This is a genomic window from Micromonospora siamensis, assembly GCF_900090305.1.
In the GTDB taxonomy this organism is placed as follows: Bacteria; Actinomycetota; Actinomycetes; order Mycobacteriales; family Micromonosporaceae; genus Micromonospora; species Micromonospora siamensis.
In genome coordinates, this window is record NZ_LT607751.1 from 4,128,371 (window position 1) to 4,589,743 (window position 461,373).

A 461,373-nucleotide genomic window follows, 5' to 3' on the forward strand; every position below is an offset into this window, starting at 1 on the left:
TTACCAGCACCGTCGGCAGGGCCGGATCCCGCTGGTCGAGGCGGCGGGCGGTCTCCTCCACCCGGGCCGCGCACCACTGCGCCCGGTCGGCGTACGGCTCGGGGTGCAGCATGAACTCGTCGGTGCAGACCACCCCGGTGCGGTACGCCTCCGCCAGCGCCGCCTCCCGGCTGTCCAGCCCGGCCGGCCGCCAGCTGTAGTCGTAGAGCAGGAACAGTGGCGCGACCAGTGCCGGCCCGCCTGCTCCCCGCCACACCGGATACGGGTCCTCCGGGGTGAGCACCCCGAGTCGCCGGCACAGCGCCACCAGGTGCTGGTAACGCGCCACCCCACGCAGGGGCACCGGGTCGCTCGGCGGGGTCCACAGCTCGTGGTTGCCGGGTGCCCAGACCACCCGGGCGAACCGTCGGGCGAGCAGGCCCATCGTCCACTCGACGTCGGCCACCGTGTCGCCGACGTCCCCGGCGACGAGCAGCCAGTCCCGGGGCGACCGGGGCCGCAGGGACTCCACCACGGCCCGGTTCTCGGCGTACCGGACGTGCAGGTCGCTGATCGCCCACAGCGTGCCGTCGTCCGCCTCGGCCGTCATGGCTGTCGATCCTAGGGGAAGGATCTCCCGGCCCGCCGCCCGAGGGCGGCGGGCCGGGTGCCTCACTTCGCCGGGCCGGGCCCGGCCCACCTGCGGCGGTGTTCCGCCTCCAGCCGGTCCGGGACGGTCCTGCCGGTGGCCAGCGCCCCACCCGGTGCCGTCCAACCGTCGGGCGCCGGTCGCGGAGGTGCGCCGGGGCGGCCCGGGGCCGACCCGCTAGGATCGGCTGCGGGCCGTGACTGGCGCGTGGGGATGGAGCACCATCGGGAAGCGGTCCCGTCACGAGGACGCACGCCGAGCGCCTGGGCCTTCCGCACGTAACCTGGAGGTCGCATGTCGCCGAACGCCGAGTCCACCGCCTTCCGCAGCGCGCTGGAGGTCATCCGCGCCGTCGAGCCGCGGGTGGCCGACGCCATCGGGGCGGAGCTGGCCGACCAGCGCGAGTCGCTCAAGCTCATCGCCAGCGAGAACTACGCCTCCCCGGCCACCCTGCTGGCCATGGGGAACTGGTTCAGCGACAAGTACGCCGAGGGCACCGTCGGGCGCCGCTTCTACGCCGGCTGCCAGAACGTCGACACCGTCGAGGCGCTCGCCGCCGAGCACGCCCGCGAGCTCTTCGGCGCCAGCCACGCGTACGTGCAGCCGCACTCCGGCATCGACGCCAACCTGGTCGCCTTCTGGGCGATCCTGGCCGACCGGGTCGAGTCCCCCGCCCTGAAGAAGGCCCAGGTACGCCAGGTCAACGACCTGACCGAGGCGGACTGGTTCGCGCTGCGCCGGGAACTGGGCAACCAGCGGATGCTGGGCATGTCGCTGGACGCGGGCGGCCACCTCACCCACGGCTTCCGGCCGAACATCTCCGGCAAGATGTTCGACCAGCGCAGCTACGGCACCGACCCGGCGACCGGCCTGATCGACTACGACCGGGTGGCCGAGGCGGCCCGCGAGTTCAAGCCGCTGATCCTGGTCGCCGGTTACTCCGCGTACCCGCGGAAGGTGAACTTCCGGATCATGCGGGAGATCGCCGACTCGGTCGGCGCGACCTTCATGGTGGACATGGCGCACTTCGCCGGCCTGGTCGCGGGCAAGGTCTTCACCGGCGACTTCGACCCGGTGCCGCACGCGCACATCGTCACCACCACCACGCACAAGTCGCTGCGCGGCCCGCGCGGTGGCATGGTGCTCTGCGGCCCGGAGCTGGCCGACCAGGTCGACCGGGGTTGCCCGATGGTGCTCGGCGGCCCGCTGCCGCACGTGATGGCCGCCAAGGCCGTCGCGCTGGCCGAGGCCCGCCGCCCCGACTTCGCCGACTACGCCCAGCGGATCGTCGACAACGCGCAGGCGCTCGCCGACGGGCTGACCCGGCGCGGTGCGAAGCTGGTCACCGGCGGCACCGACAACCACCTGGTGCTGATCGACGTCTCCGGCTACGGCCTGACCGGCCGGCAGGCCGAGCAGGCGCTGCTGGACTCGGGCATCGTGACCAACCGCAACGCGGTCCCGCAGGACCCGAACGGCGCCTGGTACACCTCCGGCATCCGGATCGGCACCCCCGCGCTGACCACCCGGGGTCTCGGGACCGCCGAGATGGACGCGACCGCCGAGCTGATCCACACCGTGCTCAGCCAGACCACCTCCGGCGAGTCCAAGGCCAAGTACGTCCTCGACCCGGCCCTGGCCGACAAGGTGAGCAAGCAGGCCACCGACCTGCTCGGCAACTTCCCCCTCTACCCGAGCGTCGACCTCGGCTGACCCGCCCGGCGCGCTCTCGCGCCCTCACGGTTGATCATGAAGTTAGCGGCGATGTGGATCTCCTCCACTGCCGCTAACTTCATGATCAACGCGGTGAGGCGGGATCAGGTGAGCGGGCGCTTGAGGTGGTAGCGGTGGACCTCGGTGCTGCCCTGGACGTTGTTGACGTCCTCGGCGGCGGAGACCAGCTCCCAGCCCTCCCGGCCGGCCCGGTTGAGGTGGGCGATCGCGGTGTCGGCGTACGCGGTGATGTCGGTGCGGGACCCGTCCGGGCCGTACCAGACGAACGAGACGTGGAAATTGCGGCCCTGCCCCTGGTAGCGGCGGACCAACAGGGCGTACTCCCAAGCGACCATCCGTCCATTATGGTGGCCGGACGTGCCCCCTCGGAACACCAGGGGTCACCGCGGCCAGTCGGCACCCCCGCCGACCAGGGCGGCCACCTCGTCGGCAACCAGCTTCGCCAGCCGGTCCAGCCCGAGGTCGATCTGGGCGGGGGTTACCGCGCTGATCGACAGGCGCAGGGCGTTCACCACGGCCCCGTCGTCGTAGAAGTGCGCCATCGGGGTCCAGAGCACGCCGTACTCCTGCGCGGACCGGTGCAGCAGCGCGTCGTCCACCCCGAACGGCACGGTCACCACCACGAAGAAACCGCCCGCCGGCGCCGTCCAGCTCACCCCCGGGAAACGGTCCGGCGGGAAGCGCCGGGCCAGGCCGTCGAGCAGGTGCCGCAGGTTCCGGGCGTACGCGGCCCGCTCCCGGGTGTTCGCCCCGGCCAGCGAGCAGCCGTGTTCCAGCAGCCGGCCGCCGATCACCGCCTGGGCGATCGGCGAGGTGTTCACCGTGACCATGCTCTTGATCTTGGCTAGCTGGTCGGCGAGCAGCCCCACCGAGCCGTCCGGCGCGGCCACCCGCTGGTCGGCCAGCACATAACCGACCCGCGCCCCCGGCAGCACCGACTTGGCGAACGAGCCCAGATAGACCACCCGGCGCTCGGTGTCCAGGGCCTTGAGCGTCGGCGGCCGGTCGGCGTCCCCGACCGGGAAGAGGCCGTACGGGTTGTCCTCGACCAGCAGCAGCTCCGCCTCGGCGGCCGACTCCAGCAGCCGGCGCCGGTGCGCGGTGTCCATGCTGATCCCGGACGGGTTGGCGAAGTCGGGCATCACGTAGCAGGCGCGCGGGCGCAGCCCCTCGGCCCGGGCCCGGCGGACCTGCTCGGCCAGGTCGGCCAGGTCGACCCCGGCCGGACCGCCCGCCACCGGACGAACCGGCAGATCGACCAGTCGGGCCGCCCCGGTCAGCCCCACATAGGTCGGTGCCACGGCCAGCAGGACGTCGCGCGGGCCGGTGCGCAACGCCCGCAACACCAGGAACATCCCCTCCTGGCAGCCGACGGTCACCACCACCGCCTCCGGGTCGGCGGTGATCCCCTCGTCCACGGCCAGGTTACGGGCGACCAGGTGGTGGACGATGCCCTTGGTCCGGCCGTACTGGAGCAGCGTCCGGCGTACCTGCTCCGGGCCGAGCCCCTGGTCCTCGACCAGGTGCCGGTGGAACCGGTCCAGCCAGCGGTGCAGCGCGGCGACGTCGAAGTACTCCTCGTAGGGCCGGCCGGCCGCCAGCGACACCGCGTCCGGGTAGTGCTGGGCCACCTCGTTGAGGAAGTTCATCGAGTTCAGCGCCGGGTCGTCGACCGAGGCGTGCAGGTCACCGACCGTCAGGTCCACCGGCGTCTCCACCGCTCAGCCTCCTGTCATCGTACGCAGCGCCCGGGCCGCCGCCGGGTCGGCGCAGCCGGCCAGGGTCAGCGCGTCGCGCAGCTCCGCGGCGAGCACGTCCAGCGCGGCCCGCGCCCCGGCCCGCCCGCCGGCGGCCAGCGCCCAGAGCATCGGCCGGCCCACCAGCACCCCGTCGGCGCCCAGGGCCAGCGCCCGCAGCACGTCGGTGCCGCCGCGTACGCCGCTGTCCATCAGCACCTGACAGCGGCCGTCGACCGCCGTCACCACCTCCGGCAGCACCCGGGCGGTCGCCGGCGCGCCGTCGAGCTGCCGGCCACCGTGGTTGGAGACCACCACGGCGTCCACCCCGGCCTGCGCCGCCCGGGCCGCGTCACGCGGGTCGAGGATCCCCTTCACCAGCAGCGCAGACGTGGTCCGGGCCCGCAGCCAGTCCAGGTCTGCCCAGCTCAGGGCGGGTGCGAAGACCGCGCCGGTGTGCGCGGCGACCGCCGACACCCCGGGGACGCCGGCGTGCGCCAGGTCGTCGCGGTCGCCGGGCAGGTTCGCCGCGGCCACGTGCGGCGGCAGGGCGAAGGAGTTGCGTACGTCGCGCAGCCGCCGGCCCAGCACCGGGACGTCCACGGTCACCATCACGGCGGTGGCCCCGGCCGCCTGAGCCCGGTCCAGCAGGTCGCAGACCAGCTGCCGGTCCCGCAGCCAGTAGAGCTGGAACCAGACCGGGCCACCGGCCGCGGTGATCTCCTCGATCGGCACGCTGCTCAACGTGCTGGCCACGTACGGCACCCCGGCCTCGGCCGCCGCGGCGGCCAGCCCCGCCTCGCCGTCGGGGTGCATCAGTTGCTGGTACGCCATCGGCGCCACCGCCACCGGCAGGGCCTGCTCCCGGCCGAGCAGCCGGGCCGTGGTGGCGGGGGTGTCGACGCCGGTGAGCACCCGGGGCAGCACCGCCACCGCGTCCAGGGCCGCCCGGTTGGCGGCGAGCGTGGTCTCGGTGCCGCTGCCCCCGTCGATGAAGTCCCACACCGACGCCGGCAGCACGGCGCGGGCCGCCTCGGCGAAGTCGGCCAGGCTCACCGGTGCCGTGTCAGCCATCGGTGTCCGACCCGGGCCGCCCGGGGCCGGCCGGCGGCGGGTCACCCTGCCCCGCCTTGTCCACCGGGTCGGCGGCGCGCAGCCGGTAGCGGAGGAAGTCGGCGGCCTGGTCGAGGGCGCGTCCGGCCGCGTCGAAGGCGCCGGGCATGGCGAAGAAGCCGTGGATCATGCCCGGGTAGCGGGTCAGGTCGGTGAGCACGCCGGCCTCGCGCAGCCGGTCGGCGTACCGCTCGCCCTCCTCGCGCAGCGGGTCGTGCTCGGCGGTGATCACCAACGCCGGGGGCAGGCCGGCGAGGTCCTCGGCGAGCAGTGGCGAGGCCAACGGGTCGGCGGCATCCGCCGGGTCGGCCAGGTAGTGCCCGCGGTACCAGTCGACCGAGTGCCGGTTGAACAGCAACGGATCCTCCGGTCCCCCGGTGGGCGCCGGCCGCGGTCGCTGGTCGGTGTTGGGATAGACCAGCAGTTGCGCGGCGAGCTGGGGGCCGGCGTCGCGGGCGAGCAGGGTGACCGCCGCCGCGAGGTTGCCGCCGGCGCTGTCCCCGCCCACGGCCAGCCGCCGCGGGTCGGCGCCGAACTCCTCGGCGTGCCCGGCGATCCAGCTGGTCGCCGCGTGGCAGTCGTGCACGGCGGCCGGGAAGCGGTGCTCGGGGGCGAGCCGGTAGCCGACGGTGACCACCTGGCAGCCGGTGGCGTTGGCGAGCCGGCGGCAGATCCCGTCGGAGGTCTCCACGCTGCCCAGCGTCCAGCCACCGCCGAAGAACCAGACCAGGGTGGGCAGCGGGCCGTCGCCGGCCGGCCGGTACACCCGTACCGGCAGGTCGCCGCCGGGCCCGGGGACGTGGGTGTCGCGTACCTCGTGCACCGGCTCGACGGCACCGCCGCCGGCGCGGATCGCGGCCAGGTCGGCGGCGCGGGCCTCGGCCAGCGTCCGGGTGTACAGCGGTGGGACGTTGTCGGCGGCGCGGGCCGCCCGGTACGCCACCACCTGCGGGTCGAGGGACATGGGTGGGTCCTCCTACCGGGTGCCGGTGGTGACGAAGAGCTTGTCGATGCCGCGCAGGAAGAGGCTCCCGCTGTAGTCGGGGGTACGGGTGACCGCCAGCCGGGGGAAGCGCTGGAAGAGCCGGGGCAGCGCGAGCCGGCCCTCCAGCTTGGACACCGCCGAGCCGAGGCAGAAGTGCAGCCCGATGCCGAAGGCCAGCGACGGTGGGCCGGTGCGGTGCGGGTCGAACCGGTCGGGGTCGGGGAACCGGGACGGGTCGCGGTTGGCCCCGGCGATCAGCAGCAGCACGTTCTCGTCCCGGCCGACCGGCACGCCGGCCAGCTCGGTGTCGGCGGGCGCGGCCCGGGCCAGGAAGTGCACCGGGCTCTCCATCCGCAGCACCTCGTCCACGCAGCCCCGGGCCAGCGCGTCGTCGCCGGGCAGCGCGGCGACCACGTCCGGGTGCTCCAGCAGCAGCGGCAGTCCGTTGCTGAACATGTAGACGGTGGTGACGAAGCTGGCGTTGAAGAGCACGATCAGGTTGCTGATCAACTCCTCGTCGGTCAGCTCCATCCCGCCGGCGTCCAGCGCCTCGACCAGGCCGCTGATCAGGTCCTCGCCAGGCCGGCGGCGGCGGTGGGCGATCAGGTCCCGGTAGTAGCCGCGCAGCTCGTCGGCGGCCTGGTTGGCCAGGGCGAGGCGCTGCGGGGTCTTGCCGGCGACGTCCATGAACTCGTCGATCCAGTCGACCCGCTGCCGGTACCAGGCCAGGTCCGCCTCGGGCAGGCCGATGAACTCGGCCATCACCAGCGCCGGTACGGGGTAGGCGAAGTCGGCCACGAAGTCGACCTCCGCGCCGCCGGCGCCGGCCTCGGCCATCGCGTCCAGCCGCTCGCCGACCACCCGCTCGATCACCGGCTCCAGCGCGCCCAGCCGGCGGGGGGTGAACGTCCTGGCGAACACCGCCCGCATCCGGGTGTGGTCAGGCGGGTTGACGAACATCATCGACGAGTTGAAGGTCCGCAGGATCTCCTGCTCCTGCCAGCCGGGCGGGGCCTGCTTGTACCACTGCGGGTCGCGCAGCACCCGGTCGACCACGTCGTAGCCGGCGGCGACGGCGACGACGCTGCTGTGCTCCGACCGGCGCGGGATCGCCCCGATCGGGCCGTGCTCGTGCAGGGCCGCGTACCACGGGTAGGGGTTCTGCCGCCCCTGCTCGCTGTACAGGCCGGTCAGGACCTCATCGAACTCCACGCCTCGTCCTCCCCAGGATCGGTGGTGGGGCGGCGCGCCTGCGCACGCCGCCCCACCGGTGTCACAGACCGAGCAGTCGCAGCGGCACGGCGTCCGCCATCGCCTGTGCGCCGGCGTCGTTCGGGTGGATGTGGTCCCCCGCGTCGTACGCGGGCAGCAGCCGGCTGGGCCGCTCCGGGTCGCGCAGCACGGCGTCGAAGTCGATCACCCCGTCGAACTCGGCCGCTCCCGCCCCGCGCAGCCACGCGTTGACGGCCTGCCGGGTGGCGTCCTTCTCCGGCGTCCACACCCCCGGGCCACCGTTGCCCTCGTAGGGGGTGATGGTGCCAACCAGGCTGGTCAGGCCGCGGGCCTTGACCTGCTGGTTGAGCTGCCGCAGGGTGGCGATGATCGCCTCGGACGAGTCGTCGGACATCCAGATGTCGTTGATGCCCAGGTGGGTGACGACGGTCCGCACGCCGGTCTGCGGGAAGACGTCCTCGTTGAGCCGGGCCAGGGCGTTCGGGCCGAGTTCGTAGTAGCCCGGGAAGCCGCCGGCCCCGGGCTCGGTGCCCTCGTGGTTGAGCCGGTTGCCGGAGAGGCTGAGGTTGAGCACGCCGGGGGTGCGTACGTCCGGCCGCTTGTCGATCAGCCGGGCGGCGAGCAGGTCGGGCCAGCGCCGGTCGGCGTTGACGGTGCTGCCGTTGCCGTCACCGATCGAGTCGCCGAGCACCACCACCGAGCCGGGGCTCATCCGGCGTTCCACGTCGATGCCGGACAGGAACATCCAGCAGCAGTCGATCTTGCGGGTGAACTCGGTGCTGGTGGCGACCGTGGTGAGGTCGGTCTGGCCGATGAAGTTGGTGGCCCGGGCCTGGCCGTGGAAGGTGACCGGGCCGGTGAGCACCGGGAAGAACAGGGTGACGACCAGGTCCTCCTGCTCGCCGACCGGGAAGTCCAGCGGGTCGCTGACCAGCTCGGCGCCCTTGTTCATGGTGGCCGAGGTGGCCCCGTTGAAGGTCAGCTCGTGCACGGTGGTCGTGTCGATGTCGGAGCGGTCGTCCGGCGTCGTGGTGTCCGGGCGGGCCACGGTGGCGTGGCCGACCTTGACGGCCTGCTCGCCGTAGAGGTTGGACAGCCGGATGCGGACCCGGTCGCCGCCGACGGTGGTCTGCACGTTCATCCGGATGCTCTGGTTGTTCAGGCCGGTGTTGGTCAGCCCGACGGTGTTGCCCCGGGTGACCGCGGCGGCCCAGCTGCCCGCCCACTCGGTGCGCCCGTGCCGGGCGGCGTCCAGGTCGGCGGGGCCGGCGCTGGCGGTGACCGCGGGGGTGACCGCCACCAGCAGGGTGGCCGCGGAAGCTATGAGTTGCCATCTCTTCGGGGTCGACATTGAACCTCCATCGTGGGCAGCCCGGGGCGCCACCCATTGACGGCGCCGTCCGGACGATGGGTCAGAAACCTAGCCGCCGGTCGTGACGAGCGTCAATCGACCTGATCGACGTGATCAAATGTCCTGGGGGCGGGGTGGCACACCGTTCGGACCCTGTGCCCGGTCGGCGCGGCCCGCCTAGGCTCGCAACCGGCGGCGGTGCGGTCGCCGTTCGGCGCACCCTTCGTCGCGCCCGGCTCCGGCCTGCCCGCCGCGTTCCCGGCGGTCGGCCGTAGGGCCCTGACCAGGGCGTACGCCGGTTCCGGTGGCACGTCGACGAAAGGGGCGCGCGATGACCGACCGACCGAGCTCGTACGTACACCGGGCGTTGGAGCTGTTCGCCGGGTTCGGCGACCGGGAGGCGCTGGTGGGCGACGGCCGCCGGCTGACCTACGCCGACGTGGCCGCGGAGGTCCGGGCGACCGCCGCGGCCCTGCACGGGCTGGGGGTCCGGCCGGGCGGCGCGGTGCTGGTGATGCTCGGCAACGCCGTCGAGGGGCCCCTGGTGCAGCTCGCCCTGCACCTGCTCGGGTGCCGGACGATGTGGATCGCGCCGGTGACCTCCCGCCGGGAGATCGACGAGTTCGTCCGGTTGGCCGCCCCGGAGTCGTTCCTCTACGACGCGCGCACCGGGGACGGGCTGGGCGCGGAGCTGGCCGCCGGGCTGGCCGGCACGCCGGTGTTCCGGCTCGGCGGCGACGGACCGGGCGTGGACCTGGTCGCCGAGGTGGCCGCGCGGCTGGCGGCCGGTCCCGTCGCGGACCCGGCGGAGGGCCCGGCGCCGGAGTCGTTCCTGCAGACCAGCGGGACCACCGGCACGCCGAAGCTGGTGCACCACCGGCAGAGCTTCTACGACCAGATCCTGGTGCTGGCCGCCGAGTTCCGGGCGGCCGGCTTCCCGCTGCTGCGGCACCTGTCCCACTCCCCGATGTGGCTGGCCAGCGGCCAGATCACCACCCTGTTCAACCTCTTCACCGGCGGCGTGCTCTTCCTGCGCCAGCGGTGGGATCCGGCGGCGTTCGTCGCCACGGTGCCGGCCGAGCGGATCAACTCGACCTTCGTCACCCCGCCGATGCTCTACGAGGTGCTCGACCATCCGACGCTGGACGGCGCCGACTTCTCGACCATGTTCATGTTCAACGTGGGCGCGGGGCCCGCGGCGCCGGCCCGGCTGCGCCAGGCGATCGCCCGCTTCGGCCCGTGCCTGCGCATCGTGTACGGGCTCAGCGAGGCCGTGGTGATCTGCGCGCTGCCCGGCCTGACCGACGACCCGGAGCACCCGGAGCGGCTGCGCGCCTGTGGCCGGCCGTACGGGGACGTGGCGGTGGAGATCCGCGACGCCGACGGCTCGGTGCTGCCGACGGGGGTCGACGGCGAGGTGTGGGTGCGGACCAAACTGAGCTTCGCCGGCTACCACGGCCAGCCGGAGCTGACCGCCGAGACCCTGGTCGACGGCTGGGTACGCACCCGCGACGTCGGCCACCTGGACGCCGACGGCTACCTGTACCTGGTGGACCGGCTGGCCGACCGGATCCTGACCCGGCAGCGCAGCTGGCCGATCTACTCCCGCCCGGTCGAGGACGTGCTGGCGGGGCATCCGCAGGTGCGGGCGGCCGCGGTGATCGGGGTGCCGGACCCGGTGGCCGGTGAGCTGCCGTACGCGTACGTGGTGCCGGCTCCCGGCGCCACGGTCGACGGGGACGAGCTGATCGCGCTGGTGACCGCCGAACTGAGCGAGACCTGGGCGCCCGGTGCGGTGGAGTTCGTCGACGAGCTGCCGTTGAACCGGTCGGCCAAGGTGGACAAGCTCGCCCTGCGGGCCCGGTACGCGGCCACCCACGGCGAGGACGGCCGGCCGCTGACCGGGGCGGCGATCGGCAGCCCGGCGTGACGCCGCGCCGCCAGCTCTACACCCTGGTCGGCGCGGACCTGATCACCAACCTGGGCACCCGCATCTCGATCGTGGCCATCCCCTGGCTGGTGCTGGAGACCACCGGCAGTCCGACGAGGATGGGGCTGGTGGCCGCCGCGGAGGCCCTGCCGTACATGCTCTCCAGCGCGCTGGCGACCCCGTGGGCCGACCGGTTCGGGGTGCGCCGTACCTCGATCGTGGTGGACGCGGCGAGCGCGGCGGTGGTGGCGGTGGTGGCGCTCGCCCCGTGGTTGGGGTTCGGCGCGCTGGTGGCCCTGGTGGCGGTGGCCGGCGCGCTGCGTGGCATCGGCGACCGGGTGAAGCACGTGATGTTCCGGCCGGCCGCCCAGCGGGCGGGGGTGCCGCTGATCCGGTTGACCTCCGCCTACGACGGGCTCAGCCGGGGCATCACCCTGTTCGGGGCGGTGCTCGGGGGCCTGCTCATCGACTGGGTGGGGGTGACCCGGGCGATCTGGATCGACGCCGGCACCTTCGCGGTCTGCGCGCTGATCGTCGCGCTGCTGGTGCGCCCGGCGACGGTGGCGGCGGAGCCGGCGCCCCGGGAGCCGTACCTGGCGGCGCTGCGCGGCGGCTTCGCTCACCTGCGCACCGACCGGTCGCTGCTGACCATGCTGCTGGTGGTGTCGGCGTTGAACCTGTTCGCCAACGCCAGCATCGCGGTCTACATCCCGCTCTGGGTGGCCGAGGTGCTGGCCGACCCGGCGGGGATCGGGCTGCTGCTGGGGGTCTTCGCCGGCGGGGCCCTGCTGGGGAACCTGTTGTTCACCGTGGTCGGTCCGCGGCTGCCGCGCCGGCTGCTGTTCGCCCTCGGGGTGGCGTTGAGCGGCACGCCGCGGCTGCTGGCGCTGGCGCTCTCCGACCGGCTGGCGGTGGTGGTGACGGTGACGTTCCTGTCCGGGGTGGCGATCGCCGCGGTGAACCCGCTGCTGGGGGCGGCGCTCTACGAGCGGGTGCCGGAGGCGCTGCAGACTCGGGTGCTGGGGATCGCCGGTTCGGTGGCCTTCCTGGGCCTGCCGGTGGGCGCGCTGCTCGGCGGCGCGTCGGTGGACCTGTTCGGGTTCACCCCGGCGCTGCTGGGGATGTCGGTGGCCTGCGTGCTGCTGACCGTCGTGCCGCTGGCCGCCGTCGGGGACACCGAGCGCCGCCCGGCGGCGCAGCCGGCGGAGCCCTCGCGGGTATGACCGCCGTGCCCGCCCCCCGAAGCGACGGGCTCGTCCGCCGGTGGGACGTCGCGGCCACGCCGCCGGGGTTCCGGTCCGTCAGGAGGAGGCCTGCGCCGACCCACCCTGCCGTTCCTCGCCGGTGTCGAAGAAGCGGGTGAGGTACTCCTCGGGCGGCAGGTCGCTGTCACGCATCAGCGAGTACACCTCGGTCCCGTGGCCCGGCGGCTCGACGAGGCGGTAGGCCTGGGCGAGCCCGGCGTATTGGAAGGAGATGTCCTCGGTGTACTCGGCGGCCTCGGCCTCGGCCTCGGCCAGAGCGATCGCCTCGTCGAAGCTGCCCGCCCGCCAGAGGGTGAGGCGCTCCTCGTAGACGAACGGGGCCTCGTCGCCGCCGCGGAAGACGCAGCGGACGGCGTACCACTCCGCGCCCGCGTCACCGGTTGGGCCGGAATCGTCCTCGGGGTCCACGGCCGGCAATCTACCGGAGCGAATTTCCGCAGGTCGCCGCGCCGACGCCCCCTTGCACACGACATCGATCTGTGACGATACTCATGGGCAACGTCGTCAGCGGTGACACATCGCCGGCACGGACGAACGCGCCCGCCGACGGCCTCACCCGGGACCTCTCCCCCGGTCCCGTGACTCCCTGAGGAGGAGACAGTGAGGATCACCCGTACGCCCCGCCGGATCCAGCTGCTGGCCGCCGCCGTCGGCCTCGCCGCAGTCGGCACCTTCACCCAACCCGCCGCCGCGGCCCCGCAGGTCACCTACAGCGCCACCGCTCTGGCCGCGGTCGCCGACGCCGTCCAGCAGTCCGGCGTCGACGGCATCGCCTGGCACGTCGACGCCACGTCCCGACGGGTCGTGGTCACCGCCGACAGCACCGTCTCCGCGGCCGACGTCGCCGCCCTCAAGCGGCAGGCCGGCACGAAGGCCGGCGCGCTGCGCATCGACCGGGCTTCCGGAGTGTTCCGGCCGCTGCTGTCGGCCGGCAACGCCATCTACGGCGGCGGCTACCGCTGCTCGCTCGGCTTCAACGTGGTCAGCGGCAGCACCTACTACTTCCTCACCGCCGGGCACTGCGGCGACGTGGCAAACACCTGGTACACCGACTCCGGGCAGAAGACCCTGATCGGCCCGACCGTCGGCTCCAGCTTCCCGGGCAACGACTACGCCCTGGTCCGCTACGACAACACGTCGCTGAGCCACCCCGGCGGCTACACCGCCGCCGACCCGTACGTCGGGGAGTCGGTGAAGCGCACCGGCTCGACCACCGGCACGCACAGCGGCACCGTCACCGCCCTCAACGTCACCGTCCGCTACACCGGCAGCGGCACCGTCAAGGGCATGATCCAGACCACCGTCTGCGCCGAGCCGGGCGACTCCGGCGGCCCGCTCTACGACGGGACCAAGGCGCTGGGCATCACCTCCGGCGGCAGCGGTGACTGCCGCACCGGCGGCACCACCTTCTACCAGCCGGTCAAGGAGGCCGCGAGCGCGTACCGGGTGACCGTCTACTGATCGACCCGACGGGGCCGGTCCGGGGTGACCCGGGCCGGCCCCGTCGACGACTCGACCGGGCACCACTTCGACCGGGTCGCCCCAGCTCATCGACCCTGCCGAGCCCGTTGGCGAGAACTGCTGCGATAGCTTCGGCCAGGCCCACCCACCTCGCGCCTGCAAGAAGCGGCCACGTCGCCGCGATCGGGTCCCCGCACCTAGATCGTTGACCGGTAGTTCTGGGCAGGTCGTCAATGGTCGTAGGTGTCCTCCGTCGGCTGATCTACGCCTCGGCGGGGCGACCGCAGGCGGTCGTCACCGGGTAGGCTCTCGACACCTCGGCCCCATGATCCGTTCGGAGGTTCCAGTTGTGGCCGACGACCACCTGCCGGCAGATATGACCAGCAATGGGATCGTCGTTTTCTCAGGCCCTCCGTGCTCGGGTAAAAGCACGGTCGTCAAGGCGATGGCCTCTCGGCCCGGACGGAGGCACCTGGAGGTCGACGCTCTTTTCGACCTCCTCTTTCCTGCGTCCGACAGGAACCGCGACGACCGCATGGGGGCCTACGACGGCGCGCATCTCCTGGCTCGGATGCTCGTCGATCGGGGACAGACTGTGGTCCTTGAATGCACCTATGCGCGTCGGGATCAGCGTCGCAGCCTGCTGAGAGCGTTAGCCGGCTCCCCTGCGCCGCTATGGATCGTTGAGTTCTTCGTGGCTTCTGACGAGGCAGTGACCAGGTTCCGGGCGCGGCGTCAGGCCACGGATCTCGACGAGGATCTCGTCCGCGAACGCGCCGACGCCTTCCCTTACTCCGACCAAGCTCTCCGCGTGGAGTCGTCCTTCGGGACACCGCAGGAACAGGCTGGGCGCATCCTCACATGGCTGGAGCAGGGCCCTCAGCCAGTAGACCGGAAGGCGTGGGCGCAAGCCGGACGAGATTGGACCTGACAGAACCCCGGCATCTACGGAGCTACGTGCCTCCCTGAGGTGGGCGGCCCGGTCCCGACCGGCGCGGCTGGTGGGCGGGGGTGAACCTCCCGGAGTATCACGCAAACTCCTGTTCCAGGATGGCCAGGTCGCGGTCGGCGAACTGCACGTGCGCCCACTGGTCGCTGAAGATGACTTGCAGGCACTTGACCGCCGTACGTTCGGCGGCGGCAGACTCGTCGATGCCGAACTCGGTGCCGTTGGTGGTGAACGATGCGGGCACGCCGATCGGATGGAACGGGTTCGGGCGAAGGGCCGCCGCGTGGCCATACCAGGCGTCCACGACGAAGATCGTGTGGCGCAGGGTTTGGGCGAGCGACCATTCGTCGTTCACTGATCTGTGGACGGCTTCCTCTGGCAGCACGCTTGCGCGTCGCAGCGTCGCTTGCCACAGCTCCTCGATGACATCCACCGCATCGCGCATCGTCTCGGGTGTGGTTGGCTGCAGTCGAAGCCGTTCGGGGTGCAGGCGATCCAGCTCGGCCTCGATCAATGGCATGACCTCCACGCCGTTGACGCGCAGGCCATCGATCGCCCCGTCGATGTCGGCGTCCAACAGCAGCACGCCACGCATCCGGGCGCCGCTGAGATCCACCTCGCGGAAGGTTGCGCTGGCCATTGACAGGTCGATGAACTCCGCACCCTCGTAGTCGGGCTGCTGCACGAATCGCGCCATCGGCACATCGTAGGGGCCCGGTACGGCAAGACCAGCAAATCAAGATCCCAGCATTGGGCTGCCTGGAGGTTTCCGGACAGGGGTTCCATTCGGGACCATTGGCCGGGAGCGGAGGAGATAGTAGTGGCACGAGTGAAGAGGAGAAATACCGGTCAACGATCTAGTCGAACCGCCGAGACTCGCTGTCGGTCGACCCACTCAGCTCTGGAGCGAGCAGCAGCAGACGAGCGGGCGGGGGCACAGTAGGGTCAGCCGCCGCTGCCAGCCGTGCAGCCTGCTCCCACTTCATCTTGCTGCGTGCAGGTAGAAAAGCCTTGATCGCACGGACGAGTCCTCGCATGACGCTGAGACTGGTAGCTCAACCATGCTTGAGGTCAAGTTCGCGTGGTCAGGATGCCTGGCCGATGACGCGCAGCTACCGGGGCCGTCGACTTGTCGGGGCCACCAGGACAACGGGGACGAGTAAAGGGAGTCAGGAAAGGTTGCTCTCCTGTCCGGCCTCCATTCGGTCGGCCCGACGCTGCATTTCCGCGGCTATGTCGTCCCAGTCGGGACCGAAGGCGTGCAGGTCGGTGGCCGCGATCCGCAGCAGCTCGACATCGGACGGGCGCTGCAGACAGGCCAGCCGGAACGCGAGGTTTCGCGCCCAGGGCGGCAGGCCCATCCAGTCCTCCTCCAGCATCACCTTCAGCATCGCCACGATCTCGTCGGCCGACGCGAAGGTGACCACCTCGACATACGCACTGGCCACGCGCTCGCTGTAGCGCCGGCCAGCAACGAGCCGGGCCAGTTCGAGCAGCGACATCAGCTCGGGGGCGTACGGTTCGGCGTCCGCGGGCCCCTCGGGGCGGTTCCTTCTGCCCATGGTCAGCAACGACCGAAGCCAACCCGTCGTCTTCACAACTCACCTGCTACCCGTCTGCGGCTGCCTGAAGAACTCGCGGAGGAGTCGGCAGAGGTTCGAGATGGCCCGCCCGTGGCTGCAATCGGTGGTAAGGCGGCCCGCCGTGGCACCGTCACCGAACGTCTCCACGAGCGCCAGAGACGAGAAGGCGAGGCTGCTGCCACCGTGGCGAGCGGACATCCACTCCTGGAAGGCCGCCAACTCGCCCCGGCCCCGCGCGAGGTCAAATCCCACCAGTAGTGAAAAAGCTTGGTCGTACGTCGGCCGCCCGACGTACAGACCCAACCTGTGCTCCACGTTCCAAAGGATTTCCTCCCGGCCCACCGAGTCATTGTGTCCGACCGTGACCGCACCGGTGTGCAGGGATGAACGGCCACGACCGGCGGCAGATCGGCGTCGAGCGACGCGACGATGTCGGCCCCGTCGGCACACCGCCATGATCCTCCTGACCGGACCCGCATCGCGCGGCCCGGTGCGCGTCACGTGGGGGCACCGTCGTCGGCGACCTCCGTCGTCCAGGCATCGGAGAGCTTGATCGACCAACCATCGCCCATGGACATCCACACAGCACCCGTGTCACCGGTTCTTCCTTCGACACGGGGCGGGTGCCCTGTCGGCACCGGGCCGCCACGCAAGCCAGCGATCGGATCATGACGTGGCGGCAATGCCTGATGCGGACCGCTCACCTGGATCGAGCAGAGGGCGGGATCGGGGGCCGCTGACCGAGCCATTGCTCGGCGCCCCAGGCCTGGAACCGCTCCACCTCGGCGAACCCCAGCTTCGCCGCGAGGCGCATCGAGCCGACGTTGGCGGTCTGCGTGGTCAGGACCACCGGCTCACCGGGGAGGACACCGTCGAACCAGGCGAGTGCCCCCGAGCATGCCTCGGCGGCGTACCCGGATCCCCAGGCTCTCGGCAAAAACAGGTAGCCGAGATCGGCCTTGCCGACGGCAGCCGGGCGACGGTGCCCCGTCGCCCTCCGGAGCAGGATCTGGCCGATCATCGCCCCCTCGAGATCGACGACGAAGCTCCCGGGCCACCGCTCGGGCACCTCGGGCAGCTCGCGCTCAAGCTCCGCTCGCTGTCGGGGCCCGCCGAGGTACGTGTGCACCTCCGGCGATGCCAGCAGCTCGACGAACGTTGCACGGTCCCGGGCCTCGGACGCGCGCAGCACGAGCCGTTCCGTCCGGATCGGGGCGGGCGGCCAGCCGACGGGTCCGAGATCAGTCATGTCGGCCAGCCAATCAGCAGCCTCGGCAGCAATCAAGACCCTGCACCGCCCTGTCCGTCGACCCGGAACCGACGTCACGGATGCCGGGTGGTCGCTACCCGAACTTCTTCCACTGTCCCTCGGAGACCACCTCCACCGAGCCGTCGACCACCTTGATGGCCGTCTGTTCGTCGATGGCGTAGGCCGGACCACCGATCTCGGCGGCCCACCGCGCCGCGTGGGTCAGGGTGTTCGTCGGGAAGAGGTCCAGGTGCGGGAAGATCGAGAAGTCGACGACTCCCAGCGTGCGGTCGTCCGGCGCGGCCGGCCACTCGACGAAGTACGTCCCGATCCGAGACGTCATCACCATGCTTCCGGCACTCACCCCCACCCAGACCGTGTCGGGCAGCGTCGGCAGCAGGTCGGCCAGCCCGGACTCCCGCATCCAGTGGCAGAGGTACGTCGCGTCGCCGCCGTCGACCAGGAGGACGTCGGCCTCCCGAACCCAGGCAACCCAGCGCTCCGCACCGATGGTGGGCAGGGCGGTGAGTTCGAGGACACCGAGTGACGCCCAGCCCAGGCCGGACAGGTGCCGGAACCTGGGCTCGGCGGCCACGAAGCCCCGTACCGACGTCGGGCCGCACATCGGGTGGCCCCACTGCGCTGTCGGGATGCAGAGGGCGTGGCACTCGGCGACCGGCTTGCCGAGGAGTTGCACGAGCGCCGAGTGGATGCTGGGGTTCGTGACGCCGCCGGACGTCAGCAAGAGCTTCACCAGAGCAGTATGGAACCTCGGCGGGCACCGGACGTGCCCGAAACGTCGGTGGCGCGGCGTAGGGTCCGGCCCATGGCAACCTGGGACGACGTACGCCGGATCGCGCTCGCCCTGCCCGAGACCACCGAGCGGGGGACGTACGACGACCTGCCGGCCTGGCGGGTGCGGGACAAGCCCTTCGTCTGGGAGCGGCCGCTGCGCCGCCCCGACCTCGACGCGCTCGGCGACGCCGCGCCCACCGGTCCGATCCTCGGCGTCCGGGTGCCCGACCTGGGCGCGAAGGAGGCGCTGCTCGCCGACGACCCGGAGGTCTTCTTCACCACGCCGCACTTCGACGGCTACCCGGCGGTGCTGGTCCGGCTCGACCGGATCAGCGTCGACGAGCTGACCGAGCTGGTCACCGAGGCCTGGTACGCGCGGGCCCCGAAGCGGCTCGCAGCCGAGCTACGGGCGCAAGGGGCCGAGCGCCCACGCCGGTAACCCTAGTTTCCGACCCTCGATCCCCGCCCCCGAGGATCCGTCGGACAGGACCTAGCCTCGACGCCATGGCAGAGACACGGCAACCGGTGGCCGGCATCGTCTTCGACATGGACGGCACCCTGATCGAGTCGCACCGGGTGGTACCCGCGGCGTACCGCGCGGCCGTGCTGGACGGGGGCGGTCCGCCGCGCTCCGACGCCGAGGTGATCGCGGGCTACCGGCTGGGCGCGCCGGTCGACCTGCTCACCCACCTGCTCGGGCGGCCGGCCACCGAGGCGGACCTGGCCTGCTACCACGAGCACCTGGCCGCCCGCGCCGAGCTGGTCACCGTCTATCCCGGGGTGGCGGAGCTGCTCGCCGAGGTGGCCGGCCGGGTCCCCGTGGGCCTCTTCACGGGTGCGAGCCACCGCTCGGCCGAGATCCTGCTCGGCAGCGCCGGGCTGCTCGGCCACTTCCGGGTCGTCCTGGGCGGGGACCAGGTCGCCCGCCCCAAGCCCGCACCGGACGGGGTCGAGCTGGCCTGCCGACGGCTGGGCGTGGCGCCGGCCCGCACAGCGTACGTGGGTGACTCACCACTGGACCTGCGGGCCGCCGAGGCCAGTGGCGCCCTCGCGGTGGCCGCCGCCTGGGGGCACATGCACGATCCGATGGCGCCCGCCGACGTCACCGCCGACCATCCCGCCGACCTGCTGGCCCTGACCGCCTGACTCCCGAGTCCCTCCACAGTCGCGCTGAGGGACCGGCCTACCCGCCCACCGGCCGCCCACACAACGCGGAGACGGGCCTCCGGGCTGCGCGAATTCGCGGGCGGGATCGAGCCGACCGACGCCCTGCCAACCACACGGGCGGCGCTGCGTCGCGCCCTGATGATCCGTGCCGTCCATATCGCAGATCGGCGGGTCCGTCGCAAGGGTTCGGCAAGGACGCCGCAAGGAATCGGCAGGGCGCGGTCGCCAGGATCAGACCTGTGCCTCTCGACGGGGCCGAATCGATGGGGGCCCTGGGGCTCCGCGGGCAGGCCCGCGGATCGGAGTGCCGGGGCCGGCCGAGGAGGGAGAGGGAAATGGGCGGGAAATGGCTGTCGGCCATGGGGCTCAACTCAGGGATGGTCCCTGGAACCACAAAGCGAGGAGGAAGCGTGAAGCGCATGCGTGTGATGGCCGCCGTTGCCATCTCCGTTCTGGGGGTCACCGCGGCAACGCCTGCGGCCGCGAGTGCCGCGCCCACCGGTCCGGGCAGTTCTCAGCCGGAGGTCGCGTCGAGCAGCGACGAGATGGGGACGCAGAGCTACTCCGACTGCCCGTACGGCCGCGCGTGCCTGTTCTACTGGGAGAATGGCGGAACTCCCCTGTGGTACGCCCCGAGCTGCGGCTGGCACACTCTTTCCGACTACGGAGTCCAGAACTGGGCGCGCTCGATCCGCACCCAGGGCAACCCGGTCGACGTGTACTTCTGGGGGAAGACGAATTCGCCTCAGCGCGTACCCGCCTGGACTCAGGGTGGGCTCAACTACTGGGATGAGGCGGACGAGATCTACGTCCGCTGCTAGATGAGTCATCCCGACGCTCCGATGGATGCCGAGCTCCGCCAGCCCTGTCGGTGGCGGAGCTCGGCCCCCTTTCGGCCGGAGCACCCGCCGGGGCGGCGGTGAGCCGTACTGGACGAGCCAGCTCTCGGCCAATCCGATCGGTGGTGTGGTCCGACAGCTGATGTGCGACGCACGTCAAGTCCGGCCGCTGCCGAGCGGCTTCCGCCCGTGTCCACACCTTCTGAACCGTGCGGCTGTCCAGCCACCCGGTACAGCCGAGCCGGCTGACGAACACCAGTAGCGAGCGGCAGCCGACAGGCCGAGCGGGTCACGGCGGCCACCAACGCCGGCCGACAGCGGTCTTGATCTTTGCAGGGCAGGGGCTAGAGCTTTCCGGATGGTTGGACGGTCCGGTGGCCCAACCGGTTGGACACGGCGGCGACGAAGCCAGGGTCGAGCATGGGCCAGTTCCAGAACTCGAACCCCAGGTACCCGAAGCCCCAGGGCGGGCTCCATCGCCACTCGTTGATGCCGACAGGCTCGCCGCAGTGTCCGCATGCGCGCACGCCGGTCCCACCCATGCACCACTCGTCGACGACCGGTGAGAAGTCGCTCCAGGAGTCTCGATCCTGATCGTCCACCACGACCGCCTCGCAGCGGGGGCAGACGACCTGGTCGACGCCCATCGAGTAGAACACCGACTGCCCCGTCACCACGCGGAACCCGTTGGTGGCAAGTCCGGGCAGGTCGTCACAGGGTTCGACGGTCGCAGCGGCGTAGTCGGGTCCGGGCCGGTGCCCATGGTCGCCGAGGATGCAGAGCGTCGGTTCGGCCGCGACGATGCCCTGCTCGACCAGCCACGACAGCACCTCGGCCCCCAGCTGGTCAGCCTCTTCAGGGGTCGCTTCGATGTCGGCGATGGTTTCGAACCATTCGCTCACCGCTCACTCCCTCCGCGCACCGTCAGGGGGACATCCTGACAGCAACGACGGACACCAACGGACTCGACAGGACCGAGCGGGACGCCGACCGGCATGCGACAAGCGCAGAGGCCGTCGGCCCCCTCGCCGAGGCGACGGACCAGAGGGTCTGACCTGGCAACCACGCGGGGAAGCCACCCGCGCGAACGGAACCGGACGACCCCGGACCGGTCCAGGTGTCGAGAGCGTGGCGGCCAGGCCGAGGCGGACTTTGCCGAACGGCTGCGGAGTGGTCTCGGGGATCCCCCGTCAACCGGTCGGATGCAGGGCCACCCGGACGGCTTCCTCGGGACTGCCGACGTGCTGTGGACCGGGCACCGGTCCACCGTCGACGTCGAGGACGCGCCAGCCGCCGAGGACCACCACCGGGATGCCACCGCGCCGCACCGCGAGGGCCACCTCGCTGAGGGTGCCCCACGAGCCGCCGACGGCGATCACCGCGTCGGCGCTCCACACCAGCACCGCGTTGCGCGCCTGCCCCATGTTCGTCACCACGCTCGCCGAGACGTCGGCGGGACCGGGGTCGGAGCCGTCGTCGGGGCGTACCCCGATCACCAGGCCGTCACGGGACCGGGCGCCGGCGGCGACCGCGGCCATCACCCCGCCACCATCTCCGCACAGGACGGTGACACCCCGCTCGGCGAGCAACTCCCCCACCCGCCGGGCGTACGCTACCTCGGTCGCCGTCGCGTCCGCCGGCCCGCAGACCGCCACCTGCACACTGGCCTCCATTCTCGGCATTGTCCCCCGCGCCCGGGCAGATGGTCGGCAGGTGGTCGCGTCCCTGGGAGATGCCGGCGCCCGGATGGCCACGCATCGTCGGCCGCCCGCCGCCGGGAAGGGTCGGGCGGGTCGCACCGCAGGCCGTCCGCTCGCCCCGTCCGGACGCTGCCGGGCGGGCCGCCCATCGGCTACCGTGCCGGACATGGCATCGACGCTTACCGAATCGACGGACCCCTTCTGCCTGCGCTGCGGGGAGAGCGCCGAGCTGCTGCGCGGGCATCCGTGGCGGCGGTTCGTGGTGCTGGGCGACAGCGTGGCCGAGGGGCTGTGCGAGCCGGTCGACGGCTACCCGGACCTCCAGTGGGCGGACCGGATCGCCGCCGAGCTGACCGCCGCCCGCCCCGGCCTGGCGTACCTGAACCTGGGCCGGCGCGGGCTGCGGGCGCACGAGGTCCGCGCGGCGCAACTGGCCCCGGCGCTGGCCTTCGGCCCCGACCTGGCGTTGGTGGTCTGCGGCGGCAACGACGCGTTCAGCCGGGCGTACGACCCGGACGCGGTCGACGCGGAGCTGGCCGCGATGATCGGCGAGCTGCGGGCGGCCGGCGCCGAGGTGATCACGGTCGGCATGTTCGACGTCTCGCACAGCCCGGCCGTGCCGCCCGCCCTGCGCGCCGGCCTGGGCGAGCGGATGCGCCTGCTGGCCGACCGCACGGCCGCGCTGGCCGACCGGCACGGCGCCCTGCACGTGCACCTCACCGACCATCCGCTGGTCGCCGACCCGTCGCTCTACAGCAGCGACGGCCGGCACGGCAGCGCCCGCAGCGACGCCATCGCCGCGGCGGAGACCGTCCGCCGCCTCGGCGCCCGCCTCACCGCGGGCCGCTGACCCCCTCTACCAGAGTTGACCAAGGAGTTTGCGTCGCCGTGCAAGCCGATTCCTGACGCAAACTCCTTGATCAACGAGGCCCGGGTCAGTCGGTGAGGAGGATGCCGGAAAGGAGGACACCTCGGGCGAGGTTGAGGACCTCGTCGCAGCCGGGGTAGCCGACCCGGGCCAGGGCGCCCGAACCGGTGCGGCCGAACAGGTACGGGGCCAGGCTGTACGGGACCTCGGCGGTGACGGTCTCCCCGGTCTCGATCTGCACGAAGTCCATCGGCACCCGGTCGGCGTGGTGGTAGCGCTGCAGGATGTTCCCGCCCGCCTCGATGGCGGCGCGTACGCCGTCCTCCCAGGCGATCGGGCTCAGCTCCCGGCCGATGAGCACGCCGTGCCCGGCGGAGCCACCGGCCGGCTTGGCCACCAGGTCGTGCTGTTCGGCGAGGGCCCGGTCGAGCTGGTCGGCGGTGAGCACCACGGTGTGCGGGACGTACCGGCGGACCAGGGTGCGGTCCGCCTCGGCCAGCTGGTCGAGGTCCGCCCAGAGCCAGGCGAAGTTCACCTTGTTGCCGAGCAGCCAGGCGGCGGCGCTGACGAACATCGGCAGGGTGCCCGCGGCGAGCGCCCCGGCGACGGCGTCCAGGCCGGCGCTGGGGGTGACCCGGTTGGGCACGAAGAGCCGGAACAGCGCGTCCACCGGCGCGCCGTCGACCACCAGCCGCCGCCGGTCGTCGAGGGCGGCCGCGGAGACCGGCCCGATGACCAGGTCGATGCCGAAGTTCCGGGCCTGGTCGGCCAGCGGGGAGAGGATCCGGACGAACGTCTCCGGGTCGTCCAGGCCGGGATAGTCGGCGTCGAAGTCCATCAGCAGCGCCACCCGCGCGCCGTCGGGCAGGTCGAGGGTCTGCCGGATGGCGACGAACCGCTGGTCGAGCAGGGAGGGCGCGGGGTGCGCGCCGTCGAGCAGGCCGCGGTCGGCGTAGAGCTGCGCGTACCGCTGGATGACCGTGTCGGCGTCGAAGCCGCCGCCGAGGCTACTGTCGATGTTGTACTCGACGATGCACGGCGCCCCGCCGGAGAAGAGCACATCCGGCCGGTACGCGGCGAGCAGCCCCTCGTGCAGCGGCTCGTCCTCGTCGAGCAGCTTCGTCTCCCCCTGCGGCACGTCCAGCAGCCGGCGCAGCTCCCCGGCGGTGCCGGCCCGCCGCTGGCACGCCTCCAGGATGAGCTGGGCGATCCGGTCGCAGACCTCGTTGAGCTCACGGAACGCGTCGGCGGTGAACACCGGCGGCCGGGCCAGCCGCCACTGCTTGTTGTAGGTGGCCCGACCGTGGAAGACCTGCTCCCAGGCGGCGGCGCCGGCCGCCACCATGCCGGTACGGGTCGCCTCGGGCAGCTGCGCCCACGCCTGGCCGAGGGGCGGCCACGAGTACTCCGGATCGATCATGATGCGTCCTTCATGCTCAGTTGGATGGCGGCGGTGAGCTGGTCCCGCCCCGGCTGCACGGCCCGGTCCAGGGCCGGTGCGAAGGGCAGCACCGCGCCGTCGGGGCGGGTGACCCGCCGGGGCGGGGCGGCCAGCCGCACCCGTTCCAGCACGCTGGTGATGATCTCGGCGGCGATGCCACAGGACCGGTTGGAGTCGTCCACGACCACCAGCCGCCCGGTGCGCGACACCGAGTCGACCAGCCCGTCGACGTCGAACGGGTAGAGGGTGCGCGGGTCGAAGACCTCCACCGACACCTGGCCGGCAAGCTCCTCGGCCACTGCCAGCGCGTCGTGCACCAGGTGCCCGACCGCGACCACGGTGACGTCGTCACCGGCCCGGCGCACGACACCGAGGCCCAGCGGAACCGGGGCCAACCCGGCCAGGTCCACGTCGTCCCGGACGTCCAGCGCACCGGCCGGGGCGAAGACCACCACCGGGTCGTCGCAGCGAATCGCCGACACCAGCAGCCCGTACGCGTCGGCCGGGGTGGCCGGCACCACCGTGGTCACCCCGACGTGGGCGAAGAGGCTGTACGGGTGGTCGGAGTGCTGCCCCGCCCAGCCGGTCCGCGACCCGGAACCGGGCACCAGGTAGGTGACCGGCACCGCGCACTGCCCGCCGGTCATCAGCGGGAACTTGTGCGCGTGGTTGACGATCTGCTCGAAGACCAGGAACAGCAGCGACGGGATCTGGAACTCGATCACCGGCCGCAGCCCGGCCAGGGCCGCCCCGGTGGCGAAGCTGGTGAACGCCTGCTCCGACAGCGGGGTGTCGATCACCCGCTCCGGCCCGAACCGCTTGAGCAGCCCGGCGGTGACGTTCGAGGCGGCCACCCGGATGTCCTCGCCGAGCAGGAAGACGTCGGAGTCGCGGGCCAGCTCGTCGGCGAGCGCCCGGGTGAGCGCCTTGCGGTACGACAACCTGGGCATCAGCCACCTCCGGTTCGGGCGACCAGCCCGCTGGCGTACAGGTGGTCCAGGGCGCCGGCCGGGTCCGGGTGCGGGCCGGCGAGGGCGAACTCCACCGCCGCCGCCAGCGTCGCCTCGACCTCGGCGTCGACCTTGGCGCGCCGGTCGGCGGGGAGCCGGGCGCCCTGGATCACCACCGGATCCCGCTCCCGACCGGCCGCCACCTCCTGCGGCGGGCGGTAGTCGAGGCGTACCGAATGTTCGAAGGTGTGGTGGGCGTCGAAGCGGTAGGTGCGGGCCTCGACCAGCTCGGGGCCGCCGCCGGCGCGCATCCGCGCGACGGCCGCGGCGGTGACGTCGCGTACCGCCTCGGGGTCCTGGCCGTCGACGACGGCGGCCGGCATGCCGAACGCCTCGGCCCGGCCGGTGATGGTGCCGGCCACCGCGCCCCGCACGGGCATGGTGGTGGCGTAGCCGTTGTTCTCGCAGACGAACAGCACCGGCACCCGCCAGAGCGCGGCCAGGTTGAACGCCTCCAGCAGCATCCCCTCGTTGACCGCGCCGTCGCCGAAGAAGGTAGCCCCGACCACGTCGTCGTCGCGCCGCCGGCGCGCCCACACCGCCCCGGTGAGGATCGCGCCGGCGGCCCCGACGATCGCGTTGGCGCCGAGCACCCCGACCGAGAAGTCGGCGGCGTGCATCGACCCGCCCCGGCCCCGGTTCGACCCGGTCTCCCGACCGCACAGCTCGGCCATCGTCCGGGCCGGGTCGGCGCCCTTGGCGAGCACGTGGCCGTGCCCGCGGTGGGTGCCGGTGACCAGGTCCGTCGGCCGCAGCGCCGCGCACACCCCGGCGGCGATCCCCTCCTGCCCGAGGTACGGGTGGATGCCGCCGACGATGTGCCCGGAGCGGACCAGCTCGATCGCCCGCTCCTCGAACCGGCGGATCAGCCGGACCGTCCGGTAGAGCCGGACCGGGTCGTCGGTCACCGGTCGCGCCCCTCCTTGACGGCCGCCAGGATGTCGTCCCAGAGCCGGGCCCGGGCGGTGAGCGCCAGGTTGACCGTGTCGGCGCACTCCTGCCACTTGACGTCGTCGTCGCCGCACAGGTCGGCGAGCATCTGCATGGCCATCGGGGTGTGCTGCTCCCCGTCGACCTCGATGTGCCGCTCCAGGTAGTCGACGAAGGTGTGCAGCCGGCGGCTGCGTTCGTTGACCGCGACGACCTGGGTGAACATGTCGGGGATCAGGTCCTCGCGGCCGAAGGCGAACGCGGCGGCCTGGCAGTGCACCGGGGTCGACTCGATGATCTGCCAGGTGGTGGCGGCGAACCGGGCCGACGGTGCGGGCACGCCGGCCGCGGCCAGCGCCTCGGTGACGCCGGTGCCGGCGCGCAGCAGCTCGATCAGCGCGTCCACGGCGGTGGTGTCGGCGCCGGCCTCCCGCATGCCCCGCACGTAGAGCTCGAAGTGGCTGATGTAGCCCTCGCCGAGCTCGTCGCTCTCCTCCACCATCACGATGTCGTTGATCAGCCGGCGGCTGCCGGTCGGGCCGGTGGGGATCCACGGCACGGTCACGCAGGTCAGCTGCCGCTGCAACGACTTCAGCAGGGACATGAAGTCCCAGACCGCGAAGACGTGGTGCTCCATGAAGGTGACCAGCGACTCGTGGGTGTCCAGGTTGGCGTAGAGCGGGTGCTGCACGACCGCTTCGCGGCGGTCGGTCACCGCCTGCTCCAGCCGCTCGATGCCCGGGTGGGTCCTTCCCCAGTCGTACCGTGACATGTTCAGCCTCCCTGCGCGGCGCGGTGGCGCCAGATGACCGGGCAGTATTCGGGGTCCGCGTAGTCCGGCCGCCCGTCGTGGGTGCGGCGGACCAACGCGTCGTGGTTGTAGCCGGCGAGGGTGCCGTCGGAGAGCGGGTACTCCCGCCAGGCGTTGTCGCCGTCCTGCAGGTGCAGCGAGATCGCCCGGCGGGGGCGGCCGCTGACGTTCGCGCCGCTGCCGTGGTAGGTGCGGCAGTGGTGGAAGGACATGTGGCCCTTCGGGATCACCATCGGGACCTTGCGGATCTGCGCGCCGTTGTGGGCCGCGTTCTCGGCCAGCATCTCCTCCAGCTGGTCGCGGTCGCGGTCGGCGAAGTGCCGCACCACGGTGTCGTCCGCGCCGATCTCGGACCACCGGTGCGAGCCGTCGACCATGGTGATGGTGCCCATCTCCTCCCCGCAGTCGTGGAACGGGATGAAGGCGGTGAGCATCTTCTCCGACGACGAGGACGCCCAGTAGTGCTTGTCGAAGTGCCAGGGCACGATGTTCGACGGCTCGCCGGAGATCGGCGGTTTCCAGATCAGCGTGGACTGGAAGACCCGGATCTCGTCGGCCCGGGCCAGCCGGGCGGCGACCGCCCCGATCAGCGGCTTGCGCAGGATCGCGCCGATCGCGTCGTGCTCGTGGTGCACGTAGTCGTTGTGCCGCTGCACGTCGCCCTTGGACGGGTCCCAGTACGCCAGCTTCGGCGGGCGTACCGGCAGCCGCCGGTCGCGGTCCCCGGCGTAGTAGCGGTCGGTGGCGGCGACCAGGGCGTCCACCTCGTCGTCGGTGAGCAGCTTCTTCGACAGGTACCAGCCGTGCTCGGCGTAGTGCCGCACGTCGGTGTCGGAGGGAAGCAGCTCCTGCTCCGCGGCGGTCAGGGTCGGGGAGAACTCCTCGGTCGTGGTCATGCCCCCACCCCCTGCGGGACGGACGCCGCAGCGGCCAACTCCCGTTCCTTGGCCTCGTAGAGCGCCTTGATGTTGCCGCTGCCGAAGGTGAGCGCCCCGCGCCGCTCGATCAGCTCGAGGAAGAGGGTGCGCCGCACGTGCATCGACTCGGTGAAGATCTGCAGCAGCTGACCGCCGTGGTCGGAGTCGACCAGGATGCTCAGGTCCCGCAGCCGTTGCAGCGGCGCGTCGACCTTCCCGACCCGCCGTTCCAGGTCCTCGTAGTAGGCCGCCGGGGCGCCGCCGGCGAAGCGCACCCCGCGCTGCGCGAGGGCGCCCACGGCGGTGACGATGTCGTCGGTGCGCAGCCCGAGGTGCTGCACCCCGGCGCCTGCGTGCCAGCGCAGGAAGTCCTCGATCTGGCCGGGCCGGGCGCTGGTGTCCGGCTCCAGCAGCACCAGCGTGACCCGCCCGGACGGGCTCTGCACGACCTTGGAATTCATCGCCTGCCCGGCGACCTCGACGTGCTCGGCGAAGATCTCGGCGAAGCCGAAGACCGTCGTGTAGTGCCCCACGGTCTCGTCGAGCTGCCCGGGCGGCACGCAGACCGCCAGGTGGTCGATCTCGGCCAGCAGCCGGTCGTCGTCGACGGCCGGCAGCATGTCCACCGCGCCGGGCAGGAACTGCGTGCGGTCGCCGCGCCGCTGCACCAGCCGGTGCAGCACGTCGCCGAAGCCGCCGACCTCCGCGGTCACCACCTCGGCGTCCGCGCAGGTGAAGGTCCGCGGGGCGCTCACCCCGACCGCGCCGCGTTCCAGCAGCTCCGCGTACGCCCCGGCGACGTCGTCGACCTCCAGCGCCACCACGGCGATGCCGTCGCCGTGCCGTTGCACGTACGCCGACGCGGGATGCTCGGCGGTCAGCCCGGAGGTGAGCACCATCCGGATGTCGGCCTGGGCCAACAGCAGCGACCGCTGGTCGGCCAGCCCGGTCTCCGGGCCGCCCTGGCCGCGCAGCCGGAACCCGACCGCCGTGCCGAAGTAGAAGGCCGCCTGCCGGGCATCCCCGACGTACAGCTCGATATGGTCTATTCCCCTGATTTCCACGTTCTTCACCCCTTTCCCATGTCCCCCGTGCCAGCCGTCCGGGCGTCGCACCGCCCGGTTGGAGCACCGATCACCTCCCCGGCGCGGTCGCCCGCGTGCCGGCGGTCCGGCGCAGCAGCAGGCTGACGTTCTGGCCGCCGAAGCCGAAGGAGTTGGTGATCGCCAGGTCCGTCCCGGTGGCCCGGGGTTCCTTGCGGACGTGGTCCGCCGGGCAGTCCGGGTCCGGGTCGTCCAGGTTGTACGTCGGCGGCAGCAGCCCCCGGTCCAGCGCCAGTGCGGTGGCCGCCGCCTCCAGCACCCCGGACGCGCCGAGCAGGTGGCCGGTGAGCGCCTTGGTGGAGCTGACCGCCACCCCGCCGACGCCGAAGACGTCGCCCAGGGCGGTGGTCTCGGCGATGTCGCCGAGTTTCGTGCCGGTGCCGTGGGCGTTGACGTAGCCGACGTCGCCGGCCGCGACGCCCCCGCTGGCCAGCGCCCGCCGCATGCAGGCCGCCGCCCCGGCACCGTCGGGGCGGGGCGCGGTCGGGTGGTACGCGTCGGTGTTCGCCCCGTACCCGGCCACCTCCGCGTACGACCCGACGCCCCGGGCGGCGGCGTGTCCGGCGCGTTCCAGCACCAGCAGCGCCGCCCCCTCGGCCAGCACGAAGCCGTTGCGCCGCCGGTCGAACGGGCGGCTCGCCTCGGTCGGGTCGTCCCAGCCCCGGGCCAGGGCGCGGGCGTTGCCGAAGGTGTCGGCGAAGGTCGGGAAGAGCGGCGCCTCGCTCGCCCCGCAGACCACCACGTCGGCCTCGCCGGCCCGGATCAGGCGTACTCCGTCGGCGATCGCCTGGGCGCCGGAGGCGCAGGCCGTGCCGACCGAGGAGCTGTAGCCGCGGATGCCGTGCGCGATGGCGATGCGTGCCGACGGCATGTTCGGCAGGATCCCGGTGAGCAGGTACGGGCTGACCGCGGCCCGGCCCCGCTCGGCCCGGGCGAGGACCTGCCGTTCCAGGGTGGACATCCCGCCGACCCCGCCGACGATCACCGCGATCCGCTCCGGGTCGACGTCGCGGCCCACCTCGATGCCGGCGTCGGCGAGCGCCTCGGCGGCGGTGAGCAGGGCCAGCACCACGATCCGGTCCAGCACCTTGGTCTCCGGACCGGACGCGACGCTGCGCGGGTCGAGCTCCGGCAGCACGCCGGCGACCTCCAGCGACTCCCGAGCCGGGTGGCCTTCCGGCGGCCGGCTCAGCCCGGACCGACCGGTCGTCAGGGCGGTGAAGGTCTCCTGCACGCCGTGCCCGGCCGGGGTGCGCAGCCCCATCCCGGTGATGACGGCGGTCACGACGCGGACCCGGTCAGGTACCGCTCGCGCAGCGCCACCTTGCGGACCTTGCCCGTCACCGTGACCGGGATGTCCGCCGCGGCGACCGGCACCACCCGCCGCAGGGTCGCCCCGAGATCGGCGCCGAGGGCCGCGCGTACCTCGTCGATGCGGTCCCGGGCCGGGTCCGCACCGGCGCCCAGTTCCAGCAGCACGTCGGTGACGACGGTGTCGCCGTCGCCGACGATGACCACCGTGCAGTCGGTGACGTCGGCGCAGGCGGCCAGCACCCGCTCCTCCGACAGCGCGGTGAAGAACCACTTCCCGTCGGCGGTACGCACCGAGTCGACCGCCCGGTCCAGGTGGTGGTAGCGGCCCTCGTCGTCGGCGTACACCAGGTCACCGGTCAGGTACCAGCCGCGCAGCCGGGACCGCCAGGTGGTCACCGAGTCGTTCCAGTAGCCGCGGAACAGCGACGGCGAGTCGATGCCCAGCCAGCCCACCTGCCCGGGCGGCAGCTCGTCGCCCTGCTCGTCGAGCACGGCCACCTTCGTGAACCGGTACGGGCGGCCGACGCAGCGGCCGTACCGGTCGGTGTCCGGGGTGTGCGTGATGTGGAACATCGAGTGCCCCATCTCGCTGGAGCCCAGCCCGTCGATGAAGACCGACCCGGGCACCCGGGTCACCCCCTGGCGGGTCACCACGTCCCGCGAGCCGACCGCGACCAGCCGCCGCACGTGCGGCTCGTGGGAGCAGTCGCCGGTGTTGAACCACAACCGCACCGAGTCCAGGTCGTAGCCGGTGAGGTCGAAGCGGGCCAGCTCCGCCCAGGTCACCGAGAAGCCGAACACCCCGTCGGGTCGCCAGCGTTGGATGGCGTCGAGGACCCGTTCGCCGCCCTGGTCGGACAGCAGGAACATCTCCGCCCGGTTGCCCAGCGCCTGGTTGACCATCAGCACGGTGGCGGTGTGCGGGGCGGGCAGCGCGTTGAGGATCCGCCGGGTGCCCTGCGCCTGCGGCATGGACAGCAGGTGCCGGGTGGCGGCGAAGAGGCTCGAGTGGGAGTGCAGCACGGCCTTCGGCACCCCGGTGGTGCCGGAGGTGTGGGTGATGACGATCGGGTCCTCGGCGTGGTGGCGGTAGTGCGCCGGGGCGGCGGCCGGGTCGCCGGCGCCGGCCTCGGCGGGCTCGCCGAGCAGCGGCGCGCCCAGCTCGTGCCCGGCCAGCAGCGCGGTGTGCGCGGCGTCGGCGAGCACCCCGGAGGCGCGCAGCCGGCGGATGTACTCGGCGGCGATCTCCGGGCGCAGCTTGCCGTTCATCAGCGCCGGGATCGCGCCGAGCCGGGTCAGCGCCAGGAAGCTGAGCACCATGTCGGCGGCGCCGGTGGCCCACACCGCGATCGGGTCGCGCGGGCGTACCCCACGCTCGTGCAGCCAGGCCGCCCGGGCGGCGACCCGCTGGTCGAGCTGGCCCAGGGTGAGCGGATGCTCGGCCGGGTACCCGTCGACCGGGGTGTCGAAGGTCAGCCCGGGGCCGTCCGGGTCGGCGCCGTGCGCCAGCACCCGGGCCAGCACGTTCCCGGCGCCCAGTTCCCCGTCGGCGGCGAGCCTGCCGCGCAGTCCCTTGGTCCTCATTGGCCAGTTCCTCCCCCCAGCAGCACCGCGACCGCCGTCCCGGGCGCGTCGGGTGCCTGTTCGATCAGGACCAGCAACGCCTCGTCGGCGTCGCCGTCGTACAGCAGCAGGTCGACCTCGGCGGTCCCGTCAGCCTGCGGGTCGCCGGTCGGGGCGAGGCAGACCACCGGGCCGCGCAGCCCGTGCCGGGCGGCCACCAGCCCGGCCACGCTGTTCGGCACCGACTGGAAGAAGAACAGCGGTCCGACCCGGGCGCCGCCGGCCACGGCGGTCCGCACTTGCTCGGCGCTGGGCCGGTCGCCGCGGGCGCTGACCAGCACCACCGCCGTCCGTTCGCCGGGCGCGGTGCCCTCCGGGCGGCGGCTCAGGCAGCGCTGCGCCACGGCGGCCACCAGCGGGTGGAACGGCGAGTGCACGAAGCCGGGCAGCGGCGGCGGGGCCGCGTCGCCGGGCTCCGGCCACGCCGCCCGGGCCAGCACCACCGGCCCGTCGACCTTCGGGGCGGTCATGCCGCACCGACCAGCAGCGCGGTGTTGGCGCCGCCGAACGCCGCGTTGAGGCTCAACGCGTACGGGCTGCCGGCCGGGCGGGGCGCGTCGACGATCACGTCCAGCGGGCAGGCCGGGTCGGGGCCGAGCCAGCCGGCGTTGACCGGCAGCTTGCCGTGCCGCAGCGCCTGCACGGTCACCACCAGCTCCAGCAGTCCGGAGGCCTCCAGCGCGTGCCCGTGCACCGCCTTGGTGGAGCTGACCGGAACCCGCCCGGCGTGCTCGCCGAGCGCCGCCCGCAGCGCCGCCGCCTCGGCGGCGTCGCTGAGCCCGGTGCCGGTGGCGTTGGCGTTGACGTAGCCCACGTCGGCCGGCTCCAGGCCGGCGCGGCGCAGCGCCGCGGTCACCGCCCGGGCCAGGCCCCGCCCGGCCGGGTCGGGCTGGCACGGGTGGTACGCGTCCCCGGCCCGCCCCCAGCCGCGTACGGTGGCCACCGGTTCGCCGCCGCGCCCGTCGGCCGCCTCCAGCACCACGGCGGCCACCCCGTCGCCGAGCAGCAGGCCGGTGCGGCCGGCGCTGAACGGTCGGGCGGCGCCGTCGGTGGCCAGCGCCCGGCCGGCGTCGAAGAGCGCGTACTGGTCCGGCTCGACCAGGTAGCCGGCGGCCACCACGACCCGGGTGACGTCGCCGCGGCCGATCATCGTGGCGGCGTCGGCGACCGCGGTGCTGGCCGAGACGCAGGCGCTGGTGTAGACCCGGGTGCGCCCGCCCAGCCCGCACCGGTCCGCCAGCCACCCGCCCAGGGCGGGCACCTCGGGCCCGCCGTCGGTGACCGGTCCGCCGTGGGTGGCCAGCAGCAGCGCCGACTCGCGCCGCCCGGCCCGGTCGAGGCCGGCGGCCCGGCAGGCGACGTCGACGGCGTCGGCCAGCTCCTCGGCGAGCGGTCCCACGTCACCGGCGGTGGCCGCCACGCCGACCCGCCGGCCGGTGACGTCGAAGCGGCGCACCGGCGCGAACGCCGGCACGCCGGCCAGCGCCCCGGCCAGCTGCGCCTCGGCGCCCCGCCCCAGGGCGCTGACCGCGTGTACGCCGGTGACGGCCACCGGCGTCCGCTCAACCATCCGCGGCGGCGGTGAGCGAGGCGTGGAAGACCGCCAGGGCGTCGTCCACGGTGCGCACCGAGGCGAGCTGCTCGTCGGTGAGGTCGAGCCGCCGGTCGTAGCGCTGCTCGACCAGGTGGACCAGCCAGGCCAGCTCCATCGAGCCGACCCGCTCGGACACCTGCTCCACGGGTGTGGCGTTCAGTTCGGCGAGCATCGTCACCAGGTCAGCTCGCCCCAGGTCGGGCCGACCGGTCATCACGCGTCGGCGCGTCGCGCCCCGGCGACCCGGTCGGCGACCATCGTGGTGAACTCGCCGACCGTCATCAGGGCCAGCTTCTCCGACTCGTCGTCGGCGAACTTCAGGCCGTAGCGGTCCTCCACCCGGACGGAGAGGTCCGCCAGGGCCAGCGACTCCAGGTCCACGCCGGCCGGGCCGAGAGTGGTGTCGTCGTCGATCTCCTCCACGTCGTAGTTCATGTCGGCGAGCTGCTCGATGACGAAGGTGCGGACCTCGTCTCGCATGTCTGACCTCATTTCATTGACCGGTTACCGGTGCCCGGTCGGGGCACCGCGTACGGGGTGGAGCTGCCGCGCGCACCGGGTGGGTCGCGCGGTCGTGGGTGGTCATGAGCCGGCGGCGCGCAGCGCGGTGGCGGAGCGGACCAGCTTGCCGGTGGTGGTACGGGGCAGCTGGTCGAGCAGGCGCAGGTTGCGCGGGCGCTTGTAGCCGGCCAGCCGTTCGGCGAGCAGCGCGTCCAGCGTGTCCTCGGTCAGCGGGCCGTCGGGCTGGACGTAGGCGGTGATCCCGTCGTCCCAGACCACCACGGCGGAGGCGACGCCGGGCAGCCCGGTGAGGGTGGACTCGACCTCGGTGAGGTCCACCTTCATCCCGCCGACCGAGACCTGCGAGTCGAGCCGGCCCTTGATGGTGACCAGCCCGGTGTCCGGGTCGACGACGCCGGCGTCGCGGGTGTGCAGCCAGCCGTCGGACCACCGGGTCGGGTCGGCGAGGCCGACGTACGGGTTGGCGGGGCAGCTGACCCACAGCTCACCGGTGGACGACTCTCGTACCTCGATGCCGGGGGCGGGGGCGATGGCCGGGCGGTGCCGCCCGTACAGGTCGGTGCCGATGACGCCGACCTCGGTCATCCCGTACATGTTGCCCAGCGGGACGCCGTACCGGTCGGTGAAGGCGCGGGCCACCGCGGCGGGCACCAGCTCACCACCGGTGGTCATCCGCTTGAGCTGCGGCAGCGGCCCGGGCGGGGTGGTGGAGGCGAGCAGTCCGATGTGGAAGGGCACGCCGAGCACGGTGGCCGGGGTGTCCCGGTCGGCCACTGCGGCGAGGATGGCGTCGCCGCTGAGCCGTTGCGGCGGCACCAGCTCCACCCGGGCGTGCAGCCCGTAGAGCAGCCCGCCGACCAGGCCGAGCACGTGCACCATCGACGGCAGCAGGATGATCCGTTCGCCGGGCAGCGCGACCCCGTCGATGTGGGTGTAGCGGCGTACCTCGGCGGCGAGGTCGGCGGCGGTGCGACCGATCACCTTGGACGGTCCGGTGGAGCCGGAGCTGAGCTGGACGACCGCGTGTCCGCTGCCGGCCGGCCGGCCGGAGTAGGCGTGCACGCCGGCGGTCACGTCGTGGAAGATCCGCAAGCCCCCGCCGCCGGTGCGGACCGGCGCCACCACCACCTGCGGGGTGAGCCGTTCCAGCGCCCGGTCGACCTCGTGGTCGGTGAGCCGGTGGTCGAGCAGGATCGCCTGGGCGCCGCTGCGCCAGGTGGCCAGCAGGTGCACCACGTACGCCAGCGAGGGGGGCAGCCGCAGCGCGACGGCGCCGCCGCGGCGCAGCCCGGCCTCGGCGAGCCGGGTCCGCGCGTCGGTCACCAGCCGGCGCAGGGTGGCCCGGTCGACGGGGTCGGGCAGCCGGAGGCAGACGTCACCCGGGTCGCCGTCGAGCAGCAGCTCGTCGACCCATTCCGGGTCCGTTCCGAGGGCGTCTTCCGCCACAGGTTGCCTGGTCACGACCGCCCACCGCCCAGCATGAAAAGTGGGCCAAATATGCCCAACAGGTGCGTTCTCCGGGGTGCTGACGGAACCCTACGACAGCGGCGCGAGGCATTGCTAGATGCGAATGGCTAGATCAGAAAGAACGCCCGGCGGGATTGCCGACGCTCGATCGGACGGGCAGGATCGAGCGCGAGCGCCGGCCAGAGGAGACCGGCGAGCCGGCTCCGCCGTGCCCCGGGTCCGGCCCCTGTCCGAATGCGACCGGGGGTCGGTGGGTCAGTGGGCGCCGCCCAGGTTGAGCACCACCACACCGGCGATCACCAGCGCGACGCCGACCACCTTCGGGATGCTCAGCGGCTCGCCGAGGAAGACCGCGCCGATCGCCACGATCGCCGCCGTCCCCAGCCCGGACCACATCGCGTAGGCGACCCCGACGGGGATGTCGCGCACCGCCAGGGCGAGCAGCCCGAAGGCGACCGCGTAGGACAGCAGCATGCCGAGGGTCGGCCAGAGCCGGGTGAAGCCCTCGGTGGCCTTGAGCAGGCTGGTCCCGAAGACCTCGGACGCGATCGCGAGCAGCAGGTAGACGTACGCCATGGGCTGATCCTCCCCCGGCCGGGCCCGCGCCGGCGTGCGACGCGGCCTCCGGAGTGTGGTCCCGGCCGCTACGGACCTGAGAGCACAGACGACTCACGGTCGCGGCGCTGTCCCGCGTCGGGAGAAGGTCGGACGCGGCGGCGGCGGTCGGACGCGGCCGAGCCACCGCGAACCCACCGAACCGCCGACGACTCTCCCGCCGGTGAGTCGTCCACGCTCTCAAGTCTGTAGGGAGCTGACGACATACCCCAGCGCCACGGTGACCGGCCGCGGTCGGTGCGGGTCCGCGCACAACCGCCGGCCCGCTCAGGTCAGGTAGCCGCGCAGGTAGCCGAAGGCGGCGGTGGTGTCCTCGCTCTCCCGGTGCGAGCGCCGGAAGTCCGCCACGAAGCCGGCAATGTCGGCGACGTCCCAACGCAGCCGGTACAGGGCGAGCGCGTCCGGGTCCACCGGGCGGCCCGTGGACGCGGTCCAGCCCACCAGCGCGTCCGTCCCGGTGTCACCGGCCAGGAACCACAGGTCCCGCTCGGGCGGGCCGAGCCGCACGGTGTCCCAGTCGACCAGCCGCAGCCCGGCACCGGTCCACATCAGGTTGCCCGGGTGCGGCTCACCGTGGGTGACCACCCAGTCGGAGCCGGTGGCGGCGACCCGGGCGACCAGCCGGTCGACCTCGGCGAGCAGCCCGGCGACGTGGTCGGCCCGGTCGGCGAGCAGCCGGCGGGCCGGCTCGGCGAACGGCCCGCCGGTCCACGGCCGGTCGAGGTCGCGCAGCGCGGCGAGCAGCCCGTCGCGTCCGGGCACGTCCAGGTCGGCGCGCTGCACAGTGCCGGCCACCGCCGAGGTGGCGGCGTGCAGCCGGGCCAGCAGGTCCAGCACCTCGGGCACGTCCCGCGGCCGGTGTGGCCCGAACCGCCCGGCGGCGCCGTCGACGAGCGGGAACACGGAGACCGCGTAGCGGGCGTCCAGCCGGCGCACCGGCTCCCCGGTCGTGGCGGGCACCGGGGCGACCACGAACTCCAAACCCGCCTCGCGCAGCGCCCCGGCGGTCGCCAGCGCGCGGGCCAGCCCGGCGTGCACGACCTCCGCCGGCTCGGGATCCACCGTCAGGTCGTCGACGGTGACGAACCAGGACCGGCCGTCGCCGTCGGTCGCCGTCCAGTGGTACGCCCCGAACCCCACCGGCCGGTACGTCAGTGAGTGCGGCTGCCAGCCCCAGCCGGTGGCCAGCGCGGCGGTGAGGTCGGCGTCGTCGAGTCCCTCGGGTCGGTCCAGCACGGTCGCCGATCCTGCCACCGCCACCGGCCGGCGCGACAGCGGTTTTGCCCCGCCGGCCGGCGGCGGTCACGGCCACGCCGGCCGGCGGCGGTCACGCCTACGCCGGCCGGCGGGGTTGCGGTTCCGCGCCGCGGACCACCAGGGCGGTGTTGAAGCCGTCGAAGCCGCGGGCGCCGACCAGCGCGACGCGGTGCCGGGGCGCCCGGTGCTCGCGCAGGAAGTCCAGCTCGCAACCCTGCGCCGGGTCGTCCGGCCCGGCCGAGGCGGGCAGCGTGTCGTGGGCGAAGGCGAGCAGCGCGGTGGCCACATCCAGCGCCGAGCCGCCCTGGTGGGCCCGGCCGGTCAACGGTTTCTGGGTGCTCACCGGCGGCGGCCGGTCCCCGAAGACCGTCCGCAGGGCGTCGGCCTCGGCCCGGTCGTGCGCCGGCACACCCAGCGCGTCGGGGAACACCACGTCGACCTCCCCCGGGTCGACCCCGGCCCGCTCCAGCGCCTGACGCATCGCCCGGGCGTAGTGGACGGCCTCGGCCCCGTCGGGTCGGGTCGGCGCGGCGTCGTGGGTGGCCGCCCACCCGGTCACCTCGCCGTAGATCCGCGCCCCCCGGGACACGGCGTGGCCGAGTTCCTCCACGACGAAGACCGCGCCACCCTCGGCGGGCACGTAGCCCTGGGCGTCGCGATCGAACGGCCGGTACGCCCGCCGTGGGTCCGACACGTCGCTGAGCAGCCCGGAGCGCAGCTGGCAGGCCAGCGCGTACGGGCTCAGCGGGCACTCGGTCGCGCCGGCGATCACCACCGGGGTACCCCGGCGGATCGTCCTGGCGGCGTGCGCCAGGCTGTCCAGCCCACCCGCCGACTCGGCGACCAGCACCCCACAGGGGCCCTTGAACTGGTGGTGGATGGAGAGCTGCCCGACGCTCGCGGCGTAGAACCAGGCGATCGACTGGTACGCCCCCACCGTGCGCGACGTGCCACCCCAGAGCCGTTGCAGCTCCCGCTGGCCGAACAGGTTCCCCCCGGACGAGCTGGCCAGGGTGACCGCGTAACCGTACGGGTCGGGGGCCCGCTCCGGCAGCCCGGCGTCGGCCAACGCCAGCCGGGTGGCGGCGAACCCCAGGTGGGTCCAGCGGTCGGTCTGCACCAGCCGCCGCTGGTCGGCCCAGGCGGTGGCCTCGAAGCCGGGCACCTCCCCGCCGACCCGCGTCGGGTAGCCCGCCGGGTCGAACAGGGTGATCGGCCCGGTCCGGCGCTCGCCCGCGGTCACCGTCGCCCAGTGCGCGTCGGCGCCGATCCCGCTCGGCGCCACCACCCCGATGCCGGTGACCACCGCCCGGGCGCTCATCCGGCCACCCCGGCGAGCCGGCGGAACAGCATCGCCGACTGGAAACCGCCGAAGCCGCTGCCCACCGAGAGCGCCACGTCCACCGGCACCTCCCGCGCCTCGTTCGGCACGTAGTCCAGGTCGCACTCCGGGTCACGGGTCGCCCAGTTGGCCGTCGGCGGCACCACCCCGAACTCGATGGCCAGGGCGCAGGCGGCCATCTCGATCGAGCCGATGGCGCCCAGCGAATGCCCCACCATCGACTTGATCGAGCTGATCGGCACCCGGTACGCGGCCTCGCCGAGGGCGCGTTTGAACGCGGCGGTCTCGTGCCGGTCGTTCTGCCGGGTGCCCGAGCCGTGCGCGCTGATGTAGGAGACCTGCTCGGGGGCGAGCCGGGCCTGTCTCATCGCCGCGCTGATCGCCAGCCCCATCTCCACCCCGTCGGGACGCAGGCCGGTCATGTGGAAGCCGTTGCTGCGGCTGGCGTACCCGGCGACCTCGCAGTAGACGTGCGCGCCCCGGCGGCGGGCGTGCCCGTACTCCTCCAGCACCAGCACCGCGGCGCCCTCGGCGAGGACGAAGCCGTGCCGGTCGGCGTCGAACGGCCGGGAGGCGTGCGCCGGGTCGTCGTTGTCCGGGCTGGTCGCCCCGATCGCGTCGAACGAGGCGACGGTGACCGGCGAGATCGGCGAGTCGGCCGCCCCGGCGAGCACCACGTCGGCCTCACCGTCGGCGATCAGCTGGTGGGCGTAGCCGATGGCGTCGATGCCGGAGGTGCAGCCGGTGGAGACCACCTGCGCCGGGCCGTACAGGCCGTGCCGGCAGGCCACGTCCGCGGCCAGGCTGCTGGGCACCAGGGCCTGGTAGAGGTACGGGCCGCCGAGGCGGTGGTCGACCAGCCAGTGCCGACCGGAGTCGCTGACCCGCACGTACTCCTGCTCCAGGGCCATGGTGCCGCCGACGGCGGTGCCGAGCACCACCCCGGCCCGCTCCCGCTGCGCGTCGGTGAGCTCCAGCCCGCTGTCCGCGACCGCCTCCGCCGCGCAGGCCAGCGCGAACTGCACGTACCGGTCGGCGCGCTGCCGCTCGGCCACGGTGATCCCCGCCGCGTCGGGGTCGAAGTCGCACTCGGCGGCGATCTGGGAGCGGAACGGCGACGGGTCGAAGAAGCTGATCCGCCGGGTCGCCGTCCGCCCCTCGGTGATGGTCTTCCAGAACCGGTCCCGGGTGACGCCGCCCGGGGCGACCACCCCGACCCCGGTCACCACCGTGCGGCGCCCGCTCACGGGGCAGCCGCCTCGGTGTCGACGTGTCCGAGCTCCGGGCGGGGAGCCAGCGGTCCCAACTGGAACACCACCTCGGCCGGCTCGTCGCCGGTGTTGCGCAGCCGGTGCCGCACGTTGCGCGGCACGAACAGCGCCTCCCCGGTGCCCAGCGGCACCGGCTCGTCGTCCAGGTCGACGGTGATCGCACCCCGGGAGACGTAGAGGAACTCCTCGCTGTACGGGTGGTAGTGCTCGGCGATCCGCTCCCCCGGCGCGAGGGCGGCGACGCCCATGAACCCGGAGGTGGCGCCGACGGTCTTCGGGCCGAGCAGCACCCGCAGCTCGCCGCCGCGCCGCCGGTCGGCCGGTACGTCCCGGGCGGCCACCAGCCCGAGCAGGGTCTCACTCATCGTCGCCTCCCCGGTGGGCGCGCTCCACGCGCTCCTTGATCACGGCCAGCTGCACGGCGCTGTTGGTGTTGATCCGCGCGGTCATCCCCGCGTTGTCCAACGGCGCGCCGGGTTTCATCGCGAAGTCCTGCACCCAGGTCATCCGGGTGCCGTCCGGCTCGGTGTCGTACATCCACTGGATGTTCATGTACTCGAACGGCCCGGTCTCCACCCGGTGCGCCCGGACCTGCCGGCTCGCCGGGTCGGCGGTGCGTTCGCTGACCCAGCTCCAGGACACCCCGTTGTCGTCGGGGACCATGGTGAGCCGGAACAGCACGGTGTCGCCGTCGCGGCGCAGCACCTCCACCGAGGCGTACTCGGTGAACAGCCGCGGCCAGTTCTCCACGTCGTTGGTGATCCGCCAGACCAGCTCCAGCGGCGCGTCGATGACGATGCTGTTCTCGGTGTGCCCGGGCGGGTCGGCGCGGCGGGCGACCAGGTCGGCGACGCCCGAGATGCTCAGCTGCCCGGCCTGCTCGGGAATCCGGACCTGCCAGCGGTCGGCGACCACGGCGGTCAGCTCCAGCAGGGCCAGCGAATCCATTCCGAGCTCCTCCAGGGAGGCCGCGGGCGAGCGGGCGGCCGCGTCGGCGTCCAGGCCGCAGTGCCGCACCAGGATGTCGGTGATCTCGGTGGTCAGGGGTCGACTGTCGGCGATGGTCATCGGGTCTCTCCTCAGCTTCGGTGGGTACGCGCGCCGGCCGCGACGACCGGTTGCGCGGGCCGGGCGGGGGCCGGTACGGCGGGGTCCCCGGCGAGCAGCCGGTCGACCAGCGCGGTGGTGTAGTGCCCGGCGCGGAAGGCGGCGTCGGCGAGCACCCGCCGCGCGAACGGGATGGTGGTCCGCACCCCCGGGCCGTGCACGTCGAACTCCGCGAGCGCCCGGTCGAGGCGGCGCAGCGCCAGCTCCCGGTCCGGCGCCCAGGCGACCACCTTGGCCAGTAGCGAGTCGTAGTGCGGGGAGACCAGGTAACCGGCGTGGCCGTGGGTGTCGACCCGGGTGAACGGGCCACCGGGGGGTTGGAACCGGTCGAGCCGGCCCGGGGTGGGCACGAAGTCACGGTCCGGGTCCTCCACGTTGACCCGGCACTCCACGGCCACCCCGTGCGGGCGGACGTCGGACTGGCTCAGCCGCAGCGGCGTACCGGCGGCGATGTGCAGCTGCTCGTGCACCAGGTCGATCCCGGTGATCATCTCGGTGACCGGGTGCTCCACCTGGATCCGGCAGTTGATCTCCAGGAAGTGGAACCGGCCGGCGTCGTCGACCAGGAACTCCACCGTGCCCGCCCCGGTGAAGCCGACCGACAGGGCGCCGCGCAGCGCCGCCGCGGTGATCGCCGCCTCCGTCTCCGGTGGCAGCGCCGGCGCCGGCGCCTCCTCGACCAGCTTCTGGTGGCGGCGCTGGACCGAGCAGTCCCGGGTGCCCAGGTGCACCCCGTTGCCGTGGCCGTCGCAGAGCACCTGCACCTCCACGTGCCGGGCCGCGGTGAGGTACCGCTCGACGTACACCCGGTCGTCGCCGAAGGCGACCTGCGCGGCGGCGCGGGTCCGGGTGTACGCCCGGGGCAGGGCGGCCGGGTCGCGCACCACGGTCATGCCGCGTCCCCCGCCACCGGCGGCGGCCTTCACGATCACCGGATAGCCCACCTCGGCGGCCACCGCCACGGCCTGCTCGACGGTGCCGATGGTCTGCACGCTGCCCGGGGGCAACGGCAGCCCGGCGCGCCGCATCAGCGCCCGCGCGGTGGACTTGTCGGCCAACGCCGCCATCACCTGCGGCGGCGGGCCGATGAAGGTCAGCCCGTTGCCGGCGCAGATCTCGGCGAAGTCGGCGTCCTCGGACAGGAAGCCGTAGCCGGGGTGCACCGCCTGCGCCCCGCACTGCCGGGCGGCCTCGACGATCGCCGCCGCGTTGAGGTAACTCTGCCGGCTGCCCGCCGGCCCGATCCGGACCGCCTCGTCGGCCAGCCGCACCACCGCCGAGTCGGCGTCCACGCTGGAGTACACGGCCACCGTGCGGATCCCCAGCTCCCGGCAGGCCCGCAGCACCCGCAGGGCGATCTCGCCCCGGTTGGCGATCAGCACCTTGTCGAACATCGCCGCGCCCCCGCCGTCTCAGGCCGGGTCCAGGGCGACCAGCGGCTGGTCGTACTCGACCGGCTTGCCGTCCTCGACCAGCAGCTCGACCACCCGACCGGCCCGGTCGGCGGTCACCTCGTTGAGCAGTTTCATCGCCTCGACGATCCCCACCACCTGCCCGGGCCGGACCTGGTCACCGACGGCCACGAACGGCGCCGCGCCCGGCTCCGGGGACCGGTAGAAGGTGCCGACCATCGGCGCGCGGACCAGCAGGGCGGCGGCCGGCTGCTCGGCGGCGGCGACCGGCTGGCCGACCGGCGCCTCCCGGGGCGTCGGCACCGGCTGGGCGGGACCGTGCCACTCCACCTCCAGCACGGTGTCGCCGCTGCGCAGCCGTACCCGCCGGACCGGGCCGGCGAGCTCGTCGACCAACTGCCGGGCGTGCCGGCGCAGCTCGGTGAGCACGCCGTCGTCGGACGTCGGCCCGGCGTTCACCGCTTCACCACCAGCGAGCCGGCGGCGCCGAAGCGGCGGAACCGTTCCCGTCGGCGGCGCACCAGCGCGGCCCGGGGCACGTCCAGCAGGGGGGCCAGGTTCGCCGACACCGCCCGGCGCAGCTCCTCGGCCGCGGCCTGCGGGTCGGCGTGGGCGCCGCCGTCCGGCTCGGACACGATCTGGTCCACCACGCCGAGGCGGGACAGGTCCGCGGCGGTCAGCCGCAGCGCGCGGGCGGCGCGCGGGGCGGCCGGGCTGTCCGGCCAGAGGATCGCCGCGCAGCCCTCCGGACTGATCACCGAGTAGACGGCCCGGCGCAGCATCAGCACCCGATCGGCCACGGCCAGGGCCAACGCCCCGCCGCTGCCGCCCTCGCCGGTGACCACGGCCACGACGGGCGTGGGCAGCGCGGTCATCGTCAGGATGCTCTCGGCGATCGCCGCGGCCTGCCCCTGTTCCTCCGCGTCGACGCCCGGGTCCGCGCCGGGGGTGTCCACCAGGGTCACCACCGGCAGGCCCAGCCGGGCGGCCAGCCGCATCAGCCGCAGCGCCTTGCGGTGTCCCGCCGGGCTGGCCATCCCGAAGTTGCGGGCCACCAGCTCGGCGGTGGTGTGCCCCTTCTGGTGGCCGATCACCATCACCGGCCGCCCGTCCAGCCGGGCCAGACCGCCGACCACCGCCGGGCAGTCCGCGCCGAGCCGGTCGCCGTGCAGCTCGACGAAGCCGTCGAAGGCGCTGTCCAGGTAGTCCAGGGCGGTGGGCCGGCCCGGGTGCCGGGCGGCCCGCACGGTGTCCCAGGCGTCGACCGGGTCGCCCCCGCGCCGGTCCACCGGGGACCCCTCGGGTACGTCCGGCCTGACGCCCGCCGCCAAGGCGGGCGCGGATCCGGCGACCCGCGGAGCGGGAACGGCCGCGGTGGACGTACCGCCGCTCGCCACCTGCCCGGCGGCGCTCCCCACCGTGGCGGGCCCGGTGACGCCGGCGGCCGCGGCGAGCAGCGCCGCGAGCCGGCCGCGCAGCGCCCGGCGCGGCACCACCATGTCGACCTGGCCGTGCCGCAGCAGGAACTCGGCGGTCTGGAACCCCTCCGGCAGCGGCCGGCCGGTGACCTGGCGGATCACCCGGGGACCGGCGAAGCCCATCCGGGCGCCGGTCTCGGCGAGCACCAGGTCGGTATTGGTGGCGAAGGAGGCGGCCACCCCGCCGTACGTCGGGTCGGTCAGCACGCTGACCGTCAGCAGCCCGGCCTCCCGCAGCACCCCGATCGCCTGGCTGACCGTGGCCATCTGCATCAGCGACAGGGCGCCCTCCTGCATCCGCGCCCCGCCGGACGCGGTGACCAGCACCAGCGGCACCCGGTCGGCCAGCGCCCGCTCCGCCGCCCGGGTGATCAGCTCACCGACCGCGCAGCCCAGGCTGCCGCCGAGGAACCGGAAGTCCATCACGGCCAGCACGGCCGGCTGCCCGGCGATGGTCGCCGTGCCGCAGAGCACCGCCTCGTCCAGGCCGGTGCCGGTGCGGGCCGCGGCGAGCCGGTTCGGGTACGGCAGGACGTCGACGAAGCCGATCGGGTCGACCTCGACGGCACGGTCCGGCAGCGCCCGGAACGAGTCCGGGTCGACCAGCTGCGCCAGCCGCTGCGGTGCGCCCAACCGCACGTGCGTGCCGCACTCCGGGCAGACGTCCAGGTTGCGCCGCAACCGCTTGCGGTACAGCAGGGAGGAGCAACCGGCACAGCGGGACCAGAGCTGCTCGTCCCGAGGAGCGGTGGTGGTCACGGCCGCCACCCGGTGGCCGAGGCTCCCCCGCGTTCGGCCCGGTACGCCACCACGGCCCCGGCGACACCTGCGGCCCGCTCCTGCGCGGGACGGAACCCCCTCGCGGCGATCGGCCAACGGTCCATCGAACATCTCCCCCTCCGGCGCGCGTCCGGCTCCGGCGGTGACGGCCGCAGCCCGGGACAACTCGTCGCGAGCATGCGGCGAGGACCGTCAACCGGGCGTCACCACAGGCCGCCTTCGGGCCCTGCACAGTCGTGACGATGCGTTGACGCAAGCTGTGCGCGAGATAAGCGTGAGCTGCACTCGCGTCACCCCCACTTACCTCTTATCCGCAGTTCAGAGCCGTTCCAGGAAAGGCCTGCGGGCAGTCGCCATGGCGACCATCTGTTGACTGAGTGTAACTGTGATTGATAATCTTCAGCACGGCCAGCCCGGCGCACCGGGGCGGGTGCGACGCTCCGGCCGACGGCCCCGACAGCGGTGTCACGTGCCTAGCCGGGTCTTCTGGTGAATCCGGACTCCGCTTCCGCTGCAGGGGGTGCCACGTGGCCTCTGATCCGTCCGCACCCGCCGACCCGACCGCGGAAACCGTGCACCTGCGCCTGCTCGGCGGCTTCCGGCTGCTGCGCGGTGGCACCCCCGTGATCGTGCCGAGGGGACTGCAACGGGTCATCGCGCTGATCGGCCTGCGACCCGGCGCCACCCGCAGCAACCTGGCCGGCCTGCTCTGGCCGGACACGTCGGAGGAACGCGCCCTGTCCTCCCTGCGGACCGCCCTGTGGCGGTTGCGCCAGGACCCGTGCTGCCCGATTCGCACCGACGGCGACACCGTACGCCTGGACCCGGTGGTCCGACTCGACGTCGACGACCTGGTCCGCACCGCCAGCCGGGTCCGCGAGGGCGAGAACCCGCGCACCCTCGCCGACGCCATCGACGCCGGCCGCCACGACCTGCTCCCCGGCTGGTACGACGACTGGGTCCTGCTGGAACGGGAACGACTGCGCCAACTGCGCCTGCACATGCTGGAGCAGATCGCCGGCAACCACCTCGCCGCCGGCCGGCACGGCGAGGCGCTGCAGGCCGCCCTGGAGGCGATGGCCGCCGAGCCGCTGCGCGAGACCCCGCACCGGTTGGTGGTCCGGATCCACCTCGCCGAGGGCAACGCCTTCGAGGCCGTGCACGCCTACTACGTCTACCGGGACCTGCTCCTGCGGGAGCTGCGGCTGGAGCCCTCCCCCGCGATGTCCGCGCTGCTCGACGACACCCTCGGTCCGATCCGGCGGGCCACCCGGGACACCGGCCGCCCGGGCGCCACCACGACGGCCGACGCCGCGTCACCGGCCCGCCGGGGCACGTGACGACCGGATGACACGGCCGCGGCCATGGTGAACGCCCAGGGTGTCGTCGTGGTGCTCGACGGACCCCCCACCGGCGGAAGGGGTGCCCCCATGAGTCGTCTGCTGATCGTCAGCCGGATCAGTCCCGGGTCCGAGGGTCGGGTCGCGCAGATCTTCGCGGAGTCCGACGCGACCGAGCTGCCCGCCCTCACCGGCGTCCGGCACCGGTCGCTGTACTGCCTGCACGACCTGCTCGTCCACCTGGTGGAGACCGCACAGGTCGACGCCGACGCGCTCGCCGCCGCCCGCAGCCACCCCCTCTACCTCCAGGTCAACGAACGGCTCTCCGCCCACACCACGTCCTACCTGCCCACCTGGCGCTCCCCCCGGGACGCCGTCGCCGGCTGCTTCTACCGCTGGGACGCCACCGGGCCCGACGCCACCGGCATCCGCCGCTTCGCCGTCGGCGGCTGACCGGCACGCCGCCGCCACACGCTCGGTCACCCGACGACCACCGCTGGACACCGGCCGTCCCACCAGCGACGCGAGCCACCGACCTCCCTGTCGCCCGCGCCGTACGTGTGCAAAGCTGCCCCGAGTTTTCTCGCGACTTTTTCACGTACATAAAAGGGAGGTTCGCCGTGCCGTCGACTGTCGGGCAATGGCTGATCGTGATCCTGGCCCTGCTGGTGGGCCTGGCAGCCGGATGGGTAGTGAGTGGCTGGCGGGCCAGGACGAACCCGGTGCGGCCCATCGTGGAGGGTGACCCGGTCGCCGGCGTCACCGACCTGGACGCCGAGCCGCCCATGCGTGCCACCGTCGACCAGCAGCGGCCCGAGGTCACCCTCGACGAGACCCCGCCCGCCGCGGTGACCGTCGACGCCACCCCGGTCGAGACCGAGGCCGCGCCGGCCGCCGCCACCCTGGCCGCCGCCGCGACCCCGGTCCCCGAGGTCGAGCCCGCCTCCGCCACCACCGGCGCGGTGTCGCCGCCCACCACCGGCGCCGTCGACACCGCCCCGCTCGCCGAGACCTCACCGGCGGCCGACGCTCAGACCGCCGACCGCGGGGCCGATGACCTCGGGACCACGGAGAGCGCCGACGCCATCGACGTGGAGGCGGCTCCGGGCGACGCTCGCGTCCCGGCCGCCGCCGCCCCGTCCAACGAGGTCACCGCCGGGCAGTCGGACACCGACGCCGACCCGTCGGTCCTGCCCGCGCAGCGCACCGACGAGGAGCGGGTCGGCTCCGCAGCCGACGAGGAGAAGGCCGGCGCCACGGCCGACGAGGAGAAGGCCGGCTCCGCAGCCGACGAGGAGAAGGCCGGCGCCACGGCCGACGAGGAGAAGGCCGGCGCCACGGCCGACGTGGAGCGGGTCGGCGCCACGGCCGACGAGGACGCCCCGGCCGCCAGCACGTCCGCGGTCCCGGCCGGCGCCGTTCCGGCGCCGCGTACCGCCGTCCACGACAGCGACCCGGCCACCGCGCCGGCCGCCGACGGGCCGGCGGACGACTTCCGTCGCATCCAGGGCGTCGGCCCGAAGATGGCCGCCGCGCTCCAGTCGGCCGGCATCCGCACCTACGGGCAGCTCGCCGCGCTGGACGAGGCGGCGCTGCGGGAGACCATCCGGGCCGCCGGTCTGCGCGCCGCCCCCAGCCTGGCCACCTGGGCGCAGCAGGCCAAGCTCCTGGCCGGCGCCCCGGCCGAGGCCGAGCGGGTGCTGCCGGTCGGGACCGGCGCCGAGGCGTGAACCACTCCCGCCGGGCCGGTCGCACGTCGCCACCGGCCCGGCGGGTCACCGGCGTTCGGCGCGGATCGCGTCGAGCGTCGAGCAGGCCGTGGCGGCCTGTCCCGGGTCGTCCCGGGTGATCAGCGCCTTCCACAGCGCCCAGCCCCGCGCCCGCGCCCACGTGTCCCCGTCGTACGACAGCGCCGCCCGGAACGCCTCCCGGGCCGGGGCCGGCAGCAGGGTCCAGGCCACCGTCAGGTCGCAGGCCGGGTCGCCCACCCCGCAGCAGCCGAAGTCGATGACCGCGGCCAGCCGGCCGTCGCGGACCAGCAGGTTGCCCGCGGCCACGTCGCCGTGGAACCAGACCGGTGGACCGGTCCACACCGAGTCGAGCGCCTCGGCCCAGATCGCGGTGGCGTCGGCGGCGAGGTCGCGGTCGGCGAGCCCCCGCACCGCCCGCCGGGTGTCGGCGTCGCAGCTGGACAGGGGCGCGCCGCGGAAGGCGCTGTGCGCCCCGGCGGGCGGGCCGCCCACCGGCTCTGGCCGGTGCAGCGCGCAGAGGAAGCCGGCGAGGTCGACCGCGAACTCCACCGGGTCGGCGATCCGGTCCGGGGTCGCCGTCCGCCCCTCGATCCAGCCGTACACCGACCAGGGGAACGGGTAACCCGCGCCCGGCACGCCCACGGCCACCGGCACCGGCACCGGCAGCGGCAGCCCGGGCGCCAGTCGGGGCAGCCAACGCTGTTCCTTGGCCACCTGCGGCACGTACCCGGGCGCGCTGGGCAGCCGTACGGTCATCGCGTCGCCGAGGTGGAAGGTCCGGTTGTCCCAGCCGCCCGCCTCCACCGGCCGCACCTCGAGGCCGGTCCACCCGGGAAACTGCGTGGCGACCAGCCGACGCACCAGGGCGACGTCGATCGTCGGCGCCTTCTCGTCCTGTCCACTCATCCGGCCCAGCCTGGAGCGCCCGGGCGGTGGGCGCAATCCGTTTCCCCGGGCGACGGGATCGCGCCGAAAGCCCGATAACGGACACCTTCCGGCGGGTGGATCGCTAGCGTCGGTGCTGGGCCACCGGCCCACCGAGCCGGCCTCAGGAGCAACCGTGCCCAACGCCGCGCCCGGGCCGCCACCGGACCGGGCCCACCCACCGGTACGCGACCCCGAGTCGCCCCGTCGGGTGACGCTGCTCGAACTCTTCTTCGACCTGGTGTACGTCGTCGCGCTGGCGCTGGTCTCCCGTGGACTCGTCCACCACATCGGCTGGGAAGGCGCGCTGCAGTCCCTGATCGTGCTGATGGCCGTCTGGTGGACCTGGGCGATCACCACCCTGGTCACCGACATGTACGACCCGGAACGCCCGGAGATCAAGCTGCTGATCACCGCGGTGATGTTCGGGGTGCTGCTGATGACCACCGCCATCCCGGAGGCCTTCGACCGGCGCGGGCTGGTCTTCGCCGGCACGTACGTGGCGATCCACCTGGGCCGTGGCCTGTTCCTCATCCCGGCGGTCCGGCACCACCGGCAGACCCAGAAACGGGCCGCGCGCATCTTCATCTGGTTCGCCGTCTCGACCGTACCCTGGCTGGTCGGCGCCTTCGCCCACGACGACGCGCGGGAGGCGCTCTGGGCGGTGGCGCTCGGCATCGACTACCTGGGCTTCCGGCTGGCCTACCCGGTGCCCGGGCTGGGCGCGGTGCCGGACGCGCAGCGCAACGTGACCGCCGAGCACCTCTCGGAGCGGTACCAGCAGTTCTTCATCATCGCCCTGGGCGACGCGATCCTGACCATCGGCACGATGTTCAGCGTCAACCACTCCGAGGTGGAGAACATCGGCGCGTTCACGGTGGCCTTCGGCACCACGTTGCTGCTCTGGCGGATCTACGTGCACAAGTCGGGCCAGCTGCTGCCGGAGGCCATCGCCCGGTCCCGGCAGCCGAACCGGTTCCTGCTCACCGCGCCGTACACCCATCTGTTGATGGTGGCCGGCGTGGTCACCACGGCGGCCGGGTTCGACCTGGTGCTGCACGAACCGACGGGGCGTACGCCGCCGGCCTGGGCGGCGGTCATCCTGGGTGGACCGGCGCTGTTCCTGACCGGGCGGGCCTGCTTCGAGTACGAGGTGTTCAGCCGGGTGTCGCTGTCGCGTCCCGGTGGCCTGCTGGCCCTGCTCACCATCGCCCCGGGGGTGCTCTTCGTCGCGCCGGTGTGGGCCGCCCTCGGCGCCATGCTGGTGCTGGCCGGGGTGGCCGTGGCTGACCATCGTCGCAGCCGGGGCCGGCCGCCCGAGGATCCCGCGCCGCCGCACTGAGCCGGCGCGCCGGAATCGGACGGCATGACCGACACCGATCACCGTTTGCGCGCGCCCCGGGACTGGGTACAACGGCTGCACCTCAAATCCACCACAACCCCGTGGAGGCAACCCATGCGCGGCACGTCGATCTTCGGTGTCCTGGTCGTCATCTGGCTCGTCATCGGCGCCATCGCCGCCGGACAGCGTGGCTACTTCGGCGGTGACGACGACACCAACTGCGCCGAGGCGGGCACCATCCTGGTGACCATCGTGGCCGGCCCGCTGAACTACATCGGCGCCAATCCGAAGGTGGACTGCAAGCTGCCCGAGCCGTCGAAGTAGGACGCAGCTCCGCCGGCCCGCGCCCCGCTCCCCCGGGTCGCGGGCCTTTCGCTGCCCGTCGCCGGGCGGATCACACCCTCTACGGCTTCCTAGGAGGATGGGTCGGTGGGATCGGGCCGGGTTTGCCGCCCCCGTCAGCGGGAACGGGCTTGTTTTCGACGACGCACCGGGAGTGGTGATCGGGCATGCAGATCGGCTACAAGCTGGCCTCGGAGGGCTTCGGACCGCAGGAGATCATCCGGCAGGCGGTCCGCGCCGAGCAGGCCGGATTCGACTTCGTGGAGATGAGCGACCACTACCACCCCTGGCTGGACGAGCAGGGCCACTCCTCGTTCACCTGGAGCGTGCTGGGCGCGATCGCCGCGAAGACCAGCACCCTCGGCCTGGCCACCGGCGTCACCTGTCCCACCGTCCGGTACCACCCGGCGATCATCGCCCAGGCCGCCGCCACCATGGCGCTGATCTCCGACGGCCGGTTCACCCTCGGCGTGGGGGCCGGGGAACGGCTCAACGAGCACGTGGTCGGGCTGGGCTTCCCCAGCGTCCGCGGCCGGCACGAGCGGCTGCGCGAGGCGCTGGAGATCATCCGACTGCTCTGGCAGGGCGGCTACCGGTCGTACGAGGGCAAGCACCTCCAGCTCGAGGACGCCCGGGTGTTCGACCTGCCCGACACCCTCCCGGTGATCGCCGTGGCGGCCAGCGGCAAGGCGTCGGCGACCATGGCCGCCGAACTGGGCGACGGGCTCTTCGTCACCGAACCGGAGTCCTCCATCATCGAGCACTTCACCGCGGCCGGCGGCAAGGGCCCCCGGTACGCCGAGGTGCCGCTCGCCTGGGCCACCGACGAGGAGCAGGCCGTGCAGGCGGCGTTGAAGACCAACCGCTGGGCGCTCACCGGGTGGAAGGTGATGAGCGAGCTGCCCAACCCGGTGAACTTCGACGCCGCGTCCGCCACCGTCGAGGAGCACCACATCCGCCAGCAGTTCGCCGTCGGGCCGGACGTCCAGGCGCACGTCGGGAAGGCCCAGGCTTTCGTCGAGGCCGGCTACGACCACATCGTGCTGATGAACGCCGGTCCCGATCCGGACGGCTTCCTCGACTTCTGCCGCGACGACCTGATCGCGCGGGTCCGCGCGCTCGGCTGAGGCGCGGCCTGGGCCGGGCCGCGCAGCCCGGCGTCGCCTGGCGCCGGCTGCGGGCGGTGTCAAGAAGGGGTCCCTGCTATCCCGGAGGCGTTAAGCGGGGGCCCCTGCTTGCGCCTCAGCCGCCGACGTGGATGCCGGGGCGGTGGGTGGGATCGGGCTCGGACTTGCGGATGATCTCCCGCACCACCGGCGGGGTGTCCCCGCGACCCAGGATCAGATAGCGCAGCAGGTGCGCGATCGGGTTGCCCTCCGACCACTCGAAGTGGGCGTGCGGCCGGACCCCGGTGGCGTCCCGCAGGGCCAGCAGGATCGCCGCGATCGCGTTCGGGGCGGCCGGGCTGCTGGCCCGCAGGATCCGGTAGCCGCCGACCTCCACCCCGTGCACCCGCAGCACGTGGCTGAACTGGGACGGGTCGGAGACGTCGATCTCCAGGAAGAGCACGTCGGCGGCGCCCGGGACCGGGTTCATCCCGCGCTGCGCCCGCTCCTTGACCTTGTATTCCTTGACCGAGCCGCTCTGCCGCTTGTTGGCGATCAGGTGCAGCCGCCCGTCGTGGGCGATCGAGTCGGCGATGAACCGGCGGGCCGCCTCGTCGAACTCGATGCGCTCGGCGCGCAGTTCGGTGGTGCGGGTGACCCGGGAGATCAGGGACACCGCGATGATGCCGGCGATGAACAGCGCGGAGATGGCGATGCCGTCCGGCTTCTCCACCACGTTCTCGGCGAGGGCGTAGAGCAACACCGCGGTCAGCACGGTGAAGCCCAGCCCGGCGAACCGGTGCCGCGCCCGGTAGGCCGCGATGGTCACCGCGATCGCCCCGGAGACCATCATCGCCAGGATCCCGGTGGCGTACGCGCCGGCCTGGGCGTTGACGTCGGCGCGGAACGCGACGGTGATGGCGATGCTGATCGCCGTGTAGACGATCACCACCGGGCGGACGGCCCGGCCCCACTCCGGCGCCATGCCGTAGTCCGGCAGGTACCGGGGCACGATGTTGATCAGGCCGGCCATCGCCGACGCGCCGGCGAACCAGAGGATCAGCACGCTGCTGATGTCGTAGACGGTGCCGAACGCCTCCCCCAGGTGCTCGTGGGCCAGCCAGGCCAGCGCCCGCCCGTTGGCCGCGCCACCCGGGGCGAACTGCTCCGGCGGGATCAGCACGGTGGTGACGAAGGTCGTCGCGATCAGGTAGACCGACATGATCAGCGCCGCGGTGGCGAGCAACCGGCGGGTGTTGCGGATCCGGGCCCGCAGCCGGGCCTCGGCGTCCGGTCCGTCCCCCCGGACCAGCGGCATCATGCTGACCCCGGTCTCGAAGCCGGACAGGCCCAGCACCAGCAGCGGGAAGGCCAGGACGCTGGTCCGCAGGACGTCGCCCAGACCGCCTACGCGGGTCAGCCGCGAGGTCCAGTCGGCCAGCACCGACGGGTCGGCGACGACCTCCGCGACCCCGGCGGCCACGATCACCGCGTTGAGGCCGAGAAAGACGGCGACCAGCGGGATGGCCACCTGGACGGCCTCGCTGAACCCCATCAGGAACACGCCGCCCAGCACGAGCAGCAGCAGCACGGTCACCACGACCGCCGCGGTGGTGCCGTGCGGGAACGACTCCGGCAGGTACGGGTTCTCCAGCAGGTGCACGGTGGCGTCGGCGGCGGACAGCGTGATCGTGACGATCCACGAGGTGGCCACGAAGCCCAGCAGCACCAGGACGAAGATCTTGCCCCGCCAGAACGGCAGCAGCCGCTCCAGCATCGCCACCGAGCCCTGGCCGTGCGGGCTCTCCCGGGCCACCCGCCGGTACATCGGCAGCATCCCGAGCAGGGTCAGCGCGACGATCAGCAGGGTGGCCAGCGGGGAGACCGCGCCCGCCGCGACCGCGGCGATGCCGGGCAGGTAGGACAGGGTGGAGAAGTAGTCGACGCCGGTCAGGCACATCACCTGCCACCAGGAGTGCGCCTTGGCCTCGGTCTCCCGGGTCTCCGGGCCGACCGGCTGCACCCGGTGCTGGAACAGCCAGCGGGACAGTCCACTGGCCGGCTCCACCGGGCGGACCGGGCTCTGCACCACCGCCGGCACCGCCCGAGGTCCGTGGCTCTGCCCGTTGCCCGGGTCCCGGGCCGCCCGTAACGCGCGGCCGGGGCCGGCCGGCGCGGTGTTGCGCCGCCCGCGGTTGCGTCGGGGCTGCGCCCCCTCCCGACCCTGCGTCATGCCCGTGTCCCACCTTCCGACCCTGAACCGACCGTAGGCGGTACCCACGGCCCCGCCCCGCCGAACCCGGGAAGCCGGGAAGATCGCCGGAGCGCGCAGGAGCGTACCCCCGGCCCGCCGGTCAGGTGGTCAGGGCCCGGCACAACTCGTCGGGGTCGGCCACGGTGACCGTGGCCCCCGGGTGGGCCGGCCAGCGTCCCGGCGCAAGGGCCGGGACCGGGGTGACGAACCGGACGCAGACCCCGGCCACGGTGCCGGTGCCGAAGGTGACCCCGCGGTCGGCCAGCGACAGGTGCGGTCCGACCGCCCGCCACCAGCGGTAGGGGCCACCGACCTGCGCCCCGGCGACGTTGTCGCGCGGCGTCCGCAGCCGCCACGGGCCGAACCGGATCTCCAACGCCTCGTCGTCGACGAGCACCCAGGAGGTCTCCGGCCGCACCCCGAGCAGGGCCAACGGGACCCGGAAGGCCGGATCGAAACGGAACGCGCTGCGGTGTGCCGGCATGGTCTCCGGCGTACCCGGCCCGGGCCCGGGCCACACCCCGCCGCGACACGGACGCGTCCCCGCGCCCCGTTCTCCACGGAGCGCGGGGACCCCCCGTCCCGGCTACTGCAGGAACGCCCCCAGCGGCGAGAGCAGCAGCCGGCCGAGCGCCGCGGCGTTGTCGTCCAGCCGCGTACGCTCACACTCGCGGGCGTCGGGATCGTGCCGGCAGCGCCAGATCTTCTGGGCGTTGCGCCAGGCCACGTTCCGGGTGTATTCCACCAGCTCGCCCTGGTACCAGTCGTCGATGTCGCCGTTCAACATGTCGATCATGAGCTGCCAGTTGTCCAGGTAGCCCCGACGCAGCTCCGGGATCCGCTCCGCGAAGATCTTGTTGATCTCCAGGTAGTCGCGGTGCTGGTCGCTGCCGTCCACCGGCTCCGACTCCAGGCTCTCCAGCGTGGTCACCAGCGCGAACGGCAGGTCGTAGTTGATGTGCGCGTTCACGCCCGCGGCGGCCGACGGCAACGGGCGGGCGTCCGGCCCGCGCATCCGCCGGAACAGGCAGGACCAGGCCTTCGGGGTGCTCGGGCTGGACTCCGTCCAGTAGCGCAGCGCGTCGAAGTAGCGGGCGGCGAACTCCACGTCGAGCCGGGCCAGGAAGGCCGGGTCGGCGAAGCGGTCGTCGTACAGGCCGTCCAGGACGCTGCTGGTGATGGTCAGGTACAGCTCGTTGAAGTCCGCGAGCGGGCAGCTGCGTTCCAGCGGAGGCAGCCGGACCAGCAGATCCTGCAGCTTCGTGAGGTGGTCCACCACCGCCGGCACGTCCGCCGGACGGTCGGCCAGCAGGCCGACGACGTCCTGGTGGACCGGACCCCAGACCGGCTCGTCCATGACTCCTCCACTGTGCTCGTCAGGCACCCCCGTGCCGCCCGCGGAACTGTCCACAGCCTGTCAGCGCGGGGCGGGACGCCGGATCAGTAGAACGACGTATGTCGGCCGCCGCCGGCCGAGGTACGTACGCCTCAGCCGGCCGGGTTGCGCAGGAAGATGGCGCTGGCCTGGACCCGCGTGCGCACCTGCAACTTGTCGAAGATGTGCGACACGTGCACGCCGATGGTCCGTTCGCTGATGAACAGCCGCTGGCCGATCTCCCGGTTGGTCAGCCCCTCCGCGACGGCGGCGAGCACCTCGCGTTCCCGGGCGGTCAGGCCGGCCAGCTCGTCGCCGCCGGACCCGACCGGCGCCGACACCGCTCGGGGCGCGGCCGGGCGCGCCACGACGGCGGGCCGCTCCTCCAGGGTCACCCGGGCCCGACCGGCCAGGGTACGGATCTCCGAGCTCAGCGGCTCCGCGCCCAGCCCCTGCGCCATCCGGTACGCCTGCCGCAGCAGCTTCCCGGCGGTGGCCACCCGGGACCGCCGACCCAGCAGCGCCTCGGCCTGCCGCAGTCGGGAGTACGCCGCCGGGTACGGGTGGTTGCGCCGGTCCCACTCGGTGACCGACCGGGCCCACAGCTCCGGGTCGCCGCGCCCGTCGTCGAGCCGGCTCACCTCCGCCGCGCAGAGCGCCAGGAAGCCCTCGGCGACGTAGCGGACCGGCCGGGCGGCCTGCCCGCTCTTGGCGGCCACCCGCTCGACGACGCCGCGCAGCCGGCGTACCGCGGTGTGGTCCACCTCGGCGGTGCGGTCGGCGTACGCCTCGGCCTCGGCCCGCAGGCCGTGCCAGGCCAGGGTGGCCAGCACGATCACGTCGTCGGAGCGGCTCTCGGTCAGGCCCCGCGCGACGGCCTGCCGGGCCAGGTCGGGCCGCCCCTGCCACATGGCCAGCCCGGCCCGCAGGATCAGCATCGGCAGCACGTGCCGGGCGCCCCCGCCGGCCAGCATGGTGGCCACCGCGTCCAGGTCCCGGTCGGAGGCCTCGACGTCGCCGTAGCCGACGGAGAGCCGGCAGCGGGCCAGCAGCAGTTCCACCGCGTCGGCGCCGGAGGGACGGTGCCGCAGCGCGGCCGCGACGACCTTCTCCGCCTCGGCCCACTGCCCGACCCGGAACAGCCCGTTGGTGGCGATGGCCAGCAGCCGCGTCTCGTAGGTGCGGCCCAACCCCAGCTCGGCCACCCGCTCTGCGCCGCGGCGGGCGACCACCACGCCCTCCTCGAGGACGTTCAGCGGGCCGGTCAGCAGCTCGGCGAGGTGCAGGTACGCGCAGGCCACGTCCTCCGGCCGGCCGGACCGCTCGGCGACCTCGAGGGCCTCCCGGACGGCGGCCAGGCCGCTCTCCGGATCGGCCAGGTAGGCCTGGCTGAAGCCCAGTGCCGAGCTGGCCAGCACCACCTCGGAGGCGGCGCCCTCGACGTCGGCGGCCAGCGCCAGCGCCTCCCGGGCCCGGTCGCCGGCGTCGGCGTACCGGCCGAGGTGCAGCAGCAGCTCGGCCAGGTGCGCGGCGGCGGTGGCGCGTTCCCGGGGCGAGCAGTCGGCCGCCGCCAGGGCCGACCGGTACTCCGCCTCGGCCGGCGCGGACCGGCCGGCGGCGGCCAGGTAGCGGGCCCGACGGATGTGCAGCTCACAGGTGGTCGGGCCGCCGGGCCCGGCGGCCAGCTCCGCCAGCAGCTCCAGGGCCCGCGCGTGCTCGCCGCAGTGGTGGGCGGCCTCCGCGGCGCGTTCCAGCAGGCGGGCCCGGTCCGCGCCGGCGGTCGGGTCGGTGGCCGTCGCGGCCAGCTGCAACGCCGCCGACCAGTGCCGGTGCGCCTCGGCGAAGCCGTGCAGCCGCTCGGCCTCCTCGGCGGCGGCGATCGCCGCGGGCAGCGCGCGGGCCGGCTCGCCGGCCAGCCGCCAGTGGTGGGCCAGCCGGGCCTGGTGCAGGTCGGCGGGGACGGCGGTGAGCGCCTCGGCGTACCGCCGGTGCAGGGCGGCCCGCTCGGCCGGCAGCAGCTCGTCGGCGAGTACCTCGGCCACCAGCCGGTGCCGCAGCCGGTAGCCGTCGTCGGCGCCGACCAGCAGCCGGTGGGAGACCGCGGCCCGGACCGCCTCGATCAGCTCCTGCTCCTCCAGCGGCACCGCCCGGGCCAGCAGCCAGTGCTCCACCGGCTCGACGCCGGCGGCGACCGCCTGCATCACCGACCGGGCGGGGGTCGGCAGCGCCTCCACCCGGGCGAGGAAGATCTCCCGCAGGGTGTCGGAGAGGCCGTGGTTACCGTCGCGCAGGTCGCGGGCGAGTTCCTCGACCACGAACGGGTTCCCGCCGCTGCGCTGCCAGACCAGCTCGGCGGCCTCCGGGGTCAGCGCGGGTCCGGCGATGGCGGCGGCCAGCTCGTCGGTGTCGGCGCGGTCCAGCGGCGCCAGGTCGACCACCCGGACCGAGCGCAGCCGGCGCAGCTCGGTCAGCACCCGGCGCAGCGGGTGGGCGCCCTGCAACGACTCGGCCCGCACCGCGGCCAGCACCGACAGTTGCAGGTCGCCCAGGCCGGCGAGCAGATAGAGCAGCAGCTGCCGGGTGCTGCGGTCGGCCCACTGGAGGTCGTCCAGGACCAGCACCAGCGGCCGGCCCTCGGCGATCAGGCTCAGTCCGCGGGAGACCCGTTCCAGCAGCGCCCCGGCGCCGTCGGGCCCGGTGGTCTCCTCGGTGAACACCTGCAACAGGCCCCGCACCGTGGACGAGGTGCGGGCCCGGCCGGCGGTCAGCTCGGCGTCGAAGCGGCGCAGCGCGTGCCGCAGCGGGTGCAGCGGGGAGGCGTCGCCGATGTCCAGGCAGGAGCCGGTGAGCACCACCGCCCCGCCGCCGCGCAGCCGGTCGCCCACCTCGTGCAGCAGCCGGGTCTTGCCCACCCCGCTCTCACCGGTGAGGAAGACCGCGGCGGTGTGCCCCGCCGGTACGTCGTCGAGCAGCGCGGACCGCAGCGTCGACACCTGGTCGGCCCGGCCGACGAGGGGCGGACTGTCCACGTCGCTGGCCATGGACGCAGCCTAGTCACAGGGTCGGGCGGCGCTCTACTGCGTTCCGGGGCCTGCGGTACTCCTCGGGTCGCGATTGCGACTGAACGGTTGCGGGGGCCCGACATACGTCGTTCGGCAGATCCACCGTCGGCCCGGTGGTGCGAATCTCGGTGCGGTCATCAGCCACCAGTGGGGGGAAGGCAGGTGCGACGCCAGTGTCCACACTCGTGACCGGCCCGGAGCCGGAGACGTCGATCCGCTGGCCGGCGCCGGAGGAGCGGCGCACGGTCAGCGTGCTCTTCGCCGACATCGTCGGCTCGACCGCGCTGGTCGAACGGCTGGACCCGGAGGACGTCCGGGCCCTGCAACGCGACTACTTCGACACGGTCGCGGCGGTGCTGCGCCGGTGGGGTGCCACGGTCGAGAAGTACGTCGGCGACGCCGTGATGGCGCTCTTCGGCGCCGGCCGGTCCGACGGCTTCGACGCGTACCGGGCGGTGCGGGCCGGGCTGGAGATCCAGCGGGTGCTGGACGGGCGGCCACTGGCCGGCGGCTCGGCGGTGCGGATCCGGGTCGGGGTCGCCACCGGTGAGGTGCTGGTGGACGTGCCCGCCACCCGCGACGGGGCGCACGGCACGGCCAGCGGCGCGGTGATCACCACCGCGGCCCGCCTCCAGGAGTACGCCCCGCCCGGCGCGGTGGCGCTCTGTCCGGCCACCCACCGGGCCACCGTCGACCTGGTCGAGCAGCGACCGCTCGTCTCGACGTCGATCGCCGGCAGGACGATGCCGCTGTGGCGGGCCGTCGGGACCGCCGCCCCGCGCCGCGCCCGGCACCAGGGCCCGCTGGTCGGGCGCCGCCGCGAGCTGGCCAGCGCCGGTGACGAGATCCTCCGGGCCCTGCGCGACCGCCGGCCGGGCCGGGTGGCGCTGGTCGGCCTGAGCGGCAGCGGGCGCAGCCGGTTGCTGCACGAGCTGGCCCGGACGGTGTCGACGGTGGACGGTGTGCCGGTGCGCTGGATCGTCGCGCACTGCCCGCCGTACCCGGAGCAGCCCCTCGCGCCGCTGGCCGGTCTGGTCCGCGACCTGACCGGGGTCGGCGCGGGTGAGCCGCCGGCGGTCGTGCGGCGGCGGCTGGCCGAGGCGCTCGGCGGCCTGCTACCGCCGGCGCTGGGCGAGGCCGCGGTGCCCGCGCTGGCCGACCTGCTCGCCGCCGCCGAGGGCACGGGTACGGCCGGTCGCGGGTCGACGGTCTGTCGGCAGGTGCTGCTGGCCCTGGCCGCCGGTCAGCCGGTGGTGGTGGCGGTGGACGACGCGGACCGCGCCGGCCCGGCCCTCGGCCGGTTCCTGCGGGTGCTCCTCGCCGAGGCGACCCTGGGCCGGGCACGGCTGGCGGTGGTGACGACCCACGGCCCGGACCGGGCCGAACCGCTGACCACCGGCGACCGGGTCCACCGGGTGCCGCTTCCCGCGCTGGGTGCCGTGGACACCGGACGCCTGCTGCGCCACCTGCTCGACCGGACGGGCCGGCCGGCCGCGCTGGCCCGGCTCCTGGTGTCCCAGGTCGGCGGCAACCCGGGCGTCGCGCAGGCCTACGTACGTGCGCTCGCCGAGGAGGGCGCCCCCGCGACGCCCGGCGCCGCCGTGCCGGAGCGGGTCCGCCGGATCGCCGACGCCCGGCTGGACCGGCTCGACGGCGCGCAGCGGGCGGTGCTGGCCGCCGCCACGGTCCTCGGCACGGGGGTCACCGGCACCGCCGTGGACCGGCTGCTCGGCTGGTCACCGGGGCGGGCCGCCGGGATGCTGCGGCTGCTGGTGGCGGCGGGGCTGCTGCGCCGCTCCCGTCGCGGCGGCCACCTGCTCACCGAGCCGGCGCTGGGCCGGGTGGCGCACGGCCGGCTGCCGCGCCGGGTGCAGGCCGAACTGGCCCGTCGCGCCCGCCGGCGCACCGCGCCGACCGGAACGGCGACGGTCGCCGCCGACGTCACCACGGTCCCCGCCGACGTCGCGGCCGGGGCGACCGCCGCCAACGGCCAACCCGCCGCGGTCTCCGCCGGCCACCCCGCCGCGGTCATCGCCGGGCCGGTCGGGCCGGCGGGACCGCCCTCCTGGGCACGGCCGTCCTGGAGCGGACCCGTCGGCGCCGCGCGGCCGGCCCGGCGGACCGCTCGCCGCACCGGTCGCGTCCCCCGGGCGGCGCCCGCCTCGGGGCTCACCGCGGCCTGACCGTGGCACCGACCCGCCGGTCGCCCGCGGGCGGCGGTCGATGCCCGGACCCGCCCGCGCCGCGGCGGATGCCGTACGATGCGCGCAAGGACAGCCCTCAGCCAGGTCAGACGAATCGGGAACGATGCCTCCGGCCGGCGCTGCGGCCCCCTCTCCGACGTTTCCGGCACCCGCGGTTGGGCACCGGCCCATCGAGTCCCCGAGGGCTCGGGGGAAGGCCGCCGGCGGGCGCCCGTCGGGGTACGGGTCGCACGGGTCGCCCGAGCCGGTCGATCGAGCCCCGGTGCCCGACGGGCCGGTTGGATGGAGGTGTCGCGCGGTGCGCAGCGATCTGATGCTCGTGGTGGAGGACTCCGACGAGGACGTCGAGGCCATCACCCGGGCCGTCGGCCGCTCCCACCCCGAGGTGGTGCTCGAGGTGCTGCGCAGCGGCGCGGAGGTGCTGCCCCGGCTCACCGATCCCCGGGCGCCCCGCCCCGGGCTGGTGCTGCTCGACCTCAACCTCCCCGGCGACGACGGGCACCGGGTGCTCGCCGACATCCGCCGGCGACCCGAGTTCGCCGAACTGCGGGTGGTGGTCTTCACCTCGTCGACCGCCCCGGACGAGGTCGCGGCCTGCTATGCCGCCGGCGCCGACAGCTACCTCTACAAGCCGGTCAGCTTCGCGTTGTTCCAGAGCGTGCTGCGGGGCGCCCTGGACTACTGGCGCGGTTCGTCCTCCGCGGCCGGCAGGGTCAACCGGACCGACGTGCCGCCCTCCGGGCCGTCGGAGATCCAGACCTGACCGCCGTGCCGCTCGACCAGCCGCTTGACGATCGCCAGACCGGCACCGGAGCCACCGCCGTGGGCGGACTGCGGATGCAGCCGACGGAACAGTTGGAACACCTCGCCCCGTAGGTGGGCGGGCACACCGATGCCGTTGTCGGTGACGGCGACCGCGGGGACCGGCTCGGTGGCCCCCGGCGGCACCGCGTCCAGCATTTCCACGGCGACCCACCGCGGCTGCTCCTCGCGGGCGTACTTGGCGGCGTTGACCAGCAGGTTCACCAGGATCTCCGCGAACCGGTCCAGGTCCACGTCGACCGTCGCCGCCCCGCGCTCGGGCATCCGCAGTTCCATCGCGGCGTCGCGCAGCCGGGGCCCGGCGATCTCCAGGGCGTGCTCGACCGCGGTGCGCAGGTCCACCAGGCGTCGGCGCAGGCTGGTCTGCCCCACCCGGGCGAAGTAGAGCAGCGAGTTGAGCAGCTCGTCCATGCGTACGGCGAGCCGCTCCACGGTGCGCAACCGGCGCAGGGTCACCTCGTCGACCTCGGAGCCGGCGTCCTCGAGGATGAAGGTCGCGGCGTTGGCGATGCCACGCAACGGCTCCTTCAGGTCGTGCGCGGCGACGTGGGCGAACGACTCCAGGTCGAGGTTGATCCGGCTCAGCTCCCGGTTGAGCCCGGCGAGCGCGGCGGCGTGCCGCAGGATCACGTCCGTGACGGCCCGGCCCAGCTCGGTGGCGACCGTGGCGTCGGTGACCGTCCAGGGCCGGCTGTGCCCGCGTACGGTGGCGAGGAAGACGGCGGCGGAACCGCGCGGGGTGAGCCGCTCGCCGTTGGGCCCGAGCACCACCGGCGCACCCGGGTCCGCCGCCCAGCGACGTTCGACGGTCCGTTCCCGGCGCAGCCAGGCGATGCAGTCCCCGGCCCGGCTCAACGGCAGCACCAGCGCCCCGCTGACCTGACCGTCGTGCCGCCAGCCGCCCGGCAGCGCGCCGGCCAGGTGGTCGGAGGACCACGGCCGGCCGGGCGTCGACGCCGGCAGTCCGGCCCAGAGGTCGTCGACCAGTTGCGGTGGCAGCGGCGCCCCGCGTACCGCGGTCTCGTCACCCAGGCGCACCACGACGGAGTCGGCGTCGACCAGGGCCAGCAGGTCGACCGGACCCTCCAGCAGGGCGGTGGGCAGGGCGTCGGCCATCGTCTCCGTCGCGCGGGCGAGCGCGGCCCGGCCCCGCTCCAGCCCGACCGCCTCGTCCCGGGCCCGCAGCGCGGCCAGGTGCAGCGAGAGCGCGACCCCGAAGAACTCGCAGGCCGACCGGAGTTCCGCGCCGAGCCGGCGGGGCCGGCGACCGTGGCAGGCGATGAGCCCCCAGAGTCGCTCCTCGGCCAGCAGCGACACCGACATCGACGAGGCGACGCCGATGTTACGCAGGTACTCCAGGTGGAAGGGCGAGACGGTCCGCAGCACCGAGCGGGACAGGTCAAGCGGCGCGCCGGTGTCGGCCAGTCGGGGCGGCGTCAGCGAGGCGGTCGGGTCCTCGACGTCGGCGATCACCCGGATCCAGTTGCGTTCATAGAGGCGACGGGCCTGCGGTGGGATGTCCGTGGCGGGGAACCAGAGACCGAGCCAGGGCTCCAGCTCGGCGGCGCGGTCCTCCGCGACGACCTCCCCCGGCCCGTCGAGGGTCTCGAACCGGTACGCGACCACCCGGTCGTACCCGGTGATGGCGCGCACCTCGCGGACGGCGGCCTGGCAGGCCTCGGTCACCGAGGTGGCCCGTTGCAGCCGGGTCAGCGCCTGCCGGACCAGGGTGTAGAACCGGGTGAACGGCGGCCGGTCGGGCTCGGCCGGCTCGAACTCCAGGACCAGCCGCCCGTCGACGCGGTGCAGGGTGAGGTCGAAGGCACGCCGGTGCGGGCCGGCGGTGACCGGCAGCACGGCCGTCTCGCCGGTGTCGGCCTGTTCCAGGGTCAGCGCGGCGTCGATCTGGTCCGGGGACAGCAGCCGGCTCAGTGGGGTGCCGACCAGTTCGGCCGGCGCGACGCCCAGCACCGCCCCGGTGTTGCTGCTGGCCACCGCAACGACGCTGTCGCGCACCGCCACCAGGGCGCCGTACGACTGGACGCCGCCGAGCAGGTGGATCTGCTCGCGTACGCACTCGGTGAAGTCGAACGGCGTGCCGACGCTCTGCTCGGCCCTCGCCTCGCGGTCCCACCGGCTTTCCACGGTGCGACTCACCTCCTGTTCCGCGTGGTTCACACCGGCGCCATCCGGCGGTTACGGCGAGCCGTTCCGCTGTCGTTCCCTGCTGCTAAAGTCGGCCGCACGCACTGTACTCGTTGCAGTAGAGCAAACAAGTCCACCGCACGCCGGGAGACGGAGCAGATGAGCGGCAGGCACGGCACCGAGACGTCCGTCGCGGAGGCCGAGTCCCTGCGCCGCCGCGTCGCGATGCTCCGTGCCGCGTGCGCCACGGCCCTCTCCGCCGACGAACTGATCGCCATCGCGATCGCGCAGGCCCGGTCGGCGACCGGCGCGGACGGCGCGGTGCTCTTCCTGGCCGACGACGACGATCTGGTCATCGCGGCCGGCGAGGGCTACCCTCCCGATCTCGCACCGCTCGGCGCCCGGTTCCCGATCGCCGGCGAGACGCCGGCCGGGTTGGCCGCCCGTAACCGACAGTCCGTGTGGGTCACCGACGAGGGGGTCCGGGACTCCTGCTTCCCGTCGGTCCGGCGGGAGCGCACCGGCTACTCGTCCCTGGTCGCGCTGCCGCTCGTCGCCCACGACCGGGTGCTGGGCGTCCTGGGGATCTCGTTCCGCGCGCCACGCGAGTGCAGCGGCGTGGAGCAGCTCTACCTGCTGGTGCTGGCGGACCAGGTGGCCGTCACGCTGGACCGGCTCCAGGGCCACGACGCCGGCCCGGCCGGCGTCATCGACAACCGGCTGGTCCACGACCCGGTTCGCCGGGAGACAGTGCGTGAGCTGCTGGCCGCCCTGGTCGACGCCGGTGACACCGTCGATCGGCTGACCGCCCTCGCGGCCGACCTGTGCGGGGCGCCCAGCGCCCAGGTCTCACTGATCGGGGCGGAGCAGACGGTGGCCGGGACGGCAGGCGGCGCGCCGGAGGCGGGGACGGTCGGGCCGGCGGCCGACTCGTTGTGCACCGTCACCATGTCGCTGCGCGCGCCGCTGGTGGTCACCGACGCCACCGGTGACACCCGGGTCAGCACCTTGCCACCGGTGCGGTCGGGTGCCGTCGGGGCGTACCTCGGGGTGCCGCTCAGCGTCGACGGAACGCTGGTCGGCGCCCTGTGCGTGTACGACGACCAGCCGCACGACTGGCCCGCCCGTGGGCGGGAGATCCTGGAGGCGCTCGCCGCGTCCGTCGGCACCGAGCTGCGGCTGCGCCGTCTGGCCACCCGGGACGCCCAGACCATCCGGTTGGCCCGGGACCGCCAGGACCTGACCGACCGGCTGGCCGCCGCGGCAAGTGCGCAGCAGGTAGGCGCGGTACTGGCCGACGCCTGCGCCGCGCTGGACGGCGTGGTCGCCGCGGTGGTGGTGCGGCACGACACCGACGGCGGCGGCCAGCACCTCGGCGCCCGTGGCGTCGACCCGGACAGCCGGGCCGCGTTGCTCGACCTTGCCGTCCGGCTGGGACCCGGCACCACGGCCAACCGGGTCTGGGGCCTCACCGAGCTGGTGGACCGCTTCGCACCGGACGCCGCCCGGCTGGTGTGCTCCGGCACCCGCCAGGTGGCCGTCGTACCGCTGCGCGGGCAGCTCGCCACGGCCTCGCTGGTGGCCGCGCTGGACGGCGCGGCGGACCTGACAGCCGCCTGGAGCCGCCTCACGGAGCTGGCCCCGCTCGCCACGGCGGTGCTCGACCGGGCGGTGGCGCACGAGCAGAACCACACCGCCCGGGCCCGCGCCGACCTGCTCACCTACGCCTCGGCCGAGCTGGCGTCCTCGTTGGACGTGGACGAGATCCTGCAACGGCTGGCCCGGCTCGTCGTGCCCTCTTTGGCCGACGGCTGCCTGGTGCACCTGCAGGATCAACGCGCTCTGCGGCTCGTCGCGGCGAGCCACGTCGACGCCCGGGCGGAGCTGACCATGCCGGCCGTGCTGGGCGCCCACCCCGAGCTGCTCCAGCTGGTCGGGGCCTGCCTGGCCGGTGGCCCACGCGCGGGCGCCCTCGCGCATCCGACACTCGCGTTGGACCGGCTGCGGATCGTGCCGCTGCTCGCCCAGGGCCACCCCATCGGCGCGCTCACCCTGGTCGAGCCACCGGCCGGCGGCCGGCCCCGGCTGCTCGACGACGGGTTGCTGGACGAGCTGGCGGTCCGGGCCGCGGTGGCGGTGGACAACGCCCGGCTGTACGCCAAGCGCTCGGCCGACGTCCAGGCGTTGCAGTACCGGCTCCTCCCCTCGCGTCTGCCCGACGTGCCCGGCTTCGACCTCGCCGCCTGTTATGCGCCTGGGGAACGGTCCCTCGACGTCGGCGGCGACTTCTACGACGTCGTCCCGCTGGCCGAGGATCACCTGGTGCTGGTGGTCGGGGACGTCTGCGGCCGGGGGGCCGGCGCGGCAGCGATCACCGGCCATGCCCGGTCGGTGCTGCGCACCGTGGTGCAGGATGGCGCCTCACCGGCGCAGGCGCTCCACCGACTCAACAGCGCGCTCCGCATGACCTGGGACAACGGCGAGTTCTGCACGGCCGTGGTGGCGGAGATCCGCGCCGCCGGGGACGGCCGGCACAGCCGGCTGCGGGTCGCCTGCGGTGGGCACCCCAGACCGCTGCTGCGCCACGACGGCGTCGCGTCCGAGATCGGCCGGGGCGGTCCGATGCTGGGCATGCTGGCCGATCCGGTGTTTCCCGAGACGGAGCTGCTGCTCGACCCGGACGACGTGGTGCTGCTGTTCACCGACGGCATCACCGAGGCCCGCCGCGGCGACGAGCTGTTCGGGGTGGACCGGCTGGCCGCTGTCCTGGCCAAGGCCCCAGGCCCGGCCGACCTGGTGCTCGACACCGTCCACCGTACGGTCGAGGGCTTCCACGACCACGAAGGCGACGACATCGCGATGCTCGCGGTACGACCCCGCGGCCGGGTGCTGGACCGCCTCGACATCGCCGACGCCGCGGACGACGCGCAGCGGCGGGCGGCGGACCGTTGGCTGGACGCGCTACCGACTGTCGGTCCGGGCCGGGATGCGTTGCGACAGCGACTGACCACGGCGTTGACCGACCTGACCGGTCCGGTACGCCTCACCGCGCTCACGGTCGGCGACAACCATCGGGTGGAGGTCACCCGCCAGCTGGCCCCGGCCGGCCCACCGTCCGCCCGGCGGCCGACCGGAAACGCGCCAGCGGCCGGTCCACTGCGTCCGGGTGCCCCCACCCTGACCTGGGTCGAGGCTCCCCGCTGAGCGGGCCGTGGCTCAGCCGTCGCCGGACAGGGTGCGGCTGCGTCCCCGGAACTCGGCGACCACCTCGTCATCGCGGCGGACCGTGACGTCGTAGATGCCGCTGCGGCCGTAGCGGGTGCGCTCGGTGGCGGTGGCCTCCAGCAGGTCGCCCTCGCGGACCGGGCGCAGGAAGCTGATCTCGCCGCCGGCCGCGACGGTGACCGGGCCGTGGCTGTTGCAGGCCAGCGCGAACGCGGTGTCGGCGAGCAGGAAGACGAAGCCACCGTGGCCGATGGCGTGCCCGTTGAGCATCGCGGCGGTGACCCGCATCCGGGCCACCGCGGCCCCGTCACCGGCCGAGACCAACTCGATGCCGAGGCCCTTGGAGGCCACGTCGGCGTCGAACATCGCGTGTGCGGCGCTCCGGCCGTCGCCGGCGGTCACCTCAGCGCTCCCGGCGCTGGTCGACGATGCGGCGCATCTTGCCCATCGAGCGTTCCACGCCGTCCGGGGCGATCACCTCGACGGCGACACTGACCCCGATGGTGTTCTTGACCTGCTCCACCAGGGCCCGGCCGGCCCGCTCGGCCACCTCGGGCGCCACGCCGGGACGGCGCTCCACCTTCACGGTGAGGCCGTCCAGCCGGCCCTGCCGGTCCAGCACGCACTGGAAGTGCGGCGACAGCGCGGGGGTACGCAGGATCAGCTCCTCGATCTGGGTGGGGAAGACGTTCACCCCGCGGACGATCATCATGTCGTCGGTCCGGCCGGTGATCTTCTCGATCCGCCGCATCGGGCGGGCCGTGCCGGGCAGCAGCCGGGTCAGGTCGCGGGTGCGGTAGCGCACCACCGGCATCGCCTCCTTGGTCAGCGAGGTGAGCACCAGCTCCCCCCGCTCCCCGTCGGGCAGCACCTCCCCGGTGACCGGGTCGATGATCTCCGGATAGAAGTGGTCCTCCCACACGTGCAGGCCGTCCTTGGTCTCCACGCACTCGACCGCCACCCCGGGACCCATCACCTCGGACAGGCCGTAGATGTCCACCGCGTGCATGTCCAGGCGCTGCTCCATCTCCCGGCGCATGTCCTCGGTCCACGGCTCGGCGCCGAAGATGCCGACCTTCAGCGAGGTGGCGCGCGGGTCGACGCCCTGGCGTTCCATCTCGTCCACGATGGCCAGCATGTAGCTGGGGGTGACCATGATGACCTCGGGTTCGAAGTCGCGGATCAGCAGCACCTGCCGCTCGGTCATCCCGCCGGAGACCGGGATGACGGTGCAGCCCAGCTCCTCGGCGCCGTAGTGGGCGCCCAGCCCGCCGGTGAACAGCCCGTAGCCGTACGCGACGTGCACCCGGTCGCCGGGGCGGCCGCCGGAGGCGCGGATGGAGCGGGCCATCAGCCGCGCCCAGGTCGTCAGGTCCTGCTTCGTGTAGCCGACCACGGTGGGACGGCCGGTGGTGCCGGAGGAGGCGTGCAGCCGGGCGACCCGCTCCCGAGGGACGGCGAACATGCCGAACGGGTAGTTCTCCCGCAGCTCGGCCTTGCCGGTGAACGGGAAGCGGGCCAGGTCGGCCAGGTCGCGGCAGTCGTCGGGACGCACCCCGGCCGCCTCGAACGCCCGCCGGTAGTGCGGCACGTTGTCGTACGCGTGCCGCAGCGACCACCGCAGTCGCTGGAGTTGCAGCGCCCGCAGCTCGTCGACGCCGGCCCGCTCCACGGGCTCAAGCTCCTCCGGACGAGGGGTGCGGTCCTGCACGGTGGCCTCCTCAAGGTGGCACGGCCGGCGCCGCGGCACGCCGGCGGATGCCGCTCACCGTACGCCCGTACGGCAGGTCCTGCCAGGTCAGCGCGGAGACATGCCCCGGGGTCGATGGCGACGTAGCGAAGCGGCAGAATGGCGCACAGTGGCCACGAGAGCGGGAGGCACGAGGATGACGCGTACCGACAGCCCGGGGGCGCAGGCCGTCGGCACGGCGACGGGCCCGGTGGAGGCGCCTCGGGCGACCCGGCGCGAGGACCTCCTGACGGTCCTGCTCGGGACCCTCCTGGTCGGCGGCGCCCTCGCCGACGGGTGGGCGCACATCAACATCGTCGAGACCCTCGAGGGGTTCTTCACCCCGTGGCACGGCCTGCTCTACGCCGGCTTCACCGCGACCGCCGCCTGGACGTTCTGGCTCGCGTACGGGCGGCGCGACACCGCGCCGCGCTGGTGGCGGGACGGCTGGCCACGCGGCTACCGGCTGGGGGCGCTGGGCGTCGTCCTCTTCGGCGTGGGCGGCCTGGCGGACATGGTGTGGCACGAGACCCTCGGCGTCGAGGTCGGACTGGACGCTGCCTTCAGCCCCAGCCACATGCTGCTCGACACCGGAGCGGTGCTGCTGCTCACCAGCCCGCTGCGCTCCTGGTGGGCGGGGGGTGAGGGTGGCGCGCGGGCGGCCACGGGGGTGGCGTCGCTGGCGCTCGGGGCGATGGCGTCGACGATCCTGCTCACCCACTCGCACGCGTTCCGCACGAGCACGCCGACCCGGCCGCTCGGGCCGGAGGTCTATCCGCCGCTGACGATCCTCGGCGTCGACGCGTACCTCGTCACCACGGTGGCCCTCGGCGTGCCGTTCCTGTTGGCTTTCCGGCGGCGCGCGACGATCGGCACGGCGGCCGCGGTGGTCGCCGGCCCGGCCCTGTTCTGCCTGGTGATGTTCGAGTTCCCGCGCCTGCAGGTCTGGGCGGCGGCGGGGGCCGTGCTGGGCGCCGTGCTGGCCGACCTGGTGCTCGCGCGGCTGGACGCGGTGCGCGGCCCGGACGCGTCGCTGCGGTTGCCGCTGGCCGGCGCGGCCTTCGCCGCCCTGGTGTGGGGCGGCCACCTGCTCGGCTTGGCGCTCGCCGACGGCGTCCGCTGGACGCCGGAACTGTGGACCGGGATCATCACGCTGACCGCGATCGAGGGCGCGCTCCTCGGCGGCCTGGCGGCCCGTCCCGCCGCGCCGGGCCGGGGTCCCGCCGTCTGACGCGCCGGCCGCCGCCCGGCGGCCGGCGCGGCGGCGCGGCGGCGCGGCGGCGCGCGCAACGGTGGGCAGGCCGGAGAGCCGCAGGTGGCGGGTTCAGCCGGCGGCGGGGAGCCGGTGCAGGGCGGTCACCAGCGGGGCCAGCTCGGGGGTCCGCTCCCCCTCGGCGAGGGCGTCGGTGAGCACCCGGTCGTGGGTGGGCCGGGCCCGGGCCAGCAGCTCGGAGCCGGCCGGGGTGAGCTCGGTGTAGATGCCGCGCCGGTCGTCGGCGCAGAGGATCCGGGTGAGCAGGCCACGTTCCTCCAGGCGGGTGACCAGCCGGGTGGTGGCGCTGCCGGAGAGCGCGGCGGCCCGGGCCAGCTGGCGCATCCGCATGTGCCAGCCGTCCTGCCGGGAGAGCGCGTCGAGCACGGTGTACTCCACCACCGAGAGGTCGTGCTCCTGCTGGAGCGCGCGTTCCAGTGCGGTCTCGATCAGGCCGTGCAGGGCGGCGAGCGTACGCCAGCCCTGGGCACGGACCTGTACCGCGTCGTCGCCGATGCCCATGCCGCCCCCTCCGCCGTGATCCGGCTCCCATGCTAGCACGCTTGCGCAGGTAGCAGGCGCGTGCAACTATTTCGTTGTCGACGCGGTTAGTTGCACACGCGTCATGTCTTCGTAAGCACAAAATCCGACACACGGATGGGAACCTCATGTCTCAGCGCGCCTCCGCCCTGCCGGGCGGGCTGATCGCCCTCGCCGTCGGGGCGTTCGGCATCGGCCTCACCGAGTTCGTGATCATGGGCCTGCTCCCCCAGGTCGCCGCCGACTTCGCCGTCACCGAGGCGGTCGCCGGCCGGCTGATCTCCGGCTACGCGCTCAGCGTCGCCGTCGGCGGGGTCGCCCTCACCGCCGCGGTCACCCGGCTGCGCCGCAAGCCGGTCCTGCTCGGCCTGATGGTGCTCTTCATCGCCGGCAACCTGACCTCCGCGCTGGCCGGCGACTACGCCACCATGATGACCGGCCGGATCGTCGCCGCGCTCTGCCACGGCGCGTTCTTCGGCATCGGCGCGGTGGTCGCCGCCGGCCTGGTCCCGCCGGCCCGCCGGGCGGGCGCCATCGCCATGATGTTCGCCGGCCTGACCATCGCCAACGTGCTCGGGGTGCCGTTCGGCACCCTGCTCGGCCAGCACCTGGGCTGGCGCTCCACCTTCTGGGCGATCACCGGGATCGGCGTGCTGGCACTGGTCGGGCTCGCCCTGCTGGTCCCCGGCCGCGGCCCGGCCACCGACGCCGCCGCCAGCGGTGGGCTCCGCGGCGAGCTGCGCGCCTTCACCCGACCGCAGGTCTGGTTCTCGCTGGTCGTCACCGTCCTCGGCTTCGGTGGCATGTTCGGCGCCTTCACCTACATCGCGTACACCCTGACCGAGGTCAGCGGCTTCGCCACCGCGACCGTGCCGTGGCTGCTGGTGCTCTTCGGCGTCGGGCTCTTCGCCGGCAACCTGGCCGGCGGCCGGGCCGCCGACGCGAACCTGTCGCGCACCCTGGTCACCGTGCTGGCGGTGCTGACCCTCGTGCTGACCGGCTTCGCGCTCACCGCCGCCAGCCCGGCGCTGACCATCGCGTCGCTGCTGCTGATGGGGGCCTTCGGCTTCGCCACCGTGCCCCCGCTGCAGATGCGGATCATGAAGTACGCCCACCAGGCGCCCACTCTCGCCTCCGGCGCCAACATCGCCGCCTTCAACCTCGGCAACGCCCTCGGCGCCTGGATCGGCGGCATCACCATCAGCGCCGGCCTCGGCTACACCTCCCCGATCTGGGCCGGCGCCGCCCTCACCCTGCTCGGCCTCGGCGTGCTCCTGGTCGCCGAGCGCAGCGCCGCCCGTACGCCGGCCGCCGCGCCGCCCGCCGCCGAGCTGGTCCACACGGCGGTCTGAGCCGGCCGCCGGCGCGGCGCTATGCTCGCCGCACCGTGACCACTCCACCGCCCGAGCACCGCGTCGACCCCGACGTCGACCTGCACGTACCCGCCGACCGGGGGGAGCTGACCGCCCACCCGGCGGCGGTGCTCGGCGCGATCTCCGCTGGCGGGGTGCTCGGCGCGCTGGCCCGCGCCGGCCTCCAGGCCGCCGTCCCGCACGCCGCCACCGGCTTCCCGTGGGCCACCTTCGGCATCAACGTCACCGGCTGCCTGCTGATCGGGGCGCTGATGGCGGTGGTCACCGGCCGCCCGACCGGCCCGCTGGTCCGGCCGTTCCTCGGCGTCGGGGTGCTCGGGGGTTTCACCACCTTCTCCACGTACGCGGTCGACGCGCAGCGGCTGCTGGCGGCCGGCGCGGCCGGGACCGCGCTGGCGTACCTGGCGGCCACCCTGGTCGGGGCGCTGCTCGCCGTCGGCGCCGGGGACGCCGTCGCCGGCCGGTTACTGGCCCGGGGAGCGCGCCGGTGAGCGTCCTGCTGATCGCGCTGGGCGCGGCCCTCGGCGCCCCGCTGCGCTACCTGACCGACCGCGCCGTGCAGGCCCGGCACGACTCGCCGCTGCCGTGGGGGACGCTGACGGTCAACATCACCGGGTCGCTGCTGCTCGGCGCGGTGGCCGCCGTCCCGGCCGACCCGGCGCTGACCGCGCTGGTCGGCACCGGCTTCTGCGGGGCGCTGACCACCTGGTCCACGCTGAGCTACGAGACGCTGCGGCTGAGCCGCGACGGGCACCGCGGGCACGCCCTGGCGTACGCGCTGGGCAGCATGCTCGCCGGGCTCGGCGCGGCGTGGACCGGCTACGCCCTGACCCACGCCGTCACCGGCTGACCGGCCGCCGTCAGGCGCCGACCCGGAAGCTGCGGGTGGCGTACGGGCCGAGCGGCACCCGGTCACCCATCGGCCCCGCACCGAGCGGCCGCTCGGCGAGATCGCACTCCACCAGCGCACCGGGGACACCGGCGACAGTGGCCACCACCTCGGCCGACGTGGGGTTGACCAGCCGCAGCACCGCACCTGTCCCGTCCTCGGCCGGCTTGTACGCCGACACCAGCGCACCGTCCACCCGCAACCCGCCGGCCGGGGCGGGCGTGGGCGTACCCGGGCGCAGCTGCCAGGCCCGCAGCGGCGCCCGCCGGCGGGCAGCCGCCGCGGTGACCGACGCCTCGTCGTCGGCGAGCCGGACGCCAACCGCCGCGCTGATCCGCCGTCGGCACTGGGCCTCGGGGGTGGGCAGCTGCGGCCCCGCCCCGGCGGTCCGGGCCCGCAGGTCGGGCCGGGAGAGCCAGCCGACCGCCCGGAGCACGGTGACGGCGAGCGACGGCCGCTCCCCGGTGATGCCCTGCACCTCGGGCAGCCCCGGGGCGAGCACGGCCAGGCCGGGCAGCAGGGCCAGCGACCGGACCGGCGCGACCCCGGCGTCGGCCTCGTAGCCGCGCTGCTCGGGCAGCGGGCCCAGCGCCGGCTTGAGCGGCCGGTCCAGCAGGCTGAAGTGGGTGTCGGCGCGCCAGGAGGTGGCCGCCACGTCGGTCGGGAAGTGGGCCTGGAGCCGGTGGTCGTCGGCGGTGTTGTCGAACTCGACCCGCCAGTCCAGCTCCCGCGCCCCGGCCCAGACGGTGGCGGTGACGGTCAGCGGGATGGTCACCCGCTCGACGGAGCGGGCGGTGCGGTCGGCGGTCAGCCCGGCCGGCACGGTCAGCTCGGCGCGGGCGACGATCCGGGAGGCGACCTCGCTGTCGTACACCCGGGCGTCCCGGAGCACCGGGCTGGCCGCCTCGTCGAGGCGCGGCGGGTCGTAGGTGTAGGTGTCGCCCGCGTCGCCGGAGTCGACCAGCCGGCCCAGCCCCGGCAGGGTACGCCCGCTCGCCGCGTCGACCAGGGTGAACGAGGCGTCCTCGGCGACGGTCAGCGTCCAATCCCCCCGGGTCACCGTCCGGCCGGACGTGCCCGCGTCCGGGATGGCCGCCTCCCCCGGGACGACGGTGGCGGTGTAGCCGGTCCAGCCGCCGGCCGGCGGGTCGGCGACGAACGCGATCCGGTGCCGCAGGGTGTCCCGGGTGTCCGGGAGGATGTCCAGGTCGGCGCAGAACAGCGGGGTCGGCTCGGTCTCCACCAGCTCGTACGGCACCGGGACGCCGGCCGCGTCGACCAGGCCGCCGACCGTGTGGCCCGGCGCGGTGTACACGTCCACGGTGACCGGGCCGGCCGCCGGCGCGGCGTGCGGGTTGACCACCACCAGCGCGGCGGCGTCGGTGACCGGTTCGCCGGCCAGCCGGGTGTCCAGGCCCAGGTCGAGCAGGGCCCGCTCGACCAGGTGCTCGCCGGCCTGCCGGGCCCGGTCGAAGCGGACCTCGTTCTCCCGGTGCACCTCGTCGACCGAGCAGCCGCAGATCGAGTCGTGCGGCGCGTTGCGGAGCAGCAGGTCCCAGGCGTGCCGCAGCAGCCCGACCGCCTCGCCCCGCCCGGCGCGTACGGTCAGCGGCTCGGCCCACGACTCCAGCAGCGTCTCGGTGGCGGCGTTGGCCTGCTTCAGATAGAGCCGGGTGGAGAGCGTGCCGGCCAGCACGAAGGTCAGCCAGTCGCCCGGGTACCGCAGCTCACCGTCGACCACCGCGTCGGCCGGCACGGCGCCCCGGATCGCGGCGAAGTACTCGGCCAGGGTGCTCTCCCGCGCCGCGCCGTCGGCCAGGCCGGCGGGCAGCGGCCGGGGCGCCAGGTGGTCCCCGCCGTTGAGCAGCAGGTACGGCCCGTCGGCGTCCCGCCCCGCCTGCTTGTCGCGGAACGTCGCCAGCCGGTCGGCGGCCGAGGCCGCCTCCCAGAGCACCTCCGGCTCGTAGTAGCCCTGATTGACGGCGGTGACCGAAGAGCCGTCCGGCGAGCGCCAGGTGAACCGGGGGTACGCCGGTGGCGCGCCCCGCCAGACCAGCGCGGTGTCCAGGCCGAAGCCGCGCAGCACCCGGGGCAGGTCGGCGGGGTGGCCGAAGGCGTCCGGGCAGTAGCCGATCGGGGCCAGCTCCAGTCCGAGGTCGGCGGCGACCCGGCGGGCGGTGAGCAGGTTGCGGATCAGGTTCTCGCCGGAGACGAGCTGGTTGTCGGCCAGCACGTGCCAGGGGCCGACCTGGATCCGGCCGGCGGCGGCGTGGGCGCGTACCCGCCCGGCCAGGTCGGGGCGGATCTCCAGCGCGTCCAGCGCCGTGATCGTCTGCCCGTCGAGGTGGAAGCGGCCCAGCTCACCGGCGTCGAGCTGGGCACAGACCCGGGCGACCAGCTCGGCCAGCCGGGCCCGGAACGACTCCATCGGCCGGTACCACTCGCGGTCCCAGTGGGTGTGGTTGACGACGTGCACGGTCATGACATCTCCGCTCTGGTGACGAGGGCGGCGGCGAAGCGGGCGGTGACCACGGCCGGACGGGTGATGGCGGTGCCGACGACCACGGCGTGCGCGCCGCGGCGCAGCGCCTCGGCGGCCTCCTCGGGGGTGTTGATCCGCCCCTCGGCCACCACCGGCACGGGCAGCGCCGCGGCCAGCGCGCCGACCAGCGCCAGGTCCGGGTCGTGCGGCACAGCGCCGCCGGTGTAGCCGGCGAGGGTGGTGCCGACCAGGTCGACCCCGGCGGCCACGGCGGCGTACGCGTCGGCCTCGGCGGCCACGTCGGCCATCACCAGCACACCGGGGTGCCGCTCGCGCAGGGCGGCGACGGTCTCGGCGAGGGTGCGCCCGTCCGGGCGGGGCCGGCGGGTGCCGTCCAGCGCGACCACGTCGGCGCCGGTGGCGGCGACCGCTTCGGCGTGCGCCAGGGTCGGGGTGATGTAGACGCCGGACGCGCCGTCCTTGATCAGGCCGATCAGCGGGGTGTCCGGCAGGGCGGCCCGCAGGGCCCGCAGGTCGCGCAGGCCCTGGGCACGGATCGCGGCGGCGCCGCCGTTGCACGCCGAGCGGGCCAGCGCCACCATGTGCGCCGGGTCGTCGAGCGGCTCCCCGGCGTCGGCCTGGCAGGAGACGACGAGCCGGCCTCGGATGTCGTCGAGCACGGTCATCGGGTGGGGTCCTCCAGTACGGCGCCGAAGGCGCGATGGGTGTCCACGGCGGACGGGTCGGCGCCGAGGGCGGTTGCGGCGCGGCGGGCGGCGTCGGCGTCGGCCGGGCCGGCGGGACGGTCGGGGTCGACCGCGAGGGTGGCGGCCCGTTCCCCCTCCAGGGCGCCGTGTGCTGCGGCGAGCTGCACCGCGCCGAACAGGGGGTGGTCGACGTCCACGTCGGCGACCCAGGCCAGCGGCACCCCGGCCGCGACCAGGTCCCGCTGGACGGCGAGCAGGAAGGCCGGCTCGTCCACGGCGCTCACCGGCCGGCGGTCGCGTACGGCGCGGGCGGCGAGCGTGCCGGCCGCCTCCCCCACCGCCCACTCCCCGTGGTGCACCCGGTACGCCGCCGCGGCGACCTGGGTGGCGCCGAGGTTCTTCGCGGCGGCGAGCAGGTTCTCCGCGCCGGCCGGCACCAGCGCGGCGGCGGGGATGGTGAACGGCGCGGTCTCCCGGTACACCGGCGCCGGGTGGCCGGTGCGTTCGTGCAGGTCCACGTGGTACCAGGTGACGCCGAGCGAGCCGGGCAGGTGCCGGGCCCGGGCCCGGCCGTCGACCGGGGCGAGGTCGTGCCCGGTGACCGGGGTGTCGACCACGATCCGCCGGGACTCCCGCAGGTACGGCGCCTCGGCGAAGCCGTCCGGGGTGCCGGCCGCCTCGGGTGCCAGCCGCAGGCCGGGGAAGCCGTGCCCGCCGTCCTCCCGGGGCGCCTCGGTACGCAGCCAGTGCACGAACGCGGCGGTCAGCTCCCGTCCGGCGCGCTCCGCCCCGGCCGGGTCGCGTAGCGGGTCCTGCCCGGCGCAGTCGTTGGACGCCCAGTTCAGCACGGCCAGTTCCGGTGCGGTGGCGCGGAGCCGGCGGTAGGTCCAGAACGGCGGCCGGCCGTCCGGTCCGTCGGAGAACATCCGGTACCGGTGCACGCCGCCGTCCCAGCCGGCGATGTCGAAGGTGAGCCGGTCGCGCAGGGCGGCGTAGTTCGCCGGGGCGGGGCCGGTGAAGTCGGCGCCGGGGTGGTGCTCGACCAGCGCGCACCAGGTGAAGGACTGTTGGGCGCCCGGGTCGGGGGCGCCGGGCACCGCGTCGGGTTCGCCGTACGCGTCGGACCCCTCGGATCCGGTGACGGTGGCGAAGCCGGACAGCGGGGCCAGGTCGCCGCGTTCGGTGGCGTCGCAGAAGACGGTGGCGGCGAGCACGGTGCCGTCGGTGAGGGTGACGTCCCGGATCCGGTTCCGCTCGACTCGGGCGGCCACCGGCGCGAGGCCGGTCAGCACGGTCACCTTCGCCTCGGCCAGGCTCGTGTCGAGCACCCGCTGGGCGACGGCCGGCTCCACGCAGAGCCGGCTGACCCAGCCGCCGCCGGGGTTGGCCGTCCCGCCGTAGGCGGCGCGCAGCGCGTCGCGCAACGCCCGGTAGCTCGCCGAGCGGCCGAAGCTCTCCACGTGCGGATGCTCGTCGAGGGCCGGCAGGGCCTGGGTGGTGACCTGCCCGCCGATCCGGGAACACTCCTCGACCAGGACGACGGAGACGCCGGCCCGGGCGGCGGCGAGCGCGGCGGCCACCCCGCCGAGCCCGCCGCCGACCACGGCCACGTCGGTGGTCAGGGTCGGGTCAGGACTGGGCACCGGTCTCCTCCAGGGCGAAGTCGATCTCGTACGTGCGCTGCCAGGGCAGGGTCACCGAGCCGGCGGTCGGGGTCAGGCCGGGCACGGCGGCCAGCTCCCGCCAGCGCTCGGTGAGCAGTTCCTCGATCCGGGCGGTGACCGCCGGGACGTCGGCGGCGGCGATGTGGTCGTGCCGGGTCGGGTCGGTGCCCAGCTCGGCGCGGAGCCGGGGCCGGGCGTACGACATCCAGCCGTGGTCGTCGAGCAGCCGGTGGGCGAGCAGCCGCCGCGCGGCGGACTCGTCGAGGGTGCCGGTGACCCGCCCCACCTGGTAGGCGACCAGGGTGGCCAGGGCGCTGCCGACGGTGTTGCCGGCGGTGTTCCAGCCGGCGTACCCGGCCAGCCGGGCGTAGCTGCCGTCGGCGGCGAGGTCGGCGACCAGTCGGGGGTCGGCGCCGTTGCCGAGGGCGCAGTCGGCCAGCGCCACGGTCCGCCCGTCGGCGAGCAGCCGGCGGACCAGGACGGCGGTCCGGGCGGCAGGGCCCGGGTCGGTGTCGGCGGGCGGGGCGGTGGCCCAGTCGGCGTCGCCGGGCTGCGGCGGGTGCACCACCAGCACGGCGGCGGCGTCGTCCGCGTCCACCACGGTCGCGCCGGCGGCGACGGCCTGGCTGGCGATCCCGGCGCCGACCGGCACCGGCTCGTAGCGGGCGATCCGGGCCAGCCCGTCCGGCTCGGCGCAGGCCACCGCGATCCGGGGCGAGCGTCCGGCGGCGGCGGTGAGCGCCCGGGCCACCAGCACCGCGCCGATCTCGTCGGCCCCCGGGTGGGCGAGCACCCGGTCGCCGAGCTCCAGCCAGCCGGTCCAGGTGCGCAGCCACTGCCACTCGGCGGTGCCGACCGCGGCGACGGCGGTGTCGTCGGCGCCGACCACCAGGGTGTCCAGCACGCCGTCGGCGGCCAGCCCGAGGGCGACCTGGTTGAGCACGTGGTTGCGCTGCCGGCGGCGCAGGAAGTCGTGCCGGATCTCGGGCGGCACCTCGGTGGGCGGGGTGTCGCCGGTGCCGAGCGCCCGGTGCAGCGCCGCCGACCAGGCGTGCAACTTCCGGCCGAGCCGCGCCCAGTAGTCGGGTTCCTCACCGGCGTCGTCGGCGTCCGGGGTGCGTTGCACGACGGTCGAGGCGTACACCGGTCCGGCCACGTCGGACAGTGCCGCCCAGCGGCGCAGCACCGCCGGGACCGGGTCGTCGCGCAGCCGGGAGGCGATCAGCCCACCCAGGCCGAGGGTCTCCAGGGCGACCACCGCGGCGTCGGCGCGGCGGGTGCCGAGCCAGTCGGCGAGCGCGTCCGGGTCGCCGGGGCGGCGCCCGGCGGGCAGCAGCGCCGCCGGTGGCGTCTCGACGGTCGCCCCGGCGACGGCGGCGACCAGGCCGGGCAGCATCCGGCACACCGGCCGGTCGTCCAGCGGCAGCAGCGCGATCCGGATCATCGGGCCACCTCCTCGCCCGGCGCGGACCCGGCCACGACGGCGGGCGACGGCGCGGCGACGGGACCCGGCGCGGTGGCCGGCCCGGCGCCGGAACCGGCGGCCAGGGCGCGCAGCGCGGCCTCGGCGGCGCCGACCAGTTGGGCGTCGGCGCCGAGGGCGGCGGGCACCAGCGGCACCGCGCCGAGCACCGGCATGCAGGCCGCGGCGAAGGCCGGCCGGGCGGCGGCGAGCAGCTCGGGGACGGCGGCGCCGCCACCGACCACCACCCGGTCCGGGTCGAGGGTGTTGGCCAGTCCCGCCAGCGCGACGCCGAGGGCCGCACCGGCGTGGGCGATCACCTCGACGGCGACCGGGTCGCCGGCCCGGGCCCGGCGGACCACCTCGGGCAGGTCGACGGTCGCGCCGGTGCCCGCGGCGTAGGCAGCGGCGATCGCCGGCCCGGCGGCGACGGCCTCGACGTGGCCGACCGCGCCGCACGGGCAGGGCCGCCCGGTGGCCTGCGGCACCGGCACGTGGCCGAGGTGCCCGGCCGCGCCGAGCCGCCCGGTGAGCAGCGTGCCGGCGGCGTGCACGCCGCCGCCGACGCCGGTGCCGACCGCCACACCGAGCACGGTGGGCAGGCCCCGGCCGGCGCCGTGCACGGCCTCGCCGAGGGTGAACGCCTGCACGTCGTTGAGGACCACGCCGGGCAGGCCGAGCCGGTCGGCCAGCCCGCCCGGGACGTCGACGGCGGACCAGCCGTGGATCGAGGAGGTGGCGGCGGTGACCAGGCCGGTGGTCGGGTCGACCAGGCCGGGCGCGCCGACGCCGACGGCGACCGGCGCCTCACCGAGGGAGCGGACCAGCGCGGCGGCGGTGTCCAGGACGGCGGCGGCGCCGTCGCGGGCCGGGGTGGCCGCCCGGGTACGGGTGAGCACGGCGCCGCCCCGCACCAGCGCGGCGGCCGTCTTCGTGCCGCCGATGTCGACGGCGGCGACGAGGGGGGCGGTCATGGTGTCCTTCGGGTCACGGTGATGCGGAAGTCGTACCGGTCGGCGCGGTAGATGCTCTCGGCGCGCTCGACGGCCCGCCCGGCGTCGTCGTAGGTGATCCGGTCCACCCGCAGCGCGGGCGAGTACGCGGCCACCTGCAACAGCCGGGCCTGGTCGTCGTCGACGACGGTCGCGGCGATCACCTGGTCGGCGTGGTGCGGGCGGACGCCCCGCGCGGCGAGGGTCTCGTAGAGCGACCCGGCGACGGTGTCGGCGTCGAGTTCACCGACCCGTTCGGTGGGCAGCCAGACCTCCTCGACGCACATCGGCAGGCCGTCGGCGAGCCGCAGCCGGCGGATGTGCACGACCTCCGCGCCGGGCGAGACGGAGAGGTCCCGGGCGACCACCACCCGGGCCGGTACGACGGTGAGGTCGAGCAGCCGGGAGTCGGGGGTGAGCCGGCGGCTGCGCATGTCCTCGCTGAACGAGGTGAGCGCGAGGGACTTGGAGATGGTGGCCGGGTCGGCGACGAAGGTGCCGGAGCCCTGCGCCCGGTAGACCAGGCCCTCCTCCTCGAGCCGGCCGACGGCCTGCCGGACGGTGGCCCGGCTGACGCCGAACCGGGCGACCAGTTCCCGTTCGCTGGGCAGCGGGTCGTGCGGGCGCAGGGCGGAACCGATCTCGGCGCGCAGCGCGGTGTAGAGCGCCTCGTGCTTGAAACCGACCTTGTTGGCGACGCTCATCCCTTGACCCCACCCTCTCCGATGCCCCGGAAGAACAGCCGTTGCAGCGCGAAGAAGACGGCGAGCAACGGAACGACCGCGATCATCGTGCCAGCGGCGACGACCCGCTGGTCGTTGGTGAAGGTGCCGGAGAGGTACTGGAGGCCGACGGTGAGGGTGAAGTTGTCCGGGTTCTTCAGCACGATCAGCGGCCAGAGGAAGTCGTCCCAGGCGAACAGAAAGCTGAACACGCCGACCACCGACAGCGAGCCGCGGACGCTGGGCAGGGCGACCCGCCAGAACCGGGCCCACTCCCCCGCGCCGTCCATGGCGGCGGCCTCCTCGGTCTCCTTGGGCAGGGCGAGGAAGGCGGTCCGCATGACCAGGATGGACAGGCCGGAGACCGCGCCGGGCAGCAGCACGCCGAGCAGGGTGTCGACCAGGCCGAGGCTGCGGACGGTGAGGAAGACGTTCACCATGATCACCTCGAAGGGGACGACCAGCGAGGCGAGCACCGCGGCGAAGACCGCACCCCGGCCGCGGAACCGCATCCGGGCCAGCGCGTAGCCGGCCATCGCTCCGAAGAAGCAGTTGGTGACCACGCTGGCGACCGCGACGATCGCCGAGTTGCCGATGTAGCGCCAGACCGGGATGACCTCGGCGACCTTGCCGAAGTTGCCCAGCGTGGGGTCGGCGGGCAGCCAGGTGGTGTCCGGGCCGTAGATCGGCTCGCCGGTGCTCTTGAGCGAGGTGAGCAGCTGCCACAGGAACGGGCCGACCAGCAGCACGGTCATCAGCACCAGCAGCAGGTAGCGCAGGGTGTGACCGGCGTACCGGGCGGCGCCGCCGGTGCGCCGGGTGCGGGGTGCGGGCCTGGTCTCCTGGTGCCGCGCCGGCGCCGGGGTGGTCGCCGTGCTCATGCCTCGCTCCTCTCGCTGCGCCGGCGGGCCACCAGGGCCAGCACGGAGAGGCCGAGGGTGCCGACGAAGAGGACCAGGCTCATCGCCGAGGCGTACCCGATCTCGCCGTCGACGCCGAGGCCGACCTCGCGGATGTAGTAGACGATCGACTTGGCCTGCCCGCCGGGGCCCGCGGTGCCCGACGACATCACGTAGATCTCGGCGAAGACCTTGACGGCCGAGATGGCGGAGAGGGTGCCGACCAGCAGCATGGTGGGGCGGACGGTCGGCACGGTCACCGAGCGGAACCGGCGGATCGCGCCGGCGCCGTCGACCCGGGCCGCCTCGTGCAGCTCACCGGGGACGTTGGCGAGCGCGGCCAGGTAGATCACCATGTAGTAGCCGAGGCCCTTCCAGACGGTGACCAGCATGCAGGAGAAGAGCAGCAGGGTGGAGTCGGTGAGGAAGGGCAGCGGCTCGGCGACCACCCGCAGCTTGAGCAGGACCGCGTTGACCAGGCCGTCGGAGGAGAGCAGCCAGCTCCAGATCAGCCCGACCACGACCATCGAGGCGATGACCGGCGAGTAGAACACCGCCCGGAACGCGCCGATGCCGGGCAGCTTCGTGTGCACCAGCTGGGCCAGCAGCAGCGGCAGCAGCACCAGCGCCGGGACCACCACGACCAGGTAGAGGGCGGTGTTGCCGATCGCCCGGAAGAACTGGTCGTCCTGGGCCAGCCGGGAGAAGTTGGCCAGCCCGGTGAAGTGCCCGCCGCCGAGGGCCTGGGCGTCGGTGAAGGCGAGCACGCCGGTGTTGGCCAGCGGCCCCCAGGTCATCGCCGCGGTGACGACCAGCGCCGGGGTGAGGAAGAGCCAGGGTACGTACCATCGACGGCCGATCACGTCGGTGAGCTCCTGTCGTCAGGGGTGGTGGCGCCGCCCGGTGGTCGTCCCGGCCGGGCGGCGCCGTGCCGCGTCAGCGGGCGAGCAGCGTGTTGGCCTCGTCGACGGCCTGGTCCAGGGCGGTCTTCGGGTCGAGGTCGCCCTTGACCGCGAGCTGGACCTTGCCGATCACGGCGGCCTTGGTCCGGTCGTCCCACTGCACCGGGGTGAGGTTCTGCGCCTTGGCGATCTGCTCGGCGGAGATCTTGCGGGCCACCGAGGTGGGGTCGCTCTCGCTGACCTGGGTGAAGTACGGGTCCTTGAGCGAGTCGGCGGTGGACGGCAGGATCGTCACGATCTTGGCGAAGGCCAGCTGGTTCTCCGCGTTGCTGACGAACTTGGCGAACTCCAGCGCGGTGGCCGGGTTCTTGCTCTTCTTCGGCACCAGCAGGCCCATCACCGACATGTTGGTGGTGCCGTCGGCGCTGGCGATCTGCGGGGCGACGCCGGTGGCCTTGGCGACGGCGGGGGCGTTCTCGCCGATCACCTTGAGGAAGTTCGGGCCGGAGGGGAAGAGCGCGACCCGGCCGGCGGAGTACGCCTCGGTCTCCTTGGCGTGGTCCTGGGTCAGCCAGTCCGGCGCGATGGCCTTGCTGGTGTACAGGTCCCGCATCTTCGTCACGTAGTCGACGGCCTCGGGGGTGTTGAACGTCCACTTGCTGGCGTCGTCGTTGAGCAGCGGCACGCCCAGCTTGGCCAGGTTGGGCACGAAGCTGTTCTCCAGCGCCGGGTGCCAGCCGTAGAACTTGCCCTTGCCGGCGGTGGAGAGCTGCTTGGCCTGGGTGAGCAGTTCGTCGACGGTCTTCGGCGGGGCGGTCGCGGCCATCCCGGCCTTGGCGTAGAGGTCCTTGTTGTACATGGTGACCTCGCTGGTGAGGTACCACGGCAGGCCGTACGAGCCGGCCTGGCCGGGGACCTTGAAGGCGTCCCAGGCGCCCGGCACGTAGCTCGGCTTCACGTCGGCCGCGTTGGCCTCCATGTCGACGAAGACGCCCTGCTTCTCCAGCTTCTGGGCGAAGTTCGGGTTGAGGTTCACCACGTCCGGCAGGGTGCCCGCCTGCGCGTCGTTGGTGATCTTCTCCTGGGCGCCCTGGAACGGCAGGTCGATCCAGTTGACCTTGGTGCCGGGGTGCTTGGCCTCGAAGTCTGCGATCAGCTTGTTGATGTAGTCGTCGAAGGTCGGCTTGAGGGCCAGCGTGGCGAAGGTGATGTCACCCTTCACGTCGCCGCTGACCTTGTCGCCGGAACCGCCGCCCGCAGCGGTGTCGTCACCGCTGGACAGGCCGCAGCCGCTGAGGAAGAGCGCGGCCGCCGTCGCGACGGCTGCGAAGGCGCGGGTACGCCTCATAGGGGTCCTCCATGCGTGGGGGATGTAGGTGGTACGGACCAGTGCCGTGACTCTGGACCACGATCACTCTTCTGGTCAAGCCCTAGCAGCGAATTCACGCTGAGCGTCCCGTTTGACCACCGAACCGAGGTCTTGACTTGTCCGTACCACTGGGCACACCATGGCCCGCATGCCATCCCCCACACCGCTGCGAAGGACCGCCGTGACCGGCGCGGCCGGAGTCGTCCTGCTCGGACTGCTCACCGCCCCGGCCGCCGCCCGGGCCACCGGATCCCCCACCACCACCGGCCAACCCACCGTGGTCACCGCCGACGGCGACACCGCGGTCATCGACGCCATCGACCCCTCCTCCCGGGCCGCCGGCATGCTCGCCCTGTTCACCCCCGACGCCGGCGCCGAGACCCGCACCAACGCCTACGGCGGCGAGGCCGTGCTGCGTGCCCTCGGCGGCGGCTCCTACCAGGTGCTCAGCGTCTGCACCGTCTTCGACGCCTGCGCCAAGCCCGGCAACAACGCCATCCCGGCCGACGGCGCGGTGCTGTCGGCGTCCCCGCCCGAGACCGGCGGCACCGACGACCGGCGGTTCCTCCGCGACCAGCTGCGCGCCGGGGAGACCGTGCAGCTGCGCAACCTGCTGATCCGCCGGGCCACCAGCACCCTCGACGCCACCGACCCGACCGCCGCCAGCAACCCCGACGGGGTCGACCCGGCCAAGGGGCAGTGCTTCCCCGGCTGCCGCGGGGCGGAACAGTTGATCGCGTACACCCCGGCGGCCGGCCGGGAGCGGACCGGGACCAACGACTACGGCTTCGAGGTCACCGTCCGCGACGGGCGGGTGGTCGCCCGGCAGGGCGGCGACAGCCCGATCCCCGCCGACGGCTTCGTGCTCTCCGGGCACGGCACCCGCGGCTCCTGGCTCGACGGCAACGCGCCGCTGGGCGCGAAGGTCACCCTCGACGGCGACGCCGTCGCCGTCGACGTGGACGCGCAGAGCTACCTGCTCGGCGCGGAACGGGCCGCCGCCGCGGCCCGCGCCGCGAAGGGCGCCGCCGTCGACTCCTGCCTCGACATCGACCCCACCGCCGTGGACGCCGCGCTGGCCGACGCCACCGGGCTGCTGGAGCAGGCCCGGGCCGCCGCCACCGAACAGCCGGAGCGCGCCGCCGAGCTGGCCCGCGACGCCACCCGCCGGGCCGACGTGGCCGGCTACCGCACCCGCGAGTCCCGTCCCGTCGAGGGCCGCGGCCTGTGGGTACGCCCGATCGAGACCAGCCCCGAGCAGATCCGCGCGTCGCTGGACCGGATCGAGACCGCCGGATTCAACATGGTCTTCCTGGAGACCGTCTGGGGCGGCTACACCATCTACCCCAGCGCCGTCGCCGAGCGGGCCGGCATCCCCGCCCAGCGGCCCGAGATGCGCGGCTTCGACCCGCTGAAGGTCTGGATCGACGAGGCGCACGCCCGGGGCATCGAACTGCACGCCTGGACGCACACCTTCTTCGTCGGCATCGAGTCCGGCGGCGGTCCGGTGCTGCGGGCCCACCCCGAGTGGGCCGCCGTCGAGCGGGAGGACGTCGGCAAGGCCGGACCGCAGCCGTCCCGGATGGAACCCGGCTACTTCTGGGTCGACGCCGCCATCCCCGCCGTCCGCCAGCACGTGCTCGCCACCTACGACGAGATCCTGCGCGGCTACGACGTCGACGGTCTGCACCTGGACTACATCCGCTACCCGGTCTCCCTGCCGTACGGCGCCGACTTCTCCTACTCGGCGTACAGCCGGCAGACCTTCGCCGCCGAGCACGGCGTCGACCCGTACACGCTGAACCCGCAGTCGCCGCAGTGGCCGACCTGGAACGCCTGGCGGGAGAAGCAGATCACCACCTTCGTCGACCAGGTACGCCAGCTCCAGCGGCGGATCGCCGCCGACCGGAAGCTGTCCGCGGCCGTCTTCGCCGACCCGACCGACGGGCTGGCCAAGAAGTTCCAGAACTGGGGCGCCTGGGTCGACGCCGGCACCCTGGACTTCCTCACCGGGATGTCGTTCGGCACCTCCGCCGGCTCGGTGGGGCACGACACCGCGGTGATGCGCGAGCGGGTCGGCGACGTGCCGCTCTACACCGCCACCTACGGGCCGCTGCGCGGCTCCGCCCCGGACCTGATGCTCGACCAGGTGCAGGCGGTCAACGACGCCGACTCCGACGGCGCGGCGCTGTTCGCGTACAACCAGCTCAACGCCCGCCAGCAGGAGGCGCTGCGGGAGGGCACCTTCCGTACCCGGTCGGTGGTCCCGCACGCCGACCACCGCGCGGCCGCCCGGACCGGCGCCGCCGCGCTGCGCGCCTCGCTGGAGCGGGCCACCGCGTGCGCGCCGGCCGCGGTCACCGCCGAGGTCCGGGCCCGGCTCGCCACCGCCGAGCGGCTGCTCGCCGCCGGCCTGCCGGCGGCCTCCGTCGACGCGGCCGCCGCGCAGCTGAAGAAGGCCGCCGCCGCGGCGGCCGGCTGGGGCGCCGCGGTGCCCGCCGAGCTGACCCGGCGCACCATCCGCGACCTGCGGATGTACGCCCGCTGGGCCGCCCTGGCCTGAACGGAGGGGCCCCTTCTTGACGCCTGGCGTTCAGGGGTGACCCCTTCTTGACACCCGACGCTCAGGGGTGGCCCGCCGGAACCGGGCCGCCCCTGAGCACGGTCGTCAGCGCGCCCGGCGCTCCGGGTGGGCCCGGTTCCAGGCCCGCATCCGCTCCGGGTAGCCCGTCCGGGCCGCCTCGTAGAGCGGCACCGCGTGCCGGTGGGCGAGCTTCGCCGCCGCCCCGGGCGACCCGGTACGCCGCCGGATCCACTCCCCGTCGTGGGCGATGGCCACCACGGTGGTGTCGGTGGCGGTGGTCTCCGGTTCCAGGTAGAACTCCACCCCCTGCCGGCTGGACACGAAGTCCGCCAGCGCGGCCAGGTCGTCCCGGTCACCCTCGCGGTCCAGTTTCGTGGGGATCGTCCCGTCCGGGCGGGACCGCCGGTTGAACCAGCCCATGTCGGCTCCTCTCGCTCGGCGTACCCCCAGTGCAGCACCGGGGGCTGGCAATCCGCTGCGAGCCGGATGGGAGATCCCTGCGCCGCCGCGGCGATATCGCGCGACACCGGCCACCCGCCGCCCCTACCCTGCCCCGGTGGATCCGATCACCGCCGCCGCCCGGGACAACGCCGACTGGTGCGCCGCGGTCTGCGCCGCGCACGGCCTGACCGGCGTTGTCGACACCGACGCCTGGTCGGTGCCGCGCCGGTCTCCACCGCTCTACCCGGACGCCGTCACGCTCCGCCCGGGCGTGGATCCCGGCGCGCTGCTGGCCCGGATCGACGCCGGTCCCGGCGCGTCGGTGAAGGACAGCTTCGCCGACCTCGACCTGCACCGACACGGCTTCCGGGTGCTCTTCGCCGCCGAGTGGATCCACCGCCCGCCGGTCGACCCACCCGCCGCACCGGCGCTCACCCCGGTGACCACGGCCGCAGCGCTGGCCCGGTGGGCGGCGGCGCACGGCGGCGGCCCGGCGTTCCGGCCGGCGCTGCTGGCGGCCCCCCGCATCACCGTGCTGGCCCGGTACGCCCCCGACGGCACGGTCACCGGTGGCGCCGTGCTGACCCGAGGGCCGGTCGTCACCGGGGTGTCGAACGTCTTCGGCGAAGGCGTCTGGCCGGCGGTCTGCGGGTCCGCCTCGTCGGGCGTCGCACTGGTCGGCTACGAGTCGGGAGACGACCTGGCCGCCGCCGCCCGGGTCGGCTTCACCGCCGTCGGTCCGCTGCGGATCTGGCTCCGTGACTGACCGTCCGGCCCGCCGGCAGAGGTCGCCCGGCCCGCCGGCGGAGGTCAGCGCGCCGGGCGGCGGGTGGCCGGGACCAGCAGCAGCGCCGGCAGCAGCAGGATCGGCACCACCAGCAGGGCGCGCAGCGTACCGGTCCGGTCGCCGAGCAGGCCGAGCAGCGGCGGCCCGGCGAGGAACGCGGTGTACGCGATCGCCGCCACCACACTGACCCGGGCCGGCGCCCGGTCCTCGTCGTCGGCGGCGGCGCTCATCCCCACCGGGAAACCGAGCGAGGCGCCCAGGCCCCACATCGCCACCCCGGCCACGGCCAGCGCGCCCGAGCCGGCCAGCACCGTCACGGTCGCGCCGACCACCGCGAGCAGCATCGTCGCGAGCAGCACCGGCACCCGGCCCCACCGGTCCAGTGCGACGGTGCCGGCGGTCCGGCCGACCGTCATGCCGAGCACGAACACGCCGAACACCGCGGCCCCGGCGGCCTCGCTGAGCCCGTACCCGTCGATGAAGGCCACCGCGATCCAGTCGTTGGCGCTGCCCTCGGTGAACCCCATGATCAGCACCAGTACGCCGATGAGCAGGGTGCGCGGCTCCTTCCAGGCGGCCAGCACGCTACGCCGGCCGCTCGGCGCCGGGCCCGTGCCGGCCGGGGCCGACGGGGCGGCGGGAAGGAAGAACCGGGCACCGGCCAGCGTGCCGGCCAGCACCACCGCGGCCAGCACCGACAGGTGCACGCCGATCGGCACGCCCAGGCGGGCCGCCCCGGCGCCCAGCGCCGCCCCGGCCACCGTGCCGAGGCTCCAGGCCGCGTGGAAGCGGGGCATCACGGTACGCCCCAGCCGTCGCTCGACCACCGCCCCCTCGACGTTCATCGGCACGTCGCAGGCGCCCGAGCCGTAGCCGACGGCGAACAGGCCCACCGCCACCCCGGCCAGCGAACCGAACAGGCCGGCGGCCAGCCCGACCCCGACCAGCCCCAGGGCCAGCAGGGTGGTCGCCGCGCGTACCGTGCGGGCGGCGCCGAACCGCTGGGTGATCAGGCCGGCGGTGGGCAGGGCCAGCAGCGACCCGCACGACATGGCGAGCAGCAGCAGACCGAGGCGGCCCGGGGTGAGCGCCAGCTCCTCGCGTACCGCCGGGACCCGGGAGAACCAGGAGGCGAGCGCGAACCCGTTGAGCGCGAAGACGACGGCGACGCCGGTGCGGGCGGCGCGGACGCGGCGCGGGGTCAGCTCGGCCGGGTCGATCACCGGCGTGGTGGTGCCACTCACAGGGCCCGTTTCCCCTCCCTCAGGTCCAGGCCGGACGGGCCTGGACGGTGTCTGGGCACAATCCCACACCTGAGAGCGTTACCACTTCAAACCGGCCTCCGCCCCTTACCGCCGGGGCCGCGTCACCGGCGCATGATGCCAGGGTGGGCCGGGCGGGCGCCGGCCGACCCGACCGCGCTGGGCGTGCTGTCCGGGCCGCGCGGGCTGGGGGTCGAGGTGCCCGGGGACGTGGCGGTGGCCGGCTTCGACGACATTCCCCTCGCGGCGCTCAGCACTCCGGCGCTGACGACGGCCAGCCATCCGGTGGGCCGGATCGCCGCCGCGGCGGCCACCGCGGTCGCCGAACGGAGGACAGCCGGACCGGTCACCACCTTCCCGTCGACGCTGGTCCCCAGGGAGAGCGCCTGATCGCCGGTTAACCCCTGGTGGACGGGGTAGACGCCCGGGACGGCCGCCTGCCCGAGGAGAAGCCCGACGTGTCCGAGCCCGCGCCACCGCACCGGCAACCGGAGGAGAACCCCCGGCACGGGCGGCTGACCGCCCGCCCGGTGCCGCCGGTGACCACGGGCGGTTCGGGCCGCACGCCGCTGACCGGCCCGGACGGCGAGGCGCTGGGGCTGGCGTACGCGCCCGCCGGCACCGCCGGGCGGCCGCTGCGGCTGGTGCTGCTGCTGCACGGCGCCGGGGGCACCGCCGAGCAGGGCCTGGACCTGCTGTTGCCGCTGGCCGACCGGCACCGGCTGCTGCTGGTCGCGCCGCAGGCGGTGGCCAGCAGCTGGGACCTCGTCGTGGAGGGCTTCGGCCCGGACGTACGCCGGATCGACCTGCTGATGGCCGCCGCGTTCCAGGCCTGGCCGGTGGAGTGCGTGGTCGCCGGTGGCTTCTCCGACGGCGCGTCGTACGCGCTCAGCCTCGGCCTGACCAACGGTGACCTGTTCGCCGCGGTGCTGGCCTTCTCCCCCGGTTTCGCCGCGCCGATGGTGACCCACGGCCGGCCCCGGGTCTTCGTCTCGCACGGCACCGGTGACCAGGTGCTGCCGGTGGACGTGTGCAGCCGTCGGCTGGTGCCGCGACTGAACACGCTCGGCTACCAGGTCGACTATCACGAGTTCGACGGGGGGCACGAGGTGCCGACGCCGATCCGGCAGCACGCGGTGGAGTGGCTCTCCAGCGTCGCCGGCCGGCGCACCCGGCTGCGCTGAGCCGGCCGTCACCGCGCCGGTCAGCGCACCGGCAGGCCGATCGCCTCGTCGACCCGGTCCAGCACGGCCGCGTCGTCGTCGCCGCGTACCCCGCGCAGCAGGTCGATGGCGGTGGCCCGGACCTGACCGATGACCATCGCCAGCGGCAGGGTCGGGCCCGGGGCGTAGAGCCGCCCGGCGGTGCGTACCGCGGTCAGCGCGGCGTCCTCCGCGGCGGCGGCGTGCCGGTCCGCGACCTCGGCCGGGCCGGTCAGGTCGGCGGCGAAGGCCGCGCCGCCGGCGCGGACGGCCTCGGCCAGCGAGCGGACCGCCGTGCCCAGGTCGGCGGGGACCGGGGACGGCTGCCGGGTCAGGGTCACCCCGGCCCGGGCCAGCACCCGGACGTTGCGCACCACGTAGTCGATCTGCCGGATGGAGGCGTCCACCGAGCGCAGCCGGCCGATGTCCCGGCGGCGGCGGACGTGCAGCCGCAGCGCCTCGCCGGCGGCGAGCACCGCGTCCCGCAGTCGCTGCACCGTCGCGTCGGCCCGGCGGGCCCGGTCCAGGGCGGCGAGCGCGGCGGTCTCGTCGGCGCGGTCCAACGCTCCGGCGACCTCCTCCAGCAGGTCCCCGATCTCGGCGAAGGTCTGTCGGAGCTGGCCGACCAGCGGGGCCAGCGGCCGGCGGGCGTCGACGAGCTGGCTGGCGGCCAGCGCCACCGCGCCGCCGATCAGGGCGTCGACGAACCGGAACGGCACCAGCGACTCCGTCGGCGGCGAGACCACCACCAGGTAGAGCGCGGAGACGGCGGCCTGCACCACCGAGACGGTGCTCGCCCCGATCGCCACCGCCAGGGCCACGGTGAGCAGGATGACGGTGAACACCGTCCAGGTCGTCCGTGGTCCGAGGGCCTGCACCACCAGGTCGGCGACGAGCACCCCGGCGGCCACCCCGAGGACCACCTCCACGGCCCGCCGCATCCGCTGGCCCCGGGCCTGGCCGAGGACGATCAGCGCGGCGGCCGGCGCGAAGAACGGCTGCGGGTGGCCGACCAGGCGGGTGGCGAGCAGCCACGCGATCGTCGCGGCCAGGGTCGCCTCGACCACCGGCAGCCAGCCGGCGCGCAGCCGCCGCAGGGCCGTACGCAGCCAACTCCACCGCGCCATCGCCGCATCCTCCCGGGTTGATCGACCCACCCAGGGTGCTCCTCGACGGCCCCGGACGCCAGCGCGACGGCCCGGTCAGACACCGGTGAAGCCGCGCAACGCCGCGCGTACGGCGGCGCGCAGGTCGTACCGGCTCTGCGGGCTGCCCGGCGGCGGGGCGTCCAGGGCGCCCGCGCCGACCAGCCGGTCGAAGAGCAGCCCGTCGACGAACGCGACGAACTGGTCGCCCTGCCGTCGGGGATCCGGCGCACCGGCCCGGGAGAGCAGGTCCCGGGCCTGCACGCGGAGCACCGTGCCGTGGTCGAGGATGCGGCGCAGGTCCGGCCGGTGCACCGCTTCGAGCAGGCAGGCGTACCGGGCGAGGGTGCGGTCGCGGCCGACGGTCAGCCAGCGGTCGAGGACCCCGGCGATCCCGGCGGCGAGCCGGTCGAGGTCGGCGGCGCCGAGCCGGTCCGGGAGTTCGGTGGCCCGCGGGTCGGCGGGGAGTTCCTCGGCGGCGATGTCGGCCCGGTCCAGGTCGGCCAGCCGCTGCACCACCGCCTCGATGAGCGCCTGCCGGGTGCGCAGGTAGGCCGAGGTGGTGCCGAGCGGCGCGCCGGCGCGGGCGTCGACGGCGCGGTGGGTCAGCGCCCGCATCCCACCCTCGGCGAGCAGGGCGATCGCGGCGTCGGCGAGCGCCGCCGTCCGGGCCGTCCGACCGGTGCCCCCTGTTCTTGGTGCCACGGCGCTAGTATGGCCTTCTACAGGTGTAGAAGGACCCGGGGATGGTGCCATGGCGACCGGACGGGCGATCGTGGTCGGTGGCGGCATCGGGGGTCTCGGCGCGGCGCTGGCGCTGCTGCGCCACGGCTGGCAGGTCACCGTGCTGGAGCGGGCCGCCGAGGCGCAGGAGATCGGCGCCGGGCTCTCCCTGATGGCCAACGGCCTGCGCGCCCTCGACGCGCTCGGGGTCGGCGCCGCCGTGCGCTCCCACGGCCGGTCCGGTCCCGCCGGTGGCCTGCGCGACCGGACCGGACGGTGGCTGTCCCGGGTTCCCGGGGCGGAGCTGGAACGGACGTTGGGCACCGGCGCGGTCGGCATCCACCGGGCCGAACTGCACGCCGTCCTGCGTGCCACGCTGCCGGCCGACGCGCTGGTCACCGACGCGCGGGTCACCGACGTCGACCCGGACGCCGGCGAGGTGCACTACCGCGCCGCCGACACCGTCCGGGGTGACCTGGTGGTCGGCGCCGACGGCCTGCGCAGCGTGCTGCGCGCCCGGCTGTGGCCGGACCTTCCGCCCCCGGTGTACGCCGGCTCCACCACCTGGCGGGCCGTGCTGGCCTGGCCACACCCGCTGCCGACGGCGGTCACCTGGGATCCGGGTGCCGAGTTCGGCATCGTGCCGATGGACGACGGGCGGGTCTACTGGTACGCCGCCGTGACCGCCCCGCCCGGCGGACACGAGCCGGACGAGCGAGGCGCCGTGCTGGACCGGTTCGGGTCCTGGCACGAACCGATCCCGTCGCTGGTCGCCGCCACCCCACCGGAGGCCGTGCTGAGGCACGACATCCACCACCTCGCCACGCCACTGCCGTCGTACGTCCGGAGGCGGGTGGCGCTGCTCGGCGACGCGGCCCACGCGATGACCCCGTACCTGGGGCAGGGCGCCCAACTGGCGTTGGAGGACGCGGTGACGCTGGGCGCGGCGTGCGCCGCCGGACCGGCCGACCTGCCGGCCGCGCTGGCCGCCTACGACCGGCAGCGACGACCGCGTACCCAGGAGGTGGCCCGCGCGTCGCTGCGCGCCGGCCGGTACGGCCAGCAGCTGCGCAACCCCGTCGCCGTGGCGGCCCGCGACACCCTCCTGCGGCTCACCCCGGCCCGGATGGCGCTGCGGGCGATGGCCCGGTACGCGGACTGGACACCTCCGACAGCCTGATCCACCACCGCGCGACCGGTCCGCGGGACCACGGCAGCCGGCCCGGCCTGGCAGCATGACCGGCGAGGGCGCTCCGATCGGGTGCGGCCCTGGCACGGGAGGCCGCGATGGAACCCACCCACGACGACGACCGGTACGACCGCACGATCGCCCGCTGGCGGGCCGCCGCGGAGCGGGCCGACGTCGCCGAGGCGGTGCGCTGCCTGGCCCCCGACGTCGAGGTGATCTCCCCGCTGACCGCCCGGTTCCGCTTCCACGGCCCGGCCCAGGTGGGCGACATGCTGGCCGCCGCCTACGAGGTGATCGACGGCATCCGCTTCCACACCGCCGTCGGCGCCGGCGACACCCGGGCGCTGTTGTTCCACGGCACGGTCGACGGCCAGCAGGTCGAGGAGGCGCAGCTGATCCGGTTGGACGCCGCCGGGCTGATCCGGGAGCTAACCCTCTTCGGCCGGCCGCTGCCGGCGCTCACCGCGGTGATGCGGCGGCTCGGGCCGCCCCTGCTGCGCCGGCAGGGCCGCCCCGGGCTCGCCCGGTTCGTGGCCGTGGCCACCCGGCCGCTGGCCACGATGACCCGGGTCGGCGACCGGCGGGTGGTGCCGTTGGGCGACCCGGCGCGAGGCCGCCGGGCGGGCTGACCGGCCCGCGAGACGGGCCCCCCGGCCCTGCCGCCACCTGCGCTCCCGCGGTCCGATGGAGGGGCGGTCGGCAGAGGGAGGGTCACGATGGACACCAGCAGCGCCGGTGGGCTCACCGGCCGGCACCGGCGGTGGATGTACCGGGGCGGCCGGCCGAACTGGCTCGCCCGGTTGATGAACCGGTTCGCCGCCCGGCAGTTCTCGGTCGGGCTGGCACCGCCGAACTGGATGACACTGGAGGTGCCCGGCCGCCGCACCGGCCGGACCGTCGAGGTTCCCGTGGTTGTCGCGGACCACGAGGGCGAGCAGTTCCTGGTCTCGATGCTCGGCGAGGACGCGAACTGGGTCCGCAACGTGCGGGCCGCCGGTGGCCGGGCGGTGCTGCGGCACGGCCGCCGGGAGCAGGTCCGCCTCGACGAGGTGCCGGTCGCCCAGCGGGCCCCGATCCTGCGGCGCTACCTCGCCCTCGCCCCGGGTGCCCGGGCACACCTGCCGGTGGACCGGCACGCCCCGGTCACCGAGTTCGCGGCGATCGCCGCCCGCTTCCCGGTCTTCCGGATCACCCCGGACCCGAGGCCGCCCGACCCGCCGGCCGGCGGCGCGGAGGCACACTGACGGTCAGCCTGGAGGTGATCCCCGTGGTCTTCGGCATCCTCAGCGCGGTCGTGCACGTCCTGGCCGGCGCCCTGCTCGGCGCGGCGGCCGGTGGCGGGCCGGGGCTGGCGGTGGGCGCCGTCGCCGGGCTGCTGCTCGGCGTGCCCTTCGGCTGGGCGGTGGCCACCACCGGCGCGTACCGGCCGGACGTGCGGGGCGTGCTGCTCTTCGCCGTCGACCACACCTGGAGCCTGCCGAACACCGTGCTCGGCGCCGCGTTCCTCACCGGGCACCTGACCGCCGGTCACCGGCTGGACCGGAACACCTGCCGGCACCGGGGGCGGATCAACCTGGTCGAGGGCGTCTGGCCCCGGTACGCCACCACCCTCGGCACGGTCTGCGCGGGCGCGTCACCCGGCACCCAGCGGCACGAGGACGTGCACGTCCTCCAGGCCCGGCTGCTCGGCCCGCTCTACCTGCCGCTGGTGGCCGCGAACTGGGTGCTGTTCACCGTCGTCCCGGTCTGGCTGCTCTGGCACGACCACGCCAACGCCCCGATCGACCGGTTCCGCCGGTACTTCGAGGTGGGCGTCTATCCGCACACCTGGCACGAGGCCATCGCGTACCGGGTGCAGGGCCGGCCACCGCAGTGACGCCCGCGGCGGGCACGAACCAGACCGGGGTCGGACGCGGGGAGCCGTCGCGCCGTAACGTGCACAACCGCGACGGAAGGAGACGACCATGGGTGACGAGCTGACCGACATCCTGGACGCGGCGGCGGACGGGCACTTTCCCCCACCGGACGGCGGGGTCAGCGTGGTCCCGCAGCCGAGCCGCCGCGACGCCGGAGTGGTCGCCTTCACCGCCCACGCCGTGGTCTTCACCGACGAGGACCCGCGGTGGGTCCACCACACCCTGGCCGGTCTCGCCTGCGATCCGCTGGCGGCCGCGATGAATCCGGTCTTCCTGGGCGCCCTGCTCGAGCGCACCCGGCGGTCGATGGACACGATCGATCTCCTGACCGTCGCCGCCCCGCTCGCCGGTCCGCCGCCGCTGGAGTTGACCGAGCTGACCGACGCTGATCATCCGCGGGTGGCCCGAGCACGTCGGCGGCGTTCCGACGTCCGGGTCTGGGCGGCCGACGGTGGAGTCGTCGTTCTCGGCCGAGGCGTCGCGGACCGTTGGGAGACCGCGATCGAGGTCGACGAGGCATGCCGACACCGGGGGCTGGGACGGGCACTGGCGACGGCCGCTCGGCACCTGGTGCCCGACGGTCAGCCGGTCTGGGCCCAGCAGGCCGCCGGCAACGCGCGCAGCGTACGCGCCTTCCAGGCGGCCGGGTTCCGCCCGGTGGGAGCCGAGGCGCTCCTGCTCGAGAGGTAGGCGGCACGGTCAGCGCCGCCCGCCGGCACCCCGCTCGCGGCGGGCGACCCACCGGGCCCTGCCGACCCGGAGCAGCACCACCACGACCACCAGCGCCAGCAACGCCTCGCCGCCGAGGCCGAGCCGCCCCTCCACCAGCCGGTAAGACGCCCCCGCCAGGTAGCCGAGCACGCTCACCGCCACCGCCCAGAGCGCGCCGCCGGCGAGGTTGGCCAGGGTGAACGCCCGCCGGGGGATGCCACTGAGCCCGGCCAGGCCCGGGACCAGCGCCCGCAGCGCCGCCGCCCACCGCCCCACCACCACCGCCAGCGCGCCCCGGCGCCGGACCAGGTCGAGTGCGCGGGCCAGCTCGTCGGAGCGGACGAACCGGCGTGGGGTCCGGTCCAGCAGGCGGCGACCGTAGCGGCGGCCCACCAGATAGCCGACCTGGTCGCCAAGGACCGCCCCGGCCAGCGCGGCGAGCACCACCGCCACCAGCGGCAGCCGCCCCTCGTGGGCGTACACCCCGCCGAGCAGCACGGCGATCTCGCCGGGCACCAGCAGCCCGAGGAAGGTCGACGCCTCCAGCGCCGGCAGCAGGAAGACCAGCAGGAGGACCAGCGCGGGCGGCAGCCCGAGCAGCAACTCCCACACGCGGTCCATCCGTCGATTCTGCGCCCCACCGCCCGCCCGCGACGCGCCGTCGGGCCCGTCCCGACGCCGGGCGCGTGAGGTCACACCCGGGTGGGCGTTCGAACTGGTCGGGCAGTGGGGACAATGGGTGCCGCGGGTGCCGGCACGGAGGCGTACCCCCGGGTGACGAGGACGGAAGGGTGGCCGCCAGTGACCGGTGGGACGGGCGACGACGCGACGGGGCGGGCCGCCCTCGCACGGCTCTTCCCCGGCGACGACCCGACCAGCGCGGCGCACCGGGCGGTCGACTGGTCCGCCACGCCGTTGGGGCCGGTCGACACCTGGCCGGCCGAGCTGCGGGCGGCGATCCGCACGGTGCTTCCGTCGACCATCCCCATGCTGGTCTGGTGGGGTCCGCAGCTGGTGCAGCTCTTCAACCACGCCTACACCCCGATACTCGGCGACAAGTACCCGGCCGGCATCGGGCAGCCCGCCGCGGAGTGCTGGCCGGACGTGTGGGACGCGATGGGCCCGCTGGCCGACGGGGTGCTGGCCGGGGCGGGGTCGGCGCACGGCGAGAGCACCATGCTCTACATGTACCGGCGCGGGTACTGGGAGGAGACGTACTGGACGTTCTCCTACAGCCCGATCGACGACGACTCGGGGGCGGTGGCCGGGATCTTCGTGGCCACCTCCGACGTGACCGGCCGGGTGGTCGGTGACCGGCGGCTGGCGTTGCTCCGCGAGCTGGGTGACCTCTCCATCGCCGAGGCCGACACGGCCGGCGACGCCGCCCGGGCCGCGGCCCGGGTGCTGGCCGGCGACGGCGCGGACCTGCTGTTCGGCCAGATCTACCTGTACGACCACCTGTTCGCCGCCACCGGCGAGGAGGAGCAGAGCGGGTCGCCCGGCGAGCTGACCCTGGTCGCCTCGTTCGGCGACGCCGTGCCCGACGGGCTGGCCGAGGCGCACCGGCGGCCCGAGGTGCTCGAGGCGCTGCGCACCGGCCTGCCGACCCGGATCACCGGCCTGGGTGAGCTGCTGCCGGAGAACCGACGGCCCGAGCAGCTGACCGGCCCGCCGACGGTGGTCGACGCGGTGGTGCTGCCGCTGCTGGCCACCGGGCGCAGCCGCACGGTGGGGGTGCTGGTGCTGGGGGTGAGCCCCTACCTGCCGCTGGACGAGCCGTACCGGCACTTCGTCGCGCTGGTCGGCAGCCGGGTCTCCACGGCGCTGACCGACGTGCTGGCGTACGAGGCGCAGCGGCGGCGGGCGGTGGCCCTGGCCGAGCTGGACCGGGCCAAGACCGAGTTCTTCACCGACGTCAGCCACGAGCTGCGCACCCCGCTGACCCTGATCAGCGGCCCGGTGCAGGAGAGCCTGGCCGACGAGCGGGACCCGCTGCCGGCGGTGCAGCGGGAGCGGCTGGAGCTGGTCCGCCGCAACGTGGGACGGCTGCGCCGGCTGGTCAACGACATGCTGGACTTCGCCCGGATCGAGGGCGGCCGGCTGGACCCGGAGCGCACCCCGACCGACCTGGCGGCGCTCACCACCGGCGTCGCCGAGTCGTTCGACCACGCCGTACGCCAGGCCGGGCTGACCTACCGGGTGGACGTCGCCCCGCTGCCCCGCACCGGCCACGTCGACCGGGACATGTGGGAGAAGGTGCTCACCAACCTGCTCTCCAACGCCTTGAAATACACGCTGCACGGCGGGATCGAGGTGCGGCTGCGCGGTGACGCCGAGCAGGTCACCTTGACGGTCAGCGACACCGGGATCGGCATTCCCGCCGACCAGCAGCCCCTGCTGTTCCACCGCTTCCACCGGGTACTCGGGGCGGTCGGCCGCTCCGGCGAGGGCACCGGCATCGGGTTGGCCCTGGTCCAGCAGCTGGTCCGGCTGCACGGCGGGACGGTGGCGGTGCGCTCGGTGGAGGGCGAGGGGTCCACGTTCACCGTCCGGCTGCCGTACGGCGAACCGAGCGGCGAGCCGGCGCTGGTGGCGGACGTGCCGCGGCGGCCGGACCTGGCGGCGTACCCGGAGCTGGCTGCCGGCACCCCGACGCCGGGTGGCGGGTTCGGCGCGGCCCCGGTCGCTCATCCCCGGGACACGCCCACGGTGCTGGTGGTGGAGGACAACGCGGACCTGCGGTCGTTCCTGACCGGCCTGCTGGCTCCGCACTACCGGGTGCGGACGGCGGTCGACGGGCGCGACGGCCTGGCCTCGGTGCTCGCCGACCCGCCGGACCTCGTGCTGACCGACATGATGATGCCCCGGCTGGACGGGACGGGGCTGCTGCGGGAGCTGCGCGGGGACCGGCGCACCGCGGGCCTGCCGGTGCTCGTGCTCTCGGCGCGGGCGGGTGAGGAGGCGGCGGTCGAGGGGTTGCGCGCCGGCGCGGACGACTACCTGGCCAAGCCCTTCTCCTCGGAGGAGCTGCTGGCCCGGGTGCGGGCGCACCTGGAGCTGTCCCGGCTGCGCAGCCACGAGGCGACCTGGCGGGCGGCGCTGATCGACTCGTTGCAGGACGCGTTCGCGGTGGTGGAGCGGGACGGCACCCTGGTGGAGGCGAACGACGCGTTCTTCCGGCTGATCGGGTCGGAGCGGATCGAGCTGCCGGCGCCGACCCTGCGGTGGTGGCCGGACGCCGAGTCGGAGCCGGCGGAGCACCACCGGATCGTGGCCGCCTTCGCCGACGCGCTGCGGGTGGGCAGCGGCCGAGTGACGCTGCCGATGCGGCACACCGACGGGCACCGGATCTGGGTGGAGGCGGTCTACAACTCGGTCCGCGAGCCGCGCACCGACCGCCGGCTCTACGTGGCCACCCTGCGGGACGTCACCACCGAGGTCGGTGCGGCGGCCCGCAGCGAGGCGCTGGCCACGCTGGCCTCCCGGCTCGCCGGGGCGTCGGACATCGCCGAGGTGCTGGACGCGGGGCTCGGTGAGCTGTGCGAGGTGGTCCGCGGCGCGCGCGGGGTGGCGCTCGCGCTGGACGGCGCCGGGGCGCCGGTGGTGGTGGAGGCCGGGATCAACCTCTCAGCCCGGGTCCGTGACGTGCTCGCCGGGCTGCGGCCGGACGGCGAGCCGCACCTCGAGCGGGACGCCGGGGGCCGGTTGACCGGCGTGGGCGCGCGGATCGAGCCGGGCGCCGAGGGCGGGGTGTGGCTGGAGGTGGACCCGCCGCGCCCGGTGACCGCGGTGGACCTGCCGCTGCTGCGGCAGCTCTGTGCCGCGCTGGCGCAGGCGCTGGTGCGGGCCCGGGCGTACGAGACGCAGCGGGCGGTGGCGCTGGCCATGCAGCGGGCGATGCTGGGGCCGGTGCAGCTGCCGACCGGGTTCGCGGTCCGCTACGAGCCGGCGGTGCGCCCGCTGGAGGTGGGCGGGGACTGGTACGACGTGGTGCCGCTGCCGGGTGACCTGGTCGGTGTGGTGGTCGGCGACTGCGTCGGCCGGGGCCTGCCCGCGGCGACGGTGATGGGTCAGCTGCGCAACGCCTGCCGGGCCCTGTTGTTGCAGGCCAAGAGCCCGGCGGAAGTGCTCGGGGCGCTGGACGACTTCGCCCGGATGGTGCCGGGCGGCGGCAACACCACGGTGTTCTGCGCGATCGTCGACCGGTCGGTGGGGGTGCTGCGCTACTCGTGCGCCGGACATCCGCCGGGCGTGTTGATGCATCCGGACGGCAGCCACGAGCTGCTGGACCGGGCGGGCTCGGTGCCGCTGGCCAGCGTGGCGGTGAGCGGCCGGCCGGAGGCCGGCGCGCAGCTGCGGGCCGGGTCGACGCTGCTGCTCTACACCGACGGGCTGGTGGAGCGGCGGCGGGAGCTGATCGACGCGGGCATCTCCCGGGCGGTGGACACCCTGACCGTCGGGCGCGGCCTGCCGGAGGGGCAGCTGGTCGACCGGCTCTGCCGGGACCTGCTGCCGGAGGTACGCGACGACGACGTGGCGGTGCTGGTCTACCGGCACCGGGAGCCGGTGGCGTTCCTTGCCACGCTGGCCGCCGAGCCGGCGCAGCTGCACCCCACCCGGGAGGCGCTGCGCGACTGGCTGGCCGAGCTGGGGGTGGGTGAGTCGGACGCGGAGGCGGTGCTGATCGCGGTGGGTGAGGCGTGCGCCAACGCGATCGAGCACGGCTACCGGTTCGCCCCGGGCGGCACCACGACGGTGCGGGGGCGGCTGCGCGCCGACCGGCTGGAGATCGAGGTGACCGACACCGGCGGGTGGCGGGAGACGGCGGCGAGCGGGTTCGACCGGGGCCGCGGGCGGCTGATCATGGCCCGGCTGATGGACGAGGCCCGGGTCGAGGGCTCGGCGACGGGCACCACGGTCCGGCTGGTGAAGCGGGTCTCCGGCGGTTCCTGAGCCGGGGTGGTGTCGTGCCGGTGACGGCGGGGTCCCGGTCGGTAGTGAAGATCCGCTATAAGTGATCCATGACGTTCCCCGCGTACCTCGCGACCATGCCGATGCACGCGATCACCGAGATCCACGGGGAGCCGGGGTTGCTGGAACGGTTCCGGATGGAGATCGACGCGTTCGGGCCGGCCGCCCGGGAGCGGCTCACCGAGGCCCTCGACCTCGCCGCCGAGCTGCACCGCGACGACCGGCGGGTGCGCGAGCCGTACCTGAACCACCTGCTGCGGGTGGCGATCCGGATGATGCACCACTACCAGGTGCGCGACGTGGACGTGATCGTCGCCGGGCTGCTGCACGACGCGGTGGAGGACCACCCGGCCGAGCTGGCCGGCCCGGGCGCCGACGGCGACCTGCCCGGGGCCGCGCTGGCCACGCTCGCGGCCCGGTTCGGCCCGCGGGTGGCGGGCCTGGTCGCCGCGGTCACCAATCCCGCGTACGACCCGGACCGGGACCGGCACGAGCAGTACCGGGAGCACGTGGCGGCCAGTCTGGACGCCGACCCCTGGGCGCGGGTCATCAAGGTCTCCGACTTCACCGACAACGGGGTCGGGGTGATCCACACCCTGGGCCCGAAGGTGACCCGGTTGGCGGCGAAGTACCGGCCGCTGGTGCCGGTCTTCCGGGAGCTGATCGGGCGGCCGGACACCCCGCTGTCGGCGCCGGTGAAGCGGCACATCTTCGGTCAGTTGGACCTGGCCGAGGAGCGGTTCGCCGCGATCCTCGACCAGCCCGGCTGAGCGGAGGCCCCCACCGCCCGGTGCGGGTGGGCGGGCCGTCGGCCCACCCACCCGCCGGGTGTCACTGGGCGAACGCCTGGAACTCGGCGATCCGTACGTTGTTCGCCTGCTGGCTGGCCGTGGCGCAGTCGGTCGACGCCCGCGGGTCGGCGTCCTGCTCACCGGCGTAGTCGGGCGCGCCGGTGCACTGGTTGGTCAGCACCTCGACCCGCAGGTGCGTCGCCTTGGTACGCGGGATGTCGAACGACCGGATGATCAGCTCCGGCGCCCGGGGCCGCGGCTTCACCGACGGGAAGGCGTCCGCCGGGCTGGTCCAGACCGGCCGGAAGTCCGCGGCGTCGGCGCAGGTGACGTCCCCCTTCGCCTCGCACCCCCAGACCCGGAACTGGCGCAGCGCCGAGAACCGGCTCTGGGTGCCGGTGTCGGCGTCCCCGGCGACCGGCGGCCGCAGCATCGCCGAAACCTGCACCCGACGTACCTGCTGCGTGCCGCCGGCCAGATCGACGGTGACCTGCCGGCCGGCGACCGGCCCGCCCAGCGACGCCCAGTTGGTCGCCTCGTCGTCGTCGGTCAGCTTCGCCAGGTTGATCCCGTCGCCCGTGGCGACGGCACCGTTCGAGGTCGAGGCGAGGTTGGCCCACATCCGCACCGGCAGGTCGCGGACCTGGCCGGCCCGGACGGTGACCGGGCCGACCCGGACGTGCCCGTGGCCGGGGGCCCGGACCACGAACTCGTACGTGCCGGGGACCAGGCGCACCTGGTCGGGCAGCGCGGTCGCCGGGTCGGTGTCGGCCACCGGCACGGCCCGGGCCTGGTAGCGACCGACGAACAGCTGCGCGCCGGGGACCGGCGCGTCGTCGTCGACCGGCTTGAGGGTCAGCGTCGCCTCGTCGGCGTACGGGGAGGCGAAGCTGGGGGTCGGGTTCGGGTCGGCGTTGCCGGTGCTGGCTGCCGCCTCACCCAGTCCGCGCTTGGCGAAGGCGTTCCAGAGCAGGTCCTGGTCGGCCCCGCCGAAGCGGATCCGGTCGGCGGCGAGCATCGCGTCCCGCGCGTCGACCATGCTGACCTGGCTGACTCCCATCAGCAGGAAGGAGTCGAAGACCAGCTGGATCCAGCGCCGGTTGCCGGCACAGGCGTCGACCGGGGTCTGCCCGTTGGCGCAGGACTTCTGCAGCGCGGCGTCGCCGGCGCCGTACCGGGCCATCATGGCGGCGCGGATGTCGGTGTTGGTGGCGCTCCACACCTCGCCGGAGGCGTGCACCTGGAGGCCGACGAAGTCGTAGTCGACGCTGCTGTAGTTGAGCGGGCTGTCGCTCATGTTGTAGTTGCGGATGCCGGCCTTCGGGTCGCCGGTGGTGTACTCGCCGATGGTGAAGCCGCGCTCGCCGGCCGGGGCGTACCCGTGCTCGTAGAGGTACTCCATGGCCAGCTGGTCCGACCAGCTCTCGCTCATCCCCTGCGGGGAGCTGACCCCGGCGTTCGGGCCGGCGATCATGCGGTTGGTGACGGCGTGGCCGTACTCGTGGGCGATCACCGACATGTCGAAGTCACCGTCGACGCAGGGCGCGTAGAAGGAACCGGCGATCGGCTGCCACAGGTACATGTTGGTGATCGGCGCGACGCCGTCCGGCGGGGTGATCTGGTTGGCGTTGTCCCGGGCGGCGAAGGTGGGCGGGCCGCCGCTGACCCCGCCGGCCTGCGCGTTGCCCTGCTCCCGGTCGGCGCCGAGGCCGGGCCGGCCGAAGTTGTCCTGCTGGAGGTTCCAGGCGGCCTCGGTGAAGCCGAGGTGGTACGTCCAGTCGTGCATCCGGTTGTGCATGGCGAACAGGTTGGCCCGGGCCGCGTCGATGTCGTTGGCCTGCGGCGAGGTGAAGGTGTCCGGGTGGCACTTCTGCTCGTACCACTGGTTGGTCCACGGGTAGGTGTAGTTCCGGTCGGCGCGCGGGGTGGCCGTCTCGGTGCCCACGCTGAACGGGTCGTTGCTGAACCAGTTCTGCACCGCGACGGCGTTGTTGCCGCTGGTGGTGTGGGTGGACTGCCCGGTGGCCGGGTCGACGTCCCAGGCCAGCGGGGAGGCGGCGGTACCGACCACCTCGGCGCAGCCGGCGCCGGCCTGGAAGCACCAGCGGGCCCGGGTGTCGGCCGAGGAGTGGTCGGTGCGCGGCGAGTTGGGGAAGGCGTCCCACTGGGGATTGTCCGCCTCGTGGTCGACCAGGTCCTGGCGGACCAGGACGGAGCCGTCGCGGGCGTCCACGTAGGTGGAGTAGGCGGCCGGTTCCGCACCGGTCAGGTCCGCGCCGAGCACCACCTCGTACGCGGCGCGGGCCCCCCGGTCCACGGTGGGCACGGCGACCAGCGCGGTACGCAGCACCGTCGCGCCGGTCAGGCCGGAGTCGGCGATCGCCCGCTGCCGGGCCTGCCCGGCGGTGAGGGTGGCCGGCTGGGGAGCCGCGGCGTCCCGGGCGAGGGAGGAGCTGACGTGCCAGACCGCGCCGTCGCGGACGCCGACGGCGATGATGCCGTCCACCGCGGCGGGCAGGTCACCGAAGCGCTGGCGCAGCACCACGGTGGCGCCCTGCCCCATCGGCGCCACGGTCAGCGTCTCCAGCGCATCCGCACCGGCCTCGGTCAGCCCGAGCAGGTCACGGTTGGCCGCCACGTACGCCCGGGCGGTCTCCTCGGGGGCGGTCGGCAGCCCGGTGGCCAGCGGCCGGCCGGTCGAGGCCAGCGTGGCCGGGGTGCCGAAGTCGGTCCAGCGGGCCCGCGCGCCGGCCTGCGCGGCGCGGTCGCGTTGCCCGCTGGTGGGGTCGACCCGGCCGGGGCGGTTGTCCCGGCTGCCGGTGCCGGTCCGGTCGCCGGGCAAGTGGCCGGGCCCGGCCTGGGTCGCGGTCGGGTTGTCCTGGTCGGGTGGAGCCGCCTGGCCGGTGCTGCCGGCGGTCAGGACCAGCCCGGCCGCCAGCAGCAGCGCGGTGGTCCCCGCGAACGCACGGGATGGGGTGCGCACGGTCCCTCCTGTCGTCGAACGGCGATGTCCGTCCCCGCCATCCGACCAGCCGTTCCGCCCGTCACGGCATGGGCCGAACATCCACTAATTTCCCCGCGTCAATGAAATGGCTCCACATCGGAGACCGCGCCCGGCACCGTGCGCCGCCGCGACCGCCGCCGGTGCGGCAGAATCGGCCGCGTGCGGCCGGCGACCATCCTCGCGGCGCTCGCCGACCTGGCCCCGGCCGGCGCCGAGCGGATCCTCGACGTGTCCGGCACCGGGCGCCCGCTGATCTGGCTGCCCGACCCCGACCGGGCGCCCCGCGACGCCCGCACCGACCGGCTGGCCGCCCTGGACGCCCTGCACCGCGACGAGCGGATCCTGCGCCGCGGCCTGGCCTTCGTCGTCGGGACCGTGCCGACCGACGCGGGCACCCGGCGGGTGCGCGCTCCGCTGCTGGCCCAGCCGGTGCGGCTGGAACGCACGCTGCGCGGCTACCGGGTGTCGCCGGCCGGCGACCTGGAGCTGAGCCCGCTGGTCTCCGACCGGGACCTGGCGGCCCGGCTGGAGGCCGCGCCGGGCCTGGCGGAGCCGGGCTGGCTGGGCGCGCCCGGCACGGCCGCCTGGCTGCGGACCGCGGCGCAGGCCGCCGGGCTGGCCGTGGCCGAGGTGGCGGCCCGGGCGCCGGGCCGGGTCGACGACACGACGCTGACCGGGCTCGCGGTGGCCGGCCTGTTCGTCAGCCGCGACGTGGTGGCCGGTGGGCTGCGCGACACCCTGCTGAGCTGGGCGGGCCGCCCCGGGCTCGGCGACACCGCGCTGGCCCGGGTGTACGCCGACTCCCCCACCCCGCCCGCGCCGGCCGGCCCCGCCGACGCCGGTCCCACCGAACCCCGGGCGCGGGCCGACGGCGACGCGCTGCTGTCGCCGCTGCCGTTGAACGCCGCCCAGCGGGACGTGGTGCGCCGGACGAGGTCCGAGCCGGTGGTGGTGGTCTCCGGGCCACCCGGCACCGGCAAGAGCCACACCCTGGTCGCCGCCGCGCTGGACGTGGTGGACCGGGGCGGGTCGGTGCTGGTGGCGACCCGCTCGGTGCATGCCGCGGACGTCCTCGGTGAGCTGCTGCGCCGCCGGCCCGGGCCGGCGCCGGTGCTCTTCGGCGACGCCGAGCGCCGGGAGACCATCGCCGTCGAGCTGGCCGGTGGGGCGCCCGCGGGCGCGGACGACGCGCAACTTCGCGCCGCCGACGCGGAGGTGGCCGAGGCCCGGCGTCGGGTCGAGGCGATCCGGGCCGGCATCGACGCCGTCCTGGACACCGAACGGCTCGCCGCGGAGCTGCCCGACTGGCAACCGCTGCTGCCCGCCCTGGCGGCCGACGCGCCCGCGCTGTTCACCCCGGACGCCGACCTGCCGGCGGCCCGGGCCGCCCTGGACACCGCCACGGCCGAGGCGGACGGCTGGTGGCAGCGGCTGCGGCGGGGCCACGCCCGGCGGCGGCTGGGCCGGCTGACCGGTGCCGCGGCGGACGTACCCGTGGACCGGTTGCGGGCGGCGGTGCGCGCGGCGACCGCCAGCCGGGCCGCGGGCCGGCTCGCCGCCGGCGGCGGCACCGACCTGGGGTCCGCCTGGCGGGCGCTGGTGGACGCGGACGCCGCGCTGGCCACCGCGGTCGGCACGGCGATGCGGCACCGGGCGGCCAGCGCCCGCCGGTGGGACGGCCCCGGCCGGCGCAGCGCGGCGGCGCTCGGGGCGGCGCTGCGCGCCGGACGCAACCGCCGCCGGGAGCTGCTGGCCGACCTGGACGCCCCGGCGCTGGTGCGGGCGCTGCCGCTGTGGGTCGGCACGGTGACCGACGTGGAGGACCTGCTGCCGCCGGTGCCCGGCATGTTCGACCTGGTGGTGCTGGACGAGGCCGCGCACGTCGACCAGCTGCGGGCGGCGCCCGTGCTGGCCCGGGCCCGCCGGGCGCTGGTCGCCGGGGACCCCCGGCAGCTGCGGTTCGTCTCGTTCGTCGCCGACGTGGACGTCACCGCCACGCTGCACCGGCACGGCCTGGCGGCGCTGGCCGACAGGTTGGACGTCCGCCGCTCCAGCGCCTTCGACGTGGCGGCCGGCGCCGCGCCGGTCACCTGGCTCGGCGAGCACTACCGGTCCGCGCCGCACCTGATCGGCTTCTCCGCCCGACGGTTCTACGCCGGCCGGTTGGAACTGGTCACCCGCCATCCCGGCAACGAGCGGGCCGACGCGATCGACGTGCTTCGGGTAGCCGACGCCCAGGTGGTCGACGGGGTCAACCGGGCCGAGGTGGACGCCGTGGTGGACCTGGTCCGGAAGCTGGCCGACGACCCGCCGGCGGGCGGGATCGCCGTGCTCAGCCCGTTCCGGGCGCAGGCGGACGCCCTGGAGGCGGCGCTGCTGGCCGCCTTCGAGGCGCCGGAGATCGAACGGCTGGGCCTGCGCTGCGGCACCGTGCACGGGTTCCAGGGCAGCGAGGCGGACCTCGTGGTCGCCTCCCTCGGCCTGGTCGACGCCGACCCGGCGGCCCGGCACCGGTTCGTCGCCGAGCCGAACCTGTTCAACGTGCTGGTCACCCGCGCCCGCCAGCGGCTGACGATGGTCACCTCGCTGGCCGCGCCCGCCGGGCTGCTCGCCGACTACCTCCGGTACGCCGAGGACGGTCCCGCGGCCGTGGACGCCTCGGCCGGCCCGCCGGGTGCCCCGGTACGCCCGGCGGCGCAGCAGTGGGCGGCGGCGCTCGCGGTCGAGCTGCGCCGGCTGGGGGCGACGGTACGGGCCGACTATCCGGTCGGGCGGTGGCGGGTGGACCTCTGTGTCGGCGACGGCGCGGACGCGGTCGGGGTGATCTGCGCGGTGCACCCGGATGGGGTCGCCGCGCACCTGGAGCGGCAGCGGACCCTGCTGCGCGCCGGCTGGCGGCTGGTGGACGGCTTCGCCGGCCGGTGGGCGGGCGACCCGGTACGGGCGGCGTTGGAGGTGGCCTCCCGGATAGGTTCGGCCCCGACCAGCCGTACACCCGCGACCAGGTCGCCGAGGCGTTCGGCGGATTCGCCCTGCGACTCGTCGGCAGCCCGCTCCCCCGGCGGCTGCCCGGCACCCCCTCACGAAAGGTCTGACCTATGGAACAGGTGAAGGTCGAGGTCCCGGACGGCACGCTGCACGCGCTGCGGTTCGGCACCGGCCCGAAGATCGCCGTCGCCGCACACGGCATCACCGCCTCCGCGATGTCCTTCCGCACCGTCGGGCGGCACCTGCCCGAGGACTGGAGCCTCATCTCGCTGGACCTGCGGGGCCGGGGCGGCAGCAACACGCTGCCCGGCCCGTACGGCATGTCCCGGCACGGCGAGGACATCAGCGCCGCCGCCGTCCAGTTCGGCCAGGGCCGGCCGGTCGCGCTGGTCGGCCAGTCCATGGGGGCGTACGCGGCCCTGCGCGCCGCCGTCGGCACACCCGAGCTGTTCAGCCGGCTGGTGCTCGTCGACGGCGGCCTGCCGCTGCCGGCGCCCGCCGACCTGGACGTGGACGCGGTCCTCGCCGCGACCCTCGGGCCGGCCATCGACCGGCTCGGCCGGACCTACCCCTCCGAGGACGCGTACGTCGACGTCTTCCGGACGCACCCGGCGCTGGCCGCCGAGTGGAACGACGACCTGATCGCCTACGCCCGCTACGACGCCGCCGGGGAACCGGACGCGGTGCGGTCCCGGGTCAACGGCGACGCGGTCCGCGAGGACGGGCGGGACCTGCTGATCGGCAACGACTCGTTCGGGGCCGACCTGGTGGCGCTGACGGTGCCGACCGTGCTGTTGCACGCGCCCCGGGGGATGTTCGGCCAGGCGCCCGGCATGCTGCCCGAGCCGGTGGTCGCGCACTGGCGTGAGCGGGCCCCGCACCTGGTCACCGAGCTGGTCGACGCCAACCACTACACCATCCTGATGACCGACGGGCCGGCGGCGACGATCGTGCGCCACCTCACCGCCGGCTGACCGGCACCCGTCGGCCGTCGTCTCCGCGCGGCGGCCGGTCCACCGGCCCGGCGCTTGTTAGCGTGACGGGCGGCCGCCCGCGCGGCGCGCCGCCCGTCAGCCACCCCTGCCTGAGCGACGTGCCGAGCCTGCCCTGCCCGGAGGCGCGGCGGACAGGGGTGCCATGACCGAGGCCGCCGGCCCGCAGCCGTCCGACCACCGTCCACGCCCACCGGCGGCCGACCGAGGGGCCGCGGGATCAGCGGCGGCCGCCGGCCGATGGTGGCGGGCCACCCGGGCGCGGGTCGTCGAGGCCTGGCGGGACCTGGTGGTGGACCTGCCGGTCAGCCCGCCCCCGCCGCAGCAGCCGTCACCACCGCCGCGGCCCACGCAGCCGGCGCAGCTGCGGGACACCGCCGGGGCGATCGTCGTCCCGGCCCGCGGGTACGTCTTCCAGTTCACCGTGCACGCCACCCTCACCTGGACCGGACAGGGGCTCACCACCGAGCAGCTGAGCTGGCACGTCCAGCAGCTCCGGCCGCAGGCGATCCTGCGGCTGACCCGCCTCGCCGCGACGGCCGCCCGCAGGTTCCCGCCGCACCAGGCCGGCGAGCTGGAGGTGGCGCTGCAACGCGCGGTGGCAGCCCAGCCGCCGTGGCGGTTCCGCGGCGGCGACACCGAGCCGACCTGCCGGGTCGACGTCTGGGTACGCCTCGACGAGGCGGTCCGGCAGGCACTGCTGCCGTACGGCGAGCAACTGGTCAACCTGGAGGGCCAGTACGAGGTGCAGCTGAGGCGGGCCGAGTGCGTGGAGCAGCTGAACCGGCGGTGGGTGGACATCCTCGACGAGTTCGCGGACGGACCGGTGTCCGACGCGGCCGACCAGGAGATGCGGGAGGCGCTGGACGACGCGGCGCGGCGGATGGCCGAGGACCAGCGGGCCGCCGCCGAGTGGAGCCGGGAACTGCTGCGCCAGCGGCAGCGGGACCGGGAGGTCTTCTGGCCGCTGCTGACGGCCGATCTGCCGCCTCCAGCGGGGGCGGGCGGCGTACCCCATCAGGCCGGCCCGGGGTCGGAGCGGGCGGCGGCCGGAGCGGCCGTGCCCCAGGAGGCGCCCGTGCCGCCCCCGCCGCCCCCGCCGCCCGGGTCGTCAAAGGAGCCCGGGCCGGCCGCCGGGCCGGCGGACGAGCACGGGCCGGCCGCCGAGTCGACGCCGCCCGGCGCGACCGAGCCGGAATCCGCGCGTCCCGGCTCCTGAGGGCGGCCGGCGAGGACGGCCGGCCGCCGGGACGCGCACCGGCCCGGCTCGCACGGGCCCTCGCGACAGGGCTTCCTTTGTTAGCCTCGCCCGGTGACTGCCGGGACGGGGAGGGCGGCGTGATCGACCCTGGATCGGAGATGCGCCGGCTCGCGGGCAAGGTGGCCCTGCTGCTGGCCTTCCTGTACGTGCTGGTGGTCTTCGCCGCCGCCGTGGGGGCCAGCCAGGGCGGCGACGCGCCCTGGTGGAGTTGGCCGCTGCTGCTCCTGCCGGCGTTCGCGTTCGTGCCGTCGGTGGCGGCGGCCGTGCGACTGCACCGCACCGCCGACCCGGACCGGCAGCGCGCCCTGTGGCGGCGCAGCCTGCTGCTCGCCGCCGCCGGATCGGTGCTGGCGGTCGCGGCGGCCCTCATCCTGGGAAGGACGACCTGAGATGACCTTCGCCGTCCATCCGCCGGCGCTGCGGACCTACGCCGGCCAGCTGCGGGAGGCCACCACGGCTGCCGACGCCGCGAAACGGTACGTCCAGAAGCACGGCTCGTTCAGCGTCCACGAGAGCGGGCTGCTGGGGCAGGTCTCGCCGCTGCACCGCAACCTGCTCGCCGACCTGGACAAGCTCCTCGGCCACCTGCGCAACCTGACCGAGACGTCGGCCACCGCGCTGAACCAGGTCGCCGACCGGTACGAACACACCGACACCAGGGCGGCGCGGGACCTCGACGCCACCTACCCCGCCGTGCCGCGACCCTCGCCCAGCCGCGACTAGGCATCCGAGCAGACGGGGGCAGCACGATGGACGACCCGACCAGGTTCCTCACCGAACCCGGCAAGCCGGACAGCAGCATCACCAACGGCTTCGTCAACCCGATCGACATGTTCAACTACGTCAGCCCGTCGGCGTGGATCAACGCGGCCATCAAGAAGCTCACCGGGGTCGACGTCTTCGGCTGGATGACCCAGTGGATCGGTGGCGACTGGGAGGCCATCTGGAAGTTCGGCGACGCGATGGGCAACCTCGCGGCCTGCATGCAGCAGATCGGCATGAACATCCAGCAGGGCATGCTGAACCTGGACGGGCAGTGGGACGGCCACGCCGGCGACGCCGCCTTCCAGTACTTCTCCAAGCTGGCCTCCGCCACCAGCGGGCAGCAACTGTCCCTGTACGACATCCGGGACAGCTACCACAAGGCCGCCACCGGGGCCTGGCAGCTGGCCAACCAGCTCGGCAACATCCTCCAGGCCCTCGCCGACAAGGCGATCATCGCCGGCCTGGCCGCCGCCGCGGGCACCATCACCGCGGAGACCGGGGTGGGCGCGGTGGCCGGCTACGGCGTCGCGGCACTGATGGTGATCGACATGCTGAACCTCATCAACAAGGCGTCCCTGCTGATCAACACCGCCGGGACGGCCATCCTCGGCTTCTTCGGCACCGGCATGGACCTGGCCTACCAGGGCGGCGACCTGTCGTCGATCAAGCTGCCCGCCGTCTCCTACACCGCCCCGGGAGCCTGACGTGCCCGACGAACCGGACGACGACCTGCACCGCGACCTGACCCGGATGGCCGGCAGCCCGGCCGTCGCGGAGGAGGTACGACGCGGCCTGCGGCGGCTCGCCGACGGGGCGGCCAGTCCCGAGCTGGCGGAGATGGCCCGCGACGTGCTGGCCGGGCGGGTCAACGTACGGGCCGCCGCGGGCAGCGAGGCGCTGGCCGACCAGATGTCCGAGGCGATCGGGCGGTTCCAGCAGTGGCAGGCGGAGCTGACGGAGGAGGAGGGGGAGCAGTTCCTCGCCGACGCGCGGGCCCGGCTCGGCCGGGAGGAGGACTGAGCGGCGTCCTGCCGGTGCGGTCAGGAGAACGGCAGGTAGGCCAGCCGCGCCGGTTGCGTCAGCACCTCACGAGCGGCCGGCAGATCGGCCAGCCTCGTCGCCAACGTGGCCATGGCCAGCCGCTGCGGTAGCGCGCTGCTGAACTTGAGTCCGGCGAGGGCCTTCTCGGTGACGTCCGGCAGGCAGAGGCGGTCGCTCACGCCGGCCAGGGACGCATGCAGCATCGCCCGGTCCACGTCGGGCCGGAGCCGGATCGAGGCGTCGTCGTACCGCTGGGTGGGGTCCGCCAACTCGCTCACCGTCGCGATCAGGGTCGCGTTCGCCCGGAACCCGGCCCAGGTCCACCAGCGGACCTCGCCGTCACCGTCCCGGACCACGACGGTGCCAGCCGGATTCACCACCGCGGTCGCGTCGTGACGAAGCTCGGCCAGCCGCTTCACCGCCCGCCCGGTGAGCGCCACCGGCGGGTCCGCGCCGAGCAGGACGTCGCGCATCGCGCGAACCATCCGGTACGACAACCCTTGCGGGGACGCTCCGGTCATCCAGAGCGCCTTGCCGCCGCCCTCGGCGGGCTCCACGAAGCAGCGCTTTCGCTTCCAGTCGATGTAGGTCACCCGCCAGCTCCGGCCGGCGAGCAACAGCAGTCGTGGGCCATGCACCTTGGCGGTGAGGAGGGCGGGGTCGGTGCGACCAATCTCCGTTCGCCCCGACAGCACGGTGAACTGCGGTGGGGCGGTGAAGACGGCCAGCATGTCCATGAAGTGCCGCCGACCGAAGCGGAGCTCGGCCTCGGGACCGATGAACAGCATGCCGGAGTCCGTGTCGAGGTATCCGTGCTCGACGAGATGCCGGGCGATGACCTCGCCGCTGCGGTCGAAGGGCGACAGTCCGTTCCACTCCTGCGACCAGGTCTGGTCACCGACGCGGTGCTGCTGAAGAGTGAGCGCCAGGATCTGCTGGGCGACGATGTGCCGTGGCTCGGGCGGCGGCACGACTTCCTCGACCCAGCCCTGGGCCCAGAGGTGGAGCAGCCCCGCCGCGTGCAGCAGCCCGTCGCCGTCGAGTGCGAGGAAGAGGCAGTTCCGACTCGTACCGGTACGCCGGCCGGTACGCCCGATCCGCTGGAGGAAGCCGGCGACGCTGCGCGGCGCGTTGATCTGGATGACCCGATCAAGATCACCGACGTCGATACCGAGTTCGAGCGTGCTGGTGGCGACGATGACGCAGTCCCGCTCCTGGGCGAAGGCCTCCTCGGCGCGGCGGCGCTCGTCCATGGCGAGGGAGGCGTGGGAGAGGAACGTGGTGACGCCGAGGGCACGCAGCCGCTGGCCCAGATCCTCGACCAGCGCTCGGGAGTCACAGAATACGAGGCGCTTCTCCCCGCGGTGCAGGGCGGCGATGACCTTGGCGGCGTTGTGCACGGATCCGACGTAGTCCAGCTCGACCTGACCGGGTGGCGGAGTGGCCGGTACGGACATGGCACCGGCAGCGGGCGCCTCAGGCGCGACAACCCGGGCGGGACGCTGTCCCCGGCCCGAGCCCTGCAACCAGTGCAGCAGATCGTCTGGATTGCCGACGGTCGCGGAGAGGCCGATTCGCTGTACCGGGCGGCCGGCCACCCGAGTGAGCCGCTCCAGCACCGCCAGGAGATGCCAGCCCCGGTCGTCACCGGCGAACGCGTGCACCTCGTCGACCACGATCGCCTGCAGGTGACGGAAGAACTCCTGATGGTCGACGGCCGTGCTGACCAGCATCGACTCCAGGGACTCCGGGGTGGTCAGCAGGACGTCCGGCCGCTCCTGGAGGATCTTCCGTCGCCGTCCCATCGTCACGTCGCCGTGCCACAGCGCCGCTCGGCGACCCAACCAGCCGGTGTATGCCTCCAGCCTGGGCAGCAGGTTGTTGAGCAGTGCCTTGAGCGGGCACACGTAGAGCACCGAGGTTCCCGACCAGTTCTCCTGCGCCATCCGGGACAGCAGCGGAAAGACGGCCGCCTCGGTCTTTCCCCCCGCCGTCGGGGCGAGAAGCAACGCGTCCTCGCCGGTCAGCAACGGCTGGACGGCGGCTTCCTGCAGGGGCCGGAGTGCCGGCCACTGCAGCGAATTCACCACATGGTGCAGGACGACGGGGTGGAGCAGGTCGGCGCCCATCAGGTCAGGTCGAGTGAGATCGCGTCGGCGCTGGTCGCGTTGCGTTCCACGTCCGTCATCTCGGCGGTCGACAGGGTGAGCGCGTAGTGCTGGCGGGGGTCGAAGTCGGCGAACTGGTCGACCCGGTCCAGCACGTCCCCCACCAGCTTCTTCAGGAAGAGCCGCGGCGCCACGCCGACCTTGCCGCCCAGACCGCCGGCAACGGCATCAGCCAACTGGCCGAGGTACGCGTCGCCCACCAGGTCGCGTACCCGCTCGGGTGCGGCCGACCCGTCGGCGTAGAGATCACGGACCCGGCCACCCAGCTCGACCAGTGAGTCCACCGTGAAGCCGGCGAGCCGGATCTGCACTGCCCGAGGGTTGTCGAACCGCGGGTCGGTGGTGAAGTCGACGGCGAGCCGCTGGGCCAGGGGCGCCAGCCGTTGCACGCCCTGCGGCCCGTCGAAGAATGCCGGTGTGCCGGTGATGACGAGGTACAGCCCGGGGAAGCGGCCGGAGTGCACCTCGTCGATAAGCTGGCGCAGGGCGTTGAGCGCCTTGTCGCGGGCGTCGGAGCGGACCCGCTGCAGCGTCTCCACCTCGTCGAGGACCAGCAGGAGGCCGGGGTGACCGCTGTCCCGCAGCACCGCGAGCAGGCCCTGCAGGAAGCTGAGGGCTGCGAAGTGGTCCAGATCCCCGCGCACGCCGGCGACCCGCCGGGCCGACGCGGCGACGTGCGGCTGTCCGCCGAGCCAGGCCAGTACGGCCTCGGCGGTGGCGGGGTCACCGGCGAGGGAGGCGGTCCGGTAGCCGCGGAGCGCGGCGGCGAAGGCGGGTGCGGTGCGGCTGACCGTGGCGAGTCGCTGGTCGAGCAGCACCCCGACCGCCCGGTCGAGCGCGTCCGGGTCGTCGGCGGCCACCTCGCCCGCCGCGAGGACGTCCTCCTCCAACGCGTAGAACCAGCCGTCCACCACGGGCCGCATCGCACTCGGCGGGAACGTCGAGGTGGTGAGCCGCTCGGTGAGCCGGCGGTACACGGTCTCCAGCTTGTGCAGCGGGGTCTCGTTCTCGGAGATCTGCACCTCGGCGGTGGCGAAGTTGGCGCGCTTGGCTCGTTCGGCGATCCACCGGGTGAAGAAGGTCTTGCCGGACCCGTACTCGCCGCGGACTGCCTTGAAGACCGAGCCGCTGGTGGCGACCGTGTCGAGGTCCTCCCCCACCGCACCGGTGAACCGGTCGAGTCCGACGGCGAAGAGGTCCAGGCCCGCCGACGGGACGGCGCCCCGGCGCAGCGCGTCGATGACCTCCCGCCGCCGGGCCGGGCTGACGGCGGTCACGGACCACCTCCGGGCAGGCCGAACTGCGTGCGCAGCAGGGCGATGTCCAGTTTGACGGTCCGCCCGTCGTCGATCTGGGTCAGCACCGGGTAGTTGTCGACGTTGAAGATCCGCTGCAGGGTGGTCACGAATCCACCTTCCCGCCCGGGCAGCTCACCGGCCCGCTGGCCGAGCACAGCCAGCGGCAGCACACCCTTCGCCTCGACCAGCGCGCGCAGCGCGGCCTCGATCTTCTTCCGGTCCACTCGGCGCGGGGTGAGGCCGTGCTGGGCCGAGAACAGCTCGGTGTCCAGCACCGCGCTCACCAGGTCGCCGTCGCCAGCCGGCGGTTCCGCGGCGGGAGCGCTCGCCAGCTCCGGTACGTCGAACAGCGCGTCCCCGGCCACGGCCGGCACCTTGCGGCGTGACCGCGGCGCGGGCACCGGGGCCATCGGCGCAACCGGCACGGGAACGGGCACCGATGCCTGCCACCAGTCCGGTGGGCTGGTCTCGACGGGAGCCCAGCCGGCCGGCGGGCGGGTCGCGTTCGGCATCAGGTACGCCAGCAACGGGATGGTGACCTCGGCCAGGGACGCGCCGCCGTGGTAGCCCGCCTTGCTGGGACGGTAGCGCAACATCGGGTCCCACAGCGCGACGATCCGATTGCCGTCGGCCACCACCCGAGGGCCGGTCAGCTCGACCTCCCCGGGGGCGACCGGCCCGGGACCGGTGCGGTGCCGGGCCGAGCCGGCGTCGGCAGCCTTGACGTACTGCCCGCCCCGTTCCAGCACGTGCCCGTGGTCGCTGGTGATGACCACGGCGCGTCCGGAGGATCGTGCCTGGTCGAGCAGGCTGCCCAGGAAGCCGAGGTCGTCGAGCTGCCATCCGGGTTCGTCGCCCTCGCGGCCGTGGGTCAGCGACTCGTCCACCGTGTTGATCACGACGGCGACCACCGGGGCCGTGCCAGCCACCGCATCGGCCAGCTCAGCCGCATACGCCCAGCCTGCGCCACCCTTGGCCGGCCCCTTGTGGAAGATCCGGGACCCCTTGCCCCACCGGCCGTCGACGAAGAGCTTCTTCTCGTGCTCCTGGTTGCCGGTGCGGAGGGCGCCGGCGAAGAGCGAGGTCCGGGACACCGCGGTCAGGGTCGGCAGGGCGGCCACGAGGCCACGTCGGCGGCCAGCCCCGGAGCCGGCGAGCGGGTCGTACTCGACCCAGTGCGGGGACAGTTCGTCGGCGAGCTGAACGGCCACGGCGGCGCTCATCCCGTCGAGGACGACGAGCAGCACCGTCCGGTCGGCCTTGACCAGCGGGTCGATGACGCTGGGCAGCAGGTTCTCTACGGTGAGTAGGCCGCCGTCGCTTCCGGGACCGGCGGTGGCCCAGGCCGCGAAGCGACCGGCGAACGCCTGGTCCAGGTCCCGCCGCCGCTGCTGCGCGTCGTCGTGGATCTGCCGGAACGCGGCCTGCAGTTCGGGGTTGGCGTCGTCGCCGGCCCAGACGTGGTGCAGCGCCACGTCGACCCAGCCCCACTGGCCGATCTGCCGCTCCACCCCGTCGGCCACACTCGCTGGCGGCTCCGGTGCGGTGCCGAGCCAGCGTACGAGCCGCTGAGCCATCCGGATGCGGTTGACCCGGGTGGCTTCCAGGTCGGCCAGTCGGTGCCCGGCCAGCGCCTCCACCGCGTCGTCGAGCGCGCGGTTGCCCGGGTCACGCAGGGCGGCCAGGAGGGCCTGCGCGGTGGCGGTGATCCGCCGGGTGAAGCCGGTGCGCAGGATCGGGCTGTGGCCGGCGCTGGCCGTCGCGTTGAACTGGACGAGGAGTTCCTCGGCCCGGTCCAGGACCGCACTGGCCTGCAACCGGGTGTCCCGGTCGCGGGCGGCAAGCATTCCGCTCACCACCTGCACCGCCGCGTCGGCGAAGGCACGCACGGTGGCGTCGTCATCGAGGTTGCCGAAGTACTGGTCGATGCGCCCCTGCGCCCGTACCGCCTCGGCGGTGGCGGTGGTCCACAGGGCGTCGCAGACCAGACCGAGTGGAAGCGCGTCGGTGCCGTGTCCGGCGGCGACGAGCGCGAAGAGCGCTCTGGCGGGCCGTCCGAACTGCTCGACGAGCCACCCGGCCAGGCCGTCCCGCTCCCCCTCCCGGAGCAGCCCGAGGGCCTCGACCGCGCCCGGCTCGGCGCTCCACCGCAGCAGCGTCGTGACGTCCAGGTCGTCGGGGCTGCCACCCCTGCGGTCGAGGCCGAGGCGTACGGCGGCGAGGTGTCGCAGCGCCACGTCGCGGGTGAGCACGGCGGTGGTGAGCTTCGGCCAGCCGGCGGGTGGCATCGCGTCGAGCAGTGCCTCACCGGCCCAGCCCTCCCGCTCCAGCGCGCTGTCGGGCAGTTGCGCGCCGAAGGCGTCCACGACCAGGTCCCACGGCTCGACGGTGATCACCCGCTGCCGGAAGATCCGGCTGCGCACCCCGTGCCCGAGGCTCGACTCGGGGATGTCGGTGAGCAGGACCAGCACCTCGTCGCCTCGGTCAGCGACGAGGTGCTCCCAGATGGCCAACGGCGACACACACGGCACGACCCGGGCGTGGCGTCCGCCGGGCAACACCATCGCGGGGTCGTGCGGCCAGGCCGGCTCGGCGCGCACGACCAGCACCGGGTACGCCTCGCCGTTGCGGTGCCGGTCGAGCTGCTGCGCCACCTTCTGCCGGAGCGCCACCGGGTTGATCCGCAGCGCCTGGGACGGCGCGGGTGCCTGGGTCACGGCACAATTCTCCAGGTCACCTCGATGGTCGCGTCGGGTTGGTCAGCGGCGAAGGCCCGCAGCTGCTCCACAGCCCGATCGAGGTCGCCGGCCGGCACCGAGATCCGCCCACTCGGCGAGTCGACCACGACCTCCGCAACCTCGGGCGTCTCCTGGTCGGTCGGGCGGCGTGGGTGGGTGATGTCGGCAGCGTTCTCGTCGCGTCCAGGTCGATAGACGACCGGCGGCTTCTGAGTGGTGGCGCGACGCAGCAGGGCGGTGGCGTCGGTCTGGGCCCGACGTAGGGCCGGGGCGAGCGGGGCGGTCAGCTCGTCGGCCTGGGCCACGCGGCGCAGCTCGCCGAGGATCGCCGCCGCCTCGGCCGCGTACGGCTCGGGCAGCCCGGCGACGATCTCGAAGGTGTCCCAGGGGGCGGCGGCGAGCGCCGCCGAGACCTGCGCGGCGCTCATGATGCTCTTGCCGGTCCGGTCGGCCGGGCCAGCAAGCTCGGCGCGGGCGAGCCGTTCGACGGCTTCCACCGCCGACCGTCCGTTGGCCAGCGCCTCCAGCAGGTCGGCGGCGGACCGGGCGGTGGCGAGTCGTCCGGTGTCAGACTCCTTGTCGATGCCGAGCCAGGTGGCGTGCTGGTCCAGGCGGGCGACCAGCCCGTGGGCGGCTTCCCGGTGGCGGTTCGCCTGGGTGGTCAGGTCGCGGCCGAAGAGCGCCACGAGCCGACCCCGGCGCAGGTCGAGCGGCTGGACGCCGAAGATGGCCGCGGAGCGGGCCCGCGCCGCCTGCCAGTCGTTCTCGCTGGGCAGGCGCTCCTCCCGCAGGGTGTGGTCCGCGGTGATCTTCCCCAGTTCGGGAGCCGGGACCACCTCACTGCCGTGGAGGTAGAAAGCGCGGTCGGTCTGCTCGGCGAAGGTCGCCACGACGAGCTGCGCGACGATCGGGTCGAGGCCGCGCGGGCTCGGGTCGTCGATCCAGCGCAGCAGGTCGCCGACGCGGAGCTCGCCGGTGATGCCCTCGCTGGACGCCTTGCGCTGGAAGTGCTGGACCCACTCCCCCGCGATGACGAACGCCGCCTCGTGCATGGTGCCCAGGCCGAGCGGGTTGGCGATGCGGCGCACGGTCTGCCGGTGCGTACGGTCGACCTCGACGCGTCCCTCGGGTGACTCGACGGCCCGGCGGACGTGGTCGAGCACCACCTTGACGTCGGCAAGCCGGATCGGGTCGCCCTTGCGGTCCGGGTCGAAGTCCGGATGGGCCGGGTACTGCTGGCCGAGCATCTGGTCACCGATGCTGCGCAGGGCGTCGTTGAAGGTGGCGCCCATCGGCAGCTTCGGCTCGAGCGCCCGGGTCAGCGACTGGAGATGGTCGTCGAAGCCGACCACCACGTCGGTGGGCTGCTTGCCGGCCAGCCCGTACGCCTGGCGCAGCACGGCCTGCATCTTGGCGAGCAGCGCGCTGCGCTGGTTGGTCAGCGCGCCGTGCGCGCGGCGCCGGTCGTCCGGGTTGAGATGCTCGGCGTGGCTGTCGAAGCGCTGCCCTTCGAGCAGCTTGTCGATGATGACGAGCTTACCCAGTTCGGTGAGGCGCTCCACCGTGAGCGCCGCGGGGATCCAGCAGACGGTGCGGGAGGTGGTCCGGCTGATCAGCTCCTGCACCCGCTGCCGGTCGTCGGCCGGGCCGTGGCTGCCGTCGTCGAACGGATAGTCGATGATCATCCGCCAGCCGGCCGGGTCGTTCGGGTGGAACGCCTCGTCACGGATGTCGTTGGCGTCGCGGACGTTGCCGTAGACCAGTTCGATGACCCGGCGGCTGCCCCGCCAGCTCAGCCCCGCCTCGGCGAAGAACGAGTCGCTCCACGGCACGCCGAGCTGCTGCCAGAGCAGCCGCTGCACGATGTGCTTGCGGGCGCCCTCGTTGTCGTAGTGCTTGGCGGTGGCGAGGACGCTGTCGACGTCCACGCCGACCAGCTCCAGCGAGACGATCGGGTCGTCGCCCTCGCCGATGCGGATCTCGGCGAACCGCCCGGCCCAGTCGGTGAGCTTGCGGTTGACCTGGGCAACCTCGCCGCCGGGGATCGGGCTGGTGATGCTGCCGTGGTTCAGCGCGGAGAGCCGCCGGGCGGTGAGGTTCCGCAGCGCCGGCACGCTGGGCGCGAGGGCGGCCAGCAGCAGCGTCTTGACGAGCCGGTCGTCACCGGTGAAGGCGCGGACCCGGCCGGTCACGTCGCCCGGCAGCGCGGTGCCGCGGCGGGCGGCCTCCAGGTCGTCGTCGGTGAGGTCGTACTGGCTGAGCAGGTAGGGGCGCAGCTTGAGGTCGTAGAGCTTCTGGGCCATCTCGAACTCGGCCTTGAGCTTCTCGGTGAACGGCTGGTCGCCGCCGCTGCTGATCACGTCGTAGAGGTCGCCGAGCGGGACGAGCTGGCCGAGGCGCAGCGTGTCGCGGCGGTCGACCAGCAGCTGACGCATCAGCTTCAGCGCGGTCCGGGAGCGCTGCAGCGCGCTGGAGACGTGCACCAGGGTGGAGAGGAACGCCGGGCTGAACGGGTACGTCGACCGGAAGGCGTCGATGTCGGCGCCGCTGCCCGAGTCCGTGCCCAGGAGGGTGTCGAACACCTCCCGGCGTACCTTGGTGGTGGCGTCGAAGGCCTTGCCGATCGCCGCGGCGGCCGTGGTGTCGCGGGGTTTGAGCAGCCGGCGGCGGGCGATCTCCGGGAGGTTGCGGTCCTCCAGCTTGATCACGTCGAACCGGCCGCTGGCCAGGTTGAGGGTGTCCTGGTAGCTCAGCTCGTTGGCGCCGGTGACCTCCTCGCCGACGAGTTCGCGCAGGTCACGCTGGCGGGCGATGAAGCTGACCACCGGGATGGGGCGGCGGGTGTCGCCACCCTCGACGAAGTTGGTGATCTTCTGGATCTCGCGGGAGACGAACTGCTGGTCGCCGATGGAGTTGGCCAGCCAGAGGATCAGCTCGTCGAGGAAGAGGATCAGGCCGTGGTAGCCGAGCTCCTTGGCGTGCCGGCTGATCTCGGTGAGACCCCGGTCGAGCGAGACGAACGCCTCGGCATCCTCCCGGGCGTTGCTGAAGAAGCCCTTGTTCCAGCTGGTCAGCAGGTCGTTGACGAGCTTGCGGCGCAGCTCGTCGGAGTACGCGCCGGCGAACGCCTCGTCGAGGCGCTCGGCCGTCCAGAAGGTCTCGCTGTCGCCCCACTCGTCCTCGGCGTCCCCACCGGGCAGGCCCTCGATGAACTGCCTGTCGCCGATCTTCTCCCGCAGCGAGGCGGCCTGCTCCAGCAGCGAGTCGGTCCGGTGCACCGCCGGGATGGGCGCCTCGGGGTGCAGGGCGCGGACCCGGTCGACGTAGCCACCGAGGACGCGCTGCTCCAGCGAGCGGGCGTCGAGCAGGTGGTACGGAATCAGCAGGAACTTGCGGCCGTCCAGCCAAACGCTGTGCTTGGCGACCAGCGGCGCCAGCTCGTCGCGCCCCCGGGCGGCGGCCTCGCCGCGCAGCAGCGCGTGCAGCACCGCCATGAAGTGCGACTTACCGGAGCCGAAGGAGCCGTGCAGGTAGGCGGCCTTGGAGGCGTGCCCCTCGACCGCGGAGCGGATCAGCCCGAGCGCCTCGTCGAAGTTGCCGAGCAGCCGGTCCGTGACGACGTAGTCGCGGAGGGTGGCGTCGGCGTCGGCGACGCTGTCGGCGAGCTTGAGCACGAAGTCGCTCGTGCTCGTGCGCTCCGGGATGTCGATGTAGTCCCGGAGCAGCGGCGCAGGGGTGGGCGAAGACATGCTGCTTACCGTACCGATCGCGGGAGCCTGCGCACCCGCCCGGTGGACGGTCGAGGCGGTCACGACAGCAGACTCGCCGGCGGGAGTGTGGATCTAACGGTGTTTCCGGCCTGACCCGCCAGGCGTTGTGCCTGGTGAGGAGGGTGCCGTAATGACCGCGACACTGAACGACCAGACCGGACGTAGGAAGCGGCCCGAGCCGTCGGCGGAGGCGAAGGCCGCCGCCGATCTGGTCCGGGCCGCTAAGGAACAAGGGCTGTCGTTGACCGGCCCGGACGGGCTGCTCAAGCAGCTGACCAAGACGGTCCTGGAGACCGCGCTCAACGAAGAGATGACGGAGCACCTCGGCTACGAAAAACACGACCAGGCTGGTGCCGGGTCGGGCAACATCCGCAACGGCACCCGGTCGAAGACCGTCTTGACCGACGCCAACGGTCCGGTGCAGATCGACGTGCCGCGGGACCGGGCCGGCACGTTCGAACCGCAGATCGTCCGCAAGCGGCAGCGGCGCCTGTCGGGGGTCGACGAGGTCGTGTTGTCGCTGTATGCCAAAGGCCTCACGACCGGGGAGATCAGCGCGCACTTCGCAGAGATCTACGGGGCTTCGGTGTCGAAGGAGACGATCTCCCGGATCACCGACAAGGTGATCGAGGAGATGACCGACTGGTCCCACCGGCCCCTGGATGAGATCTACGCCGCCGTGTTCATCGATGCCATCGTGGTCAAGGTCCGCGACGGGCAGGTCGCGAACCGGCCGTTCTACGCCGCGATCGGGGTCACCCTCGACGGGGAGAAAGACATCCTCGGGCTGTGGGCCGGCTCCGGCGGTGAAGGCGCGAAGTTCTGGATGAGCGTGCTGACCGACCTGCGTAACCGGGGCGTCAAGGACGTGTTCTTCCTCGTCTGCGACGGCCTCAAGGGCCTGCCCGAGGTCGTGACGAACGTGTGGCCCCGCACGGTGGTGCAGACCTGCGTGATCCACCTGATCCGCAACACGTTCCGCCTCACCTCCCGCCGGTACTGGGACGAACTCAAGCGCGACATCAAGCCGATCTACACCGCCGTCAACGCCGACGCCGCCCGGGCCGCCTTCGACGACCTGGCCGACAAGTGGCGCGGCCGGTATCCGGCGGTGATCCGACTGTGGGACAACGCCTGGGCGGAGTTCATCCCGTTCCTCGACTACGACCTGGAAATCCGCAAGGTCATCTGCTCCACGAACGCGATCGAGTCCCTCAACGCCCGCTACCGGCGAGCGGTCAAGGCCCGCGGCCACTTCCCCAACGAGCAGGCCGCGTTGAAGTGTCTGTACCTGGTGACCCGGTCCCTGGACCCCACCGGAGCAGGCAGAACCCGATGGACGATGCGCTGGAAACCCGCGTTGAACGCCTTCGCCATCACCTTCAGCGACCGCTTCCCAGCCGCTGAAACCTACTAACCAAGCTCGCCGGAAACACCGTTAGCGAGACAGCCCCCAGCCGCGCCACATTCGTGCCCGTCGCCTGCAAGGCCGCTGTGGCAGGTGCCGCAACCGGCTCGGCCACCACAGCGGGTGTGCGTGGCCAGCGCCGGATCGTTGACAGTGGCCGCCCCGCTTGTGCTGATGGCCGTCGCGGTCGGCGTCAGCGCCTACGCCGATCACCAACGCCAGGAAGCGATCGAGCGGATCACTGACCTGCCGAGTGTGCGAGGGGGAATGCCTCGTTTGTTCAGATGCATGTTTGGGATCGAGGGGACGTCCGGGAGGTGTTCCTGGGCTGTAGGCACGGTCTCGGAGGCAGGCACGCGAGACGATCCGTTGACGGCTTCGTGCAGGCCTTCCAAGCCGCGGATCCACCGTGCCAGGCAGAGGCTGTAGCGTAGTTGGTGGATCGGCCGGACAAGTGAGAGTTGATCGACGGACGTAGCGTCGACCGCGGGTGACGTCCACGGCACTCGCTACGCCTTGGCTTTGCGGCCACGGGTGGCGGCGTTCAGCGGGCGCCACGACGTCAGCGCCTCGGGGAGCAGCTCAGCGACCGAACCCGAGCCCTCATCTCGCGTCGCCTGCGGTAGGCCAGGAGTTACCAGCATGTAGACCTCGCCCGCAGGGATCGGCCGGCGGGTACTGCGAGGGCGTTCTACCTCGATCGCCGGAGCCGCCCGCAGACCCGGACGTGGTCGCCGCAACGGTGGCGCTACGTCGAGCGGCCATTCTGGTAGACGATCCTGAAGCCGTAGTGCTGCGCCAGCGGTGCCCAGCGCGACGACTTGACGAGCCGCTCCACGCTGTCGACCTTGCCACCGTTGACCATGCTGTTGAGGACCACCGTCTCGAACGCCGCAGACTCGATCCAGTCGATCTCTTTCGTGAAGCCGCAGAGCATCGCTGCCTTCGTCTCGCGCAGGAACTCGGAGAGCGTGGTATCCGAGGCGCGGAGCACGGAGCAGCTTCCGAAGTAGAACCGCTTTCCCTCGCACTGCCCGGACATCCAGCTCGCGATCTCGGCGAGCCCCACTGAGTGCGAATCGGACAGATGCAGCCGGGTAGGCGAGCCGTGCAGCGCGAAGAACCCGACCTGGTACGCGGCGTACTTGCGGGTCAGCCACCGTTCGAGGAAGTAGCGAAGCTCCTGTGGAGTGGCAGTGTCACGGTGGATGAAGCGAATGCTGCCCAACCGTTCAAGCAGTTCGAGGGTCGGCAGGACGGATCCTCGCTCCGCAAGATCGTCTTCCCACTCGCCCTCGAAGCAGAAGACACCGCCTGGCTTCGGCACGTCGGCTCCCCTCGTCTGGTCCCAGACGTCGACCTTAACGAATCCGATGGACGTCGACGTGCCGCTGTTGGTCCGGGCGCCTTGAGACTGCCCGTGGCCCCGGTCTAGCCGATCGGACGAAGCCTGCGCGCCGCGCCGACAATAGGCTCCGTCTCCTCGCCTGACAGTGAGGATGTAGGTGGGGTCACCCGGTCTGGTCTGACTCACCGCCTGACCGACGATGCTGTCCTGCTGTGCGATTCGTCGATCGGTTCCGGGTGACCCCGTTCCTGCACGTCACTGGCAGGGGCGTCGTGACCTGATAGGAGCCTGTGCAAGAGGCCCCATCACTGTCCTGTCCGCCCGTCCCAGCAAGTGCGTGCCGACCCTGTCGGTGCAAGCGAAAGGGACGACGGTTCCAGGATGACAGCCAAGAAGCGCCAGGTCACGGGTGGGGTTGATACCCACGGAAAGACGCACCACGCCGCCGCGGTCGACCAGGCGGGTCGGGTGCTCGGTGACCAGCAGTTCCCGGCCACCGCAGCCGGATATCAGCAGCTGCTGCTCTGGCTGCGCGCCTTCGGCCGGGTGGTCAAGGTCGGGGTGGAGGGCACCGGCGCCTATGGCGCTGGCCTGGCGCGGCACCTGAGCGCGTCGGGCATCACCGTCGTCGAGATCGACCGCCCTGACCGCAAGACCCGTCGGAGCAAGGGCAAGTCCGACCCGATCGATGCCCTCGCCGCCGCCCGCACGGCCCTGTCCGGGCAGGCCACCGGTGTCCCGAAGACCCGCACCGGCCCGGTCGAGGCGATCCGCGTCCTGCGGGTGGCCCGCCGCGGCGCGGTCAAGGCCCGCACCGCAGCCCTTAACCAGCTCCACGGCCTGATCACCTCCGCGCCGGACGCACTGCGGGAGGATCTGGCCGGCCTCACCGGTGCCGCGCTCGTCCAACGATGCGTCGACCTCCGTGTCGAGGAGTCCACGCTCACCGACCCGGTGCACGCCACGAACGCCGCCCTCGCCGCGATCGCCACTCGGATCACCGCGCTCAACGCCGAGATCGCCCACGCCGATCGACGACTGCGCCCCGCCGTCGCCCGCACCGCACCGGCCCTTAGCCGCCTGTTCGGCGCAGGACCGGAAGTCGCGGGGCAACTGCTGACCACCGCCGGCGACAACCCCGACCGGCTCCGCTCCGAAGCAGCCCTGGCCCACCTCTGCGGCGCCGCCCCGATACCCGCCAGCAGCGGACGCACCGACCGCCACCGCCTCAACCGCGGCGGCGACAGAGCCGCGAACAACGCCCTGCACACCATCGTGCTCAGCCGGATGCGCTACGACCCACGCACCCGCGCATACGTCGACAAACGCACCAAACAGGGCCTCGGCAAGAAAGAGATCATGCGGTGCCTCAAGCGATACGTCATCCGCGAGGTCCACACCGCCCTCCTCGCCGACTTCGCCGCTCTCCACACCCCTTGACATCCATAGGAGCATCGATTGCACCAGTGTGCCGGTCTCGAGACAAAGTCGACGGAGGACGAGATGTCGAAGTACGACGCCCTGCGCGATCACCTCCGGCGCCGGACCGGCGAGGTCACGTGCACGCTGAAGGAGATCTCTGACTTGGTACCGGGTGGGCTTCCCCCGTCGGCGTATCGGTACGAGGCGTGGTGGGCCAACGGCGACGCGAGCCATCCGCACAGCCGATCGTGGGGCGACGCCGGCTTCACAGCTCATCCGGATCTCGCCCATAGCACGGTTCGGTTCGTCCCACAGCAGAGGACGTCCTGGTGACGGGGGCACCGGCCTGCACGCCGCTCTTCGATGAGGAGCCGCCGCCGCGCGATACGTACATCCTCGACCACGGCTTCTGGTTCAACCCGGAGACCTGGCGACGCCGCTTGCCTGAAGGAATCGACCTGCCCGTGTGGTTCGGTCATTTCCCGCGCGCCGGCCGCTGGCCCCGCATCACACGGGGTGACCTGCTGCGGGAAGGTGCCGCTGCTGACACCGGCCGCGCGGCGGTCGACATCCTGATCGGCGCGTACACGTGGGGCCACGGGTTACCCGCCAGGCGAGGGCCGGCCCGCCTACGCCAAGTGTTCGATCGCAACAACGGCCGCGTCGAGCAGAACCTTGGTGAGGCCCTCTGCCTTCTGCGAGATGGAGGCCCTCTCGCCGCTTACCAAAGCCTCAGTCACGGCGGAGACCACAGGTTGAGGCGGCTCGGTGCCTCCTTCTTCACGAAGCTGCTCTACTTCCTCGGCTGGGATTCAGCGGCAGGAAGTCGCCGCTCCCTGATTATGGACCAGTACGTCGTGATCGGCCTGAACGCGTGCCGGAGCACAGAATGGGATCCACTCGGCCCGTGGACAGCGGACCAGTACGGGGAGTACCTCTCCTGGGCCGCGGAGAAGGCAGGTACATGGGGTGTCGGGACCGAGGCTGACGTCGTGGAGCGGGCCGTCTGGGCGTACGGCATCTGTCTTGCAAGGAGGCGATGAGACGGCCTCTGATCTGGAGCGAACCCCTACGACGGCAACATGCGGGCGAGGTTGACGTGTGGGCTTCAGCCGATTCGTAGTCGCACTGGGGCAGCTGCGCGGGCGCCCGCGCAGCGGCTTCGACTGCTAGATCTCGATCACTGCGTTCGGGTCCGCCCAAACGGAGCGCAGTTCCACGATGTCATTGAGCGGCGAGTGTTTGGCGACCTCGACGATACCGGTGACGCAAGCACGGATGGCTTCTGGATCGCGGTCCTCGATAGCCTTGTCGAGCCTCGTAAAGAAACCGTGGTGCAGTTCGCGACGCTCGGCAAAAACGCGGTCCAGATAATCCCGCAGGCCTTGACTCGCGGCGTTGATTCTGGCGATCTCTTTGTCGCGGTCTGCCGCGATCCGGGCACGCTCGGTCATGTTGGCGTCGATGGCCTTGACAACACCGACAATTTCCATGAGGTACTGGGCGGCGTCCGGCGTCGTGGCCACCCAGGCGGCCCCTTTGACAGCGTTCCGACGGGCATCAGGCATTGGTGTGCTCCGGGCTGTAGTCGCGGTACTTGACCACGAGGGATTCACCACTGGGATCGAGGGTCAGATCTGGATTCACCACCGGCGCTGCGGCGACTTCGCCGACGCCCCTCACCATGAGGAGTGCCGCCTGGAGGCGGTGGGCATGATCGTCGCTGTCGAGGTCAAATCCGCCAGGCTCGCGCTCGGCCTGCTCCAGGTGGTCAATCGCTTCGCCTGCGCGCGTCACGAGCCCGGCCAACACGTCCTGGATCTCGCCGATCCGCTTGTCAACGCCGCGAAGTAGCTCGTTCTGACGGCCGTATGTGGCGATTGCCGTTTTGACGTCTGCATCGTATTTGGCGATTGCCTTGTCGGCGTCAGACTTCGACTTGATCATCAAGCCAACGCTGAGCGCGACTGCCGGGATCGCGGTGATGATATTGAGCCGGAGCGCACCTGCCGCGATGCCCCCGCCTCCTGCAGCCTTCGCGCCGCCTCCGATCGCCGCGAGGGTTGCATTTTTTGCTGCTGCGCCGCTTAAAGCGTTGATCGCAGTTCCTGTAGATGCCGTGGCTACCTTCGCCACGGTCGTATAGGCCGCAGCACTAAGGCCATTTCCTGCGGCAGCAGATGCAATGCCGGCCATGGCGGTTGCGATTTCGCCAGGACCGGTGACCTCGGGGGACGCATCAATCTCTCGCTTCTCGGCCACCTCTCCGTCCTCGACGATTTGGCGTCCCCGCATCCGTAACTGGCGCTCGTTCCGTTCTGCAAAGGACTTCATTCGGGGGATCACAGTGTCGAGCACTGACTGTTGGCGCTCTCCCAGTTTTCTCAACTTCTCAGAAGTGGAATCGGCGACGGCTCGGTGCTTCGCGTACTCGCCGTCGTGCTGGGCCCTTATGCCTTCAATCCTCTCTTTTGCTTGGTATTCGATGACCTTGTTACCGATCAAATTGACTGCCGTCGTACCGACGGCGACGACAGCCAGAATTACCGGGAACGGCATACACACCTCGACCGTTAATCGTTGCTTCCGCGGCTGACACCCTAGCAAGGATCTTCGCACGTGCGCACCGGCTCCAAGGTCCCGGCGAAGTCTTTCGCCTGTCCGGATTGGTCCCCTTGATATGGACTGCCCTTATTGGCGGTTAGCGGGGCGGGCATGACTCGTTCACAAAGACGCCTTTGAGCCTCGGCACCTGAATCATCCGTTAACCGTCCCTACCGCCGCCTCGAGCTTTGCGAGCCAGGTCGGCTGATCATCACCGGCCAGCAGCAGTACTCCGCTGCCGGCGCAAATCGCTCGCCAGACCGGATCCGTACACCGCGAGACCAGCAGAACGGCGGTAGCGGCAACACCCCGGGCCGCGAGCCGGTGCCGGTACTCCAGCACCTGCCCTAGGCCGAGCCGGAGCTGCTCGACCTCGTTGCCGACAGCCACGCTCTTCACCTCGGCGATGAACTGGTGTCCGTCGACGTCCCGCCACGCCAGGTCGACGTTCACCCCGGCCAGGCCGGATCCCACTGCGATGCCCGAACCGGCCAGGTGGGCAATCAGCGAACGGCACAGGCGGTCGTGCTCGTCCACCCCGGCCCGGTAGGCGTCCACGTCGAACGACCGCTGCGCCGGCAGGTCGGCGGTCACCGTCGCACCCGTGTACGGCCGATCAAAGCCGACTCCGCCACCGGGCAGCGGGTCAACGTCGTCGCCAGGCAGCAACTCCGACGCCCACCAGGCCCGCGCGACGACCTCCGGGCGGTATCGGCCCTCAAACGAGTACGGCCCGGCGGCCACCCAGCAGCACAGGAGCCGAAGACCGGCGATTACCGGCGGATGCCGCAGCAGCCAGCGAGCCGTCTCGAGGTCGGGACAGCTGAGGAAGACTTTCTCCTCCGCGAGGGTCTTGGTGCCGTCCTCCCTCATCTCGATGCCGCGGCGCTCCCACTCATGCAGATCGACCGCACCAACGTCCATTGCCGAGACGATCGGGGCGGCGTGTGACCGGAGCCAGACCTCCCCGCCCGTGTCGTATAGGCCGAGGATCTCCAGCACCCCGACCGTCAACCGCAACTTGGCAGGTCTGGCATCGTCCAGGTGGGACAGAATCCAATACTTGCCGGCGGTGTTGGCGGCGTCCGGCACGACCATCCGGGCCACCCAGCCGGCCAGCGCCCAGGCCTGGCGGCCCGTCTCGTCTAGGCCGCTCGCCCAGTCGCCGTCGAAGCCGACCGGCGGCGGGTCGAGCGGCGACGGAGCGGGACCCGCGAAGACCCAGGCGGCCAGATCGGCGGGAGTCACGAGCTGCCAGAGCCGGGAGCGGCGCGATGCGAGCATCTCGGCCACGTCCTCCACGTCGTCCGCGTTCCACCACAACTTGCGAGCACGGCTTAAGGACACGTCTGGCACGTCACCTCTCATAGAACCGTCAACGGTTGCGCTTGGGTCCACCGTTCATCCTGGGTCGGGCCGGATATCGCTGCTCCTTCGCGACTGACAATTCAACGCTTTCGGCCGTGTGGGCGCACAAACGTGTAGCCGTCGGGCAGCGGGCGGTTGACCACCCGCTTGGCGCGGATCGCTTCTTGATGCAGTTCTCGCTGCTCGTCGGATGCCTGCCGGCCTGCTGGGAGGCGGCGCACGAATCCGCTTACCTGCTCTTCGCGGCCGTCGGACTGTGCTGCCGCTCGCGGTGGCGGTGGTGGGGCAAGGCGCTCCAGACGCGGAACATAGCGGAGAAGCCGGACACGGGTCTCTCCCCGTCGTGGTGGGTGGCTGGGCTGACCGCTGCCATCAAGGCTGCCCCATACGAGCCCAATGAGCCGTTCCTTGACGAGACGCTCCACAGCAGGATGGACACGGGCGACCCACTTCTGCGGCAAGCCCAGCTCCAGGCAGTTGTGCACCAGAGCCTCCTCGGCGAGGATCGCGCTACCGTCGGCGCTGAGATGGCCCAAGATTCGCAGCGTACGCATCACCCATGCGGTATCCGACAGATCGAGCTCTTGCCCACCTTGGTCCGCTCCGGGCGCGTTTTCCCTGGTGACGAGACCGATGTCGTAACGGTGCCGATAGGTAAGCTGGTCGATCCGTTCCGGTTGCGGCAGCAATTCGCTGCTGGCCCTGATCAGGCGCTCACTCAAACGCCAACGGTAGGTGACCAGCGTTCCTGGAAGCATCCCTCGCGGCCACACCACACCGTGAAGCTCCCATCGTTCGCCTGTACATCGAAGGAGGACTTCGCTCTCCTCTTGGACGGACCGCGACTTGCGCCCAGGATGGTTGAGGACCAGACGAAGGCGTTGCCGGTCCTCCACCGTGGCTATCAGGCCGTCGGGAAGCTCCGTCCAGCCGCTCGTGAGATGTACCCGCCGCAAAGCAGCTCGCCACCGGAGCTCTCCGGCATCGGATCTATCGACCATCCAGAACGGTCGGCCCGCTTCCCCCGGCGACTGCACCTCAGGCTTCTCTGCCAGACCACGGAACTCCTTGGCGATCTCGTCACCCGCTGCCTTGAGTTCCTCGGTTCCACCTGTCTCGTGAGCGCGGAGCGCGAGGTCGGCCAGTCGCCCCGCCGCGCCTGCCCCACGGTGCTGCCGTCGGCAACCGCCTGCTGAGGCAGAGACCTTGCCACGACTACCAATCACTCGTAACAGCAGCTTTCGAGTCTGCTCGGCAACCGGAAATCCCAATTCTTCGGCGACGAACCTGTGCGCCAGGACATGTTGCATCACGGAGGCCGCTCGCTCGTCACGGCAGAGGACGTGGACGCGCGAGACCTCAGCGGCCAACTCCAGGCCCGTGCGGCACACAGCCTGCAGCCACGCGTCATGTTCGTTGGCGGCCTTTCCCTGTCCCGTCCCCCAGTCACCGTGCTTCGTCACAAAGCCAAAGGCGAAGCGTCCCGTCCCGGCGTCGTACCGCGACTCAGTGACACCGACCATCCTCCCGACGTTCGCCGACAGGCGCCGCCCAAGGTTGGGACAGATGAAGGAGTCAGGGCCGCCGGTGCAGGCAGGCGTCTCAACCTCCCCGGAGTCTGCGGCCGGCACGCTGGGCTTCTCGGGCTGCGTATGGCCTCCAGGCGCGCCCGCCGACGACGACAAACGTTCTCGTACGACGGCCGCTACCTCGGGACCACATGTCAGGCAGGGGTTACTTGGGGACCACCGGGGGCAGGTCCTACGGTGTTCCGCGCTGGCCCGCGCCACCTCTGCCGCCAACCCCGGTTCGACCCGGTAGACTGCCTCCGCAGCCTCTTTCAACAGGGCAATCCGGAACTGCTGGAAGCGATCCTGCCCATACTTTCGCAACACCTCCAGCCGAAGCGCCTTCAGCGAAAAGTCAGCCATCAGGCTGCGGGCCGACGCCATCGCGTAGGCGCGCGTGGCAGCGCGCAGCCTGGCAATCTCCCTGCTTCGCTGGTTCTTCGCCACCGGCCTTCGGAGCGCCCTGTCGCAATGGTCACGGGCTGACCTGAACCGGGACTCGATTTCGCGACTGCACGCCGCCCAGCGCTCCACAACAGCCGGATGTTCGAGCGCAGCCTCGGGCCGAGTGCCCTTTGCATCGGCGATGACGGCCTGCACGAAGGCCTCGTCATGCATGTCCAGAAGCCGGCGGACCGGCGGGGGCAGGGCCGCAGCGCTGGGCGTCGGATCGCCTGGCGTCGTGGCAAGCCATGACCAGAGCCTTACGGTGGGCAGGCTGATGGCCTCGGGACGCAGTCCGCGTTGCCGCACAACAGAGGCAAAGGCCCGGTCGTACTTCTCCCGCGCCACCTCCCGGACCACCAGCGTGCTCAGTCGATCCGGAACGCGACTCGTCCTTCGGACGTGAGCGACCCGCTGCGCGTAGCGGTCTTCAAACCGCCGCACGGCGTCGACACGTTGCCGAGCGAGCGCCCCGGCGTGGGTGGGAACGGCTTTTCCGCTGTGCCTGCCCACGAGGGCGTCGCCCTCGTAGAGCAGCTCAGCGTAGCGCAACGCCACCGGAAAGATCAGGTCGTCCGCGAGCACCTTGAGCGCCAGGCGTTTCTCTGGGTTCAGCTTCGCCCCGGCAGCACGGTCCTGCAGGATGGCGGCCAGTTGGATGAAGCCCATGCGCGGCTTCCCCGGTGAGCCTTGCGAACCCGCCCGGCTTTGCGGCTTGCCGGGGGGCGACGCGGAGACGGTTTCCCCGGCCCGCGGCTTCCGCGACTCCGGCACGGACGGCTTCCACGGCTCAGGGACGATCGGCCCGACGGGTTCCGCATCCCTGGTCGTGGACAAGGTGGCATGGCAGCCGTCGCACATCGGCGCTGACCAGTCCCAGTCGAGGGTAGCGACCGTCTTGGTGGTCGTGTCACGGCCGCAACGGCCACAACGGAAGGTCACCCCTGACTGGAGCCGGTACTGCTGCAGTCGTCCCCGGACGGGAAGCATCTCCCTGATACGCCAGCCGGCCGGGATGTCTCTCGCCATTGCCGCTCCCTCCATCGCCGTCGACTGCAGAGACCGCCGCAGTGTGGGGACAGGTCCACCGTGCTGCTATGCCTTGGGTCGCCGGCCGCGGGTGGCCTTGGGCGGGCGCCACGAGGTCAGCGCGTCGTCGGTGAGGTGGAGGCGGTTGGTGGTCTCGGCGAGGAAGCCGGCGTAAATGTCGGCCGGCGAGGCACCCCACTCCGGGTCGAACTCGCCGTACCACTGGCGTACCCAGGGCAGGATCTCGCGCAACCCCGCGACCAGCGGCAACAGCCGGTCGGCGGCCCAGCCGTCCTCCTGCTCGCGGGCCACGATCAGGGTGGCCAGGGCCTGGGCCTGCTCGCGGTGGTCCCAGCCGGCCCAGCCGACCAGCAGCGACGGATCACCGTCGCGGCTGGCACCCGGGTACGACACGAACCGCTCCTTGGGTACGTCGAGCTTGCCCCGGTGCCGCCAGTAGCTGGTCTTGAGGAAGTCCGCCGAGGTGTACTTCGGCGGCACCGGGATCTGCTTGCGGAACTCCCGCTTCGCCGCCTCGTCGGGCAGCGCGTCCTCCTGCCGCTGCAGGTCCCACACCTGCTCCCAGTCGGCGCGCTTGCTCAGGCCGGAGTCCTTGTAGCGCAGCGCGGCCAGGTGCGGCACGTGCTCGTCGGCGACCAGGTCGGCGATCACCTTGCCGAGATCCTGACCGGGCGCGTAGAGGTTGGCGACGGTGAGCACGTCGTCGTCGCGGCGCAGCTCGTCGGCGAGCTGGGCGGTGGTCAGCGGGCGCGGCTGCTCCAGCCCGTCGACGTGCTGGTACCACAGCTCGCGCGCCTCACACCGGTCCAGCAGCCAGTCGCGCAGCGCCTTCGCCTGCATCGCGTCCCAGCCAGTCGTCTCCCAGGTGCGCTTGTTGTCGGGCCGCTCGATCAGAGCGATGTTGCGATTGCCCTCGATGACCGCGATCCGCCGCTCCACGATCGCCCGGTACTCATCCGACCAGTGGGCCGGCAGCTCAGTGATGGGCGTTGAACCAAAGTCCTGGAACCATCGCGTCTTTGCTTCACCCGCCGCGACCCTGCGGGCGAGGACGATCTCGAATGCCCGCTCTCCCACCTTCAACGCCGGCACCGAGCCGGCCGGGACGGTCAACTCGTCGTCCAGCAGCCCGTAGAGCGAGTGGACTTGCCAGTCCAACTCCTCCTGCAAGGCGATCATCCCCGCCCGGACCGAGTGCCACTCATCGCGAGCGGCAGCGAGTCGGTCGCGGGTGGGCATGCCAAGGGCCGCAACCGCCGCGGGGGTCAGGTTGGAAAGCCGCTGCGCCAGGCCGTCGATCGCCCGGCTCAATTCGAGGGGGTACGCAGACGGCAGTGGAAACTCCTGCAGCTTGGTGCCAGTAAATTCGTAGAAGTCCCGCCACTTCTCACCCTTTGAATAGCCACCGCCAGGCCCACCCTTGTTGTGGCTGACCTGCTTCAGCCAGAAGCAGGCGGTCGAGCTGTTTAGTATTCCAAGGAGTTGCAGGTGATCGTCCTCGGAGGCCCCTGAAGACAACTTGATCACTGGCGCAGAACGGTTGAAGACCTTACCGCCACGGTCCAAAACGAAGTGGTTGTGGGTAGCAACAAATGCCAGGCAAATGGTCCATTCGTGCGCGCCGGGATCCCGCGTGAGTTGATGCCATTCGTGCCAGGGCCGCCCCTCAGCGAAGTAGGTTACCTTGGCAAAGGTCGCCCGATTACCCAAAACGGTTCGGTTCGGCCAGAGCCAGCGGTGCCATGCGCTGGTGTGATCAAGAGGACGCAGTTGGAAGTCTGTCGTATAGGGGAAGAAGGCCCAGTCACCCTCATCGCAAGTCCAGTCGCGCACCTCGTCTCCAACGACCAGCCGACTACTAAACTCCAGATCTCCAACCCGCCGAAGCCAAACCCGCCGGCTCGCATGCATTGCCTCGTCGGCATTCGACATACCCAAGACACCGACACGAGCCACCTTTCCTCTTAGCTCAAGTCGGCTCCCATCGATGAGGGACTTGACATCGCCTGCCCCACCGCCGCTCAGGCTCCAAGGGAAGGTCCCGAGCTGGACACGCGGAGTATCCGCAGCAGTAATCCACTGACTTTCCGAACCAGGGCTGTGGATCTGATCGACGATGGCCTGCCAGACAAGGCCCTGGCTGGGGTCCGTGGGCGGGCTTGGTTCGCCGCGGATGCCCATGACCGTGCGGATGGTGCCCGCTCGGGCGCGGTTGGTGTTGCGGCCGACCAGGATGACGGTTGGCGTACCGTGGCCGGGAATGTAGGCACCCGACGTGTCGATGACGTGGGTCAGGTTGACGTCGATCGCAAACAGCTTTTCGATCATCTTCTTGCCGAACTCGCGCTTCATGAACGAGTTGGCGGTGATCTGCCCGACGTGCCCGGCCCCCTTACCGTCTCCGTCGCCCAACTTCGCGAACTGGAAGAACCGCTGGGCGAACGGCACCGACAGGGCGTACTTGCCGGAGCAGGCGTCGTACATCTCGCGGTATGCCTCGTTGAGGCCCTTGTCCTTGACCGTGATGTAGGGCGGGTTACCGACGACGACGTGATACCGGCCGGGGGTGAGGATGCCCGAGTGCTCCCGCACGTCCTCGGTGGCGTAGGCGAACTCCGTCATTGGGTCTTCGCCGAAGAGCATGGCCTGTCGCCGCTTAATCAGCGAGTCGCCGACCGCGAGGTGCATCGGGAAGACGTACCCGGCCGAGTCACCGAACGTCTTGACGCCGCTTGCGCGGAGGGCGGCGACCAGCAGGCGAAAGCGGGCGATGGCTACCGCGAACGGGTTGATGTCGACGCCGTGGACGGCATCGAGGGCGAGGCGTACCCGCTCGTGGGGGTCGCGGTTGGGCGCGTGCTGCTCCCACTCCTTCAACAGACGGTGGAAGGCACCGAGGACGAAGTGGCCCGAGCCACAGGTCGGATCGATCATCTTGGCCACGTCGTGGCCGAACTCGGCGATCGCCGGAGTCAAGGTCAGGTCGAGGATGAACTCCTCGACGAACTCCGGCGTCTGGAGCAGGGCGTAGGTCTTGCGGGCCGCCTCGGAGAGGTCCTGGTAGAGGTCGCCGAGGAAGCGGGTGTCCCACTCCGGGTCCGCGAAGTCGTGCACCAGGCCGCCGATCTCGCCGCGCCGGCGCCAGAAGCCGATCAGCTCCTTGGCCGCGTCGTGCGACAGCGGGATCTGGTAGAGCGGGTTGTGCCGCTTGTCGAAGAGCGACTTGCCGGCCTGGGTGCTGGCGATGGCGTCGAAGCCCTGCTCCAGCCAACCGCGCAGGGTTTCCTTGGGCCGGTCGCGAAAGAACTGCGCCTCGGCCTCCTCGGCCAGCACCAGGCGATCCCCCGCCCCGGCCAGGTACGGGTCGGGCAGCAGGCCGTTGTCCTCGCAGAAGCGTACGAAGACGGTGCCGAGCACCCACGCGACGGCGACCTGGGTGACCCGCTCGTCCCGCCAGGCCGCCCAGGTGGCGGCGGTACGCCCGACCTTGAAGGCGTGGTCGTACTCACCACGCAGGCGGAGGCGCACCTCCTCGACCGACTCGGCCTGCTCTCGCAGGTCCTTTTCCAGGTTCTTGACCTGCTTCTGCAGGTCGGACAAGAGCAGCTTCCGGTCGATCACGCGAAGACTCTAACCGTCCCGCTCACGGGACGGGGGTACCCGTAAGGCCTAATCCGGCCGGCGGGTCGCTACCTACGGCTCCCGCATCCAGAGCTTTGGATCGTTGATGAAGATGCCCTTGCCCTGGTGCCGCCAGATCACGCGCAGCGCTTCGAGCCGGACGTAGACCTGCTTGACCGTCGACGGACTGACCTTGTGCGTCGCGGCGAGCTGGGCGATCGAGGGCAGCTTGTCCCCCGGCTTGAGCTTCTTCGCCCTAATGTCGGCGACGATCTCGTCGGCAATACGGATGTAGTCGGCGGTAATCGGCATGACTCCCCCTGCGTGGCATGCCAATTCGATCACGCAAGGACACCCGTCAACAACTCTACGTTTGACTAAGGCGACTGGGACAGCTAAGTTGGCTTCTGCCTCTCCCCTTGCGTGGCAACAAGGCACAGAGGTGATCCCCTGGTCGGGGCGGGTGCGCGTGCCCGTCCCGACCCACCGGACTGCTCCGCTGTCGTACCGCTGAATGGAGCTGCGGCGGCCGAGCGGGCGGGCCGTCCGCGGCCCCCGCGCGGACGGCCCGCCCTTCCACACCCCCTGCCGGGAGCCGCCGCGCTTCCGCCCGCCCGCAGAGAGGATCGTCGTGGCTCAGGTGTATCGAGGTGGCCAGCCCTACCCGGCCGGTCACCCGGGCCGGTCGACGCCGCACGAGGTGCGGACCCGCGAGTTCGCCGCGCGCCGGCGCGGCGTCGACCCTGATGAGGTACGCGAGTTCCAGGCCCGGGTGGCCGACGAGCTGGCCGCCCTCAACGAGGCGGTACGGCTGCTCAGCCAGGAGAACGACCGGATCAAGCGGGCGCTGCGCGACTGGCAGACCATGCACGCGCGGGAGTGCCGCCCACCGAACTCCGGTCACTGGTGACCGCGCGGCCCTCCCCCGGCGACCTGCTCACCATCGACGGCCGGGCCTCGGTGCAGTTCGCCGGGGACCGCGCCTTGACCTTCCGCGTCGTCTCGGTCTCCGACCAGCCGACCTACCACGGCTGGATCTGGCTGACCGGCTACGTGCTCAACCGGCGCGGCGAGGCGACCGCCAAGCGCGAGGTCTACGTCCAGCTCGCCGGCCTCCGCCCCGCGGCCGTCACACCAACCGCGCCACGGCGACAACGGAGCGGCGATACCGGGACCTATGCTCGTCGCGATGACGAACGCAACTCCCGCTCAGGTCTCGGCGGCTCGCGGCTGCATGCTCGGGCTGACGCTCGGTGACGCCCTCGGTGCCACTGCCGGAACGATCCCGGACAGCGGGCTGCTCAAGGCCACGAGCGCCGGCCAGCTCGCCTGCTTCACCGCCGAGGGGATCATCCGGGGGCATATCCGTTCTGTGCTCAAGGGAAACAGCCACCACCCTCGCGGCCAGGTGTGGCACGCCTACCACCGCTGGGCGACCATGCAGGGCATCACCGGGATCAAGCGCTGGCAGGACCAGGGCTGGCCTGACGGCTGGCTGGCGGACGTGCCCGCCTTGGCGGCTCGGAGAGGATCGGCACCGGCGACAGTCGCTGCCCTGCAAGGCTCGATGACGGGGACGGTGGAGACGCCGGCCGCGACGAGCGTGGGTGCACACGGCCTCACCCGCAGCCTGCCCGCCGGCCTGTGCGACTGGGGGGGGATCGCCCCCGGGCCCCTTCGCCGCCGACGTCGCCGCCCTCGCACATGCAGCCGAGGCGCAGAGCGCTGCGGCGATCGGCGCCACGATCATGGCGTACTGCGGAAAGAGCGGCCGTTTCGAGGAGGCGGTGGCCGGTGCCGTACTCGAGTGTCGCAACCTCCCGGCAGGCCCCACCCACCTTCCTCCCGTCACTGAGGCGCTGGCCGCCGCCCGAGCCACGCCGGCAGACCCGGCTGTACTGGCCCGCTTGGCTCCCAAGGCCACGGCCGTGTCGGCGCTGGCCGGAGCCGTGTACGTCGTGGCGTCCCACCCCGAGCGTGAGCAGGTTGGACAGGCTCTGCTGTTCGCCGCGTCCACGGCGTTTGGGAGGCACGTCGCGCCTGCGGCAGGCGCCTTCCTGGGCTCGCTACACGGCGCGGATGCGCTACCCCAGGGCCTGGTCTCCCGCCTGGAGTTGGCGTGGGTGGCTGACGTCCTCGCCCGTGATCTGGTCACGGAGTTCGTGGACGGACCGGCAGGCAGCGGGTATGAGGCGCCAGCCAACCCGTATTGGTGGGAACGCTACCCGGGCTGGTAGCCCCCGCAGCGCCCGTGCGCTGCCTCGCCGCTCCGTGCCCGGTTCCGGGCCCAGGTCAGCAGGAGTCACACGTACCGCTGACGGGGAGCTGGACGAAACAGGTGGGGCAGACCGGCCGGCGGGGCGGCGGAGCCTGGGCACGACGGCGCTGGACGACTGCCTGCAGCTTCGGCGCCAGGGCTGGCACACCTCCATCCGGTGGCAGCGACGCGCCGAAATGGCGGTAGCAGGCCAGTCGGGAGCCGGCGGCGTGCTCCTCCCGGGCCATCTCGTCATCCGCGGGTGGCTCGCCGGTAATGCGGAGCACCTCGTCGTACCCTCCGCCCACCATCCCGTCGTCCGTCCGGACGACAAGCGCCGACAGCGGCGGGTCACCACGGCGGCGCGACTCGTAGATCACCCGGTTGAGCACCTCTCCGATCCAGTTCTGCAGGAGAGCCGACGTCCGGATGCCGGAGGCGGCGAAGAGTCTGTCGCGGAGTTCACCGTAGGTGATCGTCGAGTGGTACGTCTGGGCGAGCTCGACCAGAACCTTGTAGGCGTGGCGTGCCCAGATCTCCCATGCCTCCTGAGCACTGATCGGCTCGCCGCTCGCCCGCCAGTACCCACGCTGCTGCGTCACAACTGCCTCCGTTCGGACACGCCTCGCGGCGTCCAGCGGAGAGTACGTGCGCCGTACGACCACGTGCTGACCCGTCAGGAGTCGACCCGGTGTTCATCAGGCGCTGCTGGTCGCGGTGCATCATCTCGATGTGATCCGCTGAAGCGCCGTTCTGATGGCCGGAGCGACGGTGTCGTACAGGTACGGCGCGCTGGTCAGGCGCCCCCAGTGGGCGGTCAACCGCATGGCGGACGGATGAGTGAACGCGGCGACGAGCGTGTCGACGCCGGCGATACGCGCCTCCTCCAGGTTCGGGGCAAGCTGACGACGGCGGCTCATGAGCGTGGTGAGCGCCTTGTAGACCTCGACGCCCTGGACGATGCACAGCGTGGGCCGAAGGATCGCGATCGTGGCCGCCATGTGTGGGGCACAGTTCTGGCTCATCGTCGGGTTGCCCAGTGACTTGCTGGTGCCTCTGACCACCGCGGAGCACAACCTCATGTTGGCCATGGCGTAGGCGTCGAAGAGGTGCACCGGGGAACGGGTGCCGTCGAGGTGGAGCTGCTCACCATCCCGGTCGGCGCCGGGATCCCGGCCGACGGCGAGTCGCAGCGCGCTGGTGACCCCGCGCATGTGCGGGTTCCGCGCGGTGAACGTGAGACTCGCCGACTGCATCACCTCGGCGTGTCGCTCCTTGAGCGTGACACCCTCCCGCGCACGCCCGGTCTCCATCGCGATGACCAGGGTGCGCGTCGGCACCCCGTCCAGCAGGAGGTCGTAGTGGTGGCCGACGTGCGACAACTGGGCGGCGGTGAACGCCGCCCCCGGTCGTGGCACCCCACCTCGGTCGCCCAGCACGCTCCGTCGGCAGCTGTCGAGCCTCCGGCAGACGCATGCCCCGGACGGCGACAGGACATGCTCGCCCATGTACTGACCGAGTTCGTCGACACGTCTGGCGGTCGCGACGGTGTCGCTGGCGAGGGTCATAGCGGCGGCTCCGCTGACGTCTGTGCGAGCGCCGAAGCGCGGGATGCTTCCGTCCTGGGACGAGGCGTGCTCGCCTCGCCTTTCTCGTCATCCGTCGCGCCGAGCAGCTCATGGCGGAGGAGCGCTGTCTCCATGGCGCTCGGTGGCCCGGCCGACCCGGCATGCCACTCGACGACGAGCCGCTGACCGGAGGGCAGCGCGTACACGCGCACCGCCCGGCTGGCCACCGATGACCCGTAGTCCGGTCCGCCCGATCCCAGCCTGCTCGTCTCTCGCAGCCCGAGCACCTGGGCCAGGTCGTCCCACGGCCGGCCGAAGGCGAACACATCCTGCACCGGCAATTCGGCGACCGGCTGCCAGACGAACTCGTCGATGACCTCTGGTGGGGGCTTCAGCGGAGCGTTGATGGACGTCGAGTGCCACGGGTAGCACTCGAAGATCAACAGGTCACGGTGGTCGGCGCCCGGGTCCTGGAGCCAGCGGCGGGTGAACTCCAGGCGCGCCTTGTAGTACTTGTTGTCGCCCATCTCGTGCGGCAGGGTCCACGGCGGCCGGTTGTAGGGACATGTCGTAGCCCACCTGCTGTACGAGAAGTGCCTCCTGATCTCCTCCGCGAAGATGCCGTCTCGCCCCTGGAAGCGGGAGTGGAAAGCGCCGGGGTTCAGGCCGAGCACCACCATCCGCGGCGTGTGCTCCAGGCCGAGAAGGTCACCGTGGTACGGCTCCGGGAAACCATCACGAGTCACTTCGCCGGCACCGACACCCACGTAGGAGTCGAACCAGCCCTCCAGCCATGGCGGTAGTCGATCGTCACCGTTGAGCCAGGCCGCGATGTGGGCATCCCAGAGGGCCGCAACCCGCTCCCGTGCAGAGGTCACCATGACGAGAAGCTATCTGCGAGTCACTGGCGGAGCCAGTGTGCAACGCGAAGAATCAGCGGCGTGACGGATGAACTCCATCAGCTGGCGGCGTTGTTACGGGACCGTGATGCCCTGGACGCCAGAATCGCGCGGCTGACCGGACGGTCGGCCCGACAGGGGGACATCGGCGAGTTCGTCGCGGCGCGGGTCTTCGACATCGCGCTCGCCGCGAACCCGGTCCAGGCCGGCCACGACGGAACATTCCGGTCAGGCCCGCTGGCTGGCCGGACCGTCAACGTGAAGACCTACGGGGACGCGTTCGACGGCATCGACATCAGCCCCCACTCCGCCGACTTCTACCTGATCTTCAGTGGCCTACGACGGCCACCAGGTGCCGTCAGGCATCACCGCTGGCAGCTATCCGCGGCATACCTTCTCGACACCCGCCGCCTGCGCGAAACCTTGACCGGCCGAGGCGTCAAGATCGGCACCGCGACGAGCATCCGCACGGCCGACCTCGAGGCGGCTCGCATCTTCCCCGACACCAACCCCTACCCGCCGCTGCGCCTGACCGCCGAGCAGGTCGCCCTGTTGTCCCTGTTCGCCGAGGGCTCCCGCGACACCAGTTCGTTGGCCGGCTGAGGTCCGGCGGACTTCCCGAGGTGACCCGGCGGCCCGGACCCGACGGGAGACTGCCGACTCAGCCGGTTGGGGGCGCCCGACGGGCGAGGATGGCCAGGGTCTCCCGACGCACGTCACCGGCCTCGTGGACCAGGCGACGGTGGGAGAAGCGGACCACCAGGATGCCGATGGTGGCCAGCAGCGCGTCGCGGCGCAGGTCGATCTCCCGCTGGCGCGGTTCACCGTGAGTGGTGGCGCCGTCGAGTTCGATGTTGACCCGTTCCCGCTCGGCGAACAGGTCGAGGTACATGCTGCGCCGCCCGACGCGCACCCGCGTCTGACGATGGAACGCCGGCATTCCCGGGCCGATGAAGACGTGCTCGTGCCCCCAGATCTCCAGCGGGCTGCGGCACCCCTCGGCGAGCCGCCTCAGCAGCGTGCGAAGCGCTGCCCGGTCGTCCAACTTCGGCACGCCCGTCAGGGCCACCCTCAGCCGCTCCGGCGTGGTCAGTCGGTCGTTGACCGCCCGGATCACCGGCGCTCGCTGCTCGCTGGCGGGCAGCATCGGCCACGAGTCGACGAGGGCCTGTTCGAGGCGGATCGTCGGCAGGCCGCGCCGGATCACCACCTGCGGCGGCTCGAGGATGAGGCCCTGACGCCGGTGTACGACCACGCCGGGTCGGCTACGGAGGCCGGCGCTCGCCGGTGCGCTCAGGTGGAGCAGGTCGCCGGTCACCTGCCGGTGCAGCCCCCACCAGCCGAGCGCACTGAGGTGACTGAGCACGCCGCGCCCCGCCGCCCAGGCGCACGGTAACCCAGCGCGGGATCCAGCCGACCGATGACCGGGGTACCGCCGCATCCTCCCGCTCGATCGCGCAGCAGGTGCGCCGCCACGAACACCTCGGGCAGCACCCGCACCAGGTCACCCCTGTCGCACGCCCCCTGCAGCGTCCACGCCCGCCATCTGCTAAGACGCGCGGATCGCTGGCAGCTGGGCAGGTTGGTCGTCGGCCTGTCGAGCTGCTCAGCCGTCAACGATCATGGTGCAACCGGCGGGCCGGGACGGCGACGGGTTACGCCGTGACGGCGCTGCGGTGGGCGTTGACGACCCAGGCGTCGGGCAGTGCGATCCACTCGTTGTCGCCCACCCGCACCACCGCACCGTCCAGCTTCGGCAGCAGCGCCGGATCATCCATAGGGCACAACACCCAGACGCCTCCAGCTCCACCACGAGCCGCGTCGGCCAGCTCGTAGAGCCGGTCCATCGCCCGATACCGCGCCAGCACCGCCGCGTCGTGCAACAGCACCGGCCCGGCGTCGACCGACAACGAGGCCCGCAGCGACGGCGCGGCCAACTCCCACGCCCGCTCGACGTACTCCCCCAGCTTGATCGCGCCCCGGGAGCCGGGCGGCGCGATGTCCGCGCCGACCACCGTCTCCCAGGTCGGCTTCGGGTGCGCGTCGACCAGGGCGTGCAGCTGCTCCAGGAAGCGGGCCGCCACGTTGACCGGCCGGGCGTCGAAGCGCCGCGCCAGTTCCTCCCGCGCCAGTCCGTACCGGGACAGGCGTACCGTCAGCGCCCGGAACCCGCCGGCGGACCGCGCGCCCGTCAGCCTCTCCTCGGCCCGCATCGCCGCAGCCAGCTCCGGCGACTCGGCCGTCCATCGGCTCGGCGCCACGGTCAGCGACGGGCGCCGCTGCATGATCGACATGGAGGACGATGCGTTGCGGGGCGGCGGCGGGACGTACTTGTCGCGCTCCCAGCGCAGCTCGAAGCCGGCCTCGGCCAGCAGCCGGTCCAGCTTCGGGTGCGACGGCAGCGGGTCCAGCTCCGGGAACCGCGTCCGCACCCGCTGGGTCACCTGCTCCGGCGTCAGACCGCGGCCACCGTCGGGCGAGGCCGCCGGGGGCACCACGCCGGCCTGGGCGAGCCGCAGCGCGCGTACCGGATCGAGGTCGCGCGGGTAGAGCTCCAGCCGGGCGGTCGCGGCGGCCCGCTCCGAGGCCACCGCGGCGAGCAGCACCCGCCGCCGTTCGTCGATCGCATCGGCCGCGCCGCCGGGCGCGGTCACCGCCGCGAGGGTACGCAGCACCGTCGCCGGGCTGGGCAGCACCTCGCTGGCGGCGAGCTTGTCGGCGGCCTTGCCGAGCGCGTCGGCGTAGTCGAGCAGCGCCGGCGCGGCCGGGGTGTCCGGTCCGTCGTCCTCGCCCGCCTCGAGTGCCACCAGCAGCCGGTCACCGCGCGGGTGCGGCTTGCCGCCGATGTCGGCGCGGGCGTGCCGGCGCAGCAGCAGGCGCGGCTCGTCGGCGAGGGCGTCGACCTCCACGGCGGCCCGCACCGCGGCGACCGCCACCGCGAGCCGCAGCGCGTCCCCGGTGCGCACCGAGCCGCGGCTGCTCAGCAGCGCCGCGGCCAGCTCCGCGACGCCCATCACCCGGCCGCCGTCGCGCAACAGCTCGATGATCTGGGTACGCACGCTGCCGACCACCGGGATGTCGTGCCAGCGTTTGCGCTGCTTGCCGAGGATCTGCGCGACCCGGGCGGGCGTGACCCCCAGCGGCTTGGCCACCTGCGGGTGCTGCGGCCACAGCGGCAGGTCCGGTAGGGCGCCGGTGGCGTCGGGCAGGTGCAGCGCCAGCCGGGTGGCCTCGACGTCGTTGGGGTTCCGGCTGGCCGGGACGAGCAGGGTGGCAATCGCGTCCAGGCCGACGCGTACCAGATCGGGGTCGCCGTCCCCGGCGGCGGCCTCGGAGGCGACCTCCTCCGTTGCGGCCTTGCGGGCGGCGGGCGTGGTGGGAATGGTCTCCCGCTCCCCCAGCCGGCCGCGCCACTCCTTCACCCGGCGTTGCAGCTCCTGGCGGGTCTTGGCGCCCAGGCCGGGCAGGTGGGCGAGCTTGTTGGCGACGGCGAGCAGCTCGCCGACGGTGGTGGCGTCGAGCCGGTGGGCGGCGGAGACCGCGCGCGGGGTGAGCCCGGCGGCCTCCAGGGCGGTGGCCCGGGTCACCTTGCCGGCGGCCTCGTCGCGGGCGGCCTCGGCGGCCTGCTCGTCCGGCTCGTCGGCCTCGATCTCCGGATGGTCGGTGCCGACCGGGGCGCTCGCATCGGAGCGGCGGAACACCTGCTGCCAGGCGTCGCGCATGTCCTTGAGCGAGGCGAACCGCTGCTTGTGGTCGCGGTGCAGCGCACGCTGGAGGAAGTCCGCGAGGTCGTCGCGGATCGCCGGGTCGAACGCCTCGACGGCCAGCACCGGCGGGCCCTCGGTCAGCTGCGGCTCGGTGCCGCCGTCACCCCAGACGGGCAGCTCGCCCGAGGCCATCTCGTGCAGGGTGACCCCGAGGGCGTACCACTCGGCGTGCTTGTCGTAGCCCGGCCGGGTGGCGGTGCCGAGGAACGGGTCGAGGTAGCGGGGGGTGCCGGCGGTGATCTCCTTGACCGAGACCCCGGCCAGGGAGAAGTCGAAGAGCACGAGCTGCTTGGTGCGGTTGGGGCGGACCCGGATGGCGATGTTGTCGGGCTTGATGTCCCGGTGGTAGACGCCCTCGCCCTCCAGGTAGTCCAGGGCGCCGAACAGGTAGTCGCTGTAGGTCTCCAGCTCGTCGACGGTGAGCCGGCCGTCGTCGCGCAGCTTCCGGGCCAGGGTGCGGTCACCGGCGTGCTCCAGCACGACGACCGTGCGGGTGCCGATCTGCAGCGGCTCCGGCCGGGCCAGCCGGATCACCCGCGAGTCGGTGAGCGGGCCGAGCACCCGCGCCTCGTGCGCCAGCCGGGCGCCCTTCTCGTCGGAGAGCCCGACCTTGAGCACCTCCTCCCGGCGGGTGCGCTCGTTGAAGCCGAGGAACGCCCGGCAGGTCGAGCCGGTGCCGAGGCTGCGGACGATCTTCCACTCGCCGACCCGGTCGCCGCCACGCGCCTCCAGGGGGTCGACCTGCTCGGGCTCCGGCTCCTCGGGATGCACCGACGCTGGCGGCGGGGCGGTCAGCTCCTCCTCGACCACCTGGAGCATCTCGACGAACTCGGCCACCGTGGTGAGCCGCGCGGTCGGCACCGGGGCGGTGGCCGCCTGGATCAGCTCGTCGGCGAACTCGGTGATGCCGTCGGCGATCGCGGAGGCGCGCAGGCCGTTGTCCCGGGCCAGCCGGGTGAGCAGCTCGGCGCGCTTCGCGGCCGGCGGCTGGCCGGTCAGGATCAGGTAGCTCAACGCGCCAAGCCCGAAGACGTCCATCGCCACCGGGTCCGGCTTCGGCGCGGTCAGCTCCGGCGCCAGGTACGCCTCGGCCGAGCGCTCGATGTGCGCGGCGGCGTGGGTGGAGAGGGTGACCGGGTCACCGCTGCTGACCCCACCGCTCCCGTCGACCCCGCGGGTCGCCGACTGCCAGTCGCTGAGCTGGAGCTGAGGCGTCAGCCACGCCTCGTCCTCGCTGCCACCCCGCCGCCCGCGTCCCGGGCTGACCAGCACGCTGCGCGCCGACAGCGCCCGGTGGTGCAACCGCCGGCGGTGGGCGTACGCGACCGTCTCGGCGAGCTGACGGATCATCGCCAGCCGGCTCAGCGCGTCGAGGCGGTCGCCGTACTGGGCCATGTAGTGGTCGAGGCGGATCGAACGCGGGTCGTACCGGAAGATCAGCGCCGGCCCGGCCTCGTGCGACTCCATCGAGTCGACCTGGACGATGCCGGGGTGGTTGATGCCGTGCAGGACCTGCATCTCGCGCTTGGCGGCGCGCTCGATGCTGGCCCGCTCGGCCTGTACCGCGTTGCGCTCCACCAGGTAGATCCGGACCCGGCGGCGTTCCCGCTCCAGCTCGCGGTGCCGGGCCCGGTGGTCCTGCCAGGTGGGGCCGATGTCGAAAGGTCGGGTCTCCAGCTCCCACGCGCCGACCTGGTAGTGCCGGCGGCTGCGGGCGATGCCGATCTCCTCCAGCAGGCCGGGTAGAGCCGCCGACATCTCCTTGGTGACCCGCTGCCCCTCGTCCTGCGGCGGGCGCTTCAGCAGGGAGGTGATCGGCGGCAGTGCGACCGCCTGGTGACCGGCCGCCGGCTCCGGGCCGTAGATGCCGTGCAGGTGGTGCTCGGAGAGCCCCACGTGCAGGCCCGGCCGGGACAGGAAGACCGCCGCCTGCACGAAGGGGATCCTGACCTTCGCCCCCGGCCGCTTGGCCGCGGCGGCCTGGAGCAGCGACTTCAGCTTCTTGGCCTTCATGTCGGCCAGGTGCAGCGGGTTGTCGAAGGTACGGGTGCCGCTGGGCCCGTTCAGGATCCAGTTGGAGCCGCTGGAGACCAGCCGGCCGTTGAGGCTCTTGATCTCGATCAGGTAGAGCCCGCCCGGGCCGGCGACCAGCAGGTCGACCTCGTAGGGATGGCCGGTCTGGGCGGTGAAGGTGAAGTTCGACCAGGCGCGGTAGGGCTCGCTGTCCGGCAGGAGCGCCTGGACGTGCGCCAGCGCCTCTCGCTCGTGCGCGAACTGCGACGGCGTGATCGTCGTCCACCGGCCCTCCTGCATGCGGCAGATCCTAGGCCACGCCGCGCACTCGCCGACGCCACCACGTCACCTGGTGCGACGACCCCCTCCCATCGGTCGCCGCACACTGCCGCCAGCAGGGCTTCAAACGACATCCGTCAATAGGTGCGGGGAACATCAACGTTCGCCTGGCGCACATCCAGGCGGATATTGATCAGCGGATTTCGATGCAAGAATCGACGCAACTGGATCCCCCCACGGCGCCGACGCTGCCGGCGCCGGGACGAGAGGACGAGCATGAGAGGTTACCGACCGCTCGGACGCCGGCTCCTCGCCGCGTTCGCCGCAGTCACACTGGCGTCCGTCGGGCTGGTCACCGTGACCGGGACGCCGGCATCCGCCGTCACCGGCAACTGCGGCTCGGCGGAGATCGAACTCACCGAGACCGAGCAGGGCATCGTTCCCGCGATGAACGTCCTGGTCGACGTCCAGCTCGACGCCGAGCACCGGGACGTCTTCCACGCGGGCATGACCGGCTGGTGGATCAACCAGACCACGGCACTGGACAGCGGACCACTGACCTCGGTGGCGGGCACCCCGTACTTCGAGTCCCTCCAGCGCTACCCGTACGGGGTCACCGCCACCTGGGCCAGGGTCGTCACCAACAGCGGCCTGATCGAGGTCAGTTTCCCCCTGATCGAGGTCATCACGACCGGGGGAATCTGCTTCGGGCTGTTTCCCCGGTCCAGCATCTTCATCGACCCGGCCGACCCCTCCGCAAGCCTGCGGGTGCAGGTCGCGCTGAACGAACGAACCGCCAACGACCTGGCATTCGTCATCGACACGACGGGAAGCATGGGTGGCAGCATCGACGCGGTGAAGGCGTCGGCGGTCAGCATCGTCAACCGGCTCGCCTCGCAGAGCAGCAACTTCCGGGTCGCAGTGGTGCAGTACAACGACCCGTACGCCGGCGTCGTCTCCGGGTTCTCATCCGATGTCTCGACCATCACCGCCGCCATCAACAGCCTCGGCGCCTCCGGCGGGGGCGACACACCCGAGTTCACCTACAGCGGGGTGATGAGCGCACTCGGCCTACCCTGGCGGGACTCGGCCAACCGGTCGATGATCGTCATCGGGGACGCCGCGGCGAAGGACCCGGAGCCGGGCACCGGCTACACCATGGCCTCGGTGACCGCGGCGGTCAATCAACGGCGGATCCAGGTGGGCTCCGGGCCGACGCTGGCGTCGAAGGCGACCGCCCGGTCGGCCACGACGGCGGCCGCAACGACCGTGAGTGGGGCCTACTACGCCGGCAGCATCCCGATCATGTCGGTCCCGGTCGGCAGCGACCCCGCCGCCCTCACCTCGTTCCAGGGCCTCTCGGCCGGCACGCTGGGGACCGTCTATCCTGCGGCCGACTCCACCGGCGTCGTCGACGCGATCAACCGCGCGGTCGACCGCAGTACCGGGACGGTGCTGCCGCCGGTCACCTCCTGGAAGCAGGCGGTGTCGTGGTACGGCGGGACCGGCACGATGACCGGAGTCCGCCGGGTCTCCGGGTACGCGTACCGGGCGGGCGTCTGTGATTCCACCGCCACACCGTGGCACGTGTTCACCTTCTCCCTGCCGTCCGCCGTCCCGACGACCAAACTGCGCTGGTGGGCCCTGGACGTGACCACCGACCAGGCACTCAAGACGCGGTACGGCAGCCTGCTGCCCGCGGTCGGCGCCTACGGGCAGGACTACACCGCCTGGCTCTGCATGTCCGGCAGCGCCGGTTCACTGCCCACCGGGGTCACCAACGTCAAGGCCCAACTCCGCATGTCCTGGTGACAACGCCACGGGTCTGAGCGACGCCGACCCAGCGAGCACGACACCTCTGGTGAACCGTGAAGCTCGACGGCTTCACCAGCCACCGGTGTCGTGCTCGCTGCCGTCCGGGCCCGACTCACCGCGCTCGTGGGTGTCCCCGCAGGCGGGAGGGCCGCCACACGGTCGATTCCGGGGCGTTGTTCGCCATTCAAGAGGCGGCCACCTGCCGCGCCTACGTTTCCGACCGACCTGGTTTCCTCTGGAAGGTCTCTCGTATGTCGCTGTCCCGTCGTTCGTTCCTCATCGCCGGCGCCGCTGCCGGTTCCGTGGTCCTGGCTCCGCCGCTGGTGGCGTCGGCCGATCCGCGGGTGGGATCCAACCCGTTCGCCTGTGGCGTCGCATCCGGCGATCCGTGGCCCACCAGCGTCGTGCTCTGGACGCGCCTGGCACCTGAGCCCACCGCCCTGGATGGTCTCGGCGGCCTGCGCGATCCGCGCCAGCGGATCCCGGTCGAATGGGAGGTGGCGACCGACGAGTCCTTCTCGGCGCGGGCGGTCGTCCGTCGCGGTGTCGCGCTGGCGACCCCGGAGTGGGGCCACTCCGTGCACGCCGAGGTCGACGGCCTGGAGCCCGGCCGCGAGTACTGGTACCGCTTCCGCGTCGGCAACGAGATCAGCCAGGTGGGTCGGACCAAGACGGCGCCGGCAGCGGATGCCGACATCGAGTCGTTCACCTCGGCGCTGGCCACCTGCCAGAACCTCACCGCCGGCTACTTCACGGCGCTGGGCCACATCGCCGACGAGAACGTCGACCTGATCATGCACGTGGGTGACTACATCTACGAGGGCGCCGGGGCCGGCACCATCGGCCGCCCGCACGCCCCGGCCAAGGAGATCTGGGATCTGGCCGACTACCGCGTGCGTTTCGGCCAGTACAACGCGGACCCCGATCTGATCGCCGCCCGCCGGTCGGCGCCGCTGTTCTGCGTCTTCGACGACCACGAGGTCGAGAACAACTGGGCCGCGGACCGGTCCCAGATCGACAACGAGCCCGACCAGGATCGTGACGTGTGGCTGGCGCGCCGCGCCGCGGCTCTGCAGGCCTGGTACGAGAACCTTCCGCTGCGTAGGGCTCAGCGCCCGGTCGGGCCGGACGTGCAGGCGTACCGCCGCCTACGGTTCGGGCGCCTCGCCGACGTGCACATGGTCGACACCCGCCAGTACCGCTCCTTCCAGAACGACCCGGCGACCAATGCGACCGATCGCTGGATCCCGGGCCGCACCATGCTGGGTGACGCCCAGGAGCAGTGGCTGCTCAACGGCCTGGCGGACAGGTCGGTGCGCTGGCGGGTGATGGCCGACCCGGTCCAGATGGCCCAGCAGGACTCGGCTGCCGGCCCCGCGGTGAACGTGCCCAACGACCCGTGGGACGGGTACGCGTGGTACCGCACCCACCTGCTCACCCGGATCCACGAACTGGGCGTGCGGAACTTCGTGCACATGGCCGGCAACGGCCACTGGAACATGGCCTCCGACCTGCTGGTCAACTTCGACGAGCCGGGCTCTCCGGTCGTCGGCGCCGACTTCATGACCACCTCGGTCACCTCCGGTGGCGACGGCTCGGAGCAGGACAACGGGGCCCGGAACCGCATGGCGGCCAGCCCGTGGCTGAAGGTGGGCAACACCCGTCGTGGCTATCACAAGACGGTCTACACGAAGGCGGAGCTGCGCCAGGAGGTCAAGGTGATGCCCTACGTGACCCGTCCGGGCGCTCCGGTCTTCACCCGCGCCAGCGCGATCGTGCGGGACGGCGTCCCCGGCATCTCCGAGGTGGTCCAGGGCACCATCGTCTGACCGAGCCGCCCCGCTCCGGGGCCGGCCGTAGTCGCGTTTTCGGGACCGACACCGCGAACGCCTGGGCCCGACATCACGTCCCGGTTGACCGGGACCGGGGGTCAGCCCCAGAAGATCCCGGTTGGGCCCCGGTATGGCCGTGACACGGGGCCCTATCGCACCCGCTGCAGAGCCACGGTCACCGCGGCGGCCTCGAACCGCGCCGGGTCGAAGTCGTTCAGGTTGTCCAGGCTCAGCCACTCCAGCCGTTCCCGGTGCTCCGGGTGCGTCGGGTCGGCGAGGATCTCCACCAGCTCGGCGTACCCTCGCACCCCGCCGCAGTCCTCCGGCGGCGCGGCCCGCCGGCCGCCGACGCACCGCGGGTACGCCTCGGCCGCGTCCCGGTCGAAAGCCTTCTCCACGAGGATGTCGAGCTCCCAGTTGTCGCCGAAGTCGTACGTGTAACGCAGCCTGTCCCCGGTGTTAGGCGCGACCTGCTCCAGGGTGACCCGCGACTCGGCGCGATGGCCCAGGTCGGTGTCGGGACGGCCGAAGCTGCCGTACGGGGTCTCGAAGACGTGCAGGTGGCTGTCGGTCCAGCCGAAGGCGACCTGGATCAGCTCGTGCAGCCGGGCGAGGCCGACGTCGGCGGGCACCTGGAGGCGCCGCCAGATCGGCGGGCGGGCACCGCGCAGGCTCACCTTGACCTGATAGATGGGGGCCTGGCCAGCCGACTTCCTCCGCTTTCCCGGCAGTGCCGCCGGGCGTCGCGGACCGGGCACGGCACCGACGGGCGCACCGGGAGCGATGATGTCGAGCAGCGCCGAGATGGAGGCAACGGTCAACTCGCCGTCGCGCAGGTCGCCCCGGCTCGTTGTCCGGGGAGCGGGAAGCCCCCGTAGCCAACTGCGCAGCAGCAGGGCCAGCGCGGCAGTGCCGGGCCCCTCCTCCTCGGGCGGGCCGCCCGGGCCCCCGAGGTCCTCGTCGTGGTCGGCGTAGTTGTCCAGCGCCGCCTCCACAGCTCGGCGAAAGCCGGCCGGCTGGAGCTTGCGTTCCGTGACGTCCACGCCGCCGGCCCGCATCTCGGACAGGAGCGCGTTGCGCGCCGCATCCCACCCGTCGGCGTCGACCAACAGGATGTCGCGGGCGGCACCGCAGTCGCAGTCGTCGATGACGACGACGGCGACGTGCGATCGGCCGGCCCGCCGGAACCTGCCAGTGAGCAGAAGGTTGAACCCCTCGGCATCGGTGTACCGGAAGCGCTGGTCGACCGTGACCGGGGCGTCCAGCTCGGCGAGCCAGGGCGGGGCACCGACGCCGGCCTCGGCGAGCCTGCGGGCCGCCGCCGACGCCGCCCGCCCGGCCTCACCGTCGGCCACCGAGCCGAGCGCCGACAGCATGGCCCGCGCCTGCGGGGTGGCCTGTGCCTCGAAGGTCGGCACGAACTGTTCCCGCACGGCTCGATCGAAGTCGACGTCCAGGGCAGACCCGATCGCCAGCAGCATTGCGGCAGGAACCTCCACCTCCAACGGCTCCTGCATGACGTCGAGGTCGATCGCCTCCGGCAGCAGGGCACCGACCTGGGCGGACGCCGGCTGGGCGTCGGCACAGAACGGGCAGTCGCACTCCTGCGGCGAACCGACCACGACGAGCGGTGCACCGCCGCGAACTGATCGCTTCTTCGCGTTGCGGCGCCGGCCACGGCTCACTGGGCTCACGCCGAGCCAGTCTGCCTCATCATCGGGCTGAGCGACCGCGCGGCACGCGCATGCCTGGACCCCGCCGGCCACGCCTCAGTTCGCGCCGACCGCCCGTCCCGCCGCGATCCGCTCGACCGCGGCCTCCGTTCCCAGCTCCGAGCGGAGATCGGGGCAGGAGTGGTAGGACGCCAGCGCGTGATAGACCACCACCGGATCGCCGGCCAGCCAGTACGGCCGGACCGCCACGAACGGCAGCAGCCGGGACTCCAGGGTGCCGAACCGTCCCGTCAGCCGCCGCATCCGGGTGTCGTCTGACATGTTCGCCTTCACCACCAGGAGCGGGGTGTTCACGCTCTCGGCCGAGACCTGGTAGACGTCCCGCCACGGCACGAACTGGGTGTGGACCAGGGCCCGGTGCCGGATCCCGGCCGGCGACAGGACCAGTTCCCCCGGCGCCAGCCGGAGCATGGTCCCCACGAACCATCCGAGCAGCACCGCGAGGGCCGCGGGGCCGACGCCGAGCAGCACGCCGACGATCCCGGCGAACATCGCGGTCACGGCCACGACCGCGGTGACCAGCGCGGCCAGCACCAGCAGAGCACCGAGGGAGACGTACGGCGCGGTCGCGTAGCCGAACCGCACCCCCCGGCCGCCCTGCGGGTCGTCGACCAGCGTGGGCGGGTGCCCCCGGCCGGCGCGGAGCCGACGCGACCGGACGGAGAAGCCGACCACCAGGCCCAGGAAGACCGCGCCGAACGCCAGCAGCGCCGCCTCGCCCCGGTCGCCGGACCGGGCCGCGGACACCACGCCGGCCACCATGCCCAGGGCGAGCACGCCCAGTCCGACCATCGAAGCAGTGAAGGGTACGGACGTCTGTGGCCCGGCCCAGCCCGTGGGCACCGGCAGCCCTGCAACGCCGCCGTCGCTTCGGACCGCGTCCTGCTCAGACGACATCCTCGGACTCCCTCGGCGACGGTGGGGCCGCCCGCCCACAGCTCGACAGTTCGGTAACTCACCATGCCGTTCCTCCGGTCGGACGGCACGTCGAGCGGTCCGCTTCGCGGCTTATCCCCGGTACGAGAGCATCCGACCGTGGTGGCAGATTGTTCATCAACCCTTCGACAGGGGGTAGTCGGCGGGGACCACAGAGCGGCGTCCTGCCCCTACGATGCGTTCCATGCTCACCTCTCCCCCGCCCGCCGGCCTCGGGCTACCGCCCCGCCGGCCGGACTGCTCCTGCCCCGAACACGCCGACGATCTGACCGACCTGCTGCTGCCGGTCGACGAGGCCGGCGAGCCGCCGGTGCGCCTGGCCGACCTGATCGAGGCGCGGAAGGTGGGCGTGAGCCCGGCGGAGCCGCAGGAGCACTGGCTGGAGCCGCACGACGAGTCCGACGCCGGGCCTGACCGGCTGGGGCCGTTCCACTGGGGACTGCGGGTCGGCGACGAGGCGCACGACTGCTACTCCGACGAGGCGCCGTGGTCGCTGGACCAGGCGCTGCTGGACCGGCCGGGGGTGGAGCAGGTGGAGTGGATGGACCGGGAGGACTTCCTGGTCGGCGCGCCGACGCTGTGCGCGAGCGGGGTGCTCGCCGCCGCGGCCCGCGCTCTCGCCGATCCCCGGGTACGCCGCGCCGCCTGAGCCCGCCCCGCACCCCCAGGGCGCCTCACCTCGCCAGGGTGGCGTACCGGCCGGCGCGGTCGAGCAGCGTGTCGTGGGTGCCGGTCTCGACGATCCGGCCGTGATCGACGACGGCGATCTGGTCGGCGCGCCGCACGGTGGAGAGCCGGTGCGCGATGGTGATCGTCGTACGCCCTTGCGCCAGGGCGTCGAAGGCGCGTTGCACGGCCCGCTCGGTCTCGGTGTCCAGTGCGCTGGTGGCCTCGTCGAGGATCAGCACCCGCGGGTTGCGCAGCAGGGTACGCGCGATGGCCAGGCGTTGCTTCTCGCCGCCGGAGAACCGGTGGCCCCGTGAGCCGACCACGGTGTCGTACCCGTCGGGCAACCCGACGATGAGGTCGTGGACCTGTGCCGCGCGGGCGGCCTCGACGATCTCGGCGTCGGTGGCGTCCGGCCTGGCGTAGCGCAGGTTCTCCCGCACCGTGGTGTGCAGCAGGTACGTCTCCTGGCTGACCACGCCCACGACGGCGGCCAGGTCGGCCAGCCGCAGGTCGCGCAGGTCGATTCCGTCGATGGTGATCCGGCCGGCGGTCGGGTCGTGCAGCCGGCTGAGCAGGGCGGCGATGGTGCTCTTGCCGGAGCCGGTCTCGCCGACGAGGGCCAGGCTGCCGCCCGCCGGCACGTCGAGGGTGACCCCGGCGACGGCGGCGGTGTCGCTGCCCGGGTAGGTGAAGGTGACGTCCTTGAGCCGGACGTGACCGCGGACCCGGGCCGGGTCGACGGTCGCCGGGTGGGCCGGCTCGTCGACCTCGACGGGCAGGTCGAGGTATTCGAAGATGCGGGCGAACAGGGCCAGCGACGCGGTCAGCGAGACGCCGACGTTGAGCAGCGCGGTCAGCGGCCGGAACAGCGCGCCCTGCAACGCGGTGAAGGCGACCAGGGTGCCGATGCTGAGCGTGCCGGCGGTGCCGGGCAGGCCTGCGCTGAGGTAGATGACCGCCGGGATGGCGGCGAAGATGACGCTCATCGAGGCCATCCGCCACCGTCCGGCCAGCTCGGAGCGCAGCTCCAGGTCGACCAGGCGGGCCGACGAGGCGGTGAAGCGGTCGACCAGGGCCGGGCCGGTGCCGAGGGTCTTGCTCAGCTGCACCCCGCTGATCGACAGGCTCTCCTCGACGGTGACGTTGAGGTCGGCCAGTTCGCGCTGGCGTTGCGCGGTGATGGTCCGGCGCAGCCGGGCGACCCGCCGGGACAGCCAGATCGACGGGGGCAGCACGACCAGGGAGACCAGCGAGAGTCGCCAGGACAGCGCCGCCATCGCCACGGCCGTGGCGATCACGGTGGTGAGGTTCGCGGCGATCGAGGTGGCGGTGGAGGTGACCACCGACTGCATCCCGCCGATGTCGTTGGTGATCCGGGACTGCACCTCGCCGGTGCGGGTGCGGGTGAAGAAGGAGACGGACTGGCGCTGGAGGTGGCGGAAGACGTCGGTGCGCAGGCGGTGCATGACCTGCTGGCCGACCCGGGTGGAGATCCAGGTCTGCACGACGCCGAGGGCGGCGGTGACGGCGGCGACCGCCACCATGCCGAGGACGAGCCGGACCAGCAGGGTCAGGTCACGCTCGGGCAGCGCGCGGTCGATCACGGCACGGAGCAGGAACGGTGACGCCATGGCGAGCACCGAGGAAGCCACGATGATCGCGGTGACGGCGGCGAGCTGCCAGCGGTGGTCGGTGAAGAGCCGGCCGATCCGGCGCAGCGACACCTCGCGGGCCTGGGCCTTCTCGGCGGGGGTGGCCTGCCGGCCGGCGTCGCGGCCGCCCCGGCGGCCTTCAAGGGGGTACGCGGTGGGTGAGTCCAAGAGGGGTGCCTCTTTCCGGTCGACTGATACTGAGGTTACCTCATCATGAGGCTGCAACAGGAAGTCCTGCTACCGTATTCCCGTGACCGCGGCAGCACCTCGAGACGACGACGAGCAGCCCCTCGCCGAGGCGTTCTGGGAGGTGGCCCGCCGGCTGCGGCACCGTTCGCGGCAGACCCTGGAGCCGTGGGACATCACGCCCGGGCAGGGCCGCGCCCTACAGGTGCTGATCCGCCACGGCGGCATGCGCCTCGGCGCGCTCGCCGACCACCTGCGGATCGCCCCGCGCTCCGCCACGGAGGTGGTCGACGGGCTGGAGGAACGTGGGCTGGTCGAACGCCGGCCAGACCCGGTGGACCGGCGCGCCACGCTCGTGGCACCCACCGCCGAGGGGGACCGGGTGGGCGAGGCCGTGCGTGCCGCCCGCGCCGCCGAGGCCGAGCGGCTCTTCGGCGAGCTCAGCGCCGCCGACCGCGCCGACCTGGCGCGCATCCTGCGCACCCTGGCCGCCGACCGACTCGACTGAGCCGACCAGCCGGCCGGGGCGGGCCGCGGCGACGGTGGGCACCTCAGCGGGCCGATTGCGGTGGCCGAGACGCGAACCGATCCCGCAGCGCCGGCCCGTGTCACTGCCGGGGCATAGACAGGTCTCGCAGTATTGGCCGGCATCACTCGGGGACGCGGACCAACCCTGCAGCGCCGGCCCGGCATCACTCCGGGACGCTACAGACCTGAGAGCACGAACGACTCAGGTAACTCCCGGGATGCCCGGTCCGCCTCGCCATCGGCTGACGCCACCGACGCTCTTCGGACGCTTTGCCCGACCGTGGCCGCCGCCGACACCCCGGCGCTTCCTCGACCGTGGCCGCCGCCGACACCCCGGCGCTTCCTCGACCGATTGCCGATGACCCGACCTCCCTGGGCTCGTCGGCGACCGGCAGGGCGTCGGCGATTCCGTGAGTCGTTCACGCTCTCAAGTCTGTAGGCAGCGAAGCAGCCTCCCCGGCCCGGCCGCCAGCACCCTCAGGCCGAGGAAGTCGAGCAGGGCCGAAGGGCCGAGGAGCGCCCATGAAGCAGGCGCCGGCCCGCGCCCACGTCCACCCCGACGCCGTCACCGAGGACCCTCCAGCAGGTCACGGCGGCGCAGCAGGAAGTCCCGCTCGGCCCGGTTGCCGGTGAGCGCCGCGGCGGTCGCGTACGCCTGCCGGGCCTCGTCGCGGCGGCCCAGCCGGCGCAGCAGGTCGGCCCGGACCGCGTGGAAGACGTGGTAGCCGGCCAGGTCGAGGCGGTCGACCTGGACCAGCGCGGCGGCCGGACCGGCCACTTCGGCCACCGCGACGGCCCGGTTCAACGCCACGACCGGCCCGGGGGCACGGACCAGCAGCTGGTCGTACAGCTGAAGGATCTGGGCCCAGTCGGTGCCGGCGGCGTCCGGCGCGTCGCTGTGCACGGCGTTGATCGCCGCCTGGATCTGGTACGGGCCCGGCCGGTCGCGCCGCAGGCAGCGGCGGACGAGGTCCTGCCCCTGCCGGACCAGGTCCCGGTTCCAGCGTTGCCGGTCCTGCTCGGCCAGCGGCACCAGGGCGCCGTCCGGTGCGGTGCGGGCCTCCCGCCGTGCCTCGGTGAGCAGCATCAGCGCGAGCAGGCCCAGCGCCTCCGGCTCGTCGGGCATCAGCTCGACCAGCAGCCGGCCCAGCCGGATCGCCTCCGCACAGAGCTCGGCACGGGCCAGCCGGTCCCCCGCGCTGGCCGTGTGCCCCTCGGTGAAGATCAGGTAGACCACCGCGAGCACCGCGTCGAGTCGGGCCGGCAGGTCCGCGTCGCGGGGCACCCGGTACGGGATGCCGGCGTCCCGGATCTTGGCCTTGGCGCGGACCAGGCGTTGGGCCATCGTCGGCTCGGGAACCAGGAAGGCGCGCGCGATCTCGGCGGTGGTCAGGCCGCCGAGCAGGCGCAGGGTCAGCGCCACCCGGGCGGGTGCGGCCAGCGCCGGATGGCAGCAGGTGAAGATCAGTCGGAGCCGGTCGTCGGTCACGGGCCCCTCCTCGGCGGGGACGTCGGGGGCGTGCAGCAGGGCGGCCTGGGCGTGCCGCCCAGGGCGGGACGCCTCCCGCCGCCACCGGTCGACGGCCCGGTTGCGGGCGGTGGTGATGATCCAGCCCGCGGGGCTGGGCGGCACTCCGGTCGACGGCCAGCGCCGCAGGGCGGCGACGAACGCCTCCTGGACCGCCTCCTCGGCGAGGTCGATGTCGCCGAGGAGGCGGACCAGCACCGCGACCGCGCGCCCGTACTCGGCGCGGAACACCCGCTCGACGTCGTCGGCGTGCGGCATGGAGGCGGTCAGACCTCACCCTGGAAGGGGCGGACCTCGATCGGCAGGGTGGTGGCGAGGGCGTACCGGCGTCCCCACTCCAGGGCGGCGTCCAGGTCCGGTGCGGTGATGATGGTGACGCCACCGAGATGCTCCTTGCCCTCGGCGTACGGGCCGTCGGTGACCAGCACGTCGCCGTCCTTCGGGCGCAGCACGGTCGCGGTGTCCGGGGCGTGCAGCCCCTGCCCGAAGACCCAGGAGCCGGTCGCCCGCAGCTCGTCGCCGATGGCCTGGACCTCGCGCATCACCCCGGCCAGGAACTGCGGGTCCGGCTCGCCGCCGACCGGCTGGTACATGCTGATCAGGTACTGCTTCACGGTCTTCTCCTCACGAGAGCCGCCGGCCCGGTGCCGGACGCCCACCCTTCATACGAGCGGGACCGCCCAGGATCGACAGGACACACCGGACCGCCCCGTCTCCGCAACTATGTACTCGGGGTATACACCGGGTGTATGGTCGCCGCATGAGTGTTCCGTTGACCCTTCTCGGCCTGCTCGAGCAGGAACCCCGCCACGGGTACGACCTGAAGCGCGACTACGACACCTTCTTCGGCCGCGGCAAACCGCTGCCGTACGGCCAGGTCTACTCGACGCTGAGCCGCCTCGCCCGCGACGGCAAGGTCGTCATCAGCGATGTGGAGCCCGGGGCCGGGCCGGACCGCAAGCGCTACGTCATCACCGACCGGGGCGCCACCGAGGTCGACCAGTGGCTGATCCAGCCGGTCGAGCCGGAGCCGCACCTGCAGACGGTGCTCTTCGCCAAGGTCGTGCTGGCGCTGATGCTCGACCGCCCCGCCGAGGACTACCTGGACACCCAACGCCGCGCCCACCTGCAACGCATGCGCGAGCTGACCGAGGTCAAGCGCACCGGCGGCCTGGTCGACGCGCTGCTGGCCGACCACGGCCTCTACCACCTGGAGGCGGACCTGCGATGGATCGAGACCACCGGCGCCCGCCTGGACGCCCTGCGGAGGACGGTGCGACCATGACCACCCTGATCGAGGCCCGAGACGTGGAGTTCTCGTTCGGCAGCACGCCCGCGCTACGTGGCGCGAGCCTCGCCGTGGACGCCGGTGAGATCGTGGCGGTCATGGGCCCCAGCGGCTCGGGCAAGTCGACCCTGCTGCACTGCCTGGCCGGCATCCTGGTGCCCGACGCCGGGGAGATCCGGTTCGACGGTCACCGCATCGACACCCTGTCCGAACCGCAGCGCAGCGCCCTGCGCCGGGACCGTTTCGGGTTCGTCTTCCAGTTCGGACAGCTCGTGCCCGAGCTGACCGCCGCGGAGAACGTCGCCCTGCCGCTGCTGCTCGGCGGGGTACGCCGGGCCGAGGCGCTGCGTACCGCCAACGGCTGGCTCGACCGGCTGGGCCTGGTCGGCCTGGAACAACGCCGTTCGGGAGAGCTGTCCGGCGGCCAGGCCCAGCGGGTCGCCCTGGCCCGCGGCCTGGTCGCCGGCCCCCGGGTGCTCTTCGCCGACGAGCCCACCGGCGCCCTCGACTCGCTCACCGGCGAACAGGTGATGGACCTGCTGGTCACCGCCGCCCGCGAGCAGGGCACCACGGTCGTCCTGGTCACCCACGAGCCGCGGGTCGCCGCGTACGCCGACCGCGAGGTCATCGTCCGGGACGGCCGGATCAACGCCCCCGACCGGGTCGCGTCGTGATCCGCCTCGGTTTGCGCCTGGCCGTGGCCGGCGGCCGGGAGGCGGTCACCCGCCTCGTGTTGATCGCCGCCGCCGTCGCCGTGGGCGCCGGGCTGCTGCTGACCACCCTGGCCAGCGTCAACGCCGTCGACGCCCAGCTCACCCGGTATGCGGCGCTGTATCCCGGCGAGTCCGTCGGCGGCGACGCCGATCCGCTGTGGTGGTCGACCCGGGACGACTACTTCCAGGGGAAACAGATCGTCCGGGTCGACGTCGCCGCGACCGGGCCGGACGCGCCCACGCCGATCGGCCTACCCGGGACGCCGCGTCCCGGCGAGTTCTACGTCTCCCCGGCGCTGCGGGAGCTGATCGCCGCTAACCCGGCCGACCAGCTCCGCGACCGCTACCCGGCCCGCGACCTGGGCACGATCGGCTCGGCGGCGCTGCCCTCGCCAGACGCCCTGGTGATCATGGTCGGTGGCACCCCCGAGGAGGTGGCCAGGCAGCCCCGGGCCCGGCAACTCACCAGCGTCGGCGACACCACCCCACAGATCCCGGAGACCATCGTGGACCTGATCCTGGGCGTGGTCGCCGGCGGTCTGCTCTTCCCGGTGCTGATCTTCATCGGTACGGCCACCCGGCTCAGCGCCGCCCGCCGCGAGCAGCGCTTCGCCGCGCTGCGCCTGGCCGGCGCCACACCGAGGCAGATCTCGACGATCGCCGCGGTCGAGGCCGGCCTGGCGGCCGTCGCCGGCACCGCCGTCGGCTTCGCCCTCTTCCTCGCCGTCCGCGGCCAGCTCGCCGAGATCCCGTTCACCGGCATGCGGTTCTTCCCCACCGACATGTCGCTGGACCTGCGGGACATCCTGATCGTGGCGCTCGGCATCCCGGCCGGCGCCGCGACCGCCGCCCACGTCTCGCTGCGCCGGGTACGGATCTCCCCGCTCGGCGTCACCCGGCGGGTCACCCCACGCCCGCCGCGCGCGTACCGACTGATCCCGCTGGTCCTCGGCCTCGCCGTGCTGTTCGTCGCCTACGGCTACCGTCCCCGCACCAGCGACGGGCAGACGGCGCTGTTCCTGCCCGCCATCCTGCTGGTGATGGGCGGCCTTCTCCTCGCCGGCCCCTGGCTGACCATGGTGGGCGCCCGGCTGCTGGCGGCCCGGACCCGCCGGCCCGCCGGACTGATCGCCGCCCGACGGCTCGCCGACAACCCGAAGGTCGGGTTCCGAGCGATCAGCGGCATCATGGTCGCGCTCTTCGTCACCACCCTGGCCGTCGGCGTGATCACCACGATCGTCGCCAACCGCGGGCCCGCGCCGCTGGGCACCACCGCCGCCGGCACGCTCTCGGCGAACTTCAACGAGAAACCGCTCGCCGTCCCCGACCGGGTGCTGACCGACCTGCGCGCGATCCCGGGCGTGCGGTCCACCAGCGTGGTCCGAGAGAACTCGGACCTCACCATGGAGGGCGACGGGGTGATCGCCTGCGTCGACCTGCCGCCGGCGTACGGCCGGTGCGCCCCCGGCGCCGCCGTGGCCCAGGTTTCCTCCAACTTCCTCCCCTGGCGGGAGTCGGCGTCGCCGGACCGGCAGTGGCCCACGTCGTCGGTGTCCCCCGCCGGCCTGCGCCGGTTGCCGGTGACGTCGGTCGTCGTCGGCACGGACGGCGGGGCTGCCACGGTGGAGCGCGCGCGGACCGTCCTGGAGATCGCCTACCCGACGCAGTTCTGGGTGGCGCCGAACGTGCCCGGCGACTTCGAGTCCGACTTCGCCAACACGATGCGTGGCTGGCAGCAGTTGGCCGACGTCGTCATCGTCGGCAGCCTGGCGCTGGCCGGGTGCAGTCTGGCCGTCAGCGTCATCGGCGGGCTGAGCGAACGCCGCCGCCCGTTCAGTCTGCTGCGCCTGGGCGGCGCGCCGGTACGCGTCCTGCGCCGGGTGGTCCTGCTGGAGAGCGCGGTGCCGATGCTCGCCGTCGCCGTGCTGGCGGTGGGCGTGGGTCTGCTCGCCGCACACCTGTTCCTGCGGGCGCAGATGCGCTACACCCTGACCGCGCCCGGCCCCGGGTTCTACGCCGTCGTCGCGACCGGGCTGGTGGCCTGCCTCGCCATCATCGGGGTGACCCTGCCGCTGCTGGACCGGATCACCGGCCCGGAGACCGCCCGCAGCGAGTGACCGCGCTGGCCGCCGCGCCGGCTCGTGGCCGGCGCGGCGGCAAGCCGCCGTTGGTCAGGGCGCCGGCACGGCACGGTCCAGCAGGGCGGCGACGGTGTCCGGCACGGCCGGGTGGGCGGCCAGCAGCGCGCCGACCTCGCCCGTCCCGCCGGCCGGCGCGGCGGCCCCGGTGGGCGGCCAGTCGCCGGCACAGCCGAGCAGCGCGGCCACCGCGTCACAGGCCGCCGGATGCGCGACGAGCAGGTCGTGCACCGGGCCGACCGGCGCGGCCGGCGCGGTCACGGGTCGCGGAGTCGGCGCCTGCCACGGCGGTACCCACGCGTCCAGGGCGGGCAGGGTGCCCGGGAGACTCCGCCCCGCCTCCCGGACCAACGCCGGCACCAGGTCCCGGGCCTCATCCCGCAGCGTGGCGATCAGCGTGGGAAGCCAGGGCAGCAGCACCGCGTCCGGCAGTCGGGCGAACGCGCCGGAGAGCACCTCGACCACGAACGGCGCCAGCGTGGGCACCGGCTCCAGGGCCCGCACCAGACCGCTCAGGTACTGCGGGAAGGCGGGCACCACCAGCGGGTTGGCCAACAGGTCGGCACAGCGTGCCCGCAGCTCGGCCAGGGGCAGCAGGCCGAGCTGGTGCCGCGCGGCCCAGAGCAGCGCCACCTTCGCCGGCGCCTCCGGGTGGGACTGGGCGACGGCGAGCTCCAGCTGCGTACGGTCACAGCCCAGCGACATCGCCAGCGACTCCATGCCGAACAGGAAGCCCAGCATCGCGGCGACCTGCCGCATTCCGGTCTCCTCGTCGGCGAACACGGTGGGCAGCAGCGTGCAGTAGTGCGCGTACCCGGCGGTGACGAAGTCCTGGCACCACGGCGGCAGGGCCGGCTCGGTGGCCCGGTAGTGGGCCAGCAGCCGCCGGATCCGGCGCAGCACCTCGGGGGCGTCGTCGACGGTGCGCTCGGCCGCGAGCAGCTCCACCGCCCGCGCGCCCAGCTCGTCGGCGAGCCGCCGCCCGCCGAGCAGGGTCAGGGCGTCCTCGACGGCGGCCAGCGCGACGGCGGCGGTGGCCCGCGGGGCGCGTACGGAGCGACGCAGCCGCTGCTCCAGCACCTGCTCGACGGTGACGCCCTCGTAGCCCAACTCGATCAGGGTCCGCTGGTGCCGGCCGAGCGCCACGTCCCAGCTCTCCTGGACCGACCGCTCCCCCAGCCGGCGCTCCCCCATGATCGGCCGGAGCACGCCCGGGGGAAGCAGGTGGCGCAGCATCCACAGCAGGTCCGAGCCGCCGGCCAGCTCCGGTTGGGCGCGCAGGTCCAGCAGGATCCGCTGCACCCCGCGCTTCTCCACGTCGATCCCGAGCGGCCGCAGCCGGTCGACCACGTCGCGGGCCAGCGGCGGGAGAGCGTCGTAGCCGACCTGGCCGACCCGGTCCCCGCCGAGCAGGATCTCGCAGAGCCGGCGCACGTCGCGCCGGCCGGGCACCACGTCCTTCTCGATGCAGGTCACCGCCGCGTCGGCAAAGTCGTACGGGGTGGGCCGGGCCCGGTTGCGCAGGCCGGCCAGCAGGATCGCGGTCTCGAACACGGCGATCGCGTCGGCCGTGCTGGCCAGGTAGCCGTTGCGCCGGGCCAGCCGGACGATGTCGACGCTCCAGCCGAGCAGCTCCGCCTCGTCCAGGGCGTCGAGCGCCGGTGGCGCGGACAGGAACCCGGTGAGCCGGTCCCCGGCCGGCCCGTCGCCCGCCGGCAGGGCCTTGCGGGCCCGGCCGCCCCGGCGGCGTCCGCCCCGCTGCCCGTCCAGCCGGTACGGGGTGAGCCCGGACCGCTGCACCGCCTTGCGCCAGGTCGCCCCGGCGACGGAGACCGAGCCCGCCGCCAGGCCGAACTGCGCCTCGATGGCGGAGTTGCTGGACGGGATGAGCCCGTAGAGCCAGTGGGTGCCCGTCCGGGGGGTGATCTCGTACGGCGGGGCGTCGGACCCGGTGCCGAACTGCTCGACCCGGCTGGCGGCGTGGAAGGCGCCGCAGACGTGCAGGCACTCGCCGGCCGGCACGCCGGAGGTGGCGAGGTGCTGGCGGATCCGGGTCCACATGTACCGCTCGCGTTCCTCGTCGCGGTCCAGCCGGTCGGCGTCGGCCGGGCGCAGCCGCCGGAACAGGCTGCCGATCAGCACCATCACCTGGCGGTAGGTGTCGTGGTCGGCACCGGCCAGGGGCTGTTCGACGTACTGGTCCCACCACTCCGACCAGTGCCGGACCCGGCCGTGGTGCAGCAGGTACGCCTCCAGCTCGGCGAAGCCGGGCCGCAGGTCGCCGATCTCCACCCCGACCGCGTCCCCGTGCAGGGCGGCGTCCTCGTCGGCCGGTCGGGCGTCGGTGTCCGCGACGCCGTCGCGGTCGCGGGGCAGCCACTGGAACACGTGGTCGGTCGAGCGGTCCACCAGCACCAGCTCCACGCCGGGGGTGTCCAGCGCGTACGCGATGGCCTGGTATTCGGCGGACGCCTCGGTGATCGGCGCGACCACGCTCAGCGGCGCCCAGTCGGCGGGGTGACCGTCGACCCGGGAAGCGAACGCCTGGACGGCCACCGGCAGTGTGCAGTTACGCAGCTCGCCCAGTAGCGGCGCCAGGTCCTCGCAGAGCTCCAGGTAGATCACCTTCGGCTGCTTCTCCCGCAGCCGGCGGACCATGGCCAGCGCCGAGGCGGGCGAGTGGTGGCAGACCGGGAAGATCTCCAGCTCCTCGGCGAGCGCCCGGTCGACGTCGTCGACCATGCCGGTGAGGATGCCGTGCAGCGCGTCCGGGGTGTCGGCGAAGGCGGTGGCGGCGTCGCCCAGCTGGGCGCGCAACGCCGCGAACGGGCCGCCCGGCGGCGGCGGGGCGGCGGTCATGACAACGTGGCGATCGCCTCGCGACCGCCGGTCAGGAAGCCCTCCCACGGCCCGCCGTCGGCCTTGCTGCGCGGCTCCACCACGCCGTGCAGGTATTTGTTGAGGATGGCCAGGTCCTCGGGGCTGCGCCGGGCCAGCGACCCGACCAGCGAGCCGGCGAGCGTCTCGGCGCGCAGCGTGCGGTCGCCGAAGAACTGGCTGTGCAGCACGGCGTCCTCCAGCACGCCGATCTGCTCGGCGGTGGACAGGGCGGACTCCAGCTTCTCGTCGTCGCTGGTGGCCGACGCGGCGGCGGCGCGCAGGTCGGCGAAGCTCTGCAGCAGGATGTCCAGCAGGTTGGGCGGCACCTCCAGCTCGATGCGGTGCCGGCGCAGCAGCTCCTCGGTGCGGAAGCGGACGATCTCCGCCTCGCTGCGCTTGTTGGTGACCACCGGGATGCGGACGAAGTTGAACCGCCGCTTGAGCGCCGAGGAGAGGTCGTTGACCCCGCGGTCGCGGCTGTTGGCGGTGGCGATGATCGAGAAGCCGGGCTTGGCGAAGACGATGTTGTCGTCGTCGAGCTCGGGGATGGAGACGTACTTCTCCGAGAGGATCGAGATCAGCGCGTCCTGCACGTCGCTGGTGGACCGGGTCAGCTCCTCGAACCGGCCGATCGACCCCTGCTCCATCGCGGTCATGATCGGCGAGGGGATCATCGACTCCCGGGACTGGCCACGGGCGATCACCATCGAGACGTTCCACGAGTACTTGATGTGGTCCTCGGTGGTGCCGGCGGTGCCCTGCACGACCAGGGTCGAGTTGCGGGAGATCGCGGCGGCGAGCAGCTCGGCCAGCCAGCTCTTGCCGGTGCCCGGGTCGCCGATGAGCAGCAGCCCGCGGTCGGAGGCGAGGGTGACGATGCTCCGCTCGACGAAGCTGCGGTCACCGAACCACTTCGGCGCGATCTCGCGGTCGAGCCCGTCGGCGCGCTCGGAGCCGAGGACGAACAGCCGCACCATCCGGGGGCTGAGCCGCCAGGAGAACGGCTTCGGGCCGGCGTCGACGGACTCCAGCCAGTCGAGCTCGTCGGCGTACTTCACCTCGGCGGGGGCACGCAGCATGTCGGTCATCTTCAGGGGTCTCCTAGGTGAGGAAGTTCTTGAGTTCGAAGACGAGCTTGCGGATGTGACCCGAGAGCACCGGGGTGCCCAGGTCCTTGAACCGCTGCCGGAACCAGGGGTTGACGCTCTGCTGCCCCGAGCTGTTCACCGAGCCGACGGGGATGAAGCGCACCCCGGAGCGGTGCACCGCCTGGATCCCGTCGAACAGCGGCTGCGAGCGGTCGAACTCGTAGAAGTCCGAGATCCAGACCAGGACGGTCTGCGCGGGCTCGACGATCTTCGGACGGGCCATCGCCATCGCCACCGGCCCGTCGTTGCCGCCGCCCAGGTTGGTGCGGAGCAGCACCTCGAACGGGTCGTGCACCCACGGGGTGAGGTCGACCGCCCGGGTGTCGTACGCGATGAGGTGGACGTCCACCTTGGGCAGTCCGGCGAAGATCGACGCCAGGATGGTGCAGTTGACCATCGAGTCCACCATCGACCCGGACTGGTCGACCACCACGATCAGGCGGGCCGGGGTGGTACGCCGGGCGGTCTGCCGGTAGTAGAGCCGGTCGACGTAGAGCCGCTGGTCCTCGGGGCTCCAGTTGGTGAGGTTCTTCCAGATGGTGCGGTCCAGGTCGAGGTTGCGGAACACCCGCTTCGGCGGCACCGACCGGTCGATCGCGCCGACGCTGGCCTGCTCCACCTGGGTCCGCAGCACCTCCGCGACCTGGTCGACGAACCGGCGGATCAGCGCCTTGGCGTTGGCCAGCGCCACCCCGGACAGGTGCGACTTGTCCCGCAGCAGCTGCTCGATCAGCGACATGCTGGGGGTGAGCCGGGCGGCCAGCGCCGGATCGGCGAGCACCTCGCGCAACCGCATCCGGCGGACCAGGTCACCCTCCAGGCCGGTCAGGGTCGGTCCCAGGCCGTCGGAGCGCCCCCGCAGCTGCCCCGGCTCGGCGCCGAGCGCCCGCTCCAGCCAGCCCGCGTCGGACTGCCAGCGGGCCAGCTGACCGGCGGTCACCTCACCCGACCCGGTGCCGAAGACGTTGAGCAGCAGCTTGGACACCAGCGCGGCCCGCCGCACCTCCGCCTCCCCACCCCCGCCACCGACAACGGTGGGAGTCCCGTCGGCGGCAACAGCGGGGGCCCCATCGCCGGCAACCGCGGGAGCCCCGTCGGCGGCAACGGCGGGGGCCTCGTCGGCGGCGTCGGGCGGGGTGAGCAGGCCGCGCAGCTCGCCGGCGAGCGCCGGGAAGCGTTGCACGACGGTGTCCACGGAGACCGCCGGGTCGAGCAGCGCGGTGGGCAGGCCGAGGTCGTCGAGGACGGCGACGCTGGCCGACTCCAGGGTGGGCTGCTCGTCGGGGTCGAAGAGGCGGGCCAGCAGCCGCCAGTAGAGCACCTGGCGGCGGTTCTCGGCGGCGCGCGCCGCCGCTTCGGCGGTGTCGGCGGGGCCGGGGCCGACGAGGGCCGGCGCGGTGGCGTCGGCGCGGGCCGGGTCGAGGTCGGTCATCGGCGCAGCAGCCTTCCCGCGCGTTCGCGCAGCACCTCGACGGCGTCACCGGCCTTCGCCTCGGCCTTGGCGACCTTCGGGTCGGTCACGCCCAACGCCCAGTCGCCGTTGTGCGCCTCGACCGGTTTGCGCTTGACGGTGGCCTGCACGGCGAGCGGCTGCACCGACCAGCGGCCGGCGTCCCAGCGCAGCAGGCCGACACAGGCCGACGAGGCCACCACCAGCTCGGGGGTGAGCGGGCCGCACCCGGGCAGCCGGTCCACGGCGACGTCCAGCGGCTGGCCGTCGAGGGTCAGCGTCGTCCCACCGGTCGGCGTGGTGCTGACGGCGTACCCCTCCAGCAGCACCGGTTCGGCGATGGCGGCGGGGTGGCGGTCCAGCGGCGGCACGGGCGCGGCCCGGGCGCCGGCCAGCAGCACCCGGGCGGTGGCGAACGGGTCGGCGGGCTCGTCGAGGGTGGCCCGGTCGTCGCGCCAGATCAGGTCGCCGCCTCGGGCGGGCAGGCCGGTGACCCGCAGCGCCCGGTGCTGCGCCAGCGCGGTCAGCAGCACGGGGTGGGCGTCCAGCAGCCGCCACAGCGCCGGGCCGACGATGGTGTCCGTCCGGGCGGCGCCGACGGTGGCCCGGACCAGCCGGGTCGGGCCGCCGCCGTCCGGTTCGAGCACGGCGTGCACCTGGACCTGCACGGCGGTGCCGTGCTCGTGCACGTCGACGCCGAGCGGCAGCAGCCGGCCGTCGACCGCGTCGACCGGCGGCGGCGTGGCCGGTGCCGCCTCCTGGGCGAGCAGCAGCGCCCGGCTCCACAGGTCGGCCCAGCGGCGGGCGGGCAGCCGGGACGTCACGGCCACCGGGCAGGACGCGCGCAGTTCGGCGGCCAGCCCGTCGAGGAGCACCGCCAGCCGGCGCAGCGCGGGCACCGCGAGCGCGGCCTCGACGGGCCGGTCGGCTGCGGCGACCAGGTCCTGGTCGACGCCCCGCCAGCCGGTGACCGCCAGCTCGTGCAGCCAGGCCCGGCAGCCGGCCCGCAGGTTCGCGGTGTCCTGGTCCGGAGCATCGGCCACCGGCCCGGTCCAGGGTGACCGGTCCCGGCCGAGCACCCCGTCCACCCGGGCGAGCAACGCGTCGTGCACCGCGCCGAACAGCGCGGTCCGGGCGCCGGCCAGGGCGGCCAGGTGCTCGTCGGCGACCGACCCGACCGAGAGTTTCTCGACCGCCTCGGTGACCCGGCCGCCGAGCGGGGTGGCGGTGAGCGCGCCGGCGAGGCCGGTCAGGGCTGCGAGCTGGGGTTCCCCCAGTCGGGCCAGGCCGTGGGCGAGCACGCCGTCGACGCCCTCGACCGCCTCCAGCGCGTCGGTCACCCCCGGTGGTGGTTCGTCGTGCAGCCCGGCGAGGTGGATACCCCGCATCAGTGCCCCCTTCCGGAGCTCGGGAACCAGTGCAGCTCGGGAACCGGCTCGGTGCTCGCCGGCAGTTCCAGGTAGGACAGGTGACGCAGGAAGCGGGCGAAGACCACGGCGGCGGGGCTGGGCTCGTGCCGGCCGTCCAGCCGGGTGAGCAGGTCGGCGCCGGTGCTCGCCCCGTCACCGGGGTCGATCCGCAGGTAGCGGGCGACCCGGTCGACGCCGTACTGGAGGACCGCCTCGTCGAGCAGGGCGTGCAGGTGCTTGCAGGGGGTGCCGCGCAGCCCACCGCAGGGCCGGTTGTTGTTGGTGCTGCAGTGGTAGGCGTGGCTGCCGGCGGCGATCGACGAGACGTAGACCCGTTCGACGTCCGAGCCGCTGGACACCACGCCCTGGAGCCGCCCGTCGGCCAGCTCGACGAAGGGGACCTTGGCCAGTTTCCGGGCCCGCACCGGCGGCACCACGCGTACGGTGCTGCGGCGCTCCCACGCGGTGTCCTCCGCGTCCATCACGACCTCCCGCCCGGCGGCCGTCCGCCGCCTCGCCGAAGATCATGGACCACCGGTACGACAACCGGCGCCCATAGCGGCCCGGGAACCGGGTATGCGGCGCCGGTGTCCCGAGGCAACCGGGTGGTGGTGGTCGGCGCTGGGTTCTCCGGGCTCGCCGCCGCGCTGGCGCTGGCCCGGGCCGGGGCGCGGGTGCGGGTGCTGGAGGCCCGGGACCGGGTGGGCGGCCGGGTGCTGACCGGGTGGCTGGACGACGGCACCCAGCTCGATCTGGGTGCGCAGTGGATCGGCCCGACCCAGGAGCGGATGTACGCGCTGGTGTCCGCGTACGGGATCGACACCTTCCCGTCGGCCGCGCACGGCGCCGGGTACGTGCTGCGCCGGGGCGGTCGGTCGACGGAGCCACCGGCGGGCGCGGAGGAGTTGTTCGCCGCCCTGGACTCGCTGAGCGCGGCGGTGGACCCGGCCGAGCCCTGGCGGGCCGCCGAGGCACCGCGCTGGGACCGGACGTGCCTGACCGACTGGCTGGAGGGGACGGCCGCGGACCCGGAGTCGGCCCGGTACGCCGGCCGGCTGCTCGCCGGCGGCCTGCTGGCGGCGAGCCCGGACGAGATCTCGGTGCTCCAGATGGTGTTCTACCTGCGCGGCGGGGGTGGCTCGCGGCTGCTGCTGGGGATGGCCGGCGGTGCGCAGCAGGACCGGCTGGTGGGCGGCCCGGCGGCGCTGGCGCAGCGGATGGCGGCGGCGCTGCCCGAGGGGTCGGTGACCTGCGGGGCGCCGGTGCACGCGATCGAGCAGGACCGGGCCGGCGTGCTGGTGCACACCGAACGGGAACGCGTCGCCGCCGACGCGGTCGTGGTGGCGCTGCCCCCGGCACTGGCCGGTCGGATCCGGTACGCCCCGGCGCTGCCGGCGCTGCGCGACGGGCTGACCCAGCGGGTCCCGATGGGTTCGGCGTTCAAGGTGCACGCGGTCTATCCGGAGCCGTTCTGGCGCGCGGACGGGCTCTCCGGGGTGGGCACCGCCGTGGTCGGCCCGGTGACCGAGACGGTCGACAACGGCATGCCGGACTCGGGCCGCGGGGTGCTGACCGCGTTCTGCTACGGCGACGAGGCGCGCGAGCTGCGCGAGATGTCCGCCGGGGCGCGTCGGGACGCTCTGCTGGACGCGCTGACCGCGGCCGTCGGCCGGCGGGCCGGCCGCCCCGACGAGCTGATCGAGTACGACTGGTCGGCCGACCCGTACACCCGGGGGTGTTTCTGCGGGGCGCTGACGCCCGGGTCGTGGACCCGGTACGGGCCGTTCCTGCGGCGGCCGGTGGGACGGATCCACTGGGCGGGCACCGAGACGGCCACCCGGTGGGCCGGTTACCTGGAGGGCGCGGTGCGCGCCGGTGAGCGTGCCGCGGCCGAGGTGACCGGCGCGGACCGCCCGGCCGACTGACCTTTCAAAGATATTCTTCTATGTAATCTTGTAGACGATCTTCGATCTGTGTCGTAATACTGGCAGTTCTTTTCACCTCCGCCGTTCCCCCGCGGCACCCCCTGGGAGGAAAGATGAAACACCCCCTGCGTACGGCCGTCCGGGCCGCCGCCGCCACCCTGCTCACCCTGGTCACGGCGGTCGCCTCGACCACCCTGGCCGCCACCCCCGCGAGCGCCGCCCCGGCCGGGCTGCCCGGCATGGACGTCTCCAGCTACCAGGGCAACGTGAACTGGTCGGCGGCGTACAGCAACGGCGCCCGGTTCGCCTACGTCAAGGCCACCGAGGGCACCTACTACACCAACGCCTACTTCGCCCAGCAGTACAACGGCTCCTACAACGTCGGGATGATCCGGGGCGCGTACCACTTCGCCCGGCCGGACACCACCAGCGGCGCCACCCAGGCGAACTACTTCGTCGACCACGGCGGCGGCTGGTCCCGCGACGGCAGGACCCTGCCCGGCGCGCTGGACATCGAGTACAACCCGTACGGCTCGACCTGCTACGGGCTGAGCCAGAGCGCGATGCGCAGCTGGATCGCCTCCTTCGTCAACCAGTACTACGCCCGCACCGGGCGCTGGGCGACGATCTACACCACCACCGACTGGTGGAGCACCTGCACCGGCAACACCTCGCAGTTCGCCGCCAACAACCCGCTCTGGATCGCCCGGTACGCCAGCACCGTGGGCACCCTGCCGGCGGGCTGGTCGACGTACTCCTTCTGGCAGTGGTCGTCCTCGGGCGTCTTCCCCGGCGACCAGAACGTCTGGAACGGAACCCTGGACCGGCTCCGGGTGCTGGCCTGCAACGGCACCTGCTGACCCGCGGCGGCGGCGGGCCCGCGCGGCCCGCCGCCGTCCCTTCGGCCGTATCCCCTTGAGGAGATCCCGTGTCCGTTCCCCTGTCCCGGCGGTCCGTGCTGCGCGGCGCGGTCCTGCTGGGTGCCGCCGCCGGCGGCACCGCCCTGACCCAGCTCGGCGACGACCGCGGCGCCCGGGCCGTCACCACCCCGGTCGACCAGCCGGTCATCGCCAACTGCGCGACCTGGAGCGCCCGGCCGCCGTCGTCGGCGGTGACCGTGGTGCAGAACCGGCCCAACAAGATCATCGTGCATCACACGGCGTTCCCGAACTCCACCGACTACAGCCTGGCCCACGCCTACCAGAACTCCCGCGACATCCAGAACCTGCACATGGACACCAACGGCTGGCTGGACTCCGGGCAGCACTTCACCAACAGCCGGGCCGGCTACCTGACCGAGGGCCGGCACGGCAGCCTGTACGCGCTGCTGCACGGGCAGACCATGGTGCAGGGCGCGCACTGCGTCGGCCAGAACAGCCAGGCCATCGGCATCGAGAACGAGGGCATCTACCTCGACGTGCAGCCGCCGCAGGCGCTCTGGGACAGCCTGGTGCTCTTCTGCGCCTTCACCTGCCAGCAGTACGCCATCGCGCCCACCGAGATCTACGGCCACAAGGACTTCAACTCGACCCAGTGCCCGGGCCTGCTGCACGGCCGGCTGCCCGAGCTGCGCAGCGCGGTCGCCGCCCGCCTCGGCTGACGGTGCGGCCCGGCGCTCCCCAAGATCGCGCTGCAACCTGGATGTAGTGGCCTCGACGCGACCGGGAGGCCACTACATCCAGGATCGAGCGCGATCATCGCGGGCAGCGGGTGACGGGTGACGTAAAACCGCCCGTCGGCGTCGCCGGTGGGCGAGCCTGGGACGGTGGCGCAGCAGCGGGAGCCGGGCGGCGGGGTGGACCCGCGCGTGCCGCTGGACCGTCTCTTCCAGGACCTGCGCACCGGGCCGGACGGGCTGAGCACCGCCGAGGCCCGCCGACGGCTGGCCGAACACGGCCCCAACGAGCTGCGCCGGCAACGCCGCCGCGGCTGGTGGCGGGAGGTGGGCCGGCAGGTGGTCCACCCGCTGGCGCTGCTGCTGTGGATCGCCGCCGCGCTGGCCTGGATCTCCGGCACCACCGTGCTGGCGGTGGCGATCCTGGTGGTCATCGCGCTCAACGCGCTCTTCGCCTCGGTGCAGGAACGCCAGGCCGAGCGGGCGGTGGAGGCGCTCACCCGTTACCTGCCGCGGCACGCCCGGGTACGCCGGGACGGCCGGTGGGCCGAGGTTCCGGCGGCGGAGCTGGTCCCCGGGGACCTGCTCGCCGTCGGCGAGGGCGACCGGATCTCCGCCGACGCGCGGCTGGTCGACGGCGACGTCGAGGTGGACCTCTCGGCGCTGACCGGGGAGTCCCAGCCGGTGCACCGGGCCGCCGACGCGCCGGCCGGCGGCCACGGCCCGACCGAGGCGGGCAACCTGCTCTTCAGCGGCACCAACTGCCTGAGCGGGCAGGGCAGGGCGACCGTGCTGACCACCGGGATGCGTACGGAGCTGGGCCGGATCGCCGCCCTCACCCAGCGGGTCGGCCGCGACGAGAGCCCGCTGGAGAAGCAGGTACGCCGGATCGCCTGGCTGATCGCCGCGGTGGCCGTCGGCGCCGGGCTGGTGTTCTTCCCGATCGGGGTGCTCGTCGCCGGCATGCCGACCTCCGACGCGTTCGCCTTCGCCATCGGCCTGCTCGTCGCCAACGTGCCCGAAGGGCTGCTGCCCACCATCACCCTCGCCCTGGCCGTCGGCGTACGCCAGCTGGCCCGGGCCGGCGCGGTGGTGAAACGGCTCAGCGCGGTGGAGACGCTCGGCTCGACCGACGTGATCTGCACCGACAAGACCGGCACCCTGACCGAGAACCGGATGCGGGTGGTGGCGGTACGGGCGGCGGACACCCTGCTCGACCCGGCGCCCGGGGCGGGCACCCGGCCGGACGCCGCGCTGCGCGCCCTCGCGGTGGCGCTCGCGGCGTGCAACAACGCCGACCCCGAGGGCGGGGACCCGACCGAGGTGGCGCCGCTGCGGTTCGCCGCCGACCTGGGCGTCACCGACGCCGGGCACCCCGGCCGGCGTACGCAGTTCGCGTTCGACCCGAAGCTGCGGTTGATGTCCACCGTCGACCAGGTGGGCGACCAGCTCTGGCTGCACACCAAGGGCGCACCCGAGGAGGTGCTGCGCCGGTGCACGCGGGTGGTGGCGGCGGACGGGTCGGAGCGGGCGCTCGACGAGGCGTACCGGCGGGGGGTGGACGCGGCGGTGACCGCGCAGGCCGGGCAGGGCCGGCGGGTCCTCGGCGTGGCCCGGCGCCGGCTGGCGACGGTGCCGCAGCGGCGCGCGGACGCCGAGCGGGAGCTGACCTGCCTGGGTTTCGTGGCGATGGTCGACCCGCCGCGGCCGGAGGTGCCCGAGGCGGTGGCCCGCTGCCACACCGCCGGCATCCGGATCATCATGGTCACCGGCGATCACGGGCTCACCGCCGCGGCGATCGCCCGGCAGGTCGGCATCGTCCGGGGCGAGCCCACCGTGGTCACCGGCGAGCAGCTCGACGCGATGACCGCCGACCAGCTGCGTCACCTGCTGGGCGAGCGGCGGGAGGTGGTCTTCGCGCGGGTCTCCCCCGAGGCGAAGCTGCACATCGCCGAGGCGCTGCGCGCCAACCACGAGGTGGTGGCGATGACCGGCGACGGGGTCAACGACGCGCCGGCGCTGCGCCGGGCGGACATCGGGGTGGCGATGGGCCGCACAGGCACCGACGTGACCCGCGAGGCGGCCACGATGGTCCTCACCGACGACAACTTCGCCACCATCGTCGCCGCGGTCGCCGCCGGGCGGCGGGTCTACGACAACGTCCGCAAGTTCATCCTCTACATCTTCGCCCACGCCACCCCGGAGGTGGTGCCCTTCCTGGTCTTCGCGCTCTCCGCGGGGGCGGTGCCGCTGCCGCTGACGGTGCTGCAGATCCTCGCCATCGACCTGGGCACCGAGACGTTACCGGCGCTGGCGCTGGGCCGGGAGCCCGCCGAGCCGGGGCTGATGGACCGGCCTCCCCGGCGGCGCAGCGACAAGGTCGTCAACGCACCCATGCTGGCCCGGGCCTGGGGTTTCCTCGGGTTGATCTCGGCGGTGCTGGTGCTGGCCGGGTTCTTCGCGGTGCTGCTGCGCGCCGGCTGGCGGCCGGGGGCCTCCACCGGGCCGGGCAGCGCTCTGCACGACGCGTACCAGGAGGCCACCACGATGACCTTCCTGGGCATCGTGGCCTGCCAGGTCGGCACCGCCTTCGCCGCCCGTACCGAGCACGCCTCGCTGTGGCGGATCGGGGTGTTCAGCAACCGACTGCTGCTCTGGGGCATCGCCTTCGAGCTGGTCTTCGCCGCGCTGGTGGTGACGGTCCCGCCGCTGCGCGAGCTCTTCGGCACCCGACCGCCGCAACCGGCGATGCTCGCGCTGCTGCTGGCCTTCCCGCCGATCGTCTGGGGCGCCGACGAGCTGCGCCGGGCGGCACGCCGCCGCCGTTGAGTTCTCGCTTATATAAGTCGCATCTGATATAAAGTGGTGGTGCACGCCTTCGACGTCCTCGGCGATCCGGTCCGCCGTCGGATCCTGGAACTGCTCGCCCCCGGCGAGCTGACCGCCGGGGAGATCTGCGCGACCGTCGGCACCGAGTTCGGCATCAGCCAGCCCGGCGTCTCACAACACCTCAAGGTGCTGCGGGACAACGGCTTCGCCACCGTCCGCGCGCAGGGCACCCGCCGGCTCTACACGATCGACCCGACGCCACTGCGCGAGGTCGACCGGTGGCTCGACGGTTTCCGCCGCTTCTGGAGCCCCGCCCTGGACGCCCTCGGCACCGAGATCGCCCGCGGCCGGCGGGCACGGCACACCCAGACCCCGACCGACGACTCAGGAGAGAAACCATGACCGACGTGACCCACGAGATCGACGAGGTACGCCGCACCGTCGGCAGCCGCGCCCTGGAGGCCGGCCAGGCGCGCGTGCTGACCATCGCCCGCACCTACGACACCACACCCGAGGACCTCTGGGACGCCTGCACCAACGCCGAGCGCATCCCCCGCTGGTTCCTGCCCGTCTCCGGTGACCTGCGGCTCGGTGGCCGCTACCAGTTCGAGGGCAACGCCGGTGGCGTCGTGGAGCGCTGCGACCCGCCGAAGAGCTTCGCCGCCACCTGGGAGATGGGCGGGGACGTCAGCTGGGTCGAGGTGCGGATCGTCCCGGTCGACGCGGGGCGTACCCGGTTCGAACTGGAGCACGTCGCGCACGTCGACGACGAGCGCTGGGTGCAGTTCGGCCCCGGCGCCGTCGGCATCGGCTGGGAGATGGGCCTGTTCGGCCTCGCCAACCACCTGCGCGGCTCGGGCATCACCCCGGAGCAGGCCGCCGAGTGGATGGCGACCGAGGAGGCCCGACGGTTCATCACGCTGAGCAGCGAGCGCTGGGTGGCCGCTGACGTCGCCGACGGCACCGACGAGGAGGCGGCCCGGGCGGCGGGCGCGCGGACCACCGCGGCGTACACCGGCCAGCCGGTGGAGTGAGGCAAGCCAGGGGTACGCCGGAGGTCACGGGGTTCCGGCGTACCCCGCTCAGTCCGGCCGGTGGCCGATGCCGGCCATCGGCGTGCCGACCGCCTTCTCGTAGCGGATCACGTCGCTGAGCCGTACCCGGCGGCCGTCCGGCAGGCTTCGGCACGTCGGCCACATGATCGACCGCAGTGCCGGGTTCTCCACGGCCCGCAACGTCTCGGCCGGGTCCAGCTCCACCCCGGTCTCGTCGCACCAGGCGACGACGGCGGCCCAGAAGCGGTCCACGGTCTCCCACGCCTCGACGGTGCGGGGCCCGCGCAGCGGCAACAGCTCCTCGGTGGTGAGCAGACCGTCGATGCCGTGCGACGCCGCGTTCTGCAGATCCTCGATGAAGTCGTACGCCACCTCGGCGGCCGGGCCCTCCCCGGTCAGCAGCTCCTCCACGACGCCGAGGACCGCCGCGACCCGCCGGTTGCGCCGCACCACGTCCATCACGACGTCGCGCACCGGGACCTCGCCGCCCGCGGTGGGGAGGCCGGCGGCGGACATCAGCCGCTCGACGGGAGTCCTCGATCGCCGCTTGAACAGTCCCACTGGTCGCACCCTCCGGGTAGTCGTGGCGTCCGGGTCGGCCGCCGTCCGGGCCGCATGATCATGCCAGGCGGGTACGCTGCCCGCCAGATTCTCCTTGCCGGCGGGTGGCACCGGTGGAGGGCCTGGCGCGCGCCGCCGTGAAACGATGCCGGCATGCCTGACCACCTGGCTCTACCCGCGCCCTGGTGGGACCTCCGCAACGGGGGCGCAGCAGAGCAACGACAGATCACGGCCCTGACGGACGAACTGATCCGCGAGACCTCACCAGGCCATCCGCTGTACGAGGCCGCGTTCGTCGTCGCCGGACGGTCACAGGCACGCGACGATGTGCTGCTCGAGGTCGGCGATCGCTGGGCACTCGTCCACGTGACCTGGAGTGGGAAAGCGGAGACGCCGCCCCGGCCGAGATGCGTCATCCTAGCCACAGCTCGTGACGTCGACCGTGCTCTGGCGGCTGGATGACCTCACCCCCCGGCCGCTCGACACCGACTTCGTGTCGGAGGGGTCTGTCAGGATGCGCCGGTGGATCCCGTAGAGGTGGCACAGACCGAGCCCGGCGAATACTTCTTGTCCCTGGAGGCCGGGACGACCGATGTGGACGACCTGATCTCCGAACTCGGGCACGAACCCAATGGCTACTTCTGGGAGGGGGTCGTCGAGCTTCTCGTCGCCACGGATGCCCCGGGGCTTGACGGCCGCTTCGTGTCCGACCCCGAGGGCGGCGCCTTCTTCGCCACCAGCAACGACCGACAGGCACTGGACGACCTGGCGGTCCTGCTCACGGCGGTGGCGGCCGATCGGGACCGGCTGCGACGACTCGTCGAGCACGCTCGCGCGACCGGCTTCGAGTTCGACGACTGAACCGGAGCCACGCCCGGTGGCTGTCACACCGCCCGACTGCCGTCCGCCGGCATCCGGCGTCGTGCCGCAAGATGCGCGCCCCTCCTACCGTGTCGGCATGCAGTGGTATCTCGCGTTCGCAGGCGTCGCGCTCGTCACCGGGATCACCGCCCTGATCGTCCGACGTCGGCGGCGTAGGCCGCAGACGGCGGAGGAGAAGGCAGCCGCCGCCCGGGCCGCGATGCGTGCGATCCGCCGCAGTTCGCCACGTCCCGGTCGCGACGTCTTCGAGCGGGGGTGGGGCGTACCCGACCGGCACTCCGCAGCGGTCGTGGACAACGCGGCCTATGGCGACGCGGCGACCTTCGATTCCGGCGGTGGCGGCGGAGGGACGGACTGAGTTCGGCCGGGGCCCGACGTGTCACACCTGTCGGCCACACTGTCGAGCGTGTCGTCACCCCGTAGCGTCGCCGAGCTGTCCGACCTCACCCGCACCGGCCGACGCGTCAGATACCTGCACTTCTGGGGCCACCAGCCGCAGCGGGACGGCAGCATCGGCGCGGGCTGCCTGAGTCAGTGGTGGCCGGCGCCGTTCACGGTGGACGGCCGGACGTTCGCCACCGCCGAGCACTGGATGATGTGGCACAAGGCGGCGCTCTTCGGTGACGAGGAGACCGGCGAGCGGATCCTCGCCGCCCGGCACCCGCACCGGGCCAAGGCGCTCGGCCGGCAGGTGCGCGGCTTCGACGAGGCGACCTGGATCGCCCGCCGGTACCCGATCGTGGTGGCCGGCAGCGTCGCGAAGTTCGGCCAGCACGACGGGCTGGGGGCATATCTGCTCGGCACCGGCGACCGGGTGCTGGTCGAGGCGAGCCCGACCGACCGCATCTGGGGCATCGGGCTGACCGCCGACGACCCGCGCGCCGCCGACCCGGCCGACTGGCGCGGCGAGAATCTGCTCGGCTTCGCCCTGATGAAGGCCCGGGAGAGGCTGCGCGACGGGCGGTGACCCGCGCGGTGGGCGACCGGCCGTCCGGGCCGGTAACGTGCGGCGACATGACCGGCGCACCGTACTCGCACTGCTCGTACTGCGGCTCGGCCTACCCGGCGGGGGCCGGCTGGCCGCGGGTCTGCGCGGTCTGCGGCCAGACGGTCTGGCGCAATCCGCTGCCGGTGGCGGTGGCGCTGCTGCCGGTACGCACCGACGCCGGGCTCGGCCTGGTGGCGGTCCGCCGGGACATCGAGCCGGCCCGCGGCGAGCTCGCGCTCCCCGGCGGCTTCATCGAGTACGGCGAGGAGTGGTCCGACGCGCTGGTCCGGGAGCTGCGGGAGGAGACCGGCCTGATCGGCCGCGCCGACGAGGTCGAGCTGTTCGCGGTGCACGGGGCGCCGGCCGGCGGCACCATGATGGTCTTCGGGGTGCTGCCCGAGCGGCCGGCCGGCGAACTGCCGCCGTCGGCGCCGACCGAGGAGGCCACCGAGTGGCTGGTGCTCACCGAACCGGTGGAACTGGCCTTCTCCACCCACACCCGGGCGATGGCCGACTTCTTCGCCGGTCGGGGCTGACCGGTCCCGAGACGGCCTCGCAATTCCCACTGGTTGAATGGGGGATGGCAGCGTCGCCGAACGGTCAGGAGGCCGGCATGTCCCGTACCCCGTCGTGGGAGGAGGCCCGGCACGACGACCTGCGGGCCCGGCAGTGGCTGGCCGGCCGGGCCGACGGCGGCGGGGTGTCCCGGCAGGGGCTGCTGGAACTGGGTGCGGCGATGGGCGCGCTGACCGCCGCGGCGCGCGAACGGGAGCCGGTCGCGGTGGCCGCCGACCCGGTAGGCGTCGACCCGGGCCCGGCGGGCGGCATCGTCAAGCCGCTGCCGCCGGAGCTGCTCACGCCGCTGGACACCAACGCCGAGATGCGCTGGGAGGCGATGGCCGGGCAGGGGTACGTCGTCCCCACCGACCGGTTCTTCGTCCGCAACCACACCCGCACCCCCGCGATCGACCCGGACGACTGGCGGCTCAGCCTGTTCGGCACCGGCCTGCGCGGGCGGCCCGACCGGGACCGGCCGGTCGAGTTCGGCCTGGCCGACCTGCGGCGGCTGCCGGCCGAGCGGATCACCGCGCTGGTCGAGTGCGCCGGCAACGGCCGCCGGTTCTTCGACGAACAGCAGGGCACGCCCGCGCCGGGCGTGGCCTGGGGGCTCGGCGGCGTCGGGGTGGCCAGCTGGACGGGGGTACGGCTGTCGACGGTGCTGCGGCTGGCCGGGCTGACCGACGCCGCGGTCGACGTGATGCCGGAGGGCCTGGACCCGGCGTACGTCACCGGCGGGGTGGACCTGGGCCGGGTACGTCGACCGTTGCCGCTGGGCAAGGCCCTCGACGACGTGTTGCTGGCGTACGCGATGAACGACGAGCCGCTGCCGCCGGACCACGGCTTCCCGGTGCGGGTGGTGGTGCCCGGCTGGATCGGCATCGCCTCGATCAAGTGGGTCGGCCCGGTGGAGGTCTCCGCCAGCCCGCTCTTCTCCCCCTGGAACACCCGGTTCTACCGGATGTTCGGCCCCGGCCACGCGGGCGACGGGGACCCGCTCACCGCCCAGTCGGTGAAGAGCGCCTTCGAGCTGCCCTGGGACGTCCGCGTCCCGGCCGGCGCCGACCTGCTGCTACGCGGCCGGTCCTGGTCCGGCAACGGGCCGATCCGCACCGTCGAGGTGGACACCGGGGACGGGTGGCGTCCCGCCGAACTGGTCGCCGCCGACGCCGGTGGGCCGTGGCAGCGGTGGACTGTCCGGTGGCGCCCGACCGCGCCGGGGGCGTACCGCCTGCGGGCCCGGGCCACCGACGTCACCGACGCGGCACAGCCGGACCGGGCCGCTCCCAACGAGCTGGGCTACCTCTTCGACGGGGTGGTCCGGCACCCGGTCACGGTCGTCTGAGCGGGTGCCTTACCTGGGCCGCGACCGGCCCGGGTAAGGCCTGCGGGGTGAGGGTGGTCATAACGACTGGACGATCACCGGGGGCAGCTCCTAGATTTCTGGTCAGGTCATGAGCGCCAGCGCGAAGCCCCGGCTCGCTGGCCGGCAACCCTCCTCCACGGTGGGGTGCTCCGGGTGAGGACCGGGCACCGGCGTGTCGCCGGTGCAAGCGTGGCCTGGTTCCCAGGTCAACACACCGACCCAGGGAGAACCATGCCTGCCTTTCCTTCCGCGTCACCCGTCGCGTCGTCCGCGACCGGCCCGATGCTGGTCAAACGGCGGCACGTCGACCTGATGCGGGTCTGCAGCGACGGCTGTCGTCGCCGCCCCACGCTCTGATCCACCCCTCCCCTCCCCGCACCACCCGAAGCGGTGTGCCCTCCTGCGGCGCACCGTCGGTGGCGTGCGCCCGTGCGCCGCCCGACATCCCTCGGAGAGACCCGTGCGATTCCTTCCCGCCCTGTCCAAGGTGGCCGCCCTCGGCGCCGCCGCCGTGCTCGCCGCCACCACGCTCACCGCCTGCGGTGGGGACGACTCCACCGCCTCGGCCGACAACCCGTACGGGTTGCAGCAGGCGGGCGTGCTGCGGGCCGGCACGCTGACCGACGCCCCGCCGAACGTGTACCTCAAGGACGGAAAGTTCACCGGCTTCGACAACGACCTGCTCACCGCGGTGGCCGGCAAGGTCGGCCTGAGGGTGGAGTTCGTCGGCACCGACTTCTCCGCGCTGCTGTCGCAGGTCAACAACCGCAAGTTCGACGTGGGCAGCTCGTCGATCACCATCACCGAGGCGCGGAAGAAGACCGTCGACTTCGGCAACGGCTACGACTTCGGCTACTTCGGACTCGACGTGCCGGCCGGCTCCCCGATCACCGGTTTCGACCAACTCGCCGGCAAGCGGGTGGTCGTGGTGCAGGGCACCGTGCAGGACGACTACGCCACCGGCAAGGGTCTCGACCCGGTGCGGGTGCCCGACTACAACGGCGCGCTCAACCAGCTCAGGGCCGGCACCGCGGACGCCTGGATCGCCCCCGCCGAGATCGGCGAGAAGTCCGCTGCGGACAGCGCCGGCAAGATCAAGGTGGCGGCCAAGGAGCTCAGCCCCGCCCCGACCGCGTACGCGGTGGCCAAGGGGAACGACAAGCTCCGCGAGGCGCTGAACAAGGGCCTGGACGAGGTGATCGCCGACGGCACCTGGACCAGGCTCCAGGCGCAGTACTACCCGGGCCGGCCGATCCCGGCCGACTTCAAGCCGGGCAGCGGCACCGTGGCGGCGCCGTCGCCGTCGGCGGCTTCCTGACGTACGCACCAGACGAGCGGGGCGGTGGGAGAACACGATGGATCCGTTGAGCACCCTGTGGGAGACCTTCTTCGACTGGGACGCCATGCGCGAGGCGCTGCCCGAGATGCTCACCGTCGGGCTGCCCAACACGCTGATCCTGGCGGTCTCCGCCGCCCTGCTCGGCTCGGTGCTGGGGATGCTGCTGGCGATCGCCGGCATCTCGCGTACCCGATGGTTGCGCTGGCCGGCGCGGGTCTACACCGACGTCTTCCGGGGCCTGCCCGCCGCGGCGACGATCCTGCTGATCGGCGTCGGCCTCGCGCCGTTCGGCCTGCGGGTGTGGGGACCCAACCCGTACCCGCTGGGCATCCTGGCGCTGTCGCTGATCGCCGCCGCCTACATCGGGGAGATCTTCCGGGCCGGCATCCAGAGCGTCGAGGCGGCGCAGCTGGAGGGCGCCCGCGCGCTCGGCTTCTCCTGGGGTGAGGCGATGCGGATGGTGATCGTCCCGCAGGGCGTACGCCGGGTGCTGCCGGCCTGGGTGAACCAGCTGATCGCCCTGATCAAGGACTCCAGCCTGGTCTACTTCCTCGGCCTGGTGGCCAGCCAGCGGGAGCTGTTCCGGATCGGGCAGGACTACGCGGCCACCACCGGCAACGAGTCCGCGCTGCTGCTGGCGGGGCTGTTCTACCTGGCGCTGACCGTGCCGCTGACCCACGCGGTCAACGCCATCGACCGGCGGCTTCGGCAGGGCCGCGCGGTCGCCGCCGACCCGGACGACGACGGCGGCCTGGCGGTGGCCGGGCAGACCGCCCTGCCGCCGCAGACCGCCGCCCCGAGCACGAAGGAGCCCCGATGAGCACCGCGACCGCCACCTCGGTGAGCCTCGCCGTCCGCGACGTGCACCTGGCCTTCGGCGCCAACAGGGTGCTGCGCGGCGCCGACCTGGACGTCGCCCGGGGCGGTACGGCCTGCGTGATCGGCCCGTCCGGCTCCGGCAAGTCCACCCTGCTGCGCACGATCAACCGGCTGATCGAGCCGGACGCCGGCGACGTGCTGCTGGACGGGCGCAGCGTGCTGCGCGACGACCCGGACGCGCTGCGCCAGCGGATCGGCATGGTGTTCCAGCAGTTCAACCTCTTCCCGCACATGACCGTGCTGCGCAACGTCACCCTCGCCCTGCGCCGGCTGAAGAAGCTGGGCGAGGACGAGGCGGCGCAGGTGGCCCGGGAGCAGCTGGAGCTGGTCGGGCTGGCCGGCAAGGCCGACTCCCGGCCGGCCCAGCTCTCCGGTGGCCAGCAGCAGCGGGTGGCGATCGCCCGGGCGCTGGCGCTGCGCCCCGAGGTGATGCTCTTCGACGAGGCGACCTCCGCGCTGGACCCGGAGCTGGTCAAGGGCGTCCTCGGGGTGATGGCCGACCTGGCCGCCGGCGGGATGACGATGGTGGTGGTGACCCACGAGATGGGCTTCGCCCGGAAGGTCGCCGACACCGTGGCGTTCATGGACCGGGGCGTGGTGCTGGAGGCCGGCGAGCCGGCCGCGATCTTCGAGCGCCCCGAGCATCCCCGGCTACGGCAGTTCCTGTCCCAGGTGCTCTGACCCGCGCTCAGCCGGCCGGCTGCGCCAGCCGTTCCATCCGGTTCCACCCGCTCCAGCCACGTTCCCGCATCAGGTCCCGCAGCCGCTCGGAGCGGGGGTCGTACTCGTCGGTGAGCGAGTCGAGCAGGTCGAACGGCAGATCGTCGTCCCCCACCTCGCCGAGGTCCAGTTGGCCGGCGGCCTCCGCCCGCTCGGCCAGGGCGACCATGATGTCGGCGACCTCCGGCAGCCGGGAACAGTCGGCCGGGTCGCCGTCGAAGATCTCCGACAGGAGCCGGTAGAGCCGCACGACCTGCGGGTCGTCGAGTTCGGCGAGCTTGCTGGGCATCCACTCGCGGGCGCGGTCGGGCCAGCGGGCCGCGATCAGGATCCACCCGTCCCGCTCGCCCTTCAGCATCCGCTCGGACACCCCGATCTCCCGCAGTCGGTCGAGATAATGGGCCACCTCGGGCGGAAGCACCAGGCGGTTCCCGGAAGCGAGTTGGGCGATCTGCCGCCGGCTGGTCTCCAGCCTCTCGATCTCGTCGCGCAGGCGACGGTCGATCCGCCGGACGGCGTCGGTGAAGGTCGACTCGTCCGCCTCGATCAGCTCACCGATCTGCGACAGCGGCACGCCCGCGTTGGCGAGGGTACGGATCCGGATCAGTGACACCACCGCCGTCGCGCCGTACCGCCGGTAGCCGGAGGCGTCCCGGTCCGGCTCCGGCAGCAACCCGACCTGGTGGTAGTGCCGCACCGCCCGCACGGTGACGCCCGCGTACGACGCCAGTTGACCGATCGTCAGCATGCTCTCGCCCCGCCGTCGTTCCTCAGGAGACCCGGCGACGGTACGTGAGGCCCGCCACCAGGTAGGCGACGGCCAGGATGCCGACGCACCAGGCCAGGGCGACCCAGATGTCCGTGCCGACCGGCTGCCGGGTGAACAGGTGCCGGATCGCGTCGACGATGGCGGTCACCGGCTGGTGCTCGGCGAAGGCGCGTACCGGTCCGGGCATCGACCCGGTCGGCACGAAGGCCGAGCTGACGAAGGGCAGCAGGATCAGCGGGTAGGAGAACGCGCTGGCCCCGTCCACCGACGTCGCGGTCAGCCCGGGGATCACCGCGAGCCAGGTCAGGGCCAGGGTGAACAGCACCAGGATCCCGGCGACCGCGAGCCAGTCCAGCACGCCGGCCCCGGAGCGGAAGCCGATGAGCAGGGCGACGCCGACCACGACCACGAGCGAGACCAGGTTGGCCACCAGCGAGGTCAGCACGTGCGCCCACAGCACGGCGGACCGGGCGATCGGCATGGACTGGAAGCGTTCGAAGATGCCGCCCTGGATGTCGAGGAAGAGCCGGTAGGCGGTGTACGAGATGCCCGAGGCGATCGTGATGAGCAGGATGCCGGGCAGCAGGTAGTTGACGTACGAGTCGGTGCCGGTCTCGATGGCGCCGCCGAAGACGTAGACGAAGAGCAGCATGAAGGCGATCGGCATGATCGCGGTGGTGATGATGGTGTCGGGGCTGCGGCCGATGTGCCGCAGCGAGCGGCCGAGCAGGGCGGCGGTGTCGCCGAGGAAGTGCCTGTTCATCGCTGGTCCTGTTCCGTTGCGGCGCCGACGAGGGTGAGGAAGACGTCTTCCAGGGTGGGTTGCTTCTCGACGTACTCGACCCGGGCGGGTGGCAGGAGCCGCTTGAGTTCGTCGAGGGTGCCGTCGACGACGATCCGTCCCTCGTGCAGGATCGCGATCCGGTCGGCGAGCTGCTCGGCCTCGTCGAGGTACTGGGTGGTGAGCAGCACGGTCGTGCCACCCGCGGCGAGTTCCCGGACGGCCTGCCACACCTCGATGCGGGCCTGCGGGTCCAGCCCGGTGGTCGGCTCGTCGAGGAAGACGACCGGCGGGTTCCCGATCAGGCTCATCGCGATGTCCAGCCGGCGGCGCATGCCACCGGAGTACGTCCCGACCCGCCGCCCGCCCGCCTCGGTCAGCGAGAAGCGCGCCAGCAGGTCGTCGGCGATCCCGCCCGGGTCCTTCAGGTGCCGGAGCCGGGCGATCAGGACGAGGTTCTCCCGCCCGGTGAGGATCTCGTCGACCGCCGCGAACTGCCCGGTGAGGCTGATCGAGGCGCGTACGTCGGCGGCCCGGGTCGCGACGTCGAAACCGTCGACCCGGGCGGTGCCGGCGTCGGCCCGCAGCAGGGTGGCCAGGATCTTCACCATGGTGGTCTTGCCCGCCCCGTTCGAGCCGAGCAGGGCGACGATGCTGCCCCGGGCCACGTCGAGGTCCACGCCGCGCAGCACGCGCAGCTCCCCGTACGACTTCTCCAGGCCCCGCACGTGGATGGCGGGCTCCTGAACCGGATCGGTTCTCGGTGGGATGTCCATGCCGGACAGGATGGAGGGTTGACGCAGCGTCAGGGTCAAGCCGGACGACCGATTTCCCCTAGGGTCGGGAACGAGCCGGCACGGGGAGGGTGACCATGGCGGGTACGACGACCGACGGCGTACGACGGGTGACGGTGCTGCTGGCGCTGGCCCTGTCGGCGTTTCTGTTCAACACCACCGAGAACCTGCCGATCGGCCTGCTGCCGCTGATCGCCGCCGACCTGGACGTGCCGCTGCCCTGGGTGGGTTGGCTGGTCGGCGGGTACGGGCTGGCCGTGGCCGCCGTGTCGCTACCGCTGGCCCGGTGGACCCGGGACGTGCCCCGACGCTGGCTGCTCGGCGGGGTGCTCGCCGTCCTGGCCGGCGCCACCCTGGTCGGGGCGCTCACCGGCGCGTACCCGGTGCTGCTCGGGGCCCGGATCGCCACCGCCGTGGCCCAGGCGCTGTTCTGGGCGGTGACCGCGCCGGTGGCCGTGGGGCTCTTCTCCCCCACGGTGCGCGGCCGGGTGGTGGCCGTGATGTCGGTCGGCGGGTCGCTGGCCACCGTGGCCGGGGTGCCGGCGGGCACCTGGCTCGGCCAGCACGACGGCTGGCGGTTGCCGTTCCTGCTGGTCGCCGCGGCCGCGCTGGTCACCCTGCTGCTGGTGGTCGCGCTGCTGCCGACCACCGCGCCGGAGCGCAGCCACGGCGCGTACGCGCAGGCGCCGCACGCCGGTCGGTTCGCGGTGCTGCTGGTGGTCACCGCCGTCTCGGTGACCGGCATGTTCACCGGCTTCACCTACGTGACGCAGCTGGTCGCCGGCCGGTCGGCCGTCACGGCGGTGGGCGCACTGCTGGCGGTTTTCGGTGTCGCCGGTATCGCCGGGGTGGCGCTGGTCGGCCGGGTCGTCGACCGCCGTCCGCGGGCGGCGTTGGCGGTGACGGTGGGCGGGCAGGCGCTGGCGCTGCTCGGCCTCGGGCTGTTCACCGCGCCGGGTGCGCTGGTGGTCCTGCTGGCGGTGCTGGGCGCCACCGCGGTGCCGGTCTTCCTGGTCACCCAGACACGGGTGTTCCAGGTGAGTCCCGGCCGCACCGAGCTGGGCCTCGCGTCGAACTCGGCGACGTTCAACGTCGGCATCGCGGCGGGCGCGCTGCTCGGCGGGCAGGTGCTGTCGAGGCTGGGCGTCGCGGCGACCTTCGTCACCGGCGGGCTGCTCACGGCCGTCGCCCTGGCCGTCGCGCTGGCCGAGCCGGCGCTGACCGGACGCCGAACGGTTCACTCCGCCGCGCCGGCCAGGTAGCCGCTGGCCTGGAGCTCGAACAGCTCCCGGTAGAGGCCCCCGGCGGCCATCAGCTCGTCGTGGTTGCCCCGCTGGACGAGCCGGCCGTGGTCCATGACGAAGATCTGGTCGGCGTGCCGGACGTTGGCCAGCCGGTGGGTGATCAGGACGACCGCCCGGTCGGGACGGCGGCGCAGGTGCTGGAAGAGCGCGTACTCGGCGCGGGCGTCCAGCGCCGCGGAGGGTTCGTCGCAGATCAGCAGTCGGGCGTCCCGGTAGAGGCCGCGGGCGGCGACCAGCCGCTGCCACTGCCCGCCGGACAGGTCCTGACCGTTCTTGAACTCCCGGTCCAGCAGGGTGTCGTAGCCGAACGGCAGGTCGGCGATCATGTCGTGCGCGGCGGCCGCGCGGGCGGCCTCCTCGACGCTGGGCCCGGGCCGCCCGCCGCGGTCGTGCCGGCCGACGCGGATGTTCTGCCCGGCGGTGAACGGGAACTTCCACCAGTCCTGGGTCATCACGGCCACCTGCGCGGCGGTCTGCGCCGGGTCCAACTCGGCGACGTCGACCCCGTCCCAGCGGATGGTCCCGCCGGTGGGCCGGTAGAGGCCGGCGATCAGCTTGGCGAGGGTGGTCTTGCCGGAGCCGTTCTCGCCCACCAGCGCCACCACCTGCCCGCGGCGCACGGTGAGGCTGACCTCGTCGACGGCGGCGGTGTCCGTGTCCGGGTAGCGCAGGGTGACCCGGTCCAGCTCGATACCGTCGAAGCCGGTGACGGGACGCCCCTCCCCGGCGGTGATCCGCTCCCGAGCCCGGTCGAGGAAGTCCCGGTAGTCCTGGTAGTAGAGGGCGTCCTCATAGAGGTTGTTGGTGGCGAAGACGGCGATGCCGAGACTGGACCGGGCCGACTGCAAGGCCAGCAGCGCGGTCGCGGCGGCGGCGAGCGCGACCACCCCGCCGAGCAGCAGCCCGCCGAGGACCGCGTAGACCGCGAAGGCGGCGACGCCGCCGACCGACATGCCGATCGCCCGCGTCGTGGTCTGCGCGCGGGCCAGCCGCAGCAACGCCCGCGTCTCGACGGTCATCATCCGGCGGAACTCGCCGAGCAGGAAGTGCCGCATCTGGTACGCCCGGATCTCGGCGGCGGTGTGCCGGTTGGCCATCAGGTGCGCCAGCATCCACATCCGGCGGCGCCGGGTGATCCGGGCCAGCATGGCGAGGTACTGCCGGCGGGCCATCCGGACCGCGGTGACCGCCTCGGGCACCGCGGCGAGCAGCAGGCAGGGCAGCAGCACCGGCTGGATGACCGCCACCGCGACGGCGGTGGCCAGCACGCCGACCACGCCGGTGATCAGGTTGACGGTGTGGTCGACGATCGACGCCGCCTCGGCCATCCCCCGGTCCCGGACGCGGTCCATCTCCTCGGCGAATCCGGCGTCGTCGAAGGCGGCCAGCTCCACCGCCGTGGTGGTCTCGAACAGCCGCAGCTCCACCTCGTAGTTGATCTGCGGGATCAGCCGGGCCTGCGCCCAGCCGGCGGCGACGGTGAGGCTGCCCTTGGCGGTCACCGCGAGCGCGGCCAGCAGCAGCGAGGGCAGCGCCGCCCGGACCCGGTCGGGGGTGGGACCGGCGGCGAACAGCTGGCGGAGCACGCCGGTGGTGGCGAGCAGACCGAGGGTGGTCATCACCCCGGCGGCCAGGTTGAGCCCGATCGCCGCCGCGGTGTCCCGCCGGCTGGTGGCCCAGGCCAGCGTCACCGCCTCCCGGACCAGGTGGGGCAGGCGCCGGGCGACCGCAGCGAAGCTGGTGTGGGCGAACTCGGTGGCGTGGTGCATCCAGTGGCCGTCCTCCAGCTCCGGGAGGTCCAGCTCGCCGTCGTCGTCGGAGGGCTCGGACGTGCGGCGGGGACCGATCACCGTCGCCATGGGAGTACCTCCTCGGGAGCGGGCACCGGAAGCAGGCAGAGCGTACTTTCCGCGACCGATCGGTGTCATTGGGTGACCGGCGTGTCGTACACGTGTCCCAAGAGCGTGTCGCCGACCACCTTGCGGTACGGGTCGGCGGTGTCGCGTCGCGCGCTCGTCCGGCGGGTGGCAGGCTGGACGGTGAGCCGCCGGACGGCCCGAGGACGGTCGCCGGCGAACCGTGGTGAAGGAGAGAAGCGACCCGATGGCTGCGAGTGTGACCACCACCGACGAATGGCAGGCGCTGCGCAAGCACGCCGAGACGATCCGCGGCACCCACCTGCGGGAGCTGTTCGCGGCCGACCCGCAGCGCGGTGAGCGGCTCACCGGCGAGGTCGCCGACCTGCACGTGGACTACAGCAAGAACCTGGTCACCGACGAGACCGTGGACCTGCTGGTGGGGCTGGCCGGGCGGGCCCGGCTGACCGAGCGGATCGCCGCCATGTTCGCCGGGGAGCACATCAACTCCACCGAGGACCGGGCGGTGCTGCACACCGCGCTGCGGCTGCCGCGGGACGCCTCGCTGACCGTCGACGGGCAGGACGTCGTGGCCGACGTGCACACGGTGCTCGACCGGATGTCGGCGTTCGCGCAGCGGGTGCGCGCCGGGCAGTGGCGCGGGCACACCGGCGAGCGGATCCGCACCGTGGTCAACATCGGCATCGGCGGCTCCGACCTGGGCCCGGTGATGGCGTACGAGGCGCTGAAGGCGTACCGGGACGGCGGGATCAGCTGCCGGTTCGTCTCCAACATCGACCCGACCGACATCCACGACAAGACCCACGACCTGGACCCGGCGACCACCCTGTTCGTGGTGGTCTCGAAGACCTTCTCCACCCAGGAGACCCTCGCCAACGCCAACCAGGCGAAGACCTGGCTGCTCTCCGGGCTGGACGCCGACGACGACGCGGCGATCGCGAAGCACTTCGTGGCGGTCAGCACCAACGCCCAGCGGGTCGGCGACTTCGGCATCGACCCGGAGAACATGTTCGGCTTCTGGGACTGGGTGGGCGGCCGGTATTCCCTGCCGTCGGCGGTCGGGCTGGCGGTGATGCTGGCGATCGGGCCGGACCGGTTCCGGGAGCTGCTGGCCGGCTACCACACCGTCGACGAGCACTTCCGGACCACGCCGATCGAGCGGAACGTGCCGGCGCTGCTCGGCCTGCTGAACGTCTGGTACGTCGACTTCCTGGGCGCGCAGACCCACGCGGTGCTGCCGTACTCGCAGTACCTGCACCGGTTCCCGGCCTACCTCCAGCAGCTGACGATGGAGAGCAACGGCAAGTCGGTCACCCTGGACGGGACGCCGGTCGACTACGCCACCGGCGAGATCTTCTGGGGCGAGCCGGGCACCAACGGGCAGCACGCCTTCTACCAGCTGATCCACCAGGGCACCCTGCTGATCCCGGCGGACTTCATCGCGTTCAGCCGGCCGAACCACGACCTGGCCGACATGCACGACCTGTTCATGTCGAACTTCTTCGCGCAGACCGCCGCGCTGGCCTTCGGCCGGACGAAGGAGCAGGTGGAGGCGGAGGGCACCGACCCGAAGGTGGTGCCGCACCGGGTGATGCCGGGCAACCACCCGACCACCTCGATCATCGCCCCGATGCTGACCCCGGGCACGCTGGGCCAGCTGATCGCCCTCTACGAGCACGTCGTCTTCACCTCCGGCGCGATCTGGGACATCAACCCGTTCGACCAGTGGGGGGTGGAGCTGGGCAAGGTGATGGCCAACCAGCTCGCCCCGAAGCTCACCGGCGACACCGCCGACCTGTCCGACGTGGACTCGTCGACGGCGGCGCTGATCCGCCGCTACCGGTCGGAGCGCGGCCGGTCCTGAGCACCGCGCGACGGCGGCCGGGTCATCGCGACCCGGCCGCCGTCTTCTTTGGTACGCGAAAACTGGTCCAACCAGTTGACGGGTTGATGTGCCCGCCGTCACACTGCTGCCGTGGCCTTCGTTCCCGTCCCCCGCGCCTCCGTCTCCGACCACGTCTTCGCCCAGCTCCGCGACGCGATCGTCAGCGGCCGGTACCGGCCGGACGACCCGCTGCCCGGCGAGCGGGAGCTGGCCGCCGCGTTCGAGGTCAACCGGCACGCCGTGCGCGAGGCGCTGCGCCGCCTCCAGCAGCTCGGCCTGCTGCGGATCAGCCAGGGCGGCGCCACCCGGGTGCTCGACTGGCGGGCCCACGCCGGGCTGGACCTGGCGCTGTCGCTGGTCCGCGACGGCGACGTGCTGCCGGTGGAGCACCTGGTCCGGGACATGCTGGAGATGCGGGCCTGCATCGGCGTCGACGCCGCCCGCCACTGCGCCGAGCGCGCCCCCGAGACGCTGAGACTCCGCCTGCCCCGACTGGTCGAGGAGTTCGCCGCGCTCGCCCCCGACCTGGCTGCGATGGGCGAGGCGAACATCGCGCTCTGGCGGCTGATCGTCGACGGCTGCGGCAACACCGCCTACCTGCTGGCCTTCAACAGCCTGGTGGCCGGGGCGGTGGCGGTCGGCGACGTCCCGCCGCAGCGCCGCGCCGCCGAGCTGCTCGACGTGGCCGGGCACCGCCGCCTCGGCGCGGCGATCGCCGCCGGGCACGGCGACGAGGCCGCCGCGCAGGCCCACACGCTGCTCACCGCAGACCTCACCACCACCCCCACCACCGGACCGGAAAGGGAATGCCGAGCATGATCCCCGCCGTGCTCTACGCCGTACCGGCGTTCCTGCTGCTCATCGTCGTCGAGGCGCTGTCGTACCGGTTCGCGCCGGACGACGACGAGCGCGGCTACGAGCTGCGCGACACCACCACCAGCCTCTCCATGGGCGCCGGCAGCCAGCTGATCGGCTTTCCGTGGAAGCTGCTCACCGTCGGCGCGTACGCCGCGCTCTGGACGGTCGCGCCGGTGCACCTCTCCCCCACCAGCGTGTGGACCTGGGTGCTGCTCTTCTTCGCCGACGACCTGGCCTACTACTGGTTCCACCGCACCCACCACGAGGTACGCCTGTTCTGGGCCGGCCACGTGGTGCACCACTCCAGCCGGTTCTTCAACCTCTCCACCGCGCTGCGGCAGAGCTGGACCCCGATGACCTCGCTGCCGTTCTGGCTGGGGCTGGCCCTGCTCGGCATCCCCCCGTGGATGATCTTCCTGCAGCAGTCGATCAGCCTGCTCTACCAGTTCTTCCTGCACACCGAGCGGGTCGACCGGCTGCCCCGACCCATCGAGTGGATCTTCAACACGCCGTCGCACCACCGGGTCCACCACGGCGCGAACGCGGAATACCTGGACCGCAACTACGGCGGCATCCTGATCATTTGGGACCGGCTCTTCGGCACCTTCGAGCCGGAACGCGCCACCGTCCGGTACGGGCTGACCAAGAACATCACCAGCTACAACCCGCTGCGGGTGGCCACCCACGAGTACGCCGCCATCTGGGCCGACCTGCGCTCGGCCGGCTGCTGGCGGCACCGCCTCGGCTACCTGTTCGGCCGGCCCGGCTGGCAGCCGTCGACCTCGGCCGCCCCGCCGGCGCCCGCGGTCAGCCGGTGAGCCGGGCGAGCGGCGGGCTGGTGCTGCGCACCTGGCCCTGGGTGTTCGGCGCGGTCGTCGCCGTCGAGCTGGTCGGCGTGGCGCTCGACGCGCCCGTCCTCCAGTGGGCGGCCAAGCCGCTGCTCGCCCCGCTGCTGGTGGTGCGGCTGCTGGCCGTACTCCGGCGGTGGGACGCGGTGGCCACGGGCCTGGTGTTCGCGACGGCGGGTGACGTGGCGCTGCTGCTGCCCGGCGACACCGCGTTCCTGGCCGGGATGGGGTGTTTCCTCGGCGCCCAGCTGGCGTTCCTGACCGCGTTCCTGCGGCACCGGCGGGCCCCGGCTGCGGTCTTCGCCAGCTATCTGGCGCTCTGGGCGGTGGCGAACGCCCTGCTCTGGGGCTCGCTGGGTGACCTGCGGCTGCCGGTGCTCGGCTACAGCCTGGCGTTGAGCCTGATGGCCGCCGCGGCGGCCGGGGTGTCCCGCCGGGCCGCCGCCGGTGGCGCGCTCTTCCTCCTCAGCGACCTGCTGATCGGCGTGGGCGCGGCCGGCGTCGAGCTGCCCGGCCGCGGGCTGCTGGTGATGGTCACCTACGTGGCCGCGCTCTACCTGCTCACCGTCGCCTGGAGCGCGCGGCCGGCCGACGGGGACCGACCCGTCGGCCGGACCGTCGGGCCGAGGACCGTCGACCACGTCGGGTGACCTCGTCCGTCCGCACGGTCGCATAACCCTCGGTGAGGGGATCCCCCACCCCCACCGTGCCCTCCGCGCCCCTTTGCTCTGCTGCCGCCGACGCACCACCGCGCCCGCCAGCAACGGCGTTCGTGGGCCGCGAGTGACGCCGCTGGAACCCCGCCACGGACGGTGACTGTCGCGTGCGGGGCAGCAGAGCAAAGGGGCGCGGGGTGGTCCGGTCGGCCGGCGAGGCGCTCACCCTGAGTGCGGGGTGGCCCCGTCGGCCGGCGAGGCGCTCACCTCACACGTTCATCTCGTACGTTCCGGAGAGGGCCTCGACCTGGGACCAGACCCGGGCGGTGCGCTCCGGGTCGACCGTGGGCCGGCGGACGTGGGCCAGCGCCCAGGCGGCCTGCTCCTCGGTGGTGGCCGCCTTGCCGTGCAGCTCGGTGGCGTGGGCGGAGAAGTCCCGGACCAGCACGTCGAAGATCTCGTCCAGCAGGTCGCGGTCGAGGCCGGTCAGCTCGGCCTGCTCCAGGATCAGCTGCCCGTAGACGACCAGCGCGAAGAGCTGACCGAGGGCGAGCAGGAAGTCCAGGTCCCGCTGCTGCTCCTCGGTGGGCGGATGCGCGGCGAGCAGCGCGGTCAGCCCGTCGGCCTGCTCCCGGAACCGGGCCACGTTCGGCACGTCGGCGTGCGCGTCGTACGCGGCCCGCCAGTCGTGGAAGCGGATCGCACCGAGGCCCCGGGCGGGTCCCTGGCGGAACAGGAACTCGTCGTCGGCCGGGTCGTGCCGGGTCGGCACCGGCGGGTGCTCGGCGGGGTGGAACAGGTAGTTGGCCATGAACTTGACGATCAGGGCCAGGTTGACGTGCACGGTGCCTTCGAGCTTGGGCAGGCCGCGGATGTCCCGGGCGGCCTTGTCGAAGTAGGTGTCCGCCTCGAAGCCCTTCGCCGCGATGACGTCCCAGAGCAGGTCGACGACCTTCTCACCCTCCGTGGTGACCTTCATCTTGGTCATCGGGTTGAACAGCAGGTAGCGCCGGTCGTCGGGGCCCGCGCTGCGGAAGTAGTCCACCGCCCGGTCGCTGAACAGCTTCATCGCGACGAGGCGGGCGTACGCGTCGGTCAGCTCCCGGCGGACGTGCGGGAAGTCGGTGACCCGCCGGCCGTAGAGCACCCGGTTGTGAGCGTGGGTGACCGCCTCGTACATGGCGTGCTCGCAGATGCCGATGGAGGCGGTGCAGAGGTTGAACTTGCCGACGTTGACGGTGTTCAGCGCGGCGTCGAAGGCGGCCTTCCCGGTGTGCAGCACGTCCTCCGCGCGCACCGGGTAGTCCTCGAGGCGGAACTCGCTGACGTACATCTGCGCGTTGACCACGTTGCGGACCAGCCGGTACGCGGGGTGCCGGCTGTCGGCGGCGAAGAAGACGTACCCGTCGGGGCCCTCCACGTCGGTGCGGCGGCCGAAGACGCTGACCAGGCCGGCGACGTTGCCGTTGCCGATGTAGTACTTGCCGCCGGTGGCCCGGAAGCCGCCCGCGCCGTCCGGGGTGAGCAGCATGTCGGTGGAGTAGATGTCGGCGCCGTGCGGCCGCTCGGAGAGGCCGAACGCCATCACGTGCCCCTCGTCCAGGAGCGCGGCGGCGCGGGCCCGGGCGGCGGCGTTGTCGCTCTGCCAGACCGGACCGAGGCCGAGCACGGTGACCTGCCAGGTGTACCAGTAGCCGAGGCCGTAGAAGCCGAGGATCTCCGACAGCGCGGCGTTGCGGGCGGTGTCCCAGCGCTTCGCCGGGTCGCCCGCGCCGTCGGCGGCCGGGGTCAGGAAGGTCGCGAAGAGCTTCTCCTTGGCGGCGAAGTCGAGGAAGTCTCCGTACCACCGCTGGTGGTTGTAGCTGTCGACCAGCTCCCGCTTGCCCCGGGACTCGAACCAGTCGACGGTGGCGCGCAGCAGCCGGCGGGACTCGTCGTCCAGGTGGGTCGGGTCGTAGGTGCGCGGGTTGAGCAGCGGCGAGTCGGCCATGAGGTTCCTCCGGGGTGGTCAGCGGTCGAGGTCGTGCAGGGTGGCCAGGACGTCGTCGAGCCAGGCCAGGACCATCCGCTCGTACGCGATGCCGCCGCGCAGCACCACGTGTTGCAGCGCGGAGCGGGCGTCGGCGGTGGCGCCCTCGGGGAAGTCGCGGCGCTCGCCGGCCAGGTAGCCGGCGAGGACGGCCTCGTGGTCGGCGCGGTAGCGCTCGACCTCGGCGCGCAGCGCGGCCCGGCCCTCGGGGTCGTCGAACGCCGCCCCGCGGATCTTCACGGCGAGCTCGTGCCGGACGGCCTCCGGTTCGACGGGTGCCCGCAGCCAGGTGACCAGCGTGGCCCGCCCGGCGGCGGTGGCCGACCAGACCTTCTTGTCGGGCACTCCGGCCTGGCCGACCTGCTCGGCCACGATCCAGGCGTCCGCCTCCATCCGCCGGAGCACGCGGTAGATCTGCTGGTGGGTGGCGGTCCAGAACCGGCCGATCGAGCGGTCGAAGCGCCGGGCCAGCTCGTAGCCGGAGGCGGGCTGCTCCAGCAGCGAGACCAGGATGGCGTGCTCCAACGACATGCCGGCCATCCTGCTATGCAACTCGTTGCATAGCAAGCCCCTGCCGGCCCCCGGGTCGCTCAGTCCGTCACCCGGGCGAGGAACGCGGTGACGTTGGCGACCGTCCGCTCGGCCTTCTCCGCCACGGTGAGGGACTCGGCGAACCGCGCCCCCGCGCCCGCGTCCCTCTTCCCGCGTACGTAGAGCGAGCAGGCGAGGTCGGCGCAGATGTAGGTGCCCACCGAGTTGCCCTGCTGGCCGGCGCTGCCCGCCTTGCGCGCCACCATCAGCGGTACGCCGCCGGAGTGCGTGGTCAGGCACATCGAGCACATTCCCCGGCGCACCTGCCCGGGTACCGGTCGGGGCGAGCGCAGGGCCACCCCCCGGGGCACGTCGGCCACCCGCACGACCAGGTAGGCCCGGTCGGGGGCCTGCTGGTCCCGCCAACCGAGGAAGTCCAGGTCCGCCCAGGGCCGCTGGGCCAGGTCGCGGGGTACGGCCAGCCGCTTGGCCTCGCCCTTGGTGCAGTTGACGAACGCGGCGCGAATCTCGGGCTCGGTCAGGGGTTCCATGAAAGGCGACGGTAGTTTGCCTAAAGGTCTTAGGCAAATGCATAATGGGTTATGCCGATCGGAGGAGTGACATGGCGCGCGCGGGACTGACCACGGCGAGCCTCACCCGGGCCGGCGCGGAACTGGCCGACGAGGTGGGGTTCGACCAGGTGACCGTCTCGGAGCTGGCACGGCGGTGCGGCGTCAGCGTCCCCAGCCTGTATTCGCACCTGTCCAGCTCGCGCGACCTGAAGATCCGGATCGCGCTGCTCGCTATCGAGGAGCTCGCCGACCGGGCGGCCGACGCGGTGGCCGGGCGGGCCGGCCGGGACGCCCTGATCGCCCTCGGGAACGTCTACCGGGACTACGCCCGACAGCATCCCGGCCGCTACGCGGCGGCCCGCTTCCGCCTGGATCCGCAGACCGCCGCGGCCAGCGCCGGCGCGCGACACAGCCGGCTGACCCGGGCGATCCTGCGCGGTTACCACCTGGGCGAGGAGGACCAGACCCACGCCGTGCGGCTGCTCGGCGGCTTCTTCCACGGCTTCGTCGACCTGGAAACCGCCGGCGGCTTCGGGCACAGCGCCCCGGACAGTCAGCAGTCCTGGCAACGCTCGCTGGACGCCCTCGACGCCCTGCTGCGGAACTGGCCGGCGGTGGCCGAGGGCTCATCCCGACGATAGAAAACTATCAGCGACCGGGCGTCCGCACCATCGGGTGCCCGACCGAGTGCGCCACCAGGGCCAGGTGGCCTACGGTCGCCCGATGCCCACAATCGACAGCCCCGCCGCAGCCGCGGGCGAATGGACCCTCGGCGACCTGACCGTACGACGGATCGGCTTCGGCGCGATGCGGGTCACCGCCACCGCCGACGGCTCCCCCAGCGACCGGGACCGGGCGGTCGCCGTGCTGCGCCGGGCCCGGGAGCTCGGGGTGAACCACGTCGACACCGCCGCGTTCTACTTCTCGCCGCTGCGCTCGGCCAACGAACTGATCAACCGGGCCCTCGCGCCGTACCCGGACGACCTGGTGATCAGCGCCAAGGTCGGTCCCGGCCGGGACCCCTCCGGCGAGTGGCTGCCGCTGTGCCGGCCGGACCAGCTGCGCGGCCAGGTGGAGGAGAACCTGCGTCAGCTAGGCCGGGACCACCTGGACGTGGTGAACCTGCGGCAGGCCGGCCTGGAGTCGGTCGCGGAGCACTTCGGTGCCCTGGCCGAGCTGCGCGAGGCCGGGCTGATCCGGCACCTCGGCCTGTCCAACATCCGGCCGGAACACCTCGACCAGGCCCGGGCGATCGCCCCGGTGGTCTGCGTGCAGAACCAGTACGGCCTGCACCTGCGCCGTTCCGAGGTGCTGCTGCGCCGCTGCGCCGAGCTGGGCATCGCCTTCGTGCCGTTCTTCGCCATCACCGGCGCCGGACGCGAGGCGGGCGGTGTCGCGGAGGACCCGACCGTGGCGGCGGTCGCCCGGGAGCACGGTGTGACGCCCGCCCAGGTTCGGCTGGCCTGGACGCTGCACCGAGGGCCGCACGTGCTGGCCATCCCGGGCACCGGCGACCCTGCCCACCTGGAGCAGAACATCGCCGCAGGGGCGCTGCGGCTCACGGTGGCGGACCTGGACCGGCTCGGCTGAGGCAGCCGGACCCTCAGGCGGCGTCGCTGGTGAGCTCGCGGATCAGGTCGGCGTGCGCGGCGCGCAGCCGGGCCAGCGCCGGATCGCCGCCCGGGCGGGCCCGCCGGTCCAGCTCCGCCCACGCCTCGGCCAGCGCGGCGGTCACCGCGCGCAACTCGGCGGCGTGCCGGCGGCTGCTCTGTCGGTGTGCCTCGTCGAGGCGGCGGGCCCAGCCGGCGGTGACCGCGGCCACCCGGTCGGCGTCCGCGCGGGCCTGCGCGCCGCTGCGGGCGCCGGCGGCCGGCACGATCGCGGCGACCGGCCGGTGGTCGCCGTCGCGGGTGAGCACCGTGACGGTGTCGGTCAGCTCGGCGAGGGAGACGAGCTGGGTGAGTCGGGTGCGGGCCTCGCGCAGCGGCACGGAGCGAGGCTGGTCGGAGTGGTGCAGCGGGGCGGAGGCAACCATGCCGCCATGCTGCACCAGGGGTACGACAATCGATGTCCGACCGTCCGGAGGGGACGGACCGGTCCGGTCCGTCCCCTCCGGGTCAGCGGGTCAGCTCGCCTGCAGGGTGACGTCGTCGATGACGAAGCTGGTCTGCAGGGAGGCGTCCTCCACCCCGGTGAACTTCAGGGTGACGGTCTGGCCGGCGTACGCGGCGGCGTTGAAGGTCCTGAGCACGTAACCGCTGGCGGAGTTGAGGTTCGAGTACGTCGCCAGGGTGGTGGTGCCCAGCTGCACGGTCAGCTTGTCGTACGCCGTCGAGCTGGTCGTCTCGGCGGTGTCGATGTGCAGGTAGAACGCCAGGGTGTAGGTCGAGCAGCCGGCCGGGATCGTCACCGACTGGGACAGCGTGTCGGTGTGCGACGAGCCGTACCCGTCCAGCCATGCCTTGTAGGAGCCCGTCCGGGCCGGCTGGCTGGAGGAGCTGGTGATCACGCCCGACGTGGCGGTCCACGGCGCGCTGCCGGACTCGAAGCCGCCGTTGCCGACCACCTGGCCCCCGGCGCAGCCACCGGTGCCGCTGACGGTGAGGCTGTAGCTGGCGGTCCGGCTGACCGAGCCGGTGCCGGTGACCGTGATGGTGAACGTGCCGGTGGTGGCGGTCGACGAGGCGCTGACGGTCATCGTCGCCGAGCCGCCCGAGGTCACCGACGACGGGCTGAACGACACCGTCACCCCGCTCGGGGCGCCGGTCGCCGACAGGGCGACGGTCTGGGCGCTGCCGCTGGTGGTGGCCGTGCTCACCGTGGCGGTGGTCGAGGCGCCCCGGGCGACGCTGCCGGAGGTCGGGGAGACCGCCACCGAGAAGTCGTTGGTCGGGGTGCCGGAGCCGACGGCGAGCTGCCAGATCGCGTACGCGACACCGTCGGCGCTGCGGTTCAGGATCGTCGAGTTGATGTTGGCGGTGGTGTCGCAGGAGCGGTGGTAGCACCCGTCGTACGCCGCACCGGCGGTGCCGCCCCACTTGCTGGCCTGGGCGGAGGTCTTGGTGGCGCTGGCCCCGGCGGCGTACCCGGAGGTGGGGATGCCGGCGTTGGCGAACGAGTAGTCGTCCGAGCGGCCCTGCCCCTCGACGTTCTCCTCCGGCTGGATGCCGAACGAGTCCCAGTACGCCTTCAGCGGCGCCGCCGTGGTGGAGGTGATCCGGTTGATGAAGTACCCACCGTTGGGCGACCCGACCATGTCGAAGTTGTAGTAGCCCTTGATGTAGCTCTTCTGGGTGGCGCTGAGCGAGTTGACGTAGAACTTCGAGCCCTGCAGGCCCTGCTCCTCGCCGTTCCACCAGGCGAACCGGACCCGCTGGGTCATGGTCGGGTTCTGGGCGGCCAGCACCAGCGCGTTCTCCAGCAGGGTCGCCGAGCCGGAGCCGTTGTCGTTGATGCCCGGGCCGGCGGAGACGCTGTCCAGGTGGGCGCCGAACATCTGAACCTGGTTGGTCGGGCCCTGCGGCCACTCGGCGATCAGGTTGTTGCCCGGGTAGGTGCAGGTGGTGCAGGTCTGCTCGGTGACCGTGTAGCCGGCGGCCTGGAGCTTGCCCTTCACGTACGCCACGGAGGCGGTGTAGCCGGCCGAGCCGGCCCGCCGGGTGCCCCCGTTGTTGGTGGCGATGGTGTTGAGCTGGGTCAGGTGGGCCTGGACGTTGGTGACCGAGACGTCCGGGGCGGCGAGAGCGGCGACCGGTGCGGCGCCGGTGACCGTTCTCGACGGTGCGGTTGCGGAGGCGTGCGGCGCGGCCAGGGTCACCGTGGTGGTGGCGGTGACGAGGGCGAGCGCGATACCCGCGGTCAACGTCGTGCGTCTCATGGGGCTCCTCGGGGCGGGGTAGGGGTGACGCGAAGCAAACACTGACATGTATCGATCTGTAGGTCAACAGTGAACCTTCGGCCCTCCCCGGCCACCCGAACAGCCGAACCCTGTCCGGTGCGGACCCGGGCGGCGGCCGACCCACCAGGACCGCGCGGACCGACCGCCCGTCACGCTGTCCGTTTACGACACCACCGGACCTGGGTACGACCCAGCCCGCGGACCCGGCGGCGGCGCGCACCGGTACGCGCCGCCCGGGACGCCAGAACGGCAGGGGGCCAGGCGGTGCGAGGGTGGTGGCGGTCCGGGTGGAAACGACTGCGGGACAACTGGCGACCGATCGTCGAGGCGACGGTGGCGGCCACGATCGCGTGGGTGATCGCGGCGCGGGTGATCGGGCACCCCGATCCCTTCTTCGCCCCCAGCGCCGCCCTGGTGGTGGTCGGTGAGGCCCGCGGCCGGCGGATCCGGCAGACCATCGAGATCGTGCTCGGGGTCGCCGCCGGGGTGCTCGTCGCCGAATTGCTGGTGCACGCGCTGGGCCCCGGCTACACCACGATCTTCCTGGTGCTGCTGGCCACCATCGGTCTGATGGTGCTGCTGGGCGCGAGCGGCACCCTGACCGTGCAGGCCGCCGTCTCGGCGCTCTACCTGGTGACGGTCGCCGCGCCGAAGGGCACCTTCATGCCGCTGCGCTTCCTCGACGCGCTGATCGGCGGGGCGGTGGCGCTCGTCGTGGGTCGGCTGGTGGCGACCCGCGACCCGCTCACCCCGCTGGTCGCCGAGGCCCGCCGGACCTTCTCCGACCTGGCCGACGTGCTCGGGGACATCGACGCGGCGCTGTCCGGCTGCGACGAGCCGGCGGCCCGGGTGGCCCTGGACCGGGCCCGGCAGGTCGACGGCTGCGTCGAGCGGCTGGACCAGGCGGTTGAGGCCTGCACCGAGACGCTGAGGCTGGGACTGCGCCCCGGGCGGCGGCTGGAACGCTTGAACCAGGCACAGGCGACCGTCCGCCAGCTGGACTTCGCCGCCCGCAACATCCGGGTGCTGGCCCGGGCCGGCTCCACGCTGGCCCGGCGGCACACGGCCCCGCCGCCGGAGTTGAGCGCCGCGCTGCGGGCGCTGGTCCGGGCGGTCACCGCCGCCGGGGAGGCGACCGCCACTGGCCTGGCCGGCACCGACGAGGCCGAGCGGCACGCCCGCCGGGCCGACGAGGCGGCGCTGGAGGCGGTCCGGATCGCCGCACGGATGCTGGAGAGCGACCCGCCGCTGCCGCTGATCATGATCATCGGCCAGATCCGGGCCACCGCGGTCGACCTGATGCGCGGCACCCTCGGCGAGGACGCCGCCGTGCTGGACCGGGTGGACGAGGCGCTGGGCCTGCCCACCACCGACGCGCCGACCCTGGAGATCTGCCCGGTCCGGTCGGAGAAGCCCGAGCAGGATCGGTCGGAGACGCCGGCCGAGCGGACCCGGTCGGAGACGCCCGAACCGGCCCGGTGAGCCACCCGACTCAGTCGGCGTCGCAGCGCGGCGACAGGGCGTACCGCACCAGCACCACGTCGTCGATCTGGCGTACCTCCACCACCCGGGCCCGCCGGCCCGGATGCCACGGGAACCGCCCGTCGCCGACGAACCGGGGCGCCCGGCCGTCCCCCACGAAGAAGGGCGCGAGCACCAGGTGCAGCTCGTCGGCGAGTTCCGCGGCGAGGAACTGGGCGTGCACCGACGCGCCGCCCTCCACCATCAGCCGGCCGATCCCCCGCTCGGCCAGGTCGGCCAGCACCCGGTGCGGGTCGATCGGGTCACCCCCGTCGACCACCGCGGCCAGGTGCCCCAGCCGCTCGCGGGTCTTCTCCAGCACCGCCGTGGCGCAGTAGACGATCTTGTCGGCGTCGCCGACGGTGAAGAACCGGGCGGCCGGGTCCAGGTCGCCGCTGCCGGTCACGGTCACCTTGACCGGAGACGGGGGCAGGCCCCGCGCGGCCCGGCGCTCCCGGTGCCGGGGCGAGCGGACCAGCAGCCGCGGGTCGTCCCGGCGGACGGTGACCGCCCCCACCAGGATCGCGTCGGCCGCGGCCCGGACCGCGTCGACCCGGTCCAGGTCGGAGTCGTTGGAGAGCATCAACCGCTCGTCGGTCGCGTCGTCGATGTAACCGTCGATCGACATGGCACAGCTGAGCAGCACGTAGGGGCGCCGCCCCGGCACGGGTGCCACCGCTCAGCCGACGATCGGCAGGTCGGCGACGTGCGCGCCCCGGCTGGCCTTGGCGGCCAGGTAGCCGGCGTTGGCCGGGGAGAGGTACACCCCGGTCGCCACCTGCTCGGTCACCGCCACCCCGTACCGGCTCAGCTGGTCGGCCTTGTCCGGGTTGTTCGTCAGCAGCGCCGCCCGGCGTACGCCCAGCGCGGTGAGCATCTGCGCGGCCACCGAGTAGTCCCGCTCGTCCTCCCGGTGCCCCAGGGCCACGTTCGCCTCGTAGGTGTCCAGCCCGGCGTCCTGCAACGCGTACGCGTCGAGCTTCGGGTAGAGGCCGATGCCCCGCCCCTCCTGCCGCAGGTAGAGCAGGAAACCACCGGCGTCGGCGATCCGCTCGACCGCCTCCCGCAGCTGCGGGCCGCAGTCGCAGCGCTGGCTGCCGAAGACGTCACCGGTCAGGCACTCGCTGTGCGGCCGCACCAGCGGCGTGGCCTGCCGCTCGAGCGTGGCCTGCCAGTCCCCCAGCCCGAACGCCAGGTGCTCCCGGGCGTCGACCAGCCCGTCGAAGGTGAACACCCGGCCGGTGGTCTCGTAACCGTCGGGAAAGCGCAACGGCACGGTGACCTGGGTACGGATCGTGGCGGCGGGCAGCGTCTCGTCCATGGCTCTCCTCCGTACGGCGCCGCCGGTCCCACGACGGCACGGGCTCACAGGGACACTCAACCACCGATCGTGGCCCCGTGCCGGGCCCCGGCCCGACCGGGCCACCACCGGGCCACCAGCACCACCGCGCCGGGCAGGCTGCCGACCAGCACCAGCGCCCCGTACACGGTGGCGGTGGCCACCCCCTGGGCGGCGCCCAGGCCGGCCGCGCCGAACGCCCACGCGGCCACCCCCTCGCGCGGCCCGAAGCCGCCCACGTTCGCCGGCACCCCCATCGCCAGCAGCGCGAGCAGGGTGAGTGGCAGCAGCTCGGAGATCGGGGCGGTGGCGCCGGCGGTGCGGGCCGCGACCACGAAGGTGGCCAGGTGCCCGGCGACCGCGCCGACCGAGGCGAGCACCACCCCGGCCCGGGTACGCGGGGCGAGCAGCCCGGCCCGCAGGTCGGCGGCGGCGACCCGCAGCGGTCGGGCCCAGCGGGCCGGCGCCCCGCCGGGCGCGCGCCGGGCCAGCAGGACCGCGCCGAGCAGGACCGCCACGAGCACACCGAGCACCAGCGGCAGCAGCGGCCGGACCGGCGAGGGGAACGCCAGCAGCAGCACCGCCGCCAGTCCCACCTGCACCACCTGGCCGGCCGTCCGCTCCCAGACCACCGCCCGCACCCCCCGGGCCACGTCCCCGGCGTCGTGGCCGCTGCGCACGGCCCGGTCGACGTCGCCGAGCACCCCGCCGGGCAGGGTGGCGTTGAGGAAGACCGCCCGGTAGCAGTGCGCGACGGCGGTACGCAGCGGCAGCCCGACCCCGAGCCCCTCGGCGACCAGCCGCCAGCGCCAGGCGCAGCAGAGCGTGGTGAGCAGCCCGACGCCGAGCGCGACGCCCACCGCCGGGGCGTCGATCAGCCGCAGGCCGTGCAGGAACGGCCCGACGCCGACGCCCCACACCAGCAGGGCGAGCAGGCCGACCCCGAGCAGCACCCGGGCCGCCGGACCGCGCAACGCGGTGAGCGGCGCCGTCGGGACGGGCGGGAGCACCGCCGGCGGGGCGGGCGCCACCGGCGCGTGGCAGATCGCCTCCATGTGCCTCCCAGCCGTGCCGTCACCCTTGCATACGCGCCGGGGATCCGATCGGTTCAGTCCACGCCGGCGAGAAGGTCGTCGTGCCCGAGTTCCACCCGTAGCTCGCCGGCCGCCGCCTGGTCCAGCCGCCGGCGCAGGTACGCCTCGGCCTCGCCGGCCAGCTCCGGCCGCTGCTCGCAGGCCGCGGCCACCCACCCGGTCAGCCAGGCGACGGTGAGGTCGGACTGCTCCGGGCCCAGCCGCCACGGGCTGGGCCGGCGGCGCACCGGCACCCCGTGCCGGCCGAAGGCCGCGACGCACGCGTCCACGGCGTCCGGGCCGAGCAGGCCACGACCGTCGACCGTGCGCCGCTGGTGGTCGTTGAAGGCGGCGGCGAACTCGGCGTCCAGGGGTTCGGCCGGGGTGAACGCCACCACGCCGGTCACCGAGATCATCAGCAGCGCGGGGCAGCCCGCCACGGCGCAGGCGGCGACCATCCGGTCCAGCTCCTGCACCGTGAGCATGTCCAGCAGCGCGGACGCGGTGACCAGGCTCGCGCCGGCGAGGTCGGCGGCGGTCAGCCCGGTCAGGTCGCCACGGCGGGTCCGTACGGTCACCGGGGCGCCGTCGGCGGCGCGTACCCCTGCCATGCCGGCGGTCGCCCGGGCCAGCAGGTCCTCGTCCCGGTCGTGGAAGGTCCACTCCTGTTCGCCGGGCAGCAGCGGGGCGAGCCAGCGGCCCACCGAGCCGGTGCCGCAGCCCAGGTCGTGCACCACCCGGGGTCCGGGACCGGCCGGACGGGCCCGGACCGCGTCGACCAGATCCGCCGCCCGGGCCGCGGCGTCGGCGGCCTCCCGCAACCGCAGCCACTCCGCGAACAGGATGGAATCGTCGACGCTCATGCCGCCGCCTTCGTCAGGGCGTCCGCCAGGGCCGCCGAGGTGGTCGTCCAGTCGGTCAGGGTGGTCCGCCGCGCCCGGGCCGCCGCCCGCAGCGCGGCACGCAGCCCGGCGTCGCCGAGCCAGTCCCGCAGCGCCCCGGCCAGCGCGTCCGGCTCCCCCGGCGGCACCAGCACGCCCGGGAGGCGGCCGTCCGGCGCCCGGCCCAGCGCCTCGGGCAGCCCGCCGACGTCGCTGGCCAGCACCGGTACGCCCCGGGCCAGCGCCTCCGTCACCACCATCCCGTACGTCTCCCCCCGGGAGGGCAGAATCAGCAGGTCCGCGGCGGCGTACGCGGCGTCCAGCTCCGCACCGGTCAGCGGCCCGGCCAGCCGCACCCGGTCGGCCAGCCCGGCCGCGGTGATCCGCCCCCGCAGCCGGTCGACGAACTCCGGCGCCCGGGTCAGCGCGCCGACGCAGACGCAGCTCCACGGCGCCCCGGTGACCCCGGTCAGCGCCTCCACCAGCACGTCGTGCCCCTTGTGCGGGGCGACGGCGGCCACGCAGAGCAGGGCGGAGCCGGTCGGCGAGCCGGGCGCGAGCGGCGCCGGGTCGACGCCCGGCCGGGCCACGTGCACCCGGCCGGTGGGCAGCGCGTACCGGTCGTGGAGCAGGTCGCGGGTCCAGTCGCTGGTGGTGACCACGGCCGTGGCGGCCGCCAGGGCGCGGCCCTCGGTGTCGTCGCCGAACGCCATGTGCACCAGCACCACCAGCCGCAACCGGCCGGCCTGCGGCGCCAGGACCTCCGGCGCGACCGAGGCGACCAGGCCGTCGAGCAGCACGGTCGCCCCGTCGGGCAGGGCGGTCAGCACCCCGGCCAGCGCGGCCCGGTCCGCCGGGGTCGGGTGCGGCCAGGCACCGGGCACCGGGTGCTCGCGCACCGACCAGCCGGCCGCCGCGAGCCCCCGGCAGACCCGCCGGTCGTACGCGTTGCCCCCGCTCGGGGTGGTCGGGTCGTCCACCCCGGCCGGCAGCACCACGTCCACGAGCCGCATTCGTCAGAGGGACCGCTCGTAGCTGGCCCAGGCGATGTGCGACTCGTGCAGGGTGACGGTGATCCCGGTCAGCTCCCGGGCGCCGGGGCCGAGGTCACCGGCGTGGACCCGGTCGGCGAGCCGGTCGGCGATCGTGCGGCACAGCACCTCGGTGGTGGTGTTCACCCCGTGGAACGCCGGTTCCTCGTCGAGGTTGCGGTAGGTCAGCTCGGCGAGGACCGCCTTGAGCTGCTCGGTGGCCAGGCCGATGTCGACGACGATCCCGTCCGCGTCCAGGCCGGGACGACGGAACGAGGCGTCGACGACGAAGGTCGCCCCGTGCAGGCGCTGGGCCGGGCCGAACACCTCGCCCTGGAAGCTGTGCGCGATCATGATGTGGTCCCGGACGGTCACGCTGAACACGGGTCACTCTCCGTCGTAGGTGATGAGGTGGCAGAGCGCGGGCAGGCTGCCCGCGGTGAGCCGGGTGAGCACGTCGGGCAGCTCGGCGAAGGGCGAGGAGCCGGTGAGCAGGACGTCGAAGACCGGGTCGGCGAGCAGCTCCAGGGCCAGCGCCAGCCGGTCGGCGTACGAGCGGGACGCCCGCCGGGCCGGCGCCACCGTGCCCACCTGGCTGCTGCGCACGGTGAGCCGGCCGGAGTGGAACGCCCCGCCCAGCGACACCTGCACCGGGCGGTCGCCGTACCAGCTCAGCTCCAGCACCGTCCCCTCCGGCGCGAGCAGGTCCAGGGCGCGTTGCAGCCCGGCGGAGCTGGCGCTGGCGTGCACCACCAGGTCCCGCCCACCGGCAGCCCGCTCCGGGGCGGCGAAGTCCACCCCGAGCGCGGCGGCGACCTGTGCCCGGGCGGGATCGGTGTCGACCAGCTGCACGCGTACCCCGGGGAAGCGGGCCAGCAGGGCGGCGACCGTGCAGCCGACCATCCCGGCGCCGATCACGGTGACCCGGTCGCCGACCAGCGGCGGGGCGTCCCAGAGCGCGTTCACCGCCGTCTCCACGGTGCCGGCCAGCACCGCCCGCCGCGCCGGCACCCCGTCCGGCACCGGGGTCACCGCGTCGACCGGCACCACGTAGGCGCTCTGGTGCGGGTAGAGGCAGAACACGGTCCGCCCGCGCAGCCGCTCCGGGCCGGCCTCGACCACCCCGACGTTGAGGTAGCCGTACTTCACCGGGGCCGGGAAGTCGCCCTCCTGGAAGGGGGCGCGCATGGCCGCGTACTGGCCGGGTGGGACCCGGCCGGCGAAGACCAGCGTCTCGGTGCCCCGACTGACCCCGGTGAACCGGGTCCGGACCAGCACCTCGTCTTCACCGGGCTCGGGCAGCGGCGCCGGGCGGAGCTCCGCCACACCGGGCGACCGCAGCCAGCAGGCGCGGGCCTGTCGGGTCACCGCCTCGCTCCTCCCGCCGTCGTCCCGCCGCACGAGCGTGGGCCGGGACCGAACCGATCGGTCACGTCATCCGTGTTGATGGTCAGGGCTTGTCGATCATAGACACGGAGGAACGGTGCGCACGGTTCGAAACGGTCCGCTCGCCGGGTTGGTCTGTCAGGTCGCCCTGCTGGCGGCGCTCGCCGCCACGGTCGGCCTCGGCGTCGCCGGCTGCCTGGTCGGGTTCGCCCACGGGGTGGCGCAGTACGCGCTGCTGCGGCACGGGCTACGCCGCTCGGGCGCGGTGGGCCTGCGCCCCGCCGACCGGGTGACGCTGACCCGGGCGGTCCTCGTCGGCGGGGTGACCGCGCTGGTCGCCGACTCCGTCACCAGCCCCACCCCGGTGGCCGTGCTGGCGGCGCTGACGGCGGTGGCGCTCGCGCTGGACTGGCTCGACGGACAGGTGGCCCGGCGCACCGGCACGACCAGCGCGTTCGGGGCGCGGTTCGACATGGAGGTCGACGCCTTCCTGATCCTGGTGCTCAGCGCGTACGTCGCGCCGGCGGTCGGCGGTTGGGCGCTGGCCGTCGGCGCCATGCGGTACGCCTTCGTCGCGGCGAGCCGGCCGCTGCCCTGGCTGCACGGCACGCTGCCGCCCCGGTGGTGGCGCAAGGTGGTGGCCGCCGTGCAGGGGGTCGCGCTGGCGGTGGTGGCCGCCGGGCTGCTGCCCGCGGCCCTGTCGGTGGCGCTGGTCGCGGTGGCGCTGGCGCTGCTGGTCGAGTCGTTCGGCCGGGACGTGTGGTGGCTGTGGCGGCACCGCCCGGCCGCCGCCCGGCAGGCCGGTGCGCGGAGCGCCGCGGCGGCCGGTACGCCGCCCGCCATCGGTCACCCGCGCGGGGAACCGGTGGGCGTCCTTCCCCATCCGGCCCAGGCTCGGCCCGCCGCTCGCCAGGCGGCCTGACCCCGTACCCCCGTCGAGCAGGAGAGACCCCGTGCGGACCGACACGACATCCCGTACCCCCGCCGCAGCGGAACCGGCCGACCAGCCGGACGGCGCGGCACCGCAGACCGACCCAGGTCGGCGCTCGCGGCCGGCCGCCGTGGTCGCCACCGGGCTGGCGGCGCTGCTGGTGCTGGCGGCGCTCGCCGCGCCCGACCGGCTGGGCGGGCTCGACGCGAGCGCGTTCGTCCGGATCCCCGTCGAGGCGCTGCTGATCGCGGCGCTGCTGCTCGCCCTGCCCTGGCGGGCCGGCCGGGTGGTGGCGGCGTCGGCCGGCGCCGCGCTCGGCCTGCTGGCGGTGTTGAAGCTGCTCGACATGGGCTTCTTCGAGGCCCGGGACCGGCCGTTCGACCTGCTGCAGGACTGGACGATGCTGGACGACGGGCTGAGCTTCCTCGCCGACTCGATCGGGTCCGTGGGCGCCTGGGCCGTCGCCGTCCTCACGGTGCTGCTCACCGCCGGGCTGGTGGTGGCGACCGCCCGGTCGGTGCTGCGGCTGGGCCGGTCGGCCCGCCGGCACCGCGCCGCCACCACCCGGGTGGTGGCGGCGCTGACCGTCGCCTGGACGCTGTGCGCGCTGCTCGGGGTGCGGACCGCCCCGGGCGGACCGGTCGCCGACGCCAGCGCCAGCGCACTCGTGCGGGACCACGTCGCCCAGGTACGCGCGGGCCTGCGCGACCGGGACACCTTCGCCACCCGGATCGGCGTGGACGCCTTCGCCGACACCCCCGGCGACCGGCTGCTCGGCGGGCTGCGCGGCAAGGACGTGGTGGTCTCCTTCGTGGAGAGCTACGGGCGGGTGGCGGTCGAGGACCCGGCCATCTCCCCCGGCGTCACCGCGGTGCTCGACGACGGCACCCGGCGGCTGCGGGCGGCCGGCTTCACCGCGCGCAGCGCGTACCTCACCTCGCCGACGGCCGGCGGCGGCAGCTGGCTGGCCCACGCGACGCTGCTGTCCGGACTGCGGGTCGACAACGAGCGGCGGCACACCGACCTGCTGGCCAGCGACCGGCTCACCCTCAACGGGGCGTTCCGCCGGGCCGGCTGGCAGACCGTCGGGGTGCTGCCCGCCGCCACCCAGCCCTGGCCGGAGGCGCGTTTCTACACCTACGACCGCTACTACGACGCGGCGAGGCTGGCCTACCGGGGGCCGAAGTTCAGCTACGCGCCGATGCCCGACCAGTACACGCTGGCCACCTTCCAGCGCCTGGAGCGGGGCCGGCCCGGGCACGCCCCGCTGATGGCCGAGATCCCGCTGGTGTCCAGCCACACCCCGTGGGCGCCGCTGCCCGAACCGGTCGGCTGGGACCGGGCCGGTGACGCTGGGGCGTACGCCGGGATGCCGGAGCGCGGCGAGTCCCCCGACGCGGTCTGGCAGGACCCGGCCCGGGTACGCGCGGCGTACGGCCGGTCGATCCGGTACTCGGTCGGCACGCTGGTCTCGTGGCTGGAGCGCTACGGCGACGACGACCTGGTCCTGGTCTTCCTCGGCGACCACCAGCCCGCCCCGATCGTCACCGGCCCCGGGGCCAGCCGGGACGTGCCGGTGACCGTGGTGGCCCGGGACCCGGCGGTGCTGGCCCGGATCGCCGGTTGGGGCTGGCAGGACGGGCTGCGCCCGGGCCCGGACGCGCCGGTGTGGCCGATGGACTCCTTCCGGGACCGCTTCCTCACCGCCTTCGCCCACTGACCGCCGCGTCCCGGCGGCGGCCTAGCCGGGGAGGAGGGCCTCGGCGCGGACCAGCCCTTCCAACTCCGCGGTGGGGCGCACCCCGAGTTCGCGGTCCAGGGTGGCGCGGAACACCGCCAACCGGCGCACCGCCTCGCTGTAGTTGTGCTCGGCCAGGTGCGCCACGATCAGCGCCCGGGTGGCGCTCTCCCGCAGCGGCTCCAGGTGCACGGCGGTGAGCGCCACCTGGATCGCCTCGCCGACCCGGCCCTCGGTGGTCAACCGGGCGGCCAGCGCCTCCAGGGCGGACAGCCGCAGGTGGCGCAGCCGTTCCCGCTCGGCGAGCACCCAGTCGTCGTACCAGCCGGGGAGCAGTTCGCCGCCGAGGATGTCGCCGGCGCGCACCGGTCCGGCGGCGTCGTGGGCGAGCCGGTCGGCGGTGGCCGCCAGCGTCGCGACATCGGTGCTCACGGCGTCGGAGAGGGCGAGCCGCTCCTCGCCGGTGACCAGCGGCACGGGGGCCAGCCGGTGCGCCCGCCACAGCGTGGTGCGCAGGTTGGCCCGGGCGCGCTCCTCGCCGGAGTCGGGCCAGAGCAGACCGGCCGCCTCGGCCCGGGCACGTTGCGGGTGGACGGCGAGCAGGGCGAGCAGTCGGCGGACGCTGTGCGGGGTGGGCAGTGAGCGGCCGTCGCGGTCGAGGGCGAACCCGCCCAGCAACCGCAGGGTGTACGGGACACGTTGCGTCGGAACCATCGGGTGTGCCCTTCGGAGATCCCGCCTCGGGCCTCCCACGTTCCGCGCCGGTCCGGCGCCCCGTCAACGCAGTGTCGCGACCATGACGACGGAGCGGCCCGAACGGCGGCGCGGCCCGTCCGTTCAGCGCGGCGGACCGCCCGCCGCGCCGAGGCAATCAACGCAGCCGGGTCAACGTCTGCGCGTACGCCGTCCACTCCGCCGCGTCGCCCATGCTCGCGCCGACCTGGTTCTCCTTCATGATCGAGACCAGCCGTTCCGCGGGCAGCTCCGCCAGCTGGCCGATGGTGTTCACCCCCGACTTGGCCAGGGCCGCCCGGGCCCGGGTCGGTACGGCGGTGAGGGTGGCCACGTCGCCCTCGGCGACGCTCTGCAGGGCGGTGTCGACGCCCAGCGCGGCGGCCACCGCGGCCGGCGCGCCGGTGGTGGTCCGCACCATCGCCGCCTCCCGCTCGCCCAGCTCCACGACCATCGCGTCGAGGCTCTCGTAGACCCCGTCGGCGGGCAGCGCCTTGAGCACGTCGCGGACGCTGCGCCCGTCGGCCAACTCCTCCTCGCCGAAGATCCGGACGAACTCGTCGAGCCGCACCTGCTGCGGGAAACGTTCCCGAGGATCGCGGTTCTCGTGCACGTAGCGGCTGATCTGCCCGGCGCCGCGCAGCTTGGTGCCGGCGACCGCGTCCACCCCGACGGTCTCCACCGCGGGCAGGACGATGGTGCCCTGCTTGGTCTGCCAGACGCTGACCTTCTTGTCGAGGAACATGGTGGTGCCCATGTACCGGCCGAAGTCGAGGGCGGCGAGGGGATAGTTCGGGTACTTGTCGACCACCAGCGGTCCGCCGGTGATCGTGCCGGAGTCGTGCACGGAACTGTTGAGCCGGTTGAGTTCGGCGCGGATCTCGTCGAGCAGCTTGCGCAGGCTGGCCCGCATCGCCGCCAGGCAGGAGAACGCCTTGGCCAGGTCGGTGCCGAGGTGGTCGAGGTCGTGCTCGATGCGGTGGAACCGCTCGTTGAAGCCCAGCTCCCCGGTGGTCTGGCCGGCCTGCACCACGTCCTCGCCGTCGACCCAGTCGGCGTGGGCGAAGGTGCGGGCGAACGGTGGCGGGGCGCAACCCGGTTCGACGGCGGGGAACGGCTCGGCGTAGTTGAAGACCCGCTTCGCGCTGCCGACGTTCTCGTAGATCCAGGAGGAGACCAGGACGCTGGCCTCCGACTTGTCGATCCCGGCCTTGGTGAAGGTCTCGTAGAGCTGGCCGACGGTGAGCCCGTCGTAGTTGATCTCGGTGGCCATGGGTGCCCCTCTCAGAGCTGGTCGTACACGCCGCGCGCTCGGCGCTGCCGGTACTGGCGGAAGGTGCGGGCGACGGCCGGGCGCAGCGGCTCGGCCACCCCGTCGCCGTCGAGGTCGACGTGGTCGCGGCGCAGGGCGTACGTGTTGATCTCGACCCCGAGCGGGCAGACCCGGCTCAGGACGTTCATCAGCCGCTCGTACTGGGCCAGGGTGAGCGCCACCCCGTCGGGCAGCTCCACCCGGAACTCGTACGGGTCGGTGCGGCCGGTGCGGACGTAGGAGAGGGCGACCACCGCGACCAGGCCGGGCGCGGTCGGCCGCAGCACGGTGCGGCTGCCCACCGCCTTGATCTCCCCCGCTGCGCCGCCGAGGCCGACGGTGTACCAGCGGAACCCGGTGGCCCGCCGCTCGGCCAGGTTGATCCCGGCCTCGGGCAGGCCGATCACGCTGACCACCAGCAGCACCCGGTTGCCGGAGTCGACCAGGGGCAGCACCGCCGCGAGCCGGTTGTCCCGCAGCACGCCGACCAGCCGGGCCAGTCGGGCCACCGCCGCCGGCTGGTTGGCGACCAGGTCGGCGGAGAACGCGGCGGGCAGCTCGATGGTCTCCACCAGCTCGTCGGGGAGCTGGTTCAGCGCGGTCACCACCGGGGCCGGGGTGCCGACCGCGGGCAGCCCGGCGGCGGCGAGGGCCAGCAGCACCGGCTGGCCGTCCGGGCGTACCGGGACGGTGGCCCAGCGGGCCCGGGCCTGCGCGTCCGTCAACCCGGTCCACCCCGCCTCGCCGGCGCCGGTCCACGCCGTCGCGGCGCCGGCCAGGCCGGCGACCAGCAGGGCGTTGTTGCCCGGGTCGCCGGGGGCGTGGAAGCGGGCCTGCACCGGCAGCGCCGCCTGCACCGCGCCGGTGGCCGGGGCGGTGACCACCAGGCCCCGGGTGGGCAGGTGGGACAGGTAGAGGGTGCCCGAGTCGACCCGGTGCGCGGTCGGCAGGCCGCAGGCCCGCCACAGCCAGGCCGCCTCGGGGTCGGCGGTGGTGGTCGGCACCCCGGCGGCCCGGGCGGCGGTGATCAGCGCCTCCGCGGTGCGGTCCGCCGTCGCGACCCGCGCGGTGTCCAGTACCCGGGTGCGCAGGTCGGCCAGCTGGGCCGCGGTCGGCGGGACGACGTCGACGCCGAGGCCCAGCTCGTAGCGGCTGCCGCCGGTGTCGTCCTGGGCCCGCTTGACCTGCCAGGTGACGCCCGCGCCGAGGGCGCGGCAGACCCGCCCGGCCCGGTCCAGGGCCACCGCCAGCGGCGGCGCGACGCCGTGCCCGCTGTCGAAGGTGTACGACTGGCGCAGGCTGGCCCGCAACGCGGTCGTCTCGGCCAGCCGCCGGGCCGGCAGCGCGCGGGCGGCGTGCGTGGTGTTGTTGGGTGGGGTGTTGGCCGGCAGGATCAGCCGGTCGCGGCGCAGCTGGGCGAGGAAGTTGGCGCGGTGCTGGGCCCCGCCCACCGCGACCAGGGCCACCGCCACGGCGAACTGGTCGTCCTCCTCCCGCAGGGTGAACCGGGCGCCGCCGGGCAGGTCGGCGAAGAGCCCGGCGTTGGGGTCGGTGGCCTCGCCGGGCCCGTTGAGCAGCCGGCGTACCGCGCCGGGGGTGGGCAGCAGCAGCCGGCGGTAGAGGCCGATCCGGGCGGCGTACGCGGCGTCGGGTTCGCGGACGCCGTCGGGCAGCCGGCGGGCGTAGACCTCGCCGGTGCCGGCGTCGTGCGCCAACTCGTCGACGAACCGGGGCACGCCGACGTCGGCGCCGATCCGGTCCAGCGCGTCGCGGCGGGCGTACGCCAGGGTCCGGTAGGCGTGCACCTCGCGCAGCGTGCGGCGCAGCCGGTTCTTCTCGTACGCCAGCGCGTAGAGCAGCCGGCCCAGGTTGCCCTCGACCACGGCCAGCTCCACCAGGGCTCCGGCGGCGGTCCCGGTGACCGGGGTCCACGTGCCGTCCGCTCCGGCGCGGTCCACCGTCACGGTGACCCGGAAGGCGGCGACCAGCGGCTCGGCGGCGGTGTCCGGGGCGAGCACCGGCACCGAGGCGCCCGCCGCCGACCAGGGTGCGAAGATCCCGGCCGGCAGGGCCGAGCCGCCGTCCGGGGTGACCCGGACCCGGACGCTCTCCTCGCCGAGGTCGCGGCGGAGCACGGCGGTGAGCAGCGGGTGCCGGCTGGTCCAGTCGACGGGGGCGGTGCCGTCGGTGGCCAGCGGCACCACCACCCGCCGCACCGTCCCCGGGTACGGGCCTTCGAGCTGGTCGACGAGGTTGCGTTCGACGGACGGGTCGGCGCCGTCGACCGGTACGCGCAGGTCGGTCATGGTCGCCTCACACGATCCGGAACGGCCGGGGGTCGTCCCGGTCGACGTAGACGGGCACCTGGTTGGCGGCGAGCACCGCGTTGGCGCCGACGGCGAGGCGCTGCACCCCGTCGCCGGTGGGGGCGGTGCCGGTGACCAGGGTGGCGGAATCGGCGGGGAAGCGGACCAGCCGCAGGTCGCGGACGTCGGCGACGCCGGGCTCGTTCATCAGCGTCCAGATCACCTCGGCCACCCGGACGGGCTCGCCGAACGGCAGCTCGTCGACGTAGCGGCGCAGCCGGGCGTGCAGCCGGGCCCGCAGCTCGGTGGCGGCGGTGGAGGCGTTGACCGTCTCCTTGGAACCGGTGGGCAGCGGCAGGCCGCGGATCACCAGGTCGGCCTCCACGCCGATGCCGACCTCCTCGGCGCGTTCCACGGCGGCGAAGATGCCCACCGGGCGCAGGTCCTCGATGACCGACTCGACGGCGGCCTGCAACCCGTCGGGGCCCTCCCAGATCGCCGCGGCGGTGGGGGCGACCAGCACCGAGAAGTAGTACGGGTTGCCCAGGTCGCGTTCGGTGCTGAAGACCCGTTCGATGAAGTTGAAGTTGCCGAAGATGGACTGGTTGAGGTCGAGCCCGCCCCGGCCGTCGAAGACCTGCACCTGTCGTACGCCGGGAACGGTCGCGACGGCGAGGCCGATCGCCTCGGAGGTCCAGACCGATCGGGGCGCGGCGAGCAGCAGCTGCCGGTATCGGACGTCGCCGACCTGGAGCTCGCCGCCGGTCAGCGGCGCGGTGTGGGTGATCAGGACCAGTTCGGCGCCGGCGGCCTGTTCGGCGTCGTCCAGGTCGGCCAGCAGGGTGTCGGCCCGGTTCCACCGGTCGATGCGCTGGTTCGGCTGGGCCGGGTCCAGGTTGTGCGACGGGCCGGGGTGGAAAGCGGCCACGGCGGGGCTGCGTTGCGGCGTGGCGGCGGTGAGCACCACCGTCTCGTCGAGGGCCACGTGGTGCCCGCCCGGGGTGGAGAGCCGGGCCCCGCGGGGCAGGGTGAGCTGGTTGCGTCCCGCCGGCAGCGGCGCGGCCAGCTTGAGTGTGACCGTGCCGCGGGCCTGCTGGTAGGGCCGGGGGATGCCGAGTTCCTCGCCGAGGCGGGTCAGCCCGTCCCCGGTGGCGGAGACGGCGTAGGAGTTGTCGTAGACGGCGGCGGCGACGGCCCAGTGCCGGGCGTCCTCCAGGGCGGCGAGTTCGAGGACCTTGCGCAGCACGGAGCCGGAGCCGAGGTCCACGTCGTCGCCGAGGAGCAGCCGGGCGGTGGCCAGCTTCTCGGCGAGCAGCCGGGCGAAGGACTTCGGCACGAAGCCGGTGTCGACGATGCCGAAGCCCGTCGATCCGGTGCTGCGCAGGGCCGCCGCGTCGACGGCGAGGACGTCGGCCAGCTCGGCCGGGAGGATGGGTTCAGACACCGGGCAGCTCCCCCAGGCGCACCGCGAGCCGGTCGTCGGTGACGGTTTCGAACTGGACCTCCACCCGCAGGGTGCGGGCGGCGCGCAGCGCCGGGTCGCCCTCGGCGCCGAGCCGGCCGTCGTCGAGGTTGACGTCGACGATCCGGCGGACCCGTGGGTCGCGGTGCAGCAGGGTGATCACGGCGACCCGGACCTGTTCCCGGATCAGCACCGGCTCGATGTCCTCGGCGAGGGCGTTGAGCCCGTCGAAGCCGAACTCGGCGTCGAAGACGTTGGAGCCGCGCAGGGTGGTCAGCGCGACGGCGAGCGCCTGGCTGAGGTTGTCCGGGCCGCGTACCAGGTCCAGGACGCGGCCGTTCGGGCCGGCGGAGAAGGAGATGTCGCGGGTGATGTCGATGCCGGGCAGGGTCTCGGCGAAGGCGAGGCCCCAGCCGAGGTAGCGGTTGCGGGCGGTCTCGCGTTCGCGTTCGGTGCGGTCCATGTCAGACCGCCGTCAGCTTGTTCTGCCCGGCGGTGAAGCTCAGCGTGGGCTGGCTGCCGTTGGTGCTGCCGGTGCTGGTGTCCAGGGCCACCCCGGCGCCGTCGACCGTCAGCTTCCCGGCGGCGTTCCCGACGGAGGCGACGGTCTGGCACTGGACGCTGGACGTGTTCGGGTCGGTCGGGGTGGTGCAGCCGGAGACCGTCTTCCCGCTGATCCCGTCGAGGCGCACGACCGGCACGCCGTCGACGGTGAGGCGGGGCCGGCCGGTGGGGGTGACCTTGCCCTGTGCGGGGCAGCTCACGGTGCTCGAGCTGATGAGGACCTTTGCCACGGCTGCTCCTCAGTGGACGTTCATCGAGCCGCTGACGTGGACGTCCACGTTGGCGGCGGTGAGGTTGATGTTCCCGTCGCCGGCGTCCAGGTCGATCCGGCTGCCGGTGATGGTGATCGAGCCGTCCTGCTTGAGGACGATCTTCGAGCCGCCGCCCGCGTGCTCGATGGTGATGCTGTCGGTGTCGGCGGCGCGTTCCGGGCGGTGCCCGCGCCCCTGGAGCTGGGCCCGGCCCACCCGGACGGTCAGCTCGCCCAGCTCGATGACCCGGTTGCCGTCGCCGTCGGTCAGGTCGTGGGCGACCTTGCCGGCGTGGTCGGCGGGGACCGCCGTGTCGGCGACCGAAGAGCGGTCGGCGGAGGCCACCCCGACCGGCAGGGAGAGCCACCAGTCGCCCGGCTGGGAGACCGGCGCGTGCCCGGAGGGCCAGAGGGCGCCCACGTCGACCGGGTCGTCCGGGCGGCCGTTGCGGTAGGCCAGGGCCACCCGGGTGCCGGGGTAGCGGGGCAGGATCAGCCCGCAGCCACCCCAGGCGAACGGGGTGAGGTAGCTGACCCCGGGCAGCGGGGTGGGCTGTTCCCGGCGCGGCGGCAGCCGGCGGGCGCCGTTGGGCCGGCCGTCCGGGCGGACCAGGCCCTCCCACACCGTCTCGGTCTGGGCCGGCGGCTCGACCGCGCCGGAGGCGTTGGTGGCCACCGCGCGTACCTCGCCGACCTCCAGGCCGCGGGTCTCCCCGGTGGCGGCGCGGGCGGCCCGGCGGACCGCCTCGGCGGCGGCGGTGCCGGGTGAGCCGCCGCCGGCCGGGTCCGGGGCGGGGCCGGGGACGGCGTCGGACCAGCTGTCCCAGGCCGAGGCGGTGGAGTCGATCTCCACCCCGTGCACCTCGGTGGCGAAGCCGGCGGATTTCGACAGCTGGTGGCGGACGGAGCTGACGTAGAGCAGCTTCGCGTCCGGCCCCAGCTCCCCGGTGGACGGGGCGAACGGGGCGGCGAACGAGCCGAGCAGGGCGGCGCCGACGCTGCCCAGCGTGTTCGCCTCCTGCTGCGGCGGCGGGTCGAACCGCAGGACGTCGCCGGGCTTGACGTCGGGGCGGCCCTTGCAGGTCAGCGTCCACGCGGTCCGGGTCGGTGGCGCGGCGCCGGTGGACTCGGTGGCCGCGTACGGGTCGGTCTCCCGGGGTTCGTCCTCGGTGCACTCCAGCAGGCCGCTGGCCAGCGTCATCGGCTTCGGCGACCCCTCCGGGTAGGGGATCGGCCGCTCGCCGACGTGCACGGTGCCGTCGCGGATCAGCAGCATCGACCGGCCGAACCGGTTGAGCGAGTGGGCGATCGCCGCCCCGATCCGCTCCAGCGCGGCGCTGTGCAGCAGCCCGGCGCCGAGCACGAGGCGTTCCGCCCCGGCGGCCTCCGCGGTGGACCGGGTCATCGTGCCGTCCGGGGCGGCTCCCCAGGTGGCCACCGAAACCCCGGTACGCCGGCCGATCTCGCGGACGGCGGCGGAGAAGTTCTGCGCCTCGAACCGTTCGGTGACCCGCTGGCCGAGCCGGGCGTACGCCTGCTCGACCAGGGTCAGCTCGGTGTCGTAGGTCTTGTCGCCGGTCAGCCGGCGGATCTTGCGTACCCGGAGCACGGCGACCAGCGCCTGGTCCAGTTCGGCGGCGGACGGGCCGGCGTTGAGGCCGACCAGGTTGGTGAAGAACGCCCCGACGCTGGTGTTGGCGTCCCGCCAGTACAGGTAGAGCTTGACGACCAGCGGCTGGTTCACGGCGCGCAGGGCGGTGAAGTGCTCGTCGGTCAGCCCCTCGATGGTGATCTTGAAGGCGCCGGGGCGCAGCCCCTCCTCCAGCGTGGCGTCGATGGAGGCGTGGTGGCTGGCGCTGGAGAGGGTCAGCGGCAGCGGCGCCGTGCCGGTGGGCGTCTGCCGGTGGAACTCCAGCGTCCAGCCGGCGTCGTTGCCGACCGCACCCTGCTTGACCTGGCTCGACTGGAACGGGGTCAACGTCATCGGACAACCCTCCGCAGCTTCTTGTCCACCAGGTAGCGGTAGCGGAACCGAGCGCTGCCCTGTTCGGACTCGATCCGCATGCCCGGCGGGCGCCGGCGCCAGACGAAGACGTTGATCGGCGGCGGCCCGAACGTGTCGACGGCCCGGTCGGCGACCCGCCAGCCGACCCACAGCCAGGAGCCGTAGTCGCCGGCGCCGCGTACCGTGCCGGCGGTCAGGTGCCAGCCCAGCACGGCCACCTCGACCGGGCCGCAGACCCGACGCAGGCCGGCGGCCAGCGGCACCGAACCGAGGATCCGGGTGCCCTGGCGCACCACCAGCCGCAGCGGCACGCGGGCTCCCAGCGCGGGCAGCGGGCGCGGCGCCGGGACCGGACGGGCGGCCGACTCGTCGGCGGAGGTGCCGACCACGGCGAGCGGGTCGGCGTCCAGCCACTGCCGGGCCAGCCCGGTGGGCAGGATCAGCACGCCGTGGATGCCGTCGGCCAGCTCCACCCGCTGCGGCAGCCCGGCGGTCAGCGGCCGGCGTACCTCGGTGAACCCGGTGGGCGGCGTGACCGGCGTCTCGGGGACCAGAAAGCGGTCGATCGGGAAGGCCATCACGACCCCAGCCCGTCGGCGAGCGCGCCGACCCCGATGCTGGCCACGTCGAGCAGCTTGCCGAGCAGGCTCGGCCGCGGCACGTGGGCCATCGCGACGCTGACGTCCAGGACGTCCCGGCGGGCGGCCGACGCGGAGACGGTCAGCGACTGCACCTGCATGTCGGTCCGGATGGTCATCGAGGTGACCAGGATCAGCCCGCCGAACCGGCCACCGGAGTACGCGGCCAGCGCGGTGCCCCGCTTGCTGGCCTCGGCCATCGTCTCCAGGGCCAGTTTCCAGGCGTACCGCTCGGCGCCGACCAGCACGCCGGTGAGGGTGATGGTGTCGTCGTGGGTGGCCACGATCGCCTTGTGCGCGGTGGAGCCGATCGGCGGGAGGTGATAGGTCTGGGTCAGCGAGATCGCGGTGACCGCCCAGAGCGGGATCGGCAGCACCCCGTCGCTGATCACCGCCGACGGCACGGTGCCGTACCTCATGAAGCTGCTGGTGATGCCCATGCTCAGCGTCCTCCCGGGTTGGGCCAGGGCACGGCGGTGCCGGTGGGTTCGACGGACATGCCGAGGTCGCGCAGCGCCTGGCTGATCTCGGCGACCTGACCGGCGGCGCTGGTCACCCGCATCCGCAGCCGCCGATCCTGAAGCGACCGGGCGATCCGGGCCGGGCGGCTGGACTCCGGGCCGGTGCGGTTGATCCGGTCGATGTCGACGGCGGCGTCCTCCATCCGGCCGATCGCGTCGAGCACCCGGGGGTCGGGGGTGAAGCCGGGGTCGCGGGTGCGCAGGTCCGCCAGGGCGGTCCGGAAGTTCGCCGCGTCGTTGCGCAGGTTGGTGGCCAGGTTGTCGGTGAGCGCGGTGACCGACGAGACGCTGGCGCTGCGGTGGGACTTGTCGTCGATCAACCAGAGCCAGCCGTCGTGGCCGATCCCGATCAGGTCGATGCCGGCCGACCGGACGTTCGCGTCCGGGCCGCGCAGGAAGAGCTCCACGCTGCTCAGCGAGAAGGCGGCGGTGTACTCGCCGACGGCGGCCCGGCCGTAGTGGGTCATCTCGCCGCGCACGTACCCCCGGAAGCCGGCGACGTCGTCGACGCCCCCGCCGCCCCGGCGGAAGTTCCGCCACAGCTCGGTGAGCGCCTCCGGGTTGTGCGCGGCGACCTGCTGGAGCAGCCAGACGTCGCCGCGGGCCACCACCGCGCGCAGGTCGGCGTCGCCGATGCGGGCCAGCGCCTCGGCCAGCCGGGCCGGGTTCATCTGCAGGGCGGCGTTGCGCGCCCGGCCCAGCTCGTCCAGCGCCCCGCGCAGCCGGACCAGCTCGTCGGGGGTCAGCCGGCCGGCGAGGGCGGTCTCCAGCTCCGCGCCGGCCTGCCGCGCAGCGGCCTCCGACTCCGCGGAGATGCGGCGCCAGACCGCGCGGGGGTCGAGTTCGGCGGCCCGGCGCAGCGCCGCCGCCTGCTCGGGCGGGAGCCGGCGGAACGCCCCGGCCACCTCGGCGGAGGGTTCCAGGTGCAGGCCGCCGGGGCCACCGTCGGGTGCGCCCTCGAACTCGTGCAGCAGGGACTGCGCGTACGACCCGGCGTCCTCGTAGAGCCGCAGCGGCTCGTCACCGACGATCGCGTCCCGGGGCCGGGACAGTTCCCGCATCTCGCTGTTGAGCTGCTCGAAGTACTCCCCCAGCGTCTCCAGCCGGACACCCTCGGGCAGGTCGCCGCCGTCGAGCACGTGGTCGAGGATCGCGGCGATGTTGTCCCGCAGCACCTGGATGCGCTCCAGCCGGGCGGTGGCGTTGCCCAGGTGCAGGTCGCCCACGTCGTCGACGACCCGCCGGATGATGAACTCCAGCAGGGCCCGCGAGCGGGGCTCGCCGCGTTCGCCGTGCTCGGCGAGGGTGCGGACGAAGCCGCGCAGCCGGGGGTGGGCCTCGGCGGCGGCGCGGACCGCCGCGGCGTCGAGCATCCGGCCCACCCGGAAGCGGCGCGGCGGGGTCACGGCCGCACCACCGGCGCGCGGACCGCCCCGGCGGGCGCGGCGGCGGCGCGGCGCTCCTCGGCCAGCACCATCAGGATGAACCGGGCACCCTCCGGGCCGCCGACCGACTCGGTGAGCATGGCCTCGTGCTCGATGTGGGCGAGCACCGGCTCCATGGCCTTCTGGATGATCCGGCCCAGCACCTCGTTGACCAGGATCTCGGTGATGAAGGCCTGGAGCAGGTCGCGGGAGGCGGCCTCGACGATCTGCCGGCTGATCCGCCGGGCCACGTAGCCGCGGGCGGCACGTAGCCCGGACCGCAGCCCGGCGCGCAGCCCGACCCGACCGCCGCGCACCACCGCGCCGCCGATGGTCCCGACCTCGGGCAGCAGGGACAGCGCCAGTCCGAGGTACGCGGCGAAGAGCTCCACCTCCACCTCGGCGCGGGTGAGCACCAGCTCCGGGTCCAGCATGGAGCCGTAGAGGCGTTCCCGTTCCCTGGCGTGCCGCACGTCGTTGGCCGCCACCACCACGCCGGCCAGGAAGCCCAGCGGCGGGCAGAGCACCGACAGCAGCACGATGCCGACGGTCAGGCCGAAACCGATCAGCTCCTCCCGGCCCAGCTCGGCGCTGAACAGGGCGTCGATGCCGAGGGCGTAGAAGCTGTCGCCGCCGAAGAACTCGCCGAGCTCCTGGTGCACCTGGAGGTGGATGCCCTGGAGGGCGTACCGGCTGCCGGGGACGGTGGCGGCGGGGATGTTGTCGCTGATCCGGCTGGCCCGGAAGGCGAACATCGCGTCGGCGCGGGCCTTGTCCAGCATCTCGGCGTTGTTGGCGCTCATCTCGTCGAGCAGCCGGCGCAGCTCGCGGCGGATCGCGGTGGGATCGGTGCGGAACCGCTCGATCACGTCGGGCAGGTCGGTGATCTGCTTGACCAGCGGGTCGATCCCCTCGGCCTGGCCGCGCTGCATCACCATGGCCTGGTCCAGGTCGGACTCGCTCCACATCACCCCGTGCGAGTCGCGGATACGGGCCACCCCACCGGTGGTGACGATCTCCCCGGCCGTACCGGCGGTGGTCAGGGCCTGCTCGGTGGCGAGGAACGCGCCGGACAGGGCGTGCGCGGCGCCGAACCAGGCGGTGGCCGGGTGCAGCTGCGAGGCGGCGGCGACCGCTCCCCCGCCCTGGCCGGTGTGCCCCTGCACCCACGCGGCGGCGGTGTGCCGGCGCAGCCGCTCGCGCAGCCGGGACAGCTCGGCGTAGTCGGTGAGCTGGGAGACCAGCAGCCGCTCGAAGATCGGTGCGTACCGGTCGAAGTTGGTGATCCGGGCGTTGATCCCGGTACGGGAGCTGAGCAGCAGTTGCAGCAGCAGCGCCTGGCTGCCGCTGACCAGGATCTGCCCCACGGCCGCCTCGGTGGCGGGGGTGAACTCCTCCAGGAAGTGCAGGTCCCAGGAGGCGGTCGAGTCGATCCAGCCGCCGTGCACCTTGGCCCAGTTCTCCGGCTGCTCGTAGGTGCGCATGACGGCCAGGGCAAGGGCGTGCAGCCGGGGCACCACCCCGGCGAGGTGACGCAGGAACTGCACGGCCGGTGAGGCCACCGGACGGAAGTTCAGCGAACCGAGCGCCCCGTCGCCGTCCGGCGTCGGCTGGGTGAAGCCGTCCCGCTCGGTCAGCCCGATGTACGCGCTGATCGACGCCGCCCGGCCGAACAGCGTCTCGGCGGCCTGGAGGCAGAAGTTCGCCGGGTAGTCGCAGATCTTCCCCATCTGGAGCCGGAAGGCGATGTCCTCCATGGCGCGGCGCAGGCCCTCGCCCGCCCGGCCCAGCTCGTCCAGGGACGGCTCGCCGTTGAACGGGGCGCAGCCTCGGGGCTCCCGGCTGAACAGGCCCCGGCGGACCACCGGGAACCGGCTGGGCTCCTTCCCGGGTGGGGGTGGCGGCGTGGTCGGGGCGGTGGGGTCCCAGACGAACGCGCCGCCGCCGGCGCCGCCGCCCATGCCGATGCTGAAGCCGCCCGACCCGTCGCTGTCGCCGTCCCCGCCACCGGTCCCGTCGCCACCCGCGCCGGTCGCGTCGCCCTCGCCACCCGCCCCGGTGCCGGCGCCGCCACCGGTCCCACCGCCACCGTTCGCGCCGGCCCCGCCTCCCGCGCCGGTGCCGTGCCCGTGGCCCCGGGGCCGCTCGACGGAGACCGGCAGCAGGTTGGCCACGCCGGTCCAGTGCAGGTCGGCGTCGGTGGCGTCGGTGCTGACCAGCAGCATGCTGCCGCCGCCGAGGGTCAGCACGATCACCGAGGTGGGGGCCGCGCCGCCGAGCCCGGCGAGCACCGCGTCGACCCGCCGGTTGATCTCGGCGTCGACGGCGGTGTCGACCCGCCGGTCGTACTCGGCCTGGCTGGTGGTGGCTCCGCGCGGTTGCGCGTGCACGATGAGCGCCCGGATGTCCGGCCCGAGCAGGTCCGCCGCGGTGGCGACCAGCGCCGCACGGTCGGCGATCATCCGGCGCACGGCGGTGGCCGGCCCGGCCGGGGGGTCGACGTCGCGGGTCTGGAACCGGGCGTTCGGGCCGGCCACCAGGGTCGTCTCCTGGAAGGTGGGGAAGCCGAAGAACGACCAGGGCGTGGTGAACACGATCGCGCCCCAGACGGTGTGGCCGGAGGCGTCGACCACCTTGGCGAGCAGGCCGGCGGGGGTGCCGGCCGGTGGCGGGCCGAACTGGCGCACCGCCTCGGCCGCCGCCGCCCGCAGGTGGGCCCGCAGCTCACCCACCGGCCGGACGACCCACTCGTGGCTCACGGGCGTGACCACGGCGGGCTCGTCGCTGAAGTCGATCACCTCGGGTTCGCCGCCGCCCTGGTAGGACGGCAGCTCGTAGGTGCGCAGCAGGGCGCTCTCCCGCACCGGGTCGGCGGTCTCGGCCGGTGGCTCGCTCAGCGGTGCGGCCACCCCGTCGGGCAGGCCCGGGTCGAGCCGGGCCGCGTCGACCGCGTCGGCGACGACCGCGCGCAGCCGGTCCTCGAAGGCCCGCCGCGCCGCGCCGGGCACCGCGTCGCCGGTCCAGGTGAAGACCGGTTCGGTGGTACGCACCCCGAGGTAGCCGCCGCGCGGCTCGACGGCCTCCCGGCGGGACCGGTCCAGGGCCCGGGCCAGCGCGACGGCCAGCGCCTCGGTGACCCGGTCCGGCGTCTCGGCCAGCGACCGCGCGTCGAGGCGGACCCGCACGGGCACCCGCACCTGCACCGGCACCGTTCACACCCGCCCTTCCAGATGCTCGGCCAGCCGGCTGAGCGCCAGGTCGGCGAGGTGGTCGGCGTCCAGGGTCACGCCGGCGGCGACCACCTCGATCTCGACCGGGAACTGGTAGACGATGCTGGCCCGGTCGTCCTCGGCCACCCGTTCGGCCTCCGCCTCGCTGCCGGCGGCCGGCAGCACCAGCTCGCCCGCGTGCACCAGGGCCAGCCCGGTACGCGTCACCCGGGCGGCGCGCCCCTCACCACTGGCCACCGGCGGCCTCCCTCCGAGGTGGGCGGCCGCTCATCGCGGCAGCGTGGACGCGTCGCCGACCTTCGGGTCCACCGAGGCGGCCAGGCTGAAGCCGCTGAACGTCGCCGCGGGCGCGCCGGAGATGGTGGCGGTGGTCGGGGTCGCGCTGGTGATCAGGCAGTCGCGCAGCACGAACGACGAGAACGACCAGTCGTCGCCGGTGTACTCCAGCAGGGCGATGTCGAACAGCTCGCCGTCGAGGGCCAGCTTGGTCAGCCGGCCGGCCACGTCCCCGATCGCCTTCACGGTCATCGTGAAGTTCATCGACACCGGCGCGTGGACGGCGCCCATGTGGGTGACGTGGATCGAGTGCAGCGGTTCGATGTTGAGCGAGAACGACGGGGTGAACGAGTCGATCGGGCTGATCAGGACCGTCTCCGTGCCCTTGGTGTACTGGACGGCGAGTCGGGTCTTCCACTCCATGGCGGGTCTCTCCTCAGAACTTGGCGACGAGCGTGACCAGCAGCCGGCTCACCGCGGGCCCGTAGGTGACCGTCACGACCAGGTCCACCGTGCGGTCGGCGCGGGCGGCGGTGACGATCGCGGTGTCGGTGGCGTCGCGGGCGGACTCCGGCAGGGCGAGGATGTCCAGCACCGGGATCTGCACCGTGAAGTCGTCGATCACCGCCGACCGCTTCAGCGGGCCGAGGATCCCCTCGACCTGGGTCTTCAGCAGGGTCATCCCCGGCTTGGTGATCCGCGCGTCGCCGATCAGCCCGATCAGCCCGGCGCGGAGCATGAACTCGATCTGGTCGAGGGTGCGGACCAGGTCCACGTGCAGCAGGCTGGCGTCGGTGGTGAAAAGCCGCCCATCGGCGAAGTGCAGGCTCTCGCCGGTGATCAGGGCCGGGTCGATGATCGGCACGATGTCGGCCTCGGACAGGCCCTTGATCTCGGCGGGGCTGTACTGCCGGGCGACCGGCACCTTCACCCCGCGGATCTTCTTCAGCACGATGCTGTGGTGCACCGGCAGGCCGGCGACCGCCGCCATTGCCGCGGTGGCGGCGTCACCGTCGGCGCCCCGCGCGGCGACCATCATCATCCGGCTGGTGCTGCTCTTCAGCGCCGAGACGGCGGTGACGGTGTCGGCCACGTACGTCGCGCTCTTGGTGGCGGCCGGGTCGGTCATCGCGAAGCCGATCCGCCGTTGCCCCGCCGCCGACATCGTCTCCACGTGCGCCTTGAGCGCGTGCAGGCCGGTCGGCGGGTTCGCCCCGGCCGGGTTGCCGACGGTCACCTCGTTGGCCAGGGACACCATGGTGACGTCGTCGGCGGCCTCCAGGCCGGACAGCGCGGCGGCGTAGTCGTCGCCGGCGACCTTGACCCCGTACACCTTCGCCGGCCGCGGGTCCTGCAACAGCGCCAGTTCCAGCGAGTTGTAGAGCGCGTTGCGGACGACGTTGCCGGCGTTGCGACGGGCGAAGTTGGTCACCGCGTCGTCCAGCGTCTCGATCCGCACCGGGGTGTTGGCCGGGGCGGCGCCGCCGTCGGCGGTCGACGGGGCCTTGCCCACGACGGCGATCACCCCGGGTGAGCGCTGTGCCAGCGGCGGTGCCGGCGGCACGATCCTGACCTCGATGAACGGGAATGCTGCGGTGACTGGCACGGGTCCTCCCAGCGGGGATTCGATGCTGCGGTTCGTGGGGGTCAGGGCACGGTGACCAGGCCGATGCCCTCGGCGGCGAGCCACCGGCCGGCCCGGGCGTACCGGTCGGCGCGTTGCTGCTGCGGGGTGCCGGTGGTGCCGCCCGGCCAGGCCGGGTCGTCGAAGGTGGCCGCCGGCACGATCCAGACCACCACCACCGGCCGGCGCCGGCGTACGTCCTCGGCGGCCGGCACCTCCAGCCCCAGCTCCTCGGCCCGGCTGCGGGCCAGCCGGCTGGAGAGCAGCAGGTCGGCCAGGGAGAAGCCGGCGTCGCGGACGAAGACCGCGGCAGCGAAGGGCAGCATCCGGGGCGTGGGCGGGGTGGCCGCCGGGGGCGCGTAGCGGAGCTGGACGGTGGCCGTGCCGTTCTGCCCGCGTACCTGGGTGACCAGTTCGGAGACGCTGCCCGCGCCGACGGATTGCAGCAGCCGGTCGACGTGCGCGTCGGTGAACGCGGCCGGCTGGTCCAGGCCGGAGCGCAGCCGGTCCACCAGCCGGCTGCGCCGCTCGGTCTCCAGCAGCGCCGGATCGGTGGGCAGCGCGCCCAGGTCGGCCACGATGTCCGGGTCGACGTCGAACGAGGGCAGGTTCACGGTGAGCGCCTGCACCCGGTCCCGGGCGGCGCTGGTGCGCACCACCAGGCCGCCGCGCCACAGCGCCTCCACCCGCAGCGGGGCCGGGCCGAGGCCGTGCAGCCGCAGCCGCAGCTCGGTCCGGTCCTGCCCGGCGACGCCCATCCACTCGCCGTCGACCACGGTGACCGGCGGCGTCGCGTACCCGACGGTCAGCTCGTCGAAGACCGCCGAGTAGGGCGGGCCCACCGGCATCGCCTCGGTGTCGTAGGCGGCGGCCACCAGGTTGGCCAGGGCCGCGTCGTCGAGGACACCGGACCGGGTGGCCGGGTCACCGAGCCGGACGAGCACGGAGTCGACGAAGTCCACCTGCTCCCCCTCGGTCGCGGACGGCGGGACGTACCACGGCAGGATGACCGGCGGCCCGTCTCGTGATCGTCACCGGTCACGTCGCAGCGCCGTCGCCGCGGCGTCACCGCCCCTCGTCGCGCTCCGCAAGCCGGTGGTCGGCCAGCGTGGACCTGGGCGGGATCGGCCATCCGAGGCACCGGCGACGGCCGCCGGGGCGTCGGTGAGTCCCGGATCGCGGGGCCGGGGGTTCAACCGCGGCGCGCCCGGCGGTAGCGTTGCGCCACGCCATGTCCGCCGGCACCTCTCGCCGGGTGGGATGGCGTTCGATCGTACGGAGGATGACGGATGTCCCACGGCGAGGAGCCGTTCACGGTACGCGACGACGGCTCGTCACGGCCGAGCTTCGATCTCGCGCTGCGCGGGTACGACAAACGGCAGGTGGACCGCTACGTCGAGCACCTCGACGAGCAGGTCGGCGCGCTCACCGCCGAACGGGAGCGCACCGCCGGCCGGGTCACCGAGCTGACCGGCCAGGTGCACCGGCTCCAGGCGGAGGTGACCGAGGCGCGCCAGCGTACGCCGCAGGTGGAGCGGGCGTCCTTCCGCGACCTGGGTCCGATGGTCGACCAGATTCTCGCCCTGGCCGAGAAGCAGGCCGGTGTGATCACCGAGACCGCCACGCAGCGGGCCGAGAAGCTGCAGGCCGAGGCGGAGAAGGCGCTGGCCGAGGCGCAGGAGCGGGGCGCCGAGGAGCTGCGTGAGCTGGCCGAGCAGCTGGAGGCCCGGCGGGTCGAGCAGGACAAGGCCGACCAGGAGCGGCGGGCCGCGGCCGAGGCGGAGCTGACCGCGATCCGGGAGCGGGCCGAGCAGTTGCGGGCCGACGGTGAGGCCGCGCACGAGCGCGCCCAGCAGGAGGCCAAGCGGATCAGCGAGCAGAGCGCCCGGCAGATCACCCAGACCCGGGCGGCCAGCGAGGCGCTGACCAAGGCGGCGCGCACGCAGATCCAGCAGGAGATCCAGGCGGCGCGGACGCAGAGCCAGCAGGAGCTGGCGCAGTGGCGGGCCGGGGTGGAGAAGGAGATCGAGGACCGGCGGGCCGCCGCGGAGCAGGAGCTGGCCGAGGCGCGGGCGGCGGCCGAGCAGGAGCTGGCCAACCAGCACAGCGCGGCCGAGCAGCAGATCACCGGCCTGATCGCCGAGGCGCAGCAGTATTCCACCGAGGTGCGGCAGCGGGCCGACGAGCAGGCCACGATGCTCCAGGAGCAGCTTTCCTCGGTGCAGCAGGAGCTCACCGAGCGGCAGGCGGCGCTGACCCAGGTCCGGTCGGACCTGGAGGGCGCCCGGGCGCAGATCGCCCAGGCTCGGGACGAGGAGACCACGCTGGGCCGGGAGCTGGCGCAGATCCGCCAGCAGCTCGGCGACGTCCGGCGGGAGCTGGGCGGCGAGGTGGCCCGGCTGGAGGAGGCCCGGCGGGCGGCGGAGCTGGCCGAGCGGCACGCCAAGGACGTCCGGGCGCGGGTGCAGCGGGAGGCGAAGCGGGTGGCCGACCTTGCCGCGGCGGCGGTCATGGCCGCGGCGGCGGGCGGGTCGGAGACCGCCGAGTTCCCGATGGTCACGCCCCGGCGGGAGGCCACCGTGGAGCTGGCCCGGGTCGACGAGGAACAGCCGGTGCCCGGCGGGGCGCACCGCGGCGGCCCGGCGATCGCCCTGCCCGGCCGGATCGAGGAGCAGGCCGGGCAGGCCGAGGACGCGTCGGGGCCGCGGCGCGGCCCACGGTCCGGAGTGGAGCTACCGGCCTGACCGACAGGTCCGGGCGGCGGACCGGCCGCTCAGCCCGCCGGGGCCGACGCCTCGGGCCGCCGTCGCGCGGCCCAGCCGACGAGCGCCGGGGCGACCAGCCCGGCGGCGGCGAAGATGCCGCCGAGCAGCAGCCAGCCGGGAACGCCCCAGGTGAGGCAGAGCAGCGCCAGCACCGGTGGGGCGGCCACGTTGGCCAGGCCCACGCCGAGTCCGGCCACGCCGGCGTACTGGCCCTGGGCGTGGGCCGGGGCGAGGCTGAACCGCAGCTCCAGCGACGCGGCGGTGTGCCACAGTTCGCCCACCGTGTGCAGCACGACTCCGAGGAGGACGGCGGCCAGCGCGGCGGCGGGGGCCAGGCCGGCGGCCGCGGCGATCGTCGCCATGCCGAGCAGGAAGGCCAGCCCGGCCCGGCGCAGCGCGGCACCGGCGGCCGCCGGGTCCCGGACGCCCCGACTGGCGGGCACCTGGAGGAGCACCACCAGCACGGTGTTGGTGAACGCGGTCGCCCCGACCAGCCAGCGTGGCGCGTCGGTCCGCTCGACCAGCCAGAGCGGCACGGCGAAGATCAGCACGTGGAACTGGAGGTACAGCAGCGCGTCGAGCGCGGTCACCGCCAGGTAGCCGCGGTCGCGCAGGGCGTCGGACCGGCGGGCGCGCGGCGGGGCGGGCACCGGTGGCACGGTCGGCAGTCGGGTGATGATCAGGGCGGCGACGCCGAAGCTGACCGCGTTGGCCGCGATCAACCCGAGGTAGGCCGCGCGGCTGTCGAGTTGCACGGCCGCGCCGGTGGCCAGGGCCGCTCCGGCGCCGGCCAGGTTGCCGACCGACCGCAGGTAGGCGCGGTACCGGACGAGCTGGGCGCCCCCGACGCCGCGGACCAGGGGGCCGCGGGCGGCGGAGCCGGCCGATCCGGCCAGGGCCCCCACGCCGAGTGCCGCCACGACGACGGTGAAGGAGTGGGCGACCAGCAGCGCCGCCATCGCCAGTCCCTGGACGCCGAGGGTCACCCGGTAGACCTCCCGCGGCCCGCGCCGGTCGGCCAGGTGCCCGACCGGCGGTCCGGCGACGAGTCCGACGCCCGCGGCGATGCCCATCGCCAGGCCGATCTGGGCCAGTGGCAGTCCCGCCACCCGGGTGCAGTAGAGCGCCGCGCTGACCATGAACAGGCCGCTGCCGGCCTGGTTGACGAAGGACGCCGCCGCCAGGATCCGCTGGGAGCGGGTCTGGGGCACGAGGGCGCGCAGGCGGGTGCGGAACCGTCCGGCCCGGACGGCGGGTTCCTGATCGATGATCGCCACTGATCCCCCGATTCAGCGTTGCGGACAACCGGGTCAATCTAGGCAGCGCCGGCCGCGCTCCGGATCCCCCGGCCACCCGATACCGGGATCCGGCACAACCGGCTAAAGTGGACTGCGTCGGACAGCCCCGCCGACGCCCCCGCATCGCCATCCACCCGAGCCTCTTCCGCGGGCGACCCGGCCGTGGTTACATCCATCCAGATCTATGGGAGCGCTCTCTCGTCCCGGAGGGCGCGGGATGGAGAACCGGATGCGACTCTCACGTACCCTCGCGGCCCTGCTGCTGGCCGCGGCGACCGCGCTGGCGGCACCCGCCGTCGGCGCGACCCCGGCCGAGGCCGACACGCTGATCTGCGACCAGTACGGCTCCACCACCATCGGCGGGAAGTACGTCGTGCAGAACAACCGCTGGGGCAGCAGCGCCACCCAGTGCATCAACGTCACCGCCACCGGATTCCAGATCACCACCCAGAACGGCTGGACCAGCGGTGGCGCGCCCCTGTCGTACCCGTCGGTCTACCTGGGCTGCCACTACGGCAACTGCTCCCCCGGCACCAACCTGCCCCGCCAGCTCTCCCAGATCGGCAGCGTCCCCTCCTCGATCTCCTACAGCTACGTCGGCGGCGGCGCCTACGACGCGTCGTACGACATCTGGCTGGACCCGACCGCGAAGACCACCGGGGTCAACCAGATGGAGCTGATGATCTGGTTCAACCGGCTCGGTGGCGTCCAGCCGGTCGGCAGCCGGGTCGGCACCACCACCATCGGCGGCCGCAGCTGGGAGGTGTGGCAGGGCTGGAACGGCGGCAACGACGTCGTCTCGTACGTGGCGCCGTCGGCGATCGGCAGCTGGTCGTTCGACGTGCTGGACTTCGTCCGCGACGTGGACGCCCGCACCCAGGTCACCACGAGCTGGTACCTGACCAGCATCCAGGCCGGCTTCGAGCCCTGGCAGGGCGGGGTGGGGCTGGCGGTGAACAGCTTCTCCGCGGCCGTCAGCGCCGGCTCGGGCGGCGGCACCGGCACCACCGGGCAGCAGATCGTCGGCCAGGGCAGCGGCCGGTGCGTCGACATCGCCGGCAACCCGGGCGGCGACGGCACACCGGTGCAGCTCTGGGACTGCTGGAGCGGTGCGACCAACCAGCGCTGGACGCGTACCGGCAGCACCTTCGTCAACCCGGCGACCGGCAAGTGCCTGGACGTCTCCGGCGGCTCGACGGCCAACGGGGCGAAGGTCCAGTTGTGGACCTGCAACGGCAGCGGCGCCCAGAACTGGCAGGTCAACGCCAACGGCACCATCACCAACCCGCAGTCCGGCAAGTGTCTGGACGCGGCCGGCCAGGGCACCGCGAACGGCACCGGCATCCAGATCTACGCCTGCTACGGCGGGGGCGGCACCCAGGCCAACCAGGTCTGGTCGCTGCGCTGACGCGACGCGGGCGGGACCACCAAGGTCCCGCCCGCTCCGGGTCAGCTCACCCCTGGGTGCTGCCGCTGGCCCAGGTCACCGTGCCGTCGCTGTCCCGGTAGAGAACCAGGTTGCCGTCCTCCTGCATCCACAACGTCGACGGACCGTTGCCCCAGGTGCCGCTGGACCAGACCGCGGTGCCGTCGGCCCGGTACAGCACCAGGTTGCCGTCGTCCTGGTTGATCAGGACGACACCGTCGTGGCTGCCGCTGGCCCAGATCGCCGCGCCGTGCCGCCGATAGAGCACCAGGTTGCCGTCGCCCTGCAGGTTCAGCTGGTAGCCGCCGTCGAGGGAGAGCAGCGAGGCCCATCGCCGGATGCGCTCACCACTGCGCAGTGCCGGCCGCCAGGCCTCGGTCAACGCCTCGCTCAGGTCGTCGTGCAGGTCGGGCTTGGCGACGAGGTCACGGAGGACGACGCCGAAGTTGCACTCCGGGTCGCTCGTGGAGACACACGCGTCCCGGTACGAGTACAGGAACAGCGGCCCCGCGTACGGCAACGACCGCCACATCGACACGCCCTGGACCAGGTGGTCCCGGACGGTGGTGATGGGCAGACCGGTGGCGCCGGCGGTCGGGTAGCCGTACTCGGTGGCCCAGATCCTCTTCGCCCCGTCGCCCCACTTGACCATGATCGAGCGCAGGTACGCGAGCTCGCCGCAGGCCGGTGCCGTGCCGGGCGGGCCGAACATGTTCCACCACCGGGTCGCGCACTCCGGGTCGGCCGGCCCCTTCCCCGAGCTCCACGCCGGATACGGGTGGTGGGCCAGCGCGTCGAAGTCGGCCCCGTAGCCGTTGGCGTACGCCCAGTCCAGCCAGGCGCCCGACTCGTTCGGGTTGCTGGTGGCGGTGCTCGGGGTGCCCGCCCCGGACGCGCCGGCCAGCACCACGCAGGTCGGGCAGAGCGCCCGGACGGTGCCGGCCGCCGACCGGACGAGCTGCCAGTACCGGGCCCGCCGGTCCCCGTCGTAGTTGCCGAAGCCCTGGTAGCCGGTGGTGGCCGAGTTGTTCGGCTCGTTCCACACCTCGTAGGCGATCACCGTGTCGCCGACGTGCCGCACGGTCGCCTCGACGATGGCGGTCCAGTCCGCGTCGCTGGTCGGGAACCACTTGTCGCTCGGGTGACCGCCGTTGGCCCACGGTGGGGCGTATCCGAGCATCAGCAGCACCCGCATGCCGCGTGCCTTCGCCGCGGCCAGCACCGGGTCGAGCCGGTCCCAACGCAGCGGGCAGCCGCGGCAGTCCTGCACGTACCACCAGTCCAGGTCGATCCGGAGCAGGGGGGAACGGCCGGGCAGGTAGGAGACCATCCCGTCCAGTCGCCGCGCGAGGTCGGCGTCGTTCATCCCGGCGCCTTCGGCGAAGCCGACGTCCCACCGGTTCAGGGTGTCCGTGGCCGCCGCCACCGGGACCGGTGCGGGCACGGCGCCGGTGGCCGTCGGCGCGCCGGTCAGCAGCGCGGTGACCATGGCCAGCATCAGCAGCAACGGTGTGCGGGCGCGTCGCGCCCGGTGGAAGGTGGATGGTGCGTTGCTCGCCGTCATCACAGCTCCCCGTTCCGGCACGTTCGTCACACCCTCCACTGAGGAGTGTGGCGTGTGAGCATAGCTGCCCGAAGGCCCGGACGGTTGCCCGTCCGGGAGGTGCCCGCGACGGCCGGAGTCCGTTCGGCGCTCGCGCGGCGCCGGCCGGTGGTCGGCGTGGGTCAGCGTTCGCGGAGCAGCGGCCGGTAGTCGGCGGCGGTCAACGGCTCGCGGGACAGCGACCCGTCGGCCCGCGGCACCTCCAACGGCTGGTCACCCCGCCGGAAGCTCACCCGGTCCACGTCACCCCGACCGGTCAGGGTGCAGACGATCTGCCCGTACGCCAGGATCTCGTCGCTGCGGCCGATCTCCTCGCCGACCGGCTGCACGGTGACCTCGGCGAGCCGGCCGGTGAGCCGCGCGCCGGTCACGGTCAGCGTGCCGGGCAGCGCGGTGACCAGCCCACGGTCGCGCTCCGCGCCGTCCGGGCCGGCGAGCAGGCGTTGCAGGTGCACGTCCACCGCAGGCAGCGCCTGCACCTGCCGGACCACGGTGTCCAGGCCGTCGTCGCGGACGAAGCAGAGCGTCTCGTCGACCTGCCCGGCGGCCACGCTGGGACTGCCGGTGGCCGGGTTGGGGAACGGGCCGGGCGGCGCCTGCACCGGGCGGGGACCGTCGTCGACCGGAACGCCGCAACCGGCGAGCAGCGCGACGGTCAGCAGCGCCGCGAGACGCCGGCTCACGGCAGGCTCCCCGGCAGCTCGACCCGGAACCGGGCGCCGCCGCCCGGGCGCTCCTCGACCTGCGCCCGGCCGCCGTGCGCGGCGACGTGCGCGGAGACCAGGGCCAGACCGAGGCCGGTGCCGTCGGTGCCGGCGCGGTCGTGCGCGGCCCGGCCCCGGACGAACCGGTCGAAGATCACCTCCCGGTCGGCGGGGGGCACGCCCGGCCCGGCGTCGTCGACCTCGACCACACCGGTGTCCGCCCCGGCCCGGGACAGGCGTACGGCCACCGGGCCGTCGCCGTAGCGGACGGCGTTGTCCAGCAGGTTCAGCAGCACCTGTTCGAGTCGGCGGCGGTCGACCCGCCAGTCGGCCGGGGTGTCCGGGGCGAGGCGGACCAGCTCGGGCGGCAGCCCCCGTGACCGGCACGCCTGCCGGGCCAGCGCCGCCACGTCGACGGTTTCCCGCTGGGCGGGCTGCTCGGTGCGGGCCAGCTGGATCAGGTCGTCGACCAGGTGCTGGAACCGGGCGACCTCGTCGGCCACCAGCCCGGCCGCCATCGCGGTCCGCTCGTCCTGGTGGGCGCGCCGGCTGGTGAGGACGCTGGCCGCGGCGGCCAGGGTCTGCAACGGCGAGCGCAGCTCGTGGCTGACGTCCGCGGCGAACCGGCGGTCCCGCTCGATGCGGCGGGCCAGCTGGTCGACCATGTGGTTGAACGAGGTGGAGAGCCGGGTCAGGTCCGGGTCGGTGGTGGCGTCGAGCCGGGTGGTCACGTCCCCGGCGGCGATCCGTTCGGCGGCGTCCGCGACGGCGGTCAGCGGGCGTACGCTGCGCCGGGTGGCGTACCAGCCGAGGGCGGCGCCGGAGCCGCCCACCATGATCGCGACGGCGGTCAGGGTCAGCGCCAGGACCTGGAAGGTCTCCTCGACCTCCCGCAGCGAGGTCAGCTCGTAGTAGCTCGCCCGCTCCGACAGCGGCACGCCGACCAGCAGGGTGGCCTGCCCGTCCACCCGGACCCGCTGCACGGCCGGTTCCCCGGCGGCGACCACACGGCGCAGCTCGGCCGGGACGATGTCGCCGCTGACCTCGGCGGCCCGGGCGTGCGGCTGCCCGTCCAGGAACAACAGGGGTCGCCGGCTACCGCCGGTGTTCAGCGAACGCAGCACCTCCACCACGTCCGGCTCGTCGGTGTCGAGGCCACCGCGAACCACCTCGGCGTCGAAGTAGGCCACCCGCACGGCCGTGCGTTCCCGCTCCTCGAGCAGTGAGCGCCGGGTCAGGTCGTAGGTGAACAGCGCCATCACGGCGGCGAGCGACAGCGCGCCGACGGCGAAGCCGGCGGTCACCCGGGCGCGCAGTCCGAGCCGGGTCATCGTTGCAGCTTGTAGCCGAGGCCGCGCAGGGTCACCAGGTGGCGGGGGTTGCCCGGGTCCTGTTCGATCTTCTGCCGGAGCCGGCCGACGTGCACGTCGACCAGCCGCTCGTCGCCGGTCTCGTAGCCCCAGACCCGGCGCAGCAACTGCTGGCGGGAGAGCACCCGGCCGGCGTGGTCGGCCAGCTCGCACAGCAGCCGGAACTCGGTGCGGGTGACCGGGACCGGCTGGCCGGCCCGGCGGACCTCGCCGGCCTCCTCGCTGATCTCCAGGTCGCCGAAGGTCTGGGCGCTGACCGGGGCGGCGGGGGCCCGGCCGCGGCGGCGCAGGGCCCGCAGCCGGGCGGAGAGCTCCTTGACCGCCACCGGCTTGACCAGGTAGTCGTCCGCGCCGGCCTCCAGCGCGGCGACGATGTCGGAGGTGTCGTCGCGGGCGCTGACGACCACGATCGGCACGTCGTCGTCGCGGCGCAGCTGCCGGATGCACTCGTACCCGTCGACGCCGGGCAGCATCAGGTCGACCAGCACGTTGTCGGCGGGGGTCTCCCGCTGCCGTCGCAGTCCCTCCTCGGCGGTCGCCGCGCCGTGGGCGGTCCAGCCCTCCTCCTCCAGGGCCAGCAGCAGCGCGAGCCGGATCCGGTCGTCGTCCTCGATCACCAGTACGGCCGTCATGCTGCCCATCCTCCCCGGCCCGGGTCCGAGCTCCCAACTCCGCCGGGCGCTCGCGGGTTTTGTCACACAACCGTCATCCGACCGCCGGACGCCCGCCACGCTGCTCGCGCACGGTGGGAAACAGGGCACGCCGACCGGAAGGAGCCGACGCGATGACCGGACCGCGACCGCCCGTCGTGTCACCCGACCACCGGCTCCCCGCCGCGTCCGGGCCGGGTCCGCGCGGAGGCCGGGTGTGACCGGGGCGGCGCTGGTCAGCGCGCTGCTGGTGGGGCTCGCCATGGGGACGGTGGGGCGACTCGTCGTGCCCCGACGCCGGGCGGTGCCGGTCTGGCTGACCGTCGCCGCCGGGGTCGCGGCGGCGCTGCTGGGCACGATCGTGGCCCGCCTCGACGGCGTGGACGTGCGGGATTCCGGGGGGCGGCTGCTGGTCCAGGCGGGCGCCGCCGGGGTGGCGGTGCTCCTCGCGGTGCGTGCCGCGGCCGGCCGGCGGCCGGGCGACCCGGCCGGCTCGGGACAGCGGCCGGCGGATCCCGCCGTCCGGTAGGAACCGGGCCGGGCCGGCGCCCGTCCAACGGGCGCGGCAGCTGCGCCGGTGGACCGTCGAGCGGTCCGCCGGTGAACGAGAGGAGAGGTCATGACGGTCGTACCGGCCGATCACCGGATGACGTTGATCTGCGACGGCTGCGGCGACACCGTCACCGGCACGGCGTGCGTCCTGCCCGACGCGGAGGTGGTCTGGACGCTGGTGTTCGACAACGGCTGGGCCGGTTCCCCGTTCGCCTCCGGGCCGCACCACTGCCCGCGTTGCGAGATCGACTCTCCGGCGCGTGTCGGCGGGCGGCGTACCGTCGACGACCCGCTCGGCCTCGGCGCGCCGGAGGACGGCGACGACGGGCGGGAGCCGGCGACGACGGATCCCGCCGACGGCGTACGACGGGCCCTGGCCCGCACGGTCGACCTGGGTGACCGGCTGCTGGTGGACCTCAGCGACGTCGAGGTGATCGACCCCGCGGGTCTGGGGCTGCTGGTCCGGGCCCACCAGGACGCGCGGGCCCGGTCGGCGGCGTTGTGCCTGGTGGCGCCGTCGAGGTTCGTGCTGACCGTGCTGCACACGATGCGCCTCGACGGCGTCTTCCCGATCTTCCCCAGCCGCGCCGCCGCGGCGGGTGACGGCGGTCAGCGGGCGACGGCGGTCAGCGGGTGACGGTCACCTCGACCGGGCCGACGCGCAGGACGCCGTCGGTCAGCGGCGCGCAGCGGATGCCGCCCCGGCCGCGCAGCGCCTTCCAGGCGCCCGGCCCGATGGTCGTGTCCATCCAGGCGCAGGGTGGGGCGGGGCGGTGCACCCGCAGGCTGACCGGGCCGTCGCCGGAGTCGAGGGTGAGCACCGCGCCGACCAGGTCGTCGACGGCGATGCCGCTGGTCAGGATGTTGCGCCGGGCCTGGAGCAGGCCGGCGCCGGCCGGCAGGGACTCCTCGGCGATCAGCGTGACGGCGGCCTCCCGGTGGGCCGGCCGGCCGAAGTAGCGGTCGCCGACGATGCCCAGGCCGGCCCGGATCGTCACCCGGTCGACCAGCTCACCGGTCGGGGCCGGGGCCGGTCCGTCGGCGGGCCGGCCCACGTACCGGTGCACGGGCGAGGCCAGCAGGGCGACGATGTGCGGCACGGCGGTCGATCCTACGGCCGTCCCCGACCCGACCGGCAGTACACGTCGCCGGAGTTGGCCCGGTGCGGCAGGGCCCACAGGTAGGCGGCCAGCCGGTCGGGGGGCACCCAGTCGGGGAAGGCCAGGGACCGGCTGTCCCCGAGCGCGACGTTGAAGGCGTCGAAGCCCAGTTCCCGGAGCCGGTCCAGGCAGCGGTACGCGACCGGCCGGGCGATGGTGGTGAACTCGAAGGAGAGCACGGGTGGTGGCCGGCTCAGCCCGGCCAGCACGGCGTCCTCGAAGCCCTCCACGTCGATCTTGACGAACGCCGGCACGCCGTACGCGTCGACCAGCGCGTCGAGGGTGACGACCTCGACCTCGACCTGGGCGTCCCAGCGTTCGTGCCGCCAGCCGTCGGCGCCCTCGGCCGCTTGGCGGAAGTCGGGCGCGGCGGTGGAGACGGTGGGGTTGGCGGTGTTGACCGCGAGCGGGATCCGGCCGGCGGTCGCGCCGCAGGCGGCCTCGACCAGGGTGACCCGGGGGTCGTCGGCGTAGAGGGTGCGCAACGCTCGGGAGCAGGCCGGCTGTGGCTCCACCGCCACCACCCGGGCGCCGAGGCGGCGGAAGCAGCCGATGTGGTCGCCGACGTGCGCGCCGACGTCGAAGGCCAGGTCCCCCGCGGTGAGGAAGCGGGCGTAGAAGGCGTCCAGGCCGGCGTCCCGGGCCGGGTCGCCGTAGTAGAAGTCCAGTGAGCGGCGCAGGGACGAGGTGGCCGGGTCCTGTTTGAGCGCCTCGATCGCGACCGTCCGGGCGTCCATGGGACGACCGTAGCCCAGCCGGGGCCGGCCGATCCGGCGTTCGCGCCCCTTCCGCGCGTGCAAAAGCTGCGCGATCGATGCGCGGAGATGCTCTGTGCGGTTGAAGTTCGAGCAAGATCGTGCAACAGTGCTCGCAGGACCTGTTCCGTGGGCGGGGCCCCGACCCGGGCCGCCGCCGCGGACGTGAGCACGCGGGAGAGTCGTGGTGGCAGAAGCCGGCCAGGGGATGGCGACCGACATCGGCGAGCAGCCGACGACCTATCAACGGATCCTCGACGGCGCGGCCGCCGTGCGGGAGGTGGCCCGCGAGGTGGCCCGCCGCGACGTGCGGCACGTGGTGCTGGTCGCCCGGGGCACCTCCGACCACGCCGCCCTGTACGGGTCGTACCTCAGCCAGATCCGGCTGGGCCGCCCGGCCGGGCTCGCCTCACCCAGCGTGGTGTCGCTCTACGGCGCCCACCCGGACGTGTCCCAGGCGCTGGTGATCGGGGTGTCGCAGAGCGGCCGCTCCCCCGACCTGGTCGAGGTCCTCGACAGCGCCCGCCGGTCCGGGGCCACCACCCTGGCCCTGACCAACGCGCCCGACTCGGAGCTGGCCCGGGTCGCCGAGCTGCACGTCGACATCCTCGCCGGCCCGGAGCGGGCGGTGGCGGCCACCAAGACGTACACCGCCGAGCTGCTGTCGCTGCTGCTGGTCGTCGAGGGCATCCGCACCGGCACGGGTGCGCCGGAGCCGGCGGTCGCCCGGGAGCTGGACCGGCTCCCGGAGCTGGCCGCGCAGGCCCTGGCCGGGCGGGACCACGAGGACGTGGCGGCCCGCCTGCGCTACGCCACCCAGCTGGTCGTGACCGGCCGCGGCTACGCGTACGCGACGGCCCGGGAGGCCAGCCACAAGATCATCGAGACGTCGTACCTGTCCGCGCTCGCGTACTCGGGGGCGGACCTGCTGCACGGCCCGGTGGCCGTGGCGGACCGGGAGATGCCGGTGCTGACCATCGTCGGCGACGGTCCGGGCGGGGCGGCGATGAACGAGGTCATCGAGCGGCTGCGCACCATGCACGCCGACGTGATCACGGTCGGTCCGGGCCGGGCGGCGGGCGAGCAGGCGCACATCGGCGTGCCGGCGGTCGACGAGCGCTACTCGCCGCTGCTGGACATCCTCCCGCTGCAACGACTGGCGCTGACCCTCGCGCTGGCCCGGGGCGAGGATCCGGACAGCCCGCGCGGCATCACCAAGGTCACCCACACCCGCTGACGCGGCGGAGCGCCGGGCAGGTCCAGCGGACCCACCCGGCGCTCCGGTGCGCGCATCAGCGGGCGAGCAGGGCGCCCGCCACCTCGCCGACCGAGCCGACCAGGACCTTCTCCACCGGAACCTGCTCCAGCATGGCCGGGTCGAAGGTGGCCTCGGTCTCGGTCACCGCGGCGTCGATCTCCGCGAGCCGGGTCCCGCTGGTCTGCAGCGCGTTGGTCAGCGCGGCGGCGCTCGCCGCCGGGACCAGCGCCACGTGCAGCAGGGTCAGGCCCGACACGTGCGCGCCGACCTGCTCCGGCACCATCAGCACCAGCCGGTCGTCGGTCCGGCCGCGCACCAGCTGGATCATCCGGGCGTCGACGGCGTACCGCTTGGAACCGGTCAGCCGGGTGCCGTTGTCGGCCCGGCTGGGGGTGTCGGCCACCTCGCCGGACTTCGCCAGCACCCGGATGGCGCTCTCGTCGCCGGCCCGGTCGACCCGGTAGCGCACCGCGCCGGTCACCTCGCCGACCAGCGGCGCGTGGGCGCGCAGCGCCAGCAGCACCGGGTAGGTGAGCAGGTTGACGTCGCTGCCCGCGGCGACCAGCGCCTGGGTGAGCGGGTTCTCCAGCAGGTCGTTGTCGTCGCGGGAGGTCCCCACGGTGACCGTCTTGGCCTGGTGCTTGACCGAGTCGATCGAGCGGGTCAGCTCCTCCACCGACGCGGTGAGCTGGTCGCGGACGTAGTCCAGCGGCTCCCCCAGCTCGTCGGCGCGCATCGGCAGGCCGGCGTTGAGGCCGCGCAGCGACAGCAGCACGTTGGCCAGGCTGAGGGTGGCCTCCGGGGAGAGCACGCCCCGGGTGCGGCCGGTGGCGACCTCGGCGAGGAACTCCTCGACCGGCTCGGCCAGCTCGGCCACGTCGGTGAAGTGCGCCGCGCCCTGGTCGACCCGCTCCTCCAGCAGGGTCAGCGCCTGCCGCAGCGGCAGGGCCAGCTCGTCGATCGCCCGCGCCGAGTGGTACGAGATCAGGTGGCCCACGGCGGTGCTGAGCAGCCAGGCCAGCGCCGGGTGCGCGCGCGGCACCCGGATCACGTGCTGCGCCGCCCAGGCGATGTCGACGCCCTCGTCGGCGATGACCACCGGCGCGTTCTTGTGGGCCGCGTAGATCTCGATCTCCTTGGCCATGTCCCGCACCTGCTGCGGCGGGGTGCCCGCCGCACAGACGATGATCATGGCCTCGGCGGAGAGGTCGATGTGCTTCTTGTCCTCCAGCGCGTCGGTGGAGACGGTCCGGTAGCACAGCTCGGAGAGCTTGATCCGGACCTCGGCGGCGGCGACCCGGTTCGGGCCGGAGCCGACCACCGCCCACGACGGGTACGCGGCCATCTCCCGGGAGGCGGCGGCGACCTCGTCGGTCAGCCCCTGCACGGCGGTCAGGTGGGCCGGCATCTCCAGCAGGCCGACCAGCAGGTCGTTCTCGATCTCCGGGCGCAGCTTGCCCCAGGCGCGGGCGATCTGCAGGCCGAGCAGGACACCGGTGGCGACCTGCGAGTAGAACGCCTTGGTCGAGGCGACGGCCATCTCGACGTCCCGGCCGTCGGAGGTGTAGAGCACGCCGTGGGTCTTGTGGGCCAGGTCGCTGTCGCGGCGGTTCACGATCGCCACGGCGGCGGCACCCCGCTTGACCACCAGGTCGACGGCCCGGTTGGTGTCGGTGGTGGTGCCCGACTGGCTGACCGCGATGAGCAGGATGCCGCTCATGTCCTGCGGCAGGTCGGTGGCGGACAGCTCGGTGGCCGGGACGGCCCGGACGGCCAGGCCCGGCAGGTGCGGCCGGATGACCTCGGCGATGCCCTGGCAGGCGACGGCGGCGGTGCCCTGGCCGACCAGGACCACCTCGCGGAACCGGCCCCGGGCGATGTCCTCGCGGATGGCGGCCGGCAGGCCGCTCTCGCCGACGGAGACCTGGAGCAGGCCGTCGACCTCGGCGATCCGGCCGCGCAGGCTGCGCCGGAACGAACGGGGAGCGCCGGCGATCTCCTTGACCAGGTAGTGGTCGAAGTCGCCGCGGGCCACGTCCCGGGTGGTGATCTCGGCGGTCTGCACCCGCTCCGGGGCGGCCACGCCGGCGGAGGTCACCTCGGTGATGCCCTCCAGGGTGCCGGCGTTGTCGCCGTCGAGCACCACGACGACGCCGCCGTCGGTGGCGGAGCCGTCGACCCGCAGGTAGCGGTCGGTCAGGGCGACCAGGCCGTACACCTCGCTGGCGACGATGTAGCACCAGTCGGCCAGGCCGACGTAGAGGCCCTGGCCGCTGCCCTTCTGGGCGAGGGTGAGGTGGCCGGCGTCGTCCTGCACGCCGATCGCCATCGAGCCGTGGAACTGGGCCACGCAGGAGGTCAGCGCCTCGCCCGGGTCCATGGTGCGGCGCAGCGCCGCGGAGTACATCACCGGGATCAGCTTGGCGTCGGTGGTGATCTCGTCGGTGACGATGCCGTTGTTGCGGCGCAGCTCGACGTGGTTGTCGATGTCGCCGTTGAGCACCGCCGCCGAGTAGGGCAGCTCGGTGTCCCCGGCGACGCTGTTGACCGGGTGCGCGTTGGCCTCGCTGATCCGCCCGACGCTGGCCCAGCGGGAGTGGGCCAGCACGGAGATCCGGGCACTGGGCAGGCGCAGCGCGGTGGCCAGCCGCTCGTCGGCGACGATCGAGGCGCGCAGGTGGGCCACGTTGTCGCCGAGGGAGCCGAGGATGGCGGCGCGCTTGTAGACGAAGACGACCCCGTCGCCGACCATCTCCACCGCGCCGGAGCGGAACTTCGGGTCGGAGGCCGGGGCCAGGGTGTCCATGGTCTTGCGGTCGGCGTCGTCGAGGCCGACCCAGAGCTGCACGCCGGCGGAGTCGCGGCCGCGGACCTCCAGCCGGTCGATGGCGTCGAGGACGGAGTCCACGCTCAGGTAGGACACGGCCAGCTTCGCGTCGGCGTTGTCGCCGAAGCCCAGCTCACGCATCCGGCGGGCGGCGGCGAGCCGGTCGTTGCGCAGCATCCAGAGCAGGTCGCGAACCACGACGGCCTGCGCCTGGGCCGCCTCGACCTCCTCCGGGGAGCCCTGCGCCCCACCGTCGAGCACGGCGTCCCAGCCGTCCAGCCAGCGCTGGGTCCGGTCCAGGGCGGCGATCGCCTCGCCCTGCAGGCCCGGGTCGGCGGCGAGCAGACCGAGGGTGGCCGGCGCGGAGAGCAGGGCCAGGGCCTTCTCGGCGCGCCGGTGCGCGTCGGTGAGCAGTTCGGACGCGCCGGCCACGGTGACCGTCCCCACCGCCTCCGGGGAGGCCAGGTCCCACGTCAGGCTGCCGAGGACGTGGTCGGCCGCCACCGCCTCACCTAGGCGGTCGTACCGGGGCAGCAGGGCAACAATGCCACACATCGTGGGCGTCTCCTCAAACCGTCGACTCGGGTCCCGGGCCACTATAGTGCGCAACACTGCTGCGCAAAAAGCACCGAATCACACACGAGCTGTGCGCCGTTCACTCGTCATGTTCCATGCGTCCGTACCCGAATCGGCCCCCGTGGAATCAACGCCGCTGCAGCCGCCCCCGGGCCACCAGCTCGACGGTCAGCACCACCGCGACCGACTCCACGGCCAGCAGGCCCACCAGCACGAAGAGCTGGGTGATCCCGGCGGCCACCGGACTCGCCCCGCCCAGCAGCACACCCACGTAGGCGCCGGGCAGCGTCACCAGCCCCACGGTGCGGGTCTGGTCCAGCGCCGGGATCAGCGCCTGGGCCGCCGCCGGGCGGCAGACCAGCAGCGCCGCGTCCCGGGGCAGCAGGCCGAGCGCGAGCGCCGCCTCCACCTCACCCCAGCGACCGGTCAGCTCGTCCAAGGCGCGGCGCCCGGCCAGCGACGTGGCGGTCATCGCCCCACCGATGAGGATGCCCGCCACCGGCACGACGGCGATCCCGCGCAGCGGCAGCAGGCCCGCCAGCAGCAGCCCCACCACCACCGGCAGGCTGCCCGCCGCGATCGGCACGGCCGCCCACCAGCCGTGCCGGCCACGGGTGATCCGGCGGGCCGAGGTGCCGGAGGCGACCGCGCACATCACCGCCACGAACGCGGCCGTGGCCCACAGCGAGGTCACGATGGCGGTGATCAGCAGGGAGACGGCCGCGAGCTGGACGGCGGCGCGGGCGACGGCGACGGCGATCTGCCGGCCGTGACCGAGCCGGCCCACCGCGGCCACGGCCGCCGCGACCATGGTCAGCAGGACCAGGGCGTACGCGAGGCGGGGCCCGGTCACCAGCATCGTCGACGACATCGGGCCAGTGTCGCGCAGCCGCAGGTCCTGGAGGGGCGCGCGCCCACAACCCAGGCCCGATCTGCCGGTGCGCGCGAAGCGCGACGGATCGGCCGCTGGAGGCACCCTTCACTGACAGGGCCCGCCGGACCACCGGGTTGACAGCTCGCCCGCTCGGGTTGACGGGGAGCGCCCAGAACTACGAACGACTGGTCGAGGCCACCCGGCGCCGACAAGAGGCCCACCAACGGCCAGTGGTCACAGGTACAGGGCGGATGGATCCGAGACCATATGATGTGCGTTCGCCGACGGTCCGGGGCTCGGACATCGGCCACACACGTAGCGCGGGGTGGAGGAGATCCGATGGATTCCAAGACGCTTTCGCTCAGCAGGATCCTGACCAACGAGGTCCGCTACACCGTGCCGCTGTTCCAACGGAAGTACGTCTGGAACGAGCAGGAAAACTGGTGGCCGTTGTGGACCGACGTCGTGGAGACGACGTGCCGGCTGATGACGGATCAGGAACGGGGCGTCGACAGCACCCGGCCCCACTTTCTGGGCGCCGTCGTGCACGAGGGGCTTCTCTCCAAGACGGGGCAGTTGCCGGAACAACGCATCATCGATGGTCAGCAGCGGATGACGACGTTGCAGCTGCTGCTCGCTGCCACCCGCGTGGCAGCCACCGACTGCGGTCTCAGCAAGTCTGCGAGCAGGATCGGACGCCTGATCGAGAACCCGCACGACTCGGTGAAGGAGGCCCACGACCGGTACAAGGTCTGGCCCACGAACGCCGATCGGGAGTCGTTTCAACGAGCCATGAACGACGACCCCGACGATTCCCTGCTCGGTAGCGCATACCGCTTCTTCCGCGAGAGGGTGATCGGTTTCGTCAACACGGCCGACGGGGGTTCCGGGTGGGATCCGGGCGACGAGGACGACTGGGCGGGCCCATCGATCAGCACCGAGGCCGAGTCCGCCTCCACCGACGATCGCCTGGCCGCGCTGATCGAGACGTTACGGGATCTGATCCGCATCGTCGTCATCGAGCTGGACCCGGCCGAGGACGACGCTCAGGTCATCTTCGAGACCCTCAACGCCCATGGCACGGCCCTCCTCCCGTCGGACCTGGTCAAGAACCACATGTTCAACCGGGCTCAAGTAGCCGGGCTCTCGGTAGACGCTCTTCACGGAAAGTACTGGGCGGCTCTTGAGGACGACTGGTACTCCAAGGAGGACTCCGTAGGACGGACGCGCCGTCAGCGTCTCGATCTTGCGATCGGCTTCTGGGCCGCGTCGGCGAGCCCTCGCGGTGCGGATGTCGCACAGGCTCACCTGTTCTCCACGGTCCAGGAGATCGCCCGGGCCCGGTCCGGCCCGATGTCGAGGCCGGACCCGGAGGGGGTGAATCGGCTGTTCGCCGAGATAGCCCACCATGTCACCACCTGGCGGAGGCTCCGCAGTGCCTCGTACGGCACCGCCGAGGGCCGCTTCATGTCCAGGCTCCACGATCTCAACACCACCACGCCCATGCCCCTGGTGTTGTGGATGGCGGCTCAGGTCGACGGTCAGGTTCCCCGCGCCGAGTTCGAGCGGGCGCTGGTGTCCGTCGAGTCCTACCTCATCCGGCGCGCGGCCTGCGGCCTCACGGCCAAGAACTACAACCGGGTCTTCGCGGCCGTGCTGGCACGCGCCAAGAAGACTGACCCGGCGGCTGTGGGCGAAGCTGTTACCAGCTCCCTCGCCGACCTGACCGACGACTCGTCCAGGTGGCCGGAGGACTGGGAGTTCGAGTCGGCCCTGACTGAGGAGCCGCAGTACCGACGCCTGCTGCGCGCTTCCCGCGTTCGGATGGTCCTGGAGGCTCTGGAGTCGGCGATGCTAGGCCCGGACGTGGAGCAGTTGGCCCCGCCGGGGGCGTGCCTCAGCGAGGACGAGGCACCCGACGGAGCCGGCCGCACCCGGGCGGGGAAGGCGTTCACCGTCGAACACGTGCTGCCCCGGGCCTGGGAGACGCACTGGCCCGTCCCGCCCGGTCTCTCCGATCACGATCGCGCGCGGGAAACGCAGCGACGTAACGACGACCTCGACCGCCTGGGCAATCTCACGCTGGTCACCGGCGCGAAGAACTCCCAGATGAGCAACAGCGCCTGGCCGACGAAGCGCAACTACCTCCGGACCAAATCCCTGTTGATGCTCACCCAGAGCACGATCCTCGCCCTGCCCCGTGGACCTGAGGAGGCCCGCAGCCACGACGCCAACGCTCAGGCCGCCGACGAGCTCTTCGCCGACCTCTGGGCCACCGATCCCCACATGGCGATAACCCTCCGAGGCGCCTGCCTGGCACAGTGGGCCCTCAAGGTTTGGCCTCGTCCCTGACATGCCGCCGGGCGGCGGCGAGGGAGCGCAGCCGGAGGTCAGTAGCTGTACGTGGGCTTGAACGTGAACCCGTGGTGATCGACGACGCCTCGGTCCTTGATCGTCGCAGCATCACTCTCGGTCACCTGCTCCCATCTCTGGGCGCCCAGGAACTTCATCTGGTTCTGCTGCCGGGCGCCGAGCACGTTGATAAGGAGCGCCTCGACCTCGCGGATGACCGTGTCGCCTGTGCTGGGAACCGGGCGATCCCGCTGGCTCACCACCTTCCACCCGTCAAGCTCACCTTCCACCACATCGTCGAAGGAGAACCAACAGAAGCGGGACCATGTCCCCGCCAGGTGATCCGACAGATGATCCTTGAGCCGTCCACCGAGTCCCCCTCTTCCCCGTGCCAGGCCCACATACGCGGGGCCGTAGTGGTCGAAAAGGATGTAGACGCCACGGGCACGCCTGAAGTCGCACAGCCGGATGCTTCCCGCGTTGCGGTTCTGGCGTCCGAGCAACTGCCAGGCACTCGGTCCCGACCCCGGGCTCCAGGAGATCTCGTCCGCCTCCCAGAACATCCCGTAGGCACCGAAGAGGTGACCACCAGGCGTCGACATTGGACGATTATCGCACCTCCGAAGCATCGGCACTTTGACCGGCCGGGCACCGTCCAGCGCATCGGCACCTGGCTCAACGGCGCAGGCGGCGAGTGCAGGGGCCGTCGTGGTCGGCGGCCAGGAGGCAGCGCCGGCCGCCGGGCATCAGCAGGTCGCAGAAGACCCGATGGCGTACGTTCTGGTCGTCCTCGGCGGAGACGGTGGTCTCCCCCGGGTCGGTCTGCGGCAGGAGCACCGTCCAGCGGGCGACCACCCGGGCCAGGCGCTGCGCGGCGGTCAGGTCGGTGGCGGCGACCGGCAGGTGAATGACGTACCGCCCGGTCACCGCGCGTTCCCGCGGTCGAGCAGGGCGAGCTTCGCGACGGCGACCTCGCGGCGGCTGGCGGCCAGGGCGGTGTGGACGGCGGCGAAGTCGACGGCCACGCGGTCGAGGAACGCGTACACCTCGGCGGGGTCGAGGCCGCGGCGGCCGAACCCGGCGGGCTTGAAGCGGTGCTCGCCCACCTGCCAGGGCAGCAAACTGATGCGGTCGCTCATGGCCAACCTGCCTCTCGTCGTGGGGTGGAAGGCGGGTCCGCCCGCCCGCCGCGCACGGGCGGACCCACCCGGCACCTGCCACCGCAGCCTTCGATCGGCGGTACGGCACCAGGGCTTCTGGTGGTCAGCTTGTGACACTCCGCAGTGTTCCTGCAACGTTCCACGGCGATATTTCTTCCAGATTCATTGACTTTCTTTACTGCAACCTGTAGGTGTTGCAGAAGCGAGTCACGCAGTGTTGCGCCGTGGAATCAGGGAGTGTTCGGATGGCCGACGACCTCGGATCGACCGTGCCGCGGCGGCAGCTCGGGCGGCTGCTGCGGCAGTACCGGACCGAGGCGGGGGTGACCCTGGACGCCGCCGCCGAGGCGCTCGAATACAGCCGACAGAAGATCTGGCGCATCGAGTGCGGGATGGGCGCGGTGCGGATGCTCGACGTCAAGGCGATGTGCGAGCTGTACGGGGTCTCGGGCGAGATGACCGAGGCGATGCGAGGGCTCGCGGCCGAGACGAAGTCGAAGGGGTGGTGGCACGCGTACGGGGACGCGGTGCCGAGCTGGTTCGAGCTGTACGTGGGGTTGGAGTCGGCCGCCGCCCACCTGCGCCGCTACGACGAGTCGCTCATCCCGGGACTACTCCAAACCCGGGAGTACGCGCTGGGGCTCTATCACCCGAGCAGTCGCCTCAGTGTTGAGGAGCGGGAGCGGGCCGTTGAGGTGCGCATGCAGCGACAAGGGCTGCTGACTCGACTCCTGCCGCGACCGCCACGGCTGGACGCTGTGCTCTCGGAGGCTGTGCTCCGTCGAGCAGTTGGCGGGCCGCGGGTGATGACCGGTCAGTTCAGTCGACTCCTGGAAGTAGCAGAGTTGCCGAACGTGTCGGTGCGCGTGGTACCGCTTGCGGCCGGACCGCACCCCGGCGCGGTGGCAGGCTCCTTCGTCATCCTCGACTTTCCTGCCACCAACAAGGGACGCACTGCACCCGAACCATCCATCGTCTACAGCGAGTCGCTGACCGGGGCGCTCTATCTAGACAAGCCGGATGAGCTGGCTGCCTACGAGAACACGTGGAGAGGCGTAGAGACCCTCGCGTTGAGTGAGGCAGAATCGAAGGACATGATCAAGCGGATCGCCCGGGAGATGCGGCATGACTGACCTGACCGGCGCCGTCTGGCGCAAGAGCACCCGCAGCGGCGACAACGGCGGCGACTGCGTCGAGGTCGCCACCAATCTCCCCGACATCGTCGCCGTACGCGACTCGAAGGACGCCAGCGGACCGTCACTCGCCGTCGCCGCTGAGTCGTGGATCACCTTCGTCGCGACCCTCAAGCACCCGATCGCGCGATGACGTCCGCGCCAGCCGCTCCTGCCTTCATGGCACCAGCCGAACGCTGCGAGATGCTCGTCGAGGCTCGCGAGATACCGGGCCGAGGTTCCGGACCACTACGACGAGCCCCTTCGAGAGGTCGCCGAACGTATCGACCAAACCGGCAGCTTGGGTAAGTCCGACATCGGTGCTCTCTACCTCTGGAAACGCATCCCTCGCGGACCCTGGTGCCTTGAGCTGCTTCGGATGCCGAAGGCCAAGGTCCGAGCCATCACGTCCGCCACCGTCCAGGCCGCCCGCTTGATCGAGATGCCGGTACCTGAAGCCGCTGCTGCTGCACGTAGCACCCTTTATCCGCTTCCTGGCACGAAGACAGGTGACGCCCTGCCATCGGCGCTGATACTGGCGTCCGCACCCAAACGAATGGCGGTGTATGACATCCGCGCACACAAGGGGCTTGCCAGAGTGTGCTTGCCACTACGTAACGGCCACGGCCGGTACCGGCGATACATGGAATTGGTCGAGACGTGCCGTGCCGAGTTGTTGGCGCACGGCGCCGGGGTCCATACGGCACGGCAGGTGGACCTTGCTCTCTATTGGCTCGGTGGCCACCCGGCACACCCTGGACCACGTTGACGTCTAAGGGCAGCCCTCGTGGTCAACTCACCACGACAAGGCCCGGAAACCGTCGAAATGCCGGCGATTCAATGTCGGCGGGAACCGGCAAGAGCGCTCGGCGGCTGCCGAGGGTCGGTCCGGCCGGACGAGCCCCGGTGACGAGCTGCCCGGTTCCCCTCATCGCCGTTTGCCGAGGGTGGGCAGACCCGCCGCCAATGATCGCACCGACGCTGACCGGTCGCCGTCACGACACAGGTCGCACCTACGGGAGGCTGGATCGGTCCCCCTCCGACGAAACGTGCTGCCACAACGCGCGCACCTCACGGTGGCCCACTCCGCGTGACACCGGGAACAACGGGGCGCACCTGACTTCCGGGTCAGGCCGCCATCGCGTCCGCTGACACCGCAGCCGGCGCAGTGCGCCGCGAGCAGTGACTCGACCCGCTCCTGGGACCTGATCGCCTTCAATTCGCGCTGTCGCTTCTGTCGCTCGCCCGCATCCTGCTTGGCCCTCACGCGTCCGCGTTGCACTGAAAGGAGCCGATGCATCTGTTGCCGGACCTTCGGGTCGGAACAGCTCTTCGCGACGCGTGAACCTTGCCTCAGCAGGTCGTGTGCACCCCGAGCGTCACCGGCGCTGATCGCCCGGTCCACGGCGAGCAGGATCGAGACCAGACGATCTTCGGGAGCAACCGTCGAGCCCGGCCTGCTGGCGCGTTCGACGCCCGCCGGCACCTCTCGCCCTGCTTTCCTGCCGTTGATCGTCACCGCACTGTCCCCCGGGCCGAAGCTTCGTCTACCGGTCGTCGTCGTCCAGCCGTCGGAGGTGGTCCAGTAGCGCCTCCACCTCCGCGGCAATTGCAGACTCGGAACCATACGCTCGGTGGGCATCGTGCAGGAGGTCATCGAGTTGGCGTCGCGCCTCGGTCACGTCGCCCACGCCCGCCGCCAGCATGGCGACCTGCTGCCGCAGCGGGAACAGGGTCGGTGAGCCTGGGGCCATCTCCCGCTGCTCCTCGGCGAGCAACGCTCGCAGCTCGACCAGCGCCGACGTCCCTTCGCCCAGCTCCGCCTGACACACGGCCGCCTGCTGCCGGCATTGCCAGATCAGCTCCTGGTCCGGCACCGGCCGCGCGGCCAGGTCGGGGACCAGGCGCTGAAACTCCGGTAGCGCCTGCCGGAACGCCCCGGCGAGGACGTACAGGTTGGCCAGGTTCAGCCGCAACTCCAACACCTTCGGCTGCTTGGCGGCATGCCCCTTGCGCAGCGGTCGGAGTGCCGCCTCCAACAACTCGGCCGCCTGGGTGAACCGCTCCGCCTCGGCCAGCTCCCAGGCTCGTTCCTCCACTTCGTCCAGCTCGTCGGCGGATGGCGCGACGACTTCCGGCGCGATCCGCGGCTGCACGATGTCGACGCGGGTGGGCAGCAGCGGCGCCCGCGGCGGCAGCGGCCCGAAGGGATAGCGATAGGGCATCGTGCGCGTTCTCCCGCTCGCCCTCAGGGATGGTGAGCTGACGGAGGAACTTGATGGCGACCGGCCGGTCCAGTTTCTCGTCGAAGCCGGCCCAGACCTCCCCCATGCCGCCGTGCCCGAGCGGGTACGTCAGCTCGTACCGGTCGGCTACCCGCTCCTGCGCCTGCATCGCCTCTCCCCGTTCTCAGCCCCGGAATTGATGGATGACCCGTCAGACCCGCTCGCCTGCCAGCTCGGCCAACTCCCGGTACGCCGCCCGGACCGCCTCGGAGGCATCTGCTTCCTGCGCCGCGTTCTCGGTAGCGATGGCCGCAAGTTCAAGAGCGATCCGGAGGCGCTGCAGCTCAGCTTCGGTCTGGTGCCACAGCTTGCTCGCGCTCTCCCGCTGTTCGGCGAGTATCCGAGCGACATGGGTGTCCGGCGGGCGCGCTCCGGGCCTGTCCTGCCAGCCGGCGATCCCGGGACGAAGCTGCTGCCGATGGCTGAGAACCTCGGCGGCCTCCCACAACGCCTGCGCCAGCAGGCGGCCCCCCTCCGCCGGGTCGATGATCTCATCCACGGCGGGAAGGGCACGGCCCGCCCGCTCGGCCAATGTCTCCAAGGCGGAGAAGTCCTTCTGCTCCTCCTCCTTGTGCAGCAGGTGGTGAAGCGCGGGGAACTCCGCTCGATCCGGCGCGATCAACTCCGGAACGGGTGCCGACGACGGCGTCGCCGCCGCAAGGCAGAGCACCAGCACCAGCGCCGCCACCACGAAGACCGCCAACGGCGGTACGCCGCTGACGAACAGTCCCAGGGCGCCGATCAGAGTCAGCGTGGAGAACACGACGGCGGCCGGAACGTTGTGACCCTTTTGCACGGGCGTAAAGGCGCGAAGGTGCGTGATGCTCCCCCACTCATGCTTCATCGGCCTCTCGGAGAACCGCAGCGGCGCCAGGGCGACCATGGTCTGCGTGTCGTCCTGGGCGATCCAGAGATGGAAGGGGGACTCGGACGGGGACAACCGTCCTCCTCTCGGCGGTATTCAGTTAGGCGATGCCCTTGCGGCGGCGGATCATCTGGTACGCCTGTCGGCGGGCGAACTGGTTGAGCTGCGAGCGCAGCCTCTCGTCGTCGAGGTAACGCTGCATCAGCTTGCCGTTGTCGTCGTGCCTGGACAGGATCGCGTTCTCGATGCGCCCGTCGGAGACGAGTCACGATCTATCGAGGCGGTTGAGGGTTGGCCGACAAGCTGTGACCGTTGGTGATGAGTACGCCGTCGGCAACCAACCCATCGATGAGTAGTTCGAGCCGCCGGGAGATGTCAGGTCCACGCCGCGTCCAGCCGTACAGCTTGGCCACGTGCGCACTCAGCTCCTCTCGCGCCACCCCGCCCGTGTCCCGGACGAGGTTCGCCAAGGCGAGTGAAAGCTCATCGTCGTGGATCTGATCCACGCTGCGGCTGCAGGCGTCAACAGGGCTACGGACTTCGCTGACGACGGCACCCGGCACGCGTACGAAATCCCCGTCACGATCGAGGCCAGCCTGACGGATCGCGGCATCGACGTTGTCCCTGATCCGCGACCCGATCCGGCCAATGCCCCAGCACTCGCGCAACCTCTGATGCATGACCGAAATGTGCACGGGACCTTCGACGGCGGCAACCTCGGCGACACCGACTCTCATGGCATGTGCGCTGCCGCGTTCGCCGGGATCCGCCCAGTAGGGCAAGCGATCGACGACCGCGGTCCGGTACGGCGTCACCCAGGTCGGTTGCAGGTCGAGAGCCGCCGCCTCGACAGTGACTGCGGGACGCTCGATGGCCTCTTCCACGCTGGACAGGAGGCCACGCACCGGGGCGGCGACAGCCTTCCCGATCGCAACCCGCAGCCGCTGTTCCTCGCCCAGCCGGTTGCGGTACCAGGCGGTGCCCCAGATGCGGTGTAGCCGCCACCCGAGGCCGCGCAGGACCTGATCACGCAGCCGGTCCCGGTCCCGGGCGACCTTGGAGGAGTGATACTGGAATCCGTCACACTCGACGCCCAACACATAGACGCCGGGCCGGTCCGGATGGCGCACCCCCATGTCGATTCGGTAACCGGCGGCGCCGACCTGCGGGGTCACCTCGTATCCCCAGGAGCGGATCACGGAGATGACCGACTCCTCGAACGGTGATTCGGCGTCGCCTCCCGTGCTGGTGTCCAGCGCCAGGGCCGCGATGCCGCGTTCGGCGTAGTCCAGGTAGCGACGCAGATGCCGCAGCCCTTCGCTCCCGGCTGCGGCAACGATGTCCGAAGCCCGCACGCTGGTGACGATCTCGTTGCGGAAGCGCGCCCGGGTGATGGCCACGTTCAATCGCCGCCACCCGCCGGCCCGGTTCAGCGGGCCGAAGTTCATCGTCGTCTTGCCCGCCTCGTCCGGGCCATAACCGATCGAGAAGATCATTACGTCGCGCTCGTCGCCCTGTACCGACTCCAGGTTCTTGACGAAGAATCCGTCAAGCCGGTCGTCGGTGAAGAACCGGTCGAGTTCCGGCCAGTCCTGGCGTGCCTGCTCAACGGCATGCTCGATAGCCGCCGCCTGCGCCTCGGAGAAGCTGACCACACCAAGCGTGAGGTGCGGACGGGTGACGAAGTGGTGGATGACCCTCTCCGCAACCTTGGCCGCCTCGGTCGGATTGTCGCGCGACGAGCCACGGCGATAGGTACCGGGGACGTGGAAGAGCTCCACGCCCACGTCCGGCCCAACGTCCTCGGCACCCGGGAAGGTGATAAGACGACCCTTGTAGAACGACGAGTTCGAGAAGGCGATCAGCGCTTCGTGCCGGGACCGGTAATGCCAGCGCAGCGTGAGCGCGCGGAACTCGGCGGATCCCTTCATGAGGTCGAGGACGGACTCGAAGTCGACCCCGTCCTCGGCCTCCTCATCCCATTCGTCGCTGTCGTCGGCGACGCCAGCGGTGAAGAAGCTGGTCGGTGGGAGCTGTTTCTGATCACCGGCCGTGATGAGCGCGTCGCCCCGGTAGATGCAGTTCACGGCATCGGCGGGGGCGACCTGGCTCGCCTCGTCGAAGATTACGACGTCGAATCGCATGTCGGGCGGGAGGTACTGACTGACCGCCAGCGGCGACATCATGAAACATGGCTTGATCGCCTGAGTGACGTGACGCGTGCGTTCCAACAGCAGCCGCACCGGCATGTGCTTCTTCTTCTTGCCGGCTTCGCGGCGAATGACGCCCGACTCGCCCAGGTTGTTGCGCGGTCGCAGGGCGTTGCAGGCGGTGATGATCCGGGATGTCGCCCCCGCGATGAGCGCCCGGTCCAGAGCGCGATACTCGCCCACCAGTGAGTCGCGATCCTCGGCCCGCACGACACGTAGGGCCGCATCCTGGTGCAGGTGATGGTCGGCCCACTCCTGCAGCAGGGCTCGCTCCAGGACCAGCGGCACCTGATCGGCGCCGACGCCCTCGGTGATGCAGAAGTCGATTGCGGTCTCGAGTCCCACAGCGACCAGTTCAGCGCGGGCACCTTGGTACGCGAACCACTCGTCCTGTCCGGCACTGTCGTCGCGCAGGGCCGCGATGAGGTCGCCTGCCTCCGCGTAGTCGTCGAGTTCGGTACCGAGCTCCGCGTGCCTGCTCGGTTCGAAGGCCGCCAGCAGGTCGGCCCGCGCCCCGGCCCACCGCAGTTCGATCTCGCCCAGCTGAGGCGTGGGAACGATATGCTCCAGCGCCCTGGCCTGAGCGAGGGTCAGCGGCTCATCGAAGCCCTTCGTGCTCGCGCGCATTTGTGCGGCCCAGTCCAGTGCCGTGTGCACTGACGGCAGTTCGGTCCGCTCACCTGAATAGAGCGAGCCAAGGTTCGACGAGTAGGCGTGGCCGTTCGCGGCGAGCGCGGTGTAGGCGGCGTCGACCGCCGCGCGTAGCTCAAGCAGGTGGCGGGACTCGGCGACGGTCAACTGCCGGTCCACCGCCTGGCTGACCGCCCCTGCCAGCGCAGCCGCCGAACGCAACGGCGTCAGGTGGGTGTGCAGCCATTCGACCGCCTCCGTGATGGCAAGCAACGCGAGCTCCGGCCGTGCGGCGGGCAGCGGTTCCGGTGCCAGGCGCGACCGCCAGTCCTGCAGCCCCACGCGCGTCTCGTCGGCGACGGTGAGGACGCTGGTGTTGGGGGTCGCATCGACAGCGATGTGGTCGGCCAGCTTTCGCAAGTCGGTGGTGCGTGCCTGGCGGATCGCGGTATCCGCGACCGTCAACGCGTGGTCGATCCGGTCGAAGTCGGTCGATCGGCCGTCGTAGTAGGTGCCTAGGTTCTTTGCGTGCCGAGTTTCTGCCTCGGTGAGGGCGCTCGCGGCCTGCTTCCAGGCGATCGCCAACTGCAGCTGGTCACGCGCCGACTGCCAGTCGACGCCCGCGCAGGTGAGGGTCGCCAGAGTGCGCTTGTCCGCGCGGTAAGCGCCGCCGAGCTTCTTCATGCCTCGGTGGTCGTGCGTGAAGCGGTGCGCCAATCCTTCGACGTCCGCCACGAGTACGGCCTCGGAGTAGTGTGCTGCCGCTGCCTTCTCGGCCTCCAACAGGGCGACGATGGCCTGCCGGAGCGTCTGCGCGGCGCTGGCGGCTGCGGCGTGGCCCTCGGCGGACAGCCACGCACGCTCCGGACGGATGCCGCTGCCGCCGAGACCTGCCACCGTCAGAGTCGCCTCGGCATCGTCGAACGACACGACGGGCGGCAGGCCGAGCATGACAGCCACCCCGGTGAGCGAGCGGCTGGCCGCCTGCAAGGTCTCGGCGTCGCGCGCGAAAGTGTCGGCGAGCACGGTGGCCTGCTCCGACGTAAGTCCTGCGAGGTGCAGTGGCGCGACGGTGAGATCTGCCAGCGCGGAGGCGTCGAGGTCCGGCGTGGTTTCTTTGGTCGGAATGTCGCACCAGGACACGCCCGCGGCACGGCTGGCTGCGTCCTGCCGTTCGGCGAGTTCCCGCAATTCCGCGGCGAGACGATCCGCGGACTCCCTGGCCGAGTCGAGCGTCTCAGCGGTCAGCCACTGCTGCGGCACACCGGCAGGCTGTACCGCGCAGTGCGCGACGATGCGTGCGAGGTCGGCCGCCTGGCACAACCGGCTGACGTCGAACGCGGCGGCCAGCGGCGCATGAGCCGCGGTCACGCCGGCCAACGCGTCGAGCGCTGAAGCGGCTGCGTAGAGACGCGCGTCCAGGGAGCCGGGATGTGTGACACCACGCCAGACGAACGAGCGTCCCTGGGAGGCGGGTCGCCACGCCCTGGCCAACCCCGCGGCGGTGGCCCGAACGGTGCCGAACATCTCGACGGTCAGATCGACCGGCGCGATGCCGCTCATCGGAGCCGCAGGCACGTGGTGCAGGTTGGCGATCATGCCGAGGACGTCGTGCAGTGAGTAGTTGAGCGGCGCCCGCGGCACGTTCATGGCATCGGCGTACGCGTTCAGCTCCTCGCGGCGGCGCCGGGCGTTGTCCAGGTCAATGTCATTCATTCCGCTCGGGGCGACCGGAACGGTCTCCAATGCCTGCCCCAGAGCCGATGCGACCTCTTTCCGCGTCGCCTTGTGGGAGTGCAGCTCCAGCAGGTACGCGCTGAGCCCCACGTCGTGGAGCCGGTTCCGGACCACTTCGAGTGCTGCGGCCTTCTCGGATACGAACAGCACCCGCTTGCCGGCGTGCAACAGTGCGCCGATCATGTTCGCGATGGTCTGCGACTTGCCGGTTCCCGGTGGTCCGTCCATGACGAACGAGCGGCCTGCCAGCGCGGCGGCCACGCTGGCCCGCTGGGAGGAGTCGGCGTCGAGCACCAGCGGAATCCGCTCCGCCGGCATGTCCTGGTCGATCCGTTCGTCGGTCAACTCTTCGAAGAGGAAGCCGGCGCCGCCTGAACCTCGCCCGCCTGTCGCCAGCGCCTGGATCGCCGGATGTCCGGCGACGGACGCCTCGTTGTCGAGCAGGTCGCGGTACATCGCCTCCTTCGCGAACGAGAAGTAGGAGAGCGTGACCTCGTCGTTGACCCGCCAGCCGGCCTGCCCGGCCACGGCGGCCCGCGCTTCGGCCAGGAAGGCGGCATAGGCGACGTCCTCGAGGTCGTCGACGGTCGGCAACGTGACCATGAGCTGGTTGAGCTTGAGAGTCAGCGCCGGGTTGACGACTGGGTCTTCGTCGGCACGCTGCAGCAAGGGCAACTGCCGCGCCCCGGTCGGAACGAGGCGGACCGGGACGAGCAGCAGCGGGCTGGTATACCGCGCCTTGTCACCGTCGGTCCAGGTCAGCGAGCCGAAGGCGAGGTAGAGAATCCACAGACCTCGGTCGAGGAACTCCTGGTTCGACCGACGCATGAGGTTGCGAAGCGCCGAGCTCAGATCACTGAGCGGCTTGTCCGTACGGAGGACATCTACCCGGAAAGCCTTGCCCGGTGCGCCGGAATCAGCTGCAGGGAGGGCGCGGCCCGGTTCGGTCCGTGCGTTCTCGAACTCGTCGCTGCCCTCCTCCACAGGCCGGAACCGAAAGTAGCGGCCGGCGTTCAAACCGGCCAGGACCTCCGTGGCCGCCGGTTCAAGCACCCGGACGGCCCCCGACTTGCTCAGCCGGAAGTTGAGGAGCCGGTTCGTGCCGGAGAGGTTGATGAGACTGTCACGCCATTGATGGATGGTGGCCTGAAGCAGCCGATCCTGCGCCGGAAGGTCTTCGTTCACGCCGGCGTTGCCGCCCATTTCAGATTTCTCCATCCGCGTTAGAGGTCTCAAGTCGGGCTACCGCGCCGTGGGGCAGGCGCCTGTGCAGGGTGTTGAAGGACTCATGTCCCCGCTAAGGAAGCGTCGACCGGCGGACGGTCGGCAGGTCACAAGGGGGATCTCAGAGGCGCTCCGCGCAGTGGTCGCGGCGTGAGCAACTCCGGAGCAGAGTGAGGTCGTCGTTCATGGAGATCAACTCGAATGTAGAGGCGGCACCGCGGCCACGCACTCGGCCGTCCGGCTGGTCTTGAAGCACCGCCTGTCCACGGCCGGGCCTCGGGCGATCCGGCCGTGGGCGCCCGGGCTGACTCAGGCGAGGTAGCGGTTCAGGATGGTGTCGTCGTGGACGACCTCGTGACCCAGCTCGCGCAGCGCCGCCTCGATCGCGTCCTGGTCGTCGAGCGGCAACCAGGTGGCCGGCTCGTAGTCCATGCCGTACACACGGTCCTCCTGACCGAAGGTGGCAAGCAGGCTAGGCGGCGCCAGTTCCGCCGTACGCAACCGCGGATCCGGCCGCCAGTAGACGTCGAGTTCGTCGTACCAGTCGAACGGGACGTCGTCGCCCAGCTCGTCGAAGGGCGGCTCGCCGTCCATGGTCGCCCGCTCGTCGAACGAGGCCTTGACCAGCGGAAGCGCCAGCGGCGACCGACGTACCTCCCCCAATGTCTTCGGCTCGATCACCGCCTTGATGAGCTCGACGTCGCGCAACGCCACTTCGAGGGGAACGACGGCGAGCCAGTCCTGCGGATCTCCCTTGACGAGTCGCTTCGTCTCGGCGCGCTCTTCGAACCTCGAGTGGTCGGTCCGCCCGTAGGTGCCCACGAAGTACTGCACAGTCTCAGCCCTGCCATTCAATCTCGGTGTTCGTGTTGACGATCTTGACCTCGCTGCGCTCGGTGCCCAGCGAGACCTCGTTCATGTCGTGCCGGTCGCCGGTCAGCTCAACAGAGCCGAGGACCCGGCCGCTCTCGGCGCCCGTGAACTGCCCAGATGACCTGCGAAGTGCCGTCATCCGAAAGCGCCGAGACACCGTACGCTGCCTCGATCTCAACGGTGCGTCGCACCCAGAGACCAAGAAACAGCACGGCAGCTTTATAGGCGACCAATTGCTTGATAAGCCCGGTTATCAGCGTCTTTCATTTGACACCTCAGAGCGAACGCCTACAGTAGGGAACCTTGATCATGAAGGAGGTGAAGAGCATGCTTTCCGAGCTCATGTCGTCAGGCGAGATCGCCCAGTTGGCGCAGGTCGAGCGCCCGGTGGTGACGACGTGGCGGCGGCGGTACCCGGACTTCCCCGGTCCGGTGCCCGGCACCAGCGGTCAGCTGCTCTTCCCTGCCGACGCGGTGCTCACCTGGCTACTGGACCGCAAGCTAGGTAACGCTGAACCGGAGATTCTGCGCGCCGAGCGCGCCTTGCACACCCTCACTGGGTATGCCCGGGAGCACGGCGGCCGCCATCTGGTGCTCTCCCTGGGCGCCGCTCTCTGTCTGCGGGAGATGTCCGGCAAGGTCCTGTCGGCTGATCCGATGAAGGCGGCTCGCCGGTTCGACCCGGAGGACGACTTCCTGCTCTCAGACCTGCGGGAGGCGCCTGCCCTACCCGATCTTCCGGGAATGGTCGAGCAGCTGATCGAGGGCGCCTACGAGGCGAACCGGGCGTACCAATTCCTGCTCGGCAACTGCGCTCGCTTCGGCTGGCCGGAGCTGAGTGCCGACGCACTCACCCCCCACCTGGTCACCCTCATCCGCCTGGCCGCCGACGTGCCGGGCCGGCTACGCGGTCGCCGCCGGATCACGGTCGGTGACCCGTACGCGGGCTCGGGCGACCTTCTCGCCGCAATGTTGACCGACCAGGATCCCGAGCCGTTCAGTTTCAACGCCGCTCAGCCGGATCCGGCCCTGGCCCGCCTGATCCGCCGCCGGCTGCTGCTGGCCGGTGTCCCCGACTTCAACATCGAGGTGGTTCCGGACGACCTGAACGACGAGTTCGCCGACGTCGACGCGGTCGTGACCCGACTGCCCTACCAGCCGACCGAGCAGCGCTACCCGGCCGAGGACCTCGACAAGATCAGCGACATCGCCGACCGGCTCGGTCCCGGCTGCACCGCCGTCGTGGTCGGCCCTGCCTCCAGCCTGGTCGACGCCCTGCGCGACACCGATGCCATCACCAAGCGGGCCGACCTGCTGACCAGTGGCCTCGTCGAGGCGGTGGTACGACTGCCCGGCGGCATGTTCCCGGCTCGCCCCGGTCACTCCGCCGCCCTGTGGCTGCTCACTCGCGACCCGGTCGCGGCCACGCAGGGCCGCCTCCTGCTCGCTGACGTCGGTGGTGCCGCCCTCGATCAGCGCGTCGCGGAAACCACGGCCGAGGACATCCTGCTGTGGCGGGCCGAGGGCTACCGGCGCGACGGCCACGACCCGCGGACCGGCTGGGTGGTCCCACTCGACGCCCTCGACCTGCGCCGCGGTGCGGCGCTGCGGCCGCCGGGCCCGGCGTCGGTCACCATGCGGGCCCGGCTGGCCGCCGACCGGCCCGCCCTGATCGGCGAGATCGAGGGCCGTCTCACCGATGCGGAGCACGAAACCATCCGGTACGCGAAGGAACACGGTCCCCTGAGCACCGGGGCGGCACAACGCGACGGAAACCGCCCGAAGGAACTCACCCTCGGCGCCCTGCGCACCGCTCGCCGGATCCGCCCCCTTCCCGGCCACCGTCTGACCCCTGAGCATGTCGGGCCGCGGGGTCACCACCGGGTCATCGGCGCCGCGGAGGTCGTCGCGCAGTCGTCCAAGCGCTGGATGGACCGGCTCACGCTAGCCGCTGAGTACCCGCACGTCGGCCTGACCGACCCGGGTGATCTCGTCGTCACCACGGTTCCCCAGTTCGGTGTCCTCCTCGACGAGGACGGCTTCTCGGTCATCGAGTTTCCGGCCCGGGGTCTGCGTATCTCCCCCGGCGACGCCCTCACCCCGCGGGTGCTGAAGGCGCTGCTCGACACCGCACGCAACACCACCCGCAGCCCCGGCGCCGTGCGCGGCGCACGGCTGGGCGACGTGACGATTCCTGACCTGGGCCGGGACGAGGCGGCCCGCCTGGATGACGTGCTGCGTCGCCTCGACGAACGCGAGCGCCTCTTGCAACAACAGGCCGGCCTCCTTGTCGAACTGCGTGAACTCGCCGTGGCGGGCTTCGCCGACGGCACCCTCACGACTCTGTACGGTACGAACTCCTGACCGAGAGAACGGAACACACTGTGCCCCCACGCAAACGTGCCAACGGACAGGGCGAGCTGCCCGGGATGTCCAGCACGAAGCAGATCCAGGACATCCTGTGGAAGGCCGCCGACAAGCTGCGCGGCTCCATGGACGCCGCACAGTACAAGGAATTCGTCCTCGGCCTGGTCTTCCTCAAGTACGTCTCCGACGCGTTCGCCGAGCGCCGCGACCAGATCGAAGCCAGCCTCTCCGACATCCCGGAGAGCCGGCACGCGGCCTTCCTCGACGACCGCGACGAGTACACCAGCGCGAACGTCTTCTGGGTCCCCGAGAACGCCCGCTGGGACTACCTGGTAGAGCACGCGCCCAACGGCGTGGGTGAGCTGCTCGACAACGCCATGGAAGCGATCATGCAGGAGAACCGGGCGCTGACCGGCGTCCTCCCGAAGATCTTCAACCGGGACAACGTCGACCAGAAGCGGTTGAAGGAACTCGTCGACCTGATCAGCGACGCCCGCTTCACCGGTCACGGCGACCGGAAGGCCCAGGACGTCCTCGGCGAGACGTACGAGTACTTCCTGGAACGCTTCGCCCGCGCCGAGGGCAAGCGGGCCGGCGAGTTCTACACCCCGTCCAGCGTGGTAAAGGTTCTGGTCGAGGTGCTGGAGCCCTACGAGGGCCGGGTCTATGACCCGTGCTGCGGCTCCGGCGGCATGTTCGTGCAGTCCAAGAAGTTCGTCGAGGCGCGCGCCGGCCGCGACCACACGCACGACATCGCCGTCTACGGGCAGGAAGCCAACGAGCGCACCTGGCGGCTGGCGAAGATGAACCTCGCCATCCACGGAATGGACCCGGTCGGCATCGGCGACCGCTGGGCCGACACGTTCGCCGACGACAAGCACCCGGACCGGCGGGTCGACTTCGTCATGGCGAACCCGCCGTTCAACATGAGCGACTGGGCGCGCAGGGTGGGCGACCCGCGCTGGCGCTACGGTACGCCGCCGCAGAGCAACGCCAACTACGCCTGGCTCCAGCACATCCTTTACAAGCTGGGCGACCGGGGCAGCGCCGGCGTCGTCCTCGCCAACGGCTCGATGTCATCGAAGCAGTCCGGCGAAGGCGACATCCGCCGCGAAATGGTGGAGAGGGACCTGGTGGCCTGCATGGTCGCCCTCCCACCGAACCTGTTCCGCACCACCGCGATCCCCGCTTGCCTGTGGTTCCTCACCAAGGACAAGACCCCACAGGGCGCCAAGGCGCTGACCGACCGGCGCCACGAGACTCTCTTCATCGACGCTCGCGCGCTCGGCACCATGGTCGACCGCACCGAGCGCGTTTTCACCGACGACGACATCGCCAAGATCGCCGATACGTACCACGCCTGGCGCGGCACCAAGTCCGCCAAGGCCAAGGGCCAGACGTACGAGGACATCCCCGGCTTCTGCTACTCCGCCAAGCTCGATGAGGTGGCCGTCCACGACCACGTCCTCACCCCCGGCCGATACGTCGGCGCCGCTGAAGCCGAAGAAGACCCGGACGCCGAACCGCTCGCCGACCGCGTCGAACGCCTCACCAAGGAGCTGTGCACCCACTTCGACGAGTCGGCTCGCCTCGAAGCGGTCATCCGAATGCAGCTTGGAGGACTCGATGTCTGACTGGCCGACCCAAACCCTCGAAGAGTTATGCGTCCGGATAACTGTCGGGCACGTTGGCTCCATGGCACACGAGTATGTCGAGAGCGGCGTCCCGTTCCTGCGGTCGCAAAATATTAAACGCGGCCGCCTGGACCTGTCGTCAGTTAAGTACATCAACAAGGATTTTCATCACCGGCTAGCTAAGTCACAGCTGCAGCCCGGTGACCTGGCGATTGTGCGTACCGGCGAGCCTGGCGCCACCGCCCTGATTCCGGATGATCTCGGACCGGCGAACTGTAGCGACATCGTCATCGCCCGCCCTGGTCCAGACACCGCTGCACGGTATCTGTGTTACGCAATCAACGCCACCGCACAGCAGTTCATTGACGCACACACGGTCGGGGCCGTCCAGCAGCACTTCAACGTAGCCTCGGCGAAGCGTCTGACCGTGGCCGTACCCCCGATCGCTGTACAAAAAGCGATCGCCAGCCTTCTCGGGGCGCTCGATGACAAGATTGCGGTCAACGACCGCATCGCCGAGACCAGCTACGAGTTGGCCGCTACTGAACACGCTCGCGTGGCACAACTAGCCGGACGAGCATGCACCCTCGGCGATGTGATTGAGCTGGCTTACGGTAAAGCCCTGCCAGCGGCGCAACGCCGACCTGGGCCGGTAGCCGTCTACGGAAGCGGCGGGGTCTCGGGTTGGCATGACGAGCCGTTGGTGCGGGGCCCTGGCATCATCGTTGGTCGTAAGGGCACGGTCGGCTCGGTTTACTGGTCCTACCGGGATTTCTTCCCGATTGACACCACGTTCTACGTCAGGCTAATTGACGACCAGCTCACGACCGAGTACGTGTACTTCCTGCTAACTCGTTTAGGCTTGAGCGAGATGAATTCGGACTCAGCTGTTCCTGGTCTAAACCGATCAAGGGCCCTGTCCGCCCCAGTGCAGCTGCCTAACCAGGAACTTATCGCCAATTTTACTGAACGCGTTCGGCCCCTGTTCGCGATGCGCGAGCAGACGGCTCGACAGAACCAGACGCTCGCCAAGCTGCGAGACACGCTGCTTCCGGAACTTATGTCGGGGCGGTTGCGGGTCAGAGACGCCGAGAAGGTTGTCGAAGAATCGGTTTAGCTAGGTGAACGGTTCACGGGGAGGGGTTGTGATGGGTGCAGGCGGGTGGATGAGCGAGGCGGACTGGGAGGCGCTCGCGCTGGACCATCTCGGTGAGCTCGGGTGGGAGCCGGGTGCCGGAAAGGATTTTGCGCCGGGCTCGGGGCAGCGGCAGTCGTGGGCCGATCTCGTACTCATCGACGACCTGCGGGCCACGATCGAACGGCTCAACCCCGACCTGCCGCCCGCAGCGGTCGCCGACGCGGTGCGAGCCGCCACCGACGCGGCCAGCCGGGAGGCGTTCGCCGAGAACCGGGCGGCGCACGAACGGCTGGTCCACGGCATCCGCTCGATCACGTACACCGATGCGTTCGGCGCTGAGCACACCCCCACCGTGCGCCTGGCCGACCTGGACGACCCCGGCCGCAACGTCTACCGGGCGATCAACCAGGTCACGATCGTCGACGGCGACTTCCGACGCCGGTTCGACATCGTGCTGTACCTCAACGGTCTGCCGGTGGCGATCGTCGAGCTGAAGAACGCCGCCGACGAGAACGCCACCCTGACGGGCGCGCACGCCCAGCTTCAGGCGTATCGCGCGGAGTTCCCGCTCGCCTTCCGGCACGCCGTCCTGTGCCTGATCTCCGACGGGGTCACCGCGAAGTACGGCACCCCGTTCACCCCCTACGAGCACTTCGCGCCGTGGAACGTCGACGACGAGGGCGACCGCGTCGACACCACCTCGCCCGACTACGACGGCCCGGAAGCGCTCATCGTCGCCCTCTATGGACTGTTCACCCAGCGGCGCTTTCTGGAGCTCACCGGGGGCTTCGTCAACTTCACGTCGAAGGCAAAACGGATCGCGAAGGCGCACCAACACTTCGCGGTCGTCCGGGCCGTCGAGTGCATCGTGCGGGCGTCGCAGAGCGACGGGAAGGCGGGCGTCGTCTGGCACACCCAGGGCTCCGGCAAGTCCGAGGAGATGGTGTGCACGGCGGCGTTGACCGCCCGCCACCCTGCCCTGAAGAACCCGACCATCGTGGTGCTCACCGACCGCACCGACCTCGACGACCAGCTCTTCGAGACGTTCCGCGACAGCCAGGCGCTGCTGGGCCAGGAGCCGGAGCAGGCCGACACCCGAGCCGAACTGCGAGACAAGCTGTCGAACCGGAACGCCGGCGGCATCATCTTCACCACGTTGCAGAAGTTCGGGCGTACGAAGGAGGAGCGCGACGCCGGGAGGCCGCATCCGCTCCTCTCCGACCGGCGCAACATCCTCGTGATCGTCGACGAGGCGCACCGCAGTCACTACGACAGCCTGGACGGCTACGCCCGACACCTGCGCGACGCGCTGCCGCACGCGACGTTCATCGCCTTCACCGGCACCCCGATCGCCAGCGCCGAGGTGAACACCCGCGCCGTCTTCGGCGACTACATCGACGTGTACGACCTCAAGCGTGCCGTCGACGACGAGGCGACCGTGCGGGTCTACCACGAGCCGCGGATCATTCCGGTGTCGCTGCCGCCAGACATCGACCCGGAGAGCATCGACGAGCAGGTGGAGCAGCTCACCGCCAGCCTGGACGACGCGGAGCGGCGCAGGGCCGAGGCGTACGCGGCCACCATGAACACCGTCTACGGCGCCCCCGACCGGGTCGAGATCCTTGCGAATGACCTCGTCGAGCACTGGGAGAAGCGGCGGGAGCTGATGCGACCGCAGCTCGGCGGGCCGGGCAAGGCGATGCTCGTCTGCGCGACGCGGGAGATCTGCGTCCGCGTCTTCGACGCTCTCAAGGAGCTGCGGCCCGACTGGGCCGACCCGGCTGTCGACAAGGGCAAGATGAAGATCGTCTTCCATGGGGTGCCCAGCGACAAGGAGATGCTACGCCCACACCACCTGCGCCCGTCGCAGCAGAAGACCATCCAGGCCCGCGCCAAGGACCCGGACGACGAGCTGGAGTTGCTCATCGTGCACTCGATGCTGCTCACCGGCTACGACGCGCCGCCGATCCACACCATCTACATGGACCGGCCGATGAAGGGCGCCAACCTGATGCAGGCGCTCGCCCGGGTCAACCGGCGGTTCCGGGAGAAGCAGGACGGCCTGCTGGTCGGCTACGCCCCGCTGACCGAGAACCTGCGCAAGGCGCTCACCGAGTACACGCCAAGCGACCAGGAGGACCAGACCCTCGGCCGCGAGATCGAGCGTGCCATCAGCGAGGTGCACAACGAGATCTCCGTCCTCGAAGCCATGCTGACCTCGGTCAAGTGGCGCGAGATCCTGGACGACGAGACGGACCCGACCCGCTGGCGCCGGGCCGTGAAGAAGGCCGCCAACTTCCTGCGCAACCCGCGAACCCCCGGCAACGACGTGGAGCCCGGCACGAAGCCGCTGCACCGCCGTTTCCGGGACTCGGCGGGCCGGCTGGAACGGTTCTACACACTCTGCGCAACCAGCCGCGACTTCGCCGAACGCGCTGGCGACATCCAGCGGATGCGCCGCGACATCCACTACTTTCGGGACGTCCGGGTCTGGATCGTCAAGGAGGAGGCCGCCGACCGGGAGGCCAAGGGCCTGCCCAACACGGCCGAGGTGGAACGCTACCTGTCCCAGCTCGCCGCCGAGGTGGTCGACGCCGCCGACATCACCGACATCTACGAAGAAGCGGGCCTCGGGAAGCTCGACATCACCGAGCTCAACGGGGTGGCGCTGGAGCGCCTGCAGAACTCGGAGACCCCCCACCTGGCCGCCGCGGCGCTGCGACGGCTGATCGAGCGGAAGATGCGCGAGGTCACCAAGCACAACGTGGTCCGTCAGGAGCGCTTCTCCGCCCAGCTCGAAGACCTGATGAACCGCTACATGCGTCAGCAGCTGACCAGCGCGCAGCTGATCGTCGAGCTGGTCGAGTTGGCCAAGCAGGTGTCCGCCGACGCTCGGCGCGGTCACCAGTTCGACCCTCCGCTCAACCACGCCGAACTGGCCTTCTACGACGCCGTCGCCCAGAACGGCGCCGCTACGGAGCTGATGAACGTCGGCACGCTCGCGGAGATAGCCCGAGAGCTGGTGAAGTCGATCCAGTCCTCGATCACCGTGGACTGGTTCTCCCGTGAGCCGGTACGCGCCAAGCTGCGCAGTCACATCCGCCGGCTGCTGGCCCGATACGACTACCCGCCGGACCACGAGCGCGCCGCCGTCGACCTGGTCATCCGCCAGATGGAGACCTTCGCCAACGAGTGGTCACCCGCAGCGTCAACGAGATAGCGACGTCGCCTCGGACGTTAAGGAGGCGCCTCGGGTTGAGTTGTCGGGCGTCTTCGAGAGAGTGAACCAATGCTCGACTGGCGCACATCTGCGTTGAGAGCCCGCGAACCCCACGTGGTCTGATAACGCGGGTTATCAATGCTTCGAAGCCTTCCGCCTGGACTCCGGGCCATGGCTCCTGTTGTGATTCATGGGCGTCGACGAAATGCCGATCCGGCGAGTCGACCAGCAACCCCACTTCTTCCGACAGGAGCTTCAGCATGCGCAAGATCGCCACCCTCGCCCTGCTCGCCACCGGTCTCATTGCGCTCGGCTGCGGCGCCGGGACCACCGACGACACCGGCAGCTCGGACAACAGCGGCAGCGGCACGAGCGAGGACAAGCCGAAGACGGCGAAGATCGGCAAGCCGGCCCGGGACGGCAAGTTCGAGTTCACGGTGAAGTCAACCAAGTGCGGCGTCGCCAAGATCGGCGACAGCACTCTCGGCGCCAAGGCGCAGGGCCAGTTCTGCCTGGTGACGATGACCGTCAAGAACATCGGCAAGGAAGCGCAGATGTTCGACGGCAGCAGCCAGAAGGCGTACGCGGCCGACGGCACCGAATACTCCGCCGACGGCGGCGCGGCCATCTACGCCAACCAGAACGCGGAGACGTTCCTCAACGACATCAACCCCGGCAACCAGGTCAGCGGCGTCGTCGTCTTCGACATCCCGAAGAGCGTCAAGCTCACCAAGCTCGAGCTGCACGACTCGCCGTTCTCCGGCGGCGTCACCGTCTCCCTCGGCTGATCGCGCCTCGGCCGAGGGTGGGACCCGCGAAGCCCACCCTCGGCCCCAGGTCCACCGCACCACCGCCAGCCCGAATCTCTACGCGAGGAGATGGACATGCGCAGTGCGACGAACCGCGCCGGCACCACCCCGAGACACCGCCGGCGCCGCTCCCCCAACCAGCCCGCCCTCTTCGAGTGCCCGCTGCCACCCGCCCCGGCGGGCACCCACCCGACCACCGTCTACCGGCTCACCGTTGCGCCGGACCCCGACGGGCTGTTGTCGGCGCTGAACACGGACTACCTGCGGGAGAACGGCATCGAGCCGACCCCTCGGCAGGTCGCCGGCGCACCGGCGCTGCTGGTGCACGGCACCGTGCACCGCGCTCGCGCCGAGTGGTGTGACGTACTGGCCGGGCTCGTCGGCGAGGACGTCGACCTCGGCTACAGCAGCGGCGGCGGCGCCCTGCTGCTGGCGGTCGACGACCAGGCGTACGCCCTCGCCTACGGCACCCTCGGCCGCTTCATGATCGAACACGAGACGTTCGACCGGACGTTCGGCGTGTCCTTCGCCGTCCGGGCACTGCTGCCGAGTGATATCCGCCAGGTCCGCCGACGGATGCTGGGTGCCAGCGGCCGGGTGGACCGCAGCCTGGTGCCCGGCGGTCAGCCCATCTGGAGGTACGGCATCGACAAGTGGGGCGAGATCGTCGGCCAGGTCTGCGGCCGCACCCACAACCCGAACCTGACCGCGTGCCGCCGGACCGGCCGGCCGGTCAAGGTCGAGGGCGGCGACGCGCTGCACATCCCTCTCTGCGTCGAGCCCGAAGGGCTCCTCGCAGACCTGCGGGAGATCGACCGCGTGTGCCACCAGGAATCTCCGTTGGCCGACCTGGAGTTCATCACGCAGATCCGGCCGATACCGACGTCCGACCCACGGGTTGCCGACCTCGTCAGCACCATCGATCAGCGGCTGGCGCTGGCCGAGCCGCCCGAGCTGGGCCTGGCCATACCCGGTGATCTGATCGCCGACATCGAGCACGTCGGGTCGTACCGAATCCAGGTGCCCAAGTCCGCGCGGCGGCCGAGCCTGACCACGGAGCTGGACCTGGCCGCGATCCTCGCGCACACCAACCGGGCGCTCGACGGTGACCGGTGGACCGGCCTGCAGAAGGGGACCCTCACGCTCTACGCCGACGCCGGTGGAAACGACGAGATGGTGCCCACCCGGATCTCCCGATGGATCACCGCCGAGGTGGCCCACGGCACGAGCCACCTGCTGCTGCACGAGGACCGGTGGTACGAGATCGGCGACCGGCACCGGGAGTTCCTGAGCCAGGAGATCCGCCAGATCTTGGACCAACCCTCCCAGATCGTCCTGCCGCCGTGGACCGGCGACCTGCCCGACGAAGACGCCTACAACCGGGCGGTCGCCAAGCGGGACAACCGGTTCATCCTGCTCGACAAGAAGCTCGTGCGCACGGCTCAGCACCCGCGCGGGATCGAGGCGTGCGACCTGCTCGGCCCGGGTGACGAACTGATCCACGTCAAGCGCGCCTCCGGCAGCTCGCCGCTGAGCCATCTCTTCGCCCAGGGAATCACCTCCGCCGAGGCACTGCGCTACGACGAGGAGGCCCGTGCCACCTTCCTCGACCTGGTCGAGCGGCAACCCAATGGCCGGAAGCTCCCCGGAAGCTTCCGGCCGCGCAAGGTCGTCTACGCCATCGCCCTCAAGGCGGGCCGGACGGTCACCGTCGACACGCTCTTCACCTTCGCCCAGGTGGCTCTCTACCAGGCGATGAAGACGCTGCGCAACGAAGGTGTCGAAGTCGAGGTCGTGCCGATCCCCGCCGCCTGACTCCCCATCGACACTCGCTCCCTCCAGGCACCCGTGGCAAGAAGTCATCCCCACTTCCAGGAGTCGACGTGCGTACCGATGAGATCCTCCGAGCCCTGAGCCTCCTCCCACCTCCGCTGCACGAGCGGGCCTCCGTCCTTCGCACCTTCCTTCGCCCCACGCGCTGCGACGGTTGCGAGCGCATCGGCGACGCGCTGCGCCTCGCCCTCACCGCCGCCCACTACGACGAGTTCACCTCCGCCGGGCACCTCCTCGACACCGCCGAGCACCTCGCCGCAGACCACGCCCACCAGCGCGGCCCGGCGTGCCGGCCGCACCGCGACGACCGCCGCGGCCGGGGCCAGGTCCGCCGGTGGGCGGGGACGTCCGCGCCGCTGGTCGCCGCGACCGACGCCAGCTGGAAGGGCCGCGCCGGCGGCATCGGGTACGTGGTCAGCGACGGCCGCTACGGCCTGCGCAGCCGCGGCACCGGCCGCCTCGACCCGACCGGCGCCTCCAGGGTGCTCGTCGACGAGTTGCGGGCGGTCGACTTCCTGTTCTCCGCGTACGACGAGGTGCCGGCCAGGATGACCGTGCTGCTGGACAGCCGCTCCGCCCTGCGGTACCTGCACCGCTGGCAGGCTGGCGAGACGGCGGCCATGCCGGCCGGGTACAGCCTGCGGCCTCGCACCTCGGCCGCCCAGCCCACCCTGGTCCGGCTCGCCGGGCTGGCCGGCAGCCGGCCGGACCTGACCTTCGACCACGTGAAGGGCCACGACGGGCACGCACTCAACGAGGCCGCCGACGGCCTGGCCCACATGGCCCGACGCCGGGTCACCGAGACCTTCGACGTGCGCCCGCGGGCGCACAGCCTGGCCGAGGCGTTCCTGAACGACTGGCACGCCGCCCTCGCGCACTGACCTGCAGCCGGCGTCACCGCTCGGGCCCGAGCCGCCCAACGATCGCGCTCCCGGCCGCAATTCCACCGACCACCCGAACGAGTGGGTCGCCACCTAGGCGATCCGCCGCTCCCCCACGCCCGGAGGACCTGATGACGTTCCCCCACCGCACCGCCAGAGCCGCCCGCTGGGTCGGCCCCACCCTCACCCCGGCCCGCCGGGTCGGTCCGCTGCTGATCACGGCGCTGCTCGTGACGGCCGCCCTGGCTGGCTGTGGCACCGAGGATCGGCCCGCTGCCGTCGCTTCACCCAACGGCGACTCGACTGCCTCGACCGACCCCACCCCGTCGCCGAGCCCCACCCCGACGCCCAGTCCGAGTCCGCTGCCCGATCGGGACGGCGACGGCCGCCCCGACCTCAGCGACCCCTACCCGGACGACCCGAAGAACGTCCCGCAGCAGGAACCGGTGATCCTCGAGTGCACCACCGGCGAGGAGTGGACGGCTTCGGTCACCGTGGCACCCGGCAAGGGCGGCCGCCCGGACTTCACCGAGGCATGGTCGGCGAAGGCGACCAGCTGCGAGGCCCCGACGGCGATCCGTCCGGTGAGCGCGCTGGAGAAGAAGGCGCTGAAGGCCTCGAAGTACGACGACGGCGACATCGCCACCCTCTACACGATCTGCGCGGAGATCGACCCTGACGACGCCTACGCCGAGCCCGGCTTCGCGGCCAGCGCCGAGCAGATCGCCGAGATCAACGCCGCGCTGCTCCTCTGCCCCACCCACCCGTACGCGAAAAAGTGGCGCGCGGCGGTGCAGCGCGGCCAGGTCGACGCGGACCTCGAGGCGCAGGGACGACTCTTCGGCGCCGGAACCTTCCGCGTCGGCAAGGAGATCAAGCCCGGCACGTACGTCACCACCGACGTCGAGGGCTGCTACTGGGAGCGCCAGGACAGCTCCGGGCAGACCATCGACAACTACTTCACCAACTCGGCCCGCCGGGTGCAGGTCACCATCCGCTCCTCCGACTACGCCTTCAACTCCGAGAACTGCGGCCAGTGGCGCCCGGCAAGCTGACTCCCCACTCCACCGGCACCTGTCCGACGTCAGGAGGCACCTGTGCAGCCCGATGAGTTCGACGAGGTCATCCATCTGCTCCCCATCGACCTGTACGCCCGGGCCACGGCGCTGCGCCCCTACCTCTCGCCCGACAACTGCGCGGAGTGCCTGCGGATCGCCGAGACGGCGGAGCTGGCCCTGATGGCGGCGCGCTGTGCGGAGATCGACGCCGCTGGCCACCTGCTGGGGGCCGCCGAGCGGCTCGCCGCCGGCCATCCGACGCCACGGACGTGTCGGGAAGCCGACCCGTCATACGAGGATGGCGGTGATGTCCCCTTTGCCCCGACGAGACAGCCCACACCGGAGATTCCCCTGGTGGACGCGGGTGGCGGCGGTGGGACCGCCCTGACATCATCTGTGCCCTGTGGACGATCGGCTCGACGTCGTTCGCGTTCCCGCCGCCTGCCTCTCGATCAACGAGCTCGCCGGGTACGCCGCCGCCCGGTCGACGAGCTGTTCAAGGTCCGCCCACCTGGGCGATTCGAAGACTCGATTGCACGATGACGACACAAGGAGTACGAGGCATGGCAGCAGAAGCCTTCGACGGATCGGCTCCGGCAGCAGCCGTTGCCGGGCAGCGGGTCCTCGACGTCCTGGACAAGGCGATCGCTCTGCAGACCCCGCTGGTGCGCAAGAACATCGCCCGGGCGCGCCAGCGGAACCCGGAGGCGTCACCGGCCCAGGTGATCAGCAACCTGGAGCGGATGTACGTCAGCGCCCTGACCGGCACCGGAGCCGCGGTGGGCGGAGCCGCGGCGGCGCCCGGCGTCGGCACGGGCGTCGCCCTGGCGCTGTCGGGTGGTGAGTTCCTGTCCTCCCTGCAGCTCAGCGCCCTCTTCGCACTGTCGCTCGCCGAGGTCCACGGAGTCCCCATCGACGAGGTCGAGCGTCGCCGGACGATCGTGATGGGCATCATGCTCGGCGGGTCGGGCTCCGCCACCATCACCAAGGTCGCCGAGCGTACGGGCCAACACTGGGGGCGTCAGATCGTCGCCAAGGTGCCCACCCAGACGCTGAAGCAGATCAACAAGGCCCTGGGGAGACACTTCGTCACGAAGTACGGCACCAAGCAGGGGATCATCGTTCTCGGCCGGGCGGCACCGTTCGGCATCGGCGCCGTGATCGGTGGTGGCGCCAACGCCGCCCTCGCCACGCTGGCGGTGCGCGCCGGCCGACGCGCATTCGGTGAACCCCCGGCAGCCTGGCCGGGATCGACGCCCTGCGGCCCGTCCGAGGACTCGGAGGACTGACCGTCGGCGCATGGGAGGGCATGGTGTCCCCCACTACGCAGCACCACCGGTTGACACCCTCGCCATGACATCGATTGACTGGCACCCGTTGATGTCCTTTGGGGAGGGTCGACATGTGGGCGGACGAGGCCGCGCTCGACGCGGCGGCACGCCGGCTCGACGACTGGGAGGCCGGCTTCGCCGACCGCGCGACCCGCTCCCGCCAGTTGTCGGCCCGGTTGCAGACCCTGACCGGCACCGCCGCCAACGCCGACCGGACGGTCGAGGTCACCGTCGACGCCTCCGGAGCCCTGGTCGACCTGCGGCTCGACGAACGCACCCGGCAACACTCCGCCGCCCACACCGCCAAGCAGATCATCCAGACCACCCGGGCCGCGCACGCCGACCTGCTGCGGCAGGTCACCGAGGCCGCCACCAGCCTCCTCGGGGCCGGCGACCAGACCGGCCAGGCCGTCGTCGCGTCGTACCGGCAGCGGCTGGACCGCGATGCCCGGCGGTGACGGCATCCAGGTCGACCCGACGGATCTGACCCGCCACGCGGCCCGCCTGGACCGCAGCGCCGACCAGATCGACACCGCCCGGCAGGCCGGCCAGCACGTCCGGCTCGGCGCCGACGCGTACGGCCAGCTCTGCGCGTTCCTGCCCGCCCTCCTGGACGGCCTGCACCACACGCTGGTCGACGGGATCGGCACCGCCGCCGGTTCGGTCCGTGACACCGCCGGGCGGCTCCGCACCGCCGCCGACGGCTACCGCGCCACCGACGCCCGCGCCCAGCAACAGCTCGATCGGGTACGGCAGCGGAGGTGACCGCCAACCCGTTGGTCGCCACCGCCACGGACACCCCGCCGAGCGCCTGGGCGGGCGTGTGGATCTGCGAGGACATCGAACTCATCGCCCAGGGCGTACGCGACGGAAGCTGGATCGACACCAGCCTCGGGGTGGTCAGCGCTGGCCTCGACGCCCTGGCCTTCGTCTCCGACCCGGTCGGCGCACTGCTGCAGTACGGCGTCGCCTGGCTGATCGAGCACGTCAAGCCGCTCAGCGAGGCCCTGGACTGGCTGGCCGGTGACCCGGCGCAGATCACCGCGTACGCCCAGACCTGGCGCAACACCTCCGCCGCCCTGCGCGAGGAGGCCGCCGAGCTGGCGCGGGCGGTCCGCGCCGACGTCGCCGGCTGGGGCGGCGCGGCCGGTGCCGCCTACCGATCCTGGTCCGGTGAGCAGCAGCAGGCCGTGACCAGCCTCGCGGCCGGCGCGGATGCGATGGCCGCGATCACCGAGGGCGCCGCCGGGCTGGTCGCCGCCGTCCGGCTGCTGGTCCGCGACGCCATCGCCACCTGCGTCTCCCGCCTCATCGTGTACGCGGGTGAACTCGTCGCCACGGTTGGGCTGGCCACGCCGCTGGTGGTGGAGCAGGTCACCACGTTGGTGGCGTCGTGGGCGGCGCGGATCGCCCGGTTGCTGCGCGGGCTGTTGGCCAGCCTGCGGCGGTTGCTGCCGCAGATGCGGCGACTCGCTGAGTTGATCGAGAAACTCAAGCACGCGTTGAACAGGTTGACTGGAATCAGTCCGACCGACCGGATGGGCAGACGCCGGGACTGGGCGGATCCACGAGATCGGCCGTTGGAGCCCCGAACCCCTCCGGACTCCCGCCTTCCGGCGGGAGACCCCGTGTACTACACCGATCACTCGACCGTCGTCGGCTACGACGCAAAGACCCTGCGGAACATGGAGAAGTCACTCCCGCTCGCAGGCCACCATGACATCGTCGTGCACGGCACGAATCAAGGATTCTTCGTTCCCGGTAAGGTCTCAGCCGAGGGGGCGGACATGGACGGTGACCCGACCAGCGCGGCACAGATTGCCGCCGCGCTCAGGGACAATCCCGCCTATCACGGGGAACCGGTACGTCTCGTGTCCTGCTACTCCGGAGTCATAGACCCGAAGACACTCGATGCCGTGCCGCTCGGCCAACAACTCGCCGACGAACTCGGCGTATCGGTGATCGCCCCGACCAAGCGGGTGGGCACGGATCGCTGGGCTGCAGAACCAGAGCCTCCGGCCGTGGACGCCGGAGGCTCCTGGGTGATCTTCACCCCGCAACTGGGAGGACACCGATGAGGACCGTCGGCTTCTTTCGTGAGCTCGGGCCCGATCCGGCCGAAGTCTACGCAGAGAGCATCCACGACCATCTTGGCGCTGCCCCACTGCCGGACACGCCTCGAGTGGTCCAGTACCTGCGCGAGGGTCACGGTCTCATCGATGTCATGGGCGCGGAGCCGGACGTCCTCGGCAGCGATCGACGTCTCGTCGGTGGCGCGTCGGTAATGACGGACGGTGAGTGGATCTGGCGCGACGACTTGAGCTTCTACCTGGCCACCTACCAGGTGTCGCTTTCTCGGGAATTCGTCGAGTCGGTGCGGGCCAACCATTATCAGGTCCCGCAGCTCCAGATCGACGAACTCCGGGCCGCAAGCAGAGAGGCGATGCGCATCCTCGGCTATCACCGGCCGCCGGCACCCACCCTCTGACCCTCCTTTTCCTTCAGCCGACATTGCCAGACGACTATCTGCTGCTCCAGAACTTCGCCGACGTCGGGGGTTGAGGACATGGGGATGATGGTGGCGGCCCGGCGCATCGACGCCGCGGTCGACGAGGTGCGGTACGAGTTCGGCTTCGAGGACAGGTTCGACCGGATCCTCCGCATCGATCCGAACACTCTGGCTGCGACCGTCGAGGACGGGGACTTCAACTCAGCCGCGAGCGCCATCACCGCAAAGATCGTCAGGGTGTGGCGTTCCAGCGGCGAGTTCCCGGCGCGAGTACTGTTCGCAAGCTGAGCGGTCACGTTCGCCCAACCCTTGAGGCCGCCCGGCCCGCCCGGCAGACTGGCCCGATGACGCGAGGCATCGCCCTGGTCCGCCGCCCCGGCCACCGCCTGGCCGAAGGACTGGTCACCCACATCGAACGCACCGACGTGGACATCGCGCGAGCCCGCCAGCAGCACGAGGCGTACCGCACGGCGCTCGCCGACGCCGGCTGGCAGGTGCACGAGGTGGACCCGGCCGACCAGTGCCCCGACGCGGTGTTCGTCGAGGACACCGTCGTGGTCTGCGACGGCCTGGCCGTGGTCACCCGGCCGGGCGCCCCGGAACGCCGCCCGGAGATCGCCGGCGCGGAGAAGGCGGTACGCGAGGCCGGGCTCGACGTCGTCCGGATCGAGGCGCCGGGAACGCTGGACGGTGGCGACGTGCTCCAGGTCGGCGACACGGTGTACGTGGGCCTGGGCGGCCGCACCAACGACGAGGGCGTCGCCCAGCTCGCCGCCCACCTGGCGTCCCGCGGCCGCACGGTGGTGCCGGTCCCGCTGCGCGAAGTACTGCACCTCAAGTCGGCCGTGACGGCCCTTTCGGACGGCACTCTGCTCGCGCTGCCCGACCTGTTCGACACGGGCGCGCTGGGGCGGCCGGTGCGCGCGATCGACGAGGAGGCCGGCTGTCACGTCGTACCGCTGGGTGGTGATCTTGTGCTGTTGGCGGCGTCGGCGCCGCGGACCGCGGCGCTCGTGGCCGACCTGGGCTTCACGCCGGTCGTCGTCGACATCAGCGAGTACGAGAAGCTGGAAGGCTGCGTCACCTGCCTGAGCGTGCTGATCCCGCGCGCCTGAGTCCCGACGCCTAGGGTGGTCGGTGGGTGCCGGCGCACGGCCGGCGCCGACCCGACCATGCGTGCAGGAGTGCCGGTGCGAGCGCGAGACCTTGCGGTGCCCTTCCCCACCATCTCCCGAACCGATCCGGTGCTGGAGGCGGCCCGACTGCTGGCCGCCAACAACCTGCCCGGGTTGATCGTGGTGGACGACGCCGGGCGGCCGGTGACGGTCCTGGGCGGCACGCAGGTGCTACGCCTGGTGATCCCCGGCTACTGCCGGGAGGATCCGGCGCTGGCCCGGATGATCGACGAGCCGTCGGCGGATGTCTTCCTGCGCGGCGCGGAGGGGCGGACGGTGGCAGACCTGCTGCCGCAGGAGCGGGTGGAGCCGCCGGTGGTCGAGCCGCAGGCAACCGTGCTGGAGGTGGCCGCGGTGATGGCCCAGAAGCGCATTCCGCTGGTGGCGGTCGCCGACCGGGGCGGGCCGATGATCGGCGGGATCACCCTGGACGCGCTGCTCGACCGGATGCTGGGGACCGCGTGAGCGCCGTCGCATGGGCCGCCGTAGCGGTCTTCACCGTCGCGTACATCCTGATCGCCACCGAGAAGATCCACCGGGTGGCCGCCGCGCTCGGTGGCGCGGCGGTGATGTTCCTGATCGGGGCGACCGACACCGGGCACGCGTTCTTCTCCGAAGAGGCGGGCATCGACTGGAACGTCATCTTTCTGCTGGTCGGCATGATGTTGATCGTCGCCGTGCTGAAACGGACCGGTGCGTTCGAGTACGTGGCGGTCTGGGCGTCGAAGCGGGCCCGGGGCCGGCCGTTCCGGGTGATGGTCATTCTGGTGCTGATCACGGCGGTGGCCTCGGCCGCGCTGGACAACGTCACCACGGTGCTGTTGATCGCGCCGGTGACGTTCCTGGTGTGTGAGCGCCTCGGGGTGCCGGCGGTGCCGTTCCTGATCGCCGAGGCGATGGCGTCGAACATCGGCGGCACGTCGACCCTGGTGGGCGACCCGCCGAACATCATCATCGGCAGCCGGGGCGGCCTGTCGTACAACGACTTCCTGATCCACCTCGCACCCTTTGTGGTGTTGCTGTTGGTGGTGTTCCTCGGGATGTGCCGGGTGCTGTTCCGCGACGCCTTCCGTTACGACCCGGCCCGCGCGGCCGAGATCGCGAAGCTCCGCGAAGGCGACGCGATCCGGGACCGGCGGCTGCTGGTGCTCGGGCTGGCCGTGCTCGCGGCGGTCACCGCGGCGTTCGTCCTGCACACCACCCTGCACCTGGAGCCGGCGGTGGTCGCCCTGCTCGGCGGCCTGCTGCTGCTCGCGCTGTCCCGCCTCGACGCCGGGGAGATCAGCCGGGACGTCGAGTGGCCCACCCTGGTCTTCTTCGCCGGCCTGTTCATCATGGTCGGCGCGCTGGTGAACACCGGCGTCGTCGAGCAGATCTCCCGGGCCGCCATCGACGCCACCGAGGGACGACTGCTGCCCGCGACGATGGTGCTGCTGTGGGGATCCGCCGTGCTCTCCGCGATCGTCGACAACATCCCGTACGTCGCCACCATGAGCCCCGTCGTCGCCGACCTCGTTCACGCCCAGGGCGGCACCGGCCAGTCCCGGGTGCTCTGGTGGGCCCTGGCGCTCGGCGCCGACCTGGGCGGCAACGCCACCGCGGTCGGCGCCTCGGCCAACGTCGTCGTCCTCGGCCTGGCCGAGCGGGCCGGACAGCGGATCACGTTCTGGCAGTTCACCCGCTACGGGCTGCTGGTCACCCTGGTCACCGTCGGGCTGGCCGTGCCGTACCTGTGGTTGCGCTACTTCGCGCTGGCCTGACCGTCATCGGCGTCGTCGCCGGTGGGTGCGGCGACCGGCTCGGCCCGGTCCCGCCCGGTGCGCTGTCCGGGCAGGGTGCCGGACCGGGCGGCCCGCCGGATCCGGTGCAGCGTGCCGTGCCAGTTGGGCACCTCGCGGCTCTCGTCGAAGGCCCGGGCCACGACCACGTCGGTGGAGGAGTGCGCCAGGATCGACAGGACGATGGTCAGCGCCACCAGGTGGAACACCTCGTCCCCGGCGGCGATCCCGGACTCGAGCACGAGCAGGCCGTAGACCACGGAGGCGAAGCCCTTCGGACCGAACCACATGGCGGCGGCCTGCTCGCGCATGCTCAGCCCGGAGCGCAGGAAGGAGATCCACAGCGCGATCGGCCGGGCGACCACGATCGCCAGCACGGCGAAGACCCAGCCGGTCCAGGAGATGTCGTCGAGGAACTCGACCGAGATCAGCGCGCCGAACACCAGCAGCGCGGCCAGCTTGAGCAGCTCGGCGACGTTCTCCCCGAAGTGCTCGAACGCGGCCCGCTCGCGGGGGCCGAAGGTGGCCACGGTGATCCCGGCGGCGAACGCGGCGAGGAACAGGTTGCCGTGGGTGGCCTTGGCCAGCGCCAGCACCAGCAGCCCGATCGCCACCCCGTTGAGCGGCGCGTACGCGGCCGAGGCGGCGAACCAGCGGGTCCGTTCCAGCGCGATCGCCGCCAGCGGCACCAGCACGCCGATGGCCAACCCCACGGCCAGCTCGGTGGCCAGCTCCCCCAGGTGCAGGTCGTCGGAGCCGGCCGCGACGGCCAGCAGCACCACCACGAACGGCAGGGCGAGGCCGTCGTTGACGCCCGACTCGACGTTCAGCAGGTGGCGTAGCCGGGCGGGCACCTTGTCGTTGCCGACCAGCGCGGCGGCGAAGACCGGGTCGGTGGGGGCGAGGATCGCCCCGATCAGCAGCGCCTCCGGCCAGTCCAGCCCGGCGACGTAGTGGGCCAGCACCGCGGTGACCAGCAGGGTCAGCGGCAGTCCCCAGCCGAGCGCCCGGCCGGGCAGCCGCCACGCGCTGCGCAGGTCGGGCCAGCCGACCCGCATGCCGTCGGTGAAGAGCACCGCGAACAACGCCAGCTCGGCCAGCTGCGCCACGATCGGGGTGTCGGCCTCGAGGTGCAGCACCCCGGTGGTGTCCTCGCCGAGCAGGAATCCGGCCAGCAGGAACAACGCGGCGGTGGAGAGGATCGTCCGGTGGGCCAGCGCCGACACGAGCACGGCGGCGAGCAGGACGACGGCGAAGCAGAGCAGCAGCACGGGGACCTCCGGAGGGCACGGTTCATCGGCTGCCGACCAGACTTCCCGGCGCTCCACGGACCGCGCTGATCCTAACGGCCGCGCGAGACCGTCGCCGGGCGGCCGGAGTCGAGCCAGGGGTGGCCGTCGCGACCGCGACCGATTCGTCCGTTGGTGCGAGGCGCGCGGATCGCATACCCGTTACATCAGCAACCAGGGCCACCGAACGGCCGAGAACGCGTCACGCGCCGGTTACGGGCAGGACTGTTATTTGGTCACAGCGACCGTTCAGCATTGACGGCCGCTTCCTGCCGGGACCATTGTCGAATCATTAGAGCCGGCCAATTCCGCCGAGCCGCATTCTCTCGTTCGCATTGCGAAGGCCTCTTCTTCGCCGTGCGGAGCAACGCTGCCGAAAGACTGTCCTCAACGGTCACGGAAGGGCGTCGTCATGACTGTCGGACCGGTCACGCCATCGACTGAAACGCAATCCGGGGACGAGCCCGCCGCCGTCGAGGGCCGTTCCCTGGGCAGGATCGCCTGGGCCCGGCTCAGACGGGACCGGGTGGCGCTCGGCGGCGGGATCACCGTGCTGCTGCTGGTCCTGGTGGCGGTCTTCGCGCCGCTGATCAACAAGGTGTTCGGCCACCCGGTCAACGAGTACCACCAGGACCGCATCGATCCGAACCTCGGTGGAATTCCACCGGTGGGAACGTGGGGCGGAATCAGCTCCGAATTTCTGCTCGGCGTCCAGCCGGTCACCGGTCGGGACCTGTTCAGCCAGATCCTCTACGGCGCGCAGACGTCACTGCTGATCGCCTTCGCCGCGACCCTGCTGGCGGTGGCCATCGGCATCGTCGTCGGCGTCAGTGCCGGGTTCTTCGGCGGCTGGCTCGACTCGCTGTTCAGCCGATTCATGGACCTGATCCTGGCGTTTCCGCTGATCCTCTTCGCGATCGCGCTGATCTCGGTGCTGCCCCCGACCCGGGCCTTCCGGACGGCCGTGATGATCGTGGTGATCGGCGGCTTCAGTTGGCCCTACATCGGCCGCATCGTGCGCGGGCAGACCCTGTCCCTGCGGGAGCGGGAGTTCGTCGAATCGGCCCGCAGCATCGGAGCCGGCAACGTCCGGATCATCGTCAAGGAACTGCTGCCCAACCTGGCCGCGCCGATCCTGGTCTACGCCACGCTGATCATTCCGACCAACATCCTGTTCGAGGCCGCGCTGTCCTTCCTCGGTGTCGGTGTCCCGCCGCCCACGCCGTCCTGGGGCCGGCTGCTCTCCGACGCGGTCCAGTACTACGAGTACGACCCGACGTACATGGTCGTGCCGGGCATGGCGATCTTCATCACCGTGCTGGCGTTCAACCTCTTCGGCGACGGGCTGCGCGACGCGCTCGACCCGAAGGCCGGCCGCTGACCGGCCCCACTCTCTTCGCCCGGGCATCCCCGGACGGCTCGCCACAAGCTCGCCTCAAGGAGGAACCAGTGAAACCGAGAAAAGGCCTGCTGCTGGGCACCACCCTCGCGCTCGTCCTGGGCCTGACCGCCTGCGGTGACGGCGGCTCCGACTCCAAAGGCACCGACTCGAAGGCGCCGGCCGAGTTCAACGCCGGCACGAAGGGCGTCGTGCGCCCGTCGGACAAGCAGGGCGGCACCCTGCGCTTCGGCTACAGCTCCGACCCGGACTCCCTCGACCCGACCCGGATCTACTACGCGTCCGGCCAGAACTTCATGCGGTCGTTCTACAACCGCACCCTGCTGACCCCCGACTCGAAGCCCGGCCCGGACGGTCTGCAACTGGTGCCCGACCTGGCCGCGGCGATGCCGCAGATCAGCCCGGACAAGCTGACGTACACGTTCACCCTGCGCAAGGGCATCGCGTTCGAGGACGGGACGCCGGTCCACTCCAAGGACGTGAAGTACGCCATCGAGCGGACCTTCGCCCAGGACGTGCTCTCCGGCGGCCCGACCTATCTGATCGACCAACTGGACCAGGGCCAGAATTACCCCGGCCCGTACAAGGACACCGATCCGGAGAAGCTCGGCCTGCGCTCGGTGCAGACGCCCGACGACCAGACCATCGTCTTCAAGCTGGCCAAGCCGTTCGCCGACTTCCTCTACCTGCTGCCGATGGCGCCGGGCGCGGTGCCCAGGGCCAAGGACACCGGTGCGAAGTACACCGCGCACCCGATATCCACGGGCCCGTACATGTTCGAGACGGTCGACCCGGGCAAGAAGATCACCATGGTGCGCAACCCGCACTGGGACCGGGCCACCGACCAGGTCCGCAAGGCCCTGCCCGACCGCATCGAGGTCACCCTGCAGATGCAACCCGACGAGTTGGACAAGCAGTTGCTCGACGGCACGCTCGACCTCGACTTCGCGCAGACCGGTGTGCAGCAGGCCGCCCAGGCGAAGATCCTGCTGGACAAGAACCTCAAGAAGCAGGCCGACGAGCCGGTGACCGGCTTCATCCGCTACTTCACCATCAGCACGAAGGTGCCGCCGTTCGACAACATCCACTGCCGCCGCGCCGTCCAGTACGCCGCGGACAAGACCGCGCTGCAGACCGCCCGGGGTGGCGCAGACGCCGGCGGTGACATCGCCACCAACATGCTGCCGCCGAACATCGCCGGGCACGACCCCAACCTCGACCCGTTCGGCAGCAAGCAGGGCAAGCCGCAGATCGACAAGGCGAAGCAGGAGTTGGCGGCCTGCGGCAGGCCGAACGGCTTCGAGACGAAGATCGCCGTCCGGAACAAGGGCAAGGAGCCCAAGACCGCCGAGGCGCTGCAACAGTCCCTCGCCCAGGTCGGCATCAAGGCCACCATCGACCAGTCCGACGCGTCGCTGTACTTCCGCTCCACCATCGGCTCGCCGGACAACGTGCACAAGAAGGGCTACGGCATCATGACCGCCGGCTGGGGCGCGGACTTCCCGACCGGCACCGGCTTCCTCCAGGTCCTGGTGGACGGCCGGCTGATCCAGCAGAGCGGCAACAACAACTACGCCGAGCTCAACGACCCGGCGATCAACGGCCTGATCGACCAGGCCACCGCCGAGTCGGACCCGGCCAAGGCCGCCGATCTCTGGAAGCAGATCAACGCCAAGGTGATGGACACCGCCACCCAACTGCCCTTCGTGTACGACAAGGCGCTGAACTACCGCAACCCGCGGCTGACCAACGTCTACGTCTACTCGTACTTCGGCGAATGGGACTTCGGGTCGCTCGGTGTCAGCGACGGCAAGTGACCCGGCCGAGGTGTTCCTGCGAGTAGCGGAAGGCAGGTGAAGGTCGCTCCGCCGGTCGAGGTCACGGGCAGCCCAGTGGCACCGGCCGGCGGTGGGCCGACGACATGACCCACTACATCATCCGCCGCGTGCTGACGTCGGTCGTACTCATGATCATCATCTCCATGGTCACCTTCGGGGTCTTCTTCATGGTGCCGAAGCTCGCCGGCACCAACCCCGCCGAGCTGTACGTCGGCAAGCAGGCCACCCCGGCGGACGTGGCGGCGACCGCCCGCAAGCTCGGCCTGGACCAGCCGGTCACCGTGCAGTACGCGAGGTTCGCCAAGGGACTGGTGGCCGGCCGCGACTTCGACGACGGTCCGAACCGGACCCACTGCGCCGCACCCTGCTTCGGCTACTCGTTCCGCAACGACCGGCCGGTCTGGCCGCTGCTGCTCGACCGGCTGCCGGTGACCGCCTCACTGGCCGTCGGCGCCGCCGTCCTCTGGCTGGCCGGCGGCGTGCTCGCCGGGGTCGTCTCGGCGCTGCGCCGGGGCGGCGCCCTGGACCGGACGATGATGGTGCTGGCCCTGGCCGGGGTCTCCCTGCCGGTCTACTTCACCGGCCTGCTCGCCCAACTCGTCTTCGTGCACACCCTGCACTGGCTGCCCGGCGGCGAGTACGTCAACTTCGCCGACGACCCGGGTGGCTGGGCGGCGAAACTGCTGCTGGGCTGGGTGACGCTGGCCCTGCTCTACGCCGCCGCGTACGCCCGGCTCACCCGGGCGCAGATGCTGGAGACGGTCGGCGAGGACTACATCCGCACCGCACGGGCCAAGGGGCTGCGGGAGCGGACCGTGATCGGCAAACACGTGATGCGCTCGGTGCTCACCCCGCTGGTCACCATCTTCGGCCTGGACATCGGGGGCCTGCTCGGCGGCGCGATCCTCACCGAGTCGGTGTTCGGCCTGCCCGGCATCGGACGGCTGTCCATCGACGCGGTGAACACCAAGGACCTGCCGGTCGTCCTGGGCGTCACGCTGTTCGGCGCGCTGTTCATCGTGCTGGCGAACTTCATCGTCGACCTGCTCTACGCCGTGATCGACCCACGGGTACGGCTGGGCTGAAAGGGGCGGACATGTCATCGTCGAACTTCGTCACCACGACCGACCGGGTCCCGGGTCCCCGGCGTGGTCCGGACCCGACGGCCTTCCTCGACGTGCGGGACCTGCGCATCCACTTCCCCACCGACGACGGCGTGGTCAAGGCGGTCGACGGTGTCTCGTTCACCCTGGAACGCGGTCGCACCCTCGGCATCGTCGGCGAGTCCGGCTCCGGAAAGAGCGTCACCAGCCTCGGGATCCTCGGACTGCACCGGCGCGGGAACACCCGGATCAGCGGCGAGGTGTGGCTCGACGGCGAGGAACTGGTCTGCGCGCCACCGGAACGGGTCCGCCAGCTGCGCGGCCGGAAAATGGCGATGATCTTCCAGGACCCGTTGACCGCGATGCACCCGTACTTCACGGTCGGGGCGCAGATCGTCGAGGCGTACCGGGTGCACCACCGGGTGTCCCGGGCGGTGGCCCGCAGGCGGGCCGTCGACCTGCTCGGCCGGGTCGGCATCCCGCAGCCGGCCAGACGGGTCGACGACCACCCGCACCAGTTCTCCGGCGGCATGCGCCAGCGCGCGATGATCGCGATGGCGCTGGCCAACGACCCGGAGCTGCTCATCGCCGACGAGCCGACCACCGCGCTGGACGTCACCGTGCAGGCGCAGATCCTCGACCTGATCCGCGACCTGCAGGACGAGTACCGCTCGGCGGTGCTGATCATCACCCACGACCTCGGCGTCGTGGCGGAGCTGGCCGACGACATCCTGGTGATGTACGCGGGCCGGTGCGTCGAGGAGGGCTCGGCGCAGACCCTGTTCCGCCGGCCCGAGCACCCGTACACGTGGGGCCTGCTCGGCTCGATGCCGCGGGTGGACCGGGCGGCCCGGGACCGGCTCGTCCCGATCAAGGGCAGCCCACCGAGCCTGATCAACCTGCCCACCGGCTGTGCCTTCCACCCGCGCTGCCCCTACCAGGGCCGCGACGGCATCCCGTGCCGCACGCAGGTGCCCGACCTCGCCCAGGGCAGCGACCACGGCGTGGCCTGTCATCTTTCGCCGGCCGAGCGCCGTCGCACGTTCGCCGAGGACATCGCCCCGGCGCTGTAGGCCGGACCGTCTCAGCAGAGGAGCAGCCGTGTCCGCGCACACCTCGACCGATCGCCCCACCGTCCGCCCCGGGACCGACGACCTGCTGCGGGTGACGGGACTGGAGAAACACTTCCCGATCACCCGGGGGGCGCTCGTCCGCCGCACCGTCGGGGCGGTGCGGGCGGTGGACGGCGTCGACCTCACCGTGGCCACCGGCGAGACGCTCGGGCTGGTCGGCGAGTCCGGCTGCGGCAAGTCCACCACCGGGCGGCTGATCAGCCGGCTGCTCAGCCCGACCGGCGGGCGGATCGTCTTCGACGGCCGCGACATCACCGACCTCTCCGTACGCCGGATGCGTCCGCTGCGCCGCGAGATCCAGATGATCTTCCAGGATCCGTACTCGTCGTTGAACCCCCGGCACACCGTGGGCACCATCGTCGGCGCGCCGTTGCGGGTGCAGGACATCCCGACCCCGCACGGCGTCAAGCGCGCCGTGCAGGACCTGCTGGAGCTGGTCGGGCTCAACCCCGAGCACTACAACCGCTACCCGCACGAGTTCTCCGGCGGCCAGCGCCAGCGCATCGGCATCGCCCGGGCCCTCGCCCTGCGGCCGAAGCTGATCGTCGCCGACGAACCGGTCTCGGCGCTGGACGTCTCCATCCAGGCGCAGGTGGTCAACCTCCTCGACGACCTGCAACGGGAGCTGAACCTGACCTACGTGTTCATCGCGCACGACCTGTCGGTGGTCAGACACATCTGCGACCGGGTCGCGGTGATGTACCTGGGCAAGGTCGTCGAGGTGGCGTCGCGGGACGCGCTCTACGCGACACCCCTGCACCCGTACACCCTGGCCCTGCTCTCGGCCGTGCCGGTGCCGGACCCGGACCGGCGCGACCGGGCCCAGCGGGAGCGGATCCTGCTCACCGGGGACGTGCCGAGCCCGGTCGACCCGCCGTCCGGATGCCGGTTCCGCACCCGCTGCTGGAAGGCGCGGGAGCGCTGCGAGCGGGAGGTGCCGGCGCTGCGCGAGCTGGCCGGTGGCCACCTGGTGGCGTGCCACTTCCCCGTCGAGGACGACGAACGCACCCCGCGGGGGCGGATCGCCGCGCACCTGGCCGCCGGCAGCATGCCGCCGACGAGCACCGCGCCCGCCTGACCCGGCACCGCCCGTCCCCGCCGGGTCAGTCCTCGGTCGGTACGCGAACGTCGGGCATGTTGAGGTCGCCGGTGGGTGCGGCGGCGGGTGGAGAGCCGAGCCGCTCACCCATGCGTACGGTTGCCCCGTCCGCCAGCGGTTCGATCGTCCCGGCGTCCGGTGCGCACACCAGCACGACCGTGGAACCGAACTCGAAGTGTCCGAGCGCGCCGCCGGTCTCCACGGCGATCGGCGGGTCGTACCGACGGTGTTGCACCTCCCGACGCCGGGCGTTCGTGTGCAGGTCGTCGAACGCGAGGCGGGTCATGCCCACCATGGTTGCGCCGACCGCGATGATCGCCATCCGGCCGCCGCGCTCACCCTCAACCTCCACGACGATGCGCTCGTTCACGGCGAAGAGATTGGCCACGTTGGCCACCGCGGCGACATTGACCGGCCAGAGTTCACCAGGGATGTAGGTGGCCGCGGTGACATTTCCGGACACCGGAAAGTGAATGCGGTGGTAGTCCTTGGGCGAGAGATACAGCGTGGTGTACGTACCCCCCTCGAAACAGTCCGCCAACTCGCGGTCGCCGAGCAGCGCGGCAAGGGAGTAATTGCGCCCCTTCGCCTGCACGAGCGTGTCGTCTTTCACGATTCCGTACGCGCCGACGGTGGCGTCCACCGGGGAGACGATGGCGTCCGCCGCAAGGGGACGCAGGCCCGGCCTGAGGGTGCGGGTGAAGAAGGCGTTGACGGTCGGATACTGCTCGAGCGGCAGCGCCGCCTCCTCCGGGCGGGCGCCGAAAACGCGGCTGTAGGTGCGGTACACCGGACCGCGCCACCGACCGGGAACGGTGCGCGTGGCAAGCCACCCGGCTGCGCGACTGAGCGCATGCTTCGGGAGCATCGAGAGGACAAGAATGAGCATTCGGCCGCGCATCGAGGAATTCTAGCGACCCACAATTCGCGGTTCGATGCCGACTCAGGCCGGTCGGGGACGTCCCACCCGACCGGCCCGGTACGCCCTTCCGCGCCGGCCTAGGGGAAGAAGTCCACGCCGGCGGAGCTGATCTCCATGGTGTTCTGCTGGTCGGTGGCGCCGTTGAACCGGACGCCGAGGGTCACCCCGACGCCCCAGAGCACCTCCGGCCGGTTGGGCACCGCGAACCGGAGCATCTCCCACGCCGACGGCGCGAGGTTCAGCCCGTCGTGCGCGGCGATCCTGCGCTCACCGTCGAACACGTGCACGTTCGTCAGCGCCGCCTGGTTCGACTCGCAGCGCAGCCGCACCAGCGCAGAGTCGATCGCCAGCCGGTTGTCGTTGACGATCACCGGGGTCGGGATACCGAAGTGCAGCCAGTTCGTCGTACCCGACCGGCCGATCAACCGGATGAAGAATCCGGCTCGCCACTCGCTTCTCATGCGGTCGGGAAACTCGACCGCCAGGCTGTGACCGTGTGCCCACATCGCCTGTGCCAACGCCATGGCCGTGTCCTCTCGTCGCGTTCGGTGTCGTTCAGCGGTCGCTCAGCCTGGAGCGGGAAAGATCGCGAATGGTCTCCGAGTCGCTGCTCTCGGCCAGCCGGCTCAGGGAACGTTCGAGCCCGGGGGTGAGCGAGGGCCCCAGCGCGCGGATGACGAGCTTCTCCACGGCCACGTCTCCGACGTCGATGAGCCGCTCGGCCACCCGGTTGCGGGCGTCCTCGGGCAGGTTGGTCAGCGCCGACGCGGAAGCGATCCGCAGCAGCGGCTCGTCGCTCACGGCGGCGTCGTCGACCACCTGATGGGCGGTGCCGTCGGGAAGCAGGCTGGCCGCGTAGACGGCCTTGCTGGCCAGCATCACGTTGTCGTCGCGCGCCAGGACCCGCAGGTGTTCCGCGGCCTCCGGCCCGGCCGCCGAGGCGATCGCCCGGTAGTCCGGCTCGTCGCTGCTCAGCAGGCGACGCAGTTCGTCCAGGGAAATCGACATGTCTTCTCCCGCCTCACGGATTGACCGTCAGTGCGCTGCCGCGCATGGTCGTGATCTCGGAGTTGATGAGGTCCGGGGGTGGGTTGGTGATGTTGTCCGTGCCGTTGCCGGTCATCAGCCGGTTGTTGTCGTTCACGTGGTTCAGGCCGAGCACGTGCCCCACCTCGTGGCCGAGCGTCCACCGGCTCGCACCGCTGGCCACCACCGCGCCGGGCCGCCCGTCCGGGTGCGCGGCGCAGCCGTTCAACGGCGGATTGGTCGCCTGGACGAAGTAGACGACGACGTCGTTGGTGCCGACGTTGTTGCGGTTGCCGAAGAGGGTCCGTTGCTCCTCGGTGGTCTCGCCCCGGCTGCACCCGCCGACGTCGACCACGTTGAGCGCGGGCAGGTTCAGGTTCTCGTCGCTGGCCCGGACCACCCGGAAGCCGGCCGGCTCGTACGACTCGCGCATCCCGGCGACCATCTGGTCGATGGTGAACCGGGTCGGCGCGGTCAGCACCTTGACGTGCAGGCGCACCGTCTCCACCAGCGTGAGATCGCAGCCGGCGGCGGCGAACTCCAGGGTGTTCTGCGCGTCGCTGCCCCCGGAGAAGCGCACCCCGATCGAGATGCCGACGCCCCACAGCACGTCCGGTTTACCCGGTACGTCGAAGCGGGAGAAACCGAACGCCGACGGCGACAGGTTGAGCCCGTCGTGGGCGGCGATGCGGCGCTCGCCGTCGTACACGTGGACGTTCGTCACCGCCGCGGCGGTGGAGTTCGCGCGGAACCGCAGCATGACCGAATCCGTCATCTGCCGTTTGTCGTTCACGATGACCGGTGTCGGCACCGCGAAATGGAACCAGTTGGTGGTGTTGGGTCTGCCGACCACGCGGACGAAGAACCCCGCGCGCCAGATACTGGCCAGACCAGCGGGATTCTCGACCCGCATGGTGTGGCCGTGCGTCCACATCGCCTGGGTGATCACAACGGCACCACGCCCTTTGTCGTGCGGTTGACAAAGCCTGAGGTGAAGGAATGGGGAATCCCCGAGAATTGCGCCGACCGGCTCGGTGACTTCGAGTTTCACGCAGCGTGAAGGCAGCCGCTATCCGGTGGATGACAGCTGAGCCGGTGCCATCCGACGGTGCCGACCGCGGCGCCACCGTTGACGTGGCCGCCGTGGTGAAGCCTTACGCCGACGCCGCCCAACGGGTCCGGAGGGGCGATCATGACCGGCTACGATCGGCGTCGACCGTCCACTGAGCACCGGAGGCAGCCATGACGGAGACGCCCACCCCCGGCACGCCGCCTCGGCCCGAGGAGCGCCCACCGTCGTCGCGGATCGATCCGAGCGTGCCGCACGCCGCCCGCCGCTACGACTACTGGCTGGGCGGCAAGGACAACTTCGCCGCCGACCGGGCCTCCGGTGACGCGGTGGCCGCCGCGTACCCGTCGATCCGGACGACCGTGATCGAGAACCGGAAGTTCATGCAGCGGGTCACCCGACACCTGGCGCGCTCCGGCGTCCGGCAGTTCCTGGACATCGGCACCGGCATCCCGACCAGCCCGAACATGCACGAGATCGCGCAGGCGGTGGCCCCGGAGTCCCGGGTGGTCTACGTCGACAACGACCCGATCGTGCTGGCGCACGCCCGGGCCCTGCTGACCAGCTCACCGCAGGGCGCCACCGCGTACGTCGACGCGGACCTGCGGGACCCGGAGCGGATCCTGGCCGACCCCGAGCTGCGGGCGACGCTCGACCTCGACCGGCCGGTCGCGCTGATGCTGATCGCGATCCTGCACTTCCTGCCCGACGGCGACGACCCGTACGGTGTCACCCGCCGGCTGGTGGACGCGCTGCCGTCGGGCAGCCACGTGGTGATCTCGCACGCCACCACCGACCTGGTGCCCCGACAGATCGCGGCCACCGCCGCCCCGTCCACCCGCAGCAGCATGATCGACATGGCGTTCCGCGGTCGGGACCAGTTCGCGGCGTTCTTCGACGGGCTGGAGCTGCTGGAACCGGGGATCACCCCGGTCACCGAGTGGCTGCCCGACGACGCGCCCGAGCAGCGCACCCCGGTGGCGCAGGCGTCGATGTACGCGGCGGTCGCCCGCAAGCCCTAACCCGTCACACCTGTCCGGCGTAGAAGCCGTACCGGGCCAGCGGCTCGACGATCTGCTCCTCCTCGTACGACAGGTGCGACAGCAGGGTGTCGGTGAGCACGTCGACGGCCCGTTGCAGGGCGGTCAGGTCGCCGGGTTCGCGGATCAGGTCGACCAGTGCCCGGTCCACCCCCTCCACCACGTCGTGGATCACCACGTGCTCCTGCTCCAGCCGGTCGAGGACGGGCGCGAGCCCGGCGTCGGCGCGACGCAGGTACGGGAAGATGGAGTTGTCCTCCAGTCCGTGGTGCTGGGTGACCATCGTGCAGTACGCGGCGCAGTACGCCCCGAGCGTCCAGTTGTTCTGCCGCATGGTCATCCGGTTGAGCACGCCCCGGGCCTCCCCCGCCGAGACGATCCCCCGCCGGACCTGTTCCAGCAGGTCGCGTACCTGGCGCAGTTCTTGGCGCAGGTGGTCGTGCACGTCGACCAGGTGCGCGCCGACGGCCTGCTGGTGCGGGGTGTAGGTCTGCCCGGCGGGGGCGGGCGGGGCCGTCGGGCGGGTGGACTCGTCCCACCGGCCGTGCTCGGTGAGGCGTACCCCCGGGTCGGGGGTGGGGCGGACGGCGAGCGCGGGCGCGGCGCCGGCCTCGACCACCTCGCGCTGTTTCTCGACGGCGGCGGTGCGAGCCTGGGGGTCGGGTTCGGCGCGCTCGGCGGCGACCAGTTCCCGCACGGCGGGGGCGACCTCCTGGGCGAAGAGCTGGATCGTGGTGGGGTCGTCGGCGCCCAGGACGAACGTGGAGATGCCGTGCTCGACGGCCAGGCCGGCCAGCTCCTCCACCCACTGGGCGGGCGGGCCGGCCAGGAACCCGGACCGGGTGGGGGTGAACTCCCCGGAGACGTTCAGCAGCCGGCGTACCGCCCCGGGGTCCCGGCCGGCCGCCTCGGCGCCCTCGTCGACCAGCGCGTTCATCGCGGGCAGCTCGGCCGCCCCCTTCGGCAGGTACGCCAGCGACGGCAGCCACCCGTCCGCGGCCCGGCCGACCAGCCGCAGCATCCGCGGCTTGTACGCGCCGACCCAGATGCCCACCTCGTGCGCGGGTGCCGGGCCGCGCTTGGCGCCGTGCACCCGGTAGTGCTCGCCGTCGACCCGGACCCCGCCCCGCCGGTCGGTGGCCCACACCTCCCGGATGATCCGGATCGCCTCGTCCAGGGCGTCCACCGCCTGCCCGGGGGTCAACCGACGGCCGCCGTTGGCCTCGATCGCCTCCCAGAACGCGCCCGCACCGAGACCCAGCTCGACCCGGCCGCCGGAGAGCAGGTCGAGGCTGGCGACGCTGCGGGCCAGCACCACGGGCTGGCGCAGCGGCAGGTTCAGCACGTTGCCGCTGAGCCGGATCCGGCTGGTGGCCGCCGCCAGGTAGGACATCAGCGTCCAGGTGTCCAGGAAGCCCGGCTGGTACGGATGGTCCTGGAAGGTGGCCAAGTCCAGGCCAACCTGTTCGCAGAGCCGGGTCAGGGCGACGACCTGCTCGGGGTGCCGGGCGTCGGGGGTGAGGAAGCTGCCGAAGGCCAGCTCGTGGCCGTAGTCCGTCACGTTCCGCTCCCTCGCCTCAGGTGATCTTCCGCCACGGTAGCCCGCGCGGTGCGGCCCGCACGCCGGACCCGACGTCAGCGGGCGCAGCCGACGCAGGTACGCGCGGACGGCCGGACCGCCAGCCGCTCGGCCGGGATCGGCTGCCCGCACCGCTCGCAGACGCCGTAGCTGCCGTCGGCCAGGCGGGCCAGGGCCTCGTCCAGCTCGGCCACCCGCCGGTGCGCCCCGGCCAGCAGCGCGGCGACCTGGGCACGCTCGAAGGCGATGGTGGCGCCCTCCGGGTCGTGCTCGTCGTCGGCGTTGGAGTCCAGCGAGGCGTCGATGACACCCTTCAGATCCAGGGTGAGTGCGGCGATCTGCGCTTCGGCGTCGGCCCGGGCCGCACGCAGCGCCGCCCCGACGGCATCGGAAGGGTTGTTCACCGAACCCACCTTTCAGCGGTGTTCTTCGATGCGACGCCGGCATAGGGTGCCGGTGAACGGCCGCCGAAGTTCCTCCGGAAGGAGTGACCGTGACCCGCCACCACCGCCGTCGCGTCCGCCGTCCCCTGAGCCTCGCCCTGCTCCTGCTAGCGGTCACCGCGCTGGTCGCCCCGACGTCCGCCACCGCCGCGGCCCTCCCCTACCAGGACCCCACGCTACCCGTGGCCACCCGGGTCGCCGACCTGCTGTCCCGGATGACCCTGGACGAGAAGATCGGCCAGATGACCCAGGCCGAGCGGGGTTCGGTGACCAACGCCGACCTGACCACCTACCGGCTCGGCTCGATCCTCTCCGGCGGCGGCTCGGCCCCCTCGCCCAACACCGCCACCGGCTGGGCCGACATGTACGACGGCTTCCAGCGCGCCGCCCTGGCCACTCCGCTGGCCATCCCGATGATCTACGGCGTGGACGCGGTGCACGGACACAACAACGTGTACGGGGCGACGATCTTCCCGCACAACATCGGCCTCGGCGCCACCCGCGACCCGGCGCTGGTGCAGCAGATCGGCCAGGCGGTCGCCGAGGAGGTCTCCGGCACCGGCATCGACTGGGACTTCGCGCCGTGCCTCTGCGTGGCCCGCAACGACCGGTGGGGTCGGACGTACGAGTCGTTCGGCGAGACGCCGGACATCCCGTCGAGCATGACCACCTTCGTCACCGGGTTGCAGGGCGCCACCCTGGGCGGCCCGACCTCGGTGCTGGCCACCGCCAAGCACTACCTCGGCGACGGCGGCACCACCGGCGGCGACGACCAGGGCGACACCGCGCTGAGCGAGGCCGACCTGCGGGCCATCCACCTGCCGCCGTTCCAGGCCGCGATCCAGCGCAGCGTCGGTTCGGTGATGATCTCCTACAGCAGCTGGAACGGGGTGAAGCTGCACGGCAACGCGTACCTGATCAACACCTTGCTGAAGGGCGAGTTGGGCTTCACCGGGTTCGTGGTCTCCGACTGGAACGGCATCGACCAGATCGACGGCGCGTCCGGCTTCACCGCCGCCGAGGTCACCGCCGCGATCAACGCCGGCATCGACATGGTCATGGTCCCGACCGCCTGGAAGACCTTCGTCAGCACGCTCCGCGCCGAGGTGCAGAACGGGCACGTCGCGCTCAGCCGGATCGACGACGCCAACCGGCGCATCCTCACCAAGAAGTTCGAGCTGGGGCTCTTCGAGCGGCCGTACACCGACCGGAGCCTCACCCCGACGGTCGGCGACGCCGCGCACCGGGCGCTGGCCCGGCAGGCGGTCCGCGAGTCGCAGGTGCTGCTGAAGAACTCGGGCGGGGTGCTGCCGCTGGCCCGGGACAACAACAAGATCTTCGTCGCCGGCAAGAACGCCGACAACATCGGTAACCAGAGCGGCGGCTGGACCATCTCCTGGCAGGGCTCGTCGGGGAACATCACCCCGGGCACCAGCGTCCTGCAGGGCATCCGGGCCGCCGTCGGTCCCACCTCGACGGTCACCTACAACCAGCGCGGCACCGGCATCGACGCCAGCTACCGGGCCGCGATCGCGGTGGTCGGCGAGACCCCGTACGCCGAGGGCCAGGGTGACCGGACCGGCAGCATGAGCCTGGACCGCGACGACCTACGGACCATCTCCACGCTGCGCAAGGCGGGCGTGCCGGTGATCGTGGTGCTGGCGTCCGGCCGCCCGCTCGACGTCGCCGCGGAGCTGCCCAACTGGAACGCGCTGCTCGCGTCGTGGCTGCCCGGCACCGAGGGCGCCGGCGTCGCCGACGTGCTCTTCGGCGGGTACGCGCCCACCGGCAAACTGCCGATGACCTGGATGAACTCGGTCAGCCAGCAGCCGATCAACGCAGGCGACGGGCAGGTCCCGCTCTTTCCGCAGGGCTATGGACTGACCTGGTGACCCGCCCCGGGGGAGGGTGCCGGCCCTCCCCCGGCCCGTCACACCACCAGCGCGGGAACGGTGGCCGGCCGGGCGTCGGGGGCGGGCAGCTGCCGGTCGTGCCAACGGCTGAGCAGCGCCAGCGAGGTGACCGCGCCGACCAGGGCGAGGAACATGTCCCACTGGGTGTCCCAGACGTCGCCCTGGGTGGCCAGGAAGTCGTCGGCGGCGGACCCGCCGGCCACCGCCGCCCACCACTCGATCATCTCGAAGAAGGCGCTGAACGCCAGGCAGGCGCAGACCGTCAACGGGGCGAGCCACCGGCTGCCGCGCAGCGGCGAGCGGCGGACCAGGATCTCCCGGACCAGGATCGCCGGGACGAAGCCCTGGGCGAAGTGACCGAGCCGGTCGTACGGGTTGCGGGACAGGTCGAGCGCGTCGCGCACCCAGTCGCCCAGCGGGGTGCGCGCGTAGGTCCAGTGCCCGCCCGCGACGAGGATCAGCGCGTGCACGGCCAGCAGGCAGCAGAGCAGCGTGGTCAGCGGGAACCGCCGCCAGGTCACCAGCACCAGCGGCACCCCGACGATCACCCAGACCGTCTCCAGCAGCCAGGTCAGCCGGTCGTACGGGTCGATGCCGGAGACCACGAGCGCGACCAGGACCAGCCCCAGCAGGAGCTTCGGAACCACCGCGCGTGCTCTTGCCACCGTGGACCGTCCCTCCGTGCCGTGCCCGGCCGCGCGGACCCGTCCCGACGCTGACGCCGGTGCCCCTGGACGCCGACGACAGGGACCATAGCCGACGGAGTCCCGTCACCGGTGGTGCGGACGGCGGCGGTGCGGACGGCGGCGGCGGACATCTCCGCGAGCGGGATACCTCAGGGTCATATTGATACCTCTCAGGTATCACGGTCCCGGAGGTGACACGGTCCCGTCGAGGCAGCGCCTCACGGTGAGGGGGCGGTTCAGGCCAGGCGGGCAGCTCGGTCACGTCGCGCACGCGGCGAGCCGGAAGTCGCGGGTACGCCACAGTAGTAGACAGCGCGCCGGGGTCAGGACCTTCCGTCCCGGTCCCCGGTGGAGGGACCGGACGCCGGACCGTCGTTCGGTGTGGCGCTCCGGCCGCCGCTGAGCAGGATCGCCGCCTCGATCCGCAGCAGCAGGCCGCCGATCACCATCAGTGCCCCGACGGCGAACGCCGCAGCCGAGCCGGACGTCCCGACGGTGACGGCCACGACCAACGCCCCGACGACGACCGACAGCGCTCCCAGGACGGCGGCCGACGTGCCGGGTGGGGTCGGTCGGTACACCGGGTTCGGGGTGCGGCTCACCCCCGGAGTGTAGGCGGCGGATGCGCCTCGCCGGGGCCCCGCCGCGGCCCGGGTCGTCCCGGGCCGCGGCGGGGCTCTCCACTTGCCGCAAGCCGGGCGAACCCCGCCAGCGGAGACCGCGGTACGCCGCACATCGCGCCAACAAGGCGGCGGGTCAGTCCTCGGCTTGCCAGCGGTAGAACTCCTTGGCCACCGCGTCCTCCGGGCCCTTCCAGCTCTCCGGGTCGTACGCGCTGATGTACGGGCTCAGGTCCTCCTGGATCTTGGAGAAGGCCGGGGTGTCGTGGTTCTCCCGCACGGCGGCGAACGACGCGTCGGTCTGCTCCAGCACGTGCAGGTAGACGTCGTCGATGGAGTAGAGCCACCGCCCGGTGACGCCCAGCCGCTTCGGCAGCTCACCGGCGTCGGACTCGGCGAAGATCCGGGCGACGTCCGGTTCGGCGCCCGGCTTGATCCGGGCCACGATGATGGTCCGGTTCGGGGCGGTGGTCTCCCCGTCCGGTGGTTCGGCCGGCTCCCAGTGGTAGAACGGCTTCGCCACCGAGTCCGACGGGTTCTTCCAGTAGCGCGGGTACGGCGTCACGTACGGGGCGATCTTCTCGGCGATCTGCTGGAAGGCGGGCAGCCCTCGGGTCTGGCCGGTCACCGCCGGGTCGGCGACCCGTTCGATCACGTGGATGTAGAGGTCGTGGAAGGACAGCAGGGTACGGCCGATCACGCCGAGGTCCTGCGGTCGGGTGGTCCGGTCGTAGTAGCCGAACGTGTCGGCGACGACGCGCTCGCTCTCCTCGCCGGGCACCATCCGACAGACGATCACGTTCCGAAAGGTCATCACTGCTCCTAGGGTGAGTGGGGTGGTCAGATGGTGAACGTGACGGGGAGTTCCAGCAGGCCGCGGAACGGCGACGCGGCCGGCAGTCGGCGCAGCTCGTCGACCGGCACCCCGAGCCGCAGCCCGGGCAGCCGACGCAGCAGCGCCCCGATCCCGATCCGCGCCTCCATCCGGGCCAGCGAGACGCCGAGGCAGTAGTGCACGCCGTACCCGAAGCCGAGGTGCGGTCCCCGCACCCGGCGCAGGTCCAGCCGGTCCGGGTCGGTGAAGTGCCCCGGGTCGTGGTTCGCGGAGTTGATGACCACGCCGACCAGCGAACCCGCCGGGATGCGCCGGCCCTGGTACTCCAGGTCCTCGGTGGCGATCCGGGGGCTGGCCACCGGCAGCGGCCCGTCGAAGCGCAGCAGCTCCTCGACCGCCGACGGCAGCAGCTCCGGGCGGTCCCGCAGCAGGGCGAGCTGGTCGGGATGGGTCAGCAGCGCCACCACCGCGTTGCCGAGGAAGTCTGCGGTGGTCTGGTGGCCGGCGAACAGCAGCAGGAAGGTGGTGGTGACCAGCTCCGCCTCGGAGAGCTTCCCCTCCTGGTCGCAGGCGTCGATCAGCGCGCTGACGATGTCGTCGGCCGGGTGGGCCCGCTTCGCCGCGACCAGGCCGGCGAGGTAGTGGTGCAGCCGCAGCTGGGCCTCCTGCACGGCCGCCCGCTCCTCCTGCGGGCTGCGCCGCGACGACCCGGAGGTCCGGATCACCTGGGTCCAGTCCAGCACCCGGTCGTGGTCGGCCGGCGGGATGCCGAGCAGTTCCGAGATCACCCTCATCGGCAGCGGGATGGCGAAGTCCCCCATCAGCTCCGCCTCGCCCCTCGGGACGACCTTGTCGAGCAGGTCGTCGACGATCTGCGCCACCCGGGGACGCAACGCCTCGATCCGGCGCGGGGCGAAGGCCTGCGAGATCATCCGGCGTAGTCGGGTGTGCTCCGGCGGGTCGGCGTTGAGCATGTTGCGGTTCAACGCCTCGGAGTTCGGTCCGAAGATCTTCAGGTAGTGCTGCTCCGGGCCGTACAGGTCCTTGGAGAGCCGCGGGTCGACCAGCGCCGCCCGGGCGTCGTCGTAGCGGGTGATCAGGTACTGGTCGAATCGCGGCGAACTCACCGGACAGACCGGGGCGTCGGCGCGCAGCCGGGCGAAGGACGGGTACGGGTTCGCGGCGAACTCGTCGGTGTAGAGCTGCTCGGCGGGCACCGTCTCGTCGGTCATCGTGCCTCCCCGGAGTCGGCGCGCATGCTGTGCAGCACCTGGTACGTGTGCCGCTCGGCGGATTCGCGCAGCTCCCGGATCACCCGCAGCAGCCGGTCGCGCTGCTCGCTGCGCCCGAAGGCGTCCAGCCGTTCCCGGTCGGCCCAGTCGCTCATCACCAGGTAGGTGCGCGGGTCGTCGGCGTCGCGGACCAGGTCCTGGCGCAGACAGCCGTCCAGGGTGCCGATCTGCTCCGCCGCGGCCAGCCACTCCGCCTCGAAGCGCTCCTCGCAGCCGGGCCGGGTCCGCATCGCCAGGACGGTCCGCACGGTGCTCATCGCGCACCGCCGAAGACCAGGTCCAGGTTCTTGCGCAGCGCGTCCGCGTCCACCGGCTGGCTGCGGAAGGCGACGTGCCCGTCCGGGCGGATCAGGTACAGGGAGGTGCCGCCGGCCCCGTACCGGTCCCGGAAGCTCCCCTCGGCGTCGACCAGCGCCGGCGGGGCGAGCAGCCCCGGGTCGGGCGCGGCCGGGTCGAGCAGCAGGTACGCGTCCAGGTCGCCGCCGGCCCGGGACCGGGCGTCGGCGCAGAGCCCCGGCACGGCCGCCACCGTCGCCGGGTCGGCCGAGGCGTCCGCGTACACCAGCAGGGTGTGCCGGGTGCCGCGGGTCAGGTCGCGCAGCCGCAGCGGATGGCCGACCCCGCGGCGGCGCAGGCCGCCCACGTCGGGCGCCCGGTCGCCGGGGCGCGGCCCGGCGGCGAGCGCCTCGGGCGCCGCCAGGGACTCCCCCACCAGCGGGCTGTCGGCGTAGCTGAGCAGCATCGACATCTCCTGGAGGAACTGCCGCTCCAGGTCCGCCCGGTCCAGCTCGTCGGTGAAGGCCATCCGCACCGCCCGGCCGACGATCTCCTCCCCCTCCGGCCGCCGCTCGGTCTCGTAGCTGTCCAGCAGCCCCGGCGCCGCGATCCCCCGGACCGCCAGGGCGAGCTTCCAGGCCAGGTTCCAGGAGTCCTGGATGCCGGTGTTCATGCCCTGGCCGCCGGCCGGCGGGTGCAGGTGCGCGGCGTCACCGGCGACGAAGACCCGGCCGTCGCGGTACCGGTCGACGATGCCGTGGCTGATCCGGAAGATCGACGACCAGCGCAGGTTCGACGCCCGGGTGCCGGGCGGGGCGAGCCGGTCCAGCGCGACCTGTACGTCGGCCAGCGTCGGCTCGGCCAGCTCCTCGCTGAACCCGGGCGGGGCGTCCTTGCCGCCGGTCTGGGCGAAGAACCGGGGCGGCGCCAGGGTCGCGATCCGGTAGCGGTTCTCGCCACGCAGCGGTACGCAGACCAGCATGCCGTCCATCTGGCCGTCGGTCTCGTGCAGGAAACGCAGCAGGTGCCCCGGCGGCATGTCCCAGTTCACGTCGACGTCGCCGAGCATGAACAGCTGCGGGAAACGGCCCAGCCCGCCGGTGAAGGTCAACCCCAGCAGCTCCCGGACCCGGCTGTGCGCGCCGTCGCAGCCGACCAGGTACTTCGCGCGTACGGTCTCCTCGCCGGCCGGGGTGGCCAGGGTGGCGGTCACGCCCTCGTCGTCCTGGGTGAACGCCAGCAGTTCCGCTCCGCGCCGGGCGCGTACGCCCAGGGTGGCGAGCCGTTCGGTGAGGATCCGTTCGGTCTCGTACTGCGGCAGGCCGAGGTGCGCGTACGGCAGGCCGGGCAGCTCCCAGCTCATCCGGTGGGTCTGCTGGCCGTTGACGAAGACCATGTTGCCGGTCAGCCAGATCCCGGCGTCCATCGCCTCGCGCACGACGTCCTGCTCGTCCCAGAGCTCCATGGTGCGGCAGTGCACCCCGATCGCCTTGTCGGCGTGGGCCGGCGGGGTGGCCTGTTTCTCCACGACCCGGCAGTCGACGCCGCGCCGGGCCAGCTCGATGGCGGCGGTCAGCCCGGTCGGCCCCGCCCCGACGATGAGTACGTCCGTTGTCGTGTGCACGTCGATCTCCTTGTCGGTGCTGGCAGCTGCCCCGCTGTCGGGCTGGAACTCCGACCCGCCGGGGTGGACCGTGCGGTGGAAGAGCCGGCGGCGGATGTCGAGCAGGAACGGCGCGATCGGGCCGGCCTCCTCCCGGGCGTGCGCCGGGTTGCGGATCCACCGGAAGAACTCCGCCTCACCGGTCCACTCGGCGAAGATGTGGTGGACGTCGGAGTCCGGCTCGCGCAGCAGGTCCTCGCGCAGGTAGCCGGGGAGCGCCGACATCCGCGCCAGGACCTGCGGGTAGCCCCGGTCGAACTCGGCACGCCGGTCGGCGGGCACGGTGAGTTCGACGTCCACGAAGATGCTCGACCCGGCGCCGCCCCGGTCGGACATCACCCGGTGGTCGTCGGGTCCGGGCGTCTCCCGCCGCCCGTCGAGGGCGTCGGCCAGCGCCGCGGCGACCGGCCCCCGCTCGTACGCCAGCAGCGCCGGCTCGTCGACCCACTCGGTGACCAGCATGAAGGTGCGCGGATCGGTGGCGTCCAGCAGCAGCTCCCGCCCGACGTTGCCGGGCAGGCCGGCGAGCTGCGCGACGGCGGCACGGCAGGCGGACCGGACGGCCTCCGCGTGGCCGGGGCGGGCACGGATCCGGAGCATCGTCCTGATCATGAGGTCTCCTTCGACGGCAACCCGGGACGGCGGTGCGGCTCTCGTCGTGTGACGGTGCCGAACCGCGCGTCATCAGGGCGTCAACGGCCGCGTGCAGCCAGTCCGCGGGTTTTGACGGCGCAGTGCGGCCGGCGGTTGTGACCCGCGCCACGCCGCTTCACGGCACGGGCGGCGCTCCCGTCACCTGTTCGTCAGCACCGCACGAACCGCAGGGAGCAGGACCATGTCCACCGCGTACACCGTCGTCACCGTCGTCGCCGCCCTCTGGGTCGGCTTCTCCGCCTTCTCGCTGCTGCGCGGCGCCCCGTGGGTGGTCGACTCGCTGGCCGCGTACGGCGTTCCCCGCCCGTGGTGGCCGTGGCTCGGCGCGGCCAAGGCCGCCGGCGCGCTCGGCCTGCTGGTGGGACTGTTCGTGCCGGCGATCGGGGTGCTGGCCGGCGTCGGTCTCGTGCTCTACTTCCTCGGTGCCGTCGTCACCGTGGTCCGGGCCCACTCGTACGCGCACATCCCGTACCCGCTGCTGTACCTGGCGCCGGTCGTCGCCGTCCTGGCGCTCGGCGCCGCGGCCTGAACGGTGGAGGAAGCCACGGTGAACGAACCCTTCGCGACCCACCGGAACCTGCTGTTCGGCGTCGCCTACCGCATCCTCGGCAGCGCCGCCGACGCCGAGGACGCGGTGCAGGACGCCTGGGTCCGTTGGTCGGCGGCGGACCGGTCGGCGGTCGCCGACCCCCGGGCCTACCTGGTGCGGATCGTGTCGAACCTGGCGCTGGACCGGCTCCGCTCGGCGCAGGCGCGCCGCGAGGTGTACGTCGGCCCGTGGCTGCCCGAGCCGATCCTTACCAGCGGCGACACCGCCGACGAGGTGGGCGCCGCCGAGTCCGTGTCGATGGCGATGCTGGTGGTGCTGGAGACGCTCAGCCCGCTGGAGCGCGCGGTGTTCGTGCTGCGGGAGGTCTTCGACTTCGGCCATGCCGAGATCGCCGAGGCGGTCGGCCGCTCCGAGGAGAGCGTGCGGCAGGCCGCGCACCGCGCCCGCAACCACGTACGGGCCCGGCGGCCCCGGTTCCCGGCGGACCGGCAGCGGCAGCGGCGGGTCACCGAGCGGTTCCTCGCCGCCGCGGCCGGCGGTGACCTCAACACCCTGCTCGAGCTGCTCGCGCCCGACGTGACGGTGTGGACCGACGGCGGCGGCAAGGTGCACCAGGCGATGCGCCCGGTGACCGGCGTGCGCAAGGTGGCCACCTGGTTCGCCACCCTCGGCGACCGCCCCTACCAGGGGGTCGCACTGGCCGACATGACCATCGAGATCGTCGAGGTCAACGGCGGGCCGGGCATCCTGTTCAGCGGCTCCGGCCGGGTCATCGCCACACTCACCCTCGACGTGGCCGACGACGGCCGGATCGTCGGCATCCACAACGTGGCCAACCCCGACAAGCTCGCCGGCATCGCCGCCCGTACCGTCCACCCGCTGGACCCAACCCGCTGAGACCCGCCGCCCGGCGTCCCCGGGCCGCCCCACGAACCCCGGGTACGGTCCGAAGATGACCAAGGAAAGCCGCGGCACCCTCGACTACTACCTGCTGCACACCGACGCTGGGCACGGCGAGCCGTCCGCGCTGCTCGTGGAGGAGTTCGTGCTCGCCGACGACCTCTCCGCCGCGCGGCTGCGCAGCGCCGGCTGGTCGCCGGCCGAGGGGGGCTGGTGGAGTTCGGCGGCTTTCGCCCGCGCGGTCCGCGCCGACGCGGGGCTGCGCAACCGGCTGTCGGCAGTGGACCGGAGCGCCGCCGTCGCGTTCTACGACCGGCTGGGCGGTGGTGCCCTCCCGGACGAGGCGGCGCTGCGCCACCGGTTCCGCGACGACATGCCGCTGGCGTCCGGTGCCCCGCTGCGGTTGGGAGCCGGCCCGGTGGTCCACCGGGTGCTCTTCGCCGGGGACCCGGACGAGCGACGGCTGGACCGGCTGGGCGCGGTGCTGCGGATGAACACCGGGCCGGGTCGCAGCGAGCCCGGGCTGCGGGGCACGGGTCGCCTGCGGGTGAACGACACCGACGTCCGCTGGCAGCTGCGCCGGGTCGGGGGCGGCGCCGCGTGGTGCATCGACGTCACCGCCGAGCCGGCCGACCCGCACAGTCTGCGCTGGATGTTGCGCGAACTCGTCGGCGTCGCCAGGCGGCACGGTCTGGTGCCGGCCACCGTCGACCGCCTGGCCTGACCGCCGCCCTACGCGGCGTCCCGCCGGGCCACGACCCTGGCCGCCGCCCTACGCGGCGTCCCGCCAGGCCACGACCCTGGCCGCCGCCCTACGCGGCGTCCCGCCAGGCCACGACCCTGGCCGCCGCCCTACGCGGCGTCCCGCCGGGCCACGACCACGGTGTCCAGGGCGTCGACGGTGCGACCGTCGACGTCGACCGGCCGGTGGGCGGTCTCGGCCCGGTCGATGCGCAGCCCCGACATCGCCCGGGTCACAGACTCCGGGGTCAGCAGGATCTCCGGGTCCTGCGGCCCACCGGTGCCGCCGGTGAGGTTGGCGAGGTCGTGGCCGACGACGAGGACGGTGCCGCCGGGGCGTACCGCCGCGCGGGCGTGGGACAGGACCGTGGCGAGGTCGGCCGCCGGCAGGTGCAGGTAGGCGATCAGCACCAGGTCGAACGAGTCGGCCGGCGGCGCGTACCGGGTGACGTCGGCGACCTGCCAGTCGACGGTGACGCCGCTGCCGCGGGCCAGGTCCCGGCCCCGCTCGACCGCCACCGGGGAGAAGTCGACGGCGGTGACCTGCCAGCCCTGCCGGGCCAGCCAGACCGCGTTACGCCCCTCCCCGGCGGCGAGGTCCACGGCCCGACCCGGGGTCAGGCCGGTGACCTCCCGTACGACGAAGCGGTTCGGCTCGGCCGTCCAGACCAGTTCCGGGGCGCTCGCGTACCGCTCGTCCCACGCCGTACTGTCCATGGTCACCCTCACCTCCGTGCCGCACGACCGGCGGTTGCCGGCGGTCGTCATTGTCGCCCGGTCGCCTTCGGTCGCGTCGCCAGACCGGCTCAGCGCCGGGGACCGGGTGCGGCCAGCTCGCGGTCGGCCGGCTCGCGGTCCGCCCGCGTCCGGCGTCGGCCGCGGTGGACCGTGATGGCCAGGGCGCCCGCGACGGCGACGCCCGCTCCGCTCCACAGCAGCGGGTTCGTGCGTAGCTCCGCCGGCAGCTGCTGGCCGAGCACGAAGACACCCATCACCACCACGAACCAGCCGAACGAGACGCGCAGCACGTCGGGCGGGATCTTCCCGGCCAGCCGGCCGCCGAGGAAACTGCCGACGATCGCGGCGGCGGTGACGGCGGCGGCGAGACCCCAGTTGATCTGCACGCTGGAGAGGTAGCCGGCCAGGCCGGCGAAGGACTTCATGGCGATGACCACCAGCGAGGTGCCGACCGCGACGGGCATCGGCAGGCCGCCGAGCAGGGCCAGGGCGGGCACCACGAGGAAGCCACCACCGGCGCCGACCAGGCCGGTGACCAGGCCGACGACGATGCCGTCGATGATCACCCGGAACACCGGCAGCTCGTGCGGCACCGGCTTGCCCTCGGCGGAGCGCCGGCCGCGGATCATCGCGACGGCGGTGGCCAGCATCATCACCGCGAAGCCGGTGAGCAGGTAGCCGGCCGGGATGAACTCGGCCAGCCGGCCGCCGGCGTACGCGCCGGTCATGCCGGCGAGGCCGAAGATCAGGCCGGTACGCCAGCGGACCCGGTGGGCGCGGGCGTGCGGGAGGACACCGACCGCGCTGGTGGCGCCGACGACCAGCAGCGAGGTGGCGATGGCCTCCTTGGCGGGCAGGTCGGCGACGTACACCAGCAGCGGCACGGCGAGGATGGAGCCGCCGCCGCCGAGCAGGCCGAGGCTGACGCCGATCAGGACGGCCAGTCCGATGGTCAGGGCCAGGGTCGCGGTCATGCCCGCCCCCCGCCGCTCTCGCGGAGCTGGCCGACGATGGTGTCCAGGTCGCAGCTGGCGCCCCGGTTGTAGGGCAGCTTGCCGAGCATCATGCCCATCGCGCAGGTGTTGGTCACCGCGGCGAAGGTGAGGCCGGCGCCGATGAACCCGGCGACCCACTTCAGCTGCGGCACGAACACCGAGCCGACGACACTGGCCAGGACGATGGAGCCGGCGACCAGACGGACCTGCCGCTCCAGGTCCCAACGGGGGGCGCCCTGCTTGATCGGGGCGTTGGCGGCCTGCCAGGCCATGATGCCGCCGTTGAGGACCTTCAGGTTCGGCAGGCCGACCCCGGCGAGGGTCTGCTCGGCCTGGGTGGCGCGGGCGCCGGAGCGGCAGATCAGCACCACGTCCTCGTCCAGGTGGTTGCGCAGCTCCTCGCGGTGCTCCTTGAGCAGGTCCAGCGGAACGTTGTAGGAGCCGGGGATGTGCGAGGTCTCGAACTCCGCCGGCGTACGCACGTCCAGCAGGCGCGGCGCGCGCCCGGAGTCGACCAGCTCGCGGAGGCTGGCGGCGTCGAGGGTGGCGGGCCGGGCGGTCTCAGAAGTAGTCATATCTCCTCTTTCTAGAACAAAGCGCCACAGGTGATGGCAAGGGGATGCCGGCCAGCGCCGGACGACGCCAGCCGGTGGTCGTACACGTGGGTCAGGGGTTGGTGACCATCTCCAGGCCGGCGTCCGCGGCCTGGTCGAACTTGTCGTCGATGACGACGACCTCGCGGCCGGCGTTGGCCAGCAGCGACGCCGCGGCAGTGGCCCGGTAGCCGGAGCCGCAGTGCACCCACACCGCGCCGGCCGGGAGCTCGCCCAGCCGCTTGGGCACGTCGGGCAGCGGAATGTGCACGGCGCCCTCGATGTGGCCGGCGCGCCACTCGTTGGTCATCCGTACATCGAGCACCACGTCCGCAGCCGGCAGGTCGGCCCGGACGTTCCCCGCCCGGGCCGCGGCCAGGGCCGGGAAGTCGGCCATCCGCAGCTCGCGGAGCTGGCCGGGGTCGGCGGCCCACTGCTCGGCCACGCCGGTGGCCTGCGCGGCCGGCCGGTCGATGCCGATGCGGACCAGCTCCCGCTGGGCGTCCGCGACCTGTTCCGGGGTCTCGGCGAGCAGGGTGATCGGCACCCCCCAGTCGATCAGCCAGCCGAGCCAGGTCGACATCGGCCCGTCCAGGCCGAGGCTGACCGTGCCGGCCAGGTGCGAGGCCGCGTACGCCTTGCGGTGGCGCAGGTCGACCACCCACTCGCCGGCGGCCATCCGCTCCCGCAGCTGACCGGCGTCGGCCCGGGTGACCGGGCTGAGGTCGACCGGGGCCGGGCCGGCGTTGTTGGCCACGCCCATGTGGGCGTAGTAGGCCGGGTAGGCGTCGAGACCGGCGAGGGTCTCGGTGACGAACTGGTCGGCGGCGAGACGCAGCACCGGGTTGGCCTGCTTCTCCCGGCCGATGGTGGAGTCGGGGGCGTCGGCCTGGCTGGCCGAGCAGAAGCTGCCGAAGCCGTGCGTGGGCCAGACCTGGGCCCCGTCGGGCAGCAGGTCGGCCAGCCGCCGGGCGGAGGCGTGCTGGTGATGGGCCAGTTCGTGGGCGTGCTGCTGGCCGAGCAGGTCGGTACGCCCGGTGGTGCCGAACAGCAGCGAGCCGCCGGTGAAGACGCCCACCGGCTGCCAGCCGCCGTCGGTGGCCTCGTCGAGGGCGTACGACAGGTGGTGGAAGGTGTGACCGGGGGTGGCGACCACCCGCAGGCGCAGGGCGTCGGAGACCGGCACCACGTCACCGTCGGACACCGGCATGCGGTCGAAGCCGACCTCGTCGGCTGCGGCCACCAGGTAGTGGGCGCCGGTCACCCGGGCCAGTTCCAGCCCACCGGAGACGTAGTCGTTGTGGATGTGCGTCTCGACCACGTGGGTGATCCGCACGCCCTGAGCGCCGGCGAGGTACAGGACCCGGTCGATGTCGCGTTGCGGGTCGACCACGATCGCCACCTGCCCGTCGGAGGCCAGGTAGCTGCGGTCGCCCAGCGAGGACGTCGCGATGACGGACACCTCGACTGCCATGCCGTTCTCCCTTCTATTCTCGACATACCCTGGGGGGTATGCAGGAAAGACACGTCTGCACCGGTCGAAACCAACAACCGGCGTACTACCCGCTCGCGCCGCGGTCACACGGCGCGAGCGGACGCCTCGCTCAGGCCAGGGCCAGGAAGAGCTTCTCCAGCTCCTCCTCGGTCATCTCCGGCTCCTCGCCCCGCTCCCGCACGGTGCCGCAGTGCTGCATGCCGGAGGCGATGATCTTGAAGCCGGCCCGGTCGATCGCCTTGGAGACCGCCGCGAGCTGGGTCAGCGCCGCCCGGCAGTCCTCGCCGTTCTCCATCATCTCGATGACCGCGTTCAGCTGCCCACGGGCTCGCTTGAGCCGGGTCAGCGCCTCGCCGGTCATCTCAGGCCGAAGCTTCATCGCACTACCTCCTGCGTCTCAACATACCCCGGGGGGTTCCATCTCGCCAACGCATACCCCCACCGGTATGTTCAACCGCGCCGACCGCGAGCGGATTCCCGCCTTTCGACGGCCGCCCCGCTGCCCACCGTCAGGAGGATCCGTGCGGCTGATCGACGCCTGGAAGCCGCGTGGCGTGGCCCGAACGCACCCGGGTATCGCCGAAGGGACGCCCGGTCGACAGGCCGAGCCGGCAGGCAACCGACCGAGGGAGACAGAGCATGAGCTACGCGATGACCGTCCGGCTGTCCGCGCCGTTCGCCCCGACCGTGGAACGCGTCCGGACGGCACTGAAGGACCAGGGCTTCGGCGTGCTCACCGAGATCGACATGCGGTCGACGCTCCGGGACAAGCTCGGTGTCGACATGGCCGAGTACGTCATCCTGGGCGCCTGCAACCCGGCGCTGGCGCACCGGGCCGTGCAGGCGGACCCGGCCATCGGCCTGCTCCTGCCCTGCAACGTCGTGGTACGCGCGGATGGGGCGGACAGCACGGTGGTGCAGGCCATGGATCCGCAGGTGATGGTGCAGCTCAGCGACGCGCCCGAGTTGCCGGCGATCGCCGACGAGGCAGCGGGCCGACTGCGCGAGGCGTTGGCGACCCTCCCGGCCTGAGCCGGCCGGGAGTGCGGACACCGGCCCGCACTCCCGGCCAGCGGCCCGTCGCCAGGCGGCTCGTCACCTGCCCACCAGCACGATCCCGTCCCGCGCGACCACCCCCTGCCCCGCCCCCGGGTAGGCTGATCGACGAGCAGGGCTTTTTGCCGCATTTGTTCATGGAGTCCCCATGCCCGTCCTTCGGTTCCTGAACTCACCCGCCGGCCGGGTCGTCCGCGTCCTCCTCGGCGCGGCGCTCATCGCGGTCGGCGCGTCGATCGGCGGCTGGTGGTGGCTGCTCGCCCTGCTGGGGGTGCTCCCGCTCGCCGCGGGCCTGCTCGACTTCTGCACCCTGGCGCCCCTGTTCCGACTGCCGCTCGCCGGCCGGGAGTTCCGGGAAGCGACCCGCCGCAGACAACCGAGGTGACCTCTCCCGCCCCTCGGGTCGACGACCTGACGCAGGGGACGGCCGTCCTCCTGATCGGCGGTGGCACGGGTTTGGCCGCAGGACTCTTCGGTGCGGGCGGCTCGGCCGTGGGAACCCCGCTGCCGCACCTCGCCGGGGTCCCGCCATTCGTGGCGCTGGCCTCCCCGCTGCCGACCGCCCTGCCGGTCGCCCTCGTCTCGTCCGGCGCCTACCGGCGCCGGCGCCACCTGGCCCGGCGCGTCCTCACCTGGAGCGTCGCCGTCGAACTCCCGGCGACCGTGGCGGGAGCCCTGCTCACCCCGCTCTATCTGACGGTGCTGGGCCTGCCGATCAACCGGGCACTGGCCACCTCGCTGGCCGTCTCCGCCGCGCTCGCCCTGCCGGGCAGCGTCACGCACTGGACACTCGGACACGTCGACCGGCGGGTCACGTTGGCCCACACCGCACCGGCGGTACCCGCCGCCTATCTGGGCGCCCGCGTCGCCGTCCGCGCACACCCGGGCCGACTGACCCGGCTCTACGGGGTCGCGCTCGTCCCGCTCGCGTCGGCGCTTCTGCTGCGCTGAGCCGGAAGCGGCGGGCGGAGCGCCGCCGGCCGAGGCCCTGGTCCGGGACCGGCCGCCGACATCCCGACGGGTACGCCCTCGCGGGTGGCGGCCGCGAGGCCGGACGCGCTACCGTCGCCGACATAGATACCCCCCGGGGTATTAAGCGACGAGGAGGACAGCCATGCGAGAAGTTGACCTGACGGCCTTCGCCACCGCTCACGCGCGAGGGGCGACGGTGGTCGACGTGCGAGAGCCGGCCGAATACGTCACCGGGCACGTCCCCGGCGCGCGGTGCATCCCGCTCGGCCACCTCACGGCCAACCTCGGGGACGTGCCGCGCGGGGACACCGTGTACGTCGTCTGCGCCAGCGGCAACCGCAGCAAGGTGGGCGCCGACGTGCTGGAACGCGCCGGGTTCGACGCCCGGTCGGTGGCTGGCGGCACGGCGGCCTGGTCCCGGGCCGGCCACCCGGTGACCCAGGGCACCCGCGCCTGATTCGGGCAGGGGCCCGACGACCCCCGGGAGATCGGGACCTTCGGCCCGGAATATACCCCCGGGGGTATGCGCTAGGCTAGGTGCATCGCCGCTCATCACTGCGAAGGAGTTCCACGCCATGTTGTTCACCCAGTACTACCTGGACTGCCTCTCCCAGGCGTCGTACCTGGTCGGCGACGAGACCACCGGGCGGGCGGTGCTCGTCGACCCGCGCCGCGACGTCGACGAGTACCTGACCGACGCCCGGGCGCACGGCCTGACCATCGAAGGGGTGATCAACACCCACTTCCACGCCGACTTCCTCGCCGGCCACCTCGAGGTCGCCGCCGCCACCGGGGCGTGGATCGGCTACGGGCACCGCGCCGAGACCGAGTATCCGAGCCGCAAGCTGCGCGACGGCGAACGGATCAGCCTCGGTGACGTCACCCTGGAGATCATGGAGACGCCCGGGCACACGCCGGAGTCGATCAGCGTGCTGGTCCACGAGCGCGCCGGCGACGCCGTGCCGTACGGGGTGATGACCGGTGACGCGCTGTTCATCGGCGACGTGGGCCGGCCCGACCTGCTGGCCTCGCTCGGCGTCACCGCCGACGAGCTGGGCGCCATGCTCTACGACAGCGTCCAGCGCAAGCTGATGGGCCTGCCCGACGAGGTGCGGGTCTTCCCCGCGCACGGCGCCGGCTCGGCCTGCGGCAAGAACCTCTCCACCGAGCGGCAGTCCACCATCGGCGAGCAGCGCCGCACCAACTACGCCTGCGCCCCGATGAGCGAGGAGCGGTTCGTCGCCCTGGTCACCGGTGGACAGCCCACCGCGCCCGGCTACTTCGCCTTCGACGCGGTGCTCAACCGCAAGGCCCGCGAGCTGTTCGACCACACCCGGGCCGCCCGGCCGCTGACCGTCGCCGAGTTCCGCGCCGCCCGCACCGAGGGCGCCGCGGTGATCGACGCCCGCGACCCGCAGGAGTTCGCCGCCGGGCACGTCCAGGGCTCGATCAACATCCCCGCCGACGGCCGGTTCGCCGAGACCGCCGGCAGCATCGTCGCCCCCGACCGCACGGTCGTCGTGGTGGCCCCGCAGGACCGGGAGGAGGAGATCGTCGTACGCCTCGCCCGGATCGGCTTCGACCGGGTCCTCGGCTACCTGCGCGAGCCCGAGAGCGCCCTCCTCGAGATGGCCGACGAGACGAGCCGGGCCAGCCGGGTCACCGCCACGGAGCTGCGCGACGCCCTGGCCCGGCCGGACGTCCCGGTGGTGCTGGACGTCCGCAACGCCGGTGAACGGGAGCAGGGCCTCGTCGCGGGCTCCGTCCACGTCCCGCTCGCCGAGCTGACCCGCCGCCTGGACGAGGTGCCGACCGACCGGCCCGTCGTCGTGCACTGCGCCGGCGGCTACCGCTCCTCGGTGGCGGCCAGCCTGCTGCGCGCCACCGGCCGGACCGACGTCTCGGACCTGCTCGGCGGGTACGGCGCCTGGGAGGCCGCCCACGACACCGCGACGGTCTGACCCGTCCGTCACCCGGGCCCGGCGTCACCCGACGCCGGGCCCGCACCATGGCCACCGGAGGGACACCCATGCGTGGGAGCGCCGACATCCGGCTCGGCCTGCGGGCCAACGCCGCCCAGTTCACACTGCTCGTGACGGTCAACGCGCTGGTCGGCGGGCTGCTCGGCTCGGAACGCACCGTCCTGCCGCTGCTCGCCGAGCGGGAGTTCCACCTCGCCGCCTACACGGCGGCGCTGACGTACATCCTCGCCTTCGGCGCCACCAAGGCGGTCACCAACTTCTTCGCCGGCACCCTGTCCGACCGGTACGGCCGCAAACCCGTCCTGGTCGCCGGGTGGCTCGCCGGCATCCCCGTACCCCTGATGATCATCTGGGCGCCGGGCTGGGGCTGGATCGTCTCCGCGAACGTCCTGCTCGGCGTCAGCCAGGGCCTGGCCTGGTCCACCACCGTCATCATGAAGATCGACCTCGCCGGCCCCGCCCGGCGCGGCCTGGCCATGGGCCTCAACGAGGCCGCCGGCTATCTCGCCGTGGCCACCACCGCGCTGGTCACCGGCTGGCTCGCCGCCGCGACCGGCCTGCGGCCGGCGCCGTTCCTGCTCGCCCTCGCCTACGCCGGACTCGGCCTCGGGCTGTCGTCGGCCTTCGTCCGGGAAACCCGCGGCCACGCCCACCTGGAAGCCGCCACCCACACCGGCCGGGCCGAGCACCACCACGGGCCGTCCACGGGCCGCATCGCCGCGCTGACCTCCTGGCGCGAGCCGGCCCTGGCCTCGGCCAGCCAGGCCGGCATGGTCAACAACCTCAACGACGGCCTCGCCTGGGGCCTGTTCCCGCTGCTGTTCGCCACCGCCGGGCTGTCCCTGACCCAGATCGGCGCCCTCGCCGCCCTCTACCCCGCCGTCTGGGGGCTCGGACAGCTGCTCACCGGCCCGGCCTCCGACCGGTACGGCCGCAAGCCGTTCGTCGTCGCCGGGATGCTCGCCCAGGCCGTCGCGCTCGCCGGCTTCGCCGCCGCCGACTCCTTCGCCGCCTGGGCCGGGGCGGCCGTGCTGCTCGGCGCCGGCACCGCCGCCGTCTACCCCACCCTGCTCGCCACCGTCGGCGACGTCGCCCATCCCGCCTGGCGGGCCCGCGCCGTCGGCGTCTACCGGCTCTGGCGCGACGGTGGCTTCGCGGTGGGCGCGCTGCTCGCCGGCGTCGTGGCGGACCTCGCCGGCATCCGGGCCGCCGTCGCGGTGGTCGCCGCGCTCACCACCGCCGCCGGCCTGCTGGCCTGGCTGCGGATGTACGAGACGAATCCGGCGCGCCGGCCCCACGCCGAGAGGTACGACGGCTCCCGCCGGCGCCCGGGCCCGGCGTGACCCCGGGCCCGGGTGCGCGACGAATGCCGTCGGCCGGCCGCGCCTACTCCGCGTACGCCGAGACGGAGTCGATCTGCACCGTTCCGCCGCTCGCGCCGCCGGACGGATAGAGCGACAGCTGCGTCGCCGAGCCGAGGTCGAGCGGTCCCGGCGTCGCCCACGGCGGCGGGGCGAAGGCGGTGAACGGGATCTCGACGACCCGCGGGTCGGTCCCGGCGAGGGTGAGCGTGGTCTCCCAGTAGGCGCCCTTCGACACGAACTGGACGGTCAACCGCTGGCCGTCCGCCCCGGGCCGGACCCACATCCGCAGGCCGGTGGTGCCGCGCCAGTCCTGTGCCTCCGGCAGGTTGTGGATCACCCCGGCGTACCCGCTGGAACCGGCGGTCCAGGTGAGCAGCATGCTGTGCCCGCTGCCCTCCCCCGGCGGCGCCAGCGTCGCGGTGATCGGGTCGCCGCCGGTGTTGCGCGGGTACGCGGCGGCCAGTTCCGCGTCCGACGGGTAGGTGTCGAAGTCGTCGACCAGCACACCCGGCACGTCCGCCCGGGTGGTGAAGGAGACCGGCGACCCGGTGACCGCCGTCGAGCCGTACCCGTTGGTGGCGGTGACCCGCACGTACAGCGTGGTCGCGGCGGGCCAGGCCGCGCGCGGGGTGTAGCCGGGGGTACGCAGGCCCGAGACGGCGACCAGCGGCGCGCTGAGGTCGGCGTGCGCGGACACGGTCAGGCTGTAGTAGGCCGCGCCCGGCGCGGCGTCCCAGTCCAGGGCGGCCAGCCGGCTCACCCCGGTGGCCCCCGGCACCGGCGCGGTCAGCGCGAACGCGCCCGGCGCCCCGGTGGCCTGTTGGGCGGAGGCGGCGGTCAGCGCCACCGAGGTGACCGCGGAGCGGGAGTGACGCGGCCACAGCACCCGCAGTCCGTCCACCCCGGACAGGCGCGACACGCTGAGGGTGTACCGGCCGTGGCCGGCGCGCGCGATCCTCGGCCGCACGGCGTGCCAACCGGTGGCGCCGTCGGCGGAGACCTCGACCGCCAGCCGGGGACGCCCGGCGGAGGCGACGGTGACGGTGGCGGCGGTGATGTCGTCGCGCCGGTACCGCAGCTCGCCGGTGCGGCCGCGCTCCGGCGCGACCAGCACGCCGTCTGCGGTGGGCGTGCGGCGCAGCGAGTCGCTGTGGCCGGCGGTGACGAACCAGTCCTCCAGCGGATCGACCACCCGGTCGGTGGTGGGGCCGGTGGTCAGCGGGGTGGAGACCCCGACGGCGGCGCCGGCCGCGTCCACCGCCACGACCCGGTAGGAGACGGCGCCGGCGGGGGTGGTCAGGTCGAACCAGGGGGTGTCGTTGTCGGTCAACGGCTCGTCACCGCTGGCCGTGGCCCAGGCGGCGCCCGGCCCGCGCCGCTGGACGAGGTAGCCGGTGGCACCGGCGGTGCCGCGCCAGCGCAGCGTGTTGAAGCCGTAGGTGGCGGTGATCGCGGTGATCAGGGGACGGTCCCCGGTGACCCGCGGAGCCGGTACGCCGGACATCTTGCCGGCGAAGCGGGTCAGCGCGGCCACGGCGTCCCGCATCGCCGGCGTGTCGCCGGGGTGGTGCACGGTGAACCCGTCGCCGTGCGGCACGTAGCCGTGGTGGTCGTGCCGGCCGAAGAGCGACCAGAACAGCGCGCCGCTCACGTCGGGGTTGGCGGCCACCTGGTCCAGCAGTTCGTCGGCGGCCTGGCCGGAGCCGTACTCCCCGGCGACGTAGACCTTGCCCGCGGCGGTGGCCGCCGCGGCGTCCGCGGCGATCCGCTCCGCGGTGGGCGGGTAGTAGTGCGAGTCGCTGATGTCGACGTACGGCGACGCGAGGACAGCCGGGTCGACGCCGGTCTGGCTGCCGGCGGCGACGAGTTGCCGGCCGGCGAGGCTCTTGACGTGGCGGGCGGTGTCGTCGACCCAGTCGCGGGTCATCCCGTTGAGCTCGTTGCCCAGCTCCCAGGCCATGATGGTCGGATCCTCGGCGTACGCCCGGCCGGTGTAGCGGTTGACGTGGGTCAGCAGGTGCCCGACGTACTGCTTGAACGCGGCCCGCGCGGCGGGATCGGTGTAGAACAGCGCGCCGTTGTCGTCGGTGCTCAGGCCCAGCCAGCGCAGGAAGTCGTACCGGCCGCCGTGGTAGTACTGCCAGTTGTCGGTGAGCGGCACGATCAGCCGCAGGCCGAGCCGACCGGCCTCGGCGACCGCGTAGTCCATGCTGTCGAAGGCGTCGTCGTTGAACTGGCCCAGCGCCGGTTCGAGGGACTTCGGATGTCCGGTGGAGACGCCGACGGTGTGCGCCCGGACCACGGTGGACCCCATCGCCTTGGCGGTGGTCAGCCCGTCCCGGATCCGGAAGTACGTGGGGCGGTCGACGGTCGGCGGATCGGTCGGGTCCACCCCGCCGACGTTCTCGTCGAGGCCGAGCCAGTACGCGTTCGGGCCGGCGAAACGGAACGGCCGCCCGGCGAGGGTCAGGCGGGTGCCGTCGCGGACCACGAAGGCCGAGGCGCTCCGCTGCGCCGGTGGATCCGCCGCCCCGGTCGGGCCGGCCGCGGCGCTCGGTCCTACGGGAAGGGCGACCGCGGCCAGCAGGACGGCGACCGCGACGCTCAGGGCGGTCCGACGGTTGGGTGGTGCCATCAGGGAACCTCCGTGGGTGCTTTCCGCCGTCACCGGCGGCGATCTCGTCGGCGGCCGCACGGAAGCGGGGCCGCGGCCACGCTGCCCACTGAAGCGGTTAAGTAAATCGGCGTCAAGCACTGTGAATGTCCGTTACGGTTCTGTTACCGGAAGACCCCTGGTGGGACGTTTTTCGACATCGGTATCGCACCCGGGACCGCGAGGTGGGGGCTTAACCGCTTCATGCCGACGTCAGAGGCGGCGGGCCAGGTGGACGACGACGTCGGCGTCCAGCTCGACCGTCCCGGGCAGGACCCGCAGGATCCGCGCGAACGCCTGCTCCCGGTCGGCGGCCGGCAGTTCGAGATAGGCCGAGACGGTCGACAGATAGCCGACGAAGTCACGACCCTCGACCGTCAGACGCCGCGGGAACACCGACTGCCGGACGTCGTCGAACCACCGCGACCGCAGGAGCTCCGTACCCGGCCACTGCATCTCGCGCTCCGGAGACGTCCCGTCCGGGGACGGGATCTCGTCGCTGCCCAGGAACGGCGCCCGGGCCGCCCGGACCGCCTCCTCCACCGCCGGGTCGGCCAGCCGCACCGGCCCACCGAACGAGGCGAAGACGCCGTCCGGCGCCAGCAACGCCGCCATCCGCTCCCACCGGCCCGCCGGCTGCGTCCAGTGCAGCGCCGCTGCGGCGTACACCAGGTCGTAGCGCTCGCCCGGCTCCAGCTCCTCGAACGCCGCCCGCACCGTCCGCACGCCCGCCGGCACGTGCCTGCGCAACTCGGCGAGCATCGCGGCATCCGGATCGGTCGCGGTGACCGCGATCCCCCGACCGGCGAACAACCGGGTCGCCTTGCCCGTGCCGGCACCGATCTCCAGGGCGGTCCGGACCGGTCGGCCCGCGTGGCCGACCACCAGGTCGTGGAGCTGCGCGGGATAACCGGGCCGGAACCGTTCGTACGCCTCGGCTACCGTCCCGAAGCGTCGCGCGCGACCAGGCATCCGACCATCCTCGCACCAGCCGCACCGTCGACGCGCGCCCTTGCCACCCCAGCCCGGCGAACGCACCTCCAGGCGGGGGCGTCCCGCGCGGTCAGGACACGGCCGCCCGCACCAGCTCCACGACCCGCTTCTCCACCTCGGGGCTCCAGGCCCGCAGCGCGTACGACACCGGCCAGAGGTCGCCGTCGTCGAGGTTGGCCGCGTCCTGGAAACCCAGGGTGGAGTACCGATAGTTGAACTTGCCCGAGTCCTGGAAGAAGACGACGATCTTGCCGTCGGCGTTGGCGTAGGCGGGCATGCCGTACCAGGTCTTCGGCGTCAGCTGCGGGGCGGCGGTGGTCACGGCCACGTGCACCCGTTCGGCCAGTACGCGGTCGTCCGGGGCCATCTGGGCGATCCGGTCGAGGACCGCCTCCAGCCCGTCGGCCTGCTTGGCGCCCTTGCGGCCCTCGGCGCGCAGCTCGGCGGCGCGCTCCTTCATCGCGGCGCGCTCCTCGGCGCTGAACCCGTCGGACCCGGTCGTGGAGCTCGTCGTCGACACCGTCGTACTTCCCTTCGCCAGTGGCTCGGCGTCCTGCCGGCCTCCTGGGGAAAGGCTAGGCCCGGCGGCGATCCGCTCGCTTCTCGATTCCTGATCGGATCGACGCCGGGCCGACGCGGGTCAACGCAGGCCGGCGAAGAGGTCGTCCTCGGGGGTCGGCGCGCCGGTGGTGTCGCGGACCCGGACGAAGGTCTCCATGCCCATCAGTTCGGTGAACCGGTCCTGCCCGAGTTGCAGGAAGAAGATGTTCTCCGCCTGGCTGGCGTGCGCGGCCAGGGACTCGAACTTCTGCCCGCCGTAGCCTCGGGTGTCCACCCAGGTGGTGATCTCCTCGTCCGGCAGGCCCAGCGTCGGCATGTCCGCGGACTCGTCCGGCTCCGGGAACTCGACGCCGATCTCCTTCATGACCCGGCCGAACTCCTCGAAGGCGCCGCGCGGCACGGTGGTCCAGTAGACCTTCGCGGGACTGCCGGCCAGCTCGACGGCGGCCATGGTGATCCGGTGCGCCTGGATGTGATCCGGGTGGCCGTAGAAGCCGTTCTCGTCATAGGTGACGACCACGTCGGGCCGGTAACGGCGGATCAGGTCGGCCAGCCGTTCGGCCGCCTCGGGCACCGGCGTGTTCCAGAACGCGTGGGGGGCGTCGTTGGTCGCCCACCCCATCATTCCGGAGTCGGCGTAGTCCAGCGTCTCCAGGTGGGTCACCTTCAACGCCTCGCAACTGGCCGCCAGCTCGGCCCGGCGCATCGCCACCACGGCCTGCGGGTCGTGCCCCGGCTCACCCGGCTTGACCCCGCCGGGCCCGTCGCCGCACCGCCCGTCCGTGCAGGTCACCAGAACCGTGGTGATGCCTTCGGCCGCGTACCGGGCGAGGACGCCGCCGGTGCTCGTCGCCTCGTCGTCGGGGTGCGCGTGCACTGCCATCAGGGTCAGAGATCGTTCCGCCACCCCACCACCATACAGACGGAAAGCGCCCCCTCCATTTTCAAGATATAGCGCACCCGGGGGCTTGCGGCAAGACCGGGGTCGTGCCGCAGAATCACCGACTGCTCGCCCGCCACCTGCAAAAACATCAGGCTTCACCGACCCGGGAGATGCATTGGATCCACTGACCGACAGCGCGTTCGCCCTACCCGACCGGCTCGCCGCCAAGGCCGATCCGGCGCTGATCGCCGGCGACGAACGGCACTTCGCCGCCATCGCGCGCGACCTCGCCCGGTCGTCGGCCGAACTGACCGACCGGCTCGACGCCGCGCGCCGGGCACCGGGCGGCAAGGGCCGACAGGCGGTGGAACGGGACGAGGAGGTACGCCGCCTCACCGCCCGCCTGCGCGCCCTGCGCCGCTTCGGTCTGGACCTGTGCATCGGGCGGATGGTCGGCGCGGACGGCACCGAGCCGGTGTACGTCGGTCGGCGGGGCCTCACCGATCCGGAGGGCCGCCGACTGCTGCTCGACTGGCGGTCACCCGCGGCCGAACCGTTCTTCGCCGCGACCCACGCCGCACCGATGGGCCTGGCGAGCCGGCGCAGGTACCGCTGGACCGGCGGCCGGATCAGCGACTACTGGGACGAGGTGTTCACCCCCGACGGGCTCGACGGGCACGCCGCACTGGACGACCAGTCCGCCTTCATCGCCAGTCTCGGCGGCAGCCGGTCGACCCGGATGCGTGACGTGCTCGCCACCATCCAGGCCGATCAGGACGCCATCATCCGCGCCGGGTCCAGCGGGGTCCTCGTCGTGGACGGCGGGCCGGGCACCGGCAAGACCGTCGTCGCCCTGCACCGCACCGCCTACCTGCGCTACGCCGATCCTCGGCTCGGCCGACGCCGGGGCGGGGTGCTGTTCGTCGGCCCGCACCAGCCCTACCTCGCGTACGTCTCCGACGTGCTGCCCAGCCTCGGTGAGGAGGACGTGCAGATCTGCACCCTGCGCGACCTGGTGCCCGAGGGCGCCGAGGCGGGGGTCGAGGCCGACCCGGAGGTGGCCCGGTTGAAGTCGTCCGCGGACCTGGTACGGGCGATCGAGGCGGCCGTCAGGTTCTACGAGGACCCGCCCCGGACCGGCATGACGGTCAGCACCGAGGACGCCGACCTGCGGCTGAGCGCCGCCGACTGGGCCCAGGCGTTCGAGGCGCCGGACCCCGGCACCCCGCACAACGAGGCGCGCGAGCGGATCTGGGACGAACTGCTGGCGATCCTGACCGACCGGTACGACGGCGACGAACCGGACGACCTGCTGCACCGGTCGCTGCGGGCCAACCCGCAGCTGCGTGCGGCCGTCAACCGGGCGTGGCCGTTGCTGGAGGCGGCGGACCTCGTCGGAGACCTGTGGTCGGTCCCGGCGTACCTGCGTAGGTGCGCGCCGTGGCTCGGCCCGGAGGAGGTGCGGCGGCTGCAACGCCCGGACCCCCGGGCCTGGACGGTGTCCGACCTGCCGCTGCTCGACGCCGCCCGGCAACGGCTCGGTGACCCGGAGGCGTCCCGGCGCGACCGCCGCAACCGGGCCGCCGTCGCCGTCGAACGGGAGCGGATGGCCGCGGTCGTCGACGAACTGATCGAGGCCCACACCTACGACGACGGTGAAGGGGTGTTGTCGAGCCTGCGCCAACTGGACCTCCAGGACGCCCTGGTCGACGGGGCGGGGCTGTCCGGCGCCGACCCGGACCGGCTCGCCGGCCCGTTCGCGCACATCGTGGTGGACGAGGCCCAGGAACTGACCGACGCGCAGTGGCAGATGCTGCTGCTGCGCTGCCCGTCCCGCAGCCTCACGGTGGTCGGGGACCGCGCCCAGGCCCGGCACGGGTTCACCGAGTCGTGGCGGGAGCGGCTGGAACGGGTCGGCCTGGACCGGATCGAGCTGGCCTCGCTGAGCATCAACTACCGGACCCCTGCCGAGGTCATGGCGGCGGCCGAGCCCGTGATCCGCGCGGTGCTGCCCGACGCCAACGTGCCGACCTCCGTACGCCCCGGGGGCGCGGTACGCCACGGCTGCACCGCCGACCTCGACCCGGTCCTCGACAGCTGGCTCGCCGGGAACGCCGACGGGACCGCCTGCGTCATCGGCGCCGATCCGACCCGGGCGGAGCCCCGGATCCGCTGGCTGACCCCGGAGCTGGTCAAGGGGCTGGAGTTCGACCTGGTCGTCCTCGTGGATCCGGAGACGTTCGGCGACGGCATCGAGGGTGCGGTGGACCGCTACGTCTCGATGACCCGGGCCACCGGGCAGCTGGTCGTCCTGAACAGCCCCTGACCGCACGCCGACGGGCCCCGGTCGATCCGTCGCGGATCGGCCGGGGCCCGTCGTCATGCCTGTCGGATCAGGCCAGGTCGAACCGGTCCAGCTCCATGACCTTGGTCCAGGCCGCCACGAAGTCGCGAACGAACTTCTCGCGCGCGTCCTCGCTGGCGTAGACCTCGGCGAGGGCCCGCAGCTGCGAGTTGGAGCCGAAGATCAGGTCGACCGCGGTGGCGGTCCACTTCACCTGGTCGGTGGCCACGTCGCGGATCTCGTACACGTGCTCGTCGGACTCCGACGCCTTCCACCGGGTGCCCGGGGAGAGCAGGTTGGCGAAGAAGTCTCCGGTGAGCACGCCCGGCCGGTCGGTGAGCACGCCGTGCGCCGCGCCACCGACGTTGTTGCCCAGCGCCCGCAGGCCGCCGACCAGGACGGTCATCTCCGGTGCGGTGAGGTTCAGCATGTACGCCCGGTCGATCAGCAGCACCTCCGGCTGGGTCTTCTCGCCGGCCCGCAGGTAGTTGCGGAACCCGTCGGCGCGCGGCTCCATCACCGTGAACGACTCGACGTCGGTCTGCTCCTGGCTGGCGTCGGTGCGGCCCGGGTGGAACGGCACGGTCACCTCGACGCCTCCGTCCCGCGCGGCCTTCTCGACCGCCGCCGAGCCGGCCAGCACGATCAGGTCGGCCAGCGAGATCTTCGCGCCGCCGGCGGCGTTGAACTCCCGCTGGATGTCCTCCAGCTTCGCCAGCACGGTCGCCAGCTGCTCGGGCTGGTTGACCTCCCAGTTGCGCTGCGGCTCGAGGCGGATCCGGGCGCCGTTGGCGCCGCCGCGCTTGTCGGTGGAGCGGTAGCTGGCGGCCGAGGCCCAGGCGGTGGAGACCAGCTGGGCGGTGCTGAGGCCCGAATCCAGGATCTTGGCCTTGAGGGCGGCGATGTCGCCCTCGCCGACCAGCTCGTGGTCGACGGCCGGCACCGGGTCCTGCCACAGCTGGGCCTCCGGCACCCACGGCCCGAGGAAGCGGCTGACTGGGCCCATGTCGCGGTGGAGCAGCTTGTACCAGGCCTTGGCGAAGGCCAGCGCGAACTCGTCCGGGTTCTCCAGGAAGCGGCGGGAGATCTTCTCGTACGCCGGGTCGACCCGCAGCGACAGGTCGGTCGTCAGCATCGTCGGCTTGTGCTTCTTCGCCGGGTCGTGCGCGTCCGGGATGATCGCCTCGGCGTCCTTGGCGACCCACTGCTTCGCCCCGCCCGGGCTGGTGGTGAGCTCCCACTCGTGGCCGAAGAGGATCTCGAAGAAGCGGTTGCTCCACTGCGTCGGCTTGTCGGTCCAGGTCACCTCGAGACCGCTGGTGATGGTGTCGCCGCCCTTGCCGCTGCCGTACGTGCTCAGCCAGCCCAGGCCCTGGTTCTCCAGGGGCGCGCCCTCGGGCTCGGGGCCCACGTGGTCGTCGGCGGGGCCGGCGCCGTGGGTCTTGCCGAAGGTGTGGCCGCCGGCGATGAGGGCGACGGTCTCCTCGTCGTTCATCGCCATCCGGCGGAACGTCTCGCGGATGAAGTGCGCCGCGGCGGCCGGGTCGGCGTTGCCGCGCGGACCCTCCGGGTTGACGTAGATCAGGCCCATCTCGGTGGCGCCGACGCCCGGCGACATCTCCTTCTCGGAGGCGTACCGCTCGTCGCCGAGCCAGGTGTCCTCCGGGCCCCAGAAGATCTCCTCCGGCTCCCAGACGTCCTCGCGGCCGAAGCCGAAGCCGAAGGTCTTGAAGCCCATCGACTCCAGGGCGACGTTGCCGGCGAGCACCAGCAGGTCGGCCCAGGAGATCTTCTGGCCGTACTTCTGCTTGACCGGCCAGAGCAGCCGGCGCGCCTTGTCCAGGTTGGCGTTGTCCGGCCAGCTGTTCAGCGGCGCGAACCGCTGCCCGCCGTCGCCGGCGCCGCCGCGGCCGTCCTCGATCCGGTAGGTGCCGGCGGCGTGCCAGCTCATCCGGATCATCAGGCCGCCGTAGTGGCCGAAGTCGGCGGGCCACCAGTCCTGCGAGGTGGTGAGGACCTCGGTGATGTCCCGCTTGATCGCCTCGACGTCGAGCTTGGCGAACTCCCGGGCGTAGCTGAAGTCCGGCCCCAGCGGGTTGCCCTTGGCCGAGTGGGCGTGCAGCACCGACAGGTCGAGCTGGTTGGGCCACCAGTCCCGGTTGGTACGCGGCCGGCCGCCGGTCTTCGGCGTCGGCGAGTCGATCGCCGGGTTCTCGCTCTCGCTGCCGGTCGCGGTCACCGAGTCGTGCGCGACCGGGCAGCCTTCCGCCGCCTTGGAGTCCACGCCCTGCGCGCTGGAGGGACCGTTGCCCTGGGTGTCGCTCATCTGCTTCCCTTCGAACTGGCGGATCACTGGGAAATGCGTGCGGTCGTGCAGTCGGGGCAGGTGCCCCAGTAGACGACCTCCGCCTCGTCGACCACGAACCCGTGGTCGTCGGCGGCGGTGAGACAGGGTGCCTCGCCGACGGCGCAGTCGACGTCGGCGATCGCGCCGCAGATGCGGCACACGACGTGGTGGTGGTTGTCCCCCACCCGCGCCTCGTAGCGCGCGGTCGCCCGGGCCGGCTGGATCCGGCGCACCAGGCCGGCGTCGGTGAGCGCCCGCAGCACGTCGTACACCGCCTGCTGGGAGACCGTCGGGTGGTCGGCGCGGACCAGCGCGATCACCGTGTCGGTGTCGACGTGCGGATGGTCGCGCAGCGCCGCGAGCACGGCCAGCCTGGGCTTGGTGACGCGCAGGGAGACCGCCCGCAGTTGCGCCTCGAAGTCGGACGCCATGCCCCGACCCTAGCCCCTGTTCTGGAACAAATCCAGTTTAAGCCCGACGCGGCGCGCCGGAAGTGATGCGAATCCGCCTGATCAGGTGAAACAGCCGGCGAGCGGTGTCGTCCGCTACTCCCGGCCGTGCTCGACGCGCAGGTGCGGGGCGAGCGCGCGGAGGAAGTCCGGCGCGTCGAAGATCGCTCCGGCCGAGGCGACCCCGGTCGTCCGCGTCCGGCCGTCGAGGATCCGCGCGACAGCCTCGACCGCCAGCGGTGCGCTGACCGCGTAGATGTCCCGCCCGTGCGCGGTGACGCGTCGCCGCAGGTCGCCGCGGCGTACGACGACGTCCACGGTGAAGGTCTGCGCGGAGCGTCCACGCTCGTCGACCGCCGTCGGCGCGGTCGCGTCCGGGGCGGCCAGGTCGCCCGCCGCCTCCGTGGTCATGTAGGTGCGCACCTCGGAGACGGCCAGGTGGCTGGGAACGGTGACGACGTCGGCCATCGTGAACTCGCCGAGCACGTTTCGGCGGCCCAGCGGCGCCGGGAACTCCCACTCCAGGATCGGCAGGCCGCCCTCGTCGAGGGGGTACTCCAGCCGGCCGCCGGTGTAGCGGACCCGCCGGCCGTCCCGACGCTGGCGGGACACCGCCCCGGAGGCCAGGGTCCCGGCCGTGGGGTGCCAGCTGCTCAGCCCGTACGCGACGTGCACCTCGTCGGCCGCGACCCACTCCGCCATCGCCGCGGTGACCAGCAGGTCGCCGAGGCCGCCGAAGAAGGCCATCGCCGGCACCACCGCCACGCCCGCGGCCCCGGCGCGCGCGCCGAAGTGTGCGAACGTGTCCCGGTTGGCCTCGATCTCGGCCGCAACGTCGACGTACGGGATCCCGGCGCGCAGGGCGGCCTCGACGACCGGGGCGGCGGTGGCGGCGAACGGGCCGGCGCAGTTGATCACCGCACCCGCGCCGGTCAACGCCCGGTCGAGCGAGGCCGGCTCCCCGACCGGGACCACCCGCTGCTCGACGCCCGGATGCGCCGCCGCCACCGTCGCGAGTCGGGCCGCGTCCCGACCGAGCAGCAGCGGGACGAATCCGCGCTCGCGCAACTCCGCCACCACGAACCGCCCGGTGTGTCCGTACGCGCCGAACACCGCCACCAGCTGTCCCATCCCCGGTTCCTCCACCCTCGCTGAAAGATCGACTGGGAAGATCCTCCGCGCCGCCACCGACCCGGAACAGTGTCTGGAACGCCGTGCCCCGTACAGTTTCGGACATGGCTGTGGTCGCGCTCGCCGTCACCGACGGGATGCTGCACTTCGAGCTCGCGATGGCCTTCGAGGTCTTCGCCCGTGACCCCTCGGGCCTGGCCGACCCGTGGTACGACCTGGTGGTCTGCGGCTCCGGCCCGCTCCGGGTCGGCCGGTTCCGGATGGACCCGGACGCCGGCTTCGACGCCGTCGCCGACGCCGACACCGTGGTCGTCCCTGCCGTGGCGGACGTCGACGCCGAGGTGCCCGCCGACCTGGTCGCCGCCATCCGCGCGGCCCACGACGCGGGCGCCCGGATCGTCTCGCTCTGCACCGGCGCGTTCGCGCTGGCCGCCGCGGGTGTGCTGGACGGCCTGCGCGCCACGACGCACTGGGCGCACACCGAGGCACTGGCCGCCCGCCACCCCCGGGTACGGGTCGACCCGGACGTGCTCTACGTCGACAACGGCTCGGTGCTCACCTCCGCCGGCAAGGCCGCCGCCGTCGACCTGTGCCTGCACCTGATCCGCCGGGACCACGGCTCCACGGTCGCCAACGCCGTCGCCCGCCGGCTGGTCGTGCCGCCGCACCGCGCCGGCGGCCAGGCCCAGTTCGTCACCACCCCGGTGCCGGCCCGCGAGGACCATCCCCTCGCCGACCTGCTCCCGTGGGTGCTGGAACGGCTGGACCGTCCGCTGACCGTGGAGGACCTGGCCCGCCGGGCCAGCATGAGCTCACGCAACCTGGCCCGACACTTCCAGGCGGTGACCGGCACCACCCCGCTGCGGTGGCTGTCCACCCAGCGCATCCGCCGGGCGCAGGAGCTGCTGGAGAACACCGGGGACAGCATCGACGCGGTCGCCCGGGCGACCGGCATGGGAACCGCCACCACGCTGCGCCGGCACTTCCACCGCACCGTCGGCGTACCCCCGGACGCCTACCGTCGCACGTTCCGCCGGTAGGCGTCCGCAAGGACCCCCTACCGCTCGCCGGGACCCTGCTCCTTGACCTCGTCGGGGTCAGCCGGCCTCCGGCGCGCTGGTCTCGGTGAGCCGACCGTCGGCCAGCCGCAGCCAGCGGTCCACCCCGATCGCCGCCAGGAACCGCTCGTCGTGGCTGACCACCAGCAGCGCACCCCGGTACGCCCCCAACGCCCCCTCCAGCTGCCCGATGCTGTCCAGGTCGAGGTTGTTGGTCGGCTCGTCGAGCAGCAGCAGTTGCGGCGCGGGGTCGGTGAACAGCACGCAGGCGAGGGTCGCCCGCAGCAGCTCACCCCCGGACAGCGCCCCCACCGGCAGGTGCACCCGGCTGCCGCGGAACAGGAACCGGGCCAGCAGGTTCATCCGCTCCGCGTCGGCGAGGCCGGGGGCGAACCCGGCAAGGTTCTCCGCGACCGTACGCGCCGGGTCGAGCAGGTCGAGCCGCTGGGACAGGTACGCCACCCGACCGTCGACCCGGGTCACGCTCCCCGACGCCGCTTCCTGTCCCCCGCCGACCAGCCGCAGCAGGGTCGACTTGCCGGCGCCGTTGGGCCCGGTGAGGGCGATCCGCTCCGGCCCCCGGATGCTCAGGTCGACGCCGGCTCCGGCGAAGACCGGCCGACCGTGGTACTCGGCCTGGAGGTGCTCGCCGGAGAAGATGGTCCGGCCGACCGGAACGGTGGTGTCGGGCAGCTCGACGACGATCCGGTCGTCCTGGCGGGCGGCGCGGCTGGCCTGGTCGAGGCGGGCCCGGGCGTCGCCGACCCGGGCGGCGTGGGTCTCGTTGGCCCGGCCGGCCGAGACCTGGGCGTCGCGTTTCAGGCCCCCGGCGACGATCCGGGCCAGACCGGCGTCGGGGAGGTTCCGGGCGGCGGTGGAGGCGCGCCGGGCGGCCCGCTCCCGGGCCTGTTGCTGCTCGCGCTTCTGCCGCCTCAGGTCCTGCTCGGCGGTGCGGACCTGCCGCTCGAGGACCTCCCGCTCGGCGCCCACCGCCTGCTCGTAGTCGGTGTACGTGCCGCCGTACCAGCGGATCCCGTCGTCGTCGAGGGCGGCGATGCGGTCCATCTCGTCCAGCAGCGCCCGGTCATGGCTGACCACCAGCAGGCAGCCCGTCCAGCCGCGCAGCACCCCGGTCAGCCGTTCTCGCGCGTCGCGGTCCAGGTTGTTGGTCGGCTCGTCCAGCAACAGCACGTCGGGGCGCTTGAGCAGCTGCGCGGCGAGGCCGAGGGAGACGACCTGGCCGCCGCTGAGGGTGCCCAGCCGCCGGTCCAGCGTCACCTCGCCCAGGCCCAGCCGGTCCAGCTCGGCGTGGGTGCGTTCCTCGACGTCCCAGTCGTCGCCGACGGCCGTGAAGTGTTCCTCGTCGGCGTCACCGGCCTCGATGGCGTGCAGCGCGGCGACGGCCCGGTCGACGCCGAGGACCTGCGCCACGGTCTGGTCGACGGCGAACGGCAGGTGCTGCGGCAGGTAGCCGAGCACCCCGTGCACCGTCACGGTGCCGGCGGTCGGGCGCAGCTCCCCGGCGATCAGCCGCAGCAGGGTCGACTTGCCGCGGCCGTTGGGCGCCACCAGGCCGGTACGACCGGCCGGGACCGAGAAGGACAGGTCGTGGAAGACCGGAGTCTCGTCCGGCCAGGAGAAGGAGAGAGCGGAGCTGACGATACGGACGTCGGACATGATCGACCTCGGAGAAGGAGGACCGGGCGCGCACCTGGGCGCCCGGGCACAGGCAGGGGACGACGAAGGTGGCCGCGACGCCGGCGCGGTCACCCGCGCGGCTGCGGCCGGTCCGGGCTCTCACCCGGAGATGTCGTCGTCACCTGCCACGATCACTCCGATCCTCGGTTACCCGGCCCACGATAGCGCGGACCACAACCGAGTTTCGCCCCATGTCGAGGACCGCCACCCGGCTCCGTCCCGGTGGTGACAGTGCTGATCCGCCCCGCGAGCACGTGGCGGCGGACGACGAGCGGCAGGAGGCGGGATGCGGAAGGTCATCGCGAACGAGTGGATGACGCTGGACGGGGTGGTGCAGTCACCGAGCTACCCGGACGAGGACGCGAGCGGTGGCTTCGCGCACGGCGGCTGGCACGCCCGCTACTTCGACGATCTGTCGATGCGGTGGGTGGTCGAGAACGTACGCGGTGCGGGGGGCTACCTGCTGGGGCGCGGGACGTACGAGATCTTCGCGGCGCACTGGCCGACCGCGCCGCAGGAGCAGCGGGTACTCGCCGAACCGCTGAACGCGTTGCCGAAGTACGTCGCCTCGACGACCCTCGCCGCGCCACTGGGCTGGCGGAACTCGACGCTGCTGGGAGGCGACGTCGCGGCGGCCGTACGCGCCCTCAAGGCCGAGCGGGGCGGGGACCTGCACGTGATCGGCAGCCCGGGCCTCGTCCAGAGCCTGCTGGCGTTCGACCTGCTCGACGAGCTGCGGGTGATGATCGATCCGGTGCTGGTGGGCGGCGGGAAGCCCCTGTTCGGCCGGGACGGCGCGCACCGGACCCTGCGGCTGGTCGACAGCCAGGTGACCAGCACCGGCGCGATCATCGCCCGGTACGCCGCCACGGGCGGTTGACCGGCCGGCTGGCCGCCCTTCGCGGCCTCGGCGGGAAACCTCCTGGTGAGCACCGACAACCATCGACATATCTGGATCGTAAGGCCCGGGCGACGAGTCGCCCGGGCCCCGATCGTGAAGCTATGCGTGTTATCGATAACATGCTATCTTCGGCGCGCAGGAGCCGAAGCTTCCCTCCCCTACGGTCACCGTCCGCTCGAAGGGCACCGGTCACGTACCGGTTCGACGCGCGGTGACGGGTGAGAACCCGGCCAGCCGAGTCCGTCGACGCCACGCGATCGACCGCCGCCGTACCTGCCGACCCGCCCACCGCCGCGGACCGCGGTCCCCACCGGACCCGGCCGCCCGGTGGCCGTCGGCTCTCCTTCCGCCGCCCGGGCCGGCGCACCCCACCACCACAGAGAAGGCAGCGCCATGGACCACTCCCCCGACCACCGCACACCTGCGGCCCGCTCCCGGCGCCGGCTGCTGACGCCGGTCGCGGTGACCGCCGCCGCCGTCGCCGCCACGATGGCGTTGGCCAGCACCGCGCACGCCGGCACCACCCTCGGCGGGGCAGCCGCCGAGACGGGCCGCTACTACGGCGCCGCGGTCGCCGCGTACAAGCTCTCCGACAGCCAGTACGTCGGCATCCTGGACCGCGAGTTCAACGCGGTCACCCCGGAGAACGAGATGAAGTGGGACGCCACCGAGCCCACCCAGGGCCAGTTCCGCTACACCGGCGCCGACCAGATCGTCTCCCACGCCCAGGCGCACGGCATGCGGGTTCGCGGACACACCCTGCTCTGGCACTCGCAGGAGCCCGGTTGGGCCCAGAACCTCTCCGGCAGCGCCCTGCGCTCGGCCATGATGAACCACGTCACCCAGGTCGCCACCCACTTCAAGGGCAAGATCTACGCCTGGGACGTGGTCAACGAGGCGTTCGCCGACGGCACCAGCGGCGGCCGCCGCGACTCCAACCTGCAACGCACCGGCAACGACTGGATCGAGGTCGCGTTCCGCACCGCCCGGGCCGCCGACCCGGGCGCGAAGCTCTGCTACAACGACTACAACACCGACGGGGTCAATGCGAAGTCGACCGCCGTCTACACCATGGTCCGCGACTTCAAGGCCCGCGGCGTACCGATCGACTGCGTCGGTTTCCAGTCCCACCTGGGCACCGGCATACCCAGCGACTACCAGTACAACCTGCAACGCTTCGCCGACCTCGGCGTGGACGTCCAGATCACCGAGCTGGACATCGAGCAGGGCGGCAACCAGGCCACCCTGTACGGCAACGTCACCAAGGCCTGCCTGGCCGTGTCCCGCTGCACCGGCATCACGGTCTGGGGCATCCGGGACAGCGACTCCTGGCGTACCGGGCAGAACCCACTGCTCTTCGACAGTGGCGGTAACAAGAAGCCCGCGTACACCGCCGTGCTGAACGCACTCAACGCCGGCGGCACCACCACCCCGCCGCCGACGACCACCCCGCCGCCCAGCAGTCCGCCGCCGAGCACCCCGCCGCCGCCCGCGGGCAGCGGCTGCACCGCCAGCCTGTCGCTGCAGTCGTGGACCGGCGGGTTCGTCGCCAACGTGCACGTCACCGCCGGCTCCGCCGCGATCAGCCGGTGGACGGTCCGGATCACCCTGCCGTCCGGGACCGTGGTCACCAACACCTGGAGCGCACAGGCCAGCGGCAGCACCGGGACCGTCGACTTCCGCAACGTCGACTACAACGGCCAGGTCGGCGCCGCAGGCAGCACCGACTTCGGCTTCCAGGGCACGGGCGTCGGCCCGTCCGGCACCCCCACCTGCACCGCCGGCTGACCGCCGCGACCGGCCCGGTCCGCGCCCCCGCCCCGGGGCCGGGCCGGGCCGTACCCCGGGCGGGACCGGGCCGTACCCCGGGCGGGACCGGGCCGATCGGGGGCCGGGCTGGGCTGCTCTCCGGGGCGGGACCGGGCCGATCCGGGGCCGGACGGGGCTGTGTGCCGGGGCGGGACCGGTCCACGAGCCGTGCTGGCCGGCGCCGGTCGGAATCCCGGCCGGGGTGGGCGCCGGGTGATCTCACCCCGGCCCGACGCTACGGCGCGAAGAGCGATGATCGCCTATGCTTGCTGCGCCGCGACCCGCCCGCCCGGGAGGTGCTCCCCGTCGTGCCCAGCTCCGCAGCCCGCTCCGCCGCGTCCGTCCCGGCCGTCCCACCTGGAGCAGTCCCACCCGGTGCGGCCCCACCCGGAGCCGCCCCCGGCGCGGTCGACCACGATCGACGGGTCGGCTGAGATGCCCCCGCAGCACAGCACCGCGGACCGGTGGCGCCACCTCGCGGCCCGCGCCGCGCTGCCGCTGCGGGAAGCCTGGATGGCCGCCGAGCGGGGCCGGGTCGGGCGGGCCTCGACGGTCGTCACCGCGGGCGGGCTGGCCGCCCGGGCGCTCCTGGTGGACGCCGACGAGCCGCGTACCGGCTACACGCTGGCCGACCTGCTCGACCAACGGCACTCACCGCCCGGTTGGCTGCCGAGCGGACCCACCGTCTTCATCGGCGCCCTGGGCGCCCGGCTCCCCGCCGTCGTGGGTGACCCGGCCGGCGGCCACCGGGCGTTGCTGGACCGGATCGAGGAGTGGGCCCGCGACCGGGGCGCCCCCGCCGTCGCCGTCGGCCCGGTCCCGCGTACCGCCGAGTGGACGGAGCTGGCGGACGGGCTCACCGACGCCGGATACCAGCCGGTCACGCAACCACCCGAGGCGGTGCTCGACGTCGACGGGACGGGGCTGGCCGGCGTGCTGGAGCGGCTGCCGCGCGGCCAGCGCAAGAACGTCCGACGCCAGATGCGGGTCTTCGCGGCCGGCGGCGGACGGGTGGAGGTGCTGCCAACCGAGCGGGCCGACGATCCGCGCGCGGCGGCGCTGCTCCGCGACCACTACCGCAAGTTCGGTCACCGGAGCACGCTGGCGGACGCCGCCGACCGGCTCCACCGGGCGCGCGCCATCCCGGGCGCCCTCGTCCTGTCCGCCACCGACGACACCGGCATCCGCGGGGTGTCGGTGCTGGCCGTCGACCCGGTACGCCGGGAGCTGTTCTCCCGGCTGAGCGCGTGCCGCCGCGACGACGACTTCACCTGGTTCAACCTCACCTTCTACGCGCGCATCGACACGGCCGTCGCCCGCGGCGCCACCACCCTGTACTACGGCGACACCACGTACACCCCGAAGGTGCAGCGGGGCTGCACGCTGCGCGGGCTGACCACGTACGTCCGACTGGTCGACGCCGAGCCGCCCGAGCTGGCCCGCCGGTGCGCGGCCGTGTCCCGGTCGGTCCTCGACGCCGTGCGGGCCGAGCTGCCGCGCGGCCACGACCACCTTCTCGACCCCCTCGAAGCTGGAGGAAACCGTGGCTGAGCAGTCCCGTCGCCGGCGCGTCCTGGCGATCGACCGCACCGGCCTGCACCGCTACCTCGACGGCCCGGGCGGGGTCGTCTTCCCGCGCGACGCGCACGAGGTGCACGTCATCTCCGTCGGCGCCGACCTCCCGCCGCACGCCGCCGCGCACGTCGAGTCGAGTCGTACCGTCGACGGTGAGGCGGCCGTCGCGGCCGCCGCGCGGCGCCTCGTCGACCGGGTGGGCGTTCCGGACGCCGTCGTCACCGTCGCCGAGGAACACCTGCTGATCGCCGCGGTGCTCCGCGACGAGCTGGGCGTTCCCGGACTGGGCGCCGAGCGGACGCTGCGGTTCCGCGACAAGCTGGTGATGAAGGCCCATCTCGCCGGCACGGGCGTACGGGTGCCGCGATGCGCCCCGTTCACGGTCGACGCCGCCTGCCGTCTCCTCGCCGACGTCGGGCCGGTGGTGGTGAAGCCGCGGGGCGGATGCGGTTCCGCCGGGGTGCACGTCGCCCGCACCGTCGACGAGATCCGGCGGCTCGCCCCCGGTGTCGGCGGCCCGGAGACCACCGAGGTCGAGGAGTACGTCCCCGGGGTGCTGCACCACGTGGACAGCGTCGTACGCGACGGGCGGGTCGTGGCTGCCACCGTGAGCCGCTACCTGGACCCGACGACGGCGTTCACCGACTCGTCGACCGTGCTGCGCAGCGTCAACCTGCCCGACGGGCCGGAGGCCGACGCCCTGCTCGCCACGAACGCCGCCGTGCTGGGCAGCCATCCGTACCTGTCCGGCGTCACCCACCTCGAGGCGTTCGTCACCCCGGCCGGCGAGGTGGTCTTCTGCGAACTGGCGGCCCGGGTCGGCGGCGGTGGCGTGGCACCGGCCTTCCACGCCCGCACCGGCGTCGACCTGTACGCCACGCACCTGCGGGCGCAGGCCGGCGTCCGCCCGCCGCAGCGGATCCCGGTCTCCGCCGAGCTGACCGGGTCGCTGCTGCTCTACGCCGGCCCGGGCACCATGACCCGACCGCCGCGCCTGCCGGACGAGCCGTGGATCCTCGCCCCGGACGTGTACCTGCCGGCCGACGGGGTGCTCGGGGCGCCGGGCGACGTGAGCCAGGCCGTCGTCACCCTGGCCGTCACCGGACCGGACCGGCCGACGGTCGAGGCACGCCTGCGGACGGTGATCGACGAGGTGCGGCGTTCCATGGTGGTCGAACCGGCCCTGTCCGGGCGGTGAGTTCAGGCCTCGGTGATCGTCCGCCCGGCGACGAGCCGGCGCACGAACGGCGGGGCCGCCACCGCCAGCAGCGCGAAGCCCGCCGCGAGGGTCAGCGCGCCGGAACCGTCCCAGGCGAACAGGATCCAGGTCAGGCCGGCCGGGCCGGCGATCTGGACGACCTGCTCGGCGATGCCGAAGAAGCCCTGGTACTCGCCGATGCGCCCGCGCGGGGCCAGGTCGTACCCGAGGGGCCAGGAGACCGCACCCTGCACCATCTCGGCGCCGGTCTGCGCCGCCGCCACCACCAGCAGGATGCCGACGGCCGCCACCCGGTCGAACCGGGACGACAGGAAGAGCAGGAGGAACATCGCCGACAGCAGGAGCGCCGCGACCCGCAGGCCGGCGATGGCACGCGGCACCGTGCCGAAGGGACGGCTCACCGGAAGCTGGAAGAGGATGACCAGCACGGTGTTCACCACGACGAGCAGCGCGACGACGGTGCGGGGGGCGTCGGTCCGGTTGACGACCCAGAGCGGCAGGACGACCTCCAGGACGATGGTGTGGACCGTGAGCAGCGCGTTGACCGCCGACACGGCCGCGAAGGCGCGGTCGCGCAGGACGGCGACCGTCGCGCCGGCGGGCCGGCCCGTCGGGGGCGCGACCACCGCACCGTCGGTCCGGTCCGGCTCCACCCGTACCCGGGACAGCAGGACGCCCGCCAGCGCGTACGTGCCGGCGTTGACCGCGAACAGGATCCGGTAGTCCGTCGCGCCGCCCAGGGCGAGGACCAGCGCGGCGGCGCCGGTGCCCAGCGCCGCCCCGACGTTGCTCACCGAGCGCAGCAGCGCCCGGGCGGCGGTCCGCTCCGTACCGGTGAAGGCCACCCCGATGAGCGTCTGCCGGGCGATCACCGAACCGCGCTCCAGCAGCGCGTACACCACGGCCACGACGAGGAACGACCACGTCCCGGTCACGACGGCGTAGAGCCCGGAGGCGAGGCCGGCCGCGCCGGCCAGCGCCCCGGCGAGCCGCGCCGGGTCGCCCCGGTCCGCGAGCAGGCCCGCCGGGACGCTGGCGAGCAGGCCGGCGACGGCGGCGACGGTGAAGCCCAGGCCGATGGTGTAGCCGGAGATGTGGCAGATCTGGTTGAGATAGACCACGGCGGTCGCCGCGAACGCTCCGTTGCCGGCGTTGTTGACCAGCGTGGACCAGGCGATGGTGCGCAGCGGACCGGCGGCGGTCAACCCGGCGAGACTACCCACGCTCCGCGCCCGGGTGGTGGTGGAGGAGGGCACGCAGGTCGGTGACCCGCGGACCGGCGAAGTCGGGGTGCGCTCCGGTGCGGTCGACCAGCACCGCCGTCATCCCGGCCGCCGCCGCGCCGCCGACGTCGGAGTACGGCGAGTCGCCGACGAACAGGACGTCCTCGGCGGGCACCCCGAGCCGGTCGGTGGCGATCCGGAAGATCCGCGGGTCGGGCTTGTAGCAGCCGGCGTCGTACGAGGTGACGATCGCGCCGAAGCGGCGGCGCAGGTCCAACCGGTCGAGGATCGGCCAGATGAGCGGGTCGAAGTTCGACACGATGCCGAGCGGAAGACCCTGCGCGTCGAGAGCGTCGAGCACCTCGGGCACGTCACCGAAGAGCCGGTAGGCCGCCGGGTCGACGACCTGGCCGGCGCAGTCGGCCGCGTACGCCGCCGCGGCCGGTGGCGGGTGGCCGGCCTCCAGGAAGGCCAGGCGGTAGAAGTCGGTCCAGGCGGCGCGGCGCTGGGACCCGGTCGCCGAGTCGGCGGGCCAGAGCCCGCGCCCGCCCACCGTCCGGATCGCCGCGTCCAGGCAGGCCCGGGTCAGCCGCGGGTCACCGTCGCGTTCCCAGCCGTCGAACAGGTCGGCCAGGCCCCGGTTGTGGAAGAGGGTGTCGGCCGCGTCGAAGAGCACCGCGGCGGGCGACGCCGGCACCCTAGCCTGCCCCGGATCCGGCGTGGCCCGCGTCGAGCAGGTCGGTGAAGCTCCGCCGGACACCCTCCGGGACCTCGGCCGGGAGGGCCGCCAACCGGTGGCGGTACACGGCGGCGCGTTGCGCGGGGGCCACCGCGGCGGGCAGCAGCGTCCACAGCGGGCTGAGTCGCGCGCCATGGTGGAGCTTCGGGGCGAGCGACCCGGCACCGTAGTGCACCGCCCGCGGCGGACGGTCCGGCGTGCCGTCCAGCGGGAGGTAGTACATCAGGTTGAAGTAGGCCGCGGAGCCGCTCGTCCGCTCCTCGTCGAAGCCGGACATCCGCATGAAGAGGTCGTCGTCGTGCCGCACGCCGAGGACGGCGCCGGCCAGCGGGCCCGCCGGGTCACGGGCGGTGAAGACCACCGCGTCGGCGCCGAACGTGTCGGCGATCGCCCCCAGGTGCCGGCGCAGCGCGGACGACTCGTCGTGCTGCCCGTGCTTGCGGCTCGCCGCCTCGGCCAGCACGGCGAACTCCCCCAGGCAGGCGCCGAGCGGCTCGACAGCCGCGGTCAGCCCGGACCGGTCGAAGTGGCGCTGGTTGCGCTGCGCGTTCTGGCGTTGCTTTCGCGGCAGCGCCGCCAGCAGCTCCGCCACGGTGCCCACCCCCGGCGGCGACCACGCCTCGACGTCCTCGGGCACCAGGCGGTCGGCCCACCGGGCGGGCAGTGCCGACGCGACCCGGTGGGTCAGGTACGGCACCACCAGACGGTCGGCGCCGCCGCTCCACGCCTCGGCCTCGTCCAGCAACGCCGCGATGTCGTCGCCGCCACCGCCCGGCCGGGTCGGCACCTCGGCCTGGTAGGCGCTCATGGCGCCCGCGTAGCAGAACTCGCCGGGCGGCGCTCCCCCGGGCACGTCGCGGAACAGGGTGGCGGTGGCGTACCGCCGGTTGCGGGTGGGCAGGCCCCGGTGCACCGGCAGCAGGCCCCGCCCACCGGCCGTCGCGTAGCCACCCGGCGGACGGCCGCCGACCGTCAGCACGTGCAGCCAGCGCGGGCAGGAGTAGAGGTGGTGCGGGCCCAACGGCCCGGTCCGCGGCACCGGGCTGTTGGCCGGCACCCGGCAGGCGGCTCCGGTCACGGCGGGCGGTCCGCTCATGACCGGGCCGCCACGCCGCCGCGCCACCGCGCATCGATGCACATGGAACCCACCGTACGTCCGCAGTGGACGAAGATCCAGTCCGGTCCGCGCCGGCCGGACGAGGCTGGTGCCGGTGGAGGGCCTGGGATAGGTTCGGCATGATCCAGATCTGCCGATGGGGCGAGGACAGAGCCATGGAGATCGCGCAGGACACCGTCGAGAAGCTCGCCGACGGCTGGCGGCTGGACGACGTACGACTGGTCGGCCGGGGGCTGGAGTTCACCGTCTACCGGGCCCGGGACGCCGAGGGCCGGGCGGTGGTGCTGCGGCTCGCGCCACGGCGGTTCGACTCGAACGCCAACGATCCCGACGTGGACACGCGCGCCCTCCTGGTCAAGGAGTACGAGATCACCCGGCACCTCACCGGCCTCGGTCTCCCGGTGGCCGAGCCGTTGCACCTGCACCTCGCCGACCCGCCCGACGTTCCCGACGTGCTCGTCTCGCGCTACGTCGACGACGACGGCAGCCCGCTCGACAACGGCGACCTCGGCCGGCTGCTCGCCCGCCTGCACGGCCTGCCGGCCCCGCGCCTCGCGCCGGCCGCCACCGGGGAGCAGAGCTGCGCCGAGGTGATCCGGGCCCGGCTGGAGCGCCGCTGGCGCGAGGTGGGCCGGCTGGTACCCGACTGGCCCGCGCCGCCCGACCGGGCCGTGCTGGCCGACCACCTCGCGAGCCTCACCGGGCGATCCCTGGTCCACCTGGACGTACGCAGCGCCAACCTGCGCCGCCACCACGGCCGGGTGCGGGCCCTGCTCGACTGGTCGAACGCGCTGATCGCCGACCCGGTGGTCGAGTTCGCCCGGCTCACCGAGTACGCCCGGTACGCCGAGAACGAGCTGGACGTCGAGGCGCTGCGGGCCGGCTACGCCACTGTCCGGGAGGCGCCGCCCGAGGACGCCACCGCGATGCTCGCCTGCCGGCTCGACACGGCGGTCATGCTGGCGCTGGTCTTCCTCTCCGAGGCGCCGGACCCCGAGCGGGGCCCGCCGGCCGCCGCGCACGCCCGCGAACTCGCCGAACGCCTCACCGTCCGGCGGACCTGACGCCCGCGCCACCGGGGCACCCTCCGTCGGTGGTGCCACCGCAGCAGGAGCGGGCCGGACGCAGGTCGCCACGGGCGGACTACGACCGGCCGGTCACCCGCCGGCGCGAGCAGCCGGCCAGCGCCGGCCCGAACTGTCGGCCAGCGCCGGCCCGAAACAACCGGTCTGCGCCGGCCCGAAACAACCGGTCTGCGCCGGCCCGAAACAACCGGTCTGCGCCGGCCCGAACAGTCGGTCAGCCACCGGCCCGAGCGGGCCGGATGACGGTGAAGACGGCGCCCGCCGGATCGGCCAGCGCGCAGACCCGACCCGTCGCCACGTCGCTCGCCGGCACGAGCACCCGACCGCCCCGCTGCCGGGCCCGCTCGGCGGTGTCGTCCGGGTCGGCCACCGCGAAGTAGACCATCCAGCCGGCCGGGAGCAGGTCGCGCAGCGGTGGCGGCAGCGCCAACCGGCCGGCGACCGGCGGGCCACCGGCGCCGAGCAGGGCGTACGAGTCGTCGGGGGCGCCGGGCGGCACGGTGGCCCGCAGACCCAGCGCGTCGGCGAGGAACCGGTCGGCGGTGGCCGGATCGCCCGTCATGTACTCGTACCAGCTGGGCCGGCCGGGGCCGGCGGCCACCGGGGTGGTGCCGGCGCGCAGCCGGAAGCCCGCCCCGAGCGGGTCGCGCACCTCGTCGCCGTCGACGTGGGCGCCGGCCCGCTCGGCCGACGCCCGGACCTGCCCGGCGTCGGCGGCGCCGAGGACGGTCCACCACGTCGCCGGTGCCGGTCCCCGACGCAGCCGCGCGGCGGCGACCCCGTCGGCGTGTGCGGTGAGTCCGTCGGCGCCGGCCGTGCAGGTCCAGCCGAGCAGGCCGGCGTAGAAGTCGGCGGCGGCGTCGAGGTCGCCGGTGACCAGTTCGACGCCGACGGGCGACACGGACGTGAGGGATGGGTTCACACGACTCTCCAGGTGGGCGAGGGGTCAGCGCGGGGCTGCGGGACCACGGTCGGTACGACGACGGTGTCCTGCCAGGCACGGGAGGTACGGCGGGACAGCTCGTCCAGCGGCACCGGGCGGCCCAGGTGGTAGCCCTGCCCGGCGTCGACGCCCAGCGCCCGCAGCGCCGGCACCAGCGCGGCGCGCTCCACCGATTCGGCCACCGTGGACATGCCGAGGCCGTGTGCGGCACGGACCACGGCGTCGATGAGGACCGGATCGGCGCCGCCGTGGTCGGCCTGCCGGACGAAGTCACCGGCGATCTTCACCGTGCTGAAGGGCAGGTGCTTGAGATAGGCGAAGGAGCCGAAGCCGGCGCCGAAGTCGTCGAGGCTGAGCCGGCAGCCGGCGTCGCGCAGCGCGTCGGCGAGGTGGCGTACCGCCGCGACGTTGGTGATCGCGGCGGTCTCGGTGACCTCCAGGCCGAGCCGGTCGGCCGCGATGCCGGCGGCGCGCAGCGTGCGGACCACCCAGTCACCGAAGCCCGGGGACTCCAGGGAGCGGGCGGAGATGTTGATGTCGAACCGCAGCCCCGCCCGGGTTGCCCCCGGCTCGGCCAGCGCCGCCGTGGCGGTGGCCACCACCCACCGGTCGAGGTCGCCGATCAGGTCGTCGCGTTCCACCGTGGGCAGGAACTCCGCCGGCGACAGCACCGGCTCCGCTCCGTCGCGCAGCCGGACGAGCAGTTCGTGACTGACCACCTGGCCGGTCGCCAGGTCCACGATGGGCTGGGCGTCCAGCCCCATCCGGTTCTCGTCGAGAGCCCGGCGGACCCGGGTGACCACGCTGATCCGCTGCACGGCGTGCCGGTACTGCTCGGGCAGGTACAGCCGGGCCCGGTTGCGGCCGGCGTCCTTCGCCTCGTAGAGGGCGAGATCGGCGTGCGCGAGCATGGTGTCGCGGGTGTCGGCCGGTTCCCGTGAGGCGGCGCCGATGCTCAGGGTCACCCGCAGGCCGGTGCCGGCCACCGGCACCGGCGCCCGGACGACGGCGTTGCACATCGCCTCGGCGATGACCAGCGCGCCCTCGGCGTCCGCGCCGGGCAGCACGACGGCGAACTCGTCGCCGCCGAGCCGGCCGAGCAGCGTGCCGGGTGGCAGCTCGCGCCGGAGCAGTCTGGTCAGCGCCCGCAGCACCTCGTCGCCGACCGCGTGCCCGTGCACGTCGTTGATGTCCTTGAAGTTGTCGATGTCGACCAGCAGCAGGGCGCCGGAGGGCTCCGGCCCGCCCGCGAGCAGCTCGTCTATGTGGGCCAGCAGGGCCCGCCGGTTGGGCAGGTCGGTCAGCGGGTCGCGCTCGGCGAGCCGGGTCAGCTCGTCCTGGACCCGGCGGACGGCGGTGATGTCGTGGGCGGTGCCGAGCACCCGTACGGGCGCCCCCGTGCTGTCGGTGAAGACCTCGCCGTAGCACTCGAAGACCCGCAGCGTGGCGCCGTCGGCCAGGTACATCCGGTGGGTGTACGAGAACGCCCCGCCACGGCGCAGCGCGTCCTCGAGCGTCTGCTCGATCATCCCGATGTCGTCGGGGTGCACCATGCGCCGGTAGGCGGGGTAGTCCAGGCCGGTGCCGGGCGGCAGGCCGAACATCCGCTGGAGCACGTCGCTCCAGATCACCTCACCGGAGGGCAGGTCCCACTCCCAGGTGCCGACCTTGGCGAGCTGCTCGATGTGGGCCAGCCGCCACCGGTAGTTGCGGCCCCGCTCACGCTCGCGGCGTTCGACGCTGACGTCCCGCAGCTCGAACAGGCGCAGCGGCTGCCCGTCGTGCTCCACGCCGTGACAGCGCACCTGGATCCACCGGACGACGCCGTCGGTGCCGCGTACCGGCAGGTCGACCGGGTTGTCGCCGGGCGTCATCCCCGCCAGCGGCAGCTCGGCGAGCCCGACGCCGAGCCGGTGACCGGCCGGGTTGCACCACACGCACCGGCCGTCCGGGGTGACCATCGCCAGTGCGGTCGACGTGGTGTCCGCCGCAAGGGCCGGCAGAGCGCTCACCGGGCCACCCACTTCCTTCACCGATGACGGACGGGGCACGACGACGACCGATGGAGGGGCCATCGCGGGGTGACGGCGAGTCTACCCACCGACACGGTAGGTCGCTCGTTTCGGCGGCGGGGGCCGACCCGTACCGGCCCGGGCGACCGGATCGAGATCGCCTTCAACCGGGTCGGCGCCGCCCGACCGGGCCTGGGCGGCCTCGCCACCTGCACCGTCGACATGAGCCCGCACACCGGTCGCGGCCCGGCGGATCGTTCGTCCGCCGCGCCGTCCGATACCCGCCAGCACCGGCCCGGGCGGTGCAGCAGGTTGGGATCATGCACATCGTCTCGCCGCTCAAGGTGCTGTACTTCGGCACCCCCGTCGTCCTGATCAGCAGCCGCAACCCCGACGGCGGCACCAACATCGCGCCCATGTCGTCGGCGTGGTGGCTGGGCCAGTCCTGCCTGCTCGGGCTGGCCAACGCCAGCCAGACGGCGGCGAACCTGGCGCGGGAACAGGAGGCGGTGCTGAACCTGGCCCCGTCTTGCCTGGTCGACGCGGTCGACCGGTTGGCGCTGACCACCGCCCGGCCCGAGGTGCCCGAGCGCAAGCGGGCCCAGGGTTACCGCCACGAGCCCGACAAGTTCGCCGTGGCCGGCCTGGACCGGCAGGCGTCGGACCTGGTGGGTCCGGACCGGATCGCCCAGTGCCCGGTCCAACTGGAGTGTCGGGTGGTCGCCACCCATCCGTTCGGGCTGCCGCACGTCGACGCCACCGCCTTCGAGGTGGAGGTGGTCCGCGCCCATGTGGAGCAGGAACTGCTCATCCCCGGCACCGCGTACGTCGACCCGGTCGGCTGGGACCCGCTGATCATGAAGTTCACCGAGTTCTTCGGTGGCGGCCGGAACATCCACCCGTCCCGGCTGGCGAAGGGCTGGCGGATGCCGCACTGACGGGCGGCCGGACGACACGCCGGCCATCCGTTCGTACGGCGCGGTGTACGGAACGCCGCCGGCGCCACCGCGCGGGTCGCCGAGCCATGGACGAACGTGCATCGATGGTCACCGAAAGCATTGACGACCGGCACGATCCGTGGATCCCATCAAAGATCATCAGTGCCATCATGTGACAGGCGAACGCATCGGAAGAGCGACACCTGTCGCATCGACGACTGCTGTAGCGGGCACCGGCGTCGCAGGCTTGCGACCGCGGGGCGGCCCACCGGTCGGTGGCGAGGCAGCACGCCCGGCACCGTACCCGTGACCACCCTCCACCACCGGTGCCCCACCGGCCGGCACGGCAGGTCCGGGACACCCGATCGCCAGCCGTCGCCGGGACGGTCGCCACGTCGGTGGCGGCCGCCCGGCCCACGCCGGCCCGAAGGAGGAAGCGGATCCGATGACCGACGTGCTGAGGTCCCGGCCGGCGACGCCCGTCGCGCCGCCCGACCCTGCCCACGCCGCCCCGACCGGTGGTCCCGTCCCGGCCAGCCACGAGCAACACCAGATGTGGTCGTTGAGCCGACTCGACCCCGACCCGGCCGGCTACCTGGTGCCGCTGGCCTACCGGCTCCGCGGGCCGCTGGACGTGCCGGCGCTGGCGGCGGCGCTCGACGCCCTGGTGGCCCGGCACGCCGCACTGCGGACCACCCTGGTGCCGGCCGACCCGGCCGTCGACGGGTCAGGACGACGGGACGCGACGCCGCGCCTGCTCCAGGTGGTCCACGAGCCGCGCCCGGGACTGCTGCGGGTGGACGACCTGAGCGGACTGCCGGACTGGCAGCGCGACCAGGAACTCCAGGCCCGGCTGCACGCCGAGACGCGCGTACCGCTGGATCCGGAACACGGACCGGTGCTGCGGGCGAACCTGCTGCGGTGCACGTCCCAGGAGCACGTGCTCCTGCTGACCTTCCACCACGTCGCCGTCGACGAGTGGTCGCTCGGCATCCTGCACGACGAGTGGGAACGGCTCTACGCCGCGCACCGCGCCGGCCGGCCGGCCGCGCTTCCCCCGGTCACCGTCGACCACCGCGACCACGCCGCCCGGCAGCACGACTGGCTGCGCGGAACCGAGGCGGCGGCGCAGCGCGACCACTGGCACGCCCGGCTCGCCGACGCGCCCGCCGTGCTGGAGCTGCCCACCCGCGGACCCCGGCCCGAGGTGCCCTCCGGCGCGGGCGCCACCCTGTCGGTCCCGCTCGACGTGCCCGCCGACGGCCTGCAGGCGCTGTGCCGGCGCGTCGGCGCCTCCCCGTACATGGTCATGCTGGCCACGCTGCACGTGCTGCTGGCCCGCTGGACCGGACAGCGGGACATCGTGGTCGGCACGCCGGTGGCGAACCGCCGGCGGACCGAGACCCAGCAGCTCGTGGGACTGCTGCTCAACACCGTGGCGGTCCGGGCCCGGCTGGACGACGACCCGTCGTTCGAGACGCTGCTCGGGCGGGTCCGCACCGCCGCCCTCGACGCCCTCGCCAACGGCGAGCTGCCCTTCGCGGCGCTGCTGGAGTCGTTGCGCCCGGCCCGCCGCCCCGGCTTCACCCCGCTGTTCCAGGTGATGTTCGTGTACGGCCGGGAGGCCACCCCGCCCCGGCTCGACGGCCTCGAGGTCACCACGGTCGAGGTGCCCACCAGCACCGCCAAGTTCGACCTCACCGTCTCGGTACGGGAGAACACCGACGGGGTACGCACCGAACTGGAGTACCGCACCGACCTGTTCGACGAGGACACCATCGGCCGGCTGGCCGGGCACTTCCAGACGCTGCTGCGCTCGCTGGTCGCCGACCCGACCGCACCCGTCGGCTCGGCCACCATGCTCACCGACGAGGAGCACCGGCAGCTCGTCGTGGCGGCCAACCGCACCGCCACCCCCACCGCACCGGACGAGCTGGTGCACCTGCTGATCGAGCGGCAGGCCGGTCGTACCCCCGCTCGCGTGGCGGTGACCGACGGCGACACGGCGCTGAGCTACCACGAGCTGCACGCGCGGGCCGACGCGCTGGCCGCAACGCTGCGTGGGCGGGGCGTCGGCATCGGCGACCTGGTCGGCGTGCTGCTGCCCCGTTCGGTGTCGTTCGCGGTGGCGGTGCTGGCCACGCTGCGCACCGGCGCGGCCTACGTACCCATGGATCCGGCCAACCCGCCGGCCCGGCTGCGCTACCTGATCGATGACACCGCCGCGTCGGTGGTGCTCACCTGCCCGGAGCTGGCACACCTCGTGCCCGACGGCACGGCGCTGCTGATGCCGGAGCCCGACGCGCCCGTCCCGGCCGCACCACCGGGACCGAACGGCGGCGGACCGCGACGGCGGCCACGCCGGCGGCCGGCACCCACCCCGGACGACCTGGCGTACGTCATCCACACCTCCGGGTCGACCGGCCGCCCCAAGGGCGTCATGGTCACCCACCGGGGCGTCTGCAACTACGTGCGCTGGGCGGCCCAGGCATACCGGCTGCGGCCCGGCGACGTCGTCCCGCTGCACTCGTCGGTCGGGTTCGACCTGACCGTCACCAGCCTGCTGGTCCCGCTGGTCGCCGGCGCCACCGTGCGGATGCTCGGCGACCACCTCGGCCCGGAGGCGCTCGGTGAGGCGCTGCGCGCCCAGCGGCCGGCCTTCGGCCTGGTGAAGATCACCCCGGCCCAGCTCGACCTGGTACGCCACCAGCTCGGTCCCGCCGAGCTGGCCGACCGGACCCGCTGCTTCGTCATCGGCGGCGAGAACCTGCGCGCCGACCAGGTGGCGCCGTGGCGGGCCCACGCCCCGGGCACCGCGCTGGTCAACGAGTACGGGCCGACCGAGACCGTGGTCGGCTGCGCCGCGTACGAGGTCGACCCGGCCACCCCCACCGACGGCTCCGTCCCGATCGGCCGGCCGATCGCCAACACCGAGCTGTACGTGCTGGACTCGTGGGGCAACCCGGTCCCGGTGGGCGTGGTCGGTGAACTGTACGTCGGCGGGGCCGGCGTGGCCCGCGGCTACCTGAACCAGCCGACGCTGACCGCGCAACGATTCGTCCCGCACCCCTTCTCGTCCGCGCCGGACGCGCGGCTCTACCGCACCGGCGACCTGGTGCGCCGGCGTCCCGACGGGAACCTCGAATACCTGGGCCGCACCGACAACCAGGTCAAGCTGCGCGGTTACCGGATCGAGTGCGGGGAGATCGAGGCGGCGGTACGCCGGCACCACCCGGACGGCGACGTGACGGTGCAGCTGCGCCGGGACGACCCGGACGACCCGCGACTGGTCGCGTACGTCGCCGGCGGCTCGCCGACCGACGCCGCGGCCCTGCGGGCGGCGCTCGCCGCCGAACTACCCTCCTATCTGGTCCCGTCCGACGTGGTCCTGCTCGACGCGCTGCCGCTGACCGGCAACGGCAAGGTGGACACCGCCGCGCTGCCCGCCCCGTCCCGAGCGCGCCCGACGACAGCGCCGGCGCCGCCGCCGGTCGCCCCCGCCGAGCCCGGCCCGGCGACCTGGGACGCCACCCGGATCCGGATGGAACGGCTGGTCACCGAGGTCTGGCAGGACGTGCTCGACGTCGCCGAGATCGGCGCCCGGGACAACTTCTTCGACCTCGGCGGCCACTCGATGCGACTGCTCGCCGTGCTGCGCCGGCTGCGCGAACAGCTCGGCGACGCCGTCACGGTGACCGACCTGTTCCGCAACCCCACCGTCGAGTCGCTGGCGGCGTACCTGACCACCGTCACCACCGGGGCCACCGCCCCGGCAGCCCCCGCCCCCGCGCCGGCCCGCCTCCCCCGGCCCCGGGCCGGCGACGACACCGGCCGGCCCGACGGGCTGATCGCCGTGGTCGGCATGGCCGGCCGCTTCCCCGGGGCCCGGGACGTCGACGAGTACTGGCACAACATCCGTACCGGGGTCGAGTCGGTACGGGAGTTCACCGTCGAGGAGATGCTGGCCGACGGGGCGGACCCGGACCGGCTGGACGACCCGGCGTACGTCCGCTCCGGCACCTGGCTGCCGGGGATCGACGAGTTCGACGCGGCCTTCTTCGGCATCACGCCCCGCGAGGCGCAGACCCTCGACCCGCAGCACCGGATGCTGCTGGAGTGCGCCTGGCACGCGCTGGAGCACGCCGGCTACGATCCGGCCCGGCACCCGGGTCGGATCGGCCTGTTCGCCGGCTCGGGGCGCAGCGCGTACCTGCTGGACCACCTGAGCACCCACCCCGAGCTGCTGCACACCCTCGGCGAGCACCAGCTGTCGATCAGCAACGACAAGGACTTCCTGCTCAGCCGGGTCGCCTACAAGCTCGACCTGACCGGTCCGGCGGTCACCGTGGCCACCGCCTGCTCGACGTCGCTGGTGGCCGTGCACCTGGGCCGGCAGAGCCTGCTCACCGGCGAGTCGGACCTGGTCCTGGCCGGCGGGGTCAGCGTCTTCCCCGCCCAGCGGCGCGGCTACCTGCACCACGACGGCGGGGTCTACTCCCCCGACGGGCACTGCCGCCCGTTCAGCGCGGACGCCCGGGGCAGCATCGCCTCCAGCGGCGTCGGCGTCGTCGCGCTGAAGCGGCTGGAGGACGCCGTCGCCGACGGCGACACCGTCTACGCGGTGATCCGGGGCTCGGCGATCAACAACGACGGCGCCCGCCGCACCGGCTACACCGCGCCGGGCGTCGACGGTCAGGTCGCGGTGATCACCGCGGCCCACGCGTCGGCCGGCGTGGACCCCCGCTCGGTGAGCTACGTGGAGGCGCACGGCACGGGCACCACCCTCGGTGACCCGATCGAGGTGGCCGCCCTGACCGAGGCGTTCCGCCGGGGCACCGACGGGCGCGGCTTCTGCGCCCTCGGCTCGGTCAAGGCCAACATCGGCCACACCGACGCCGCGGCCGGGATCGCCGGCCTGCTCAAGACCGTGCTGGCGCTGCACCACCGGACGCTGCCGCCGACGATCAACGTACGCCGGCCCCATCCGGGGATCGACTTCGCGAGCAGCCCGTTCCATCTCCCCGACACGGCCCGACCGTGGCCCGGCGACGGTCCCCGCCGGGCCGGGGTCAGCTCGTTCGGCATGGGCGGCACCAACGCGCACGTGGTGCTGGAGGAGCCGCCGGCCGCCCCGCCCACCCCGCCGCCGGCCCCGGCCACCGGGCCGCAACTGCTGGTCGTGTCGGCCCGTACGCCCGGGGCGCTGGAGCGGCAGACCCGCCAGGTTCGCGACTGGCTCGACGGGCAACCCGGGGCGGAGCTCGCCGACGTGGCGGCGGCCCTGGGCCGGCGGCAGCCGATGGCGCACCGGCGGTTCCTCGTCGCGGCGGACCGCGCCGACGCGCTGGCCGCCCTCGACGCGCCGCAGCGGCAGTTCGGCGGCGCCCACCCCGGCGGCCCGCGGGCGCTGGTGTTCGCGTTCCCCGGGCACGGCGCCCAGCACGTGGCGATGGGCGCCGGACTGTACCGGGGCGAGCCCACCTACCGGGCCGTGGTCGACGAGTGCGCCGACCTGCTCCGCGAGGATCTGGGCCTGGACCTGCGTACGCTGCTGTGCCCGGAGCCCGACGGCCACCCGGCGGCGGAGCGGCTGCTCGCCCGGCCCGGGCTGATCCAGCCCGCGCTCTTCGTCACCGGTTACGCCCTGGCCCGGTCGCTGGAGGCCCGCGGGGTGACCCCGGACCTGATGGTGGGGCACAGCCTCGGCGAGTACGTCGCCGCCTGCCTGGCCGGCGTCTTCTCGCCGGCCGACGCGCTGCGGCTGGTGGCCGCCCGGGGCGCGCTGGCCGAGCGCACCCCGCCCGGGGCGATGCTCGCGGTCGGCCTGCCCGAGGCGGCGGCGACCGAACTGCTGGGCGGCGACCTGTCGCTGGCCGCGGTCAACGCGCCCGAGCTGTGCGTCCTCTCCGGCACCCCGGAGGCGATCGAGGCGGTACGCGACCGGCTGACCGGCGACGGGGTGCAGTGCCGGCCGCTGCGGGTCACCCGGGGCTACCACTCGGCGCTGCTCGACCCGGTGCTCGACGAGTTCGCCGCGCACGCCCGCCGGGTCACCTACCACGAACCGCAGCGCCCCTACCTGACCAACCTGACCGGCGGGCCGGTCGAGCCCGGGCAGGTCACCGACCCGGCGTACTGGGTGGAGCACCTGCGCCGCCCGGTCCGGTTCGCCGAGTCCGCGGCGCTCCTGGCCGAGCAGGACGTGGTCCTCGCCGAGCTGGGCCCCGGGCACGCACTGGGCGGCCTGGCCCGGCTTGCCGGCCTGCGGCCGGGCCAGGTGGTGGCGGCGATGCGGCACCCGCGGGCCGACGCCGACGACCTCACCACGCTGCTCGACGCGGTCGGGCGGCTCTGGCTGGCCGGCGTCGAGGTCGACTGGGGACGGTTCCACGGGCCGCGCCGCCGGTTGGCCCTGCCCGGCTACCCGTTCGAGCGGCACCGCTACTGGATCGACCCGGCGCCGAGGACCGGCCCGACCGGCCCCGCGCCCGCCCTGCCGGCGGCGGAGCCGACCACCCCGGAGGCGCCGGAGACCGCCGGGAACCGGCCGGCGCTCAGCACCGCCTACGTCGCGCCGAGCACACCCGCCCAGGAGTGCGTGGCCGAGCTCTGGTCGGACCTGCTCGGCATCCGACCGGTCGGGGCCCTGGACGACTTCTTCGAGCTGGGCGGCCACTCGCTGCTGGCCACCCAGTTCGTGGTGCGGCTGCGGGCCCGCCTGGGCGTGGCGCTGCCGCTGGAGGCGGTCTTCGCCACCCCGACCGTCGCCGGACTCGCGGCCACCCTGCCGACGGAGGCCACCGCGCCCGCCGCCGAGCCGGTGCGGCCGGCCGCCGCACCGGCCCTCCCCCGCGCCGACGCCGACGCCGGACCGGCGCCGCTCTCCTCCGGGCAGCACCGGCTGTGGTTCCTCGACCGGGCGTACGACCAGGACGCCTACACCGTCAGCACGGCCCTGCTGCTCGACGGCGACCTCGACGTCGACGCGCTGAAGGGCTCCCTCGACGAGCTGGTCCGGCGGCACGAGTCGCTGCGCACGGTCTTCCCGCTCGGCGACGACGGCGACCCCGTCCAGCGGGTGCTCCCGCCCGGCCCGGTCGACCTGCCGGTCGTCGGCCCGCCGGCGGACGCCCACGGCACCGGCCCGGCGCCGCGCAGCATCGTGGAGCCGGCGGTCGCCGACGCGCTGCCGCCGTGGGCGCACGCGGCGCTCGCCGCCGACGTCCGGCGCCCGTTCGACCTGGCCCACGGGCCACTGTTCCGGGCCGTGCTGCTGCGCGTCGCCGACGACCGGCACGTGCTGTCGCTGACCATGCACCACACCGTCTCCGACGGCTGGTCGCTGGGCATCATCGCCGACGAGGTGGCCACCGGCTACGACGCCGCCGTGCACGGCCGCCCCTCGCCCCTTCCCGACCTCGTGATCCAGTACGGCGACTACGCGCGCTGGCAGCGCGGCCGGCTGGCCGACCCGGACAGCGAGGACGTCCGGTACTGGCGTGGGCGGCTCGCCGGGGTGGCCGCCGTCCTGGAGGTGCCCACCGACCGGCCCCGGCCGCCGGTGCAGAGCTTCCACGGCGCGGCCCACGCCCGGTTGCTGTCCCCGGAGACCGCCGACGAGCTGCGCCGGTTCAGCCAGGCGCGGGGCGCCACCCTGGCCATGACGGTGCTCGCCGCCTGGAAGACGCTGCTGTGGCGCTGGACCGGCCAGCGCGACATCTGCGTCGGCACGCCGGTGGCCGGCCGGGTACGCGCCGAACTCGAACCGATGGTCGGCTTCTTCGTCAACATGCTGCCGCTGCGGACCACCGTCGACGCCGACTGGACCTTCGAGGAGCTGCTCGGGCAGGTCCGGCGCACCGCGCTCGGCGCGTACGACCACCAGGAGGTGCCGTTCGAGCGGCTCGTGGACCTGGTCGACGCGCCCCGGGACCTCAGCCGCAACCCGCTGTTCCAGGTCATGTTCAACATGCTGAACGTCCCCGAGCGGGAGCTGCGGGCGCAGGGGCTGCGGCTGACGCAGTTCGCCGTCGAGCCGGGCATCGCCCAGCAGGACCTCGCCCTGTACGCGTACGAGGTGCCCGAGGGGCTGCGGTTCCGGCTGGAGTACAACACCGACCTGTTCGACGCGGCCACCGCCGAGCGGATGACGGGCCACCTCGAGCGGCTGCTCGCCGCCGCCGTCGCCGACCCGGGCACCCGGCTGGGCGATCTGGCCGTGCTCACCCCCGCTGAGCTGGACCGGGTCGCCGGGTGGAACGACACCGCCGTCGCGTACGACTGGCCGGGGGTGCCGCCTGGTCGGACGCCGACCCTGGTGGAGCTGGTCGAGCACCAGGTCGCCACGAACCCGAACCGGCCGGCGGTGACGTTCGGGACGACCACCCTCAGCTACGCCGAGCTCGACGCCCGGGCCAACCGGCTCGCGCACCGGCTGCGCCGCGCCGGCGTCGGCCCCGACCGCACGGTCGCCGTCTGCCTGCACCGCTCGGCGGAGCTGCCGGTCACCCTGCTCGGCGTGCTCAAGGCCGGCGGCGGGTACGTGCCGGTCGACCCCGACTACCCGGTCGAGCGCCAGCGGTACGTGCTCACCCACAGCGGCGCCACCGTCCTGGTCACCGAACCCGACCTCACCGACCGGTTCACCGGGTACGCCGGTGAGGTGCTGCTCGCCGGTGCGGTGGCCGACACCGGGCCGGACACCGCCCCGGAGCCGTCGGCCGGGCCGGAGCACCTGGCGTACGTGATCTACACGTCCGGGTCGACGGGCCGCCCCAAGGGGGTCCGGGTGACCCACGGCGCGGTGGTCAACACCCTGGCCGCGATGCGCGAGCGGCCGGGCCTGACCGCCGACGGCACCATGCTGGCGATGGCCAGCTTCGCCTTCGACATGTCCGTGCCGGAGCTCTTCCTGCCGCTGGTCGTCGGCGCCCGGATGCTGCTGGTGGGCCGGGACGTCGGCTACGACGCGCCACGGCTGGCCGCCCTGCTCGCCGCGGAGCGGGTCACCCTGGCCCAGGGCACCCCGGCGACCTGGCGGCTGCTGATCGAGTCCGGCTGGGCCGGGCTGCCCGGCCTCACGGCGGTCTGCGGCGGCGAGGCGGTCTCCGCGCCGCTGGCCCGGCAACTCGCCGAACGGGTCGGCGCGCTGTGGAACCTGTACGGCCCGACGGAGGCGGCGGTCTGGTCCACGATGGAGCGGCTGGGGACCGACGTCACCCGGGTCACCGTGGGCCGCCCGATCGGAAACGTCCGGGCGTACGTGCTGGACGGGCGGCTCTCGCCGGTCCCGGTGGGGGTGCTGGGCGAGCTGTACCTCGGCGGCGCCGGGCTGGCCCGGGACTACCTCGGCGACCCGGAGCTCACCGGACAACGCTTCGTGCCCGACCCGTTCGGTGGTGGGCGGTTGTACCGCACCGGCGACCTGGCCCGCTGGCTGCCCGACGGCCGGATCGAGTTCGCCGGCCGCACCGACTCGCAGGTGAAGGTGCGCGGCTTCCGCATCGAGCTGGGCGAGATCGAGGCGGTGCTGCGGGGTCACCCGTCGGTCCGGGACACCGCTGTGGTGGTCCGCGAGGACGACGGGGAGAAGAGCATCGTCGCGTACCTGACGCTCACCGGCGATGCGGCGACCGGGCCCGACCCGGACGCGGCGCCGGTGCCGGACTTCGACGTCGACCCGGCGCCGTGGCGGGCCTTCGCCCGTGACTTCCTACCCGACCACATGGTCCCGTCGGCGTTCGTGGTGCTCGACCGGATGCCGTTGAGCGCCAACCGCAAGGTCGACCGGGCCGCCCTGCCGGCGCCGGTGCGCGGCCGCACCGCCGTCGGCGCCAGCCCGCCGGACACACCGCTGCGCGCGGCGCTGGCGCACCGGTGGGCGCAGGTGCTCGGGTACGACAGCGTCGGCATCGACGACGACTTTTTCGACCTCGGCGGCGACTCCTTCAAGGCGATCAAGGCCCTCTCCGGCACCGACCCGGCGATCAGCGTGCTGGACCTGTTCCGCCACCCGACGATCCGGGCGCTCACCGCGCACCTGGCCGAGACCGGGGGCTCCGCCGGGCGGCTGCTGCACGAGCTGACCCCGGCCCGGCCGGCGACGCCCACCCGGCTGACCCTGGTCTGCGTACCCTTCGCCGCCGGCAGCGCGATCACCTTCCAGCCACTCGCCGACGCCCTGCCACCCGGCGTGCGGCTGTACGCGCTGGAGCGGCCCGGGCACGACCTGAACCGCCCCGACGAGCCCCTGCTCGGCCTGGACGAGCTGGTGGACGGCTGCGTCGCCGAGGTGGTCGAGCAGATCAGCGGCCCGGTCGCGGTGTATGGGCACTGCATGGGCGGTGCCGAGGCCGTCGAGCTGGGCCGCCGGTTGGAGGCGGCCGGGGTGGAGCTGACCGGGGTGGTGATCGGTGCCCACTTCCCCGCCCCGCGCCTGCCCGGCCGGGTGTTCGGCTGGTTGCACCGCTGGTTCCCGACGCAGCGGTGGACGTCGAAGCGGCGGACGCTGGAGGCGCTGCGCGCGATGGGCTTCTTCACCGAGGTCTTCGACGAGCGGGAGAAGGACTTCGTGATGCGGGTGGTCCTGGCCGACGCCGCGATGGGCGAGGACTACTACACCGACGTCTACGCGACCGGGCTGTCCCCGAAGCTGTCGGCGCCGATCGTCTGCGTGGTGGGCGGCGGTGACCGGGCCACGGAGTTGTACCAGGAGCGGTACCTGGAGTGGGAGTTCTTCTCCGACCGGGTGTCGCTGGAGGTGATCGAGGGCGCCGGCCACTACTTCGCCAAGCACCAGCCCGCCGAGGTGGCCCGGATCATCCTGGCCAGCTGCGACCCGGGCGTTCGCGAGCGGCAGGCGGCGGGCGCCGACGTACCCCCGCCGGGACCCGCGGTCGGAGCCGCGCCGGCGGTCCCCGAGCCGGCCGGCGCGGTCCGGCCCGCGAAGGCGGTCCCCGAGCCGACGGCCGTCGCGCCGGCCGCCCGGCGGGCGACGCCCAGCCTCACGGTGTTCTACCTGGTCGCCATCGGTCAGCTGGTCTCGCTGGTCGGCAGCGGACTGACCGGGTTCGGCATGGGGTTGTGGGTCTATCAGCAGACCCGGTCGGTGTCGCTGTTCGCCACCGCCACCGTCCTGGCGCTGCTGCCCGCCGTGGTGCTCTCCCCGATCGCCGGCGCGCTCGCCGACCGGTGGGACCGACGGCTGATCATGATCGTGGCCGACTGCCTGGCCGCGGCCGGCACGGTGAGCCTGGCGCTGCTGCTCTGGCTCGGCCAGCTGCACCTGTGGCAGGTGTTCACCGCCGTCACCGTCACCGCGGTGGCGACCGCCTTCCAGCAACCCGCGTACCTGGCGGCCGTCACGCAACTGGTGCCGAAGCGGTACTACGGGCGGGCCAACGGCATCGTCTCGCTGGGCACCGCGACGAGCACGGTGCTGGCGCCGCTGCTCGGCGGGGCGCTGGTGATCGCGGTGGGGCTGCGCGGGATCGTCGTGATCGACCTGCTCACCTTCGCCGTCGCGGTGACCGTCACCCTGTCGGTGCGCTTCCCCGACACCCTCTTCGTCAGGCGCGAGGAGTCGTTCCGGCGGGCGGTGCTCGGCGGCTGGCGGTTCATCGTCCGCCGGCACGGGCTGGTGGCGCTGGTGGTGCTGACCGCGTCGCTGAACTACTTCTTCGCCATGGTCGAGGTCCTGGTCACCCCGCTGACCCTCTCCTTCGGCGATCCGGCGGTGCTCGGCCGGGTCCTCGCCGCCAGCGGTGTCGGCATGCTCGTCGGCTCGGTGCTGATGGGGGTGTGGGGCGGCACGGCCCGGCGTACCACCGGCATCCTGGGCAGCGTCGTGCTGCTCGGCGCGTCGCTGCTCACCGTGGGCCTGCGCCCGGACCCGCTCTTCCCGGCGCTCGGCCTGTTCGGGATGGGGCTGGCCACCGCCCTGGTGAACACCCACTGGCTGGCCATCGTGCAGGCCAAGGTCGGGCTGGAGCTGCAGGGCCGGGTGCTGTCCATGGGCCAGATGCTGTCCTGGCTGATGGTGCCGGCCGGCTTCCTCTCCGCCGGACCGCTCGCCGAGCACGTCTTCGCCCCGCTGGTGTCACCCGGTGGGGCGCTGGCGACCCTGGTCGGCACCGGGCCGGGCCGGGGCATGGCCCTCGCGGCGATCGTGGCCGGCCTCTGCGCCCTCGCCCTCGCCGCCGCGGGCATCGCCTACCGGCCGATCCGCGACATCGAGGACGAACTGCCCGACAACGATCCGGGCACCGTCGTCCTGGCCGACAAGGACCGCCTCCAGGCCGAGGCGGACCGCCGGCTCGCCGAGCACCGCCGGGGGGCCGCGCCGGTCCGGGCGGGTGGTCGCCGATGAGCGCCCCGGCCCGACCCGCCGGCCCGACCCGCCGCACCGGCGGCCGGCGCCCCACCCCCGGCCCGTCCGCCGTGGACTGCCTGCACCGGATGGTGGCCGCGCAGGCCGCCCGGACCCCGCTGGCGGAGGCGGTCCGGCACGCCCGGGGCACGCTGTCGTACCGCGAACTGGACGCGGCGGCGAACCGGCTGGCGCGGGTCCTGCTCGCCCGGGGAGTGCGCCCGCAGGACCGGATCGGGGTGTGCCTGCCGCGCACCCCGGAGCTGGTGGTCGCACTGCTCGCCGTGCTCAAGGCCGGCGCCTGCTACGTCCCGCTGGACCCGGCGTACCCGGCGGCCCGGGTGGCCTTCATGACCGCCGACTCCGGGGCCCGGCTGGTGCTGACCCGCGCCGACCTGGCCGACCGCTTCCCGGGACTGGCCGTCCCCGTCGACCGCCTGGACCTGCCGGCGGACGGCGGCGACCCGGCCGTGCCGGCGAGCCCGACCGACCTGGCGTACGTCATCTACACCTCCGGCTCCACCGGGCGGCCCAAGGGGGTGGCCATCGAGCACCGCTCGGTGTCGGTGCTGATGCACTGGGTCCGGCAGACCTTCGACGACGTCGAGCTGGGCGGGATGCTCGCCGCCACCTCCGTCTGCTTCGACCTGTCCGTCTTCGAGATCTTCGGCCCGCTCTGCTGGGGCGGCCGGGTGCTGCTCGTCGACGACGTGCTGGCCCTCGCCGCCCCGGGCGCGGACCGGCTGCCGGTCACCCTGGTCAACACCGTCCCCTCCGCGATGGGCGAACTGCTCACCGCCGACGCCCTGCCGGCGAGCGTACGGACGGTCTGCCTGGCCGGTGAGCCGCTCACCGCCGCGCTGGCCGCCCGGGTCCGGGCCCGTCCGCAGGTACGCCGGCTGTGCAACCTGTACGGCCCGTCCGAGGACACCACGTACTCCACCTGGGCGGAGGTGGCGCCGGACGGCGGGGACCCGCCGATCGGCCGCCCACTGCCACGGACCCGGGCGTACGTCCTCGACGAGAACGGGCGGCCGGTCCCGCCGGGTGAGCCGGGTGAGCTGCACCTGGCCGGGGCGGGCCTGGCCCGCGGCTACCTGGGCCGGCCCGAGGAGACCCGGGCCCGGTTCCTGGCCGACCCGTTCCGCCCCGGTGAGCGGATGTACCGCACCGGCGACCGGGTGCGGCTGCGCCCCGACGGGCAGCTGGCCTACCTGGGCCGCCTCGACGACCAGGTGAAGCTGCGCGGCTACCGGATCGAGCTGGGCGAGGTGGCCGCCCGGCTGGCCGCCCTGCCCGGCGTACGCGAGGCCACCGCCGCCGTCCGCACCGGGCCGAGCGGCGACCCGCTGCTGGTCGGCTACCTGGTCGGCGAGCGGCGCGACGACGTCCGGGCCCGGCTGGCCGCCGTCCTGCCCGCGCCCCTGGTCCCGGCGACCGTGGTCTGGCTGGACCGGCTGCCCACGCTGCCCAACGGCAAGGTCGACCGGTCGGCGCTGCCCTCCCCCACCTTCGACGCCGGATCGGACGGCGATGCGCTCGCCGGCACGGCCGGCACGGTGGCGGCGGTGTGGCGGGAGGTGCTCGGCGTGCCGGTCGCCGCCGACGGCGACTTCCTCGACCTGGGCGGCGACTCGCTGCTCGCGGTCCGCTGCGCCACCCGGCTGGCCGTGGCCACCGGCCGGCCGGTGCGGCCCGGTGACCTCTTCGCCCACCCGACCGTCGCCGCGCTCGCCGCCCACCTCGACCGGCTGGCCGCCGAGCCGGCGCCGGCCGGTCCGGTCCCGGCGGTGACCCCCGAGCCGGGCGGTCGGGCTCCGGCCGCGCCGGTGGCCGATCCGGAGCCGCCCGCTGGCGCGCCACTGTCGGCCGCGCAGGCCCGGCTGTGGTTCCTGCACCGGCTCGACCCGGCGGACACCTCGTACCTGCTGGCCTTCGCGGTGCGGTTCGACGCGCCGCTGGACCCGGACCGGCTGGCCGGGGCGCTCCGCCGGGTGGTGCAGAGGCATCCGGCCCTGCGCACCGTCTTCCCGGCCGGGGCGGACGGACCGGTGCAGCGGGTCCTGGTCACCGCCGGTCCACTGCCGACGGTCGCGCCACCCGAGCCGGGTACGCCCCTGGACGAGCGGCTCACCCGGCTCACCGCCGAGGCCACCCGCGCCCCGATGGACCTGGCCACCGGGCCGCTGCTCCGCGCCCACCTGCTGCCCGACGACACCGGCCGGGCGGTGGCGCTGCTGCTGGTGGTGCACCACATCGTCTGCGACGACTGGTCGTTCGGGCTGATCGTGCGGGACCTGGCCCGGGCGTACGACGATCCCGACGCGCCGGGGTCCCCGGTTGCCGGACCGGCCGCGTTCGCCGCCACCCAGCGGGAGTGGCTCGCCGGGCCGGCGGGACGGCTGGCGCTGACCGACCTGCTCGACGAACTGCGCGGCGCGCCCGACCTGCTGGACCTGCCCGCCGCCCCGCCGCCCGGCCGGTGGGCGGGCACCGGGCCGCAGCCCGACCGGGCGGCGACCGTGAGCACGCCGCGCCGGCCGCCGCCCGGGCGGTCCGGACCGCCGGCCGGGGCCGCGCTGCGGACCACCGTGGACGCGGCCACCGCCGACGCGGTACGCCGGCTGGCCCACGCCGAGCGGGTCAGCCTGCACATGGTCGGGCTGGCCGCGTTCGCCACCCTGCTCGGCGCGGCCACCGGCCGGGGCGACCTGCTGGTCGGCGTCGCGTTCGCCGGCCGGACCAGCGTCGCCGCCGAGGCGAGCGTCGGCTGTCACGTCAACACCGTGCCGCTGCGACTGCGCCCGACACCCGAGCGCCGCTTCGCCGACCTGCTCGCCGAGGCCCGCCGGGTCACCCTCTTCGCCGCCGCCCACCAGGACGTCCCCTTCGACCTGCTGGTGGAGCGGCTGCGGCCCGCCCGACCGCCGGGCCGCACCCCGCTGGTGCAGGTGGCCTTCGGGGTGCAGAACGCCCCGGCGGCCCGGCACCGCACCGCCGACGGCGTCCGGTTCACCGGTGTGGAGCTGACCCCGGACACCGCCCGGCTCGACCTGACCCTCTGGCTCGACGAGCGGCGGGACGGGCTGACAGCACTGTGGACGTACCGCACCGACCTGTTCGACCGCGACGGGGTGGTCGCCTGGCACCGCCGGTTCACGGCGCTGCTGCGAACCGCCGCCGCCGACCCCCGGCGCAGTCTCGCCGACTGCGTCGACACCCTGGGAGTGAGAGATGACTGAACCGACCCGGGTCGCGCGGACCATCCCCCGGCGCGGCCGTGAACGCGACCTGGTGGAGGTACGCCCCGACTGGCCCGGCGGCCCGCTGCCGGCCCTGGTCCGGGCGAACCTGCCGGACGTGGACCTGGCCGGTTGGCTGGCCGGGCACCGCGACCGGGTCGACGAGCTGGCCCGCCGGCACGGCGCCGTGCTGTTCCGCGGCTTCGCCGTGGCCGGCGCCGCCGACTTCCGCACCGTGATGGGCGCGCTCTCCGACGACGTGCTCTCCTACGGCGAACGCTCCTCGCCGCGCAGCCAGGTCACCGAGGGCGTCTACACCTCCACCGAACACCCGGCCGACCAGCCGATCGTGCTGCACAACGAGCAGTCGTACACGGTGAACTGGCCGCTGCGGATCGTCTTCCACTGCGAGGTGGCGCCGGGCGCCGGTGGGCGTACGCCGCTCGCCGACAGCCGGCGGGTGCTGGCCCGGCTGCGTCCGGAGACCGTCGCCGAGTTCGAGCGGCGCGGGGTGCTCTACCGGCGCAACTACCTGCCCGGGATCAGCCTGAGCTGGCAGACGGCGTTCCAGACCGAACGGCGGGAGGACGTCGAGGCGTACTGCGCGCGGGCGCTGATCGACACCGAGTGGGTCGGCGACCAGCAGCTGCGGACCCGGCAGGTCCGCCCGGCGGTACGCCGGCACCCGGTCACCGGCGAGCGGACCTGGTTCAACCACGCGCTGTTCTTCCACGTCACGTCGCTGCCCGAGGAGGTCAGCGCCGGCCTGCGGGCCGCCCTGGCCGAGGAGGACCTGCCCTACCAGACCGCGTACGGCGACGGCACGCCGATCGGCGCCGACGTGCTGGCCGAGCTGCGGGCCGCGTACGCCGCGGAGACCCGCTCCTTCGCCTGGCAGCGCGGCGACGTGCTGCTGGTGGAGAACATGCTCGCCGCGCACGCCCGGGAGCCGTTCACCCCGCCCCGGCGGATCCTCACCGCGATGTCCGACCCGGTCGCCGCCCCCGAGCTGACGGCCCGACGCGACGGGACGACGGGAGAGCCGGCATGAGCGGGCCCACGCCCCGCCGGCGCGGCACCGGCACGATCGGCTCGCCGGTGACCCGCCGGGCGCTCGTCGACGACGAGTTCGTGCTGCTCGTCGAGGCCGCCGTCCCCGACCTGGACCTGGCCGGCTGGCTGGCCGGCCGACGCGCGGAGCTGCTGGCCGACCTGGACCGGCACGGGGCGGTGTTCTTCCGCGGCTTCGACGTCCGCACCCCCGACGACTTCAGCCGGGCCGCCCGGGCGGTCGGCCCGGACCTGCTGGGCTACCTGGAACGCGCCGCCCCGCGCCACGAGGTCGCCGACCGGGTCTTCACCTCCACCGAGTTCAACGCCGGGCAGTGGATCCCGCTGCACCACGAGATGTCGTACTCGCACAACTGGCCCCAATACCTGTACTTCTGGTGCGGGCAGCCGGCCACCGGCAGCGGCGGGGCCACCCCGCTGGCCAGCGAGCGGGTCACCACCCCGCTGATCCCCACCGACGTGCGGGAGCGGTTCCTGCGGCACGGGGTGCGCTACGTGCGCAACTACGGCCCGCACCTGGACCTGCCCTGGCAGGAGGCGTTCCAGACCACCGACCGGGCCGAGGTCGAGGCGTACTGCGCGGCGTCGGCGACCGAGTTCACCTGGCTGGGCGCCGACGGGCTGCGGACCGTCGCCCGGCGGCAGGCGGTCGCCACCCACCCGCGGACCGGGGAGACGGTGTGGTTCAACCACGCCCACCTGTTCCACGCCACGAACCTGCCGGCGGAGGTGTCCGCCGCGCTGACCCGCGAGTACGGCCCGGAGGGGCTCCCCCGCAACGCGTACTTCGGCGACGGCGAGCCGATCCCCGACGAGGTGGCCACCGGGCTGCGCGAGCTGTATCGGGAACACGCGGTGTCGGTTCCCTGGCAGCGCGGCGACGTGCTGGTGGTGGACAACTTCCTGGCGACCCACGGTCGCGAACCCTTCAGCGGCGACCGGCAGATCCTGGTCGCCATGTCCGACCTCTACGTGAACCGGAGCGTGGCGTGAACGGCTACCGTCTGTCCCCGATCCAGCGACTCGCCTGGTCGCACAAGCACGACCTGGTCCGGGCCCGGGTGCGCCTGGACCGCCCACTGGACCGGGCGAGGTTGCAGGCCGCCGTGGACACGGTGGTGGCCCGGCACGAGGCGCTGCGGCTGGTCCTGGTGCACCACCCCGGCCTGCGGGTGCCGATGCAGGACGTCGACGACGACCGCGTCGTCACCGTCGGCGCGCAGGGCGAACTGTCGGTCACCCTCACCGACGACGCCCTGGAGCTGGCCGCCACCCCGCTGATCGCCGACCCGGCCGGCCTGCGGCTGGTCCTCGCAGACCTGGCCCGGGCGTACGCCGGCGAGACGCTGCCGGAGGACCCGGAGGCGCTGCAGTTCCTCGACGTCGCCGAGTGGCAGCTGGAGGAGCGCGAGGCGGCCCCGGCCGCCGCGCCGGCCGCCCCGGCCGCCCGGCTGGTCACCCCGCACGGGGACGACCCGAGCGCCCCGGTCGCCGCCACCGTGGACACCGCCGGCCTGACCGACGTGGCGCGGACCGCCGGCGTCGAGCCGGGCACCGTGCTGCTGGCCGCCTGGGCGGTGGCGGTGGCCCGCCGGGCGGAGGCGCCGGACGGGGCCGACGAGGCGGAGCTGGTGCTGGCCCGGTGGAACGACGGCCGGCACGCCGCCGGCACCACCACCGTGGTGGGCCCGCTGGGCGGCTACGGTCCGCTGCGGCTGCCCCTGCCGCTGCCCGCCGCCCCGGCCGATCTGCTGGCCGCCGTACGCGCCGCCGAGGTGGCCGCCGACGGCACGTTCCACCTGGTGGAGCCGGTGGACGAGCAGACCGGCGCGGTCGCCGGCTTCGCGGTGGAATACGTCGTGGACCCGACCACGCTGGCCGGGTTGGGCGCCGGCGCGGTCGAGGTGGGCACCCCGGCGGCGGCCACCGGCCCGCAGCTCACCGCGCTGGTCGACGGCGACCGGATCTCGCTGCGGGTGGTCGGTGGCCAGTGGCTGCTGGACTCGCTGCTCGCGGTGCTGCGCAGCCTGCCGGCCGCGCTGGCCGAGGGCACGCCGCCGACCGGGCTCGGCGACGCCGAGGCCCGTTGGCTGGCCGACGCGGCCGGCGACCCGGGTGCGGCGTCGACGCGTACCCTCGTGGAGCTGCTCGACGCGGGCCTGGCCGGGATGGCTCCCGACGCCGTGGCGGTGCTCGCCGCGGACGGCGGCTACGCCGCGGGTGAGCTGCGGGAGCGGGCCGCGCGGGTGGCCGGCGCGCTGGCCGCGCGCGGGCTGCGGGGCGCCCCGGTCGGGGTGCTGGCCACCCGGTCCCGGGAGACCGTGGTGGCGTTCCTCGGCGTGCTGCGCGCCGGGGCGGTCTTCGTCCCGCTGGACCCGGACGCCCCGGCGCCGCGGCTCGCCGCCCAGCTCGCGGCGGTCGGCGCGCGGCTCGTGGTGGGTGCCGGCGGCCCGGCGACCGTGTCGGTCGACGACCTGGTCGCGGCCGGCGAGCCGTCGCCCGCCGCGCCGCCCGCCCCGACCGACCCGGCGTACGTCATCTTCACCTCCGGCTCGACCGGCACGCCGCGACCGGTGCAGGTGTCGCACGGCGCCGCCGCGCACCTGGCCGACGCCCTCGAATCGGCCGTCCACGCCGGCAGCCGGCCGGGGCTGCGGGTGGCGGTGAACGCCCCGCTCACCTTCGACGCCTCGATCAAGCAGCTGGTGCAGCTCGGCCACGGCCGCGGCCTCTACCTGGTGCCCGAGGAGACCCGCCGCGACGGCGCGGAGCTGGCCGACACGCTGGCCGCGCACGACGTCGACGTGCTCGACCTGACCCCGTCGCAGCTGCGCATCCTGCTCGCCGGGGCGGGCGACCGCCCGCTGCCCGGCCTGCTGCTGCTCGGCGGGGAGGCGGTCGCGCCCGACCTGTGGGAGACGGTGGCCGCGCTGCCCGGCGTCCGGGCGGTCAACCTGTACGGCCCGACCGAGTGCACCGTGGACACCAGCGCCGCCGAGATCCGTGCCGGGGACGCTCCCAGCATCGGCCGGCCGCTGCCCGGCGTCACGGTGTGGGTGCTCGACGAGCGGCTGCGCCCGGTCCCGCCGGGGGTCGCCGGAGAGCTGTGCGTCGCCGGGCCGCAGCTCGCCGACGGCTACCGGGGCGACCCGGAGACCACCGCCCGGCGGTTCGTCTCCGTGCAGCTGCCGTCCGGGCGCACCGAGCGGGTGTACCGCACCGGCGACCGGGTCCGCTTCGACGCCGACCGGCGGCTGCGCTACCTGGGCCGCCTCGACGACCAGGTGAAGATCCACGGGTTCCGGGTGGAGCCGGGCGAGGTCGCCGCGGTGCTGCGCGGGCACCCGGAGGTGGCCGACGCGGCCGTGGTGGCCCGGGACGACGACGGGCACGGCGACCGGCTGGTCGCCTACGTCCGCCCGGGTCGACCGACCCGCGCCGTCGACGTGGACGTCGAGCGGATCGCCGGGGTCAACCCGCACGAGACCCGCTACCTGTACGACGAGATCTTCGTCCAGCGGGTGTACCTGCGCGACGGCATCGTGCTGCGTCCCGGGGCGACCGTGCTCGACGTGGGCGCGAACATCGGCATGTTCTCGCTCTTCGTGCACGCCGCCTGCCCGGACGCGACGATCCACGCCTTCGAGCCGGTCCCGTCGGTGGCCGGGCTGCTGCGCCGCAACGTCGCCGCGTTCGGCGTACCGGCCACGGTGCATCCCTTCGGGCTGTCCCGGGCGGACGGGGAGGTCTCGTTCACCTACTACCCGGGCTACTCGATGATGTCCGGCCACGCCGCGTACGCCGATCCGGACGCCGAGGTGGCGGTGATCAAGAGGTTCCTCGCCAACGAGCGGGACGCCGGGGCGGGCGAGCGGGACGTGCTGCTGGACCGGGTCGACGAGCTGCTCGTCGAGCGGTTCGCCGGCCGGGAGCTGACGGTGCCGGTCCGGCCGCTGTCGGACGTCCTCGACGAGCTGGCGCCCGAGCGGATCGACCTGCTGAAGATCGACGTGCAGCGCGCCGAGGCGGACGTGCTCGCCGGGCTGGCCGACCGGCACTGGCCGCTGGTCGCCCAGGTCGCCATGGAGGTGCACGACGCCCCCGGCACCGACACCGCGGGCCGGCTGGCCGAGCTGGTGGCCCTCTTCGAGGCCCGCGGCTTCGACGTGGTCACCCGGCAGGACGACCTGCTGGCCGGCACCGACCGGCACACCCTGCACGCGGTACGCCCGGAGTACGCCGCCGACCCGCGTCCGGCGGTGACCGTGCCGGACGGGCCGGCCACCGGCCCGCTCGACGAGCGGCTGACCGGCTGGCTCGCCGACCGGCTCCCGGCCCACCTGGTGCCGGCGGCCGTGGTGCTCCTCGACGCGCTGCCGCTGACCGGCAACGGCAAGCTGGACCGGGCGGCACTGCCCGCGCCCCGCCTCGACCGGCCCGGCGACGGCCCGGCCGTGGCGCCGGTCAACCGGGCGGAGGCGATCCTGGTCGAGGCGTGGCGGGAGGTGCTGGGCGTGCCGGGCGTCGGCGTGACCGACCCGTTCTTCGCCCTCGGCGGCGACTCCATCCGCAGCATCCAGGTGCAGGTCGCGGCGAACCGGCGCGGGCTGTCCTTCCGGCTGGGCGACATCTTCACGTACCAGACCATCCGGGAGCTGGTGACGCACGGCGAGATCACCCTGGACGGAGTGGCGCCGCAGGTCGCGGCCGAGCCGGCCGGGCGGTTCGCGCTGGTGGCCGCCGCGGACCGGGCGGAGCTGCCCGGCGGACTCGACGACGCGTACCCGATGACCGCCCTCCAGCAGGGCATGGTCTACCACTGCGAGGTGACCGGCGACCCGGCGATGTACCACAACGTGACCGCGCACCGGATCGCCGCGCCGCTGGACGCGGCGGCGCTGCGCCGCGCGGCGGCCGGTCTGGTGGCCACCCATCCGGTGCTGCGGACCGGGTTCGCGCTGGGCGCGTACTCCGAGCCGTTGCAGCTGGTGCACACCGACGTGCCGGTCGAGGTGCCGGTGACGGACCTGAGCGGCGCCGATCCGCAGACCCGCCGGGCCCGGATCGACGACCTGGTGGCCCAGGAACGGGTACGCCCCTTCGACCTGACCCGCCCGCCGCTACTGCGGCTGCACGCCGTCCAGGAGGACGCCGACACGTTCACCCTGATCATCGCCGAGTTCCACGCCGTCCTGGACGGCTGGAGCCTGCACCTGTTCCGCACCGACCTGCTCGCCGCGTACGACCGGGAGCGCGCCGGCACGACGTACCCGGCGCGGCCGGGCCTGCCGGTGCGGGAGTACGTGGCGGCCGAGCGGGCCGCCCTGGCCGACCCCGGCACCCGCCGGTTCTGGCTGGACGGCCCGGGCGCGCTGCCACCGCTGCTGCTCGGCGGCCCGGCGCCGCGGACCACCACCACCCAGCGGGTGCCGCTGCGCGGGGACGCCACCGAGGTCGTCACCGCGGCGGCCCGGGCGGCCGGCGTACCGGTCAAGTCCTGGCTGCTCGCGGTCCACCTGCGGATGCTCGGCGAGCTCGCCGGGCGGGACGACGTGGTCACCGGACTGGTGGTCGGCGGCCGGCCCGAGGGCGAGGGCAGCGACGCCACCCTCGGGCTGTTCCTCAACACCCTGCCGGTGGGCCTGACGCTGGGCACCCGCTCCCCGGCCGACCTGGCCGCCGAGGTGTGGCGGGCCGAACGGCGGATGATGGGGCACCACCGCTTCCCGCTCGCCGAGATCGTCCGCGCCGGTGGGGCCGGTCCCCGCTTCGACCACTTCTTCAACTGGACCCACTTCCCGAACGGGCCGGCCGGCGGCGGCAGCCGCATCGTGGACAGTCGCGGGATCACCGTGGACGTGGCGTTCAGCCTCGCCGTGGACGCCGAGCTGGACGCCGACACGGGCCGGCTGGCCCTGACCGTCCAGTACGACCACCGCACCGTCCCCGCCGACCGGGTGGACGCCTTCTCCGACGGCTTCCGCCGGCTGCTGGCCGCCGACCCGACCGCGCCGCTGCCGGCCGTACCGACCGGGCCGGCGACCGGGGACGACGCCCGGGACCGGTGGGCGACCCGGGTGGCGGCGGCCTGGCAGGAGGTCCTCGGGATCGCCCCGGGTGACCCGGCGACCGACTGGTCGGCCGCCGGTGGGGACTCGCTGCGGGCGCTGCGGCTCGTCACCGTGCTGCGGCAGCGCCACGGCAGCGACCTCACGCTGCCCGAGTTCCTGACCCTGGGCAGCTACGGGCGGTTGGTGGACCGGGTGGCGCGCTCGTGACCGGGCTCGGCACGGCCGCCGTGCACGGCGACGACGGCCTGGTCCCCGGTGCGGCGGTGGCCCCGCCGATCGTGCAGAGCGCGACGTTCAGCGCCGAGTCCGACGAGCGGTTCACCGAGATCGCCACCGAGAGCCGGGGCAGCGCCTTCTACACCAGGTACGGCAACCCGAACCACGCGCAGGTGGCGGCGGTCGTCGCCGCGCTGGAGGGCGCGGAGACCGGGCTGGTCACCGCCTCCGGGATGGGCGCGATCAGCACCGTCGCGCTGGCGCTGCTGCGCGCCGGTGACCACGTGGTGGTGCAGCGCAGCACGTACGGCGGCACCACCTCGCTCGCCACCGGCCTGCTGCCCCGGTTCGGGGTGGCGTACACCCAGGTCGACCAGACCGACACCGCGGCGTTCGCCGGGGCGTTGCGGCCGCAGACCCGGCTGGTGCTGGTGGAGACGCCGAGCAATCCGCTGCTGGAGCTGACCGACCTGGCGGCGGTGGTGGAGCTGGCGCACGCGGCCGGGGCGCTGGTGGTGGTGGACAACACCTTCGCCACCCCGGTGAACCAGCGTCCGACGGCCGTCGGGGCGGACCTGGTCTGGCACAGCGGCACCAAGTTCCTCGGCGGGCACTCCGACGTCTCCGCCGGGGTGGTCGTCGGCTCCGCCGCACTGATCGAGCGGGTGTGGCGGACCGCGATCGTCACCGGTGCCACCCTCGGCCCGGTGGACGCCTGGCTGCTGCTGCGTGGCATCCGGACGCTGCCGCTGCGGGTGGAGCGGCACAACGCCAACGCCCTCGCCCTGGCCCGGGCGTTGGAGGGGCACCCGGCGGTGGCGCGGGTCCGCTACCCGGGGCTGGCGTCGCATCCGCAGCACGCGCTGGCCCGCCGGCAGATGACCGGTTTCGGCGGGGTCCTCGGCGTCGAGCTGCGCGGCGGCCGGGCGGGCGCCACGGCGCTGCTGGGCGGGCTGCGGCTGGCCAAACGCGCGGCCAGCCTGGGCAGCGTCAGCACGCTGGTGGTGCATCCCCGCTCGATGTGGGCGGGCATCGTGGACGCCGGGCAGCTGGCCGCCGCCGGCATCTCGGACGGCCTGGTGCGGGTCTCCACCGGCATCGAGGACACCGCCGACCTGGTGGCGGACTTCCTCGCGGCGGCCGACCTGGCGGTGGACGTGGGGTGATCCGGCCGACGTGCCGGGCCGTCCACCGCTGGGCGAGAATCAGGACCGTCCGGGGTCGCGGTGACCGGCGAACGGCGATGGGTGGTCGAGTCATGAGGACGGTCCAGGTGGTGATCGTCGGTGCCGGGCCCACCGGGCTCACCGCCGCCACGCTGCTCGGCCAGTACGGCGTCGAGTGCCTCGTCCTCGACCGCTTCGGCGGGATCTACCGGCTGCCCCGGGCCGTCGCCCTGGACGACGAGGTGCACCGCGTCCTGGCCAGGCTGGGGGTCGCCGACGAGTTCGCGGCCATCTCCCGCCCGCACCGGGGTCTGCGCCTGCTCGACCGGGACATGCGGGTGCTGGCCGAGTTCGCCCGCGACCCGGCCCCGGGCCGGCACGGCTACCCGCAGGGAAGCCTGTTCGACCAGCCGGAGCTGGAGGCGATCCTGCGCCGCAACCTGGCCCGCCACCCGTCGGTCACCCTCCGCGGCAACGCCGAGGTCACCGCCCTGACCCAGAACCCCGACGGGGTACGGGTCGACGTCACCGACACCGCCACCGGCGTCCCGGAGTCCGTCCGGGCCGGGTACGTGCTGGGCTGCGACGGCGCCAACAGCCTCACCAGGTCGACCATCGGCGCCGCCATGCGGGAGCTGGGTTTCACCCAACGCTGGCTGGTGGTGGACGTGAGCACCGAGGCCGACCTGGGCCAGTGGGAGGGCGTGCACCAGCTCTCCGATCCGGCCCGCGCCGGCACGTACATGCGGGTGGGCAGGACCCGCCACCGGTGGGAGTTCCAGCTGCGCCCCGGTGAGACCGCCGACGACCACCGCGACATCACCCGGCTGCACCCGCTGATCTCGCGGTGGACCGGGGACCTTCCCGTCGACCAGCTGGAGATCGTCCGCGTCGCCGAGTACACCTTCCGCGCCCGGGTCGCCGACCGGTGGCGCGACCGTCGGGTGTTCCTGCTCGGCGACGCCGCCCACCTCACCCCGCCCTTCATCGGCCAGGGCATGTGCGCCGGGCAGCGCGACGCGATGAACCTGGCCTGGAAGCTGGCCGGCGTGCTCGCCGGCACGCTGGGCGGAACCGCGCTGGACACGTACCAGGTCGAACGCGCCCGGCACGTCCGCGCCATGATCAGGCTGGCGAAGCTCCTCGGCACGGCCATGACGGCCGGCGGCGAGCTGGGCGACGTCGTCCGCCGCGCCGTGGCGCCGCGACTGCACCTCGTGCCGGGGCTCACCGGCCTGGCGACGGACAGCCGGACCCCGCCGCTGCGCCGCTCCGGGCTCGTGCTGCGGCCACGGCTGCGCCGCGGACTCGCCGGTGGGCTCTGCCCGAACGCGATCGTCGACGGCGACCGACGCTTCGACGACGTGGCCGCGGGCCGGTTCGCGATCGTCACCGCCGTCGAAGCGTCCGCCGCGGCGCGGGCCGCCATCGCACGGCGCGGAGCGGTGCTGGTCCTCGCCCGGCCGGCCGACGCGCTGCACCGCTGGCTGCGGTCGGGTGGGGCCCGGGTCGCGGTGGTCCGGCCCGACGGTGTCGTCCTGCGGGCCGGTCGCCGGCTGCTTCCCGCCATGGTCGAGGCCGTCCGGCCCATCGGACCGGTGGGTCCTGGACAGGACGGACGCCGCCTGCGGCAGGCGGGTCCGGTCCGGCCGAGCCGCCGGTAGCCCGTGACCGCCACCGCCCACGCCGCCGGTGGTCAACCGCCCCCGGCACCGGCCTGGACGGGGTCGGGCGGCGTGGGCGGGTGCGTCGCCACCGGCTGGTCCGGCGGCGCGCCGGCAACGGAGCGACCGGGGGCCACCGTGGTCAACCGGCGCACGTCCGGGCTGGCCAGCATGCCGAGGACCGACAGCAGCACCAGCGTCGCCAGGATCAGCAGCGTGCCGCGGGTGCCGAGCGCGGCGGCCACCGGTCCGACCCCGACCTGGCCGATCGGGATGGCGACCCAGGATCCCAGCATGTCGTAGGAGTAGACGCGGGCCAACCGGTCGGCGGGGACGTGCTGCGCGATGGACGTGTCCCAGGCCACCGCGAACTGCTCGACGGCGATGCCGGCCGCCACCGCGGCCGGGATCAGCACGACGGTCAGCGGCGCGAGGGCCAGCCCGAGCAGCAGGAGCGACGCGGCCAGCATGCAGGCCACCCCGAGCCGCAGGAGCCGACGCACCCGCAGTCGCAGGGCGATCAGGCCGCCGACGAGCATGCCGGCGGTCTCCGCCGCCAGCACCACACCCCAGGCGCCCCGGCCGACCGTGTCGTCCGCGACGGTCGGTCCGAGCACGTTCACGCCGCCGGCGAGGGCTCCGTTGAGGACCATGAAGCCGAGCACCACCACCCACACCCACGTCCGCGCGGTGAACTCCGTCCAGCCCTCGCGGAGATCGGCGACGACGCCCCCGCCGGCACGCGTCTGCGGCGGGACGGCGACCCGGAGCCCGGCGAAGGCGGCAGCCGCGACGGCGAAGGCGATCGCGTCGACGGCCAGGCCCCAACCGGGTCCGACGGCGGCCACCAGGAGGCCACCGAGCGCGGCGCCACCGATCATGCCCCCGTTGACGCCGAGCCGGAGGATCGCGTTGGCCGACTGGATCAGCTCCGGTGGCACGGTCTGCGGCGTGGCGGCGGCCGAAGCGGGCTGGGACAGGGCGCTCACGATGCCGTTGACCGCGGCGAGCGCCAGTAGCAGCGGGACCGTCGCCGCGCCGGTGAGCACGAGGGCGGCCACCGCCGCCTGGGTCGACGCACCCAGCAGGTTGGAGCCGACCAGCACCAGCCGACGCGGTATCCGGTCGGCCACCACCCCGCCGACGAGCACGAACAGCACGGTCATCAGCGATCGCGCGCCGACCACCAGGCCCAGGTCCCGCACCGAGCCGGTCAGGTCGAGTACGGCGAAGGCCAGCGCGATGGGGGCGACCCCGTTGCCGAGCATGTTGACCAGCCGGCCGGCCGCCAGGTGGCGGAACGCGGCGTGGCGAAGCGGGGCCAGCATCGGTCCTCCATCCGGACGCCGACGACGTCACCGTGGTGCTACCCGCGGACGACGGCGTCCGGGACATCCGCAATGGTCGACCGTCCGGACGGTGAGGGCGAGCCATTATCTCGACGGCAGAAAGGCCGTCGTCGGTCCGGTGCCGGCCCGGCGGGCGGGGTGCGGGCCGTGGCAGACTCGCCCCGTGCGGATCAGTCAGGCGAACCCGGACGACGTCGCGGACCTGGCCCGGCTGTTGTGGTTGGACACCCTCGGCGAGCAACCGGCACAGCTGTCCGTTGACGCATTCGCGGCGGATCTCGCGAAGTGGTGGGCCGCTCACCAGGATTCGCACGTGGCGTTCGTCGCCCGGCTCCTCCGGCCGGAGATCGTCGGTATGGCCTGGGTCGCGCTGCTGCCTCGCGTCCCGAGACCTGGAGCGACGGGTCGGCTGTCCGCGGACATCCAGAGCGTCTTCGTCATGCCGAGCCAGCGAGGCCAGGGGGTCGGCTCGGCGCTCGTGGAGGCCGCCGCGGAGCATGCGACACGTCTCGGGGCCCTTCGTGTCACGGTCCGTTCCGGCCGCAGGGCGGTGCCGGTCTACCGACGGCTGGGATTCGAGTCGTCCCGACAGCTCCTGCAGCGACCGGCCGACTAGGGATGTCGACCGGTCGCGGGCCGGGCTCCGGGGCACCAGGGTCGTCCTCCTTGCCACCGCCGTCCTCGCGCTGGACCTCGCCACCGACCGGCCGCACCGGCACAGCCGACCGGCTCGCGTTCCACCCCGGCGGTCAGGAGCCGCTGCCGCCCACCGCCTCCCGGATCGACTCGGCGACCTCGTCCGGCCTCGACACCGCCATCGCGTGCGAGGCGCCCGCGACCTCCGCTGACGCCACCCGGCACCGGGTACGCGCCGCCGACGTCGCGACCGTCGTGGGAACCGACCGCAGGGCATCGGCCATTGTCGACGTTGCCAGTGGTTACGCTAAGGCCCATGCGGGACACCGTGCGGCTGTGGATCCTGCCGGCCGTCCTGGACCCGGACGAGCTGGACCGGTGTCGGGCGGTGCTCGACCCGGCCGAACGGGCCCGCGCCACGGCCCTCGGGCACCCGTCGTCGCGCCACCGCTTCACCGTCGCGCACGGCGCGCTTCGCCTGTTGGTCGGGGCGCTGGTGGACGCACCTCCCGAGGACCTGGCCTGGACCGAGGGCCGGTACGGCAAGCCGACCACGACCGGACCGGCGGCCGGGCTGCACACCAGCCTGTCGTACTCCGGTGATCTGGTCGCGATCGCCGTGAGCGTTGGCCGGACGGTCGGGGTCGACCTCCAGCATCCGACGCCGGGCCGGGATCCGGCGGACCTCGCCGCGCGGTTCTTCCACCCGAGCGAGGTCCGACACGTTGCCGCCGGGGGCGACCTGTCCACCCGCCAGGCGCGGTTCACCCGGCTGTGGACCCGCAAGGAGGCGGTCGTCAAGGCGGCCGGAGTCCGCCTCCGTCCGTACCTCGCGCTGCCGGTGCACCGCGGTGACGTCGTGGCCGTCGGGCCGGCCGGCCCGCACCGGCTCACCGACGTGGCCACCTCCGGCGCGTTCCGGGTCGCGGTCGCGCTGGTCGGTACGGCGCCGTACACCGTGCGGTGCGGCACCGGTCGACGACTCACCGACGCCGTCGCCGTGGTCGCCTCGACGTCGTCGCGTGACCACGAGGGCCGGCCAGCGGTCCCGGGCCGGTCGGCTCACCGCCACCGAACTGCGCGACGCGCTGGCGACGGCGGAGCCGCCACCGGCGACGAGGATTCCTCCATCGACAGAGGGCCTTGACAGCCGATGAATAGCTCCAGTTAGATGCTCCTGCGGTGGAATGTCCACTCCACCCGCACAATTCATTCTCATGGGGGCATTTGTGCTGAAGAGCATGCTCAAAAAAGGTGCGGCTCGTGCCGCCTTATTCGCACTGGCGCTGACGGCCGGTGTGATGGCGGCGCCCACGGCGGCCAGCGCCGCCTACTACAACACCTACAGCACCGTCGCGACGCTCGGCAATGCCAACGGCTGCTACTCGGCGCAGGGATTCGGTGTCGGTTCCACCTACGCCTATTCGGTGAAGGTCAACAGTGACGACACCAAGGCGGTCGTCTACCGCACCAACATGAGCGACGAGTCCACCACGCTCATGGCCAACGGGGACAACGGGACCACCTACACCACCGCGCTGGGCCACGCCAACGACGTGGCGCTGCACTCGAACGACGGCAACTACTACATGTTCGTCGTCACGATGGAGGCCGGCAGCGCGAGTCTCGTGAAGCTGAGGTACGTGGGAACCACCTACTACAAGGTGGGCAGCTACGCGATCACCTACGGTGGCGCGAACAAGGCGATGACCGGCGTGAAGATCACCGGTAAGGACGCCAGCAACATCTACTTCCTCTTCAAGAACGGTCGGACCTTCTACCGGGGCTCACTGCCGTTGACCGCGACCAGCGGCACGATCAACACCACCTACGGCTTCTACGTGAATATCGAGAACGCCCTGGTGAACGGCAGCACCATCGGCAACATCACGTCGTATTCCACCCAGGGGATCGGCTACCACAACAACACGTTGTACTACCCGCTGACCTACAGCAACGTCAGTGTCGTGCTCGTCTACCGAAATGTTTCGGCCGCCTCGGGGACGATCTACGCCGACAACGGCCTGTCCTTCCGGATCACCTCGAGCGCGTATTCCGACCTTTTCGAGATCGAGGGGCTCGGCGTCGCCAACGGTGACAAGCTCTGGTTCAACACCAACCGGCGGGCGAACCCCGACGACACCACCAGCGACGGGGTGCACTACTTCAACGACTACAGCGCCGTCTGACCTGGTGCCCCGCGGTCCCGGCCCGCCGCCGCGGCGGCGGGCCGGGACCGCGGACGTGCCGTTGTGCGCCGAAGCGACGGCACCCGTCGAGGGTCCCCGCCGCTTCGGCGCACGGCGCGCCGCGGGTCAGGGAGTCGGCGCGGCCTGGTCCGGGATGCGGTGCCGGCGGACCAGCCGTTGCCCGATGAAGGTACGCCAGACGCGGTCGGCGACGGCCGGCTCGACGATCCAGAGCCGGCGCTGTGCCTCGGCGAGGGTGAGCGGGGCGGCGAAGAGATCGAGGAACAGCCGGCTGCTGCGGTTGAGCGCGAACACCTGGCCGTCGGCCCGCCGGAACAGGTGCCGGCCGGGCTGCAGCTCGCCGGAGCCGTCCGGGTCGTCCGAGCGGATCCGCCGGTACGCCTCCCAGAGCTGCTCGTCGTCGCGCTCCACGAAGGCGCCGTTGGCGAGGAACTCGGTGTCGTCGTCGGAGTCCAGCCGGACCCTGTCGTCGGCGAGCACGCCGCGCACCGCCGTGCCGTAGCGGTCGTGGTAGAAGAACGTGTGCGGGGTGTCGGTGCTGCCCAACCACGGCCGGTGGAAGTGCCCCGGGTTCAGGTCGGCCTTGGCCCGGGCGACGTCCTCGCGGGCGGCCTCGGTCACCGGCTCGTCGTAGCGGAGCATCCGGACGATGTCCGAGCCCTCCACCGGGCGTACGTTGCTGATGCCGAACCGTTCCGGCTGCTTGGCCACGATGGCGCCCGGGGTCAGCATGAAGTCGCCGAGCCCGCCGAGGGTCCACAGGTCCGGGTTGTCGCGCAGGAAGGTGATGCTGTCCAGCGCCTCCTCCCGGGTCTCGGTGGGAAACCCGGTGAAGCCCATCATCTGCACGCCGATGTTCGCCTTGGTCATCGCGATCATGGTCCGGCGCACCTGCTCCGGTTTGGTGCCCTTGTCGATCAGGTCGAGGATGCGCTGGTTGCCGGACTCGAAGCCGACCGACACGGCCACGCAGCCGCTGCGCCGCAGCAGCTCGCAGCGCTCGTCCGACCAGTACTTCTCCAGCCGGATCTCGGCGCCCCACCGGAAGTCCAGCCCGCGCTCGACGACCTGCTCGGCGAAGCGCAGGATGGTCGCGGGCGCGAGCACGTCCACCGAGAAGTAGATGAACTTGGCGAACTTCGACAGCTCGGTGACGTCGGCGACCATCCGGCCCACGGTGTCCTGTCGCCACGGGCTGGTCGGCCCGTCGGTGTTCAGGCCGTAGTCGCAGAAGGTGCACTTGTTCCAGTAGCAGCCCCGGGTCGGCGAGTAGTAGACGAACCGCTCCGGGCTCAGGTAGAGGTCCCAGGGAAGGCCGGAGAAGTCCGGCAACGGCAGCTGCCCGAGGCGTTCGTAGCGCAGCGGCAACTGGCGCTGGCGACCGTAGCGCGGGTGCAGCCGGACGTTCGGGTGCCCGGCCGGCAGGGTGCCGGCGGCGACCGCGTCCAGGAGCTCCGCGTACGCGCTCTCCCCCTCGCCGACCACGATCGCGTCGAAGTCGCCCAGCACCTGGAAGACGTACTCGGGGCGGCTGGCGCACTTCCACACGTCGGAGACCTCGGTGCCGCCCCCGACCAGGAAGACGTCCGGGCAGGCCCGCCGGATGAGCTTGGCGATCCAGAGCGCGAACGGGAGCTGCCACTGGTAGGTGACGCTGATCCCGACCACCCGGTGTCCCCCGGCGACCAGCCGAGGGATCAGCACGTCCTCGTAGTACGGCTGGAAGGGGCGGTTGAGCCGGCCGAGCAGCGCCTCGTCGGTCAGTGCGGCGACCGAGCCGATCGAGATCATCGGCGGCGGCTGGAGCCGGAAGCCGGCACGGAACTGGCCGGGGAAGCCGACCGCGCCGAGCGCGTCCATCCAGGAGATCACCCCCTCGACGGCATCCTGGTAGTGCCGGTAGTCGTAGAAGAGGCTCGGATCCTGCAACACGCCGATCGAGCGGCGCAGCCGCTGCGGGTCGGGCTCCGGCAGGCCGAGCAGGTTCGCCCGGGCCATCAGCGCGTCCGGTCCGCTGAGGTCGTCGGTCGAGCGCCGGGACAGCTCCCGGCACAGCCACTCGTACGCGGCCGGGCTGTACGAGTGGTGGAACGCCTCGATGTTGGCGTCGATGATCTCCGCCGGCTGGTGCCCCTGGGCGCGGGCGTACGAGTCGAGGTAGTTCAGGGAGTGGTATCCCGAGGTGGGATCGGTCAGCGGAGGGTAGATCAGTGCCGCCTTCACCGTGCCGCTCATCGCCGCCTCCTCAGCCGACCCGGGCCGGTGCCCCGGCCGGGGTGTCCTCCTGCGCCACCACCGCCACCGCCGGCAGCCGCGGGGCGCCGAACGCCTTGACGTACGCCACCAGTGGTTCGGCGGCGAAACGGAACGCCGCCAGGTCGACGAAGCCCCGGTCCCACGCCGCCGCCTCCAGCCCGTCGGCGGCGCAGCCCCACAGCCGGGCGAAGCACGCGTCGACGACCTCGGTCCGGAAGTGCAGCCGGCCACCCGGCCGGCGGTGACCCGTCGTACGCGGGACGAGGGTCTCGTTCAACGACGCGGCGGTCGCCGCCACCTGCCGGGCCGCGTCGCACAGCTCGGGGGTGCGCAGCGGCGCCGCGACCATCCACAGCGCCAGGCTGCGGTACGGCGTCGTGCCGAAGGCCCGCACCAGCACCCGCAGCACCGCCTCGGTGTCGTCGAGCCCGCGTTCACCCTCGGTCAGCCACTCCCGCCCGCCGGGCGGCGCGACGCTCAGTCCACGGCGGTGGGCCGCCTCGACGGCGCGCTCCTCGACCGCCGGCTCGGCGAGGTCGACCTCGGCCAGCCCGGCCAGGACGCCGCGCCGGTGCCAGGCCGGCGCCTCAGGGTGCAGCAGCATCAGCACCGCCGCGACGTCCCGTTCGCTGACCCAGTGCCCGCCGGCCGTCGACCCGGCGAACCGGGCCCGCCAGCTGTCGAGGAAGCGGGTGTGCAGGTTGTCGATGGGCTGGTCGCCGGCGTGCGCCGGGCACAGTTCGGGATCGTCGTCGGCCGCCATGGTCAGCAGCAGCCGGGCATCGACGGTCTTGGCGTCGAAGGGGTCGTGGCGGTGCCAGGCGAGGAACCGCTGCACCGCCCCGGCCGCCCCGGGCGGCGCGGTGCGCTCCAGCGCCTGGTAGGACCGCCGCCGGAACGGCAACTCCCGGCAGTGTTCCAGCAGCAGGTCGGCCTCACCGGCGTCGAGGACCCCGGCGTCGACGGCCCGGCGCAGGGCCACCCGGACGTTCACCAGCGGCTCGCTGAGCGCGCGGTGGCCGTACTCGGCGGGCCCGTGCACGACCGCCACCTCGTCGTCGCCGGTGACCACCCCGTCGCGGTAGAGCCGGAACACCTCGCCCACCCCGCGCATCCCGAACGGCCACAGCTCGGCGGCGCGCAGCGCGCCCATGCTGCCCGCGCCGGCGACGGTCACGCCCCGGTCGAGCAGGTCGAGGATCTCCCGGTGCCGTACCGGCGGGTGCTGGAGGAAGAAACCGTCGACGATCAGCACCCGGTCGCCGGGGCCGACGTCGAGGCGGAGCAGGTCGCCGTGCGCCACCGGGGGCAGCACCACCGCATCGGGCAGCAGCCGGTCGACCTCGTCCGTGGGCAGGCTCGGGCCGATGAACACGACGTCAGTCACGGGGCACTCCCGGTCGGGTGCTCAGGGCCCGCTCGTCGAACATGCGCAGGCCGGGGGCGAAGACCTTGCTCACCGCAATGCCGATGTCGTCGTGGGTCAGGTCGACGGCGAACGGCTCGACCCCGGTGATCCGCTGTACCCGGGTGGCCAGCTCGCGCAGCACCTGGCCGACGTCTCCGGCGGGCGGCGGGTCCCGGCGGACCGGCCCGAGCGGCCGGTCCACGGTGGGCGGCGGCACCGGCGGCGCGGCGACGTCGTGGTACGCCGTGGCGTCGATGTCGTCGCGCGCCCCGGAGACCATGACCAGGCGCGACTGCGCCGCCTCGGACATGGCCCGACCGACGGCGATCTCCGGATCCACGTGGCAGCCGAACCCACCGAAGGTCACGGGCAGGTCGGGCGACCAGATCGATGCGGCGTAGCAGGGCACGCCGACGGCGTTGGTGATGTCGCAGACCTCTACCCAGCAGCCGGCCCGCAGCAGCGCCTCGTGCACGGTGCGGGTCATCGCGTTGGTGGCGGTGGCCGGGTCGGTGTAGGTGCGCGCGTCCAGCGGCGAGGTGCAGTACGGCGCGATGCAGTCGCGCTCGACCACCTCCAGCAGGGCGTGCAGGCTCGCCTCGGCGAACGTGTTCCCGGTGGCCAGACCGTTGCTGCTGGGGGTGAAGAGGGCGCGGTCCCAGCCCCGCCGGACGGTGAAGTCGAGTTCGATGGTGCCCCGGGGCACCAGGCACGGCTCACCGGTCACCAGGCCGCGGCCGGCCACCCAGTCGAGCTGGACGGCCGGGGTCAGCGGGGACCGCTCCGCCAGGTGCAGCCACCGGACGTCGTACGGCAGGTCGAGCGCCTCGGCCGGGGACCGGACGACGGTCCCCGGCCGAAGGTTCTCGGCGTGCCAGGACTCGATGCTCTCCATGACCGCGCTGACCCGGGACTGCGTCGCCGTGGCGCCGGTGCCGACACTCACCGCCATGGTGGCGCCGACGGGACGGTAGGCGACGTGCACCGGCAGACCGATCTCGTCGAGTCGGGTGATGTCGGCGACCCGGGTGATCCGGAACCGCTCGAGCATCCCGCCGACCCGTTCCCAGGTCTGCTCCACGGTGGCCGTCCGGTAGGTGCCGGAACGGAACGCGATGGTCTCGGTCGTGTCAGTCATCGAGGCTCCCGGCTGGGGTTGGGGGAACTCAGACGATGAGGACGGCGATGACGTTGACGTTGTTGTCCGCCACCGACGCCACACCGCCGGCGACCGTCTCCAGCTCCGCCTCGGTCAACTCGTTGAGATCCACCAGCGGCACCTCGGGCACGTGCAGCACGTGCCGGCCGGGCGTGCCGGACCAGTCGGCGACGATCTGCTCCTTGGTGTAGAGGGTGGCGGGCTGGGCCCGGTCCACCTCGACCACGGCGCCGGGGGCCACGGGCAGGCCGGCCGCCGTCGCGTAACCGGTCGGGTCGGCGAGGAGCCGGTTGAGTTCCTCGTCGCTGCGCCACACGGCGGTGACCAGCTCCGAGTACTTGGTCACGAACCTCGCACCGAATTCCTGCTCGTCGTTGCTCATCGTCTGTTCCTTCCGTCGGGGACCGCTGCGGAACTGGCGGGGAATTGCTGTGGCCAGAACGCTAGAAAGATCTGGATTGGACAATCAAGGATTTCGGCGGAGTGCCATCAGAACGTGCCGTGCCGGCCCGGCCGCGGCTGACTTCCGTGTCAGGTGCAGCAGCACGGGCAGCAGCAGGCACAGCTGGAGTCCAGGCCGGCGACCACGCTGTCCAGCTCGTCCTCGGCCAGCTCCGCCTCGGCCACCGGCAGCAGCGACGGCACGTACAGCAGGAAGGTGCCCGTCGTCGAGGCCGACTGCCACGACTCGACCTGCACCTCCAGGTCGGGGTCGGCGTCGGCGGCCTCCCGAACGACCCGGACCTCGACCTCGTCGGGGAGCACGAGCCCGTAGCCGGCGAGGAATCCGCGCGGGTCCCGGCCGAGCGCCTGCTCCCTGGCCGGGTCGGCCCATACGTCGGCGACCAGCCGGCTGTACGCGGCCACGAAGACCGCTCTATCGACAGGTGTCATCGCCCCTGCTCCCTCGGGGAAGGTCGACCGCCCGCGGTGGGGCGGTGACGGCGGCGGGCGGCCGGATCGTTCCGACCACCGGTTCGCGTCTCATGCTCGACCACCCCGGGACGCCGGCCGACCGGCCGGCCGGAATTTCATCGAATGTGGCCGAGAAACGGTCGCGGCGCGGCGCAAGCGGAGTAAACGGCAATCATCACCTTCGACGGAACGGCGGATTCTAATGACATTTAACACTGTGGACAAGTAGTAATTCCTCGCCTGTCACCCGACCGGTTCCCGCCCATACGCTGCGACCAGCGCACCGCCCACCACCGCAGCGGTGGGCGGGATGTCGCGTCCCCGTCGCCGAGCGCTGCCGGAGGCCACCGTGACCATCGACGAGATGACGACCGTGGCGGCGACGCCCGGCGGCACCGCCGGCTACACCGTCGAGGAGCTCGCCCGCAAGGTCGGCATGTCGGCGCGCAACATCCGCGCCCACCAGGCCCGACGGCTGCTGCCACCGCCCGTTCGGCGCGGCCGGGTCGCGCTCTACGACGACTCCCACGTCCGCCGGCTGGACGCGATCCTGGCCCTGCAACGGCAGGGATTCAACCTCGTCTCCATCGAGGCGATGCTCGGGGCCCGCAGCGGCGACGAGGTGCCCGACAGGTTGACCGCCATGCTGCAACGGCTGGCCACCGACCGGCCGGCGCTCGCCCACGCCCTGACCCGGCACGGGGTGATCGGGCGGTCCGCCGACGGCACCGTCCGCACCGTCCGGCCCCGCCCGCTGCGCGCCGCGTTGGAACTGCACCGGGTACGGATGGGCACGGTGCCGGCGCTGCAGACCCTCAGCGAGGTGCTGGACAGCCTCCGGCCGGTCGCCGACGAGCTGGTGGCCGCCGTCACCGCCCGGATGCTGGCCCTGGCGCCCGAGGTGGCGCACGGCGGATCCCGCTCCTCCTGGTCGGACCTCGACCGGGAGACACTGATGCTGACCCAGGGCGTGGTCGGCCTGCTGACCGAGGCGTTCCGGCTCGCCGTGGAGAACCAGGCGGAGGCACACGTCGCCGAGCTGCTGGAGAACCACCTCGACACGGGTCTGTGTCTGGAGGACAGCTCCGTCATCGACAACGGCTGACCCCACCGCGGGAGGCGCGGAGCGCCTCCCGCGCCGTCTCCGGTCAGCTCGTCGCCGGTTGACCGTCCGGCTGTGCCACGGCCTCCTCGCCCGACGGCTCCGCCAGCAACTGCCGGCGCGCCAACCGGTGGAACAGCCCGTCCGGCTGCTCCATCAGCTCGTCGTAGCTGCCCCGCTGGACGATCCGTCCACCGTCGAGGACCACGATGGTGTCCGCGGCGCGGACCGTCGACAGCCGGTGAGCGATGATCACCCGGGTCGCGGCGAGCGCCGCGGTGCTGTGGGTCACCACCTCCTGCGTACGGTTGTCCAGGGCGCTCGTCGCCTCGTCGAAGAAGATGATCCGGGGCCGGGGCGCCAGCGCCCGGGCGATCAGCACCCGCTGGCGCTGCCCGACCGAGAGCGTCCCTCCACCGAACGGCACCATCGTGCTCATCCCCATCGGCAACGCCTCCAGGTCGTCGGCGAGGCCGGCCATCCGCGCCGCCTCCCAGACCTGGTCCAGCGGGAAGCTGCCCGCGCCACAGATGTTGTCCCGGACGGAGCCGGCGAAGAGCTGCCCGTCCTGCAGCACCACCCCGCACTGCCGCCGCACGGCGTGCACATCCAGCTCGGAGAGGTCCTGGCCGTCGTAGAGCACCGCGCCCTGCTGCTGGCGCTCGAACCCGAGCAGCAGCCGCAGCAGGGTCGACTTCCCGCAGCCGCTCGGCCCCACGACGGCGACGAACTCGCCGGGGCGTACGTGCAGGTCGATGTCGACGAGCACCGGCGGCTCGTCGGGCTGGTACGCGAAGGTGAGCCGGTGCAGCGCGATCTCGCCGCTGAGCTCGCCCGGATCGATCCGGTCCGGCCGGGCCTCGGGGTCGGCGCGCAGGATCTCCCGCAGGCTGCCCAGGCGGGGCACCGCCGCGATCACCTCCACCCCGGCGGACACCAGCACCAGCAGCGCGCCCAGCAGCATCGCGAAGCCGACGTTGAGGACGAAGAAGTCGGCCGGCGTGACCCGCCCGGCCAGCGGCCCCATCAGCACGGCGAAGAGCACGAGCTGGCCGGCGACCGGCAGTACGGTGGCGAAGGCGACCAGACCTGCCTGGCTCTGCCGGACCCGTTGCAGGGCCGCCCGGGCCGCCGCGGCCACCTCCGACCAGCGCGCGTGCGCCCGCGCCTCGGCAGCCGCGAGCTTGATCTTGACGATGCCGCCGAGCAGCTGGTTGGTCAGCGCCGCGGCCCGGTGCTCGGCGCGCAGCGCGACCCGCTGCTGGCTGGCGATGAGCACGGCGAAACCCGCGAAGCCGAGCAGGGTGGCAACGACGATCCCCGCCGCCCACCACCCGAGCACCGGCTCGACCACCAGGAGCATCCCCAGCGTCACCACGACCGTCGCCCCCGCCGAGACGATCTGCGGCAGCAGGGCGCTCAACGCCTCCCCGACGAACGAGATCCCGAGCATCGAGTTGGCGATCTCCCCGCTGCTGCGGCCGGTGAAGTAGCGGGCCGGCAGGCGCATCAGCCGGTCCCAGATCGCCAGCTGGGCGCCGGACTGCAACCGGCCGTCCAGCCGCAGCAGCCGCAGGTTCTGCACCACCCCGACCAGCCCGGCGACGACCGCCGCGGCGAGCATCAGGGCCAGGTAGCCGAACAGGCCGTCGACCTGCCCCTGCCGGGCCAACTGGCCGAGAACCTCACCGGTGGCCAGCGGCACCCCGAGGCCCAGCAGCGCCACGCAGGCGCCGGCGAGGAGCAGGCCCCGCACGTCGGGGACCGCGCCGACCAGCCCGGCCCGCAGCAGGTGACGCATCCGGGCGGTCGGTGGCAGCGGCGCCTGCACCTGGGTGGCCTCCTCGGCGAACGTCGCCGCCGTCGCCGCGTCGATCGCGGTGCTCGCCCGGGTGTCCGGGTCGACCTGGTGGTAGCGACGCCGGCGGAACACCAGCGGAACCGCGACGGCGGGCTGCGTTTCCGCACCGACCCGCCATCCCACCAGCGGTCCCAGGTCCCGCCGCCACCACCGGTCCGGCAGCGTCACCTCGCGCAGGAAGAGGCTGGACGAGCGGGCCACCGCGTGCACCGCGGTCCGGTCGTCCAGCGGCGTACGCGCGCGGTCCACGGGCTCGACGACCGGGCTGCCCGTCCCCTCGGTGACCACCCCCACCACCGAGGCCGCCCGCCCGTACCGGTCGAAGCCGGGCTCGGTCTCCGCGACCGGGGCCGTCTCCCCCGCGCCGATCACGCCGATGGACCGCCGGGCCGCCGCGGCGAGCATCGCGGCGTCGATCTGCCGGCGACGCCGTACGGCGTCCAGCAGCGCCGCGTCGGTCTCCTCGATCCGGGTCTCCACCATCCGCAGCAGCCGGGACACGTGCTGGTCGACCGCCGACCGGAGCTGGCCGGAGGCGAACAGGTCCGCGCTGCCGTGGCTCTCCACCACGCAGGTCGACTCGGCCACCACCCAGTCCCGGCCGACCACCAGCAGCAACTCCTGCTCGCCCGACATCTCCGCCGGGCCACCGTCGTTGCGCCGCAGCTGGCCGCCGGCGCTGCGCAGCCACCAGGTGCCGCCGGTGGAGGTCAGCGCGCTCCCCTCGGCCAGCGAGATGATCTCCCGCCCCCGCAGCGTGGACGCGCCCCGGGGAGCCTGCCCGCGTCGCAGCGCGTCGGCCACGCCGACCAGCACCAGGTCGACGGCCTCGACGAGTTCCTGGCCGGCCCGCGCCAGCCGCGACGCCCCCTCCTCCGCCAACCGGTCCAGGCGGGCGTGCCGTTCCAGCACCGACAGCTGGTCGCGGGAGAGCCCGCGCAGCTCGGTGCCGGGAAGCGGCACCAGGATCAACTGCCAGGCACCGATCACGGTGGACGTCGGCACCAGGCCGCCGGCGGGGAGCCGCGCCACGTGGTGCCGGCGCGACGGGCTCAGCCCGGCCCGACGCACCGCGAACAGGTCCGCCTCACCGCCGGTGACCAACCATCCGGCCACCGGACCGTCCAGGCGACAGGCCTGGCGTACGCCGTCGCCGCAGAGGGCGATCAGGCCGCCGGCCGGGGCGCCCTCCAGCGGGTTGCTCATGGCCTCTCCTCCGGTTGTGGTGGTCAGTGGTCCCGGACCAGGCGCGCGTACGCCCCGTCCCGGGCGACCAGTTGGTCATGGGTGCCACGCTCCACCTCACGGCCCCCGTCGAGCACGACGATCAGGTCGCAGTCGCGGACCGTGGACAGGCGGTGCGCCACGATCAGGCAGGTCGCCCCCCGCCGTCGCAGGTGCAGGTCGATCAGCCGTTCGGTCTCGGCGTCCAGTGCGCTGGTCGCCTCGTCCAACACCAGCACCCGGGGATTGCGGACCAGCGCCCGGGCGATCTCCAGCCGCTGCCGCTGCCCGCCGGAGAAGTTGCGGCCGTTCTCGCGTACCGGGCTGGCCAGGCCGCCCGGGCGGGAGGCGACCTCGCCGTGCAGGCACGCGTCGCTCAGCGCGGTCACCACGTCCTCGTCGGGGACGGTCAGGTCCCACATCGTGACGTTGTCCCGGACCGTGCCCTCGAACAGCCGTTGGTCCTGGTCGACCATGGCGACCGTGGCCGCCCAGAGGCCGTCGTCGGCCTCCGCGCGTTCGGCCCCGTCGACGGAGATCCGGCCGCTCCACGGGCGGTACAGTCCGGCGACCAGCCGGCCCACCGTCGACTTGCCGCTGCCCGAACGACCGACCAGCGCCACCCGCGCGCCCGGGGGCAGGTCGAGGCTGAAATTCTCCAGCAACGGCCGACCCAGCGGGTTGTAGCCGAAGGTGACCTCCTCGATGCGCAGGTGCCCCTCCATGGGGGCCAGCGACCGGGGTTGCGGCGCGTCCTCCGCGGGCAGCGGATAGCGCTCCACGTCGCGCAGCCGGTTGAGGTCGGCACTCATGTCCTGCAACCGGGAGCCCAACGCGGTCAGGTTGCCCAGCGGCCGGTTCATCGCCGCCGCCAGACCCTGCATGCCGACCAGCACGCCGACGCTCATCGCCTCCGCGACCACCCGCCGACTGCCCACACCCAGCAGCACCGCCGTCGTCCCGGCGGCGAGGAACGCGGGCAGCACCGAAAGCACCGCGGTCGGCACCCCCAGCCGCTGCTGACGGCTCGCGACGGTGGCGTGGCGGGCCGCGAAGCGCGCCACCGCACGTTCCTCCTCGCCACCGGCCTTCACCGTCTCGATCATCTGGACGGTGGTGTACACGGTGGTCACGAGTTTGCTGCGGTCCGCCTGGAGACCAGCCACGGCCGTCGACCGGGTCGACGCGACGTAGCGCAGCACGCTCACGTTCAACCCGGCCAGCACCACCGCGCACAGGCCCAGCACCAGGTCGTACTGGCACAGCAGGGCGCCGTACGCCAGCACCAGCGCGGTGTCCACGACGGTGGTGGCCGCGCGGCGGGTGAGCACCTCGGCGACCATGTCGTTGCCGCGCACCCGCTGGCTCAGGTCGGCGGCCTGGCGTTGGTCGAAGAAGGTCGGTGGCAGGCGCAGCAGATGTCGGAAGAAGCGGGCGGCGCTGGCCAGCGCGAGGGCGGTCTCCGCCCGTACGGTCAGCCGTTGCTGGAGCAGGCTGGCCAGGAAGGTCAGCACGGTGGCCACCGCCACCGCCGCGACCAGCCCGGCGAACGCGCCCCGGTCCTCCTGCAGCAGCACCCGGTCGACGAAAACCCGGGCCATCACCGGAATGGTCAGACCGACGACGGCGATCAGCAGGCCCAGCAGCAGCACCTGCGCGATCGCCGACCCGGGACCGCGCCACCGCTGCGCCAGCGCCCGGAGCATCCGGTAGCGGGCGCCGCCCGGACTGAACTGCGGGCCGGGTTTCATGGTGAGCACGATGCCGGTGAAGGCGCCGTCGAACTCCTCCCAGCTCACCGCCCGGGGACCGGTGGCCGGATCGTTGATGAAGACCTTGCGCCCGAGGCCCTCCAGCACCACGAAGTGCTCGAAGCGCCAGAACAGCACCGCCGGCAGCGCCACGCCGGACAGCCCGTTCAGGTCCATCTGGAAGCCCTTGGCCTCCATGCCGTACCGGCGGGCGCCCTTGAGGACGGTGGCCGCGGTGGAGCCGTCGCGGCTGACGCCGCAGACCCGGCGCAGTTCCTCCAGCGGCACGTGCCGTCCGTGGTGGCCGAGCACGATGCCCAGCGCGGCGGCGCCGCACTCCACCGCCTCCATCTGGATCAGGGTGGGGGTACGGACCCGGCGACGTCGGATCCTGGGCAGCTCCGCCGAGGCGGTCGCGGTGGGCGCGCTCATCGCCGCAGCAACCAGTCGATCGGGTGCTCCCGGTCCACGGTGAACCAGGCGGTGACCTCACTGGCCGAGTTGAGCTGGAACGGCGGTGGGGACTTGCTCCACCGCAGCCCACCCGGGGCGGCCGGGTCGACCTGCAGCGACACCGTCACCCGGACCACGCTGCCGTGCGCGAGCAGCCGCCGGACGTCCTGGCCGGCCCCGAGGAACGCGCGCAGCGACGCCTCGGTCTCGGGGAAGGCGCCCACCTCGGTCACCTGGCCGGCGAGGGTGCCGAACACGTTGCGGGGCGCCGCCGCGGCGGCCACCTCCACGGTGACCCCCGGTTGCAGCAGCGGCGCGGCGACGGCGGGGGCGTAGACGACGGCCTGCAACGCGTCCCCCGCCGTGTCGAGCCGCTCCAGGTCGGCCAGGTGGCTGCCCGGGGTGACGATCTCTCCCTCGGAGACCAGCCAGGCCACGACGTACGCGTCACCGGGGGCGTTCTCCACGCGGACCCGGCCGTCGGTGGTACGCAGGCTGTACAGGGGTGTGCCCTTGGTGACCCGCTGGTGCGGCGACGCCCACACCTTGGTCACCTGGCCGCTGTCGAGCGCGTCGAGGGCGGAGATGCCGTTGGAGTGGATCAGCACGCCGGCCGCCTCGACCGTCCGGGGCACCACGGTCCGCACCGACCACACACCGGCGGCCACCACCACGATGATCAGCGCGACACTGGCCAGCCAGCTCGGCACGGTGGTCAGCCGGACGGCGCGGTCCAGTTGTTCGGGGGCCTCGAGTTGACGCAGCGCCTGCCGTCGGAACTTCACGACCCGTCCACCCCCCGCACCGAACCGGCCCGCGCGGCGCCGAGCAGGAAGTCGGCCACGCTCGGCTCGACCAGCGGATCGATCCCGGACAGCTCGGCGAAGGCGTGCGAATCCCCGGCCCCGAGGGCGCAGGGGGCGAGGCCCATCGCGGTGGCGACCAGGTACATCTGGTGGGTCAGCACTCCGGCGTCCTTGAGAATCATCGCGTAGCTCATCCCTTCGTACTTCCACATCAGTCGCTGCACGCGGGCGGTGACCACCAGGACCGTCTGCGGCAGCCGGGGCATGGCCCCGGCGGCCCGCGCGTACCCGAGCAGCCGGTCGGCAGCCGGGCCCCAGCCGGCGACCGGCTCCAGCCGGTGCTCGACCGGGTCGTAGTGGTAGAGCCCCCGGTCGAGCCCGGAGCAGCGCGCGACCAGCGGATAGATCTCCAGTTCGTAGACCCCGCCGCCGCCCGGGTAGGGCCGGTGCCCGACCTCCTGCCCGCCCGCCTCGCCGGCCACGGTGGTGTGCTGCGACCGGTACAGGAACTCCGCCAGCCGTTCCCGGGTCAGCGGGTCCGCGTCGTCGTGCTCGCGCACGCTGCGCCGATCCGCGACGACCTGACCGAACGGCGGGTCGGCCTTGACGACGGTGGCCAGGTCCGGCAGCGGCAGCTCGATCGCCCGGTCGCCGTCGTAGCGGCGGCGCAGCGGCTGCGGTGGGAACCGGTCGCGCAGCCGGTAGGTGCCGCCGACCGGCAGGACGTGCCACCCGGCGCGGGAACGCTGGTGCAGCCGCAGTTCCTCGGGTGACCAGTACGCCAGCGGCGCCTGCTCGTGTTCCGCCTCGTGCTCCGCCCCGGTCACCAGGATCCGCGCCGTGACCAGCTCGTCGAGCACCCGCGCGGCGGCCTCCGGGCCGACGGCGAGGGTACGGGCGACCGCCTCAACCCCGACGCCCCGGGCGGCGGCGGCCAGCACGGCGGCCAGCACGGCGTCGACGCAACCGACCGTGAGCGTGCTCAACGACGACGCGGCGACGAGCCGGTCCCGCTCGGGCCGTAGGGCGACGAACCGGGACAGCCGGTACGACACGTCCGGGGTGTGCGTACGGGTCTCCGGCAGGCTGCCCCGGCCGAGTCCGGTGGGCAGCAGGTCGAGCAGCGGCCGGTCGCCGACCTGGACCCGGCGGTCCAGCCAGGAGTGCGCGACGAGCCGCCGCAGCAGCAGCTGGGCCGGCAGGACCCGGTTCTCCCCCTCCAGGCCCATCACCAGCCGGCCCACCTCCACGTCGCTGACCCAGCCGGCGGCCAGCCGCAGCAGCAGCGCCCGGCGGCCCATGCCCGGCTGCTCCAGGGCGAGCTGGAAGCGGGTCTGCCGCAGGCTCAACGACCCGTCCTCGCCGTGGCGCAGCTCCGCGTCACGGCGCAGCCGGTACAGCTCCTGCACCGGCGGGCCGGTCAGCGCGCCGCTCACGGCGCCCTCCGGCCGACCGGATCCACCATCGTGGTCATCGGCACATCCCTCCCCCGATCCCGGCCCGCGCCGGGACCGGCGGCTAGAAGAAGACGTTCAGCGGATTGGCCGACGTCTCGTCGGCGGCCAGCGGCCCACGGCCGAGCCGCCGCGGCACCTCCCACAACCGGCCGGGGCCCAGCCGCCGCCAGAAGTGGCGCAGCCCCGGCACCACGACCTTCACCACCGCCAGGTCGATGTCCGGTCGGGACTGGTCGACGACGATCACCTCCAGGCCGGCCTGCTCGGCCCGACGTACGCACTCGCGCACGTCGTCACCGACGTCGCCGGTGGTCGACGACGGATGGTCCGTGAGGGTGCGCGCCGGCCGGGTCGGGTCCGGGGTCAGCCAGGGCTGCTCGGCGACCCGTACCGTGCCGAACCAGCGGGCGCTGTCCGGGTCGTCGATGCCGTACCGGTTGCGGCCGGAGGTGGGGCCGGGCACGGCGGGCAGGAACTGGTTCACCTCGGTGAGCGCCCGGGTCAGCGCGACGCGGGCGTCCAGGTGCGCGCCGAAGCCGACCAGCACGTCCTCCGCCGGGCCGCCGGTGCGCCGGGACACCGCGGCGAACGCGGGCACACCGAGGTCGGCGGTGAGGTCGAGGGCCCACAGCTCGCGGCCGAGGGCGGTGGCGTGGTGGTCGACGCAGGCGGCCAGCCACGGGTCGGCGAACGAGGCGAGGTCCACGCCGGGCAGCCGGGAGCGGTGGTACCACCACAGGGCCACGCTGTCGCGCTCGACGAGTTCGCAGAAGCCCTGCAGGATCGCCTCGGCGACGGTACCGCCGGCGGCGCAGCCGTTCGAGTCGGCCGAGCACACGCCCAGCCCGGTCAGCTCCGGGTGCCCGTACCAGCAGTAGGCGGCGGGCAGCTCGCGGGTGGTCTGGCGGGTCAGCGACCAGCCCGTGGTCCAGTCCAGCTCCACGTCGTCGTCCAGCGGGCGGGGCACCCGGTGCAGGTGGCCGAGGTCGGCGTTGAGCCGGTCCCGGTCGGCGTACTGCCGGTCGGAGAAGAGCAGCAGCTCGCGCAGGTGCACCGCCCGGTCCGGCCCGAGCTGCCGGTACGTCGCCCGGTGCACCGGTCGGTCGCCGCGCCACACCCCGCAGTAGCGCTCCACCGCCTCCCCGATGGCGCTCATCCGGGCCTGCAGGTCGGTACGGCCCTTGCCGCCGCTCTGGCCCCGCAGGTTGCGGCGCAGGCCGGACACCTGCCGGGGCTGGGCGAAGTTGTGTCCCGCCGAGTAGGTGTGGGTGATCCCGTTGTCGGTCGCCTCCAGCGGGGTCAACCGGCTCACCACGCCCAGGTAGCGGCTGACGTGGTGGGCCAGCGACGCGTACCTCTCGGCGGGGTCCCGGGTGCGGGAGTCGCCGGCCCGGCTGGGCTGCGCGCCGCTGGGCGGCAGCTCGATCCGCGGGTCGGCCTTGCCGACCAGGTCCGGGTCGCCGCAGGCGGGGCACTGCGGTTGGCGTACCAGGTGGTGGCTCTCCATGCTCAGGTCGCGGGTGTCGAGGGCGACCATCCGGCCGGTGAGCCGCGGTGACTCACCGCGCAGGGCGAGCACCGCCAGTTCGGTGGCGAGCAGCCCGGCGACGACGGTCGCCAGTCCCGGCAGCACCGCCCGGTCGGGCTGCGGCACCGGGCCGGGCAGATCCTGACCACCGAGGAAGGCGTTCACCTGCTCGTTGTCCTGCCAGCGTTGCCGCAGGCAGGCCCAGCAGCCGGTCCGGCCCGGCATCAGGTGCGGTCCGACCAGGAGGACGTTGCCGTGCGGCCGGGCCAGTGTCCACGGGCGTCCGGTGGCCAGGTGACGGGCGTTGAGCCGGGCCAGCCCGGGGTCCAGCATGGACGACGGCAGCACCAGGACGGGGTCGGCGGCCCGCTCGGGCGGCGGGTCGTCCGGCCCGACGACCGTCACGGTGAGCCCCAGGGCCCGCAGCGCGGCGGCGGTCTCGGTGACCCGGGGGGCACCCAGGTCCACCATGGTGACCGCGCCTCCGGCCAGCCACCGGCTGCCGGCCCCGGGCGGGACACCCCGGGCGTCCCAGCCAGCGGCCTCGGCCGCCGGGGTGCCGGCCGGACCGGACACCAGCAGGCCGTGGCCCCGCAGCCGGGCCAACGCGGCGGCCACCGCGGCGACCGGGTGCCGGTCCGCCAGCCGGGCCAGCACGTCGGACAGCGGGGCGACGCCGTCGAGCAGGTCGGCCAGGTCGGCCGCCACCGGGTCGTCGACGAGCAGGCTGCGGGTCTCACCGAGGACGACGAGCGGGCCGTCGGGCAACCGCACCGGCACGTAGTCCGAGCGGAAACGCGGATGCCACATGGTTCCTCCCGACCCGGAACGGACCGGCCGGCGCCGACCCTGGTCCTGACTGCTGCCATCGTCGCGTTCCGGGCCCGTGGACCCCGAGTGATGCCACCGGTTTCAGCCGTCGGCGCGCCGGCCGGACGACCGACGGCACGCTCAGCCGGCGGTGGCCGTCAACGCGGCGTCGTTGAGGCCGAGCACCGTGGTGCCGGCGGTCTGCGTCGGCACCAGCAGCAGGAAGGTCTGCACCCGGGTCACCCGGATCGCCTTGCCGCTCAACGCCGTACGTTGGCCGGTGGCGATCAGGTCCGGGCTCTGCGGCGTCATGCTCACGGTGGCCGGGCCGCCGGGCGCGGGGCTCAGCGTGTCGGTGGCGTGGACGGTCAGGAAGGTCAGCGTGCCGGCCGGCACCGTGACGGCGCAGTCCGACCACTCCGCCCGGTCCATCGTCCGCTTCACCGCGGCCCCGAACCCCGCCAGCTGCTGCCCGTAGATCTCCCAACCACCGGCGAACTGGTTGTCCAGCAGCGGGCTCGACGCGACCAACGAGCGGTTGCTCGTCGTCGAGCCGATGCTGCGGGCGAAGACCTCGGCGGCGAGTGCGCGCCGACTGGTCTCGTCCAGGGCGGTGCCGCCGGGGGTCGCGGGCCGGCCGCCGATGCTCCGGACGGCCACCAGGGCGGGTTGGGAGACCTGCACGTTGTGGCTGAGCTTCCACTGCCCGTCGGGCCCGAGCGCGAACTGGCTCACGTCGGTGGGCGCGAGCTCCGCACCGGTCAGCCGGAGCGTGGCGGTGGCGAGGAAGCACGTCGGGTCGCCCGGCGGCACCGCGAAAACCGGGTTGACGTGCTGGAACGCCGGCTGCGGGCGCTGGTTGTGGGTGGCCCGCCGGACCGCGGCGATGCTCAGGTTCAGCGAGGGAGGCGCCTCCTGGGTACGCAGCGCCTCGATGTCCCCGGCGACGGAGGCGGCGGAATCGGCCTGGTCGAAGGCGGTGAGCACCAGGGCGGCCCGCTCCACGCCGAAGGCGGCCGAGGTGTCGGGCGCGGGGGTGGCCGCGTCGACCGGCTGACCGCCGCAGCCCGCCAGCGCCAGCAGCGTCGCCGCGGTGGCCACGGATGACGTCATCGGCGCGGGTCCGCGCCGTCCCCGCACGGATCTTCTGCCCGACATCTCGTCCTCCGTCCACCGCCGGCCGCGGGAATCGCGCCCGATGCAGTCGAGTATGTGAGCCGGGGTGGGGCCGCGCCGGTGGCGGTGCGGCCTCGTGCTCTGCCCCGCCCGGGCGTTACGTGCGCCGATGTCATCGGGCCGCGGCCGGTGTCACCGATCCGTGTCATCGAGCCGGGCGACCCAGGCGACCAGACCCGACCGGGAGGCGACACCCGCCTTGCGGTAGATCCGGGTCAGGTGTGCCTCGACGGTGCGTGGGCTGATGTTCAGTTGCCGGCCGATCAGCCGGCTGGTCGCCCCGGTCGCGGTCAACCGGGCGATGTGCCACTCCCGGTCGGTCAGGGTGGCGACCACCCGCGGATCGACGGGCCGGGCCAGTCGCAATGCGACCCGTTCCGTGCCGCACCACTCGGCCAGTTCCAGCGCCTGCCGGCGGGCCCGGGCGGCCGGCCCGGCCCGGCCGGCGGTCTCGGCGGCGCGGGTCAACGAGACCAGCGCCAGACTCCGCCGCAGCACCATCCCACCGGCCCGGAACAGCTCGACGGCCGCCTCCAGGTGCGGCAGCGCCGCCGCCGCCTCGCCGCGGGCCAGCAGCACCTCGCCGTACGCCGACTCGGCGAAGCCGCGCTGGCCGGGGAGGTCGATCCGTTCCGCCTCGGCCAGCGCCAACCGCGCCTGGCGTTCCGCGTCGGCCGGGTCGCCGGTGGCGAGGGCGGCCGCGCAGAGCAACTCGAACCACATGGGACGCAGGGTGGCCTGCAGACGGTCCAGCTGAGCGCCGCCGCCCGCCTCGCGTACCAGTTCCACGCAGGTCGTGGGATCCCCGGCCAGCAGGGCCGCGGTCGCCAGCGCGGTGGCGGCGGTGCGGCCGCACCAGGTGGTGAGATCGGTGGTGAGCTCGACCGCGCTACGCGCCAACGCCACCGCCCGCTCGTCGTCGCGCAGGCCGCCGCGCCACGCCGTCGCCTCCGCCTCGAAGGCCAGGGCGAAGCTCAGCAGGTCACGGCTGCCGATCCGGCGGGCGACGATGCCCGCCTCGGTGGCCAGTTCGATGGCGGTGACGAGCCGGCCGGTGTGGTACGCCACCCGACTGCGGCCGAGCAGCAGTTGGCACAGTCCATCGTCCCGGTGGGCCGCCCGGACGAGCGTCAGGCCGCGGTCGAGGTGCCGCACCGCGTCGGCCGGCCGTTCCAGGTGCAGCTCGGTCAGGCCCAGCGCGGCCAGGCAGTCGGGGTTGTCGCGGACGTCCCCGTCGGGCAGCGCGTCGACGATCCGGCTGGCGCCGGTGAGCAGGTCTCGGGCCAGGTCGAGCGCGCCGTCGTGCGTCGCGGCGAGGCTCCGGACGGCCAGCAGCCCGGCCCGTTCCACCCCGGACCGGGCCGGGTCGACGGATCCGTCGGGCGGCGGTCCGGCCGGGGCGTCGATGAGCACGTCGGCTGGCGCGGCGGCGATCCGTCCGGCCAGGATGCCGGCGGCCCCAAGCTCGGTGGCGAGGCGGTAGCCACTGGCCGGCCCGACGTCGCCCGGCAGGCCGGCCAGTTCGCGGCGGCTGATCGCCTGCGCCTCGGCGTAGTTGCCGAGCAGCCGCTCCGTCCGGGCCCAGAGGGCGACCGCCTGGGCTCGCCGTCCCTCCCGGTCGGTGGGGAAGAGCGGCACGATCTCCTGGAGCAGCGCCCTGCTCTCGGCCAGGTTGCCGGCCTCGCCGGTGATCCGGGCGAGCGTCAGGGAGACGTCGCGCCGACGCTGGGTGGCGGCAGCGGTGGGTCGCAGGGCCCGCAGGGCCAGCCGCAGCCAGCGGATGGCCAGCTCCGGCGCCTCGCGGTAGATGTCCTGGGCGGCCCGGGAGAGCACGTCGACGCAACGCTCGACCCAGCGGCCGTGCGGCAGGCCGAGCAGGCGCTCCGCGTAGCGGGCCTGGTCCGCCGGGGGCGCGCCGCGATCGACCAGCGCCGTCAACGCGCGCCCGTACGCCTCCGCGCGCCACGCCGGGTCGGTGTCCTGGGCCACCGCCATCCGCAACACCGGATGCCGGAAGGCGAACCGCCCGCCGCCCGGCACGTGGCGGATCAGGTCCCGGCGGGCCAGCCGCCACCCGGCTTCGGCCGCCAGCGTGGCCGGGACCTGGGCGACCGTGGCGAGCAGGTCGGCGTCGAAGGGTCCGTCGAGGACTGCCCCGGCCCGCAGGCAGGCCAGGTCGACCGGCGGCAGGGACACCCACTCCCGGCGCAGCGCCGCCAGCGCGGAGGCGGTGATCGGCCCCTCCGGCGGGTCGCCGCAGTCCGGGACGGTTTCGGGCGCGCCACCCGGCAGCGCCGTCAGGTAGCCGGGGTTGCCGCCGCTCAGCGCGTGCCGCGCGGGCAGTTCCGCCGGGTCGAGCGACGGCTGCAGCAGGGTGACCTCGGCGAGGCTGAGCGGGCCGAGCTCGATCCGTTCGAGGGCCGGCGGCTCGGCGTCGGCGCGCTCGCCGGGTGGCCCGAACGGCATCGGGACGGCCATCTGTCGCGGCCGGTAGACCAGCATCAGCAGCAACGGGGCCGGCACCGGATAGCGCAGCAGGTGGGCGATCAGGCCGATGGAGGAGGCGTCGGCCCAGTGCAGGTCGTCCAGGACCAGCACCAGGCCGTCGCGGGCGGCCAGCCCGATCAGCCGGCGCGCCGACTGGTAGAGCCGGAAGCGCCGGGCGTCCGACGCTCGCACGGGCGACGGCGCCGGCGGCACGGTCGGCTCCGGGTCGGTCCAGACCTCCCCGGTCAGCCGCCCGCTGCGCAGGCCAGGGCGTGGTGAGCGTCCGCTCGACAGGGCGTGCCGGAACACGTGGAAGGGGACGCCGCGCTCGTCCGGCGCGCAACTGCCGACGGCCCGGGGAACGGCGGGCGCGCACTGTCGCAGGGCCTCGTGGACGAACCGGGTCTTGCCGATCCCCGGCTCCCCCACCACCTCGCAGACCAGTTGCCGGCCACCGGCCAGCGCGGCGGCATGGGCTCTCGCGACCCGCGCCAACTGCGGTCGTCGCCCGATGAAACACGGGCCCGTGGGGGAATTCTCCAGCTCGGATGTCATCACACAGATCAGACGCTTCCGACACACTCCAATAGGGAATGCCGGCACTATACCGGGGGACGGGCAAAGGTCGTAACAATCGACTCGTCGCATGACGAAATCGCAGGCCCGGCGGGTGGGGGGTGACGCTCTCGGGCATCCCGCCCACACCCACAGATACCGTCCGGTCACGGAAAGGCGCAGTGATTCGTACAAAATAGGATGAAGACCCCGACACATGTACGTCTTCCCAGCTCACCGCCGCGCGGCCACCCTCTGGCGGAACGGCGGGACTTTCCCGCGGCCGGCGCTCGCGTGGTGACGCCGACAAGGAGAGCCGGAAATACGTTTCCGAGACTGCCGAAACTCACGGGAGAGACAGCGCTTCCACTATCCACGGCATCCATTGCAGTCAAGACGAAAATTGATGAATGGCACCGTATGGATGACTACGACCACCCGGACCGCAGCCGTTCCCGCCCGGCCCGCGCCAGCACTCGGCCGGACGGTGGGCGGGCAGCCGGGTCGGCGGAGGACGGTCCACACGAACGGACAGGCGTTCTCGGGCCGACGGTGGAGAGCGACGCCGGGGCGGCACCGAGCCACACCGATCAGCGGTTGCCGAGCCGGACGAGCCGGTCGGCGGGCGCTGCGCTCACCGGTCGTCGTAGCGCTCCACCCAGGGCCGCTCCTTCGGCCGGTGACCCCCGGCTTGCAACCGGCGAACGGGCCGTCCGGGCTGCGCAGCGTGCCCATGGTCGGCCACAGGTGATACGGCCCGCCGCATCCGCACGCGTCGCCCTCCCCTGTCCTTCGCCACCATCATCCTGCCGTCCCGGCTCACTACGGACCGAGCAGCCGGCGGTTCAACGACGATCGGGACCGGATCGCGGACCGGTGCCGACCCGGTCCCCCGGCGACGCGCCGGACCAGCCGGCGGTCCCGTGGAATTTTCTCCCGGGACGGAGTCGGATCCGGGTCGACTCGTTCGTAGCAGGGTGAGGGGCGAGGACGTCCGCCCGACCGTGACGCTCAACCACCGGAAGGTAGAGGCATGGCGAAACTGATCTACGTGAACAACGTGTCGCTCGATGGCTACATCGAGGACGAAAGTGGCATCTTCAGCTGGTTCCCGCTCGACGACGACGTGTTCTCGTTCACCACCGACCTCCTGCGGTCCGTGGGTACGTTCCTCTACGGGCGGCGCCTGTACGAGATGATGGCCGTCTGGGAGACCGACCCTGCCCTGGCCGCCCAGTCCGACCTCATGGCCGGCTTCGCGAGCGTCTGGCGAGCGGCGGACAAGGTCGTCTACTCCACGACCCTCACCGCGGTGCCGACGGCCGCCACCACCGTGGAGCGCCGATTCGACCCCGCCGCCGTACGGGAGCTGAAGGCCACGGCCAACAGTGACATCACGATCGGCGGCGCCGACCTGGCGGCGCAGGCCATGCGGGCCGGGCTGGTCGACGAGTGCCAGTTGTTGGTGTGGCCCGCCGCCGTCGGAGGCGGCAAACCGGGGCTGCCCACCGGGGTACGCACCGACTTCGAGCTCCTCGACGAGCGCCGATTCCAGAACGGCGTCGTCTACCTTCGTTACCGCTGCCTGGGCCAGTGACCAGGGTGGTCACCTGATCTCGACGCTGCGGCCTCCGTGACGGGGGATCGCCCAGCCCCCGCCCGCACGTGGGACCCGTGCGGGCGGGGGCTGATCCTTACAGCGTGCGCCAGTCACGATCGGGAGCGCCTACGCCCGCCGCGAGAACCTGGCAGTAGCTCGCCGCCCAGCCGACCGCGTTGGACTCGTCGATCTCATCGGTGTTGTACAGAACGTGGCCGGTGAGCTCGCCCGACGGCAGTACGTCCACGATCCAGGCGAAACCCTCGGGTGGACCGGACGCCTCGGGCTCGTCGATCACCCATTTGCGGATCTGGTACGACCCGCTTCCGAACTGGAAGTCGTTCTCGTCGACCTGCGGCTGCGACATGGTGACGAACACCTCGCACAGCCAGGGGTCGGTTTTCGGCCGTACGATTCCTGGCATTTCATCGACGATCTGCCGGACCGGCAGCTCGTAGGTGTAAGCTTCGACGCACGTCTGCCGGGTCTTCGCCATGACCTCGCGGAACGTCGCGCAATCGCTGATGTCGGTGCGCAGCGGCAGGATGTTCATGATGGATCCGACGACATTCTGGGACTGCACGTCGTTGCGTCCGGCGGAAATAGCGTTGAAGATGGGGTCCGTCGTTCCAGTGATCTTGTGCGCCACCACGCTGAAGGCCGCCATGAGCACGAAGAACAGCGAGCTCCGCATCGAACGTGCGAGTTCCGCCGCCGCAGTGATCACCTCGGCATCGACGTTGAAGTAGCTCGCGGAATAGGCTCTGGTGTGACGCTCGGGTATCGGGCGGTCGGTCGGCAGCGCGAAGGCCTCCCCGCCGCGCAGCTTCTCGCGCCAGTAGCTCATCGCCGCTTCGGCCGCCGGCCCGGTGATGCGCTCATGTTCCCAGGCCACGAACTCGCGGTACTGGGTGACCGGCGGCAGGGCGGCGTTGCGGCCGGCGAGGTGCGCCGCGTACAGCACGGAAAGGTCGCGCAGCAGCAGTTGCATCGACCAGCCGTCAGCGGCGGTGTGGTGGGCGACAAGCACCAGGATGGAGTCGTTGTCGTCCAGACGCACGAGCACGCTCCGAAGCAACGGCGGTACGCGCGGATCCAGGCTGCTCCGCATCGCCTCCTGCGCCAGGGTCTCGGCCTGCACGTCGCGGGACTGCCCCGCGATCGGCGTGACGTCACGGACGTCCAACGGCACCGGGACAGGCGCGAGGACCTGCTGGTACTTGGGGTCGGCGTCGCGCACCACGACCGTACGCAGGATCTCGTGCCGCTCCACCAGGTCGTCGAGTGCCCGCTGCAACGCGTCCACGTCGAGTCTGCCGGAGATCCGTATCGCTCTCGTGGAGAGGAACCGGGGGCTGAAGCTGCCCGCGTCATCGCCGAGGTCTCCGGCGCACCACAGCTGCTGGGTGCTGGACAGCGGACAGGCGTCCGGCTGGCTGGCGAGTTCCACCGACGTGGGCTGCCCGCCAGGGGCTCCTGCGCCGCTCATGAACGGGCCTCGCTCTCCTGCAGCAGCTGGTCCAGCCCGCGTACGGTGGACACCTCGAACAGGTCCACCATTCGAATACGGATCCCCAGGTCGGTGCTGATCCTCGCCGCCAGCATCATCGCGTCGACCGACCGGCCGCCGAGACCGAAGAAGTCGTCGTCGATGCCGACCCGCGGCACCCGCAGGATCTCGGCGAACAGGTCGCAGAGAATGTCCTGGCGGGTGGTCTCCGGGGCTTCGTAGCTGGCCAGTCCGCTGAGGTCGGGCAGGGGCAACGCCTGCGTGTCCGGCAGTCCTGCCGCCGTCGCGGGAATCGTGTCGGTCACCACGATCGCCGCCGGGACCAGATGGCGTGGCAGGTGTTTCCGCGCGTGTGCGTGCAGCGCGGCCTGGTCGATGTCCGCAGGTGAGACGTAGGCGATGAGACAGGGGCTCACCTGCGTGGTCGCATGCCTCGTGAGTAGCACGGCGTCCAGGTCCGCGAATTCCGCCAGAGCGGCCCGGACCTTCTGGATCTCTGGGTCGTTCATACCCGCCTCACCCGATTCGCTACGTGTCGTTGACATCATCTGCGGCTGGCCGAACAGTAGAAGGCCGCCGGACCGGGGGTCTTCTCCGACGATGCTCACGTGCCTCCGCCTCCGGGCGGGCCGTACGCAGGCCTGAACGTGACATGCGCCAGGCACAAGGGGCACCTGGCGCATGTCACGGGCCACACACGTCGTTCCCGCGGGGTTCGCCGGCAGATCAACCGACCCGCACGGCAGGCTGCCCGCTAGCCGAGCTTGGCCGCCAGCTCTTCGTAGGCCGGGAAGAGTTCCTTCCAACGTGCCTCGCCGTCGCCGCGCTCACGCCCGGCGAGGTAGCCGGCCAGGTCTTCCACGTGGACCTGGACCCCCGCCCCGTAGGGGGCGACGTGCTCCATGGACATGCCCCGTTCCTCCCAGACCAGGACGGTCCCGTCGCCGTCCGCGGCCAGCGTTATCTCGGTCGCCTGCTCGTACGACTGGCGGTGGTGCCTGGTCACCACCAGCACGCGCTGCCGCGGCTCGCACACCTCCACGCGCCCCGTGCCCTCCCAGCCGTCGAAGAACTGTGCGCGGAGCTCGCCGCCGAGGACGAAGTCACCCTCGACCGTGCCCAGCCAACGCGCCAGCCGCTCAGGTTCGGTCAGCGCGGTCCACACGTCGTCGAGGGGGCTGTCGAGGCGGTCCTGCATGCGTACGACACCCTTGCCGTCCGTTGATCCCAGGGTGCCCAGGATGCGGGCGACCCCCTGCGCGTTGTCGGTCATCTGGTGCTCCTTCGTTAGCGATCAACCCTGGGCCACGTCAGCACGCAGGGTGTCCAGCCGCCGTTCCACAGAGCCGTTACCGGCCCCGTCATACATTCACCCCGATGAAGGGCTGATGGGAAGACCGTAGATCCGCCGCGCCGTTCCCGGCGGACCTCGACAAGCCCACTTTCCGCGGCACCGCTCAACGCCTGGCCACGTACGCGAGCACTGCCTCGGCCAGTTCCGGCGTTATGGGTTCGTCCTGCGCCAGCGCCGGAACCTCCTCGAGCCGGTACGCGCCCACGCTCAGGCCGGGGATGGTGACCTGGGTCGCGGGAGCCGCCAGCGCGACCACGGTCGTCCGCGCGGTGTCCCACGTCTTACGTGGATCGTTGTGGCAGGCCAGGAGGAACGCCAGCCAGCCGCGGTACCAGCCGACCAGCTCGGAGAACGCGTCCGCGGCACTGTCCAGGCCCCGGCTGGCAGCCAGCGCGTCCACCTCCGCCTTGAGGACGTGCTCCATCCTGGCGACCGCCGCGACCGGGTCGCCGTCCAGGTCCGGGCACGGACGTACGGCGGCGCCGAGGTTCGTCAGAGTCTCCGCGAACCGGCGCCGGACGTGCGCCAGGTCGGCCCAGACCGGGCCGACCAGAATGGTGGTGACATCGTGGGAATCACCCAGCAGCTCCGCGATGTGCAGCGACAGCGCGGACGCGCTGCAGTGACCGACGATGAACACCCGGCCGCCGGCCGGGTCCGCGGCCAGGAACTCCTCGGCGCACAACTCCGCCAGCTCCGGTAGCGGCAGGTACGGCCTGTCCCCGGACAGCACGCCGATCGGATCGATCTGGCTGACGGGGTGGCCGTCGGCTCGCCGGCTGAGGAGACGGCTCAGCCGGGGGGCCGTGGTCCAGGCCTGGAAGTCCGCCACCAGGACGGGCTCGGCGTCGCCCTTGGTCAGCCGCTTGAGGATGGTCTGCACACTCACCGTTGAGGCCATGGCTGCTTCTTTCGTCCGGGTTCGGGGCAGCGGGTGCGAATGGTGCTGCGCCCGGTCGGCGGGCCTGGCGGATGCCAGGCTCACGGTGTCGCGGGTCGGGGCCGAATTCCGGCGGCGGAGACGTCCCGATGGACCGCGCTCAACTGCTCACCGGTATGGCGGTGCCGCGGTCCGCGCTGGATGTGCCTTCCTCGACGAGCCGGTCCACACCGGCGGGTGTGGGGTCGTCCAGAAATGTGGTCAGCCGGATGCTGACGCCGAATTCCTGCGCGACATGCGCGACGAGCACCGCCGCGAGCAGTGAGTGCCCGCCGAGGTCGAAGAAGCTGTCCTCGACTCCGATCCGGTCCGTTCCCAGTACGCGGGCGAACAGGTCACACAATGCCTGCTCACGGGCGGAGGCGGAGGCTCGCCCGGCCGATGCGACGGTGAAGTCCGGGGCCGGCAGCGCCCGCCGGTCGACCTTCCGGTTGGGGGTCAGCGGCATCCTGTCCAGCACCACCACCGCCGACGGCACCATGTACGAGGGCAGGGTCACGCTCAGCGCCTGACGGAGCTCCGTCGGGCTGGCCTGAGCATCCGGCGCCAGCGTCACGTACCCGGCAAGCCGGCGGTCCCCCGGCCGGTCCTCCCGGACGATGACGGCCGCCTCGGCCACGGCCGGCAGCCTGAGCAGCGCGGCCTCGACCTCCCCGAGCTCGACCCGGAACCCCCGCACCTTCACCTGGTCATCGACCCGGCTCAGGAACTCCAGCTCGCCGCGCGTGTTCCAGCGGACCAGGTCGCCCGTCCGGTACATCCGCTGTCCGGCCTCGAAGGGGCAGGCCACGAACCGCTGCGCCGTGAGTCCGGGCCGGTTGACGTAGCCTCGCCCCAGGCCCGCGCCGACGACGTACGCCTCACCCGCGACGCCGACCGGAACCGGCTGCAACGTCTCGTCCAGCACGTACACGCGCGCGTTCCACATCGGTTGGCCGAGCGGCTGAACTCCGTCGGCGATCTCGTCGCCCGGCCTGATGGCGAAGTCGGAGCACGCCACCGTCGTCTCGGTCGGGCCGTAGTTGTTGATGATGGTCAGGGCGGGACGGCGCTCATGCCACGGCCGGAGCTGCTCCCCGGTCACCGCCTCGCCGCCCACGATCAGCTGGCCGGTCGGGGCGCACTCGGCGGTGGGCCCACCGAGCAGCGCCAGATGGCTCGGCGTCACCTTGAGGAAGGTGAAGCCACCGGGCGGCGTCAGTGCCGCCAAATCGTCGTCGATGTCCGCCAGGTGCACGCAGCCGCCAGAGGTCAACGTCCCGTAGAGCCCGGTCACGCTCGCGTCGAAGGCGATGGAGGTGAGCAGCAGCGTGTCCCCCGCCAGTGCCGGGTACGCCTGGCGGCAGCGGGCGAGGTAGTTGACCACGCTCGCGTGGGTGATGACGACGCCTTTGGGGTGGCCGGTGGAGCCGGAGGTGTAGATGACGTAGGCGGGGTGGGCGGGGTGTAGGTGGTGGGTTCGGTGGGTGTTGGTGGGGTTGGTGTCGGGGTGCTGGTGGAGGGTGTGGTGGGTGGTGGGGTCGTCGAGGATGAGGGGGTGGACCTGGTGGTGGCCGGTCAGTGTGGGGGCGTGTTGGCCGGTGGTGATGATGCGGGTCGCGTGGGCGTCGGTGAGGAGGTAGGTGATGCGCTCGGTCGGGTAGTCGGGGTCGATGGGCAGGTAGGCGGCGCCTGCTTTGAGGATGGCCAGCAGGGTGACGACCAGGTCGGCGGAGCGGTCCATCATGACGGCGACCATCTGTTCAGGGCCGACGCCGAGGCTGATCAGGTGGTGGGCGAGTTGGTTGGCGCGCCGGTTGAGGCCGGCGTAGCTGAGTCGGGTGTCGGCGTGCCGGACGGCGTCGGCGTCGGGGGTGCGGGTGGTCTGCTGCTCGAACAGGTCGGCGACGGTGAGGTGTGGGACCGGGTGGGCGGTGTCGTTCCAGTGGTGCAGCAGCTGGTCGCGTTCACCGTCGAGCATGATGTCGGCGTGGCCGACGCGGGTCTGTGGGTCGGCGGCGACCTGTTCCAGCAGCCGGGCCAGCCGGACGGTCATGGTCTGCGCCGTGTCCCGGTCGAACAGGTCGGTGGCGTATTCCAGGGTGATCTGGATGCCGGCGGGGACACCGTCGGGGTTCTGGCGTTCGGTGAAGGTGAGGGTGAGGTCGAACTTCGCCGCTTCCAGCACCACCGGCTCGGCGTGGGCGGACAACTCGCCGGCCTGCCAGCTGTGCGCACCGGTGTCGTCCGGGACGATCATCACCTGGAACAGCGGATGCCGGGACGCCACCCGGGCGGGGTTGAGCTCTTCCACGAGTCGTTCGAACGGGACGTCCTGGTGGGAGTAGGCGGCCAGGTCGGTGTCGCGGACCCGGTCCAGCAGGTCACCGAAGCGGGGGTCACCGGACACGTCGGTGCGCAGCACCAGGGTGTTGACGAAGAAGCCGACCAGATCGTCCAACGCTTCATCGGGGCGTCCCGCCGTCACCGATCCCAGCGGGATGTCCGTCCCGGCGCCCAACCGGGTCAGCAGCGCGGCCAGGCCCGCCTGCAGCACCATGAACATGGTCACCTGATGCTCCTGCGCCAGCTGGGCCAACGCGTGGTGCAGCCCCGCGTCCAGGTCCACCTGCGCCCGTGCCCCCCGGTGCGTGGGCTGGGCGGGCCGCGGCCGGTCGAACGGCAGCGTCAGCTCATCGGGCAGCCCGGCCAGTGCCGTGGTCCAGAAACCCACCTGCCGGGCCAGGACCACGCCCGGCTCCTGCTCGCTGCCACCGAGCAGCGCCCGTTGCCATAGCGTGTAATCGGCGTACTGCACGTCCAGATCCGCCCAGCCGGGCGCCTGCCCGGCCAGTCGGGCCTGGTAGGCCGCGGCCAGATCCCGCACCAGGATCCCCAGCGACCACCCGTCGCCGGCGATGTGATGCATGACGATCAGCAGCACGTGTTCCCGCTCGGTCTCCGTGAACAGCCATCCACGGACCGGCAGTTCCCGCTTCAGGTCGAAGACATGACCCGCGGCCTGCTCCATCAGGCCCGTCACGTCGGCCTGGCCGACAGGCGTCACGGTGAGCTCCGGCGCGGCCTCTCCCGCCGCCACGACATGCTGATACGGCTCACCGTCCGCGACCGGGAACACGGTCCGCAGCGACTCGTGCCGGATCACCACGTCCCGCAACGCGGCCCGCATCGCGTCCGCGTCGACCTGCCCGTGCAGACGCCACGCGAACGGAATGTTGTATGTCGAACTCGCCCCATACAACTCGGTCAGGAACCACAGCCGCTGCTGGGCGAACGACAGCGGCAGCCGCTGCGGCCGCGCCGCGGGCACCAAGGGCGGCAAGGCACCCCCAGCGCCCTGCAACGCGGCGGCCAGCGCCGCGACGGTCGGATGCTCGAACACCTCCCGGATGCCGACCTGCACCCCCAACGCGGAGGCCACCTTGCTGACCAACCGGGTGGCCAGCAGCGAATGCCCGCCCAGGTCGAAGAAGCTGTCCTCCACCCCCACCCGGTCGACACCCAGAACCTCCGCGAACAACCCGGCCAGGATCTCCTCACCCGCCGTGGACGGCCCCCGAACCTCCCCACCGAACTCCGGAACCGGCAACGCCCGCCGATCCACCTTCCCGTTCGCCGTCAACGGCAACACATCCAGCACCACCACCGCCGACGGCACCATGTAATCGGGCAGCAACCGCCCGACCCCGACCCGCAACCCAGCCGGATCCTCCACCGCCCCCGTCACATAACCCACCAACCGCCGGTCCCCCGGCCGGTCCTCCCGAACCACCACCACCGCCCGCGCCACCCCCGCCTGCGCCAGCAGCGCCGCCTCCACCTCTCCCAGCTCGATCCGGAACCCCCGCACCTTCACCTGATCATCAGCCCGCCCCAGGAACTCGACGGTGCCGTCACGCCAGTAGCGGGCCCGGTCCCCGGTCCGATACCACCGGATCCCGTCGTATTCGACGAAACGCTCCGCCGTCAGCTGCGGATTTCCCCGGTAACCGACCGCGACGCCGCCACCGCCGATCCAGAGCTCGCCGGCGGTCAGGTCCGGACAGTCCGAACCCGCATCGTCCACAATCCGGAACCACTGATTCGCCAGCGGCCGGCCATACGGAACCGAACGCCAGTGCGGCGCAACCTCGGTGACCTCCTGGATGTTCGACCAGATCGACGCCTCGGTCGCACCACCGAGCGCAGCGAACCGGATCCGCGGATTCAGCCGCGCCAACCTGGGCTGCAGATCCAGACCCACCCAGTCGCCAGACGCCAGGACAACCCGCAGACTGTCGAGATCCCCACCCCGCTCAGCGGCACCGACCAACATCTCCAGAAGAGCCGGCACCGAATTCCAGATCGTCACGCCATGCCGACCGACCAGACTCATCCACTCGACCGGATCCCTGGTGTCACCCGCACCAGGAACAACCACCGCACCACCCACCGACAGCAAACCGAAAATGTCATAGACGGAAAGATCGAAGTCCAACGCCGACACCGCGAACACCCGATCCGCGGAATCGACACCGAACCTCCGGTTGATCTCGCTGATCGTGTTCATCGCCGAAGCGTGAGTGACCTCCACGCCCTTCGGCTCACCCGTCGAACCAGACGTGAAAATGACATACGCAAGCTGCCCGGCACTCACCGCCACCGGCTCGGCCAACAACGGCCCCCGCAACGCCCGCGACATCGACACCGGCACCACACCATCCGGCCAACCGCCGGAAATCTCCGTCAACACCACCCGCGCACCGGAAAGCCGCACCGTCACCGCACGCCGCTGCTCCGGATGCCCAGCCGAAACAGGCACATAAACACCACCCGCGGCCAACACCCCCAACACCGCGACGACCTGCTCGACCCCTCTCGGCAACGACACCGCCACCGGCTCACCGACCCCGACGCCCACCTCCCGCAAACACCCCGCGACCCGCAACGCCGCCGCGGCGAGCTCACCATAGGACCACTCGACATCCCCACCGACCAGCACAGCAACCTGCTCAGGCCACGACCGGGCACGAGCGAAGAAACCCCCATGCAACAAACCAGCACCCTCCGGCGCAGGCAACACCCAACCATCACGCCACGGCGCAACCCGCCGCCGCTCATCGGCCACCAACACATCCAACCGACTCAACGACACCTGCGGATCCACAACAACCTGCTCCAACAACCCAGCCAACCGCACCGCCATCGCCTCCACCGTCTCCCGATCAAACAGATCGGTGGCGTATTCCAGGGTGATCTGGATGCCGGCGGGGACACCGTCGGGGTTCTGGCGTTCGGTGAAGGTGAGGGTGAGGTCGAACTTCGCCGCTTCCAGCACCACCGGCTCGGCGTGGGCGGACAACTCGCCGGCCTGCCAGCTGTGCGCACCGGTGTCGTCCGGGACGATCATCACCTGGAACAGCGGATGCCGGGACGCCACCCGGGCGGGGTTGAGCTCTTCCACGAGTCGTTCGAACGGGACGTCCTGGTGGGAGTAGGCGGCCAGGTCGGTGTCGCGGACCCGGTCCAGCAGGTCACCGAAGCGGGGGTCACCGGACACGTCGGTGCGCAGCACCAGGGTGTTGACGAAGAAGCCGACCAGATCGTCCAACGCTTCATCGGGGCGTCCCGCCGTCACCGATCCCAGCGGGATGTCCGTCCCGGCGCCCAACCGGGTCAGCAGCGCGGCCAGGCCCGCCTGCAGCACCATGAACATGGTCACCTGATGCTCCTGCGCCAGCTGGGCCAACGCGTGGTGCAGCCCCGCGTCCAGGTCCACCTGCGCCCGTGCCCCCCGGTGCGTGGGCTGGGCGGGCCGCGGCCGGTCGAACGGCAGCGTCAGCTCATCGGGCAGCCCGGCCAGTGCCGTGGTCCAGAAACCCACCTGCCGGGCCAGGACCACGCCCGGCTCCTGCTCGCTGCCACCGAGCAGCGCCCGTTGCCATAGCGTGTAATCGGCGTACTGCACGTCCAGATCCGCCCAGCCGGGCGCCTGCCCGGCCAGTCGGGCCTGGTAGGCCGCGGCCAGATCCCGCACCAGGATCCCCAGCGACCACCCGTCGCCGGCGATGTGATGCATGACGATCAGCAGCACGTGTTCCCGCTCGGTCTCCGTGAACAGCCATCCACGGACCGGCAGTTCCCGCTTCAGGTCGAAGACATGACCCGCGGCCTGCTCCATCAGGCCCGTCACGTCGGCCTGGCCGACAGGCGTCACGGTGAGCTCCGGCGCGGCCTCTCCCGCCGCCACGACATGCTGATACGGCTCACCGTCCGCGACCGGGAACACGGTCCGCAGCGACTCGTGCCGGATCACCACGTCCCGCAACGCGGCCCGCATCGCGTCCGCGTCGACCTGCCCGTGCAGACGCCACGCGAACGGAATGTTGTATGTCGAACTCGCCCCATACAACTCGGTCAGGAACCACAGCCGCTGCTGGGCGAACGACAGCGGCAGCCGCTGCGGCCGCGCCGCGGGCACCAAGGGCGGCAAGGCACCCCCAGCGCCCTGCAACGCGGCGGCCAGCGCCGCGACGGTCGGATGCTCGAACACCTCCCGGATGCCGACCTGCACCCCCAACGCGGAGGCCACCTTGCTGACCAACCGGGTGGCCAGCAGCGAATGCCCGCCCAGGTCGAAGAAGCTGTCCTCCACCCCCACCCGGTCGACACCCAGAACCTCCGCGAACAACCCGGCCAGGATCTCCTCACCCGCCGTGGACGGCCCCCGAACCTCCCCACCGAACTCCGGAACCGGCAACGCCCGCCGATCCACCTTCCCGTTCGCCGTCAACGGCAACACATCCAGCACCACCACCGCCGACGGCACCATGTAATCGGGCAGCAACCGCCCGACCCCGACCCGCAACCCAGCCGGATCCTCCACCGCCCCCGTCACATAACCCACCAACCGCCGGTCCCCCGGCCGGTCCTCCCGAACCACCACCACCGCCCGCGCCACCCCCGCCTGCGCCAGCAGCGCCGCCTCCACCTCTCCCAGCTCGATCCGGAACCCCCGCACCTTCACCTGATCATCAGCCCGCCCCAGGAACTCGACGGTGCCGTCACGCCAGTAGCGGGCCCGGTCCCCGGTCCGATACCACCGGATCCCGTCGTATTCGACGAAACGCTCCGCCGTCAGCTGCGGATTTCCCCGGTAACCGACCGCGACGCCGCCACCGCCGATCCAGAGCTCGCCGGCGGTCAGGTCCGGACAGTCCGAACCCGCATCGTCCACAATCCGGAACCACTGATTCGCCAGCGGCCGGCCATACGGAACCGAACGCCAGTGCGGCGCAACCTCGGTGACCTCCTGGATGTTCGACCAGATCGACGCCTCGGTCGCACCACCGAGCGCAGCGAACCGGATCCGCGGATTCAGCCGCGCCAACCTGGGCTGCAGATCCAGACCCACCCAGTCGCCAGACGCCAGGACAACCCGCAGACTGTCGAGATCCCCACCCCGCTCAGCGGCACCGACCAACATCTCCAGAAGAGCCGGCACCGAATTCCAGATCGTCACGCCATGCCGACCGACCAGACTCATCCACTCGACCGGATCCCTGGTGTCACCCGCACCAGGAACAACCACCGCACCACCCACCGACAGCAAACCGAAAATGTCATAGACGGAAAGATCGAAGTCCAACGCCGACACCGCGAACACCCGATCCGCGGAATCGACACCGAACCTCCGGTTGATCTCGCTGATCGTGTTCATCGCCGAAGCGTGAGTGACCTCCACGCCCTTCGGCTCACCCGTCGAACCAGACGTGAAAATGACATACGCAAGCTGCCCGGCACTCACCGCCACCGGCTCGGCCAACAACGGCCCCCGCAACGCCCGCGACATCGACACCGGCACCACACCATCCGGCCAACCGCCGGAAATCTCCGTCAACACCACCCGCGCACCGGAAAGCCGCACCGTCACCGCACGCCGCTGCTCCGGATGCCCAGCCGAAACAGGCACATAAACACCACCCGCGGCCAACACCCCCAACACCGCGACGACCTGCTCGACCCCTCTCGGCAACGACACCGCCACCGGCTCACCGACCCCGACGCCCACCTCCCGCAAACACCCCGCGACCCGCAACGCCGCCGCGGCGAGCTCACCATAGGACCACTCGACATCCCCACCGACCAGCACAGCAACCTGCTCAGGCCACGACCGGGCACGAGCGAAGAAACCCCCATGCAACAAACCAGCACCCTCCGGCGCAGGCAACACCCAACCATCACGCCACGGCGCAACCCGCCGCCGCTCATCGGCCACCAACACATCCAACCGACTCAACGACACCTGCGGATCCACAACAACCTGCTCCAACAACCCAGCCAACCGCACCGCCATCGCCTCCACCGTCTCCCGATCAAACAGATCGGTGGCGTATTCCAGGGCACCCGTGATCCCGCCGTGCTCTCGCCCGGTACCCGGTCGTTCGGTCAGCATCAGAGCCAGGTCGAACTTGGCGGCGGCGGCATCGCCGTCACGAAGGTGGGTCCGCAGTCCCGCCATGTCCAGTTCGTTCGGCGCGGCCCGGTCGAAGGCGAGCATCACCTGGAACAGCGGATGCCGGGAGAGCGACCGGACGGGGTTCAGCTCTTCCACGAGTCGCTCGAACGGGACGTCCTGGTGGGCATAGGCGGCCAGGTCGGCGTCGCGGACCCGGTCCAGGAGCTGGACGAAGGTAGGGTCGCCGGCCGTGTCGGTCCGCAGGACCAGGGTGTTGACGAAGAAGCCGACCAGATCGTCGAGCGCGTCGTCGGTACGGCCGGCCACCACCGTGCCGACCGGGATGTCGGTACCGCAGCCCATCCGGGTCAGCACCGCGGCGAGCGCGGCATGCAGCACCATGAACAGCGTGGCGCCGTGGCGCCGGGCGAGAGCAAGAAGCTCGCCGTGCAGGTGCGGTGCGAGCTGGAAGGGTACCGAGTCCCCCCGGTGGCTGGCAGTCGCCGGCCGGGATCGTTCGGCCGGCAGCTCGATCTCCTCGGGCAGGCCGGCGAGCGTCTCGCGCCAGTAGGCCAGCTGCCGCGACAGCCGGCTCGATGCGTCCTGATCGCGACCGAGAACCTCCAGCTGCCACATCGTGTAGTCCGCGTACTGCACCGGCAGCGGGGTCCAGGACGGCGCTTCACCGTGGACCCGCGCGGAGTACGCGGTCCCCAGGTCGCGACACAGCTGTGCGGTCGACCAGCCGTCGCCGGCGATGTGATGGACAACCAGGACGAGCGTGTGCTCATCCGGACCTGTGCGCAGCACCGAAGCCCGCAGTGGCAGCTCGGCCGCGAGGTCGAACCGGTACCGACACGCCTGGTCGATCGTGTCGGCCAGGTCCTGCGGGTCCGGCGTGGCGACATCGACGCGCAGGCGTGCCTGGCCGGGTTCGAGGATGTGTGCGGCCGGCTCGCCATCCGATTCGGTGATCACCGTACGCAGCGACTCGTGCCGGGTCACCACGTCGTGCAGCGCAGCGGTCAGCGCCGCCAGATCCAGGTGCCCGGACAGCCGCGCGATCAGGGGGATGTTGTACGTCGGGCTGGGCCCTTCCAGCTTGTACAGCAGCCAGAGCCGCTGCTGGGCATAGGAGAGCGGAAGCCGCTCGGGGCGGGGGACGGCAAGCAGCGGGGGGCGTCCGCCGGCGGCGCCGTCCACGGATTTGGCCAGTGCCGCGACGGTCGGGTGCTCGAACACCTCCCGGATGCCGACCTGCACCCCCAACGCGGAAGCCACCTTGCTGACCAACCGGGTGGCCAGCAGCGAGTCCCCGCCCAGGTCGAAGAAGCTGTCCTCCACCCCCACCCGGTCGACACCCAGAACCTCCGCGAACAACCCGGCCAGGATCTCCTCACCCGCCGTGGACGGCCCCCGAACCTCCCCACCGAACTCCGGAACCGGCAACGCCCGCCGATCCACCTTCCCGTTCGCCGTCAACGGCAACACATCCAGCACCACCACCGCCGACGGCACCATGTACGAGGGCAGGGTCACGCTCAGCGCCTGACGGAGCTCCGTCGGGCTGGCCTGAGCATCCGGCGCCAGCGTCACGTACCCGGCAAGCCGGCGGTCCCCCGGCCGGTCCTCCCGGACGATGACGGCCGCCTCGGCCACGGCCGGCAGCCTGAGCAGCGCGGCCTCGACCTCCCCGAGCTCGACCCGGAACCCCCGCACCTTCACCTGGTCATCGACCCGCCCCAGGAACTCCAGCTCTCCCCGCCCGTTCCAGCGGACCAGGTCGCCCGTCCGGTACATCCGCTCGCCCGGGCCGCCGAACGGGCACGCCACGAACCGTCCCGCCGTCAGGCCCGGCTGCCCCAGGTACCCGCGCGCCAACCCGGCACCCGCCACATACAGCTCCCCCGTCACCCCCGGGCACACGAGCTCGAGTCGCTCATCAAGAACGAACACCCGGGTGTTGGCAGTCGGACGGCCGATCGGTACCGGGCCCGCGGGCAGCTCGTCCCCCGGCTCGATGCGATGGGTCACGCAGCCCACGGTCGTTTCCGTCGGCCCGTACTCGTTGACGATCACCGCCGCGGGATGGCGTTGCCGCAGCCCGGCCAACGCCGGGCCGGACAGCGCCTCCCCGCCGACCACGACATCGCCGACCGGGAGCGCCCATCCCGTGTTCTCCAGCACCCCGAGATGACTGGGCGTGACCTTGAGCAGGCCCACTCGCTCCGTCGTCACCTGCTCGTCACCCAGCAGATCGGCCACATGAACACAGCCGCCCAGCAGCAGCGGCAGATACAGCGCGGTGATTGTCAGGTCGAATCCCACCGGCGAGTGCAGCAGCGACCCCTGGGCCGCGCCGGGATAGTCGACCGCCGCCGTCAGCAGGTATCCGGCCAGCGCCTGGTGCGCGATGACGACGCCTTTGGGGTGGCCGGTGGAGCCGGAGGTGTAGATGACGTAGGCGGGGTGGGCGGGGTGTAGGTGGTGGGTTCGGTGGGTGTTGGTGGGGTTGGTGTCGGGGTGCTGGTGGAGGGTGTGGTGGGTGGTGGGGTCGTCGAGGATGAGGGGGTGGACCTGGTGGTGGCCGGTCAGTGTGGGGGCGTGTTGGCCGGTGGTGATGATGCGGGTCGCGTGGGCGTCGGTGAGGAGGTAGGTGATGCGCTCGGTCGGGTAGTCGGGGTCGATGGGCAGGTAGGCGGCGCCTGCTTTGAGGATGGCCAGCAGGGTGACGACCAGGTCGGCGGAGCGGTCCATCATGACGGCGACCATCTGTTCAGGGCCGACGCCGAGGCTGATCAGGTGGTGGGCGAGTTGGTTGGCGCGCCGGTTGAGGCCGGCGTAGCTGAGTCGGGTGTCGGCGTGCCGGACGGCGTCGGCGTCGGGGGTGCGGGTGGTCTGCTGCTCGAACAGGTCGGCGACGGTGAGGTGTGGGACCGGGTGGGCGGTGTCGTTCCAGTGGTGCAGCAGCTGGTCGCGTTCACCGTCGAGCATGATGTCGGCGTGGCCGACGCGGGTCTGTGGGTCGGCGGCGACCTGTTCCAGCAGCCGGGCCAGCCGGACGGTCATGGTCTGCGCCGTGTCCCGGTCGAACAGGTCGGTGGCGTATTCCAGGGTGATCTGGATGCCGGCGGGGACACCGTCGGGGTTCTGGCGTTCGGTGAAGGTGAGGGTGAGGTCGAACTTCGCCGCCTCCAGCACCACCGGCTCCCGGTCACGGGCCTGGTCCAGCAGTTCTGCGAAGCTGGGGTCGCCCGCCACGTCGATGCGCAGCACGCGCCCCGCTGTCACCGGCCCCAGCGGGATATCCGTCCCGAATCCCAACCGGGTCAGCAGCGCGGCCAGGCCCGCCCGCAGCACCGTGGACGTGGTCACCCGATGTTCCTGGGCCAGCTGGGCCAGGGCGCGGTGCAGCCCCGCGCCCAGGTCCACCCGCACAGAAGCCCAGTCGCCCGCCGTGCCGGACGTGTCGGTGGCCTGGATCTGCCCCATGTTGCCCTCCCGTGTCAGAATCTGGCGCAGCACACTCGCGTCGTACAGAGGTGCAATTCGAGCGGGCCGTTGAAGGCGCGAAATAGTGCCGTGTTGCAAGCGCGTCTGCATGGTTTCAATGCCTCCCGCGCTCACACCTCTTCAGGATTGCCCCTGACCCGCAGCCGTTCAGACAGGCCGACCGTCGAGGTCGGCGTGGTGAGCTGACGGTGGGGACGGTGCCGTGGCGTGGTCGGGCACGAAGGGAGCCGCGCCGGCCCGCCGGCGCCTGACGGCCGTCACCCCGCGGGTGACCCACCCACGGCAACGCATGAGATGTGCCAGCGTGAAGTGCCGGCCACCATGGCGACAGTGAACAGACCCTTGCCACGTATGAGCGGTGGGCCGACGTCGGGGACGTCCATGAATTCGATATCTCGAGGACGACCGAGACGGTTCGTCGTCACCAGCCTCTCGTCCGACGCACACACCTGGAACCTCGTCTTCCTCCAGTTGTTCCTTGAAGAGCGGGGAGGGCAGGTGCTCAACCTGGGTGCCTGCACCCCGGACGATCTGATAATCACGGAGTGCCGGAAAGCCAGGCCGGACGTCCTAGTGGTGAGCACGGTCAACGGGCACGGCCACATCGACGGGAACCGGCTGATACGGAAGATCCGCCAGGATGCCGAGTTGGCTGACATGTACGCGGTGATCGGCGGAAAGCTCGGCATCAGCGGCGACAGCGATGCGCATTTCGGCGTCGAGTTGATGGCGGCGGGCTTCGACGCGACGTTCGAGGCCACGACAGCTCGGTCGGACGAGCTGGTGTCGTTCCTCGAATGCCTGGCCGTGGGTCCCGTGGGCCGGCGCATGCTGAGCGCGAGCGAGGCGCGGGGTGGCCATGCGGCTTGACGCTCACGTCGACGATGACCGTGCGGCGCATCGCATCCGCTCCCCCATCGGGCATCACCCTGTGCCCAGCGTCGAACCCGCCGGCCGCTTTGGTCGGGTCATCCGCCACCATCGCGAGCGTGGCCGGCTCACGATCCAACCGCGCATGGGCTTCGCTCAGCCGGATGTCATGCTGGCCGGCCTGGATGCCGTACGCCGGGCTCGCGCGGCCACCGTCGGAACGGTGACCATCGACAGCTACACCAGGCTCAACGACAACGTCGCCGCCCGCGAGGCACTGCGCAACGGTGCGGACCTCAACGGCTTTCCGCTCGTGGCACACGGCGCCGATGTCACCCGCCGGGTGCTCGACGGCGTTGCCGACGACGCGTTCCCGGTGCAGTTCAGACACGGCTCGGCACTACCACAGGATCTGTTCCGCGTCCTGGTCGACGTCGGCGCGGATGCCACGGAGGGCGGGCCGGTCTCGTACTGCCTCCCGTACAGCAGGGTGCCCCTGGAGCAGTCCACCGCGGCCTGGGCGGAGTGCTGCCGGATGCTGGCCGAACGACCTGAGCCGGTGCATCTGGAGAGCTTCGGGGGCTGCATGCTCGGGCAGCTGTGCCCGCCCGGGCTGCTCGTCGCGCTCAGCGTCCTGGAAGGCATGTTCTTCGTCGAGCACGGACTGCGCAGCATCTCGGTCAGCTATGCGCAGCAGACCCATCCCGGCCAGGACCTCGAGGCGATCGCCGCCCTCAGGCTGCTGGCCTCGGAGTGGCTGGACGACGTTGACTGGCACGTCGTGGTCTACACATACATGGGCGTTTATCCGCGAACCCTGCGGGGCGCGAACCGGATGCTGGAGGACAGCGTCCGGCTGGCCGTGCGCTCCGGCGCCGAGCGGCTGATCGTGAAGACGTCGGCTGAGGCGCACCGGATCCCGACCATCGCGGAGAACATCGAGGCGCTGGAGTTCGCGGCGACGGTGGCCGCCGATGAAGCCGCCGGAACACCGATGCACCGCCCCACGAGAACGGGGATCTACGAGGAGGCACGGATGCTCATCCTGTCCACCCTGCAGCTCGGCGACGACGTGGGCTCTGCCCTGGTCAGCGCGTTTGCCCGCGGCCATCTGGACGTGCCCTACTGCCTGCACCGGGACAACGCCAACCGCTCCCGGGCGGTGATCGCCCCGGATGGCACCCTGCAGTGGTCCGAGCCGGGGGCGATGCCCGTCCACCACAGCGAACACGCACCCAGAGCCTCCGCACGCGGGCTCATCGAGATGCTCCGCTACAACGAGCACCGTCTCGACCGCGAGCAGCTGACCGGACACCCGACCCTGGGATACCGGGCCTCGCACAAGGACGGCCGATGACCTTCGATCCGGAACAGCTGGCCCGGCACGACCTGCGACCGCTCAGGGAACTGCTCCTCGACGCCGGCTACAGAACCGAGACACTGGCGAAACACCTCAAGCTGCACCCGGAAATGCTGCTCGCCGACACCGCCCGCAACTCGCTCATACATGGCGACTCACTCGGGTCGTCGCCGGCGGCCGTCCTCGGCAGGCTCTTCCTGCTCTGCGCCCCGGTACCCGTACCAGAGGTTCGCAAGCTGTCCAGCTCGCTGATCCAGGCACTGTACGGGTACGACCTGGTCCGAGCCGACGCCGCCGGGCGGTACGTCACGGGCAACGTCACCATCACCGAGGTCGACGACTTCTACTATCTGGCTGACCGGCTGTTCGAGAACACGTCCGGCACCATTGGCGTGACAATTTCCTCCGACGTGTGCATGCCACCGCATGCCTCCTCGTTCGAGCTTGCCAAGGCCATCCCGGGCACATCGCCCGACTCGGCGGTGCTCGACGTCGGATGCGGCAGCGGGTGCCTGTCCCTGCCGCTGAGCGCGTCGGCCGGACCGGTGACCGGAATCGACACCAGCAGCCGGGCGGTGGCGTTCTCCCGTGCCAATGCCTCCTGCAACGGTGCGAGCGCCCGATTCGAACACGTGGGCTGGGAGAAATTTGATTCTCTGGAACAGTACGACCTGATCTTGTACAACTCCCCCGACGAACGCGCCGCTTTCGACCTGGTGAACGACGGGCTGCCGCGCCTCCTGCGCCACGGCGGCCGCGCCCAGGTCCGGCTGGTGTGCGACGTCCACGCCGAGGATCGCGACGTTCAGGGAGCGGTCGACCGAATGACCAGCGTCGGGCCGGAATTCGACGTCCGTGTCCTGGCGCCCGACGACTCGCTGTTCTCGCTGAGCCGCGATGTCCTGGCGCACGGCGGCCGCCCGGCCCGCACCCTGCTCGTCGAGCGGCACTCCGAGTGGCCGGCATACGTGGATTCACTGCGCAGTCGTGGGGTGGTCGAGGTGGCCAGCATCATTCTCGACATCTCGCGAGGACGACGCTGATCCAATGAGCCGTCTTCATCGTTATCGAGGGGCCCTGGGCAGGCGGGCAGGACAGCAGTCGACCAGGACGCACCGCCCAGCACAGGAGCCCCCCGCGCCACCCCGATCGCGCAGGCCACCCTCGTCCTCCAGACCGCCGAGGACGCCCGCCACCCACGATGAAGATGGCTCATTACCAGGCACGTAATCGACGCGGGGCGGCCCGTATGACAGCGTCGTCCCTGATCCAAGATCTCCCGTCCGGACAGAAATGTGCCCCGCCATGAGCACCGTGACCCCCACGAGCACGCCGGAGCCGTCGGCGGCGCCGACGAGCGGCTGGCGTTACTGGGGTTCGCTCCCGGTGATGCTGACCAGCATGGTGATGATCACGCTGGACTTCTTCATCGTGAACGTCACCGTGCCCTCGGTCCAGCGCGACCTGAACGCCGACGCGGCCGCCATCCAGATGATCGTCGCCGGTTACGGCCTCGCCTACGCCGCCGGCCTCATCACCGGCGGCCGGCTCGGTGACATCTACGGCCGCCGCAAGCTGTTCATGATCGGCATCGGGCTGTTCACCGTCGCGTCCCTCGTCTGCGGGATCGCTCCTTCCCCCGAGGTGCTGATCGCCGCCAGGATCGTGCAGGGCATCGCCGCCGCCCTGTCCACCCCGCAGGAACTGGCCATCCTCGGTCTGGTCTACCGGGGGGCCGACCGCTCCCGCGCGTTCATGGCGGCCGCCCTGGCCACCGCGGTGGCCGGCGTGTTCGGTCAGCTGATCGGCGGCCTGCTCATCGCGGCCGACCCGGACGGGATCGGGTGGCGCCTGTGCTTCCTGATCAACCTGCCGATCGGCATCGCCGCTCTGGTACTCGCTCCCAGGGTGGTGCCGGAGTCCCGGGCCGTCCCCGCGGCCCGGCTCGACCCGCTCGGTATCGTGCTGGTGACGCTCGGCATGCTCGGCATCATCTACCCGTTGATCGAGGGTCGCGAGCGGGGCTGGCCGATGTGGACCATCGTCTGCCTCGCCGCCGCGGTGCCGCTGCTGGTCCTCTTCGTCGCCCACCAGGTCCGCAACCGGCGGCGCGGCGGCAGCCCTCTCGTCGACCTCAGCCTGTTCCGGGACCGCCCGTTCTCGCTGGGCGTCGTGATGGCCCTGCTCTACAACTCCGGGATGGCGTCGTTCTTCCTGTTCTTCGCCCTCTACCTCCAGCAGGGCCGCGGGATGACCGCGCTGGGCTCGGGCGTACTGATCATCATGGTCGGCGTCGGGTTCGTCGCCGCCTCGGTGTTCGGGCCGCAGCTGAGCAACCGGATCGGCCCTCGGGTGATCACCCTCGGCGCTCTGGTCCTGGCCGCCGGATGGCTGCTCCTGTTGGGCACCGTCGACCGGTTCGGCGACAGCTCGGTCTGGGTCCAGGCGCCGGCCCTGGTGATCATCGGGCTGGGCATGGGCACTGTCGTGGCCCCGCTCACCTCCACCGCGCTGGCCACCCTGCCCAGCTCGCACGCGGGCGCCGCTTCCGGCGTGCTGTCCACCTCGATCCAGCTCGGTAACGCCCTCGGCGTCGCGGTCATCGGCATCGTGTTCTACAACACGCTGGGAAGCGGCGCCTCCGCCGTGGCCTACAGCGACGCTCTGCGCCTGAGCACCGTCTGCCTCCTCGCCCTGATTCTCGCCGTGGCAACGCTGGCCTGGTGGCTTCCCCGCAACGCCGGCACCACCAGCGCAACGGAGGGGAACGCATGAGAATCGGCATCGTCACGGTCGGCAGCCGGGGTGACGTGGAGCCGTTCGTCGGCCTGGCCCACCGCCTGCGCCAGGCGGGGCACACCGTCACCATGTCGGCGCCCGGCGATGCGGCCCACCTGGTCGCCGGGGCCGAGGTGCCGTTCGTCCCGATAGACATCGACATGCACCGCGTCCACAAGTCGCCGGAGGGCCAGAAATGGATCACCTCCGGCAATTCCCGGGCTTTTCTCCGCGGTTCCGCCCAGGTGCTGTCGCAGGCCCGGGAGACGCTCGGCGACTGCACCATGAAACTGGCCGTGGACAGCGACCTGCTGGTGGCCGGCATCCAGACCGACGACTACGCGGTCGCCGCCGGTGAGCTCCTCGGCATCCCGGTCGTCGCCGGCTACTTCTCCCCCTGGACCGAGACCGGCGACTTCCCGAACCTGCTGGTCTCCACCGGCCGGATCCGCGCCACGTGGCCCGGTCGGCCGCTGCACCGGGCCAGTCACCGTCTCACCGAGCTCGCCTACTGGAACGGCAAACGCCACGACATCAACGCGTTCCGCGCGCGGATCGGGCTCGGTCCGGTGCGCATGTCCGCGGTCGGCATGATCACCCGCACCGGGCTGCCGGTGCTGCACGCGTACAGCAGGCACCTCATGTCCCGCCCCGCGGACTGGGCGGAGAACCAGGTGATGACCGGGTTCTGGCGGCTGCCGCGGGAGGTGCACGAGCGGGTCGGCGAGTGCACGCCGCCGGAGGGGCTCACCGAGTGGCTGGGCGCCGGTGAACCGCCGTTCTTCGTCACCTTCGGCAGCATGCCGATCCTCGATCCCGACGTCCTGCTCACCCGGGTGGTCGAGGCGGCGAAACGCACCGGCCGCCGGATCCTGCTCGGCGCCGGCTGGACCGAGGTCGACCAGAGCGCCGCGCTGCCCGAGAACGTCCGCGTGATCGGCGCGACCGACCACTCGTGGCTGCTGCCGCAGTGCCGGGGCGCGATCAGCCACGGCGGCGCCGGCACCACCGCAGCGGCCCTGCACGCGGGCATCCCCACCTGGGCGTTCGCGCTCTTCGCCGATCAGCCGTTCTGGGGACACCGGCTCACCGAGCGCGGCATCGGCGGCTTCGACCGCTTCGTCGAGCTGAACGCGGACACGCTGAGCGCGGCGATCCGCCGCCTGGACCAGCCGGCGATGCGGTCGGCGGCGCGAGCCTTCGGCGAACGGCTGCGCTCGGAGGACGGCCTGGGCGCCGCGGTGGACGCCATCCACCGGAACGCGGAAGTGCCCGCGCCGCGCCGCGCGTCCTCCCGCGGCGCCGCCTCAGCCTGAGCGGTTCGCAGCCTGCGGGTCCTCTCCTGCGGCACTTCCGGGCACGCCTCCGGCCGCCGCGTCCGCCACGCGGGGCCGCGCCACGCACCCCACCCCCACGCCGGCCGGGCCGGGCCGGGCCACGCACCCCCACGCCGGCCGGGCCGGGCCACGCCCACGCCCACGCCCACGCCCACGCCCACGCCCACGCCCACGCCCACGCCCACGCCCACGCCCACGCCCACGCCACAGCGATCGTGCACGCCGTCCTCGTCCTGCACGATGGCGCGAGCCCGACCTGGCCGGGAGGGCAAGGGCTCCGGCGTCGCGACCGCCAGGTAGGGGACTACCCCGGCGCGGCGCCGCGCCGGGGTAGTTGTGGGTGGTCAGAAGAAGAACGAGTTCGGCTCCAGCCCGCACAGGACCCGGCCGTAGAGCTCGAGCGCGGACGTCGGCAGGTGGAACTGGTGCAGGGTCATCGCGTGCGCGTCCCGACGGATCCGCTGGATCGGATTCCCGGTGTACAGCGAGGACGCACCGCACGCGCCGGCCAGGATGTCGACGGCCTCGGCCGCGAGCTGGGGTACCCGGCCACCGACCGCGCGGGCGTAGGCCCGCTCGCGCAGGCTCCAGGCCTCCCCGGTCAGCGCCTTCTCATCGATCATGCTGGCCAGCTTGCGCGCGTGGAACTCGGCTTCATCGATCTTCAATGACGCCTCGGCGGCCTGCAGGTGGGTGACGGGGGCGTCCGCCTGGCGCTCGTAGAACGTGTTCGTGATCGGGCGGCTGCCGATCCGCTCATGGAAGGCCTCGTTCGCGGCCCGGGCCAGGCCGATCGCCAGGCCGGTCGTCGAGGCCATGACCACGGCGGCCAGATGGGTACGGAACATCGGTCGGCCGGCGTTGAGCTTCGAGGCCACGTTCTCCGGGGCGATGTCCGCCATCCGCAGATAGTGCCCGTCCGGCACGAACACGTCCTCGGCGATGGTGGTGACGCTGCCCGTGCCGCTCAGGCCCGAGGCGTACCAGTCGTCGACGACCCGCATCGCGCTGAGCGGCACCGCGGCCATGACCGGCTCGGCCTGGCCGTCAGGCCCGATCATGATGGTCGACAACAGTCGCCAGGTGCTGTGCGAGGCGCCGCTGTTGAAGCCCCACTCGCCGTTGACGACGATCCCGCCGTCCTTGGCGATGCCGGTGCCGTTCACCACGATCGTGCCGGCGATGCGGGCGTCCGGGTCGGCGAAGACCTCGTCCTGCACCTCGTCGGGAAACAGGCCCATGTTCCACGAGGTGATCCACCAGACGGCCGTGTTGAAGGCGGCCGCCCCGTCGCCCCGGCCGAGCTCGATGCCGACATCGAGCAGCGTGCTCGCGTCGCACTCGTAGCCGCCGTAGCGCTGGGGGGTACGCATCCGCAGGATGCCTGCTGCGGTGAGGGCCTCGACGGTCTCGTCGGCCGGGCGGCGGTTCTGCTCCGACCAGGCGGCGTTGCGGCGCAGCAGCGGGACCAGGTCGCCGGCCCGCTTGACGAGGTTGGGTACTTCCAGTGCTTGCATGGGTTTCTCCTTCAGATCGGCATGACCGACGGCGGGCGACCGGGCGGACCGCCGGTCAGGACCCGGTCAGGGCTTGGGCGAACGCGCGAAGGTCGGCGACCAGCAGGTCGGGGACCTCCATCGCGGGGAAGTGACCGCCGCGCTCGTGCTCCGTCCACTGCACGATGTTCGGCAGCATCCGGTCGGCGAAGCGGCGGATCGGTTGGGCCGGGTCGCGCGGGAACACCGAGACGCCGGACGGCACGGGCAGCGGCGGTGGTGGTGCCGGTGGCGTGGGGGCTGTCGGCATCATGTCCGCGCTGTCGTAGTAGAAGTGCGCCGACGACATCCCGGTCCGGGTCAGCCAGTAGACCATGACATTGGTGAGCATCTGGTCCCGGTCGACGGCGTCTTCCGGAGCTTTGACCGAGTCGGTCCAGTCGTGGAACTTCTCCACGATCCAGGCCAGTTGGGCGATCGGCGAGTCGGTCAGGCCGTAGCCGACGGTCTGCGGCCTGGTGGACTGCAGCTTCATGTAACCGGACAGGTCGCCGGCGAACCTTGCCAGCAGACCGAGGCGCCCCATCTCGACCTCCGTGAGCCCGGCCAGGTCGGCCGGATCAGGCCCGGGCGGCGTGATCAGAAATGACACGTGGCTACCGACGACGTGCTCCGCGTCGATGGCGGCCAGAACGTGGTTGATCCAGGCGCCCAGGTCTCCGCCGTGCGTGACGTAACGCTCGTAGCCCAGTTGGGCCATCAGCTGCGCCCAGGCGCCGGCGACGCGCGGGATGCTCCAGCCGGGCGTCCGCACCGGGCTGGAGAAGCCGAAGCCGGGGATGGTCGGGATCACCAGGTGGTACGCGTCGGATGCTTGTCCGCCGTGCGCGCGGGGGTTCGTCAACGGCTCGATGATCTGGCTGAACTCGACGAACGAGCTGGGCCAGCCGTGCGTGATGAGCAGCGGCGTCGCTCCGGGTTCGGGCGAGCGGACGTGCAGGAAGTGCACCCGGGCGCCGTCGATCTCCGTGGTGTACTGCGGGAACCGGTTGAGCTCCGCCTCGGCCGCCCGCCAGTCGTACTCGTGCTGCCAGTAGTCGGCCAGGTCGCGCAGGTACTCCTGCGGGACGCCGCGCTCCCACCCCGGGCTGTGTCCTTCGTCCGGCCAACGGGTCGCGGCCAGCCGACCGCGGAGATCGTCGAGGTCCGCATCGGGAATCGCAATGCGAAACTTTTCCATGTATTGCTCCTAGAGTCGTGTCGGCGCAGCCGGGATCGGGCCGGGCCGTCAGGCCGGCCGAGCGCAGTGAGGAGGGTCGTCCGGCCCGGGCGCTGATGGGCCGCCCGGGCCGGACCGGGCACGTCAGGCCGGCGACGGCGCCGTGAGGTAGACCGGCAGGGAGCCGTAGCCGTTCATGATGAACGTGCCCTGCGGGGGGATCTCCTCCACCGGCACCGCGAGGCGGATGTCGGGGAAGCGGGCGAACAGGGCCGGCAACGCGATCGACGCCTGAAGCGCGGCCAGCGACTGGCCCATGCAACTGTGCGGGCCGTAGCCGAAGGAGAGGTTGGTCTTGTCGGCCCGGGTGATGTCGAACTGGTCGGCGCTCGCACCGTGCACCTCGGGATCGCGCCCGATGCCCGCGTAGGCGATGAGGACGAGGTCGCCCTGGGCAATCTTCACCCCGCCGATCTCGACGTCCTCGGCCGCGTAGCGGAACGGCAGCTGGGCCACCGCCGCGTCCTTGCGCACCGCCTCGGCGAACACGTCGTCCCAGCCGTACTCGCCGCTGAGCACCAGGTTGAGCTGGTCCGGGTTGCTGAGAAGATCCACGATGGCGTGCGCCATGACATTGCCCAGCGTCTCGGAGCCGGCGCCGAACATGACGTGCAGCGTGCCGACCATCTCCTCGTCGGTGAGGACCGCGCCGTCCTGCTCCTTCTGCGCGATCAGCAGGCTGGTGAGGTCGTTTCCCGGTTCCTTGCGCTTCGTGGCGACGAGTTCCTCCATCGCGGCGTGCCACTGCACCATGATCGCCTCAGCCTCGGCCCCCGTGTTCGTCGTCTTGCTGTTGGCGATGTTGCCCTCGAGCACGCTGTTCCGCTGCTCCTCGGGGACCCCGAACAGGTCGAGGATCACGCTCGCCGGCAGGGCATAGGTGAACCGGCCCTTGATGTCCACGACCTCACCGGGTGGCAACGCCGCAAGGTCGTCGAGCAGCTCGTTGGTGAGCTTCTCGATGTGCCCCCGGGCGCTCTGCACGCGGCGCGGCACGAACGCGTGGGAGATGAGCTTGCGCAGCCGGTCGTGTTCGGCGCCGTCGCGGGTCTGGACGTTGTCCATCATGACCCACGTGATCATCTCCCAGTCCGGCGGAACCTCGCCGCGCATGAGCGGCGGCCAGTGCTTCTTGCCGTTCTTGACGAACCGCGGGTCGGTCAGCACCCGCTTGGCCACCTCGTAGCTGGTGATGGACCAGGCGAGGTGTCCGCCGGGCAGCTCGACCTGGGCCACGGGACCCTGGGCCCTGAGCCGGGCGGCTTCGGCGTGGATGTCTTGTCCAGTGCGGTCCAGGACGATCGGGCATCTCTGCATCGGTAGCTCCACACATCCGCTAGGTATCGCAGCTATACGACGGTCTTGACGCTGCGCCGACGGTAGCCAGTGCGGCCGGCGCCCCGAATCTCCGAAAGTGCTCAGCACGCGTCCGCCAGGAGCCTGACGAAATGCCGTTCCGAGATGCCGGGTCCGGCGGACAACCTGGGAGATGCGCCAGCGATCGCCGCGTTGCCACGCTCGGGGGCGACCCAGCTCGTTCGATGTCGCCCGCGGGCGACCCGGGAGGCGTAGGCGTATGGCCAGATTCAAAGTCGGCGTGCAGATCAGGCCGCAGCACTGTTCGATGAGTCAGCTCCGCGAGGCGTGGCGGGCGGCCGAGGACCTCGGGGTGGACACGATATGGAACTGGGACCACTTCTTCCCGCTGTACGGCGATCCGGACGGCGCCCACTACGAGTGCTGGACGATGCTGGCGGCGTTGGCCGCCGACACCTCGCGGGTCCGTTTCGGCCCGCTGGTCGCCTGCAACAGCTATCGCAATCCCGACCTGCTGGCCGACATGGCCCGCACGGTCGACGAGATCAGCGAGGGCCGGCTCGTCCTCGGCCTCGGTGCGGGCTGGTTCGAACGTGACTACACCGAATTCGGCTACGAGTTCGGCACCGCCGGCGACCGGCTGCGGGCGCTCGGGGATGCCGTACCCCGCATCCAACGCCGGCTGGCGACGCAGAATCCACCCACGCCGCACCTCCCGCTGCTCATCGGCGGCGGCGGCGAGAAGGTCACGCTACGGATCGTGGCCGAGCGGGCCGATCTCTGGAATGACTTCGGATCGCCCGAGAGGTACGCGCACAAGAACGCGGTCCTCGACGAGTGGTGCGCGAAGGTGGGCCGCGACCCGGACGAGATCGAGCGGACGACCATGATCAACGCCGACGAGATCGACGACTACGACGCCTACCTCAAGGCCGGCGCCACCCACATCATCCTGGCCTGGGACGCGCCGTTCGACCCGGCCGACGTGGAGCGTCTGCTCGCCAACGCCAAGGACTGAGGCCGACCCACACTTTTTCAGGACGCGGAGCCCACCGGAGTCGGACCCGGTGGGCTCTACGCCGTTCGCCCGCACCACGTGCCGTCACTTGATACCGACGGTCAGCCGTATGTTGGCCTCGAACCTCGTCCTTCCGTCGGCGTCGGCGTAGCTCGCCAGCAGCTCCGCCATCCTGGTACGCGCTTCCGCGTGCCATTCGACCGGGATGTGCTCCCATGCCTCGCGCCGCCCGTTCGACCACTCGTACCGGTGGAACTGCTCCTCGTCCTCGAACGTCGTGTCGAAACTCAGGTGGGTCGTCGTCACCTCGCGCAGGCCGGCGTCGCGGAGCAGCTGTGCCACCGTGTCGTCGGCATCGAACACGGACTTCGGCGCTCTGCGCGGCGGCAGGTAGTCCTGCACGACCGCCATCACGTCGTGCATGCGGTTCGGGACGTCACGGAACGACGAGATGCCCAGCCGCCCGCCGGGCCGGAGCAGCGTCACCCAACGCCGCATCGCCGCGAGCGGATCGGGCATGAAGAACGCCACCAGCGATGCGGTGACGATGTCGAAGTGCGCTGACGGCAGGTCGGGCGTGGCGGCGTCGCCCTGCACGACGGTGACATTGCCTCGTCCGGCCGCGTCGGCCCGGGTCAGCTCCACCATCTTCGGCGCCAGGTCGATGCCGGTGACATGGTGGACGGTGTCGGCCAAAGGGAACAGCGCCGCGCCGCGCCCGCAGCCGAGGTCGACGGCGACGTCTGTCGGCTGCGGGCGCACCGCTGCGACCAGAGCACGGCCGACCGGCTGAAAGAAATCGATACCAACGCGATCGTACGTCGGCGCCGCGCGATCGAAGACGCCGGCCACCTTATCCACATCCATCAACTCAGCGTGCCATACCGCCGAGGAATCACGATTGTCTGACAGTGCTCCGCCCGGTCGACCGTCACCATTGCCGGAATTGACTGCGGCAGGCGTCCCAGCCGTGAATGGCGCTCCGCGGTCGAGCCATTTCATGGACGTCGTAACCGCGTCGCCGGCCCAGCAATTCGGAAGAGGCACCGGCACACGATCCAGCGGAATTCTCATGCGTGTCGTCGGATCTCCGCAGCGGGAACAGGGCCAGCCGCCCGTACCTGGTTCCCGGCTTCGGTACCTCTCGCATGAGAAGAGGACATCAGCATGGTCAACCCCTTCGAGGACACCGATGCGGCCTACCTGGTGCTGGTGAACAACGAGGACCAGCACTCACTCTGGCCCGAGTTCGCCGCCGTCCCGGACGGCTGGACCGTCGTACACGGACCCGTCGGCCGGGCAGCCGGCCTCGACTACGTCAACGACCACTGGCTGGACATGCGTCCGCGCAGCCTCGCGGCCGCCATGGCGGCTGACGCCGGGTCTGGCCCCGGGCAGGCAGCTGAACCGGCCGGGGACTGACCGCGGCCCGGTCAGTGGCCTGCCCGCTGGAGGGGCAGCCGTGCGGCGGGTACCGGACTCGGCCCCGCTCCACGGCAGCCCCGACCGGCAGGTGTGCGGCTGCCGACCGGACCGGCAGGCCGCCGTACCCGATCACCACGAGGCTGCCTGCGGTTCTCAGGCCGTCGACGAGTTGGCCACGGCAGCGTGCTGCCGTGGCCAACTGTCGTGGACGCGTACCCGATCTCGTTCGCGATGACCGGGTGGTGGGGTCGCCGTCCGGTCGGACACCGGCCGACGACCCCACCTGTCGGACACCCTCGTTCGGATCTCTCCGGCAGTCAGGCCGGATCGCGTGGGCTGTTCTGGTACACCGCCAGCTGCCAGCGGTCCTCCTGTCGGACGAGGATCCACGAGGCACGGATGGCTGCCGAGTCCGCCAGTGCCGTCTCGCCGGCGGCCAGCACCCCGCCCTCGGTCAGCAGCGCGACCGCACCGGCGCCGAGTGGCTTGATGTCCAGGGGGGACCCGGTCACCCGGGTGTCCTTGTAGGGGCCCTCGTACGCCTGCGCCATGAATTCCCGGATGTCGGCGCGCCCCTTCCGGTAGACACCGGGCAGGATCATCGTTCCGTCGGGGGCGAACAGTTCGGCGAAGGCGGTGGCGTCGTGCGCGGCCCAGGCCTGGACCAGCCGGCCCGGCATGGCGGCGATCTCCGCGCGATCGGTGTCGGTGAGCGCGTTACCGTGGTCCGTCGTGCTGGCAGTCATGCTGTTTCTCGCTTCCCTCTACGAGCGCCGGAATTCGGCAGCAGTACACGTGAGATGACGTCGGGGCGCATCAGCGTCTGTGGTGGATCGACCAGCCCGGCCGAGCGTAGGAACGCCCGCGAGAGGCTTCCGTCGGATGTCGCGGCGGCGAGCAGCCGCGGAATGTAGGCGTTTCCCATCCGGGCCTTCAGCGTTCGGCGGCCCCGTACCTCCGGGAAGCCGAGGTCGGACCCCGCGGACATGTCCCAGGGCGCGTCGATCACCTTGGCGAGGTCACGGAAGTACGCGCCCGGCCGGGGCGGCTTCGTGCCGAGGTGGTTCCGCAGGACGAGGGCTGCCATCGCGGCCACGGTCATGCCCTGGCCGTAGACCGGATTGAACACGCACGCCGCGTCGCCCGTCACCAGAAGGCCGTCGGGGAAGCGGGACAGGCGGTCGTAACGGCGCCGGATGCTCGCCGGAAAGTGGAACGAGTGCGGCTCACCGAGCGGCTCGGCGTCGCGGACCGCCTTGTACACCTCCGGGATCGGCAGCGACCGGACGTAGTCGAGGAAGCCCGCGTGGTCGGTGGGCGGACGATCGCCCAGCAGGCCGGTCAGCGACACGGCGTACCGGTCCGCGAGCCGGGCGAAGATCGCACCCCGTCGCATGTCCGGCGTCGCGACCGGGATGAGTGCGATGTCGTCGCCGATGGGATCGAACGGCAGTGGGGCCCGGAAGTCGCAGGTGGTGTACGTCAGGTCCATCGTGATGCGGTCTTCGCGGACGGTTGGGTAACCCATCTCCTCGAGCCACCGCGGCGTGCGCGAGCCGCGGCCGGTGGCGTCGACGACCAGGTCGGCCGCGAGCTCCTCCTCCTCCGCGCCGTCCCGGCCCTGGATCCGCGCGCCGATGACACGGCGGCGATCCGGCGACGTCAACAGGCCGCGAATATCCGTTCCTTCACGGATGGTGACGTTGGGCAGGGCCGAGACGCGGGCGCGGACATGAGCCTCGAGCAGCGGCCGGCCGGCGGCGACACAGACCAGGCCGGTGGGTGCCTTCTGGATCATCTTGCCGTTGAAGTACCAGCTCAGGCTGGTCCCGAAATCTCCGATGGGCACGCCCTGCGCGACCAGCTCATCGGTGAACCCGGGAAACAGCTCCTCGAGAACCTGCTGACCCCGGGCCAGCAGGGCGTGGATGTGATGCCCCTGCGGAACGGCGCGCCGGGGCCCCGTCACGTCCGAGATGACGTCGCGGTCGACCACCGTGACCCGCTCGTAGGCATCCGCGAGTACGCGTGCCGCGAGCAGTCCGGCGATGCTTCCGCCCAACACAACTGCGTGATCATTCATTGCACCAGCTCCTCACCCGCGGGCACGGCAGGGCCATCGATAAGCGAAAATTTTGGGAAATGAACTGAACGTACCTGGCGGAGGCGATCGGACCACCTTCCGGAATGCTCTCGCCGGCCGCCGCTAGTCGTGTGCGGCGACGGGCGCCGGCTGTGGGTTGCTCGCCGGCGTCTCGCTGACCGCTTCCTCCGCCGGACGGGTGCGTTCGCCCCAGCGCGCCACGGCCGGCGCCACCAGCCCCAGCAGCAGGAAGACCACCCCGAGCCCCACCCATCCGACCTGGCCCAGGCTCAGGACCACGCCGACCATGAGTATCGGAGCGGTCGTCGCGCCGAGGGTGACGCCGATCCCGCTCAGGCCCTGGTACTGGCCTTGGGCGTGTGCGGGGGGAAGGCCGAACTCGAAGGCGTAGGTGCCGGACACGTACCACAGCTCGGCCACGGTGAGCAGGACCACGGCTCCGATCAGCAGCAACAGTGCGGCCCAGCCGGCCAGGCCCACCGCCAGGCCGATCGCGGAGCAGCTCACCAGCAGCATGACGCCGGCACGCCGCAGCGCGTTGCCGCCCGCCCTGATCGATCCGGCACTCTTGCCGATGCGGGCCTGGAACAACACGACGAGGACGGTGTTGATCAGCAGGAACAGGGAGACGCTCCAGCGTGGCGCATGGGTGTTGTTGACCACCCACAGCGGGAGCGGTTGGGTGATCACCCAGTACTGCATGGACAGCAGGCCGCCCAGCGCCACGTAGGCGACGAACGGCGCGTCGGACAGCGCCACCCAGCGCGAACCCGATCTGCCCTCCGGCTTGGGCAGCGGCTCGTACCTCGGGATGCGCGCCAGGATGGCCCAGCTGAAGAGAAACGTGACGGCGTCACCGACGATGAGGCTGCGATAGGCCAGCGGGGTGCCGATCGTGATGGCGGCGCCGCAGAACAGCGTGCCGATCGACATGCCGAGACTGGCGATGGCGCGGTTCTGTGACCGATAGGCGACGACGTCGTCGCCGCCGACCCGCCGGACGAGCGCTCCGTTGGCGGCCCCGTAGGCGGAATAGCAGAGCACCTCCAACGACACGACGACAAGGAAGGCGAAGAAGCCCTGGACGAAGACGTAGCACAAGGTGACTATGCCTTGGACCAGCAGTACCGCCCTGACGATCTCACGTGGCCCGCGCCGGTCGGCCAGGTCGCCGATCGGCATGCCGCCCAGCAGCCCGACAAGACCCGCCAGCGTCATTCCCAGCCCCACCTGTCTGGTGGAGAGGTCCAACTCCTTGGTGAGGAACAGGGTCATGGACGTCCACACCAGACCCCAGCCGAACGTGTTGATGAATGTTGACAGCGCGAATATCCGCTTCGGGCCCGGCTCGGGGATCAGAAAAGCGGCTGCCCGGAGAGGTTTGAGTTTCGGCATGGCACCCCTTGATATCCGAAGTCGTCTCAGACAATCGCCGCCGACGGCGCCGCTGCGATCTTTCCGAGCCTCGCACGGGCGATCGACACCCGCCTCTTTCTGCTTGCTGCCGGCGTCGGGGCCTACGCCAGATGGCGTTCCAGGTCGCCGGCGATCCGGCGAAGGACCAGCTCGGAGTGATCGAAGATCGCGAAATGGCCGCCGTCCAGCCGGACCTGGGTGTAACCGGCGGTGGTCTCCTTCCGCCAGCCGGCGACCTGGTCCGGGGTCGCGAGGTGGTCCCGCGTGCCGGCGAACGCCGTGATCGGTACCGGCAGGGCGGGTCCGGGCTCGTAGCGGTAGTCGTCGTCCACCGCGAAGTCGGCCACGATCAGCGGCCGGAGCAGCTCCAGCAGGGGAAGGTCGGACAGCACCTCCTCCGGCGTCCCGCCCAGCGTGCGCAGGACGCCGGCCAGCCCGGCCGCCGACAGCCCGGACAGGTCGATCCGGTCGGTCGCGATGGTCGGCGCACGCCGGCCCGCCACGAACAGGTGGACCGGAAGAGGGCCACCGAGCCGGCGGACCTCGCGAGCCACCTCGAACGCGCACAGCGCCCCGGTGCTCAGGCCGAACACGGCGTACGGCGGACGTACCCACCTGACGATCTCCCGCGCCAGCGGCCGGACCAGTTCGCGCGCCGATGAGTACGGCCGCTCGGACCGTCGCCTCTCCCGGCCCGGCGGCTGCACGGGGCAACCGGCGATCGACGCCGGCAACCCCCGGACCCAGGACCGATAGAAGTTCGCACCGGCCCCGCCGTGCGGCAGGCACAGCAGGCGGATCGCCGCGTCGTCCCCGGTGCCGAACGGGAACCACGGGCTCCGCGGGGGTCCGGCGACCGTCCGACCCGTCGGGGCGCCGCCCCATGGCTCGGTCATCCTGTCGCTACCGGGAGGTGAACTGGCCGGGGCGGCGTCCCGGCCCGGCCGGCCCCCGGTAGGCCTGCGCGATGTCGAGCCAGCGGTCGGCCTGCTCGCCCTGCGCGACCAGCGCCAGGTCGTCGCGGTGCCGGCGACGGCTGACCAGCAGCGCGAAGTCGACGGCGGGACCGGTCACCCGCTCGGTGGCGTCGGCCGGGCCGAACTCCCAGACCACGCCGGACGGACCGGTCAGCTCGACCCGGAACTCCTCGGCCGGCGGGGTCGACCCGTGCGCCTGGTAGCCGAAGTCGCGGGTGCGGACACCGAACCACGCGAGGTGGCCGATCCGGTCGGTCAGCTCGCGGTGGCGCCCGACCGTGTCGGCGATGTCCTGGCCGTGGCCGAACAGCTCCATCATGCCGGCCGCCGCGAGGACCGACGGCGGTAGCGGAGTGGCCAGCCACGGGACGGTCTCGCCGGGCGCGACGACGGCCAGGGCCTTGGCCGCCGCGCTGCGCTCGTCGCGCCACCGGTCGACCAGCGCGCCGGTGGACAGCTGCAGGTATTCGGTCAGGGCTGCGTCCACCGCGCCCTGGAAGTCACGCTTGGCGTCGGCCGCGTGGGTCGCGAACGCCGCCGGGTCGCCGGCCGACAGGACGGCCAGGTGGGCCACGAAGGCCAGGTGCGCGATCTGGTGCTTGACGGTCCAGCCGGGAGCCGGGGTGGCCATCGCCCACTGGGTCGGGGTCAATCCGGTGACCAGCGCCTCGACGTCGTCGCCGTCGGCGATCAGGTCCTCGTAGACATTCGTTGACATGAGTCCTCCAGGTTGAGGGGGCTACGCCGGACGGACGGTCAGCACCGGAGCCGGGCGGCTGGCCTGGGTGGCCGGTGGCAGGGAACCGAGGTAACGCACGTCGACGCCGCGCGCCTGGGCGGCCCGGACGATGTTCGGCACGGCCCGCTCGGCGATGGCCGCGATGGTGAACGCCGGGTTGACCGTCAACGCGCCGGGCACGGCCGAGCCGTCGGTGACGAAGATCCCGGGGTGCCGGCGCAGCTCGTTCGTGTCGTCCAGCGCCGAGGTCTGCGGGTCGTCGCCCATCCGGCAGGAGGCCAGCGGGTGCACGGTGTAGGCGCCGATGACCTCGTTGGTCCAGGGCATCACCCGGGACAGGCCGTCGCGCTCCAGGATGTCGCGGATGTCCGCGTCGGCCAGCGCCCAGCCGTGCCGGGTGTTGGCGGTCGGCTCGTACCGCAGGTTGCCCCGGCTGAGCATCTGCATCGAGATGCGGTCGGCGTTTCCGGTCTCGGGCGGCGGGCCGAAGACGCCTTCGTTGTCGTCCTCGGACATGGTGAAGATGGTCAGCCAGGACTGCCAGCGACGCAGGATCTCCTTCTTCTCGGCGCCGAACCAGCTCGGGCCGGCGGCGTCGGGCACCTGGGCGAGGATCGTGCCGAACCCGGGCGGAAAGTAGAGCTGTTCCAGCGAGTACCGGCTGAACTCGGGCAGCGAGCCGTCGAGCCGGTCCCAGCTGGCGGCCGACGGCCCCCGTCCGATCTGGTTGGCCGCATAGGCGAAACCGTCGCCCCGGTCGAGGCCCAGCACGTCGCGGACCTTGTCCTCGTTCAGGATGGCCGTGTTGAGCCGTTCGCCGTTGCCGGAGAAGTACCGCCCGACCGCCGGCGGCATCGCCCCGAGGGTCGCCTCGGACCGCTGCAGGATGACCGGCGTCGCGGCCGCACCGGCCGCCACCACGACGATCTTCGCCGCGATCGCTCCGGAGTCGACCTGTATCCGGTAGTCGACCGGGTCGACGACCGTGTAGTGGACGACGAAGTCGCCGTCGGCGCTTCGTTCGATGCGCTGCACCTCGTGCAGCGGCCGGATCTGGGCGCCGTGGTCGACCGCGGCCGGAAGGTAGTTGAGCAGCAGCGAACGTTTCGCGTCGAACTTGCAGCCGGACATCATCCAGTTGCAGTTGGTGCAGCGGTCGGTGTCGATCGCCGCCGCGACCGGGTTGGCCGTACGGCCGGCGTGGTCACAGGCCGCCGCGAACACGCCACCGGCGTACGTCACGTCCTCCCACCGGCCCGGCGAGATGGGTAGGGCCTCGGCGACCCGGTCGTACCAGGGATCCAGCGAGGCGCGGGTGATGGACTCCGGCCACATCCGCCGGCCCTGACTGCCCTGCCGGTCGAACACGAAACTCGGCACCCGCGGCATCGCCGCGAAGTAGACGACGCTGCCGCCGCCCACGCAGTTGCCGCCCAGCACGTTCATGCCGTCGCCCATGGTGAACTCGAACACCCGGGTCGACGACGAGCCGAACCTGAAGTCGTGCTCGAACTCGTCGGCGGACAGCCACGGGCCCCGCTCCAGGACGACGACCGAGGCACCGCCGGCCGCCAGGTGGTAGGCGGGAATCGCACCGCCGAAGCCGCTGCCGATGACCAGGACATCGGTCTGCTCGTAGGCCGTCACTGGGGGTCTCCTGTCGGCGTCGTCCGGGGGTGGAGCGCGGCGAGGGGACGTCCGTAGGAGAATCGGCGGAACCGCCACACGCCGTCCGGTTCGGGCGGCATGAACCCCATCGCGGTCAGCCCCGGATGGCCCGACGCCATCGCGTCGGTGGTGTGCATGTGGGCACCGGTGTCCCAGGCCATCGCGCAGAACATGGCCAGCGCCACCCACAGCTCCTGCTCCGGGTGGCCCGGCGCCAGCAGTTCGCGGGCCAGGGCGACCCGGTCGGTGAACTCCAGCGCCACGAACGGTGGCACGCTCGGATCGGCGTCGAGACCGGTCCGGGTGGCGTAGTCATCCGCGTGCGCGTTGAGCCCCTGGACCAGGCTGTCCAGGGTGCCGGCCAGACCGCCCTGCGGGGAGGTCATCAGGTCCACGGCGCCGGACGCGACCGCGCCGCCGCCGCTCGCCGCGCCGGCCACCGCCCGGTCGTCCGGTCCACGACGCTCACCGGGGATGATCGTGTCGGCGTAGGCCTCCAGCGTCATCACCTCGGACGCCGACAGGCCCTCGAACTCTTCCACGTGGGACCCCCTTCATGGTCTCGGCGTGCCGAACAGGCTCGGAAACCGGGTCGTGAGGCCCAGGTCGCCGCGGGCCTTCATGCGCCCACGCAGGAACAGCAGCCTGGGGTTGGCGTTGCCGGTGACCATCCTCAGGAAGTCGACCGGCCCCATCGTCAACGTCAGCCGGGGAGTACGGGTCGGCACCGGCGACACCGTCAACGTGCCCCGGCGGATGACCAGTTCGAGGACGTCGTCGCCGCCGTCGGGGCGCCCGGTGACCTTCCAGTGCACGACCGCGTCGAGGTCACCGGCGCGGTCGGCCAGGAAGACCGCCGGCAGGTCGGCGACGATGTCGTCCAGCAGCGGGGCGCGACGCGGCGAACGCATCAGGTCCAGCAGCTCGTCCTCGGTGGCCGCCTTGACCTGCCGGGCGAAGCCGAGCCGGTCCCGCAGCGGACTCGTGTCGACGGGACTCATTCGGCCGAGGCCATGCCGTAGCCGGCCGCGACGACGCCCTGCGCCGCCGCCGCGTACGCGCCGCTGTCGCGACCGGCCACCGTGCCCAGCCCGTCGACGTAGCGGTTGAACATGCAGAACGCCGCGGCGATCAGCACCGTGTCGTGGATCTCGACATCGGTCGCACCGGCCGCCCGGGCCCGGTCGATCAGCCCCGTGGTCACCCGCCGGCCGCCCTGTTGCACCGCCCCGGCGATGGCCAGGAGTGCCTTCATCTGCTCGGAGACGGGGGCGGATTCCGGGTCCGAGCGGACCTTGGTCACCAGGTCCGAGCCGTCCGGCAGCTGCGCTGCGGCGAACGCCGAGTGCGACTCGCAGCAGAAGGTGCATTCGTTCAGGCCGGAGACGTACGCCGCGATCAGCTCCCGATCTCCCCGGGACAGCGAGTTCGGCTCGAACAGCAGCACATTCGCCAACTGGTTCAGCGGCCGAGCGGTCTCCGGCCGGAAGGCCATGAGGCCGACGATCCCCGGAAACCGGGTCTCGTCGACTCCCAGATCGATGTGCGCCATGGATTCCACCGTTTCCCCTCGGCGTCGTGGGACCGACGCGGTTGCCTCGATGGTGCTCCGCCCGCCACGGCCGGTCCTCTTCCTGCGTGCCGCGAACGCCTGCGCCCCGTCGAGTTCCCGGACCCGCACCCGGCGGGCCGACAGGACGGTCACCGCGCCGACGTACCCCGACCCGGGGTGCAGATCGACGATCTGGGCCGTCTCGACCAGGTCCGGGCGGTCGACGAAGCGGACCAGCCGCGTCGGCTCCTGCCGCGATCCCACCGTCAGGTGCGACATCGGGATGAGCAGCCCGTCGCCGGTCGCCTTGAGCACCGACTCCTTACGGGTCCAGGAACGGAGGAACGCCTCCAACCGGTCCCGCTGGTCGCGGATCTCACCGAACGCCCGAGCCTCCGCGTCGCCGAGCACGAACGGCAGCATGACGTCCACGTCGACGTCCGGATTGACCTGCTCGACGTCGACCCCCACCGGCCCGGCCGCGCACAGTGCGACCGCCACCCGGTCCCCGGAGTGCGAGATGGAGACGTGCAACGGGCTTCCCGCGACCTCCGGTCGTCCGTGCGGCTTCCCGCAGCGGGGGCACTCCCGGCGAAGGTCGACGTCGAGGGGATCGCCACCGTCGGACCAGGCCACCGTGATCTTGAGCAGGGCGGTGGCCGACACGAACCGACGTCGGGCCGCGCCCTGGTGGAACGATCCGGCGCGGATCCGCTCGGGCTCGCTGAGCAGTTCCTCGCACCAGTCCGGCGCCTGCGCCGGATCGATCCACCAGACGTGACAGTCGGCGGGCTGGATCCTCACGCCGACCGGGTCAGCTCGCGGGCGCGGCGGCGACCGTTGCCCGGCGGCGCTGCCGCCACCACCTGAGCCACCACATCGTGCCCCGGCCCAGGCAGACGAGGGTCGTCGCGAAGAACAGCGTGTAGACGATGTTGAAGAGCATGAGCACGCCGTACACGATGCCCACGCTCATGCCGAACATGAACTGGTCCCGCCCCCTCGTCGGGGTGGTGCCCGGGTCGGTGACCATGTAGTTCGTGTAGAGCAGGAACGCCACGCCGGTCATCGGCACCAGCGCCGCCCACAGGGCGACGTCCCAGCCCCAGTGCCGGACCAGGGCCTGGATGACGAACGAGCCGACCCAGCCCAGGATCAGCGGCACCTTCTTGGTCAGCACGGCGTTCAGCACCGTACCGGCGGCCAGCAGAACGACCGGAATCAAGATCCGGAACACGTCGGGTACGTGCTCGGTGAAGTGGTACGGCGGGGCGATGTTGACCCACGGGAACAGGACCAGCGTGGCGGTGATGCCGAAGTTGGACGGGTTCATGAAGTGCCGCCACCGGCCCTTGATCGGCGCGATCAGGACGGCCTTCTGGCTGACCGCGACCACCACGGCGAACGCGATCGGCCAGAACCGGTCGTTCGCGTACAGCAGCATGTTGCAGGCCAGCGTGGTGATGTAGGCCGGCAGGAGGTAGGTGTACACGCCCCAGGCGCCGTTCCCGGCGTACCCCGGCATGGTCTTGTTGGCCCAGCCGCTGATCGCCCCGATCACCAACTCGAGGCCCAGACCGATCGCCAGCGCGAGGAACGGCCAGGCCCAGGGCTGCTCGAATCCGAGGACGGTGTAGCCCAGGATGTTGAAGATGCTCATCGAGATGGCGAAGTTGCGCAGCGCCAGGTATCGCGGGTCGCGCTTGTCCACCCGGGCGGGTCTGGTGGCCCGCCGGTCGGCCACGGTCGCGAGGGCCGGCGGGACCGGCACCTCCCGGGCCGGCGGCGCGAGGGTGATGGTCGTCGGCGGACGGCTCCCGTTGAGCCCGTCGCCCGTCGTGACGATGTCCGACGCCGTCATTTCGCTGGTACCTCCTTGACCTGGTCGGTCAGCATCAGGTTGTGCCAGCCGGCCCGCAGGTCGACTGTCTGCACGTGGGTCTGTCCGGCTACGTCCCGCCAGCTGATCTCGGCCGAGACCGGTTGCGAACCCTGGTCGCCCAGGCCGAAGAACACGTCGAAACTGCGTTTGCCGGAATGGCCTCCCCCGCCGTCGAGCTGGGCGACCTGCCGGTGGCCGTCGGCCGTGGTCACCAGGACCTGGGCCCCGTACGCCGGGGTGCCGACAGGGCCGGCGGTCGGGCCGAGCGTGGCCGGCCGGTACAGGCGCAGGCCCAGGTAGTTGCCGCGACCGGTGTTGCCGTTGCGGTAGTAGGCAGGCGGACCCCACTGGCGGGCGATGGCGAAGTCCTGCCCGCCGTCGGCGTTCGTGTCGGCGACCGCCACGCCCCGGGTCGGGATCGTCGCGTCCAGGCCGAGGCTCTCGCTGAGGTTGAGATAACGGCCGCGGCCGTCGGGCGCCCAGAACGCCATCGGTTCATGGCCGGCGATGTCGTCCCCCGGACGGGCGTTCGGCCACATCTCCGGGCTCTCGAGCAGCATGTCGTTGCTCATGGCCAGTTCCTGCAGCCAGTTGAACCGGTTGATGGTCCCCCGGACGAAGCCGCTGGCCTGCACGATGGCCAGGTGGCCACTGTTGTCGAAGTCGGCCATCTTGGCGTCCCAGCCCCAGCCGGTCCAGGCCATGTCGCGCCGGGCCGCCTCGTTACGGTACGGCGCGATGCCCGCGTCCAGGTCGGCCCGGGCGCCGGCGGCGCTGGTCGCGGTGTTCACCCAGACGAAGTTGCTCTCCTCCAGCCCCCAGGCGACGGTGATGTTGCTGACGAACGCGTCGAACCGGCCGGTGCCGTCGAGGTCGCCGAAGTCGATGCCCATGCCCTTGAACGAGTCGTTGCCGAGCACCAGGGACTTCGGCGTGGTCGCGTCCCGCCGGCCGGCAACCAGGGCGAACGAGATGTGCCCCGGGGTCGACGTGTTGTGGAACATGCGGTCCTGACCGAAGTCGTTGGCCACGTACAGCTCGGGCAACAGGTCGCCGTCGAGGTCGGCCGAGCTGGCCGCCAACGTCCAGCCGGTGGCGTAGCGCGGGTCGATGGCCGGCTGTTCCCGGTACGCGACCGACGAGGCGGTCGCCCCGGACCAGTGCAGGATGTGCGCGCCGCCGGCGTTCTGGGCCCGGGACATCGAGTGGTTCATCACCACGTTGGGCTGCCCGTTCGGGTCCAGTACGCCGCTGTCCGGGAAGTAGTTGAAGATCCCGAGATCCGGGTGGCCGTCACCGTCGAAGTCGGCGACCGCCACCGCGTTGGTGTTCCACTGCTTGCCCTGGTACGTGTTACCGGGCGCGACCGAGGGCTCGATCAGCTCGGTCGGCTGGTAGCTGGCGATGGTCAGCGGACCCGACTGTGCCCGGTGCAGGAACACCACGGGCGTGCGGCCCCAGTAGTAGACCAGCAGATCGGTCCAGCCGTCGCCGTTGAGGTCGCCCGGGACGCAGCCCATCGGCGCGATGGTGTCGGCCATCGGCAGCGGGGCCGGATCCAGCACGAACGGCTGGTAGGTGTCGCCGCCGGCCGGGGCCGGGGTGACGATCACCGAGTCGGACCGGGTGTCGACCAGGCACAGGTCGTTGGCCACGCCGTGGCCGTCCAGGTCGTTGACGGAGATGGCGGCGCCGACCGACGAGGTCCACGACCGGATGTGCTCGTAGCGCGGGTTGACCACCCGGACGCTTCGCTGCGGGAGGTTGTCCGGCAGCGCGATGGGCATCTCGGTGAAGCGGAATCGCGAGGCCAGGGCTTCCCGGTCGGCCGCCGCCACCGTCGGCCGCTGCGCCACGACCAGCAGCGTGGCGGCCAGGGCGATGACGAAGAGGGCCGGGGTGAGCCGGCGGACCAGAGGTGTTGAGCTCGATCGCATCGGTTTCTCATCTCGACGGGGGATGCGCGGTCTTGCGGTGGAATCATGGGATCGACCGCCTCGACGCTTCATCTCGTGCAGTGCTCCGTCGCGGGACTCAGTGCCCCACGCTGGTCGGGACGCGGAACTGCCCGTTGATGAACAGCAGCGCGTCGTCGCCCGGTCGGCGCCACAGCGACACCAGCCGGCCGACGTAGATCGTGTGGTCGCCGGCGTCGTGGCGGTGCTCCAGCTCGCATTCGAGGTGGGCCAGCGCCCCGTCGATCAGCGGGGCGCCGCTGTGCCCGCCGGGGTACCACGACACCGGGTCGAACTGGTCGCGGCCGACCGGCCGCCGCTTGTCGGCGAAGTACCGCGCCACCTGGGACTGATCGGACGCCAGGATCGACACCGCAAAGGCGGTCCGGGTGGCCAGCACCTCGTGCATGAGTGCTTCCCTCCCCACGCAGACCAGGACCAGCGGTGGGTCGAGCGAGACCGAGGCGAACGAGTTGGCGGTCATGCCGTGGGGAAGGTCCCCGCCGACCGTCAGGACGGTGACCCCGGTGGCGAAGGCGCCGAGCACCCGCCGCAGTGACGCCTTCTCCTCGACGGACTCGCGAACCAGCTGAAGCCTTTCCACATTCGCCTCCGGCTAGGAGTAGGGCTGGAGGGCCTTGACCAGCGCGTCCGGCACGCGGGCCGGAGTCGTCCGGGTGTTCGGCCCCCGCATGCAGGCGACCCGCTGGCTGCCGCGAGCGACGAGGGTCTCCCCGTGCTCGTCCAGCCGGATGTAGTCGAAGCCGAACTGCACCTGGGTCTGGGCCAGCTCGGTCAGGCGCATCCGGATCGACAGCTCGTCGAACGCGGTGAGCTCGGCGAAGAACTCGCAGTCGACCTTGAGGGTGAACAGCTTCAGGTCCTGCTGGAGGTCCTCGAGGACCGAAGGCGCCCGGTCCTTGAGGAACATCTCCCGGCAACGCCCCTGCCACCGCAGGTAGTTGACGTAGTAGACGTTGCCCACCATGTTGGTTTCCTCGAACCCCACGACATGGCGGTACTCGAAGTACTTCATGCGCGTCCTCCACTGAGAATGGCCACGGCGAGCTTCCCGCTCGCCCCGGACACGGTGGTGACGAAGGTGGCCACCCGCTGGTCGTCCCGTTCGAGCACGACCCAACCGGCCGGTCCGGCCGTTGCCACCCGCCACTCCCCGTCACCGGATCGACAGTCCAGCGCGGCCCGTACGCGCGCCGCCGCCGCGTCGAGCGGTTCGCCGGCGGCCTCGGCCACCATCCGTGCCGCCGTCGCGTGCGGGCCGAGCTGATCGGCGCCCTGGCCGGCTACCGGCTCGACGGCGCAGCCGACCGGATCGACGGCCGCGACGCACAGGGCGAGCCCGGCGGCCGAGCTGGTCGACACGTTCCTCCCGCTGACCGAGGGGCGGCCGTCCCTGGTGTGGCGGACCTTCGCCGGTGCGCCCAGCGCCCGCCCGACCGCGACCGTGGCGGTCGACCGGTCCAGGCCGGCCGGCGCCGGTTCGACCGCGACCGCGATCGCCGATCCCAGCACGTCGTCCAGCGCGCGTTCCAGGTAGGAGCCGAGCAGGACCGGATGCCAGGGCCCGGAGCCGTCCAGCTTGCGCACGGCGCGCAGCCGCAGCCCCTCCCATCGCTCGACGACGGTGCCGGACGCGTCCCGCAGCGCGATGTCATAGACATAGGTGTCGCCGTCCCGCGACCGTTCGGTGGCGCGGAACCGCAGCGTGTCGGCGTCGAACATGGCCGCACCGGCCGGCACGATCCGTTCGATTCCCTGCGGCAGCAGCGTCGCGTCGGGTACGCACACCTGGTTGCCGTGCATCATCGCGTCCCGTACGCCCGGGTCGCCGAGCAGCAGCGTGGCCGGCAGGTACGCGGCGAACCAGTCGGTCGAGGCGTCGGCCGCCACGGTGGCGTCGACATCGCGGGCGGCGACGCGGTGGTACGCCCGCAGACGCTGGAAGCGGCGGCCCTGGAACAGCACCGGCCCGTAGAGATCGGTCGCCGGGTCGAGCGGCACGTCGGGCAGGCCGGGTGCGGTCTGCTCCGGCGCTCCGGCCGCCGGGACCGCGGGGGCGAAGCTCAGCCGCGCCCGGAAGTGGTCGGCGTCGAAGCCGGTCTCCTCGCCGCGCAGCGCGACCTCGACCGTGTCCGGGCCGGTGACCACGGCCGCGACCCGGATCCGGGTGGCACCGTGCAGCGGCACCACGATCGGCCGGAGGAACTCCGCGTCCTCGACGACGGGCGCTCCGGTGGCGCCGGTGACGGCCGCCGCCACCTGCGCCATGGCCTCCATGCCGAAGACCGCCGGGAACAGCTGGTTGCCGTCGAGCACGTGGTCGGCCAGGTACAGGTCGGTGCCCGCGCTCAGCTCGACCTCGCAGACGAGTTCCACCCCGTGGTATCGCAGCAGCGGACGGTCCACGAAGCGCAGCAACGGCAGGGCCGGCTCGGCGTACCGCACCGTGTCGATGCCATGCGTCCGTCCGCTGATCACCACCGTCTCCGGGGCGTCCGGGTCGGCCAGCAGGCGACGCAGCACGGCGACACCCTGGTCCGGCGAGATCGCGCTGACCCCGTCGCGGTCGAGCGATCCGACCACGTCCAGCCGTTCTCCCATGCCGACGCCCGACCACACCGACCATTCGAGGCACATCGTGCGGCAGTGCGGGTTCCGTCGACCGAACTCGGCGGTGGCGTGGGCCAGCCACTCGTTCGCGGTGGCGTAGTGGGCCTCGCCGGGCAACCCGGCCCGACCGATGATGCTGCCCAGGGTCACCAGCAGCCGTACCTGGCGCGGATCGACCGCGGCCAGCACCGTCTCCAGGCCGCCGACCTTCGGCGCCAGGGTACGGGCGATCATTTCGGTGTCCACCGAGGTCAGCGCGGCCGGATCGTTTCGGCCGGCGCCGTGCAGGACGGCGGTGACCGGGCCGAGCGCCCCGGTGAGCCGGGCCACCGCCTGCCGGACCGACGTCGCGTCGGTGACGTCGGCCCGGGCGTACTCGACGGTGATGCCGGCCTGCGCCATCCGGGCCAGGTTGGCCGACAGCTCGGTGTCCCGCTCCGGGTCGGACCGGCCGAGGAGAGCCAGGCGGGCTCCGGTGTCCTGAGCCATGACCAGGGCGCACTCGGCCGTGATGCCCTTGCCGCCGCCGGTGACCAGCAGCACGTCCCCGGCGGTGAGGGCGTCGACACTGCGAGCCGGGGCGAACGGCAGCACCCGCAGCACCGGTGTCCGCCGGGTGCCGTCCGCGTCGTAGTGCACCTCGGAGAACGACTCGGTCGCGGCGGCCTCGGCCGTCACCCGGGCCACCGCCTGGTGGTCGTCGGCCAGGTGGACCACGGTCACCCGGGTCCCGGGCGACTCCAGATGAAGCGTCTTGGCCAGGCCGGCCGCGCCCCGGCCGTGCTGGACCAGAACGAACCGCCGGTCACCGGCGAGGGCCGCCCTGGCGCCGCGCAGGGCCAGCTCCAGGTCGGATTCGGCGCAGTCCGGCGGCAGGCAGGTGAGCACACCCGCGCCCACCCCGGCGCGGGCCAGAGCGGCCCGCAGATCCGCGGCGAACGGGTGATCGGACGGTGCGAAGACCTGCCACTCGCCGTCGTCGCCCCGGGCCGGCGCCTGCGGCGGCGGCGCGACGTCCAGGTCGACCGACCAGGGCCGGACCCAGGGCGCTGATCCGGTCGGCACCGAGGCGGCCGGCCGGTCCGGCTCGGCGTCGAGGGGCAGGGCGTCGAACGCCTCGGCGAGTTCCCGGATGGTCGAGGTGGCGAAGTTGCGCGGCACCTGCCCGGCCGGGATCCCGAGTTCGGCGGCGACCTGGTTGACGATCTGACCGACGGTGATCGAGCTGAGGTGCAGGTCGTCGAGGAGCAGGCTGTCCTGGCGGACCAGGTCCAGCGGCAGTTCGGCCCGGACGGCGGACAGCTGCCGCAGCAGTTCCAGGCTCGACGTCGCACCACCGCCGGTGACGGCCGCCGGGACGGTATCGGTCAGCGGCGCCGGCGCGGCCGGTCGCACCGGGGCCGCGATACTGATCGACGGGGCCGTCTCGCAGGGGTTGCTGAAGAACGTCTGACGGGCCCCGACCTCCAGCGGCTTGAGCAGCCGGCCGTGGAACAGGGTGGAGTCGACCTCGGTCGCCCCGACCACGAACGCCGCTCCGACCGCGCACAGCACGCCGCCCAGCGACTCGTCATCGGTGTCCAGGGCCACCGCCCGCAGGTCGGCGGCGGTGGCCAGACCGGACAGCACCCGGCCGGGACCGACCTCGATGAACAGGTCGACCTCCTTGGCGGCGAGCGCGAGCGCCGGCTGGAACAGCACCGGATCGGTGATCTGGTCGCGCAGCAGGCGGGTGAGGTCCGCGTCGGCCGGCAGCGGTTCGCCGGTCACGGTGGACATCACGCGACCGGTCAACGGCGCCCAGTCCTGGCCGTCGATCGACTTCCCGAACACCTCGGCCGCGCCGGCGACCAGTGGCGAGTGGAACGCGTGCGACACCGGCAGCCGGCCGGCGCCGTAACCGGCGTCGCGGGCCCGGGCACAGGCCGCCTCGACCGCTTCGACCCGGCCGGCCACCACGACCTGCTGCGGGCCGTTGTAGGCGGCGACGACCACGTCGAGGCCATCGGTGATCTGGTCGACGGCGCCGGGTGGAACGCTGATCCCGGCCATCGCGCCGGTCGCGCCGTGCTCGCTCATGGCCCGGCCGCGTTGGCCGGCCAGGCGCAGCAACGCGTCCTCGTCCAGCGCGCCGGCCCAGTGCAGGGCCGACAGCTCGCCGAGGCTGTGGCCGACGGCCACCGTCGCCTCCAGCCCAAGCGAGGACAGGACCCGCAGCCCGGCGAGCGAACCGGTGACGATCCGCGGCTGGGCGACCTCGGTCGCCACGGTGTCGCCGCCGGTGGGCAGCGCGGCGGCCGTGTACACCTCGGCAGCCTCGGCGAACCGGCGCCGGATCGCGCCGCCGCTCGTACCGTGGCCGGATCCCTGGCCCGGGAACAGGTAGCCGATCTGGCCGCGCTTGGCGAAGTGTCCGAGCAGGGTCCGCCCGTCCGGGCTGAAGCTGGTCGTCTCGCCCGCCTCGACCTTCTCCAACAGGCTGCGCAGCCGGGCGACCGCGTCGGTGGGCGAACTGGCCACCACGGCCGCGCGGTACGGCAGCTCGCGGAGCTGCCGATGCAGCGTCGCGGCGAGGTCGCCCAGCTGGGCGTACGAGATCACCGGTACGAAGTCGACCAGCTGGCGCAGTCGGTCAGCCAGCTCGCTGGCCGACGCCGCGTCGACCAGCAGCAGTTCCCGATCCTGGATGGCCGCGGCCATCGCCCGGGTACGGACGTCGAACCCGTTGCGCCGCTTGGTGTTCTCGAGCACGACGTGGGTGTTGATCCCCCCGAAGCCCATGCCCGTCACCCCGGCCCGGTACGGACCGGCAGCCGACCACGGTTCGGCCCGGCGCAGCACGCGCAACGTCGCGTCCGGAGCGGTCAGCAGGTCGTGCGGGTCGTCACAGCCCAGCGCCGGCGGCAGCACCTGGTGGTGGACGGCCATCGCCGCCTTGATCAGCCCGGCCACGCCGGCCGCCGCCTTGGTGTGGCCGATCATCGCCTTGATCGAGCTGACCACGGCCGGCGTCCCGGTCGCTCCCGCGTCCCGCCGCGCCTCGGACAACGCCCGCAGCTCGGTCGCGTCGCCCACCGCGGTACCGGTGCCGTGGCCCTCGAACAGGCCGACCGTCTCGACCCCGAAGCCGGCCCGCTCGTACGCCCGCTGCATCGCCAGCTGGTAGCCGCTGGTCTCGGGCCGGGTCATACCGCCCTTGCCGTCGGAGGAGATGCCCCAGCCGGCCACCGTCGCGATCACCCGCTGGTTGCCGCGCCGGGCGTCCTCCTCGCGCATCAGGACGACCATGCCGCAGCCCTCACCGGGCCAGAACCCGTTCGCGCCGCGGTCGTAGACCTTCATCTCGGAGCGGGACAGCGCGCCGGTCTTGGCGAAGCCGATGACCTCGAACGGATCGATCGACAGGTCGACCCCGCCGGCCACGGCCACGTCGATCGTGCCGTCGACCAGGGCATTGCACGCGGTCGCCACGGACAGCAGCGACGAGGAACAGGCGCCGTCGACGGTGTAGCCGCCGCCGTTGAGGTCGAAGTAGTTGCAGATCCGGCCGGCGATCGTGTTGGACAGGCCACCGGCCAGGGTGTCCTCGTCCACCTCGGGGAACGGGGCCTTGTAGGTGCCTTCCAGCGTCGACAGGAACGCGCCGAGCCGGTCGTCGTCCCAGCCTTCCCGTTGCAGGGCGGCGGCGACGGTGCGCCGGACGAACGGCCAGCGCAGCCGCATCTGGCTGGCCCGGGAGAATTCACCGGTGAGGCTGTTGCCCACCACCACGGCGGTACGCGGCCGGGGCAGGCCCTCCCCGTTCGGGAATCCGGCGTCGGCCAGGGCCAGCGCCGCGACGTCCAGGGCGAGCCAGTGGGTGAGGTCGGTCGACCGGTAGGTGCTGCCGGCGACGCGGTAGGCGACCCGGTCGAACTCGTAGCCCTCGATGACCGCGGCCGTCCGCGCGTAGAACCGGTCCGGGGTGGCCGGATCGGCCGACCAGTAGTCGTCGAGGTTCATCCGCTCCGCCGGGAGCTGGCGGAACGCGCGCCGCCCGGCGATCGCGTTCTCCCACAGCTCACGCGGATCACTGGCATCGGGGTACCGGCAGGCCATGCCGACAATTGCGATCCGGGTCATCTCGACTCCTCGCCGATCGTTGCGTAGTGGCTGGACGGCACCAGCGCCGCGGCGATCCGCTGCCGCCAGATCTCGTACGCCGGGACCAGGCCGTCAGCCGGAAGGTCGACGCGAGCCTCGTCGGTGACCGCCTGGGCCGCCGCCACCGATCGGCCGCAGAAGATCTGCGTGGCCATCTCGTTGTGCGGGACGACCAGGTTCGCCCGGGCCCGGGCGGCGGCGCCGAACGCGGCGCCCTGCGCCAGCTGCGGCAGGTAGTCCTGAGCGTGCGCACACAGCGCGGTCAGCTCGGCCTCGGTGGCGCCGCCGGCGTAGGTGGCGGCCAGCCCGACCCCGCTGTAGAGGTCGGCCCGCCGGCGGCGCGAGTAGCGCTCGACCAGGCTGGCCACCACGTCGACGTCGGTGCCGCCGATGAACCACAGGGCGCGACCGATGCCCTGGTCGGTGGCGCGCGACGCGTAGTAGCGCGCGGTCGGGTCACGCCACGGGATCGAGGGGTCCTCGTACCGGTCGTAGACGTAGCGCTCGGTCCGGAAGTACGCCTGGTGGAAGCCGTACCCGTCGAGCACCAGCCAGCGCAGCAGCGGGTCGGGCGCGTGCAGCGTCGACCACCGGATCCGGGGCAGGCGGGCCATCGCCCAGCCGACGCCGACGTACGCCATGTAGAGGTGGTCGGCGGCGGCGCCGGCGAGGAACCGCTCCACGTTGTGCCCGCCGCCCGGACGCAGGCCGTCGCGGACCGCGAAGGCCATGGCCGCGCCCTCGTAGGCGAAGCCACGGAACCGGGTCGGCACCTCCTCCAGAGGTGCCACGGCGGCGTCCGGAGCCGGCGCCTGCGCGGCGAACCCGTAGCCGTCGAGGAACGTGCCGCCGACGCGCTCCAGCAGTTCGCGGGCTTCCGGGCTCTTGTCGTGGAAGCCGCGAACCTCGAGACGCGTAGCCGATCGGGGGGGTGTCATCATCTTGCGCCGAAGGACGCGAAGCGCATTCATGGTGGGCTACTCCTGTGCCGTTGACCTGGCCGGACGAGGCCGGTGGACGAGTAGGGCGATCAGAGCGACGACGAACACCGCCGCGACGACGGTGAGCGCGACGCTGAGCGGGTCGTCGCTGAAGTGGTTGTGGCCGGTGACCGGAGCCGGCGCGGCGAGAGACCCGGACGGCGACACCTGGAAACGGCTCGCGCCGGAGAAGGTCCGCCCGTCAGCCAGCACCACGTGGTAGGCGAGCACGTACGCGCCGTCGTCCGCGATGGTGACCGGCTGGGTGATGTCCGTGCCGGCGACCGCGGCAGCGCCCGAGGGCACGAGTTTCCCGCGACCGTCGGAGACCCCGATGTGGATCTGCTGCGGCCGTACGGCCGTGTCGAAGGTGAGCGACACCTGGCGGGGCGCGTCGCGCAGGACCGCCCCGTCGGACGGGAACACCGGCCCGAGGTGGGCTCCGGGGCCGCTCTGGGCGGCCAGCAGCGCGCCGATCGCGACGACCACGGCCGCCGCGGCGCCCGCGGCGATTCGCCCCCACCACGTGGATCGCGTCATGGGCTCAGCCCGCCTCGCGGGCGCACCGGCAGGAGACCGCACGCCGCTCGGCGTCGTTCGGACGCAGGTGGTGGTACACGGCGATGACCATCGGGATGAAGACCACCGTGTTGTAGAACAGGTGCAGCTCGACCCGGGGGTAGAACTGCTGCAGGACGCTGGTCGGCACCGTGCCGCCGAAGAGGAAGTGGTGCGTCTGCGCCTGGATGAGCAGCAGCAGATGCTCGATGTGGTGCCAGAACTGGATCACCAGGGCCACGGTCCACCACGTCCGGGCGCGGCCGGCGAACCCGTCGCGCAGTGCGAACAGGCCGATCAGCATCACGACGGCGTACCCGTAATGCAATGTCTCGGACGTCACCAGCCAGGGGTAGTACTGGCCGAGGATCCCCCGCGCCTGCGGGCGGGCCCAGTGCAGGCCCCAGATCTGCACGGCCTGCGTCAGGTGCTCGGCCCAGTGGCCGAGCACGACGACCATGAAGATGTTGAGGCAGAGGCGGTGTCCGGCCCCGTTGGCCCAGCTCACCGGCCGCCGGTCGCTGATCGCGAGCGTCGTCACAAGACCCTCCTGGTCCTTAGGAAACGCTGACGTCGAAGTGGGAGCGGATCCGTTGGCGCCACAGCTCGTAGGCCGGCTCGGATCCCGGAGAGTGCACGGCGGTGGCGTCGGCCAGCGCGACCGCCTTGTCGACGGTGAGGTCGGTCAGCACCCGGCACGCGGTCGTGGTGCAGTCCGGCACCAGGCCGCTGTAGTCGCGCGCCTTGACGGCGAACACCGAGCCGAGGGCCAGCTGCGACCATGCGTCGCCGGCCGCCCGGCGCAGCGCGTACAGGCCGTCCGGGTCGCTCCCGCCGGCGAACGTCGCGGCCAGCCCGACGCCGCTCCACAGATCCGGCTGGCGGTGGCTGGCGAACCGGCGCACCGCGGCCGCGACGTCGGGCGTGTGACCACCGCCGATGAACCACAGCGCGCGACCGATGCCCTGGTCGACGGCGCGGAGGAAGTAGTCCGGCCATCCTTCCCAGCCGTACGGAGCCGGCACCTTCTGCTCGTCGACCCACCGCGGGGTGTCGAAGTAGGCCCGGTCGAAGCCGAATCCGTCGACCGCGAGCCAGCTCATCGTCGGGTGGTACGGGTCATCGCCGAGATCGGGGACGGCTTTCCTCCACAGCGGACGGGGCAGCCGGGCCATCGCGAAACCCATGCCGATGTACGCCAGGAAGATGTGCCGGCGGCCCGGCCCGATCAGGAGATCCCGGGTCCGGTGACCGCCGCCCATCGCGTCGAGGACGGTGAACGCCATGGTGACGCCCTCGAGCGCGAATCCGCGCATCTCGGCGTCGACCAGCTCCAGCCGGCGCTCGACCTCCCACTGGTCGCGGGCGTCGATCCCCCACTCGAACCCGCAGACCACCGCCTGCGGTATGGCCTCCAAGTGTTGCGTAGCCGCCGACGGCGTGACCGGGAAGCCCCGCTTGGCGAAGGTCACGTCGGCGAGTCGCGGGCTCAGCGCGAGCCGACGCATCGATCCGAAGACTGTGGGCATCTCTCCACCTTCCGCAGGGACGCACCGAAATTCCCCTGCGCAGCGTGGCACCCGGTAACACGACGGGGCTTGCTCCCGCTTGCTGTCGGCCCATGAGCTTTTCACCTCTTGGTCATGACCCGATCCCTGGAACGACGGGTCCTGATCGAAGCAAGCTCAAACAACGTCACAACCTTCGATACGTCAGACTCTGGAGCTACACCGATGACTTGGAGCCACGCCAATGAACGGGGAGCCCGGAAAGTTAGTCGTCCAGCTGCTCGGCCCGCTGTCGGCCAAGCTCAACCACCAGCCGGTCGTGCCGACCGCGCCCAAACAGCGGCAGATCCTCGCGCTGCTCGCGCTGCACGCCGGCCGGACGGTCACGACACCGATGCTCGTCGAGGAGCTCTGGGGGGAGCGTCCACCCCGCAGCTTCGCCACGACCATCCAGACCTACATCCTCCAGCTGCGGGCCAAGCTGGCCGCGGCGGCCCGGGACAACGCCTGGGTGCGGCGCCTGCTGCGCACCACGCCCTCCGGATATCAGATCGACGCGCGGCTGTGCCAGACCGATGTGGCGGAATTCGACCGCCTCGTCCGGGCCGGCCGCCAGGCCGCCGGGCTGGGTGACCCGGCCGCCACCGCGGACCTGCTGGGGCACGCGTTGGCCCACTGGCGCGGGTCGGCCCTGGTCGACGTACCGACCGGACGGGTTCTCGGGGCCGAGGTGGCCGCGCTGGAGGAGACCCGGCTCGGCGTGCTGGAACGTCGCATCGAAGCCGATCTCAGCCTGCACCGGCACGCGGACCTGCTGGGCGAGCTGACCATGCTGGTGGCCCGCCACCCGTTGAACGAGAACTTCTGCGCGCTGCTGATGACCGCCTTCACCCGGTCCGGCCGCACCGGGTGCGCGCTGAAGGCGTTCCGGCGGATGAGGGCCGTGCTCCGCGACGAGTTGGGCATCGAGCCGGGACCCCGACTGCAGCGGCTCCAGCAGGCGATCCTCGCCGGGCGGATGGAGCTCGAATCGGCCTGGTTCCCGTTGGCCAGCTGACGCCGGCCGCCGGCCTGACCGCCGCGTTCGTCGGCGGTCAGGCCGGCAGCACCCGGAGCGGCAGGCCGCCCCGGATCCGCAGGGACAGCATGGCCTCCGGAACCGGATCGGCTGAGCCGGCGTACTCGAACCGGAAGCGGCGCGCGACCATGGCCGTGATGAGGGTCGCCTCCAGCAGGCCGAGATGGCTTCCGACGCAGACCCGGGGACCCGCTCCGAACGGGACGTAGGCGTACCGGTGGGCGACCGGCGGCGCGCCGGCGGCGAACCGCTCCGGCCGGAACTCGTCCGGATCGGTCCAGAAGCCGGCATGCCGGTGCAGCGTGTACGGGCTGATCATCACCTCGGCGCCGGTCGGGACCGGGTACCCGCCGATCTCGTCGGCCGCCACCGCCCGCCGGGGCAACGCCCAGACCGGGGGGTAGAGCCGCATCGTCTCCTGGATGACCATGCCGGTGTACGGGAGGTTGGCCAGGTCGGCGTGCCCGGGCACGCGGTCGCCGAGGACCTCGACCGCCTCGGCGTGCAGCCGCTCGGCCGCTTCCGGGTGGCGGCTGAGCAGGTACCAGGCCCAGGACAGGGTGCTGGCCGTGGTCTCGTGCCCGGCCAGCAGCATCGTCACGACCTGGTCGCGCAGCTCCGTCGGCTGGCCGCCGGCCTGGAGCAGCCTGGAGATCAGGTCGGAACCGGTGCCGTTCGCCCGGCTGCGGACGAGGGCCCGCACGGCGTTGTCGATGCGCCGGCGGGCGGCTCGGAAACGCAGGTGGCGGGGCAACGGCAGCCACAGCGGCAGCGCTCCCAGCGTCACCATCTCGAACATGGCCTGTTGCTGCGCGTCCTCGAACGCCGGGCCGAGGAAGCGCAGCGGGCTCAGATCCTCGTCGAACAAGGTCCGGCCGAGGACGTCCATGGTGAGCGCGGTCATCTCCTCGGCGAGGTCGACGACGTCGCCGGTGCGGTCGGCCAGCCGCCGGGTCAACTGGGTGCCGGCCCCGGTCACCACACCGGCGAACCCGGCGATGCGCTCGCGCCGGAACGCCGGTGAGATGATCCGGCGCTGCCGGCGCCACGTGTCGCCCTCGCTGGTCAGCAGGCCGTCGCCGAGGAACCGGTGCCGGGCCTCGGCCAGGCCGAGCCCTTTGTGGTAATTGGCCGAGTTGTCGGAGAGCACGTGCTTGGCGTGGTCCGGGTGGTTGAAGAAGTAGATGGTCTTGGGTCCCATGGCGAACCGCACCACGTCGCCGTACTCGTCGGCGGCGTCGGAGAGGAGGCTCAGCCGATCCCCCCAGAGCTTGCGCAGCAACCCGGGTACCGCCCACGGCGGAGGCCCCGGGTAGGACGGCCGGGCCGCGCCCGGCGGCACCTCGCGTACACGGTCGTCGATCGTCATGTCAGCCCCGGCCCCCGGTACCGGCAGCCACGGCGTAGGTGACCGGGATGATGGCGTAGTCGTCCAGCGCCGCCACCAGCGACGCCGGTACGCGGGTTGGAGCGATGGCTCCGTCGGCCTCGCGCAGGCAGGCCACCCACTGCCGGCCCTGGGCGACCAGCTGCTCCACCCCGTCGCGCAGCCGCACGAAGTCGAAGGCGAGGCTGAAGTGGGTCGGGGCCATCTCCTCCAGCCGCATGCGGACGGACACCTCGTCGAACGCGGCGACCTCCGCGAGGCACTCGTACTCGGAGCTGACCATGGACAGCGTCAGGTTGCCGTACGACGCGTCCAGCAGATCGGGAGCGTGTTGGAGCAGGAACATCTCACGGCACCGGTCCTGCCAGCGCCCGTAGTTGACGTGGTAGATGTCGCCGACCAGGTTGGTTTCCTCAAAACCGACGACGTGCCGGTATTCGTAGTACCGCTTGCTCGCGAGTCGCCTGACGTCTGACATGTCACCACGATGCGACAGTCAGTCACCGCAGTCCTCTCGGACCTTGCTTCATGGCAACCAGCCCGAGTCGTAGGCCCGCTTGACCGCGTCGACCCGGTTGCGGGCGTGCAGCTTCGTCACGATCGTCGTGAGGTAGTTGCGCACCGTACCGACCGACAGGTACAGGGTGGAGGCGATCTCCACCGGGGTCGCCCCGGCCGCCGTGAGCCGAAGCACCTCGTGCTCCCGCGCGGACAGCGGGTTCAGGCCGCAGTCCCACGCCGACTGGGCCAGCTGGGGATCGATCACCTTGCGACCGATGGCGACGCTGCGGATGGCCGTCGCCAGCTCCTCAGGCGGCGAATCCTTGAGCATGAAGCCGGAGACCCGGGCGGACAGCGCCCGGCTGACCATCCCGGAGCGGCCCAGGCTCGTGAGGATGAGGGAACGGCAGCAGGGCAGCTCGTTCTTGAGCTGGGCCGCCGCCGACAGACCGTCCAAACCGGGCAGGTCGACGTCGATGACCGCGACATCGGGGCGGCAGGTCAGTGCCGTGGGCACGATGTCCGCGCCGTTCTCGACCGCCGCCACCACCTTGAGGTCGGGCTCCAGTTCGATGAGGGCGATCAGGGCCCCGCGCACCATGGCGACATCCTCGGCGAGCAGGATTCGCAGCACTCGCAGGTCCTCCTCAACGGCTCCGGGTCCACGCAAAGGTCGAGTGCTGCCGAGCGACCATGCGCGTCAACCCGTGTGGAGGCCTCCGCGAGAACGCGAAACAGCCCGTCGCCACACGACATTACGTTGAGCGTGCCACCCACGGCCTCCAGCCGCACGGCGAGGTTCTCCAGACCGCGACCGTCACGGTGAGCGGGCATCAGCGACGCCACCCCGTCGTTGGTGACGGACAGACCCACGCGCTCGTCCGACTGCTCGGCTGCGATCCAGCAGTTGCGCGCGCGGCTGTGCCGGGTGACGTTCGTGACGAGTTCCCGGAGCACCATGGCCAGAACAGTGTCGACATTGTGCGGAAGGATGCCGCAGTTCATCTCGACCCGCGCGTCGACGTCCGCGCTGGCCAGCAGCGAGGCGGCCGCCGCCACCTCCTGGGCCAGCGAGATGTTGCGGTACCCGTCGGCGACCTGCCGCATCTCCGCGGCCGCCTGCCGGGCGATGTCGACGACGTCCCGCAGCTCGTCGCTGGCCTTCGCCGGGTCGGTCGGCATGATCCGCCGGGTCAGCTCGGCCCGTAGCGTGATCGCCGCCAGGCTGTGGCCGAGCAGATCGTGCAGATCCCGGGCGAACCGCATCCGTTCCCGAACGACGGCGAGCTGCACCACCTCGGCCTGCACGACCCGGACATGCCGGATCACGGCGCTCAGGCCGCGCACGCAGAACATGGTCAGTCCGATCGCCACGCTGCCCACGGCGACGTAGGCCGCGTCACTGACGCCCACCCCCACGGCCATGACGGCCGCGAACAGGCTCGCGATGACCGCGGTGAACAGCGCCCAGGCCGCCCGACCGGGCACCAGGACCAGCACCGAAGCGGCGAGGAAACCGCCCATCCCCGGCCAGGTCGCGTCCACGAGGAACAGCGGAAGGTACGTGGCCAGGGCCTGGACGACGATGGCACCCGGGCGCTGCCATCGTGGGCTTCGGGCGGCCTGGCGGAACTGCCACGCTTCCAGCCCGGCCAGGACGGTCATCGCCTCCAGGCTGGCGGACAGCCGCGACGGCGGCATCCGTGCCGCCAGGATCGCCGTGACCTGGACCGCGAGCAGGACTACCAGGATCAGCGGCTGCAGGCGTCCGCCGTTGGGCCAGTCGTCCCCGGCGCGAGCCGCCTCCGTTGGCGGCGTTGATCTAAACAACCCCATGGTGCCGTGAAGTCATCGGAGCTCCTGCCGCCCGGGCCCATAGATGATCTCCGCCGAGCAGGCCGAGATGTTAGCAATTTTGAACGGTTCGCCTCAATACCCGGCCGATCGGAGGCACCGCTACCAGGCAATACCGGTCGCGGTCACCCGCGGCGCCCCGGCAATTGCGTCATCGACCACCCGGACCCCGTGGTCGTCCGCTCCGCACCCGACGACCGGCCCAGCGGGCCGTCGAGCGCCAGTGTCACCGGGCCGTGACCGAGCGTCGTGCCCGGCGAAACGGCGACGGCCGCCGTCACCGGGACCCGGCGACCCACGCCGTCTCCTGGAGCACCACCGGGTACGGGCCCGCCCACCCTGCCCGGACGCGTCAGTGGCCACCTCGCCGCCGCGCCCGGCCGCCGGACGAGGTCAGCTCGAGGAGGCTCTTGGCGAGGCCGATCGCCTCGACGCCGTCGTCGTACGCGGAGTAGGTGTGGAACACCCGGCCCCCGTCCTGGACGAAGCAGCTCAGCCCAGCCACCTCGACCGGAGCGTTGCCGGCGACCAGGTCGGTCGCCGACCCTGCGGTCAGGATCGCCTCCTTGGACTCGAAGTTGTACATCACCGGCGTGACCCGCTCGTCCAGGGTGACGTGGAAGTCGTAGTTGAAGTCGCTACCGAATGAGGAGTACCAGGGGAAGTCCTCCGGCCTCCACTGCCGGCCGGCCTTGAGCTGGGCCAGCGGCGCCCGGGACACCGCGGCGAACGCGGTGTCCCGGGCGTGCAGCGCGGCAAGGAGCCCCGGGGAGAACTCGTCCGCGAACGCCGAACAACTCGGGCAGGCGGCATCCCAGGCCGGATCGAACATCAGATGGAAGACGAGCAGTTGGCCACAACCGCCGAACAGGTCCGCCAGGCTGGCGGGACCGTACGCGCCGTCGAAGACGTAGTCCTTGTCGATCTGCACCATCGGCAGGCTGCGGCGCAGGGCGACCAGCGCGGCGTAGTCCTCGTAGAGCTGTTCCTCCCTGACGAGGAGTTCCTTCCGGGCGGTCAGCCAGTGATCGCGTGACACGACCTCCCGCAACGCGTTCTGACTTCTGCTCGGCCGCATCGCCCTGTCTCCTCACCTAGTGCGTTGTCCATGAACGTTTGCCGGGTAGGAGACACGCCGGGCGGCGTGCGTCCGGATGAGGTGGTGAGGAGCATATACCGATCCATCCATCTTGGACATTGCGTTCGGTTCGAGGTCGGGAACCGCGTACAGGACGGGCAGGTCGGTCATGCGTCGGGGCCGCAGGGCGATGTCGGCCTCATCGGTCGAGCGGTCCGCCACGCTGATCGGTTCGACATCGCTGACCAGCAGCGAGCGCCGGGTCCAGGGCTCCGGGTCGGTGCTGTCCGCGGTGGCGACTGCCCGGATGAACCGCAGCCCGGGAGCGACGCCGCCCAAGCGGTAACGCACGGCCGTCCCGGGCACCGCCGTGACGATCGTCCAGGACACCGGCTGGCGCTGGATGATGGGTGTCTCGAACGCACCGATGTACACCCGGGCCGTGGCGTACTCGGGAGGCAGGGTGACGGAACCGGTGACGGTGCCGGCCTCGGGCAGCGGCCGGCTCGCCGGCGCCGGAGCAACGCGCATCCCCTCCGACCACATGCGCCGGAACCGGCTGGGCGAGAGACCCACGCTGTCGGTGAAGTGGTTGGTGAACGAGCCCAGGCTGTTGTAGCCGACCGCCAGGGAAATGTCGGTGACGCTCAGCTCGGTCGTCGCGAGCAGGCGCTTGGCCTGGTAGATGCGGACAGCCGAGAGGTAACGCCCGGGCGATACCCAGGTGGCCTCGCGGAACACCCGGGAGAAGTGGAACCGGCTCAGGAAGGCGCTCTTCGCGATCTCATCGAGCGACAACGGCTCGTGGTAGTCCTCCCAGATGCGGCCGATGGCACGTTCGATAGCACGTTTCATCTGAACCCCCATAGACGAGAGCGAATAGATGAAACGTGCACCGGTGGACTCGAGGGACGGACCCAGCAGCGGTCGAGTCTCACTGGAGGTCGCCCCGTACGCCGCATCCCGCGAGAAGCGGGGCCCGCTCCGGGCGCCTACCCTCACATCTGGCGCGCGGCACACCCTGCGGCAGCTCTATTGACTGATGGCCTCTTCGGATCCGGCGACGAGGTCATCGAACAGGAACCCTGCACATGGTGGGCGAAATACCCGCCGGTGCGGGCCTCCGGGCGAGGCTCGTCCTCCCGACCCGGAGCCCCACCGGGTCAGGCGGGCCGGTCAGCGGCTGCTGGCGCTGCGACATTTCTGCGGCATTCCCTTCGCGGCACCGCCCGTCAGCGGCGCATCGTTCGCTCGCGGTCGCCTTCCGGGTGCGGGCAAAGCCCGTCAAGCCGGTGATCATCGCTCGAAGGTGGACCATCGGGCACATCCCACCCCAGAGCCCGATCGCTGCACGGAGCAGTGTCCAGAGGTGTGCCGGCTGTCGCAGAGGGTAACGAGGCAACCACTGGTATCCAGGCTCTCGAAAGGTCAGGACATGACCCTCGCTGCCGACGCGATCCAACTGCCGTCCGGCCAGACGATGCCGGTGCTCGGACAGGGGACCTGGTACCTGGGCGAGCGCCCCGAGAGGCGGCGGGACGAGATGGCCGCCCTACGCATCGGGCTCGACCTGGGCATGGCCCTGATCGACACTGCGGAAATGTACGGTGACGGCGCCTCCGAGGAACTCGTCGGCGAGGCGATCCGCGGACGACGAGCTGACGTCTTTCTGGTCGACAAGGTGCTGCCGTCCAATGCCAGTCGACGGGGAGCCGTGCAGGCCTGCCGACGCAGCCTGCAACGACTCGGCGTCGACCACATCGACCTCTACCTGCTGCACTGGCGGGGCACATATCCACTCGCGGAGACGATCGAGGCGTTCGCCGAACTCGTCGAGGCCGGTGACATCGGGCAGTGGGGCGTGAGCAACTTCGGTCTTTCTGACATGACGGACCTGTTCGACGCGGGCGGGAAGTCCTGCGCGACCAATCAGATCCTGTACAACCTCACCCGCCGGGGTCCCGAGTTCGACCTGCTGCCATGGCTCCGCGAGCACCAGATCCCGGTGATGGCGTACTCCCCGATCGAGCAGGGCCGCCTGCTCGGCCACCCCCAGGTCGCGGAGATCGCCGCCCGGCACGAGGCCACACCCGCTCAGGTCGCATTGGGCTGGCTGCTGCGACAGGAGAGGATTGCCGCCATCCCGCGGTCATCGAACCCCGAACACACCCGGGAGAACGCAGAAGCACGCGAGCTGTATCTGAGCGAGGAGGACGTGGCGGCACTCGAAACGGCGTTCCCGCCGCCGGCCGGGCCGCAGCCGCTGGAAATGTTGTAGCGGGACCTGGCGGTCCCCCGCCGCCTGCCAAGAGTGATCCGCTCTCGCCCGCCCCCTCAGTCGGATGGTGGCGGAGTGCGGTGCCGGATCCGGCGGGTCAGCCGAAAGTGGTACAGGCCGGCGCTGGTAACGGCGAAGAAGACGGGCGGGAGGAGGAAGATGACGAGGCCGACGAGCGGCGTCACCAGGTAGCCAGCCAGCCCAGCCAGGACGTACAAGACGATTCCGACGACGGCCCGGAGCCGCTCGACACGGAAGAACTCGTTCTTGGCCTCTCCCTTCAGCAGGTCGGGGCGCCGGGCCAGGTAGTGGTAGAACGCCAGCCAGGTCGCGCAAAGCGCCGCGCCGATCAGGGCGTAGAAGGACACGGCCACACGCTGGTCCGCGTTGTCGTGCTCCTGCAGGGCGTGCGATACCACGACGGTGGGAAACGGCAGCAGCGCCGTGCTGAACAGCACCAACAGGTTCATCCAGTGCAGGCCGCGATCAGTCTGCTGGATACGGTTGAACGCCGCCTTGTGGTTGAGCCAGACGACGGCCACGTACGAGTAGGACGCGAGATAGGCGACGTATGCCGGCCACTGGCCGAGCAGCCCGGACAGGAGGTGGCCGGGCGGGACGTCCGGTACCCGGAGGTCCAGGACCAGCAGCGTGATGATGATGGCGAAGATGGCATCGCTGAACGCCACCGCACGGCTGGTGTCCGAGCGGGTGCCGGGGTCGGTGTCTGGCCCACTCATCGAGCGCGCCTACCCGGGGTGGTCCGCGCCAAACACCCTGGCTCACCCGCCGCCTGTCGTGCGACTCAGTATGGCTGGCGCCTTCCATCAGACGCCGCATCCGTTGTCCAGCCCCGAGCCGATCGCGCCGCCAGCGATGTGGTGATCCAGGCGAGCGTCAGGTGGTCGGTAAAACTGACCGGCCGCTGCAAGGTCTGCTCCAGCACGGACGTGTCGATCAGCAGCTTGGACAGGCCCGGCAGAGCGCGTCCGGGTCGGTTGGCCCGGACCATGCCGGCCAACAGCCCTCGGTCATCGGTTGAATCCTCGCTCGAGTCCCGAGGTTGTGAACCATGGGCAGACTCGCCGGCAACAGTCGGATCAGCCACCCGCTGCCGCCACGGCAACGCGGTCGATCATCACCGAAGGCGACGCCAAGCTGGCGCGCTACCGCGCCGCTCCCGAGGCCGGGAGCGGATCCGCTCCATCGACCCCGGACCGATCGCCGACACCTCGTACGGCCCGGTCCGGCCGTGGTCACCGACTGGATCGCGCAGACCCAGTCGGAACGCACCAACTGGAAGCAGACCTTCAGGCGAACGAGGGCAGCAGCCCTGACCGGATGAGCCGCGCTGAGATCACGAACCTGGTGACAACCCTCGGGCACATCGCCACCGTGCTCCGCGACACCGACATCGGCGGCAACTCGGCCTCCGGCTGAATCACCAGCCGGAAACGCAAACGGTGCGCGCTGAAGTGGATCTCAGCGCGCACCTTGGGCTTCTATGTGTCCGAGGGGGGAATTGAACCCCCGTACACAGCATCCATGCACCAGATAGGTGCTCATGCGGCTAGCCTACCGGCGACAACATCGGCCTGCAGTCCGCTCCGGGCATGCGGGGGTGGCAATCTCTGTGCCGGCCCACCATGCCCGCGCCTAAGCTACAGCTCGCTCAGACCGAGTCGTCCGCCCTTCCTGCATCGTCTTTTAGACACGTTCGTGACGGGGCTGCTGGCTGACCTTGAGGTCAAGACGTGTTGGCAGTTGGCCGAGCTGGCCGGGCATGCTCGGCCGGATGCGATGCAGCGACTGTTGTACCGGGCGGTGTGGGACGCCGACGACGTCCGCGACGACCTGCGGCAGTTGATCACCGCGTGGTTCGGCGCCCCGGACGCGGTCTTGGTCGTCGACGACACTGGGGACCTGAAGAAGGGTGTGCACACGGTTGGGGTGCAGCGCCAGTACACCGGCACCGCGGGGCGGATCGAGAACAGCCAGGTCGGGGTCTTCCTCGGCTACGCCGGCTTCGCTGGGCACACGTTGATCGACCGGCGGGTGTACCTGCCGGCCTCGTGGACCGACGACCGGGATCGCTGCCAGGCCGCCGGGGTGCCCGACGAGGTCGAGTTCGCCACCAAGCCGGAGCTGGCCGCGCAGATGATCACCGCGGCTCTCGACGCTGGAGTGCCGGCCGGGTGGGCCGCCGCGGACGAGGCTTACGGCAACAGCGCCGTCTTCCGCGCTGGCCTGCGCCAACACCAGCTGGGCTACGTCTTGGCGGTGTCCCGCAGCCACCTGGTGCCGCTTGACGGCGGCAAGACCCGGGTCCGCGCCGACCGGATCGCCGCTGACCTGCCCGCCTCGGCGTGCCAGCGGCGCAGCGCCGGCGCCGGGTCGAAAGGGCCGCGTCTCTACGACTGAGCCTGGCTCGATGACGTGTGCACCGACGTCGACCCCGACGACGGCGGCCGACACAGCATCTTGATCAGGAAGAACACCACCACCAGTGAGCTGGCTTTCTACCGCTGCTGGGCTCCGAGGCTGTCCACCCTCGCCGAGCTCGTGCGGGTCGCCGGCATCCGCTGGACCGTCGAAGAAGCCTTCCAGGCCGCCAAGAGCCTGGTCGGCCTGGACCAGCACCAAGTCCGCCGCTGGGACTCCTGGCACCGCTTCACCACCCTCGCCCTGGCTGCCCTCGCCGTCCTGACGATCAGCGCCGATGACGCCACCCACGACGAGCCCACCATCACCGGGCTGATCGCGCTGACCGTCAACGAGATCCGCCGGTTGATCAACGCCTGCATCATCCGCCCAATCAGCGACCTCGCACACCGCTTGCAATGGTCAGGCTGGCGCCGACACCATCAAGCCCGAACCCGACGAGCCCACTACACACGCCGCCTCAGCCTCGAACTTCAGCCATGATCCCGAACGGCGGCTGCCGTATTAGTGGCGGGCCTCCCCTGATTCTGGTCGACGGCCGCTCCTGGTACCGCCGGCCCGGCGGATCCGCTCATGTATCGCGCGAGGGTGACGGCGTGATGGCATTTCCGGACACCTGGGGCGGATGCCCGTACCGCTCCCATCGTCATACCTTGTCAGGTCGATGTCCGCCGCAGGGTGCCCGAAGCCGTTGCTTCAGTGCACCCGGGGGTCGTCCGCACTGGCGCGGTGCCGGAGGTTCCACAGGCTGCGACGAATGTAGGTCCGCTGAAGCCAGCGGTCACGACCGTCGTGCCGGGCAGCGAACTCGGACCGGGCGTGCAGACCCTTGCGATTGTTGATCAAAAGGGCGTTACCCGGCTCGAGCCACACCCGGTGCGCGATCTCGCCGCATGCCGTTTGCAATCTCGCCAGCGCTCGGCCGGCGTCCGGCGTCAATTCCCGCACCCCGTTGGCCGACACCGAGATCTCTGGTGCGTGTGCGGGCCCGGCGATCACCGGAATCGGCACGGACAGCACCTCGGTGCCGCTGGCGACGTCGCGTACGTAGCTGCCGGGTGCGTTGAGGCGGAACAGGGGCTGGCGGAGTACGTCCAGCGTGCCGGGGTCGAGGGCCCGCACGACATCGCGCGCGTCGGCGTAGTAGGTGACGGCTTCCCGGTCCGCGTCCTGCCGCAGGCAGTTGAGCACCAGGAAGTCGGGGTTTGCCGTGTCGTACCGGCCCGTGTCGTCGTAGACGATGTCGTTGTGGAAGTTGAGAAAGACCTTCGAGCTCTCGTTCGTCTGGGTTGACGCGCCGGTCTTGACCGGTGCGACGTCGTGTATTAGGCGGCCGTCCTTCTCGGTGCTGAACCCCACCGGCTCACCGAGCAGGTGGCTGAGGCCCAGCAGGACGCACTCGGCGACGAAGGTCCGCTTGTCCCGGCTCGGGGTTCCGTCGGTGGGCGTGTCAGGCAGCTCAGGGTCGCAGGGAAGGTTGCGGACGAGCATGACGCCCGGGGTGTCGACGTGGCGGCCGAAGTCCAGGATCGCCTGCAGCTGCTCGACCGGCAGTCCGGCGAAGGCCGCGTGGAGTTCGGCCAGCGAACGGTCGAGGTCGGTGGAAGGGTTCGGCTGGGCCCGCAGCCGGGCGCCGAGGGTGTCCCGCGTGAGGTCGTCGAGGACGACCTCCTCGAAGGTCTGGGTGAGGGTCGGTGCGATTATCATGTCCATCCATCCTTACGACTGTGGTCGATCGATGACGTCGACGGGTCGAGGCGTCCGGCTCAGGCGTCGAGACATGTGCGGCGACCCGCTGGAAGACTCGGCCGATGCCCCACGCCGCTGCTGAAGGGGCTGATCAGGGCAGCGCGGGCCGAGCCGCCGGGTGGAACCGGCGCGGCGCTGGTCGGTCAATCAGCGCGCTCCTCTCCTCGGTTGTGTCGGCGCCCGCCGGGCGTGGCCGGCTCGGTGGTCCGGGCCACCGACACCTCGTTGACCTGGTCCAGCGGTGTGCGCAGCAGCGTCAGCGACCTGGCCAGGTGTCCGGCGACGGCGAACGGTAGGAGGATCCCCGCGAAGCACAGCGCGGCCACTGTGGTGCCGAACTGGCTGCCCAGCCAGCCGGCCAGCAGCATGCCCAACCAGGTCAGCGACTGGGCGCAGAACGAGGAGGCCGCGCCGACGCGGCCGATGAGCTGGTCGGGTACGAGGCGTGCGGTGTAGGACTCCCACACCGTCACCGTCGGCACCGACGCGAACGTGAACGCCGCGGTGGCCAGTCCGATCTGCCACGGCGCCGGCAGGACCGCGGCGAGCGCGAGGCTCGCGACGTAGACCCAACCGCCTGTCTGGAAGACGTGCAGGGCGCTCATTCGGCGCAGGATCGCCCCGGCCAGGAACGCGCCAAGGATGCCTCCCGCTAGGACGCCGGCATTGGTCACACCGATGAGTTGGGGTGTGGCGCCGCGCGACGCGAGCAGCGCCACCAGGAGCAGCATGAAGCTGTTCCCGACCAGGTTGGTGACGGCGACCCAGCCGGTGGTGTAGCGGAGGAAGTCGTGCCGCAGGATGATGCGGAATCCCTCTGCGATGTCCGCGATCACCCTTCTGCGCTTGGGCGGGTCCTCGGCGTCCCCTGCGGTGGCGGTGCTGCCCTTCGGCTCTCGGTCCGGGCCCAGGGGGTGTCTGATCAGGGCCGCGCCGATGGAGGCGAAGAAGAACGACAGGGCGTCGACCCCGAACGGCAGCCATCTCGCGACTCCGAAGAGCAGGGCCGCCAGCGGTGAGCCGGCGAGTTGCGCGCCCATGGCCAGGCCCTGCTCCTGCGCGGCTCGGGCGGCGAACTGCTCGCGCGGCACGATCCGGCGCAGCGCCGGTAGGACGGCGCCGGAGCGGACGCCGGTGACCAGGCCGGAGAGCAGTGCCATGACGGCGAGGAGGTCGACGTGCACCGGTCCGCTGAGCAGGGACACGGTGACCACGCCCATCATCGCGGCCTGCAGGGCGGGCGCCACCACCAGGATCAGTTTGCGGGAGCGACGGTCGGCGAGTGCGCCGCCCCACAGCAGGGTCAGCAGTCCACCGATCCGGCCCGCCGCGGCGATGATGCCGGCGTTGAGCACCGATCCGGTGCCGAACACGGCGAGCAGCGGAAACGCCACGTTCGACATGTTGCTGCCGAGCAGCGATACGGCGTTGCCGCTCCACCAGCACATGTAGTCCCAGTTGCGCCACAGCGACGGCGGCCGCTCGCGGGTCGCCGCGACCGTCTGCCCGTCGGCCTGCGCTGCCTCGGCCCGGGCGGTGTCCGTCGGGTCGGTGAGGCCCTGTTCCGCGTCGCGGACCGGCATCGGCGGCGATCCCTGCTCAGGCACCGGCCCGGACTCTCTGGTCGCGGCCCGACCTGGCTTCCCAGGCGTGTCGTTGAAGGACTGAGGTGATGGCATCGGCGATCCCGGTCACGTTGGGTTCCAGAAGTGGGGCACGATGATCGCCCGGAACGATCCGGTGATCCAGGCTGCGGACGAGAGAACGCCAGTCGTCGGCGTAGGCAGGCGGCCATGTGCTGGCGGCCGCCTGGTAGAGGATCATGTCGTGGTCGGCTCGGTCGGGGTGGTAGTCGAGCAGCCAGGAGCTTTCCAGCATCGAACGGCGCAGCACCCGTTCGAGGTGCTCGTGACCGAGGTCCAGGTGTTCGGTTCCGATGTTGAGCGTGGCTAGGTCGCGCCGCAGCGCGTGAGACGCGGGCGCCATCGGCGAGGCGTCGCGCAGTTGGGCGAGCGCCCGGGAACTGGTGGCCAGGTCCCGCTCTGCTTCCGTACGCCAGGAGCGCACGGGCACCACGGAGTCGATGACACACACCGGCCCGACCTGCGCGCCGGCGTCGCGGGCTTGGCGGGCCACCTCGTGGGCGAGCACCCCGCCCAGTGACCAGCCGACCAGGTGGTAGGGACCGTGCGGCTGCTCGGTGCGGATGACTTCCAGAAATTTTGCCGCCAGCGCGGTCAGGGAAGTCTCGACGTTGTGGAGCGCATGGTCGGTCGCGTTGTCCTCGAGTCCGATCACGCGGGCGTCGTCGGCGAGGAGCTCGGCGAGGCGGAGGTAGGAGGTGAGGCCTCCCCCGCCGTACGGCAGGCAGAAGACGTTGGCCGCCGCTGTCGAAGCGTTGAGGCCGACCAGCGCCACCCGCAGGGCGCGCTCCGCGGGTCTGCCGGTGGTCGAGGAGTCCGCCCGGGGGTCACACGCTGCTCTCGTGGAGCAGGTGGCGGCCGCCAGGTCGGCGATCGTCGGGTTTTCGAAGAGCGTGCGGGGAGTGATGGTGACGCCGTGCTTCCGAAGCCGGCTCACCAGGCGGATGCTGCCGAGCGAGTCACCGCCGAGGGTGAAGAAGTTGTCGTGCACGCCGATGCGATCGCGGTGCAGGACGTCTGCCCACACCTCGGCCAGCCGGCGTTCGGCAGGGGTGCGGGGGCTGACGTGGTCCGCCGCCGGGGCCGCCCGGTCTGGCCGCGGGGCCGGGAGGGCGGCCCGGTCGACCTTGCCGTTGCTGTTGAGGGGGAACTCGGGCACGACGGCGAACGCGGCCGGCACCATGTAGTCGGGCAGCCTTTGCCGCAGGTACGCCTGCAGGTTCTCCGGCCGCAGGCGAGAATCGTCGGCGCTGGCGTCCTCCGCCGCGGTGACGTAGCCGACGAGCTGCTTTCGCCCAGGTGTGTCCTCCCGTCCGACGACCACGGCCCGGCCCACTGCCGGCGCACCGGCCAACGCGGCCTCGATCTCCTTGGGTTCGACCCGGAAACCTCGGATCTTGACCTGGTCGTCGGCGCGGCCGTGGAAGGTCAAGATGCCATCCTCTCTCCAGCGTGCGCGGTCACCGGTGCGGTACATACGCGCGCCGGGCCTGCCGAAGGGACACGGGACGAACCGTTCCGCGGTCAGGTCGCACTGGTGGAGGTAGCCGTGTGCCAGTCCGTCGCCCGTCGCGTACAGCTCCCCGATTACCCCTGGCGGCACCGGGCGTAAACGGTGGTCGAGGACGTATACCTGTTTGCCTTCGATTGGTCGTCCGATGGGGATGGCGCCGTGCGCGTCCTGCACGGTGATGGCGTGGACGGTCGTGAAGCCGAGGGTCTCCACCGGGCCGTACCCGTTGACGAGGCGGGATTCGGGATGTTCGTGCAGGAACCGTCGCACGTGCTTGGGCGAAGCAGCCTCGGCGCCCACCATCACGGTGTCGACGGTGCCGAGCGCCGGCGAGTCCTCGTCCACCAGGACATTGAACAAGCTCGACGCCAGCTGCAGGGCGCTGATCGAGTGGGCGGCGACGAGGTCCTCGACGAGGACCAGGTCGGGGCTCTGACCGTGCTGCAGCACGCATACGCCGCCGTGGAACAGGGCGGAGAAGACCTCCAGCGCGAAGGCGTCCCAGGGCACCGGGGAGCACTGCAGGTAGCTCCGGTCGGGCCCGTGCGTCAGGTACGAGCTGCCGGTGTGGGTGACGGTCAGCGCACGGTGCGGCGCGGCGACGGCCTTCGGTCGGCCCGACGACCCGGAGGTGAACATGACACAGGCGAGATCTTCCGGGCTGGTGGTCATCCCCGGCCGGTGTGCCGGGCGTGCCGCGATGTCGGCCGCCTCGTCCGGCGCGTCCAGCCGTACGCGGGCCACGTCGGCAAGCGCTCCGCGCAGGCCGAGCCGGTCGGTATGCGCCGAGGTGGTGACCACCACTGTCGGCCGGGCGTCCCGGAGCACGGCTTGGAGCCGCTGGTCCGGGTGGGTGGGATCCAGCAGCATGTACGCCCCGCCGGTCTTGAGCGCCGCGAGGAGGCTGGAGATCAGGGCGGGGTGCCGATCCACGCAGATTCCGATGATCGACGAGCGGCCCGCGCCCTTGGCGATGAGGTGGTGAGCCAACCGGTTCGCCTCGGCGTCTAGCTCCCGGTATGTCATGGTCTCGGCGTCGAGGACGACGGCGGTGCCTTGCGGGGTCCGGTCGGCCTGCGTCTCGAACAGTCCGTGCACGGTGTCCCGGACCGCGGATCCCTTCGGCGCGGCGGCGCCACTCCAGGTGCCGAGGACGATCTCGCGTTCCCGCTCGCCCATCGTCGGCAGCGTACCGACCTCGGCCCCCGGCGCGGCGACCATCGCCTGGAGCAGTTCGGTCATCATCCGGGCGCCGCGCTGGACCGTCTCGTCGGAGAGCACCTGGCGGTCGAAGGTGAAGAAGGCCCGCAGGCACTCGTCGATGTGCGCGGTGACGCTGAGCGGGAAGTCCGACCGCTCGGTCGAGTCATGACGGTGCACGGTGGGCAGGTCGGCCTCTCCCTGCCCCGAGTCGGTGGACGGGTAGTTCTGGAAGGTCAGCAGGGCGTCGAACAGCCGATGCCCCGACGGCAGCTCCGACCAGGTTTGGATGTCACCGAGCGACACATAGTCGTACTGGCGGCACTCGATCTGTTCCTGCTGCAGGGTGCGCAGCCAGTCGGCCACCCGGGCCTGGTGGTCGATCCTGACCCGCACCGGCAGCGTGTTGATCAGCATCCCGACGATCGACTCGACGTCCGCAATCTCGGCCGGCCGGGTCGACACGATGCCGCCGAAGACGACGTCGTCCTGTCCGGTCCACTGGGCGAGGACCAGGCCGAGGGCCGCCTGGACGATCGTGTTGACCGTCAGCCGGTGGTCGCGGCAGAACGTCACCAGTCGCTGGGTCTCCTGCTCGCCGAGCACCGCCTCGACCACCGCGACCGGCTCGCCGTCGCCTATGTCGCCGCCAGCGGTGGTGCCACCGGGCAGCGGTGCTCTGGCGTATCCGCGCAGGTGGTCGCGCCAGTGTGCCCGCGCCGCCTCGGGTGAGCGTTCGGACAGCCATGTCATGTAGGCGCCGTAGGGGGCCGCCGGTCCGAGGTCAGCGGCCACGTTGTGCCGCAGCGCGCGGTAGAACTGGAAGAACTCGGCGGTCACCGTTGCCACGCTCCAGCCGTCCAGCAGCAGATGATGGAAGGTCGTCACGAGGAAGTACCGGTCGTCGGCGGCGCAGATCAGCGAGAGTCGGTGCAACGGTGGCCGGCCCAGGTCGAAGCCGCGTCGACGGTCCCGTCGCGCCCATCGGGCGAGTTTGGGCTCGAGGTCCTCCGGTGCGCTGTCACGCCAGTCGAGCACCGTGAACGACGCCTCGACCTGGCGCAGCACCACCTGCACCGGCTCGCTCACGTCCTCCCACACGAAGCAGGTTCGCAGGGCGCCGTGCCGGTCGACGACACACTGCCACGCCTGGACGAGAAGGTCGACGTCCAGTGGGCCGGTCAGCTCGTCGACGTGCTGGGCGACGTACGGCGTCGCCTCGTCCTCGGGGTCGTAGACGCTGTGGAAGAGCAGCCCGCCCTGCAGCGGCGCCAGCGGGAAGATCTCCTCGACGTTGCCGGACATGTCAGTTAAACCTTTCGGCGATCGTCGCCGCGTCATCGCGGCTGATGGAGGCGAACCGGACGCGTCGGGCGTGGTCGCCGGCCCGCACCCGCTCGGCGATGTCGCGCAGCGCCGCGAGGAACCGCTCGCCCACGTCGTGACCGACCTGGGACAGCTCGCCGGGGACCCGGTACGCCAGGTGCACGGTGACGTCGTCGTCGAGGAAGGCCGCGTCGACGCTCAGCGGGTGCGGAAGGTGGTTGTCGGGGTGCGCGGACCGGCCGGCGTACACCTCGTGCAGTTCGGGCCAGGCGCCGCCGGAGTCCGACGTCTCCCGCCCGTGGAAGTTGAACGCCACATCCGCCTGCGGCCTGGCCGCCAGCCGCCGGCGCTCCCGTTCGCCGGCGAGGTGGGCCAGCACGCCGAAGCCCAGGCCCCGGTGCGGCACGGATTCCCGGTACGCCGCGACGTCGTGGACGGTGTCGACCAGGCCAGCTGCCGCCGGCACGGCCAGTTCGAGGGGATGCAGTGTGGTGAACCAGCCGACGGTGCGGCTGAGGTCGACATCGTCGAAGATGTGCTCGCGCCCGTG

Annotated in this window: 367 protein-coding genes, 3 pseudogenes and 2 riboswitches (2 of these 372 only partly in view); of the genes and pseudogenes, 151 read left to right on the forward strand and 219 right to left on the reverse strand. The window is 72.8% G+C overall.

Translation table 11 applies throughout. From position 1 onward, the window contains the following. On the reverse strand, positions 1 to 589 hold the 5' portion of the coding sequence (locus tag GA0074704_RS19150) for a metallophosphoesterase family protein (RefSeq protein WP_088971774.1). 296 nt of this gene lie to the left of the window's left edge; only the first 589 of its 885 coding nucleotides appear in the window; it begins with the start codon at positions 587 to 589; its stop codon lies off the left edge, out of view. Between the two features lie 225 nt (positions 590 to 814). Next, a riboswitch (ZMP/ZTP riboswitch) is annotated at positions 815 to 904 on the forward strand. Positions 905 to 922: 18 nt separating this feature from the next. Here GA0074704_RS19150 and GA0074704_RS19155 point away from each other — a divergent pair. Then, positions 923 to 2,341, forward strand: coding sequence for a glycine hydroxymethyltransferase (locus GA0074704_RS19155; protein WP_088971775.1), 1,419 nt, complete (start codon positions 923 to 925; stop codon positions 2,339 to 2,341). 104 nt (positions 2,342 to 2,445) lie between these two features. Here the strand turns inward: GA0074704_RS19155 and GA0074704_RS19160 are convergent, their stop codons facing one another. From GA0074704_RS19160 to GA0074704_RS19185, 6 genes and pseudogenes are all read right to left on the reverse strand, one after another. Next, positions 2,446 to 2,697, reverse strand: a complete 252-nt coding sequence (locus GA0074704_RS19160) for a hypothetical protein (protein ID WP_088971776.1) — start codon at positions 2,695 to 2,697, stop codon at positions 2,446 to 2,448. Between the two features lie 45 nt (positions 2,698 to 2,742). Next, positions 2,743 to 4,135: pseudogene (locus tag GA0074704_RS19165) on the reverse strand (aminotransferase-like domain-containing protein). After that, the gene (locus tag GA0074704_RS19170) at positions 4,084 to 5,172 is read right to left on the reverse strand and encodes an alpha-hydroxy acid oxidase (protein WP_088973807.1); all 1,089 of its coding nucleotides are present in this window, start codon (positions 5,170 to 5,172) and stop codon (positions 4,084 to 4,086) included. Before GA0074704_RS19170 ends, GA0074704_RS19165 begins: the two are co-directional and overlap by 52 nt. Next, positions 5,165 to 6,175 (reverse strand): alpha/beta hydrolase, encoded by a 1,011-nt coding sequence (locus GA0074704_RS19175; protein WP_088971777.1) that lies wholly within the window; start codon positions 6,173 to 6,175, stop codon positions 5,165 to 5,167. The genes GA0074704_RS19170 and GA0074704_RS19175 overlap by 8 nt, the downstream gene beginning before the upstream one ends. 12 nt (positions 6,176 to 6,187) lie before the next feature. Continuing rightward, positions 6,188 to 7,408: a cytochrome P450 gene (locus GA0074704_RS19180; protein ID WP_088971778.1), complete on the reverse strand. Its 1,221-nt coding sequence runs from the start codon at positions 7,406 to 7,408 to the stop codon at positions 6,188 to 6,190. A 61-nt stretch (positions 7,409 to 7,469) separates the two neighbouring features. Further along, complete coding sequence (locus GA0074704_RS19185) at positions 7,470 to 8,753, reverse strand: SGNH/GDSL hydrolase family protein (protein WP_172880942.1); 1,284 nt, start codon at positions 8,751 to 8,753, stop codon at positions 7,470 to 7,472. 358 nt (positions 8,754 to 9,111) lie between these two features. Between GA0074704_RS19185 and GA0074704_RS19190 the strand changes: the two genes are divergently transcribed. Further along, a complete protein-coding gene (locus GA0074704_RS19190; RefSeq protein ID WP_088971780.1) occupies positions 9,112 to 10,710 on the forward strand; it encodes an AMP-binding protein in 1,599 nt (532 codons plus the stop codon). Further along, positions 10,707 to 11,933 carry an MFS transporter gene (locus tag GA0074704_RS19195; protein WP_088971781.1) on the forward strand — a complete coding sequence of 409 codons (1,227 nt, stop codon included), beginning with the start codon at positions 10,707 to 10,709 and terminating at the stop codon, positions 11,931 to 11,933. The genes GA0074704_RS19190 and GA0074704_RS19195 overlap by 4 nt, the downstream gene beginning before the upstream one ends. Before the next feature lie 78 nt (positions 11,934 to 12,011). On the opposite strand, the gene GA0074704_RS19200 is transcribed toward GA0074704_RS19195, so the two are convergent. Beyond that, a complete protein-coding gene (locus GA0074704_RS19200; protein ID WP_088973809.1) occupies positions 12,012 to 12,383 on the reverse strand; it encodes a hypothetical protein in 372 nt (123 codons plus the stop codon). A gap of 192 nt (positions 12,384 to 12,575) precedes the next feature. Between GA0074704_RS19200 and GA0074704_RS19205 the strand changes: the two genes are divergently transcribed. Next, a complete protein-coding gene (locus GA0074704_RS19205; RefSeq protein ID WP_088971782.1) occupies positions 12,576 to 13,436 on the forward strand; it encodes a S1 family peptidase in 861 nt (286 codons plus the stop codon). 349 nt (positions 13,437 to 13,785) lie between these two features. Beyond that, a complete protein-coding gene (locus GA0074704_RS19210; protein WP_157743724.1) occupies positions 13,786 to 14,367 on the forward strand; it encodes an AAA family ATPase in 582 nt (193 codons plus the stop codon). A 97-nt stretch (positions 14,368 to 14,464) separates the two neighbouring features. On the opposite strand, the gene GA0074704_RS19215 is transcribed toward GA0074704_RS19210, so the two are convergent. From GA0074704_RS19215 to GA0074704_RS19235, 5 genes are all read right to left on the reverse strand, one after another. Then, positions 14,465 to 15,082, reverse strand: coding sequence for a DinB family protein (locus GA0074704_RS19215; RefSeq protein ID WP_088971784.1), 618 nt, complete (start codon positions 15,080 to 15,082; stop codon positions 14,465 to 14,467). 472 nt (positions 15,083 to 15,554) lie between these two features. Beyond that, the gene (locus GA0074704_RS29490) at positions 15,555 to 15,983 is read right to left on the reverse strand and encodes a hypothetical protein (protein ID WP_231926564.1); all 429 of its coding nucleotides are present in this window, start codon (positions 15,981 to 15,983) and stop codon (positions 15,555 to 15,557) included. A 3-nt stretch (positions 15,984 to 15,986) separates the two neighbouring features. After that, complete coding sequence (locus tag GA0074704_RS19225; RefSeq protein WP_088971785.1) at positions 15,987 to 16,310, reverse strand: hypothetical protein; 324 nt, start codon at positions 16,308 to 16,310, stop codon at positions 15,987 to 15,989. A 358-nt stretch (positions 16,311 to 16,668) separates the two neighbouring features. Next, positions 16,669 to 17,253, reverse strand: a complete 585-nt coding sequence (locus GA0074704_RS19230; RefSeq protein WP_197697551.1) for a GNAT family N-acetyltransferase — start codon at positions 17,251 to 17,253, stop codon at positions 16,669 to 16,671. A 58-nt stretch (positions 17,254 to 17,311) separates the two neighbouring features. Further along, complete coding sequence (locus GA0074704_RS19235; RefSeq protein WP_088971786.1) at positions 17,312 to 17,971, reverse strand: Type 1 glutamine amidotransferase-like domain-containing protein; 660 nt, start codon at positions 17,969 to 17,971, stop codon at positions 17,312 to 17,314. 72 nt (positions 17,972 to 18,043) lie between these two features. Between GA0074704_RS19235 and GA0074704_RS19240 the strand changes: the two genes are divergently transcribed. From GA0074704_RS19240 to GA0074704_RS19250, 3 genes are all read left to right on the forward strand, one after another. Further along, the gene (locus GA0074704_RS19240) at positions 18,044 to 18,451 is read left to right on the forward strand and encodes an MmcQ/YjbR family DNA-binding protein (RefSeq protein ID WP_088971787.1); all 408 of its coding nucleotides are present in this window, start codon (positions 18,044 to 18,046) and stop codon (positions 18,449 to 18,451) included. Positions 18,452 to 18,516: 65 nt separating this feature from the next. Continuing rightward, on the forward strand, positions 18,517 to 19,158 hold the full coding sequence (locus tag GA0074704_RS19245) for an HAD family hydrolase (protein WP_088971788.1): 642 nt from the start codon (positions 18,517 to 18,519) through the stop codon (positions 19,156 to 19,158). Positions 19,159 to 19,589: 431 nt separating this feature from the next. Next, positions 19,590 to 20,000 carry a hypothetical protein gene (locus GA0074704_RS19250; RefSeq protein ID WP_157743725.1) on the forward strand — a complete coding sequence of 137 codons (411 nt, stop codon included), beginning with the start codon at positions 19,590 to 19,592 and terminating at the stop codon, positions 19,998 to 20,000. A 362-nt stretch (positions 20,001 to 20,362) separates the two neighbouring features. Here the strand turns inward: GA0074704_RS19250 and GA0074704_RS19255 are convergent, their stop codons facing one another. Continuing rightward, the gene (locus tag GA0074704_RS19255; protein ID WP_088971790.1) at positions 20,363 to 20,920 is read right to left on the reverse strand and encodes a hypothetical protein; all 558 of its coding nucleotides are present in this window, start codon (positions 20,918 to 20,920) and stop codon (positions 20,363 to 20,365) included. Between the two features lie 288 nt (positions 20,921 to 21,208). Then, positions 21,209 to 21,691 carry an SLOG cluster 4 domain-containing protein gene (locus GA0074704_RS19260; RefSeq protein ID WP_197697552.1) on the reverse strand — a complete coding sequence of 161 codons (483 nt, stop codon included), beginning with the start codon at positions 21,689 to 21,691 and terminating at the stop codon, positions 21,209 to 21,211. A gap of 193 nt (positions 21,692 to 21,884) precedes the next feature. Between GA0074704_RS19260 and GA0074704_RS19265 the strand changes: the two genes are divergently transcribed. After that, a complete protein-coding gene (locus tag GA0074704_RS19265) occupies positions 21,885 to 22,568 on the forward strand; it encodes an SGNH/GDSL hydrolase family protein (protein ID WP_088971791.1) in 684 nt (227 codons plus the stop codon). Between the two features lie 85 nt (positions 22,569 to 22,653). Here the strand turns inward: GA0074704_RS19265 and GA0074704_RS19270 are convergent, their stop codons facing one another. The 22 genes from GA0074704_RS19270 to GA0074704_RS19375 form a co-directional block, all read right to left on the reverse strand. Then, positions 22,654 to 24,006, reverse strand: coding sequence for an ATP-grasp domain-containing protein (locus GA0074704_RS19270; protein ID WP_172880645.1), 1,353 nt, complete (start codon positions 24,004 to 24,006; stop codon positions 22,654 to 22,656). Beyond that, entirely contained in the window at positions 24,003 to 24,977 is a 975-nt protein-coding gene (locus GA0074704_RS19275; RefSeq protein WP_088971792.1) for an alpha-ketoacid dehydrogenase subunit beta, read from the reverse strand. Before GA0074704_RS19275 ends, GA0074704_RS19270 begins: the two co-directional genes overlap by 4 nt. After that, positions 24,977 to 25,945: a thiamine pyrophosphate-dependent dehydrogenase E1 component subunit alpha gene (locus GA0074704_RS19280; protein WP_088971793.1), complete on the reverse strand. Its 969-nt coding sequence runs from the start codon at positions 25,943 to 25,945 to the stop codon at positions 24,977 to 24,979. The genes GA0074704_RS19275 and GA0074704_RS19280 overlap by 1 nt, the downstream gene beginning before the upstream one ends. Continuing rightward, positions 25,942 to 26,739 carry a DUF3050 domain-containing protein gene (locus GA0074704_RS19285; protein ID WP_088971794.1) on the reverse strand — a complete coding sequence of 266 codons (798 nt, stop codon included), beginning with the start codon at positions 26,737 to 26,739 and terminating at the stop codon, positions 25,942 to 25,944. Before GA0074704_RS19285 ends, GA0074704_RS19280 begins: the two co-directional genes overlap by 4 nt. Positions 26,740 to 26,741: 2 nt before the next feature. Continuing rightward, the gene (locus GA0074704_RS19290) at positions 26,742 to 27,674 is read right to left on the reverse strand and encodes a phytanoyl-CoA dioxygenase family protein (RefSeq protein ID WP_088971795.1); all 933 of its coding nucleotides are present in this window, start codon (positions 27,672 to 27,674) and stop codon (positions 26,742 to 26,744) included. Beyond that, a complete protein-coding gene (gene hppD / locus GA0074704_RS19295) occupies positions 27,671 to 28,759 on the reverse strand; it encodes a 4-hydroxyphenylpyruvate dioxygenase (protein WP_088973814.1) in 1,089 nt (362 codons plus the stop codon). The genes GA0074704_RS19290 and hppD overlap by 4 nt, the downstream gene beginning before the upstream one ends. Positions 28,760 to 28,829: 70 nt before the next feature. Next, entirely contained in the window at positions 28,830 to 30,083 is a 1,254-nt protein-coding gene (locus GA0074704_RS19300; RefSeq protein ID WP_088971796.1) for a beta-ketoacyl-[acyl-carrier-protein] synthase family protein, read from the reverse strand. After that, positions 30,080 to 31,696 carry a class I adenylate-forming enzyme family protein gene (locus GA0074704_RS19305; RefSeq protein WP_088971797.1) on the reverse strand — a complete coding sequence of 539 codons (1,617 nt, stop codon included), beginning with the start codon at positions 31,694 to 31,696 and terminating at the stop codon, positions 30,080 to 30,082. The genes GA0074704_RS19300 and GA0074704_RS19305 overlap by 4 nt, the downstream gene beginning before the upstream one ends. Further along, positions 31,693 to 32,205: a beta-ketoacyl synthase chain length factor gene (locus GA0074704_RS19310; protein WP_088971798.1), complete on the reverse strand. Its 513-nt coding sequence runs from the start codon at positions 32,203 to 32,205 to the stop codon at positions 31,693 to 31,695. The genes GA0074704_RS19305 and GA0074704_RS19310 overlap by 4 nt, the downstream gene beginning before the upstream one ends. Next, on the reverse strand, positions 32,202 to 33,305 hold the full coding sequence (locus GA0074704_RS19315) for a beta-ketoacyl-[acyl-carrier-protein] synthase family protein (protein ID WP_088971799.1): 1,104 nt from the start codon (positions 33,303 to 33,305) through the stop codon (positions 32,202 to 32,204). Before GA0074704_RS19315 ends, GA0074704_RS19310 begins: the two co-directional genes overlap by 4 nt. After that, complete coding sequence (locus tag GA0074704_RS19320) at positions 33,298 to 33,543, reverse strand: hypothetical protein (protein WP_088971800.1); 246 nt, start codon at positions 33,541 to 33,543, stop codon at positions 33,298 to 33,300. Before GA0074704_RS19320 ends, GA0074704_RS19315 begins: the two co-directional genes overlap by 8 nt. Continuing rightward, positions 33,543 to 33,809: an acyl carrier protein gene (locus GA0074704_RS19325; protein WP_088971801.1), complete on the reverse strand. Its 267-nt coding sequence runs from the start codon at positions 33,807 to 33,809 to the stop codon at positions 33,543 to 33,545. Before GA0074704_RS19325 ends, GA0074704_RS19320 begins: the two co-directional genes overlap by 1 nt. A gap of 102 nt (positions 33,810 to 33,911) precedes the next feature. After that, the gene (locus GA0074704_RS19330) at positions 33,912 to 35,297 is read right to left on the reverse strand and encodes a class I adenylate-forming enzyme family protein (RefSeq protein ID WP_377471800.1); all 1,386 of its coding nucleotides are present in this window, start codon (positions 35,295 to 35,297) and stop codon (positions 33,912 to 33,914) included. Between the two features lie 276 nt (positions 35,298 to 35,573). After that, entirely contained in the window at positions 35,574 to 35,894 is a 321-nt protein-coding gene (locus tag GA0074704_RS19335) for a DMT family transporter (RefSeq protein ID WP_088971803.1), read from the reverse strand. 306 nt (positions 35,895 to 36,200) lie between these two features. Beyond that, positions 36,201 to 37,169: a phosphotransferase enzyme family protein gene (locus tag GA0074704_RS19340; RefSeq protein ID WP_231926566.1), complete on the reverse strand. Its 969-nt coding sequence runs from the start codon at positions 37,167 to 37,169 to the stop codon at positions 36,201 to 36,203. A gap of 97 nt (positions 37,170 to 37,266) precedes the next feature. Then, on the reverse strand, positions 37,267 to 38,511 hold the full coding sequence (locus GA0074704_RS19345) for a beta-ketoacyl synthase N-terminal-like domain-containing protein (RefSeq protein ID WP_088971804.1): 1,245 nt from the start codon (positions 38,509 to 38,511) through the stop codon (positions 37,267 to 37,269). Then, positions 38,508 to 39,779 carry a beta-ketoacyl-[acyl-carrier-protein] synthase family protein gene (locus GA0074704_RS19350; protein WP_088971805.1) on the reverse strand — a complete coding sequence of 424 codons (1,272 nt, stop codon included), beginning with the start codon at positions 39,777 to 39,779 and terminating at the stop codon, positions 38,508 to 38,510. The genes GA0074704_RS19345 and GA0074704_RS19350 overlap by 4 nt, the downstream gene beginning before the upstream one ends. Then, positions 39,776 to 40,168, reverse strand: a complete 393-nt coding sequence (locus tag GA0074704_RS19355) for a cupin domain-containing protein (RefSeq protein WP_088971806.1) — start codon at positions 40,166 to 40,168, stop codon at positions 39,776 to 39,778. Before GA0074704_RS19355 ends, GA0074704_RS19350 begins: the two co-directional genes overlap by 4 nt. Beyond that, the gene (locus tag GA0074704_RS19360) at positions 40,161 to 40,871 is read right to left on the reverse strand and encodes an SRPBCC family protein (RefSeq protein ID WP_088971807.1); all 711 of its coding nucleotides are present in this window, start codon (positions 40,869 to 40,871) and stop codon (positions 40,161 to 40,163) included. Before GA0074704_RS19360 ends, GA0074704_RS19355 begins: the two co-directional genes overlap by 8 nt. 11 nt (positions 40,872 to 40,882) lie before the next feature. After that, positions 40,883 to 42,304: an acetyl-CoA carboxylase biotin carboxylase subunit gene (locus tag GA0074704_RS19365; protein WP_088971808.1), complete on the reverse strand. Its 1,422-nt coding sequence runs from the start codon at positions 42,302 to 42,304 to the stop codon at positions 40,883 to 40,885. Positions 42,305 to 42,322: 18 nt separating this feature from the next. Further along, complete coding sequence (gene accB, locus GA0074704_RS19370) at positions 42,323 to 42,781, reverse strand: acetyl-CoA carboxylase biotin carboxyl carrier protein (protein ID WP_088971809.1); 459 nt, start codon at positions 42,779 to 42,781, stop codon at positions 42,323 to 42,325. Continuing rightward, positions 42,778 to 44,559 carry an acetyl-CoA carboxylase carboxyltransferase subunit alpha gene (locus tag GA0074704_RS19375; RefSeq protein ID WP_088973816.1) on the reverse strand — a complete coding sequence of 594 codons (1,782 nt, stop codon included), beginning with the start codon at positions 44,557 to 44,559 and terminating at the stop codon, positions 42,778 to 42,780. The genes accB and GA0074704_RS19375 overlap by 4 nt, the downstream gene beginning before the upstream one ends. A gap of 548 nt (positions 44,560 to 45,107) precedes the next feature. Here GA0074704_RS19375 and GA0074704_RS19380 point away from each other — a divergent pair. From GA0074704_RS19380 to GA0074704_RS29495, 3 genes and pseudogenes are all read left to right on the forward strand, one after another. Beyond that, on the forward strand, positions 45,108 to 45,920 hold the full coding sequence (locus GA0074704_RS19380; RefSeq protein ID WP_088971810.1) for an AfsR/SARP family transcriptional regulator: 813 nt from the start codon (positions 45,108 to 45,110) through the stop codon (positions 45,918 to 45,920). A gap of 90 nt (positions 45,921 to 46,010) precedes the next feature. Continuing rightward, complete coding sequence (locus GA0074704_RS19385) at positions 46,011 to 46,373, forward strand: TcmI family type II polyketide cyclase (protein WP_088971811.1); 363 nt, start codon at positions 46,011 to 46,013, stop codon at positions 46,371 to 46,373. A gap of 1,028 nt (positions 46,374 to 47,401) precedes the next feature. Next, a pseudogene (locus tag GA0074704_RS29495) lies at positions 47,402 to 47,650 on the forward strand (helix-hairpin-helix domain-containing protein); the annotation flags it as partial. 45 nt (positions 47,651 to 47,695) lie between these two features. Here the strand turns inward: GA0074704_RS29495 and GA0074704_RS19395 are convergent. Next, complete coding sequence (locus GA0074704_RS19395) at positions 47,696 to 48,577, reverse strand: aminoglycoside phosphotransferase family protein (protein WP_088971813.1); 882 nt, start codon at positions 48,575 to 48,577, stop codon at positions 47,696 to 47,698. A gap of 154 nt (positions 48,578 to 48,731) precedes the next feature. On the opposite strand from GA0074704_RS19395, the gene GA0074704_RS19400 reads away from it, so the two are divergent. From GA0074704_RS19400 to GA0074704_RS19410, 3 genes are all read left to right on the forward strand, one after another. Continuing rightward, entirely contained in the window at positions 48,732 to 49,937 is a 1,206-nt protein-coding gene (locus GA0074704_RS19400) for a low temperature requirement protein A (protein ID WP_088971814.1), read from the forward strand. A gap of 114 nt (positions 49,938 to 50,051) precedes the next feature. Next, the gene (locus GA0074704_RS19405) at positions 50,052 to 50,261 is read left to right on the forward strand and encodes a hypothetical protein (protein ID WP_088971815.1); all 210 of its coding nucleotides are present in this window, start codon (positions 50,052 to 50,054) and stop codon (positions 50,259 to 50,261) included. Between the two features lie 185 nt (positions 50,262 to 50,446). Continuing rightward, positions 50,447 to 51,406 (forward strand): TIGR03557 family F420-dependent LLM class oxidoreductase, encoded by a 960-nt coding sequence (locus tag GA0074704_RS19410; RefSeq protein WP_088971816.1) that lies wholly within the window; start codon positions 50,447 to 50,449, stop codon positions 51,404 to 51,406. A gap of 115 nt (positions 51,407 to 51,521) precedes the next feature. Here GA0074704_RS19410 and GA0074704_RS19415 read toward each other — a convergent pair whose 3' ends face one another. The 4 genes from GA0074704_RS19415 to GA0074704_RS19430 form a co-directional block, all read right to left on the reverse strand. Beyond that, on the reverse strand, positions 51,522 to 53,618 hold the full coding sequence (locus GA0074704_RS19415) for an APC family permease (protein WP_172880647.1): 2,097 nt from the start codon (positions 53,616 to 53,618) through the stop codon (positions 51,522 to 51,524). Between the two features lie 121 nt (positions 53,619 to 53,739). Next, entirely contained in the window at positions 53,740 to 54,123 is a 384-nt protein-coding gene (locus GA0074704_RS19420; RefSeq protein ID WP_088971817.1) for a hypothetical protein, read from the reverse strand. Between the two features lie 102 nt (positions 54,124 to 54,225). Continuing rightward, on the reverse strand, positions 54,226 to 54,996 hold the full coding sequence (locus tag GA0074704_RS19425; RefSeq protein WP_088971818.1) for a DUF5995 family protein: 771 nt from the start codon (positions 54,994 to 54,996) through the stop codon (positions 54,226 to 54,228). Positions 54,997 to 55,127: 131 nt separating this feature from the next. Next, positions 55,128 to 58,055, reverse strand: a complete 2,928-nt coding sequence (locus tag GA0074704_RS19430) for a helix-turn-helix transcriptional regulator (protein ID WP_088971819.1) — start codon at positions 58,053 to 58,055, stop codon at positions 55,128 to 55,130. A 194-nt stretch (positions 58,056 to 58,249) separates the two neighbouring features. Here GA0074704_RS19430 and GA0074704_RS19435 point away from each other — a divergent pair, with 194 nt between their 5' ends. Both GA0074704_RS19435 and GA0074704_RS19440 read left to right on the forward strand, forming a co-directional pair. Then, complete coding sequence (locus tag GA0074704_RS19435; protein ID WP_231926568.1) at positions 58,250 to 60,259, forward strand: adenylate/guanylate cyclase domain-containing protein; 2,010 nt, start codon at positions 58,250 to 58,252, stop codon at positions 60,257 to 60,259. A 319-nt stretch (positions 60,260 to 60,578) separates the two neighbouring features. After that, entirely contained in the window at positions 60,579 to 61,043 is a 465-nt protein-coding gene (locus tag GA0074704_RS19440; protein ID WP_231926570.1) for a response regulator, read from the forward strand. Here GA0074704_RS19440 and GA0074704_RS19445 read toward each other — a convergent pair. After that, the gene (locus tag GA0074704_RS19445) at positions 60,959 to 63,259 is read right to left on the reverse strand and encodes an ATP-binding protein (protein WP_197697553.1); all 2,301 of its coding nucleotides are present in this window, start codon (positions 63,257 to 63,259) and stop codon (positions 60,959 to 60,961) included. The genes GA0074704_RS19440 and GA0074704_RS19445 overlap by 85 nt on opposite strands. A 147-nt stretch (positions 63,260 to 63,406) precedes the next feature. Between GA0074704_RS19445 and GA0074704_RS19450 the strand changes: the two genes are divergently transcribed. Continuing rightward, on the forward strand, positions 63,407 to 66,451 hold the full coding sequence (locus GA0074704_RS19450; RefSeq protein ID WP_088971821.1) for a SpoIIE family protein phosphatase: 3,045 nt from the start codon (positions 63,407 to 63,409) through the stop codon (positions 66,449 to 66,451). Positions 66,452 to 66,463: 12 nt separating this feature from the next. Here GA0074704_RS19450 and paaI read toward each other — a convergent pair whose 3' ends face one another. Continuing rightward, entirely contained in the window at positions 66,464 to 66,838 is a 375-nt protein-coding gene (paaI, locus tag GA0074704_RS19455) for a hydroxyphenylacetyl-CoA thioesterase PaaI (protein ID WP_088973819.1), read from the reverse strand. A 37-nt stretch (positions 66,839 to 66,875) separates the two neighbouring features. Further along, positions 66,876 to 68,183, reverse strand: coding sequence for a phenylacetate--CoA ligase PaaK (gene paaK / locus GA0074704_RS19460; protein ID WP_088973820.1), 1,308 nt, complete (start codon positions 68,181 to 68,183; stop codon positions 66,876 to 66,878). A gap of 175 nt (positions 68,184 to 68,358) precedes the next feature. Here paaK and GA0074704_RS19465 point away from each other — a divergent pair, with 175 nt between their 5' ends. Then, entirely contained in the window at positions 68,359 to 69,432 is a 1,074-nt protein-coding gene (locus tag GA0074704_RS19465) for a hypothetical protein (protein ID WP_088971822.1), read from the forward strand. A 93-nt stretch (positions 69,433 to 69,525) separates the two neighbouring features. Here the strand turns inward: GA0074704_RS19465 and GA0074704_RS19470 are convergent, their stop codons facing one another. Beyond that, a complete protein-coding gene (locus GA0074704_RS19470) occupies positions 69,526 to 69,975 on the reverse strand; it encodes a MarR family winged helix-turn-helix transcriptional regulator (protein WP_088971823.1) in 450 nt (149 codons plus the stop codon). 146 nt (positions 69,976 to 70,121) lie between these two features. Between GA0074704_RS19470 and GA0074704_RS19475 the strand changes: the two genes are divergently transcribed. The 3 genes from GA0074704_RS19475 to crcB are packed head-to-tail and all read left to right on the forward strand — an operon-like array spanning position 70,122 to position 72,216. Continuing rightward, positions 70,122 to 71,345, forward strand: a complete 1,224-nt coding sequence (locus GA0074704_RS19475; protein WP_231926572.1) for an MFS transporter — start codon at positions 70,122 to 70,124, stop codon at positions 71,343 to 71,345. A 35-nt stretch (positions 71,346 to 71,380) separates the two neighbouring features. Then, on the forward strand, positions 71,381 to 71,857 hold the full coding sequence (locus GA0074704_RS19480) for a FluC/FEX family fluoride channel (RefSeq protein ID WP_088971824.1): 477 nt from the start codon (positions 71,381 to 71,383) through the stop codon (positions 71,855 to 71,857). Then, complete coding sequence (gene crcB / locus GA0074704_RS19485; RefSeq protein ID WP_088971825.1) at positions 71,854 to 72,216, forward strand: fluoride efflux transporter CrcB; 363 nt, start codon at positions 71,854 to 71,856, stop codon at positions 72,214 to 72,216. The genes GA0074704_RS19480 and crcB overlap by 4 nt, the downstream gene beginning before the upstream one ends. A 10-nt stretch (positions 72,217 to 72,226) precedes the next feature. On the opposite strand, the gene GA0074704_RS19490 is transcribed toward crcB, so the two are convergent. From GA0074704_RS19490 to GA0074704_RS19530, 9 genes are all read right to left on the reverse strand, one after another. Further along, the gene (locus tag GA0074704_RS19490; protein ID WP_088971826.1) at positions 72,227 to 74,737 is read right to left on the reverse strand and encodes a glycoside hydrolase family 38 N-terminal domain-containing protein; all 2,511 of its coding nucleotides are present in this window, start codon (positions 74,735 to 74,737) and stop codon (positions 72,227 to 72,229) included. Beyond that, positions 74,734 to 75,423: an N-acetylmannosamine-6-phosphate 2-epimerase gene (locus tag GA0074704_RS19495; protein WP_088971827.1), complete on the reverse strand. Its 690-nt coding sequence runs from the start codon at positions 75,421 to 75,423 to the stop codon at positions 74,734 to 74,736. Before GA0074704_RS19495 ends, GA0074704_RS19490 begins: the two co-directional genes overlap by 4 nt. Beyond that, positions 75,420 to 77,087, reverse strand: coding sequence for an FAD-dependent oxidoreductase (locus tag GA0074704_RS19500; protein ID WP_088971828.1), 1,668 nt, complete (start codon positions 77,085 to 77,087; stop codon positions 75,420 to 75,422). Before GA0074704_RS19500 ends, GA0074704_RS19495 begins: the two co-directional genes overlap by 4 nt. Further along, positions 77,074 to 78,552 (reverse strand): DUF4127 family protein, encoded by a 1,479-nt coding sequence (locus GA0074704_RS19505; RefSeq protein WP_088971829.1) that lies wholly within the window; start codon positions 78,550 to 78,552, stop codon positions 77,074 to 77,076. The genes GA0074704_RS19500 and GA0074704_RS19505 overlap by 14 nt, the downstream gene beginning before the upstream one ends. Beyond that, complete coding sequence (locus GA0074704_RS19510) at positions 78,549 to 79,544, reverse strand: ROK family protein (protein WP_088971830.1); 996 nt, start codon at positions 79,542 to 79,544, stop codon at positions 78,549 to 78,551. The genes GA0074704_RS19505 and GA0074704_RS19510 overlap by 4 nt, the downstream gene beginning before the upstream one ends. Beyond that, the gene (locus GA0074704_RS19515; protein WP_088971831.1) at positions 79,541 to 80,266 is read right to left on the reverse strand and encodes a GntR family transcriptional regulator; all 726 of its coding nucleotides are present in this window, start codon (positions 80,264 to 80,266) and stop codon (positions 79,541 to 79,543) included. The genes GA0074704_RS19510 and GA0074704_RS19515 overlap by 4 nt, the downstream gene beginning before the upstream one ends. Then, complete coding sequence (locus tag GA0074704_RS19520; protein WP_088971832.1) at positions 80,263 to 81,165, reverse strand: carbohydrate ABC transporter permease; 903 nt, start codon at positions 81,163 to 81,165, stop codon at positions 80,263 to 80,265. Before GA0074704_RS19520 ends, GA0074704_RS19515 begins: the two co-directional genes overlap by 4 nt. Beyond that, positions 81,162 to 82,046, reverse strand: a complete 885-nt coding sequence (locus GA0074704_RS19525) for a carbohydrate ABC transporter permease (RefSeq protein WP_088971833.1) — start codon at positions 82,044 to 82,046, stop codon at positions 81,162 to 81,164. The genes GA0074704_RS19520 and GA0074704_RS19525 overlap by 4 nt, the downstream gene beginning before the upstream one ends. Before the next feature lie 73 nt (positions 82,047 to 82,119). Continuing rightward, a complete protein-coding gene (locus tag GA0074704_RS19530; protein ID WP_088971834.1) occupies positions 82,120 to 83,433 on the reverse strand; it encodes an ABC transporter substrate-binding protein in 1,314 nt (437 codons plus the stop codon). A gap of 169 nt (positions 83,434 to 83,602) precedes the next feature. Here GA0074704_RS19530 and GA0074704_RS29690 point away from each other — a divergent pair, with 169 nt between their 5' ends. Further along, complete coding sequence (locus tag GA0074704_RS29690) at positions 83,603 to 86,017, forward strand: glycoside hydrolase family 10 protein (protein WP_157743726.1); 2,415 nt, start codon at positions 83,603 to 83,605, stop codon at positions 86,015 to 86,017. A gap of 105 nt (positions 86,018 to 86,122) precedes the next feature. Here GA0074704_RS29690 and GA0074704_RS19540 read toward each other — a convergent pair whose 3' ends face one another. Next, positions 86,123 to 86,458, reverse strand: a complete 336-nt coding sequence (locus GA0074704_RS19540; RefSeq protein WP_088971836.1) for a hypothetical protein — start codon at positions 86,456 to 86,458, stop codon at positions 86,123 to 86,125. A 136-nt stretch (positions 86,459 to 86,594) separates the two neighbouring features. On the opposite strand from GA0074704_RS19540, the gene GA0074704_RS19545 reads away from it, so the two are divergent. Next, a complete protein-coding gene (locus tag GA0074704_RS19545) occupies positions 86,595 to 87,245 on the forward strand; it encodes a hypothetical protein (protein WP_088971837.1) in 651 nt (216 codons plus the stop codon). 44 nt (positions 87,246 to 87,289) lie between these two features. Here the strand turns inward: GA0074704_RS19545 and GA0074704_RS19550 are convergent, their stop codons facing one another. Further along, on the reverse strand, positions 87,290 to 88,510 hold the full coding sequence (locus GA0074704_RS19550; protein WP_231926574.1) for an MFS transporter: 1,221 nt from the start codon (positions 88,508 to 88,510) through the stop codon (positions 87,290 to 87,292). A 135-nt stretch (positions 88,511 to 88,645) separates the two neighbouring features. Between GA0074704_RS19550 and GA0074704_RS19555 the strand changes: the two genes are divergently transcribed. Together GA0074704_RS19555 and GA0074704_RS19560 are read left to right on the forward strand one after the other, a co-directional pair. Then, positions 88,646 to 88,918 (forward strand): substrate-binding domain-containing protein, encoded by a 273-nt coding sequence (locus GA0074704_RS19555; protein ID WP_377471792.1) that lies wholly within the window; start codon positions 88,646 to 88,648, stop codon positions 88,916 to 88,918. Between the two features lie 17 nt (positions 88,919 to 88,935). Beyond that, entirely contained in the window at positions 88,936 to 89,712 is a 777-nt protein-coding gene (locus GA0074704_RS19560; RefSeq protein ID WP_231926576.1) for an alpha/beta hydrolase, read from the forward strand. A 20-nt stretch (positions 89,713 to 89,732) separates the two neighbouring features. Here the strand turns inward: GA0074704_RS19560 and GA0074704_RS19565 are convergent, their stop codons facing one another. Next, positions 89,733 to 90,857, reverse strand: coding sequence for an FUSC family protein (locus GA0074704_RS19565; protein WP_088971839.1), 1,125 nt, complete (start codon positions 90,855 to 90,857; stop codon positions 89,733 to 89,735). Between the two features lie 75 nt (positions 90,858 to 90,932). Continuing rightward, positions 90,933 to 91,580 (reverse strand): TetR/AcrR family transcriptional regulator, encoded by a 648-nt coding sequence (locus GA0074704_RS19570; RefSeq protein ID WP_231926578.1) that lies wholly within the window; start codon positions 91,578 to 91,580, stop codon positions 90,933 to 90,935. 49 nt (positions 91,581 to 91,629) lie between these two features. Here GA0074704_RS19570 and GA0074704_RS19575 point away from each other — a divergent pair, with 49 nt between their 5' ends. The 5 genes from GA0074704_RS19575 (at position 91,630) to GA0074704_RS19595 (ending at position 95,393) form a co-directional block, all read left to right on the forward strand. Next, positions 91,630 to 92,778, forward strand: coding sequence for an FAD-dependent monooxygenase (locus GA0074704_RS19575; protein WP_088971841.1), 1,149 nt, complete (start codon positions 91,630 to 91,632; stop codon positions 92,776 to 92,778). A gap of 107 nt (positions 92,779 to 92,885) precedes the next feature. Continuing rightward, positions 92,886 to 93,416, forward strand: a complete 531-nt coding sequence (locus GA0074704_RS19580; RefSeq protein WP_088971842.1) for a nuclear transport factor 2 family protein — start codon at positions 92,886 to 92,888, stop codon at positions 93,414 to 93,416. An 87-nt stretch (positions 93,417 to 93,503) separates the two neighbouring features. Further along, a complete protein-coding gene (locus GA0074704_RS19585; RefSeq protein ID WP_231926580.1) occupies positions 93,504 to 94,031 on the forward strand; it encodes a nitroreductase/quinone reductase family protein in 528 nt (175 codons plus the stop codon). A gap of 23 nt (positions 94,032 to 94,054) precedes the next feature. Next, positions 94,055 to 94,663, forward strand: coding sequence for a glycine zipper family protein (locus GA0074704_RS19590; protein ID WP_088973825.1), 609 nt, complete (start codon positions 94,055 to 94,057; stop codon positions 94,661 to 94,663). Between the two features lie 88 nt (positions 94,664 to 94,751). Then, positions 94,752 to 95,393 carry a GNAT family N-acetyltransferase gene (locus tag GA0074704_RS19595; RefSeq protein ID WP_088971843.1) on the forward strand — a complete coding sequence of 214 codons (642 nt, stop codon included), beginning with the start codon at positions 94,752 to 94,754 and terminating at the stop codon, positions 95,391 to 95,393. Positions 95,394 to 95,402: 9 nt separating this feature from the next. Here the strand turns inward: GA0074704_RS19595 and GA0074704_RS19600 are convergent, their stop codons facing one another. After that, positions 95,403 to 96,035 carry a DedA family protein gene (locus GA0074704_RS19600; protein WP_088971844.1) on the reverse strand — a complete coding sequence of 211 codons (633 nt, stop codon included), beginning with the start codon at positions 96,033 to 96,035 and terminating at the stop codon, positions 95,403 to 95,405. A gap of 180 nt (positions 96,036 to 96,215) precedes the next feature. On the opposite strand from GA0074704_RS19600, the gene GA0074704_RS19605 reads away from it, so the two are divergent. Further along, positions 96,216 to 100,367: a SpoIIE family protein phosphatase gene (locus GA0074704_RS19605; protein ID WP_088971845.1), complete on the forward strand. Its 4,152-nt coding sequence runs from the start codon at positions 96,216 to 96,218 to the stop codon at positions 100,365 to 100,367. A gap of 68 nt (positions 100,368 to 100,435) precedes the next feature. Further along, the gene (locus GA0074704_RS19610) at positions 100,436 to 101,155 is read left to right on the forward strand and encodes an HD domain-containing protein (protein WP_088971846.1); all 720 of its coding nucleotides are present in this window, start codon (positions 100,436 to 100,438) and stop codon (positions 101,153 to 101,155) included. 61 nt (positions 101,156 to 101,216) lie between these two features. Here the strand turns inward: GA0074704_RS19610 and GA0074704_RS19615 are convergent, their stop codons facing one another. Next, positions 101,217 to 104,159 carry a M36 family metallopeptidase gene (locus GA0074704_RS19615; protein ID WP_088971847.1) on the reverse strand — a complete coding sequence of 981 codons (2,943 nt, stop codon included), beginning with the start codon at positions 104,157 to 104,159 and terminating at the stop codon, positions 101,217 to 101,219. Positions 104,160 to 104,339: 180 nt separating this feature from the next. On the opposite strand from GA0074704_RS19615, the gene GA0074704_RS19620 reads away from it, so the two are divergent. The 7 genes from GA0074704_RS19620 (at position 104,340) to GA0074704_RS19645 (ending at position 111,206) form a co-directional block, all read left to right on the forward strand. Next, positions 104,340 to 107,291 carry an AAA domain-containing protein gene (locus tag GA0074704_RS19620; RefSeq protein WP_088971848.1) on the forward strand — a complete coding sequence of 984 codons (2,952 nt, stop codon included), beginning with the start codon at positions 104,340 to 104,342 and terminating at the stop codon, positions 107,289 to 107,291. Then, on the forward strand, positions 107,279 to 108,142 hold the full coding sequence (locus GA0074704_RS19625) for an alpha/beta fold hydrolase (RefSeq protein WP_088971849.1): 864 nt from the start codon (positions 107,279 to 107,281) through the stop codon (positions 108,140 to 108,142). The genes GA0074704_RS19620 and GA0074704_RS19625 overlap by 13 nt, the downstream gene beginning before the upstream one ends. 163 nt (positions 108,143 to 108,305) lie before the next feature. Continuing rightward, on the forward strand, positions 108,306 to 109,379 hold the full coding sequence (locus GA0074704_RS19630; RefSeq protein ID WP_088971850.1) for a hypothetical protein: 1,074 nt from the start codon (positions 108,306 to 108,308) through the stop codon (positions 109,377 to 109,379). Between the two features lie 119 nt (positions 109,380 to 109,498). Then, positions 109,499 to 109,810, forward strand: coding sequence for a hypothetical protein (locus tag GA0074704_RS28865; protein ID WP_157743727.1), 312 nt, complete (start codon positions 109,499 to 109,501; stop codon positions 109,808 to 109,810). 1 nt (position 109,811) lies between these two features. Further along, a complete protein-coding gene (locus GA0074704_RS19635) occupies positions 109,812 to 110,144 on the forward strand; it encodes a type VII secretion target (RefSeq protein ID WP_088971851.1) in 333 nt (110 codons plus the stop codon). Positions 110,145 to 110,170: 26 nt separating this feature from the next. Next, positions 110,171 to 110,890, forward strand: a complete 720-nt coding sequence (locus GA0074704_RS19640; RefSeq protein WP_088971852.1) for a hypothetical protein — start codon at positions 110,171 to 110,173, stop codon at positions 110,888 to 110,890. 1 nt (position 110,891) lies between these two features. Beyond that, complete coding sequence (locus GA0074704_RS19645) at positions 110,892 to 111,206, forward strand: hypothetical protein (protein ID WP_088971853.1); 315 nt, start codon at positions 110,892 to 110,894, stop codon at positions 111,204 to 111,206. Between the two features lie 20 nt (positions 111,207 to 111,226). Here GA0074704_RS19645 and GA0074704_RS19650 read toward each other — a convergent pair whose 3' ends face one another. The 4 genes from GA0074704_RS19650 to pglY are packed head-to-tail and all read right to left on the reverse strand — an operon-like array spanning position 111,227 to position 121,180. Beyond that, positions 111,227 to 113,356, reverse strand: coding sequence for a DEAD/DEAH box helicase (locus tag GA0074704_RS19650; RefSeq protein WP_172880650.1), 2,130 nt, complete (start codon positions 113,354 to 113,356; stop codon positions 111,227 to 111,229). After that, positions 113,356 to 114,672 (reverse strand): BREX system ATP-binding protein BrxD, encoded by a 1,317-nt coding sequence (brxD, locus tag GA0074704_RS19655; RefSeq protein WP_088971855.1) that lies wholly within the window; start codon positions 114,670 to 114,672, stop codon positions 113,356 to 113,358. Before brxD ends, GA0074704_RS19650 begins: the two co-directional genes overlap by 1 nt. Further along, the gene (gene pglZ, locus GA0074704_RS19660; RefSeq protein ID WP_088971856.1) at positions 114,669 to 117,410 is read right to left on the reverse strand and encodes a BREX-2 system phosphatase PglZ; all 2,742 of its coding nucleotides are present in this window, start codon (positions 117,408 to 117,410) and stop codon (positions 114,669 to 114,671) included. Before pglZ ends, brxD begins: the two co-directional genes overlap by 4 nt. Continuing rightward, positions 117,407 to 121,180 (reverse strand): BREX-2 system ATPase PglY, encoded by a 3,774-nt coding sequence (gene pglY / locus GA0074704_RS19665; protein ID WP_088971857.1) that lies wholly within the window; start codon positions 121,178 to 121,180, stop codon positions 117,407 to 117,409. The genes pglZ and pglY overlap by 4 nt, the downstream gene beginning before the upstream one ends. 151 nt (positions 121,181 to 121,331) lie before the next feature. Between pglY and GA0074704_RS19670 the strand changes: the two genes are divergently transcribed. Beyond that, on the forward strand, positions 121,332 to 122,618 hold the full coding sequence (locus GA0074704_RS19670) for an IS256 family transposase (protein ID WP_088970031.1): 1,287 nt from the start codon (positions 121,332 to 121,334) through the stop codon (positions 122,616 to 122,618). 739 nt (positions 122,619 to 123,357) lie between these two features. On the opposite strand, the gene GA0074704_RS19680 is transcribed toward GA0074704_RS19670, so the two are convergent. After that, entirely contained in the window at positions 123,358 to 123,936 is a 579-nt protein-coding gene (locus tag GA0074704_RS19680; protein WP_088971858.1) for a DUF6642 family protein, read from the reverse strand. A gap of 402 nt (positions 123,937 to 124,338) precedes the next feature. Between GA0074704_RS19680 and GA0074704_RS19685 the strand changes: the two genes are divergently transcribed. The 3 genes from GA0074704_RS19685 to GA0074704_RS19695 all read left to right on the forward strand — a co-directional run bounded on the left by GA0074704_RS19685 (position 124,339) and on the right by GA0074704_RS19695 (position 126,422). Then, the gene (locus tag GA0074704_RS19685) at positions 124,339 to 125,397 is read left to right on the forward strand and encodes an IS110 family RNA-guided transposase (protein ID WP_088971859.1); all 1,059 of its coding nucleotides are present in this window, start codon (positions 124,339 to 124,341) and stop codon (positions 125,395 to 125,397) included. Positions 125,398 to 125,460: 63 nt separating this feature from the next. Next, a complete protein-coding gene (locus GA0074704_RS29940; RefSeq protein ID WP_088971860.1) occupies positions 125,461 to 125,712 on the forward strand; it encodes a DUF7662 domain-containing protein in 252 nt (83 codons plus the stop codon). Continuing rightward, positions 125,709 to 126,422 (forward strand): 8-oxoguanine DNA glycosylase OGG fold protein, encoded by a 714-nt coding sequence (locus GA0074704_RS19695; protein ID WP_088971861.1) that lies wholly within the window; start codon positions 125,709 to 125,711, stop codon positions 126,420 to 126,422. The genes GA0074704_RS29940 and GA0074704_RS19695 overlap by 4 nt, the downstream gene beginning before the upstream one ends. Positions 126,423 to 126,548: 126 nt before the next feature. Here the strand turns inward: GA0074704_RS19695 and GA0074704_RS19700 are convergent, their stop codons facing one another. The 6 genes from GA0074704_RS19700 to GA0074704_RS19730 all read right to left on the reverse strand — a co-directional run bounded on the left by GA0074704_RS19700 (position 126,549) and on the right by GA0074704_RS19730 (position 136,346). Further along, complete coding sequence (locus GA0074704_RS19700; protein ID WP_231926582.1) at positions 126,549 to 126,905, reverse strand: hypothetical protein; 357 nt, start codon at positions 126,903 to 126,905, stop codon at positions 126,549 to 126,551. Positions 126,906 to 126,939: 34 nt separating this feature from the next. Beyond that, a complete protein-coding gene (locus tag GA0074704_RS19705; protein WP_088971863.1) occupies positions 126,940 to 127,938 on the reverse strand; it encodes a hypothetical protein in 999 nt (332 codons plus the stop codon). A 198-nt stretch (positions 127,939 to 128,136) separates the two neighbouring features. Further along, a complete protein-coding gene (locus tag GA0074704_RS19710) occupies positions 128,137 to 129,276 on the reverse strand; it encodes a hypothetical protein (RefSeq protein WP_157743728.1) in 1,140 nt (379 codons plus the stop codon). Positions 129,277 to 129,431: 155 nt separating this feature from the next. After that, positions 129,432 to 132,392 (reverse strand): hypothetical protein, encoded by a 2,961-nt coding sequence (locus GA0074704_RS28870; RefSeq protein WP_157743729.1) that lies wholly within the window; start codon positions 132,390 to 132,392, stop codon positions 129,432 to 129,434. Positions 132,393 to 132,458: 66 nt separating this feature from the next. Continuing rightward, the gene (pglX, locus tag GA0074704_RS19725) at positions 132,459 to 136,034 is read right to left on the reverse strand and encodes a BREX-2 system adenine-specific DNA-methyltransferase PglX (RefSeq protein ID WP_088971867.1); all 3,576 of its coding nucleotides are present in this window, start codon (positions 136,032 to 136,034) and stop codon (positions 132,459 to 132,461) included. 72 nt (positions 136,035 to 136,106) lie between these two features. Further along, a complete protein-coding gene (locus tag GA0074704_RS19730) occupies positions 136,107 to 136,346 on the reverse strand; it encodes a winged helix-turn-helix domain-containing protein (protein WP_088971868.1) in 240 nt (79 codons plus the stop codon). Between the two features lie 319 nt (positions 136,347 to 136,665). Between GA0074704_RS19730 and GA0074704_RS19735 the strand changes: the two genes are divergently transcribed. Together GA0074704_RS19735 and GA0074704_RS29510 are read left to right on the forward strand one after the other, a co-directional pair. Beyond that, complete coding sequence (locus GA0074704_RS19735) at positions 136,666 to 136,944, forward strand: DivIVA domain-containing protein (protein WP_231926584.1); 279 nt, start codon at positions 136,666 to 136,668, stop codon at positions 136,942 to 136,944. Further along, positions 136,941 to 137,291 carry a hypothetical protein gene (locus GA0074704_RS29510; protein WP_331716636.1) on the forward strand — a complete coding sequence of 117 codons (351 nt, stop codon included), beginning with the start codon at positions 136,941 to 136,943 and terminating at the stop codon, positions 137,289 to 137,291. Before GA0074704_RS19735 ends, GA0074704_RS29510 begins: the two co-directional genes overlap by 4 nt. A gap of 1,035 nt (positions 137,292 to 138,326) precedes the next feature. On the opposite strand, the gene GA0074704_RS19750 is transcribed toward GA0074704_RS29510, so the two are convergent. The 3 genes from GA0074704_RS19750 to brig1 form a co-directional block, all read right to left on the reverse strand. Further along, positions 138,327 to 138,893 (reverse strand): hypothetical protein, encoded by a 567-nt coding sequence (locus GA0074704_RS19750; RefSeq protein ID WP_197697554.1) that lies wholly within the window; start codon positions 138,891 to 138,893, stop codon positions 138,327 to 138,329. Between the two features lie 120 nt (positions 138,894 to 139,013). Further along, positions 139,014 to 139,859 carry a hypothetical protein gene (locus GA0074704_RS19755; RefSeq protein ID WP_088971870.1) on the reverse strand — a complete coding sequence of 282 codons (846 nt, stop codon included), beginning with the start codon at positions 139,857 to 139,859 and terminating at the stop codon, positions 139,014 to 139,016. Further along, positions 139,856 to 140,740, reverse strand: coding sequence for an anti-phage DNA glycosylase Brig1 (brig1, locus tag GA0074704_RS19760; RefSeq protein ID WP_088971871.1), 885 nt, complete (start codon positions 140,738 to 140,740; stop codon positions 139,856 to 139,858). Before brig1 ends, GA0074704_RS19755 begins: the two co-directional genes overlap by 4 nt. A gap of 60 nt (positions 140,741 to 140,800) precedes the next feature. Here brig1 and GA0074704_RS19765 point away from each other — a divergent pair, with 60 nt between their 5' ends. After that, entirely contained in the window at positions 140,801 to 141,361 is a 561-nt protein-coding gene (locus tag GA0074704_RS19765) for a hypothetical protein (protein WP_088971872.1), read from the forward strand. 58 nt (positions 141,362 to 141,419) lie between these two features. On the opposite strand, the gene GA0074704_RS19770 is transcribed toward GA0074704_RS19765, so the two are convergent. Continuing rightward, positions 141,420 to 142,124: a DUF559 domain-containing protein gene (locus GA0074704_RS19770; RefSeq protein ID WP_231926586.1), complete on the reverse strand. Its 705-nt coding sequence runs from the start codon at positions 142,122 to 142,124 to the stop codon at positions 141,420 to 141,422. 289 nt (positions 142,125 to 142,413) lie between these two features. Beyond that, a complete protein-coding gene (gene pglW / locus GA0074704_RS19775) occupies positions 142,414 to 146,838 on the reverse strand; it encodes a BREX system serine/threonine kinase PglW (RefSeq protein ID WP_088971873.1) in 4,425 nt (1,474 codons plus the stop codon). A gap of 255 nt (positions 146,839 to 147,093) precedes the next feature. Here pglW and GA0074704_RS19780 point away from each other — a divergent pair, with 255 nt between their 5' ends. After that, the gene (locus GA0074704_RS19780) at positions 147,094 to 148,629 is read left to right on the forward strand and encodes a vWA domain-containing protein (RefSeq protein ID WP_088971874.1); all 1,536 of its coding nucleotides are present in this window, start codon (positions 147,094 to 147,096) and stop codon (positions 148,627 to 148,629) included. Between the two features lie 254 nt (positions 148,630 to 148,883). Further along, positions 148,884 to 150,461 carry an alkaline phosphatase D family protein gene (locus GA0074704_RS19785; protein ID WP_088971875.1) on the forward strand — a complete coding sequence of 526 codons (1,578 nt, stop codon included), beginning with the start codon at positions 148,884 to 148,886 and terminating at the stop codon, positions 150,459 to 150,461. A 152-nt stretch (positions 150,462 to 150,613) separates the two neighbouring features. On the opposite strand, the gene GA0074704_RS29515 is transcribed toward GA0074704_RS19785, so the two are convergent. Then, on the reverse strand, positions 150,614 to 152,158 hold the full coding sequence (locus GA0074704_RS29515) for a plasmid pRiA4b ORF-3 family protein (RefSeq protein ID WP_157743731.1): 1,545 nt from the start codon (positions 152,156 to 152,158) through the stop codon (positions 150,614 to 150,616). 75 nt (positions 152,159 to 152,233) lie between these two features. Next, complete coding sequence (locus GA0074704_RS19795) at positions 152,234 to 152,989, reverse strand: hypothetical protein (RefSeq protein ID WP_088971877.1); 756 nt, start codon at positions 152,987 to 152,989, stop codon at positions 152,234 to 152,236. Between the two features lie 328 nt (positions 152,990 to 153,317). Between GA0074704_RS19795 and GA0074704_RS19800 the strand changes: the two genes are divergently transcribed. Beyond that, on the forward strand, positions 153,318 to 153,782 hold the full coding sequence (locus GA0074704_RS19800) for a hypothetical protein (RefSeq protein WP_088971878.1): 465 nt from the start codon (positions 153,318 to 153,320) through the stop codon (positions 153,780 to 153,782). Between the two features lie 25 nt (positions 153,783 to 153,807). Here the strand turns inward: GA0074704_RS19800 and GA0074704_RS19805 are convergent, their stop codons facing one another. Then, positions 153,808 to 155,526, reverse strand: a complete 1,719-nt coding sequence (locus tag GA0074704_RS19805) for an ABC transporter ATP-binding protein (protein ID WP_172880947.1) — start codon at positions 155,524 to 155,526, stop codon at positions 153,808 to 153,810. 178 nt (positions 155,527 to 155,704) lie between these two features. Between GA0074704_RS19805 and GA0074704_RS19810 the strand changes: the two genes are divergently transcribed. Beyond that, complete coding sequence (locus tag GA0074704_RS19810; RefSeq protein WP_088971880.1) at positions 155,705 to 156,148, forward strand: MarR family winged helix-turn-helix transcriptional regulator; 444 nt, start codon at positions 155,705 to 155,707, stop codon at positions 156,146 to 156,148. 585 nt (positions 156,149 to 156,733) lie between these two features. Here GA0074704_RS19810 and GA0074704_RS19815 read toward each other — a convergent pair. Both GA0074704_RS19815 and GA0074704_RS19820 read right to left on the reverse strand, forming a co-directional pair. After that, positions 156,734 to 157,954 (reverse strand): RNA polymerase sigma factor, encoded by a 1,221-nt coding sequence (locus GA0074704_RS19815; protein WP_088971881.1) that lies wholly within the window; start codon positions 157,952 to 157,954, stop codon positions 156,734 to 156,736. A gap of 8 nt (positions 157,955 to 157,962) precedes the next feature. Beyond that, positions 157,963 to 158,310 carry a YciI family protein gene (locus tag GA0074704_RS19820; RefSeq protein ID WP_088973827.1) on the reverse strand — a complete coding sequence of 116 codons (348 nt, stop codon included), beginning with the start codon at positions 158,308 to 158,310 and terminating at the stop codon, positions 157,963 to 157,965. A gap of 146 nt (positions 158,311 to 158,456) precedes the next feature. On the opposite strand from GA0074704_RS19820, the gene GA0074704_RS19825 reads away from it, so the two are divergent. From GA0074704_RS19825 to GA0074704_RS19835, 3 genes are read left to right on the forward strand one after another with little or no spacing between them, the layout of a single operon-like run. Continuing rightward, positions 158,457 to 158,981 carry a PadR family transcriptional regulator gene (locus GA0074704_RS19825; protein WP_088971882.1) on the forward strand — a complete coding sequence of 175 codons (525 nt, stop codon included), beginning with the start codon at positions 158,457 to 158,459 and terminating at the stop codon, positions 158,979 to 158,981. Continuing rightward, on the forward strand, positions 158,978 to 159,658 hold the full coding sequence (locus GA0074704_RS19830) for an ABC transporter ATP-binding protein (protein WP_088971883.1): 681 nt from the start codon (positions 158,978 to 158,980) through the stop codon (positions 159,656 to 159,658). Before GA0074704_RS19825 ends, GA0074704_RS19830 begins: the two co-directional genes overlap by 4 nt. Then, a complete protein-coding gene (locus GA0074704_RS19835; protein WP_088971884.1) occupies positions 159,655 to 161,814 on the forward strand; it encodes an ABC transporter permease in 2,160 nt (719 codons plus the stop codon). The genes GA0074704_RS19830 and GA0074704_RS19835 overlap by 4 nt, the downstream gene beginning before the upstream one ends. A 54-nt stretch (positions 161,815 to 161,868) precedes the next feature. Here the strand turns inward: GA0074704_RS19835 and GA0074704_RS19840 are convergent, their stop codons facing one another. Genes GA0074704_RS19840 through GA0074704_RS19860 form a run of 5 tightly spaced genes read right to left on the reverse strand, consistent with a single transcriptional unit; the run spans position 161,869 to position 169,204 of the window. Beyond that, on the reverse strand, positions 161,869 to 164,694 hold the full coding sequence (locus tag GA0074704_RS19840; RefSeq protein WP_088971885.1) for a DUF5682 family protein: 2,826 nt from the start codon (positions 164,692 to 164,694) through the stop codon (positions 161,869 to 161,871). Then, the gene (locus GA0074704_RS19845) at positions 164,691 to 165,803 is read right to left on the reverse strand and encodes an ATP-binding protein (protein WP_088971886.1); all 1,113 of its coding nucleotides are present in this window, start codon (positions 165,801 to 165,803) and stop codon (positions 164,691 to 164,693) included. The genes GA0074704_RS19840 and GA0074704_RS19845 overlap by 4 nt, the downstream gene beginning before the upstream one ends. Positions 165,804 to 165,816: 13 nt before the next feature. Next, entirely contained in the window at positions 165,817 to 167,295 is a 1,479-nt protein-coding gene (locus tag GA0074704_RS19850) for a VWA domain-containing protein (RefSeq protein ID WP_088971887.1), read from the reverse strand. Beyond that, positions 167,292 to 168,701 (reverse strand): hypothetical protein, encoded by a 1,410-nt coding sequence (locus tag GA0074704_RS19855; RefSeq protein ID WP_088971888.1) that lies wholly within the window; start codon positions 168,699 to 168,701, stop codon positions 167,292 to 167,294. Before GA0074704_RS19855 ends, GA0074704_RS19850 begins: the two co-directional genes overlap by 4 nt. Beyond that, positions 168,701 to 169,204, reverse strand: coding sequence for a hypothetical protein (locus GA0074704_RS19860; RefSeq protein WP_088971889.1), 504 nt, complete (start codon positions 169,202 to 169,204; stop codon positions 168,701 to 168,703). Before GA0074704_RS19860 ends, GA0074704_RS19855 begins: the two co-directional genes overlap by 1 nt. 105 nt (positions 169,205 to 169,309) lie before the next feature. On the opposite strand from GA0074704_RS19860, the gene GA0074704_RS19865 reads away from it, so the two are divergent. The 6 genes from GA0074704_RS19865 to GA0074704_RS19890 all read left to right on the forward strand — a co-directional run bounded on the left by GA0074704_RS19865 (position 169,310) and on the right by GA0074704_RS19890 (position 176,125). Continuing rightward, a complete protein-coding gene (locus tag GA0074704_RS19865; RefSeq protein WP_088971890.1) occupies positions 169,310 to 170,647 on the forward strand; it encodes a flavin monoamine oxidase family protein in 1,338 nt (445 codons plus the stop codon). Positions 170,648 to 170,760: 113 nt separating this feature from the next. Next, on the forward strand, positions 170,761 to 171,507 hold the full coding sequence (locus GA0074704_RS19870) for a lysozyme (RefSeq protein ID WP_088971891.1): 747 nt from the start codon (positions 170,761 to 170,763) through the stop codon (positions 171,505 to 171,507). A 68-nt stretch (positions 171,508 to 171,575) separates the two neighbouring features. Next, on the forward strand, positions 171,576 to 172,247 hold the full coding sequence (locus tag GA0074704_RS19875) for a peptidoglycan recognition protein family protein (protein WP_088971892.1): 672 nt from the start codon (positions 171,576 to 171,578) through the stop codon (positions 172,245 to 172,247). A 165-nt stretch (positions 172,248 to 172,412) separates the two neighbouring features. Beyond that, positions 172,413 to 175,091 (forward strand): cation-translocating P-type ATPase, encoded by a 2,679-nt coding sequence (locus tag GA0074704_RS19880; protein WP_231926588.1) that lies wholly within the window; start codon positions 172,413 to 172,415, stop codon positions 175,089 to 175,091. A gap of 39 nt (positions 175,092 to 175,130) precedes the next feature. Beyond that, positions 175,131 to 175,493, forward strand: coding sequence for an ArsR/SmtB family transcription factor (locus tag GA0074704_RS19885; protein WP_088973829.1), 363 nt, complete (start codon positions 175,131 to 175,133; stop codon positions 175,491 to 175,493). Then, the gene (locus GA0074704_RS19890) at positions 175,490 to 176,125 is read left to right on the forward strand and encodes an SRPBCC family protein (protein WP_088971893.1); all 636 of its coding nucleotides are present in this window, start codon (positions 175,490 to 175,492) and stop codon (positions 176,123 to 176,125) included. The genes GA0074704_RS19885 and GA0074704_RS19890 overlap by 4 nt, the downstream gene beginning before the upstream one ends. Positions 176,126 to 176,173: 48 nt before the next feature. Here GA0074704_RS19890 and GA0074704_RS19895 read toward each other — a convergent pair whose 3' ends face one another. Further along, positions 176,174 to 176,707, reverse strand: coding sequence for a hypothetical protein (locus tag GA0074704_RS19895; RefSeq protein ID WP_157743732.1), 534 nt, complete (start codon positions 176,705 to 176,707; stop codon positions 176,174 to 176,176). 153 nt (positions 176,708 to 176,860) lie between these two features. Between GA0074704_RS19895 and GA0074704_RS19900 the strand changes: the two genes are divergently transcribed. The 9 genes from GA0074704_RS19900 (at position 176,861) to GA0074704_RS19940 (ending at position 183,400) form a co-directional block, all read left to right on the forward strand. Then, the gene (locus GA0074704_RS19900; RefSeq protein ID WP_088971895.1) at positions 176,861 to 177,169 is read left to right on the forward strand and encodes a hypothetical protein; all 309 of its coding nucleotides are present in this window, start codon (positions 176,861 to 176,863) and stop codon (positions 177,167 to 177,169) included. Positions 177,170 to 177,229: 60 nt separating this feature from the next. Beyond that, complete coding sequence (locus GA0074704_RS19905; RefSeq protein WP_088971896.1) at positions 177,230 to 177,568, forward strand: Imm51 family immunity protein; 339 nt, start codon at positions 177,230 to 177,232, stop codon at positions 177,566 to 177,568. Positions 177,569 to 177,665: 97 nt separating this feature from the next. Further along, positions 177,666 to 177,947, forward strand: a complete 282-nt coding sequence (locus tag GA0074704_RS19910) for a hypothetical protein (protein ID WP_088971897.1) — start codon at positions 177,666 to 177,668, stop codon at positions 177,945 to 177,947. Positions 177,948 to 177,986: 39 nt separating this feature from the next. After that, the gene (locus GA0074704_RS19915) at positions 177,987 to 178,556 is read left to right on the forward strand and encodes an NADAR family protein (protein WP_197697673.1); all 570 of its coding nucleotides are present in this window, start codon (positions 177,987 to 177,989) and stop codon (positions 178,554 to 178,556) included. A 47-nt stretch (positions 178,557 to 178,603) separates the two neighbouring features. After that, entirely contained in the window at positions 178,604 to 179,113 is a 510-nt protein-coding gene (locus GA0074704_RS19920) for an NUDIX domain-containing protein (RefSeq protein WP_088971899.1), read from the forward strand. 77 nt (positions 179,114 to 179,190) lie between these two features. Continuing rightward, positions 179,191 to 180,480 (forward strand): sulfite oxidase, encoded by a 1,290-nt coding sequence (locus GA0074704_RS19925; RefSeq protein WP_088971900.1) that lies wholly within the window; start codon positions 179,191 to 179,193, stop codon positions 180,478 to 180,480. A 105-nt stretch (positions 180,481 to 180,585) separates the two neighbouring features. Further along, positions 180,586 to 180,697, forward strand: a riboswitch (SAM riboswitch). A 264-nt stretch (positions 180,698 to 180,961) separates the two neighbouring features. Further along, entirely contained in the window at positions 180,962 to 181,819 is an 858-nt protein-coding gene (locus GA0074704_RS19930) for an ABC transporter substrate-binding protein (protein WP_088971901.1), read from the forward strand. Positions 181,820 to 181,856: 37 nt separating this feature from the next. After that, positions 181,857 to 182,660, forward strand: a complete 804-nt coding sequence (locus tag GA0074704_RS19935) for an amino acid ABC transporter permease (protein ID WP_088971902.1) — start codon at positions 181,857 to 181,859, stop codon at positions 182,658 to 182,660. Continuing rightward, positions 182,657 to 183,400 (forward strand): amino acid ABC transporter ATP-binding protein, encoded by a 744-nt coding sequence (locus GA0074704_RS19940; protein ID WP_088971903.1) that lies wholly within the window; start codon positions 182,657 to 182,659, stop codon positions 183,398 to 183,400. Before GA0074704_RS19935 ends, GA0074704_RS19940 begins: the two co-directional genes overlap by 4 nt. A gap of 7 nt (positions 183,401 to 183,407) precedes the next feature. Here the strand turns inward: GA0074704_RS19940 and GA0074704_RS19945 are convergent, their stop codons facing one another. The 3 genes from GA0074704_RS19945 to GA0074704_RS19955 are packed head-to-tail and all read right to left on the reverse strand — an operon-like array spanning position 183,408 to position 185,765. Next, positions 183,408 to 184,187 carry a MerR family transcriptional regulator gene (locus GA0074704_RS19945; protein ID WP_088971904.1) on the reverse strand — a complete coding sequence of 260 codons (780 nt, stop codon included), beginning with the start codon at positions 184,185 to 184,187 and terminating at the stop codon, positions 183,408 to 183,410. Between the two features lie 22 nt (positions 184,188 to 184,209). Continuing rightward, positions 184,210 to 184,971, reverse strand: a complete 762-nt coding sequence (locus tag GA0074704_RS19950) for an ABC transporter permease (RefSeq protein ID WP_088971905.1) — start codon at positions 184,969 to 184,971, stop codon at positions 184,210 to 184,212. Next, positions 184,968 to 185,765 (reverse strand): ABC transporter ATP-binding protein, encoded by a 798-nt coding sequence (locus GA0074704_RS19955; protein ID WP_088971906.1) that lies wholly within the window; start codon positions 185,763 to 185,765, stop codon positions 184,968 to 184,970. Before GA0074704_RS19955 ends, GA0074704_RS19950 begins: the two co-directional genes overlap by 4 nt. 95 nt (positions 185,766 to 185,860) lie before the next feature. Between GA0074704_RS19955 and GA0074704_RS19960 the strand changes: the two genes are divergently transcribed. Next, positions 185,861 to 187,045: an MFS transporter gene (locus GA0074704_RS19960; RefSeq protein ID WP_088973830.1), complete on the forward strand. Its 1,185-nt coding sequence runs from the start codon at positions 185,861 to 185,863 to the stop codon at positions 187,043 to 187,045. Here the strand turns inward: GA0074704_RS19960 and GA0074704_RS19965 are convergent. After that, positions 187,021 to 188,946 carry an ABC transporter ATP-binding protein gene (locus GA0074704_RS19965; protein WP_088971907.1) on the reverse strand — a complete coding sequence of 642 codons (1,926 nt, stop codon included), beginning with the start codon at positions 188,944 to 188,946 and terminating at the stop codon, positions 187,021 to 187,023. The two genes, GA0074704_RS19960 and GA0074704_RS19965, sit on opposite strands and share 25 nt — an antisense overlap. A 244-nt stretch (positions 188,947 to 189,190) precedes the next feature. Here GA0074704_RS19965 and pgi point away from each other — a divergent pair, with 244 nt between their 5' ends. The 4 genes from pgi (at position 189,191) to GA0074704_RS19985 (ending at position 193,205) form a co-directional block, all read left to right on the forward strand. Then, positions 189,191 to 190,828: a glucose-6-phosphate isomerase gene (pgi, locus tag GA0074704_RS19970; protein ID WP_088971908.1), complete on the forward strand. Its 1,638-nt coding sequence runs from the start codon at positions 189,191 to 189,193 to the stop codon at positions 190,826 to 190,828. A 111-nt stretch (positions 190,829 to 190,939) separates the two neighbouring features. Beyond that, positions 190,940 to 191,668, forward strand: coding sequence for a FadR/GntR family transcriptional regulator (locus GA0074704_RS19975; RefSeq protein WP_088971909.1), 729 nt, complete (start codon positions 190,940 to 190,942; stop codon positions 191,666 to 191,668). Continuing rightward, complete coding sequence (locus tag GA0074704_RS19980; RefSeq protein ID WP_088971910.1) at positions 191,665 to 192,525, forward strand: sterol desaturase family protein; 861 nt, start codon at positions 191,665 to 191,667, stop codon at positions 192,523 to 192,525. Before GA0074704_RS19975 ends, GA0074704_RS19980 begins: the two co-directional genes overlap by 4 nt. Then, a complete protein-coding gene (locus GA0074704_RS19985; protein WP_231926590.1) occupies positions 192,522 to 193,205 on the forward strand; it encodes a lysoplasmalogenase in 684 nt (227 codons plus the stop codon). Before GA0074704_RS19980 ends, GA0074704_RS19985 begins: the two co-directional genes overlap by 4 nt. Before the next feature lie 274 nt (positions 193,206 to 193,479). On the opposite strand, the gene GA0074704_RS19990 is transcribed toward GA0074704_RS19985, so the two are convergent. Genes GA0074704_RS19990 through GA0074704_RS20000 form a run of 3 tightly spaced genes read right to left on the reverse strand, consistent with a single transcriptional unit; the run spans position 193,480 to position 196,322 of the window. Beyond that, positions 193,480 to 195,201 carry an acyl-CoA dehydrogenase gene (locus GA0074704_RS19990; RefSeq protein ID WP_088971911.1) on the reverse strand — a complete coding sequence of 574 codons (1,722 nt, stop codon included), beginning with the start codon at positions 195,199 to 195,201 and terminating at the stop codon, positions 193,480 to 193,482. An 18-nt stretch (positions 195,202 to 195,219) separates the two neighbouring features. Then, positions 195,220 to 195,771 (reverse strand): PadR family transcriptional regulator, encoded by a 552-nt coding sequence (locus GA0074704_RS19995; RefSeq protein WP_088973832.1) that lies wholly within the window; start codon positions 195,769 to 195,771, stop codon positions 195,220 to 195,222. 59 nt (positions 195,772 to 195,830) lie between these two features. Beyond that, positions 195,831 to 196,322, reverse strand: coding sequence for an FBP domain-containing protein (locus GA0074704_RS20000; protein ID WP_088971912.1), 492 nt, complete (start codon positions 196,320 to 196,322; stop codon positions 195,831 to 195,833). A 71-nt stretch (positions 196,323 to 196,393) separates the two neighbouring features. On the opposite strand from GA0074704_RS20000, the gene GA0074704_RS20005 reads away from it, so the two are divergent. Both GA0074704_RS20005 and GA0074704_RS20010 read left to right on the forward strand, forming a co-directional pair. Then, positions 196,394 to 196,984 carry a TetR/AcrR family transcriptional regulator gene (locus tag GA0074704_RS20005; RefSeq protein WP_088971913.1) on the forward strand — a complete coding sequence of 197 codons (591 nt, stop codon included), beginning with the start codon at positions 196,394 to 196,396 and terminating at the stop codon, positions 196,982 to 196,984. Positions 196,985 to 197,066: 82 nt separating this feature from the next. Next, positions 197,067 to 197,933 (forward strand): aldo/keto reductase, encoded by an 867-nt coding sequence (locus tag GA0074704_RS20010; protein WP_088973833.1) that lies wholly within the window; start codon positions 197,067 to 197,069, stop codon positions 197,931 to 197,933. Between the two features lie 13 nt (positions 197,934 to 197,946). Here the strand turns inward: GA0074704_RS20010 and GA0074704_RS20015 are convergent, their stop codons facing one another. Both GA0074704_RS20015 and GA0074704_RS20020 read right to left on the reverse strand, forming a co-directional pair. Beyond that, complete coding sequence (locus GA0074704_RS20015; RefSeq protein ID WP_088971914.1) at positions 197,947 to 198,378, reverse strand: type II toxin-antitoxin system Phd/YefM family antitoxin; 432 nt, start codon at positions 198,376 to 198,378, stop codon at positions 197,947 to 197,949. Positions 198,379 to 198,468: 90 nt separating this feature from the next. Further along, complete coding sequence (locus GA0074704_RS20020) at positions 198,469 to 200,220, reverse strand: M28 family peptidase (protein WP_088971915.1); 1,752 nt, start codon at positions 200,218 to 200,220, stop codon at positions 198,469 to 198,471. A 285-nt stretch (positions 200,221 to 200,505) separates the two neighbouring features. Here GA0074704_RS20020 and GA0074704_RS20025 point away from each other — a divergent pair, with 285 nt between their 5' ends. Beyond that, positions 200,506 to 201,723 carry an FUSC family protein gene (locus tag GA0074704_RS20025; RefSeq protein WP_088971916.1) on the forward strand — a complete coding sequence of 406 codons (1,218 nt, stop codon included), beginning with the start codon at positions 200,506 to 200,508 and terminating at the stop codon, positions 201,721 to 201,723. Between the two features lie 10 nt (positions 201,724 to 201,733). Here the strand turns inward: GA0074704_RS20025 and GA0074704_RS20030 are convergent, their stop codons facing one another. Genes GA0074704_RS20030 through GA0074704_RS20060 form a run of 7 tightly spaced genes read right to left on the reverse strand, consistent with a single transcriptional unit; the run spans position 201,734 to position 207,454 of the window. Then, positions 201,734 to 202,429, reverse strand: coding sequence for a RibD family protein (locus tag GA0074704_RS20030; RefSeq protein ID WP_269458927.1), 696 nt, complete (start codon positions 202,427 to 202,429; stop codon positions 201,734 to 201,736). A gap of 12 nt (positions 202,430 to 202,441) precedes the next feature. Further along, positions 202,442 to 203,083, reverse strand: a complete 642-nt coding sequence (locus GA0074704_RS20035; RefSeq protein WP_088971917.1) for a GTP cyclohydrolase II — start codon at positions 203,081 to 203,083, stop codon at positions 202,442 to 202,444. Between the two features lie 56 nt (positions 203,084 to 203,139). Then, a complete protein-coding gene (locus GA0074704_RS20040; RefSeq protein ID WP_088971918.1) occupies positions 203,140 to 204,156 on the reverse strand; it encodes a lysylphosphatidylglycerol synthase transmembrane domain-containing protein in 1,017 nt (338 codons plus the stop codon). A 53-nt stretch (positions 204,157 to 204,209) separates the two neighbouring features. Further along, complete coding sequence (locus tag GA0074704_RS20045; protein ID WP_088971919.1) at positions 204,210 to 205,037, reverse strand: class I SAM-dependent methyltransferase; 828 nt, start codon at positions 205,035 to 205,037, stop codon at positions 204,210 to 204,212. Continuing rightward, positions 205,034 to 206,068 (reverse strand): glycosyltransferase family 4 protein, encoded by a 1,035-nt coding sequence (locus GA0074704_RS20050; RefSeq protein ID WP_088971920.1) that lies wholly within the window; start codon positions 206,066 to 206,068, stop codon positions 205,034 to 205,036. The genes GA0074704_RS20045 and GA0074704_RS20050 overlap by 4 nt, the downstream gene beginning before the upstream one ends. Positions 206,069 to 206,071: 3 nt before the next feature. Beyond that, on the reverse strand, positions 206,072 to 206,470 hold the full coding sequence (locus GA0074704_RS20055) for a 6-pyruvoyl trahydropterin synthase family protein (RefSeq protein ID WP_088971921.1): 399 nt from the start codon (positions 206,468 to 206,470) through the stop codon (positions 206,072 to 206,074). Positions 206,471 to 206,473: 3 nt separating this feature from the next. Then, on the reverse strand, positions 206,474 to 207,454 hold the full coding sequence (locus GA0074704_RS20060) for a zinc-dependent alcohol dehydrogenase (RefSeq protein WP_088973835.1): 981 nt from the start codon (positions 207,452 to 207,454) through the stop codon (positions 206,474 to 206,476). A 115-nt stretch (positions 207,455 to 207,569) separates the two neighbouring features. Between GA0074704_RS20060 and GA0074704_RS20065 the strand changes: the two genes are divergently transcribed. Further along, on the forward strand, positions 207,570 to 208,394 hold the full coding sequence (locus GA0074704_RS20065; protein WP_088971922.1) for a CDP-alcohol phosphatidyltransferase family protein: 825 nt from the start codon (positions 207,570 to 207,572) through the stop codon (positions 208,392 to 208,394). Between the two features lie 31 nt (positions 208,395 to 208,425). Beyond that, positions 208,426 to 210,123 carry a sulfatase-like hydrolase/transferase gene (locus GA0074704_RS20070; RefSeq protein WP_157743733.1) on the forward strand — a complete coding sequence of 566 codons (1,698 nt, stop codon included), beginning with the start codon at positions 208,426 to 208,428 and terminating at the stop codon, positions 210,121 to 210,123. A 21-nt stretch (positions 210,124 to 210,144) separates the two neighbouring features. Here the strand turns inward: GA0074704_RS20070 and GA0074704_RS20075 are convergent, their stop codons facing one another. The 15 genes from GA0074704_RS20075 to GA0074704_RS20145 all read right to left on the reverse strand — a co-directional run bounded on the left by GA0074704_RS20075 (position 210,145) and on the right by GA0074704_RS20145 (position 227,447). Next, positions 210,145 to 210,855 (reverse strand): AfsR/SARP family transcriptional regulator, encoded by a 711-nt coding sequence (locus tag GA0074704_RS20075; RefSeq protein WP_088971924.1) that lies wholly within the window; start codon positions 210,853 to 210,855, stop codon positions 210,145 to 210,147. 157 nt (positions 210,856 to 211,012) lie between these two features. Continuing rightward, positions 211,013 to 212,146 carry a hypothetical protein gene (locus GA0074704_RS20080; RefSeq protein ID WP_088971925.1) on the reverse strand — a complete coding sequence of 378 codons (1,134 nt, stop codon included), beginning with the start codon at positions 212,144 to 212,146 and terminating at the stop codon, positions 211,013 to 211,015. An 11-nt stretch (positions 212,147 to 212,157) separates the two neighbouring features. Further along, positions 212,158 to 214,491 (reverse strand): hypothetical protein, encoded by a 2,334-nt coding sequence (locus tag GA0074704_RS20085; protein ID WP_088971926.1) that lies wholly within the window; start codon positions 214,489 to 214,491, stop codon positions 212,158 to 212,160. 7 nt (positions 214,492 to 214,498) lie between these two features. Continuing rightward, positions 214,499 to 215,935, reverse strand: coding sequence for a baseplate J/gp47 family protein (locus tag GA0074704_RS20090; RefSeq protein WP_088971927.1), 1,437 nt, complete (start codon positions 215,933 to 215,935; stop codon positions 214,499 to 214,501). Continuing rightward, the gene (locus GA0074704_RS20095) at positions 215,928 to 216,416 is read right to left on the reverse strand and encodes a GPW/gp25 family protein (protein WP_088971928.1); all 489 of its coding nucleotides are present in this window, start codon (positions 216,414 to 216,416) and stop codon (positions 215,928 to 215,930) included. Before GA0074704_RS20095 ends, GA0074704_RS20090 begins: the two co-directional genes overlap by 8 nt. A gap of 1 nt (position 216,417) precedes the next feature. Further along, a complete protein-coding gene (locus tag GA0074704_RS20100) occupies positions 216,418 to 216,747 on the reverse strand; it encodes a hypothetical protein (RefSeq protein ID WP_088971929.1) in 330 nt (109 codons plus the stop codon). Positions 216,748 to 216,756: 9 nt separating this feature from the next. Next, the gene (locus GA0074704_RS20105) at positions 216,757 to 218,751 is read right to left on the reverse strand and encodes a hypothetical protein (RefSeq protein WP_157743734.1); all 1,995 of its coding nucleotides are present in this window, start codon (positions 218,749 to 218,751) and stop codon (positions 216,757 to 216,759) included. Continuing rightward, a complete protein-coding gene (locus GA0074704_RS20110) occupies positions 218,748 to 219,350 on the reverse strand; it encodes a hypothetical protein (RefSeq protein WP_088971931.1) in 603 nt (200 codons plus the stop codon). Before GA0074704_RS20110 ends, GA0074704_RS20105 begins: the two co-directional genes overlap by 4 nt. Then, positions 219,350 to 219,850, reverse strand: a complete 501-nt coding sequence (locus GA0074704_RS20115) for a hypothetical protein (protein ID WP_088971932.1) — start codon at positions 219,848 to 219,850, stop codon at positions 219,350 to 219,352. Before GA0074704_RS20115 ends, GA0074704_RS20110 begins: the two co-directional genes overlap by 1 nt. A 2-nt stretch (positions 219,851 to 219,852) precedes the next feature. Then, the gene (locus GA0074704_RS20120; protein ID WP_088971933.1) at positions 219,853 to 221,337 is read right to left on the reverse strand and encodes a hypothetical protein; all 1,485 of its coding nucleotides are present in this window, start codon (positions 221,335 to 221,337) and stop codon (positions 219,853 to 219,855) included. Continuing rightward, positions 221,334 to 224,564, reverse strand: coding sequence for a hypothetical protein (locus tag GA0074704_RS20125; protein ID WP_088971934.1), 3,231 nt, complete (start codon positions 224,562 to 224,564; stop codon positions 221,334 to 221,336). Before GA0074704_RS20125 ends, GA0074704_RS20120 begins: the two co-directional genes overlap by 4 nt. 3 nt (positions 224,565 to 224,567) lie before the next feature. Beyond that, complete coding sequence (locus GA0074704_RS20130) at positions 224,568 to 224,822, reverse strand: hypothetical protein (protein WP_157743735.1); 255 nt, start codon at positions 224,820 to 224,822, stop codon at positions 224,568 to 224,570. 30 nt (positions 224,823 to 224,852) lie between these two features. Continuing rightward, the gene (locus GA0074704_RS20135; RefSeq protein ID WP_088971936.1) at positions 224,853 to 225,284 is read right to left on the reverse strand and encodes a hypothetical protein; all 432 of its coding nucleotides are present in this window, start codon (positions 225,282 to 225,284) and stop codon (positions 224,853 to 224,855) included. 13 nt (positions 225,285 to 225,297) lie between these two features. Beyond that, positions 225,298 to 226,467 carry a hypothetical protein gene (locus GA0074704_RS20140; protein WP_157743736.1) on the reverse strand — a complete coding sequence of 390 codons (1,170 nt, stop codon included), beginning with the start codon at positions 226,465 to 226,467 and terminating at the stop codon, positions 225,298 to 225,300. 41 nt (positions 226,468 to 226,508) lie between these two features. After that, positions 226,509 to 227,447: a hypothetical protein gene (locus GA0074704_RS20145; protein ID WP_088971938.1), complete on the reverse strand. Its 939-nt coding sequence runs from the start codon at positions 227,445 to 227,447 to the stop codon at positions 226,509 to 226,511. A gap of 327 nt (positions 227,448 to 227,774) precedes the next feature. Between GA0074704_RS20145 and GA0074704_RS20150 the strand changes: the two genes are divergently transcribed. Beyond that, the gene (locus GA0074704_RS20150; RefSeq protein ID WP_088971939.1) at positions 227,775 to 229,229 is read left to right on the forward strand and encodes a DivIVA domain-containing protein; all 1,455 of its coding nucleotides are present in this window, start codon (positions 227,775 to 227,777) and stop codon (positions 229,227 to 229,229) included. Between the two features lie 29 nt (positions 229,230 to 229,258). Here the strand turns inward: GA0074704_RS20150 and GA0074704_RS20155 are convergent, their stop codons facing one another. Continuing rightward, positions 229,259 to 230,527, reverse strand: coding sequence for an MFS transporter (locus tag GA0074704_RS20155; RefSeq protein ID WP_231926592.1), 1,269 nt, complete (start codon positions 230,525 to 230,527; stop codon positions 229,259 to 229,261). Positions 230,528 to 230,777: 250 nt separating this feature from the next. Between GA0074704_RS20155 and GA0074704_RS20160 the strand changes: the two genes are divergently transcribed. After that, positions 230,778 to 231,956: a GH12 family glycosyl hydrolase domain-containing protein gene (locus GA0074704_RS20160; RefSeq protein ID WP_088973837.1), complete on the forward strand. Its 1,179-nt coding sequence runs from the start codon at positions 230,778 to 230,780 to the stop codon at positions 231,954 to 231,956. Between the two features lie 46 nt (positions 231,957 to 232,002). On the opposite strand, the gene GA0074704_RS20165 is transcribed toward GA0074704_RS20160, so the two are convergent. The 4 genes from GA0074704_RS20165 to GA0074704_RS20180 all read right to left on the reverse strand — a co-directional run bounded on the left by GA0074704_RS20165 (position 232,003) and on the right by GA0074704_RS20180 (position 236,283). After that, positions 232,003 to 233,538 (reverse strand): cellulase family glycosylhydrolase, encoded by a 1,536-nt coding sequence (locus tag GA0074704_RS20165; protein WP_088971940.1) that lies wholly within the window; start codon positions 233,536 to 233,538, stop codon positions 232,003 to 232,005. A gap of 161 nt (positions 233,539 to 233,699) precedes the next feature. Continuing rightward, complete coding sequence (locus GA0074704_RS20170) at positions 233,700 to 234,260, reverse strand: GerMN domain-containing protein (protein WP_088971941.1); 561 nt, start codon at positions 234,258 to 234,260, stop codon at positions 233,700 to 233,702. Then, on the reverse strand, positions 234,257 to 235,612 hold the full coding sequence (locus GA0074704_RS20175) for a sensor histidine kinase (RefSeq protein WP_088971942.1): 1,356 nt from the start codon (positions 235,610 to 235,612) through the stop codon (positions 234,257 to 234,259). The genes GA0074704_RS20170 and GA0074704_RS20175 overlap by 4 nt, the downstream gene beginning before the upstream one ends. Further along, positions 235,609 to 236,283, reverse strand: coding sequence for a response regulator transcription factor (locus GA0074704_RS20180; protein WP_088973838.1), 675 nt, complete (start codon positions 236,281 to 236,283; stop codon positions 235,609 to 235,611). Before GA0074704_RS20180 ends, GA0074704_RS20175 begins: the two co-directional genes overlap by 4 nt. Before the next feature lie 235 nt (positions 236,284 to 236,518). On the opposite strand from GA0074704_RS20180, the gene GA0074704_RS20185 reads away from it, so the two are divergent. Next, positions 236,519 to 236,830 (forward strand): hypothetical protein, encoded by a 312-nt coding sequence (locus GA0074704_RS20185; RefSeq protein ID WP_231926594.1) that lies wholly within the window; start codon positions 236,519 to 236,521, stop codon positions 236,828 to 236,830. 90 nt (positions 236,831 to 236,920) lie between these two features. Then, entirely contained in the window at positions 236,921 to 237,490 is a 570-nt protein-coding gene (locus GA0074704_RS20190; RefSeq protein WP_088971943.1) for an STAS domain-containing protein, read from the forward strand. Here GA0074704_RS20190 and GA0074704_RS20195 read toward each other — a convergent pair. Continuing rightward, entirely contained in the window at positions 237,480 to 237,953 is a 474-nt protein-coding gene (locus GA0074704_RS20195; protein ID WP_088971944.1) for an MOSC domain-containing protein, read from the reverse strand. The genes GA0074704_RS20190 and GA0074704_RS20195 overlap by 11 nt on opposite strands. 11 nt (positions 237,954 to 237,964) lie before the next feature. Next, complete coding sequence (locus tag GA0074704_RS20200) at positions 237,965 to 238,750, reverse strand: FkbM family methyltransferase (protein WP_088971945.1); 786 nt, start codon at positions 238,748 to 238,750, stop codon at positions 237,965 to 237,967. Between the two features lie 226 nt (positions 238,751 to 238,976). Between GA0074704_RS20200 and GA0074704_RS20205 the strand changes: the two genes are divergently transcribed. Further along, the gene (locus tag GA0074704_RS20205) at positions 238,977 to 240,005 is read left to right on the forward strand and encodes an SIS domain-containing protein (RefSeq protein WP_088971946.1); all 1,029 of its coding nucleotides are present in this window, start codon (positions 238,977 to 238,979) and stop codon (positions 240,003 to 240,005) included. Positions 240,006 to 240,060: 55 nt separating this feature from the next. On the opposite strand, the gene GA0074704_RS20210 is transcribed toward GA0074704_RS20205, so the two are convergent. Further along, positions 240,061 to 243,408, reverse strand: a complete 3,348-nt coding sequence (locus tag GA0074704_RS20210; RefSeq protein WP_157743737.1) for an SIS domain-containing protein — start codon at positions 243,406 to 243,408, stop codon at positions 240,061 to 240,063. Positions 243,409 to 243,556: 148 nt separating this feature from the next. Beyond that, positions 243,557 to 244,300 carry an ABC transporter permease gene (locus GA0074704_RS20215; protein WP_088971948.1) on the reverse strand — a complete coding sequence of 248 codons (744 nt, stop codon included), beginning with the start codon at positions 244,298 to 244,300 and terminating at the stop codon, positions 243,557 to 243,559. Between the two features lie 342 nt (positions 244,301 to 244,642). Here GA0074704_RS20215 and GA0074704_RS20220 point away from each other — a divergent pair, with 342 nt between their 5' ends. Further along, complete coding sequence (locus GA0074704_RS20220; protein WP_172880653.1) at positions 244,643 to 246,655, forward strand: DUF262 domain-containing protein; 2,013 nt, start codon at positions 244,643 to 244,645, stop codon at positions 246,653 to 246,655. A 38-nt stretch (positions 246,656 to 246,693) separates the two neighbouring features. On the opposite strand, the gene GA0074704_RS20225 is transcribed toward GA0074704_RS20220, so the two are convergent. The 3 genes from GA0074704_RS20225 to GA0074704_RS20235 form a co-directional block, all read right to left on the reverse strand. Further along, positions 246,694 to 247,257, reverse strand: a complete 564-nt coding sequence (locus GA0074704_RS20225; protein WP_197697555.1) for a hypothetical protein — start codon at positions 247,255 to 247,257, stop codon at positions 246,694 to 246,696. A gap of 73 nt (positions 247,258 to 247,330) precedes the next feature. After that, positions 247,331 to 247,582, reverse strand: coding sequence for a hypothetical protein (locus GA0074704_RS20230; RefSeq protein ID WP_088971950.1), 252 nt, complete (start codon positions 247,580 to 247,582; stop codon positions 247,331 to 247,333). Then, positions 247,579 to 247,794 (reverse strand): DivIVA domain-containing protein, encoded by a 216-nt coding sequence (locus GA0074704_RS20235; RefSeq protein ID WP_088971951.1) that lies wholly within the window; start codon positions 247,792 to 247,794, stop codon positions 247,579 to 247,581. Before GA0074704_RS20235 ends, GA0074704_RS20230 begins: the two co-directional genes overlap by 4 nt. 266 nt (positions 247,795 to 248,060) lie before the next feature. Between GA0074704_RS20235 and GA0074704_RS20240 the strand changes: the two genes are divergently transcribed. Beyond that, positions 248,061 to 248,948 carry a helix-turn-helix domain-containing protein gene (locus GA0074704_RS20240; protein ID WP_088971952.1) on the forward strand — a complete coding sequence of 296 codons (888 nt, stop codon included), beginning with the start codon at positions 248,061 to 248,063 and terminating at the stop codon, positions 248,946 to 248,948. Beyond that, positions 248,941 to 249,141, forward strand: a complete 201-nt coding sequence (locus GA0074704_RS20245; RefSeq protein WP_088971953.1) for a DUF397 domain-containing protein — start codon at positions 248,941 to 248,943, stop codon at positions 249,139 to 249,141. Before GA0074704_RS20240 ends, GA0074704_RS20245 begins: the two co-directional genes overlap by 8 nt. A 1,393-nt stretch (positions 249,142 to 250,534) precedes the next feature. Here GA0074704_RS20245 and GA0074704_RS20255 read toward each other — a convergent pair. From GA0074704_RS20255 to GA0074704_RS28875, 5 genes are all read right to left on the reverse strand, one after another. Next, the gene (locus tag GA0074704_RS20255; protein WP_088971955.1) at positions 250,535 to 251,212 is read right to left on the reverse strand and encodes a hypothetical protein; all 678 of its coding nucleotides are present in this window, start codon (positions 251,210 to 251,212) and stop codon (positions 250,535 to 250,537) included. Positions 251,213 to 251,423: 211 nt separating this feature from the next. Then, entirely contained in the window at positions 251,424 to 252,212 is a 789-nt protein-coding gene (locus GA0074704_RS20260) for a hypothetical protein (RefSeq protein WP_088971956.1), read from the reverse strand. A 197-nt stretch (positions 252,213 to 252,409) separates the two neighbouring features. Continuing rightward, complete coding sequence (locus GA0074704_RS20265; protein ID WP_172880656.1) at positions 252,410 to 257,917, reverse strand: DUF3320 domain-containing protein; 5,508 nt, start codon at positions 257,915 to 257,917, stop codon at positions 252,410 to 252,412. A 330-nt stretch (positions 257,918 to 258,247) separates the two neighbouring features. Further along, positions 258,248 to 258,772 (reverse strand): hypothetical protein, encoded by a 525-nt coding sequence (locus tag GA0074704_RS20270; RefSeq protein ID WP_088971958.1) that lies wholly within the window; start codon positions 258,770 to 258,772, stop codon positions 258,248 to 258,250. 4 nt (positions 258,773 to 258,776) lie between these two features. Further along, entirely contained in the window at positions 258,777 to 258,950 is a 174-nt protein-coding gene (locus GA0074704_RS28875; protein ID WP_157743738.1) for a hypothetical protein, read from the reverse strand. A gap of 188 nt (positions 258,951 to 259,138) precedes the next feature. Between GA0074704_RS28875 and GA0074704_RS20275 the strand changes: the two genes are divergently transcribed. From GA0074704_RS20275 to GA0074704_RS20355, 18 genes are all read left to right on the forward strand, one after another. Further along, a complete protein-coding gene (locus GA0074704_RS20275; protein WP_088973840.1) occupies positions 259,139 to 261,175 on the forward strand; it encodes a DNA-binding protein in 2,037 nt (678 codons plus the stop codon). Between the two features lie 65 nt (positions 261,176 to 261,240). Continuing rightward, entirely contained in the window at positions 261,241 to 262,812 is a 1,572-nt protein-coding gene (locus GA0074704_RS20280) for an HsdM family class I SAM-dependent methyltransferase (RefSeq protein ID WP_231926596.1), read from the forward strand. Between the two features lie 61 nt (positions 262,813 to 262,873). Further along, positions 262,874 to 263,929 carry a restriction endonuclease subunit S gene (locus GA0074704_RS20285; RefSeq protein WP_331716637.1) on the forward strand — a complete coding sequence of 352 codons (1,056 nt, stop codon included), beginning with the start codon at positions 262,874 to 262,876 and terminating at the stop codon, positions 263,927 to 263,929. 31 nt (positions 263,930 to 263,960) lie between these two features. Continuing rightward, entirely contained in the window at positions 263,961 to 267,170 is a 3,210-nt protein-coding gene (locus GA0074704_RS20290; protein WP_088971961.1) for a type I restriction endonuclease subunit R, read from the forward strand. Between the two features lie 260 nt (positions 267,171 to 267,430). After that, the gene (locus GA0074704_RS20295; protein ID WP_088971962.1) at positions 267,431 to 267,958 is read left to right on the forward strand and encodes a DUF4352 domain-containing protein; all 528 of its coding nucleotides are present in this window, start codon (positions 267,431 to 267,433) and stop codon (positions 267,956 to 267,958) included. A 96-nt stretch (positions 267,959 to 268,054) separates the two neighbouring features. After that, complete coding sequence (locus GA0074704_RS20300) at positions 268,055 to 269,794, forward strand: DUF6119 family protein (RefSeq protein ID WP_157743739.1); 1,740 nt, start codon at positions 268,055 to 268,057, stop codon at positions 269,792 to 269,794. A 68-nt stretch (positions 269,795 to 269,862) separates the two neighbouring features. After that, positions 269,863 to 270,693, forward strand: a complete 831-nt coding sequence (locus GA0074704_RS20305) for a ribonuclease HI (protein WP_088971964.1) — start codon at positions 269,863 to 269,865, stop codon at positions 270,691 to 270,693. A 131-nt stretch (positions 270,694 to 270,824) separates the two neighbouring features. Beyond that, the gene (locus tag GA0074704_RS20310) at positions 270,825 to 271,748 is read left to right on the forward strand and encodes a hypothetical protein (RefSeq protein ID WP_088971965.1); all 924 of its coding nucleotides are present in this window, start codon (positions 270,825 to 270,827) and stop codon (positions 271,746 to 271,748) included. Between the two features lie 42 nt (positions 271,749 to 271,790). Further along, positions 271,791 to 272,294, forward strand: a complete 504-nt coding sequence (locus GA0074704_RS28880; protein ID WP_157743740.1) for a hypothetical protein — start codon at positions 271,791 to 271,793, stop codon at positions 272,292 to 272,294. Positions 272,295 to 272,314: 20 nt separating this feature from the next. Continuing rightward, positions 272,315 to 273,040: a hypothetical protein gene (locus GA0074704_RS20315; RefSeq protein WP_088971966.1), complete on the forward strand. Its 726-nt coding sequence runs from the start codon at positions 272,315 to 272,317 to the stop codon at positions 273,038 to 273,040. 113 nt (positions 273,041 to 273,153) lie between these two features. Beyond that, a complete protein-coding gene (locus GA0074704_RS20320; protein ID WP_088971967.1) occupies positions 273,154 to 273,540 on the forward strand; it encodes a YbaB/EbfC family nucleoid-associated protein in 387 nt (128 codons plus the stop codon). Further along, complete coding sequence (locus tag GA0074704_RS20325) at positions 273,527 to 273,847, forward strand: type VII secretion target (protein ID WP_088971968.1); 321 nt, start codon at positions 273,527 to 273,529, stop codon at positions 273,845 to 273,847. The genes GA0074704_RS20320 and GA0074704_RS20325 overlap by 14 nt, the downstream gene beginning before the upstream one ends. Continuing rightward, positions 273,844 to 275,160: a WXG100-like domain-containing protein gene (locus tag GA0074704_RS29520; RefSeq protein WP_231926600.1), complete on the forward strand. Its 1,317-nt coding sequence runs from the start codon at positions 273,844 to 273,846 to the stop codon at positions 275,158 to 275,160. Before GA0074704_RS20325 ends, GA0074704_RS29520 begins: the two co-directional genes overlap by 4 nt. Next, a complete protein-coding gene (locus GA0074704_RS20335) occupies positions 275,157 to 275,570 on the forward strand; it encodes a hypothetical protein (protein WP_088971969.1) in 414 nt (137 codons plus the stop codon). Before GA0074704_RS29520 ends, GA0074704_RS20335 begins: the two co-directional genes overlap by 4 nt. Before the next feature lie 78 nt (positions 275,571 to 275,648). Beyond that, positions 275,649 to 275,879 (forward strand): hypothetical protein, encoded by a 231-nt coding sequence (locus GA0074704_RS20340; protein WP_088971970.1) that lies wholly within the window; start codon positions 275,649 to 275,651, stop codon positions 275,877 to 275,879. Positions 275,880 to 275,935: 56 nt separating this feature from the next. Then, positions 275,936 to 276,706 (forward strand): dimethylargininase, encoded by a 771-nt coding sequence (ddaH, locus tag GA0074704_RS20345; protein WP_088971971.1) that lies wholly within the window; start codon positions 275,936 to 275,938, stop codon positions 276,704 to 276,706. 75 nt (positions 276,707 to 276,781) lie between these two features. Then, on the forward strand, positions 276,782 to 277,231 hold the full coding sequence (locus tag GA0074704_RS20350) for a CBS domain-containing protein (RefSeq protein ID WP_088973841.1): 450 nt from the start codon (positions 276,782 to 276,784) through the stop codon (positions 277,229 to 277,231). Further along, positions 277,228 to 278,526 (forward strand): ArsB/NhaD family transporter, encoded by a 1,299-nt coding sequence (locus tag GA0074704_RS20355; RefSeq protein WP_088971972.1) that lies wholly within the window; start codon positions 277,228 to 277,230, stop codon positions 278,524 to 278,526. Before GA0074704_RS20350 ends, GA0074704_RS20355 begins: the two co-directional genes overlap by 4 nt. Here the strand turns inward: GA0074704_RS20355 and GA0074704_RS20360 are convergent. Continuing rightward, on the reverse strand, positions 278,508 to 279,815 hold the full coding sequence (locus tag GA0074704_RS20360) for a cation:proton antiporter (protein WP_231926602.1): 1,308 nt from the start codon (positions 279,813 to 279,815) through the stop codon (positions 278,508 to 278,510). The two genes, GA0074704_RS20355 and GA0074704_RS20360, sit on opposite strands and share 19 nt — an antisense overlap. A gap of 430 nt (positions 279,816 to 280,245) precedes the next feature. On the opposite strand from GA0074704_RS20360, the gene GA0074704_RS20365 reads away from it, so the two are divergent. The 5 genes from GA0074704_RS20365 (at position 280,246) to GA0074704_RS20385 (ending at position 286,384) form a co-directional block, all read left to right on the forward strand. Further along, positions 280,246 to 281,214, forward strand: coding sequence for an ABC transporter permease (locus GA0074704_RS20365; protein WP_088971973.1), 969 nt, complete (start codon positions 280,246 to 280,248; stop codon positions 281,212 to 281,214). Between the two features lie 68 nt (positions 281,215 to 281,282). After that, positions 281,283 to 283,049, forward strand: a complete 1,767-nt coding sequence (locus GA0074704_RS20370) for an ABC transporter substrate-binding protein (protein ID WP_231926604.1) — start codon at positions 281,283 to 281,285, stop codon at positions 283,047 to 283,049. Positions 283,050 to 283,153: 104 nt separating this feature from the next. Further along, a complete protein-coding gene (locus GA0074704_RS20375) occupies positions 283,154 to 284,155 on the forward strand; it encodes an ABC transporter permease (RefSeq protein ID WP_088971974.1) in 1,002 nt (333 codons plus the stop codon). A gap of 11 nt (positions 284,156 to 284,166) precedes the next feature. Continuing rightward, positions 284,167 to 285,246, forward strand: coding sequence for an ABC transporter ATP-binding protein (locus GA0074704_RS20380; protein WP_088971975.1), 1,080 nt, complete (start codon positions 284,167 to 284,169; stop codon positions 285,244 to 285,246). 28 nt (positions 285,247 to 285,274) lie between these two features. Continuing rightward, complete coding sequence (locus GA0074704_RS20385; RefSeq protein WP_088971976.1) at positions 285,275 to 286,384, forward strand: ABC transporter ATP-binding protein; 1,110 nt, start codon at positions 285,275 to 285,277, stop codon at positions 286,382 to 286,384. Positions 286,385 to 286,409: 25 nt separating this feature from the next. Here the strand turns inward: GA0074704_RS20385 and asd are convergent, their stop codons facing one another. The 4 genes from asd to GA0074704_RS20405 form a co-directional block, all read right to left on the reverse strand. Then, on the reverse strand, positions 286,410 to 287,306 hold the full coding sequence (gene asd / locus GA0074704_RS20390) for an archaetidylserine decarboxylase (RefSeq protein ID WP_088971977.1): 897 nt from the start codon (positions 287,304 to 287,306) through the stop codon (positions 286,410 to 286,412). 98 nt (positions 287,307 to 287,404) lie between these two features. Beyond that, positions 287,405 to 287,851 (reverse strand): DUF6623 family protein, encoded by a 447-nt coding sequence (locus GA0074704_RS20395; protein ID WP_088971978.1) that lies wholly within the window; start codon positions 287,849 to 287,851, stop codon positions 287,405 to 287,407. Between the two features lie 31 nt (positions 287,852 to 287,882). Further along, positions 287,883 to 288,335, reverse strand: a complete 453-nt coding sequence (locus GA0074704_RS20400) for a HEAT repeat domain-containing protein (protein WP_088971979.1) — start codon at positions 288,333 to 288,335, stop codon at positions 287,883 to 287,885. A 13-nt stretch (positions 288,336 to 288,348) separates the two neighbouring features. Continuing rightward, complete coding sequence (locus GA0074704_RS20405) at positions 288,349 to 289,404, reverse strand: DUF6623 family protein (RefSeq protein ID WP_157743741.1); 1,056 nt, start codon at positions 289,402 to 289,404, stop codon at positions 288,349 to 288,351. A 191-nt stretch (positions 289,405 to 289,595) separates the two neighbouring features. Here GA0074704_RS20405 and GA0074704_RS20410 point away from each other — a divergent pair, with 191 nt between their 5' ends. Continuing rightward, entirely contained in the window at positions 289,596 to 290,444 is an 849-nt protein-coding gene (locus GA0074704_RS20410; protein ID WP_088971981.1) for an SAM-dependent methyltransferase, read from the forward strand. Positions 290,445 to 290,448: 4 nt separating this feature from the next. Here the strand turns inward: GA0074704_RS20410 and GA0074704_RS20415 are convergent, their stop codons facing one another. Further along, on the reverse strand, positions 290,449 to 292,023 hold the full coding sequence (locus tag GA0074704_RS20415) for an LLM class flavin-dependent oxidoreductase (RefSeq protein ID WP_088971982.1): 1,575 nt from the start codon (positions 292,021 to 292,023) through the stop codon (positions 290,449 to 290,451). 74 nt (positions 292,024 to 292,097) lie between these two features. Continuing rightward, on the reverse strand, positions 292,098 to 292,445 hold the full coding sequence (locus GA0074704_RS20420) for a TraR/DksA family transcriptional regulator (RefSeq protein WP_231926606.1): 348 nt from the start codon (positions 292,443 to 292,445) through the stop codon (positions 292,098 to 292,100). An 89-nt stretch (positions 292,446 to 292,534) separates the two neighbouring features. On the opposite strand from GA0074704_RS20420, the gene GA0074704_RS20425 reads away from it, so the two are divergent. Continuing rightward, positions 292,535 to 294,376, forward strand: a complete 1,842-nt coding sequence (locus GA0074704_RS20425; protein ID WP_231926608.1) for a glycoside hydrolase family 3 protein — start codon at positions 292,535 to 292,537, stop codon at positions 294,374 to 294,376. Between the two features lie 38 nt (positions 294,377 to 294,414). Here the strand turns inward: GA0074704_RS20425 and GA0074704_RS20430 are convergent, their stop codons facing one another. From GA0074704_RS20430 to GA0074704_RS20455, 6 genes are all read right to left on the reverse strand, one after another. Beyond that, entirely contained in the window at positions 294,415 to 295,044 is a 630-nt protein-coding gene (locus tag GA0074704_RS20430; RefSeq protein WP_231926610.1) for a DUF2238 domain-containing protein, read from the reverse strand. Between the two features lie 362 nt (positions 295,045 to 295,406). Beyond that, complete coding sequence (locus GA0074704_RS20435) at positions 295,407 to 295,685, reverse strand: hypothetical protein (protein ID WP_088971985.1); 279 nt, start codon at positions 295,683 to 295,685, stop codon at positions 295,407 to 295,409. Between the two features lie 154 nt (positions 295,686 to 295,839). After that, entirely contained in the window at positions 295,840 to 296,517 is a 678-nt protein-coding gene (locus GA0074704_RS20440) for a TcmI family type II polyketide cyclase (protein WP_088971986.1), read from the reverse strand. A 26-nt stretch (positions 296,518 to 296,543) separates the two neighbouring features. Continuing rightward, on the reverse strand, positions 296,544 to 297,770 hold the full coding sequence (locus GA0074704_RS20445) for a cytochrome P450 family protein (RefSeq protein ID WP_088971987.1): 1,227 nt from the start codon (positions 297,768 to 297,770) through the stop codon (positions 296,544 to 296,546). Then, positions 297,767 to 298,087 (reverse strand): putative quinol monooxygenase, encoded by a 321-nt coding sequence (locus GA0074704_RS20450; protein WP_088971988.1) that lies wholly within the window; start codon positions 298,085 to 298,087, stop codon positions 297,767 to 297,769. Before GA0074704_RS20450 ends, GA0074704_RS20445 begins: the two co-directional genes overlap by 4 nt. Then, entirely contained in the window at positions 298,084 to 300,381 is a 2,298-nt protein-coding gene (locus GA0074704_RS20455; RefSeq protein ID WP_088971989.1) for an FAD-dependent oxidoreductase, read from the reverse strand. The genes GA0074704_RS20450 and GA0074704_RS20455 overlap by 4 nt, the downstream gene beginning before the upstream one ends. 223 nt (positions 300,382 to 300,604) lie before the next feature. Here GA0074704_RS20455 and GA0074704_RS20460 point away from each other — a divergent pair, with 223 nt between their 5' ends. Genes GA0074704_RS20460 through GA0074704_RS20470 form a run of 3 tightly spaced genes read left to right on the forward strand, consistent with a single transcriptional unit; the run spans position 300,605 to position 302,597 of the window. Next, positions 300,605 to 300,952 (forward strand): DoxX family protein, encoded by a 348-nt coding sequence (locus GA0074704_RS20460; RefSeq protein ID WP_088971990.1) that lies wholly within the window; start codon positions 300,605 to 300,607, stop codon positions 300,950 to 300,952. An 18-nt stretch (positions 300,953 to 300,970) separates the two neighbouring features. Continuing rightward, positions 300,971 to 301,870 carry an RNA polymerase sigma-70 factor gene (locus tag GA0074704_RS20465; protein WP_197697556.1) on the forward strand — a complete coding sequence of 300 codons (900 nt, stop codon included), beginning with the start codon at positions 300,971 to 300,973 and terminating at the stop codon, positions 301,868 to 301,870. Between the two features lie 55 nt (positions 301,871 to 301,925). Then, the gene (locus GA0074704_RS20470; RefSeq protein ID WP_088971992.1) at positions 301,926 to 302,597 is read left to right on the forward strand and encodes a hypothetical protein; all 672 of its coding nucleotides are present in this window, start codon (positions 301,926 to 301,928) and stop codon (positions 302,595 to 302,597) included. A 128-nt stretch (positions 302,598 to 302,725) separates the two neighbouring features. Here the strand turns inward: GA0074704_RS20470 and GA0074704_RS20475 are convergent, their stop codons facing one another. From GA0074704_RS20475 to GA0074704_RS20495, 5 genes are all read right to left on the reverse strand, one after another. Further along, complete coding sequence (locus GA0074704_RS20475) at positions 302,726 to 303,331, reverse strand: class I SAM-dependent methyltransferase (RefSeq protein ID WP_088973844.1); 606 nt, start codon at positions 303,329 to 303,331, stop codon at positions 302,726 to 302,728. A gap of 89 nt (positions 303,332 to 303,420) precedes the next feature. Further along, entirely contained in the window at positions 303,421 to 304,326 is a 906-nt protein-coding gene (locus GA0074704_RS20480; RefSeq protein ID WP_088971993.1) for a sulfite exporter TauE/SafE family protein, read from the reverse strand. Continuing rightward, a complete protein-coding gene (locus GA0074704_RS20485; protein ID WP_088971994.1) occupies positions 304,323 to 304,922 on the reverse strand; it encodes a rhodanese-like domain-containing protein in 600 nt (199 codons plus the stop codon). Before GA0074704_RS20485 ends, GA0074704_RS20480 begins: the two co-directional genes overlap by 4 nt. Positions 304,923 to 305,013: 91 nt before the next feature. Continuing rightward, a complete protein-coding gene (locus GA0074704_RS20490; protein ID WP_088971995.1) occupies positions 305,014 to 306,414 on the reverse strand; it encodes an MBL fold metallo-hydrolase in 1,401 nt (466 codons plus the stop codon). 130 nt (positions 306,415 to 306,544) lie between these two features. Beyond that, a complete protein-coding gene (locus GA0074704_RS20495) occupies positions 306,545 to 306,814 on the reverse strand; it encodes a metal-sensitive transcriptional regulator (RefSeq protein WP_088971996.1) in 270 nt (89 codons plus the stop codon). 260 nt (positions 306,815 to 307,074) lie between these two features. Between GA0074704_RS20495 and GA0074704_RS20500 the strand changes: the two genes are divergently transcribed. From GA0074704_RS20500 to GA0074704_RS20525, 6 genes are all read left to right on the forward strand, one after another. Beyond that, the gene (locus tag GA0074704_RS20500; protein ID WP_088971997.1) at positions 307,075 to 307,467 is read left to right on the forward strand and encodes a DUF302 domain-containing protein; all 393 of its coding nucleotides are present in this window, start codon (positions 307,075 to 307,077) and stop codon (positions 307,465 to 307,467) included. Positions 307,468 to 307,639: 172 nt separating this feature from the next. Next, positions 307,640 to 307,876, forward strand: coding sequence for a YgaP-like transmembrane domain (locus tag GA0074704_RS20505; RefSeq protein WP_088971998.1), 237 nt, complete (start codon positions 307,640 to 307,642; stop codon positions 307,874 to 307,876). Then, positions 307,873 to 308,442, forward strand: a complete 570-nt coding sequence (locus GA0074704_RS20510) for a sulfite exporter TauE/SafE family protein (protein ID WP_088971999.1) — start codon at positions 307,873 to 307,875, stop codon at positions 308,440 to 308,442. Before GA0074704_RS20505 ends, GA0074704_RS20510 begins: the two co-directional genes overlap by 4 nt. A gap of 163 nt (positions 308,443 to 308,605) precedes the next feature. Further along, positions 308,606 to 308,920 carry a rhodanese-like domain-containing protein gene (locus tag GA0074704_RS20515; protein ID WP_088972000.1) on the forward strand — a complete coding sequence of 105 codons (315 nt, stop codon included), beginning with the start codon at positions 308,606 to 308,608 and terminating at the stop codon, positions 308,918 to 308,920. A gap of 118 nt (positions 308,921 to 309,038) precedes the next feature. Further along, positions 309,039 to 310,424: an MBL fold metallo-hydrolase gene (locus GA0074704_RS20520; protein ID WP_088972001.1), complete on the forward strand. Its 1,386-nt coding sequence runs from the start codon at positions 309,039 to 309,041 to the stop codon at positions 310,422 to 310,424. A 68-nt stretch (positions 310,425 to 310,492) separates the two neighbouring features. Then, positions 310,493 to 311,788 (forward strand): MFS transporter, encoded by a 1,296-nt coding sequence (locus GA0074704_RS20525; RefSeq protein WP_088972002.1) that lies wholly within the window; start codon positions 310,493 to 310,495, stop codon positions 311,786 to 311,788. A gap of 43 nt (positions 311,789 to 311,831) precedes the next feature. On the opposite strand, the gene GA0074704_RS20530 is transcribed toward GA0074704_RS20525, so the two are convergent. From GA0074704_RS20530 to GA0074704_RS20545, 4 genes are all read right to left on the reverse strand, one after another. Further along, the gene (locus GA0074704_RS20530; RefSeq protein WP_088972003.1) at positions 311,832 to 314,444 is read right to left on the reverse strand and encodes a carbohydrate binding domain-containing protein; all 2,613 of its coding nucleotides are present in this window, start codon (positions 314,442 to 314,444) and stop codon (positions 311,832 to 311,834) included. 231 nt (positions 314,445 to 314,675) lie between these two features. After that, positions 314,676 to 315,434 (reverse strand): class I SAM-dependent methyltransferase, encoded by a 759-nt coding sequence (locus GA0074704_RS20535; RefSeq protein ID WP_088972004.1) that lies wholly within the window; start codon positions 315,432 to 315,434, stop codon positions 314,676 to 314,678. Between the two features lie 91 nt (positions 315,435 to 315,525). Then, positions 315,526 to 315,975, reverse strand: coding sequence for an iron chaperone (locus GA0074704_RS20540; RefSeq protein ID WP_088972005.1), 450 nt, complete (start codon positions 315,973 to 315,975; stop codon positions 315,526 to 315,528). Between the two features lie 120 nt (positions 315,976 to 316,095). Continuing rightward, the gene (locus GA0074704_RS20545; protein WP_088972006.1) at positions 316,096 to 316,923 is read right to left on the reverse strand and encodes a PIG-L family deacetylase; all 828 of its coding nucleotides are present in this window, start codon (positions 316,921 to 316,923) and stop codon (positions 316,096 to 316,098) included. A 160-nt stretch (positions 316,924 to 317,083) separates the two neighbouring features. On the opposite strand from GA0074704_RS20545, the gene helR reads away from it, so the two are divergent. Further along, on the forward strand, positions 317,084 to 319,225 hold the full coding sequence (helR, locus tag GA0074704_RS20550; RefSeq protein WP_197697676.1) for an RNA polymerase recycling motor ATPase HelR: 2,142 nt from the start codon (positions 317,084 to 317,086) through the stop codon (positions 319,223 to 319,225). Between the two features lie 67 nt (positions 319,226 to 319,292). Here the strand turns inward: helR and katG are convergent, their stop codons facing one another. The 3 genes from katG to GA0074704_RS20565 form a co-directional block, all read right to left on the reverse strand. Beyond that, positions 319,293 to 321,569: a catalase/peroxidase HPI gene (gene katG, locus GA0074704_RS20555; RefSeq protein ID WP_088973845.1), complete on the reverse strand. Its 2,277-nt coding sequence runs from the start codon at positions 321,567 to 321,569 to the stop codon at positions 319,293 to 319,295. Positions 321,570 to 321,592: 23 nt separating this feature from the next. Beyond that, positions 321,593 to 322,021, reverse strand: a complete 429-nt coding sequence (locus GA0074704_RS20560; RefSeq protein WP_088972008.1) for a Fur family transcriptional regulator — start codon at positions 322,019 to 322,021, stop codon at positions 321,593 to 321,595. Between the two features lie 114 nt (positions 322,022 to 322,135). Further along, positions 322,136 to 323,170, reverse strand: coding sequence for a saccharopine dehydrogenase NADP-binding domain-containing protein (locus GA0074704_RS20565; protein WP_088972009.1), 1,035 nt, complete (start codon positions 323,168 to 323,170; stop codon positions 322,136 to 322,138). A 104-nt stretch (positions 323,171 to 323,274) separates the two neighbouring features. Here GA0074704_RS20565 and GA0074704_RS20570 point away from each other — a divergent pair, with 104 nt between their 5' ends. Beyond that, entirely contained in the window at positions 323,275 to 324,210 is a 936-nt protein-coding gene (locus GA0074704_RS20570) for a helix-turn-helix domain-containing protein (RefSeq protein ID WP_088972010.1), read from the forward strand. 57 nt (positions 324,211 to 324,267) lie between these two features. Here GA0074704_RS20570 and GA0074704_RS20575 read toward each other — a convergent pair whose 3' ends face one another. Then, entirely contained in the window at positions 324,268 to 325,905 is a 1,638-nt protein-coding gene (locus tag GA0074704_RS20575; protein ID WP_088972011.1) for an ABC-F family ATP-binding cassette domain-containing protein, read from the reverse strand. A 307-nt stretch (positions 325,906 to 326,212) separates the two neighbouring features. Between GA0074704_RS20575 and GA0074704_RS20580 the strand changes: the two genes are divergently transcribed. The 4 genes from GA0074704_RS20580 to GA0074704_RS20595 all read left to right on the forward strand — a co-directional run bounded on the left by GA0074704_RS20580 (position 326,213) and on the right by GA0074704_RS20595 (position 331,409). Further along, on the forward strand, positions 326,213 to 326,806 hold the full coding sequence (locus GA0074704_RS20580) for a dihydrofolate reductase family protein (RefSeq protein ID WP_088972012.1): 594 nt from the start codon (positions 326,213 to 326,215) through the stop codon (positions 326,804 to 326,806). Positions 326,807 to 327,220: 414 nt separating this feature from the next. Continuing rightward, complete coding sequence (locus tag GA0074704_RS20585; RefSeq protein ID WP_088972013.1) at positions 327,221 to 328,615, forward strand: endo-1,4-beta-xylanase; 1,395 nt, start codon at positions 327,221 to 327,223, stop codon at positions 328,613 to 328,615. 456 nt (positions 328,616 to 329,071) lie between these two features. Next, positions 329,072 to 330,187 carry a peptidogalycan biosysnthesis protein gene (locus GA0074704_RS20590; protein WP_088972014.1) on the forward strand — a complete coding sequence of 372 codons (1,116 nt, stop codon included), beginning with the start codon at positions 329,072 to 329,074 and terminating at the stop codon, positions 330,185 to 330,187. Continuing rightward, positions 330,180 to 331,409, forward strand: a complete 1,230-nt coding sequence (locus tag GA0074704_RS20595) for an ATP-grasp domain-containing protein (RefSeq protein ID WP_088972015.1) — start codon at positions 330,180 to 330,182, stop codon at positions 331,407 to 331,409. The genes GA0074704_RS20590 and GA0074704_RS20595 overlap by 8 nt, the downstream gene beginning before the upstream one ends. Positions 331,410 to 331,411: 2 nt before the next feature. Here GA0074704_RS20595 and GA0074704_RS20600 read toward each other — a convergent pair whose 3' ends face one another. The 3 genes from GA0074704_RS20600 to GA0074704_RS28885 are packed head-to-tail and all read right to left on the reverse strand — an operon-like array spanning position 331,412 to position 334,488. After that, a complete protein-coding gene (locus GA0074704_RS20600; RefSeq protein ID WP_157743742.1) occupies positions 331,412 to 332,653 on the reverse strand; it encodes an MFS transporter in 1,242 nt (413 codons plus the stop codon). After that, a complete protein-coding gene (locus GA0074704_RS20605; protein ID WP_157743743.1) occupies positions 332,646 to 333,350 on the reverse strand; it encodes an HAD family hydrolase in 705 nt (234 codons plus the stop codon). The genes GA0074704_RS20600 and GA0074704_RS20605 overlap by 8 nt, the downstream gene beginning before the upstream one ends. Position 333,351: 1 nt before the next feature. After that, complete coding sequence (locus GA0074704_RS28885; RefSeq protein ID WP_157743744.1) at positions 333,352 to 334,488, reverse strand: GNAT family N-acetyltransferase; 1,137 nt, start codon at positions 334,486 to 334,488, stop codon at positions 333,352 to 333,354. A 176-nt stretch (positions 334,489 to 334,664) separates the two neighbouring features. Here GA0074704_RS28885 and GA0074704_RS20610 point away from each other — a divergent pair, with 176 nt between their 5' ends. Then, positions 334,665 to 335,573 (forward strand): phosphotransferase family protein, encoded by a 909-nt coding sequence (locus GA0074704_RS20610; protein ID WP_157743745.1) that lies wholly within the window; start codon positions 334,665 to 334,667, stop codon positions 335,571 to 335,573. A 235-nt stretch (positions 335,574 to 335,808) separates the two neighbouring features. On the opposite strand, the gene GA0074704_RS20615 is transcribed toward GA0074704_RS20610, so the two are convergent. Continuing rightward, positions 335,809 to 336,516: a VOC family protein gene (locus GA0074704_RS20615; protein ID WP_172880659.1), complete on the reverse strand. Its 708-nt coding sequence runs from the start codon at positions 336,514 to 336,516 to the stop codon at positions 335,809 to 335,811. Continuing rightward, entirely contained in the window at positions 336,513 to 338,549 is a 2,037-nt protein-coding gene (locus GA0074704_RS20620; RefSeq protein WP_172880662.1) for a putative bifunctional diguanylate cyclase/phosphodiesterase, read from the reverse strand. Before GA0074704_RS20620 ends, GA0074704_RS20615 begins: the two co-directional genes overlap by 4 nt. 320 nt (positions 338,550 to 338,869) lie before the next feature. Here GA0074704_RS20620 and GA0074704_RS20625 point away from each other — a divergent pair, with 320 nt between their 5' ends. The 8 genes from GA0074704_RS20625 (at position 338,870) to mhpA (ending at position 365,284) form a co-directional block, all read left to right on the forward strand. Next, a complete protein-coding gene (locus GA0074704_RS20625; protein ID WP_088973846.1) occupies positions 338,870 to 339,487 on the forward strand; it encodes a flavin reductase family protein in 618 nt (205 codons plus the stop codon). Between the two features lie 445 nt (positions 339,488 to 339,932). Continuing rightward, the gene (locus GA0074704_RS20630) at positions 339,933 to 351,854 is read left to right on the forward strand and encodes a hybrid non-ribosomal peptide synthetase/type I polyketide synthase (protein ID WP_088972021.1); all 11,922 of its coding nucleotides are present in this window, start codon (positions 339,933 to 339,935) and stop codon (positions 351,852 to 351,854) included. After that, entirely contained in the window at positions 351,851 to 355,096 is a 3,246-nt protein-coding gene (locus GA0074704_RS20635; protein ID WP_088972022.1) for a non-ribosomal peptide synthetase, read from the forward strand. The genes GA0074704_RS20630 and GA0074704_RS20635 overlap by 4 nt, the downstream gene beginning before the upstream one ends. After that, positions 355,089 to 356,147 (forward strand): TauD/TfdA family dioxygenase, encoded by a 1,059-nt coding sequence (locus GA0074704_RS20640; RefSeq protein ID WP_088972023.1) that lies wholly within the window; start codon positions 355,089 to 355,091, stop codon positions 356,145 to 356,147. Before GA0074704_RS20635 ends, GA0074704_RS20640 begins: the two co-directional genes overlap by 8 nt. Then, positions 356,144 to 357,160, forward strand: coding sequence for a TauD/TfdA family dioxygenase (locus GA0074704_RS20645; RefSeq protein WP_088972024.1), 1,017 nt, complete (start codon positions 356,144 to 356,146; stop codon positions 357,158 to 357,160). The genes GA0074704_RS20640 and GA0074704_RS20645 overlap by 4 nt, the downstream gene beginning before the upstream one ends. Next, positions 357,157 to 362,445 (forward strand): non-ribosomal peptide synthetase, encoded by a 5,289-nt coding sequence (locus tag GA0074704_RS20650; protein ID WP_088972025.1) that lies wholly within the window; start codon positions 357,157 to 357,159, stop codon positions 362,443 to 362,445. Before GA0074704_RS20645 ends, GA0074704_RS20650 begins: the two co-directional genes overlap by 4 nt. Then, complete coding sequence (locus GA0074704_RS20655; RefSeq protein WP_088972026.1) at positions 362,442 to 363,620, forward strand: trans-sulfuration enzyme family protein; 1,179 nt, start codon at positions 362,442 to 362,444, stop codon at positions 363,618 to 363,620. Before GA0074704_RS20650 ends, GA0074704_RS20655 begins: the two co-directional genes overlap by 4 nt. Before the next feature lie 92 nt (positions 363,621 to 363,712). Continuing rightward, complete coding sequence (mhpA, locus tag GA0074704_RS20660) at positions 363,713 to 365,284, forward strand: bifunctional 3-(3-hydroxy-phenyl)propionate/3-hydroxycinnamic acid hydroxylase MhpA (RefSeq protein ID WP_088972027.1); 1,572 nt, start codon at positions 363,713 to 363,715, stop codon at positions 365,282 to 365,284. 32 nt (positions 365,285 to 365,316) lie between these two features. Here the strand turns inward: mhpA and GA0074704_RS20665 are convergent, their stop codons facing one another. Continuing rightward, entirely contained in the window at positions 365,317 to 366,612 is a 1,296-nt protein-coding gene (locus GA0074704_RS20665) for an MFS transporter (protein WP_088972028.1), read from the reverse strand. 184 nt (positions 366,613 to 366,796) lie between these two features. On the opposite strand from GA0074704_RS20665, the gene GA0074704_RS28890 reads away from it, so the two are divergent. From GA0074704_RS28890 to GA0074704_RS20680, 3 genes are all read left to right on the forward strand, one after another. Next, on the forward strand, positions 366,797 to 367,249 hold the full coding sequence (locus GA0074704_RS28890) for a GNAT family N-acetyltransferase (RefSeq protein WP_157743746.1): 453 nt from the start codon (positions 366,797 to 366,799) through the stop codon (positions 367,247 to 367,249). Positions 367,250 to 367,585: 336 nt separating this feature from the next. Continuing rightward, the gene (locus GA0074704_RS20675; protein WP_088972030.1) at positions 367,586 to 368,416 is read left to right on the forward strand and encodes a 4'-phosphopantetheinyl transferase family protein; all 831 of its coding nucleotides are present in this window, start codon (positions 367,586 to 367,588) and stop codon (positions 368,414 to 368,416) included. A gap of 154 nt (positions 368,417 to 368,570) precedes the next feature. After that, on the forward strand, positions 368,571 to 369,458 hold the full coding sequence (locus GA0074704_RS20680) for a hypothetical protein (RefSeq protein WP_088972031.1): 888 nt from the start codon (positions 368,571 to 368,573) through the stop codon (positions 369,456 to 369,458). 126 nt (positions 369,459 to 369,584) lie between these two features. Here the strand turns inward: GA0074704_RS20680 and GA0074704_RS20685 are convergent, their stop codons facing one another. The 5 genes from GA0074704_RS20685 to GA0074704_RS20705 form a co-directional block, all read right to left on the reverse strand. Continuing rightward, the gene (locus GA0074704_RS20685) at positions 369,585 to 371,714 is read right to left on the reverse strand and encodes a B12-binding domain-containing radical SAM protein (protein ID WP_088972032.1); all 2,130 of its coding nucleotides are present in this window, start codon (positions 371,712 to 371,714) and stop codon (positions 369,585 to 369,587) included. 10 nt (positions 371,715 to 371,724) lie between these two features. Further along, a complete protein-coding gene (locus tag GA0074704_RS20690) occupies positions 371,725 to 373,122 on the reverse strand; it encodes a TfuA-like protein (RefSeq protein WP_088972033.1) in 1,398 nt (465 codons plus the stop codon). After that, positions 373,115 to 374,281, reverse strand: a complete 1,167-nt coding sequence (locus tag GA0074704_RS20695; protein WP_088972034.1) for a YcaO-like family protein — start codon at positions 374,279 to 374,281, stop codon at positions 373,115 to 373,117. The genes GA0074704_RS20690 and GA0074704_RS20695 overlap by 8 nt, the downstream gene beginning before the upstream one ends. Positions 374,282 to 374,309: 28 nt before the next feature. After that, a complete protein-coding gene (locus GA0074704_RS20700) occupies positions 374,310 to 374,684 on the reverse strand; it encodes a hypothetical protein (protein ID WP_088972035.1) in 375 nt (124 codons plus the stop codon). 149 nt (positions 374,685 to 374,833) lie between these two features. Beyond that, positions 374,834 to 375,196: a hypothetical protein gene (locus tag GA0074704_RS20705; RefSeq protein WP_157743747.1), complete on the reverse strand. Its 363-nt coding sequence runs from the start codon at positions 375,194 to 375,196 to the stop codon at positions 374,834 to 374,836. Between the two features lie 331 nt (positions 375,197 to 375,527). On the opposite strand from GA0074704_RS20705, the gene GA0074704_RS20710 reads away from it, so the two are divergent. Continuing rightward, complete coding sequence (locus GA0074704_RS20710; RefSeq protein WP_197697558.1) at positions 375,528 to 376,322, forward strand: MerR family transcriptional regulator; 795 nt, start codon at positions 375,528 to 375,530, stop codon at positions 376,320 to 376,322. A 43-nt stretch (positions 376,323 to 376,365) separates the two neighbouring features. On the opposite strand, the gene GA0074704_RS29230 is transcribed toward GA0074704_RS20710, so the two are convergent. The 7 genes from GA0074704_RS29230 to GA0074704_RS20745 form a co-directional block, all read right to left on the reverse strand. Next, positions 376,366 to 379,386, reverse strand: a complete 3,021-nt coding sequence (locus GA0074704_RS29230) for an ATP-binding cassette domain-containing protein (RefSeq protein ID WP_197697559.1) — start codon at positions 379,384 to 379,386, stop codon at positions 376,366 to 376,368. A gap of 23 nt (positions 379,387 to 379,409) precedes the next feature. Further along, positions 379,410 to 381,587, reverse strand: coding sequence for an NHLP family bacteriocin export ABC transporter peptidase/permease/ATPase subunit (locus GA0074704_RS20720; protein WP_088972037.1), 2,178 nt, complete (start codon positions 381,585 to 381,587; stop codon positions 379,410 to 379,412). Further along, complete coding sequence (locus GA0074704_RS20725; RefSeq protein ID WP_088972038.1) at positions 381,584 to 382,393, reverse strand: hypothetical protein; 810 nt, start codon at positions 382,391 to 382,393, stop codon at positions 381,584 to 381,586. The genes GA0074704_RS20720 and GA0074704_RS20725 overlap by 4 nt, the downstream gene beginning before the upstream one ends. After that, on the reverse strand, positions 382,390 to 383,850 hold the full coding sequence (locus GA0074704_RS20730) for a SagB family peptide dehydrogenase (protein WP_088972039.1): 1,461 nt from the start codon (positions 383,848 to 383,850) through the stop codon (positions 382,390 to 382,392). The genes GA0074704_RS20725 and GA0074704_RS20730 overlap by 4 nt, the downstream gene beginning before the upstream one ends. 82 nt (positions 383,851 to 383,932) lie before the next feature. Continuing rightward, positions 383,933 to 386,209, reverse strand: a complete 2,277-nt coding sequence (locus GA0074704_RS20735) for a TOMM precursor leader peptide-binding protein (RefSeq protein WP_088972040.1) — start codon at positions 386,207 to 386,209, stop codon at positions 383,933 to 383,935. Between the two features lie 141 nt (positions 386,210 to 386,350). Then, positions 386,351 to 387,322 carry a hypothetical protein gene (locus GA0074704_RS20740; RefSeq protein ID WP_157743748.1) on the reverse strand — a complete coding sequence of 324 codons (972 nt, stop codon included), beginning with the start codon at positions 387,320 to 387,322 and terminating at the stop codon, positions 386,351 to 386,353. Between the two features lie 195 nt (positions 387,323 to 387,517). Then, a complete protein-coding gene (locus GA0074704_RS20745; RefSeq protein ID WP_172880665.1) occupies positions 387,518 to 390,427 on the reverse strand; it encodes a helix-turn-helix transcriptional regulator in 2,910 nt (969 codons plus the stop codon). Positions 390,428 to 391,460: 1,033 nt separating this feature from the next. On the opposite strand from GA0074704_RS20745, the gene GA0074704_RS20750 reads away from it, so the two are divergent. Continuing rightward, the gene (locus tag GA0074704_RS20750) at positions 391,461 to 392,024 is read left to right on the forward strand and encodes a dihydrofolate reductase family protein (RefSeq protein ID WP_088972043.1); all 564 of its coding nucleotides are present in this window, start codon (positions 391,461 to 391,463) and stop codon (positions 392,022 to 392,024) included. A 97-nt stretch (positions 392,025 to 392,121) separates the two neighbouring features. Here the strand turns inward: GA0074704_RS20750 and GA0074704_RS20755 are convergent, their stop codons facing one another. From GA0074704_RS20755 to GA0074704_RS20775, 5 genes are all read right to left on the reverse strand, one after another. Beyond that, positions 392,122 to 393,477 (reverse strand): condensation domain-containing protein, encoded by a 1,356-nt coding sequence (locus GA0074704_RS20755; RefSeq protein ID WP_157743749.1) that lies wholly within the window; start codon positions 393,475 to 393,477, stop codon positions 392,122 to 392,124. Positions 393,478 to 393,512: 35 nt separating this feature from the next. Further along, the gene (locus GA0074704_RS20760; RefSeq protein ID WP_157743750.1) at positions 393,513 to 394,145 is read right to left on the reverse strand and encodes a phosphopantetheine-binding protein; all 633 of its coding nucleotides are present in this window, start codon (positions 394,143 to 394,145) and stop codon (positions 393,513 to 393,515) included. Positions 394,146 to 394,291: 146 nt separating this feature from the next. Beyond that, a complete protein-coding gene (locus GA0074704_RS20765; RefSeq protein ID WP_231926612.1) occupies positions 394,292 to 394,810 on the reverse strand; it encodes an SRPBCC domain-containing protein in 519 nt (172 codons plus the stop codon). Positions 394,811 to 394,994: 184 nt separating this feature from the next. Then, a complete protein-coding gene (locus GA0074704_RS20770; protein WP_157743751.1) occupies positions 394,995 to 395,792 on the reverse strand; it encodes a hypothetical protein in 798 nt (265 codons plus the stop codon). A gap of 139 nt (positions 395,793 to 395,931) precedes the next feature. Continuing rightward, entirely contained in the window at positions 395,932 to 407,793 is an 11,862-nt protein-coding gene (locus GA0074704_RS20775) for a non-ribosomal peptide synthetase (protein WP_088972047.1), read from the reverse strand. Positions 407,794 to 408,279: 486 nt separating this feature from the next. Here GA0074704_RS20775 and GA0074704_RS20780 point away from each other — a divergent pair, with 486 nt between their 5' ends. The 5 genes from GA0074704_RS20780 (at position 408,280) to GA0074704_RS20800 (ending at position 414,105) form a co-directional block, all read left to right on the forward strand. Beyond that, the gene (locus tag GA0074704_RS20780; RefSeq protein ID WP_231926614.1) at positions 408,280 to 408,651 is read left to right on the forward strand and encodes a hypothetical protein; all 372 of its coding nucleotides are present in this window, start codon (positions 408,280 to 408,282) and stop codon (positions 408,649 to 408,651) included. Next, entirely contained in the window at positions 408,635 to 410,008 is a 1,374-nt protein-coding gene (locus GA0074704_RS20785; protein WP_377472079.1) for a methylaspartate mutase, read from the forward strand. Before GA0074704_RS20780 ends, GA0074704_RS20785 begins: the two co-directional genes overlap by 17 nt. Next, positions 410,005 to 411,054, forward strand: a complete 1,050-nt coding sequence (locus GA0074704_RS20790) for a class I SAM-dependent methyltransferase (RefSeq protein ID WP_088972048.1) — start codon at positions 410,005 to 410,007, stop codon at positions 411,052 to 411,054. The genes GA0074704_RS20785 and GA0074704_RS20790 overlap by 4 nt, the downstream gene beginning before the upstream one ends. Positions 411,055 to 411,316: 262 nt before the next feature. Beyond that, positions 411,317 to 412,786, forward strand: a complete 1,470-nt coding sequence (locus tag GA0074704_RS20795) for an MFS transporter (RefSeq protein WP_197697561.1) — start codon at positions 411,317 to 411,319, stop codon at positions 412,784 to 412,786. Further along, on the forward strand, positions 412,783 to 414,105 hold the full coding sequence (locus GA0074704_RS20800; protein WP_088972050.1) for a glycosyltransferase: 1,323 nt from the start codon (positions 412,783 to 412,785) through the stop codon (positions 414,103 to 414,105). The genes GA0074704_RS20795 and GA0074704_RS20800 overlap by 4 nt, the downstream gene beginning before the upstream one ends. A 365-nt stretch (positions 414,106 to 414,470) precedes the next feature. On the opposite strand, the gene GA0074704_RS20805 is transcribed toward GA0074704_RS20800, so the two are convergent. The 3 genes from GA0074704_RS20805 to GA0074704_RS20815 form a co-directional block, all read right to left on the reverse strand. Then, on the reverse strand, positions 414,471 to 415,643 hold the full coding sequence (locus GA0074704_RS20805) for an acyl-CoA dehydrogenase family protein (protein WP_088972051.1): 1,173 nt from the start codon (positions 415,641 to 415,643) through the stop codon (positions 414,471 to 414,473). Positions 415,644 to 415,698: 55 nt separating this feature from the next. After that, the gene (locus tag GA0074704_RS20810; protein WP_088972052.1) at positions 415,699 to 416,862 is read right to left on the reverse strand and encodes an epoxide hydrolase family protein; all 1,164 of its coding nucleotides are present in this window, start codon (positions 416,860 to 416,862) and stop codon (positions 415,699 to 415,701) included. 123 nt (positions 416,863 to 416,985) lie between these two features. Further along, positions 416,986 to 418,218 (reverse strand): cytochrome P450 family protein, encoded by a 1,233-nt coding sequence (locus GA0074704_RS20815; protein ID WP_088973852.1) that lies wholly within the window; start codon positions 418,216 to 418,218, stop codon positions 416,986 to 416,988. A gap of 259 nt (positions 418,219 to 418,477) precedes the next feature. Here GA0074704_RS20815 and GA0074704_RS20820 point away from each other — a divergent pair, with 259 nt between their 5' ends. Continuing rightward, positions 418,478 to 419,236 (forward strand): LLM class F420-dependent oxidoreductase, encoded by a 759-nt coding sequence (locus tag GA0074704_RS20820; RefSeq protein ID WP_088972053.1) that lies wholly within the window; start codon positions 418,478 to 418,480, stop codon positions 419,234 to 419,236. 84 nt (positions 419,237 to 419,320) lie between these two features. On the opposite strand, the gene GA0074704_RS20825 is transcribed toward GA0074704_RS20820, so the two are convergent. Further along, a complete protein-coding gene (locus tag GA0074704_RS20825; protein ID WP_157743752.1) occupies positions 419,321 to 420,103 on the reverse strand; it encodes a class I SAM-dependent methyltransferase in 783 nt (260 codons plus the stop codon). 300 nt (positions 420,104 to 420,403) lie between these two features. Here GA0074704_RS20825 and GA0074704_RS20830 point away from each other — a divergent pair, with 300 nt between their 5' ends. After that, the gene (locus GA0074704_RS20830) at positions 420,404 to 420,658 is read left to right on the forward strand and encodes an MbtH family protein (RefSeq protein WP_088972055.1); all 255 of its coding nucleotides are present in this window, start codon (positions 420,404 to 420,406) and stop codon (positions 420,656 to 420,658) included. 320 nt (positions 420,659 to 420,978) lie between these two features. On the opposite strand, the gene GA0074704_RS20835 is transcribed toward GA0074704_RS20830, so the two are convergent. The 18 genes from GA0074704_RS20835 to GA0074704_RS20920 all read right to left on the reverse strand — a co-directional run bounded on the left by GA0074704_RS20835 (position 420,979) and on the right by GA0074704_RS20920 (position 442,795). Then, positions 420,979 to 421,407: an SgcJ/EcaC family oxidoreductase gene (locus tag GA0074704_RS20835; RefSeq protein ID WP_088972056.1), complete on the reverse strand. Its 429-nt coding sequence runs from the start codon at positions 421,405 to 421,407 to the stop codon at positions 420,979 to 420,981. After that, complete coding sequence (locus tag GA0074704_RS20840; protein ID WP_088972057.1) at positions 421,404 to 422,744, reverse strand: FAD-dependent oxidoreductase; 1,341 nt, start codon at positions 422,742 to 422,744, stop codon at positions 421,404 to 421,406. Before GA0074704_RS20840 ends, GA0074704_RS20835 begins: the two co-directional genes overlap by 4 nt. A 123-nt stretch (positions 422,745 to 422,867) precedes the next feature. Next, positions 422,868 to 424,160 (reverse strand): MFS transporter, encoded by a 1,293-nt coding sequence (locus GA0074704_RS20845; protein WP_088972058.1) that lies wholly within the window; start codon positions 424,158 to 424,160, stop codon positions 422,868 to 422,870. Positions 424,161 to 424,282: 122 nt separating this feature from the next. After that, complete coding sequence (locus GA0074704_RS20850) at positions 424,283 to 425,077, reverse strand: thioesterase II family protein (protein ID WP_088972059.1); 795 nt, start codon at positions 425,075 to 425,077, stop codon at positions 424,283 to 424,285. A gap of 7 nt (positions 425,078 to 425,084) precedes the next feature. Continuing rightward, on the reverse strand, positions 425,085 to 425,876 hold the full coding sequence (locus GA0074704_RS20855; protein WP_088972060.1) for a TIGR03084 family metal-binding protein: 792 nt from the start codon (positions 425,874 to 425,876) through the stop codon (positions 425,085 to 425,087). Between the two features lie 21 nt (positions 425,877 to 425,897). Next, positions 425,898 to 427,544 (reverse strand): GMC family oxidoreductase N-terminal domain-containing protein, encoded by a 1,647-nt coding sequence (locus GA0074704_RS20860; RefSeq protein WP_088972061.1) that lies wholly within the window; start codon positions 427,542 to 427,544, stop codon positions 425,898 to 425,900. Beyond that, on the reverse strand, positions 427,541 to 428,071 hold the full coding sequence (locus tag GA0074704_RS20865) for a DUF5987 family protein (RefSeq protein WP_088973853.1): 531 nt from the start codon (positions 428,069 to 428,071) through the stop codon (positions 427,541 to 427,543). Before GA0074704_RS20865 ends, GA0074704_RS20860 begins: the two co-directional genes overlap by 4 nt. 48 nt (positions 428,072 to 428,119) lie before the next feature. Next, complete coding sequence (locus GA0074704_RS20870; protein ID WP_088972062.1) at positions 428,120 to 428,566, reverse strand: SCP2 sterol-binding domain-containing protein; 447 nt, start codon at positions 428,564 to 428,566, stop codon at positions 428,120 to 428,122. Next, entirely contained in the window at positions 428,563 to 429,921 is a 1,359-nt protein-coding gene (locus GA0074704_RS29945) for a peroxidase-related enzyme (RefSeq protein ID WP_088972063.1), read from the reverse strand. The genes GA0074704_RS20870 and GA0074704_RS29945 overlap by 4 nt, the downstream gene beginning before the upstream one ends. A 10-nt stretch (positions 429,922 to 429,931) precedes the next feature. Continuing rightward, entirely contained in the window at positions 429,932 to 430,978 is a 1,047-nt protein-coding gene (locus GA0074704_RS20880) for an enediyne biosynthesis protein (RefSeq protein ID WP_088972064.1), read from the reverse strand. Further along, the gene (locus GA0074704_RS20885; RefSeq protein WP_088972065.1) at positions 430,975 to 432,936 is read right to left on the reverse strand and encodes a CRTAC1 family protein; all 1,962 of its coding nucleotides are present in this window, start codon (positions 432,934 to 432,936) and stop codon (positions 430,975 to 430,977) included. Before GA0074704_RS20885 ends, GA0074704_RS20880 begins: the two co-directional genes overlap by 4 nt. A gap of 97 nt (positions 432,937 to 433,033) precedes the next feature. Then, complete coding sequence (locus GA0074704_RS20890) at positions 433,034 to 433,558, reverse strand: flavin reductase family protein (RefSeq protein ID WP_088972066.1); 525 nt, start codon at positions 433,556 to 433,558, stop codon at positions 433,034 to 433,036. A 12-nt stretch (positions 433,559 to 433,570) separates the two neighbouring features. After that, positions 433,571 to 433,990: an acyl-CoA thioesterase gene (locus GA0074704_RS20895; protein ID WP_088972067.1), complete on the reverse strand. Its 420-nt coding sequence runs from the start codon at positions 433,988 to 433,990 to the stop codon at positions 433,571 to 433,573. Beyond that, on the reverse strand, positions 433,987 to 439,707 hold the full coding sequence (locus tag GA0074704_RS20900) for a type I polyketide synthase (protein ID WP_088972068.1): 5,721 nt from the start codon (positions 439,705 to 439,707) through the stop codon (positions 433,987 to 433,989). Before GA0074704_RS20900 ends, GA0074704_RS20895 begins: the two co-directional genes overlap by 4 nt. Further along, complete coding sequence (locus tag GA0074704_RS20905; protein WP_088972069.1) at positions 439,704 to 440,699, reverse strand: DUF1702 family protein; 996 nt, start codon at positions 440,697 to 440,699, stop codon at positions 439,704 to 439,706. The genes GA0074704_RS20900 and GA0074704_RS20905 overlap by 4 nt, the downstream gene beginning before the upstream one ends. A 6-nt stretch (positions 440,700 to 440,705) precedes the next feature. Next, positions 440,706 to 441,248, reverse strand: coding sequence for a copper resistance CopC family protein (locus GA0074704_RS20910; RefSeq protein WP_088972070.1), 543 nt, complete (start codon positions 441,246 to 441,248; stop codon positions 440,706 to 440,708). Between the two features lie 4 nt (positions 441,249 to 441,252). Beyond that, positions 441,253 to 441,807, reverse strand: coding sequence for a hypothetical protein (locus tag GA0074704_RS20915; RefSeq protein WP_331716638.1), 555 nt, complete (start codon positions 441,805 to 441,807; stop codon positions 441,253 to 441,255). 16 nt (positions 441,808 to 441,823) lie between these two features. Further along, a complete protein-coding gene (locus tag GA0074704_RS20920; protein ID WP_088972071.1) occupies positions 441,824 to 442,795 on the reverse strand; it encodes a DUF1702 family protein in 972 nt (323 codons plus the stop codon). 223 nt (positions 442,796 to 443,018) lie between these two features. Here GA0074704_RS20920 and GA0074704_RS20925 point away from each other — a divergent pair, with 223 nt between their 5' ends. Beyond that, the gene (locus GA0074704_RS20925) at positions 443,019 to 443,831 is read left to right on the forward strand and encodes an AfsR/SARP family transcriptional regulator (protein WP_088972072.1); all 813 of its coding nucleotides are present in this window, start codon (positions 443,019 to 443,021) and stop codon (positions 443,829 to 443,831) included. A gap of 37 nt (positions 443,832 to 443,868) precedes the next feature. Here GA0074704_RS20925 and GA0074704_RS20930 read toward each other — a convergent pair whose 3' ends face one another. The 6 genes from GA0074704_RS20930 to GA0074704_RS20955 all read right to left on the reverse strand — a co-directional run bounded on the left by GA0074704_RS20930 (position 443,869) and on the right by GA0074704_RS20955 (position 449,527). Continuing rightward, on the reverse strand, positions 443,869 to 445,221 hold the full coding sequence (locus tag GA0074704_RS20930; RefSeq protein WP_088972073.1) for a cytochrome P450: 1,353 nt from the start codon (positions 445,219 to 445,221) through the stop codon (positions 443,869 to 443,871). A 1-nt stretch (position 445,222) separates the two neighbouring features. Beyond that, a complete protein-coding gene (locus GA0074704_RS20935; protein ID WP_088972074.1) occupies positions 445,223 to 445,717 on the reverse strand; it encodes an acyl-CoA thioesterase in 495 nt (164 codons plus the stop codon). Between the two features lie 48 nt (positions 445,718 to 445,765). Beyond that, a complete protein-coding gene (locus tag GA0074704_RS20940; RefSeq protein WP_088972075.1) occupies positions 445,766 to 446,374 on the reverse strand; it encodes a response regulator transcription factor in 609 nt (202 codons plus the stop codon). After that, the gene (locus tag GA0074704_RS20945) at positions 446,323 to 447,576 is read right to left on the reverse strand and encodes a sensor histidine kinase (protein WP_088972076.1); all 1,254 of its coding nucleotides are present in this window, start codon (positions 447,574 to 447,576) and stop codon (positions 446,323 to 446,325) included. The genes GA0074704_RS20940 and GA0074704_RS20945 overlap by 52 nt, the downstream gene beginning before the upstream one ends. Before the next feature lie 370 nt (positions 447,577 to 447,946). After that, entirely contained in the window at positions 447,947 to 448,672 is a 726-nt protein-coding gene (locus GA0074704_RS20950) for a DUF899 family protein (protein WP_088972077.1), read from the reverse strand. A gap of 12 nt (positions 448,673 to 448,684) precedes the next feature. Continuing rightward, on the reverse strand, positions 448,685 to 449,527 hold the full coding sequence (locus GA0074704_RS20955) for a helix-turn-helix transcriptional regulator (RefSeq protein ID WP_157743753.1): 843 nt from the start codon (positions 449,525 to 449,527) through the stop codon (positions 448,685 to 448,687). Positions 449,528 to 450,107: 580 nt separating this feature from the next. Here GA0074704_RS20955 and GA0074704_RS20960 point away from each other — a divergent pair. After that, complete coding sequence (locus GA0074704_RS20960; RefSeq protein WP_088972079.1) at positions 450,108 to 450,950, forward strand: aldo/keto reductase; 843 nt, start codon at positions 450,108 to 450,110, stop codon at positions 450,948 to 450,950. Positions 450,951 to 451,006: 56 nt separating this feature from the next. Here GA0074704_RS20960 and GA0074704_RS20965 read toward each other — a convergent pair whose 3' ends face one another. Then, the gene (locus GA0074704_RS20965) at positions 451,007 to 451,690 is read right to left on the reverse strand and encodes a TMEM175 family protein (RefSeq protein ID WP_088972080.1); all 684 of its coding nucleotides are present in this window, start codon (positions 451,688 to 451,690) and stop codon (positions 451,007 to 451,009) included. 65 nt (positions 451,691 to 451,755) lie between these two features. Then, positions 451,756 to 451,971: a hypothetical protein gene (locus GA0074704_RS20970; RefSeq protein WP_157743754.1), complete on the reverse strand. Its 216-nt coding sequence runs from the start codon at positions 451,969 to 451,971 to the stop codon at positions 451,756 to 451,758. A 674-nt stretch (positions 451,972 to 452,645) separates the two neighbouring features. Between GA0074704_RS20970 and GA0074704_RS20975 the strand changes: the two are divergent. Beyond that, positions 452,646 to 453,875: pseudogene (locus tag GA0074704_RS20975) on the forward strand (IS701 family transposase). 213 nt (positions 453,876 to 454,088) lie between these two features. Here GA0074704_RS20975 and GA0074704_RS20980 read toward each other — a convergent pair. From GA0074704_RS20980 to GA0074704_RS20995, 4 genes are all read right to left on the reverse strand, one after another. Then, the gene (locus GA0074704_RS20980) at positions 454,089 to 455,099 is read right to left on the reverse strand and encodes a TauD/TfdA family dioxygenase (protein WP_088973855.1); all 1,011 of its coding nucleotides are present in this window, start codon (positions 455,097 to 455,099) and stop codon (positions 454,089 to 454,091) included. A 185-nt stretch (positions 455,100 to 455,284) separates the two neighbouring features. Then, positions 455,285 to 456,748 (reverse strand): MFS transporter, encoded by a 1,464-nt coding sequence (locus GA0074704_RS20985; protein ID WP_157743755.1) that lies wholly within the window; start codon positions 456,746 to 456,748, stop codon positions 455,285 to 455,287. Continuing rightward, positions 456,741 to 460,802 carry a non-ribosomal peptide synthetase gene (locus tag GA0074704_RS20990; RefSeq protein WP_172880669.1) on the reverse strand — a complete coding sequence of 1,354 codons (4,062 nt, stop codon included), beginning with the start codon at positions 460,800 to 460,802 and terminating at the stop codon, positions 456,741 to 456,743. The genes GA0074704_RS20985 and GA0074704_RS20990 overlap by 8 nt, the downstream gene beginning before the upstream one ends. 1 nt (position 460,803) lies before the next feature. Continuing rightward, positions 460,804 to 461,373, reverse strand: partial view of a non-ribosomal peptide synthetase gene (locus tag GA0074704_RS20995; RefSeq protein ID WP_172880672.1) — the final stretch only. The gene runs 6,018 nt beyond the window's last position; only the last 570 of its 6,588 coding nucleotides appear in the window; its start codon lies off the right edge, out of view — the gene reads right to left on this strand; the stop codon is at positions 460,804 to 460,806.

Excerpts from the sequence above, each read along its gene's own strand:
- GA0074704_RS19505 (WP_088971829.1), bottom strand. The coding sequence starts at position 78,552 with ATGATCCGGATCGCGCTGCTGCCGCTGGACGACCGGCCGGTGTGCCGG.
- GA0074704_RS19260 (WP_197697552.1), bottom strand. The coding sequence starts at position 21,691 with ATGGAGGCCAGTGTGCAGGTGGCGGTCTGCGGGCCGGCGGACGCGACG.
- GA0074704_RS20960 (WP_088972079.1), top strand. The coding sequence starts at position 450,108 with ATGACCCTCGCTGCCGACGCGATCCAACTGCCGTCCGGCCAGACGATG.
- GA0074704_RS19785 (WP_088971875.1), top strand. The coding sequence starts at position 148,884 with ATGTCGCTGTCCCGTCGTTCGTTCCTCATCGCCGGCGCCGCTGCCGGT.
- GA0074704_RS20400 (WP_088971979.1), bottom strand. The coding sequence starts at position 288,335 with ATGTCGATTTCCCTGGACGAACTGCGTCGCCTGCTGAGCAGCGACGAG.
- GA0074704_RS20675 (WP_088972030.1), top strand. The coding sequence starts at position 367,586 with ATGCGGGACACCGTGCGGCTGTGGATCCTGCCGGCCGTCCTGGACCCG.
- GA0074704_RS19855 (WP_088971888.1), bottom strand. The coding sequence starts at position 168,701 with ATGCGGGGTATCCACCTCGCCGGGCTGCACGACGAACCACCACCGGGG.
- GA0074704_RS20980 (WP_088973855.1), bottom strand. The coding sequence starts at position 455,099 with ATGATAATCGCACCGACCCTCACCCAGACCTTCGAGGAGGTCGTCCTC.
- GA0074704_RS19600 (WP_088971844.1), bottom strand. The coding sequence starts at position 96,035 with ATGGACCGCGTGTGGGAGTTGCTGCTCGGGCTGCCGCCCGCGCTGGTC.
- GA0074704_RS20095 (WP_088971928.1), bottom strand. The coding sequence starts at position 216,416 with ATGGACCGCACCGAACGCGAACGCGAGACCGCCCGCAACCGCTACCTC.
- GA0074704_RS20630 (WP_088972021.1), top strand. The coding sequence starts at position 339,933 with ATGACCGACGTGCTGAGGTCCCGGCCGGCGACGCCCGTCGCGCCGCCC.
- GA0074704_RS20585 (WP_088972013.1), top strand. The coding sequence starts at position 327,221 with ATGGACCACTCCCCCGACCACCGCACACCTGCGGCCCGCTCCCGGCGC.
- GA0074704_RS19510 (WP_088971830.1), bottom strand. The coding sequence starts at position 79,544 with ATGACCGCCCCCCTCGTCGCCGCCGTCGACATCGGCGGCACGAAGACG.
- GA0074704_RS19935 (WP_088971902.1), top strand. The coding sequence starts at position 181,857 with ATGGATCCGTTGAGCACCCTGTGGGAGACCTTCTTCGACTGGGACGCC.
- GA0074704_RS20495 (WP_088971996.1), bottom strand. The coding sequence starts at position 306,814 with ATGAAGCTTCGGCCTGAGATGACCGGCGAGGCGCTGACCCGGCTCAAG.
- GA0074704_RS20165 (WP_088971940.1), bottom strand. The coding sequence starts at position 233,538 with ATGACGGCGAGCAACGCACCATCCACCTTCCACCGGGCGCGACGCGCC.
- GA0074704_RS20505 (WP_088971998.1), top strand. The coding sequence starts at position 307,640 with ATGCCCGTCCTTCGGTTCCTGAACTCACCCGCCGGCCGGGTCGTCCGC.
- GA0074704_RS20035 (WP_088971917.1), bottom strand. The coding sequence starts at position 203,083 with ATGGACGAGACGCTGCCCGCCGCCACGATCCGTACCCAGGTCACCGTG.
- GA0074704_RS20180 (WP_088973838.1), bottom strand. The coding sequence starts at position 236,283 with ATGACGGCCGTACTGGTGATCGAGGACGACGACCGGATCCGGCTCGCG.
- GA0074704_RS20625 (WP_088973846.1), top strand. The coding sequence starts at position 338,870 with ATGCACATCGTCTCGCCGCTCAAGGTGCTGTACTTCGGCACCCCCGTC.
- GA0074704_RS19795 (WP_088971877.1), bottom strand. The coding sequence starts at position 152,989 with ATGGTCGGACTGGGCGTGCTCGCCCTGGGCATGGTGGCCGGCGTGGTG.
- GA0074704_RS20045 (WP_088971919.1), bottom strand. The coding sequence starts at position 205,037 with ATGAGCGTCGACGATTCCATCCTGTTCGCGGAGTGGCTGCGGTTGCGG.
- asd (WP_088971977.1), bottom strand. The coding sequence starts at position 287,306 with ATGCGCGGCCGAATGCTCATTCTTGTCCTCTCGATGCTCCCGAAGCAT.
- GA0074704_RS20340 (WP_088971970.1), top strand. The coding sequence starts at position 275,649 with ATGGGGATGATGGTGGCGGCCCGGCGCATCGACGCCGCGGTCGACGAG.
- GA0074704_RS19955 (WP_088971906.1), bottom strand. The coding sequence starts at position 185,765 with ATGGACATCCCACCGAGAACCGATCCGGTTCAGGAGCCCGCCATCCAC.
- GA0074704_RS19780 (WP_088971874.1), top strand. The coding sequence starts at position 147,094 with ATGAGAGGTTACCGACCGCTCGGACGCCGGCTCCTCGCCGCGTTCGCC.
- GA0074704_RS20720 (WP_088972037.1), bottom strand. The coding sequence starts at position 381,587 with ATGAGCGCGCCCACCGCGACCGCCTCGGCGGAGCTGCCCAGGATCCGA.
- GA0074704_RS20450 (WP_088971988.1), bottom strand. The coding sequence starts at position 298,087 with ATGAGCACCGTGCGGACCGTCCTGGCGATGCGGACCCGGCCCGGCTGC.
- pglY (WP_088971857.1), bottom strand. The coding sequence starts at position 121,180 with ATGTCTTCGCCCACCCCTGCGCCGCTGCTCCGGGACTACATCGACATC.
- GA0074704_RS19470 (WP_088971823.1), bottom strand. The coding sequence starts at position 69,975 with ATGGGCATCGGCGACGACGCGGTACAGGTCCGTGCCCAGGGCTGGCGT.
- GA0074704_RS19585 (WP_231926580.1), top strand. The coding sequence starts at position 93,504 with ATGGACACCAGCAGCGCCGGTGGGCTCACCGGCCGGCACCGGCGGTGG.
- GA0074704_RS20635 (WP_088972022.1), top strand. The coding sequence starts at position 351,851 with ATGAGCGCCCCGGCCCGACCCGCCGGCCCGACCCGCCGCACCGGCGGC.
- GA0074704_RS19610 (WP_088971846.1), top strand. The coding sequence starts at position 100,436 with ATGACGTTCCCCGCGTACCTCGCGACCATGCCGATGCACGCGATCACC.
- GA0074704_RS20765 (WP_231926612.1), bottom strand. The coding sequence starts at position 394,810 with ATGACCGACAACGCGCAGGGGGTCGCCCGCATCCTGGGCACCCTGGGA.
- GA0074704_RS20050 (WP_088971920.1), bottom strand. The coding sequence starts at position 206,068 with ATGCGGCTCGTGGACGTGGTGCTGCCGGCCGGGGTGGACGACCCGACC.
- GA0074704_RS20190 (WP_088971943.1), top strand. The coding sequence starts at position 236,921 with ATGACGGTCGTACCGGCCGATCACCGGATGACGTTGATCTGCGACGGC.
- GA0074704_RS20800 (WP_088972050.1), top strand. The coding sequence starts at position 412,783 with ATGAGAATCGGCATCGTCACGGTCGGCAGCCGGGGTGACGTGGAGCCG.
- GA0074704_RS20455 (WP_088971989.1), bottom strand. The coding sequence starts at position 300,381 with ATGATCAGGACGATGCTCCGGATCCGTGCCCGCCCCGGCCACGCGGAG.
- GA0074704_RS19705 (WP_088971863.1), bottom strand. The coding sequence starts at position 127,938 with ATGCCGTTCCCGGTAATTCTGGCTGTCGTCGCCGTCGGTACGACGGCA.
- GA0074704_RS19365 (WP_088971808.1), bottom strand. The coding sequence starts at position 42,304 with ATGTTCGACAAGGTGCTGATCGCCAACCGGGGCGAGATCGCCCTGCGG.
- GA0074704_RS20210 (WP_157743737.1), bottom strand. The coding sequence starts at position 243,408 with ATGTGTGGCATTGTTGCCCTGCTGCCCCGGTACGACCGCCTAGGTGAG.
- GA0074704_RS20235 (WP_088971951.1), bottom strand. The coding sequence starts at position 247,794 with ATGAGCGACCGCATCAGTTTGCTGCCCTGGCAGGTGGGCGAGCACCGC.
- GA0074704_RS19325 (WP_088971801.1), bottom strand. The coding sequence starts at position 33,809 with ATGCGAGACGAGGTCCGCACCTTCGTCATCGAGCAGCTCGCCGACATG.
- GA0074704_RS19155 (WP_088971775.1), top strand. The coding sequence starts at position 923 with ATGTCGCCGAACGCCGAGTCCACCGCCTTCCGCAGCGCGCTGGAGGTC.
- GA0074704_RS19310 (WP_088971798.1), bottom strand. The coding sequence starts at position 32,205 with ATGACCGCCCCGAAGGTCGACGGGCCGGTGGTGCTGGCCCGGGCGGCG.
- GA0074704_RS19950 (WP_088971905.1), bottom strand. The coding sequence starts at position 184,971 with ATGAACAGGCACTTCCTCGGCGACACCGCCGCCCTGCTCGGCCGCTCG.
- GA0074704_RS19335 (WP_088971803.1), bottom strand. The coding sequence starts at position 35,894 with ATGGCGTACGTCTACCTGCTGCTCGCGATCGCGTCCGAGGTCTTCGGG.
- GA0074704_RS20575 (WP_088972011.1), bottom strand. The coding sequence starts at position 325,905 with ATGTCCGACGTCCGTATCGTCAGCTCCGCTCTCTCCTTCTCCTGGCCG.
- GA0074704_RS20075 (WP_088971924.1), bottom strand. The coding sequence starts at position 210,855 with ATGGTTCCGACGCAACGTGTCCCGTACACCCTGCGGTTGCTGGGCGGG.
- GA0074704_RS20380 (WP_088971975.1), top strand. The coding sequence starts at position 284,167 with ATGTCATCGTCGAACTTCGTCACCACGACCGACCGGGTCCCGGGTCCC.
- GA0074704_RS20560 (WP_088972008.1), bottom strand. The coding sequence starts at position 322,021 with ATGGCGTCCGACTTCGAGGCGCAACTGCGGGCGGTCTCCCTGCGCGTC.
- GA0074704_RS20110 (WP_088971931.1), bottom strand. The coding sequence starts at position 219,350 with ATGGCCTTCCCGATCGACCGCTTTCTGGTCCCCGAGACGCCGGTCACG.
- GA0074704_RS19815 (WP_088971881.1), bottom strand. The coding sequence starts at position 157,954 with ATGCCGCACGCCGACGACGTCGAGCGGGTGTTCCGCGCCGAGTACGGG.
- GA0074704_RS19860 (WP_088971889.1), bottom strand. The coding sequence starts at position 169,204 with ATGGACGCGGAGGACACCGCGTGGGAGCGCCGCAGCACCGTACGCGTG.
- GA0074704_RS19945 (WP_088971904.1), bottom strand. The coding sequence starts at position 184,187 with ATGCTGACGATCGGTCAACTGGCGTCGTACGCGGGCGTCACCGTGCGG.
- GA0074704_RS20475 (WP_088973844.1), bottom strand. The coding sequence starts at position 303,331 with ATGGACAGTACGGCGTGGGACGAGCGGTACGCGAGCGCCCCGGAACTG.
- GA0074704_RS19650 (WP_172880650.1), bottom strand. The coding sequence starts at position 113,356 with ATGGGCGCCGACCTGCTCCACCCCGTCGTCCTGCACCATGTGGTGAAT.
- GA0074704_RS19410 (WP_088971816.1), top strand. The coding sequence starts at position 50,447 with ATGCAGATCGGCTACAAGCTGGCCTCGGAGGGCTTCGGACCGCAGGAG.
- GA0074704_RS20220 (WP_172880653.1), top strand. The coding sequence starts at position 244,643 with ATGGATTCCAAGACGCTTTCGCTCAGCAGGATCCTGACCAACGAGGTC.
- GA0074704_RS20015 (WP_088971914.1), bottom strand. The coding sequence starts at position 198,378 with ATGGTTGCCTCCGCCCCGCTGCACCACTCCGACCAGCCTCGCTCCGTG.
- katG (WP_088973845.1), bottom strand. The coding sequence starts at position 321,569 with ATGAGCGACACCCAGGGCAACGGTCCCTCCAGCGCGCAGGGCGTGGAC.
- GA0074704_RS28870 (WP_157743729.1), bottom strand. The coding sequence starts at position 132,392 with ATGGCGAGAGACATCCCGGCCGGCTGGCGTATCAGGGAGATGCTTCCC.
- GA0074704_RS20850 (WP_088972059.1), bottom strand. The coding sequence starts at position 425,077 with ATGACCGAGCCATGGGGCGGCGCCCCGACGGGTCGGACGGTCGCCGGA.
- GA0074704_RS20745 (WP_172880665.1), bottom strand. The coding sequence starts at position 390,427 with ATGACATCCGAGCTGGAGAATTCCCCCACGGGCCCGTGTTTCATCGGG.
- GA0074704_RS20950 (WP_088972077.1), bottom strand. The coding sequence starts at position 448,672 with ATGCGGCCGAGCAGAAGTCAGAACGCGTTGCGGGAGGTCGTGTCACGC.
- GA0074704_RS20325 (WP_088971968.1), top strand. The coding sequence starts at position 273,527 with ATGCCCGGCGGTGACGGCATCCAGGTCGACCCGACGGATCTGACCCGC.
- GA0074704_RS20735 (WP_088972040.1), bottom strand. The coding sequence starts at position 386,209 with ATGTGGCATCCGCGTTTCCGCTCGGACTACGTGCCGGTGCGGTTGCCC.
- GA0074704_RS19215 (WP_088971784.1), bottom strand. The coding sequence starts at position 15,082 with ATGGCGCGATTCGTGCAGCAGCCCGACTACGAGGGTGCGGAGTTCATC.
- GA0074704_RS20010 (WP_088973833.1), top strand. The coding sequence starts at position 197,067 with ATGCCCACAATCGACAGCCCCGCCGCAGCCGCGGGCGAATGGACCCTC.
- GA0074704_RS19670 (WP_088970031.1), top strand. The coding sequence starts at position 121,332 with ATGACCGCGACACTGAACGACCAGACCGGACGTAGGAAGCGGCCCGAG.
- GA0074704_RS19170 (WP_088973807.1), bottom strand. The coding sequence starts at position 5,172 with ATGGCTGACACGGCACCGGTGAGCCTGGCCGACTTCGCCGAGGCGGCC.
- GA0074704_RS19830 (WP_088971883.1), top strand. The coding sequence starts at position 158,978 with ATGACCACCCTGATCGAGGCCCGAGACGTGGAGTTCTCGTTCGGCAGC.
- GA0074704_RS19240 (WP_088971787.1), top strand. The coding sequence starts at position 18,044 with ATGGCAACCTGGGACGACGTACGCCGGATCGCGCTCGCCCTGCCCGAG.
- GA0074704_RS20160 (WP_088973837.1), top strand. The coding sequence starts at position 230,778 with ATGCGACTCTCACGTACCCTCGCGGCCCTGCTGCTGGCCGCGGCGACC.
- GA0074704_RS20795 (WP_197697561.1), top strand. The coding sequence starts at position 411,317 with ATGAGCACCGTGACCCCCACGAGCACGCCGGAGCCGTCGGCGGCGCCG.
- GA0074704_RS20410 (WP_088971981.1), top strand. The coding sequence starts at position 289,596 with ATGACGGAGACGCCCACCCCCGGCACGCCGCCTCGGCCCGAGGAGCGC.
- GA0074704_RS20295 (WP_088971962.1), top strand. The coding sequence starts at position 267,431 with ATGCGCAAGATCGCCACCCTCGCCCTGCTCGCCACCGGTCTCATTGCG.
- GA0074704_RS20695 (WP_088972034.1), bottom strand. The coding sequence starts at position 374,281 with ATGACTGACACGACCGAGACCATCGCGTTCCGTTCCGGCACCTACCGG.
- GA0074704_RS20480 (WP_088971993.1), bottom strand. The coding sequence starts at position 304,326 with ATGACCGCGACCCTGGCCCTGACCATCGGACTGGCCGTCCTGATCGGC.
- GA0074704_RS19405 (WP_088971815.1), top strand. The coding sequence starts at position 50,052 with ATGCGCGGCACGTCGATCTTCGGTGTCCTGGTCGTCATCTGGCTCGTC.
- GA0074704_RS20750 (WP_088972043.1), top strand. The coding sequence starts at position 391,461 with ATGGCGAAACTGATCTACGTGAACAACGTGTCGCTCGATGGCTACATC.
- GA0074704_RS19845 (WP_088971886.1), bottom strand. The coding sequence starts at position 165,803 with ATGACCGACATGCTGCGTGCCCCCGCCGAGGTGAAGTACGCCGACGAG.
- GA0074704_RS20200 (WP_088971945.1), bottom strand. The coding sequence starts at position 238,750 with ATGGACGCCCGGACGGTCGCGATCGAGGCGCTCAAACAGGACCCGGCC.
- GA0074704_RS19385 (WP_088971811.1), top strand. The coding sequence starts at position 46,011 with ATGAGTCGTCTGCTGATCGTCAGCCGGATCAGTCCCGGGTCCGAGGGT.
- GA0074704_RS20770 (WP_157743751.1), bottom strand. The coding sequence starts at position 395,792 with ATGGCCTCAACGGTGAGTGTGCAGACCATCCTCAAGCGGCTGACCAAG.
- GA0074704_RS20920 (WP_088972071.1), bottom strand. The coding sequence starts at position 442,795 with ATGCCCACAGTCTTCGGATCGATGCGTCGGCTCGCGCTGAGCCCGCGA.
- GA0074704_RS19290 (WP_088971795.1), bottom strand. The coding sequence starts at position 27,674 with ATGACCACGACCGAGGAGTTCTCCCCGACCCTGACCGCCGCGGAGCAG.
- GA0074704_RS19520 (WP_088971832.1), bottom strand. The coding sequence starts at position 81,165 with ATGAGCACGGCGACCACCCCGGCGCCGGCGCGGCACCAGGAGACCAGG.
- GA0074704_RS20275 (WP_088973840.1), top strand. The coding sequence starts at position 259,139 with ATGCTTTCCGAGCTCATGTCGTCAGGCGAGATCGCCCAGTTGGCGCAG.
- GA0074704_RS20840 (WP_088972057.1), bottom strand. The coding sequence starts at position 422,744 with ATGAATGATCACGCAGTTGTGTTGGGCGGAAGCATCGCCGGACTGCTC.
- GA0074704_RS19425 (WP_088971818.1), bottom strand. The coding sequence starts at position 54,996 with ATGGACGAGCCGGTCTGGGGTCCGGTCCACCAGGACGTCGTCGGCCTG.
- GA0074704_RS19415 (WP_172880647.1), bottom strand. The coding sequence starts at position 53,618 with ATGACGCAGGGTCGGGAGGGGGCGCAGCCCCGACGCAACCGCGGGCGG.
- GA0074704_RS28875 (WP_157743738.1), bottom strand. The coding sequence starts at position 258,950 with ATGACGGCACTTCGCAGGTCATCTGGGCAGTTCACGGGCGCCGAGAGC.
- GA0074704_RS20590 (WP_088972014.1), top strand. The coding sequence starts at position 329,072 with ATGCCCCCGCAGCACAGCACCGCGGACCGGTGGCGCCACCTCGCGGCC.
- pgi (WP_088971908.1), top strand. The coding sequence starts at position 189,191 with ATGGCTGCGAGTGTGACCACCACCGACGAATGGCAGGCGCTGCGCAAG.
- GA0074704_RS19870 (WP_088971891.1), top strand. The coding sequence starts at position 170,761 with ATGAAACACCCCCTGCGTACGGCCGTCCGGGCCGCCGCCGCCACCCTG.
- pglW (WP_088971873.1), bottom strand. The coding sequence starts at position 146,838 with ATGCAGGAGGGCCGGTGGACGACGATCACGCCGTCGCAGTTCGCGCAC.
- GA0074704_RS20290 (WP_088971961.1), top strand. The coding sequence starts at position 263,961 with ATGGGTGCAGGCGGGTGGATGAGCGAGGCGGACTGGGAGGCGCTCGCG.
- GA0074704_RS19595 (WP_088971843.1), top strand. The coding sequence starts at position 94,752 with ATGGGTGACGAGCTGACCGACATCCTGGACGCGGCGGCGGACGGGCAC.
- GA0074704_RS19305 (WP_088971797.1), bottom strand. The coding sequence starts at position 31,696 with ATGAGGACCAAGGGACTGCGCGGCAGGCTCGCCGCCGACGGGGAACTG.
- GA0074704_RS20310 (WP_088971965.1), top strand. The coding sequence starts at position 270,825 with ATGACGTTCCCCCACCGCACCGCCAGAGCCGCCCGCTGGGTCGGCCCC.
- brig1 (WP_088971871.1), bottom strand. The coding sequence starts at position 140,740 with ATGGTGACCTCTGCACGGGAGCGGGTTGCGGCCCTCTGGGATGCCCAC.
- GA0074704_RS20115 (WP_088971932.1), bottom strand. The coding sequence starts at position 219,850 with ATGGGCATCACCAGCAGCTTCATGAGGTACGGCACCGTGCCGTCGGCG.
- GA0074704_RS20335 (WP_088971969.1), top strand. The coding sequence starts at position 275,157 with ATGAGGACCGTCGGCTTCTTTCGTGAGCTCGGGCCCGATCCGGCCGAA.
- GA0074704_RS20460 (WP_088971990.1), top strand. The coding sequence starts at position 300,605 with ATGTCCACCGCGTACACCGTCGTCACCGTCGTCGCCGCCCTCTGGGTC.
- GA0074704_RS20085 (WP_088971926.1), bottom strand. The coding sequence starts at position 214,491 with ATGACCGACCTGCGCGTACCGGTCGACGGCGCCGACCCGTCCGTCGAA.
- GA0074704_RS20300 (WP_157743739.1), top strand. The coding sequence starts at position 268,055 with ATGCGCAGTGCGACGAACCGCGCCGGCACCACCCCGAGACACCGCCGG.
- GA0074704_RS20240 (WP_088971952.1), top strand. The coding sequence starts at position 248,061 with ATGGCCGACGACCTCGGATCGACCGTGCCGCGGCGGCAGCTCGGGCGG.
- GA0074704_RS20580 (WP_088972012.1), top strand. The coding sequence starts at position 326,213 with ATGCGGAAGGTCATCGCGAACGAGTGGATGACGCTGGACGGGGTGGTG.
- GA0074704_RS19625 (WP_088971849.1), top strand. The coding sequence starts at position 107,279 with ATGGAACAGGTGAAGGTCGAGGTCCCGGACGGCACGCTGCACGCGCTG.
- GA0074704_RS19270 (WP_172880645.1), bottom strand. The coding sequence starts at position 24,006 with ATGATCGATCCGGAGTACTCGTGGCCGCCCCTCGGCCAGGCGTGGGCG.
- GA0074704_RS19840 (WP_088971885.1), bottom strand. The coding sequence starts at position 164,694 with ATGACCGCCGCCCCGCCGCCGCCGGGCGGCCCGTTCGCGGCGTTGCGC.
- GA0074704_RS20610 (WP_157743745.1), top strand. The coding sequence starts at position 334,665 with ATGGAGATCGCGCAGGACACCGTCGAGAAGCTCGCCGACGGCTGGCGG.
- GA0074704_RS19920 (WP_088971899.1), top strand. The coding sequence starts at position 178,604 with ATGACCGGCGCACCGTACTCGCACTGCTCGTACTGCGGCTCGGCCTAC.
- GA0074704_RS20810 (WP_088972052.1), bottom strand. The coding sequence starts at position 416,862 with ATGGAAAAGTTTCGCATTGCGATTCCCGATGCGGACCTCGACGATCTC.
- GA0074704_RS19355 (WP_088971806.1), bottom strand. The coding sequence starts at position 40,168 with ATGAGTGAGACCCTGCTCGGGCTGGTGGCCGCCCGGGACGTACCGGCC.
- GA0074704_RS20320 (WP_088971967.1), top strand. The coding sequence starts at position 273,154 with ATGTGGGCGGACGAGGCCGCGCTCGACGCGGCGGCACGCCGGCTCGAC.
- GA0074704_RS20395 (WP_088971978.1), bottom strand. The coding sequence starts at position 287,851 with ATGGCGTTGGCACAGGCGATGTGGGCACACGGTCACAGCCTGGCGGTC.
- GA0074704_RS20525 (WP_088972002.1), top strand. The coding sequence starts at position 310,493 with ATGCGTGGGAGCGCCGACATCCGGCTCGGCCTGCGGGCCAACGCCGCC.
- GA0074704_RS19320 (WP_088971800.1), bottom strand. The coding sequence starts at position 33,543 with ATGACCGGTCGGCCCGACCTGGGGCGAGCTGACCTGGTGACGATGCTC.
- GA0074704_RS20705 (WP_157743747.1), bottom strand. The coding sequence starts at position 375,196 with ATGACACCTGTCGATAGAGCGGTCTTCGTGGCCGCGTACAGCCGGCTG.
- GA0074704_RS20280 (WP_231926596.1), top strand. The coding sequence starts at position 261,241 with ATGTCCAGCACGAAGCAGATCCAGGACATCCTGTGGAAGGCCGCCGAC.
- GA0074704_RS19160 (WP_088971776.1), bottom strand. The coding sequence starts at position 2,697 with ATGGTCGCTTGGGAGTACGCCCTGTTGGTCCGCCGCTACCAGGGGCAG.
- GA0074704_RS19490 (WP_088971826.1), bottom strand. The coding sequence starts at position 74,737 with ATGACCGTGCACGTCGTCAACCACACCCACTGGGACCGCGAGTGGTAC.
- GA0074704_RS20135 (WP_088971936.1), bottom strand. The coding sequence starts at position 225,284 with ATGGAGTGGAAGACCCGACTCGCCGTCCAGTACACCAAGGGCACGGAG.
- GA0074704_RS19910 (WP_088971897.1), top strand. The coding sequence starts at position 177,666 with ATGCAGTGGTATCTCGCGTTCGCAGGCGTCGCGCTCGTCACCGGGATC.
- GA0074704_RS20535 (WP_088972004.1), bottom strand. The coding sequence starts at position 315,434 with ATGCCTGGTCGCGCGCGACGCTTCGGGACGGTAGCCGAGGCGTACGAA.
- GA0074704_RS20665 (WP_088972028.1), bottom strand. The coding sequence starts at position 366,612 with ATGCTGGCCCCGCTTCGCCACGCCGCGTTCCGCCACCTGGCGGCCGGC.
- GA0074704_RS20815 (WP_088973852.1), bottom strand. The coding sequence starts at position 418,218 with ATGCAGAGATGCCCGATCGTCCTGGACCGCACTGGACAAGACATCCAC.
- GA0074704_RS19580 (WP_088971842.1), top strand. The coding sequence starts at position 92,886 with ATGGAACCCACCCACGACGACGACCGGTACGACCGCACGATCGCCCGC.
- GA0074704_RS20080 (WP_088971925.1), bottom strand. The coding sequence starts at position 212,146 with ATGGCCACCGAGATCAACTACGACGGGCTCACCGTCGGCCAGCTCTAC.
- GA0074704_RS20365 (WP_088971973.1), top strand. The coding sequence starts at position 280,246 with ATGACTGTCGGACCGGTCACGCCATCGACTGAAACGCAATCCGGGGAC.
- GA0074704_RS20645 (WP_088972024.1), top strand. The coding sequence starts at position 356,144 with ATGAGCGGGCCCACGCCCCGCCGGCGCGGCACCGGCACGATCGGCTCG.
- GA0074704_RS20040 (WP_088971918.1), bottom strand. The coding sequence starts at position 204,156 with ATGGAGGCGATCTGCCACGCGCCGGTGGCGCCCGCCCCGCCGGCGGTG.
- GA0074704_RS20700 (WP_088972035.1), bottom strand. The coding sequence starts at position 374,684 with ATGAGCAACGACGAGCAGGAATTCGGTGCGAGGTTCGTGACCAAGTAC.
- GA0074704_RS20440 (WP_088971986.1), bottom strand. The coding sequence starts at position 296,517 with ATGACCTTTCGGAACGTGATCGTCTGTCGGATGGTGCCCGGCGAGGAG.
- GA0074704_RS20870 (WP_088972062.1), bottom strand. The coding sequence starts at position 428,566 with ATGAGTCCCGTCGACACGAGTCCGCTGCGGGACCGGCTCGGCTTCGCC.
- GA0074704_RS19965 (WP_088971907.1), bottom strand. The coding sequence starts at position 188,946 with ATGGCGACGGTGATCGGTCCCCGCCGCACGTCCGAGCCCTCCGACGAC.
- GA0074704_RS20445 (WP_088971987.1), bottom strand. The coding sequence starts at position 297,770 with ATGACCGACGAGACGGTGCCCGCCGAGCAGCTCTACACCGACGAGTTC.
- GA0074704_RS29690 (WP_157743726.1), top strand. The coding sequence starts at position 83,603 with ATGCCATCCCCCACACCGCTGCGAAGGACCGCCGTGACCGGCGCGGCC.
- GA0074704_RS20565 (WP_088972009.1), bottom strand. The coding sequence starts at position 323,170 with ATGGGACAGCTGGTGGCGGTGTTCGGCGCGTACGGACACACCGGGCGG.
- GA0074704_RS19285 (WP_088971794.1), bottom strand. The coding sequence starts at position 26,739 with ATGTCACGGTACGACTGGGGAAGGACCCACCCGGGCATCGAGCGGCTG.
- GA0074704_RS20315 (WP_088971966.1), top strand. The coding sequence starts at position 272,315 with ATGGCAGCAGAAGCCTTCGACGGATCGGCTCCGGCAGCAGCCGTTGCC.
- GA0074704_RS20530 (WP_088972003.1), bottom strand. The coding sequence starts at position 314,444 with ATGGCACCACCCAACCGTCGGACCGCCCTGAGCGTCGCGGTCGCCGTC.
- GA0074704_RS19960 (WP_088973830.1), top strand. The coding sequence starts at position 185,861 with ATGGCGGGTACGACGACCGACGGCGTACGACGGGTGACGGTGCTGCTG.
- GA0074704_RS20470 (WP_088971992.1), top strand. The coding sequence starts at position 301,926 with ATGACCAAGGAAAGCCGCGGCACCCTCGACTACTACCTGCTGCACACC.
- GA0074704_RS19825 (WP_088971882.1), top strand. The coding sequence starts at position 158,457 with ATGAGTGTTCCGTTGACCCTTCTCGGCCTGCTCGAGCAGGAACCCCGC.
- GA0074704_RS20830 (WP_088972055.1), top strand. The coding sequence starts at position 420,404 with ATGGTCAACCCCTTCGAGGACACCGATGCGGCCTACCTGGTGCTGGTG.
- GA0074704_RS19800 (WP_088971878.1), top strand. The coding sequence starts at position 153,318 with ATGCTCACCTCTCCCCCGCCCGCCGGCCTCGGGCTACCGCCCCGCCGG.
- GA0074704_RS19265 (WP_088971791.1), top strand. The coding sequence starts at position 21,885 with ATGGCATCGACGCTTACCGAATCGACGGACCCCTTCTGCCTGCGCTGC.
- GA0074704_RS20865 (WP_088973853.1), bottom strand. The coding sequence starts at position 428,071 with ATGACGCTGGAGGCCTACGCCGACACGATCATCCCCGGTGAGCGTCGT.
- GA0074704_RS20965 (WP_088972080.1), bottom strand. The coding sequence starts at position 451,690 with ATGAGTGGGCCAGACACCGACCCCGGCACCCGCTCGGACACCAGCCGT.
- GA0074704_RS20845 (WP_088972058.1), bottom strand. The coding sequence starts at position 424,160 with ATGCCGAAACTCAAACCTCTCCGGGCAGCCGCTTTTCTGATCCCCGAG.
- GA0074704_RS20640 (WP_088972023.1), top strand. The coding sequence starts at position 355,089 with ATGACTGAACCGACCCGGGTCGCGCGGACCATCCCCCGGCGCGGCCGT.
- GA0074704_RS19315 (WP_088971799.1), bottom strand. The coding sequence starts at position 33,305 with ATGGTTGAGCGGACGCCGGTGGCCGTCACCGGCGTACACGCGGTCAGC.
- GA0074704_RS20900 (WP_088972068.1), bottom strand. The coding sequence starts at position 439,707 with ATGACCCGGATCGCAATTGTCGGCATGGCCTGCCGGTACCCCGATGCC.
- GA0074704_RS19275 (WP_088971792.1), bottom strand. The coding sequence starts at position 24,977 with ATGCCCAGGTTGTCGTACCGCAAGGCGCTCACCCGGGCGCTCGCCGAC.
- GA0074704_RS20150 (WP_088971939.1), top strand. The coding sequence starts at position 227,775 with ATGTCCCACGGCGAGGAGCCGTTCACGGTACGCGACGACGGCTCGTCA.
- GA0074704_RS19530 (WP_088971834.1), bottom strand. The coding sequence starts at position 83,433 with ATGAGGCGTACCCGCGCCTTCGCAGCCGTCGCGACGGCGGCCGCGCTC.
- ddaH (WP_088971971.1), top strand. The coding sequence starts at position 275,936 with ATGACGCGAGGCATCGCCCTGGTCCGCCGCCCCGGCCACCGCCTGGCC.
- GA0074704_RS20005 (WP_088971913.1), top strand. The coding sequence starts at position 196,394 with ATGGCGCGCGCGGGACTGACCACGGCGAGCCTCACCCGGGCCGGCGCG.
- GA0074704_RS20265 (WP_172880656.1), bottom strand. The coding sequence starts at position 257,917 with ATGGGCGGCAACGCCGGCGTGAACGAAGACCTTCCGGCGCAGGATCGG.
- GA0074704_RS19515 (WP_088971831.1), bottom strand. The coding sequence starts at position 80,266 with ATGAGCGTCGCCAACAAGGTCGGTTTCAAGCACGAGGCGCTCTACACC.
- GA0074704_RS20895 (WP_088972067.1), bottom strand. The coding sequence starts at position 433,990 with ATGAAGTACTTCGAGTACCGCCATGTCGTGGGGTTCGAGGAAACCAAC.
- GA0074704_RS20880 (WP_088972064.1), bottom strand. The coding sequence starts at position 430,978 with ATGACGGCGTCGGACATCGTCACGACGGGCGACGGGCTCAACGGGAGC.
- GA0074704_RS20820 (WP_088972053.1), top strand. The coding sequence starts at position 418,478 with ATGGCCAGATTCAAAGTCGGCGTGCAGATCAGGCCGCAGCACTGTTCG.
- GA0074704_RS19630 (WP_088971850.1), top strand. The coding sequence starts at position 108,306 with ATGACCGAGGCCGCCGGCCCGCAGCCGTCCGACCACCGTCCACGCCCA.
- GA0074704_RS19980 (WP_088971910.1), top strand. The coding sequence starts at position 191,665 with ATGATCCCCGCCGTGCTCTACGCCGTACCGGCGTTCCTGCTGCTCATC.
- GA0074704_RS20945 (WP_088972076.1), bottom strand. The coding sequence starts at position 447,576 with ATGGGGTTGTTTAGATCAACGCCGCCAACGGAGGCGGCTCGCGCCGGG.
- GA0074704_RS19245 (WP_088971788.1), top strand. The coding sequence starts at position 18,517 with ATGGCAGAGACACGGCAACCGGTGGCCGGCATCGTCTTCGACATGGAC.
- GA0074704_RS20805 (WP_088972051.1), bottom strand. The coding sequence starts at position 415,643 with ATGCAAGCACTGGAAGTACCCAACCTCGTCAAGCGGGCCGGCGACCTG.
- GA0074704_RS20020 (WP_088971915.1), bottom strand. The coding sequence starts at position 200,220 with ATGAGACGCACGACGTTGACCGCGGGTATCGCGCTCGCCCTCGTCACC.
- GA0074704_RS19420 (WP_088971817.1), bottom strand. The coding sequence starts at position 54,123 with ATGCCGGCACACCGCAGCGCGTTCCGTTTCGATCCGGCCTTCCGGGTC.
- GA0074704_RS20905 (WP_088972069.1), bottom strand. The coding sequence starts at position 440,699 with ATGAATGCGCTTCGCGTCCTTCGGCGCAAGATGATGACACCCCCCCGA.
- GA0074704_RS19175 (WP_088971777.1), bottom strand. The coding sequence starts at position 6,175 with ATGTCCCTCGACCCGCAGGTGGTGGCGTACCGGGCGGCCCGCGCCGCC.
- GA0074704_RS19360 (WP_088971807.1), bottom strand. The coding sequence starts at position 40,871 with ATGACCATCGCCGACAGTCGACCCCTGACCACCGAGATCACCGACATC.
- GA0074704_RS29230 (WP_197697559.1), bottom strand. The coding sequence starts at position 379,386 with ATGAGCAACCCGCTGGAGGGCGCCCCGGCCGGCGGCCTGATCGCCCTC.
- GA0074704_RS20570 (WP_088972010.1), top strand. The coding sequence starts at position 323,275 with ATGGCTGTGGTCGCGCTCGCCGTCACCGACGGGATGCTGCACTTCGAG.
- GA0074704_RS19685 (WP_088971859.1), top strand. The coding sequence starts at position 124,339 with ATGACAGCCAAGAAGCGCCAGGTCACGGGTGGGGTTGATACCCACGGA.
- GA0074704_RS20225 (WP_197697555.1), bottom strand. The coding sequence starts at position 247,257 with ATGTCGACGCCTGGTGGTCACCTCTTCGGTGCCTACGGGATGTTCTGG.
- GA0074704_RS19635 (WP_088971851.1), top strand. The coding sequence starts at position 109,812 with ATGACCTTCGCCGTCCATCCGCCGGCGCTGCGGACCTACGCCGGCCAG.
- GA0074704_RS20485 (WP_088971994.1), bottom strand. The coding sequence starts at position 304,922 with ATGACTACTTCTGAGACCGCCCGGCCCGCCACCCTCGACGCCGCCAGC.
- GA0074704_RS20680 (WP_088972031.1), top strand. The coding sequence starts at position 368,571 with ATGGCGGCGCCCACGGCGGCCAGCGCCGCCTACTACAACACCTACAGC.
- GA0074704_RS20105 (WP_157743734.1), bottom strand. The coding sequence starts at position 218,751 with ATGACGTTGACCCCGTTCCAGTCGAGCCAGGTCAAGCAGGGTGCGGTC.
- GA0074704_RS28885 (WP_157743744.1), bottom strand. The coding sequence starts at position 334,488 with ATGAGCGGACCGCCCGCCGTGACCGGAGCCGCCTGCCGGGTGCCGGCC.
- GA0074704_RS19465 (WP_088971822.1), top strand. The coding sequence starts at position 68,359 with ATGACGCGTACCGACAGCCCGGGGGCGCAGGCCGTCGGCACGGCGACG.
- GA0074704_RS20885 (WP_088972065.1), bottom strand. The coding sequence starts at position 432,936 with ATGCGATCGAGCTCAACACCTCTGGTCCGCCGGCTCACCCCGGCCCTC.
- GA0074704_RS20215 (WP_088971948.1), bottom strand. The coding sequence starts at position 244,300 with ATGTCGTCGACGATGCTGGTGACCGGGCCCCGCCTCGCGTACGCCCTG.
- GA0074704_RS19940 (WP_088971903.1), top strand. The coding sequence starts at position 182,657 with ATGAGCACCGCGACCGCCACCTCGGTGAGCCTCGCCGTCCGCGACGTG.
- GA0074704_RS19640 (WP_088971852.1), top strand. The coding sequence starts at position 110,171 with ATGGACGACCCGACCAGGTTCCTCACCGAACCCGGCAAGCCGGACAGC.
- GA0074704_RS20285 (WP_331716637.1), top strand. The coding sequence starts at position 262,874 with ATGGCACACGAGTATGTCGAGAGCGGCGTCCCGTTCCTGCGGTCGCAA.
- GA0074704_RS20910 (WP_088972070.1), bottom strand. The coding sequence starts at position 441,248 with ATGACGCGATCCACGTGGTGGGGGCGAATCGCCGCGGGCGCCGCGGCG.
- GA0074704_RS20955 (WP_157743753.1), bottom strand. The coding sequence starts at position 449,527 with ATGAAACGTGCTATCGAACGTGCCATCGGCCGCATCTGGGAGGACTAC.
- GA0074704_RS19925 (WP_088971900.1), top strand. The coding sequence starts at position 179,191 with ATGTCCCGTACCCCGTCGTGGGAGGAGGCCCGGCACGACGACCTGCGG.
- GA0074704_RS20685 (WP_088972032.1), bottom strand. The coding sequence starts at position 371,714 with ATGAGCGGCACGGTGAAGGCGGCACTGATCTACCCTCCGCTGACCGAT.
- GA0074704_RS19565 (WP_088971839.1), bottom strand. The coding sequence starts at position 90,857 with ATGGCGCGGTGGAGTTGGCTGCGTACGGCCCTGCGGCGGCTGCGCGCC.
- GA0074704_RS19575 (WP_088971841.1), top strand. The coding sequence starts at position 91,630 with ATGGCGACCGGACGGGCGATCGTGGTCGGTGGCGGCATCGGGGGTCTC.
- GA0074704_RS19475 (WP_231926572.1), top strand. The coding sequence starts at position 70,122 with ATGTCTCAGCGCGCCTCCGCCCTGCCGGGCGGGCTGATCGCCCTCGCC.
- GA0074704_RS19450 (WP_088971821.1), top strand. The coding sequence starts at position 63,407 with ATGAGCGGCAGGCACGGCACCGAGACGTCCGTCGCGGAGGCCGAGTCC.
- GA0074704_RS20790 (WP_088972048.1), top strand. The coding sequence starts at position 410,005 with ATGACCTTCGATCCGGAACAGCTGGCCCGGCACGACCTGCGACCGCTC.
- GA0074704_RS19430 (WP_088971819.1), bottom strand. The coding sequence starts at position 58,055 with ATGGCCAGCGACGTGGACAGTCCGCCCCTCGTCGGCCGGGCCGACCAG.
- GA0074704_RS19900 (WP_088971895.1), top strand. The coding sequence starts at position 176,861 with ATGCCTGACCACCTGGCTCTACCCGCGCCCTGGTGGGACCTCCGCAAC.
- GA0074704_RS19395 (WP_088971813.1), bottom strand. The coding sequence starts at position 48,577 with ATGAGTGGACAGGACGAGAAGGCGCCGACGATCGACGTCGCCCTGGTG.
- GA0074704_RS19495 (WP_088971827.1), bottom strand. The coding sequence starts at position 75,423 with ATGACCGTGCTCGACGACATCCGAGGCCGGCTCGTCGTCTCCTGCCAG.
- GA0074704_RS19540 (WP_088971836.1), bottom strand. The coding sequence starts at position 86,458 with ATGGGCTGGTTCAACCGGCGGTCCCGCCCGGACGGGACGATCCCCACG.
- GA0074704_RS20175 (WP_088971942.1), bottom strand. The coding sequence starts at position 235,612 with ATGACCCGGCTCGGACTGCGCGCCCGGGTGACCGCCGGCTTCGCCGTC.
- GA0074704_RS20375 (WP_088971974.1), top strand. The coding sequence starts at position 283,154 with ATGACCCACTACATCATCCGCCGCGTGCTGACGTCGGTCGTACTCATG.
- GA0074704_RS20515 (WP_088972000.1), top strand. The coding sequence starts at position 308,606 with ATGCGAGAAGTTGACCTGACGGCCTTCGCCACCGCTCACGCGCGAGGG.
- GA0074704_RS19755 (WP_088971870.1), bottom strand. The coding sequence starts at position 139,859 with ATGACCCTCGCCAGCGACACCGTCGCGACCGCCAGACGTGTCGACGAA.
- GA0074704_RS20000 (WP_088971912.1), bottom strand. The coding sequence starts at position 196,322 with ATGGAACCCCTGACCGAGCCCGAGATTCGCGCCGCGTTCGTCAACTGC.
- GA0074704_RS19850 (WP_088971887.1), bottom strand. The coding sequence starts at position 167,295 with ATGACCGACCTCGACCCGGCCCGCGCCGACGCCACCGCGCCGGCCCTC.
- GA0074704_RS20835 (WP_088972056.1), bottom strand. The coding sequence starts at position 421,407 with ATGACTGCCAGCACGACGGACCACGGTAACGCGCTCACCGACACCGAT.
- GA0074704_RS19990 (WP_088971911.1), bottom strand. The coding sequence starts at position 195,201 with ATGGCCGACTCGCCGCTGCTCAACCCGCGCACCTACGACCCGACCCAC.
- GA0074704_RS20855 (WP_088972060.1), bottom strand. The coding sequence starts at position 425,876 with ATGTCAACGAATGTCTACGAGGACCTGATCGCCGACGGCGACGACGTC.
- GA0074704_RS20245 (WP_088971953.1), top strand. The coding sequence starts at position 248,941 with ATGACTGACCTGACCGGCGCCGTCTGGCGCAAGAGCACCCGCAGCGGC.
- GA0074704_RS19995 (WP_088973832.1), bottom strand. The coding sequence starts at position 195,771 with ATGTCGTTGGAGCACGCCATCCTGGTCTCGCTGCTGGAGCAGCCCGCC.
- GA0074704_RS20490 (WP_088971995.1), bottom strand. The coding sequence starts at position 306,414 with ATGGCAGTCGAGGTGTCCGTCATCGCGACGTCCTCGCTGGGCGACCGC.
- GA0074704_RS20520 (WP_088972001.1), top strand. The coding sequence starts at position 309,039 with ATGTTGTTCACCCAGTACTACCTGGACTGCCTCTCCCAGGCGTCGTAC.
- GA0074704_RS20925 (WP_088972072.1), top strand. The coding sequence starts at position 443,019 with ATGAACGGGGAGCCCGGAAAGTTAGTCGTCCAGCTGCTCGGCCCGCTG.
- GA0074704_RS20500 (WP_088971997.1), top strand. The coding sequence starts at position 307,075 with ATGAGCTACGCGATGACCGTCCGGCTGTCCGCGCCGTTCGCCCCGACC.
- GA0074704_RS20255 (WP_088971955.1), bottom strand. The coding sequence starts at position 251,212 with ATGCCCTATCGCTATCCCTTCGGGCCGCTGCCGCCGCGGGCGCCGCTG.
- GA0074704_RS20205 (WP_088971946.1), top strand. The coding sequence starts at position 238,977 with ATGGCGACCGACATCGGCGAGCAGCCGACGACCTATCAACGGATCCTC.
- GA0074704_RS20710 (WP_197697558.1), top strand. The coding sequence starts at position 375,528 with ATGTCGCGTCCCCGTCGCCGAGCGCTGCCGGAGGCCACCGTGACCATC.
- GA0074704_RS20740 (WP_157743748.1), bottom strand. The coding sequence starts at position 387,322 with ATGACGTCATCCGTGGCCACCGCGGCGACGCTGCTGGCGCTGGCGGGC.
- GA0074704_RS19555 (WP_377471792.1), top strand. The coding sequence starts at position 88,646 with ATGCCAGGGTGGGCCGGGCGGGCGCCGGCCGACCCGACCGCGCTGGGC.
- mhpA (WP_088972027.1), top strand. The coding sequence starts at position 363,713 with ATGAGGACGGTCCAGGTGGTGATCGTCGGTGCCGGGCCCACCGGGCTC.
- GA0074704_RS20825 (WP_157743752.1), bottom strand. The coding sequence starts at position 420,103 with ATGGATGTGGATAAGGTGGCCGGCGTCTTCGATCGCGCGGCGCCGACG.
- GA0074704_RS19345 (WP_088971804.1), bottom strand. The coding sequence starts at position 38,511 with ATGAGCGCCCGGGCGGTGGTCACCGGCATCGGGGTGGTGGCGCCGAGC.
- GA0074704_RS20930 (WP_088972073.1), bottom strand. The coding sequence starts at position 445,221 with ATGACGATCGACGACCGTGTACGCGAGGTGCCGCCGGGCGCGGCCCGG.
- paaI (WP_088973819.1), bottom strand. The coding sequence starts at position 66,838 with ATGTTCGACGCCGACGTGGCCTCCAAGGGCCTCGGCATCGAGTTGGTC.
- GA0074704_RS20935 (WP_088972074.1), bottom strand. The coding sequence starts at position 445,717 with ATGTCAGACGTCAGGCGACTCGCGAGCAAGCGGTACTACGAATACCGG.
- GA0074704_RS19730 (WP_088971868.1), bottom strand. The coding sequence starts at position 136,346 with ATGCCGATTACCGCCGACTACATCCGTATTGCCGACGAGATCGTCGCC.
- GA0074704_RS29940 (WP_088971860.1), top strand. The coding sequence starts at position 125,461 with ATGTCGAAGTACGACGCCCTGCGCGATCACCTCCGGCGCCGGACCGGC.
- GA0074704_RS19890 (WP_088971893.1), top strand. The coding sequence starts at position 175,490 with ATGACCGACGTGACCCACGAGATCGACGAGGTACGCCGCACCGTCGGC.
- GA0074704_RS20990 (WP_172880669.1), bottom strand. The coding sequence starts at position 460,802 with ATGTCCGGCAACGTCGAGGAGATCTTCCCGCTGGCGCCGCTGCAGGGC.
- GA0074704_RS19190 (WP_088971780.1), top strand. The coding sequence starts at position 9,112 with ATGACCGACCGACCGAGCTCGTACGTACACCGGGCGTTGGAGCTGTTC.